Genomic DNA, 461373 nt, shown 5'->3' with positions numbered 1-461373 from the left:
GATGCTGGAGGGTGTCTTCAACGCCAACGCCCGCGAGAAGGGCAACGACGTGGGCTACGGTTCCATCATCGCCTCGGGCAAGCATGCCCCCATCCTGCACTGGATGCGCAACGACGGAACAGTCCAGAAGGGCGACCTGCTCCTGATTGACGCCGGCGTGGAGGTCAACAGCCTATACACGGCCGACATCACCCGCACCTTCCCCGTAGGCGGAACCTTCAGCCCCCTGCAGAAGCGAATCTACCAGACCGTGCTCAAGGCCCAGCAGGCCGGCTTCGAGGCCGCCAAGCCCGGGGCCACCTACTCGGACATCCATCATGCCGTCATGCGTGTGCTGGCCGAAACCCTGCACGAGTGGGGCATCCTCAAGGTCAGCGTGGAGGAGTCCCTCTCCCCCCAGGGCCAACAACACCGCCGCTGGCACGCCTGCGGATGCGCCCACCACCTGGGTCTGGACGTGCACGACTGCGCGGAGGCCAGGTACGAGTCCTACCAGGGCGCACCCATCACCCCTGGGATGATTTTCACCATCGAGCCCGGACTCTACTTCAAGGAGAACGACCTGCTGGTTCCCCCGGAATTCCGCGGCATCGGCGTGCGCGTGGAGGACGACGTGCTCATGACCGAGCAAGGACCCCAGTGGCTGTCTGCAGGCATCCCCAAGACCGTGGAAGGGGTGGAGGCCTGGATGGCCCAGCGGGCTGCTCTGGCCGACCCGGACCGGGACTGATGTATGCCCACCCCTGACTTCGTGCTCCGACTGCGTCGGTCCATAGGCCATGACCTGCTCTGGCTGAACGGCGTGACAGCTTTCGTCATTGACGGCCAGGGCCGGGTCCTGCTGGGCCAGCGCTCCGACACCGGCCAGTGGGCCCTGGTCTACGGGATCAACGAACCGGGCGAGGACCCGGCAGACACCGTGGCCCGTGAGGTCAAGGAGGAGACCGGGGTGGATGTGATCGTCACCGACCTGGCAGCGGTCACATCCTCCCGGGAGGTGGTCACCTACGCCAACGGTGACCGGACCATGTACATGGACCATCTGTTCATCTGCCGGCCCGACCCCAGCGGCAATGCCGACCCCTTTGTGGGTGACGATGAGAGCCTGTCAGTCGGCTGGTTCGACCCCGATCAACTCCCGGCCCCGCTGGCTCAGACCACTGTGGAACGCATGGCCCGGGCTCGAACCTATCTGAAGCGCCTGCAGGGCGGGGACGCCCACGCCCTCTTCAAGGCTGGCGGCAGAGAGCTGCCTGCAAATTCCGACCAGTCCGACTCCGACCAGTCTCAGACAGGTCATTGAACCCTGGACAGCTCAGTCCTCGAAACTCAGTCCTGGAAGAAGTCCAGCGGATCGTCAATGAAACGGCGCAGGCCCACCAGTGCTGCCCCCTTGAGGGCCGGATAGTCGGCCTCAGAGGGGATGAGCACACGGATGTCCACAGCATCCCGGCCCAGGGTCAGCTGATTGAGACGATCCTGCAGACGCTGGGCCAGATTTCCCCCGAAGTGCGACCAGAATCCCCCCAGGATGACCGTATCCACGTCGACAATGTTGATGGCGGAGGCAATGACCGAGGTCATGGCATCGAGTCCGCGGTCAATGGCATCGACCGCCTTGGCGTCTCCCTGCTGCCAACGCTGGTAGAGTTCCTCCATAGCTTGAGGCGTGACTGCCTCGGCTCCGGTGGCGATGCCAGCCGCTTCGACCAGTGCTCTACGCCCGGCGTAGGTCTCCAGGCATCCGCGGCGGCCGCAACGACAGGTGGGCCCGTTCAGATCCACCGAGGCATGTCCCAATTCGCCAGCGAACCCATGATCCCCGACCTCGACGGCCCCTCGACGCACCACAGCCCCGCCGATGCCGATGTCAGTCGAGATGTAAATAAAGGAGTCGGTGGGTGAAAGCGGCCCATCATCTCCGCCAGACGGACGTTGGACGGCATAGCCGGGAATCTGTGCGAGGGCTGCCAGACGCGCCTCGTTGCCCACTCGGGGAGCCAGACGGCGAACCAGGGGGAAGTCCTGCAGATCCAGACGTTCCCATCCCAGGTTGCGGGCCATGAGCAGGGTGGTGTCGCCGCCGACCAGACCGGGCAGGGCCAGGCCCGAACCCACTGTGCGGTAGTGGTGATGTGACAGCTTGCGCTCGATGGGCTTGGCCAGCTTCTCCAGATTGGCGAAGACCTGATCAGGTTCCGCCTCGTGCATATCGTCCTTGACCCAGGCCGAATCGATCAGGGTCCCATCCAGATCCATGGCCAGACAGCCGTAGCCGTCGGTGTTGATCTGCAGGCCCAGACCGGCCCAGCGTCCGTGTGCGATGGACAAGGGAGTGCTGGGTCGGCCGTGGCTGCTCTGCGAGGTCTCAGGCTCCTCCTCGCGCACCACCTTATTCCTGAGTAGGAGTCCCGCCAGGAGCGACATGGTGGCCTTGGTCAGCCCTGTGGCCTTGGCCAAATCCGCCCTGCTGAGCGAGGTAGACGACCGCAGAATGGTGTCAATGATGACCGAGAGGTTGTGGTTCCTCAGATCATCCTGATTGATGGAGCGCAGGGCAGTCACGGTTCAACAACCTTTCATGAAAGGACACAGGCCTACAGAATCCTGGGCCCTTCAACATCTTACGTTCCAGCCTGACGGCAGGTGAGACATTGAAACGCATTCGGACTTGGGCCATTTAGTTTATCGATTTAATAATTAGGATACTATGATTGGGTACTCCAAGGACAGGAGCCCAGAAAGCAAGGAGGCTGACATGAATGAGATCCTGGTGGCGGGAGTGGACACATCGACCCAGTCCTGCAAGGTGAGGGTCACCGAAGCTCGGACCGGTCGGCTGGTCCGCTTCGGCAAGGCCCCTCACCCGGCAGGCACCAGCGTCAATCCCATGGCCTGGTGGAAGGCCTTTCAGGAGGCTTCTGCCCAGGCGGGAGGTCTGAACGATGTCTCGGCCATCAGCGTGGGTGGCCAACAGCACGGCATGGTATTGCTGGACAGCCAGGGACAGGTGATCAGGGATGCCCTGCTCTGGAACGATACGCGTTCAGCTCCCGATGCCGACGATCTCATCAATCGGCTAGCCGGGCCCAAGACCGGCGAGGCTGAAAACGCCCGGGCGGAAAGTGATGAGCCAAACAAGGGACCGGAATCGAATCCGAACTCGAACCTGGACCTGGCCATGCGCGGCAAACAAGCCTGGGTGCGAGCTGTGGGCTCCTCCCCCGTAGCTTCGCTGACCATCACCAAGGTAGCCTGGGTCAGCCGGGTGGAGCCGGATAATGCCAGAGCCATCGCGGCCATATGCCTCCCCCACGACTGGCTGAGTTGGGTCATCGCCGGTCACGGCCCCGAAGCCGACCCGGGGACCGAACCCGGGCTGGAAAATCTCTTTACTGATCGTTCGGATGCCTCCGGCACCGGCTACTACGACCCAGCCACTGACCGCTACCGCCGTGACCTACTGGCCATGGCCCTGCCCGATGGCATGGCTGAGCGGGTAATCCTGCCTAAGGTTCTTGCCCCCCACCAGGTCGGAGCCAAGGCCGACCCCCGCATCGCCGGTCGGGATGTGCCCGGCGGCTGCATCATCGCACCGGGCGGCGGCGACAACGCCATGACGGCGCTGGGCCTGGCCATGCAGGTGGGTGATGTCTCCATCTCCCTGGGAACCTCCGGTGTCGCTGCGGCGGTCAGCCCGGTTCCCGCCTATGACATGAGCGCCTCGGTGACCGGGTTCGCGGATGCCACCGGCCACTGGCTGCCACTGGCCTGCACCATCAACGCATCACGCATCCTGGACGCAGGCCTGGCCGCCCTGGGGACGCATTATGACGGTCTGGCCGAGCTGGCGGAGAAGTCCTCGCCGGGTGCCGAGGGCATCACCCTAATCCCCTACTTCGACGGCGAGCGCACCCCGAATCGCCCTGATGCCCACGCCAGGCTGGAGGGGCTGACCCTGGACAACACCACACGCACCAACCTGGCCAGGGCATTCGTGGAAGGACTGCTCTGCTCCCAGCGTGACTGCCTGGAACTGCTGAAACGGCTGGGCACCACGGTCTCCAGGATCCTTCTGGTCGGCGGCGGCGCCAAGTCCCCAGCGGTCAGAGCCTATGCCCCGGGAATCCTGGGCATGGATGTGCAGCTGCCCCGGCCAGACGAGTATGTGGCCATTGGCGCTGCCCGCCAGGCGGCCTGGGCCTTGACTGGAGAAGGGGAGCCTCCCATCTGGCCGGTGGACATCGAGACCACGCTGACGGGAGCCCCCTGCGAAAAGGTCTACCAGCAGTACCTGCGCTGGCGGGGATGAAAGGCCCCGCCAGTCCGGGTCACTTGGACCGCACCCGCAGATGCAGTCCGAAGACCAGATCGGTTTCATCCAGGCGATAGGCGGGATCCAGCTCAGGTCCGCAGCTGTTGGAGCCTATGCCGCTTGTGGCATAGTCCAGGCAGAGCACAGTTGAGCCGCACTCCTCCAGCTCGTGGTCGTGCCCCTTGACGGTCAGCTCCTCCTGTGTATAGGGGGAGCAGTTGAAGCTGATGGGCCCATCCCCGGCCGCCTGCAGCAGGGAGCGGTCATCCTCCACCAGGACGTAGTCGCAACCATAGTGGGAGCCGTTCTCCTGAGGACGCAGGTAGTGCTCGACCATGCCTGACGCAGTGTCATGGAAAACGCCATAGTGGCTGGCATGATGCATGTCCCGGTAGCTCTCGTAGGGCCCATATCCGCAGTAGGTGACCCGCTGCAGGCTCTGGGGCAGGAAGAGCCGCAGGCCGAACCTGGGCAGATAGGGGAACTCGGGATCCCGATGCAGCTCCATCTTCAGATCCAGCCCACCCTGGTCGCTCAGGGTCCAGGTGGCGAGAATGCTGCCCATGGGCTGAATGAAAGGTGCCACCAGGGACAGTTCAGCCTTGATGATGGTCAATCCTTTGTCCTGGTTGGTCTCCAGCTGGCAGGATAGGGCCCTGGTACTAGTCCGGTCGTATTCGGCCTTGCGCCATTCCTGCTTGATGGTGGCATCGTTGTCGGTGGGCGCCCGCCAGAGGTTGACCTCCATAGGGGCGGTCAGTAGGGAACGGTTGTCGATGCTCATGGAGTCGACCATGCCGGTACGGCGGTTGAAGACATAGCGCCAGTCAGCCCCCTCCACATCGAAGCGAGCATCGGTCTGCCTGACCACCGGCCGGTGGGCGCCCCGGGCTCCGCTGCCAGGATCGGCACCGATGACCCTGGCCACCCCATTGGGACGCTCAGACATTCCCATGTCCGCAGCTTCAAGCTGATCGAAGCCCAGTGGATACCCTTGCGGAAGCACCGGATCGACCTTGGCCAGGGCGTACTCCACCAGCAGGGTCAGACGGCCCTTCTCAGGGGGATCCATAGACGGCAGACCCACGGTGCCTTCAGCGTGGGGGGCGATGTGCAGGCCGGTCCCCCGATCAAGCTCCGGCGTCCCGGAGGCAACCGGCTCCCCATCACACAGAAGGGTCCACTTCAGGCTCAGGTATTCGTCCAGGAAGGTGAAGTCCAGATAGTTGTGCAGGGTGAGCAGACGGGTCTGGGGATCGTAGCCGACCAGACGTGCCGGGCGGAAGACGTTCTTGAACTCCCTGAGGCCGGTGTGGGGCCGCCGGTCCGGGTAGACCAGGCCGTCCATGCAGAAGTTGGCATCGTTGGGGTACTCGCCGTGGTCGCCACCGTAGGCATAGATCCGACGGCCCTTGGAGTCCCTGCCCTGGTCGATGGCATGGTCGGCCCACTCCCAGATGCAGCCGCCCAGAAGCCCTGGATAGGCCTGAATGACTCGGAAGTAGTCCTCCAAATCCCCGGGGCCCAGTCCCATGGCGTGACAGTATTCACAGAGGAAGTATGGCCGACGGCCCCCGTCTCCGTCATCCCCGTGGCTGCTGATGCCGTGAGGACCCTCCGGCGTGAAGTAATCCTCGATTTGCTTGATGCTGGGATACATCCTCGAGGTGATGTCCAGATTGCTATAGTCCAGATCCTCCCGGGGCGAGCCGTGGATGGCCGACTCGTAGTGGGTCAGACGGGAGGGGTCCCGGGACTTGGTCCAGGCCAGAGCAGCCTCAATGCCGCAGCCGTAGCCGCTTTCGTTGCCCATGGACCATATCAGAATCGAAGGATGGTTCTTGTCCCGCTCCACGCTGCGCTGGACACGGTCGACGATGGCCTTGGTGAAGCGCGGCTCGTCGGCGATGCGACCATTCCAGTAATCGGGCTCCTTCCACTCAGGACCATGGTAGAGGGCCTCGATGCCATGGGTTTCCAGATCGGCCTCGGCGACCAGATAGAAGCCCAGCTGGTCGTAGAGAGCGTAATACTGGGGGCTGTTGGGGTAATGGGAGGTGCGGATGGCGTTGACGTTGTGTTCTTTCATCAGGGTCAGGTCGCGCATGATCTGCTTCTGATCGATGGCGAAGCCGGTGCGCGGATCCCCGTCATGGCGGTTGACCCCGTGGATCTTGATGGGGCTACCGTTGACCTTGACCACCTGACCGTCCACGCTGATGGTGCGCAGGCCGATGTACTCGGTGATGACCTCATCCGAATCGCCGGCAGCAGATGCGCTGGTCCTGGTCGACAGCGTCAGTCGGTAGAGTTGGGGGTCCTCGGCATTCCAGAGGCGAGGGTGTCCGACTTTCAGGACAAACTGCGCAGGCCCCTTGCAACCTGTCAGCTCGGCCCGAGCCACCACCACCCCATCGGGATCGGTCAGCAGGGCCTGGACGTCAAGAGCGGCATCGTCATGGTCCGATACGCCGGTCGGATCCAAGTCCAGGGTCACCTTGGCATGACTCATGTTCTCGTCCAGGTCGGTATGGACGAACCAGTCGCGCAGACGCGCCTTGGGCCGACGCAGGATGTAGACATCGCGGAAGATGCCGCTCATGCGGAACTTGTCCTGGTCCTCCAGATAGCTGCCATCGCACCACTTGAGCACCAGAACGGCCAGCTGGTTGCGACCCGGACGCAGGTGGTCGGTCACATCGAACTCGCTGGTGGCGTGGGAGACCTGGCTGTAGCCGATCAGATTACCGTTGACCCAGAGATAGAAGCAGGAGTCCACACCCTCGAAATTGAGCAGGGCACGAGGCGCTGAGGGATTGGGCTCGTAGTCGAAGGCGCGCAGATAGATGCCGCAAGGATTGTCGGCAGGCACCCTGGGCGGATCGAATGGGAAGGGGTAGCGCACGTTGGTGTACTGGGGGTTGTCATAGCCCTGGGTCTGCCAGACTCCTGGCACATGGATGGGCTTGTACACCCCTCGACCCGCATCCCTGGAAGGGCTGTAGTCGGCTTCGAAGAAGACCGGATCCTCGGCCTCGCTGGCGGACTGGACCTCGGCGTCCAGCTGGTCGAGGCTGGCGTAATAGCGAAAATCCCAATCTCCGTCCAGGTCCAGGTACCGGTCAGAGCGCCTACGCAGGTCGCCACGTGTGTCCATGGGGGTGCCGGCAGGCACGCAGTAGGCACGGTTGGGCTCGGTCCCCACATGCAGCGTGGCCGGATCCTCGTAATAACGTGGTATGAACATGACGATTCCATCCTCCTCGGTGGCCTTGGCAGCAGACGCAACACAGGCGTAACTGTTTGCGCTCACATGCGACCATGATACCGGGGCTATGGCACAGAATTCCCGGCGGTTGTCATGGGTTTCATCACACTGGACGCGCCGTGCTCTCACGGATGACCAGCTTAGGGGTCAGGATGCGGCGGTTGCCCCCCACCTGCTCCCCTCGGAAGATCTTCAGAAGCAGGTTGGCCACCTTGGTGCCGTAGAGCCCGGCATCACGATGGACCGACGTGATGGAGGGATAGGTACTCTGGCAGATGAAGCTGTCCTCGAAGCTGACCATGGCCGGCAGGCCCATATAGGCCGGACCAGAGGCTGCGTTATTATGGTCTGACCCCGGTGATGTAGCGGATGCCATCCTGTGTTCCAGCATTGCTCGCAGACTTGCCGCAGCCATGATCTCATTCTCGTAGATAAAAGCAGTATACGGATTCTTGCCGGATGACAGACGAAGAGTGAGGGCGGCGGCCTTGTCCGGCTTAAAGTCCGTGAACTCCACCTTCGGTTTTCCCAGGTTCTTTCGACGTACGAACTCCTTGAAAGAGGAGACACGGGCGCGGCTGTAGTCGAGGTTTTCATCCCCCGACAAGTAGGCAATCCGGGCATGTCCACGCGAGCTCAGATGGTTCATGATCGTCGTCATGGTTCTGGAATCGTCAATCGACAGCGAGGGCAGGTAGTTGTTCGAGTCGGGCCCTCCGGCCAAGACTGCGGGCAGGCCCAGATCGTGCAGGAGTCGGGGTCTGGGATCATCGGAAAGAAGGTCCACCAGCACCACCCCATCGACCCGCTTGCGCCTGGCCCAGTCCCGATAGGTGTCCAGCTCCTCGTCCAGCGTGGCACAGGGTCGGAAAAGCAGGCCGTAGCCCGACCGACTCAGGGAGGCATGGATGCCGGCCATGAAATGCAACATGAATCCTTCGGTCTGGAAGGCATCCATGGACCTGGCCGGAGCAAAACCCACTGTCATGGTCTTGGAACTACCCAAGGCCTGGGCTGCATATACTGGCTTCCATCCCATCCTGGCAGCCGCTTCACGAACCCTGCGCTTGGTCTGGATGGAGACTCCAGGCTTGTCGTTTATGGCAAAGGAGACTGCGGTCTGGGATATCCCCAGTTCGTTGGCTATGTCCCTGAGGTTGACCCGGGCATCGTCCATCTCCTTGTGAACGGACGAACCCGTTCTGGCTTTTGTTTCTCCGCCATCGGACTCGCCGTCCATGCGCCACCTCATATCAACCATCCTCGTCGACACCCGTGATCCGGCTCGGCCGACTCAGCAAACCAGACTGCCTGCCACACGATTCAGGCGTACACGAATATCGGCCTCTAACCCTAACTTAGACCCTCATCAGCACAAAACCTTGGTCGACAACCTCGTCTGAGGCCGAAGAGCTTGTTATCGCTCACATTCTAGCCTCAGACGAGAGTAGGAGGTTAATCCGGAAACGGGGTATGCCGCAGTCAGGACGTTTTCCGCAGAAGGGAGGGGTCAGATACGGCACTGTAGGAGCTTCCGCCAACAGGTTTGACGGCGATGCACTCACTGATGCCCCTGTCCTGCAGCCAGCTGCTATCCGCCGCATGCTGGGAGGTAACCAGGGCCGGCCTTGCACCTTGACGGCTGAGTTCCATCCACTTGTTGAAGATGGATCCGCCGGGCGCACAGGCAGATCTGAGCAAGGGATCATCGTTCTCGTCCACATCCACAACAAGAGCCGTGGACCTGGACCGAGCGCCCGCCTTGCCGGAGTAATCCTTCACAGCCTGGGCGAAGGCCTTGCCTATGGGCTTGAGGTGCCTCTCTTGATCGAACAGTCCCAGCTGATGTTCAAAGGGAGGAAAATCACCGAATTTCTGGTCGACGTCATGCGAGCACCACCAGGTGATACCGAACATGTCGCTGCAATCGAGAGCATACTCCACGGAAGACCTGCAAAAGTCAGCAGCCTGCTCTGGGCCCATCACATTGAGCGGGGCACCGATCTCCTGCAGCCAAACCCGCCGATGGGGCTGACTGGCAAAGGCCTTCGACAGCTCCACAAGGTACTCGGCATGCCGCGTGCTCTCCTCGGCCAAGGGGCCGCACTCCTGGGCGGCGCCGTTGAAAACCCAGGAATGAATGCAGGTCATGTCTCCGATGTTGGACGCATACCGCGGAAGAAAGGCGTGGCCGTCCTGATACCAGATCGCGTCATTTTCGGAATGCAGAAGCACGCGGCCTTCTTGGGCTGCCCTTTCTTTCAATGGGGTCAGCAGCTGCAACAGCCAGTCTTCGGCCTCCTTGAAGGTAGAGGGCATTCGACGCGGATGGACACGGTCTGTGAACTGGTTGCATTCGTTTCCAATAGTCAGACCCCGGAAATGCGGCAGGTCAGCCAGGGCCTCGTAGACCGAAGCAACCAGCCGGACCTGCGCCTGAACTGCGTCCCGATCAGTGAACATATTGGTTTCATGCCAGGAGACCAGCCAGGAGGGCACGAAATCAAAACTGGACATGTGCCCTTGGATCACATCCGAATAGACGTCCAACCCCCGTTCATCCGCTAGGGCTGCCATATGCCTCAGATCGTCCAGGGCGGCATCGTTGATCCAAGTCCTGTTGGGCTGGAGAATTGTCCACAGCGGGAAGATGCGGATATGATCCAGCCCAATGGAAGCAATGTCGTCGAGGTCTTTGGCGACCGCATCCCAATCCGGATGCAACCAAAAATAGAACCAGTTGTGGGAGGGGGTGTAATTGACTCCAAATTTCATGATGATGCTATTCCTTGATGCCACCCTGTTCCAGACCACGGAAGAAGTAGCGTTGGAAGCAGGCGAAGAAGACCAGGATTGGTATCAGGGAGACCAGGGCCCCCGCTGCTATCAATCTGGGATCCGAAACGAACATGCCCTTGAGTCGGTTCATGCCCAGTGTGAGCGTGTAGTTGGACTCGTCGGAGATGACAATCAGAGGCCAAAGGAAATCATTCCAGGCACCTACGAAAGCGAAGATACCGACGACGGTCATGGTGCCTTTGACCTGAGGCACGCAGATCCGGTAGAACCGTTGCCAAAGATTGGCACCATCCACCTCGGCCGCCTCCTCAAGCTCATCCGGGATGCCTTTGAAGGCATTGGTCATGAGCAGAATGTTGACAGCGCCCACCATGCCTGGCAGGGCGACAGCCAACAAGGTGTTCTGCAGACCGACGCTTCTGACGATCAGGAACTGGGAGATGACCACACCCTCGACGGGGATGACCATGGTGCCCATGAAAATCGTGAAGAGCAAATTACGCCCGCGCCACTTGAGCCGACCCAGCGCATATCCGGCCATGGTTGAGAAGATGACGTTGCCACCGATGGAAAGAATGGCGACGATCACCGTGTTCAGCATGTATCGGAAGACCGGCACCTGCCTGAATACGGATATGTAATTGTTCCAGGTGGGCGTCTTCGGGATGATGTAGGGCGGAACCGCATAGACATTGTCGCCCTTGCCCTTAAAGGAGAGCGACAACTCCCAGACGAAGGGCCCCACCAACAGGATGAAGACCAGTATGAGCACAAGGTACTGAATGACCTTGCCAATAGTGACTTTGGAGTGACCGCTTTTCATGAGTCCTCCCCCCGCTTCTGGATGATCTGCTGCAGAATCAGCATGGCTCCGACCACAACCAGGACAATCAGCGACAAAGCGCTGGCATAGCCCGTTCTGGCCTGGATACCCGTGCCCTCCTTCTGGATGAGCATGGACATGGTGATGTCCTCGCCGCCGGGACCAGCCGTGCCGTTGGTGAGCACGTAGATCTCGTTGAACACACGGAAGGCCGCAATGGTGGACAGCATCATGATCAGCACGATGGTGGATCTCACTCCTGGGATGGTGACATACAGGAATTGCCTTACCGGGCCTGCCCCATCCAGCGAGGCTGCCTCGTAAAGGGAGGCGTCGATGTTGGCCAGGGCGGTCAGGTAGATTACCATGTAGTATCCCAGGCCAAGCCAGATGGTAACGAACATGGATGTGAACAGTATCAGCCAGCGATCACTGAGGAATGGAATCGGGCTGTGGATGATGTGCAAGGACTCCAGAACCGAATTGACCAGCCCCTTGGGATCCAACAGGTTGGTCCAGATCATTCCCACCACCACGGCTGACATGACCACAGGAGTGTAGAAGGAGGTTCTGAAGAACCCCATGATTTTGGAGTTCCCCTTGACCAGGTTGGCCAGTGTCAGGGGAAGAATCACCATAAAGGGAACCACGCAGACCACGTACAGGGTGGAGTTAAGCAACGCGGTCCAGAAATAGTCGTCATGCACGATCTTTACGAAGTTCTCGATGCCTACGAACTTGCCCGGTCGCAGCAGCGTGGAATCAGTAAAGGCCAGCCGGCAGGTATTCAGCGCAGCGACAATGACGAAGATGAAGACGATGGCAAAGGCCGGGAAGACAAACAGGTAGGGGGCCAGAGTCGTGGTCCAACGGGTCCCCTTGCCGTCTTTGACCCCGGCCTGGGGCCCGCCGTGCCGGCCGAAGTCAGAGGCCTTCGGCCGGATGGCGGAAGAGTCGGTGCGGCTCATAATTACTGCAGCTTCTCGTTGGCGTACTTGACGGCCTTGTCCAAGGACTCCTTGGCGGTCTGCTTGCCCTGCAGGGCCAGAGCGGCCTGCTGCTGCAGGTAGTCATGGCCGTTGGCATCGGTGAACTCGGCAGGACGGCTTGAGTACCCGTTCTTTACGGAGTTCAGAGTAATCTTCAGGGCTTTCCCCTGGACATCACTGGTGTCGATGTTGGCGTAGTAAGGATCATCAAGACCTCCCTTGCTGGAGGGGAAGGTGTTGGACTTCTTGGCGAATGCCAGCTGGTTCTTGGCATTGGTCACGTACTGGACGAAGTCCAGGGCGAGCGTCTTGTTCTTGGTCTGGGCGTTGACAGCCAGCATCTCATAGGCCAGGCTGGCGGACTTGCCCTGATCGCTGATCTTGGTGCCCACAGCCAGATGCTTGTACAGGTCAGGAGAGTTCTGCTTGAAGTCCGCCGCCGAGTAGGCGCTGCCGCCCATGGCCACGATGGACCCCTTCTGGAAGAACTCACCCTGCTGAGACCACTGTGCGCTTAGAGCCTCAGGCGGGATTCCCTTCTTGTTGTAGAGGTCAACAAAGCGCTGCAGGTGCTTGACGGCCTTGGGGGAATTGAAGATGTACTTGGTGTGGTCCTTGTTCATGATGGGGATGCCGGCCGATGCATAGTCATCGACTGAACCGCCCAGCATGGTGGACATGTAGGCCCCACAACCGCTATTGACCATGGTGTCCGCCTGGGAGAAGTAATCATCCCAGGTCACAGGCAACTTGTTGGGGTCCAGTCCGCACTTCTGCATGAGTTCGGTGTTGTAATAGGTCGGGCCATCGTTGACGTACCAGGGGAAGCCGTAGGCACCCTCCTCGATGTCCTTGCCCCTGAAGGTCACTGCATCCCAGGCGTTCTTGTAATAGTTGTTTTGAGCTTTGGGAGCTTCCTTGCTGATGTTCATCAGGGCTCCGGCCTTGGCCAGACCGTACATCAGTGAGGGACCTGCATCGATGATGTCAGGCAGGGAATTGGCTGCTGCGTCGGCGGACAGCTTCTGCTCATAGTTATCCGAGGGCTGGTCGACCCACTTGATGGTGGTGCCGGGATGCGACTTCTCATAGGCCGCAATCAGGTTTTTGAAGTACGGAGTGTACTTGTCGTTCTTCAGGTTCCAGGTCTGGAAGGAGATCTCGCCTGACGGCTTGCCGTCTTTCGACCCGCCTGAGCTGCTGTTGTTTCCTCCGCACGCTGCCAACGAACCCGCCATGGCAGTCGCGCAAATCAGTACTGCTACCTTCTTCAGTGCTCTCATCGGAGCTTCCTTTCTTTTTTTACTGCTCACTTCTTTGTGGAGCTTCCGGCCGGCCCAAATCAAGGAACGAACCGGCCGGACAGATCCCTTGGTCAGGCGATTCAGCGCCTGGAGAGTCTCAAAGTGGTGAACTGGAAGGGAACAAGATCCAGCAAGGCCCCATCAGCTTGTGCACCCTGTTCGGAGCACAGACCTGACCGCACACCTTCGGGCACAGGTCCGTCCTCCAGGGAGTTGGTCTCCTTCACTGTCGCGCCCTGTAGGACGGATCCTATGCGCAGCCGGGCCTTGGAGGGCGAAGAATCCGGGTTGTAGACCCTGACGATCACATCGCCGCTGCCGTCATCAGCCGTCTTGATCCAGTCGATGACGGTAGTACCCTGAACATCCTCGACGCCAGCCAGAGGCTCAACGGCAGGCAGTCCATGATGGAAGACCGGGGCGTTGAGGGCATAGGCTGCCTGCAGGATGTCGGCCTGGGTGTCCCCAGGGACGATGGACCAGGCAAAGCTGTGCCTGCCCCTGTCGGTATGCGGATCCGGAAAGACCGGAGCGGACAGGAGGGTCAGTCTGACCAGGGTACCCGCCTCTTTACCGGCCTTCTCGTCGTAGTAAATCGGCGTGGTGTCTCCGCCGTAAGTAGAGGCGTTGACCACGCCGACGGCAAGGTCGTCATCGCTGATTCTGACGAATCGGTGCGTGCAGCTCTCGAACTGGGCCTCTTCAGCAGCGTTGTTCTTCTGGACGGGCCTGTCGATGAAGCCGTACTGGCACTCGAATTGCGCGTACCTGGCCTGAACGGCGACGGGGATGTCCACCTTGAGCAGCTGCTCATCCTGATGCCAGTCCACATCAGCGGTGAAGTCCAACTGCCTGCCGCCAGGGGTCAGCCCAACCGTAGTGACGATTGTGGTTTCGCCATGCCGACGTGATACACGAACACCGGCATCCAAGGCCTCAATGGTGACTGGGTCATCGACCGGAGAAGCGGTCAGCAGGGCATCTCGTTCCAGATCCCAGGCATCCCACATGTAGGGCTCATCCTTGAAGAGCTCGTATCCGCCCACCGAGGAGCCCTGCGGGACCAGGTCCCTGCCGGAGGTCCTGTCAAGAATGGAATGGACCTCACCATCCGAAGCGACGACCGCACGGATAAGACCATTGTCCAGGATGAATCCGTCGCCCTCTCGACTGACCTGGACAGGTCGGATGCCCTCAGGCCCCTCCTGGGCATGGACTGGTCCGCCGGCCTTCCAAGCCTTTTGACCCTTGCCGTCCATGGGCACCAGCCTGGCATCGGACACCATGGGAGCTTGTGGCTGAGCAGAAGCTATGACGTGTGCAGCATCATCGCCGATCTGCTCCAGGCGGGCGATGTCCCTGCGGTAGTCTTCCCTGGCCAGCCTGTGCACCCAAGAGATGGCCGACCCTGGAAGAATGTCATGGAACTGGTTGAGCAGCAGTGTGCGCCAGATTTCATCCAGCTCCTGACGGGGGTAGGCATATGAGTCGTCAACCAAGCCTGCGTAGGCACACAGGTATTCGACCGTGCGTAGCATGGCCTCTTCTTGTCGGCAACCCCGCTTCATATCCTGTTGGGAGGTCAGGGTCTTGCGGTGCAGCTCCAGATAGAGCTCGCCCTTCCAGACGGGCATCTCGGAACCGGCCTCCTTACGGATTTCCTCCTCTGACTGCCGGAAGAAGTCTGCAGGAGCCTGATACCGCACCTTGGCCGACCCCTCAACGTCATGCAGACGGTCATAACGCCCCAGCATTTCCCTGGTAGTGCCACCGCCGCCATCACCATAGCCGAACAGAACCAAAGCTCTGGTCGAGATGTCCTTGTCCTGGTAGTTTTCTTCGGAGTGGTTAAGCTCCCGGGCCGTCATGCTGGAGGCATAGGTATCCATGGGAGGGAAATGCGTGAAGATGGCCGTGCCGTCGATGCCCTGCCAGTCAAAGGTGTGGTGCGGGAATTTTGTCGTATCGTTCCAAGAGATCTTCTGCGAAAGGAAGGAAGTCATTCCCGCACGGCGCGCAATCTGCGGGAACTGGCCCGTATAGCCGAAGCTGTCCGGCTCCCAGACCACGGTCGTGTCTACCCCAAGATGATCCCGGTAGTACCTCTTGCCATAGGTGAACTGACGGGTCAGCGATTCTCCTGAGGGCAGCATGCCGTCAGACTCCACCCACATCCCTCCGACAGGGATGAACCTGCCTTCTTGGATGCGTTGCTTGACGCGGGCGAAGAGATCAGGGTGATCCTCCTCCAGCCATGCATACTGCTGCGGCGAGCTCATGGCATAGATGAATTGAGGATCGCGCTCCATCAGCGCAAGCATGTTCGATACAGTCCGCGCCACCTTGCGCCTGGTTTCCCGCTTGGGCCAGAGCCAGGCGGAGTCAATATGGGAATGCCCCACTGCGGCATGATCCAGTGCGCTGGGAGTCGCAGGCACTGCAAGTACACCGGCCAGGGCCTGTCGAGCCGGCACGAGTGTGGCCAGGTCACGTTCATCGTAGATATTCAGCGAGCGCTGCAGGGCCTTGCCCAGACGCCAGTACCGAGGCTGGCTCGCGTTGCATTCGCGGATCAGCTGGGCCGTGACCTCAAGATCCATGTAGTAGTTCCATGCCTCATGGTCAAAATGGCAGACATCTATCTGCTTGAGGACATTGGGCTCATCGGCACGACCTGTGGTTCCCTCGCCCAGCTGCGTCTCCACGAATGCGGGTGTGCCAAGCAGGAGCGGATTGCAGGCCGCTTCCAGATAGATGGTAAAGGTTCCGTCAGGGTTGATGACCGAAGCCTCGTCACGGGTCGGATTCCCGTCCAGGTCGGTCCCGTCGAGCGGAATCCAGCGGTTGCGGGGATTGACAGCCTTGATGATCGATCCGTCGCTCCTATAGGCCAGAGCTTCAAAATGGCCACCGGGCGCATCAGGATGCCAGCCCAGATCGACCACCAGCTCGATAGGGGCCCTGGTCGTCCAGTCGGCATCGATACGGCCAGTCACCTCCATCCAGGTGGTCCCCCAAGTCGTGCCCCAGGTATCCCCTAAGGAGAGAGGCCGAAAGTCCACGCTCTTGCTCTGTACCTTCTCGAAGAACTCTGATGACGGTATCGGTTCCCCGGAAATGATGAAAGAGCGGACATGGACCTGGCCCACCGGCCGCTCAATCTTCGGTAGCACGCGTTGACGCATGACACGATCGCACTTGTCAAGCACGCGTTCTATCTTCAGCTGCATCCTCACAACCTCCTCGTAGGTCCGCTTTGCATCTCTACTAAAGCGGTTTAGTACAATTATACCCTATCTATATCTAAAAGATATGGTGTCGACGAAAATGGCATGCTTCTATTCTCCAGTTCAAAAACGAGGCAAGCCTGCATTCCACTTGGATGAGTTTCTAACGAAGGGCAGCATCACAACATTTTGTGACCTGCACACGCTTCGCGAAAGCCCATCGGCTCATGAAGACTTATGACCTCCGAAAAACACTTGCAGCCTTATACTGCGGCTTCTCAAAATGGCTCTTGTTCACTGTTCGCGAATTGGTAACTCCCCGCGACAAACATCCAAGATCGTATCTTTGTCCCCTCTATGTCGAAATGGCACTTTGTACTCACCGATTCCCCCTCCTAAAACCTGGAATGCAGCCCAAACAATCAAGGCAACTTATCAACAATGAAAGAGGGTCCGACTGCCAGGAGGCAGAAGGACCCTCAATTTTTCAAATGGCCGTTACTTCTTATTCATAGCCGCCGAAAGGGCCTTGGTCCATTCGAAGGTTGTAGGCTGAAGCTTGTCATCGCCACGACGTACTCCATCCCTGTCGACGGCATACTCAAAAATGCCGCCTTTTTGTGCGCCATCGGCCCCGTTATCAGGCTCCCAAAGAGCGTACTGCATGGCCCTGCTGGTCGACATCGGCTCTTCGGTGTCATACCACCATCCGCCACGCTCTTCATAGAACGAGAAACCTGGGATATACTGCCTGCTCTTGATCGTACCCTTGTAGGTCTCCCAGTCCCGCTGGAGGGCTCCGACCGAACGCCCATAGGCGTCGGCGAATACGTAAGAGACCACGTCGGACACTCCCCTATAAAGGCTGTTGGTCCCAGGCTTGTTGGTGTTATAAGCAAAGATGGAACTCGGCTCAGGTGACTTGGGCCCGTAGTAGCGGGACATGGCCCTGAGAACCCCAGTGGCTCGTTGAACGTCGGTAGAGGTCATACTCGCCTCGGCGTTGACAACAAAGCCATCAAGTCCAGGGAAGTAAAGATAGGACTTTTTGAGCTCGCTGGCACGTTTGGCGTACCCCTCTGCATTGCTTTCCATGGGCGAAAGAGACTGATGATCATGGGGGTCGTTGAAATCATCCTTGTAGAAGAGGCTGATATCCAGACTCCTGATCACTTTTGTCCCCTGCTTGTGCAGAGACTCAATCTGCCCAGGAAGAGTGTCCCAGAAGGTCTGAGTGGTCTCTGGGTTGGGAAAGGCGATAGCAATGTCCACCTGCTTGGGCAGATCCGACATCGAGTTGAAATTGACAGTCGGATCCGAATGCGTATCCCTCCAGGCCCTGAAATAGGCGACAGTCATCTCATGGGTCTTCCCCTGAACAGCAGGTTCGGCCCAGGCAGTGGCAGCCCCTATTGCGGACGTTCCGGCTAAGGCCAGAACGGCCATTGATGCTGTTAACAATCTCCGGATTTTCATGGTTGATCTCTTTTCGTGCTTGCCTTCGCTTTTACTGAAGCAGATAAAATGTCGATTCCCTCCTCTCCGTAGCATCGACGCTTCGTCTTTACTCCTTGACCGCACCCGCAAGCAGGGTTTGGTTGCCGATATATCTATTCGTTACTTCATAAATGATCAGAATAGGTATCGAATACAGCAGCGAGAAAGCTGCCAGCTGGCCGTAGGCAACCGTGCCATGCTGCCCGAAGAAGGTATATATGCTGACGGCTGCTGGTTCCTTATCCGGAGACATCAGAAGCATGAAGGGAACGAAGAAGTTCCCCCAGTTCCCAGCGAATTCCGAAATAAAGATGACCAGAAGCGAAGGAACCATCAGGGGCACGACCACATGGAACAAGGCCTGCATCCTCGTAGCTCCATCCACCCAAGCGGCTTCCTCCAAAGTAACCGGTACTGAATCCATGAAATTCTTCATCATGAAGATGCCCTGCGGCAATCCGCAGGCAGTCATGAAAAGAACAGTCCCGGTCAGTGAATCAATCAGATGAAGCTGGACGAATATCCCGTAAACAGGGACCATCATGGCTGTAATCGGCAGACAGCTGGCGAAGAGGATGGCGTTAACAGTCCGGTTAGTGGTCTTGGAACGGAATCTGGAGAGAGGATAGGCTGCCAGGACCGAGAAAGTCACCACCAGGACCGATGTGCCAATACTGATGATAAGCGAGTTGACGATAGGCAACCCGAAGGTCTGCATGTTGAATACCTTCACAAAGTTCTGGAAGGAAAAACCCAAGTTGAACGAAGACAGGGTTGCATGCGTGTTGAAGGAGGCCACTAGCAGCCAGAGCATGGGCGCAGCGAATAGAAACCCTATCAGGGCTGTCAGTACCGCAGCTACCAGCTTCATCCAGTCATACCTGTGTGGCGCGTTCATCCGTGGATCAAGAGTGGCTTCAGTCTTCATCATTCGTCCTTAGCAGCTTGATATAGAGCACCGAGAAGAGGGCACCCACGACGACCAATATCACCGAGATGGCGGTTCCATATCCCAACTTTGAGAAGTTGAAAGCCTCCAAGTAGGCGAGAACGGGAAGGGTGCTCGAATTCGTGCCGGGCCCCCCGCCAGTCAGCACAATGATGATGCTGAAGACGGAGAGCGTCTGCAGGGTGATCAACATCAGATTGGTAAGAATCGAGTGCCGCATGATAGGCAGTTTGATTCTGAAGAAAGACTGCCAGGCGTTCGCGCCGTCTATCTCGGCAGCTTCGATAACATCCTTGGAGATATCATTCAGAGCAGCTTGATAGATGAGCATTGAAAAGGCAGTGCCGCGCCAGACGTTCACAATGATGACGATGGTCATTGGATGGTAGTAGAGAAGAGCCGACCAATCGGCTCCCACCACCTTGCCCAAAGCGTCAAGTGTGCCTCCGCCAGCAAAGAGTGCATAGGCGCAGTAGCACCCGACAATGTCCGGAATGACCCAAGCCAGAACCACTATTGAGTCCACGACCTTCGTCAGTCTTCTGGGCGCTTTCTGACTGAGCAGAGCCAATACCATGCCCAGTATGTTCTGCCCAATAAGTGCCGACGCCAGAATCAGAAGAATGGTCAGCCAGAGGGACTTGGGAAAAACAGGATCCGTAAAGAGCGCCACATAGTTCTTAAGGCCAACAAAGTGTGGGTTGACAGCCGTTGAACCAACCATTGAATAGTCGGTCAGCGAGGCATACAAGGACCATATGATTGGGCCAAGCAGGAAAAGCACCATCATCGCCGCTGCCGGCAGAATCGGGGTGTAGTGCTCAGCGTTTATCAATTTCTTTCTTGTGCTGCTATTCATTTTCTTCTCTCAGTCACGAAAGAAAACCAGCGAATGGAATTCTGTTACTTCGCGGCTTCTGTATGATCGGCACCTACGGTTTTGGTTATCGCAGAATCGTATTCAGCTGCTGCATCCTTAACTGACTTCTGGCCGGTCAATACGCTTTCAGTAGCTATGGCGACCTGGTCGGAAACCTCCTTGTACTGGGAGTTCGCCGGCCTGTACTGACTGTACTTGGCCAAATCCGTGAAGAACTTGATGGTGGGATTAGACCCCAGGTACTTCTTATCCTGCTCTACGTCCTTGCGCACTGCGATTGATCCGGAGATTGTGTCATAAGCTGCAGCGTGCTTCTCATTTTGGAAAACTTTGAGTGCTTTGAAGGCAAGATCAGGATTTTGCGTATGGCTGGAAAGCGCCAGGCCCCAACCGCCAGACATGGAAATCAGACCAGGCTTCTGCCCGTTCTGAGTTGGGAATCCACACCAGCCAATATGCTTCTGCCAATCGGTCCATTCACTGTCGCCGCCGGGCATCCACGATGAAGCAAGCCAGTTGCCCTCGATTGACATACCAAGTTTCGATTGAGGCATCCACTGTTGCCCCACCTTGTCACCAAGCTGAGGATCCAGAGCCTGCTGGGGCGTGGGTGCCAGACCCTTGCTGTAAATGTCCTTGATGAACTGGAGGGAGTCTTTGAATTGCTTGGAACCAGTGACCCACTTCTGAGTCTTGGTGTTGTAGAGGGTACCGCCCTTGGTGCCGTAAAGAAGCATGTCGAAGCCCTGCATGACGGAGACCTCGCCGAGAGGACGGCCGGCATAGAGGTTCATCGGTATTACATCGGGCTGAGTCTTCTTGATCTTTGTCGCTGCATCAATTACCTCATCCCAGGATTTAGGCTGCCAGTCGTCGCTCAAGCCGGCCTTCTTGAGAATGTCCTTGTTATACCAGATACCCCTGGTGTCAGTGCCCAGAGGCACTGCATAGATTTTTCCATCATCGGCTTTGCCGGCGTTCTTCGAACTGTCAAAATACTGTGACCAGTCCTTCCAGCCTTTTAGTTGGTCATCTATAGGCTTCAGATAACCAGCTGCGACATAGGGTCGGATCATTTCCGTGTCAAGGATCATGAGGTCTGGAGCAGTTTTTTCGGATTTGCTCATCAAGGCCAACTTGCTACCGTAGTCATCACCGTTCGATTTGATAGGCTCCAACTTCAAAGTAGCGCCTTTGTTTTCAGCTTCAAACTGGGTCTTGACGTCTTTCATCCACTTGCTGATGGCACTGGTGTCTCCGGTGGCCTGGTAGGCAAACTTGACTGTTTTCTTATCCGATTCGGAAGAACCACATGACGATAAAATCCCGACGCTGGTAGTCGCGGCCAGCAGCATAACTGATATCTTCCCTAGTTTATTCATGAGAAACTCCTTTGTTCTCCAATTCTTCTTTTAAATAGTGCATGGTTTTAAAATCGGTTCGTCGCAACCGATCGTCACCTTGGGCAACCCCATCGCGATCTATTGCATAGGCGAACAGTCCCCCCGTGCGGTTCGAATCAAACGGATGCCAGGATAGGAGATCTTTGACCCTGCTTCCTTCAATCGGATACGTGACATCACCCCATCGAGGGCCTCCTTCTTCATAGAATGAAAAACCAGTGACGAATTTTGAAGCAGGGACGAAGTCGCGAACCTGCTCGAAAAGTCCCTGAATACGGCGAACATCCATGCCATAGGTATCTGCAAAGTAGTAGGAGCAATCATGAAAGACCTGAGCAATCAGGCTGGTCTGGGGCAGAAGAATATCCTGATCGAAAATCATGAGGCGTGAGGACGCTGAACCCGGTCCCCACTTCTTTGCCAAAGCGTGAAACACCTCGGCTACGGCAGCCATTTGCTCGGACTCAGGTTCATGATCGACATCGATCACCAGGCCGTCGTAGTCAAAGGGCTCCAGATAGTTGGCAATTATCTCGTCTGCACGGCGATCCGGTCCGCCGTTTCTTTCGCCAAGCCTGGTGAAAGTGTGGACTTTGCCGCAATCCTCGTAGGTATCCCGATAGAAGCAGTCCAAAAACAGGGTTCTGACCCCTGTGTGCCTTGCGCATGAAGTTTTTCAATGTAGGACGGCAAAGCAAGCCAAAAATCATTATCGACTTCACCATTGGTGATGATTGACACAAGATCCAGGTCTGCGGGCACATCGCCAAGTGAAATCAAATCCTCTCTCGGCTTTCCGCAGTTATCTCGCCAGGCGCGATAGTAACCTGCCAAAATAGGCTTTGGTTCGTCACTTTCGTGATTGCTGCCTGGCCTGTCCTCTGCCTCATTCGACATCGACAACCTCCATGTTGTTCGCAGTAGTTCTTCGATGATCTACTAAAGCGATTTAGTTCCAGTATAGCCCTCTGGCACACAAGAGCCACAAAAAATGCTCGAAAACACAGAAAACCCGCTTAAAAGTAGGCATGCAAATGCTTCAGAAACGGCTATTTCTCAAGCCTCAGGCGTTACTCAGATCAGAAAATCCCCTCTTCATTTTTCCCCAAACATATCCGAGTGTCTCCTCACCATGCCATGCAGAATCCCGGATAGCCGGAACCGAATAAGAAAACCCCGTACGACGGAACGAATTCCGTCGTACGGGGTTGAGCCATGCTTGGGTACAGCTCAGGCCTGGGCCAGAGCCTCGACGATGTAGTTGTTGATGGTGGCCTTGACCACTTCAAGATGGTCGGACTTGTCGGCGGCGATCAGCTCGGCCTGCGGCTTGTCAAGGCTGTACTCCTCCAGGGAGGCCAGCGTGGCCGTGCCGTCCGCAACCGTGGCACCGATACCGGACTCGAAGGAGGAGTAGCGCTCCTGCTGCAGCTGCTCGATGTAGCCATCCTCATGCATCTTGGCCGCGACCAGCAGACCAGCGGCATAGGTGTCCATGCCCACGATGTGGGTCCTGAAGAGGTCCTCAGGCAGGAAGGAGGAGCGACGAGGCTTGGCATCGAAGTTCAGGCCTCCGCGCGGCCCGATGCTCCCGTTGGCCAGCACCTCCCACATGACGGCGGTGGCATCGTAGAGATCCGAGGGGAACTCGTCCATGTCCCAGCCGATCAGCTTGTCGCCTTGGTTGGCATCAAGGGATCCCAGGAATCCGGCCTCGCGGGCCACGCGGACCTCATGCTGATAGGTATGCATGGCCAGGTTGGCGTGGTTGCCCTCAATGTTGAGTTTGAAGTTGTCCTGCAGATCGTAGGTGCGCAGGAAGTTGATGGTGGTGGCCGCGTCGTAGTCGTACTGGTGGAGGGTGGGTTCCTTGGGCTTGGGCTCGATCAGGAACTGAGCGTCGAAGCCGATCTCCTTGGCGTAGTCCACGCACATGTGGAAGAGGGCTGCCATATGATCCTGCTCCTCCTTCATGCGGGTGTTCCAGAGGGATTCGTAGCCCTCGCGGCCGCCCCAAAAGACATAGTTCTCGGCACCCAGCCGCTTGCCGATCTCCAGGCTGTGCTTGAGCTGGCCAGCCGAGTAGGCATAGATGTCAGCGAAGGGCGAGGTGCCCGCGCCGGCCTCGAAGCGGGGATTGGTGAAGAGCGAGGAGGTGTTCCAGAGCAGCTTGACGCCCGTGTCCTTCATGGCGGCCTCAATGCGGTCGATCACCTTGTCAAGATTGGCATCAGTCTCGCGCAGGGTGTCGCCCTCAGGAGCCAGGTCGCGGTCGTGGAAGCAGAAGAACTCGACCCCCAGCTTGGTGAAGAGCTCGAAGGCGTAGTCCACCTTGGCCAGCGCCTGATCCATGGGATCGGTGTAGCGGTAATAAGGCCTCTGCGCGGTGGGATCGCCGAAGGGATCCACCAGGCCCTGGTTGAAGGTGTGCCACCAGGCCACGGCGAAGCGCAGCCAGTCCTTCATAGGTTTGCCGGCCACCACCTTGTTCTTGTCGTAGTAACGGAAGCCCAGGCCTTCCTTCACACCCTTGCGACCCACGTATTCGATTTTGTCGACGTCCCACAGACCCATCCGAAATGCTCCTTTGCCTATTGCATCTGCCTTTACGGCGTTCACAGGGGAGGAAACCGGTTCCTACCTCCTGAACGTTAAGAATAGAGGGATGGATTGATTTTGTCAATTCGTTAAATTATATAGATGCAGTATTGCCAACCTTGGTTCCACTCAGTTGATTTCAAGAAGCTCATTCGCCACATAAGGCCCTGTGCTCAACAAGCACCCCAACAGCGAAAGCCGAACTCCTCTGGCATGACAATCCGCCCTGTCGGTTTTTAGCTTTGACATAAGAAACCAGCCAAGGCTTGAAACCGACAGGCAGGGCTTGGGTAATTTGCCTGGTTCGAGATTTATGCGATCCTAAGACTCAGTCAGCGCAAGGAACGCTCAAAATGCCGCAGAGCGATGTTCTGCTTATCAATGGTCATCCTTGCGCTCTCCCGACCTTTCGACATGACCCCGCAATCGATCCGATCAGGAGTTCGTCCCCTTCCGAAGAATGTCAGCGAAGCCCCAAATTACAGAGGCGATCCGTCCCAACTCCGATTCGCGACTGACCTGACGCCAAACCGTGGCGTAAGACTCGAACCAGATCTCCAAAGCATCGGCCAGGCCCCGGTCGGCGCTGGCATCCTGGGCTCCAGGCAGAACGCCATGGCAAACAGCCAAACTACGACCCAATGCGTTGAAGAGGCGTTGGCCATGGACAGCCACCAACTGCGCCTGCAAAGTTCTGCGCGCATCAGCCCGGCCTTCGGTGGCCGCCCTGCCCATGCGTGCAGCCGCGTCTACCAGCAGAGCGTCACGCTGATCCACCTGCTCCAGACGAATGCGCAAAGCCATAAGCAGGCTCCGGCGAGCTTCATCGACATCTGCAGACGGATTCAGCTCAGGCACGCCTGCGCCTGGCAATGTAGATGCCACATCCTGGTTGAGGCCCCCATGGCCGTCATCAAGCTCCCAGTAGCGCACCATGTCGTCCCAGCCGAAGACCGCACTGGAGCCTGCCTGAATCAGCGCCGGCAGATAGTCCCCTGTCGCATCCCCATAGATCAGCAGGCCCATATCCCTATCCACCCGGTCTCGATCATCGTCATTGGGATTCCAGAAGCGCTGGGCGGCGTAGGCCATACCGGGCAAACTCATGCGCGGATCGTTGATGTGCCCGTAATCGCCCCAGTCGGTGACCATGGCCCCAACGGCACCGTACTGAATCCCGTATCGACTCAGACGGCTGATGTTATTCCATGCATTGTCGATTCCAGGCAGAAGATGATTCCAGTCGTGAACGGCCGAGCAGACTATCTGCCGGGCCCCTGTCGAGGCTACAAGAGCAACCTTGTCCGGCCCTACTTGTGGGTCGTAGAGCCAGTTGAGCAGCGTGCAGTCTTTGGGCAGCCTGTCCAGGACCTTGGGCATGGACACAGCGACGTCGCCCCAGAACATGGGATGGCGGCCTTGTGCATGCAGGTGATCACACAGGCTGATCAGATAGTCGGCATACATATCAGCAGGATCCTTGCTGGAACCGTCCTGCCGCGAGCGCCCCTTGCCCAGATCAAAAGTCTCGTCTCCTCCGATATTGAAATTCCGCGTACGCATAAGCGGCGCATAGGCGTCAATCAGCCCTGTAGAGAATGCGAGAGCCTTTGGGTGGTTGACATTGATGGTGTGATGCTCCTGACGCTCTATAAAAGAGTAAGTCCGGTCCGCCTGCTCAGGGAACTCGCCCAAATCCCTGAATCCGCGAGTACGAAGGCTGGTGTAATGGTGGCCGAAGGTGGAAATCGAAGGCACCAACTCGATGCCCAGGCGGGCGCAATAGTCATCAAAGTCGGTGATCTGCCCAGGCTCCAGGGGGCTTGTGCCCCTCCAAGCCTCGCTCATGCCCGGGAAAGCCATGGTGTGCTCGATGTAGAGCTGCAACTGATTGAACTTATACAGGGCCAATATGTCCGCCCAGTGCCGCAGCCAGTCCATGGTGGGCACCCGACCGCGGGTCACATCCAGACTGTAGATACGCGTTGGATAGGCGGGGCGGTCCTGGATGTGCAGGGCCGGGAGCACCGGACCGCATTGCATGATGATCTGGCGAAGGGTCTGCACCCCCCACCGCAGTCCCTGACCATCGCCTCCGCGGATATCCACAATCGTGCGATGGTCCCCCTGATCAGCGATATGCAGAAGATACTCTTGGGGACCAAGTTCCTGGTCCAGATCCAGACTGATCGCGCCCTTCCACGCCTGCCCTCGTGAATGATCCCAGACCATCCCCGTAGCCTGCTTAATTGTATCTGTCAACTGGTCGCTCAGGACGGAACCCAGCTTTTGGTCAACCGCCGCACCGCAGACAATTCTGCCCGCAACCGGCAACAGTAGCTGACCCCGATCCCTTTGCAAGTGAAGCGGCCGGGGAATTAGGGCCAATGATCGTTCCTTAGGCGGATCGGCGACGGCGTCGATGCCATTATCAAGACTCATGTTCAAGACCTTTCTCGAAACAGGCTGATACAGCTGACGACTCCATCACCGGCATGCTCCAGCCATGGCCACCGATGGCCACCCAACAATCTACCCATACGCCGGGGACGAGAAGCAATTCCGGCCTCCAGGACGCGCGGGCATCGGCGGAGCCAAATATCCAGCGCATAAGCGGCATTCACACAGGACCGAGATCACACAAGAACCTGCGATCCATCGCATTGGTGAAGGAGTAGAGGCTGGAGAACTTCCTGGCTGGCAATGACACACTCGTCGAAGGAATTGCCTCTGTCGAGAAGCCTTGAACAGGTTGAAACAGGTTGGTACATGTTGCGTAAGGTTAATAAACGATGTTAATATATAAACGTTGTTCATAAAGTACGCGAGGTTCGCGTGACTGCACCACTCAAGGAGGAGGTCGACATGCACGGCAGTCCATACGCCAGCACCCCGAAGGCCCTCTCCGAGCTCAACCAGTCACGCATCGTCCAGTATCTGCACCAGCACGGCACCAGTTCGCGGGCACAGATGGCCAGGGACCTTAACCTGACGCCGGCTGCGGTGGGCAAGCTGGTAGGTCGTCTGATTGGCCTGGGTCTGATCAGCGAGACCGGCAACCTGGGCTCAGAGGGCGGCCGCCGATCCATCGGTCTGGCCCTGAACGCCGACCGCTACCAGGTAATAGGAGTCAAGTTCGCCCGCAGCCTGGTCAGCATCGGACTGTTCGACATCAGCGGCCGTCTGCTGGACTCGGAGGATCTTCCCCCTGTCAACCCCGATGATATCCCCGGCGTAGTAGCTGAGGTCAAAACGCGAGTGGAAAGACGACTGGAGGCGAATTCCGCCATCGTGGCCGTGGGCATGGCCGTGCCGGGCCCCTACCTGCGCGAGACCGGCCGGATCGCCCTGGTTACCAGCATGCCCGGCTGGCGTGGTGTGGACTTTATCCACGAATTCGGCCAGGCCTTCCGTGTCCCCACCTTCATCGAGCAGGACGCCCGAGCCGGCGCGCTCGCCCAGAGTCTGTTCGACCCCCGCGTGAGCGCATCCAGCATGGCCTACTTCCTGGTAGGTGAAGGCGTTGGACTGGGAGTCATCGACAGGGGCTCCCTGGTGGACGGCAACCAGGGAGCAGCCACCGAGATCGGCCACGTCAGCATCGATCTGAACGGCCTGTCATGTGAGTGTGGCAACCGCGGCTGCCTGGAATGCTATTGTTCGGCGGTAGCCATCCACCGCCACATGTGCCAGCCGGATATACGGAATCACTTCCCTGGAATCGAGGCCATGACCCACGCCAAGGCCTGCACTAGCCTGTTCAAACAGGCCCGCTCGGGTCAGCAAGTCGCCCAGACCCTGGTGAATCAGATAGCCGACTACGTGGGCTATGGTTGTGTGACCATCGTCAACGCCTACAACCCTGCACAAATCGTCATCGGAGACATGGTGGCCGCCGCCGGTACCCAACTGCTGGAACGAGTTCGGGCCATAGTATCCCAGCGTGCCCTCCCTGGCCTGCGCGAGCACACGCAGATCCTGCTCTCCAACCTACCTGCCGATGCCACGTTGACCGGGGCCGCCGCGGTGGCTGCCAGCCAATTTTTGGAACATCCGGCCAGCATGGGACGCACAGCTGTGAAATCAACAAGCACCAGGCGGACGCATCGTCCGTCATCAGGAAAGGAACACCATGACCAGTAAACCCGTGGTCCTCAGCATCGGCGAGATTCTCTGGGATGTCCTGCCCACAGGCAAGCGGGCCGGTGGCGCGCCGGTCAACTTCAGCTATCACGCCGCAAAGAACGGGGCGGAAGGCTACGCCATCAGCGCAGTGGGCCGGGACGACCTGGGCCGCGAGCTTGAGGATGCGGTTCACAAGGCCGGCGTCGATGCGGTTCTGCAGCACAACGACCACCCCACCAGCACTGTCGAGGTCCAGCTGACCGAGGGCATCCCCCAGTACGTCTTCAAGCCCGATGTGGCCTGGGATCATCTGGAATACACGGATGACCTGGCCGGGCTGGCCAGCAAGGCCGATGCGGTCTGCTATGGCACGCTGAGCATGCGCAGCAGCCAGTCACGCGAGACATGTCTGCAGGTCCTGCGTCACACCAAGAGCCATGCCATGCGCTTCTTCGACATCAACCTGCGCGGCACCTTCTACAGCAAGGATCTGATCCAGGAGCTGCTGGACATGGCTACGGTCTTCAAGCTCAACGACGAGGAGCTGGTCACTCTGCGTGACATGTTCCACGTTCCCGGAGCCACGGACGACGAGCTCTGCCACTGGTTCATGGACCAGTGGCACCTGGACACCATCGTGCTGACCGCCGGCAGCGACTACAGCACGATCTACCTGGCGGACGGCCAGTCCTCCCACCTGCCAACGCCTGAAATCACTGTGGCCGACACGGTCGGGGCCGGTGATGCCTTCTCCGGCACCTTTGCCATCAACCGCCTGCTGGGAGCCTCCCTGACCCAGGCCCACCGAGCCGCCGTCAACACCGCCGCATTCGTCTGCACCCAGCAGGGCGCCTGGCCCGAATATCCCGAGCATATCCCCGACTATCTGGGCCAGCAGGGTCAGTGATCCCTCGCTTTTAAACATGATTTGGTCCCGCCCGATCGAGCTGTCAATAGCCGACTGGACGGGACCAAACATATATCTACGGAATCCGGAATTTACCAGATGCCGATGAGCCGCCACCAGCCCAGACCCACGGTCAGGAAGATGGCCACGGTCACCAGCCCGCAGATCAAGCCAATCCGCAGGAACTCAGAGGTCTTGACGTATCCGGCACCGTAAATCAAAGCCGCCGGTCCGGAGGCGTAATGGGTCATGGCGCCAATCAGACCGCTGGCGCATCCCAGCATCAGCGCTGCAGGCATGGCAGGGACCCCGGCGGCCACGGCCACGCTGACGAAGAGCGTGTAGATAGCCGCCACCTGGGCCAGCTCGGAAGCGAACATGTAGTGGATGAGGAAGTAGAAGACCGTCAGAATGACCAGGACCAGCACCCAGGGCAGGCCCTTGACCAGTCCGGCGATGATCTCCCCCGCCCAGGTGGTGACACCCAGGGTGTTCAGCGGTTCCGCCATGCCTACCAGGACACCGAAGAAGATCAACGTTGACCAGGCGGACTTGTTAGCAACCATATCCTGCCAGGTGATGATCTTGGTGCACAACAGCACGGCCACGCCCAGGAAGGCCACGGTGGTGGAGTTGATATGGATCACCGAACCGGTCGCCCACAGGACCAGCATGACCAGGAAGGTCACGGTCATAATCCACTCGTGCATGCTCAGCGGACCCATTCCCTTGAGCTCGTCCTTGGCATCCTCCTGAGCCTGAGGAACGTTCTTCAGAGTTGGCGGGAAGATGCGGTAGATCAGGGCGGGGATGATGATCAGGCAGATCAGGCCGGGCACGATCCCGGCCAGGGCCCAGGTGCCCCACCCGATGTCCACATGGAACTTCTGGGCCAGCTGTCCGACGACCGGGCCGGCCGCCATGGCCGTCAGGAACATAGCCGAAGTGATGGCGTTGACGTTGTTGGCCGTGATCGCCAGGTAGGCACCGATGCGCCGCCGGGATTCGTCAGTGTCAGGCTTTGAACCCTGCACGTCGCTGATGGAGGTGATGATCGGAAATAGAATGCCACCCAGACGAGCCGTGTTTGACGGGGTGGCAGGAGCCAGGACCAGGTCGGCAGCCGAGAGCCCATATGCTGTGCCCAGGCTGGACTTGCCCAATCGAGACAGAAAGACCAGGGCAATCCTGCGGCCCAGTCCGGTGGAGACAAAGCCCTGGGCGATGAAGAAGGCCGCCACGATTAGCCAGATGGAGGCGCTACCCAGTCCGTTGAAAGCCGCCTTCTTGGGATCCAAGGCCCCGGTCAGCATCCCCACGGTCATGCCGATGATAGCCACCGCTGAGGTGGGCAGGGGCTGCAGGATCAGCCCAAGGATGGTGCCCACGAAGACTCCCAGCATGTGCATGCCCTGAGCGGTCAGCCCCTTGGGAGGCGGAATCAGGAAGATGACCAGCCCTACCGCTACGCAGATTAGAGCCTTGACCAGTTGGCCCGTATTGAAAGGCTGGCTGGCCCGTGCCTGAGGGTCTCCCCCGCCCCCGCCTGTTCGTACTGTTTCACCCATCTTTGCTCCTTCGCTCATGGTCCGGCGTATGACCGCCTGAAAACCGCCGACCTCTTCGTCGGCTTGCTCATGTGGACTTATGCTATGCGGCAGGCGACAAGGGCGACAAATAAGCGCTGCCTATATGTAGGACGTAATAACCGGCAGCCATTGATGACCTCAAAGACCCATCAAAGACTGAAATGAGCCTATTGACGGCATATAGACGATGCTTATTTGCCGGTCCGTCAGGAGCTTTTCTAGTCTGATTGCAGAGGTCCGGCAACGCGGCCGGCCCCAATCGTGAAGGACAAGTGAGACCATGACAGGATTCGATACCATCAACGATTCCTATGCCAACCGGGGACTGGGATTCGACTACAAGCAACGACGCCAATTGAAGCTGGACGGGCTGCTGCCTGCCGCTGTGCAGGATGACGAACAACGCGAGCGCATCGTTTACCGCCGCTTCCTGGCCCAGCCCACCGATCTGGACAAGCGGCTCTACCTGATGAGCATCTGCCGCACCGACCGTCGGCTCTTCTACAGGAGTATGGACAAGCACCTGACTGAGTACATGCCCATCGTCTATGCCCCCACCGTGGCACAATCCATCCAACGCTACGACGAATTCTATTCAGGCAGCGACGTGGCCTACATCTCCATCGATCATCCCGAGGGGATCGGCGATGCCCTGGACCAGTACGCCGGTGATCGGGCCATTGACCTGGTGGTCTGCACCGACGCAGAAGGCATTCTCGGCATCGGCGACTGGGGCGCCCAAGGTGCTGAGATTCTGACGGGCAAGCTGGCGGTGTACACCGCCGCTGCCAACATCGATCCTTCGCGCGTCCTGCCGGTGATGGTGGATGTCGGCACCAACCGTCAGGCCCTTCTGGACAATCCAGACTACGTGGGCAACCACTTCGCCAGGGTCAGAGGGCAACGCTACGACGACTTCATCGATGACTTCGTCCAGCAGGTCCTGCAGCGATACCCCGAAGCTCTGATCCACTGGGAGGACTTCGGCAGGCCCGAGGCGGCGCCTGTCCTCAAGCGTTACCAGGACCGCATCCTGACCCTGAACGACGACATCCAGGGCACCGGCGTGACCGTCCTAGCCGCACTGATCGCCGCCAGGAAAATCGCCGGAGCCGACCCCAAGGACACCAGGATCATGGTCTTCGGCGCAGGGACAGCTGGTGTGGGTATCGCCGACCAGATCGTGGACGACCTGATCATCCGCCAGGGCATGGATCCCGAGACCGCACGCAGTAGGATCCTGCTCTTCGACCGTGAGGGGCTGATCGAGCAGGGTCAGGATGATCTGACCGAGGGTCAGACCCGTTACGCCCGCAAGCCGGATGAGTTCGCCTCAGTCACCGACAAGACCTCGCTGGCACAGGTTGTCGACGCCTTCCAACCCACAGTGCTTATCGGCACCTCGACCAAGGCCGGAGCCTTCAACCAGGATGTTGTCGAGGCCATGGCCAAGCATGTGGAGCGGCCGCTGATCTGCCCCATTTCCAACCCCACGGAACTGGCCGAGGCCAAGGCTGCCGACGTGATTGCCTGGACCCACGGCCGCGGCTTCGTCATCACCGGCACCCCCTCAAAGCCTGTTGACTACCAGGGAGTCACCTATTCCATCGGGCAGGGCAACAATGCACTCATGTATCCCGGCATCTGCTTCGGGGCCATCGTCGCCAAGGCACGGCTGGTCACCAAGGGGATGCTGTTGGCCGCAGCCTACGCCATCTCCGACATGATTGACGTGGACAAGCCCGGAACCGCCGTGCTGCCGCCGGTGGCCGATCTCAAAGAGATCTCGCGTCGGGTGGCCACTGCTGTGGCTGCACAGGCAGTCCAAGAGGGTCTGAACCGGGAACCGATTGAGGATGTGGACGCCGCTGTAGCCAAGGCCCAGTGGCACTACGACGCCTGAGCAGAACCGGCACTTTCGCTGCTTGCGACATTGACATTGGGGCCGGCCGTCACGATTGATCACCGATAATCGTGACGGCCGGCCCCAATCATGAGTCAGGCCCTGTCAATATTCTCAAGGGTCAATCTTCTCAAGTTCAGCTATCGATGATAGTCTGATGGTAAGTAGTCTTTCGCCAAAGTTGACAGATAAGCAATAATAATCTGAGCACCAATCAAGGGAAGCGGCTCATGACCTATATGGATAATGTCCGCGACCTCGAGCTGCTTACCATGCTGGCCCGGTACGGCAGTTTCACCGATGTCGCGTTGGAGGCAAGCATCTCCCAGCCTGCGGTCTCGCAGGCCATCAGAAGACTGGAAAAGCGTCTGGGAACCAGGCTGGTCCAGAGGCAGCGCTTCGGCGCAGGTGAAGGCACACAGCTCACCCAGGCTGGAAGAACAGTCGTGGACCATGTCGGCCAGGCTCTGGACCTGATCAACTCCCTGCCCGAGGCCTTGGCTGCGAGGACCGGGATTCGACAGCGTACCATCGGCCTGCCGCCCATCATCTCATCGCTGCTAAGCTCCGGAAAAGAGCAACAAGAGCAGTGTGACCCAGACAAGAACACAACAGTAGAAACCATAGGATCCCAAAAGCTGCTGAGCCAGATAGAGGCCCACCGCGTGGACTATGGGGCCGTGGCCAGTGTCAACGAGTCTTTGAGTGTGGATGGCGTTGAAACGACCAAGCTGGCATCCTTCCCCTTCGGCATGGTCTGCACCCAGTCCATGGTCGAACGATTGGGCACGGCGGGAATGACCAGTCTGCGCCCCGAGGATCTGTCCATGCTTCCCGGGGACGTCCCCTTCGTCACCCTCAACCGCGATTTCGTCCATGCCCAGGCCACCCAACGGCTGATCCACCTGTCTGAACCGGTCAGCCACCTGATTGAAGTCTCCGACGTGGAAACCTTGAAATTACTGACCACATCAGGCCTGGTCTGCAGCCTGATCACCTCGGCCGGCGTACACCCCGGCGATGGTCTGCGCTTCATCCCCTTTGCCGGCGATGACATGCCGCGTTTCAACATCTTCCTCTTCAACGACACCAAGCGGGAGGCCTTCCACGATGATGTGGAGGAGGTGCATGCCTTCAGTGACAATGCCACCAGCCGACTGGGTTCTGTGGCTTGACCAAATGCAAGTCATTGCCCAGGGAGAAGCGGGAATATCCGCAGGGTCCATCTGTTGTATACTGACGAGGCTGGTCCGAAATGGCACCAGCGGAGCTTGATAATTCAAGATTGGGGCTGATCGGTTTCGACGGTGACCTGTTCGTCGCAGGGAAGCGTGCCGAGAACGCGGGGGTCCGCTCGTAAATGTCCTCCCGCAAACAACAAGTGCTAAATCTAACCGCACTGAGTTCGCTCTCGCTGCCTGAGCTTCGCGCCAGGATTAACCAGTGAGCAGCTGCTCCGTTCACTCCCCTTCGCCTTCGGGGGGATGCTGAGCGTCATTAAGAAGACTTGCCTGGACTGCCGCGCCACAGGGCGGTTCGGGGACTTTTACTGCGGCTATGCCCGCCACCGGTTGTCTGCGACACAGGTGGGGGCAGACAGATAGCCACAAAGGCCAGCAGACTACGCACGTAGAAGACTGAGGGTGCGGTCACCGGACCGGGGTTCAATTCCCCGCAGCTCCACAAATCTTAAAGCGTCATTCCTGTTTTAGGGTGGCGCTTTTTTCTTCCACACTTCTCAGACTTTCTAAAGTTCGGGATCAAAATATTCGTTTTTTTAATTAAGGCTGTAGCAATGTACGGATTTGCAATCGGGTATCCGATTAAAAAAAAAACATCTAACAGGGAAAACGCCTCAATAAATCCTCGATCATCGTCGAATGTAGTAAACCCACCCCTTAAGTAATCAGGGCTTTTGCACAACTTCGGAGAGATCGTTCTAACACCGATCTAGGCCACCTATCGCCCGTTAAAAATCCAATTCATCCTGAAAACGACGCGGGGGCATGTCTCATGCGTGACTGATGACGTACAGGAGTTACCGAGTAGAATTTCTCGTAACCCGTCAATAACTGAGCAAATTCATCCCAAATGACACTGGGTAAAGACAATTTATCATAGTTTCGACATCGTTTATTTGAAAACGACGCAGCGATAAAACATGTGCCTAACATATAATAGTAGAAAGATTGAAGGGTCTGCGTTTATACAGCTTAGCTCCGTGCCCTTCAAACTGTGAATCAAACAACTGAAAAACAAGGAGAATATTATGGTCTGGGATTGGAATGCCATATCAGCAGTCTCAACATTTCTTGCAGCCGTGGTGGCTCTTTTCCTTGGGTTGATGAGTCAACGGCAGTCACGAAGTCAGCTGCTTCACGACGAATCCGAACAAGCACTCGAGTGCGCAAGAATGGAATTGTATCTTGCACGTCGATTCATGGATACCGATAATGAGGATAAAAGAATGGAACTGATAAATCTTCTTAATTCTTATGAAATGAAATTGACTACTCTTGGTTACGAATTACATATAGAAGTAGATACACTGGTGAATAAAGACTTAGATACCTTGCATGAACAAGTATCTAAATGCAAGGAAGAAATTAAAAAGAATTTTAAAAAACAAAGATAACTACTTTCGTTATGCCCACCAAATGGCTATTCGAATAGACTATGAGTCTAAAACGATTGAGTTGGCTATCTTATGATTATTTTGCATTTACTGTACCCATAGCACCAAGTCGTTGTGGTTATCTATTATGACTGATCAATGTCTTCAAAATGCCACTGAAATGATTGTCTGACTATACAAGGTTCTGCACTACCCCATTTAAGACCAAGCCTCGATTTTGAGCAAGACAATATCAGTGAGCATGAAGCCGTAAAGCTACGTAAAAATACCCAGCAATATACTAAAAAAGGAAATTGATTGAACCTTCTGGAAGGTTAACTATTTTAAGAAGGATTTTGTTACATTGTGCCTTAACAATAATATCTAGTCAATCTGATTTGGAGCATCAAAACAATTTTTTAGACCCATAATCTGAAGCTTTGATGCTTTAAGTCTCTTTTCCCTTTATCACCCATCTTTTCAATACGCTCTTTGTAGACCTTGCCTGCTTTAGATAAAACAAAGCATAAATGCAGAACATCTATTTTCAATAGTTTTAGTCTTATTGCTTTCTCGCAACTTTGTTATACAGCCGGGTCTTCTATTGAATGCTTGTGAATCACTAAAGAAAAGTGAAGATTTGGCGCACAGACATCCGCTTCTCCAGAATGGAGGAAGCTACAACGTAGCCGATAACACAAGTAACCATTTAACGTCGGAAACTTGGGCCCGAAGGCCTCAACTGGATGCCTCAAACCTTTGTAATCTTACACAAATGAGTCAAACAATTTTATGTATCGCTTCCCATTACTGCCGTGACCAAGCGCATAGAGTCATATTCGATGACACATAAATGTCTAGCACGGTTAGCGACAAAGCAAGATCTGCCAAATAACATCTTTTGCGAATTGCTTCTTCGACTGACAAACAGATATCACTCGTGTAGACATTTGTAATCATTGATTCCATCAATCAATATAAGGATAGAAGAAAATTCAAAGAGATTGGAACGCTTGAATAGTAACGGTTCTACACTTTTAGGTTTAAAAGTGTAGAACAGACTACGAGCCCGCTTATGTCGAATATCAAAACACACTTTTCCCAGGTAACTTAAATTAAAATGCAATGAAATCCTCATCAAATTCATGAGGATATAAGTACTTTTAAGCTTTTTGACCCGCTTTTACGAGGAACCGTCATGTGCCAAACGATACTGCAAACTAATTGATTCGTTGCTTCAGTTCAAGTAAATGCCTCAAACAGTATTCACCGTGCAACCGAATAGATCACCAAGCCAACGCAGGTTGGAATTGAAGAGTGTGAGAGTATCAAAAAATTAGCTTCAGCATTTGCGCATTGCATGACATTCTATAGGCATTCCACACCAGACACATCTCTTCTTCGCCGCATACAGGATATTTTTATCCCGATGATTCGAGTTTCATATTGGTAATACATAAAACACAAAACACTAAATATAGTGTTTTTTCTCTTTAAAGACCCTATATTTAGTATATTGATGGTGTAAGATAAAGAGTGAATCAGGGAGATGGCACACAAGCCGTCGACCTGCAGATCAAATTCTGGAAGGAGGCGAAATGACTAAGCAAACACATATACGAATCCAGCCCCAAGATGCTGGGACTGGAAGGTATGTAACCATACCCTATGCCGAAAGGCACCCGAAAACTACCGTTTGGATTACACCCAAACGCACCAGGCACTAATCCGTCGATCTACTGATCATAGGCTCGTACTCCTTGCCCGAGTACGAGCCTATTTCATTAGATAGATTCTATCATACATCATTTTCTTTGCCTTAAAACTGAGCCTATACGTCGTCTCCATGTCAAAGCAATATACGTGTCTGGACACACTACCCAATCATCGATGTTGCACATATCAAATATCCACTCCCCATTTGGATTAGTTATAACTCAAGCAGGGCCGCAGCGGTTTGGCGGTCGACCACCAGATGTGTTACAAATCCGGATCTGAGAGCGACATGCAGAGCTTGAGCTTTACTGGGGCTGGCTACAAGAAACAACCGCGTTGCCACACTCATCAGCTCGACGCGGTTCAATCCGGTCGATCTGCTGTTCAGGTCGATGTCACTGGTACTGCCATCGGCCCGGTAAAAAGTGGATGCAAGATTACCGATCACCTTTTGTTCATGCAGGACCTTGATGTCTTTACTGCTCAACAGTCCTGGCGTAAACAACGGGCTCGGGTCAGATCCGTTCGGTGTGCCGACAGAGGTAACCATCATATTCATGTGTTTCCGTAATTCAAGAATCTTACGTATGCTCGATTCCTGATACATGAGATTCCGGGTATTTTCAGAGTCGAAAATAGCAGGAAGCGGAAGAAGTCGCACTGACGCATCAAAGTTCTTGTGAAACCGCGAAAGAATCTGGGTTGCATAGTTCTCTCCGAAGGTCTGCGAGTTGCCGAACCCATGCAGCTGAAGTATTCGCATGCCGGGCAAATGACGCTGCTGCAATTGCAAGGACATAGCCTCTATGGTGCGGCCCCAGGCAACCCCGATTGTGGTGTTGGAATGAACAAGGATATTGAGCCAGATAGCTGCGCATTTTCCTACAGCCATTCTTTTCAATGTGTTGTCTGCATTGTCACTGGTATCGGCAACGACTACTCGGACATGGTATTTCTGGATGAGTCGGTTCTCCAACTCAAGTGCTGAATTCTTTGTTCTATGAACAACGAATTCAATGACATGCTCCCTTCTGGCCCTTGCAACGAGTCTGGAAACCGTTGAGCGTGAAATACCCAACTCCCGTGCCACCCGTTCTATCTTTAGCCCTTGAATCCAATACAGTTCCGCCACATCGGCAAGTCGGTCATGAGACTTATCAATATCAGCTTTATTCGTCATTTGTATCATCTTCGCTACAGCATTTTGACTTCTTTTCTCAAAAATACAGTATTAGGTTTCAAATCACAAGAACAGTTGATATAAATTTTCATGTTTTAACCGAACTCATATTGCAAGGAAGCATATATGGCATCTACACAGAAAGCGGCACAACCGCACCGTAGCGGTTATCGCTGGGTTGTCCTTTCGACAATCTTCGTAGGCTACGTTATTTGCATGGCAGATCGCTCCAATATCGGTGCCGTCCTGCCAATGATGAGAAGCGAATTCCAGATTTCAAACTTTGAGGCAGGAGCAGTATCCAGCCTCTTCTTCCTGGGATATGCTGTTTCGCAAATTCCCGCCGGCTTGGTCATGGGTAAGTTTGGCACTAGAAAAATCGTTTCCGTGGCGATTCTAGGTTTTTCGATCGTTACATTCCTCATGGGCCATGTGGGTGGAGCGTTGGCGCTTCTGGTCCTGCGCCTGTTCCTCGGACTGATTGAAGGACCCACGCCCGTTGGTATGACATCAACAATCAATTCATGGTTCCCTCTGAAAGAAAAGGGCATCGCGACAGGTGTCTACATCGGCTCTACCATGGTGGCCCCGATTCTTGTCCCAATAGTTTCCGTGTTCCTGGCACAGGCATTTGGCTGGAGATCCGTTTTTATTTGGTTCTCTGTCCCCGGATTCATCATGGCCTTGGTATTTTATCTGGTTGTCCGTTCTCACCCAAGAGAGAGCAGGCACGTCAATAAAGCTGAGCTTGAGTATATCGAAGGCGACAGGAACGGAGGCAAGGCCACAGCGGTCGATTTCGGCAATATGGGCTGGATCGACAAGGTTATCCGACTGCGCCAGGGCCGTCGTCTCCATCGTAATGGCGAAGTGCTCAAGTCCTGGAACATCTGGGGTGTTACGCTTGCCTACTTCTGCATGAACAATGTGCTCTATGGGATGATTACCTGGATTCCTGACTATTTGAAGAGCGCGCGAGGCTATGGAACCATTTCCATGGGCTGGATGTCGTCCACTCCGTACATCGGAGGTCTGATCGGCGCTATTCTTGGCGGCTTTGTCTCAGATCGTATTTTCCGCGGACGCAGGAAGCCTGCAATGCTGATTACGGCACTGATGACAGCAGTGATGATGGCAATTCTGCTGATCACGCCCAACAGCACCGCACTATTAGCAATCGTACTGATTCTTGCTGGTTTCTTCCTCAACATCGGTTGGTCCGGCTTTACGTCCTTTGCAATGAATATGACAACCGATTCCACCTATCCATTTGCCATTTCAATCATCAACAGCGGCGGCAATCTCGGTGGGTTCTTCGCTCCGCTGATCGTCGGTGCACTGCTCGATGCCACGCACAATTACACCGTGGCCTTCAGCTATTTCGTACTGATATTGGTCCTTGCTTTCTTCATTCTGCTCACATTAACCGAGTTCAAACCTGCTGTTGAGCCAAAAAAGGACGAGGCCGTCAAAGTGGAAGCAGCTGCCGAATGAGTTTTTTCGTCCCATCAGTACAGCTTTGAAAGCAGTAAAGGAGTAATGATGACCGAACTTGGCATTGTGGCCGACGACGTCACTGGTGGTACTACCGTGGGAGCACTGCTGGCACGAGAAGGAATAGAGCCGACATTGTGCTACGACGCGCGAACCATGGCGGATATCGTAAGCCCCGATGAAGACGTGATTATCACCAGCACTGATTCTCGTGCCATGAAGCCAGAGGAAGCATACAAAGCGGTTCGTGAAGCCACACAGAGTTTACTTTCACTCGGCGCCACACAGTTTTCCAAACGCATCGACACCACCATGCGTGGCAACATAGGTGCTGAAGTAGAAGGAATGCTGTCGGCCCTGAATGACGACTATGTCGCTCTGGTTGTGCCAGCGATGCCCCAATCGAAAAAAGTCATGATCGGCGGGTATTTGCTGATTGACTCTATTCCCCTGGCAATGACCGACGTCGCACATGATGTGCGCACACCTGTGGTGCTTTCTGACGTGCGCAATCTTGTGCAGTCTCAAATGAAGCAAAGGGTGGCTTATGTCCCTGTCGACGATATAGTGCTCGGCGCCCATACCATAGCAGCTCAACTGCTGCTGCAACGGGCGAGAGGCTGTAGGGTCTTTGTGATTGATGCCGCTACATTGCAGGAGATTCAGTGGATCGCCGATGCCGTCGTCGATTTGGGCTGGAAAGTGGTTGCGGTCGATCCGGGACCGTTTACCCTGGCATTGGCCATGAGGCACAGCTCCATTCGTCCGAGTCCTCGCCCTGATCGATCAGTACGTACCGAGGCCAGCGAATTCGACAAGGGCATCGTGCTTACCTGTGCCGGCAGCGCCACGAAGACCACTCGTATGCAGATGATGCGTTTGGCTGCGGAACCCGGCACAGCGGTTCTTTCAGTCGATCCCATGAAGCTGATTTCGAATAAGCCTTCAGTATGCAGCGAGGAGATGCAACGGGTCAAAGAACGAGCCATACAAATACTGTCGTCAAGCTCCCATCAGCCGAGGGTGGTACTTCTGTCTGTTGACAACGCCTTGGAAGATAAGCTCCCTGCCAAACCTGACGAATTGACCAAAATTAGCGGCTTTCCTGCCGAAGAAGCCTCGAATCTGATAACGGAAAAATTCAGTGAAGTCGCCCGTACGGTGGCCAATATAGTTACTCCCGAACGTTGCGCCGGCTTTTATTTGACGGGCGGCGACACCACAGTGGGTTTCTGCAAGGCCATCGAGGCGCAGGGACTGCACATGGTCGATTACCTCATCCCTCAAGTAGATCAATCAGTTATTGTCGGCGGACCCTTCTCGGGCACGCCAGTCATATGCAAAGGAGGATTGACCGGCGTAGAAGAGACCTCCCTTCAGGTCGTCAACCGCCTTTTCGATGAACAGCATGTCCAAATAAACCAATCAGAGAAAGCAACTATTTGATATGAGCGAAGAATTGCAAAAGCCAGTCATGGCCATAACCCTTGGCGATCCAGCCGGAATCGGTCCTGAAACTGTAGTGCAGACCATGAAGTCCGCGATGATTTACGACATATGCAAACCATTCGTCATCGGGCATCGCGACAGCTTTGAGCAGGCTATGAAAGTATGCAATGTAGATGCTCTGAAGATCCACATGATTAGTGACCCCAGCGAAGCATATTACCGCTATGGCACAGTCGATCTGCTGCAGACCGATGTGGCGAATGACGCAAAGATTGAATATGGCTACCCTCAGCGTGATGCGGCTCTTCGCGCTTACTCATACATCACCAAGTCCATCGATCTAGGAATGGCCGGCAAGATCGATGCAGTCTCCACTGCAGCAATCAATAAGGCCGCGCTGAAAATGGCGGACGTTCCTTATATTGGGCATACCGAGATCTATCAGGAGCTCACGCATTCGCCTTATGCCTTAACCATGTTCAACGTCCATAAGCTGCGTGTCTTTTTCGTCAGCCGTCATGTTTCCTTACGCAAAGCTTGCGATCTGGCCAACCATGATCGCATCCTCGAGTTTCTCAAGAATATCGACACAGAATTCAAGAAACTCGGATTCAAGCACCCGACCATCGGCGTCGCTGCCTTGAATCCCCACGTGGGCGAAGGCGGTATGTTCGGCACCGAAGAAATCACCGATATCCGCCCGGCTGTCGAAGATGCACAAAAGCTCGGAATCTGCGCAGAAGGCCCCCTTTCGGCTGATGCCATTTTCGCGCTGAATCTAGACGGTCACAATGACTGCATTCTCTCGATGTACCACGATCAGGGCCATATCGCCTGCAAAACTTTGGACTTCGAGCATGCAGTGACAATAACGCTGGGGCTGCCCTTCATGCGTAGTTCCGTAGATCATGGCACTGCCTTCGACATTGCCGGGAAAGGGACCGCTCAGGGGCGCAGCATGATTGAGGCAACTCGGGTCGCTGCAGTGTACGCCAAGATGCGCATGGATTACAAACGCTCACAGGAACAGAATTCAGGGAAAGAGGAGTAGATATGAAGCTGGCTTTCGGTTGTGATCCCAATGCCACTGAGCTCAAGCAGGCCTTGATAAAAGAGGCTGAGCGGCTCGGTCATGAAGTGGTCGATTTCCCTTCCGAAGATCCTATTTATGCCAACACCGCCATAGCGGTAGCGAAATCAGTAGCAGCCGGTGAAGAGGACCGCGGCATTCTGCTGTGCGGAACCGGCATAGGTGTGTCCATCGCTGCGAACAAGGTCCCCGGCGCTTATTGTGCATGCGTAACGGATATCTATCAGGCTCAACGAGCTGTGCTCAGCAATAATGCGAATCTCATTTCAATGGGAGCACAAGTAGTAGGAGTGGAGTCGGCCAAGATGTTTATGGACGAGTACCTGAGTCATACGTTTGACCCCAAATCGCGCAGCGCTCCTAAGGTCGACCGAATTAACGAATATGAACGAGGGACTCTTGGAACCTGCTAAGACGGCCGGTACAAGTGGATAGATACGTTCAGGCGCGCGGTAGGCAGCTCAAAAATGTCTCTGCGCGTCTTGCGATAAGACGTTGCAGGAATAGTGACGCTGCTTCTGCCCAGAAGCTATGCCTGCAAACAAATTGGCAGTAGATACTCATAATTCGATCATGCGAAAGTAGAAGTCATGGCAATTGTTGCCTTAAGCACCAAGATGTATTTCCCCCAAAAGAGGACGCTTGACTATTGTCGGCGTCTGAGTCAACTACTGAAGCCCATCCATGACGCCGATTCTGTCGTTATGGCCGTTCTTCCTGATTTTCTCACGATTGCTTCAGCGGCATCGTTGCTAAAACAGGCAGGGGTACGAATCGGAGCCCAAGATGTCTGCCCCGACGACAGAGGAGCTTACACAGGAGAAGTATCCGGCTCAGATTTGGCTGCTCTTGGCGCTTCGATTGTAGAAATCGGTCACATAGAACGTCGCAGATATTATCACGAGGACGATGCCCTTATCTCAGGTAAGGTGGCCGCTGCTTGGCGCAACGGTCTGACGCCATTGTTGTGTGTGGGCGAGTCAGAACGCATGAATGCAGAAAAAGCATCACAAGTATGTATCGAAGAAATCAATAACGCTGTAGATGGTCATCAACCAGGCCCGCTATGGGTCGCATATGAACCGATATGGGCCATAGGAGCCCAGCATCCCGCATCAACAGAGTATGTGCGCGAAGTATGTACTGCTATTTCTGAACATTTCCGACAGTACGACGATAACATATCCATCATTTATGGAGGTTCGGCAGGACCCGGGCTTCTGACTGAATTATGGCCAGCTGTCGACGGGTTGTTCTTGGGCCGGTTTGCGCACGAACCCGAAGCTTTTATTTCAGTAGTGCAAGAGGCCCGCATGCTGGAGGCTTCCTGATTCTGTTATCGAAGCATGAATGATCATTCGGGCCCACTTACTACATTCAAACCCTCAGAACTTTCTATTTTTCCGCAACGAAGGGGAACAGAACAGCTTGACAGGCAAAGAGTTCTGAAACTTCCCTATTGCATTTGCGACAATCAACGGTCCATAACCAAACCTCTAGAGCGATCTTTATAGACCTACTCCATATGCTTGGTGTGAATCATTCGCCTACGGCGCCTTGCAAAATGGCTACGGGCGAACGCCTCAATGCAGGCCGCGCCGTCAGCATGGTCGCCAGCGAGCCGACGACGATAATCGGCAACCCGCAGATAAGGAAGAACTGCCACGGAAAGACCATGAACAGACTGTGGACAAGAGGCCAATAGACCATAGCAGTGCTCAGTCCGACTAGTCCAGTGCCGCCTGCTGCGATGATAATGCCTGTAGTCATCACGATGGTGCCGTCCAATATGGATATAGCAGTCAGCTGCTGCGGGTTCGCGCCGGCAATTGACAGGAGCGCGAGATCGAGGTCACGATCGCGAGCGGCGATGGTGAACCCCGCGATCACGCCTACTAGGGCGACAAGCAGCGCTGCCCAGAAACCATAGAGCAACTCCAAAGTTCCGCCCGATGTGACGTTCTTTATTCCCGGTACCTTGTTCATGGCGATGGTACTGGTGCCTCCGGCAGCCAACAGACCGCCGACCAGAAACATACAGGCAGTCAGAGCTATAACTGTTGAGCCGAATGTAGTGTCTCGACTCCTGACCACAGCCTGTGAACGTGCTATCCGCCAGACAGCAGATGACGATGGCACTAGAGAGGTCCAGAGTTGAGTGACTCTGCTTATGACCAGCCCTCCAGCGCGAGCCAAGGCAATCAGCAACAGAAGAATAGCGAACAGCGGTCCACTTCCAACGGTACTTATGACCGCCTGAACCTGCTTAGGCTCTAAGGACCCAGAGCCGCTGTGCGAAAGATAGGCAAAGACAGGCAACGGCAATAGCAGCAATACCAGCCCAAGGAAAAGGGACACGAGACCACGTCCATGTCGGGGCCGGTCAATCGGTCCGCTCTCCTCAGCACGGCGCGCCACCCGGACGGGTGTCATCTTCCCCAAATCCCGCAATGTTCGGCTGGTCGCCAAGACGGCCGTGGCCAATCCCACTGCAAGACCAGTCAGGGCAGACCCGGGAAAACCGCGCCAGGTAAAAGCGAAATGTACCGGCATTCGCATCCCGGTAGAATACCAATCCAGGATCCTTCCAGCCAGCGCAGGTGAAAGAGCCACGGCAACAAGGGAGGCCAGCAGAACCAGAATGATCACCTGCAAAAGGGTAAGCAGCAGGATCTGCTTAGGCGTGGCTCCCAACAGCGAGAGAAGGGCCAGGCCCTGCCGACGTTGGCGAATTGATGCTTGCAGGGTCTGTTTGATCACCAAGCAGCCGAGCACAATGACCGTGAGGAAGACCAGACTCAGGGCCGAAGCCAGACTCTTGGCAGGATCTCTGGTCTTGACCGACAGACCCTGGTAATAGCTGTTGACGCCCATGCTCACGCTCATGGCGCAGAGCAGGGTTTGGGTGACCACAAGAACGATAAAGACGCCAGCCCAGATGCCACTATTGGCTTTCAGGTCACGCAAGGCCCAAGTCATGTTTCATTCACCTGCCACATCCTCGTACGTACATTCTGCTATCCACCTCTATGTATATGAATAGCCGATCTGCGCGGAGGATAACATCCGGCAAACCCCTGATTCGCCCCTGAATCAACCCCGATTCCTTCTCGCAATGGATCGTCGACCACACCCCTGCTTAGTCCGCTTTCAGAGTCGCCCCCGTGCTATTCTGATGCTCAGAATCTGATTCAGGTTCCCGGACGATGGTCAAGTACCCGGACAGCGACAAGACTTGCCGAAAGGGAACCATGTCCTCGTGGATCATACTCATACTCGCCGGCATCTGTGAATCGGTCTGGGCCACCGCACTTGGCAAGTCTCAAGGTTTTACCAAAATTATCCCCGACATCGCTTTTGTTGTGGGGCTGGTTCTCAGCATGGTGGGTCTGGCTTTTGCCATGCGCAACATCCCTACCAGCACGGCCTACGCGGTCTGGGTCGGCATCGGAGCTGCATTGACTGTCCTATACGCTATGGCTACGGGCTCGGAGCCTATTTCACTCGCCCGCATTCTGCTCATCATCGGTCTGGTCGCCTGCGTGGTCGGACTCAAGATCGTCAATTAAGAATGATTGCCTACCATCACAGATATATCCCAGCAATCCAATCAAGATCAAGAGAGCAGGAATTACCATCATGACCGCAGCAATACGGCAATGCACCTCGGATGATGCTGGGCTGATACGTGCCTTGGGCATTACCACCTTCCGCGACACCTTCGCCGCCGACAACAGCCGGGAGAACATGGAAGACTACCTCCGTCACTCCTTCTCCCCCGAACTTGTCAAGTCGCAACTGTCCGAACCTGAATCCGTTTTTCTGCTGGCCAGCGTGGATGGCACTCCCGCAGCCTACATGCAGCTCAACACCGGGAAGGCCCAGACGGAGCAGTTCGGTGATACTTCCATGGAGATCGAGCGGCTCTACGTTCTATCGGACTTCAAACGCCAGGGACTGGGCACCAGGCTGGTCAATCAGGCCTTCAAACGAGCCAGGAACCAGAGCCTGAGCAAAATCTGGCTGGGCGTATGGGAGCACAATGATCCCGCCCAACGTTTCTACCAAACCATGGGCTTCAAACGGACCGGCGAGCATACCTTCATTTTGGGCACAGACATTCAGACCGACTGGATTATGACCACAGTGGTCATTTAATAGTTGCATCAGTACAAACAAGCGGCACCGGAAGCCGCAAAATTGCTGATGACCTCCGGTGCCGCTATTGACAACCAGCACAGGGCCGTTACGGAACTGCTTACCTCTTCACTATTACTCGGCCCCTGTCAAGATCTTCGCTCGACAAAGACCAGTCCACTCATCAATCATCGAGAATCATGGATTCAAAACGCTTGCTGAACATCATTACCACAACAGCAACAACAACTTCCAAAGTGCCAATGATGAGGAATAGAGGAAGTTGCTGATCCAGCGACTTCAACCTTCCGTAGACGACCAGCATGATGGCGGTACCGATGGCTGCAGACAAGGTTAGTGAGGTCTGCATCTGCGTCTCGTAAGATTTCGGAGCAATGGCAGCAACAGTTGAGTTAGCTGCAACACCGTAAGGGAATCCACCGAAATTGCTGACCAAGTAATAAACCAGCAGCCATACCACCGAGTATTTTCCGGCGTGAGGATTGAGCACGACAGTCGGCACAATCAGGAGGAAATTGGCGATGCCGGAGAAAAAGAAACCGAAGCAGAGACGACTGGTCGACTTCCAACGCTTGCCAAGATCAGTGACCCAGAACCAGCTGAAGAAGAGCCCCGAGAGCAAAGAAATAATACCCACAATAGTTGTGAAAGATCCTGGCGCGATTTCGATGCCCCAGAACTTGCGGTTGATCCGCTGATCCAAGAACATCAGCAAGGTGGTTCCTTGGATGGCGTAATCCACACCAATCACGATTTGCATGATAAACAGTGGAGTCACTGCACGCAACCGATGCCGTTCAGTGCTGCTGATGCGCTTGGAACGCCAGATAATGGCAAAGAAGAGAATCGCCACAACAAATGTGCACGAACTGACAGTATTGGCCAGGCTGTTCACACTGACCTTCTTGGACAAGAGCAACACGGCTATAAAAGCAGCAATGACAACCAAGGCCACCAGAGCGATTAGACTATAGCGCTTCTTCTCTTGGACGCTCAAGGGTCTGGACGGCTTTGAACCCAAGGATCCAAAGAACCGTTTACCGGGCAATCCGATAATAGCGGCATAGAGCAGAGCCGCGACAGCCCCGATAGCAAAACCGTAATGATAGTTGACCAGCCCCAATTGAGCAGAAATCACAGGAGTGATAAAGCCTGCTATGTTATTGGCGATGGCGTGAATAGCGAAGGCCCCGTCACGGCGACTGTCATCGCGATGGAAGAGCATGCCGGTCAACGAGGCGTTGGAGGCACCGACGATAGGAATGTTCATGAGGACCATGCCCACTATGGCAAAAGCCCGACCCTGACCGATTGAGAATGCAGGGATAGCAAGAAGGCCACAGGACAGCCCCTTGGTGATATTGCCGATGACCAAAGCCTTGCGAGCGCCAAAAACTCGATCAGCCAACCAGCTACCCAGTATTTCGAACATGGAATTGATGGCCGCCACGATGGCGATAAGCTGGGCCGCCTCACCCTGGGTGAATCCCAATCCTTTGGTCCACGGCTTGTAGAGATAGTAAATCATCACAGCCCCGTAAGAGGCCCAGCAGATGGAGTTGAAAAGGTTGCCCGTGGCCAGTATGCCAATGCCCTTGGGGTAACCGAAGAAGGAACGATCTGATCTTAGATGTTCCAATTCCTCCTCTTGACGATGATCGACCTTGAGACCGGATTCATCGACCACCAGGTTTGAACCCTGCTGGTCCTTGTCCGACTGCTCGTCGACATGTTCCGATGATGTTGCCATACGCTTCTCCTCGCTTCTCACTGGTGCCTACCCTCGTTGTGCGGGCACCCTTTTGCTCTGCGTGGAACCACAGGCTGTTCCACTGTGAACGGTAAATCTTCTGTCCCTCGGCCATAGGTGCAATGAGAACGGAAAAAGGTGGATATTTCTCGGTAATACCGTCTGGCGGCTGCCTGACAAACTCCCCTGGCAGGTCTTTCCTTGCTCAGAAAGCCCGTCATTGCAAGGATTAGGAAGATATAGAAGCTAGCCAGAACAACTCCAAGCCAAAGACGCAAGATTGTCCACCCATTCGACGATTTCTCCCACCTTCATGATCGGGCTTACGTCCATAGACTGATGAGGTAAGGCGCACCAAGGCGTCGGGGCAGAGCGGCGCCGACGGATCGGAGACGACCCGCCGGAAACCATGACCGGCCAGAATCCGCCTGTCAACGGAGGAAGTAGGTAATTCATCATGACATCATCCATGCACACTGATCAGGACTGCGTCGACGAGGCGGCCCGTCAGATCTACATCGGCAACACGGGCACCGTGGATTTCGACCTGAAACTGCCGACCGAGGGGGTGGAGGAAACTGCCATCGAGTGGACCAGCAGCGACGATCGATGGGTGAACCCTCAAGGCAAGGTCAATCAGCCCGAATACGGCCTAGGCGACCGGAACGTGACCCTGACCGCGACCGTCACCAAGGGCGGTGCCAAGGCGCAGCGCTGCTTCGACGTGACCGTGTTGCAGATGCCCAACAAGATTGAAGTGCGCAAGGTCTACCCCATCGAGATCAAGGCGCGCAAGGGCGCCACCTACTATCTGCCCATGTTCACGGCCGTGCTGACCAAGGACGGACAGAAGGTCTCTCAGCGGGTCAACTGGGACGAAGGCGTTGAGCAGCGGGACGAACAGACCGGCGAGCATGACTTCCAAGGATCCATCGACGGCAGCGACATCCGCCTGCAATGCAAGGTTCAGGTGATTGACGAAGACCCCGAACAGCCAGTGGATTCCAGCCCCAAAGTCCGCCGCGTGCCCATCTTCCGAGTGCGGCTCAACGGTGATGGAATGCTGGCAGGCAACCAGCGCCGACGGATAGCCTTCCTGAAGACCCTGGACGACGATCAGCTCCTGGTGGAGTTCCGCCGGGCCGCCCACCTGGACACCAAGGGCGCCAAGCCCATGATCGGCTGGGACGCTCCGGACTCCAACCTGCGTGGCCACACCACCGGGCACGTCCTGTCCGCATACGCCCTGGGTTATGCCGCCACTGGCGACGAGGATATCCGGGCCAAGCTGACTTATCTGGTCGACGGGCTGGCCGAGGTCCAGGCCGCCTTCGCCAAGAGCGGGACCACCAAGCCGGGCTTCCTGTCGGCCTACGATGAGAGCCAGTTCGACAAGCTGGAGAAGTACACACCCTACCCCACCATCTGGGCACCCTACTACACTCTGCACAAGATTCTGGCCGGGCTGATCGACGCCTACCACTTTGCCGGCAATGAAACGGCTCTGCGCGTGGCCTCGGACCTGGGCGACTGGGTCTACAACCGCGTCCACCGGCTCCCCCACGAGCAGCTGCAGAACATGTGGAGCATGTACATCGCCGGCGAGTTCGGCGGCATGAATGAGTCCCTGGCCCATCTGTACGCCATCACCGGCCGTAAGGAGCACCTGGAGGCCGCTCGGCTCTTCGATAACGACCGTCTTATGGTCCCCATGCGTCAGAAGGTGGATGCCCTGGGCGGGCTGCATGGCAACCAGCACATCCCCCAGGTCATCGGTTCGGTGGAGCTCTTCCGCCAGACCGGGCTGCCCTACTACCTGCAGCAGGCCGAGTTCTTCCTCAAGTCGGTCATGGGTCATCACATCTACGCCATGGGCGGCACCGGGCAAGGCGAGATGTTCCAGCAGCCCGACGTGATCGGTGCCCTGCTCAAGGACAACACTGCTGAGTCCTGCGCCTCCTACAACCTGCTCAAGCTGTCGGCGCTCCTGTTCTCCTTCGACCCCGATCAGGAGTATGCAGACTACACCGAGCTGACCACACTCAACCACATCGCCGCCAGCACCGACCATGTGGCCCAGGGCGGCAGCCTCTACTTCTTCCCCACTCAGCCGGGCGGCCGCAAGGAGTTCGATGAGGAGAACAGCTGCTGCCATGGCACCGGACTTGAATCACACTTCTACTACGCCGATGGAGCCTTCTACACAGACGAGACGACCCTGTGGATCGAGCAGTATCTGCCCTGCAGCCTGAACGACATGGACCAGAAAATGGCCCTGAGCGTGGACGTGGACGACCGCCACCCCGAGAAGGTGACCATCACCATAGAGTCCCTGGACAGGCCGCGCCTAGCCCTACGCATCCCCGCCTGGACCCGCGGCAGGGTCCATGTCGACATCGACGGAACCCCGGTGTCCCAGGCTCTTATGGGCATCAACCCAGCTGTAGCGGTCCTGGATGCGAGCGCCTGCGGTCTGGATTCCTGGTCAGGAACCACCATCACGCTGACGTTCGATCCGACCATCCGGCTGATCGGCACCCCAGACAGGCCTTCCCTGGCCGCCGTGGCCTGGGGACCCTACGTGCTGGCCGCCTTGAGCCCCAGCACCGATATGCAGAGCCTTAACATCGACCGGAAGAATCCCGGGTCCGCCTTCGAACGCCAGGGCGAGAAACTGGTCTTCCGTCACCGGGACAGCGGCCTGGATTTCGTCCCCCTCTGGACCATTGACCATGACCAGCCCTACCATGCCTACGTCGAAGTGGCCAGTCACTGACCGCAACCGAAGGCCGAGGTTTCAGCGACAGGGAGGACGGTCAGCACGGATCAGGCAATCATCACCAGTTTCCCCAACGATGCGGCGGTCTTCAAATCCGCAGGGCGCTTCATCGGCACCCCCGGATGGATCCACGAGCGCCGCACCGTTGACAGCTTTGAGCTGATTCTGGTTGAAGAGGGCGTCCTCCCGCTTGCCGTAGCCGGACGGCAACATGATCTGAAGGCAGGCGGTCTGCTGTTGATCCCGCCCGGCACCCCTCATGAGGGCAGTCGACGGCTGGGACAAGAGCCGCTGACCTTCTACTGGGCCCACTTCACACTGCCTGACTGGCAAAGGGTTCAGAATCTGCCTGACGAACAGAGGGATGGAAAGAACCAGGGTGCGGCACGTGTGGTGCTGCCCCTGAATTTTCATCTGGCAGACAACAACCGGGTGACCGTCATGTTCAACCAGCTGCTGGACATCTATCAGCGCACCTACCCGAATCCCAGCCTCTACTGTAGCTATTTCATGACCTGCCTGCTCATGGAGATCTCCATGGGAAGGCCCGAGCCCAAGAACCCTCAAGAAGCGGACGATGAGGACAGCACCCTCCAGCAGGTTCAGGATTGGATTCGTATCAATGCCTGCGACCGGATCAGCGTGGCCAGCGTAGCTGAAAATTTCAACTATTCGCCTTCCTACCTGTCGACCATCTACAAGCGACGATTCGGCATAGGCATCACCGGGCAGATTCGGCGGATCCGCATCGAACGGGCGCAGGAGCTGCTCCTGTCGACCTCCATGGGCGTCAGACAGATAGCCGAGGCCTGCGGGTACGACGACCCCAAGTACTTCATGCGGGTCTTCAAACAGTTCTCCGGCCTGACCCCAACCAGGTACCGGTCCAGCTTTTCCATGCGACACTACAACAACGCCTGAGGTCTTTAGACTGAAGGCATGAGAATCGTCATACAACGGGTCAGCCGTGCCCGGGTCGATGTGGTCGACGAACAGGGGCAGCCGGATCCAGATTTCAAACCCCAGAGCATCGGCACGGGGCTCCTGCTCCTGGTGGCCGTCCAGGACAGCGACGGGGCTGACCAGGTGGACTATGCCGTCCGCAAGCTGACCCGGATGCGTATCTTCTCTGACGAGGAGGGCCGGATGAACCGGTCTGTCCTGGACTGCGGCGGCTCCATCCTCTCCATCTCCCAGTTCACCCTTTATGCGGATCTGCGTCGCGGCAACCGTCCCAGCTTCATGGCGGCCGGAGAGCCCCAACACGCCCAAAGCGTCTGGCAGGACCTGAACCGGGCGCTGGCCGCGACCGGTGTCCCTGTTGCCGAAGGGCGCTTCGGTGCCCATATGCGAGTGGATCTGGTCAACGACGGCCCTGTGACCATCCTGCTGGACACCGACAGGCTGATGAAGAAATCGACCCCTCCAGCAGCTATTTGACGATGGGCCGCAGAGGCGCCGAAACATCCAGCTGATGCTTGTCACCGATCTTGGAGGGATCATTGATGATCTTGTCTACCACGGCCTGCTTGAGCTTCAGGTCTGAGCCGTCACCCCAGATGATGACATGTTTGCCCTGGTCCAGCTCGGTAGTGATGGAGTCCTGGGTTTCCGCAGTCACCTTGGTCACCGAATGGCGCATGGCCTCAGGCATTGTCGACAGAATCCGCAGGGTCTGCCTGACCGCCTGATCCTGTTGGGCCCGCTTGACGGTGGCCACCTGGATGACCGGCACCCCATCCACCGGATTGGCCACGGTGTTGAGCACCCTCCCCTGCCTGTCGACGGCCGTCAGCTTACCCTGCGCATCCTTGAAGACCGCTGTGGGCTCCTGTGCATCGAAGGTCACCTCCAGACCGTGCGGGAAACTCTTGCGGACCCTGGCATCGGTCACCCCGGCCATGCCGCTGATCTCCTGCTCGACGCCATTGGTGGAAACCAGCAGCAGCGAGCGATCCCCCTGATGGGCCACGATCGAGGCCACCCGATCGTCGGACACCCAGGCATTGCCGCCGCTGACATTGATCTGGTCGGCCTGCAGACGGAAGACCGGCGAGAGGAAGAGCAGCCATGCCAGTCCCGCGATCAGAGCCATGACCAGAATGACGATACCCGTCCGGATCAGGACCAGCCTGCGGCTGACCTTCCTCTTCTCGCGCACCCGGGCCTGAAAGTCCAGCACCTTGGGACGAACGAAAATCCCCAGTCCCTGCTCCTCCTGATCCGTGCCGATCCTGCCAGAAACGGGCCGGTCCGGCGGTATGGTCCGCGCATCGACGAATCCTCCGGCCGAACTTGTCGAGCGTGAGGTCGCGGACTTTGAGGCCGAGGCCTTGTTCCCTTTCACCAGGGAGCGGGAGGACGAGGAGGACGACCTGGCACTGCGAGTCCGGGATCCGCCTGGATTCTTGGTACGATTCGGACGACCCTTAAGACGCTTCGACCCTTTGAGATGCTCAGACCGCTTGAGACGCCTGCCCTCGCTGCCGGTCTTTTCAGTCTTGGACCGGCGACCTGACAGTGCTGCGTCATCGGAAACAGTCGACCTGGCCGATCTGGAGGTTCTGCTGGTCCGCGGTTTCTCTCCCGAAGACTTGGTGCGCCCAGACCGGGCCGTCCGTGCGGCCTTGGCAGCCCGGACGGCCCTGGTCCTGGACGAAGCCCCGCTGGAGGCGCGGCGACCCTTGCCGGTCTTCACTGCTCGTCCCGTTCAGCCAACCTGTCAAGAATGACCGGCCCCATATCGGTTACATCGCCGGCGCCCACAGTCAGGATCACATCACCCGGCTCCGCCCGCTCAGCCAGATCCAGAGCCGCCTGACGCATGTCCGGACAGGCCTGGAAGATAGCTCCAGCAGACCTATTCCCGGAATCCTGAGACTCCTGGTCCGATGCCTTGCTGGCGGCGGCGGGGATGGTTCCGGCATCCACGCCCGGGAAATCGCTGGCCAGCTCACGCGCGGGGAAGATGTCGGTGACGGTCACATCGTCCGCTAAGGACAAAGCAGCCGCGAAACGGTCGGCGAAGATGGCGGTGCGCGAATACAGGTGGGGCTGGAAGAGCACCCTGATGGTCCGGCCAGGATAGCGTCGCCTGGCGGCGGTCAGCAGGGCGGCGATTTCCGTAGGATGATGGGCGTAATCATCCACTACGGTGACCCCATGCTGGATTCCGCGGACCTCAAAGCGTCGAGAGGCTCCACGAAAGTCGGCGGCAGAAGCGGCGGCGGTATCAGGATCCATCCCCAGCAGAATGGCGGCGATGATGGCTGCGGCGGCATTGCGGGCGTTGTGGATGCCGGGGATCGCCAGATCCACCTGCAGATTCAGCGGCTTGCCGACCTCCAGCCCTGCCGCCTGGAGCACCTGCGCGGGGAGAGCCAGACGGCAATGCTCACGACCGCTGCCGCTGCTCTCGGACTCAGACCCGATGCGCACCAGGCCCAGAATCCCAGGCAGAGAGTCAATATTCAGTTGGGAATCCGAAGTATAGACGATAATTCTGGCCTGGCAGTCCCCGTGCAGCCGTCGCAACACCTCCAGGGCGCCCTGGTCGTCCCCGCAGACCACCAGGAAGCGGCGGGCATGCCGGGCATGTTCCACAAAAGCCTGGTGGAAGGCATCAGCCGTGCCGTAGTGGTCCAGATGGTCGGGCTCCACGTTGGTGATGATGGCGATGTCGGGAGTGTACTTGCCAAAGCTGCCGTCGGACTCGTCCGCCTCGGCCACCAGGACCCGTCCGGCTCCCACATGCCCACCGTCCATGGGCCCCCGGTCGCTCTGGAGGCTACCTCCGATGGCGTAGCTGGGATCGGCCAGACTCCCTTGGCCACCCTTGGTCAGCAGGTGTGCCAAGAGAGCGCTGGTGGTGGTCTTGCCATGTGCTCCGGCCACGGTGACTGAAATCCTGGAGGCCATGAGCAGGGCCAGAATGTCGCTGCGATGGACCAGCCGAGCGCCTGCGTCCCGTGCTGCCAGAATCTCGGGATTGTCGGGCTTGATGGCGCTGGACCAGACTACTGTGCGCGCCCCGACCACATTGCGGGCATCCTGACCGATGGCGACCCGGATCCCCAGCTGACGCAGACGACGGGTTTTCTCCCCCTCGGCGCGGTCGGATCCGGAGACCTGCACCCCCTCCTGGTGGAGCATCTCGGCCAGCACGCTCATCCCGGCTCCGCCGATGCCGATGAAGTGTGTGGGACCCAGATCCTTGGGGTCGTGCACTCCGGCCTGGGCCAGGGCAGGCAGGCAGGGGTCCAGGACCGGCAAGGACCGGTCACTGCCATCCTGCCGACCGGGCACCGTATTCAATTCATGCTTGGGCACAGTAGTTGCATCTCCTCCAACAGTTCTGGACCATTCAGGACGGTCACCCGTCGCCTGCCTCCATTATGCCCGATTAGGCCCTCCCGGAGTCCTTGCGGGCGAGGTATTGGCGGCCATGGTCAGGATCTGCTCGGCCATCACCTGAGCGGCATCGCGAATCCCGTATCCCCAGGCCCGGCGGCGCATGTCAACCAGCCTATCCCTGTCAGCCATAAGGGCAGGGATGTGGTCGGCTATCCATTGAGCGTCCAGGGCCGCGTCATCCACCATGAGTCCTCCCCCAGCCTGTACGACCGGCTGGGCATTGAACCGCTGTTCACCGTTACCGATGGGCAGAGGCACGTAGACGGCGGGCACACCCAGTGCGGCCAGCTCGCTGACTGAGCCTGCACCGGCCCTGCAGACCACCAGATCAGCGCAGGCGAAGGCCAGATCAATCCGCTCCAGGTATTCGACCATGTGATAGTCCCCCTGGCCCTGGTGGTCCGGGTCCAGATCGTTGATGGCTCCATCGCCCAAGTCAGCCGCCACCCGCTTCCTGACCTGGTCGGCCTTGCCACGGCCCGTCAGATGGATGACCTGGGTTCGGTCCAGCAGCTGCCGGGCCGCGCCAGCCACCGCCTTGTTCAGGCTGAGTGCGCCCAGAGACCCCCCGGTGACCAGCAGGATGGGCCTATCGGGATCCAACCCCAGAGACTGCGCAGACTCCCGCCGGGCTCCTGCAGGGTCAGCCTCCATCTGCTTGGTCAGTCGGGCGATGGCCGGCCGCAGGGGCAGGCCCACGCGGCGCACGGGCACTCCCGACCGGGCCCGGATGCCGGTATCCTCATAGGCCGTACCCACGAAATCAGCCCAGCGGGCACCCAGCTTGTTGGCCATGCCCGCTCGTGCGTTCTGTTCATGGACGACGATGGGCAGACCCAGGTTCCGTGCGGCCCTGTAGGCCGGCGCCGAGGCATAACCGCCAAAGCCGACCACCAGGTCGGCCGACCGAGCCTGCAAATAGCCCCGGACCCGCTGCACCTCACGCCGCCAACGCCGGGGGAAGTCCAGGGCGGCCTTGCCGGGACGACGAGGGAAGGGCACCTTCTCAATCAGATCCAGGGGAAGCCCGGCTGCCGGTACCAGGTCGTGCTCCAGCCCGACAGCAGTGCCGATCACGCTGACAGAAGCCTGGGGACAGCGTTCCCGAATGGCCGCAGCCACACTGAGCAGGGGGTTGACATGCCCTGCCGTCCCCCCGCCGGCCAACACCAGATGGGGACCAGCGCCTTTTCCGGCATGCTCCTGGGCAACCCCAGGCATCCCTTTCTCGGTCCTCGTCGCTGTCGTCATCCGCGAATCCGCTTCCTTTCCGCCATGTCCATTCCGCATCTCAGGACCCGTCCGTGGCTGCCATCACGTCCGGCTGGGTCCGAATCATCTTCAGAGCCACCCCGGCCGAGGCCAGACAGGAGATCAGCGCGGTCCCTCCGGCCGACACAAAGGGCAGGGGCAGCCCGATGACCGGCAGCAGGCCCAGAACCACGCAAATGTTGACCAGGGCTTGGCCCACCAGCCACACATCCAGGCAAATCAGCACCATGCCCGCATACCGGTCCTTGGTGGTCAGGGCGATTCTCAGCATGCACCAACCCATGACCACAAAGACCAGAATAAGCATGGCCGCCCCTACAAAGCCCAGCTCCTCGCCGATGACAGCGAAGATGAAGTCATTGTGCGCCTCGGGCAGATAGTTCCACTTCTCCCTGGAGTTGCCCAGCCCGACCCCGGTCAACCCTCCCGAGGCCATGGCGTACAGCCCATGGATGGACTGGTAGCAAACCCCCTGAATGTCATCCGCCGAGCACTTGCCGTAGGCGGCCATGATCCGCTGGGTCCTGTTGCTGTTGCCATAAACCGAAATGCCGATGACCGCCGCCATCCCCAGGACTGCCAGGCTGAGCAGCCAGCGCAGGGGGAAGCCCGAAACCAAAAAGGCCACGAAGCCGATGATGACGATGATCATGGCCGTTCCCAGGTCCTTGCCCAGCATGATCAGCAGGAAACTGACAATAAAACCGGCAGCCGGCTTGGCATAGGCCTTGGCCAGACTCTTCAAGTCGGAATTCTTGCCGACCCGCCTCTGTGCTTCTATCAGGGCCTGGGGCAGCCACAGACACAGGGCCAGCTTGAGCAGCTCGGCCGGCTGCATGGAAACGCCCCCGACCGAGATCCACCCCTCATTGCCGTTGGCAGAACGCCCCAGCGGAGTGCGGGTCAGCAGTTGGACACCCTGGCTGGCAATCAGGAACCAGGTGCTCCAACTCCGGTAGTGGTCGATGCTGATCCTCACAGCCAGAAGGGCCAGTAAGAGTCCAAACACTGCGTATACGCTCTGGCGAATGACCTGGCTCCAGGGTGAGCTGCCCTGGGCCACCAGATCCACAGCCGAGGAGGAGAAGACCATCATCAGGCCGAAGACCGTGGTGGCGACGACTGTAGCCAGAAAGCCGTAGTAGCACCAGAGCGGATTGAGTATAGCCCGCCAGCCCCGGTAGTCCCCCTTGCCGCCGGACTCCCTGAAGGGAGCCGTGTGCGGATCAGCGTCGCGCTTCATGCTCGTGGACCCATTGTGTTGCCTGCTGGGCAAACTGGTCGCCCCGGTCGGCATAGGAGGCGAACTGATCCATGGAGGCACAGGCAGGTGCCAGTAGAACAACCTGGCCGGGCCGTGCATAGGATCCTGCCGCACGAACAGCTCGAGCCATGACCTGGTCGCCTGTACCAGGATCGATCAAGGTAACCGGAAGATCGGGCGCCTGGTCCTTGATGGCCTGGACCATGGGCTGCTGATCCTGACCGATGATCACGGCTGCAGCCAGCTTGGATCTGCGGGACCGGACCAAATCGTCGAAGCGGGCGCCCTTGGCCAGTCCGCCGGCCAGCCAGACCACCTGGCCGTCATGGTAGCTGGCCAGGGAGGCCTCAGCCGCGTGGGCATTGGTGGCCTTGGAGTCATCCACAAAGCGGATGGCCTGCGCACCCTGGCCCAGGGTGGCCACGGTACTGATCCTGTGATCGCCGGGCGTGAAAGCGCGCATGGCCTCGATGGCCGCGTCGACCCGGGCCCCAGCGTCCAGTGCCAGAGCCAGAGCGCAGAGGGCATCAGCAAGCAGATGGGGGTAGACCGTGCCATCGGGCTCGCACAGGTCCGTCAGATCGGCCACCCGGACCAGCCTGACCCCCTCCTCAGGATCCTGACCGGTCAATCCGCTGCGGTCCACGACCCAACCGTCTTCCACGCCCAGCTGCCCGGACTCGGGCCGACCCAGGGTGAAGCCCACCCGTCGGCAGCCGGGGGCTGGCTGAGCCTGTCTGGCCAGGTCGGAGACTCGGGAATCATCGGCGTTGTAGACCAGTGCCTTGCGCACGCCCCGGTAGATGCGCGCCTTGTCGGCCGCATAGGCCTCGAAGCCCCCGTGCCAGTCCAAGTGGTCGTCGGCCAGATTGGTGATGGCCGCGCACTCCAGGGCCGGCGAGAAGGTGAAGTGCAGCTGGAAGGAGCTCAGTTCCACGCAGAGTATGTCATTGTCAGGATCCAGGACGGCTGTGGAGACGGCCTTGCCGATGTTGCCCACCGCTGGGGCCGTAAACCCGCTGGCCTGCATCATGGCGGAGACCATCCTGGTGGTCGAGGTCTTGCCGTTGGTACCGGTGATCCCGATCCAGGGTGCTGGACGGCCAGTCCGTGTTGAAGGCACCCGCAGCAGCCAAGCCATCTCTACCTCGCTGACCACGGGGATGCCCCGACGTTGCGCCTCAAGGATAAATGGTGTACGCGGATTGAAGACGGGCGAAGCCATGACCAGATCCACCTGGCTCCAGTCCACCTGGTCGAAGTCATGAAGATCAGCCTGTGGGGCACGCTGGTCCACAGTGATCACACCAGCTGCCCGTCCTCGCAGGGCTGCGGCCACGCTCCGTCCGGAAATGCCCAGCCCGGCGACCAGTACACGCTTCTGGCTCAAGTCCATATCCATGAACACCTCATTCCGCTAGCTCCGGCATCTGCTTGGCATGATACCGGCTGCCGAAGTCCGGTACCGTGAATGGACGCACTCAGATGGGCAGCCCGGAGCGGACCACCCAGTCTGCATAGAAACAAACCAGGGCCAGCAGGACGAAGATCAGGTCCACCATCCAGAATCGGACAACCACCTTGGACTCCTGCCAGCCCATCAGCTCGAAGTGGTGGTGGATGGGCGCCATCTTGAAGACCCGCTTGTGGGTGAGCTTGAAGTAGCCCACCTGGATGACATCAGAAGCTGCCTCTCCCACGAAGAGACCGCCCAGGATGACCGCCAGCAGCTCGGTATGGGTGGCGATGGACAGGGCTGCGAAGAGCCCGCCCAGAGCCAGGGATCCGGTATCGCCCATGAAAATGGAGGCCGGATTGGTGTTGTACCAAAGGAAGCCGAAGCAGGCCACGGCCGCGCAGCAGGCGATGATGGCCAGGTCCAGGGGGTCTGAGACCGCGTAGGCATGGCCGGGATGGCCGCCGCCCTTCAAGTGGTAGCTCTCCCAGAAGGCGATGACCGTATAGCCCACGAAGGCGATCATGGAGGAGCCCGAAGCCAACCCGTCCAGGCCATCGGTCAGGTTGACCGCATTGCTCCATGCCGTCATCAGCAGATTGACCCAGATGATGAAGAGCACCACAGACAGGACGCTGCCCGCCATTCTGAAGTCGATGATGGGTTGCTCCACGAAGGATATGCCCGCCTGGGCGCTGGGGTAGCCGTTCTTGGTGGGCAACTTCAGGGCCAGCACCGCGTATATGGTGGCCAGAATGAACTGGCCGATGAACTTGGCCCTGACCGACAGGCCCAGATTCTGCTTTTTGCGCACCTTGGCGAAGTCGTCGATGAAGCCCAGGAAGCCCATGGAGAGCATGGCGAACAAGACCAGCATGGCCGACAGGGACACGGACTCCCCGCGCGACAGGTAGCGGTAGAGCGCCGAGGCCGCCCATCCCAGCAGAATGGCCAGGTTGATGACCAGCCCGCCCATGGTCGGGGTGCCGCGCTTGACCAGGTGGGACTTGGGCCCGTCCTGGCGGATGTACTGGCCGTAGTGCAGGCGGTGGACCAGCCGTATCAGCAGGGGGGTCCCCGCCAGCGTCACCACCAGGGCGACCAGGATTCCGATGATGAGGGCAATCACAGTGTGTACTCCAACTCTTGGATGCTGTCCTTGAATATTAGACCCCGCTGCGGGGATGCCAGTGGACTCATGGCTCAGCCCTGCCACCGGTCGGCCAGATCGGACAGGCCGGACATGTGCGAGCCCTTGAGCAGAACCAAATTCTGCCGGTCCGAATGCCTGGCGCACAGGTGGCGGACCATCTGGTCGGCCTGGTCAGCGTCCTGGGCAAAGAGTACCCGCATGGCTCCAGGCTGATCCTCGCTCGGATCGGATGGGCCGCCGGCACCACGGACCAGGGCCTGGACCAGAGCATCCATCTGTTGGTCCCGGCAACCCACCGCGACCAATGCATCAATGCCCTGACGACGGCAATAGGCGCCAATCTCCTGGTGCAGCTGCTCCCCTCGATCGCCCAGCTCAAGCATGACCCCCAGGACCGCTATCCGATAGACCGGGCCATCGGATCCCTTCCAGGCAGCCAGGGCATCCAGCCCGGCCCGCACGGAGTCGGGGTTGGCATTGAAGGAATCATCGATCAGGGTGAAGGAGGCATCCGGCAACCGGACCGACGATAGGGCCATCCGATGCGGACTTATTCGCCGCTGTCGACCCAGCTCATCGGCAATTCGCTCTGCGTCCAGACCCAGGGCGTAGGCCACCGTGGCGGCAGCCAAGGCGTTCATGACATTGTGCCGTCCCGGGATACCCAGACGCAGCCGAACCGGCTGCTGGCCACGCAGGTACAGTTCGAAGGCCGGCCTGTCCAGGCTGTCACTGTCCAGGTAACGAGCCGAGCCGTCCAGGTCGCTGCCCCGCCCGCTGTCTTGAGCGGCCATGCCAAAGCGCAGAACAGGCCCGGAGGCCAGATCGGCCATGGCGGCCACCCGGGAATCGTCTGCATTCAGCACTGCGGTCCCACCCGGCACCAGGCCTTGCACAATCTCGCTCTTGGCCTGGGCGATGCGCTCCACGGAGCCGAATTCGCCCAGGTGGGCTACTCCCACCTTGAGGACCAGGGCCATGTCCGGGGGAACCATCCGGGTCAGACTTGCTATCTCGCCCACGTGGCTGGCACCCATCTCCGCCACCAGGTAGCGGGTGTCCGGCCCGACCTCCAAGGCGGTCAGAGGAAGGCCGATCTCATTGTTGAAGGACCCGACCGGGGCCACCACAGGGCCCAGCAGGGCCAGCAGGGAAGCCAGCAGGTCCTTGGTCGTGGTCTTGCCGACGGAGCCGGTGATGCCGATGACCGTGAAGGGACCTTGAGCCTCGCGCCGACGGTCTATGTTGGCACGAGCCAGCAGTCCCAGGGCCACAACCGTATCATCCACAAGAACCTGAGGCAGGTCAGCCCCCGGAACCAGGTGGTCGACCAGGGCCGCGCGGCAGCCCTTGGCCCCCAAGCCGGGAACATAGTCATGACCGTCCACGTGTTCGCCCTTGATGGCTACGAAGAGTCCATCGGTCCCCGCCTGTCGGGAGTCGGTCACCACCCGCATGCGCACGGACCGCCGATCGGGTTCGCGACCAGGACCGGCCTCGACCAGCCGACCGTGCACATATTCGACGACCTCTTCCAGGGTCAAGGGCATGGACCCGGCCCCTACAGACTGACTCATCCTCACCTCTCAGGACATTTCGCGGGAGACGCGCAGGGCGCTCCTGATGTTGTTGCGTTTGACGCCGGCGGCCATGGTCATGGCGATGCACAGGGACAGGTCGTCGCTTTCTGCATCGGCGGGCAGGGACTGGCGGGCCAGGTCGTCCGATTCCTCGTTACGTCGGGCCACAATGGTGTGCCCGCCCAGGCTGAATCCGTATCGGCGGGCCCTGGAGATCAGGCGTACATGCCGCATATCGCGGGTTGAGCCCTCCTGGGCGCCTAAGGCCACCACATCCAGATTCACCGCCTGCAGGGCATCCCTGGCCAGGGTCTGTTCATCCACGGAGATGACCACGGCGGCCGCTCCGTCCTCCAGGGCAATGGACAGACTGCGCTGCACATCGAACATGCTCAGGGGGTATTCCAGGTCCAGTCGCCGGTCCAGCGAGTATGAGCCCTTGGCACTGAGAATACCGACGGGATTGCCCAACACGTGCAGGAAGTCGGCCAGGAGATCCACTTGGTCCTGCACCTGGGAACCGACCAGGGCAAAGACAGCCAGGGCTCCCGAAGGGTCTCCAGCGGCATTGGCCAGCAGCTGGCCCATCTGCCAGGGGTGCATGGTGCCGAAGAGCAGGGGTATGTTGGCTCGTCCCACCTCTTGGCGGGCCGAAGTCGGCAGCAGGGCTGCGTAGGCCCCTCGACGCTCGGCCTCCTCGATCATGCCCTGGTCCACTTGCTGGTCTGCAGGCACATAAAGGCTGCCGGGCCGCACTGAGGGCAGGTCGTCCACCAGTGAGGTCACCGTGACTGGTTCAGCGAAGTCGGGGACCAGGGTAAGCCCGTAGCGCCCCTTGAGCTGACCCAGGGTCAACCGTCGGGAGATTGATTCACTCAGCGCACTCATGCTGCAATCTCTCCTTCGTCCGGGAACGCCATGATGCCTGCCGGTATCACCATGTTACCGGGATAGCATCGGTTCTGGGCTGGGACGTGGGGACCTGGTATTTCTGCATAAGGAATTCACCGATCTGGGCGAAGATGGGACCTGCGGTGACGCCGCCGAAAATCCCGGCACTGCTGTGGGGGTTCTTCAGCACCACGGTGATCACAAAGCGGGGATCGTCAGCGGGCAGTATGCCCACCCAGTCGCTGACGATGCCGCCCAGCCTGCCGGAGCTGTCGGCTACCTCGGCGGTGCCGGTCTTGGCGGCTATCCTGTAGCCTTCCACCTTGACCGTCTTATCGTATTTCTCTGACACCGATTCCATTGCGTTCATGACCTCGGCGGCCACCTTCTCGTCCACGACCCTGACCTGATGAGCTTTGGGGGCGCCCTGACCGCGGATGATGGTCTGGTCGGAATGGACCCCCTTATTGGCAAGGGTGGCGATGGCATTGGTCAGCTGAACGGCGTTGGTGGCATAGCCTTGGCCGAACAGCACCGTGTTCCGGGTGCGCCGGTCCCAGGTCTGAGGCGTGGTCAGCAGTCCCTTGGACTCCCCCGGCAGGCCCAGGGCCGAGACCTGGCCGATGCCGAAGCGGGTCAGATAGTCGTAACGCTTCTGGTCCGGGTAGTTCTGGCCGGCCATGACCATGCCCACGTTGGAGGAATTCTGCAAAATTCCGGCCAGCGTCCAATGCTCGTCCCCATGGTTGAAGGAATCCTTGTACTGCTGGTTGTCGAGGGTGATGTGGTCGGGCACTGTAAAGCGGTCGGTCATGGAGTGCGCCTGCTCCTGGAGCATGCCAGCGGCCGAGATGGTCTTTCCGACCGATCCGGGCTCGAAAGTCTCCGCCACCGCCCTGGAGGAGTTGACCTTGGCCTGGTCGCTGCCCGCCTGGTAATCGTCGGAGTCGGCCAGGGCCAGAATCTCGTTGGTGCGGGTGTCCTGAACCACCGCCAGTGCCCAGTCCGCATGATAGTTCTGGCAGCCTGACTTGAGGGCCTGGCGGACATACCAGAGCACGTCCTGATCAATGGTCAATCTCACATCCTTGCCGTTGACCGGATTGCGCTGACGGGTCATGGTTCCGGGAATCTCCTGGCCCAGCATCCCCTGCTGATAGACCGTATAGCCGTCAGTGCCGGTCAGCCGCCGATTCTCCATCTGCTCGATCCCGGCCACTCCCTTGCCGCTGTCGTCGATGCCCCCGATCAGGGCTCCCATCAGATCCGCGTGAGGATAGGTGCGTTCGCTGCTCAGCTCGGCCGTGATGATCCCCTGCAGCCCCAGCTTGTCGATGGAGCGCTTGACCTCGGGAGTCACCCGTTTGGCCAGGACCACGTACCGTCCGGGAACGCTGAGCTTGCCGCCAAGCTCCATGGCGTTCATCCCCAGGGCCGGTGCCAGAAGACGTGCCACGCCGGCAGCACCGTCGGCGCCCACCGGATGGCCCTTGATACTGTGGCAGTCACTTCCGGTGCGCTTGGTGCAGTTGATTGGTATGAAAGAGGCGGCCGCCTCGGGGTCGCCGATGATGTTGTATCGCTCCAGGCTCTGGGCCAGCACCCTGCCATTGACATCCAGGATGCGGCCACGCTGGGCCTTGATGGTGTGCGGCACGGTGCGACTTGCCGCAGCAGCCTGGGCCATGGACCTTCCGTCAAAGAGTTGGATGTAGGCCAGCTTGCCCAGGGCCAGAGCGGCCACCAGGATCAGAATCAGGCCGACAGACAGCGAACGCTTGCAGAAGGAAAGATGCCAGGAGCGCTTGGTTCCCTTGCCGCTCATGGATGCCCCGCCTTGCCATGGGCATCCTGAGGAGGCTTGTAGCCCTGCAGATCGATGGAGTTCAGACCCTGCTGTGGCTGCATGCCCAGCTGCTGGGCCTTGTCCGGCAGGGAGGCCTGGAGCTGGTCGAGCTTGTTCTGGTCATCCTGGACGTCCTGGTTGAGATTGCTGATCTCATGCTGGATCCGGGTGGCCTCGAAGGAATCCTGGACCATCTGGGTGCGCAGCATCAGGGAGCCGAACATGCAGGCCGCCAGAAAAACCACCGAGGTCATAATCCGCAGCAGAGGATTGCCCCGGGTCCGCGTCCAGCCGATCAGACGCCGGACCCCCTCAGCCACTGGACCTCGTTCCGGCTGGCGCGCCTTGCCTGCCTTGCCTGTGCCCTTGATCAGACTGAGCTCAGGCCTGGTGGGCATCTCCTGGATGCGGGGATGCCCCTTGTCCGGGGAGGCCTTGGAACGGACCGAACGTGCTGGCATGGTCATGACCGGTGCCTCGATTCCGAACCGTGGCCGGCATGGCGATGATGACCATCTGAGAACTCACCACGGGCTTCGGACTCAAGCCGATGACGACGCTCCTCAGGGATTGTCCCAATCATCTCCACGGCCCGCAGGCGCACCGAGGCGGACCGAGGGTTGCTTTCCCGCTCGGCCACATCGGCCTTGATGGCCCCATGGGTCAGATCCGACAAGTAGGGACGGGCCTGATCGGGCACCACCGGCATGCCAGCCGGCAGGTCAACGTGCAGCCCTGGCGCCATGAAGCGCTTGACCATACGGTCTTCCAGGGAGTGGTAGGACTCCACAATCAGACGACCACCCTGGGTCAAGCGAAGAATGGCCTGAGGCAGGGTTCGCCGCAGGCGGTCCAGCTCTCCGTTGACCTCGATGCGCAGGGCTTGGAAGACCCTCTTGGCCGGATTGCCCGGAGGACGGTGGCCACGCGGCACAACCCTGTCAACCAGACGATCCAGCTGGGCCGAGGTGGTAAGCGGCTGCTCCTGCCTGGCCTCCACGATGGCCCGGGCGATGCGTCCTGCATAGCGCTCCTCCCCATACCGGGAGAAGATGCCGGCCAACTGGTCCTTGTCGTACTCGGCCAGAACCTGTGCAGCCGTCAGCTCCTGGCTGGTGTCCATACGCATGTCCAACGGAGCGTCCTGCCGGTAGGTGAACCCCCTGTCACGCTGGTCGATCTGCAGGGAGGACAGCCCCAGATCCATGAAGACCAGGTCCACCTGGCCCAGGCCCAGGGCATCCAGCTGCTGATCCAGCTGGTCAAAGGGGGCATGCACCGGGGTGAAGCGGTCGGCCAGGCCCTCGTCACGCATCCGGCCTGTGGCCAGGTCCAGAGCCTCAAGATCCCTGTCAATGCCAATAAGACGGGCCTGGGGACAGGACTTGAGGAAGGCGGTGGCGTGACCGGCCAGGCCCAGCGTGCAATCCACAGCCACGGCCCCCCGGTGCTCCAAGGCGGGCCGGGCCAGCGCAAGACAGCGCTCCAGCAGGACGGGACGATGGACCATGCCGCTGTCCACAGCCTCCTGGTCGGGCGGATTGCGATTTTCCATGAGGGCCTCCATCAGCAATCCACCGCCGGAAGAACATCGTCGGCAATATCGGCGTAGCCCTGCTCCTTGCTCTCCAGGTAGGAGGACCAGGAATCCTGATCCCAAATCTCGGCACGGGTGCCCACACCGATGACCACGACGGGGCCGGTCAGCCGTGCGTAGGAGCGGAGCATGGGCGGAACCAGGATGCGCCCCTGCTTGTCGGGGATCTGGTCGACGGCACCGGACAAAAATACGCGCAGGTAGTCCCTGGCTGACTTGTCGCCCATGGAGGTGTGTTGGATACGCACGGCCATCCGTCGAAATTCCTCGGTGGGCAGCAGGCTGACGCAACGCTCCTGGCCGCGGGCCATGACCAGGCCCTGACCCAGCTGAGCGCGGAACTTGGCCGGCAGAGCCAGGCGTCCCTTGGAATCCATCTTGGGCGTGTAGGTACCCAGAAGCATGGGCGGCAGGGAAGGCGAGGAGGCATCTGCCTCGTATGTATCGGCCATGCCCCACCTCCAATGCCAGTTTGGTAACCATGGGACGACCCCATCGGGTAGCGTCCCCTACGCAATGCTCCCCACTTTACCCCACTTATCCCCATTGCTCACCACCATGACACCACTTCAGGCCCAAACCCAACCATTCGACTCACCAAAGGGACCGGCCCGGCGTTTCGCCACCCGTCAAAGAGAGCGCGGCCGAGGGTCTTCAGAGCCGAAAAAGTAGAGGTCGAGCGGTATATTGGATCATCCGATTTTTGAACATTGGACAGAACGGACGCACATGTCGAGCTATTCCTCACAGCTGCATGAAGAGCAGACGGCGGTGGACAGGGCCTACGGCCGTCTGGACGAACTGCGGACACAGGCCAGGACCAGACTGGATGCAGTCAGGGCCGCCGGCTCACACGGATCCCCCACCCAGCGCACCGAGCGGGATTCCTTCGCCAACATGTATGAGGACCGGCTGACCCAGCTGCGGGCCGTGGAGGACCGTCTGGTCTTCGGCCGACTGGATACGGCCCAGGGCGGCCGGCGATATATCGGACGGCTGGGTCTGCTGGACAGCAACCACGAGCCCATTCTGACCGACTGGCGTGCCGAGGCCGCGCGCCCCTTCTACGAGGCCACCCCGGCGGACCACGGCGACATCGTCATGCGTCGGCACATCACCCTCAACTTCCGCCAGGTCACCGGCATCGAGGATGAGGTCCTGGACTTATCCGCCCCCGAGGTAGATAAGGCGGCCCAGGGCGGCACGCTTGCCGGCGAGGGCGCGCTCATGGCCTCCCTGTCCAGCCGCCGTACCGGGCAGATGACCGACATCGTAGCCACCATCCAGGCCGAACAGGACCGGATCATCCGCTCTCCCATGACCCGTCCGCTGGTGGTCCAGGGCGGGCCGGGCACCGGCAAGACGGCCGTGGCCCTACATCGGGCGGCCTATCTGCTCTACACCCACCGGCGCAGACTGGAGACTTCGGGCGTGCTCATCGTCGGGCCCAGCAACGCCTTCCTGCACTACATCGACCAGGTCCTGCCCTCCCTGGGTGAGACCGGAGTGCTCAGCCGCACCATAGGCGACCTCATCCCCGGCATCAGCACCGAACGCCAGGAGGACCCGCACGTGGCCCGACTCAAGGGGGACATCCGCATGGCCGAGGCCGTAGCCAACGCCGTCGCATCTCGGGAGCGGGTGCCTGGCTCCCTGCCCACGGTCAAGGTGGACGGGGTTGCCGTACCCATGCTGGCGGTCGACCTGGAACAGGCCCTGGTCGATGCACGCCGCAGCCATCAACCGCACAACAAGGCCAGAAACACCTTCGTGCGCTCGGCCCTGAACGCCATGACCACCCGCTATGCCGAGGGAGTGGACTATCAGCCCGGAGCCGAGGAACTTGCCCGGGTCACCTCCCTGCTGCGTCTGAACGACCAGGTGCGACGGACCCTCAATCTGGCCTGGCTCCCCATGAATCCCCGCTGGCTGGTCAACGACCTCTGGTCCAGGCCGGACCGTCTGCGCCGGTTCGCCCCCTGGCTGACTCCTGAACAGATTGACCTGTTGACCCGCCAGGACGGCGCCGAACTGACCGTATCCGACATCCCCATCCTGGACGAGGCCATGGAGCTGCTGGGCCCCGACCCCCGCCAGGCGGATCGAGACCAGGCTGAAAAGGCCCGCCGCGATGAGGAACGCCGGTTTGCCAGCGATACCTTGGCTCAGAACGGCATCGGCACAGGCATCGTGACCTCGCAGATGCTGCTGGATTCCATAAACGGTCAGGATGATAATCAGGCAGCCACCCAGGCGGCCGGCGACCGAGAATGGGTCTACGGGCACATCGTGGTCGACGAGGCCCAGGAGCTGACGGCCATGGACTGGAGGATGCTGGTCCGGCGCTGCCCATCCCGGTCCTTTACCATCGTCGGGGATGTGGCCCAGACAGCGGCCCTTGGTGGCACACGGTCCTGGGCCTCCACCATGGACAAGCTTTTCGGCCCGGACGGGTGGGACCTGCGGCAGCTGACCATCGACTATCGCAACCCTCGCCAGGTATCCAACCTGGCCTCCTCATTCGCAGCCTCCGAGGGTCTTGAGGTTTCCACACTCAAGGCCGTGCGCGAGGTGGAAGGATCAGTCAGTCATCTGCGAGCAGGGGATCAGGCCAGCCTGCTGGACCAGCTGCCTGACCTGGTGGGCGAATTGGCGGAACGCCATCTAGGCAAAGACGGTACCGGACGCCTGGCCATCATCGTTCCCAGTGCTTTGGAAGCCGAGGTCAGCTCCCGGCTCCATATTGATAAGTCACAGGAGCACCAGATCATGGTCACGACCACCGGCCACACCAAGGGACTGGAATTCGACGCCGTGGTTCTGGTTGAACCTGGAGCCATTCAGGATGAAGCCCCCTCCAGGCTGAGCGCGGCGGCCGACCTTTATGTGGCCATGACGCGACCGACCCAGGAGTTGGTCATCGCCCAGACATCCAAGGATCAGAGGCTGCTGGACCTGGGATGATGTGCCTAGGTGCCTGAGTAGCTAATTTCAGGACTGTGCAGTTGCAGACTGCTCTTCAGCTGACTGGTCCTCGGCGCGCAGGGTATCGATGGCCTGTTGGAAGTCCTCCAGGTTGCTGAAGTTGCGGTATACCGAAGCGAAGCGCAGATAGGCCACCTCATCCAGCTCCCTGAGGGGCTTCAGGATGGCCCTGCCGACCTCTTCCGAATCAACCTGGGCCAGGCCGCGCGAACGTAGATCCTCTTCGACCTGCTGGCCCAGGAGCTTTAGGTCATTCTCATCGATGGGCCTACCCTGGCAGGCCTTCCTCACACCAGAGATAACCTTGTCGCGGTTGAAAGGCTCGGCATTGCCTGAGCGTTTCATGACCAAGAGAATCGAAGTCTCCACCGTGGTGAACCGACGCGAGCAGTTCGGACACTCACGGCGGCGTCTGATGGCATGGCCGTCGTCGCTGATTCGCGTATCCACAACCTTGGTATCGGGATTCTGGCAGAAAGGACAGTGCATAGGCAATATCATAGCGCCAAAGGACCGCGAGACCCACGTATACCGGGCCTATCAGCGTACAACCCTGGACAAACTCCTCGAATTCAGCTATTGCCTCCGTTCAGACGACAAGTCATTGAAACCCCTTCATTGATTCCCTGGATTGAAAGTCACTGTCTCAATCGTCGCTGGGGATCAGAATTCGGTCGCCAACACGCAGATTGGGTGAAGACATATTGTTGATCTGCATGATGCGGTCCACGTTTTTAGTGACATCCTCACCTTGTGGTGTGATCGAAGCCGCGTAGGACCAGACATTATCGCCCGGACGAACAGTTCTGGTGATGACCTCCTGCGGTCCTGGAGCGGAGCTGGCCGGTCGAGCCATCAATCCGATTCCAGCCAGGGTCAGAACACCGACAGGCAGGAAAACCGCGAATCTATGCACAACGACACTCAGAAAACCTTGCTCGGACACACAGGCTTTGGCAGCTCTACGAAGATGAGCCATGACGGACGAGAACACAGAACCTACATACGCCCGGCAGGCCGAAAACAGGTTCGACGGCGCAGACATGCGGGAACTGGCACAGGTACGAACAACCATGGCACACCTCTTTCGAACATTTGTTCTATCGAACAGATGTTCTCATTGTGGCACCGTGAGAGCCATTTGGCAAGGCTGATTCGAACATTTGTTTGATTTTTCACTCCAGGCAGGTTAGACTGAGTTCAGTTTGCAAGGAAAGGAGCCCATCGTGAGTACCATCCCCTTTACCGGGTCCACGGCTACGAGCTCCCTCAACCAGACCACTGTCACCAACAGCGCCGACTCTCAGGAAGCCGCTGAAACTTCCGTCAACGCCGAGAGCCTGAATAAGGGATCCCGACCTAAGCTGACCGATCGCCAGGCCAGGGTTTTGGAAGCTATCAAGCGGCACCTGGCAGAGCGTGGATTCCTGCCCTCCTACAGGGAGATCGGCAAAGACGCAGGACTACGCAGCACTTCTTCCGTCAAGCACCAGCTTCAGGTCTTGCAAGATTTGGGCTACATTCGTCTGACTGCCAACAAGGGACGTGCCATAGAGTTGGTTCAGGACCAGCCTGAGCCGGCTGCAGGAACCGCCAAGATCGTACCCTTCCCCGACACGCAGGCCGACGAGGCGATCATGCAGTCGCGCGACGTGCCCCTGGTCGGCAGAATCGCCGCCGGTCAGCCTATTCTGGCCGAGCAGCATGTGGACGATGTCATGCGTCTGCCCGAACGTCTGACGGGATCCGGTGAGCTATTCATGCTCGAGGTCCATGGGGATTCCATGGTCGATGCCGCCATCTGCGACGGAGACTTTGTTGTCGTCCGCCGTCAGCAGGAAGCCGAGAACGGAGACATCGTCGCGGCTCTGCTGGACGATGGGGCCACGGTAAAGACCTTCCGACGCGAGAAAGGCCACGTTTGGTTGATTCCCCACAACCCGGCATACTCCCCTATCGACGGCACCCACGCCGTCATCATGGGTAAGGTGGTCACCGTTCTGCGCAAGGTCTGAAGGCTACATGTCCAAATGCTCGCCGCTGCTGTCTCTGTGCCCCTGCGGCTCTATCTGAAAGGTCGTATGTTCGACCGAGACCGGAAAATGATCGCGCAGGCAGCGTTGCATGCTGGTCAGAATACGTTCGTTTTCAACGGCCGTCGTACCCTTGGGAACGATCACGTGTGCTGTCAGCTGGGGCAGGCCGGTGGAGACGCTGTTGGCATGTAGGTCATGAACCTCAAGTACGCCAGGCACTTCCTCCAGGTGCTGCCTGACCTTGGCCATGTCGAGGTCCGCTGGGGTCTCCTCAAGAAGCACGGAAACACTGCTGGCCAGCAGTTTGATCGCACGCGGAATCATCAGCAGAGCGATCAGACCTCCCGCCACGGCATCAAAGCCGGCCCAGCCGGTGAGCATCATGACCACGGCTGATATCAGAACCGCCACGGAGCCCAATGCATCGTTGACCACCTCGAGAAAAGCGGCACGCATGTTCAGGTTGTCCTTATGCCCGGAGGCCAGGACCAGGATGGACCCCACATTGGCAGCCAGACCCAGAATGCCGAAGAAAAGCAGCAACCCCTGCTGATGGACTTGGTCCCGCCCAGGTGACCAGAGCCGCAAGACAGCCTCAACAATGGCGTAAACACCCACGGCCAGCAGAACCAGAGCCCCGCCAGCCGCCGTGATGACCTCCAGGCGGGACCAACCCCAGGTCCGCCGATTTGTGGGGCGGCGCTCCATCAACACTGCAGTGACGGTGGAGGCGATCAGCACGGCCATGTCGGTCATCATGTGTCCGGCGTCGACCAGCAGGGCCAGGCTGCGGGTGACCAAGGCACCGACGACTTCGGCCACGAAGACCGTCCCCGTCAGTGCCAAGGTCGTCAGCAGCTGTCGACGATGGGCGGACCCGCCACCCTGGACAACACCTTCATGAGAGCTCATGCATACCCCGATTCATCAGTCACCAAGGTATGCCACCAGGGGGCACAAGGCAAGGGTGTTCTGGGAAATACTCAGAAGCCGAACTTGCTTGCCGTCTCCTTGAGGGTCTCGGCGGAACGCTTCAGAGCAGCCAGCTCCCCGTCGCTCAGAGGGGTGTTGATATGGGTGTTGACCCCGTCACGGTTGAGCACACTGGGAACCGACATGCACACGTCGGAGATCCCGTGGAAATCCTCCAGCAGGGAGCTGACCGGCAGGATCCGGTCGGTGCCGTTCAGGATGGACTCGATGATGTCCACGCCGGACATGGCGATGGCGAAGTTGGTCGCACCCTTGCCCTCGATGATCTGGTAGGCGGCGTTCTTCACCTCCTGGTGGATCTCCTCACGCTTGGCCGCGTCCAGAGGCTCATGGCCGGGCAGCTCCATCCAGTCGCACATGGGCACGCCGCCGATGGTGGCCGAGCTCCAGAGCGGGACCTCGGAGTCGCCGTGCTCGCCGGCGATGTAGGCATGGACGTTCTTGACATTGACCCCGGTCTGTTGGCCGATCAGGTAGCGCAGGCGAGCGGAGTCCAGATTGGTGCCCGAGCCGAACATCTGATTGACCGGCAGTCCGGACAGCTCCAGGGAAACCCTGGTGACGATGTCGACGGGGTTGGTGATCAGCAGGAAGATGGCATTGGGGGCCACCTCGACCATCTGAGGGATGATGGACTTCATCATGTTGATGGTGGCTCCGGCCAGGTCAAGCCGAGTCTGCCCAGGCTTCTGCCTGGCTCCGGCCGTGATGACCACCATGTCGGCGTCGGCGCAGATCTGAGGATCGTCCGAGCCGTCGATGGTGACCGTGGGGTAGAAGCTGGATCCGTGCTGCATGTCGCGGACCTCGGCCTCAACACGCTGGGCGTTGATATCCTCAAGGACGATCTCCCGAGCCACACCGCGCTGGGCCGCCGAGAAGGCCAGGGTCGACCCCACGGCTCCGGCTCCTACGATCGCTAGCTTGGTTGGCTTGATTGATGATTCCGCCATAGTTTTATGGACCTCTCTTATCGGAACCCGGGAAACGGGTTTGCCGCTGACACAACATACGTAGTCTACCCAGCATAGGTGACCTGGCGTGCATCCGCCCCTTAGGAGTTCAGTCCTCCCGATGGCGTGTCACCCGCCGGAGCCTGCAAGGGCTTTTGATCAATGGCCTGGTCAAGCACGGCAGCCGCCAGCCGGTCGTCGACATCAGCGCTCAGCGCAACCCCATCGGCCCGGTATTCCAATGAATCCACCCGTCCCAACTGCCGCACCTGCTCCAGCAGGGAACCGCTGGTGTAGGGCAGGATGGCCTGGACATGCACGGCGGGTGCGGGCAGCAGCTCCTCCACCCGCCTGCGCAGGGACTCAAGACCCTGACCTTGCCTGGCCGAGACCAAAAAGGCCTCGGGCTCGAGGTTGACAAGCCGCTGCCGGGCATCCTGGTCGATCAGATCCACCTTGTTGAAGACCAGCAGGCGTGGAATGGACTCGGCGCCGGGGATGTCTGCCAGCACGGCATCCACTGCCCTGATCTGCCCGAAGGGATCGGGGTGGGAGCCATCCACGACGTGCAGAATCAGGTCGGACTGACCCACCTCCTCCAGGGTGGATTTGAAGGCCTCGACCAGCTGGGTGGGCAGGCGGCGGACGAACCCGACCGTGTCCACATAGACGTAGAGCCGGCCATCTTCCGCCTTGGTGCGCCTGACGGCCGTATCCAAGGTGGCGAAGAGAGCGTTCTCAACCAGTTCCTCGGACCCGGTCAGCCGATTAGTCAGCGAGGACTTGCCGGCATTGGTGTAACCCACCACGGCCACAGCCGGCAACTGATAGCGCCGCCGGGACCCACGCTTGACCTGACGCGAGGGGGCCATCTGGGCAATCTGTCGCTTCAGCCGGGAAATCCGCCGCCTGATGACCCGCCGATCGGTCTCGATCTTGGTTTCTCCGGGTCCGCGGGAGCCTATGCCGCCGGCCTGCCCGGCAGCCTGTCCTCCGGCTTGGCGGGAGAGGGATCCGCCCCAGCCGCGCAGCCTGGGCAGCATGTACTCCAGCTGTGCCAACTCCACCTGGGCCTTGCCCTCTCTGCTGGTGGCGTGCTGGGCGAAGATGTCCAGAATCAGGGCCGTCCTGTCGACCACCTTGACCTTGGTGACATCCTCAAGGGCACGTCGCTGGGAGGGATGAAGGTCGTCGTCGGTGATGATGGTGTCGGCGCCCAGCCGGGCCACGATACCCGCCAGCTCCCGTGCCTTGCCGGAACCCAGGTAGGTGGCCGGATCGGGCTTGACACGCTGCTGGAGCAGTCCATCCAGCACCTCGGCCCCGGCAGTCCGCGCCAGGGCAGCCAGCTCGCGTAGGGACTCCTCGGCCTGGCCGACCGTGGTCCGCGAACCCGACCAGACGCCGACCAGGACCACCCGCTCCAGACGGACCTTGCGGTACTCCACCTCGGTCACGTCCTGGAGCTCGCCAAGCCCCTCGACATGGCGGAAGGCATTGCGTCGACTGCGCTCCTCCCACTCCTGATCCTGGTCCTGCCCGACCTGCCCTTCGCCGCGGGTCAGCACCTCGGACTTGTGTAAGAGCGGGTCCTGGCGGACATCGACAACTGCTGAACCATGCTCTTGGGTCGGTTTTTCTTGGGTCAAAGGCACCTCTGCATTGATCTATGGACTAGGGAACGAATCCGGTGTAGGCGGAATCATGACACAGTCTTTATTATCATCTTCTTAGCAGACATCAGCGAGCGCCCGAGGGACGGGCAGTCTTCAAAGACGGACAGGATGGACATGACGCACAGGGACCATGGCAGAAGCCGGGGGCAATCCTCCAGGACCGGGACGGACGGAGGCGAACAATACTTCGTAGCCCGTCCGGCCTCCCCCGACCAGCGGCGGACCATCCAGGTTGAACTCGCCGGCCGCACCTGCCAGGTGGAGGTCTCCAACGGGGTCTTTTCGTCGGGCAGGCTAGACCTGGGCACCTCGGTCCTGCTCAAACGTGTCCCCCAGCCCCCGGCCGAGGGTGATTTTCTGGACCTGGGCTGCGGCTGGGGTCCCATCGCCCTGAGCATGGCCATGCAGTCACCCAAAGCCAAGGTCTATGCTGTGGACACCAACCTCCGAGCCCTGGATCTGACTGCCCGCAATGCAAAAACCCAGAGTCTTGACAGGGTTCGCACCTTGACTCCGGAACAGGTGCCGGACGATCTGCGCTTCGACCTGATATGGTCCAATCCGCCCATCCGAGTGGGCAAGGCGGCCCTGCACGACCTGCTGATGACCTACCTGCCCAGACTGAAGCCCCAAGGCCGGGCCTACCTGGTGGTCCAGCGCAACCTGGGCGCCGATTCCTTGATTCCCTGGCTGGCTGAGGCCCTGGGCTCCGGCTGGACGGCAGAGAAGTATGCCTCGGCCAAGGGCTACCGGATCATCGAGGTGGGCCGGGCATGAGGTTCGAGTATCCTGCCGAGCTGCCCATCAGCGCGGCCAAGGAGGACATCGTCCATGCCGTGCAGTCCTCCCAGGTGGTCATCGTCTCAGGCCAGACCGGCTCGGGCAAGACCACACAGATCCCCAAGATCCTCCTTCAGATGGGCCGCGGCGACCACGGTCGTCAGATTGTGCACACCCAGCCCAGGAGGATCGCCGCCAGAACCGTGGCCGAGCGCATCGCTTCGGAGACTGGCACCAGGCTAGGCGACCAGATCGGCTACCAGGTCCGCTTCACCGACAAGTCCAGCCGGAGCACCCGCCTGCGAGTGGTCACCGACGGCATTCTCCTGGCGCAGATCCAGGGCGATCCCCAGCTGCGGGCCTACGACACCATCATCATCGACGAGGCCCACGAACGCAGCCTGAACATCGACTTTCTGCTGGGGTACCTGACCGCCCTGCTGCCCAAACGGCCCGATCTGAAGCTGATCATCACCTCAGCCACCATCGATTCGGTCAAGTTCCGGGACCACTTCGCCAAGGCCCTGCACACCCAGGTGCCCGTGCTGGAGGTCTCCGGACGCACCTATCCGGTCCAGACCCTCTACGAGCCAGCAGGATCGGCCCCTGCCCTGATGCGGCATGTCCCCGGGTTCGACTCCGAAGAGGAGGGCCAGGACAGGGAGGAGCCGGACCTCCCTAAGGCGGTGGCCCGGGCCTGCGCCGAGCTGGTCATCCACTCCACCCATGTCGACGGCCCCAGAGACATCCTGGTCTTCGCCGCCGGCGAGCGCGACATCCGCGAGTACGAGACCGCCCTGCGACGGCACTTCGGCCCGCGGACCTCCGACATGCGCCGCCCGGACGCCTTGGAGATCATCCCCCTCTTCGCCCGCCTGTCGACCAAGGAGCAGCACCGGGTCTTCGAACACCACGGCCATCAGCGCATCGTCATCGCCACCAACGTGGCCGAGACCTCCTTGACGGTGCCGGGCATCCGATACGTGGTGGACCCGGGACTGGCCAGGATCAGCCGCTATTCCAAGTCGGCCAAGGTCCAGCGCCTGCCCATCGAGCCCATCTCCCAGGCCTCCGCCGATCAGCGTGCGGGCCGCTGCGGACGTGTGGCCGACGGCATCGCCATCCGCCTGTATGCCAAGGACGATTATGACACCCGTCCCAAGTTCACCGACCCGGAGATCCTGCGTACCTCCCTGGGTTCGGTCATCCTGCACATGCTCTCGGTGGGCGTAGCCCATACCGCCGAGGACGTCACCGACTTCGGCTTCATCGATCCGCCTGACACCCGTGCGGTCAGCGACGGTCTGCGGGAACTGACTGAGCTGCAGGCCATCTCCCGCCAGCAGGGCCTCATCCGGCTGACCAGCCTGGGACGGCGGCTGGCCAGGATCCCCATCGACATCCGTCTGGGCAGAATGATCCTGCAGGCCGGTCAGGATGCCACCCCGGACACCCTGGCCGCCGTTCTGGTCGTCGTGGCGTTCCTTTCCCTGCAGGACCCCCGCGAGCGCCCTGAGGAGAAGCGCGAGGAGGCCGACCGGATCCACGCCCGCTATGAGGATCCCTCCAGCGACTTCCTGACGGCCCTGAATATCTGGAACCGCTTCTTCCCGCAGGACAAGGAGCCCTCCAACGGGGCCCTGCGCAAGGCCTGCAAGCAGGAGTACATGGCTTTCCTGCGCATGCGGCAGTGGCATGACCTCTACCGGCAGCTGGCCCAGATGTGCCGGGGCCTGCACATGAAGGTGGGCTCCCCCGTCCCCGTCAAGGGACCGGATCAGGCCCTGCTGGACCTGCCTATTGGACAGCAGGCGGCACATGCCCTGGTCTGCTCCTGGGACGACCAAGGGATCCACCGGTCCATGCTGGCCGGCCTGCTCTCCAGCATGGGCATGCAAGTGGTCCACGAACCCAAGGCCTCCGATTTCGCCGGCCTGCATGGCGCGGCCCGAGCCAAGGCCATGAAGCGGGCGCGCCGGCAGGCCAAGAACGACTACCAGGGGGCGCGCGGCACGCATTTCGCCATCTTCCCCGGTTCCGCCCTGGCCAAAGCCAATCCGCCCTGGATCATGGCCGCCGAACTGGTGGAGACCTCCCGGCTCTGGGCGCGCTGCTGCGCAGCCATCGACCCTGCCTGGGCCGAGCCTCTGGCCAAGTCCCTGACCAGAACCACCTACGCCGAGCCCCACTGGTCGGCCTCCCGTGGTGCCGCGGTGGCGACCTCCAAGGTCCTGCTCTACGGTCTGCCCATCGTGCGCGATAGGACCGTGCAGTGGGCGCGGATCAACCCCGGTCAGGCCCGGGACATGCTGATACGCCAGGGCCTGGTCCAGGGCGATGTGCGCGAGCGCTTCCCGCATGACGGCTTCATCCAGGCCAATCGGCAGGTGCTCAGCGAGGCCGGCGAGCGTACCAGCCGGACCCGCCAGGTGACCGGCACCGTCACCGAGGAGGACCTCTACGACTTCTACCAGGAACGCATTCCCCAGGAGGCCACCTCCCTGGCCGCACTGGGCTCTTGGTGGCGGAAGCACCACGATGCGGACCCGCACCTGCTGGACTTCGACCCCGACAAGGTGGAGCGCCTGAACGACCAGTCCGCCTCCTACCGGCCCGGTGACTATCCGGACCACTGGCACACCCAGGGCATCGACGGCCGGCCCATGAATCTGCCCCTGACCTACCGCTATCAGCCGGGAGAGTCGGACGACGGCATCACGGTCCACATCCCCCTGCACTGCCTGAACCAGCTGACCCCAGGCCAATTCAGCTGGACCGTGCCCGGCCTTCTGGACGATTTGATCACAGCCACCATCAAGTCCCTGCCCAAGGCCCTGCGGGTCCAGTTCGTCCCCGCCCCTGATGCCGCCCGGACCATCCGCGCCTGGATAGACGGCCACTATCCCCTGCTGCCCGGCGCCGATCCGGCATCGGTAGAGCAGGCCACCTACGGATCAGCAGACCAGCATGCAGACGGAGACGAACACGGTGCAGGAGCCATCCCCGCTGGTGGCTGGCCGGACTTCGAGCAGGCCTTCACCGCCGCAGCAATCGATACGGTGGGAGCCCAGCTGCACCCTGAGGTCTTCACTCCAGCCAGGCTGGAACGGCTGCCTGACTACCTGCGGCCCACCTTCCAGGTGGAGGAGGATCGACGTCAGGGCCGCAAGGGTCACGGCCACCCCAAGGTCCTGGGCCGATCCAAGTCCTTGACCGACCTGCAGCGCGACCTGGCGGGACAGGCCCGACAGTCGGCCCGGTCCCGCGTGGACTCCCAGGCCAGCAAGGCCGCCCGACAGGGCCAGGTGGTCAAGAGTGCCGACCTGCTCCACCAGTCCGGCGCCACCACCAAACCCCGCGAAGTGCTGATCTGGCAGGCCGCCCTGGACAAGCTCCACCTGCCTGCCCAGCGAATCTCCTCACGCTGGCTGAGCCGGGAGGCCCTGATGCTGGCCTCGGCCCCCTATCCGGACACCTCCGCCCTGGCTGAGGACCTGCAGATGGCCGCTGTCAAGCGCCTGATTCCCCACACCGATGCCATCACCGACGATCGGACCCTACAGGAGGCTGTGGCCAGCGTCAGCCAGGTCTACGAGGATACTGTGTATCAGGTGGCCAAGGATGTAGTCGGCATTCTGGAGACTTCGGCACAGGTGGACAAGGCCGTGTCCGGACCGGCTGATCTGCCCCTGCTCTCGGTCCTGCAGTGGATACGCCAGCATTCGGCAAATCTCCTGGCCAAGGGCTTCATCGGGGCCGATCCACCCTATGCCCTGCCCCGTCTGCGCACATACCTGAAGGCCGACCTGATGCGCTTGGACAAGGCCCGCAGGGACAAGGATCGTGACGTACGATGGGCATGGCAGGCGCAGACCGCCCAGGATCTGGTGGACCAGGCGGCCAAGGCGGCCCAGGCTCTGCCCGCCGGTCCCGGACGAGACCAGGCCATGGACCGTGCGCAAAGGGGACGTTGGATGATGGAGGAGTACTTTGTCTCCATCTGGGCCCAGGAGCTGGGGACGGCCATCCCCGTCAGCCTGCAACGAATCAGGAAGGCGCTGGAAGGAAAACCATGAGCACAAGGCCATCGGGACCAAAACGCAGGGTCGGCACCAAACGCGGGCGGATTACCCTCCGCCGCGCGCAGACCCTGGGGGCAGCCCTGATGGCCATAGTCCTGATGGTCGCCCTGTGCATACTGGCCGTCCGCTTCGTCTCCTACCGGCTGATGGTCGGACGCGTCATCCGCCACCAGGAGCAGCTCTCCCAGGAGTATGTCTTCAATCCAGGCAGGATTATCACCGATCACCGCTTCCACGACACCGTGGACATGAACGCCGACGATGTTCAGGCCTTCCTGGACCAGAAGGGGGCATCCTGCAACGGATCCACCTGCCTACGAAGCCTGCAGATGGATGTTCCCGACCGCCCCAACGACGGCCTATGCGATGCCTACAAGGGTGGCAAGGGACAGAGCGCGGCTCAGATCATCGACGGATCCGCCCGCTCCTGTGGGATAAGTCAGAAAGTCCTCCTGACCATGCTGCAAAAGGAGCAGCATCTGGTGGCCACCGACCAGCCCCCCGCCCAGGTCCAGCTTCAGTCGGCCATGGGCCTCTCCTGCCCTGATGATGCAGACTGCGACACCCGCTATGCCGGATTCTTCAACCAGGTCTACGGGGCCGCCCACCGATTCCGCTACTATCAGGCCCACCGGGACCAGTACGCTTATCAGACCAAGGCCCTGAACGATGTACGCTTCAGCCCCGATGCCTCCTGTGGCAGCGGCAAGGTCTACATCGAGAACGATGCCACTGCACTGCTCTACATCTATACGCCCTACCAGCCCAACGAGGCAGCACTGCGGGCAGGCGACGGCGAAGGCAACCGCTGCTCAAGCTACGGCAATCGTAACTTCGTCATCATCTACAACAGCTGGTTCGGCCGATCGGACCAGTAAGCCCCGGATTCAAAGCTTGGGCAGGTAGTAGGCCAGCTCGTAGGGGGTGACCTGCCGGCTGTACCCGGCCCACTCCCGGTGCTTGTTGCGCAGGAAGTACTCGAAGGTCTGCTCACCCAGCACCTCGGCCACGAAGTCCGACTTCTCCATGACCTTGAGCGCTGCATCCAGGCTGTCAGGCAGGGGCTCAATGCCCATGGCCTGCCGCTCAGCGTCGGTCAGCTCCCAGACGTCGTCGCTGGTGGGCTCGCCCAGGGTCATCTTCTGCTCGATCCCGTCCAGGCCGGCAGCCAGCAGCACCGAGTATGCCAGATATGGATTGGCCCCCGGATCCAGCCCGCGGAACTCCATCCTGGCCGAGTTGCCCTTGCCGGGCTTGTACTGGGGTATGCGCAGGAGGGCGGACCGGTTGTTGTGCCCCCAGCAGACGTAGCTGGGCGCCTCAGCCCCGCCCCATAGACGCTTGTAGGAGTTGACGTACTGGTCGGTCACCGCGCAGATTTCGGCCGCATGGGCCAGGATGCCGGCGGCGAACTGCCGGGCCGTCTGGGACATGTTGAACTCCTGGCCCACCTCGTAGAAGGCGTTGGTGTCCCCCTCAAACAGGCTCAGATGGGTATGCATGCCCGACCCCGGCTGGTCGGTGAAGGGCTTGGGCATGAAGCTGGCGTAGATTCCCCGCTCCAAGGAGATCTCCTTGACCACGGTCCGGAAGGTCATGATGTTGTCGGAGGTGGTCAGGGCGTCGGCATAGCGCAGGTCGATCTCATTCTGTCCTGGTCCGGCCTCGTGGTGTGAGTACTCCACCGAGATGCCCATCTGCTCAAGCATGTTGACGCAGGCCCGCCGGAAGTCCATCCCCGGGCTGCGGGGCACATGGTCGAAGTAGCCGCCCTCGTCGATGGGGGTCGGGACCTGGGACCAGTCATCCTGGTTCTCAAACAGGTAGAACTCGATCTCCGGGTGGGTGTAGAAGATGAAGCCCTTCTCCTTGGCCTTGGCCAGGGCCCGCTTGAGCACGTGCCGGGGATCCCCGCTGCTGGGCTCGCCGTCCGGGGTGAGCACGTCGCAGAAGATTCGCGCTGTGCCCTGCGGCCCGCCCCTCCAGGGAAGAATCTGGAAGGTGGACGGGTCGGGCTTGACGATCATGTCGTCCTCGGAGACCCTGGTCATGCCCTCGATGGCCGAGCCGTCGAAGCCCAGCCCCTCCTCGAAGGCCACCTCCAGCTCGGTGGGCGCTATGGCCACCGACTTCAGGGTTCCCAAGACATCGGTGAACCAGAGACGAATGAACCGGACATCGCGCTCCTCGACAGTGCGCAGCGCGAACTCCTCTTGCTTATCCATAGAGCTTATGCTCCCATTCCTATATTTCGCGGATTTGCTTATAGCGTTAACAATGCCCAGAGACCAGGTCCAGTGCCTGCTCCAGGGTGAAGGCCCCCTCATAGAGGGACTTGCCCAGGATGGCGCTGTCCACACCCCGATCGGCCAGGTCCAGGATGTGGCTCAAGTCATCCAGGCTGGATATGCCTCCCGAGGCGGTCACCTTGGCCGGGGTCCGGGCAGCCACCTGCCCGAGCAGATCCAGATTGGGGCCGGTCATCATCCCGTCGCGGGTCACGTCGGTGACCACGTACCGGCTGCACCCGTTCCGGTCCAGTCGCTCCATGGCCTCAAAAAGGTCGCCGCCCTGTCTGGTCCAGCCCCGGGCGGCCAGGGTGTGTCCGCGCACGTCCAGCCCCACACAGACCTTCTCTCCGTAGCGACCCAGAACCTGGCTGGTCCATTCCGGATTCTCCAGAGCCGCCGTGCCGATGTTGACCCGGGTGGCGCCTGCATCCAGGGCTGCCTCCAGGCTGGCGTCGTCGCGGATGCCCCCGCTGAGCTCCACCTTGACGCGATCCCCCAGCTCGTTGACCAGGGCGGACAGCTTGTCGCGATTGTCGCCCGTGCCGAAGGCCGCATCCAGGTCGACCAGGTGGAGCCACTCGGCACCCTGGTCTACCCAGGCCTTGGCTGCATCGGCAGGCTCCCCGTAGACCTTCTCGGAACCGGAGACCCCTTGCTTCAGGCGAACCGCCTTTCCGTCACGGACATCGACAGCGGGTAGGAGCGTCAGCATCTCATTCACCTTTCTCGGAAGGGCGTCCGGAAGCCCTGGGAAGGGTCCGCACCCAATTGGTCAGCAGCCGCGCGCCGGCCTGTCCGGACTTTTCAGGATGGAACTGGGTGGCACTCAAGGGGCCGCATTCATAAGCGGCCACGAATCTGCTGCGTCCGTAGGTGGCCCAGGTGACCAGCGGTTCACCGAAAGAGGCGTCCTGTATGGTCTTGTCCGACTCTGGCTGGACTGACCCTGTCTGGCTGTCGCTATGTTTATTCAATGCTGATACTCGCACAGACAGATCGGGCTGCGCCGCCATAGCGGCATAGGAGTGGACGAAGTAGAAGCGCTGATCCTGGACACCTGCCAGTAGTCGTGTTCCCTGAGGCGCCTGGACATGGTCCCAGCCCATATGGGGCACTACATCGGCATCCAGCTTGGTCACCCGACCGGGGATCAGGCCCAGCCCGGGCTCGCTGTGGCCGTCTTCGTCCCCAAACTGGAACATGACCTGAAGACCTATGCAGACCCCAAGAACAGGCAAGCCCTGGGCCAGACGATCCAGGATGATGCGGTCGCCGCCTACGGCCCGCAACCCCGCCATACAGGCCCCGTAGGCCCCCACGCCGGGTATGACCAGGCCGTCGGCCTTCATGGCCAGGTCCGGGTCGGCGCTGATCTGCGCATCGACCCCAAGCTGGGAGAGGGCATGCACCATGGATCTGACATTGCCGAACCCATAGTCAAGCACCTGTATCCTGGTCATGTTCCTCCTAGCCAAGTCTCCTGTCTGAAGTTCCATTCGACTTGATTATTCGACGCGGCCCTTGCGAGTCGATCCTCCGGCCCCGAACCTGGTGTGCGAGGCGATGATGCCCATGGCCTTCTCGCGGTTGTACTCCCCCGAGTCAAAGATGGCGGCCCCATCCTGGCGCAGCCTGTCTACTGTGGTGGTCCCGATCATCAGGTCCTCCACAAAGTCGGCGGTGGCGGCAAAGAGAATGGGCGGTGCAAGCGTCTGACCTGATTGTCCGCTGATCCAGAGGGTCACCTCGAGCTTGTCGGCCCGGTTGACTGCCAGAATGGCGCTGAGCCCGGATACGACCGTGGTCAGATCGCGGATGGCTGCCTCAGGGCCGTCCCCGTCCAGATTTCTCAGGACGGCCACGGCACCCTCACGGGCCTGGATGCACCATGCAGAAATATCGGATATCTGGCAGAAGGCCGCCAGAAGCTCTGCAGATGCCAGACGGGTCACCATGACGGCGGCCTTGGCCCTGTTGCCGATCAGGCCTTCAAGCTCCTGATCGAAGTCAGCCGCAGCGCCATCAGCCTCGTCCGGTTCCACCGACCCTTGGTCAGCGGGCTTGGAATCCATGCCGGTCTCGGCATTCAAGCCTGATCCAGAGCGTTCAGCTGACTGATCAGCTTGATCCTGACCCTCATTGAACTCGGCCTCAAAGCTGGCCAAGGCCCGCTCGACTTCTTCCTCACTCAGATGATGGCCGGAATCCGGCAGGTCCTGATTCTTGCTGTCCTTGTTGTCGTGTTCATCGGCGCTCATAGCGACCCCTTGGTGCTGGGGATGCCCTTCACCCTGGGATCAGGCTCCACAGCGAAACGAAGAGCCCTGGCCAGAGCCTTGAATTCTGCCTCGGCGATGTGGTGCGGGTCCCTGCCCGACAGGAGGGTCAGGTGCAGGCAGATGCCGGCGTGCAGGGCAATGGACTCCATGACGTGCCTGACCAGGGAGCCAGTGAAGTGCCCGCCGATCATGGCGTACTGGAACCCCTCAGGCTCACCGGTGCATACCGCATAGGGCCTGCCGGAAATGTCGACCACGGCTCGGGCCAGGGCCTCGTCCAGGGGGACGGTGGCGTCGGCGAAGCGCTTGATGCCCCGCTTGTCTCCCAGGGCCTGGGCCAGGGCCTCGCCAAAGACGATGGCCACATCCTCAACGGTGTGATGGACGTCGATCTGGGTGTCCCCGCTGGCCTTGATTGTCAGGTCGATCAGGGAATGCCTACCCAGGGCCGTCATCATATGGTCATAGAAAGGAACCGAGGTGTCGATGTCGGTCACCCCGGTGCCATCCAGGTCCAGACTCAGGCTCACCTTGGATTCACTGGTCTGGCGGGTGATGGTGGCTGTTCTGCCTGCCATTGCTGTTCCTCCGCTTTCTGCCGCACACTCCAGTCCGCACTAGGTCTTCTGCGCGGCGTCTAGACCACCAGCATAGCCGTTCCGCTGGTCTGCATCCTCCTAGAACCGCTTGAGGACCTGGACCAGGGTTTGGCGGAATCGCTCCATCTCCGCGTCCGTGCCCATGCAGACCCTCAGGTAGCCCTGGGGACCTACGGCACGGATCAGTACGCCTTCATCCTTCATGGCCTCGAAGACGGCATCGCGGTCGGGGAAGGTGCCGAAGAGGATGAAGTTGGAGGCAGAGGGGACCACGGTCAGGGGCCGGCCATGGAACTCCTGTCCGGCCAGCCACTTGGCGGTTTTCTGACGGGTCTGGCGAAGCTTATCCACCCGAGCCAGCTGGAGGTCGGTGTGCTCCAGGGCAGCCAGGGCCGCAGCCTGGGTCAGGGCGCTCAAGTGGTAGGGCATCCGGACGATGCGGACCGCGTCGACTATTCCCTGGGATGCTGCCAGGTAGCCCACCCTGGCCCCGGCGAAGGCGAAGGCCTTGGACATGGTCCGGCTGACCGCCAGGTGGTCGTACTGCCCGATCAGACTGACCGCCGAGGGGGTGCCCGGGTCTCGGAACTCGATGTAGGCCTCGTCCACGACCACGATGGGTCGGGCGGAGGAATCCGCGCCCGTTACAGGGACCTTGGAGCAGACCTCCAGGAGTCTGATCAGCTGATCCATGGGCAGGGGCGTCCCCGTGGGATTGTTGGGGCTGGTCACCAGGACCATGGAGGGGCCCAGCTCCTTGATGCGCTCGATGGTCGTATCCATATCCAGACTGAAATCGGGCAGCCGGTGGGCCAGCTTCCAGTCGGTGAAGGTATCCCTGGCATATTCGGGATACATGGAGTAGGTCGGATCGCAGCCCAAGGCGGTCCTGCCCGGCCCACCGAAAGCCTGGAAGAGCTGGAGCATGATCTCATTGGACCCGTTGGCAGCCCAGATCTGGTCGGGTTGGAGCGAGACCCCAGACTCCTTCTTCAGATAGGTGGCCAAAGCCCGCCGCAGTTCCTCATGTTCCCTGTCCGGATAGCGGTTGAGACCGGGGGCCACCTGGCGCACGCGCCGGCAGATGGCATCGACCACCTCCTGGTCCAGGGGGTAGGGGTTTTCATTGACGTTCAGGCATACCGGCACGTTCAGCTGGGGGGCGCCGTAGGGTTCCTCCCCTACCAGGTCCGTGCGGAGAGGCAGATCGACGGGTATGGCACTCACCTTAGGCCGGCCTTCTCTTCGTTGGCTTCCAGGTCGGCCTTGTCGTAGGGATCGTCCAGGAACCGGCTCAGGACGCATTCCCCATGGGCGGGCAGATCCTCGGATACCGCGAAATCATTGATCTTGGCAGCGATGGGCTTGAGCCCTTCCTGGTCATATTCGATGACTTCGACAGGCTTCATGAAGGTGTGGACGCCCAGGGCCACGTCGAACCGGGCGGTTCCGCCTGTGGGCAGGACGTGGTTGGATCCTGACATGTAGTCACCCAGGGGCACAGGAGAGTAAGGACCGCGGAAGATGGCGCCGGCATTCCGAATCCGGTCGATGACGGTGTCGGGATCGGCCGTCTGAACCTCCAGGTGCTCGGCGGCATAGGCATTGGCGACGTCGACGGACTGGTCGATTCCGTCGGTCAGAATGATTCCTGACTGGTTACCGCCCAGGGAGGTACGCACCCGGTCGGCATGCTCGGTCCTAGGCACCCTGTGCCCCAGAGCCTCCTGAACACCCTGGGCCAGTTCCAGGCTGTCGGTGATCAGCACCGAGCCGGCCAGCTCGTCATGTTCGGCCTGCCCGATCAGGTCTGCCGCCACCCAGTCGGGGTTGGCCTGCCCGTCGGCAAGAATAGCGATTTCCGTGGGCCCGGCCACGGCATCGATGCCCACCATGCCGGAGACCATCTGCTTGGCCGTCGCCACAAAGATGTTGCCCGGGCCGGTGATCTTGTCGACCGGGTCGCAGAGAATCTCCCCGTCCTGGGGCTCGGATCCCCTGGCCCCGTATGCGAACATGGCTATAGCCTGGGCACCGCCCACGGCATAGACCTCGTCCACTCCCAGAATGGCACAGGTAGCCAGGATGATGGACGCTGGCAGACCGCGAGGGTCGTCGGATGCGGGCGGAGTGGCCACGGCCAGGGAATCGACACCGGCAATCTGGGCGGGGACTGCGTTCATGATGACCGAGGAAGGATACAGGGCCTTGCCTCCCGGCACGTAGAGGCCCACGCGTTCAATCGGGATCCACCGCTCGCTGACCCTGGCACCGGGTGCCAGGTCGGTGGCCATGGGCTTGGGCACCTGGGTGGTGCAGACCTTGCGGATGCGGCTAACGGACTCCTCGATTGCCGCCCTGACCTTGGGATCCAGCTGCTCCAAGGCCTCCTGCATGGCCGATGCCGGGACCCTCAGATCATGAGGACGCACATGATCGAACTTCTCCTCCAGGTCGCGCAGGGCCGCGGCCCCGTGCTCGCGCACCTGGTCCAGTATGGGCTGCACCTGGGCACTGGCCTCCCGGGTACCCATATCGGCCCGGGGCATGGCGGCGAGGAGTTGGGCGCGGGACATGGCCTTCCCACGCAGATCCATGGTTCTCATCATGAGCTTTGACATACTTTGATGGTAGTGAACTTTTGTGTCACCAAAGCCAGCGACTCACCACCGTCCCAAATGGTGAGACGCTTCCGGGCGCGTCCTAGGCCGACGGCAGACAGGAGGGCCCGAAGACGGACTTGATCTCGGCCATCATAGAGGTGTCGTGCCGGGTGCGGAATCCATCGCCAAAGGTCAACAGACGCACGTTGCCACGGTCGTCGGTGACAGCCAGACGGACCTGGCAGTATCCGGGGTGGGACTTGAGTATCCGGGCCAGCCGCTCCATGTGCCCACGATCCAGGGCCTGCCTGGGCAGCGTGATGGTCAGAGGCCGCTCGTCCGCCGACTCCAGGACGGGCACCTCCATATCGTTGACGCGGATGTTGGTGGCCTCGTCCCGCAGCTCGACCACTCCCCTCACCCGAATGACCGAGTCCAGTACCAGGTCGTCCGAGTGGGCGTCATAGACCTTGCCGAAGAACATGCATTGGATGGAGCTCTCCAGGTCCTCGATGGTGACGATGGCCCAGGGATTGCCCTTCTTGGAGACCCGGCGGTCCACCGCAGTGACCAGTCCGGCCAAGGTCACCGCCTTGCCATCCATGCTCTTGGACCGGTTGAGCAGCTGGGCGATGGACATATCGCGCATGCCGGCCAGAACCGAGGTCATACCGCTCAGCGGGTGGTCGGACACATATAGGCCCAACATCTGTCGCTCGAAGTTGAGCTTGGTGGACTTGTCCCACTCGTCGATGTCAGGCACGGTCACCTGGGCGTCGCCCAGTGCATCCTGCTGGGGTTCGTCGTCATCCGCGTCGGCGAAGAGGTCGAACTGGCCCTCGGCCTGCTTGCGCTTGATGGGCATGACCTGGTCGACGGCCTCATCGTGGATCTGGAAGAGAGCCCTTCTGTTGGGGTCGATGCTGTCAAAGGCACCGCCCTTGATCAGGGATTCCACGGTTCGCTTGTTGAGGACCTCCATGGGCACCCGCTTGACGAAGTCCATGAAGTTGACGTACTTGCCCCGGGGCCCCTGGCGCTCCTTGATGATGTCCGCCACCACCTTGTCGCCCACATTGCGGATGGCGCCCAGGCCAAAACGGACCACGTCGCCGACAGCGGAGTACTCGGACACGGACTCGTTGATATCGGGCGCCAGGATGCGGATGCCCATCCTTCTGGCCTCGCCCAGGTAGAGGGCGGTCTTGTCCTTGTTGGTCCGCTCGTTCTGCAGCAGGGCGGCCATGAACTCCACCGGATAGTGGGTCTTCAGATAAGCGGTCCAGTATGCAATCAGGGCGTAGGCCGCGGAGTGTGCCTTGTTGAAGGCGTAGCCGGAGAAGGGCACCAGAACATCCCAGACCGCCTGGGCGGCCTCCTGGGAATAACCGTGCTCTTTCATGCCCTCGAAGAAGGGGACCTGCTCCTTGGCCAGGACGTCGGGCTTCTTCTTGCCCATGGCCCTTCGCAGCACATCGGCTCGACCCAGGGAGTAGCCGGCCAGAATTCGGGCTGCGGACTGGACCTGCTCCTGGTAGACAATCAGGCCGTAGGTCTCGTCCAGCACGCCCGCCAGGGGCTTGGCCACCTCGGGGTGGATGGGCTCTATCTTCTGCAGTCCGTTCTTGCGCTTGGCGTAGTTGATGTGCGAGTTCATATCCATGGGCCCTGGCCGGTAGAGGGCGATAAGGGCGGAAATGTCGTTGAAGTTGTCAGGCTTGAGCATGCGCAGCAGGGAGCGCATGCCGTCGCCATCGAGCTGGAAGACGCCCAGGGTGTCGCCCCGGGACAACAGCTGATAGGTCTCCTTGTCGTCCAAGGGGACCTTCTCGATGCTGATGGGCTCCTTGCCATTGCGCTCGATGTTGTTGACCGTGTCCCTGATGACCGTGAGGTTGGACAGCCCCAGGAAGTCCATCTTGACCAGCCCCAGGGTTTCGCAGGTGTGGTACTCGAAGGTTGTGGTCACCGTGCCGTCGGTGCGTTCCATCAGTGGCGAGGTGTTGGTGATGGGATTGGATGCCATGATGGTGGCGCAGGCGTGCACGCCTGTCTGGCGTATGATGCCCTCGATGCCCTTGGCCTCCTCGGTGATCCGCTTGACGTCCGGATTGGACTCGTACAGGTCGCGGAATTCCTTGGCCTCCGGGTAGCGCTTGGACTGGGGATCGAAGATCTCCTTGAGGCTCATATCCTTGCCGTTGACCGTGGGCGGCAGGGCCTTGGTGACCTGGTCGCCCACAGAGTACTCGTAGTCCATGATCCTGGCGGAGTCCTTCAGGGCCTGCTTGGTCTTGATGGTGCCATAGGTCACGCACTGGGCCACCTTGTCGGAGCCGTACTTGCGGCCCACGTAGTCCAGGACCTTCATGCGTCCCTCGGGGTCGAAGTCCACGTCGATATCGGGCAGGGAGACGCGCTCGGGGTTGAGGAAGCGCTCGAAGATCAGCCCGTGCTTGAGCGGGTCCAGCTCGGTGATGCCCATGGCGTAGGCCACCATGGATCCTGCCGCCGATCCACGGCCCGGGCCCACCATGATTCCGTGGTTCTTGGCCCAGTTGATGTAATCGGCCACCACAAGGAAGTATCCGGTGAACTGCATCTGGCAGATGACCCCGCACTCGTAGTCGGCCTGGTGGGAGACCTCCTCGGGCACCCCGTCCGGGTAGCGGTTCTTCAACCCCTCGTCCACCTTCTTCAGGAAGAGCGAGGTCTCGTCCCAGCCCTCCGGGCAGTCGAAGCGGGGCATGAAGGCCCCGTCCTCGTGGTCGTCGAACATGACGTTGCAGCGTTCCGCAATCTCCAGGGTGTTGTCGCAGGCTTCGGGGAACTCCTTGAAGATCTCGCGCATCTCCTGGGCCGAGCGGATATAGTAGCCGCTGCCATCGAACTTGAAGCGGCCGGGGTCGGTCAGCCGGGATCCCGAGTTGATGCAGAGCAGGGCATCCTGGGCCGAGGCATCCTCCTTGCGCACATAGTGCGAATCGTTGGTGGCCACCAGGGGGGCATCCAGACGACGGGCGATCTCCAGCAGATCCTTGGTCACCCGGTGCTCAATCTCCAGCCCGTGGTCCATCAGCTCCACGTAGTAGTTCTCCTTGCCGAAGATGTCCTGGAATTCCCCGGCGGCCCGTAGGGCCTCGTCGAACTGGCCCAACCTCAGCCTGGTCTGGACGATGCCCGAGGGGCAGCCGGTGGTGGCGATGACCCCCTTGTGGTAGGTGGACAGCAGATCCTTGTCCATTCGGGGCCACTTGCCTACCAGGCCCTCCAGATTGGCAACCGAGGAGGCCTTGATAAGGTTGACCAGGCCCGTGTCATCGCTGGCCCAGAGCGTCATGTGGGTGATGAAGCCGCCGCCGGAGACATCGTCGGAACGCTGCTCGTCGGTTCCCCAGTGGACCCGGCTCTTGTCCTGGCGGGCCGTCTCGGGGGTCACGTAGGCCTCGATGCCGATGATGGGTTTGATGTCGGCATCCACGGCCGTTCGCCAAAGTTCATAGGCCCCGTGCATGTTGCCATGGTCGGTGATGGCCACAGCAGGCTGTCCCAGCCGTCCCACTTCGGCAACCAGATCGGGAATCCTGCTGGCCCCGTCCAGGGTGGAATAGTGGGTGTGGGTGTGAAGGTGAACGAAGTCTGACCGGGTTGAGGACATATCTCCAACTTACCCAGGACCCTGGCCGAATCGCCGGAGTGCGCTAGCTGCGTATACCAGTGGCGCTCTGACGTTCGATCTGCAGGGACCGGCGCAGATCAGCCGGGTAGGAGGAGACCACCTTGGTCCAGATTTTGGTGCGGGGATGGCGGAATTCCAGGCGCATGGCGTGCAGCCACTGCCGCTTCAGGCCCAGCCTGTCCGCCAAATCGGGATTGGCCCCATACATGTGGTCACCCACCAGGGGATGGCCTATTGATGAGAAGTGCACGCGTATCTGATGGGTGCGCCCGGTCTCCAGATTGACACTGACCAGGGTGGCCGAGCCGAAGCGCTCCAGCACATCCCAGTGGGTGATGGCCTCCTTGCCGGCAGGGGTGACCGTGAAGCGGAAGTCCGAGACCCGAGCCCGTCCGATGGGGGCCTCGATGGTGGCCTTGTCCTCGGAAAGATTGCCTTGGACCAGGGCGTGGTAGATCTTGACCACCTCATGCCGGGCGAACTGCCGACGCATCTCCTTGTAGGCCAGGTCGGACTTGCAGACCAGCATGAGGCCGCTGGTGCCCGCGTCCAGGCGGGAGACGATGCCCTGGCGGCCCTGGGCCCCCATGGAGGTGATGTGGGTGCCCCGCTGCAGGAGGCTGCCCAGAACCGTTGGTCCGGTCCAGCCTATTGAGGGATGCGCCGCCACACCCACCGGTTTGTCGACGACGACCACATCCTCGTCCTCGTAGACCACCGGCATGTCCTCGGCCACCGGCTCCACCTGTTTGACTGGCTCGGGCTCGTCCAGCTCTATCAGATCACCGCTCATCAGGGTGGTGGCCTTGTTCACCCGACGGCCCATAATCCGCACATGGCCCTGGGCCACCAGTTCGCTGGCCTTGGCCCTGGACAGGCCCAGCATCTTGGACAGGGCCATGTCCAGGCGCCGACCCACCAAGGCATCCGGTGCGGGAAGAAGCCGGGTCACTTGGCCGCTCCCCCATCTTTTTCGGGCTTGTCCCTGTCGCTGAATCGCACATTGCAGATAATGAGCACCACCACGGCCACGCCTGCCAGGGTCAGATAGACGTCGGCCACATTGCCCACCGACCAGCCGTAGTCCAGAAAGTCGACCACGGCACCGTCAAGAAAACCGGAGGCATAGGCCACCCTGTCGATCAGATTGCCTGCTGCCCCGGAGAAGGCCAGGGAAAGCACCAAAGTCCAGAGCATGGAGGTGGTGCGCAAAGCCAGAACAATGATGAGCAGGCAGGCTGCCAGGGCAATCAGGGATATGATCCAGGTACTCCCCGACCCCAATCCAAGAGAGGCCCCGGGGTTGCGCACCAGACGCAGTCCACGCAATGGTCCAGGCAAGGCCACCCTGACACCGTTGCCCAGCCGAGCCAGAGCCAGGGCCTTGGTCACCTGGTCCAGGGCTATGGCCACTGCCGCCAGAGTGACGAAGACGGCCACGCGCCCGCGCAGCCGTCCCTTGTGTGTGTTCTTCGTCATTACCGGATGGAATCAGTGGGCCTGTTCGGACTTCTTTTCCATGGACTGGTAATTGCTGGTGTCCGAAATCTGGTTGATCAGCTGGTTGAGGAACTCGGTCAGCTTGCTGCGGTAGCCCGCCTCGAACTGCTTGAGCCCCTGGATGTTCTCCTCCAGAACCTTGGACTGATCCACGAGCTTATTCTTGACATCGGCGGCATAGCGGTCAGCGCTGTCGCGAGTGTTCTTGTCGTACTCCTGGGCGCGCGTCTGCACCTGGGTCTCGTACTCGTCGGCCTGGGTGTGCTGGCGCTTGGAATAGGCGTCGGCATCGGAACGGGTCTTGACCGAGTACTCGTCGGCCTGGGAGCGTATACGCTGCGAGTAGCCATCAGCCTCGGAGTGGACTCGCTTGGAGTACTCGTCCACCTCGGCACGGGTTCTCTTGGAGTAGTCCTCCGCCTTCTTGACGATGTCGTCGTGCTGGGCGTGACCTTCGGCAACCAGCTGGGAGGCATTGGCTTTGCCCTTGTCCACATACTGATCGTGCAGCTGCATGGCCAGGGTGAGCATGGCGGTGGCCCTCTCGGGTTCGCTGCTGGCTTCGGCGCCAGCACCAGCAATCCGCTGTAGGCTGCCCGTTTCGGTGGAGGGCTCGGACTTGGAGACCTGCTGACGCAGCTGCTCCTCGCGCTTGCGGGACTCCTCCAGCTGCTTGTTGAGCTGCTCGGTACGCTGCTGCTGCTCCTGAGAGGCCTTCTGTGCCTGGGTGACCTGCTGGCGGGCCGTGGCCATGCTCTGCTGGGAGGCATTGAGCTGGTTGGTCAGAGCCTGGACCTGCTGGCGGGCCTGGTCGCGCTCCTTTTGCATGGCCGTCAGTTGGTTGGTCAGCGCCTGGGTGTTGGTGCCCGCGGCGGCCTGGGCGGTCAGCTGGTCGATCTGCGAGTTGAGCTGCTCGACCTGACGCTTGAGCTGATCGTTCTGGGAGGCCAGGGTCTTGACCTGACTCTGGGACTCGGCCAGGAGACGCTTGGTCTGGGCATCCACGGCAGGCTGCTGGGCGGCATTACCCTGGGCCTGCTTCAAATCCCGGTTTTCTGTCTGCAGGGATTCCACCTGAGCCGTCAAGTCGGAAATCTTCGAATTCAGCGAGGCCACATCGGTGCCGAGGGACTGGGTGGAAGCAGCGTTGCCTTGCATGGCCTGCTTGCCCAGGGCTTCAACCGTATCGGTGACCTGATCCAGGAAGTCGTCGACCTCGTCGACGTCGTAGCCTTCCTTAAACCGCACTGTCTGGAAGGTATGCTCCCTTATGTCATTAGGCGTCAATAGAGCCATATGTTTCTCCACCTCGCTTCAGGCCAACCAGCCCGATTGTGTTCTCTTACTGCATGCTAGCACGGAGTCTGCCGTATCCGCGGTCTTGCTTTCTACCCCAGCAGCACCTGAATGATGATCAGGGCGGCGTAGAGCACCATGAAGGAGACATCGAGCTGAATCCTACCCATGGGCAGAGGCGGGATGTACCGGCGCAGCCAGCGCAGGGGCGGCTCGGTCAAGGCATAGATGACCCGAATGAGCGAAGCCACGAAGCCACGGGGATACCAGCGGGGCGACAGAACCAGGACCCAGTCCAGAATCATCCGCACGAAGAGGATGAGCAGGTAGGTCTCAATGCAGATGTCTACCAGATATCGAAGAAAAGGAACAAGCATGCGTCTTTAGACTCCTGCGGACACGGCTGCCAGGGGATCGGTCACTGGGCGAAAAGCCCCTTGGCCGAAGAGCCTGACTCGGGCTCCTCCACCTTGATATTGACCTGTGCAGGACTGAGTAGGAAGACCCTGGGGGTGACCCGCTCAATGGACCCGCGTACCCCGAAGACCACTCCGGCCGAGAAATCGACGATCCTGTAGGCCACCGACTCGGACACGCCAGTCAGGTTGAGGACCACCGGCACCCCATCCCGCAGGGCCCTGCCAACCATTTGGGCGTCTTCATAGGACTTGGGATGGATGGTGGTGATGCGGTTGATCCGGCTCTGGAAGGGTGTGGACTCGGCCTCCTGGCTGCTGGACGTGGATTGCGGAGCCATGGGAGTCACAGAGTGATCGGTGTCGAAGCCATCGCGGGCCTCGTCATCGTCGGCCAGGTCGTCGTCATCGTCATCCACGACATCCGACATGCCGAAAAAGGACATTGCGTTCTTCATCAATCCTGCCATACCTGCTCCTTCGCCTGATTACCGCAGAAAGTCAGGGATATCCAGATATCCCGGGTCGGAGGTGCCATCGTCGCCGGAGGCTGGGGGCACCACATCGTGTTCGGAGGTCTCATCGGACTCCGCCTGTACGGACGGAGTCGTCAGCGGCTGCTGAGGCTCCTGGGCCGGCGTGGCCGCTGCCGGTGCGGTGGTCGTGTCCACTGCAGGGGCCGGGGTCTCGTCCTTCTTAGGGGTGGGATCGAATCCGGCGGCGATGACCGTGACCCGCACCTCGTCCCCGTAGGCATCGTCCAAGGCCAGGCCCCAGATGATCTGCGCCTCGGGATGGATGGCATCCTGAACCAGCTGAGCGGCCGCAGAGGCCTCCTGCATGCTCAGGTCGGTGGGACCAGCCACGTTGATCAGGGCCCCATGGGCGCCCTCGATGCTCTCCTCCAGGAGCGGAGAGGAGATGGCAATCTCGGCGGCCTGGGTGGCTCGATCCTCGCCCCTGGCTGCGCCGATGCCGAAGAGGGCGGTGCCGGCATCCTTCAAGATGGCGGTGACATCGGAGAAGTCCACGTGAATGTAGGAGTTCATGGTAATCAGATCGGTGATGCCCTGAACACCTGCCAGCAGGGCGGTGTCGGCGGTCTTGAAGGCATCCATGACCGAGACCGTGCGATCCGAGAGATCCAGAAGCCGGTCATTGGGGATAACGATAAGGGCATCGACCTCCTTGCGCAGGTTCTCGATGCCCGATTCGGCGGAAGCGGAGCGCCTGGGCCCCTCAAAGGTGAAGGGACGGGTGACCACGGCGATGGTGAGCGCGCCTTGCTGACGGGCTGCACGCGCTACCAGAGGGCTGGCACCGGTGCCAGTGCCGCCACCCTCGCCTGCAGTGACGAAGACCATATCGGCGCCCTTGAGGACCTCTTCGATGTCGGACTGATGGTCCTGGGCGGCCTTGGCGCCCTTCTCGGGATCGGCTCCAGCTCCCAGGCCGCGGCTGTTGGCATCAGATAGGGAGATCTTCACATCGGCTTCTGAGCGCAGGAGATCCTTGGCATCGGTATTGATGGCCACAAATTCGACATTCTGCAGACCTTCGGCGATCATACGATTGACAGCATTGCCACCGGCTCCACCAACACCAACGACCTTGATGTTGGTCTTGTCATTGAAATTGTCATTCTGGGCAATCTCGCTCACAGTATGCTCCCGTCACTCACGTTACGCTCAACTCTAGCGCAGGTCATATACGCCAACACGCATTTGCCCACAGGCGTTCCGACCCTCCCTGACGGCCGTGGGCCTAGGGTCCGGGAGGTCAGAGCCAACCGCCCTGGCCTTCCGAAAGAACCTCCACGCCGTTCTGTCCGTATTCTAAACCATGATTCTAGACCCGGGTGCGCATGGTTGGTGACGGAAATATTTCCGGCTTCAGTAGGAGGCGTCCATGGGGTCGTTGCCGAAGAGCGTCTCGCGCTCCTGATGGGTGGTGGTCCGCGAATCCAGCCAGCCATAGGGCAGGCGGACCTTCTTGGCATAGCGGACCCGACCCCGGGGCTTGCCAGCCACGGCCCGCGGATAGGGCATGTCCTGGTCCAGATTGGCGATGCAGCGGTCCATATCCTCCAGGCTCTCGCAGGACATGAAGCCGCGGCGTACCTGGCCGCCTACGGCGAAGCCCTTGAGATACCAGGCCACGTGCTTGCGCATATCGTGGACGGCCATGCGCTCGTCACCGTCATAGAACTCGACCAGAAGCCTGGCGTGGCGGGCCATGATGGCTCCCACCTGACCCAGGGTTGGCTCCTGCCGTTCCGTAGAGCCGGCCAGGGCCGTCGCGATGTCGGCAAAGAGCCAGGGACGGCCCTGACAGCCCCGGCCTATGGCCACGCCTGCGCAGCCGGTCTGGGCGAACATGTCCAGGGCATCCTCGGCGGTCCAGATGTCACCGTTGCCGAAGACGGGGATGTCTACGGCCTGGACCAACTGAGCGATCCGGTCCCAGTCGGAATGGCCGCCATAGTATTCAGCCGTGGTCCTGGCGTGCAGGGTGACGGCGGCGCACCCCTCCTCCTGGGCGATATGGGCCGCCTCCATAAAGGTCTCATGCTGGTGGTCGATGCCCACCCGGATCTTTGCGGTGACGGGGATTCCGGCAGGGGAACAGACAGCGACCACCCGATGGACCAGTTCGGCAAAGAGGTCGGTCTTCCAGGGCAGGGCGGACCCGCCGCCATGCCTGGTGACCTTGGGGACCGGGCAGCCGAAGTTCATATCGATATGATCGGCCCAGCCGGCATCGACCACCATCCGGGTGGCTTGCTCCATAATCTGCGGGTCCACTCCGTACAGCTGCAGGGAGCGCACCTTCTCCTGAGGGGCGAAGCGGCAGAGCCGGAAGGCCTTGGGGTTGCGCGCCACCAGAGCCCGGGCCGTCACCATCTCCCCCACATACAGTCCGTCGGGTCCATACTCGCGACAGAGCAAGCGGAAGGGCCAGTTGGTCACGCCCGCCATAGGCGAAAGCATGACCGGAACAGGTACGGTTATCGGGCCCAGCTTCACCGGGGCAACCTTTGGGGTCTGGCGATCAGTCTCAGTACCGGCCACCGGCCTCGGCCACCTTGATGGGTTCGCTTTCGTCCGTGCCCGGCTCGCTGGCCAGGTCCGTGTAGCCGTCAGCGGCGCGCGTACCGGTCAGGTCGGACGGGCCCATGGGGTAACGGACACGCTGCTCGCCTACAACCTTGCGCACATAGTCCTCCACCTGCTCCAGGGCCACGCGGTCCTGCTGCATGGAGTCGCGGTTGCGGATGGTGACGGCCTTGTCGTCCAGGGTGTCGAAGTCCACGGTGATGCACAGGGGTGTGCCGATCTCATCCTGACGACGGTAGCGGCGGCCGATTGCACCGGACTCGTCGTAGTCCACCATCCACTCGTTCTGGCGCAGGTCGGCGGCCAGGTCGTGGGCGATCCGCTGCAGATCAGGCTTCTTGGACAGGGGCAGGACCGCGGCCTTGACCGGGGCCAGCCTCGGATCCAGACGCAGCACGGTGCGACGGTCGACCCCGCCCTTGGTGTTGGGGGCCTCGTCCACGTCATAGGCATCCACCAGGAAGGCCATCAGCGAGCGCGTCAGACCGGCCGCGGGCTCGATCACGTAGGGAATGTAGCGTTCCCCGCTGGCCTGGTCGAAGTAGCTCAGGTCCTCGCCCGAGTGCTCGGCATGGGCCTTGAGGTCGTAGTCGGTGCGGTTGGCCACGCCCTCCAGCTCGCCCCACTCGGAGCCCTGGAAGCCGAACCGGTACTCGATGTCAACGGTCCTCTTGGAATAGTGGGCCAGCTTCTCCTTGGGGTGCTCGTAATGGCGCAGGTTTTCGGGCTTGACGCCCAGGTCTACGTACCAACGGGTCCTGGCGTCGATCCAGTACTGATGCCATTGTTCGTCGGTGCCGGGGTGGACGAAGAACTCCATCTCCATCTGCTCGAACTCGCGGGTACGGAAGATGAAATTGCCGGGCGTTATCTCGTTGCGGAAGCTCTTGCCCATGTTGGCGATGCCGAAGGGGGGCTTGGAGCGGGAGGAGGCCATGACGGACTTGAAGTCCACGAAGATGCCCTGGGCGGTCTCGGGGCGCAGGTAGTGTAGGCTCTTTTCGTCCTGGACGGGACCCAGGTGGGTCTGCAGCATCATGTTGAAGTCGCGCGGCTCGGTCCACTGGCCCTTGGTGCCGCAGTCCGGGCAGGGGATGTCCTTGAGGCCGTTTTCCGGATCGTGGCCGTGCTTCTCGACGTAGGCCTCCTCCAGGGTGTCGGCCCGGTGACGCTTGTGGCAGTTCAGGCACTCGATCAGAGGGTCGTTGAATACGGACACATGGCCCGAGGCCTCCCAGACCGCTGTGGGCAGGATGACCGAGGTGTCCACGCCGACCACGTCGTCGCGGGTGACCACCATTGTCCGCCACCACTCACGCTTGATGTTGTCCTTGAGGGCCACACCCAGGGGGCCATAGTCCCAGGCCGAGCGCGTCCCGCCGTAGATCTCCCCTGCGGGAAAGACGAATCCTCGGCGCTTGGCCAAGGAGATGACCTCATCCAGTTTCGATACTGCCACTGATCACACCTTCTGCTCGGGAACCCCTCCTGGGGTATACGACCTGATGACCGGCCTCCAGCATACCTTTGGCGGGTGACCTGCTGTCAGTGTAGAGGCCTACCATCGAGGCAGGTGCGGGAGGCCGCGCTGGTGACCGCAGGGGACACCGGGCATCCTGCCTACGAACACCAATCGATGTGGAAAGGTTCCCGATATGCCCGATGTAAACGACCCATCCTATCTGAACACCGTGGCCGAGGTCACGATTGCACCCTCCGGTCAGGGTGAGGAACTGTCCACCTATGTGGCCCAGGTCATCAAGGTCATCAGGGATTCGGGGCTGCCCAACCAGACCAATGCCATGAGCACGGTCGTCGAAGGGGATCTGCACCGGGTCATGGAGGTCGTGGAAGAGGCCACACGGGTCCTGGCCGAGCAGGGGTATCGGACCGGCGTCAATCTCAGGCTGGACATCCGTCCCGGCAAGCGGGACCAGATTCACGAGAAGGTGGAGCGGGTCGACCGGATCCTGGGCGGGGAAAACCGCTGAAAGCTCCCTGTCACTGAAGATCAACCGGGCTGAAATCGCCTGAGCAGGTTAAGGTGTGCCCATGATCACGATGAAGCAGATTGCCGCACGCACAGGCGTATCCGTCTCCACGGTCTCTCTGGTGCTCAACGGCCGCGATAAGGGCAGGGTCAAGTCGGAGACCGCCCTAAAGGTGCGCAACACAGCCAAAACCCTGGGCTATCGGCCCAACCCCATGGCCCGGTCCCTGCGCACCAGCAAGACCGGCATGCTGGGCTTCATCAGCGAAGAGGTGGCCACCACGCCATACGCCGGCGCCATCATTCAGGGCGCACAGGATGCGGCAGCCGAGCGCGGCTATGTGCTTCTCACCGTCTCCACCGATGGGGGCATCCGTGAATCAGAACAGATTCAGGCCCTGAAGCGCTATGGGGTGGACGGTTTCCTCTTCGCCAAGATGTATGACCAGAATGTCGACCTGCCCCAGACGCTGCGTTCCTGCCCTGCCGTGGTGGTCAACGCAGTGGAGCGGGCCAACCGCTGCCCCAGCATCGCGCCTGACGAGTTTCTGATCGGCTACGATGCCACCCGTCATTTGATCGAATCAGGTAGTCGTCGAGTGGCCTACCTGGGCACCACACAGGATCTGCCGGCGCAGGAAGACAGAATGCGCGGATATCAGACCGCTCTTAAGGAAGCGGGATTACCTGCAAGTCAGGCCTTAATCCGACTGGTGGGCTTCAATCAGGAGGCCATGGATCAGACAAACGATCTGATGGACGACCAGCACCCCGATGGCGTCTTCTGCTTCAATGATTCGCGTTCCTTTTACCTCTACCAGGCCGCCGCCGCACGCCATCTGGTCATCGGCAGGGACCTGAATCTGGTGGGCGTGGACAACCACCAGGTCGTAGCCGAGACCTCGGCCCCTCCCCTGACCACGGTCGAACTGCCTCACTACGAGATGGGCTTCTGGGCGGTGCGACGACTGCTGGCGCAAATCAATCCCCGCCGCGATGCTCTTCCACTGCCCGATACCCGTGCTGTCCTTCCGCCGCTCGATCAAGCTGGCGGGGTACGCATCCATTGCGCCCTGATTCGCAAGGGCTCTACCCGCCTCGATGCCACCTCAGACCTGGTCCCGGCCAGCCGCTAAGCCACACTCACCCTTCCCCTTCACTGTCGCAAGATGCCGAACCCAGGTCCAATTCTGGCTAGCTTGATACCAGTCGCCAATAGCCGATCAGCCAAGATCCCCTGCTAACCACTCACCGTGTGAGTAAGAACTGACATCAACAGTCAATCGTTTGACGTAAATCGATTGACGGCTTACTATACCTACAAGGATTCGCTCTGCACATAGGAAGTGCATCGAACCGGAAGACACTGCGGAGAAGCGGTGCACGACAAGGAAAGAGGGGCAGCATGGCCGCCAAATTATCGGCGTGGAGGAATCCATCATATTTGGAATCCTCCACCGGAATATTCTTCTTCTTCTGCGCCTGGGGCATCTGGTGGTCCTTCTACTCGCCATGGCTGATCAACGGCCTTGGCATGACCAACACCCAGGTCGGCAACATCTACTCCATCAACTCCATTGGCACGCTGATAATAATGTTTGTCTACGGGGTAATACAGGACGAGCTGGGGGTCAAGCGTAGGCTCGCCATATTCATCGCGGCCATTGCAGCGCTGGTCGGACCTTTCGTGCAATTTATCTACGCCCCCCTTATGCATTCCAACCTGATCCTGGGCGCCGTACTCGGCTCAATCGTTCTATCCGCAGGTTTCATGTCAGGCTGCTCCCTGATCGAGGCCATCACCGAGCGGTACAGCCGAAAATTCGGATTCGAATACGGCCAGTCCCGCGCCTGGGGCTCCTTTGGCTACGCCATTGTAGCTCTGATTGCAGGGTTCACTTTCAACATCAACCCGATGATCAACTTCTGGCTGGGATCCGCCTTTGGCGCGTGCATGCTCCTGGTCTATGCTTTCTGGATCCCCGATGAGCAGCGCGAGGAAATCAAGCGGGAGTCCACCCCCGAGGGCGAAAAGTCCCAGCCCTCCCTGCGTGACATGATCCACGTACTGGGCATGCCTGCCCTCTGGCTCCTGATTGTCTTTGTAATCTTCACCAACACCTTCTACACGGTCTTCGACCAGCAGATGTTCCCCAACTACTATGCCAACCTCTTCCCCACCCCAGAACAGGGCCACGAGGTCTATGGCATCCTCAACTCCATCCAAGTGTTCCTGGAATCTGCCATGATGGGCGTGGTTCCCATCATCATGCGCAAGATCGGTGTGCGCAACTCCCTTCTGTTAGGGGCTACAGTTATGTTCGCCAGGATCGGCCTGTGCGGTTTCTTCCACGACCCGGTCATGGTCTCCGTTGTCAAGCTCTTCCACTCCATTGAGGTCCCGCTCTTCAGCCTCCCTGCCTTCCGTTACTTCACCCTGCACTTCAACCCCAAGCTGTCCGCCACCCTTTACATGGTGGGCTTCCAGATCGCCTCTCAGGTTGGCCAGGTGGCCATGTCCACCCCGCTGGGCATCCTCCACGACCGCGCCGGCGACCAGGTCACCTTCTACACCATCTCACTGGTAGTGCTGGTCGCCTTGATCTACGGCATCTTCGTGCTCAAACGCGACGACCAACAGGTGGACGGTGATCCCTTCATCAGGGATTCGCAGAAGTCCGCCGTGACCCAGGGCTGATCCCAGATCAATCATCATCAGCACCCATCCAACCCGAAAGGATTCAAGGATGAACCAGTCAGCAACCAAGGAAAACGCCGATATGAGCGCTCAGCTGAACAAGGCCCAGAAGAGCATTGATCAGCTCTTCGCCACCCGCAATGACCGTTGGTATCCCCAGTGTCACATAGCATCCAAGGCCGGATGGATCAATGACCCCAACGGCCTGAGCTACTACAAGGGGCGCTATCATGCCTACTTCCAGCTCAACCCCTACGGAAGTGAGTGGGGCAACATGCACTGGGGACATGTGTCCAGCGCCGACCTGGTCACCTGGCGTCGCGAGCCCCTGGCCATGGCGCCCACCCTGGAGGTCGAGAAGGACGGAGTCTTCTCCGGATCGGCCGTGGTGGGCGACGACGGCCGTCTGACCATCTATTACACCGGTCACCGCTGGCGCAATGGGGTCAATGAAGATGACGGCAACCTCCAGGAGCAGTGCATGGCTGTCTCCACGGACGGCATCCACTTCGAAAAGAAGGGGGTCGTAGTCCCCTGCCCCGACGACAAGATCCTGCACTTCCGCGATCCCAAGGTGTGGAAGATGGGTGGGCTCTGGTACATGGTCTTCGGAGTCAGCACACCCGCCCACCGGGGCGAGATCTGGATGTACACCTCCAATGACATGGAGCACTGGACCTTCGACCGGGTCATCTACCGGCACCCCGACCCCGAGGTCTTCATGCTGGAATGCCCCGACATGTTTCCCCTGGAGGACAAGTGGGCTATCTGCTACTCGGCCATGGGCCTGAAGCCCCACGGGTTCGAAGCCCGCAACCACAACAACGCCGGCTACGTGATCGGCAGCTGGCAGCCCGGCGGTGACTTCCATCAGGAGACTGAGTTCCACCTCTGGGATGACGGTCACAACTTCTATGCCCCGCAGACCTTCCAGGCCCCTGACGGTCGCCGGCTGGTCTTCGGCTGGATGAGCCCCTTCACCGAACCCATTCCCATGCAGGAGGATGGCTGGTGCGGCCAGTTCACGGTGCCCCGCGAGGTCACCCTGGCCGGTGATCATCTGCGCTGCCTGCCCATACGCGAGTTCTCCAACCTGGACCAGGACCAGCAGGACTTCGGCCCCATCGAGCTGGAGGTCAACGGCAGCCAGGATCTGGTTGACGACGCGCAGACCGCTGACATCAATATGGAGATCGACCTGAACAAGTCCCAGGCCGAGCGCATCGGTCTGGAGATTCATCGGACCCAATCAGGTGACCACACGCTGGTCTGCTATGACGACCAGCTGGGCCGCGTGGTACTCGACCGCCACTGCAACACCTACGGGGACCGGGGCTACCGCACTGCTCCCATCGACAAGTCCTCGGGCAAGCTCAAGTTGCGCATCATCGTGGACCGGGGCTCGATCGAGGTCGTCGTAAACGACGGCCTGGAGATCATGTCCTCCTACTCCTTCCCCGCCGAAGGACCGCGCGGCATCCGCCTGATTGCCGAATCCGGCGAGGGCAAGGCCCTGATTAACTCCCTCTCCATTGCCAAACTGGGGACCATCTGGGAAGAGCCGGATCGCTGATTCCACTCCCTTGGTCGGCATAGAAAAGGCCCGCTCCCTGAAATTGCTCAGGGAGCGGGCCTTTTTCTTGTAAAAACATCCTCATTCAAACAACTATGGTCAGAACCAAAGAATCGGAGATCCTATAAGAGATACCGGTCCTTTCACAGTGACTCCTTGCCATAGATAGCCAGCCATGACTCGGTCTCAGACCTTTGAGCTTCAGGACCGGAAGCTTTTACGAGGCTGCCTCAGCGCCGGCTTTACTTGCCGACTTTGACCAGCAGAGCCATGAGGCCGGAGGCGATGGCCGCCGCACCCATGAAGAGGAAGGCACCAACGAAGGAGCCACCGGCGGCCTTGACCAGGTAGCCGATGATCATGGGAGCCAGGAATCCGCCCAGCGTGCCGCCGGTATTGATGATGCCGATGGCGGAGCCGATGATGTGCGGGTCCATGATCTTGTGGGGCCAGGTGAAGATGCCGGTGAAGGCCACCACGGAGACGCAGGATACCAGGATCAGCAGCAGGAGGGAGAGCCAGATGTTGCGCGAGAAGACGAAGCAGACGACCAGGACGGCGCTGATCAGCCCGGCACCCAGGATGGCCACCTTCTCCCTTCCTAGGAAGAGCTTCGAGAGCAGCTGACCGGCATAGATGGTGGCGACTGTCGTGAAGACCGCGTTGACCGCCAGCAGGATGCCTGCCTGACCGATCGAGAGCCCGAAGGTGTTTTTGATGAAGGTGGGCATCCAGGAGATATTGCCGTACAGGAGGATGTTGAGCAGAAGCATGGCCACGAAGAGGACCAGCACGTTCCGATTCTTCAGGACCTCGAGGAACCCTGCCCCCTTGGCTCCGGGCTTCTGGTCAACCTCGGGCTGCCGGGGTTTGGAGGGCACGAAGATCAGGATGCAGACAAAGGCCAGCAGGTAGAGGGTGCCCAGCACGGCGTAGGCCAGGTGCCAGTTGATGGCGACCAGGTTGGCGCCCAGGACAAAGGCCAGAATGCCGCCGATGCCCGAGGTCGACAGAATCAGTGACTGTACGAAGGTCCGCCTTTCCTGGGGGAAGTTCTCCGCAATCGACTTTGAGCAGGATGGCGGGTAGCCGCCGTGGCCCATGCCGGCGAAGAACCGGACGATGATGAAGAATACCAAACCATTGGCCAGGCCGAACAGGTAGCTGAACAGACCAATGATGATCATGGAGGCCATCAACACACGCTTGGCCCCGAGCCGGTCGGCCAGCCAGCCGCTGGGTATCTGCATGAGCGAGTAGCCCAGGAAGAAGGCCGACATGATGATGCCTGTCTGCCCCGAGTCAAGGTGGAACTGCTCGGAGATGGGGATGATGGCGGTCGAAATCATGTTCTTGTCCATGTACACGATCGAGTAACCGGCCATCAGGGAGAAGATCAGTGTTCCACTCGCCGTTTTTGAGGATTGCTTGATTGCCATTGGTCTGTCGTCCTTCAGTCGAAGCCGGCTGCCGCCAGGCGGCAGCCGAACAGTAGGTCAGTGGGGCATCACATCGTCAGGGATGACGACCTTGTACTCCTGGCCGGCGAAGGTCTTGTCGAAGTCCTCCTTGGCGGCCTTGACCAGATCCGGGTCGGTAAAAGCATCGTAGGCGGTCAGGGCCAGGGTCTTGCCCGCAGCCAGCAGACCCTTGTGGGCCACCGAGGACTTGCCGTTGGCCGCCCACTGCCAAGAGTGAGCAGAGGTGCCCTGGGGCTCGAAGCCGCCGCTGAACTGGGCGGTGGGCGTCTGCCAGCTGACATCGCCGACGTCGGTGGACCCCGAAGCCGTATCGGTGAAGACCAGTGGATACTTTCTTAGGGCCATGGTCAACTCGGCCATCTTCCTGACTTCCTCATCAGGAAGATCGGGGAAGGCCTCCTTGGTGCGGCTGAGCACCCGCTGCTTGCCGGCCTCGGGGACCGTGTCGGTATAGCGGCGCTCGTAGTCCAGCTCCTGCTGGTCCAGGGGCAGGGGGCCGACGAGGTCCAGGTTCCTGTCTATGGCCTCGGTCAGCGGATGGTTGGGGATGAAGTTGTAGCAGGCCGCATCGAACTCCTCCTTGACCTGGGTTTCGGTCATGAGGGCCGCACCCTGGGCGATCTTCTCCACACGTTTGAACAGATCCTGCGCCTGATCCATCCTGGGGGCGCGCACGAAGTAGTAAAGCCGGGCATGGGACTGCACCACGTTGGCCGACTCGCCTCCTGCGTCGATGAAGGCGTAGTGCACGCGGGCCGCATCGATCATGTGCTCGCGCAGGAACTGCACGCCCACATTCATCAGTTCAGCGGCATCCAGAGCGCTCCGGCCCAGCTCAGGAGCTGCAGCCGCGTGCGCCGGCACGCCCGTGAAGTCGAAGTAGGCCTGCAGGACCGCCAGGCTGGAGGAGCCCCAGGCCTGGGTCACATCCGAGGGATGCCAGGACAGGGCCAGGTCCAGCCCGTCGAAGACCCCGTCCCTGGCCATGAAGGCCTTGCCATAGCCCGACTCCTCAGCCGGGCAACCGAAGACCTTGATGGTCCCCTTGAGTCCCTTTTCCTCCATGAAGGTCTTGATTCCGACTCCGGCCGCGACAGCTGCCATGCCCAGAATGTTGTGGCCGCAGCCTTGCCCGTTGCCGCCTTCGACCAAGGGCTTGTGCTCGCCCAGATCAGCCACCTGGCTGAGACCACCCAGGGCGTCATATTCGCCGGTGATGCCGATCACCGGACGGCCCGAGCCCCAGGTCGCCACGTAGGCATAGTCCATATGGCCCACGCCCTTTTCGATGTCAAAGCCCTCCTGCTCCAGCACCTTGTAGTGCTGCTGGACCGACTCCTTCACGGCGAATCTGGTCTCGGGGGTACCCCAAATATGGTCGGCTGCATCGATGAACTCCTGTGACTTGTCCTCGATGATTTGCATGATACGTTGCTTATCGTCCACGCCTGTCACTCCTTCGCTTCGTTTGCTGCCCTGATTTCCACAGCAGACATGGCTTGCTCCGCTGCGATATGACACAGACTACCTTTCAAGGGCATTACGAGAGTGTTCAGACCTGTAAATATGGACGACTATGGCTAACTTCACAAATTGAGAGGTCTTGTTTTCCTTAGGCTTGGTCCACGCCGCCGAAGCGCCTATCCCGATGTATGTAATCGTCGATGGCCCGCCAGAGCACCTCGCGCCCACAGTCGGGGAAGAGCTCGGGCACAAATGCCAGCTCCGCATAAGCCGCCTGCCAGGGCAGGAAGTTGGAGGTGCGCTGCTCCCCCGAGGTACGCAGGACCAGATCGCAGTCCGGTACGTCGGGGTTGTAGAGGTGCTGGGCGATCATCTTTTCGGTAACCTTGGAGCCCTTGATCTGCCCGGCCGCCACCTCCCGGGCGATGTCGGTGGCTGCATCGGCCAGCTCAGCCCTGCCTCCGTAATTGATGCAGAAGATCACATCGATTCTGGTGTTGTGCCGGGTGCGCTCCATAGCCGCCTCCAGCTCGTCAATGACCGACTTCCAAAGCCGAGGACGACGGCCCGCCCAGCGCACGCGCACTCCCCAGTCGTCCATCTGGGCCACACGACGGTGGATGATGTCCCGGGAGAAACCCATCAGGAAGTGGACTTCAGCCGGCGAGCGCTTCCAATTCTCCGTAGAGAAGGTATACAGGCTCAGGTATCGGACCCCGGCCTCAATGGCCCCGGCTATGGTGTCGAAAACCACCGGCTCGGCGGCCCGGTGACCCTGAGTGCGCTCCATGCCCCTCTGCTTTGCCCAACGGCCATTGCCGTCCATGATCACTCCCAGGTGCCGCGGGACTGAGCCCTCGGGAAAGTGCGGGATACGAGCGGGATCGGAGAAGGGGGCTGCAGGCACATCCAGGGAGGTGTAGTCGACGGGGTCAAAGCTCATGCTTCAAGAATCTAATAGCCTCAGGGACCTGATGGGCCGCTCCAGGTAATATTCGCCCCATTTCTCAACAAGACCATCGCAGAGGGGGGTGGAGCCTTTGCCGTCCAGCTTGGACCAGTCCCCGCTGCTCAGCGCCCGGAAGCGTGCCAGGGTGGCGGGATCCACCGCCACGGCATCGGTAGGCCTGTCGCGACTGCAGACCACCCCGCCGCCAGGCACCGAAAAGTGGGTCAGCTGGTCGGTCCGTCCGCAGACGATGCAGGAATCCAACCGGGGCCTCCAGCCCGCCAGTGTCAGGGACCGCAGCAGGTAGGAGGCGCCGATGTCACGAGGGCCGTGCCGGTGGCCTGCCAGGCTGGCCAGAGCGGAGACCAGCAAACGGTATTGCTCCGGGGCCGGCTCATGTTCACCGACCACCAGCTTGTCGGCGGTCTCAAGCATGACGCCTCCGTTGGCGTAGAGGTCATAGTCGGCGCATATGGCATCCGCATAAGGGGCTATGCAGACGGCCTGGGAGACGATGTCCAGGTTGCGGCCGCGGGAGATGAGCAGATCGTCTCGCATGAATGGCTCCAGCCGCGCGCCAAAGCGGGACTTGGTCCGCCGTACCCCTTTGGCCACGGCCCTGATCTTGCCGTGCCCCCTGGTCAGAATGGTGACGATCCGGTCGGCCTCACCCAGTTTGACCGTTCTGAGGACCAGGCCCTCGTCACGATAGATGGCCACGACGGTCCCGTCCTTTCATTGGTAGATGAACAGGCCCCAGAAGGCGAAGATCAGCAGGACTCCGAACATGGCCAGGGTGGTGACGATGAAGAGGGCAATGCCAAAGCGGGTGGAGGCCAGAACAGGTCTGGGATCCAGGTTGCGCATCTGCTGACGCAAAGTGGGGCCGCCGGCCTTGCTTGTGCGAACCTGATCGGGAAACCGGTCCAACCCCCTCAGGGAGGCTACCTCGACCATGCGGGCGAAGGTGCGCGACCAGGCCCAGATGACCAGGGCGCAGACCACCTGGATAACCGGCCAGCTCCAGTAACTGACCCCAGCCTGGTCGGGCACGCCGCCCCAACCCAAGCGCACCACGGCCATGATGACCTGACCCAGACCGGCTCCGAAAAGGACCAGGGTGGCCAGGGTGGTGCCGGTGATGGTCACCAGTGTGCCGCCGAAACCATGGCTGAAGCCCAACACCGGATCCTTGCGCCGACGCAGACGGAACAATTTCGTCAGACCGGCCACCAGAGCCATGACCAAGGCCGCCAGCAAAAGAACCAGGGTCAGCAGGTGCAGGACCACCATGTAGAGGGTCAGCGAACGCCGCCCCCGCAGATCGGTAGGCACGGCGATGGACTGATGGATGGTGGCCCCGCCCACGCTGGGGCTGGTCTGATGCAGGCCATGGACCTGACCCACCGCCCAGTCAATCATGTCCTGCTGGTAGTGGTCGGCCAAGGGGGTGCCGGTCCGGGCCTCGTCCCCCAGGCGCAGCACATGGTTGGAGACCGGGTAGGACCGCACAGTGACGTTTTCGTTGCCCGAGGCGTGCGCTTGGGACAGCACGCGCTGGACCCCTTCCACCTGTGCGGTCATAACGTCCTTGGCCCCATAAGCCAGCAGCGTGGGGATGGAGTAGGTGTAGCGGTCGGTGGGGTCGATATCCAGATTGTTCAGGCCGAAAAGGGCGGCGTCGGTGCTGAAGAGACGACGGACCACCGACTGGTATCCCTGGTTGGCCCCGGCGATGGCGAAGTCCTGGGCCACGAAGAAGCCCATGGCATGTCGAGGGGAATAGACCATGGGGCTCAGCAGGATCTGGAAGGCGATCCGGTGATCCATGGTCAGCAGCATGGCGGCAATCCAGGTGCTCTCACTGGTGGCATAGATGCCCACCTTGGACGCATCCACATCATCCCGGTCGCGCAGCAGATTGGTAACCCGCTCGTAGGCCTTGGCCGAAGCGGGATAGTCCCGGTCGGCATCAGTAGTGGACCAGACCGGCTTGTCCAGTACGGCGGTGACGAAACCGGCAGAGGCAAGGGTCCGGGCCACGTCCCCGAAGGAGTTGTCGCAGGTGCCGTAACCGGCGCCGTGCATGAAGACCACAGCCGGCCGAGGACCTGAAGCCCCCTTGGGAGTGCGAATCAGTATTCGGATGCGTTGGTGTTCACCAGTGGCAGGCCGTTCCACGCTCAATTCCTGGTGACGGGATTCGACCTGGTACTGCCCCACGGTATCCCTGTCAACCCCGGCAGGCCAGTCGAAGGTGACCGCAGTGTCCGGAGTCAGGGTAGGAAAATTCTGATCCACTGGTTCGTATTTCCAGGGGACGGCGGTCAGGTGTGAGACGGAGGCCAGCAGTCCCATGAGGATGATGAAGACGGGCAGGCTGGTCATTAGCCGCCTGACCCTGCTCCACCCGCTTGCAGGGAGGGAACGCTCAACCTCTTGGGACACGTCGGCCATTGTAGCCGGTGGCGGGGATGGAGCTTACGCCCTCAGCTGGCACGGCCGGTGACCGGGACCACCATGGGTCCAGCATTCGGCAGGGTTTCTCCCTGAGCCGCCGCCTTGGCATCCATCTGGGCGGCGATTTCCTTGGCCCGCTCCAGCAGGGTGGGAACAATCTGGTCCTCAGGGACGGTCTGCACCACCTTGCCCTTGATGATGATCTGGCCCTTGCCGTTGCCCGAAGCCACTCCCAGGTCGGCCTCCCTGGCCTCCCCTGGTCCGTTGACGATGCAGCCCATGACGGCCACCCGGATGGGGGCGGTGATGTCCTTAAGCCCCTCGGTGACCTCCTTGGCCAGCTCGATCACGTCCACCTGGGCCCTGCCACAGGAGGGGCAGGAGATGATGTCGAAGTGGCGCTGGCGCAGACCCAGATATTCCAGAATCTTGCAGCCCACCTTGACCTCTTCCACAGGCGGTGCGGACAGGGAGACCCGGATGGTGTCGCCGATGCCCTCGGCAAGGAGCGCGCCGAAGGCCAGGCAGGACTTGATGGTCCCCTGCCAGGAGGGCCCGGCCTCGGTCACGCCCAGATGGAGGGGCCAGTCGCCCTTGGAGGCCAGGAGCCGGTAGGTCTGGACCGTGGTTACGGGATCGTGGTGCTTGACGGAGATCTTGAAGTCGTGAAAGCCCACGTCCTCGAACATATGGGCCTCTTTCAAGGCCGATGCGACCAGGGCCTCAGGGGTGGGGCCGCCGTAGCGGGCGTAGATGTCCTTATCCAGGCTGCCGGCGTTGACCCCGATGCGCAGTGAGATGCCCGCGTCGGTGGCCGCCTTGCAAATCTCGGGTCCTACCTGGTCGAATTTGCGGATGTTGCCCGGGTTGACCCTGACGGCTGCACAGCCGGCATCGATGGCCTGGAAAACGTACTTGCTCTGGAAGTGGATGTCAGCGATGACCGGGATGGGCGACTTCTTCGCAATGATGGGAAGCGCATCGGCATCATCCTGGCTGGGCACAGCCACCCGCACGATATCGCAACCGGCGGCGGCCAGCTCGGCGATCTGCTGCAAGGTGGCATTGATGTCAGCGGTGACCGTGTTGGTCATGGACTGCACCGAAATAGGGGCTCCCCCGCCGACCGGCACAGGCCCCACCATGATCCGACGGGAGCGGCGACGAGGATGCAGCGGAGTCTGGCTGATGGCCTGATCGCCTGTCTTGCGGAACCCTTGGGAGGATGATGACTGTTCGGTCTTGGGAATGCTACTCACGCAGTCATGTCTATCAAAGCATCGGCCCTTTGGCGTGCCTCATGCTCGACTTGCTCCATTACCTCCACGGATGTGAATGTTCCCGGAAGATGCGTTTCCATGGCATCCATGACCGACCGGATGGTTTCGACGATGTCCAGATAGGGCAGCCGGTGATCAAGGAAGGCCCGGACCGCCTGCTCGTTGGCGGCATTGAAGACCGCGGTCATGGGCTCACAACTTCCCAGAGCCCGCCTGGCCAGGTTGACCGCTGGAAAAGCCTCGTTATCCAAGGGCTCGAAAGTCCAGGTGCTTGCCTTGGACCAGTCGCAGGCCGCAGCCACATGGTCAAGACGGGCGGGCGCCGAAAGGCCCAGGGCGATGGGCAGACGCATGTCAGGAGGCGAGGCCTGGCTTATGGTGGCCCCGTCCTGGAACTGGACCATGGAGTGGACCACGGACTGGGGGTGGACCACCACGGTTATCCGCTCGGGCTCGATCCGGAAGAGTCGGCTGGCCTCGATGACCTCCAGACCCTTGTTGACCATGGTGGAGGAGTTGATGGTGACCACCGGACCCATGGACCAGGTCGGATGGTTCAGGGCCTGCTCAGGGGTGACCCCGCGCATGGCTTGACGGCTCCAGCCTCGGAAGGGACCTCCTGAGGCGGTGACCACCAGACGGGCCACCTCTCTATGCTGCCCAGAACGCAGGGACTGCCAGATGGCCGAATGCTCGGAGTCGACCGGGTTGATCTGGCCCGGCCTTACCTCGGCATCAAAGAGCAGATGGCCGCCGGCCACTACGGACTCCTTGTTGGCCAGAGCCAGCTGGGATCCGGCCTGAAGGGCCGCAATGGATGGACGCAGACCGACTGATCCAGTGATGCCGTTGAGGACCAGATCACTACCGGAGCCGGCCAGGGCCTGGACCGCCTCCATGCCTGCCTGTACCTGAATGCCGGTCAATCCCAGGGCTTCGAGAGCCTGCTGCAGAGCCGGAACCTGGGCCTTGTCGGCCAGAGCCAGACGGGTCACGCCAAAATCGCGGGCCTGACGGGCTAGGAGCTCGACATGGGCACCACCAGCGGCCAACCCGGTAACCTGGAACCGATCCCTATGACGACTGATCAGATCCAGGGCCTGAGTGCCGATGGACCCAGTGGATCCCAGGATGACCAAACTACGAAGCTGGTCGGTATCATCCCTGGGTGACCAGTCCGCCAAGGTGCGTTCACGCCCGACTGACAAACCGCACTGCCTACCTTCACTGTCCGTATTCGTTACTGTCAGATGACTCATCTACCGCCTTTATCCTGCTCCCCCTCGTCGCCGAAGGCCGGGAAAGAAATATCGGGGATGTCCAGATCCATCTTGGGCAGATCCTGGTTGAGCAGGGATGCCAGGTAGGAATCCGGGTCCTGGTCCTGCTTACTCCTCTGCGTGTTTTGTGAATACCGCGGCTTGGCCCAGTCGGGCGTATCCGTGCTGCTTCCGGCTGTTTCAGCCCAAGGACGCTCCTGGGTCTCAGGCGCTGCTGTCGCTGGTTCCTCATAGTTGCCCAGGGGTCCGCCTGCACCCAGAGGACCATCGACGAAGGGCGAGGAGATGATTGAGGTGGATCCTGGTGTAGACGAGCCGTCAGTATCAGCCCCTGTCGTCGGGGGGACGGAAGCATCACCTGCCGAAGTAGGCGGGGTGGAGGCTACGGGAGCCGAAGGGGTCGGTTGAAATGCCGTCGGCTCAGGAGTCTGTGGTGCAGGTGAAGGCGAAGAAGTCGTCACCGGGTTGAAAGGCACGGATTGTGCAACCGACGCGGGTGCCGCTGACGCTGCAGTAGGAGCCTCAGGGGTGCGGCTGGCCGGCGCAGAGGCCGGCTGCGCAGCCACAGGCGGCACGGAGGCGGGCATGACCGATTCCTGCTGACCGGAGACAAAGGGATTGGTGGGGGCTCCACCGCCGACGCCTGCTGAAGATGCCGACCTGACTGAAGAAGAGGCAGGCGCAGCCGCTGCCGATGCTGCTGGGGCTGCCCCACCGCCTTCCTGGGCCAGCCGCTGGTTGACCGCCGAAGCCAGAGCGCTCAACGAACTGTTGGGCTGCGCCGTCGGCGCTGTGGGCGTTGTCTGCGTGCTGGCGACCGGCGCCTCGAAGATGGCCCGCTCTGCCTGGTGCAATTGAGCGAAATCGTCCTGACTTCCCTGGTCGTTCGCGGCAACGGAAGCATTGGGGATGCTCCAGGCGGGTGCCTGGCTCTGTCCGATCAGCGGCTGAACGCCCGAAGCTGAAGAGTCCTGCACCGGCAACTGCGATTGCGCAGGAACAGCAGCAGGGGCCGTTGCATTAGCGCTGGCCCTCTTGGCCCTCTCGCTGACCCTGGCAAAGGACTCCAGCTGCTCCAGAAGCTCGACCGCCTTGGCCAGGAAGAAGTCCACCTGACGCTCGTCATAGCCCTTGGGCCCCCGCCGCTGGGTGAAGATGACGTTGGAGACGCGGTCAGCCGTGATGTCGGTGTTCTTCGACTTGCCCGAATCCGTCTTCCGCCCCTCTTGGAGGTTGAGCTGGTCAGAAGTCTTGTTGAGGACCTGCTCAATCAGCCGCTCCACCTGCTTGCAGTCGTATGAGGGCATGCCGGGATCCCCGCGCTTGAAGACACTGCCTGAGGGTCTGCCGGCATGAGTGGTCAGCTCTGATTGCAGACTGACCATTCTGGTCGTCCAACCGTCCACGCCCACCCGGGCTATCTCCAAGCTGGTCTGCCTGTCGGAAATCACCCTCTCCAGCCGCGAAAGGGCAGCATCCACCTGGGTGATGATATAGCCGTTCTTGCACAGGTCAAAGGATGCGTTGGCTATCTCCTCCTGGGTCAGATCAGGGTCCTGGCTCTCATAGAGTGAGTGAGCCCGCTCCAGGAAGGCGTCCACCTGCTTGGTGTCATATCCCCACTTGCGCTTGCCCGAGCGCGCGATGGTCGCCTCGGTTCCACGGGCATCAGGCTTAGCTGACATCAGGCATCGACCTCCTGACCTTTCTTGCCAACGATCGTCGTGCATCGATTCTACGTGAGCGCTAAGACGCGACTTCAGGCATGCCCCCTAAAAACCCCTGTGGTCCCGCCCGGACTCGAACCGGGGACATCCACCGTGTAAAGGTGGCGCTCTAACCAACTGAGCCACGGGACCAGCACACTACCTTAGCAGAATACACGGTGACAAGACCGCACGGTGCGGCTATAATCCACTAGGAATTCGCGGGCCTGGTCCGCAAAAGAAGAGAAACACACCATTTACACCATATAAGAGGGGGTTCGGGTTGTCACAGACAGTCGATACAGGCAGTGGCAGGAAGACCAACCGCACCCTGGTGACGGTGGCGGTCTTCATCGCCACCTTCATGACGGCCATCGAGGGGACCATCGTCTCCACCGCCATGCCCACCATCATCGGGGACCTGCATGGGCTGTCCATCATGAACTGGGTCTACTCCATCTACTTGCTCATGACGGCGGTCACCACGCCTATCTACGGCAAGCTTTCGGACCGCTTCGGTCGCAAGCCGCTGCTGACCATCGGTCTGCTGGTCTTCGTGATCGGGTCCACCCTGTGCGCCCTGTCCCAGTCCATGCCCCAGCTGATCGGCGCCCGTTTTCTGCAGGGCCTGGGGGCAGGCGCCATCCAGCCGCTGACCTACACGGTCCTGGCCGATATCTATCCATTGGACAAGCGGGCGGGCATGATCGGCCTGAACGGCTCGGCCTGGGGCATCGCCTCCATCATCGCCCCCCTGCTGGGAGGCTTCATCGTCCAGCAGATAAGCTGGCACTGGGTCTTCGCCATCAACGTGCCCATCGGCCTGCTGGTCATCATCATGATCCAGATCTTCCTGAGCGAACATATCCAGGCGCGTGAAACACGCGTCGACTACATGGGCATCGGACTGCTCAGCGTCTGCCTGATCTGCCTGATGCTCTGCCTGCAGAGCCTGGGATCGGCGGGCGATGCGCGGATCACCCTGATTCTGGCTGCGGCCACCGTGGTCACCTTTGCCCTGCTTCTTCATGTGGAGGGCCGCCAGGAGGATCCCATCCTGCCCCTGCGGCTCTTCCGCATCAGGACCTTCGTCATCCAGAACATCTGCATGCTCCTGGTGGCCGGATTCCTCATGGGCTTCGACACCTACATGCCCATCTGGATGCAATCTGTTCTGGGAATGAATCCCTCCCTGGGCGGCTTTGTGGTCACCCCATCTTCCATTCTTTGGCTCCTGGGCGCCTACCTGGCCGGACCTCTGACCATGCATCACCCGCCGCACCGGGCCACCAACATCGGACTGGCCTTCATCCTGACGGCCTGTGTCTGCTACATAGCCGTCCCTCAGGCCACTGCCTACTGGGTCTTCCTGGTCATCTCTGCCGTGGTCGGCTTCGGCTTCGGCCTGACCATCACCACCTCGACCATCACCGCCCAGAGCGTGGTACCGGCGGGTGACGTGGGCGCCTCGACCAGCTTCAACACCCTGGCCCGGTCCCTGGGGCAGACCCTGATGGTCTCCATCTTCGGCATCGTCATGAACACGGTCATCGCCCGCGAGGTGCCTCAGTACAAGGGACTGACCGAGGATATGATGAACAGCATGATCAACCCCGCCACGGCAGGGAGCATCCCCTCACGCCTGCTGGGACCGGCCCGCACCATCGTCTTCGACGGCCTGCATTGGATCTTCCTGGTGGGTCTGGTCATCCTGATCATGGCCCTGGTGGCCAACCTCTGCGACATCCGCTCGCGCACCCTGCTGGCCGAATATCAGAACAAGGCCACGACGGTGGCTCCTGCCATTGCTGAGAAGGGCGAGCAGTAAAGGCCGCTGGCCAACGGATTCTTCCGGGAATTCCTCATGAATGACAAACGAGGTGGTGGGCACCGGTTGACCCCGATGCCCACCACCTCGTTCATTGGCGCTTATGCAGCCAGAAGTCTTACTTGCCCTTGCCGAAAGCCCGCAGCTGGGTGGCGTTCCAATCCTTGCTGACGGTGGTGGGCATCAGGGCGTTCATGCCCGCAGTCTTGGCCGCATTGGAGACGACCCCTGGCGCCGAAGCCCCAGGCCTGCCAGGCTTGGGAGTCAGCACCCAGAAAGGCGCTCCCTTGTTGACCATGGCCGAGGCATCCATGATGGTATCCGCCAGATCGTCCTCCGCATCGCCGTCCCGCCACCAGATGATGACCCCATCCACGGCTGCGTCATAGTCCTCGTCCACCAGCTCCTCGCCGGTCAGATCCTCAATCCTGGTCCGGATCCCGTCGTCGACATCGTCGTCCCACATCCATTCCTGAACGATATCTCCGGGATGAAAACCGAACTCTTCCGCTGTATAGGTTGTAGTCTCAGCCACGGCTTCAGCATAACAAGACTGCCGGAATTCACCAATTGGACCGGCCTTGTCTTACTTGCCCTTGGCGGCTGTGCAGCGAGGCAGCCCCTCCCCCTGGCCATGGCCGATGGCCACCAGGGCCTTGTAGGCATCGTCCAAGGTGGACACCCGGACATCGCGTAGCCCTTTGGGCACATGACCTGCCACCTGTGAGCAGTTGGCCGCCGGGGCCAGGAACCAGGTGGCGCCGTCCCGCCTGGCACCCAGCATCTTCAGCTGGATACCGCCGATGGCCCCGACCCGTCCCTTCTGATCCATGGTGCCGGTTCCAGCGATGGTCAGACCGCCGGTCTCCTGCTCCGGAGTGATTTTGTCGATGGCCCCCAGGGTGTACATGAGTCCGGCCGAGGGACCGCCGATGTCGGCCACCCTCATGCTGAATTGCAGGCCTGACACGTCATATCCTCGGGCCTTGAGGAAGGCCAGAGCCTGGGCTGATGCGGCCTTCTGGGAGCCGTGCATGTCGCCCTGCTCCTGGCGCTTGTACTCCTCAACGCTCTGTCCGGGGGGGACCACGGCCTCCTGGGGAAGCACCGTGGCGTGGGGGTCGGCCCAGCCCACCAGGGCATCAAGGTTGGAAGCCGGGTAGCCGGGGATTCCGCGGGCATTGACCGTGGTCATCAGTAGGCGACCCTTGTCATGGTGAACCTGGCCGCCCTTCACCTTGATGACAGGTGAGCCCTTTGAACTTCCCAGCACATCCTGGGTGGGGCCGGGCGTCTCGATGGTATAGGGCGATGGGAGGAAGAGCACCAAGATGGCCAGAATGACCAGAAGACCGCCGACCAGCATTTTGCGGGTGGGTCCGCCAAGCGTCCCGGCTTGCCTTTCGGGTGCGCCTGTGGCGCAGTGATCCGATTTCCCGTGCGGAAGTGTCATAGCTCCAATATTATGGTTGATGAAGACGATAATCCCGGCAGACGTCAACCTTGAGGGCGGACGGCCTGCCTTGGCGAGGACTGGAATCAAAGCTATGGACGAGAATGCAATCCACCAATGGCTCATCGAGTGCTTCGGCCCGGTGCAGGGCGAGCTGGCCTGGAGTCAGTTCTCACAGCTGCCTGAGTCCATCCGCTCCCAGATGGCGGCCCAGGGAGCCGATCAACTGCCCAAACCCGCCGAGGTTCAGGCCCTGATCCAGGCCTTCACTGCTGGAGGGCTCAACACACCTGCCGATATGCAGGCCCAGGCTGACCAGGGTCCCATCAACGTTGCACTGGCCAAGAACATCGCCTTGGGACGCACCAGGGCCGACCAGTCCGATACCACAGTCACAGCCGAAGACAGCGACAGGGTGGCCCGAGTCATGAGCGAAGCCAACCTCTGGCTGGACACCGTCTGCGCCTTCGACCCCGCCCCGGGCCAAACGCAAGCCCTGACCCGTGCCGGATGGATCGAGGGCAGCATAGACGCCTGGGTAAAGTTCGCCTCCCCGGTGGCCCAGGCGGTCAGCGATGCCTTGACCTCCGTCATAAGCCAGCGCTTCCAAGGTTTCGATCAGGGCGAGATTTCCGGGATGTTCGCCGGACCTGTGCCCATTCCACTGCCGGACAACCTCAAGGATCCCACCACGCTGATGAAGCTGCTGGGAAACACCTCTTTCGCCATGCAGCTGGGGCAGGCCGCCGGCGAGCTGGCCAAGGAGGTCCGCGGAGGATTCGACCAGGGCATCCCGCTGCTGAAGAACCCCGCCGGCGCCCTCATTCCGCAGAACATCAAGACCTACGCCAAATCCCTTGAACTGGATCTGGACGAGGTTACCCGCTACATGGCCCTCAAAGAGGCCGCCCACGCCCGGCTCTACGCCGCCGTCCCCTGGTTGATGCCGCGCTTCGAGGCCCTGATCGGCAAATACGCCCGGGGAGTCTCCATCGACCTGGACGCTGTGGAGGACCAGCTGCGCGATGCTGAGCAAATCAACCCCGAATCCATTGCCGGCGCCATCAACCTCAGCAATGTCGGCATCGAAGACACCCCTGAGCAGAAGGAGGCCCTGCACAGCCTGGGCGACCTGCTGGCCCTGGTCGACGGCTGGGTGGATTGCGTGGTATGGAACGCTGGCATGGCCCACCTGCCCCACCTGGAGCAGCTGCGGGAGATGACCCGACGCGAGCGCGCCGTGGGAGGGCCGGCGGAGCAGACCTTCGAGTCCCTGCTGGGACTGCATCTTCATCCCAAGCGTTTGCGAGAGGCCGCCGACCTCTGGGAGCGCATCACCGCTGACGAGGGCGTGCAGGGCCGCGACGATCACTGGTCCCATCCTGATCTGCTGCCCTCCCTGTCTGTCAAGGAGGATGCCGACCAAGTCGGAACATCAACCTCTGCAGACGGGCAATCCGAGCAGAAGGCCGACACTCCCGCCACCTCAGTGGATTGGGATGCCGAGCTGGACAAACTGCTGAATGCCGAAGAGAAGGATTCCTCTGCCAACCCGATCACCCCGGCAGACTCCGACGCTTCCAATGACCAGGGGCATCCAGACCATGAGACTCCTGGCAGCCAGAAGAGCGCCGGCAAAGATTCCAAGAATTTCGATGATGGCCACCCGGACCAGGACGACTCGGACAGAGACGACTCGGACAACGACCACGCCTGAACAGCGGCTCCCCCATGTTCCGAGGGCCCAGGCGATAGCGCTCAGCGGTGAATGAACCGGCTGGGAGCGCGTCGGACGAAGGCGCTGCCGTCCTTATGCTCCGCGTAGGAAAGGTGCAGGGTGTCCTCGGCACGGGTCACCCCTACGTACATGAGACGGCGTTCCTCTTCCAGGGCATCCCCCTCCGGCGGTGAACCAAAGGGAATCAACCCCTCGGCACAGCCCACGATGAAGACATGGGGGAACTCCAATCCCTTGGCGGCGTGAATGGTAGAGACCGTGACCCTCCCCTGGCCTATGCCTCCCTCCAGCTGTTCCAACACCTCCTGCTTGCTCAGATTGACCGACTGGTTCTGCCAGCCTGACTCGGTGCGCACCCGGTAGCCGATTCCATGTTCGTGTAGCGCACGGCAGATCAGGGTCTGCTGGGCGTTGATCCGAGTCAGTATTGCAAACTGGCCGGGCCGGGCCCCCTTCCGGATCATGGAGGATATACGGGAGGCCACGGCCCCAGCCTCATCAGCATCGTCCTCATAACGGGTCATCGCGACCCTGCTACCCTCCTGACGGGCGGAGGTCAGCTTCAGATAGTCGTCACGCACCGGCGAGCGCGCCAGAATACCGTTGGCGTATCGAACCACCCTTTCTGTGGACCGGTAGTCGGTGGATAGGTCCAGATCGGCCTTGATGCCAGGGAATTCCTGGGGGAAGTTCAGCAAGTAATAGGAGGTGGCCCCCGCGAAGGAGTAGATGGTCTGGGCCGGGTCCCCCACCACGCAGATGTTCTGCCTGCCGTTGAGCCAAAGTTTGAGCAGCCGGTGCTGCAGGGGCGAGACATCCTGGTACTCGTCCACCGTCAGCCAGCCGATTCGGTCTCGAATATCTGCAGCAGCCTGTCCGTCTTCTTCCAATATGTGACAGACCAGCAGGAGAATATCGTTGAAGTCCATCTGATTATGGGCGGCCTTGGAACTCTCGAAGACCGTGTACAGATCGGCCATCCGATCAGCCTCCAGACCGGCCGGCGGCAGACGGTGACTGGCTGCGCAGACCCGAACGTAGTCCTGGGGGGCAATCAGCCCCACCTTGGCCCAGTTGATCTCCGCAGTCAGGTCCCTGACCTGGCCCGGGTCGGCCTCCTGCCCGCAGACCCGCTGGTAGGCAGAAGACACCAAGGGGCCCACATCCTCAATCAAATCGGGAGGATAGGTCTCGCTGACCTGGGGCCAGACCCGCCTGAGCTGGTGCAGGGCCGCCGAATGGAAGGTCGCCGCCTGCAGGGAGGCCGACACGCCAAGCTTGGTCAGTCGATCACGCATCTCAGCCGCGGCACGGACCGAAAAGGTCACTGCCAAGGTTCTGGAGGGCTCCCAGCTGCCGCACGCACAGGCATAGGCCATCCGCCGCGTGATGGTCCTGGTCTTCCCGGCTCCGGCCCCTGCGACGATCCGCACAGGCCCGTCAAGCACGGTAGCCGCCTGCCGCTGGGCGGGATCCAGCCCCTCCAGCAATCGTTCCTCATCCTCATGCACACCCCCATTGTGTCAAAGGCCGGTACCGGAACCGGCGGCGGCGTGCCCATGTGGTCAAGTGGACAACCGTATCCACAACAGTCCTTGTATTATCCTTGAGAATGTGACTGAACGAACGAAGCTGACCCTGGCCGCCCTGGCGTCGGCCGCCATGCCCGAGGTGCCCGTGACCGGCGCGCGGGATTGCGACCAGCTCAGCAGCCTGGACCGTGCACAGGGCGTGGACTGTGCGGTGGTCCAGGACGCGACCGGCAACGTCTACGACGTCTGGGCCACCAGCTCGGAGGCCGGCAAACGTCGGTTGGCCGCTCGAGTCAAGGCGGCCCACGCCCTGGCCGATGCCAAGGAGATGGCGGCCATGGGCTTCCAGGTCGAGCGCATCCTGGCCTACCAGCCAGGCGAGAAGGCCGACAGCCCGACCGGCACCACAGCTGTTGCCGTCATGACCCACTGCCCAGGCCGAATCCGTCCCCTTCATCTGCTGACCCTGAACGAATGCACGGCTGCAGGCACAGCCATCGGCGCCATCCACAGGGTGCGCCCTGATTTTCTGAAAACCCACGGATATCCGGCCTTCTCCACCGCCCAAATCGCGGCACAACTGCGCGGATGGATCAAGCGGCTGCGCATGGACGGCCATGTGCCCAAGGAAATCACCGATTCCTGGGCCTCCATCGTGGCAACCGACGGACTCTGGTCCTTCGACACCTGCACTGTGCATGGGGGCTTCTCAGACGGTGATCTGCTCTATGCAGGTTCAGGACTGAGCGGGGTCTACGGTTGGCAGGACATGCAGATTAACGATCCTGCCCGTGACCTGGCCTGGATCTTCGCCAAGCTTGACGGATCACGCCGCAACGCAGTCATTGCAGCCTACGGCAGGATGATGGGGGCCCGACTGGACGACCTGATCATGCTCCGGGCCAATCTCTGGCTGCAGATGGAGCAGGTGGGAGACTTCATCACCGCCTTGGATCATGCAGACAATGAACGGATCATCCAATTCAAGGCCCAGGTTGAGCGCCTGGCCCAGCAGCTGGGCGACCATGAGCAGGACCAGCGCGCCCGTCGGCAGCAGAAGATGCCAAGTCCGTCACCCGCTGGCGCACCCTCCACCATCACCGTGGGCACCCTGTTGGGCGACGACAATGCTGAAGACCCCTCTGCCGCCAAGATACAGGAGAATCCAACACCAAAGCCGGACCTCGACTCAGCAGAAGCGTCGGATGAAAGTTCGGCCACCATCGCCATCAACAGGGCGGAAATAGCTGACCTGGCTCTGGCCCAGACCGCCATGGACCACTCCGATGCCAGGAATAAATCCAAGCCACCAGCTGTTGCTCCTATTCCCAAGGAGGAGGAATCAGGCCTGAGCGATCACTTCCGCGGCATCGGTAACCCAACCACCGGTGACGAAGATGCGGATGGCGAAGCGGACCCGAAGGCTGCAGTAAGCCGCTCGTCCGCAGACCCATCCGGAGACGGCCAGCCCTCGGCTGCTTCCCAGCCGCACGATGCCTCGCCAGCTCAGGCTCTTGCAAGCGATCAGGCAGAGACCATCGTCCTTCCCAGAAAACCCCTGCCCGAGCAGACCCCCACACTCACCACAGACGGACAGACATCGGCATCGCCGCCGGAAACCGGCTCTTCCCCGGAGGAGCCCCACGGGGACGCTTAGAGCGTAATCATCCGGGTCAGCGAATAATGAGACCGGAAGATCCGTGGACCGGCAGGTCTGGGCGACGGAGAACAACCTTGGAGGTAGCAATGGATATCGAATTCGGCATCAAGAACGTGGCCCGCACGGTCAACTTCAGCACCAATGCCAAGGCGGACGAGGTGGCTGCCCACATCGCCCAGGCCCTGAACGAGGGCGGACCCATCGATTTGGTGGACGACAAGGGTCGGCACATCATCGTTCCCAAGGAGTCCTTGGGCTACGCAGTGGTCGGTTCCGACACCACCCATCCTGTGGGCTTCGGCGTTCTGGGAGGTTCCTCTGACTGAGGTTGTGATTGCCTGATGGGGGCGGCCGGGTCCTTGGTGGTCCGACCGCCCCCGATTCGTATCCGCTAACCCCTCCAGGCCACCGGACGGCTCCCCCGGGCCCTATCCACTATTCGCGCTACCACCTCATCAGTGGTGCTGTTCTCCCCCATCTGATTGGGCTTGCCTCGGCCGTGCCAGTCCGATCCTCCAGTCACCAGCAGCCCCCAGCGTTGGGCAAGGGCCAGGAGCCGTCGGCGTTGCTCAGGCGGATTGTCCCTGTGCCAGACCTCCAGACCGCCCAGCCCCTCCCTGGCCAGCGCGGCGATCTGCTGATCGGAGAGTAGAACGGGATTACGGTTGACCGCACCGGGGTGGGCGATGACCAGGACTCCGCCCGCATGGTTGACCGCTGCCAGCACCTGATGGGTGGTCGGCGATGGCGTAGGCAGGTAGTAAGCGCTTCCGGAGGAACAGACCCCGGCAAAGGCCTGGCTCCGGTCGGCATAGACACCGGCCTTGACCAGGGCATCGGCGATATGCGGACGACCCACCGTGGTCTTCGACCCCTCCTTGACCTGGTCCAGCACATCCTGCCAGGTAATCGGATAATCCCGGGATATCCGCTCGACCATGGTCCTGGTTCTGGTCAGCCTGGCCTCCCTGGTCTTGGCGAAGAGTCCGGTGATGACCGAATCCTCGGGATCGTAGAGATAGGCCAGCATGTGAACCGAGACACGGCCATCCTGCGCAGTGATCTCAGTACCCGGCAGCAGAGGCATTCCCAGGTCCTGGGCCGCCTGACGGGCCTCATCCCAGCCCGCATTGGTGTCATGGTCGGTGATGGCCAGACCTTCCAGACCCAGCTGTTGCGCCTGCTCGACCATCCCCCGCGGCGTCACGGTGCCGTCGGAGAACACGGTGTGGCAGTGCAGATCCCAGCCGGAGGCCGTGACAGTATCCTCATGCGTCATGCCTCCATCCTAAACTCGTGAACGCGTTCCCGTCTCAGAGAACCCTCCCGACCACCGAGGTGATGGACCCCATGAGTGAACCGACCTCTTCAGCCACTTCAAGCTATCTGATTGCCGCCCTGGCCTCACTTGCAACCCTCTATGCCAGCCTGGTCCTGTCAGCGGAAACACTTCAGCTGGCACGTCATCCCCAGGGCCAGCTCAGCTGTGACATCAACTCGGTGGTCTCCTGCTCAGCCGTGGCCCAGTCGCCCCAGGCCGAGCTGATTCGCCTGGGCACCCTGCCGGTCCCCAATGCCTTTCTGGGGTTGATAGCAGAATCTGTATTCCTGACGCTGGCCGTAGTGGGCCTGTGCCGTATCAAGATGCCCACACTGCTGGCGGCAGGGACCTGGCTGGCCTCCCTTGCCGCCCTGGCCTATGCGCTCTGGCTGTTCACCCAGTCGCTCTTCGTCATCCACGCCCTCTGCCCCTGGTGCCTGGTCATGACCTTCGCGACCAGCCTGCAATTCATGGCCTTCAGCCATGCCACGGTCATCCAGCAGGGGCTGCCTCGCAAGCGGCCAGAATGGCTACAGACCTATTACCAGCGGCACTTCGACCTGATGGTCGACCTGATCTGGCTGGTCGCCCTGGCAACCATCGTTCTGGCTGTGGAAGGATCCGCCCTCTTCGGCTGATCAGCAGCCGGGAACATTCTCCAGGGTCAGACGGGCCACCATTCTGGCCGGTCCTGTCAGCCATACATCCTGCGGGTCCACGTCCACCTGCAGACGGCCTCCACCCACCTGAATGGTCCAGTGATCGATTCCAGTCAGGGCCCGCAGCAGCACACCGCTGGCGCACAGACCGGTCCCGCAGGACAGAGTCTCGCCGACGCCACGCTCATATACCCTCATGGTGGCCCGACCGCTGCCATTCTCAGCATCCAGGGCATCCAGACGCAGGAATTCCACATTCTGCCCTTCATCCAGCCCAGGCCTGACCCGCGGCGGGACCGACAGGTCCAGATCACCCAGGCCAGGCAGATCAGTCCTGGCCAGCAGGTCAGTCATAGTCTCGGGCAACCCATCGGCCTCTGGTTCGGCAGCGACTGAGTTCATAACGACTGCATGGGGATTTCCCATATCCACCAAGGTGCCGGGAGCCGAGCCTGACAGGGCTCCGCCGTCGACCAGCTGTTGCCCCACTGGGCCCATCCGCCAGGATCCGACCTTGACCTTGAACACATGCTCGCCCTCGCATTGCATAGGACTGCGCGAGACGATCCGCTTGACCCCGGCCCGGGTCCCCAGCAGGAAGGATGAGCCCTCCATGGTCGGCGTCAGCCCCTGCTTCTGGGCAAAGAGGGTGACGGCCCGCGTCCCGTTGCCGCACATCTGAGCCAAGGAACCGTCCGCATTGCGATAATCCATGAACCACTGGCAGCCGAAATGGTCGCAGGTATCCACCTGCTCCTGGCTCAGATCGCTGACATCAGCCGGGTGGGTCAGCCGGATGACCCCGTCGGCTCCGACCCCGAAATGCCGGTCACACAGCCATCTCACCTGGTCGGCCGTGGGCTCCAGATCCCCCCGTGGATCGGCGTAGACCACGAAATCGTTGCCGGTGGCTTGCATTTTGTAAACAGTCCGGGGAATACTCATGCTTGTAGCGTACGGCCCTTCGGCGACAGGCTAGGCTGGTTTTTCGGCTGCGGAAGGAGCGGATCACATGGCATCAGATGCACCGATCGGGATCTTTGACTCCGGGCTGGGCGGTCTGAGCGTCACCGCGGCCATCCAGAGCCTCCTGCCCCAAGAAAATCTGCTCTACTTCGGTGATTCTGCCTACGCCCCTTACGGCACCAAGGAGCCGGCCCAGATCACCCGGCGCTGCCAGGTCATCGGCGACCGGTTCATGGACCAGGGCGTCAAGGCCTTGGTCATCGCCTGCAACACCGCCACCAGCGTCTGCGTGGATCAGATGCGCCGACGTTACCCGGTCCCTGTCATCGGCATGGAGCCGGCGCTGAAACTGGCCTGCACACGAGGCGGAGGCCGGCCTCAGCGAGTTCTGGTCACGGCCACCCCGCTGACCCTGAAGGAGGCCAAGTTCTCGCGCCTGATGGCACGATTCTCCGACAAGCACACCATCCTGACCCAGCCCTGCCCAGACCTGGTGACCATTGTGGAGTCTGACAAGTTAAAGGATCAAACCCTGGTCGATGCCACCCTGCACCGTTATTTGGACCCCTATGATCTGCAGAGTTTGGATGCCTTGGTTCTGGGCTGCACCCACTTCGTCTTCTTCCGCCAGTCCATCGCCCACATCTGCCCGCCGAACCTGGCGCTGATCGACGGCAACCCGGGAACAGCCCGCCACCTCAAGGATCTGCTGGCCCAAGCCGATGCCCTCAACCCGGGCCCTGGCCCCGGCAGAGTAGAGATCGCCAACTCTGATTCCTCACCAGCCATGCTGGATCTGTCCAAGCGGCTTCTAGCCTCTTGCCGCCCCTGAACAGCTTGTCCAACGTTCACGCATAAGCTGTCATCAAGCGCGAAATTTGTCAGGAATCGAGGTGCCCATGGCACGCAAAAGAACAGCCGTCATCGACGTAGGCGGCGGCTACCGGTCCATCTTCGGCGCCGGCGTCTTCGACCGCTGCATGGAGCAGGGCATCACCTTCGATCACTGTTACGGGGTCTCAGCCGGAAGCGCCAATCTGGCCTCATTCCTGTCGGGCCAGCTCAGACGCTGCTACCGCTTCTACACCGTCTACTCATCCCGCAAGGAGTACGCGAGTGTGAGCAACTTCCTGACCAAGCACACCTTCGTCGACCTGGACTATGTCTATGGCAAACTGTCGGCTCATGATGGGGAATGCCCACTGGACTATCCTGCTTTAAAGGCCAATCCTGCCCTGTTCACCATTGTGGCCTGCAAGGCTAGTGACGGATCGACCGCTTACTTCGACAAGTCGGACCTGGCCCAGGACAACTATGACGTCCTCAAGGCCTCGTCCACTGTGCCAGTAGCCAATAAGCCCTACATGATCGATGGCGTGCCCTATCTGGACGGTGGCATCGCCGATCCAGTCCCGGTCCGCAAGGCCATGGACGAGGGCTATGAACGCATCGTCCTGGTCCTGACACGCCAGAGGGATATTCTGCGCGAGCAGAAGAAGGATGTCCTGCCGGCCCGAATCCTGGCCAGGACCTATCCGGCGGCCGCCGAGCGCCTGATGGAGCGCTATCGCACCTACAACGACGAGGTGGCCATAGCCAAACAAGCCGAGAAGAAGGGCCAGGTACTCATCCTGGCCCCGGATAGTCTATGCGGGCTGACCACGCTGAGCAAGTCACTCAAGGGACTCAACGCCATGTACGACAAGGGCTATCGGGCTGCCGAGGCCATAGCCGACTTCCTGAAGAGCTGAAATCCGCCTCCGCCGGGCCTGCCACGTAAAGGGCAGATTTTCTTCGGCTCCTCCATGAGACCTTAGAGAGACGGTGCCTCGGTCCCGCCCTCTGTCCGTACCTCCCCACGGCCGTCTCGGGGATCCACACTCTCTTGACTCTCCTGGCTGCTCTGGGCGGTCATCAATGCAGCGGTCATCTGGTTGAAGAGGTCGTTGTACCCGCCGGGGGTCGACGCAGGCAGAACCAGGGTCTTGGCATTGCCGGACTCGGCCAGCGAACGCATCACATCAAGATACTGGTTGAAAAGCACCACATTGTTGACAGCGTCGATATCCATGCCCACGGCCCGCAGACTGTTGATCTGGTCCACAATACCGTTGGCGATCTCCCGCCGGTAGTTGGCCTGGCCCTCGCCCTGCATCCTGGTCTTCTCCGCATCAGCCCTGGCCTGGGTCTCGATCTCGATCCGACGCGCCTCGGCACGCTCCCTAGTGGCCTCCTTCTCACGCTGGGCCGCATTGATGGAGTCCATTGCCTGCTTGACCTCGTTGGAGGGATCGATAGCAGTGACCAGGGTCTTGATGACCGAGAAACCGAAACGCTGCATCTCCTGGCCTACAGTCTGCTGCACGTCGGAGGCGATATCGTCCTTGCGAGCGAAGGCATCATCCAGGCTCAGGGCCGGAATGGCCGACCTGAGGGCGTCCTCCATGTAGGAGCGCAGCTGGCCCTCCGGATCGCCCAGCTCGTAGTAGGCCGTAGCCACGTTGGCTGCCTCCACACGGAACTGTGCAGAGACCTCAACCGTGACGAAGACGTTGTCCTTGGTCTTGGTCTCCAGCTTGACGTTCAGCTGGTTGACCCGCAGGTTGGTTTTGGTCGCCACCCGGTCCACTAGGGGAATCTTGACATGAATGCCCGCCAGGGCCACCCGCTGGTACTTGCCGAAGCGCTCGATGACATATGCCTTTTGCTGAGGCACCACGAAGATTCCCAGGAGGAAGATGACCAGCACAACGACCAGAATGACAATGCCCAAACTCATAAGCGTTCTCCTTCGAGCTTAAAACCTTTGGATGCCGGACCTACAAACCGCACCATTCCAGCCTTTCCCATCCTTTATACATGATGAACCCGACTGGATTAATCCCCTCTGACGATAAAGCGGTAATAGACTCGGCGTAACAAGACTTCAGACTGAAAGGATGAACATGGCAAAGCTACGCGACATTGACGCCGATATCTTCCCCCTGGTCCTGGGAGGCAACACCTTCGGATGGACGAGCGACGAATCCGAGTCTGACCGGGTCCTGGACGCCTACACGGAAGCCGGAGGCAACCTGATCGATACAGCTGACGTCTACTCGGCATGGGCCCCCGGCCACTCCGGCGGCGAGTCTGAGATCGTCCTGGGCCGCTGGCTGGCCAAGAACGGCAACCGCAACAAGGTTCTGGTGGCCACCAAGGTCAGCCAGCACCCCCAGTACTCCGGTCTTTCGGCCAAGAACATAGAGGCCGCCGCCGACGCATCCCTGCTCAGGCTGGGCCTGGACGTGATTGACCTCTACTACGCCCACTTCGACGACAGCTCCACCCCCTTGGAGGAGACTGCGGCAGCCTTCGACAAGCTGGTCAAGGAGGGCAAGGTCCGGGCCATCGGAGTGTCCAACTACACCCCGGACCGGATCCGTGAATGGTTCAGCATTGCACGCAAGGAGGGTCTGACCCTGCCGGTGGCCCTGGAGCCCCAGTACAACCTGGTCTACCGCAAGGACTATGAGGGTGGCCTCATGCAGGTCGCCAAGGACGAGGATCTGGCGGTCTTCCCCTACTTCTCGCTGGCTTCGGGCTTCCTGACGGGCAAGTACCGGACCATGGACGACCTCAAGGGGAAGAAGCGCGAGGGCATGGTCAAGGACTTCTTTACCCAGGAGGGACTGGACGTGGTCGCCGCCATGGACGGCATCGCCAAGGCCCACGGGGTCGAACTGGCCACCGTCGCCCTGGCCTGGCTCAACCACAGGCCTGGGATTGCGGCCCCAATCGCCTCTGCACGCACCCCTGAGCAGCTGCCGGCCCTGCTTGCTGCTGCCCATCTGGAACTGAGCGACCAGGATATGCAGACCCTGGATCAGGTCAGCGACAAGGTCAAGGGCTGATCTGCAAGCTTCGTTGCCAGCAGCAGGGCCGATTTTGACGCAATCGGCCTTCCCAGCAGACAGATCGAATGAAAAGGGCTTCCGTCCAATACAGGATGGGAGCCCTTTTATGCGACTACGGGTCAGGCCTTGACCAGGTCGACCTGCGACTGATCCACATCGCCGACATTGACGGTCATGCTGGTGGCCAATGTCTCGTGGGCGATCAGGTCGTTGAACTGCTGGGCCTTGGGGGCATCCTCAGCAGGCAGGGTCAGGGTCAACCGAATCCGGTCGGCGATGTCCAGACCGGCGGTCTTTCGGGCATCCTGAACCTGGCGGATCAGATCCCTGGCATAGCCCTCGGCCAGGAGGTCGTCGTCCAGCTGGGTGTCGAGGATGACGAAGCCGCCGGTGGGCAGGGCTGCGGAGGCCGACCGGTCGGCCTGGGAGCCATCCTCCTGCTCGATCCGGTTGTCCAGCTCGTATTCGCCTGGTTCCAGGGCCACCGGTCCGTCGGGTGTAGTGACGACCACATGGCCATCCTGCTCTGACCAGTCGCCCTGCTTGGAGGCCCGGATGACGAACTGGACCTGCTTGCCCAGTCGGGGTCCGGCCGCTCGAGCATTGACCTTGAGATCGTGGATGATTCGCAGGCCGTGCTGGCCGGCCTGGTCCAGGGTGCAGAACTCCACATCCTTGATGTTGAGCTCGGACTTGAGCACATCCACGTAGGGCCGGGCCGCATCGGGGTCACGGACCACCACGGTCAACCGGGACAGGGGCTGGCGGACACGGATCTGCTCGGCCTTGCGCAGGGCCAGGGTGGCCGAAACCACCTCGCGGACCTTCTCCATGGCGGCTACCAGGGCAGGATCGTCGCGCAGGACCTGTCCCAATTCAGTCTCCCGCCCGGTGGCCTCATCGGCCAGGAAGGGCCAATCGGCCAGGTGGACCGATTCGCCGCCGGTCAGACCACGCCAGATCTGCTCGGCCTCCATGGGTGCCAGGGGGGCCAAAACGCGGGCGAAGGCCTCCAGGACCGTGTAGAGGGTGTCGAAGGCCTGGTGGTCCTCGCCCCAGAAGCGGTCGCGGTTGTTGCGGATGTACCAGTTGGTCAACACGTCGATGAAGTCGGTCACCGCATCGCAGGCATCCGAGATGGCGAAGTCGTCCAGGGCCTTCTGCACCGACTGAATCAGCCGACGCGCCCGTGCCAACAGGAAGCGGTCCATCTCCGGCAGGTCGGCCACACGGTCCGGTGTCAGTGCCTGGGCCTGGTAGCCGGCGCCCTTGTTGGCCGCGTTGGCATAGAGCGTGTAGAAGTAGTAGGAGCTCCAGACCGGCAGCATGACCTGACGGACCGTGTCGCGGATGCCATCAGCGGTGACAACCAGGTTGCCGCCGCGCAGGATGGAAGAGCTCATCAGGAACCAGCGCATGGCATCGGATCCGTACTTGTCGAAGACCTCGTTCACATCCGGATAGTTGCGCAAGTGCTTGCTCATCTTCTGGCCGTCGGAGCCCAGGACGATGCCGTGGCAGATCACGTTCTTGAAGGCCGGCCTGTCGAAGAGGGCCGTGGACATGATGTGCATGGTGTAGAACCAGCCGCGGGTCTGGCCGATGTACTCCACCACAAAATCACAGGGATCCCTGTCCTCGAAGTACTGCTTGTTCTCGAAGGGATAGTGGAACTGGGCGAAGGGCATGGATCCCGACTCGAACCAGCAGTCCAGCACATCGGTGATCCTGTGCATGGTGGACTTGCCGGTCGGGTCGTCCGGGTTGGGCCTGGTCAGTTGGTCGATCCAGGGCCGATGCATGTTGATCTGTCCCTTGTCATCGGTTGGGTAACGGCCGAAGTCCTTCTTGAGCTCATCCAGGGACCCGTAGACATCCACCCGGGGGTACTTGGGATCGTCCGAGACCCAGACCGGGATGGGTGAGCCCCAGAACCTGTTGCGGGAGATGGACCAGTCACGGGCGTTGGCCAGCCACTTGCCGAACTGGCCGTCCTTGACGTTTCCGGGGATCCAGTTGATCTGCTGGTTGAGTTCCAGCAGACGGTCCTTGATCTTGGTCACGGAGACAAACCAGCTGGAGACCGGCTTGTAGATCAGCGGGGTGCCACAACGCCAGCAGTGGGGGTAGGAGTGGACGTAGCTCTTCTCCTGGAAAAGGAGAGCCCGATGCTCGGCTGGGATCTGTGCCAGGGGGCCATCGCCTGCGCGCAGGTTGCGCACGATGGGCATGTTGGCGTCGAAGGCCTGCAGGCCCTGGTAGTCAGGGCACTGCTCGGTGAAGACGGCCCCGGCATCGAGCACGTCCACGCTGCGGATCCCCTTGGCGTTCAGGGTGTTCATATCATCCTCGCCATAGGGAGCCTGGTGGACCAGGCCGGTGCCCTCCACAGTGTCGACGTAGTCGGCCGTGTAGATGGTATAGGCGTTGGGGCCAGGGGTGCCACCCTCGGATTCGGCCTGCTCGCCGGCGAAGTAGGGGAAGACCGGCCAGTACCGCCAGCCCTCCATCTGGGACCCCTGGAGGGTGCGGACCACCTGGTAGTCCTCCCCCAGCTGCTTGGCGTAGTCTCCCAGGCGGGCCGTGGCGATATAGAAGCGCTTGCCGGCGAAGGGCCCGGACACCGGGCTGACCTCCGAGTACTCGATGTCGGCGCCGACCACGATGGCCAGGTTGGTGGGGACGGTCCAGGGGGTGGTGGTCCAGAAGACCGCATAGGCGTCCTCATCCCTGAGCTTGACGGCCACGGAGACGGTGGTGTCCTGCCGGTCCTGGTAGACATCGGCATCCATGCGCAGCTCGTGGTTGGACAGCGGTGTCTGGTCCTTCCAGCAGTAGGGCAGCACCCGGTAGCCCTCGTAGGCCAGACCCTTCTCGTAGAGGGTCTTGAAGGCCCACATGACCGACTCCATGTAGGAGACATTCAGGGTCTTGTAGCCGTGGTCGAAGTCCACCCAGCGGGCCTGGCGGTGGACGTAGTCCTTCCACTCACTGGTGTACTTGAGCACCGAGGCGCGGCAGGCGTCATTGAACTTCTCGATGCCCATCTGCTCGATCTGATCCACGCTGTCGATGCCCAGCTCGCGCTGAGCCTCCAGCTCGGCAGGCAGACCGTGGGTGTCCCAGCCGAAGACCCGGTTGACCTTGTGTCCCTTCATGGTCTGGTAGCGGGGAATGACATCCTTGACGTAGCCGGTCAGCAGGTGCCCGTAGTGGGGCAGGCCGTTGGCGAAGGGCGGACCGTCGAAGAAGACGAACTCGTTGTCGGCGTGATCGCCGGACGGGCGGCGATCCACCGACTTGTTGAAGGTGTCGTCCTGATCCCAATAGTCCAGAACGCGCTCCTCCATGTGGGGGAAGGAGGGATTGGGTGTCACCTTGGCCAGAGCCGGGTCCACCACCGCCTTGGGATAGACTTCGCCGTCCCGATTCTTCGCACCTGAGGTATCAGTGGTCTGATTCACCGTTCACACTCCTCGCTGGTCGTTCATATCGCCATGTCGAGGACGAGGGACCCATGGGGCCCACCGCGGTACCACCTCGCTTGCCCGGCCAATGACCCACGCCGGACCGCTTGATCTGGGCTATGCGGGCCCACCCGTCGGTTCTACTGAGGACTGCCGCGAGCAATCCTGTTCTTCCGAGGGCTCCCCGCTGATGACGGATCAAGGCCCATTGGTGACCAGATTATACCATCCTCAGGAAACCGTTCTCGCCCGTTCGCATAACGAACAGTCGTCAGGATTGAAAGCGATCGGGATGACGAGGATCACCCGGCAGCTCATCCAGAGTGTCCTCTGCACCTAGCGCCTGCCGCCAGAAGTCCAGGGAGCGACCATAGGGGCTGGCCTGGCCGCCACGGACCTGCAGGTCGGCCTTGGCTGCAAGCACATCCTCCTCGCTCACCCCGTCCAAAAGTCCGACCAGTTTGGCGAATCGATCCGAGTCATAGAAGATGCCACCGACGACCTCAAGAAGTCGGCTGGCACGTTCCATGGGCAGGGAATCCCAGTGCCTGAGCTCGATGTAATTCTTCAGACGGACATCATTGAAGTGCGTGGTCAGGATGTGCGCTATCTCAGCATCGTTGAGACGGCGGTCAGGATAGATCTCCCCGGCGTTCTCATGCCAGGCGATGAAGACCTGCTGCCCCTGCGGCCCCTCCACCTCCGGAGTATGGGAGACGTCGGCCACCATGAGCGGGGTGGATAGCATATCCACGGCATAGTCCTCCCAGCCGAAGCCGTCCTCGAACAGCCCAGGAATCAGACCTGTGCGCTGGGTGTCGAGCCAGTCCCAGATGCGCTGGCGCCGCAGGGGCATGCGGTTGGGCTTGCCCTCGAAAATTGGAGTGTTGCGGAAGAAGTAGGCCAAAATGGGCCCGATGACCGTGCCCAGACGGATCTTGGCGATGGCATCGTCCTCGTCCTGGTAGTCGATGCTGATTTGGGTGGAGGCGGTGCTGCGCATCATCATGGGTCCGCACTGGCCGATGCGACCCAGGTAAGTGTTCATGACCGCATAGCGTTCCTTGGGATTGACCCCCACATCCGCGTAGGACCCAGCCGGACGGTACCCGTACTCAACCAGCCGGAACCCCAGACGCTCAGCAATGGGATCGACCTCGGCACGGAAGCGACGGTAGAGATCCTCGAATTCTCGGCTGTCCCGGACCACGCCTAAGGAGCACTCCACCTGGCTCCCGGGCTCCAGAGAGACCACGCAGCCCGGTCTACTCAGCCCGACCAGGTGACCGTCCTCCCGGTATTCCTTATCGCCGTCGTAGCAGGGCTCCAATGCAGACAGCAGGGCCTCGATACCCCGCTCCCCCTCATAGGGAACCGGGGCATCGGACCCATCGTTGCGGACCGGCAGATGCTCAATCTCGATGCCGAACCGCCACTGGGACCGCGGCTTTGACCCGCGAGAGAAGTAGTCGACCAGGCTGGCCACATGCCGCGGATTGGGGACCGTCAACAGGTGCGCATACCCAGCGCCTACGCTTTTGCTCATGCTGTCATGTTAGGAGCGGGCGAAGGCCCTGGGCAACCAACACGCGAGGAGTTCCGCTACCGGACAGTGGTCAACCCACGGTCACCATCACAGCCTGCAGGTCTTCCCTGCGCGAGGAGGAACCCACCAGCACCTGGAACTTACCAGGCTCGACCCTGCGGTTGCAGTCGGCATCGACCAGGGTCCACTCGGACACCGGCAGATCGAAGGCCACCTTCCGGGTCTGCCCTGGATCCAGCTGAATCCTTTGGAAGGCCTTGAGCTCGCGGTCAGCCCAGCTGACGGAGGTCACCAGGTCGCTGATATAGACCTGAACCACCTCGGTGCCTGGCCACTGGCCGGTGTTGGTCAGATCCACGGTCACTCTGACCGTATCCTCGGGTCCAACCGTATCCGGTCCATCGACCTGTGGCTTTCCGTATGCAAAGGTGGTGTAGCCCATACCCTGACCGAAAGCGAAGGCCGGATCCTGGGTCAGATCGGCATAGCGGTTTCCATGCTGGCCCCGAATCTGGTTGTAGTAGACCGGGAGCTGCCCGGCATGCCTGGGGAAGGTGATGGGCAGTCTGCCTGTGGGTTCAACCTTGCCGGTGAGAATCCTGGCCAGGGCACGACCGCCCTGCATGCCCGGGTCGGGCTGCCAAATCAGAGCCCTGGCCGACTGTGCGGACGGGGGCAGGATCAACGGCTTGGAGGACATGAGCACGATGACCATGGGCTTGCCCGTCTGCGCCAAGGCATCCAGCAGATCGCGCTGAGGACCATAGAGTTCCAGGGTGGCAGTCGAACGGCCCTCGCCCACCAGCTGGACCACGTCGCCTACCACGGCCACCACCAGGTCGCTTTGCCTGGCCAGGTCTAGGGCCCTGTCGAAGCGGCCCTGATCGATCCTGGCCGGGGCCGCCACCTTGGGCCTGGGCTGGCCGTCGGGGAAGAGTTTGCCCGCCGGGTCGTCGACCAGACGAAGCACGTCGACGCCCTGCTCGCAGTTGAGCTGCCAGTTTTCAGGCAGCTCCTGGCGCAGACCGTCGGCCACGGTCGAGATCATCTCCCGAGGCTGGTCCTTGATCCAGTCGCACTGACCCGAACCGCCGGCCCAGTCCCCCAGCTGGTTCTGGGCATCGTCCATCAGCGGACCCACCAGGGCGATGCTGTGCACTGAATCATCACCGGGGCGGCCATCGGCATCAACCCCGCCGAACAGGGGCAGGATTCCGTCGTTCTTCAAAAGAACTACCGACTCCTGGGCCACCTGGAGGTTGAGCTCCTGGTGCTCCGGTGAGTTAATGATCGCTTTCTGGGCCTCGGGGTCGGGCAGACGCGGATCCTCGAAGAGCCCCATGCGGAATTTCAGGGCCAGGATGTGCTTGACCGCCCGGTCAAGGTCCTCCTCGTGCAGCAACCCGGCATCCAGCGCATCCAAGGCCCCCTGGTAGAAGCCGGGCGTGGTCATGATCAGGTCGTTGCCGGCCTTGACGGCAGCCGCGGCGGCCCTGGTGTAGTCGGGCTGCACCTTCTGCTCCCAGACCATCCTGCCCACGTTGTCCCAGTCGGTGATCAGGGTGCCCTGGTAACCCCACTGTCCACGAAGCACATCGTTGAGCAGCCAGTTGTTGATGGTGACCGGTACCCCGTCGATGGACTCGTAGCCCAGCATGAAGGTGGCCACACCCTCCTTGGCCAGCCGCTCGAAAGGCGGCAGGAACCAGGAGAGCAGCTTGCGGTGCGAAAGGTCGGCCTCGGAGGCGTCGCGCCCGCCCTGGGTCTCGGAGTAGCCGGCGAAGTGCTTGGCCGTGGCCAGCACAGCGTCCTTGGGCAGGGTTCCGGTCATGGCTGATCCGCCCTGATAGCCGCGCACCATGGCCGAGGCCATCTCGCCGATCAGGAAGGGGTCCTCGCCGAAGGTCTCATCCACCCGGCCCCAGCGGGTGTCCCTGGCTATGCAAAGCACCGGAGAGAAGGTCCAGTGGACGCCTGTTGTGGCGACCTCCTGGGCTGTGGCCCGCCCCATCCGCTGGACCAATTCAGGGTCGAAGGAGGCTGCCATGCCCAGCTGCTCGGGAAAGATGGTGGCCCCGCGGAAGAAGGAATGGCCATGGATGCAGTCGTCACCAATCAGCAGGGGAATGCCCAGACGGGTGCGATGAACGGCCTTGTCAGCCTTGATCATGTTCTGCGGAGAGACATGCAGCAGGGACCCGGCGTGCTGATCCACCACCTCCTTGTCCACTCCCGAGCGGGCATCAAGCTGCATCATCTGGCCCACCTTCTCCTCAGGGGTCATCCGGCCCACCAGGTCGGCCACTCGCTCATCCACGCTTAGGTCGGGATTGCGGTAGGGCAGGTCCTCCGTCAACTTTCTTGATGCCATCTGGGCACCTTCCTTTCTTTCGGAGCACTAATCCACTCATATATTTAGTCCGGTCAGCCCGAAGCCGGTCTATCGAACAATGATTGCCAGGTCCCAGGGTCCTATGGTCATGGACTGGCCCTGGTCCACATGCGCCTGAGGATCGGCCTGTCCGTCAGCAACCAGCAAATGCCCCTCATAGGGTGCGTCGAGCCTGACCTCCTTGGAGGAATAATTGAGCAGGTAGGCAACCTGCTCTGCCAGGGAATTGATGCCCTCCCGCACGGTGACCAGACCAGCCAAGTCCCGGGCGGGACCGTTCAAGCCAGCCGCATCCGCCGCATCCGAAAGCAACATCTGCATGCCCTGATCCGACGGCAGGGTGCCGATCCACTCCGCGCTGCCTTGGCCGTAATCATGACGGGTCACGGCTGCGTACCGCTTCCAGACCGGGTGGTCATAAGAGGCCAGGACCTGAGTGCCTGGTCTCGGATTCAGCAGCTCAATCAGTCCCTGGCAGGCCAGTCCGGCCTGGTCGGACCCGTGCAGATCCAGGGTCAGACCCTTGCCGGGACGAGTGAACTGGTTGTAGTCGATGCCGAACACGTCGGTCAGCAGGTGGGGAGCCTTGTCATGCCAGACCTTGAGGTTCTCGTCCGCCACGAAGGAGCGCAGCGTGGCCACCAGGTGACCTCCCTGACGGACATAATCAGCCAGGGCCTTCAGCGTATCCTCATTGCTGCTGTAAAGGGCAGGAACCAGGACCATGGCATAGCGGCCCAGCTGGGACCGGTCAGCCTTGTCGCTGATGAAGTCGCACTCGATGTTGAGTTCGAAGAGGGCATCGTAGACCCGTCTGACCACATCATTGTAGGAGATCTGCCCCTGCTGACGGGGGAAGCCGGTCTCCAGGGAGAACCAGTCCAGGGCGGTCAGGGAGTCGTTGCCCACCATGATGGCGACCTTGTTGCGCTTTTGAAGGTTGACCAGGTGCTCCCCCACACCCTTCTGCGCTATCTGCCTGCCGAACTGGCCGGCCTCCTCATAGGTGGGGTTGGGTTCCATATCCTGTGAAAGCAGCCCCTTCCAGTAGGTCTCGAAGGAGTTGTGGATGGAATGCCAGTGCCAATACATGACTCCGTCAGCACCCGATGCCAGATGGCTGTATGCCTGCAGCCGCAGCTGGCCCGGGTAGGGCAACCAGCCATTCTGCCCCTGGGCCTCGGTTTCCAGGACCAGGTAGTTGGCGCCACCTTTCAGACTGCGGGTCATGTCCCCGCCGAAGGCGATCTCCTTGCCGGTCAGGTCATCCTCAGTGGGGTGGTAGATGTCCACACCGGCCACGTCCAGGCATTCGGCCGCCTCGAAGTGATCGACGGCTGGTTGGACGCCATATGACCAGCCCGGGCCCCAGTCGAAATCGAAGTTGTGGGTGACGAACTGGTCGTCGCGGGCATATTCGCGCACGATGCCAGCCTGCCAAGCCAGGTAGCGGCTGACCTGGCTTCGGCGGAAGCGATCGAAGGCCGACCCCAGGGATGCATTGATGGTCCCGGTCAGATCGGGAAAGTCCTCCCAGGAGTCGATCCTGTTGGACCAGTAGTCCAGGCCAAAGGCAGCATTGAGACGGTCCAGATCATTGTCAAAGCGCCGTCGCAGATCCTTGACGAAGAGGCGCTGCATGTCGGGCGATACGCAGTCGTAGTACTTGGTCTCGTTGTCGACCTGGTAGCCGATCACCTGGGGGTTGTCCGCCACATGGCTTATCAGCCTGCGGATGACGCGCTCGCCATAGTACCGGTAGGAAGGATTGACAATGTCCATGATCTGACGAGCGCCATACCGGTTGTGGCCCTTGGGGGTGTCCGCCAGAACATCCGGATGCATGGCGACCAGCCAGGCGGGGACGGCATAGGTGGGCGTGCCCACGATGACCTGAATGCCGAAGCGTCCAGCCGCTTCCAGCACCCGGTCCACATGGCTGAAGTCGAATACGCCGGGCTGGGGCTCCAGGGTGCTCCAGGTGGATTCGGCGATACGAATGGTGGTGATGCCGGCGGACTTCATCATGGACATGTCCTTGTCCACCCGCTCATAGGGCATGTATTCGTCGTAGTAGGCGCATCCGAAGATGAGCTTGTCCGGAAGGCGCGTGCGGACTGCGTTGTCTGTCATGATGAACTCCAATCTTACTTTAAGAATCTCAATTTATAGGACGAAGGTGTTGAAGGATCGTGGCTCAAGGGTCGCCTTAAAACCTTGACTCCCTTCGCCGTCTTCTTCCGGCCCGGAGAAGGAGAAGGGCATGGCACGATCCAAGGCGTTCTGTGCCACGACAACGATCGATCCATCCGGGTTTTCGAAGGCTGTGGCCATGGAGCTGAAATGACCGCGGGTATCCAGCAGGCGAGCGCCCGGGCGCACATAGTGTGAGTAGTGGCGCATGACGTAGTACTCGGGATTCCGTCTGACCTGGCCAGTGGCAGTATCGACGGAGAAGAGGGAGTTCTGCCGCCAACCCCAGGTGGATATGCCCTGACCCAGGACCATGTTCCAGTAGGTGTAGCAGGTTGCTCCAGCCCGAAGATACCGGTTGACCAGCGAGAAGACGTATTCGGCGTATTCCCAGGTGTTGCCGCCCATACCGCATTCGGATTCGGTCTGCTCCAGCTCAATCTCCGGCCAGGACTGGTGGGTGCGCTCGATGACATGCTGGCCGGCCCACTGGTAACCGATGCCGGCGATGTACCTGCGGCAGTTCTCGTCGAAGAGAATGTTGTCCACGTACCGGTTGTAGTTTTCCAGGATCATGCCTTCGGGAGCGAATTTCATATCCTCGGGACCATTGAGCGTTCCCAGGAAGATGGCCGTATCCGGAGCCTCCTTGGCAAAGAGAGGACCCAGGTAGTCGCGGATGAAGATGCGCATGTCCTCGCTGGACCAGAGGCAGGATGGGAACTTCTGGTCCGCGAAGACCTCATTCTGCACATGCAGCTGGTCGATGTGGATGCCGCGGCGGTCATACTCGCGTACATACCGCAGAAGATAACGGGCATAAGCAGATAGGTTGCGTTCGCTCATGTCGATTCGCCCGAAATTGTAGACCTTGGGCCGTTTCATCCAGGTGGGCGGACTCCAAGGGCTGGCGAACAGTCCCATGTCCGGTTGGTACTTCTGGGCCTGGCGGATGTATGGAATCAGGGTCTGCTCGTCATGTTCGACGCTGAAATGCTCCAGGTCATAGTCGCCGTCGGTCTCGTCGTAGCTGTACCAACCCGCGGCGAAGTCATTGGCGCCCACCGGGGTCCTGTTGAAGGTCAGATTCAGCTCGTCAGGACTGAAGAGCTCACGGATGACCCCATCACGTTTCTCCTTCCCCAGCTCCTGCAAGGGCAGCCACCCCAACTCATTGAAGCAGCCGCCAAACCCTCGCAGAGTCTGCAACTTACCGCCGGTGTATTCCAGATCGGGCGATGACTCCAGCGCAGAGACAGCCAAGTGCTGTTCCTGCATGGCCTGCTGCCGAGTGGTTGCAACCCAAATCGGTTCTGCCTTCCTATTCATGAATCTTCTGCTCCTTTGCATGGTTTTCCTGTATGTCCACAGACGTCGGTGTCACTTGACGTTTCTGATCATCAGAATAAAGACGCATCCCAACAGGGCGAAGGCGATGGCCGTGGGGAAGGCCGCCGCATATCCCCAGTTCAGCGTGATGAAGGACATGACCAGAGGGCCGGCCATCTGCCCCAGCGTGGTGGCCAGGTTGAGGATGCCGAGATCCTTGCCGGCTTCCTCCTTGCTGGGCAGGACATCGACGTTAAGCGCCTGGTCGACGGAAGAATAGACTCCATAACCGAACCCGGCGATGCCGGCGTATAGATACATGCCCATGACCGTGGGGCTGATCCAGGGCATGGCAATGCCGAGAGCGAAGAGGACGGAGGCGACGACCACCGGCACCTTGCGCCGTCCGATCAAATCCGAAATCGGGCCGGAGACCAAAGAACCCAAAAGAGATACCACCATGGTGATGACTGACATGACCGAAATGGTTGCGGCAGCCTGGGTTACGGTTTGACCTACATACTTTTCGATGATGTAGAGCTGATAGGCGGAGATCATCTGGTAGCTCAGCAACATGCAGAGTCTTCCGACAAAGGCTTTATAGAAGTCATGGGCCCCATGGAAGCGCGGAGGCTGGAAAGACTTGAGCACATCCATGAGGGTGCCTTCGTCCTTGGGCAGGTAAGCAGCCGAGCCTTCCCTGGGCATGATCAGAATGGCCACGACACCACCCAGGAACATGAGTACACCGGCGAGAACGAAACCCGTGAACATATGGGTCACCAGGGCCGCGCCGATAAGAGAGCCGATGGGCGAACCGATGGTAGAGCCTGCTCCATAGAAGGCGGACAGGGTCCCGCGCACACCGGATGGCACGCGGTCGGACAGGATGGCCACCATAGGGGCGATCATGCAGTTCAGGCCGAACATGCAGAGGCAATAGACGATGGTCAGTAGGACCGGGTTGGTGGTCATGCCCGTCAGGAACAGGGTCACACCGCCCAGGACTGCACCGCCCAGGACCCACGGCGTTCGACGCCCGTACCGGGAGCGGCTACGATCAGAGAAGTTTCCAAAGACCAGGTTGGAGACCAGCGAAGCCACAGCGGTACAGGCATTGACTATGCCCATCAACGCCTCGGGAGCAATGCCTGGGACCTGCTTGAGATGCTCTGGAAGCAGCACGATGCTGACAATTCCCAGGCCCGACATCCACAGAATGCCGAAGGCCAGGAAGCTCGCGCCAAACCGAAACAGGGTCTTCTTGGGAACCGGTTTGCCGGTCTCGGGCGATAACAGTGGATCCCGCTGAGCTGCAGCAAGTGCGGCCTTATGCGCCTGCAAAAGTTCAGAATCGTCCGATGCCGGGGTTGTTGAGTCGCTCATGGTGTCGACCTCTTTCAACTAGTCTTCTCTGACACGTCCAATGTGTGGCAGACAACCATATCTACCAACCATTAGATAATCATATATCTAACAGTTATTCGATAACTTTGTCAAATCATCGATCCGGCGCAGATCCTAAATCACCAGAACTTCTTTGCTCTTTACTCTACCGAGTCGAAACCCTATTGAATCTGCGGGCGTCACTGTTATGAATCCGGCCCCCAGGTACCATGAGTATCAGACGACCGGCAGTACCCAGGCGCTCAAGGATAGTGAAAAGGAGCCGAAAGAGCAGACAATGGCGAGCCGAACCAGAAAATCACCAGAGGTGAGACGGGCCGAAATCACACAGGCTGCCGCCCATCTCATCAGCCAACATGGATACAACGGCATATCACTCAAAGATGTCGCTGACATGGTGGGGATGTCCCAACCAGGCGTCCTCCATTATGTAGGCAGCAAAGAAGGACTGCTCTCCCTCTTGGTCACGGATATCTATGACGCCAATGGCACTCCAGAGGAATTCGTGCAGACAGGCCTGCCCGGGTCCGACCCCGATCACCCGCATCTTCCGGCCTATTTTGACTATCTGGTAGCCCACAACGCGGGTCAGCCTGAACTCACCCAGCTATATACGGTCCTGGAAACCGAAGCCATCTCCACCAACCATCCCTTGCATGATTATTTTCTCCGCAGACCAGAAGAAGTGTGGGAGCATTATTCCAAGTTCCCCTGGGCGCTCCCCGACGGCATGGATTGGTCCAGAGATATGCAAGACAGCGTCAGGATGAGCGTGGAAGTCATGGACGGCATACAAATACGACTGCTGCGGGAGCCGAAAATCGACTATGTCCAGGAATGGAACCTGTTCAAGGACTTGCTTTTCCCCTTGCCGCTCTGGGATGGGTGCCGCTGATCAGCACAGGCTGCATAGTGGTAGGAACCACCTTCTGCCGATGCGCAGACCAGTCATCAGAAACTACCTAGCCTCAAGTGATGATGGTATCCGGGGAATCAACCCACTTGATCCATCCTGAAAGGCCTTGCATCATAAGGCGCCTGATACCGGCGATCCTTCCAGAAGTATTCATAATCGTGCTCGTCGATGGGACGGACGACCTTGCAGGGATGACCGTAGGCGACCACGTCAGAGGGGATGTCCTTGGTGACCAGGGAACCAGCGCCGATGACCGTGTTATCTCCGATGGTCACACCCGGCATGATGATGACGCCTGCTCCGATCCATACATTCTTGCCGATGCTGACCGGGACGGTGAACTGGGGCGTTCCATATATGCGTATATCGGGCCGAATTGTATGCCCGGTGGTGACGATGGTGACGTTGGGTCCGAACATGGTATGGTCACCTATGTCAATTCGTCCGTCGTCAACCAGAACCAGGCTGAAGTTGGCGTAGCATTTGCTCCCCCAGTAGGTGTTGCAGGCCCAGTTGGCCCGCACTGGTCCCTCAATCCAGCTGCCTTGACCGAAGGAGCCGAACATCTTTTTGCAGAGGTCCTGCTTTTTCTCCACCTGACTGGGACGGCATGCGTTGAACTCGAAGACCAGATCCTGCTGGGCGTCCTGGACCTGCTTCATTTCAGGCGTATCGGCGATGTATATCTGGTCGGTGTCCAGCAGAGCCTTGATCTCCTCGCGGCTGGTCATGGGAACCCCCTCTTTCCTTGATCTTCGAGGTTCAGCAATTCCGAGGCCGGCGCGTTGGCTCCGAACACCGGCCTCGACCGACTACAGACTCTCCAGAACCTTCTCCTCGTCCTGAACGGTCGATTCCGCAGGATGGGATTCGACGGCAGCCTTACGGTCCTGGCTGAGCTTTTGCTGGTCGCCCGGCTTCTTGGCAGCGGCGATCATCAGCTTGATCCTGTTGAGCTGATTGGCCTCTGAGGCGCCGGGATCATAGTCGATTGAGACAATGTTGGCCTCAGGGTAGGTCCTGCGGATCTTGCCGAACATGCCACGTCCGGTCACATGGTTGGGCAGGCAAGCGAAGGGCTGCGCACAGACGATGTTGGGGGCGCCGGACTGGATCAGCTCGATGATCTCGCCGGTCAGGAGCCAACCCTCTCCGGCCTGAACGCCCAGGGAGGTGACCGAGGCGGCCTTCTCCCTCAGGTCGGTGATGTGAGCGGGAATGTCGAACTTTCCATGGGAGGCCTTGAAGCCGGCGATCATGGGCGCTCGATAAGCGTCAGCCGCCTTGAGGACGATCTTCTTGACACCCACCTGGCCACCGGTGCCCAGCATCTCCTCGTTCCATTCAGCGTTGGAGATGCCGTTGACCATGAAGTCGCAGACACCGGGAAGCACGGCCTCGCAGCCCTGGCTCTCGATCAGGTCGACCACGTGGTTGTTGGCATCGGGATGGTACTTCACCAGGATCTCGCCTACTACGCCCACCCGGGGCTTGCGGGGGATATTGCGCAGCGGGAGTTGGTCGAAGGCCCGAATCATCCGCTTCATCAGCGTGCGATAAGGCAGATAGCCGTGACCGTAGACCTGCTTGGCGGTCTTAGAGTACCCGTGGTGCTCGATGGTCTCCTTGCAGATCGTGTCCCAGAGCTTGTAGAGCCTGTTGGCAGAGCCGGGCTCCTGCTCGTAGGGGCGGACCCTGAGCAGGCACTCGATCATGGCATCGCCCAGGTAGAAGGCCTTGACGGCCCGGTGCAGCAGGGCTGGGGTTACCTGAAGACCGGGATTGGCCCGGAATCCCTGAACGCTCAGCGTGATGATCGGGACGTAGCCATAGCCCGCATCAGCCATGGCCTTGCGTAGGAGGCCATAGTAGTTGGTTGCCCTGCACATGCCGCCGGTCTGAGTGACGATGACCGCGCACTTGTGCGGGTCGAACCTGCCGGACAGGAAGGCGTTGACCAGCTGCCCCACCACGATGATGGCAGGGAAGCAGGCATCGTTGTTGACGTACTTGACCCCGGTATTGATGTCTTCGGCTGTGGCATGCTTCAGGAGCTCGAAGTGATAGTCGGCGCTGGAGAAGACCGCCTCCAGGAGGGAAAAATGCACGGGGGACATCTGCGGTGCCACCACTGTGAATTTGTGCCCCATCTCCTTGGTGAAGCGATGCTCGGTGGCGTACTTGGACAGGGTCGGCTTGGCAGCGGCCCCGCTAGCCTGAACATCCTTGCCCTGGCTGTCAGCTTCCTGCTCCTTCTGCCGCGAAGCCATGGTCTCCCGAATGGGCCTGATGCCCATGGGGTGAAGGCCTATCAGACCCTGGTCGCTCTTATCGTGCAGAGCCACGAACCGTGCCAAAGCCACAATATCGGCCTTGCGCTGGGACAGGTTGATCTTCTGCGCATTGGTGGACCGGAACCCATCGGATGTCAGCTTGTCAGACGCATCTTCGTCTACTGCTTCCATATCGCTGGCAAAGTCTTGCGAATCTTGAGAATCGGATGAATCCTCCGCTTGGACCCGGTCAGGCGATGGGTCGTCAGCAACCTTAGCCGGGACCTTCGCGGGCGCCTGCTCCATAACGGCGGTTTCCTCCTGGTCTTCGCTGCCTTCCTGGGCCAGATCCCGCTGGTGGCGTTCATCCATGGCGGCCTTCAGCGAGCGCAGACGAATCTTGGCTGCACCCAGGTTGGAGACCTCGTCGATCTTCAACTGTGTGTAGACATCGCCCTTGTCGGCCAGAATCTCCTGGACCTGGTCGGTGGTGATGGCATCCACGCCGCATCCGAAACTGACCAGCTGGACCAGCTGCAGGTCAGGATACTCGGAGACGAACCTGGCGGCGGAATAGAGCCTGGAGTGGTAGGCCCACTGGTCAGTCACCCTCAGAGGCATCTTCTGATGGTCGTCACCAAAGCCCGGCACGGTCTTGCGGAACTTGGCGGCTGTGGGGTTGTTGGAGGCCAGTGCCCGCTCCCCCGCCGCCGGGATGATGTAGTCGCTCAGCTTGGGCAGTTTATGCACGTCCAGCTCGCAGATGGAATCCTCTGAGAGCACGGCCATGCCCAGGGAGCAGATGGTCTCGGGAATGCCGTGGTTGACCTCGGGGTCCACATGGTAGGGGCGTCCCGACAGAACCACGCCCTTGACTCCGTACTCCTGCATGTAGGCCAGGGCACGAAGCCCCTCCTGGCGGACATCCTCCTTGAACCGGGCATCCTCACGGTAGGCCTCCTGGACGGCGGTCCGGGCCTCCTCCTCGCTCACCTTGGCCCAGTCGAAGACCTTGACGATCCGTTCGACCATCTTCTCCTTGTTGGACAGGTTGAAGTAGGGCCGCATGAAGCGGACACCGTTCTCCTTGAGCTCGCCCATGTTGGCCTCGATCACCACCGGGTAGTTGGCCACAATGGGGCAGTTGTAGTGGTTGTCCGTATCGGGAACCAGCTCCTGCTCGTAGGTGACGCAGGGGTAGAAGATGGTCTTGATGCCCTTTTCCACCAGGGAGTGAATGTGCCCATGGACCAGCTTGGCCGGGTAACAGATGTTCTCGGAGGCGATGGACTCCATCCCACTCTCGAAGAGCTCGTGGTTGGACCGCCCGGAGATCATGACCCGGAAGCCCAGCGAGGTAAGCAGGGTGAACCAGAAGGGGTAGTCCTCATACATGTTGAGCACGCGGGGAATGCCGATATCGCCTCTGGTGGCCTTGTCGGGGGTCAAACGACGATAGGCGAAGGCCCGCTTGTATTTGAAGTCATAAAGGTTGGGCCTGTCGGAGCGCTTACGGTTCTTGTCTCCGCCACGCTCGCAACGGTTCCCGGTCACATAGCGGCCGCCGTCCTCGAATTCGGTGATGGTCAGCTTGCAGTGGTTCTGGCAGAGCTTGCAGACATCGTGGGTGGTGGTCATGGACAGGTTGTCCAGATCATCCCCTGCCAGGATGGAGCTGACCACATGGCCGTCCTGCACCTTCAGATCGGACAGGGTCGTCTTGAACCCCTGGTCGTTCTTGGAGGCAATCTTGTTAGCGACGGCAGGCGACAACGTCGACTTGGTGGAAATCGGAGCCCTGTTAGGGGTGGTGGGCGTACTGCCCACGGACTTCATCCCGTCGACCACATGAGTGCTTGCCGCAACTAGGTCCTCGACCTCTTCATTCTGCGGGCAGTGCATACGGGCCGTCAGTGCGGCACCATATGCTCCCATGAGCCCGGCGATGTTGGGCCTGGTCACCTTGCGACCGGTCAGGAGTTCGAAGGCCCGCAGAACAGCATCGTTGAGGAAAGTGCCTCCCTGGACCACAACCACCGGCCCCAGGGCGTTGGCGTCACGCAGCTTGATGACCTTGTAAAGGGCGTTCCTGACCACCGAGTAGCAGAGTCCTGCGGCGATATCCTCCGGGGAGGCGCCCTCCTTCTGAGCCTGCTTGACCGAGGAATTCATAAAGACCGTGCAGCGGGAACCCAGATCGGTCGGAGCCTCGGAGGCCAGCGCCTGCTTGGTGAACTCCTGGATGCTGATGCCCATGGACTGGGCGAAGGTCTGCAGGAAGGACCCGCAGCCGGCCGAGCAGGCCTCGTTGACGCAAATCGAATCGATGACCCCGTCGTTGACGGCGATGTACTTCATGTCCTGCCCGCCGATGTCGATGACCGAGGTAACGCCGGGACTGATCTCCTCGGCGGCCCGGTAGTGGGCCATGGTCTCGACCACGCCCTCGTCAACATGCAAGCCGGCCTTGACCAGGCCCTCACCATATCCGGTGGCACAGGCACGGGCGATGTAGGCACCCTCGGGCAGGGACTTCCTGACCTCCTTGACGATGTTGGCAGCGGCAATCAGGGGGCTGTCCTTATGCACCCCGTAGGTGGACCAGACGATGGTCTTGTCGTCGTTGATCAGGACTGCCTTGATGGTGGTGCTGCCCGCATCAATGCCCAGAAAGTGCGGCCCCTTGGCTCCGGACAGGTCCCCGGTAGGGATGACCTGGGCACCATGCCGGTCATTGAACTCCTTGCGCTCCTCCTCATTCAGGAAGAGCGGGCGGATCGTTCTGGCTGTGGAAGGCATGTTCTCCAGGCCCTTCAGGGCGGAGAGGACGCCATCCAAGGAAGTCAGATCAAAGTGCATGTCTTGATTTTTGCTGGCATCCTTGGTGGCCTCGGTCGCCTGAACCTTATTCTCACCGTCCACCAAGGTGGTGGTGCGGCCATCCTGCATGGCATCCTGCAGAGCCATCTTGTCCAGGTTCGAAGCCTTCTCGGACTGCGCCTTGTCGACCTCCGCCTGGTCCAGTCCCCAAGCAGGACCGAAGGGGTCGTTCACATCGGTTTCTGGCGAGTAGTCGGTCTTGACCTGCGCAGCATTGTCCTGGTCGTCCTGGTCGTGGCGGCCAGCCATGATGGCAGCGCCATAGGCCACGTAGAGGTGCGCGTTCTCAGGGATGATGTAGCGACTGACCCTGTCCTGGAGGATTCGCTTGAAGGCTTCCCGCAGCTCGCTCATAAAGAAGAGAGGTCCGCCCAAAAAGATCACGTTGCCACGGATGGGACGCCCGCAGGCCAGACCTGAAATGGTCTGAGTGGCAACAGCGTTGAAGATGGATGCAGCCAGATCCTCCTTGGCGGCTCCGTCGTTGATCAAAGGCTGGAGATCGGACTTGGCGAAGACCCCACAACGCGATGCAATGGGATAAATGGTCTTGTACTTGGAAGCCATATCGTTCAGGCCGGAAGCATCGGTATTGAGCAGGGTGGCCATCTGGTCGATGAAGGCTCCGGTCCCACCTGCGCAGGATCCGTTCATCCGCTGCTCCGGGGTGGGCTTCAGATAGGTGATCTTGGCATCCTCGCCGCCCAGCTCGATGATCACGTCCCCTTCGGGATAGGTGGCGTTGATGGCCTCAGTCTCGGCGATGACTTCCTGGGCGAACTCAGCCTGGAGCTGACTGGCCAGTTCCAACCCGCCCGAGCCGGTGATCACCAGGCTGATGGGGTTGCCGGCCAGGCCAACCCGTGACAGGGAAAGCTTGATGTCGGTGACCAGTTCCGCCACGCACTGCCGCACATTGGCATGGTGGCGGCGATAGTCACTGAAAAGCGCCTGATCCAGCCTGTCCCCTGTGCCGAGAACCACTGCCTTAACTGTGGTGGAACCGATGTCCAAACCCACACGCAGGAGATCCCGCGGTCCTGTGCCCTTATATCGACCCGCTATGTCGACGCCATCAGACATGAAACAACCTCAATCCGTGAGACCGCCGCATGATGGGTTCGAAAAGCAGACACCACATCATATCCGGCTTGCTTTATTTATGCTACCGCCAGAGCGTGAATAACTTCTGCGGTATGGAGGAATCAAGACTGTCTGCTTTGACACAGCCAACAGCAAAACCGCCTCTGCTACAGGCAAGCCCCAGACGAAGGAAGGTGCATCAAGGCGTTGTTCCAACCCTTCTCCTCCACACTTTCACCTCAATCCCAACCTGTCCGCAATCGGAAGAAATGGAACTGTGCCCTCGGCGAAATCGGCTCTGGAGCAGCCCGCAGAGGACCTGTGGGGGACCTGCAGAGGACATGGAATTGTCCCCATATTGAGAGACCCTGAAAGGACGTTTCCTTCGCCGACCAACCCGCATACCATCCTGTACAGGCTATGCCGGATGGATTGGTCAGGCTGGCGGAACCGATGGTCAGGAGGCATCAGGTGCGAGCATACATGGGTTCGAACATGCGCGGGTCGATGGGTGCGCCGTCTGGCTCAGCCCCGTCTGGACTGGCCCCCAAGCCCTTGGATCAGCTGCCCCGCCTGGCGCGGGATACCACCGAGGAGGACCCCTGGCCGGTCAGTGTGCTCAGCCAGAAGTACCACGACGCAGTGGCCCGCTGGCCCGGAGCCTGGGTGGAGGGTCAGATCGTGGAGATCAACACCCGTCGGACCGGTTCGGCATATCTGACCCTGCGCGACAACTTCGAGGACATCTCCATCAACGTCATGGGCTTCCGTGCCTTCGCCACCCAGGCCAGGGAGTTCCGCCAGGGCGACCGGGTGGTGGTGCACGGGCGGCCCGACCTGTGGATCAAACAGACCCGTCTGAGCTTCATGGCCGACCGAATCAAGCGTGTAGGCACCGGTGACCTGAAGGAGCAGATCGACCAACTCAGGCGCAAGCTCAAGGGCGAGGGCCTTTTCGACGCAGAGAACAAGGTTCCCCTGCCCGAATTCCCCCGACGCATCGGCCTGATCTGTGCACCAAAGGCCAGAGCCGAGGGGGACGTGATCACCAACGCCCGTCTGCGCTGGCCCACCATCGAATTTTCGGTAGTGCACGCCCACGTCCAGGGCCCTCAGTGCCCGCCCGAGGTGGTCGAGGCCATCCAGAAGCTGGATGCGGATCCTGCTGTGGATGTGATCATCGTGGCCAGGGGCGGCGGCAGCTTTGAGGATCTGCTGGGCTTCTCGGACGAGTCCGTGGTCCGGGCCACGGCGGCCTGCGTCACCCCCATTGTTTCGGCCATCGGCCACGAAGACGACTGGACCCTGATCGACTTGGCGGCGGATTTGCGCGCCTCCACTCCTACCGACGCAGCCAAGCGGGTGGTACCCGACCTGGTCGAGCAGGAGGGAATCATCCAGGAGGCCCGGATGCGCATAAACGCGCGTATCGAGAATATGGTCGAAGGCGAGACACGACTGATTGAGGGATACGCCAACCGCCCCAGCCTGACCAAGCCGCAGACCATGCTGGACAAGCCCCAGCGGCTGGTCGATGAGTCCCTGGTTCGTCTGGACATCGCCCTTCGGCGAATCGTGGACGACGCCTCCCTGACCGTGGAGAAGCTCCAGTCCTCGCTGACCGCCCTTTCTCCCCAGTCCACGCTGGACCGCGGATACGCGGTCGTGCAGACCCTGGACGGGAAGGTGGTCGTCAGCCCCCAGCAGGTTCAGACCGATCAGGATCTGACCCTGACTGTCAAAGAAGGCCGGATAGAGACCAGGGTCATCAGCGGGCAGTGACCGGTCCGACGGGATTTGCCACGTATGATAATCCGCGATGCTCATCCACATCACCAGAAATTTGATAACGCACCAGATAGAAATCAGATAGGAAGAGGAGCAGGCATGAGCGACACCGACGAGGAGCAGACCAAGGAGCAGGGCAAGGAACAGCCGGTACTTGCTTCGGCACTGAGTCAGAAGGAACGCGAGACCATCGCCAAACTGCCATATGAGCAGGCCCGGGATCAGCTGATCCAGGCGGTTCAGGCCCTTGAAGCCGGCGGCCTGGATCTGGATGCCTCCATGCGTCAGTGGGAGATCGGCGAAGCCTTGGCCAAGCGCGCCCAGGAGCTGCTGGGCCAGGTGCGGGCCAAGCTCGACGCCGCCCAGCAGGAGCAGGCCAGCGCCGGAGCCCAGGCTGGCACCCAGTCCAACCTGGATGCCTGAAAGCCCCTACTCCACCATCACCGTGGCCAGCAGGGCCGCATGATCCGAACCCGCGATAGGTACGGCCTGCAGCCGGTTGGCCCTGATGTCACGGTCCACCACAACATGATCGATGGCCGCCAACCTGGGCAATGGGGCTCGATTGGCCGGCCAGGTCATGCTCATACCATGCCCGGCCTGACGCGCCCCATCACTGAACCGCTCCCCCAGCATGTCTCGGAAGACCGCATGATCATAGGTGGCGTTGAAGTCTCCCATCAGCACGTATCGAGTGTGCTCGTGCTTCCGAAGCTTCCCCAGGTCGGACACGCTGCGTCGCCAGGCATTCCAGCTGCCCGGTTGCGGCGAGGTGGTGTGGACGGAGACGAATCTGACGCTGGTCTTCCCCCTGCCGAAGTCAATGCTGGCCGCTGGCATCATGGAAGAGCGAGAACCCACATCGTCCTTTGAGGGCGACTGCATCGGCGCGGCCGTCCAAAGACCGTTGGCATATTCTTTCGAAGATGTGGAAAGCTGCTCATGTGGCAGGTAGCGGTCGATGCCGGCCTTGTGCAGACGGTCCACAAAATCCTTGCTGACCTCCTGCAGAGCCAACACCTCGACACGGTTGTCGCTGACAGTCTTGACGATCTGATCGGCATCGGCCTGACCCTTGTAGACGTTCAGGGTCATGACTCGAGCCACGTCGTCATAGCGGTCGGGATGCTCAAGGGCCATGAGCTGATCAGCCTGGCCATTGAGCTCGGATCCTTCCTGGTAGAAGGGGTACTGCCAGTAGACATTCAAAGCCACGGCGGCGATAAGGACCAAAGCCGTAAACCATCGTGAAGCCATAAGAGCCAGGACCAGGGCCAGCAGGCCCAAGAGGATGAACCAGGGCGTCAGAGCAACCAGATCCGGCAGGTATGGGATCGAAGACAGCCATGCAGGGCAGGCACGCGCCGCTAGCGCCACCAAACTGGCCAACGCCAGCAGCCTGGCCACCCACCCAAAGATACGCTTCACCAGGAAGGACTGTCTGAATCTCGCCATGGTCTCCTCCAGTAAATCATCGCCAACCCGGTCCCCCTCTTAGGGATGTATAGTCAGTTCGGCCGTTGAGCAATTGTAAACCATGGACATATGGCGGGCTGGAATAGGGAGCCAACTTCTCCAGGAAGAGCACGGCTACAGGGTCTCCCCCCTGGGCCTGCACACCAGCGACCTGCCCAAGTCCCACTTCGTGGTACAGTAGTTTCCGTTGCCCCGGTAGCTCAGGGGATAGAGCACTTCTCTCCTAAAGAAGGTGTCGTGCGTTCGAATCGCATCCGGGGCACCCTGACGACTCAGGCATAAGGAAATACTTGGCTTTGTTCTCTGCAACCATTTCCTAGCCCTATGACTTTTGTATTCTGACGCATCGCCAACGACGCCCCCCCCCCCCGCTGCTTGCATCCGCACATGTACATTGGCACAATTGCCCATCCTGGACAAGATGCCGGTACTGTCAGTCGGACTAATACACAGTCCGGCTGACGCAGGCGTCGGACAGGCCATCGAAGTCAGAACAGTCGATCTGGCACCGGCCGACTCACACCATGTGCCGATCGCTGTGCTCGTTTGACCGTCACCAGCCGAAAGAAGAAGACGCTACAGGTCAGGACCGTCAGCCTGGGTCACGAGAGTCTGTTCGGGGACGAAGGACGGCTTGTCGTCCCTGTTATCCTTATCCTCTACCTGAAGTGCATGCTGCCTGTTCCACTTGGCCAAGTGGCGAATAATCGTCTGATCATTGTTGAGATAATAAGCAGCCAGCTCCTGGTTGAACCAGGTTCTGTCCTTATCACTTGTGGGCACGGTGAGCGGATACCGTCCGCCATGCGCGATCAGCAGCCCATTACCAGCGAGCAACGCAGTCCTCTTATTCCCGTCGCCGAATGGCTGCATCTTGGCTAAGCCAGCGAAAAGACGCACCGCCTCTTCCAGGTTGTTTTTTCCAGTTGCTCTCCTAACGGTGCTTTTTATCAGTGATGCGACTGCCGCGGAATCAGGTACTGGTGGCTCGTACCTTCCCAAAGGGGTGTTGACCATGACAGGAATGCGTTCGTCGCGCAGCTTGCCTGGTTCCATGGCAGCAGTCCTTGTCAACTGCGCATTGATGGACTTCACGTATGCAAGGTCAATCGGCTTGTGCGCATAGTCGTAGTGCAGGGTGTACTCCGCGGCCTGCCGCAGGTCAAGAAGAAGGTTGTAGTCAGCCTTGGAATTGACGACATGGGGGTTTCCCGTGCGCAGGAACTCCTCAGTGGCTAAGAAGGTCGACTGCAGACCATCAAAGGTGCGGCCCATGGAGTACAGGAGCCCGGCAAGCTGTTTGGTACTCAGCAATACGCGCTCACTCATATGCGTATCCTTCCATTCATATTCTGCTCAAAATTCTCTCATGCCGAGCTGTTTTGCATCAGCCGTTCTCGCCGGATTCCAACCGAAGAGCGACGAGGACAATAATTCTGGCGAGTAAGTCCTCGTTACGGCTGGTGACACCCACCATGTCGGCGACCCAGTCGTCTATAAATGTTTGTCAAATTATCGCTCAGAGCATTTAAGTGTTCTCCTTTCTAATTGTGTTGTGCCGCTTATTGGGAATCTCATTCTCAGGCGCCAACACGCAAGGTAAGGGAACAAGATGGGGCAGCGTCTAGGGCATTTATTTTCCCGCACCTGTGTTTGGATTTGCAACAATTTACATCGAATACACTGAGCGTTTCACAAGATTCCAAAGAATGAGAGAAGAAACATCTTTCCTAGTGTCGTAACTGACATGATGGTGGCTCGCGTAGCTCACGACCAAGCGGTGGAGAACTATATTAGCACCTTGGTGAAAGTAGATAATGGTCAACGCATTCAAGAAGAGAAGAGAAATGTAGCGAGGCAGCTGGTAGCCGAACAAAACCTGTCGTATGGAACTTAATAGGATACCGCAGTCGCTACTTGGCGCCAAAATAGCTTCAGACATGCCAACTTGAAAGACAACCTGACCGGCCAGATTACTTATAGCTTTGAATTCATACGAGGCCAGAACGCAAAACCATGTAAGGTGAGACCTTCTGAATCTCCCACAATCGGCACTATTGGTTGTCAAGCAACGGCAGTCAAGCTAAGATGGGGCGTAAGTCGACTTGGACAGAGACGCTTTAGCTTTTCTCAGCATTTTGACGTCACTCATCATTCGGACTTATTGGGGCTTGCTTGATGGTCAACCTGCCATCCAAGGGTAGTTTATGCCGCAGGTTCTTGCTATAGTCCTTTTCGTTCTGGATTTGCCCGTAGAAGGTATTCTGGAGGTTCACTTTCTGGAACGTTTCCTCCTGTGCGTTATCCTTCACCGTTTTCCTCTTTTCCCCATTAGGGCGATTTTGGTTGTAATAGAAAATCAGGCGTGTATTACTTTCGTACAGATTCACTTCGTCGAAGAACGTGTGAAAGTACTAGTAGTCTGCATCGCTTAGAGAATAACCGAAGGACTTGATCATGTCTGTCGTGCCTACCTCAGGACGGGAAAGATATGGGAGCCAGGACATTTGTTGGTTAAGCATTTAAAGCTTTGCTCTGTTAACGTTGGTTCGAGGACAGAGCTTTGTAACACCTCTTGCAGAAGTAGAGCTTCATGAAGCAGGGTACGCATATGCACGAGTAGACTTGCTGTGAGAGACTAGTTGCCGCACGATACTTGATCCAGTTGGATACTGCTTGTTACCTGCTGATGGCCGTTGTTTGCACTATTTACTGTCACGTAGTGCGATTTGTTGGATTGCTTGTTCAGACATTTTGAGCATGCAAGCAGCTAAGTGTGAATTGTCAAAGCAACGTATGGACCGGAACCGCCATAAGTACAGAGTCCGACACTCAACTTTTTAAGCAGTCCGCAATCAGAGTGTGCAGAGTGATAGAAATCCGCCTGGCCGACATGGCTAGACCGTTGGCAGGTTGAGATCATCTGAGCTGCGATTCATTCGGGGCACAAGCAGAATTCACACTGATTAAAGCATCTGCTGTTCTAAGGAGTGTTCTAATATAATTTAATGTTGTGAAAGATATAAAAAATAAAGCAGTGAGGGGAAAGCATGTTTGAGTATCCACAAGGAACTATTGGATTTGATTATGCGCTGGTTAATGCCCCTTTTGGTCAGGCAAATGTAGATGAAGAAAGTCAAATAGCAGAAGACACGATGCTGGTTTGTCCCTTACTCTGTATAGGAGTGGGAGACCCAACTGGAGCAAGTGAGGAAAAACGCCGATTCGCTTCCCACTTATTGGAATGTATCGCAAAACAGCTAGGAGCAGAAAGGCCCACCATTATACCGAAGCACAATCTGCTGAATTTAAGCTGGGATACCAGCACCAAAGCTACGTTCGATATACTTCCTGAAGGCGTGGGTATATACTCCTCTAACCAGCCTAAAAACGATAAAAACTTGTTACGCTTACTTTTAAACACATACACTATCGGAGATCGATGCAGAGAGTTTTTAGAGCGAACGCATACACTGGGAGTTAGAATAGTTTCGCCTTTCCATGACATTTGGATTACATCACTGACATCAGACAGTTCAAAGCACCCTACAGTCGGTTTATACCCTTTCACTCTGACAAAGCAAAGTAGGGAAAAGGCGCAGCAGCAACTAAAGGCAGTCATTGAACACGCTCCATTACCGTCTGTGGATTCATCACATAATGGAATAGGCAACAAAAAATCTTGGAACTTCGCCATTTCTCTTGGCGCAATTTACGCTATAGGTGATTCAACACCGCCACACTATGTAATAGTTACAGCGGATCAGAAGCATAACTCACACTCTGTGATTTCATGGAGAGGGGGTTGCGTATTATGCGGTAATCAAGTAGATACATCCAAAGAGCACTTAATTCCAAATTGGATACTCTCGATACACGGCACTCAAGCAATAGTTAAACCTGTATTATGCAGAGACTGTAACAATAAGTTAGGCGAACTTATTGAAATCCCTATGAAAAATAACTTCACCAAAGGTACATGGAATACCCAACAGAACTACTTAGACACAGCATTTTGGTGCGTGAAAACAGCCATTCTGTTAACAATAGGCTCGGGTGGATATGTATGCGATGATGAAGAAATGAAAGGACTACTACATAAAAGAATCCCTGAAGGCATGGAAGTATATATAGGCAACTATGAAACGACTCCCAATGACACCATTTCTTATGGGTGGTCAGTATTTAAAAGGGCTCAGAACAAGAAAGGGTACCATCTCACCAGCTTCTGCATGAATCATTTGCAATTTGTCGTCGTGAGAAGCCCTGATAGAGAAGTGCGGTGTGACTACTATACGAAAATATACCCCTCAGAAGAATCCCCAACAAAGAGCTCAGTAGCTCCAACCGACTTCTCACAGATACATAAAGATTTGATGGAGCAAATGCTTGGTGAAAAGATAGTCTACATGGAATCTTCGATGGAATCTCATTGTAAGCTTAAACCAAGGCACAGCTAAGCTGTCCTCGACAGTATATAAATTAGGATGGTGCTGTTGCTGGAGGTTTACTGGGCAACTGCCCAGTAAACCTCCAGCAACTCCTAGTAGTAAGAGTCTTAATAATCCTTATTTAGGGAAACATAGATAACAGCATTTATCCATAACAATTCATGACTATCTATAAACTATTGCCGATACGCGGACATCCCGTGAGCAAAGGTAACGAGATACTTAGGCAGGTGGTATCTGGCATTCCCTGCTCTAATTCACTTGCTTCTGTCGGCGCAACATAGTAATTAATTGTTTACTGATTGGAGAATAAACAACAGGAAAAGTCAAATGGGATTTTTCCCATAATCAATTTAGTGTCGTTCTTGCCGGGCATTACTCTCATTTGAAGAGAAATTTGAGTGCTTTGCAAGAACTGTACAAACCTGTGATCTATTCTTGATGTGAGCATTCATGCCAAGTTCTCACTTCTTCTGCTGTAGCATTTTTCAGCTGTTTGCTTTTAAACAAGTCAGACAATGGGACATATCTGCTCTGAGATTCCATATAGAAAATGATGCCAACATGCTGTTGTCGTTTCAAGTAGCGTCTAACGAATTTTACTAAGTAGTACCCAATAATATTGCTTTGACCCGTCCATATTCTGCATTAACTGCGGTATTTCACATTTCTAAATCTCTTTACTGTATAGACTTATTACAAAACACGCTTTTCAATCCAACTTCCGGCGTCGGTTCGTTATTCCGGCTTATAGCATTTTGTGATCTTCTTACAATTTATTGTGCTTCGTATCTAGCTACTCAAGTAATCACGTACCCATGTGCACCTTTTGCAGATGCTGTTCACCGAGTACTTCTCATTGCTATTCTGTTACACCATTTCCATTTTTTAACGAATTTTTCTAATCCCTTGTTACGCACAATCAGCCATCGCATGGTTCACTATAGACTAGATATAAAACCGAACTTCAAATCGTCATCGATTTTGTATACCAAAAGTGTACTCAACACTTCAAATTTCTATGTTTATGAGAGCTACTAAGCCAATCGTACATTCTTAGAGTAGAAATATCATACTATACTTGGAAGCAACAGCTAGAGCTGAAGCCGTAGAGGTGTCTCGTGCGTTCGAATCGCATCCGGGGCACCCTATATTTGCCAACGAAGTTGATATTCAGGATAATAAAAAGTTGCATATTCGTGCATAACTGACGAGTCTGCACAAATCTGCACTTGAAAAACCTGTTTTGGACACTGTCCAACTCGATCACTGTTGATAAGCCTCATCGGAAAGGAGCACCTTGTCTCAAGGTTTGCACCAGAACAAGGATGTAGAGGATAATCTTCTCAACTGGAATGACAGGGCAGTTGTGCACGCCAACGGCGGTTATGGAGACCTTGACGCTTTTGCGGATGACCCATCCGCCCTGTCACCCGTGACCTTGCGCGATCTGGAGGTTTTGAAGCCCCATCTGCCCGAACACAGCATCAAAGGGCTGCGCCTTTTGCATCTGCAATGCCATATAGGTTCTGATACCCTGTCATGGTGGCGCTTGGGAGCACGAGATGTATATGGACTGGATTTCTCCCCGACCTCGCTGGACTATGCAAGGAAACTATCTGAACGGGCCGGAGCATCCATAACCTATGTTCAAAGCGATGCTCGTCGCGCTGCCGATGCCATGCCCGAGCAGAAAGGCTCGTTCGATGTCATCGTCACCAGCTGCGGAACCATCACCTGGCTTCCCGATCTGGAGGACTGGGCTCATTCAATCGCCTCCCTGCTAGCAGACGGCGGAATATTCATGATCCGCGACAACCATCCCCTGCTCTTCGCCTTGAACAATGAGGGCTTGTCTATAGTTCAAGATTATTTTGGCGGGACAGAAACGACTTATGAGACGGATCAAAGCTACACCTCAGCATCCGACTCGCTCGAAGATGGGACAAAACCCCGAATTACGCACACCACCAATCACAATTGGGCTCATGACTTCCAGGAAATAAGCAGCGCTCTTCTGGATGCCGGACTGACCATAGAGGCCATAGGCGAACATAATGTGGACGACTGGCAGTCACTGCCAATGCTTGAGTACAGTTCCTACCTCCAGGGATGGGTCATGCCCCACGATCAGCCTCAGATTCCCCTGACCTTCTCGATGGTAGCCAGGAAAAAAGCCTAGCTGAGCAGGTACGAACGTGGTCTGGCTTAGACATGGTCTGACTTAGCCCGGCGACCTTCCAGGCAGATTTGCTGCTGCTCCTATTCCTTCCATTGCAGCATACATTGCGTAAAGGAATAGGAGCAGCATTCCAAACCGGATTACGGTAACGAATTATCGTTCACCTTCGATTCAGCCTATGTCGAGGAACAGATGCATGAAAGGCCGGACTTTGTGATTGCGTAAAACGCGTATTTTAGAGTTGCGTTTTTACAGATACACCGCAGGAGCCGACAACCAAACCTATACGTGTCAGTTACTCGCCCTGCTTGAGCCTGCGATACTTCATAGGCGTCATACCTGTGCTCTTCTTGAAGGAGGCACACAGTGAGGATTCGGATGTGAAACCGCACTGCTGGCAAATCTGTCGTATGGACATCCCGGTGTTTACCAGTAAATACTGCACCGCATGGATCCGGGAATCCACCAGGTAGGCATGCGGCGTGATGCCGGTCTCCTGCTTGAACAATCGGATGAAGTGGTACTCGCTCAGAAAAACCCGCTTGGCCAGCTCGGAGACGGTAAGCGGCTCATACAAGTGGGAGGACACATAGGCGATCGTGTCCTCAACCACCTCCTCCTGCTTTCGTTTGAAGGATCGCGGCTGCTCATCGGCAAACTCGGTAAGCAGGTCGGTGATGTATTTGGACATCCTCGCTTCCGAATAGCCGTTTTCCGCCGTCATCAAGGAGGTAATGGTCCGCATCCGCTCCAAGGCGTAGGTCTCGGAGGAGAGCATGAAAACGTTGCTCAGCTTCCTGATGATGTAGTCGTAGTAGGGCCGAGCCATGACGCCGTCGAAGTGGAGCCATTGGGCGGTGGTTGGGACATCGGTGCCGTAGGCATGGTGCGCGTAGCAGTTGACCAGCGCAAACCGGCCCTCCTCAGCCACAAAAGAACCTTCGGGCAGATTCAGCGTCAGTCTACCGCTATCGATATGGATGATCAGATAACTGTCAAAGGATCGCCGCTCCAGCCTATAGCCGGGTTCATAGGAGAATTTGCCCACCCGCAGCGGATAGAAGAAAGTCGTCCGCGCAATAGCCGAAGGGGTGTGGATCAAAAAGTCAGAGGCATTGACATCGATGCCGTGTTCAGCAGGCTTCGCCACGATGTACCCTCCTTTCCCCACAAACCAATCTCCCCACGAATCACGACAGCCGCCCCTGACGGTCTTTAAACGAAGCCAGGAATACTCAAGCAACCGGCAGCTTCGGCCTTACGGGTGAAGCCACGAAACAATGCATACTTCAGTCATAGGGCATCATACTTGTCCATACAGCGAAGCCGTTGCCTCATACTCAAACAATACAAGGCAACGGCAGCGTTTCCATTTACTTTATGAAGTTCAGTGCACGTTGAAGCCCTGCTGCTTACCGTATTCCTTCAGGTGCTTCTGCCAGGCATCCACACCCTGCTTCAGAGTGATCTTCTTGTCGGTATAGGCAGAACCGACGTCGTCAGCGAATACCGTCCGCGCATAGACCTCGAAGGGCAGCGTGGCGTGACCGGGGATCACATCGCTTGCTGCCTTGGCCAGGACCTCGTTGTACTTCTGACCGCCGAAGTATTCGATGTCCTCGCCCTTGGTGTTCTTGACGGTGGTGGCCTCCTTGAACTTCTTCGATTCAGTGGTCTTCACGTCGTCAGGGAATGAACCGCCTGCCACACGAGCGTCAATGCTGGCCTGGTTCCGCGAGATGAAATCAATGTACTTATAGGCTGCATCGGTCTTCTTGCTTGAAGCCATAATCGCCAGCGACGAACCGCCATGGTTGGAGTTGACGGCAGACCCATCCTGGGTGGGCATGGTTGTGACCCTCCACTTGCCTGCTTGGTCGGGTGCCACGTTGACCAGCGTAGTTGGGATCCAGCAGCCGATCAGCGCAGAGGCGAGCTTGCCATTGTTCAGGCTCTTGTTCCAGTCTTCGGTCCAGATGACGGTCTTGGTGTCGACCAAATCCTCGTCGATCATCTTCTGCCACCACTTGATGAAGCTCTGAGTCCCCTTGTCGGTATCAAGGTTGATGGACAGATCCTTGCCATCTGCGGACAGCTTGTAAGGATGCCCGTTGGCCTGCCAGATCATGGCATCGAAGAAGCCCGCGTCACCGGAATCGGCAGCGATGTAGGAACCCACCGCCCGAATCTTCTTAGCAGCCTCGTAATACTGATCCCAGGTCTTGATCTGGGTCGCATCAACGCCTGCCTTGTCGAACACATCCTTGTTGTAGAAGAAGGCCATGGCTCCCGAGCCAAAGGGCAGCCCGTAGGGCTTTTTGTTGACCAGAACCGAATTCCAAGTACCCGGATTGTAGAACTTCGAGTAGCCCTTGGTCCTGTCACTGAGATCAGTCAGCCGATCATTGATCGCATACTGGCTCAGGGCATAGAGTTCGATTTGCGCCACATCAGGTGCTCCCTTGCCTGCCTGGAAGGCGTTGTCAAGCGCAGTGTACTGCTCCTTGGCCGTCCCGGCATTCTGCAACTTGATCTTGATGTTCGGGTACTTCTTCTCGAACTCCTTTGTTGCGGCTTTCAAGGTGGGCTCCCATGCCCAGACGCTCAGCTCCACATTTTCGTCACCACTACTCTGCTTGCTACCTCCGCAGGCGGTGACACCGAGAAACATGGCCAGCACGCCGGCACAAGCCACTAGGCGCTTCAGCCCTTTTGCATGTTTCATTACATCACTCTTTTCTCTTAGTGCTTTTCATCAGCTTTTATTGGGATGAATCCTTGCCATATGACAGACGCAAGACTCCCTTCCCGGCCACTCACCTCGCGATGGCTTAAGTGACCGCAATTTTCAAAAATTCATTTATTCCTTGACCGCTCCTGCAGCCAGTCCGGACTGCCAGTACCGCTGGAGAATCAGGAAAGCGATCATCAGAGGAATGACCGTGATCAGCGATCCGGTGATGACGAGATTCTGTATGGCGTGACCGCCGGCAGTGTTGGCCTGGTTCTTCCATTGGTTCAGTCCGATGGTCAGGGGGTACCAATTGGCATCCTTCAACATGATCAAGGGCAGGAAGTAGTTATTCCAGGTGGCCACTATGGCGAACAAGGCCGTGGTGACGATTCCGGGAGCCAGCAGGGGCAGGCTGATGGTCAGGAAGGTTCTGAACTCCCCTGCACCGTCAACCCTGGCCGCCTCCAGGAGCTCCGTGGGAACAGCCTGCTCGGAGAATATCCACATAAGGTACAAGCCGAAGGGGCTGATGAGGCTGGGCAGAATCATGGCCCAGGGCGTATTGGTCAAACCCATCTTGGCAAACAGCAGAAACTGCGGAACAGCCAGGGCAATGCCAGGCACACTGATGGAACCCAGCACGACCGCGAAGACTGCCTTGCGGCCGGGAAAAGTGAACTTGGCCAAAGCGTACCCACCCATGATGGCCAGCACGGTTGCGCCACCCGCCCCCACTACCACGTAGAGCAGCGTGTTCAAAAGCCAGCGCCCGAATATGCCATCCTCATAGGTGAAGACCGTGGTTATGTTGTCCCAAAGCGCGAAGGTGTGACCAAACCAAAGGCCGAAGGTCGAGGTGAAGTCAGGCTGCGTCTTAGTGGCGTTGATGATCAGGTAGGCGAAGGGAAACAGGCAGTATAGGGCAAAGATGCCGGTAACCAGCGTCAGGGTCATCGAACGGCGGGGGTTCGCTGGATTGGAGAATCCGTTTTTTGCGGCGCGCTTTCGTTCCGCCCTTTCATCCCTGGCTACTCGCTTGGCACGTCTGCGTTCACGCGCTCGAATCGCTGAAGGCGACTCATCCAAAATGTCAGAGGTCATTTCATCTGCTCCTTCAGACTGTTCAGCTGGACCGCGTACGCGATCGCCATGGTGATCACCGCCATGACAATGGCCAGGGCCGCAGCGTAATTCGACTGATTGCCCGCGAAGCTCAGACTGTAGGCGTACATATTCGGCGTGTAATAGCTGGTGATGGTGTTCCCAGGCACCATGTTCTGCATGATCGAGGGTTCGTTGAAAAGCTGGAAGGAGCCGATGATGCTGAAAATCACGGTGATTGCCAGACTTCCACGCAACTCCGGCATCTTGATCCGTCTGACGATCTGCCATTCGCTGGCCCCGTCGATTGCCGCCGCCTCATAGAGCGAATGCGGAATCGTGGACAGGGAGGAATAGAAGATCAGCATGTTGTAGCCGGTGTATTCCCAGGTCACGATGTTGCCGATAGAGACCAGAAGAATATTGGAAGCCAGCAGGTCCAGATGCAAGCCGGTCCATGAGTTGAAAGAGCCGACCAGTCCATACTTGGCCCCGTACATGAATCCCCAAATCAGCGTGGACACGACGGCAGGAACGGCATAAGGCAGGAAGGTGGAAATTCGGAAGAACTTGGTTCCATGCAATCTCATGGAGTCAATCGCCAGAGCCAATAAGGCGGCCAGGAAGAGGCAGAGCGGCGCCTGAATCAGCGTAAAAGCACTGACACGGCCGACCGAACTCCAGAAATGACCATCTGCGAACAAACGTTTGTAATTGCTGAGCCCGGCGAAAACCGTGCCGCCAACCATCCGTTTTTCAAAAAAAGAAATATAAATTGCGTAGATGATCGGGATGATGAACACCAGCAGGAAAGCCACAGCGAAAGGCCCCATGAACTTCCAACCGCGCCAATCCCGTCTGTGCTTGTTGACGGTGCTCGACTGCTGATTGTTCGCGACATCAGCTGGACCTGCCGCCGATTTGGAAAATGTCATTATTCTCCTTTGAGATGTCTGATTGCGTGACCCCAACCCCACCGTCAACAACGACGAAGAAGAACTGGGTCAACAAACCGGAATTGAGGGAACGGACCCCCTGCAACTGGCCGTTGAGCATCGAGATGTCAGAAACTATCAGCCATTCAGACAACTCTGTTGAATGTAGATGTTTTGCTGTAAACGGTCACGACTGTTTTTCACATGCACACATCCTTGTGCCTCTTTTCATTACGTTGATAGTGCAATCATTAACGTACTTTCAGTCTATTAACAATTACAAGGCTCCGTACATGAAAACTGCTATCTAATATCGAAATATTGCTTTCACTGTAAGGGGTTTGTCGTCTGACTACCTGAAAGCGGTTCCGGTTCGCCAATTGCAACTTTGGTGAACCAGAACCGCACAGGGTGTTGGAAGACAAGACACCCGCGGTACCCTTATCGTCTGCTTGACAGGTATCGTCTGCCGAGCAATGCCGCGAACGACGTCAGTGCCAGAGCTCCGACAAGTAGGGCCACCGAGATTATCGAGGCTCCTGAATGCGCCAGAACCGCATGTGAAGGTCCGCCAAGCGGAGAATCATTTCCGTTCAAACCCACAACGCCTGTGCCGGACGCATTCCGCCCGGTGGCCTTTACCCAAATACCGAAGCTGGCGTTCACCCCGCGGTAGGCCACGACAATGGTCTTTTTGCCGGCCACAGTAGAGTCAAAGCCCGTCACCGACAGCTCGGGATCGTCCAAGGCCAAAGGCCTGACTTCGGTGCGGTCCCTGTCCTTGGAGATGTACACAGCGCTGACCGCCAATCCGCTTGGGTCAAACCGCTCGCCGATGGCATAGCTGGTCTTCGTGGGAGGGACGACCTGCAACCCCTGCAAATCGAAGGATCGGTAGTGGACCGAGTAGACTCTGGAACGAGACCCGTCAGCAGAGGTGACGGTAATCAGGCTCTTGCCGCCGATCGTCATTCCTTCATCAGTCTGAACCACCTTAGCCGCGTTGTCCCTGCTAAAGGCCTGCAAGACCGGGTTGCTTTCGGAACCAACCGGCAAATCGACTACATAATCATTGCGATCGGGCGAGAAATCTGTAATGGTTTGTCCGTCCAAGCGCAGATCAGCCAGGTTGGAATCATTGCCTGGCTCAGGCTCGAAGGCCGAAAGACTCTCCGTGCCGTTTACCTCCATCTCGGCCACGTTGATATAGGTTTTCGTGTCCTGAAGACTGTTGATAAGCCGCACCGCCTTTGCCTGGACAGGGCTGGCCAGGGTGAAGGTCACCGTAGGCGCATCGGCTTCTGTGGAGGCATCAGTACCACCGGCCTGGGGAAGATACCATCCCGTCTTGGTTTCCAGCCGGTGCCAGTTGTCGGATTGATCGCAATATTCCAAGGTCTGCGACTTTGGCCAGGATGCTCGCCCATCCCAGTGGAAGACGGTCTTGACTTGACTGATAGTCCGGATTTTGTCGAAGTTGAAGGTGGCTGTCGAATCGACATCCGAAGATGCCGACTGGGTGGACCACCCCGAGGCGACATGTCCGTCAATGGCTTTTCCAGCCGTATCACCATCCTGGACGTTGACTGAGAAGTGGGTGCCGGCGCCCCAAGCCAGATTTCTGACCGGGCCTACCCATGGACGGGCCCAGGCTTCGATTTCCGCCGCATCCATCCAGGCGTTGTCTACCGTGTTGACGATGCGGACCTTGCTGGCTCCTACCATCCCTGCTGCCTGGAAGGTCACGGTCTGACCAGGCTGCGGGTTGTTGACGACCTTCCCCAGCGGCTTCCAGTTGGCACCATCGTTGGTGTATTCAGCCTTGGCCGACACCGGCGGATGATCCTTGTAGGTGATGGCCACCCGATCCAGCTGACGCACTTGCCCGAAGTCAAGATTGGCAGTTGGGCTATGGCGGTAGTTGCCGGCCGAATTCCATGTCGCCCAGGCTTCCTCCCGCATATTGCCATCAGTGAGTTTCCTCCACTGATCCTCCTTGCCATACTCAACGTCTTGGTCGGTAACAGTCAGGTTGTAGCTGACATCAGCCACATTCTGTGGTTTGGCCGCCTCCAGGTAAAGGCTGAAAGACAGGGGCAGGGAACGCTCTCCGCCTATGGCCAGGGTACCTTTCACAGGCACCACATCACCCTCGTGCGCCCGGTCCAGCTTTCCTTGAAGATCAGCCCAATCCCAGCTGACAGCATGAGGGTCGACCTTGATGGCCGGCGAAGCCTTGACATGGGCGTAGACAGTGGTGGATTCCATCGCCTTGCGGGCCTCCTGGGCATCTGAACCGAAGAGAATAGTGGCGGAGACAGGATCGGTCACGGTGAATTCGCCCACGAAAACTGATGCCTGGCAAGGGAATGTATTGCCAAAGAAATCAGTGGCAACACCTTGAACCTGATAAGTTCCCTCCCTGCCCACATCAACGGCCTCGGTCTTCCAGACCACGGGCACTGGCTCTCCCTGACCCCAGGAATAATAGGGAATCACTGTTTGAGGCATGGTCACGGATCCGCCAAGCGGCACCTGGACCGTAGTCTTCTCGGCGCCAGTCGGCTCCGTAGACCGGAAATACCAACCTTGGTTGTCGGCTCCCGTCGATTCTGCCACAGAGATGGCTGCACCGGCATCGGTCTGCTGGCCAGTCACATCCAGGGCAACCTTATCTGCCTGGTTGACCAGGCTGAAGGTCTTGCCGTTTTCCGTATTGAGCATCCAGATGAACCGTGCATCGGTACCGATGGATGCCCTGGTACCCGCCCGCATCCGGCCGTCCGCGCAAAGGAACCTGCTCCCGTCTGCAGAAGAGATCAGGTACCGAGGCAGCTTGGGACTGCCGGCAGAGGACTCGACGCTGTGGACGGTGAAAGCCTGGGCTCGTCCCTGATCCGGATTCTTGGCCATGCCTTCAAGCGTGAGAATACCATCGGACGATGCGGTGAGCATCTTTCCTGACTGCTGCCCTTGCAGCTGAACCGTGCTGCCATCCTTGACCTGGGCCTGCGGGGAGACCCCGGATACGCCGGTGAGCTGTATGGAGGCGATGGAACGGGCCGGCAGTTTGACTGTGGCCGTCTTGGCTGCCGCATCAATGGTGACTCCATGCGGCTGCTCCTTATTGGAGTACTTATTCATATAGCTCATATCAGCCGTGTATATATCCTGCTGATGATCAGGTTCGGTAGTCAGGAAGAGCTTTCCGCTCGCGTCGGAATCGATGCCCCCGTAGTTTGACAGATCGATGACCAGCGTCTGCGGCTGATCGCTGCCGTTACGGTGTATCACCGTCTGGGTCTTGCCATCTGCCGAGCTGGCGGTCATATTGTCCTTGGTGGCGTTATTGGCGGTGATGAAATCCCCTGGATGAATGAATTTGGTGTAGGCGCGAACAGCATTGTACTTCGCGTTGACCACGATCCGGCAGGGGCGAATTCCCGAGGTCTGGCCTCCATTGTTGTCCACTTCCCTGCGAGAGTAGAGCTTGCCGTCAACGCCGGCGACCGAGCAATCGTAATCAAGAAAGACAGTGCCCCAATTGGTGTCCTCCCCCTTGGGATTGGCACTGTTGCCATTCATATCCTTGTCGCCAGTGGCCACATTGTAAAGGTCCTCACCGATTTGCCAGAAGGTGTAATCCCTGGACTGCAAGGCGTAGACATCTGCGTTGATCTTACCGGCCATGCCCAAGGCATTGTCGAAACCATAAGGATTGAAGCCTCCGGATTGCCAGGAGCCATCCACCTCGCTCATGGACAAGGCTTTGCCATCCCCCTGGGCAATGTCCCGGGCAGCCCGCTGGCGGTTGGTGCCATACCCGTGGGTGTTGTACTGGCCGATGGCATCCCTGACATCCTGCGGATAGCGATGGTAGGAATCGACAAACTAGCCTGAATCCGTCGCATCGGTAGCTGAGACCAAAGTCTGCTGCAGGCCTTCGGCATCCAGGGCAGATCTGAGAGCGCGTATGACATTGCCGGCTGTCCCGGTATCGACATGCATACCCTCCTGGGGCTTTTTGACCTCGGTGGTATATGGCGTAACAGCCTTGTTCTTACCCTGGTAATACCGATTCCAGTATCGGTCGATCAGAGCCCTGTCCTCGGCTGGCCAAGCATCCGAAGCCCGTCCTCGCGGCGAACTCCAGTATCCGGTCTCCGACTCGTTGAGCGGCTCAACTGTATTGACCCCAACCCGGTTCCCATTGTCGGCCTGGAGCTGCGACAGATGCCGGGTTACCACAGCCAGATACTTTGCGAATTTGTCCGCATCCGCAAGGTTGTTGGCATTCCCGCTATCGCCTCCGCTCACATACCCGCTTTCCGTCATGAACCAGGGAGCCGCGTTGGCTGCGGCTTCGACGTGGTCGATGTCATGGTTCTGAGCTCCCCTTTTCAGCCACCACTCCTGAGCCTTGACGTCGCGGGCCTGTGGGGAATCAGAGGTCGCAGATCCCCACACATAGGAGGTGTCGTTGTGAGGATCGAAAGCCCGATCAATGCCGGCCTTGTTGGCCATCGTCGTCGCCAGACCGCCGTAAAGGCCCAAGGAGCCGTCCGGGTCCTGGGCCCAGTAGCCGGGCATGGCGGCGCCTTGCCGCATGAACGGATAGCCATATGCCACGTCCGAGGCATTGCCACCGCCTATGTTGTAGCGAGCCTTGTTGAGACCAAGACCCTCCTTACCGAAGATGCTCGTATAGAAATCCTCACGAAGTTGCCGCCCATAGGCCAAAGCCTTGGCATCGGTCTGAGGGTCTCCGCTGGATTGACTGATTGAACCGGGTTCTCCATAGTTGCCTGTGGCTTTGGCAAACCATGCCAGGGAAGTTCCCCAACCCTGGAAGGGGCCATCGGCATACCAGGGATTCGGCGTCACATTGATTGTTTGCTCATCTTCCGATGCCATGGCTGGAGTCGCCATCGATGCACCAGTCAGAAGAACGGCCCCTGCCATCAATCCTGCAAGGACCTTTTGGGATATGCTCATGTCCTGTACCTTCATTCTTTTCTGAATAGTCAGACTGTCCACTCGTCAGCTCATCCCAGGGTCCTGGCATTTAAGGCGCCATTGCTACGGATAAGGACTCTGTCACGGGACATGATTACGTGCACTGCTCTGTCGCAGACCATGCCATGCGGAAGTGGCTAACTTCCAACCACCTACATATGAGCCGGACGGGAAGACTTCCGTTTGCCTATACGGTAAGCCCGGGAATCGGGCATATTCCTTGCATAGCAAGAAGATGATATTTGTTGCCGAAATCCGGCAATGCGAGGCAGCCGCAACTTCAGGTCGGTTGTTGCACAAGCGATCCGGCAGAGCGGCAATTATCCAATGCTGAACAGCTTGTCCATACCCGGGAGATTATTCATTAGTTAGCTAACAATCTAACCGAGGAGAGCCTTTGAGCGAAGACTACGGCAAGCGGATCAAACGGGCGGCCAACCTTATGTCACGGTCCATGGATGCCTATGCGACCAAGTACGGGCTGACCGGCACCCAGATGTCCATCATCGACTTCCTGGGAGAGTCCCAGGACCACACCCAGCGGGACATCGAGATGGAGTTCGACATCCGCCCGTCCACAACAACAAAAATCCTGCAGCGTATGGAGGCCAGCGGACTGGTCACCGCCAAACGCGACCCCAGGGACGGCCGTCAACGCATCATTGGGCCCACCACCAAGGCCCGTGGCCTGCAGAAAGCCGTGCGGGCATATATCGACAACCAGCAAAAGGCCATGGAGCGCCGGTTCGATCAGCGGGATCTGGCCGCCTTCGACCGCGTGCTGGCCTATTTCATCACCTTGAATTCCGACGATCCCTCCCAGGCTGGAAAGGAGTCTCGCTCATGAGCGCAACCCAAGCAACTCAGGCACAAAGCACAGCAATCCCCCGCAGGGTAATAGGCGCGGTGGTGGCCACCGGCATCATGTCCTTCTGCGGCGTGATTGTGGAAACGGCCATGAACATCACCTTCCCTGCCCTCATGAGCCATTTCGGCATCGGGACCTCCAGCGTGCAATGGATGACCACCCTCTACCTGCTGGTCGTCGCCTCCATCACCCCGCTCTCGGCGGCCCTCAAGCGTCGGTTTCGCAGCCGAACCCTCTTTCTGTGCGCCAACCTGCTCTTCCTGACTGGACTGGTCATCGACGCGCTGGCTCCGGTTTTCCCCCTCCTGCTGCTTGGAAGGGCCATACAGGGGCTGGGAACCAGCATCGCCCTGCCCCTGATGTTCAACATCATCCTCCAGGAGGTTCCGACAAAGCGCATCGGCACCATGATGGGTGTAGGCACCCTGATTACGGCCATCGGACCAGCCGTCGGCCCCACCTTCGGCGGTCTGGTAGCGACCACCATCGGATGGCGTTTCGTCTTCATCATTCTGATTCCCGTACTGCTGATCTCACTGGTGACGGGCCTGGCCTGCATACCTTCGGTTCCGGTGGCGGCAGATGGCAACCAGGCCGGACTGGAGCCGCTTGACATATTCCTTATGGTCCTGGGCTTCGCAGGTTTGATCTTCGGCATCAGCAATGCGTCGGCAGGATGGCTCTCCTGGAGATTCGGCGGAGCGCTGGCCCTGGGACTTATCGCCCTGGCAGCGTTCACCCTTCGCGCCCGGCATCAGGCCCAACCAATCATCGACGTGCGTCTGTTCAAAGACAGCCGCTTCTCCCTGCATGTCGGTGCCTACATCCTCTTCGAGATCAGCGCCTTGGCCCTCTCATTTATCCTGCCCAACCACCTGCAACTGGTTGATGGCTGCACCTCGCTACAGGCCGGACTAGTGGTGCTGCCGGGTGCGGCGATCGGAGCCGTTCTGGCCCCGCTCTCCGGCAGGCTCTACGATCAGCTGGGCCCGCGCATCCCCATCATCAGCGGCAGTTGTGTGGCCCTGATCGGCCTCTTGGGATTCGCTCTCGCGGCCCGCCATCTGACAGCCCTGGCCATCCTGATACTCTATATTTTCTTCATGCTGGGCATCGGGCTGAGCTTCGGCAACATCATGACCAACGGCCTGCACCGACTGAGCCAGGAGCAGCAGGCCGACGGCAACGCCATCTTCAACACCGTCCAGCAGTTCGCCGCAGCCATCGGCAGCAGCCTGGCGGCCACCATCGTCGCGGCAGGCCAGGCCGCAGTCACAGACAGACGACTGGGCACCATCAACGGCTCCCAGCATGCACTGATTCTGTTATTGATCATCGGCGCCCTAGAGGTTCTGCTAGTCTTGGCCGCCCTGCGCCGCTCTCAGAAACCACAGGAGGCTTAAGGGACGGCAGAATGGTCTTCAGTCCACATCCAGGAAAACCCTCATCTCGTTTTCACCACGGTTGGACCAGACAAAATCAGGTTATGTGGGCGTTATCGAAGACCCGATCACATCCATCTCTGCCGCCAACATCGAACGCATCGCTGAGGGCGTGCACCAGACCCGCTACCCCAACGAATGCATACTGGCCCATGATTCGGCCACGCGATCCATCTGCTGGCGGACATCTATCCGCAGACCATACTGCCCTACCCCTGGAACACCAACCCGGTCAACCACGACTACAGCGGGCACATGGACCAGCTGCCCTGAGAGCGCAAATCAGCATGAAAGGAGGCAAGAATCACATGCTTGCATCGACTATCGCCAACATGTTGATCACCTATCCTCATGCACACCTGTATTTGACAAATATGAAAATCAACAAGCTGGTGTATTTCGCACAGGTTGAGTGCCTTCGGATACACAGGCATAGGCTTTTCGACGAACCTATACAAGCCTGGGAATGCGGCCCCGTGGAACCGAGCGTTTATGCAGCATTCAAAGAGTATGGCCCAAATCGGATAACTGCCCCAGCTACAATAGATGAGCACGAACAAACCAATTCTTCAGTCGGACTCCAAGCAGTGAGAAATGTAGTTCAAAGAGTTGCCGCTTTATACGGGCCATTGGCAGCCTTCGAACTTGTGGACTATTTACATCGCGACGGTTCAGCCTGGAAAGCTGTATATGAATCCGGCAAGAACAAAGAAATTACTGAAGAAGCCATGCTCCGCTCTCACGATGGCATTGATCATCCTGATTTGCGGAGAACCCTAGCCGGAGGTGTTCGTGCAGTCGATGAGCGATTCCCAAATGCGCTGAAACCGCTGGAAGACTCATAAGGTAACACTGCAAGGAACAAGCCGGCAAAGAGCCGCCTTGCAAGATTCGTCTTCTTGGGTTTTCAAAATAGGTATCGAATTGGATATTGATGATTCAGACGAGCCTAAGCGCAATGGCATGTATCGCTGGATACAAGAAATGGTGGATGGTCGATAAGTCCCTATTGGCAGCAGCACTTGATTACTTGAAGTACAATAGTTGTATGGTACAGATGAAAAACCCTGATCAGATTGCTGCTGTTGAAGAGAAAATTATAGGAACCCATAAAAGCGGTAACATAGACGACCCCACATTCTCAAACATGAGGTCTCACTTAACTCAAATTGCTGATGATCTAGCTGCTAATGATTATTTCTCTAGTTTAGATGGAGAAGAACCCTTTACTATACTTTCTGATAGCAGTTGGGACGTTTGGCTGATTGAAAACGAAGCAAAGTACTCTAAGAACCAAGCAAAGCATCCTAACAACCAAGCATCTTTCCTTGCGCGCTTTATCAATTGTGTTAGACAGGTTTGGGCTCGTTTGTTTGGCTGAGAAGTACAACGACTTGCTCCCGATCGGGAGAACAGCTGCCCAAGACTGTCGTTATACAAGCAATAGAGAAGCGCTCTCTACACGAAGCTAAGTGATTCAATGGCTGTTTTTTGACTGGTCACGTACGTTAAGCTGCACGCTCTGTAGAAAGTTCACCAGATTGGGCATACTTAACATTTCAAGGATCTCAGTAAGAATTCTCGAACGTCTGAGCTTCGTTGTAACTAGTTTCGAACCGCTATCGTTAAATAAAGAGCTAAACTTGCTTTATCTATTAACCGCTCTTCTAGGTTATGAAACTTGAATCCAATTAACAGCGTCGTGGACCCTCCTCTACCTGCCTAAGGAGAACTGATGAAGAAGACAAAGGCTTATGAGCAGACGGACTCTAACCCGGCAGAGGCGCACCGGCGCGACTCCCAAGAAAGCTTGGGGCGGCTCACGGCATTGCCAGCCCGGTTCCATAGCGAAGCAAGGACGGCTGGCGCCATCTGGAAAAAACAAATAATCACCCTGGTAGCAGTTTTGATAAGTGTGGCCCTATTCTCGGGCTGCCAGCGATCGAATCGTTCAGAGCCATCCGTGGGGCAGATCTCCAATTACCTTTCATCTTTGACAAAGTACGACGTTTCTGGTGACGGCAACGTCACAACCATCTCCGCGAACAAGTCGGGAACCCTGTATGTACTCGCACAGCGGGCCGATCTTAAGCAGACAGAAGCCGGGCAATGCAAGGTGAACGGACAAGCCATGCAGCGCTCTTCTTCAAACTTGAATTATCCGGCAGGCGACGGGCAGAATTTCTTCCCCTTTGCAAAGATCGACATTAAACAGGGGGATCCGCACAAACTCTCATGCGACCAGCCGAATGGTGTCAAATTGCTTGCATTGCTCGATCCACATGTTCGGAGTTTGCCGAAGCAGACCGCATAATTCCGGGTACAGCCTCCTGCACTGATTCGGCACGTCGTCCTATTGATGCGATGGAGAAAGTGCGACGCAAAGCCCTGCGGGTATTCATCACATTCGCAACGGCCGTATCAGCACTTGCTCCAGCAGTAGCGGCCCGCATTCAGCGCGGATCATCCCCGGTGACAAGCTACTACCTAAACCCTATCAGGGAAGCAGTGTCGCTCTAAAGCGATTCATGCAACTTAAGAATAATTTCTCACGTTTGTGTATAGTTTAGGGGCGTATTCAAAATGCCATTGGCATCCTTATTTACACCTACACGTTCAGACCCAAGCCGGACCATATCAAATTCTTCAGCAGGTGCAGCAGAATACTGTAAAAGAGACAGCCTCTTAGTCTGCCAGGAGAAATGCCAACAGAACAAAAACTCTCCGGACAATAAGAACCTATAGCAATTACTTAATGCACAATCAATCAACCAATGCCACAGGAGCCATCCGAATTACAACCATTACCACCTGTAGTATTTCCTTTCGACCATCCCTGAAATGTTTGCTCTGACTAATTGTCCTGCTCTGATGCTGGTGCGGATCCGCCTTCGCCCCCGCAGTTGCCGGATGGCTGGTAGAAAGGTCGGCGTGAATGCGTCCAACCACCGGTCAACATGGCGGCGGAGGAGGCGGATCCGCCCCATCTACTCAACACAGCGGTGGATTCAATCTTCAGGATTACCCCAATCTGTGGAACCAATTGCAGCAAGGCCATGAAGGGCCGGCCATCGACAACCAGGGGAACTGTATCGCCGATTGTTATGGATGGACAGGTTCTAATTAGGCTTTACGGAGCCAGGTGGCTTGCTGGAGTGGCTAATGCTAAAGACCACCTTCCCGCTCGGCCTGCGCTACAAGACCATCCCATCCATCTGTTGGTGCTCCATCTCGTTGACGCCCAACGCCAGCCTCGCCCTTTTGCTGCACTCGGCCAAATATCAGCGATCGCCCGCGGCAGCTACGAAAGTAGAAGGCAAGTGAGTCGACGTGTTCAGTGCCACCTCGCTGCCCCTTTACCTGACTCTATGTCATCTTGCCGCAGACCTTCAGACTTAAGACGAACTACCGCCGTTGGAGTCTTGTCTCAAGAAGATCTCGGTGCAGTCCTATCTGGACGTATCAGGATAGCGCAGACCGAAAGTCTGCTCTTGGGGTCTCACACCCAAATCAGCACCCTGAACGTCGCTCGGGCGCTACCGCATACTGTTGGGCTGCCTGGCGTATAACGGCAGAAAGAGTCGGCATTTGACCAGTAAGCTTTGGCACGGAAGCATACCCAGTCGTTGCACTTTGTATCGGTATTTGCCAATACCTCGATAAATTGCTGGCGCGGAAACCAGGTTTGATCAAGTAATCAACTATGGCCATCTAGCGTAAAATCAACTGCAATCAGAACGTGTGCGCTAGCACACGAATAGAAAACCTGGGTGATACATCAACCATATCCTGTATTACTACCAACACTGTCAACACCGCATACTTAACACATCGACGAACCCATATCATCTCCGCCACGAATCTCTCGGTGGCCGTCCTACATAGTGCTACATGGTTCCATAGCTATCGGTTTTCCCTGCTGAACTCCTGACATGCATAACACCGTTTTGTGTTTGCTCTCTTCGTCGTTGCATTGATAACCATATCTATTTTCCTGTATTCCTTCTGTTTCGCATACCAGATCGGTAATGGACCCCTAGGGAGCGAAAGGTCGGCTACGAATGAAAAGCCGACGAGCGCCATTAAATCGTCAGAAAGTAAACAGAAATTTCTCAATTTTATTTGTTCTAGACCATCAGCGCTTATGCTACTGTGTCATTAGCGGCCAAAGTTGTCTTCGGCACGTGATTCGCCGGATGTTGGGGATTCTTGACAATATGGTTGCGATTCCTGGGGAAGGGGATCATACTATGCCTCGTCAGCACTCTAATATAACTGTATCCGCTCGACCGGCCTTGTTGATCAGCCTCCTGCTGGCCATTATTCTGCCCACAAGTCTCCTGGTCTGCACCTATGCCACGGCAGACAGCGCCACAACCCAATCCAGTGCGGCCCGCGCAGTAGCGCCGACCCCATATGGGAACAGCGGGGAGGAGGGGGATCGTGAAGCTAAGCAACAGTCCAGCAATGCTCCTGACATCACCACCCAGCCAACCGGAACGGCAACAACTCCTACTTCTCCATCTCCTCTGGTCACATCCTCCCCTCTGAATCCCACACAACCGACCCCCTCCATCTCCCCCACGCCGGACAAGACCGGGACTCCCGACGACAAATACAACGCTGGACTGCAATCACGCGCCTTCACATCGCACACCGTCACCTTCAGCAACCCCCAAGGCACCGACACAACGCAAACCATAGCTGACGGCGAGCGCGCGAAACGGCCAGCGAATCCGACCAAAGACGGCTACCTGTTCGACGGCTGGTTCATCGGCTCAACACCCGTCGCCTACGATTTCAACCAGCCCGTCACCAACGATCTAAACCTCACCGCCCACTGGACCAAGGCGGATGCCTGGAGCATGAGCCCTGTGCAGGGGCCGGTCGCCGGCGGCACGAAAGTCACCCTGACCCCGCCCGGACCCCGAGGAATACGCTTCAGCCAGGTCAGTGCCGGAAGGGGGCACGTTCTCGCAGTCGCCTCGGACGGCAACCTCTACGCCTGGGGAAGCAATGATCATGGCCAACTCGGCGACGGGACCACCACTGAACGTCATGAGCCGGTCCCGGTGAAGAAACCCCAGGGCGTATCCCAGGATTTTACCTGGGTCCAGGCCTCAGCCGGATACTTGTTCTCCGTGGGTCTGGGATCCGATGGCAAGCTCTACAGCTGGGGCGACAACACCTATGGTCAGTTGGGGAACAATACTACAACCGCGCATTACACTCCCGAACCTGTTAACTTGCCACAAAATGCCCCATCCGGGTTCACATGGAAGCAGGAAGCGGTAGGTAGCCTGCATGCTCTTGGCCTAGGATCCGACGGCAAGCTCTACAGCTGGGGCGACAACGATCATAACCAACTGGGGGACGGCACTACCACTGAACGGCATGCCCCCATCCAGGTGAAGATGCCAAACGGAGTACCCTCCGGATTCACATGGAAGCAGATGAGCGGATGGGGATGGCATTCTCTGGCCTTGGGATCGGATAACTGGATCTACGGCTGGGGCGCAAATACCCGTGGTGAAGTGGGTACAGGATCAATCACCGATAATAAGATCACGCCCGTCCGAATTGCCACACCGCAAGGTGTTCCCTCCAATTTCACCTGGGGACAGTTCCAAATGGGGGACTACTACTCGCAAGCTATCGGATCCGACGGCAACATATATACATGGGGTTACGGCGGAAACGGCAACGTTGGCAATGGGTCCACCGTTGACGTGTACGGGCCAACTCAAGCACATAAACCCAATGGAGTGCTACCTAATTTCTCTTGGAAACAAGTAAGCGTCCTATCTGTTGCATCACTGGCCATTGGCTCAGACGGAAACCTCTACTCCTGGGGTGCCAATAACAATGGCCAGCTGGGCGACAACACCACTACCCAGCGAAACACCCCTATCCGGGTTGCTGCGCCGCAGAACGCGCCAACCGGACTGACCTGGGTTCAGGCAAGCGCCGGTTGGGACAACAACTCCTTCGGCTTGGCCTCGGACGGCAACCTGTACTCCTGGGGCAAAAACGCCAACGGCCAGCTGGGCGACAACACCACCAACGATCGTCATATCCCCGGCCGAGTGAACCTGCCCGGCACAACCACAGTCACCGCAGTCAGCTTCGGTGGAACGGCAGGCACGAACATAAGCAAGAACGCTGACGGCACATGGAGCGTCACCACGCCCGCGCATGCGCGAGGAAAAGTGGACACAACCGTCTCATGGACTCTCAACGGCCAGCAGCCGGACGCCCACCTAGCCTACAGATATTTGGACTCCTACACCGTTACTTTCACCAGCACAGACAGCTCCTACCCGACACCCTCCGGCATGCCCCAAAACCAGACCGTCACCGAAGGCAAACAGGCCAAACGCCCCTTCCCCAATCCGAAAGCGGATGGCTGCCTGTTCGACGGCTGGTTCATCAAGGACACCAGCAACGACTCCTGGATCGCCTACGACTTCAGCCAGCAGGTCACCGGCAATCTCACCCTGGCAGCCCACTGGACCATAATGGACACCCACTGGGCCCTGAACCCCGACAAGGGCAACGTGCTCGGCGGCCAGCAGGTGACCATCACCCCGCCCACCATCAACCGGGGCATCCGCTTCAACCAGGCCAGCGCCGGAGGCTCCTTCTCCATAGGCGTCGCCAGCGACGGAAACGCCTACGCATGGGGCAACAACAAATACGGACAACTCGCTCAGAAACCGGCTGATGCCGCCACGCAGAAAACTCCCGTCAGAATCCCCCTGCCCGACGGCGCGGATTCCAGCTTTACCTATACCCAGGTTGCAGCCGGCGACTCGCACGTCCTGGCCATCGGATCCAACGGCATCCTCTACAGCTGGGGACGCAACGATCACGGGCAATTGGGCGACGGCACCACCACAGACCGGTACAAGCCCCAGCCCGTCAAGAACACCAGCGGCCAGCCATTCAAAGCCGTACAGGTCAGCGCCGGCGTCGCCGACTCGGCCGCCATCGACTCCGAAAGCCGCGTCTACACCTGGGGCAGCGAGAGCACCGGCAAGGGACAGACGCCCGCATACAGCGCAGCCAGGAAGAACCCGACTCCAGCCGCCGACCCGGGCAATCCTGAACAGACCTTGCGTGCGGTCCAGGTCAGCCTCAACTGGAGCTTCGTCATGGCCCTGGATGCTGATGGTAACGTGTACACCTGGGGATACAACACCAACGGCCAGCTCGGCAACGGCAGCACCGACAGCACCAATTACGCAGCCAATCCGGCCCGACTGCCCAACCAGTCCTTCCAGGCCACCCAAATCAGCGCAGGGAGTTGGAACGCCCTGGCCATCGATTCGAACGGGAACACCTGGACCTGGGGATACAACGGGTACGGCCAGCTGGGCGACGGCAGCACCAGCGACAAATACAAGCCACAAACCGTGCAGAACCCTGCTAATCCCAGCCAAAGCCTCAAAGCTGACCAGATCAGCGCGGGCGTGAACCACTCCCTTGCCGTCGGCCGGGACGGCAGCCTCTGGGCATGGGGATGGAACAGCAACGGCCAGCTGGGCATCGGCAGCACCGTCAATCAGAACAAGCCTGCGACCCTCAAGGACCCCGCAAACAAGGCCCAAACCTTCAAAGCCGTTCGAAGCAGCGCCGGACAGCTCCATTCGCTGGCCATCAGGCAGGACGGCAACCTCTGGGCCTGGGGAGACAACCAATACGGGCAGTTGGGCAGCAACCGAACGACAGCCAAAAGCACAACCCCCCTGGCGGTTGCCTTCGATCCGACGCCTTTGGTTCTTACTGGTGTCAAGTTCGGCGGCATCGCCGGGACCAGCCTGTACCGGAACACGGACGGCACCTGGAGAATCACCAACCCGCCCCACGACGCAGGACCCGTCGACGTGGCCGTCGACTGGACCATAGACAACGTCGCGCAGGCGACCGCCCACCTGGGCTACACCTACGAGGGCATCCTGCCCAAGGCCGGCAGCACCGGACTCCTGGTCCTGCTCGCCGCAGGACTGCTCGCCGCCGCAGGCGCCACGGCAGCAGCCTCCCACCAACGAGAAAGCAGCAGTCGTCGCCACTAAACTCTTTGCACGAGTAAGCGTGGTGGCCCCGCAAACCCCAAGATTGCGGGGCCACCCATTTCCTCAGCCTGATGCTTTGCTCTTTAGCTGAAGCTGATAATAGCTAAGAGGCAGAGTGGCCTGTACAAAATCGTGCCTGGTGGGCGAAAAGGGGTGTCCACTCACGCTTGGCAATCCCCCGGGTCTTCTTCGTTGAAGAGCAATTATCGGATTCCCAACACTGCTAAGGAAAATCATAGTACTTCCGAGACAATGCAAGGCGTATATCCCTGCCACGCCACATCAGAATATCCGGAAGCTGACGCAGACCACTATGCGGCCCATGAAAACCTCGGCGGAACCAGGTTGTTAACAATGTTATTATAGTTTACATTGTTAATCATCAACGATCGTCAGGAGGTATACCTTGCAACCTGCAAAAAACGACTCAGGGGAATATGCCCTGTCCTGTCGCCAGGTGCGCAAATCATACGGGAGCAGGCAGGTGCTCAAGGGTGTGGATCTTCAGGTCAGACGTGGAAGCATCCTTGGTCTGCTGGGCAGGAACGGGGCAGGCAAGTCAACACTGATCTCGGCATTGACCGGGCTGGGCGAGCCGGACTCGGGCCACATCACTGTCGAAGGGCACAACCCCTATCGAACCCCCTCGCGCATCTTCGGCCGGGTCATCGGACTTGCTCCACAGGACCTAGGGATCTATCCCCACCTCAGCGTCCGGGACAATCTGCGCGGCATGGCCGGTCTGCAGGGACTGAACACCAAGCAGGGCGGCAAAAGGGCCGACGAGCTGATAGAGCTCATGGGACTGGCATCCCAGTCAGGAACAGCGGCCGAGAATCTATCGGGAGGGCAGAAACGACGCCTTCACACCGCCATGGCCATGGTCCACAATCCTCCGGTGCTCTTCCTGGACGAGCCGACGGTCGGAGCGGATGTGGAGGCCCGCGCCAGAATACTGGACATGGTCAGGGCCATGAGCCGGCAGGGCACCACCATCATCTACACCACCCACTATCTGAAGGAGTTGGAGGAGATGGGCGCGAACCTGGCCTTCCTGATCGACGGGCGGATCAAGGTCCAGGGCTCCCTGCAGGAGGTGCTCCACAAATACGCCCGGGCATCCCTGCGTATCAGCTTTGTCGGTCATGCACCAAGCCAGATTCCCGGATGGCGGATGGCAGACGGCTTCCTGGAGCCCGATCACCCGGTGTCCAGCCCGGAACAGGAGTTGGCCCGCCTCTTGCAGGAGCCGGTCATGAAGAGTGCCCGTCTGGCATCGATCACCATCGTCCAACCCGACATCGAGTCGGCCTACATGACTGTCATGGGTGCTTCCTCTAGTGCTCCTGCCGGGTCACGGGCATGGGAGGACAGGTGAGTGTCATGCATTTCAATGGATATTTAGCCGCATTCCGCCTGAATTTCAAAATCGAGTTGCGGAGCGTCTGGCTGCAGGCGGTCATCGTGGCCATTCCCCTGATCATCATCCCTTTCATGTTGCCTTCCTACCGGGACTCACTGAGGGCCCAGGGGCATCTGAGCGCGAACGGATCCGAGCAGGCGCTTCCGGGGTTCGCCATCCTTTTCGCCATGTTCTCCCTACAACTGGTCCTCCAACTCTTTTTCCAGGAGCACGAATGGCACACCTGGGACAGGATGAGGGTGTCGGCGGTCTCCCTCCTCGATCTGGTCATGGCCAAACTGAGCGTGTCCTTCATGGTGCAGGTGATCCAGGTCGCTCTGGTCATGCTGATTGGGACGGCGCTCTACCACTATCGGCCCAATGGGTCAGTCCTGGCCCTGGCCGCGGCCTGCCTGGCCATTTCAATTGTGTTGACCCTCTTCGGCCTGCTGCTCTACATCTTCTCGTCCTCGCAGAACATGGCCATGTCCTTCAACAACATTCTTGGCATGCTCCTGGCTGGCATGGGCGGTGCGCTCAGCCCTGTCTCCGGATTCCCGAACTGGGCACAGAAACTGGCCAAGGGCAGCCCCGTCTACTGGGCCATGGATGCCGTAGGAAAAATCAATTTCGAACATGCCGGAATGGCGGATGTCTGGCCAGATCTGCGCATCCTGCTGGCCTTCCTGCTCGCCCTGGCTCTCCTGGCAACGGTACTATTCAAGAGAGGAGTACAGCGGAAGGAGTGAGGAAGGCATGACTGACCCACCCAGGGCACCCGTCAAGACGACGCTCAACCGAGACTACATTCTGCGTTCCGCCCTCTATTTCGTCGACGAGCACGGACTCGAGGCCCTGAACATCCGCGCCCTAGGTAAGCAGATGGGGGTGTCAGGGCCGGCCATCTATCGCCATGTGCCCAGCAAGGCCGCCCTGCTCGATGGGATCGTCGAACTCATCTGGCAGTCAGCCACCGACCTCGAGTCAATACCCCAGGGCATGGGATGGCGGCAAGCGCTTGAAGAGGTCATGCTCCAGGTTCACCGGACGCTGCTTTCGCACCCTCGGGCGCTTCCGCTCATGGCCACGCACCCCATCAACACGGACCAGTCCTTCCACATGGTCAGCACCTGGTTGAAGCAGCTGACCGCCCACGGGCTCAAGGTCGATTCAGACACCATCCACCTGCTCAACAGTCTGGCCGGACTGACCCTGGGCAGCGCCATCGCCCAGGCCTCTCCCCCGGTCGGCGGCGCGGGTGGCCAGACCAATACGGATCTGGCCAAAAGACTGGCTGAGGACGCCCAGGGGTTCGATGATCTGAAGACGATCTTCGATTCTACAGGTGATGGAATCGGCGCACTTATGGAGACCAGCTACCGTAAGGGCCTGCACGCCCTCATCGCCGGTTGGCCTGCCTGATCAAGGACTGCCGACCAGTTCAGCAGTGCTTCCACACCCGGAGTCATGCCTGGGAATGCCCCCCCTGACATTCCACCTGAGAGAACCGTATCAGCATGTAGTATAGTTGAAAGATGCAGGGCTTCCTGCGTGTGCCCTCGCACAGAGGGATGGGGATATACGCCACGTCAGGGAAGCCTCCAAGGGTATATCAACCGGTAGGGGCCGGCGGGTCAGCCTTTGGGAAAGGGGATTTTACTTAATATGCGTCAGCATCAGCACATGTCAATCAGACCAGCTGCAGCGGTCAGTTTTCTGCTATCTGTCATCCTGCCTCTGGGCCTCCTTGCCGGCACCAGCGCTGATGCCAGCACTACGGCCAGCGAGCCTGCTATGGACGGCGCGAGCGCGCCTGCCATAGCAGGAGGCGACCGGGGGGGGGGGGTCGTCAGACCCCTCGCGTAGCTAAGCAAAATTCCGGCATTTCCCCCAGCAAGGCAACGCCAACAGCCGCATCAGAAGCACCCCAATCACCGCTTGCCACGCCATCGCCTTTAAACACATCATCCCCCATAGAGCCGATTCAACCTACAGTATCCGCCGCGCCAAGCACGAGTACCGGGAATCCCCAGACCCGCTCAGCCGCTCAGTACACCATCAAGTTCACTGATACAGAGGGCGGAACCACCACGCCTGATCAGACCGTCGATGAAGGCGCCCAAGCGCAGAGACCTGTCGACCCCGCCCGACCCGACTATTCGTTTGATGGCTGGTTCATCAGCGGCACATTGACCGCCTACGACTTCAGCCAGCCTGTCACCAGCAACATGACTCTGGAAGCCCGTTGGACCAAAAACGGTGATGTCTGGGACCTCTCACCCACTCAAGGCCCCACAGCCGGCAACACTCTAATCACCCTGACTGCACCTCCGGCTCGAACCATCCGCTTCAGCCAGTTCAGTGCAGGATACCAGTACTCCGTGGCGGTGGGATCAGACGGCAGCATCTACCACTGGGGAGAAATGTATGGCTCCGACTACAGCTGGCAACCCAGCAGGGAAGACACACCAGCCGGACTTCGCTTCATCCAGGTCAGTGCAGGTTACGATCACTCCTTGGCCCTTGATTCAGAAGGGAACCTATACAGCTGGGGCAGTAGCAGTTATGGTCAGCTTGGGCGTGGCACCAACACCACACCAGCCGATACTCCAGGAAAAGTGGATGCCCCTACAGGAGTCCGTTTCACCCAGGTCAGCGCAGGAAAGTACCACTCAGAGGCATTAGCCTCGGACGGCAGCATCTACAGCTGGGGATACAACAGCGACGGCGAACTGGGACGCGGGACCACCACCACGCCGACCACCAAGCCAGGAAAGGTGGATGCCCCGACAGGAATCCGTTTCACTCAGATCACCTCCGGCTATGACTACTGCATGGCCTTCGACACTGACGGGAACTTATACAGCTGGGGAGGTAATCGCTATGGCCAGTTGGGGCGCGACGCCAGCACCACACCGATCACCAAGCCAGGAAAGGTGGATCCGCCTGCTACCGGAGTCCGCTACACGCAAGTAATTGCCAAGGGCATGCACTGTCTGGCCTTGGATTCCACTGGGGCGCTCTACAGCTGGGGCTACAACAATTACAACCAGTTAGGACGCTACACTGGCAGCTCTGGGTTCAACGCACGAGGCAAGGTCAACGTACCTACAAAGACGCGCTTGACCCAAATCAGCGCGGGAGACTGGAATGGCTTCGCCCTGGACGACCAAGGGATCCTATATACGTGGGGAAACAATAGCCACGCACAACTGGCACGTCCATATTGGGGATCGACAGATCCCCAACCAACCAAAATCGACCCGCCAGCAAAGAACGTCAACTACATCCAAGTTATCGGAGGCGGCGATCATGCTGTTGCAATCGGCTCGGACGGCAACCTCTACAGCTGGGGACGCAACTCCAATGGCCAACTGGGACGAGATACCAATAAAAGGGATTCTTATCAGCCAGGCACGATTCCCCTGACCAACCATGCCGCGATCACCAGCATCAAATTCGGCGGGACACCAGGCACAGGGCTGGCCGCCAACGCGGACGGCACCTGGAGCGTCACCACTCCGCCTCACAGCAAGGGCTGGGTGAATGTCACCATCACCTGGAGCATGAACGGGCCGCAACCGGACGCATACCTGTCCTACACATACACCGGCCCCAAATACAAGGTAGGATTCACATCCGAGGACGCTGCCTGTCCGACACCTTCGGACATGCCAGCAGACCAGTCAGTCATAGAGGGCGGGCAGATCAAACGACCTTATCCAGATCCAAAAGCAGACGGCTGTCTGTTTGATGGCTGGTTCCTCAAGGATGCCGAAGGTGCTTCCAATGTGGCTTATGACTTCAGCCAGCCGGTCACCGGTGACATCACGTTGGTCGCGCACTGGAGCCCAGCCAACACCGGCGGGTGGTCGATCAACCCGGCCAAGGGCAGCTCCCTGGGCGGCCAGCAGGCGACCATCACGCCGCCCAAGATAAGCCGGGGCATCCGCTTCAACCAGGTCAGCGCCGGCGGCTATCAGGCCGGGGACTTCCGCGGATTCTCCGTGGGTGTGGCCAGCGACGGGAACGCCTACGCTTGGGGCAGCAACCAGCACGGCCAGCTCGGCCAGGGCACCGCTAATAGCACCACGCAGAAAACGCCGATCAAGGTCCCCCTGCCCGACGGCGTTGCTGCAGGATTTACCTACACGCAGGTCGCAGCAGGCGGATACCACGTGCTGGCCGTCGGCAGCGACGGCATCGTCTACGGCTGGGGGGCCAACGACCACGGGCAGCTGGGCGACGGCACCACCGCCGACCATTCCAAGCCACAGCCCGTCAAAGGCGAATACGGCCAGCCCTTCAAAGCCGTCCAGGTGAGTGCCGGCGCCTACGACTCGGCCGCCATAGACCAGCAGGGGCGCGTCTACTCCTGGGGCAGCGAAAACAACAACTACACCGCATACAGCACTTCCAAACTGACGCCGACACTGGCCAAGGACCCCAACGGGTCAAGCCAGGGGCTGCACGCGGCCCAGGTCAGTCTCGGTTGGAGCTTCATCATGGCCATGGACACGGACGGCAGCCTATACGCCTGGGGATACGACAACTATGGGCAGCTCGGCAACGGCACAGCCACGGGAGAATACAGCACCACATACGCCGCCGATCCGGCACCCGTGCCCGACCCCGCGAACAGCAGCAGGACCTTCAAAGCCGCGCAGATCAGCGCAGGGGCCAACCACGCCCTGGCCGTCGGCCAGAACGGCGCAGCCTGGGCCTGGGGATACAACGACCACGGACAGCTGGGCGACGGAACAAAAACCAGCAGACCCTCCCCCAGACAGGTACCAAACCCCACAGCCTCCGGCCAAGGGTTGCAGGCCGCATGGATCAGCGCCGGCGTGCACCACTCCCTGGCCATCGACCAGAACGGCGTAGCCTGGGCCTGGGGGTGGAATACCGACGGCCAGCTCGGCGACGGGAACACCAGCGACCAGTCCACGCCCACGCGCGTATCACCGCCCGCCGGCCAAGGCAAGGCCGGCAGCGGATTCGCAGCAGCACGCGACAGCGCAGGACGCAACCACTCCCTTGCCATCGGTCAAGACGGCAACGCCTACGCCTGGGGAGACAACACATACAGCCAACTCGGCAACGGGGGCACAACACAGAGCAGCACCCCGGCCCTGGTCGCCTTCAAACCGGTCCTGCTGATCACCGGTGTCAGTTTCGACCAGACAACCGTGGACACCCTGCAACAGAACCCCGACGGGTCCGTCACCCTGACCACTCCCGTCCATAATCCAGGACAGGCTGATGTCATCGTGGACTGGACCTTGGGCGGGATCGTCCAGCCCCAGACGCACCTGGCCTACACCTACGAAGGCATGCTGCCACGCGCCGGGAGCAGCGGGACCATGATCCTGCTGGCCGCCGGGCTGCTCGCCGCAGCCGGCGCCGCCGCAGCCGGACGCCACCAGCGTGAGGCCCGCAGCCTGCAAGCCCAATGACTTCACACGAGTAAGCAGCCGGACCATACCCCAAGGTGGCCCGGCCGAACAGGGTGGCCCCGCAATCCCCCAACACAGCGGAGCCACCCTTTTTTATGCTCATTCGGGAGTTTCCCCCTATGGCAATCCGGCCGTCCATGATAGCCTGACCCTTAGCTGTCGGGATTGTGCCCGACGCGAGGCTCGTAAAGTAACTTGGGGATTTTCATCACCGGGCCACTTGCATTGGGGAAAGAGGTTTGCAGTTATCATGCGCCATTGGGATATTTCTGCCCGGCCATCCATTGCCGCATGCCTCCTGCTTGCCATCATCCTGCCCGCCAGCCTAATCATGGGCAGCCTCGCCACAGCCGACACCGACACCGACACAAGCGCCAACACAAGCCAGCCAACCCTGCAGGCCACGCCGACGACACCCCAGTCCCCACTAGCCACGCCATCACCCTTGGACACAACCCCACCCCTCGCGCCTACACAGCCCAGCCGGCCCCAGGCACGCTCAACAACACACACTGTCACTTTCGACAGCGTCGACGGCAGCAACATCGATCCCCAAAACGTCGATGACGGCGCACTGGCCAGCCGTCCTGCCAAGGACCCAACCAGGGACGGCTACCTGTTCGACGGCTGGTTCACCAAAGACGCCAACGGCGACTCCAAGGTGGCCTACGACTTCACCCAGCCCGTCACCACAGACCTGACCCTGACCGCCCACTGGACCAAGGGAACCAGCGCCTGGAGCCTCTCCCCCACCTCAGGGAAAGCCGCCGGAGACGACGAGATCACCCTGACCCCGCCCGCCAAACGCGGCATACGATTCAGCCACATCAGCAATGGCGAATGGCATACGTTGGCCACAGGCTCGGACGGCAACCTCTACAGCTGGGGAGACAGCGACAGTGTGGGACGCGACACAAGCAACACGCCTGACAGCACACCAGGCCTGGTCACCCCGCCGCCAGGCGTCCGCTTCATACAGACCAGTGGAGGGCTGAGCCTTTCCCTGGCCTTGGGCTCGGATGGCAACATCTACAGCTGGGGATGGAACAGGTTCGGCCAGCTAGGACGCGACACCACCAGCACGCCAGCCAAAATGCCAGGCCTGGTTCCCCCGCCGAATGGCATCCACTTCACCTATGTCAGCGCCGGCAGTACGCATTCCCTGGCCATCGGCTCGGACGGCAACATCTACAGCTGGGGAGCAAACGACCACGGCGAGTTGGGACGCGACACAGGATCGGCCACATACGATGCCACGCCAGGCAAAGTGCCCCTGCCGGCCGGCGTCACAGGTTTCACCCAGGTCAGCGGTGGAATCTTCTATTCCATGGCTATGAGCTCGGACGGCAACCTCTACAGCTGGGGAGAAAACAACGAAGGCGCGCTAGGACGGTACCTCACCAGTGCAGAGCCACAAGACCGGCCGGGGAAGGTGTTTTTGCCGGCAGGCGTGACGAAATTCACCGCATTCGCCGCAAATGGATGGCGTTCTCTGGCCATGGGCTCGGACGGCAACCTCTACAGCTGGGGAAACAACAACTATGGCCAGCTGGGACGCGAAACCAGCAATTCCGCAAAAAACGTCATGCCAGACAAAGTAACGCTGCCGCCAGGCGTCACAAGATTCACCCGGTTCACCGCAGGAAACGAACACGCTCTGGCCATGGGCTCGGACGGCAATCTCTACAGCTGGGGAAACAACAGCGATGGCCAACTGGGACGCGACACTGGCACTACGACGAGCGTCATGCCAGGCAAAGTACCCCTGCCGGCAGGCATCAGCTGTACCCAAACCAGCGTTGGAGACAACTTTTCCCTGGCCATGGGCTCGGACGGCAACGTCTACAGCTGGGGAAGCAACACCTACAATCAGCTGGGACGCGAAACCAGCGGCGGCTCCGACAGCAATCCCGGCATGGTCAAGTTCCCCGAGGATCCCAGGCCACTGAGCGTAAGCTTCGGCGGCACGCCCAGCACAGATCCGACCGCCAAGGCGGACGGTACCTGGAGCGTCACTACGCCCCAGCATGCAGCAGGCAAGACCGATGTCACCGTCACCTGGAACATGAACGGTCCCAGGCCCGATACCCATCTGACCTACCAGTACATGAACGCTTACAATGTCACTTTCTCCTCCGACAGTGACTCCCCTCCGGCGCCCTCGGGCATGCCCGGACCCCAGTCCGTCACCGAAGGCAAGCAGGCCACACGTCCGACCGCAGATCCGACCAGAGACGGCAGCCTGTTCGACGGCTGGTTCCTCAAGGACGCCAACGGCCATTCCAATGTGGCTTATGACTTCAGCCAGCCCGTCACCAGCAGCATCACCTTGGTCGCCCATTGGAGCCCGGCAGACATCGGCAGCTGGGCAATCAGCCCGAATAATGGCGACGCGCAGGGCGGCCAGCAGGTGACCATCACCCCGCCCAAAATAGGCCGGGGCATCCGCTTCAACCAGATAAGCGCCAGCGGCAATTTCGTCGGCTTTTCTGTAGGGATTGCCAGCGATGGGAATGCCTACGCTTGGGGCGACAACCGGTACGGGCAGCTCGGCCAGGATCCGAGTACGACGGACTCACAGATTGCGCCGACCAAGGTTCCCCTGCCTGACGGTGCAGCCACCGGGTTCACATACACGCAGGTCGCCGCAGGCGGCACCCACGCGCTGGCCATCGGCTCCGATCAGACCGTCTACAGCTGGGGCCAAAATCAATATGGCCAGCTTGGCGACGGCAGCATGCAGAGCCGCTCCAATCCACAGCCCGTCAAGGGTCCGGATGGCCAACCCTTCAAGGCCACCCAGATAAGCGCCGGCGCCACCGACTCGGCAGCCATCGATCTGAACGGGCGCGTCTACGTCTGGGGCAGCGAAACCAACGACAAGTCCACCTACAGCACGCTCAAACTGACGCCGGCCCTGGCCAAGGATCCCGGCGGCTCCGACAAGGGGCTGAAGGCGGTCCAGGTCAGGGCCAGATACAGCTTCCTCATGGCCATGGACGCCGATGGCAACGTATACACTTGGGGATACAACACCCGCGGACAGCTCGGCAACGGCCAAAGCACAGGACAATTCAGCACTGTATATGCTGCCAACCCGGCCCCTGTGCCCGATCCCAAGGACCCCAGCAGGACCTTCAAGGCCAGGATGATCAGCATGGGTAACCTCCATGCACTGGCCATCGGCCAGGACGGCACGGTCTGGGCATGGGGATGGAACTCGGCTGGCGAAATCGGCGATGGCACGCAAACCGACCGGTCCACACCCACACAGGTGAAAAACCCTGCCGACGCCAGCCAGGGATTCCAAGCCACCCGAGTTATCGCTGGAGCTACATATTCGCTGGCCATCGACCAGAGCGGCACGGCCTGGGGATGGGGAAACAACGGCTTTGATCAGTTGGGCAGCAACGAGGGCACCTCCGAACTGCTCGTCCCCTCACAAGTGTCACCTCCCACAGGCCAGAACAGCGTAGGCAAGGGGTTCGCGGTCGCGCGAATCAGTGCAGGATCGGCTCATTCCCTGGCCATCGGTCAGGATGGCAAGAGCTACAGCTGGGGACTCAACATCAGTGGGCAACTCGGCATCGGCAGCAGCAACATTGGGCATCGGACAATTACGCCGACACTAGTGCCGTTATATCCGCCTCCGCTGATTACCGGCGTCAAATTCGATCAAATAGCCGCAAACAGTCTGCAGCAGAAGGCGGACGGGTCGGTCACCCTGACCACGCCAGCCCACAATCCGGGACTGTCTGACGTGATCGTGGACTGGTCCCTGGGTCCCGCCAACCAATCCCCGACCCACCTCAGCTATACCTTCAAAGGCATCCTGCCCCTCACAGGCAACACGGGGGTACTCCTCCTGCTCGCCTCCGGTCTGCTTGCCGCCGCCGGTGCTCTGGCGGCCGGATGCCACAGGCACGAATTCACTTCGCTCGAGTAAGCGGCTGGACCGCACCCCAAGAACGGTCCGGCCATGATGGGTGGCTCCACACTCCCCCCTGAAATCAGGGAGCCACCCATTTTCTTATTTATCTCTGCGCCTAGAGGAAAATATCTGCATCCCAACTTGACATAATATTTTTTACTCGTTTTATCCGGGTGTTGCTCCCCTTCAGACCCGACCCTCCATGCTAGCGTTCTTTCTAGCTACCGGGAACGCGCCCGGCATGCAGCCGATGAAAAAACTTGGGGTTTTCATCATCGGACCGCCTTACCTTGGGAAAGGGGTTTGTAGCGATCATGTGCCATCCGGACGTGTCTTCCCGGTCAGCCATTGTTGTAGACCTTTTGAAGGTCATCGTTATTCTTCCAGCCAGTATGATCATCGGCGGCCTCACTGCGGCCGACGCCATCGCCAAACCTATCAGCCCGCCCCGGCAAACAGACGCATCCGTCAGCACAGCAGCCGGTCGTGCTCAGACAGGTTCAACCTCGTACCAGGTCGTCTTCGACAGCGACAACGGCAGCAGCATCGACCAACAGACCATTGCCGAAGGCACCCCGGCCAGTCGACCCGCACAAGACCCGACCAAGGACGGCTACCTCTTCGACGGCTGGTTCACCAAAGACGCCAAGGGCGACTCCAAGGTGGCCTACGACTTCACCCAGCCCGTCACCACAGACCTCACCTTGACCGCCCACTGGACCAAGGGAACCAGCGCCTGGAGCCTCTCCCCCACCTCAGGGAAAGCCACCGGAGGAGACAAGATCACGCTGACCCAGCCCACCACACCAGACATACGCTTCAGCCACATCATCCCGGCAGAGGAAGATGGGTCCCAGGCCATAGCCTCAGACGGCAACCTCTACCGATGGGGGAACAACAACTACAAAGCGGGAACCCCTGAAGAAGAAAAACGCACACCGAGCCTGGTCAACCCACCGGCCGGCGTCCGCTTCACCCAGGTCAGCGGAGGACTCTCTCATTCCTTGGCTCTGGGATCGGACGGCAACCTCTACAGCTGGGGAGACAACCAACATGGCCAGCTGGGACGTGACTCTAACGGCAATCCCCTGTTAGACAACCAGCCGGCGCTGGTCACTCCTCCGGCCGGTGTCCGCTTCACCCAGGCTTGCGTGGGAGCCTGGCATTCCCTGGCATTAGGATCCGACGGAAACCTCTACAGCTGGGGCTCAAACAGCTACGGCGAGCTGGGACGCGACACGGGTTCAGCCACACACGACGCCAAGCCAGGCAGAGTGGACCTGCCGGCAGGTGTCGCGAAAATCACCCAGATCAGCGCAGGGACTTTCTACTCCATGGCCCTGGACTCGGACGGTGACCTCTACAGCTGGGGAAACAATGCTTACTACGAACTTGGACGCGACACCGCTTTGGCAGGACAAGACCAATCACCGCGCAAGGTCTCCACACCGATAGGCGTCAAGAAATACACGTGGATCATGACTGGAGATTGGACGTCCCTGGCCATCGGCGCCGACGGCAACCTCTATAGCTGGGGATACAACGAATACGGTCAGCTGGGACGCAACACCGGATCAGCAGTACAAGACCGCAGACCACGCAAGGTGACCATGCCGGCAGGCGTCAAGAAATTCACCCAGATCAGTACAGAACGCAGGCATACCCTGGCCTTGGGCTCGGATGGCAACCTCTACAGCTGGGGAAACAACGATTGGGGCCAGCTGGGTCGCGACACCGGATCAGCCAAATATGACACCAAACCCGGTAAGGTGACCATGCCGACGGGCATCGCACAATTCACCCAGATCAGCGCCGGCTATTCCCACTCCCTGGCCCTTGGCTCCGACGGCAACCTCTACAGCTGGGGATACAACCAGTACGGCGAATTGGGACGACCCACCAGCGGCAAGTACGACAGCCGCCCCGGCATGGTCGTATTCCCCGAGGATCCCAAGCCCGATAACGTGAGTTTCGGCGGGACGCCCGGCACCAACCTCGACGCCAACTCGGACGGCACCTGGAGCGTCATCACACCCAAACATGATCGCGGCAAGGTGGATGCAGTCATCACCTGGAAGAGGAACGGCGAACGTCCGGACGCACACCTGCCCTACAGGTACCTGGAAACCTATCATCCCACCTTCGACACCGCCCACGGCATTGGGTTCTACTGGCAGTCCGTGACTGAGGGCAACCCAATGAAACGCCCCGATAGGGATCCGATCAGGAGGGGCTATTTATTCGATGGCTGGTTCATCGGCGACACAGCCTATGACTTCAGCAGGCCGGTCACCGGCAAGGTGACCCTGACCGCCCACTGGAGCAATGCTGACACCAAATGGAAGCTCGACAAGGACAACGGGCCTGAGAGCGGCGGCCAGACCGTTACCCTGACCCCACCGCCGGCACGCGGCATCCGCATCAGCCAGATCGATGCAGGAGACATTCATTCCGGGGCTGTGGGCTCCGACGGCAGCCTCTACACCTGGGGGGACAACGACAGCCATGGGCAGCTGGGCCGCGACACCACCGATAAGCAGGACAGCCATCCAGGCAAGGCGGAGGCTCCTGCAGGCGTCAACTTCGTCCATATCAGCGCAGGCTATGGATTTTCCGTGGCCCTGGCCTCGAATGGCAGCCTTTACAGCTGGGGAGACAACAGTCTAGGCCAGCTGGGACGCACTGTCACCAGCAGCACTCCAGCCAACAGGCCCAACAAGGTTGAGACCCCGGCAGGCATCACCTTCGTCCAGGCGAGCGCAGGCGGATCGCATGCCGTGGCCTTGGGCTCGGACGGCAACATCTACACCTGGGGCGACAACAGCGCCGGTCGTCTGGGCCGTACCGTCACCAGCAGCACTCCCGCTGACAAGCCCGGCAAAGCCGACACCCCGGCAGACCTTACTTTCACCAGTGTCAGCGCAGGCCAGGGCCACACACTGGCCGTAGACACGCAAGGCCAGATATACACCTGGGGAGACAACACCCACGGCCAGCTCGGACGCAGCACCACCGGCACTCCTGCAGACGAGCCCGGCAAAGCCGACACCCCAGTAGGCGTCACCTTCACCCAGGCCAGCGCCGGCGGAAGCCACTCCATGGCCGTAAGCGACGACGGCAACCTCTACACCTGGGGCAATGCCGCCAAGGGACGCCTAGGCCGCGACACCAACAGCACCTCCGCTGACAAGCCCGGCAAGGTCGACACCCCGGCTGGTCTCACCTTCACCCAGGCCAGCGCAGGAGACAAGCATTCCATTACCTTGGGTTCCGATGGCAACCTCTACACCTGGGGAGACAGCGGCAAAATCTCGTCAGACAGGCCCAACAAGGTGGATACCCCAGCAGGAATCACCTTCACCCAGGCCAGCGCAGGAGAATCGTACTGCCTGGCTCTGGGGTCGGACGGCAACCTCTACAGCTGGGGAGACAACGCCAACGGCCAGCTGGGCCGCGACACCGGCAGCGCTCAGACCTCCAGCCCAGCCAAGGACGACTTCCCTGAGCTAGGCATACCCACGCATGTCCTGTTCGACAATGCGGAAGCCTCCAACCTGACCCGGAATTCCGACGGCACCTGGACGGCGACCACCCCGGCGCACATGCCCGGCACGTCAACCGTCACCATCGACTGGAGGCTGAACGGAGCAGACCAAACCCCCGACACCAGCAACACGTATCGGTACAACTCCATCAGCCTGCTGCCTAGGGCCGGTGGAGGCGGCCTGGTCCCCCTGCTGATAGCCGGGCTGCTCGCCTTCGCATGCGCCGCAGCAGCCAGACGCCACCGGCTGGAAACCCTCAGCCGACAACAATAAAGACTTCCCTCGTGTAAGTAGGTCCGGGTTATCACTATCCCCAAACACCCCCGGACCGCACGGGTGGCCCTAACTCCCCCAACGCAATGGGGCCACCCATATTCTTCCGCCAAACGACTTTGGCATCGCATGGCAGCTTTGCCGGAATGGACAATATATGTAGCGCTACAATTATCAGCAGCACTGCCAACGACTCAGCCAACGCAGGCCAGTCCAAACGGCACTGCAAGGAGGAGCCATGACCGACGCACGCCATCAATCCCAGTCCGTGCAAGACCATCCTGGGCTGGATGTCCGCTTCAACCCATCCCAGGTCCGTCTGACCCCCGGCAGCATCTACGCCGATGCGCAGCAGGCCGGCGCAGACTACCTGCTGAGCCTGGATCCCAATCGTCTTCTGGCCCCCTACCGGCGCGAGGCAGGTCTGCCCGCCAAGGCGGATCCATACCCCAACTGGGAGTCCATGGGCCTGGACGGCCACATCGGCGGCCACTACCTGTCCGGACTGGCGGCCTACTGGCAGAGTCTGCAAACCTGGCCCTTCCTGGAGCGCGCCACCCGTATGCTGACCGGCCTGCTCGAGTGCCAGGAGGCCTCGGGCGACGGCTTCCTGGGCGGCATGCCTCACAGCGCCCAGCTTTTCCGAAACCTGCGGCAGAGTCATGTGCAGGCACAGTCCTTCGACCTGCTGGGCTCCTGGGTGCCCCTCTACAACCTGCACAAGCTCTTCGCCGGCCTGCTGGACTGCTGGCAGTCCTTCCAAACCAAGAGCGCCTCCGACATGGCCCGCGTCATGGTCCTGCGCCTGGCCGACTGGTGGTGCGACCTGGCAGACAATATCGATGAACAGGATTTTCAGACCATGCTGACCTGCGAGTACGGAGGTCTGAACGAGGCCTTCGCCCGCCTCTATCAGCTGACCGGGAAGGACCGCTATCTTCGCCAGGCCCGTCGCCTGACCGACCTTCCCTTCTTCGAGCCGCTGGCCGCCGGCAAGGACCAGCTGACCGGCCTGCACGCCAATACCCAGATACCCAAGGTCCTGGGCTACGAGCGTCTGGCCGAGATCACCGGAGACGAGGCCTTCCACACAGCCGTGGACACCTTCTGGCATGGGGTGGTGGACAAACGAACGGTCTCTATCGGGGCCCACTCCATCTCCGAACATTTCAATCCGCCGGACGACTTCTCGGCCATGGTCACCTCCCGCGAGGGCCTGGAGACCTGCAACAGCTACAACATGGCCAAGCTGGCCCTGCGCCTCTACGACCGCACCGGGCAGGCCCGCTACCTGGACTTCTATGAACGGGTCCTGGTCAACCATCTGGTCTCCACGGTGGGCATCCACGAGCACGGCTTCGTCTACTTCACCCCCATGCGACCCCGGCACTACAGGGTCTATTCCAGCGCACAGCGTTCCTTCTGGTGCTGTGTGGGCACCGGACTGGAAAACCATGCCCGCTATGGTGCCATGATCTTCGAGCGCCGACCCGGGAAGGATTCCGGCCAGCAATCCGAGTCCCTGGCGGTCAACCTCTTCATCCCCGCCAGCCTGGATTGGACCCAGCGCGGACTGCGAGTCAGCCTGACCTACACTCCAGGCCCCGGGACCACCAACCTGGGCCGTCTGGACCTGGAGGCCGACGACGAAAGTCGGCAGACCCTGGACCTCTACCTGCGCCATCCCTGGTGGCTGGAGGGTGCCGAGTACCGGATCGCACAAGGCCAGGCGGACATGACCGTCGAGCCAGCGAAGGCCGATTCGGATGGTCGCCCACGCTTCGACCACCTGCATCTGACCTGGACCGGCCGGGTGAGCCTGGAGCTGTGCCACCAGGTTCGGGTGACTGCCGAGCCCCTGCCGGACGGTTCGGACTGGGTCAGCTTGCTGCGCGGCGTCAAGGTCATGGCCGCCCGCAGCGACGATGCCGACCTGATAGGCCTGAAGGCCGACGACTCCCGTGCCGGACACATCGCCTCCGGCCCCCTGCGTCCGCTGGGTGACCTTCCCGTGCTCCAAGGGGAACCCCAGGACTTCCTGCTGCCCCACCCCCAGGACGACGGCGCCATAGAGGTGGCCGTCTCCAGACCCAAGGACGGAAAACCAGGGTGGACCGATTCACGCCTGCTGCTGGTCCCTTTCACATCCATCGAGGCCTCCCGCTACTCGGTCTACCTGCCTTGGGCACAGGATAGCGATAGGGACCGTGTTCACCGAGCCCTGGAAGAGATCGATGCCCAGGAGCAGGCCCACGAGATGCAGGTCTGCGACCGTGTGGACTGCGGGTCCCAGCAGTCCGAAATCGACCACGAGTATCAGGGCAGGAATGACCGGCAGGAGCTGATTGAAGGAATCAACACCCGTCACGCCCTGGCTGGGGGCTGCTTCTCATACCGGCTGCGGGACGCCACAGGCGGAGCGAAAATGCTGGAGGTGTCCATGCGGGACCAGGGCAGCACTGCGCCCTACTCCCTGCAGGCGGAGGGCCTGGAATTGGGCCAGCCCGTAAGAAGCCGCGAAAACGGCAGAATACTGGACCGCTACCCCCTGACAGGTCGTGGATTGGACGCCCTGCCCGACCGGGCCGTCAGGGTGCAGATCCAGGCCGGAGCCGAGGGTCCCACCCCTGACTTGCTGGCTCTAGCGCTGATTCGCGGTTGAGGGGCTCAGGACCGGGCTGTGCTGCCAGACTCCACCAGCGTGAAGGGCAGGACCACCTGCTCGGGCTGATGCCTGCCGGGCGGATCCTTCATCCGAGCCATGAGCAGTCGCAGGCACTCGGCCGCCACCAGGTTCGTATCCACGCGGATGGTCGATAGGGCGGGCGTGAGGAAGCGGGACACTTCCAGCCCGTCGAAACCGACCAGGGCCACCTGTTCGGGCACCCGCACCCCATGTTCCCCCAGCGCGTGCAGGGCCCCGATGGCCACCACATCCGTCAGGGCGAAGACCCCGTCAAATTCCCTGTGGCGAGTCAGCAGTGCAGCAATTGCTTGGTCGGCGCTGCCCTGATTCCAGTCGCAGTCGACCACATCTTCAGGCCCTAGGCGGATTCCATGGCCTTGTGCTGCCTTCATGGCCCCCAAGAGCCTCTGGTCTTGCCCTAGGCTGGACTGAACCAGTTGGTCTGAGGCTTTGTAGGAAGCACCAAGAACCAGAATCCGCCGGCAACCATGGTCTATCAGATGCTCCACTGCCGCCTGGGCACCCTGGCGGTTAGGACTGCGCACGGTGTCTACGGACCGGTCCAGTTGAGGGCCGTCGAAAACCACCAAGGGATAGCATCGATTGAGGGCGGTAATGGAGTCCGCGGACAGGACCGGCGCGGACAGGATGGTCCCCTCACAGAATTGGGTGGCGATGTCTGCCACCATGGATGACTCGTAGCTGGCCATCTGTCGGGTCTGCTGAATCAGGGTCTGGTACCCCATGCTGAAAGCCTGATCCGATACTGCCGCCGCCAGAGCCGCCGAGAAGGGCGAACGGTCCAGCTCCACCGTGGAGAAGCCGATGATCCCGGATCTGCCCGAGCTGAGCCGCCGGGCCGCCAGATTAGGCCGATACCCCAGGCGTTGCGCCGCTTCCAGCACACGACGTGCCGTGGAGGGTTTGACCGAGGATTTGCCGCGTAGGGCATTGGATGCCGTCATCCTCGACACCCCGGCCTCACCGGCCACATCGTCCAAAGTCGTCACTAAAGCCGTCGCTTCCCTCGCGCCTGATTCGTCAGCCCATTCTATCGCCGGACAGACAGATGGCTTCAGGGGGGGGGGAATACCGGTTGCAGACCAATGCTTGTGCGCTGTTTTTACCAGTAACGCAATCACCAGAAATGGTGAGCTGGTACAAAGTCCGAAGCTGGTTTACCTATATGAACCCATTATCACAAATGGCTTCCTATGCTCCCTTTTTCGGGTAGCATGATAAATGCAGTGATGTTGGGGAGTTGGCTGGGTTTTGATATGGCTTGAGCAGTGTAGAGTTGGACGGCTTCCTGACGGATAGGACGTTGTAAACAGAGGCCATCGGCACGTTTTTGGAGATGTTCGAAGTCGCTGTGTCCGATGTTGGCGAAAGGTTTTCGGCTTATGCATCTGGGTACCCGTATCCGTCGTGCCTCGGCGACAGTGATCCTTCTGCTGGGCCTGCTGGCAGGCCTGGCAGCGGTGTCCGCCAACGCGGACGCCCCTGCATTTATCGAAAGGGAGGGGAATCACCAGACCCCTCACGTAGCCGAGCAAAACCCCGGCATTCCCCCCGGAAGCACAACCAGCATCCCACTGCCTTCGCCATCACCCATAGAGACCACCCCGCTCCTGAACCCCACGACATCAAGCCCAAACCCGTCAACGCCGACGGACACCACCCGAAGCCCAGACACCGCACCGGTCAAGCCAATCGATGCCGAAGATCAAGCTTCACATACAGTGCGCTTCGACCCAGCCGACGGCAGCACACCCACCCAGGCAACCGTGAAAAGCGGCACCCTTGTATACCCTCCGCAACAGAACCCACAACGTGAGGGCTTCCGATTCGAGGGGTGGACACTCGACGGCCAGCCTTTCGACTTCCAGACCCCCATCCTTAGAGACACGGCACTAAAAGCACAATGGTCGAAGACCACGGACTGGACGCTGAGCCCGGACCACGGTCCCGCCACCGGAGCCCAGCTGACTATCAACCCGCCCGAAACCGAGGACCCTCAATTTGTCAACGTCCAAGCCGCGGGAGAGCAGACTGTCGGTCTGACCGGCGACGGCCGCCTCTACGCCTGGGCACAAGACAGCACGCCCAAGCAGATTCCCTCCCCTGCCCAGGCTCCCGACGGGTTCCACTACCTGCAGACCACAGCCAGCACCGAACAGCTTGCTGCGCTCGGATCCGACCAGCACATCTACACCTGGAACAGCCAACAAACCACACCCACCATCGTCGACACCGACCGGAACGCCGGGTTCACCAGCATTAGCATCAACGATGACCTGTTGCTCGCAGTAGACCAGCAGGGACAGGTCCACGCCTTCCAAACCACCCTGACGGGCAGCCAGAACCTGAACCCGAAGCCTATCGAACAGACCACGCTCAGCCTGCCCGGACAGGCGAAGGCCGTCACCACCGCCGCATCCGGCAGCCGCATCCTCATTGTGGACGCGGACGGGCAGACCTGGACCTGGGATACGAGCAGCATAGGCAACATCAAGCCCGCACGCATCAAACAAGACCAAGGAATGCGCATCATCCAGGCCCAGGTCCTCAACCAGGGGTTCCTCCTACTGAATGCGGACGGGCAGGCCCATCACCTGGCCGACAACACAACCAGCCTTATAGCCGTAAGTCTGCCCGGCGGCGCGCAGATCGGCAGAATGAACAGCAGTGATGATCAGGCCATCATCACCAGCAAGGATGGCCATGTCTGAGCTTGGAAGCCTGGCAGCAAGCCCGCGCGCGCGGACGATGGAAACCAGCAGTACATGCAGGTCGCCAGCATCGGCAGCAGGATCACCGCCATCAGCAGGCAAGGCGACATGTACAGGTGGAGTCTGGATGAACAGGGTCAGCCCGGCAGGCCAGCCAGGCTGGATACCACCCAGGTGCCCAGCCTGGAAACAGCCAGTCTGGACAGCCAGCCACTCAAACTCACCAAGAACAATGACTCATGGCAGGCGGACATACCCGCCCACAAGCCCGGGCCAGCCGCCATCCTCATCGCCGGCAGACAGGACAGCCAGCCCTTCACCAGAAACCTCACCTACACGGTCGACCAGCCGCTGACACGAGATGTCGAACCACGATCCACGCTCACAGTCCGCTTCGACACGAGAGGCGGGAACCCCGAACCAGCAGACCAGAGTTTCTCCACTCCGAACGGCAGGGTGAAGCGGCCCTCCCCAGACCCGGCGCGCCAAGGCTACCTGTTCGACGGATGGTTCATCGGGCAGATCGCCTATGATTTCAGTAAGCCCGTCGACAAGAACCTGACCCTGACCGCCAGGTGGACCGAAAGTCAGAACAACAAGTGGAGCATCAGCCCCGACAAGGGCAGCCAGCTGGGCAGGGAATCCACCACCATTACCCCGCCAGACGCCAGCCGGGGCATCAGATTCAGCCAGATCAGCGGATCAGAAAACGACGGTAGCATTTCCTATGGTTTTTCCTTGGCCGTGGGCAGCGACGGGAACGCCTACGCCTGGGGAAACAACAGCGCTGGCCAGCTCGGCGACGGGACAACCACTCAAAGGACTACACCGGTCATAGTCAAGCAGCCTGATCGCAAGACGTATCCGGACCTGCCTACGGACTTCACCTACGTACAGGTCAGCGCCGGAGGCCGGCATTCGCTGGCCCTGGGCAGCGACGGCAACGCCTATGCCTGGGGATCGAACGCGCAAGGCCAACTCGGCGACGGGACAACCACCACTGGGTATGCGCCGGTCAGGGTGAAGACACCTGACCGCAAGACGTATCCGGATTTGACTGCTGACTTCACCTACGTACAGGTCAGCGCCGGAGAGTTTCATTCGCTGGCAATAGGCAGCGACGGATACGCCTACGCCTGGGGATGGAACAACTATGGCCAACTCGGCAACAACAGCAGCAGTAATTCGTCTGCTCCTGTGCGCGTGCGCGATCCCGCCAGCCCTAGGGACACAAGCAAAGGACTACAAGCCACACAGGTAAGCGGCGGATACTATCATTCGCTGGCAGTGGGCAGCGACGGATACGCCTACGCCTGGGGATACAACCAATGGGGTCAGCTCGGCAACAATACCACCAGCAACTACAGTGCGAATCCTCTTCCTGCACATGTGCGCGACCCCGCCAGCCCCAACGACGCGAGCAAAGGACTGAAAGCCACACAGGTCAGCGCCGGAGGCGATCATTCGCTGGCCGCGGGCAGCGACGGATACGCCTACACCTGGGGAGACGGTGGCTATGGCCAGCTCGGCAACAACAGCACCATCAACACGTCTGTTCCTGTGCACGTGCGCGACCCCGCCAGCCCCAACGACGCGAGCAAAGGACTGAAAGCCGTACAGGTTAGCGGCGGGCAAAAGCACTCGCTGGCGATCGGCGCGGACGGAAACACAGAAGCATGGGGATTAAACGACTCTGGCAGGCTCGGCGACGGCACCACCAACAACAAGTCAGCTCCTGTGCCGGTGTCGTTCAATTTGCAGCTGGTGATCACCGGCGTCAAATTCGAGACCAGCCCCGGCACGAACCTGACCCGCGGTGATGGCAATAGCGTGACCGTACTCACACCCGCGCACCAGCCGGGCACGGTCACGGTCAGCGTGGACTACACGCTGGGCGGCGCACCCCAAACGCCGGACACCTCCCTCCGATACACGTACCTGCCCGCAGGCGTGCTCCCCAAGGCAGGCGGGGAAGGCATCCTGCTCGCCCTGGCCACCGGCATGACCGGCATGGGCGGGATACTGGCCTCACGCCGCCACCGGAAGGAAACACGCCAACTGCTACACGCTTCACTCGAGTAAGAAAAGGCCGGTGGCACGTATCAATCCCCCGCCCCGGCCCATATAGGGGAGCAGGGAGGAAACGTGTCAATTAAGGCCCAAACCCCAAGAGAGCCGACACTCCCTCCCGCGCCCCCACCACACATATCAGTCGACCGCCCGAACGGAACAGAGGAAGCGACTCCTCTTATCCAGCTCGGACGGTCGACTACAACTGTTCTACTGCTGGTCGGCAGTCGTGGCGTAGATGGTCTTCTTGCAGACCAAATACACAACCAGGCCCAGCAGGGACACGGCAGCCCCGATCAGCAGCAGGTTGCTGTAGTTGGCGGCCGGCCCGGTGGCGCCCATGATGCTGAAGCCCTCCAGGCTGGGCTTGCCCATCAGGCCTCCGATGATGGCGATGCCGATGGAGCCGGTGACGTTCATGACCAGATCGTTCATGCCCACGCCGCGGCCCGACTGATCCTGGGGCAGGGTGTCAAGCACGGTGGAGACGATGGGCGAATACATCAGTCCGACCCCGGCATAGTAGACGCAGGCAGTCAGCGTCAGGGCCAGGAGGCCGGAATTGACCACCAGAGCCGTCCCGGCGAAGCCCAGAATCATCAGGCAGGCGGCGATGATGATGGCGGTCTTGCGGCCGATCTTGTCCACGATGGCGCCCGAGGTCGTGCCCAGCACGGCGGCCACCAGGAATGCCCAGACCACATGCAGGGAGACCGTGGTGGTCGACACCTTGTAGACGTCACGTCCGATGGCGTTGAAGATGGGCGACATGCAGTAGTTCATGAAGTAGAAGATCAGAATCAGCCCGATGCCCATCAGCCAGCGCTTGTTGCGGAAGAAGTCCGGGGTGATGAAGGGGCTCTTGGCCCGGCTGATGTACACGGCGAAGATCAGGTAGCAGACAGCGGAGGCCACCAGCAGCCACCAGGCCGTGTAAGAGAAGAAGAGGGTCAGCAGAGCCGTGGCCAGTCCGAAGATGACGAAGCCCAGCCAGTCCACCTTCTCGCCGTTGCCGCCGCCGGTGGGCAGGCTCTTGAGCAGGATGGGCAGGAAGATGATGGTGACCGCGGGAATCAGGAAGAGGTACTGCCAGGCTATGGAGCTGAGCAGACCGGCGGCGAAGATGCCGATGGCGGCAGACACCTGGTAGCCTGCCGTGAAGATGCCGAAGAAGATCACCTTCAGGGAGGGCTTGAGGTACTTGGTGGCCACGACCAGGTAGGCCGAGCCAGCCACCTGCTCGCCGGCGGTCTGCAGCAGCCGGGCCGCAATCACATTCCAGATGTTGGGGGCCATGATCGTGTTGGCCACGTATCCGTAGATGGACCCGACGAACAGTATGCACAGGCCAAAGGTGACCAGCTTGCGTAGGGATACGAAGTCACCCAGGGACCCGTAGATGAAGCAGACGATGCCCAGGACGATGCTGGGCAGGGCCGTGATCAACGAGGCCTGGTCGGGAGCGCCGGCATCCTTGCCGACCTGCTGGAAGACCAGATTGAAGCCCTGCAGGCACAGGGTACCCAGGACGAAGGTGATCAGCAGCAGGATCAGCGATCGTACTGCTGTCGAATCCTCGGTGGATTGCTTTTCGGACATGATGTCTTCAGTTCTCTTTCTCTTGCGTGAACTTGCCGGGGATGACGGACCTCAGTCAGCCTGGGAGGCCAGCTTCGTGATGCGGGTCATGAACTCGTCCAGGAAGCGGGGCACGTCCACTCCGACGGCCACGCGCATGGTCTTGTTCGGGTCGTTGAGCCGTTGCTCGTCCCCGATGGTGCGCCCACGGGTGGCGCCTTCGGTCTCCACCTTCATGTTCATGGGCAGGGTGGTGACTAGGGTCGGATCCACGGCCACGCCCACGGCCAGCGGATCGTGCAGGCCGCAACCACCCAGGTGGGGCGAGGTGGTCTCGTAGGCCTTGATGTAGAAGTCGGTCATGTCAGCCAGGAAGTTGCCTGCCGCAGTGCCCAGCTGCCGCCAGCGGGCGGTCTCCTTATAGGTCAGCAGGGTCTGCAGGGTCACGTCCAGGCCGACCATGGTCACAGGCGCGCCGGAGCGGAAGAGTACGTCGGCCGCGTCCGGATCCTGTGAGATGTTGGCCTCCTGCCAGGCATCCACATTGCCCGGCACGGTCAGAGCCCCGCCCATGAGCACGATGGAGCCGATGCGCTGGGCAATCTCAGGCTCCTTGGCCAGGGCGGCGGCGATGTTGGTCATGGGGCCCGTGGGCACGTAGACCAGATCCTTGCCGTAGGTGTTGACCGCATCGATGATGAAGTCCACGGCCGACTGCGTCTCAGCCTTGCGGTCCGAGTCGGGGATGGCCACGTCGCCGATGCCGTTCTCTCCGTGGATGAAGGCGGAGACGGGCAGCACCTCGAAGGAGTCCGCCTTGGAGGCGTGGGACAGGCCCGGGTAGACCTTGACCTCAGGGTGGCCCAGCAGATCAGTGATGGCCAGATCGTTGCGGATACCCTGCTCCAGGAGCACGTTGCCATAGGTGCCGGTTATGCCGATCAGCTCAATTTCGGGGCTGCCCAGGGCATAGGAGATAGCCAGAGTGTCGTCGACACCAGTGTCCAGATCGAGAATCAGCTTACGCATACAATGTTTCCTTTCATTGCCATGGCTGTATGGAACCATGGCCGTATGCACCCACGATGTCCTTGTGGTGGATGCTTGTTTATCATATGCGAAATTGAGCAGTTTCGCTCCCCTATGACATGCGCAAGTCGTGGACAATGTCCTCAAATGTCCATGTAGTCGGCAAACAGGGCACAGATAACGAGTCCAGAAGCTGGTTCTCCGGGCGTTTTCCTGGTTCAACATGGCGAGCCGAACCGACGGGCCACTCCCCCGGATGCCTATGATTACTCTGATTCTGCCCGGATGATCTGGCGAAAGGGGAACCCATGGCTGCAATGCAAGGACGGCGGCGCAATCTGCAACTGATGACCGCCCTGGGCGTGCTGGCCGGCGGCCTCTACGGCTACACCCTGACCGTCATTTCAGGCGCGCTGGTCGGCATGAACCTGGGCTCCGGCCCGGGCGGACACTTGACGGCCGGCGAACAGGGCATGGTCACCTCAGCCCTGCTGATAGGCGCCGCCTTGGGATCCTACCTGGCTGGCAAGTTCAACGACCGCTTCGGCCCCAAGCACATCATCCTGGCCGGTGCCCTGCTGGCCATCCCCGGAGCCCTGCTCAGCGCCCTGGCCCCCAGCCTGGCCCTGCTGGGACTGGGAAGATTGATCATTGGGGCTGGCATCGGCATGACCTCGACCATCGTGCCCATCTACCTGGCCGATATGGTCGGCACTGCGGAACGCGGTCGGGTGGTTTCGGTCAACTCGGTCATGATTGTAGTCTGGCAACTGCTGGCGGTCAGCGTCAACGCCATCCTGGACCGGATGGGTGCCGACTGGCGGACCATGCTCTGGGCCCTAGTGCCACCGGCCATCCTGCTGGCCCTGCTGGCCTGCTTCCTACATGACAGCCCGGACCACCTGATTCGCCTGGACCAACCGGGTCAGGCTGCGGCCTTCCTTCAGTCCACCCGCGACCAGGCGGAGGCCCGGGCGACCATGCAGGAGCTGTCGCAGCCTGCGAGCGCAAAGACCGCCAGTTTCAAGGCCCCCTGGCTCCGGCGGGTGCTGATTGTGGGCATCGGCGTGGCAATGATCAACCAGCTGACGGGGCTGAACATCGTCAACTACTACGCGCCGACCATCTTCACCGACACCCTGGGCTTCGACCCCTCCCTGTCCATGGTCGCCACCGTGCCCGTCATCCTGGTCTCCGCCATAGCGGCCACCATCGGAGGGCTGGGACTGATCGACCGCTTCGACCGCCGCGTCATTCTGGCTGTGGGACTTGCAGGCACCATCGTCTTCCTTGCCGCCATCGGGGTCTGCTACCGGTTCGTCGGTGCCCCCGGCAGCGGGTCACGGACTGCCGCCTGGATCATGATCGGGATGATGATGATCTACGTCGTCTTCGTCCAGGGGCTGGTGGCCCCGGTCACCTGGCTGCTCCTGTCCGAGATCTTCCCCCAGCAGGTCAAGAGCCGTGGCATGGGCTACGCCAACGTGGCCATGAACCTGACCAACTTCGGACTTTCCCTGGTCTTCCCCACCCTGCTGGCCCGGCTGGGCGGCACCGGCACCTACCTGCTCTTCGCCCTGATCAATGTGTGCGCCCTGGTGTTCGCCTGGGTCATGGTGCCCGAGACACGTGGCAAGAGCCTGGCCCAGATTGAGCAGGAGGCCCGGTCCCGGGCATGAAACCGGAAACCGGACATAAAAAGAGGGCGGAACCGGATGCCGACCCGCCCTTATGGAATCTGATATTGCAGATTCTGATACCTCAGATATTGAAGACCTTCTTGGCCAGCTTGGCGATGGTGTCGCCGCCCAGCTGTGCGACATCATTCTTGCACTGGTTGATCCTGCCGAAGAGCTGGTCCGCGTCGTTGTATGACAGGGGCTGGCCGATCTCCTTGGACAGGTCCACCAGCTGGTCGATGGTCTCCAGGTTGCTCAGCTTCTCTACCAAGGTCTTCTCGTCCATGAATCACTCCTCTGTAAGCGGCGGTGCAGACACCGGGGGCCTTACGCCATCGATGCCCACCTTTCTCTTCCCATCATAGCCAGCGAACGGATGAATCGGGCGCGCACGGGGGCTCAAATCAGGTCGTATGAGAAATCGTGGATGTGGTCCAGGGCCTGCTGGCTCTCCTCCAGCCAGGTCATGGCCACCGGATAGACGTGCCCCAGGGTCTGCAGGCGGTTCGGCCTCAGGTCATGCAGCTCGAAGTCTCGACCCTTCCTGCACAGAATCCCGGCCAGCTCCAGAGCGTCGCCCTGCAGAAAGTCGTCGGCGCTGGTGTTCAGGAATACCGGCGGCAGGTGGACCATATCAACCATGGTCGTCAGGTCGGCCACTTGGTCACCCCCAGCCTGTACGAAGCTCCCGAAGAAGGATGGAGCAACCATAGTCAAGGCATCGGTGGGCGAGCCACTGGGTTGGAAACCATCCAGATTTACCGATAGATAAGGAGTCAGGTCGAAAAGCCCTGAGACCAAAGCAGCGCCACGGGGCCGCAGCCCAGCAGGTTTCAGACCCAGCCTCTGCGCGAATTGGTCATCGGACTCCACAGCCAGAGCATAAAGGGCCAGGGTGCCTCCGGCCGAGTCTCCCGTTAGAAAGATACGATCAGGCGAAATTGGATACTCGTCCATGTGGTTCTTGATCCAGGTCAGGGCCGTCAGCACGTCATCCAGCTGGCCCATGAAGTCCGTGCTGGGGACCAGCCGGTAGTTGACCGAGAAGACCGCAAAGCCGCGCTGGGCCAGGTGGGTGCAGAAGTTCCGGTTGAGCTCCTTGTAGCCGTACATGAACCCGCCGCCGTGGATGTCAATGTAGACCGGTGTCACCCTGCCGTTGCGCAGCAGGGCGTCATGAGGCAGATAAAGATCCAGCTTGTGGGCCCGCAAACCGTCGTCCACATAGGCGATGTCGTTCAGGCAGTCCACCCCCTCGGGCACCTGCCAGTGACGGGAGCGGGGAGCGTCCATACGTCCGAAGGTCAGCCTGGAGCCCAGAACGGCCCGAACAATATCCGGACTGCAACCATCCAGATCCCCGTCGACCTCGGTCCAGCCCTCCAGGAGCTCGCGTTCCTCGTCGGTTACGGTCATCTTTGCATCATTGCTCATCATTCAGCCCTCATAACTCCAACCCGCACTGCTCTTTGCATCCGGTCTTGTGGGTTTACAGCTAATATACAATGCCGGCAAACGGACACTCCTGCCCCTGGTCGCGCTGCTGCCGGTAGAATGACGGAAACAGCGACAGAAAGGCCAAGGATGACAATCGCAAGCTACCAAGGCGTATCCGCGCTCTCCCTGGGTCTGCCGCCCACCACCGCCATCCCAGCAGCCAAGGGCGAACTGCCCATAAGGGCCTTCACCACGCGACCGCCCGTCTCGTCACGACTGCGTCAGCACTTTTCCACCAGCGTCGACAAGATCGTCATGCTGGCCCTGCTGCGGCCCGGTACCATCCCTGTAACGGATGGCACGCACTGCCATGAGGTGCTGGTCATGGCCGTCGGGCTGAAGACCCCCGATGTGCCGGAGGACGTGTTGGAACACATCGCCGCCATGCGCTCCTCAGGCATGGTTTTTATCACCATTCACCAGGGCGAAGAGGGCCTCGTCTGCACACCGGCCGTCCGCCGGGCCCTGCCCACCAAAGCCGGTCATGAGACCAGACATACGCTCCACCTGGGCAGGCCTCGCCCTGCCGATAAGACCGGCCTGACCCTGGTCGGCAACGATATGGACCAGCTCTGGGACAGCCTGTGTGCCCAGGTGACCCTGGAACAGACTGACGGCACGGATCTGGACAACCGACTCGCCGTCCGCGAGCGCATCGACCTGCTCAAGGCCCAGGAGGTCAAGCTGACCGGGGACCACGGCCGGGCACGAAACACCCAGGACCGCAACACAGCCTTCGCCAAGCTCCAGAAGGTCCGTGCCGAGCTGAAGCAGCTTTCCGCCGATCATCAGACGGCAGAGAATTAGGGCACAGAGTCTGGCCAGGTCCAGTTCGTCCCTTTAGGCTGGTCAGCGGTCTCAGCATGGTCACACAACTAGGCGCTCTCGTCGGGAACATCCTTGTGGGCCAGGTATCTGCGGAGTTTGAAGGCTGTGGCCAGGATGGGATAATCGCTCAGGCAGCGGGGGTTGTAGCCTGTCTCTCTGGCCAGGGCATCCAGCCGGTTCTGCATGGTGTTCTTGTGGATGAAGAGCTCCTGGGCAGCGTGGGTGATGCTGCCGTTGTGGCTTGTGTAAGCACTGAAAACCCTCTCGAACCGATCGACGCGATCCGGCTCCAGGCCCGCAAAGACCTGATCCACAAAAGCCCGGCACTGCTCGGTGGGCAGTGAGGTAATCAGCAGCCCCTCGCCCATCTGCTCGTACCGATACCGCTGGTCATCGGCAGTGAACCCGGCCCAGCGCGCAGCGACGCAGGCCTGCCGGTAGCTGTGCCAGTACTGGCCCGGATCCGCCTGAATCATCCCCGCGCCCAGCACCACCTTGGATCCGACTACCTTACCCAGGGCCTGACGCAGAGCAGTCACAAACTCATCGAGCTCGGCATCCTCCATCCGAGGCGCATAGATGCGAAAGTCCCTGGGGCTCACGGCGAAAAGGGGAACCCCGAAGGACAGGCATGTCTGGCAGAGCCTCTCGTAGAGCCGATCCTGGTTGAGCCTTTCCAGCCGGATACCTGGCGCCCGGCCGACCAGAGCCCGCCGCGGGCCAGACAGATCCAGGTCCAAGGCCAGGGCCAGGGCGTTCATCAATTCGTCGTCCTTGTGCTCCAGGGTCAGCAGGTTGACCAGATTGCTGGTCATGATCCGCCGGTTGAATCGGGCAATCTGCTCCATGTTGGCGCAGAGCATGAGCTCGGTCATGCGCTCGATGATCCCGCCCAGAGCGCCCACCTTGTTCACTGGTCCCGTGATTCCGATGACCGCCACCACCGCATCGTTGAGCACCACCGGCACGTTGACCCCGTCACGGGCTCCCTGATAAGGATGCCGACGATCCACGGCAACGGTCTGGCAGTCAACGGCCGCCTGACGGGCCGCCTCATGGAAGCTGCCTATGCGGGAAGGATCAGTGCTGGCCACCATGGTTCCCTCGGTGTCGAAAAAGTTGATATTGTACTCGATTACATCCTTGAGATTGTCGACGATTGTCTGCGCCGTCGCAGGGTCTATTGTCATGGCTCGCCTCCCTACGAACATGGTACATGAACCATTTTTGCCAACGTCATCCATCGCTTTTTGAGTATGGGTGACCTGGCAAAAAGTGCATAACAGCGCCACACTGAAAGTGAGAAACATTATGGGATCGTTACTGGTCCGGCAGCTACGACGATGCCGACCCTGGTCCCTGGCACAAGTTACGGATCAAAGGAACTGACATGGACATTACCCTGTCATGGTGGACCGCCCTGCTGGGCCTGGCCCTGGCCATCATCCTCATTCTCTGGAAGCTCAACACCACCTATGCACTCATGCTTGGAGCCATCGTAGGCTGCCTGATCGGGGGCGCCTCCCTGGGCCAGACAGTCAACATCGTGGTGGCCGGCTCCCAGAGCGTCATGGGCACGGTAATCCGGGTCCTGGCTGCCGGCGTGCTGGCGGGGGTCATGATGGAGTCCGGCGCCGCCAACCGGATAGCCCGAGCCATAGTGGACGGCCTGGGCGAACGCATGGCCATCCTCTCCCTGGCCCTGGCCACCATGATCATCTGCGCCGTCGGGGTCTTCATCCCCGTGGCCGTCCTGATCGTGGCACCCATTGCCATCGAGGTCGGCAGCAGGCTCAAGATTTCCAAGCTGGCCCTGCTGATCGCCCTGTCCGGGGGTGGCAAGGCCGGTAACATCATCTCCCCCAACCCAAACACCATCGCCGTGGCCTCGGGGTTCCACGTACAGCCCTCGGCAGTCATGATCGGTAGCTTCATCCCGGCCCTATGCGGACTGGCCATGGCCGTCCTGCTGGCCACCATCATGCAGCATCGCGGGCGGATCGTCACCATGGACGACCTGGGCGAGGATGCGGCTAAAGCCTCCAAGGACAAGGATCTGCCCTCTCTGGGACGCTCCCTGGTGGCCCCGATCACCGCCGTGGTCCTGCTCCTGCTCAATCCCGTGGGTTCCATTCTGCACATCGGTCTGCTGGAGCGGTTCCAGGTGGATGCCATGTACATCCTGCCCCTGGCATCCATCCTGGGTCTGCTGGCCATGGGACAGGGCGGCAAAATCCTCACATACACCAGCGCCGGCCTGCAACGCATGGTTGATGTGGTTCTCATCCTGATCGGAGCCGGAGCCCTGGGCGGGCTGATCACCAGCTCCGACCTGCCCAAGCAGATCGTCAACCTCATCCACGCCATGGGCGTGCCTGGGTCCATGCTGGCCCCCATCGCCGGCATCCTCATGGCTGCCGCCACCGCTTCCACCTCCACGGGCGTCATCCTGGGCAGCAGCTCCTTCGGCAAGTCCATCCTGGCCTTTGGCACCTCGGGGGTGGCCGCCGCCGTCACCATGCAGGCGGGCGCCACGGTCATCGACCAGCTGCCCCACGGCAACTACTTCCACGTCACCGCCAAGTCCATCAACATGACCCTGGGCGAGCGGATGAAGGTGGTCCCCTTTGAGTTCCTGGTGGGTCTGACCATGACCCTGGTGGCCATGCTGGTCTATCTGGTCTTCTGAATCGACGAGTCAGGAAAGGCAACAAACCATGAAAATCATCATCGCACCCGATTCCTTCAAGGGCAGCCTGACCGCCAAGGAGGCTGCAAAAGCCATCGAACGCGGATTGCGACGCAGCCCCCTGAAGGCCGAAATGGTCCTGGTGCCCATGGCTGACGGTGGCGAGGGCACGGTCCAGTCCCTGGTCGATGCCACCTCAGGCCACATGATCCAGACCCAGATCACCGGGCCCTTGGGTCAGACCGTGAACGCCAGCTACGGCATTCTGGGCGACGGACGGACTGCCGCCATCGAGATGGCTGCGGCCAGCGGCATCCAGTTCGTCAACGAACAGACCCGTGACCCCCTGATCACCACCACCTACGGCACGGGCGAACTGATCAGCAAAGCCCTGGACCAGGGCGCGCAGGAGATCATCGTCGGCCTTGGCGGTTCGGCTACCAACGACGGCGGCGCCGGCATGGCCCAGGCCCTGGGTGCCCAGCTCCTGGACGCCGACGGACATGAGCTGACCCAGGGTGGAGCGGCGCTGGCAAGGCTGGACCGGATCGACATCTCCGGGCTGGATCCCCGTCTGGCCCACACCCGCATTCGCCTGGCCTCGGACGTGACCAACCCCCTGACCGGCCCCGAAGGAGCCTCGGCCGTCTTCGGACCGCAAAAGGGGGCGGACCCATCCATGGTGGCCACCCTGGATGCGGCCCTGGCCCACTATGCTGCTGTCATTCGCAAGGACCTGCATCGGGAGGTGGAGACCAAGCCGGGTGCTGGGGCCGCCGGTGGTCTGGGCGCAGGATTCCTGGCCTTCACTCCGGCCGTCATGGCCTCAGGCGTCAACATTGTCGTGGAGACCACCCGTCTCAAGGAACTGGCCCACGGCGCCGACCTCTGCTTCACCGGCGAGGGTGGCATCGACTTCCAGACCGGTTTCGGCAAGACCCCCATGGGCACAGCCCAGGCCGTCAAGGAGTCCTCACCGGGCTGCAAGGTCATCGCCCTGGCGGGCAACGTGGGAGCCGGGACCGAAGAACTCTACAAGGTGGGCATCGACGCCATCTTCAGCATCAGCCCCGGTGCCGTCAGCCTTGAGGATGCCATGGCCAAGGCCGCCGACAACCTATCCGCAGTGGCAGAGAACATCGGCAGGCTCCTGGCCTGATTCGGCTCTCGAATCAGCAAAACAACAAGGGGGCTCCGGATGCCTTGCACACCCGGAGCCTCCTGTAATCAGAAACCCTGTCATAACCCCTGTTTGGCATAACCTTCAGCAACCATGCCGAACAGTGGGAAGTGAGAAGTGATCAGTCGAATTCAGTGATGACCGAACGGATGACCTCGCCGTTGACCAGCTGCTTGTAAGCCTCGTCGATCTGGCTCAGCTTGATGTGCTGGCTGACGATGTCATGCATGTTCAGCCGCCCGTCCACAGCGAAGTCGGCATACATGGGGATATCGTGCTTGATGTTTGTGGAGCCCATCCACACGCCCTTGAAGCCGCGCTGGTGGACCAGCAGGTCGGCCGGGTTGATCTCCAGGGAGACCGTGGCATCAGGCTTGGTCAGGCCGATCGGGTAAGCGGTGCCGCCCACACCCAGCATGTCCCAGGCCTGCTTCATGGTGACAGGCAGACCGATGGCCTCGAAGGCCTGGTCCACGCCGCCGTCAGTCAGTTCGCGCACCTTGGCGACAGGGTCCTCGTTCTTGGAGTTGATGACGTCGGTGGCGCCGAACTTGCGGGCGAACTCCAGCTTGTTGTCCAGCAGGTCGATGGCGATGATCCGCTTGGCACCGCAGATCCGGGCTCCCGAGATGATGTTCAGGCCGATGCCGCCGGTGCCGATGACGGCCACGGTGTCGCCGGGACGCACATGGGCGGTGTTGATGGCCGCTCCGGCTCCGGTGATGGTGGCGCAGCCGATGCAGGCAGCCTCATCCCACTTGACCTGGTTGTTGACCACAGCCAGCTGGTTCTCGTGAATCAGGGCCTTCTCGGCGAAACCGCCGGTGCCGAAGGCCTGGGTGATGGGCCGACCGTCGGGGAAGGACAGACGGGGCTTCTCGCCCGCGCCGCGCACGCACTCCTGCTGCTGGGTGCAGGACTGGGGCTGACCCTTGAGGCAGTTGGCGCAGTGTCCACAGACCTGCTCCAGGGAGGCCACCACGTGGTCGCCGACCTTGATCCCGGACACCTCGGGGCCCACAGCCTCGACGATGCCCGAGATCTCATGGCCGATCACAGCCGGGAAGGGGAAGAACTTGTCGTCATCCTCGACCAGATGCAGATCCGAATGGCACAGACCCGAGGCCTGCACGTCCACCAGGACCTCCGCGCCAATGGGGTCGTCAATGATGATCTCCTCGGGCTGGGCAAAGCCCTTGCCGATGCCGTAGGCAATCGACGCCTTGATCTTCTGAGGCATAAACCATCTCCTAATCACAGTGCCGCCACCGGCCTCATGCCAGGCAGGGCAAAAACAACGTTGAATATTCCGCTGTGGCCACGGCCATCCTCAATGTATGCACCGCTGCCGCAGACCACTTTCATGCTAGCAGGAAAGAGGGGTCAATCAGCATTTAGACTGGCCCGGGAAAAGGCCTCCGGCGTTTCCTCGACGCTGGCTCCAAGCCTCCATAGAATGGGCTTCATGTGTGGACGATTCGCGGCCGACCTGGACTACTCCAGCCTGGCCCAACACTACGGTGCCCGGCAGGCTCCGGGACTGCCCAAGCCCTCCTGGAACATCAGCCCCGGGTCGGTCATCACCCTGGTGGCCCAGGACCGACATGGGCAGCGGCATCTGCATCCGGCCCGTTGGAACCTGGTCCCATCCTGGTCCGAAAGCGATCAGATGGCCTACCCCACCCATAACGCCCGAGTGGAGAGCGCCCTGACCAAGCGGACCTACGCGGACTCGGCCAGGAGTCAGAGGGCCATCATCCCGGCCAGCGGCTACTACGAGTGGACGCCTGACCATCAGCCCTACTACTTCCAGGCTCCCGACGGCCACACCCTGAACATCGCCGGACTCTACTCCTGGTGGCGTGCCAGGCCTGGTCAACCCTGGCTGCTGACCGCCACCATCCTGACGACGCAAGCCACGCCGGAGGCTGCCCGGGTGCACGACCGGATGCCCCTGCTGATCACCGATGAAAACCTGGACTCCTGGCTGGACCCAGGCATAGAGGGCAGTACGATCCTGCCCAAGGCTGTGGAACCCGGCCGTCAAGCCTCAGAAGAATTGACCATGCACCCAGTGGCGCCCCTGAAGGGGGACGGACCGGAACTAACAGAGGCTATGGCCCTGGATCAGAGAGTCAAGAAAATTTAGAGGGTTCGCAGGATTCAGATGGTGAAGCCGAGCTCCTGCGCCGCCTCGGTGGGAACCGGGTCATAGGCCCAGTATTCGCTCAGGTTGTCATCGGAGGACAGGCTGCGAATCTCGGCCTTGTCGATGTAGACCTCGCCCGACAGATGGTCGGTCTCATGCTGGAAAATACGGGCCGGCCAGCCATGCATGTGCTGGCGGTGCTTGCGCCCGGAACGGTCCTCCCAGCTGGCCATGATGTCCAGCCAGCGCCGCCGAACCGCCTGGAATCCTTCCAGGGACAGGCATCCCTCGTAGAAGGCCGCGGTCTCCTGCCCGATAGGCTCATAGGAGGGATTGATGATGACCCTGAAGGGCAGCTCGTCGATCTCGCGCGGATCGTCCTCATCGTCGCGGACATGGTCCTCGATGACGGCGATGGCCAGGCCCAGACCCACCTGAGGTGCAGCCAGCCCCACGCCGGGGGCCTCAAGCATGGTGGTACGCATGGCCTTGAGCAGCCTGTTCAGAGTCTTGGCTGCCAGCTGACCCTTGTAGGGCTGGGCCCGCTGGCGCAGGACGGGTTCGCCCATCTGCACGATGGGCAGGAGCTCTTCTTTGCCGGCCTCGGCCAGCATGGATTCCACCCGGTGGTTGAGATCGGCGTCGAAGGCCGCCTTTCTGCCGAACATGGATGATTCCGCCTTTCCTGGGTCGTCGATTCAGATGGCCAGCTCGTCGGCCACGACCGAAGCCAGCCGCTGGCAGACCTGGTCGGCCTGCTCCTGGGTGGCCGCCTCGACCATGACCCTGACCAAAGGCTCGGTGCCCGAGGGCCGCAGCAGAACCCGGCCGGTGTTGCCCAGCATCCGCTCCTCCGCCTCGACCGCATCCTGAACCTTGGCGTTGGTACGGGCCGCGTTCTTGTCCACGCCGGAGACGTTGATCAACTGCTGGGGCAGCTGTGGGAAGTCGGCGGCCAGCTCCTTGAGACTCTTGCCCGAACGCACGACCTCCTTGGCCAGGGTCAGGGCCGTCAGGGTACCGTCTCCTGTGGTAGCGAACTCCCGGTTGATGACGTGCCCGGACTGCTCACCGCCCAGGGTGTAGCCGCCACGCAGCATCTCCTCAAGAACGTAACGGTCGCCCACAGCCGTCTGGACGGTGACGATGCCCATCTGCTTCAGGGCCAGCTTCAATCCCAGGTTGCTCATGACGGTGACCACCAGGGTATCGTTGGCAAGCTTGCCCTCGCGCTGCTTGGCGCGGGCCAGGATGCCCATGATCTGATCGCCGTTGACCATGTTTCCCTCTTCATCCACGGCCAGACAGCGGTCGGCATCCCCGTCGAAGGCCACACCCATGACCGCATCCGAGGCCTTGACCATGGCCTGCAACTGCTCGGGATGGGTAGAGCCGGCGTGCTTGTTGATGTTGTAGCCATCGGGCGAGGCGTTGATGACCACTACATCCGCTCCGGCCCGGCGCAGGGCCTCGGGGGCTACCACCGAGGTGGCTCCGTTGGCGCAGTCGGCCACAATCCGCAGGCCGTCAAGGGGCTTGGGCTGGGTCTTGTCGGGTGCAACGGGGGCCACGGCCTCCACCAGATGGTCGATGTACATGTTGGTGGCGGTCACCGTGTCATGGGAGACGCGGCCCACGCCCTCGCCCACCGGACGTTCCCAGTCCTGACCCAGGACCGCTTCGATGTCGTCCTCCTTGGAATCCTGGAGCTTGAACCCGCCCCGAGCGAAGAACTTGATGCCGTTGTCGGGCATGGGGTTGTGGGAGGCGGAGATGACCGCCCCCATCTCCACGTTCAGCACGCTGGTCAGGTAGGCGATGCCCGGGGTGGGAATGATGCCCACGTCAATCACGTCGAAGCCACCCGAAGACATGCCGGCGGCCAGGGCCGAGGCCAGGAAGTCCCCGGAGACCCTCGTGTCGCGGCCGATCAGGGCCCGTCGGCGGCCCGCGGACCGATCCGCGCCACGGCCCAGGACACGGACTGCCGCATCGCCCAGATCCAGGGCCAGTTGTGCAGTCAGGTCTCTATTGGCTAAACCGCGTACACCATCGGTACCGAATAATCTGGGCATTTGCTCTCCTCCGAACGTACCAGCCTGCATTCAGGCAACAGATTCATTATGGCCCCGCCCCTGACCCGTCGCCACCCGGGCCGGGGCGGGCGGAATACTCAGCGCAGACGCTCGTTGTATTCGCGGACTTTGAGGATGCGCCTGGAGGACTCCACGTTCTGGATGATCATCCCACGCAGGGCCTTGGGGGCCTCGGCGTGGTCGGCCAGCCAGGCGTCACCCGCCTTGACCAGGGCGGCCGGATCAGCCTTGGTCGGGTAGAGCCCGCCTGCCGACAGCGGGTTGAGCAGGGTCTCCGCGATGTGGAAGGTCTTATGGGCCCAGACCTGGTCCACAGCCGCAAAGAAACGGTCCACGTAGGGCGCGAAGAGCTCCTGGTCCCCTGAGCCGGAGAAGCCGTCAGCCAGGGCCTCGATCTGTGAGTTGGTCAGATCCTCGTTGTGCAAGGCCTGATCCCAGGCCCAGGCCTTGGCCTCGGCCGTCGGACGGGCGGCCCGGGCGCCCATGGCGAACTCGCGGTTCTCCGTGGTGTCTTTCGCAGCCAGCTCCCGGTCGATCTCCCCATCAGCCAGCAGGTCGTGGGCGGACAGGGCGTGGATGATCAGCCAGCGGGTGTTGTTGTCGATGGTCAGACCTTCCAGCTTCAGGTCGCCGCTCAGCAGACCACGGGCGTGATCCTCGAAGTCGGCGTCGTCCCCGTAACCCAGGTAGGCGCGGACCAGCTGGAACTGCTCGTCGGACCCGGGCTGGGCCTTCATGGCCAGATCCCAGAGCGTGCTGGCCACCAGCTGCAGCATGGGCTGGCGGCGACGGGAGGCGGTGAAGTGGTGGGCGGCCGTGGAGATCTGAGACAGGGCGTAACGGAAGGTGGTGGACTGGTGCTCGGTGGCCAGGGCCTTCAGGCTCAGGCCGATGAAGCGCTCAGCAGGGAACTGTGCATCCCGGGTCATATCCCAGAGGCTGAGCCAGACCACGGCCCGGGCCAGACGGTCCTCGATTCGGTAGAGGTTCTGCGTGGCATACTCCAGGGAATCCTGGTCCAAACGCAATTTGGCGTAGGTCAGGTCGTCGTCGTTGATCAGGATCAGGGCCGGACGCTTCTTGCCAACAACCTGGGGCACTTCGGCTCCCTGGCCGTCCAGATCCAGCTCGAACCGGTCTGTACGCACCACCTTGCCGGACTGGTCCTCGTTATAGAAGCCCACAGCCAGGCGGTGGGGACGCAGGACCGGATGCTCCTCGGGGGCGGTCTGGTCGATCCGCATGGCGGTGATGATCCCCCGCTCGTCGGTCTGCACCTGGCTGGTCAGCGTGGTGATGCCGGCCTCCTCGAGCCAGAGCCGGGACCAGTTGCCCAGGTCGCGGCCGCTGGTCTTCTCCAGCTCGGTCAGCAGATCCTTCAGGGTGGCATTGCCGTGGGCATGTGCCGTCAGATAGTTGTGGATACCCTGGAAGAAGCGCTCACGGCCCACGTAGGCGACCAGCTGCTTCAGGACAGAACCGCCCTTGGCATAGGTGATGCCGTCGAAGTTGACCTCGGTATCGTGCAGGTCGCGGATGGGGGCCACCACAGGATGGGTGGTGGGCAGCTGATCCTCGGTCAGGGCCCAGCTCTTCTCACCGGAGCAGAAGGTGGCCCAGTCGTCGGTCCACTCAGTGGCCTCGGCGGTGGCCAGGGTCGACATGAACTCGGCGAAGGACTCGTTCAGCCACAGATCGTTCCACCACTTCATGGTAACCAGGTCGCCGAACCACATGTGGGCCAGCTCGTGCAGGACGGTCTCCACACGGCGGTTGATCTGGGCCCCGGTGGCCTTGGACTCGAAGACGTAGGAGTCGCGGAAGGTGACCAGGCCGATGTTCTCCATGGCGCCCGCGTTGTATTCGGGCACGAAGATCTGGTCGTACTTGGCCCAGGGGAAGGGTAGGTCCCAGGTCTTGGCATAGAAGGCGAAGCCCTTCTTGGTCACGTCGAAGAGGTATTCAGCATCCCCGTCCAGGGAGCCCTTGAGCGCCTGGCGGCAGTACAGGCCCATGGGGATGGTCCGTCCATCCTCGTTCTGGTATTCGCTGGTCCATTGGGCATAGGGTCCGGCGGCGAAGGCGGTCAGGTAGGAGCTCATGACCGGGGTGGTCTGGAAGACCCAACGGGTCACGCCCTCGGTGCGGCCGCCCTCCAGGGTTCCCTCGGCGGTGCGGCTGTCCAGGTCCTGATGGGAGGCTGGAGGCATGTTGGACAGGACCGTCCAGGATGCCGGGGCATCCACGGTGAAGTCGAAGATGGCCTTGATGTCCGGCTGGTCGAAGACGGCATAGACCCTGCGGGCGTCGGGCACCTCGAATTGGGAGTAGAGGTAGACGTTGCCATCCGAAGGGTCCACGCTGCGATGCAGACCCTCGCCTGTCCGCGAATAACGGCAGAGGGCCTCCACCCGCAGCTGGTTGTGCTCGCGCAGGTCGTTCAGCTCAATCCGGTCATCCCGGAAGGCCAGGGCCGGATCCAGGCGTTGGCCGTTGAGCTCGATCAGGCTGACCTGGTCGGCGATCAGATCCACAAAGGTGGACTCCCCCGGCCGGGCATCAAAGTCGATCAGGGCCGTGGAGGGGAAGGTGGCAGGCCCCTTGGTCAGGTCCAGATTGACCTTGTAGCTGACATTGGATACGACGACGGCTCGTTCTTCGGCTTCCACACGAGTCAGATTGGCTCCGGGCATGAATTTCCTTTCGCGCATGGATGCCGGTGCCCCCACCGGCATCGGCATAGGTCCTATATGGATATGGCATGTCAAGTCTAATGCGGGCACCAGCCGACGGGCCAGCGCGACGATTCCCCTCTTTTCTGACGGCGCAGTCCGGACGGGAATAGTCGGGCCTTAAGGCGGTTGTTCATGGTCCATACCTCACGAGTCTGGCAGAAAGGAAGCGTCATGCAGGTCCGGACCGGGTTTACCACTCAGCAGCTCAACATGCTCTGCCAGTACTCCTATGGGATCGGTCGAGGGGATGTCAAGACCCGGCCGGGCCTGCACTGGTTCGAGGATCCGGCCCTGGGCAGCTACTGGGTGCTGCGCTCCCGCTACTGCCCCGAAAACGGCTTCGAGGGGATGATTGTCGCTCAGAATCTGGAAGATGGCCCGGACTATGCCCATTTAGTCGTGGTCTATGCAGGCACCAATCTGCGTGACGACCCCCGCCATGACATCCATGCCGCGCTGACCTGCTTCCTGCCACCGCTGAACGGAGAGCCGGGACAGACACAGCAGGCAGACATCCTGGCCAAGCAGGCGCTTGACCTGGCCCGACGCAGAACTGGAACCGACCGTGGGGTGTTCTTTACCGGACATAGCCTGGGCGGAGGCCTGGCCCTGATCCAGGCAGCTGAGCAGGACCTGCCCGCCCGGGTCTTCTGCGCCGCCGACCCCTGGCGGGTGCTGGACCAGGAGCAGCGTCAGCGGGTGGCCCGTCACCACGGGGACGGCAAGTTCCTGGACTACCGTCTAGGCAACGACAGGGTGACAGGAACCGCCAACCGTCTACTGAGCGGACAGGCCGACCGCAGCGCCTGTGTGGTCTGGTGCGGCAAGGGGCCCAGCAGGTTAGGACACTGGCTGGGCGACTTCGGTTTCGACCAGGGTGGCGAGGTCCTGACCGAAACTCCTATTACCGTGGCCACATATCCGCGGTAATATGAGAATTGGGCGGTCTCCAATGAGGGAGCGTCACCTGCCCGCAGGGATGTCATGTTGGGTATTCAACTTCGTCCGTGCAGGGCTACACGCATATCAGAGAGGATATACGATATGAAAGCATTGATGTACTACGGCAAGCAAGATGTACGCCTGGAGGACATTCCCGAGCCCGAGCTCAAGCCGGGGACCATAAAGATTCACCCTGCCTTCACAGGCATCTGCGGTTCCGACCTTCACCTTTATTATGACGGCGAGCAAAACGGCGGCAACTCCAAAGACACCCCGCACCCTCTTTCCGGGGAGACCCTGCCGGTGGTCTTCGGCCATGAGATCTCGGGCACCATCGAGGCCATTGCCGATGATGTGCACACCGACATGAAGGTGGGCGATTCCGTGGTAGTCGAGGCCGAGATGGCCTGTGGAGAATGCCCAGCCTGCAAGGCCGGCAACTACAACGACTGCTCCAAGCTGGGCTTCATCGGCATCAACGGCTGGGGCGGCGGCATGAGCGAGCACATGGTGGTGGCCGCCGAGCGCGTCTTCCCCGTGGGCGACCTGCCCCTGGATCAGGCAGCCCTGATCGAACCCTTCTCAGTGGCCTACCACGCCGTGCGTCTGATCCACACCGAGCCCGGGCAGACCGCCCTGGTCGGCGGAGCAGGACCTGTCGGCCTGCTGCTGGGAACCGTGCTCAAGGCCAAGGGACTCAAGGTCATCATGTCCGAGCTCTCCCAGGCCCGCAAGGACAAGGCCCTGCAGTCCGGTGCCGCTGACCTGGTCGTCGACCCCAGCAAGGAGGATCTGCTGGAGCGGGTCAAGACCGAGACCGATGGCCGTGGCGCCGATGTGGCCTTCGACGCGGCTGGCGCCGGACCGGTGGTCCACCAGCTTCTGTCGGCACTCAAGGCCCAGGGCAGCCTGGTCGTCGTGGCCATCCACGTCAAGCCCATCAGCCTGGACCTGACCATGGAGATGGGCTTCGGCGAAAAGCTGATGTCGGGGTCCATGGGATACGCCAACGATCATGCCGATGCCATCAAGCTCATCCATGACCGGAACATCGACCTGTCCACCTTCATCACCGACCGGATCAAGATCGAGGACATCGTGGACAAGGGCTTCCGTCCGCTGCGTGAGGACGCGGAAAACCACGTCAAGATCATCGTGAGCATGTAAGCACTCCCTTTTTTACTGATAACACTGAAGGCTCCGGCCGTCCATCTGGGCGACCGGAGCCTTCAGTATCAGTATGCAGGCAGCGGCGATCAGTCCTGCGACTGCACGTCGGTGGCGATGTCGGCCACCACGGGCACAATCATGGGCCGACGGTGCAGCTTGCGGGATATCCAGCCGCCCAGGGTGCGGCGCATCATCTGCTGGAGCTGGTAGGTACCGGTGGTCCCCTTGGACATGGCATCCTCAAGCTGATCGACAATCTGGGAATTGATGGACTTGAACTCGCTCTCATCCTCGGCCACGGCGTTCAGGTAGAGCTTGGGGCCGGAGACGACCTTGCTGGTCTCGGTGTCGACCACGGCGAAGGCGGAGACGAAGCCCTCGGTGCCCAGAATCCTGCGCTGCTCCAGCTCATCATCGGTCAGCTGGCCCACGGAGTCGCCGTCCACATAGACGTATCCGCAGGGCACGGACCCGACCACGGCGGCCTGGCCATGGTAGAGGTCCACCACGTCGCCGTCCTCGGCCAGGACCACGTTCTGCGGATCCACGCCGGTCTTGACGGCAATCAGGCCGTTGGCCACCAGATGCCGGTTCTCGCCGTGGATAGGCATGGCGCACTTGGGCTGCACGATGTTGTAGAAGTGCAGCAGCTCGCCCTCATCGGAGTGGCCGGAGACGTGGATGGCCGCGTTGTCGCGGTTGACCACCTTGGCGCCAAGGCGCACCAGCTTGTTGATGACCTTGTAGACCTCATGCTCGTTTCCGGGAATCAGCGAGCTGGCCAGGATGACCGTGTCGAACTCATTGATGGTGATGTCGCGGTGGGTCCCGTCGGCAATGCGGCCCAAGGCCGCCATGGGCTCGCCCTGGGAGCCGGTGCACATGTAGACGATCTTCTCGTCGGGGATGCTGTGGGCGTCCTTGAGATCGACCACAGTGTCCTCGGGCAGATGCAGGTAACCCAGGTCGGAGGCGATCGACATGTTGCGGACCATGGACCGGCCGGCGAAGACCACCTTGCGGCCGAACTTGTGAGCGGCGTCGACCACCTGCTGCACCCGGTGGACGTGGCTGGAGAAGGAGGCCACGATGATCTTGCGCTGGGCCTCGGCGAAGGCCTTGTCCAGGGCGGGGGCGATGGAAATCTCAGGCTTGACGAAGCCGGGGACCTCGGCGTTAGTGGAATCGACCATGAGCAGGTCCACGCCGGACTCGCCCAACTTGGCGAACTCGCGCAGATCGGTCAGGCGGTGATCCAAAGGCAGCGGGTCGATCTTCATGTCGCCGGTGTCGATGATGTGACCCGCAGGAGTGCGCACAGAGACGGCCAGTGCGTCAGGGATGGAGTGGGTGACCGCCACGAACTCCAGATTGAAGGGGCCCACCTTGAGCTTGTCACGGCCCTTGACCTCAACCTCGGTGGGCTTGAGATGGTGCTCCTCGCACTTGGCATCCACGAATCCCAGGGTCAGCTTGGAGCCAATCAGGGGGATATCCGGACGCAGCTTGAGCAGGTAGGGCACGCCACCGATATGGTCCTCATGCCCATGGGTCAGCACCAGGGCATCCACCTGGTCCAGCTTGTCCTTGATATAGCTGAAGTCAGGCAGAATCAGGTCCACGCCCGGCTGCTCCTCCTCCGGGAAGAGCACACCGCAGTCGATCAGCAGGATGTGACCGTTGTACTCGATCACGTTCATATTGCGGCCGATCTCCCCCAGACCCCCAAGCGGAACGATACGCATGGAGCCCTTGCGGTACTTGGGAGGAGCAACCAGATGCTGCTCGGTCTGGGTGCCCTTGCCGCGGGCGATGGCGCCGTTGCGGCGGCTACGGGATTCACCCCGGGACCTGCTTGACCCCTGCTTACCGTTCTTGGAGGAGGACCGACGATTTCTGCTCTTGCCGGTCGTGTTTGATTCTTCTTGTTTTCTTGCCATTGTCACTTGTGTTTCCATTATCTGTACCCCCGTCTGATACAGGGGCGACGCTTGGTTGCTTGTCAGGAACGCATCAGTCCTGCGGCCTTCATGCCTTTCTCGGCTTGGATCAGCTGGTCCTTGCCAGGCCCAAGATTAGGGAGCCTCATCGTCGTGCTGTCCAAGACCCCGGCCACTTTCAGAGCGGCCTTGGCCATGACCGCCTGCTGACCCTGGCCGTTCAGAGCCCGGACCAGCGGGTCCAGACGCACGGCCAGACCCCTGGCACCATCCAGGTCCCCGGCATCGAAGTCGTCGGCCAGGCGCTTCATCGGTCCGGAGGCCACGTGGGCGATCACCGAAATGACACCGACCGCACCCAGGGCAAGGAAGGGCAGAAAAAGCCCGTCATCGCCTGAATACCAGGTCAGGCCGGTCTCCTGGCGTTTGCGGGGCATGGAAGCCAGGTCGCCCGTGGCATCCTTGACGGCCTCCACATGCGGCAATTCGGCAAGACGACGGTAGGTATCCACAGTCACGTGCAACCCAGTGCGGCCAGGTACATCGTAGAGCACGATAGGACGATCCACAGACCGGCAGACGGACCTGAAATGCGCTACAACCCCATCCTGGGAGGGCCGCGAATAGTAGGGCATGACCACCAACAGGGCATCCGCCCCGGCCTCCTGGGTCATCTCGGCCATACGTACCGTGTGCGCCGTGTCATTGGAGCCCGCTCCAGAGATGACGGGCACATCGACGGCATCCTTGACGGCTCGTACCAAATCGACTTTCTCTTCCATGTGGGTGGCCGGGGATTCACCGGTGGTGCCGTTGACCAGCAACCCATCCGCCCCATCAGCCACAAGCCTGCGGGCCAACTTGCCGGCGGCCTCAAAATCCACGGACCCATCATGGTTCATGGGGGTGACCATGGCCGGCACGACCCGCCCAAACGGGGCCTTGTCCAACAGATGGGTTTGAAGCTCAGACATACCTCAACGCTACTTGCAGACGGGGACTCATCACCCTCGCGACACCCTCCCCCTCCCACTGTCAGTCTTGGACAGGCAACGTGCGCCGAACTTCCACCATCCCTGCCCAAATCAATAAAAGGGGAAAGAAACAGTTCCCAGTAGCATAAGCCAGAAGGCAGGGCCAGCCAGGCCACCATGCCGCCTCCCACGCTGCGCGTTCGATCCGCGTCTATCCATCACCTGGCACTACTCAGCCAGGCAAAGAGCAGCATCCCCCCGGGGCAAGCTCATTTTCCTTGTGCGGCGGTGCCGCCGCGTGCCAGAGCGGCCACCAGGGTCATCAGGTCGAAGATGAGCGCCCAGGCAGCCAGCCACTCGAAGGAGGCGTCACGGTCGTCGCCCGCGCAATAGTCGATCGCCCACAGGTCCTGCAGAAACCACAAGGCGCCCGTTGCGCCCACCGCCACGCACCAAGGCAGACACGACAGGGGGGAACCCCCGAACAGCAGGCACAGCATCCACGACGGCACCACACACGACACGGCCGAAGCCGCCCACGCCGCCACACGGCCACGCACCAGATCCGACACGAACCGCAGCCAGGTCACCCCGGCCACCACCAGCACGGCCACCGACACCAACACCCAACGCATCACCCCCGGACTCTCGCCGGTCATCGCACCGAACACCACCCCCCAGCAGGGCATCATCGGCATCGTCAGCGCCAGACACCAGAACCCCGGACGCCCCCCACGGCTCTCGAACCGGCCCAAAAACCATATCATCGCAAAACCCGAGAACAGGCCCACCAGAAGAAACTGTATAAAACGGTCGCGCATCCACTGCTCATCCCCATACAGGAACGCCCAGCCAGGCACAAACCCCGCCAGGAAGGCCGCCCCATACACCGCCAGCTTGCGCACCACGCCGGCACGCGAAAAGGCACGCTCCCCCGCAGGCGCATGACGCGCACACCCCGCCACCCGCGACATGATTGAAGACGCGCTCTGCAGCCAGGACCTCCCCGCAGGAAGCCGCAAGGAACCGGAAACACCAACAGCCATCACACACCACCTCTCAGGCCAGAGGAAGGTGAATTGCTCCACGACCCCGTCGCCCCTTCGCGTTCAAGCTCCTCTATCATGAAGTCGGAATCAGCAAGAGAGAAGACACCCGAGGGCCCGACAGGCGCAGTTTCACCAGGGGCGAGCAGACGGCCAGACACCCTGGTTCCGTTGGAGGAATGCCGGTCTGTTATTTCGAACCCGCCACCAGGAAGCCGGCGGATTTGGGCATGTATCCTGCTGACGTTCATGTTGCCGCCCATATGGATGTCAGCCTGGGCGGATCTTCCTATTGTGGCCGTATCCTGGCTGCAATTCACCCGGTATCCATCTCGGATTCTGGTGACACGGAAGCGGGGCCTCCTACTCATGTTGAGGCTGGCCGGCCCCTCATCGCCGGAAACGCCGGGGGCTTCATCCGCCCCGCGTATATCCCGGTCTGGATGAGGGGACATACCCAGAACGGTGTCCCCATCATTGCCCTCATCCGAAAGTCGAATTCCCGGATTGCCATCCGATTCCAGAGCCCGATCCCCAGAGGGAGCCTCCGTGGCAGCTCCCTCCTCCGGCAGCTTGAGAATCGTTTCCGAGTAGTACTCATCCTCATCGCCATGGGATTCACCCGCATGGTCCCCGGTTGGATCCGTGCCGGATGGGCCCGTCCCGGCACCAACCTGGCTCCGAGCTTCAGAGCCCGAGGACTCGGCGCTGGCGCCATCACCCCCCGGCAGGGTCCGGAATCTGCCCGCCGGGAGGATCGATGCCAGCATGGCATGGTAGGCATCCGCATCGAACTCCTTGCTTGTTTGCACGAACGCCTCAACCGACCGAGACCACTCCGGATGCCCAAAAGTGCCAGTATCGACCTTGCTGAGTCTGAAAAGCAGGGAAAGGGGACTGGCATCGAAGCGGGGCCCATCGATGATGGGAACCTGTATCATTCGCGGAACCGTGTCATCACCGGCAAAGTACAGATAATCCTGATGCCAGAGCACCGTCTGCAGAACTGCGCGCTCCTCTGCGCACACCCGCGCCACATCCCCTATGGCCTGCAAAACCCCGGCATACCGGTCAGCGGTCATGCCATGCCGCAGAACACGGTCCAGGGATGTGGCTCCGGTCAAATCATAGTAGAACCTGGCTTCTCGCAAATCCCCCTCATAAGTGAAGGGAATCAGGTAATCCGCATACCTTCCTGAAAGCAGAACCTGAGCCAGCGCCAGGTCAGGCATTTCACCCCGGGTGGGTTTTACCGCCAGCGTGCATGCCCCGGCAGCACGGTCACGCCTAACCCTGCACTTCACCCTAGCTCATCCTTAACTTCGACAGCTGCCCCTGGGCAAAGCCAAGGAAACCGTCCGACCCCGCCATGGCATACTTCATCAGGCGATCGAACTGATCATCATCCATGCCGCCCTGGCAGTTCACCACGAATACCGTGCGGAAGACCAAGCCTTCCTCGGAACTCTGCAAATAAGCAGCTGGCCCCTCATAGTCCCGGTTCCAGGCATTACAGACATCCTCAAGCAACTCACGGTGTCCATTCGGATGACTGCCCTGCTCAGCCCCACGAACCACCAGATACTCATCGTGCTCGCCACGTACACTGAAATCGAGCATGATATTCCCCCACAAACCGACCCAGGACTGCTCATGATGCTCGACACGGTATCCTTGAGCCTCCAACCATTGCTGTATTCTTTTTCCGTCAACCACGGATTTCATCGGCTGTTCCATTCGTTCATGCCCCTCTTCCGTATGGTGCATTCGGTATGCGTATAGGATCCGGGCATTGCTCATTCATCCAAGCATAAAGATTCTGTATGATATAGATGGAATCATCGAGACGCTGTCCCAGTACCTCATCCCGCTCGTCGTACATGATCTGCCCGACTCCCGCTATCCTGACGGCCTGGTTCTGTTCCAGGGAAGGTTCAGTGGCATAGGCCTTGAGATATCCGACCGATCGGTTCCATTCGGCACAGGCATTCACCGCATCGCGGTACCTGGCGGAGCTGAATCCCCGGCTCCACAGACTTGTGAAACCAATGAAATCCAGACTTCTGCTCATTACAAAAATAATGCCGCAATCGACCAGTGGCACCAGTACAGGACCGCCGCCGGCGTTGACGTACGAGGGTATCCCCCGCTGAGCCAGCAGTCGTATTATGCGGGCAATGGGAGCTGGAAGGCCTTTCAATAATTGCTCATCCACACTCATCCCAGCGGTTCCCTGTCCTTCCATATCCGCAGCAGTATCGGTCATTCCAGTCTCCTTATATAAATCCACCCATACAGGCTAGTCAGTCCAAGGTCGGGCCGTACCCGACTGGTTCACTCCCGCCCCTATTGCCCCGTTGCTAATTGCCCCGTTGTCAAAGGACGGACGGCGATAACGGGAAGGCGTGCACATGATGACCAGCTGAATCAACATCGACACGAGCAGCGGAATGACAGCCAAAAGCAAAGGACCGCCACCTATGGTCAACATTCGAGATTTCACCAGCCCAATCGTGGCTATAACCATAAGACCGTACGGAATCAAAGTCAGCCATCCCGGCAGCAATAAATCATGCAGACGCCGCACCTCCAGAGCATACTGCGGTACCACCATGATCAGGTCGAAGACCAGGGGAATGAGAGCCCAGGCTCCCCCGCCGCATACCTTACTCAGGCCCGACTCTACAATTGAGAGAACGATGAAGAACACCCATATCTCCTTGCGGCACGATCTCCCCCGCCCCCGGGCAAACAGGTAGAACGGCCGCTGCAGGCATTCGCGCAATGTAGCGTCATACATGGGTTCGAAACCCTTCATCTCTGCCAGGCGAGGCGGTCTGTTTTCAAACAAGGCAATAGCCATGGTCCCTTTCCTTCCATACAACTCGAGCGGCCAGCCAGAACAGATTCCTCCGCAACCAACTTCATTGTCGACAACCAGCGTAGATTGCATTACGGCTGTAGACATCCTTCATGTAAGGCCTGAAGCCCAGTAAAAGCCTGGACGATTCCTCACCAGCAACGCCCTCATTGGTCCTGTGCGGCGGTGCTGCCGCGTGCCAGGGCGGCCACCAGGGTCATCAGGTCGATGATCAGCGCCCAGGCCGCCAGCCACTCGAAGGAGGCGTCACGATCATCGCCCGCACAATAATCGATAGCCCACAGGTCCTGCAGAAACCACAAGGCGCCCACCGCGCCCACCGCCACGCACCAGGGCAGGCACGACAGGGGGGAACCCCCGAACAGCAGGCACAGCATCCACGACGGCACCACGCACGACACGGCCGAAGCCGCCCACGCCGCCACACGGCCATGCACCAGATCCGACACGAACCGCAGCCAGGTCACCCCGGCCACCACCAGCACGGCCACCGACACCAACACCCAACGCATCACCCCCGGATTCGCGCCGGTCATCGCGCCGAACATCACCCCCCAGCAGGGCATCATCGGCATCGTCAGCGCCAGGCACCAGAACCCCGGACGCCCCCCACGGCTCTCGAACCGGTCCAAAAACCACGCCATCGCAAAACCCGAGAACAGGCCCGCCAGGCCGAACTGGATGCAACGGTCGCGCACCCACTGCTCCTCCTGGTCGTACAGGAACGCCCAGCCCGGCACAAACCCCGCCAGGAAGGCAGCCCCGTACACCGCCAGCTTGCGCACCACGCCGGCACGGGAAAAGGCACGCTCCCCCGCGGGCGCATGACGTGCACACCCCGCCACCCGCGACATGATCGAAGACGCGCTCTGCAGCCAGGACCCCCCCACCAGGAAGCCGCAAGGAACCAGAAACACCAACAGCCATCACACACCACCCTCCCGCTCAAAGCCTCGAATCCGCCACTTCGCCCGCCAAGCCAAGGACCGGCACAGCCGGGGCAAGCAGGCCGGCCCACTCCGTCATGCCGGCCCCGTATCCAGTCTTGCCCTCAGCCTTATGGTCTTCGATACGCCTTGCTGCATCAACCAAATCCTTGGCCACATTCAGCTTGGCATCTTTGCGCAAAGTCTTGCGGGCTTCACGCAAAGCCCTGCGGCTTGTTGTATCCATCCCATACCGCCTTATCGTCGCAACATCCGCCTGGTTGAAGACCCCGTACAGATCGCTTTTCCCCAGTATCCATTTCCAATCATGCGGCGATAAGCTCCTTAACTGAAAATCATTGAATATACGGGTCACCTCCTTGTTGTTTCCAGAGATAATGTTCCGACAGATCCCGTCAAACGCCTTCCGATCCTTCCAGATGCCGGTATCATGAATCAATTGAAAATTGTCCTTCCTGAATACGGACATAAAATCCGTGACCATGCCGGAATTACGGCCAGACGAATTCAGCCCGCCGATCACCCGCTGGTACATCGGCAATCCCTTCGACTCAGCAAAAAACCGCACCCCGGCAGCACTCTGTTTCATGAAACCACCTAGAGAAGCCAAAAACAGTGAGAGAAAACCAAGCCCTACTTGCCACAGGTTTTCATCTCCGTGGCTATAAGCCAGAACATCGTTTGCAAAGCCTACGGCGGCCAGTGCAAAAGCAAGCAAGCCGAGTATGCCTCCAGGCCCCAATAGCAGCATCGCTACGCCTACAACATTGGCGGCGACCTCCGCGACTTTGACGATCGTCCGCCAGGTATCGCTGTAATAGACACGATCAAACACCGAGACGGGAGGCAAATCGTCCAGGGCCCCGTTCAGCCCACGAACAGCGGCATCGGCGCCGTTAATGTACTCGTCGCCAACCTTGAAAACATCACTACGGGCTGCATCATACAATCCCTGCGCATTGTCCAACTGTCTGCGGAAGGAAGCCACCTGCCCCTGGGCGGCATCGGCACGACGCTGCGCCCGTCGCATATCCGCATCATCGACATCCGCACCCAGCGTACGCTTCACCTGCAGCAGATCCCTGTCGGCATTGGCCGCATCGCCGCAAGCGCCAACCAGCTGTGACTGCGCATTGGAGACGCTGTTCTTGGCCGCCACCGCCCGGTGATAGGCATTGCCGGCCCTGCGCTGGCAATCCTCCATGCAGGCGGACCACGAATCCAGGGTCTTATAAATCGCGTTCAACCCATTCGACAAGCTGGAAAGATTGCTGGGAAAATCGTCCAGCTTGGAGATAAACTTGTCAGCCGCTTTGCCAACGAACACCGATCCACTGTTGTAACTAGACCTGATTCGGCTCACACGATCTTTGAGGGACTCCACTGTTGAAGACTTTGACCTTGCCTCGGCAGCACACTGCCTGACGCCGGCCGGATCCCCGGGTACAGGATCAAAGCGAACATCAATCGCCCACCAGTCAAGACCCAAACTCATCTGTCAACGCCCCTCTCAAGCCATACCGACAATGTACCGGTGATCAAATCGAACAATTCAAATAGCTGATCCTCCACATCAGAGGAAAACGTGAATCCCATCACCATGACTACACGGCCTCCACAAGGAACAAAAGTCTGCAGGACCGAATACTTGAGAGGCCGGGAACCCTCGCCCGGATGCAAGGTGCGATGCCCGTAAACCCGCACCGCCCTTCCCGCCTGTGGCAGATTGATCATCGAAACATCCGACTCGTCATCACCATCCGAATCCTCATCATTCTCATGCACGGTGGCAGATATCGCCTCGAAAACAGATTCGTCGTCATGGTGAGGAGGTTCAGGAAGAATCGAGACGGTTATCGAAGCGTCCAGAATCCCATCGGCAGTAGGCTGCGCCATTGTGGCCCCATACCGCACACCTTTCGCCCAAGAGGATGTGAGCTCATGGTAGAGGCTGTTCTCTATCACTTTCCTTTTGCCCGCCAAAGCCGGTATCTGTTCCACTGCCCTTTGGGCCTGGGCGCGCGCGTAATCCCGCCTCCCCTTTCCGGTAAGGTCCAATCGCTCCCAGCCATCAGGAATCGCCATGCTGAAGTGGATGTCTTGGTCAGCCACGATGCACCGCCTGAGCATTCGAGCTGGAACTGAGCATCTGACCAGCCTGGTCCCCTATCCTGTTGTCCGCATCGCGGAACTCCTTGACCACACTGTCAAGCATCGATCCAAGGTCACCCGCCTTCCTGGAGTATTTACGGCTCAGCGTATGCAAACGGGTTATGCACTTATCATACGCCTTACTCACTAAAGGACCGCCCATGCAAGACGAATCAGCTTCGGCTCCCGTAAAATCACCAATCGTCTGTTCGATATTCTTCAGGACCCTAGAAGCACTACTGAGTTCATCATACGAAATTTTGAGCTCGTCAGCCATAATCAATTACTCCTTTCAACTTTTGCGCTGAGACTACCGAACCTGATTACATCGTTTTCAGACAACCCGGTTCGTTTCTTTGCCTGTAATTGCATATACGTCTCGCCGGAACGGACGAAAGTGCCATTCGCCGACCCCAGATCCATGACCCATACCTGGCCAATGGGTGTTGTTCCAAATTCAAAGTGCCTTCGGGAAGTCTGATGCGAAGGATCTTCGACAACTACATAAGCGGCATAGTGTTCACCCGGCTGTTCAGGCATTCGCCCCACGACACTTCGTCCTTGACAGGGCACCCGCTGCCCATCGGAAAAAACCAACTGATACGATTCCGCGCGACGGCCGGTACCATCCCCAATCGACCGTGGTTTCAAGGCCTTATCGTGTAAATCCCACCCGTTGACGACGGACGGCTGCAGAATCGGCGGGAGCACAGGAATCTCCGCAGAGACCCTAGCCGGCTGCAGGGATTGCGCCAGCCCTTGTTTCTTCCTATGCTCGTTCATCTCTTCAAACCCCCAGCGTTGCTGAAACTATAGGGGACACTCAATTGTCCGCCCAACTTCGGGAACTGGATAAAGACAGTCTGCATACCGAGCTTCGCGATTCCACGTCCTTGAGGCATCTCGGATTTGAAAAGAGACCGTTTTACCCTTGCCCCTATCAAATCCGCATATGTCATATCCTCGGGCCTGATCAGCACACCCTGCTTGATCTTCTTCATGGAAGACCCCCAATTCCCGAAGCCCTGGGGGAAGTCGATGATGTCCCCAGCAAAGATGCATGAGGCGTCACCCTTTGATAATGATCCGACCAGGTTCTGCATCCACTCACTAGCGGGAATCTCCTTGAGCAGCTGACAGTCATCGAACACCAGAAGATTGCCTTTGAACCCCGTTTCGGTGCTGCTTTCCAGAGCCTTCTCATCGCCATTGCGCGCGTATGGTTCAAGATTCTCCTGTGTCAGATCCGCAGGGGTCGTGAACAAGCGCACGACTCCGGGCACCCCATCGAAACGCCTCAGGGCATTGTCCCTAGGGGCCGCGATGACCAGATGATACCCAGCGGACAACGCCATATTGGCCAGCCAGATCAGCAATGTCGTCTTGCCGCTCTGCATGCCGCCGAAAACCGGAAGAATCGGCATCGCCACCGGGTCATAGGAAATAAGATCGTTGTCTTCGCCGCCGATACCCAAAGGCAACAAACCTTTGTCCAGGGACCCGGATTCCTCGACCAAGGCGTATACCTGATCGAAGGACACCTCATCGGGCAGCTGTTCGACGTTGAAGGGCAGACGGGACCGCGAGAGGCCGGCATCCCTACCGCTAGCCAGCGCGACACCGGCGGCGCGGATGGCCTCGGATTCCTGTTGGCCCACCTCCCCCCGGCGAATCTGCGCAATCTGAATCTCAGCATCGTCAACGGATTGGTAACCTCGCCCATCCGCCATCTTGTCGGGTACCTCCTTGGCGGGGATTCCGATTTCCGAATAGTCGGTCTTGTCGACCAGCCGCAGCATGATCTTGCTGTCTGCCAGCAGGGTCATCCGTCCGGACAGGAGTGAGCGATCGCCGGACAGGATGAAATGCACACCGACCGACGGCCCCTCTCGCATCAGGTTCTGCATGCGGGTGATCAGGGAACCGTTGTCATAGGATTCGAAAGTGGAGTTGTACCCGTCCCATGAATCCAACATGACCAGCATATGCGGCAGGGCCTCTTCCTCATGATCCTGGTCAAGCCCACGATTGAACTCGTCAATATTGCTGTATCCGCCCTTGGAGAGGGTGACTGACCTGGCCTTGAGCACCCTTTCGATCTTGTTCAGGAGCCGTTCGATCTTCTGCGTTTCGCTGCGCAGGGCCACAACGCCCACATTGGGCAAGGCCGTGAGAGGAGCGAGGCCGCCATTGCCGCCATCAATGCAGTAGACCTGGACCTTCGTGGGTGCATATTTTTTGCAGGCGGAGAAAGCTATGGTCCGAAGGGCCGTGGTCTTGCCGCTGCGCGACGTGCCGATGATGAAGAGGTTACCGAAGGTCGCCATATCAAGGAAAACCGTGCTTTGCTTCTGCAGTTTGGGGTAATCCCCGATGGCAAAGGGAACTTGAAGGCCCGCCTGTGCATCACCATCTTCGCTGTCGGGCAGATCACCCAGACCAATCTCATCGGTCAAGGCAGGCAGCCACGGCTGCCGCTGCTGGGGAATGCCCTCATCCTTGGCCACCTGGCAGATACTCTCGACCAACTTCATAAGGTCGGTTACACTTACATCCCCCTTGTTCTCTTTCGACTTGGGACGCGCAGGAGCCGGCTGGCCGATCTGGGGGAAGGAGAGCACGCGGACAAAGGGCTTCTCTGTTTTTGTCTCAGCCTTGTCATTCGGGTCGATATACCTGCCTCCAACCCTGGCGGATTGGAAGGGTACCAAGGAATTCGATCCGAGCCTCACCACGGCCCTGCCCGGCGTGGACTTGCTGATCAGCGAGGCATCCTTGGCATCGATCACATCCTGGCTTTCGCTGTCGTCCGTCATGCGCAGGGCTATACGAAGGTTGGTGTTCGCCCTGATTTCCGGAGAGACCACGCCTCCTGGTCGCTGAGTCGCCAGGAGAAGATGGATGCCCAATGACCTGCCCCTTTGCGCAATGTTCACCAGGCCGGTGACAAAGTCGGGAAGCTCCCTGGCCAGGGAGGCGAACTCGTCGATAATGATCAGCAGACGGGGAATCTCCGCCAGATCAGGGCGGAGCTCCCGGAAGTCCATGTAATCGTCAAGGTCCTTGGCACCGGCAAGAGCCAGAAGATGTTCGCGGTAGTTCAGTTCCGCGCCAAGCGAGACCAGAGCCCTGGTCACCAAATGGTTGTCCAGATCCGTGACCATTCCGACCGTATGGGGGAGCTTGACGCAGTCCTTGAACGCCGCACCTCCCTTGTAATCGACAAGCACGAAGTTCAGCGATTCCGGCCTATTCGCCACGGCCAACGAAGCCACCAGGGACTGGAGCAGCTCGGACTTGCCCGAGCCGGTTGTACCGGCTATCAACCCATGGGGCCCGTCCTTGGCGATGTCAAGGCCGAAGGGGCCGTCGACCGATTCACCGATTGTGCAGAAGGTCGAACGGGGTTGCAGGGCCCATCGGGCTTCGATCTCTTCAGGAGTCGGCGTCAGCTTCAACAGGTCCAGGAGTCTGCTCTGCGAGGGAATGGCGGACTGGCTCTCATCAGGGCTGCCGTCCTCCAAAGGCGCGAGGGACAGCGAAAGGGCATCAAGCCATTGCTGTGTGACCAGGTCGGGCATGATGTCATTGACATCATCAGAGACATTGCTGCGGACCTTCAGCTCGCCAGCCTCCCCCGTCACCACGGTCTGGCATTCCTCAGGCAGGAGCCTCTCATCGATCTCCACGCACAGCATGTACATGCCGACAAGGGGCCCTTCCTTGAGGAGTCTGATAGTGCCAGGCATGGATCTGAGCACATGTGCATGCTCCATCACCACAACTACCGAAGGCCCAGCCCACTTCTGCATGGACTGGGAATGCATCAGCTCCTTACGATCGTCCAGCATGGCGATGAGTTCCGAAATCCTCATCGCTATGTCTTCGATGCCGGTAGCCAATGTGCGTACTGCATTCTGCCCTTGCTGCGGAACCAGCTGCGGGAGCCATTGAGCGAAGGACCAATCAATCTGCGCTGGTATGGGAGCAGGCCGACCCCCTTCTTGTTGCTTTCTGGACCTGGGCGAAAGCAGATATATCGACAAGTCCCGGTCTGAGTGCAGAGCTGCCATTTGAGCGACGATCCACTGCACTGTCGGGAAGATGACTGCTTGCTCACCTGTGCACCCCAGGCATCCGGCAGCCGGCAAATTCACAACGACAGGGAAATGATGGAGCTGCCATGTCTTGACACGCTCAAAATCAAGGTTATCGGGCATTTCCATGGATACATGCGACTTGACATCTCCCGTGCCTATGCGCAATCCAAGCCATGAGTCGTCCGTGGCCCTTCTGTTCCATAGCTGTGCACTATGACTGGCGCAAAGATCAAGCAAGGCTGTAGGATCAGGGTATTCGGCCCGAACATCACTGACTTCCTCTTCAAGCGCATGCTTGGCCTGTTCCTTGATGCGGTCCCGGCTCTGCTCGTAACGTTTGACCTGCGCCTTGTATTTCTTCCTCATGCCGTTATTGCCGGAGAAATACGAAGCTATCATCATCACCGGTGACATGATGCCAAAAGCCAGATAAGAATAATTCTTCAGAATGACCGCCATGCCCACGGACATGGCAAATGGCAACAGGGTCGACAGGATCGGTATAGGGGCCTTGTCAGGACGGGTCGGGGAGCCGGGGAGCGTATATCGTCTGTTTCGTACTTCATTCCTGATCTTCGGCGGCCGGGTATACAGCCAGTGCCCCGGGCTGTCTTCCTTGTCGACTGGCACGGAATCCGGATGCCCCTTGGTCACGCTGATGATGCATTCGGGAAGCACAAGCTCCTGTCCATAGTGCAGCTCGGTCGGCTCTATCAGCTCATGCCCGTCCAGCCAGACATCGGAGTGCAATTGCCGCTTGGGCCTTCGCAGGAAGCCGGCTTTCACCACGGCGCCCTCGCGTATGTTTGGCACCACCATCAGACGGCCATCCGGATGAACGTCAAGAAGAAAATCAGCGCTGATCGACACTTTTTCAGGATCCATCAGTGAACTTATCCTCAAGATACCTGGAAGTACGTCATATATGGCACCTGCATTGAATCCACTGAGAAAGCGCAGCTGAACTGCTGCTGGGTCATCAGCCGGACGAACCCGCGGGTCGACAATCGTCGCTCCCTCGCACAGCAAGGAAATCCATGATCCTTCATGCAGACCTACCTGGTCAACGCTCAGACGCGGGTCCACCCGGCGCCCGTCGATACCGACATCTACCTTCCTGCCTGTTGCTCCCTCTGTGAATCCAGCCAGTGAGGGAAGCAGGTCAGCCAACGACGAGTCTCCCGGCACATCAAAGTAAGCCGTAAACCGAGCCTGCGAGCGGGCATCATGAATATTGACAAGGCCTTTCATGACTCACCGCTCCTGCCTGCCAAATGGATTGCGCCTATAGGCCATTGCTGCATGGTGCCTGACGATCAGAGCCGCAAGGATGATGACCGCCAGCGTCATGAGAATTCCGAGGCAGATGACCAGCACAAAAAGCAATCCGTTCTCACGTATGTATTGCCACCAGTCTGAAGCGACGACCACATCCTGATAGGTAATCAAGGATATGTTGCCCGCCGCATCTTCGGTCCTGACTGTCACCGTGTGCCTATGAGCATCCGCCGGCAGATCAATGGACTGCGCACCTCTGAGGAGCTCATCACCAGACCACCGTCCCTGTGTTTTGCCATCCACATCAATCCGGGCGGAGCGGACTTTCATGTTATCCTTGGCATCTATGCCCACACCATGCCGTTGCCCGTAGTACACTCTGTTGGAGGCAATGCCCAGAGCTGAGACTGTTGGAGCTTGCGAATCCACTGCGAAGTTCACCGAGGCATCCCCCTTGCGCTTCGCATCCTTGTGCTGCATGGTATTCTCTGACAGATTCCCTGCTCGATCAGTGGATGTGAACATCAGGCGGTAATAGCCGTCGCCCTTAAATAACCTGGCAGGAATTTCATAGGTTCGTTTGCTCCATCCACTTTCGCTATCGTCGACAATCCGATAATCGGATCCGGGAACAGCATGGATGCTTCCGTCCTTGGCCAACCTGATGGCTGACTTACCCAAATCAATGCCGCTGACATTCAGCTCGGTGACTTCGATAGGCACCGCCTTCTTTAAATACGCACCCCTGACCGAGGACGTTCCCGCTGAAAACAGGTAGGTCGAACCGAACCTGTTAACCGAGAAGGTCTTGCTCACAGATGTGGAATTACCGGCCATGTCTTCGCTTGTTGCAGTCAGCGTGTATACATCGTCGTTTGCTACCTTGCGCTTGAAATCAGGAATATCGACCGTTCGGGTGTTATCGTCCTCATGCTCGTTCGGATCCAGGTCAGCGGATTTGACCTTGCCCCGCCTGTCCCCGACAAGCGCATAGGTCGTTCGGCTCTGGTCCATATTCGTGTCAGCGACCTGTATTCGTGGCGCCACCGTGCCCGCATAGGCTGTCTTGTCCTCCACTTTTTCGATATGAAGATCGGGCTTGGTCATATCGATGACGAATTCCGGCTCCTTCACCGCCTCCGCAGTGTTTCCGGCCAGATCAGTGGCATTGGCCTCGAGCGTGTAATGGTACTCACCCTTGAACGATACCTGCTGGACCAGGGTGTACTCCTTGGGATCTCCTACATACGACCAGCCATCACCCGAAGAGGCCGGAACCTCATGGCCGGCATCATCCTTGGCCGATGTCGTTACCGTCGATTCCCCCCTGCTGAAATTACGCTCCACCAACTCGATGGTGGCCACCCGGGGAGCCTTATAGTACATGCCATTTTTAGAGTCATTGTTGTCGAATTTCAGTGAGAGCACCGGCCTGGTTGTGTCGATGACGAATTCATCATGGAATGCAACCGCTTGGTGTTCGCCTGGGTCGGTCAACGAGGCATCGACGGTCCAATCTCCATCACTCTCACAGGCCAGCTTTGCCAGATAAGTGTGCTTATCGCCGCTTGGGTTTGAAAAATCCTTGGCGGCAAGTCGGGCCCTGCGACCATCAACATTTGATTCAACGATGATGCGCCCGCCGTCCTTCGCACTTATGAAATCAAAGTTCGACTCGTCTACAACAATGGTGGCCACCCTATTGGCCTTGTAATACTTGCCGTTTCTGACATCATTGTTGTCATAGGTCACAGTGATCTTCGGACCGGCAAGATCGAGGGCAGCCCCCGTATATCCCTGGGCATCGTTGACTATGTCGCTTTGATCGCCGCCATATGAATTCAGCGCATGAGTCGATGAGGGGTTGCCGGCTAAATCCTTGACGGCTATCGATGTGGTATCAAACCTGAGACGCTGGCTGTCGGCGTTCATGTCGAAAGCAATGACTTCATCAGATTCGAATCGCAAGGTGGATTCAGGGGCCTGCGCATCCTTAGGGGCCAGCCAGGGGTCATACCCAAGCATAGGAGTCGCCTCATCCCCCTGGTAATCCGTAAACGACGCGCTCTTCTCATCCACACCGGAAACCTGGTCTTTAACACCGTCCAGGGACACATGCAGAGGCGATGTAGGGAATATCCATTGCCAATGATGGGGGGTGGTCGCCGATAAGTGAAGACTGCCCAGCTGGGGACCCGTATAGTCAATGACGAACTTACGCTGGGCTGCAGCGAACCGGCTGCTGTCGCACTGGAGGCCAGCATAGGATAGCGTCAACTCATACACCCCCTCATGGGGACGGTTCTGGTTGGCGGAAGAACGGGGAACCCGATATCCTCGGAACACCCAGGTGTCCGGACTCGCGGAGTCAGGAACCCAGGCGTCAGGTTCGAACGACACTGCGGGGAATGGTGTCGGAGCGGCCGGACTGACGGAGCCATGGAAGAAATTCTTATTGCTCTCGTCACCGACAGCCTGATACAGCGGGAACCACCTGTCTTTCACTTTGAAGTCGACAAGCGCTTCGCCTCTGAAGTAGTATGCAGGATTCGTGGAAGCGGGATTGGACTCGGCCTGTCTAAGTATTATCTCAGCCGTCCTCTGATTCTGAGGGTTGTCGATCACCAGGGCATCGTAGGCTTCATTGAAGCCTCCGGCATCAGGGTACTTGTTGACCAACTCGTCGAGGCTGATTTTCAGCACATTCCGCGCCCGGTCACTATCACCGCCATTGACCGGATGCTCTGCCCAATCAGCAACAGTCAGCACGATTTTCGACAGATCGTATAAACCTTCGTCTTTCAGATCGATCTTGAACCAGCCGGATTCATCCACCGGTAAAGTCATGTTCCTTGCAGCAGAATCGCCAATGGCATTGCCCTGCAAATCGGTTGGAGCAGGCATGGAAATCTGGACCGTGCCATGGCAGGTGCCCGCAGCGCAATTCCCGGCAATACCTGATGCTCCCTCCTGCGAGGCTCCCGGGACTTCATCAGCACCCACCTGCTCCTTTGGCAGAAGATCCTGAACCCTGAACCGGATATGATTTTGTCCGGGACTGGTCACAATGGTCTTATGGGAACCCTTGATAGGGAATCTACGGATTATCTTCAATCCGTCACCACGCGGACCCTCAAATCCGTCTGCCACAGGAGCGCTGGTATCTATACCAAACTGAGTCCTTGAGGAAGTGAACCAAGCAGGCATAATATCCGCATTGAGCACAAAGGTGTATTTACCGTTGGTCGGATAGGACCCGCTGGCTCCATTGATCTGCTCGACACTGTCGTCACAGGCCAGACTCCACGTCCAGTTTTCGTCGCGATTCTCGGTTATGTTGGATTCCCCCACCTTGCAGGCCGTCTTGGCCTCGTTGGACCCATTTGGCAGATCATCGCGCCAATATTTCAATACGCCGACATTTCTGCGGGGATCATCGGCCAGCGTATGGAGGTAGTAGGCCAAATACTGGTCTTTGGTCTGCACGGCCAAGCGGACATCTGAATTGAAATAATACCTGTCCAGTCCACTGCCGGAGGGGGCAGGAGGCACAGCACCTGGCTTCCTGGGAGCGTCGGAGGAACGACTCGCAACCGCAATCCTGGGCTCCCCGATTGTTTCATAGCTGACATCAATCAGAAGTTTGCCAATCATTGCATTCGTGTCAGGAGACTTGGAGCGATCCGTCTGTCCACTCTTGAGGGGGAAGAGGTCATCTTCATTGCCGGCTTTATCAACGACTTTGGCCTTTATGGCGCTGAAATCGTAATATCCGGAGGATCGGAAATCCACGTCATAGTATTCGCCCTGTTCATCAGAACCTGCGGAGACAGAGTAATCACAGTCGTCATCGTTCCGAACGCCGGTGTCAGCAGAGCACTGTTTCAACGGAACCGGAGTCCGGGGATTGCCTTGACTGTCGACACCGTCATAACGACTCCCTTCCAATATGAGCCTTGCCAAGCCGGAGGCGAAGGGATCGCTGGGACCGTCATTCCTGATTCGTTGCGGGTAGTGTTGGCCGCCATTCGGATCGACGATTGGTCTGGATGGAAGAATATCCTTGGCCCTCAGCCTGATGACGCGATCCCTGAAGGCCATGACTCCGTCGGAAACGGGGAAATCAACATCTTCAGGGTGTGATTCAAGACCGTGGGACAAATAGCTGGCTGAAGTCAGCATAGGCTTTTCAGTGTCATAAACGAATGAAAGGTAGTTGTGATCCTGCCCGGCATCCGCTGGATGCAGATAGCGGGCGATCTCCTCTTGGGGGCGGGCCTCATAACGGGCATTGGAATTGTATGGCGGCCTGTTCACCTCGGCTTTACATGATTGATTGAGCACCTTCCAGACCCCTGAGTGATCTCCATGGCCCTTGTCGATTTTGGCATCTCTTTGCGAATATGAGGTGTTGGGCCCGCAAGAGAAGCTGGCGGGAGGCAGATGATTGGGGTCATCGGCCTGGCTATGCTGAGGAATCCGACTTATGGTCATGAGAGCAAAATCGGCATTGGAATTCGCCCTTTTATAGTTGTTGAAGGCAATGTTGACTATACGGTCCAGCCACGGGTCGCGTGACGAAAGAGATACTGTGTCAACCTTGCTGAAATAGCCAGAAAGCGGGTCGGCCTTCGGAGCTCCGGATACCCATAGTCTGAGGCTTCTGTCAGTTGTTGAATCCACAATTATGGAATCGGGGTGTTGAGCAAAATCGATATCCTTACCTTCGCTATCGACCGCAGCCATATCTATAGAACTGAGCGTTTCTGAAAAGTCTCCGCTGAGGCTCTCGGCCTTCCCGCTTTCATTGTTCGAGGTTAATGTATAGCTGAATTTCAGCTGACACTTGTCCAACAAATATTCCTGGCCATCATGGGAGTTGCCTCCGCCATCGGTGTAGCTAAGCGTATAGGTCCGGGAAGGCTGTTGTCCGGGATCGTCGCTTTGCTGCAGGACCGGACATGGTCCCTTGCCGGAGATACTGATGCCTTCTATTGCCAGCGAGCCATCCTTTGAAGATTGCCAATCGACACCATCCGCCGAACGCGGAGTGATAGTCAACGTAACAGAACGCGGCCCTGCGGCAATCCATGTTTTTCCGTCTGTAAGGTCATCTTCGGACTTCATCTGCCGATAAGTCATCGATACGGATATGCGGTCCTTGGCGCTCTTCTTCTCCGCCGCCAAGGCACGGGTGGGGAGCAATAGCTGCCATACGAGCAAGGTGAGACAGAACAGAACTGAAAAACTCATGATGCAGCAGAAGACCTTTATCGCCTTAGCGCTTTTTACGGACTCCACCATGGTGTCAAAACCTTTCTGCAAGCGTGGTTTGGGCCTCATCATCGCGAGCGCTTGTTTCGGCATGCTCATGGCCGATCAGAGAGGTCTGCTGCTCGTCATCATCAACCCCTGATGATTGAGCGCTCACTTGCCCGGATTGTGAAGAAGTATCGGCCGAATGTACCACGAATTCGACCGGATGCTCGCGGGAGGATGCGAAATCCTGACTGTTCCCAATTCCTGGGTTGAAACTCAGATCGCCAGTCTGCAGTTGTGAGCCGGCCATTGCCCATGTACCTGCCCTGGCTGTGCGCATCTGTTCAATTTCAGTAGCCGCGCTGCGGCCAGTAAGGGCATCCCGCACCTGGCGTATATGCAGGACCCTATAGAGCACAATCGCGGCAACCACCAGAACCAGGGCAACCGCCAGAAATACCAGAGCCAGCATTCTCCAGGTCCAGGTGCTCATCGCTTATCCCCCTTGATATCCACAAAGGCGTTGTCTATAGAGGCGTGCACCCGTTTTGAGGATTCATTGGCCTCGTTTTTTCTCTCGTCAAGCAACGCAGTCGTAGGGGTTACCGAGGCGGCTAAGGAGATAGACCGATCCGCCAAGGCATTCATCTGATCCTTGCCAATGCCATCCGCTCTGAACTTCCTTGGAAAGATCTGCAAGGCGTCCAGCGTCAGATTGGCGGCCTCCAATCGAATAACGTCATTGCTTTCATGACGGGACGCATCCAGCAATTGTTGCAAGCGTCTTGCATACGGTTTGTATTTGCCGGCATCCGATCCCTCATTGATGAGTGGAACGATTTGCGTATTGAAATCTGCCATGCCTGCGTAGATATCCGCGAGTTCAGCCTTCTTGTAATCCTTGTTCTTGGCTGCCTCATGCATCCAAGGAGAGGCCGCCCTGATGCGTTCCATCCTCATTGATTCCTGATCCGTCATAGCGGAGCCTGAGGCTGTTTTGGCTTCTTTAGGCACCTTGAAGTAGTACCAATACAGCTTTCCTGTTTCATAACACAATCTCGACCAGTCCCCGGAATGTTTACGCAGAGAATTGCTGTGCTCTGTGATTACAGCATTGAATGTGCGCTCCTCTTGTGAATCGAATGCACCGTCTGCCGTATACAAACTGATCAACCCCATATACGGGTCGACAGAGTCCGGTTTGATGGAGGCAGCATGGACAAAATCGTTTTCGGCTCTAGCGCTGACCGTAGTCTGAGCGGCTTGGTCCATCCAATAACTGAAGTCGCCATTGCGCGTTTTATACACCATGCCCAGCGAACATGCCGAAAGCCCAAAACAGACCGCTGAAGCAATTATGACAGCGATGAACGCACGCCATTTCCTGGTGAGCGCTTGGCGATGAACCTCATCAACCTCCTTGTAATGTCTCAATGCATAAGCCATCTGAGCACAGTTCTGGAATCTTGCCTCAGGGTTTGTCTGAGTCGCAACAGATATGATCTCTTCAAGGCCAGCAGACAAAGAGGGAACGATTTCCCGGATTGGTTTGAACGATCCAGAACGCGGGTGTACGCCTGTCAGCAGGTTGTATAGTGTCGCGCCCAAAGCATAAATGTCGGTGCGCTGATCCACATGACCTGTCTCGCTGAATTGCTCGGGAGCACCATAACCTTGCGTGCCCAACTGTCTGTCGTCCCCGATCAGTGAGGACCGGTCATCATCAGCTCCCATTTCAATGGCAATACCAAAATCTATCAGTTTGATGGCTCCGTTTGGGGTTACCATCACGTTCGATGGCTTCATATCACGGTATATGACCGGGGGCTTCCGGCTGTGCAGGTAGTTAAGTGCATCGCATAGCTGGATACCCCAATCAGCTACACGGTCTTCAGGCTGCGGTCCCTCGTTTTTAAGGATATCCGCGAGCGTCCGGCCCTCCACATAGTCCATGACGACATACAGCGTGCCATGGTCATCGATCAGATCAACAATCCGAGGAATAGCCGGATGGTCCAAGCGCTTGATCATATTGGCTTCAACGGTGATGCTCTTGATAATCATGTCCCGCTTCACGGGATCAGTTACCTGTCTGATCTCCTTGACAGCCCATTGCTTGTTCAATGATGTATCCAATGCAAGATAGACAGTGGACATTCCGCCCCTGCCTATCTGCGTCAAGATACGATACCTCCCGCCGATTACCGTATTCTCAGCAGCCACATCTCTCTCCAGCTATTACACGTATTTTGAGTCATTGACCAACTTCGTAACAGAAACCGCATTGTTCAAGAATCAGCCATCGTCCCGATTCCGACATCAATGTGGAATCAAGCCGACCCCTCAATCCTCAACAAGGCTTCTGATTCCTGCGGAGGACGCATGCACGCGAACATCACAGTTTGGCAATCCAAGATTGTTTATTCCGCTGGCAAGTACACAACCGACAGACTGATTCTCGTAACACAACAGCGAGCCATTGGAGAGAGGCAATCGCGGTTCCTTCTGATCATGGCTAATGAGAAGGAACCGCGATAGGCCTAGACAGCTCCATCGCCCGCGATGTCTTGTCTTAGAGACAAGAATGCCAAAATGCACCTATACACGTCTTAAGCAACTATGCCCCACCTGCTAACACACCCGCAGGCGCAAAGGCGCATATTTCCCTCGCAGACAGAGGTTCTATTGCAAAGAACTGGCCAGCTGGCTATCCAGATCAGACAGCGACTGCTTGGTCTTGTTCAGGAAGTCCTCCATGCCGTTCAAACCATCGACGGTCTGGGTGGCTCCTTTTGTGAATTCCTCATAAGACTGCTGGAAAGCGCCGGAGGCACGGTCCGTCACGAATCCGCTTGCGACAAGGGCATCAATCTTGCTCTTCAAGGCATTCAATTCGGAGACGAGTGTATCGTGCCCATTCTTCAAATCGTTGACAGCGCCGTCCAAATCACCATAAGTAACCGATACATTTGCCATAGCATTCCCTCCTATGCACGAATCAGCTGAAACATACCGCTAAAAAACAATCAGCTTCCTCAACCGACAAGAAAAGTTTATCACGGACCGGGCATTTCGCCTAATCAAGATGGCACTCGAATCCGCAAAATTGCAAAAATATTGGTTTTTATGACCCGACTACCTTCCGGAATCCCGCCGACATTGGTACCACATCCGCCGGGCTATCGCTATGTCCGCATTTTGGACAGATGGACCACTTCGTCCATGTGCTATATGAGCGGGAGGCTTCTTCACCCCCGGTAGCCGTCAAGGCAAGCGCCTGCAGCCATGATGCCCATGAACTCTTCTTGAGAGAGAAGTAGGCCCTCGATCTGGGAGTGAGGATGGACAGCGCCCTTTACAGCGCCCGCACCATTGGCATCATCCACTGCATGCCAGCCGGAGAGCCAATGAGACAAATCGGGGCAGGTCCCCGTCTGGTTAACCTCCAATCAATCCGCAACGACAGCCAAGCCGGAAACATCTGGAATCCGCGGAAATCCAAGAGGATGATCAAAATCCAGTGACGGACCATGGATATCGGGAAGACCAGGGCCACAAACCAGCGAGAGGATTCAGCCAACAACAAGCAACGGTTTGCTCCCATCTGCTGCGCCCGGCGACGTGGCTGGAGAGAAGGGGCGATGGCATCGTCGCTTTCAGAACTGATTCAGATCAGCCCGGCAGCCTTCATGCCCTTTCGAGCAAGAGCCACCTGATCCTCATCGGGACCCAGATTGGGCAGCCTCATGGCGGTCTGATCCAGCCTGCCGGCCGCCTTCAGGGCAGCCTTGGCCATGACCGCCTGCTGCCCCTGGCCGTTCAGAGCCTGGACCAGCGGGTCCAGACGCACGGCCAGATCCCGTGCGCCATCTAGGTCCCCGGCATCGAAGTCGTCGGCCAGACGCTTCATCGGTCCGGAGGCCACGTGGGCAATCACCGAAATGACGCCGACCGCACCCAAAGCCAGGAAAGGCAGAAAAAGCCCGTCATCACCTGAATACCAGGTCAGGCCGGTCTCCCGACGTTTGCGGGGCATGGAAGCCAGGTCGCCCGTAGCATCCTTGACGGCCTCCACATGCGGCAATCCGGCAAGACGACGATAGGTATCCACAGTCACGTGCAACCCGGTCCGTCCAGGCACATCATAGAGGATAACCGGCCGATCAGCCGACCGGCAGACCGAACGGAAATGCGCCACCACACCATCCTGGGAAGGCCGCGAATAGTAGGGCATGACCACCAACAGGGCATCCGCCCCGGCCTCCTGGACCATCTCCACCATGCGCACCGTGTGCGCCGTGTCATTGGAGCCCGCACCCGAAATGACCGGCACATCGACGGCATCCTTGACGGCCTTGACCAGGTTGACCTTCTCCTCCATGTGGGTGACGGGAGACTCGCCTGTGGTGCCGTTGACCAGGATGCCGTCGGCCCCATCGGCCACCAGGGTGCGGGCCAGATTGGCGGCAGCCTCGTAATTCACGGATCCGTCTTTGTTCATAGGCGTGACCATGGCGGGGATCACCCGGCCAAATGGGGCAGAAGGAAGCAGATGGGCAACGGTCTCAGTCATATCTTCACGCTCCTTGCAGACGGGGATGCTCTTGCGGATATCAGAACAGATAGTGGTCCAGGCCTACAGTCAGTCCGGGAATACTCCCAGCACGGCGCACGGCCAGGAGGACTCCGGGCATGAAGGAGACGCGCTCAAAGCTGTCTGCGCGGATGGTCAGTTGCTCGCCGGGGTTGCCCATGAGGATCTCCTCGTGCGCGTTCAGGCCCCGCAGCCGGACGGCATGCACATGAACACCGTCAACCACCCGGCCCCTGGAAGCATCAGCCTGCTGGGTCGCGTCGGGCATGGGACCCATGCCAGCCTGACGGCGGGCTTCGGCAATGGCGGAAGCAGTACCCAGAGCCGTGCCAGAGGGGGCGTCGACCTTGTCGGGATGGTGCATCTCGACCACCTCGGCCGACTCGAAGTAACGGGCTGCCATGGCTGCGAATCGGTCAGCCAGCACCGCAGAAATGGCGAAGTTGGGAGCGATGAAAACGCTGAGCCCGGGATGTCCGTCCAGGGCCTGCCTGACCTGGTCCAGGCGCTCCTTGGTCCAACCGGTGGTGCCGATTACGGAGTGGACCCCCTGCCCTATCAGGGTCAGGGTGTTGCTAAGGACGGCATCGGGGCTGGTGAAGTCGACCGCCACATCCGTGTTGCTCGGATTGATGGCCGCCGGATCATCGCCCGGGCCCAGCAGCAGGGCCGTCTGCATATCCTGCGCGTCATTCAGAGCACGCACCACCTCGGTTCCCATGCGTCCGTCTGCGCCCAGCACCGATACGCGAATCATCGGCTGCCTCCTTCTCGACTGTTCATTTCATTTCACTGTGCATTTTCGGTCTTTTTCACGACCATACCCCTCCTGCGGCTCCTGGCCCAGCCCAACAGGGCCAGAGGGACAGCGCAGCAGGTGACCACCGCCGGAATGGTCATGCCGCCGTGGGGTCCGAACTGATCCAGGGCGACTCCAGCCAGGGTGGATCCCAGGGAGGTGCCGATGGATCCGCCGGTGGACAGCCAGGAGAGCCCCTCGGTCAGGGCCCTGGCATCCACGTTCTCGCGCACGATCAGGTTGCCGGTGGCGAAGATGGGCGAGACGCACAGGCCGGTCAGCACCTCGGCCAGACCCAGCAGGATCAGATTGTCCATGACCAGGCGAAAGACCACATAGCCCAGGGTCAGCAGCACCAGGAAGGTCGTCAGATAGCGCCAGCGGGATCCTTTGAGCCTGACCGAGCCGAAAATGAGCGCCCCGCACAGGGAACCCAGGGCGAACAGGGCCAGCTGCAGACCCACCGCACCCTCGCGGCCCATGGACTTGGTCAGGGCGGTCACCGAGACGTCCACCGCCGAGAAGCTCATGTTGAAGACGACGAAGATCACCACCAGCAGAAGGATGCCCGGGTAGACCAGAGCCGAGCGGGAGCCCTGGTGGCTGTCAGTGTCACTGGGCAGGACGTCCCCATGGGTGTCCACCGGCGAATGATCCGCCGCAGACTGGTTAACGGTCTCCATACGAACGACGGCCGGAGGCTCGGTGGAACGCATGGCGAAGAAGGTCAGTCCGCCGGCCAGCAGGGCCAGGGCAGGCAGGTAGAGCTGGGAGACCGGGCTGACCGAGGTTGCCAGGTAGGCGGAGAGGATGGGGCCCAGGATGAAGACGCACTCGTCCAGGCCAGACTCCAAGGCGTAGGCGGTGTTGAGCAGATTGGTCTTGTCATCGCGCAGCACCCAAGCCCAGCGGGTGCGCACCAGGGCTCCGAAGGCGAACTGGGTCAGGCCCATCAGGGCCGCCAGCACAAAGAGCACTCCCAGGGGAACCCGGCGCATGGCACCCACGGCAAATCCCAGGATGGCCAGAGCCTGCACGATCAGGGCGGTCACGCCGACCCGACGCTGGCCGAACCGGTCGAACAGGCGGGCGTAGAAGGGGGTGACCAGGGCCGCGCAGAGCGTGTAGACGGCACTCATCAGACCGGCCGAGGTCCAGTTGTCATAGATGTGGTTCAAGGCCAGTACGATGCCCAGACCCATCATGCCCAGGGGCAGGCGGGCCAGAACGGCCGACAGGCAGAAGCCGGCGGCGCCCGGATAGGTGAACAGGCGCAGGAAGGGGGATTTAGCGGCCGCCACGGTCACCGTCCTTGCCCAGCTGGTCGCTCACACGGCCGCCGTAGATGAAGATGTCGTCGATTCCCTCGAAGAACTGCGGGTCGTCGGAAGGGTCGCGCCCGGCGAAGGCTGCATGGTCCCGCCCCTTGAGCTCGGCCAGCCGCTCCATGCCCTGGTGATCGTAGAAGCCCACATCGCAAGAAGAGTCCGTATGCAGGTAGAAGCGCTCGATGCCCGCCTGGTCCAGATGCTCCAAGGTGTCACGCCACAGTGCACCGCCCACGCCGCGGCCCCGGGCACGGCTGGAGACCAGGAAGAGCCTCAGTTCGGCCTGGGGCGGGACTGCCAAACCGCACTTCTCTTCCAGCTTGACCTCGGTCAGCTGCCACTGGCGGGCTCGGTCCAGGGTCTGAGCGCCCAGCGTCGTGGCGGACAGCTGCTGGTCCACTCGGTCCAGCTCCTCTTGGGCCTGGGGGAAGCACAGTTCGCCACGCCCCTCGGCCAGCAGGGTCACCCCCAGAAAGTTCTGCCCATCAACGGCTATCCGGGCCCTGGTGGCACCCACCAGGTAATGCAGGATGAAGTGGGCGGCACTCAGCCGCGAAACAGTCCCTTCAGGATCCTCCTGCACCTTCCAGGTGGCGTCGAAGGTCCCCACCAGGTCGGGCATATCCGCCCAGACCATAGGTCTTATTTCCACGCTCCCCCTCCGCTGGGAGGCCTGGTCGTGACTACTGGACGTTGTCATCTGTCTCATTGCTCCATTCGGGCGTGCCCGGCCCCTCGACGGCCCTTGGCCGTCTGCCGATCGCCTGCTGTTCATGATTGCTGATGCGCGGCACCCATCGCCCTTGTCCGGCGGGGTCTGCTGCAGACTCAGTCCTCGTCCGACTGCTCGGGTATGCCCTCGGCCAGGGATGTGAGAATTTCTTCTTCGGTCCTGGCACGGGCCCTGATGAGTCGATCCTGGGGCCGGTCTTCGCTTACATAATAAAGGCAGGCGTCGATGGTCGACAGGCCGATACCCTCCAAGCGTGACAGGAGCAGCCGGTAGAAGTCCAGCTGAACCAGACGGCGGTTGGTCGACTCCTCCCCACGGGGTCGGGCTCCGGTCTTCCAGTCCACAATCGTGTAGCGCAAATCCGGGCGATCCGGGTCCAGTCCGCCTGCGAAGACCGCATCCAGCTTGCCCTTGACGATCTGGCCTGCCAGCACCGCGACGATGGGCCGTTCCACCCAGACGGGGGTGCGCTGGGCCCAATCGGACTCAGCCAGTCGCTGCTCCCAGGTCAGCAGACGGGCCTTAACGGGATCGGTCTTGGAATCCAAGGACTCCCGCTCCTGGTCAAGCCCGGCCAGCATGCGGGCCCTCTCAGCCATGGCACCAGGACCCAGCGGACCATCAAGCAGATTCGGTGCTTCCGCCTGATCCGGCAGGTCCACCAGTCCTTGGGGGGCGGAAATGTCGGGAAGGATGAAGCGCCTGGCCCAGTCGTGGAAGCGGGTGCCCGCCTCGGCCTGCGGGGAGGCCACCTTGGGTATGGGTCTGACCAGCCCCTGCCAGTAATCCCTCTCCATCTTGGGATCGCCCCCTGCCGAACCGGCCTGGATGGCGGTGACACTGCTAGCCCCATGCCCCAGGATCCGACGGCCGGTGCGCCGCAGCAGATCCAGGTCCGTGAGCAGCTGGTCGTCAGATACCCCCAGACGACCCGTGCTGACCTGGAGGACACGGACTGCATTGGCATAGAGCCCGTCATCGCCCTCCTCAGGGATCTCCTGGTCGCCTGGTTCCCCGGCGCGCGCCCAGGCGGCCGAGCGATTCAGGGCTTCGCGTGTGCGTGCATTCAGAACCGGAGGCCAGAGCGCCTGATCACGCTCGCCGTCTCGGGCGGCGACCTGGTCCACCTCTTCCAGGGCACGGTCAACGATGGCCTGACGGTAGGACTGGGCGTTCTCACCGACAAAGAGCCCCAGGGGTGGCGTTGGCTGACCCTCCTGGGCATCCTCTGCCTGCTCCAGCTTGATCGCATCGGGCTCTTCTTGGAAGAGCTCCACCAGTTCGGTCCAGAAATTGGAGGCCTTATCCGGGTCCGGAGCCGGCGTGTTCAAAGCAGCAGACTCCGCCTGGGAATCCTGGCTGAAGGTCAGCAGAAGATCATGCCGGGCCCTGGTCGCCGCCACATAGATCAGCCGTCGCTCGTCGTCCAGCAGCCGACGGCCGTACTGTTCGCGCTGAGAGGGGGCGATGGCATCAGCCCGGACAGGGCGGGCCTGGTCATCAAGCCCGCTCTCCCGAGACAGGCCCATGGCCTCCTCCTCCAAGCCCGCAAGGTCCAGCCGACCCAGCAGGTCTTCGGGGTCAGCTCCCAGGGGGGCATCATGAGGAAAGCGGGGCAGGATCATGGCATCAGCCCGGACCGGCACCGGCACGGACTGGGGATCGACCAGCCAGGTACGAGCCGTGCAGTTGTACTGGTAGACCGGGCCATCCGGGGATTGGACAACCGGCTGGTCCGAGGCTGGCTTGACCGTGAGCCGGTCGCCCTGGCTGCTGGGGAATGCTCCACGCTTGAGCCCGACCACCGCTACGGCATCCCACTCCAGACCCTTGGCCTGGTGGACGGTCATCAGGGCCACGTCGGCCTGTCGGTCGTCCCCGTCAGTGGGCATTTCAGGGCTCTGGTCCAGGGAGGACAGCCAGGAGACGAACCCACGTAGGCTGGGCCCCAGGCCCTGGGGCAGCTCGGACAGATAGACATCCACCTGGTCCAGCAGGGCCTGAATGCCTGCCTTGGCCTGGCTGGGCTCCAGAGGACGTTCAGGATTGGCCAGGGAACGGGCCAGCACCAGGTCAACGTCCAGGTCCAGGGCACGGATGGCGGCGATGACCACCTGGCGCAGGGGGGCCGAGGACTCGGCCTGGACCTGGCAGATGACCCGGGCGGCTTCGGCGGCCAGGACCCGTCCCCTGGCAGAGAGCCCGGAGTTCTTCAAGAGGTCTGGCAGGTCATCACGCAGAAGCAGGTCCACCAGGAAGACGTCGTTGGGAACCTGGTCACGGTAACGGTGTAGATCCTCGCGACGGCGGCGCGGATCGGGGTCGGACTCGACCAGGCCGGCCCGGACCAGGGCCCGGTACTGGCTGTCCTCGTTGACCTTGGCGGCCAGGGAGGCCAGAGCACTCAGATCGGCCGCGTCCATGCCGAACCGGGCCGAGGCCAGCAGGCGCATCAGGGAATCGCTGTCGGTGTGGTCGCATATCAGGGAGAGCAGGGCCCGCAAATCCATGACCTCGGGCCGGTCGAAGAGAGAGGAGTACCCGACGACCTGGCAACTCAGTCCCGCAGCCTCCATGGCCTGACGGTACCTGGGCAGGGCGGCCTTGGAGCGGAAGAGGACAGCCACGTGCGGCGCGTCACCTTGGTTGCCATAGAGCTCGCGGGCTCTGAGGGCGAACCTGACCACGCCATCGATCTCCTGGCCACCGGTGCTGTAGCCCAAGAGACCCACGGTACCCGGGTCAGCGTCCTCACGAGGACGGAGCCTGGCCACGTCCACCTCGCGCAGTTCCGCTTCCGACCGGCTCTCCTGGCCCCGATGGCGCAAGGGGACGGTCAGCTGGTTGGCGGCCTTGAGCACCCAGCTGGAGTTGCGGAAGGTGCGCGACAGGGTCAGCGGGTCCTGGTCCTGCGAGCGCCCAAAGGCTGTCACGCCAGATAGAGGACCACTGCCGGAGTCGGGTCGGTCGGCCAACATGCCGAACTGGGCCTGGAAGGTGCGGAAGGCCCCGGGACTGGCCCCACGCCAGGCATAAATGGACTGGAAGGGGTCGCCCACGGCGGTCACGGCCGACCTGCCGGGAGCCTGGTCCGCACTCCCCTGATTCTCCTGCCGATTCTGCGGGTGGAAGATAGCCGCCAGAAGCAGGGCCTGGGTGGTGGAGGTGTCCTGGTATTCATCTAGAAAGACGTGGCTGTAGCGGCGTCGCAGCTGGGCGCTGATGGAGGGGAAACGCTCGACCAGCTGGAAGGCGGCCAAGGTGAAGTCGCCGAACTCGGCCATGTTGGCCTGGCGCTTGGCACGCTGGTAGTCCTGGACAAGGGTCAGCAGCTTCTCGCGTGTCAGGACGGCCCGTCGCATGGCATCCACCCGGTAGAGGCGAATACTCTGCCGCTTGTCTCGGAAGTCCTTGATTTTACCCTGATAGTGCTCGTCGGTCTCCTTCTTGCTTCGCTTGGGCGGTGACGTGCTGACTGTGGGCTCGGTGTCCGGCACAGGCTGGTCGCCGATGAGCTGGTCCGCACGATCCACAAAGGCACGGTCCCAGGCGCGGATTCGCTCCACAGCCTGGTCGAAATCCGGGCAGTCGCTGCTGATCATGGAGGTGGTCACCGCCCCGGTCAGCCCCAGAACCCGGTTGACCGTGGTCGAGAAGGTGGCGGAGCCCAGGTCGTCGGAGTCGCCATCCTGCGCCGAGGAACCGGCGGGAAAGATCAGATCCAGATGGTCGGCGACCACCTGGGAAGCCAACTGGTAGGCTCCTGCCGAACTCAGGGGACGGGTGTCCTGATCCATACCCACCAGTAGGCCGTACTGGCGCACGATGGACTGGAAGAAGGCGTCATAGGTGGACACGGTCGGCTTGAGGAAGTTGCGTTCGGGATCCATGCCCGAGGCGCCTCCGCCCTGGTCGCGTCGGATGACCGCCGCACCCACCCTGGACTGGAGTTCGGAGGCAGCTTTGCGGGTAAAGGTCAGTCCAAGAATCTGCTCGGAGGGCACTCCGCGACGTATCAGGGCGATGATCCGGCTGGTCATGGTCATGGTCTTGCCCGAGCCGGCGCCAGCCACCACCAGAAGATCCTCATTGACATCCGCATCGACGATGGCGGACTGTTCGGCAGTCTGCTTCATTCCTGATCCTCCAGTAGATTGGGCGCCACCAATTGCCATGCCTGACATTCCTGGCCATTGCTGGCCCGATGGCAACGGGCAGGGTCAAAGACCGCATCATCCCGGCCAGCCGTCAGCTTGACCCCGGCAGCGAAGAAGACCCTGGCTATCATGGTCAGCCCCCATACAGCCTGGGAGGAGACTCTGGAGGCTCGGACCATGGCCCACAGGTCCGCATCCACCCCGGGCGGAACTTGATCCGGCAGGTCCGCAGGCTCGGCCTTGGACTTGAGCGGGGAGGGCATGCCGGTTCTGGGCTGAGCGACAGTGACCAGCCTGTCACGCTCGAACAGTGGCGGCTGGTAGGCCATCTCCTCCCGGCGCAGCCCCGTCTGCACATCCTTGGGCGGGGCCTGCAGCTGCAAAAGCAGGGACTGACTCAGCTTCATCCCCTCGGTCCTGTCCAGATCGGGAGCCTGGGGCAGGCTCCAGGCAGCCCCCACCTCCGGGCTGCTGCCGGGTGTGGGCGGGAAGGCCAGGCCCAGCTGATAACAGACCAGCTGCAGATCGTTGAAGAGCTTTCCCTGGGTATAGGGGACCCTGCCGGTCTTGTAGTCCACCAGCCGCAGACGGATGCCCTCGGGCAGGGACCTGACCTCCAGACGGTCTATGCGGCCGGTCAGCCTGACCGTGGTCCTGGCATCCAGGGCTGAAGGGAAGCCGTCGACCAGGCCGGACATCAGGGCGAAGAGCCCGTCGGCATCCAAGGGCTTGTCAGGGAAAGTGGCCTTCCAAAGAGGGACCAGGTCCTCCATGGACAGGCTGACATCGAAGGATCGCTCGCTCTGCACACCCAGCAGATCACCGACCGGTACCGGGCTCTTGCCATCCAGGCCGTATTCGGAATCCGAGGAGCGGACGAAATAAGAGGCCAGGTTGTCCAGGATGGACTCCACCCGGCTGCTGCGGCCGCGCTGGTCATAGAGCTCGTCTGGGTCCCGCAGGCGTTGTTCCTGGGGAGCCAGATCCTGGTAGATGCCCAGAAGCGCATCCCGCACCTGCTGCTGGCGGGCATCAGGATCGCCTTGGCCGGGACGGTCCAAACCCTGGGCTGTACCCTCGCTAGCCACCTTGTGTATCAGTGAGCCGAACTCCGTGGGCACCCTGGATGGGGATGGGCCGGAGAACTGATCGCCCAGGGCCCACTCCAGGGGGCAGTTCCAGATGGCATCGACCGCCGAGGGCGAGAGCAAAACCACCTGGCGGTCGGATCGGTGTTCATGGCGGTGCTCATGACCCCGGTCACCGTTTTGTATTCGATCTGCCTGCCCGGCTTGATTGACGGAAGCAGGCGCAGGCCGGGAAACATGGTCTCTTTCAGTAACCGATGCGACGCCCGCGGCAGCGGTCACAGCCCTTGACACGGCAGCCTGTTCAACCGAAACCTCTTTATCCGGGACTTGGCCAACTGCGGACTGTTTATCTGGGGCATGCCGATCCAAGGCCGGCCCAACCGTGGACTGCCCGTCTGGGACATGCTGATCCAATGTCGGCTCGGCAACACCATCCTCATCATTCTTGTCATCATTGTTGTAGAGGAAAGGCCAATGCCGTGGATCGGCCGAGTCCTGGCCCTGGTCGGCCAGCAAACGCAAGGTTTGCACGGCATCGTCCACTCGGTCACGGTCGACCTGGTCCTGCGGAAGCAACGCCTGAACAGCCAGGATGGATCGGGCGGCCGCAGTCAGGCCCCTAGGAGACACCTCCAGTCCCCCATAGCGCTCACTGCCGCCTGAGCCAGCGCCGACCATGCTGAACTCGGCCTGACTCATATCGGCGGTGCGTGGATAGCGTTCGGGCAGGTAGCCGTAGAGAAAGTCTGAAGGAACCAGGTCATCGTTCCAGACCGCACTGATGCGCACCTGGGTTCGGGCCCGGGTCAGCGCCTCCAGAAAACCCTTCTTCTCGGCGTAAAGGATGGAGCGCAGGGCAGGATCGTGGCTGAGCGTGTCCGCCAGGGGGTCACCAATGCGGTCGTGCAGGACCAGGTCGGCCAGCTCCTCGGCTCCGAACATGGTGTCGCGGGGAATCAGATTGGGCCAGACACCGTCCTGGACAGCGGGCAGCCAGACCAGGGGCCAGTCGGTGGCCAGAGCAGCAGCGCCGGCGGGTGTGGTCAGAGTGACGGCGTGCTCGATGGGCCCGATCCGCGCCAGGGAGTCGGCCTCGATCTGCATGGTGCGCACCTGGTCCATGAAAGCCTCGACCGTGGGGAAACGACGGGAGCCGGCCGCGTACTGGAAGAGCCGCATGAGCGCGTCCAGACGGTCGTTGGCCTCCTCCCCCTCCTGGGTGGCCATCAAGGCCCTTCGCTGCCAGTCGTCGGCAAGATCCAGGCTCCGCCAGGCCTCCCAGAGCACATATTGGGGCTGACGGTCCTCAAGGACGCTGATGCGGCTGGCTGTCAGATGCAGAACCTGCAGGGCCTTGTCCAGGACCTGAACGTCAGGATCCTCCCGGCGGCCTCCGGCGATGGCGGTCATGGTCTCCAGGATGATTCCCGAGGATCGGTCATCCGGGTCCAGAACCAGCAGGGTCTCCAGGGCTTGGACAGAAAGAATGGCTGGCCGCTGAGCATCCCGGTCTCCCAGATCCACCGGTTGATCGGGGGCCGAGGCAGTGGAGAAGGGACCAGGCCCGCCCCCTGGCTCGGGGGAATCGTGCCCGGTCAACAGGGAGTCGTCAACGCTGATGCCGGATGAATGAACCCGCTGAGCCCGCCGCTCGGCCAGGTCCTTAACCCAGGTCTGCCAGGCCTGTCCCAGGAGCGGCAAATCATTCAAAGTGCCTGATGTGTCCGGATCGCTCCCCTGCTGACCGGACAGGGGGGCCAAGGCGGCCATGGTCTCCATGATGGACTCCAGGCGTTCCATCCTGACGGGACGCTCTGCACGAGCGGCAGTTGCGGGAACCCGGAAGAGGGGGCCGGCCATCAGGGTGCGCAGGCGCGAACGAATCCAGGCGGCCACCTGGACCGGATCGTCCGGGTCGCTTCCGGCGGTAGTGGGATCCAGTACCGACTGGGCTAGCTCGACCAGGGCGAAGAGACCCTGGATGGCAGGCTCCTGGCTGAGCGGACGGGTCACCGAGGAGAAGCGCACCGGCACACCCTGAACGCGCAGCTTACGGCCCAAGGTGCGCAGGGTCATGTTGTCGTGGGCGATGACGGCCATGTCGTTCCAGTCACGCTTCTCGGCCAGAAACTCATGCTTGATTTGCCAGACCAGGTCGTCGTCCTCCTGGTCGGGGGTGTGGAAGAGCCTGGTCTGCACGCTGCCGTCGCGGATGAGACTGTCGCCGTCGGTCAGGGGCGCCACCGGTCCGGCGCCGGGCCAGGCGGGCAGCTTGCCGGGTCTGGTCGGCAGGGGGGTATCGTTCTCCTCGACCCCGGCTATGCCCAGGCTGACCCTGGCAGCCACCAGATCGGCGTAGGAACCCGGAGCCGCCGGGTCGGACCCCTGGCCGCTTTCGGTATGCTCTGCGGCTGCCTTCGGAGCCACCATCCTCCGGGGTTTCAGGGTCACGTTGGCGGCGCCCAGACAGGCGAAGTCCCGGGCCAGAAGAGGGGCGGAGGCACCTCGCATGGGTTTGGACAAGACCGTCAGGCGAGTGGCCAAGAATTCCGGGTAGGAGCCGCGGAAGGACTGGACCGACTGGTCGGGATTGCCCACCAGAAGAAGTCGGCAACCGGCCTGGTTCAAACCCTGCAGCAGGTCCATACCAGCCAGGGTGATGTCCTGCCAGTCGTCCACGACCAGCAGGTCAGGCAGGTCGTCATCAGCCAACCCGTCCAGGCTACGGGAGGCTTCGACCATAAGCATGGAGGGGTCCAGACGGAATTCATTCGGGTAACTCTCGGTGATGCTCTGGCGGTATTCGTCCTCCAGGGCGAAGGCCAACCGCCACTGCAGACCCAGGCGGTCGCGGCGGTCGGGGTCCATGGGCTGGACTGCCAGGGCATCAAGAAGCTGGTCCCGGTCCCCCCTGTCCAGTCCCAATTCCGTCATGCGTGCAAACATGTCCCGCAGCTGGGCGATGAACCTGTCGGCGACCCCGACGACCCGTCCCTGCCCGTCGCCGATCAGGACGGAGGACCAACCCGCCCCGTTGCGGAAGTAGCGTTCCAGGAGTCGGCAGACCGCGCAGTCGTCCCCGGCCTGGACATGCTGCAGGTGAGCAGTCATGACCTGCCTGAGCAGGGCATCCTCCTCGGCACCGTTGAGCAGTCTGGGCAGGAGCGGATCGCGGCCACCCTGGACCAGCCGGGACCGTGTCAGCAGGCGAAAAGCCAGGGCTTGCAGGGTGCCCACAGGTCGGGTGCGGTCGGACCTGCCCCACTTGAGAATGACCTGACGGCTGACCTGGTCGGCCGCAATCCTACCTGATACGGCCATACTGGCACCGTCGCCGAACTGCTCCATACCGGCCAGCAGGGCCTGAGTAGCCAGCTTGGTTTTGCCGCTGCGGGGAGGACCAGCCACCACCAGGGCCCGGGTGGGCCGGCCCTCCTCGTTCTGGAGCCGATCGCCGATAAGGGCACGGACCGGTTCCATGGCCTCTTGCGGATCCACCGGTGGCTGCTTGCTCATAGCTACAAGAATAGGGTCCGGCATGGTCCATCTACAGGGTCCGGAACCCGCTGGTCCGGGACTGTCCGCGAGAGGTTGAAAGGATGCCTGATCGGGAGCGTCGTGCTGTTATCGTGGATAGCAGTTCTCAGGCAGTCCTTAGGAGGTGATGTCCCTTGCAGCAGAATGGTTCCCAGGCCCGACACCCAGGTGCGGTTCCATCCATGGACGATGCGCCAGTGCTGCCCGGGCTGCGGCTTATGCGCCCCTTGGACCTGGGAGGCACCGCCGCCGTCTACCTGTACGAACAGGAGGGGCTCAACCGACCAGTGGCGGTCAAAGTGGCCCTCCAAGGCAGCATGGATCAGCAGACCCATCAGCTCTTTCTGCGCGAGGCCAAGACCATGGCCAAGCTCTCCACCCACCCCTGCATCCTGAGCATCCACCAGGCCCTGGTCAGCGATGACGGGCGGGATTGCCTGGTACTCGAATACGCCCCGGGCGGCAGCTGCAAGACCATCATGCTCAATGGGGGCATGGGCCAGCAAGGCGTGCTGGACCTGGGAGTACGCATGGCCTCGGCCCTCTACTGCGCCCATGAACGGGGGATCCTGCACCGGGACGTCAAACCCAGCAACTTCCTGATCACCGACCAGGGTCTGCCCGTCCTGGCCGACTTCGGCATCTCCTCGGGCATCTATGGAGGCGAACGGGCCGGCGGGCTTTCCATACCCTGGGCGGCCCCAGAGGTCCTGGAGAACCGCTCAGGAGGATCCGAGGCAAGCGACATCTACTCCCTGGGAGCCTCGCTCTTCGGCATGCTGGCCGGCCGCTCCCCCTACGAGTACGCCTACCGGGCCCGGGATGAGGATCACCTGGCCCAGCTGATCCTGACAGCGGAGACCCCGGTTCTGCACATGGGCGAGGCCTCCCCTGTGCTGGCCGCCGTCCTGGAGAAGGCCATGGCCCATGACCGGGACGACCGCTACTACTCGGCGCTGGAGTTCGGCCGCGCCCTCCAGGAGGTCCAGCAGGAGCTCTACGGGCATGCAACGCCCTTCATCGGCGAGGGAATCGATCCCTACCCCACGGCGGATGCACGCTCACAAGCCCAGACCGGGGCCATCGCAGGCCGAGGAGAAAATCGACCAGAGAATAAGGAGTCCGGCCACCCCTGGACCGAGGCAGGGGCCATCTCCCAACCACTTCTGCGCCCAGACAGGGAGGCGGTCCCTGATCATGGAGACAGCCAGGCCAAGTGGTTTCCCGGCGGCCGCCGCCGTCTGATCCTGCTGGCACTGATTCTCGCTGCCGTCCTGACCATAGTCCTGGTCTGCGCCCTGATTGTCGGCCTGCCGAACCATTTCGAACGCGGTTCACAGCCGACTACAGGCTCCTCCCAGGTCCAATCCCAACAGGTGCAGTCCCCGGACCCGACGGATTCGAGTGACCCCCAGGATCTGCAGGAGGGACCGGTTCCCTCGCCGACCCAGGGTCAGGGCCACTACCAGGGCACCACGGCTGTTTTCACCTGGGCCAATCCCGATCCCAAACCGGGAGACACCTATGTTTGGCATCCCCTTGACCAGGGCGGCGCCGGAGACCATGGCCGCAGCGTGCAGACCCGAGAGCCGACCGCCCGCATCGACAGTCCGCTGGGGGGCCAGACCTGCATCAGCGTCACCCTGGTGCGGGCCGACAGGAGCATGTCCCAGGAACCCACCATCATCTGCGCCGTCCAATGAACCCTCGGTGGATGAATTTTCACATTCGACCACCCCGACTTTCACAGACCGCCAGGACCTGGCAAACCAGCTAAAATCAGTCGTCAGAGAGAGCATCGACGGCGGTCCGGGATTAATTAAAAGGCAAAGACATAGGTCAGGCATCCTGGCCCGTGCAGCAGAGCAGGAAAGGAACCCAGGGAATTATGGACTTGCAGGGACGCTTCCTACGGATGCGCCGGACCGGGCTGCGCCTGCGGCGTACCCTGGCCGTCCGTTTCAAGAGCCCTGCCGCCATCCTGGCCGTAACGCTGACGGCGCTGGTCCTGCTCGTCCTGGGCGCCTTGTTCATGAATGGGGTGGACCGCCGAGCCGTCCAGGTGGACGACGGCAGCATCTGGATCGCCTCCGAGAACGAGCGCAAGGTCGCCCGGTTCAAACCCGACATCGGCGAGGCGGACGTGGCCCTGTCGACGGGCACGGACCACTTCGACCTCGCCCAGAGCGGATACGCGGTCATCCTGGGCCGTGAAGGAGGCATGGCTCCCATAGCGGCCTCCACCGCCACCCTGGGGGACACCACCCGGTCGGATGCCAGGGTGCAGCGAATGGTCAACGGGCCCACTCTGGTGCTCTTCCAGGCACGGACCGGCAAGGTCTGGGTGGGTCATGCCGCTTCTCCAGGAGATATGGACCCACAGCGCCGCGACCCCGTGCTGACCCTGGGATCCGGGGCTGCGGTCACCGCGGATGCGTCTGGAACCGTCTACGCCTACCGGCCCTCGGACGGGGTCGTGTTAAGAATCGACGGACCAGACTCCCGGGCCCACCGCGAGCTGGACTCACTGACTGACCACGCCCCCGTCCGGGCCACCGCATTCAGCGTCATCGACGGAAGACCTGTACTCCTGGCAGGTGATCGGCTCTACTGGCCCCAGGGATCCGTCCGGATACCGCATCGGGGAGACCTGCAGCTCCAGTCCACTCCAGTGGATATGGACCGCCAAGGACCTTGGGTGGGCCTGACTGATCAGGAAAGCGTCCACTTGATTAATCTTGACCATCCCCGGAATCAGGTCGAGACCGCACGCACCGGCGGCAGCGGCCAACCCGCCCAGCCGGTCTCCTCGGGCGGATGCGTTTGGACGGCCTGGGCCTCCTCCGGGCGGAATTTCCTACGACTGTGTGCAGCGGGGACAGCCGTGCCCAAAGTCCAGTCAAACCAGCCAAGTCCCACCACTCTGGAGGCCATCAGCCCCACCTCGGACCTGGTCTTCCGGGCCAACCACCGACGGGTCATCCTCAACGATGTGCTGACCGGCGATGTTTGGAACCCACAATCCTCCACCAAGGTGATCCGGCCGCAGTGGCAGACCATGGAAATCAAGCACACAGACAAAACCGATCAGCGCCAGGACTCTGCCGACAATCGCCAGCGGTTCGCGGCCACCTGTCGATCAGGTTCCCAACCCATCCAGGCCGAGGACGACAGTCTGGGCATTCGGACCGGTTCCAGAGCCCTGCTGGATCCCCTGCGCAACGACCACCAGACCGACTGCTCGGTTCTGCGAATCGAGGATGCGCGCAGCTCGCAGGGGAATCTGCATCTGACCCCGGTCATGAACGGCCGCTACCTGCAGGTGGATGCCAGCGATACACCCGTCGGCCGAGCCCGAATCAACTACTCCATCACCGACGGACGCGGCCAGGTCTCCTCGGCTGGCATCGACCTCAACATAGCCCCGGCCAGGATGGACCGAGGCGATCAGGCACCGGTCCAGAACGATACCCCGCCCGAATATGAGGTGGAGCAGGGCGCTACGACCACCGTCAACGCCTTGGCCGGGTTCGAAGATCCCGATGGGGATCCGCTGACCCTGGTCGGTGCCGAACCGATCAACTCCGATCGCATATCCCTGTCCACCAGGGCTGATGGGCAGCTGACCATGAGCGCCGGGTCGGCCACCTCCGGTCGGCTGGCCGTCAAAGTCACCGTTTCGGACGGGCTCATGAGCGGCCAGGGACTCATCTACTTCACCGTCAGACCCGTCAACACCCTGGCTCCGCTGGTCGATCCGGTCATCCGCCAGGCCACTCCCGGCCGAGAGGTCACCGTCGACCTGAGCAGGAGCGTACATGCCAATGCCGCTCAGCCCCTCCGCCTGATCCGGGTCGACAAGACTGATGGAATCCAGGTGGAGGTCAACGCCGAGAACCTTTCCTTCACCGCCACTGCCGCCAACCCGGGCACCTATTATGTGCCCTATCGGGTGGCCCAGGGTGACCAGGAGACCCAGGGACTGGTCAGGCTGGAGGTGGAACATGACCAGGGCGGATCCGCGCCGCCGGTTCCTGTCAACGATGTGGCACTGCTGGGGGCCGACCAGACCGCCATCGTCGATCCGCTCGACAACGATCTTGATCCCATGGGCGGAGTGCTGGCCCTGACCGATGTGCGCGTGGATCCGGACTCCGGCATCAAGGTAGGCATTGTGGACCACCGCCGGGTCTACCTGTCGGCAAGAAAAATCCCTACACGCCCGCTGAGCATCACCTACACGGTCGCCAACGCCGAAGGCAGCGCTCAGGGGACCATCGTCCTGCAGCCCCCTTCCTTGAGCAGGGCAGCCTCGGCTCCCAAGGCCCCGAATCTGACGGTTGGGGTCCGTTCATCGGGCCTGGTCACTGTTCCGGTCATGGATAAGGTCACCCACGCTGACGGAACCAGCATCACCCTGGACCAGCAGCTGACCACGGATCAGCAGAACTTTGCGGGACTGGCCTTCGTATCCGGGGATACGGTCAGGTATCAGGCCAGCGAGCGCACCGGGGACTTTCCCGCCACCTATACGGTCAGGGACGATCTGGGCAACGCAGCCTCTGGCATCATCACCTTCCAGGTGCACGCTTCCGACCCCGCCAGCAAGCCCGCACCCACCCCCAAGGACCTACGGGCCCAGGTGGCTGCCGGGACCAAGGTGCGCATCCCCGTCCCCCTGACCGGCATTGATCCGGACGGAGATTGCGACACCCTGTCAGGCCTGGGCAACCAGGCGCCCAGACTGGGCAGAATCGTCAAAGCCGGTGCCGACTACCTGATTTATGAGGCCTACCCCGACTCGCATGGCACTGACGAGTTCACCTACGCCGTGGAGGACTGGGTGGGGCAGCGTGCCCAGGCGCGCGTCCGTATTGGTGTCTTCCCAGACTCATCGGTGAGCGGAGTCTTCGCCCGGGACGACAAGGTCAGGCTGCGGCCCGGAACCGTCGCCGATGTGCCGGTCCTGCTCAACGACATCTCCGGGGACGACGAGCCCCTGAGCCTGGACCCCCATCTGGAGCGCCAGGGCCTGGACCAGGCCAGCGTAGAGGACGACATGATACGGCTGACCGCCCCCTCACAGCCAGGCACATCCTATCTGGTCTACGGGGCCCGCAACCGGGCAGGGCTGAGCGACCAGGCAACCCTGACCGTGGTCTCGGATCCCCAGGCCCCCATCCAGCCGCCCATAGCCCAGGATTACCAGGTGGCTCCCGAGGACACGGTGGACAAGCGCAGCGTGGAAGTCAATCTGACCGACTCCATCAGCAACCCATCCGGCACCCTCGACGACCTGCGCCTTGGGATTCATCCTAGTGCCCGTGCCCATGCCAGGATCGTAGGCGAAGCCGGCTCCACCAAGCTGGTCATCGACCTGACCGACCAGGCCAGGGCCGTGCCCTACACCGTCACCAACACCCGGTACAAGATCACTTCAATGGCCTTTGTGAAAGTCCCAGCCTACGGAGTATTCCCTCCGGTCCTAAGACCACGCGCTCCGGCCCTGAAAGTGAGGGCTGGGCAGAGCATCACCATCGACATCGCCGATCAGGTCAGGGTAGGTGCAGGCAAGACCGCACGGATCGTCTCCCGTCAGTCCGTCTCGGCCACCAAGTCCGACGGATCCGACCCCTACGTGGACGAGCACACCCTGAAGTTCACCGCCGCCAGGGATTATGCCGGCCCAGCCTCACTGACCTTTGCCGTTCGAGACGGGGATCCAGGCGGCCAGACCATCGTCAACGAGTCGGTGCTGACCCTGCCCATCACCGTGGTAGGCGGTAGGGCATCCCCACCGGTACTTTCGGCACCGGTCATCGATCTGGTGGCCGGGGAACCGGCACAGACCATCTCCCTGTCCGCCATGACCCGTTGGCCCCAGGGAAGCGATCCGGCCGACAGCACCTTCTCCTCCGGGGGCCCTCAGGGGCCGATCCATGCCAAGCTCAGTCCTCGGGGCCAACTGAACGTGGCCGCCGACAAGACCGCGACACCCGGCACCAAGGCCACCCTGCCGGTGACCATCACCAGTCCATCCGGCGATGTACATACGGTCCTGGCCTTCCGCATCGTGGCTACCACCCGACCTCTGGCTTCGGTCCCCTCACGTCAGGTAGGGCTCAAGGCCGGGCAGAGTCTGGAGCTGGACCTGTTCGACGGCGCCCTCAACCCCTTCCCCGACACTCCGTTGCGTTTGGTCGGCCTGGTCAGCGACGACACCTCACGTCTGACAGCCACCAACCTTGGCGACGGAAGGATTGCCATCAAAGCCGATCGCGACATCGGCGCCTCCACAAACACCATTCTGGCCACGGTCGAGGATGGCAGTCTGGATCCGGGACGCCGGGTCAGCGCCACCATCACGGTGGGCATCATCGACCGGCCGCAGGCCCCCAGAATGCTGGCGGGCGCCGCCCAGGCAGGCGACGGAACGGTTATCCTGGCCTGGGAGCCGGGTGCAGTCAACGGCAGTCCGGTGGACGAGTACCGGGTCTCCTACACCTCATCGGCAGGCTCGGGACAACGCTCCTGCGGCAATGCCGTCACCTGCCGGATTGACGGGCTGGCCAACGGCCATGACTATTCCTTCACCGTCCAAGCCCACAACCAGGTGGGCTGGTCCCCCGCCTCCTCTCCGGCAGCAGCCAGACCGGACGTGCTTCCCGGAGGCGTGCAGGGACTGACCGTGGACGGCGGCAGCAAGGAGACCCTGACCGTCACCTGGCGTCCGCCAGAGAATCATGGCTCACCCATCCAGGGCTATACAGTCCACGGAGAGGGTTCCGGCTGCGGTTCGCCACGATGGCGGTCGGCCACATCCACCAAGGCGGTCTTTGACGTAGGTCATGATGAGGCAGGAGGCACCTGTACAGTGAGCGTGACCCCAGCCAATATGGCCGGATCTGGTCCTGTGGCCTCAGCCTCCGGAGCCACCTGGTCTCATCCGGATCCGCCTGCATTCCAGACTCTGGAGTACCAGGGCAAGAACCAAGTCAAACTGACTCTGAACCCGGGCGCCGAACACGGCCGACCCTGCGCAGACATCCAGGTGAGTATCGATGGCCTCGACCCTGACAAGGCCTCCTGGACCCTGCCCTGCAACCAGCCGGAGGTCAGTGAAGTCATCACTCTGCCCGCTGGGTCTGCCAAGCCGGGCGCCACGCTGAACTTCCGTGCGGTCGCCCGCATCCGTGGAGTGGGGTCCGAAGGCCATTCACCCGCCGCCACCAAGGAGCTGACCCTCCCCAAGGATGCCGACAAGCCAAGCGACAAAACCCTTAACCCATCGGGGGTCCCATCAGCAGACAAGGATGAATGACCATGGATGAACGAAACGCACAGGAACCCATCCAGCAGGACGGCACCATCCCGGATGACGCGACCAGGAGGAGTACCCCCATGGCCGCCCGCGAGGCGGGCAACGAAAGCCGGCGGATCCCTGCCGACCGACTGGATGTACTGAAGCGGCAGCGCCAGGCTCTCATGGCAGGTTTGGGTCAGCAGGAATCCTCCCCGGAAGTGAACGACGACCGGACCCGACCCGGCCGCATCCCTGTGGCTGCCAGACAGGAATCCAGCACATCGGACCGCACCATGGTGGAAGACGGGACCATCCCCGTCCGCCAGCCGGTCCGTGACCTGTTCGCCCGGTCCTCGTCAGCTTCTGCAAGACCTGATCTGGTTGATGCGACCGATCAGTCCCGCAACCCCCAGCTGGAGCGGACCTCGGCCCCCAGATACGAAGTCAGGACCGACGAACCCAGGGGAGCAGAAAAGACCGGGCAGAACCAACAGCCTTTCACCGAGGCAGGAAACCAGGCAGCAGAAACCAGTCAGCAAAGACGAGCAGGCCAGGCCGGCAGCAACAGCCATACAGGAGGCAGCAGCCAGGCCGCCGTGGATGTGCCGACCTTCGCCAGCCTCTTCCGCTCCATCGTCGACAACGTCGGCCAGGCTGTGCTGGGCAAGGAGGAAACCATCGCCTTATGCGTCACCGCCCTGATCGCAGGAGGCCATGTGCTCCTGGAGGACAATCCGGGCACCGGTAAGACCCAGCTGTCACGCGCCCTGGCCGCCTCAATCGCGGTGGATTGCAAGCGAATCCAGTTCACCCCCGACCTGCTGCCTTCCGATCTGCTGGGGGTGACCTTCTACGACCAGTCTCAAGGACGATTCTCCTTCCGACCCGGTCCGGTCTTCGCCTCCCTGGTTCTGGCCGACGAGATCAACCGAGCCTCCCCCAAGACCCAGTCGGCCCTGCTGGAGGTCATGGAGGAGGGCCAGGTAACCGTGGATGGACGCACCTACCGCCTCCCCCGGCCATTCATGGTTATGGCCACCCAGAATCCCATCGAGCAGCTGGGTACCTATGCCCTGCCCGAAGCTCAGATGGACCGCTTTCTGATCCGCACCTCACTTGGGGCACCGGGGCACGATGCCAGCATGCGAATCCTTCAAGAGGCCGACATCCGCGACCGGGCCGGCCTGGTCGAACCGGTGGTCGACGCCGAACAGGTGGAGGCCATGGCCGCCTGCGCCTCCAAGGTCTTCTGCGATTCCTCCATCATGGAATACGTCATCCACATCATCGAAGCCACACGGCACAGCCCCGCCATCCTGGTCGGCTCCTCCATCAGAGGCGGACTTGCTCTGGTCCGTTGCGCCAGGATCCAGGCCTGTGCCCAGGGCCGCGACTACGTGATCCCCGATGATGTCAAGGACCTGGTCGACCCCATATTGGCCCACCGGCTGATTCTGACCGCTCAGAGCAGGCTGGCGGACATGGATGAACACCAGGCGCTGGCTGAAGCCCTGGCCAAGGTCCCCGTCCCCACAGGAGAGCAGTGAGCCATGACCGCTTTCGCCCGTCGATCTGTCCCGGAGTCACGATCGGCATCCTCGACAGGGTCCAGACAGGGCCTGCGATCCCGTGCCGCTGACCTGTGGCAGTCGGTCACTGCTCTTGGCTGGGGCATGGCGCTGGCTGCGCTCCTGTGCGCTCTGGCCTTCGTCCCTACAGGTTGGCGTGAGCTAATGGCGGGCGCTCTGCTAGGTGCAGGCATGCTGCTGCTGGGGTTGCTGATGAGCCTGGGCAACCTGTCCTGTAGCGCTGAAACGAGTCTGGACCAAGGCCATCTGGAGGTGGGTGGCCAGGCTGAGCTGGTCCTGGTTCTGAGCAATCCGGGCAGCCACTCCACCCGCCGTGGCCGAATTGGTCTGGCTCTAGGCCAAGGAACCATCATGGCCTCGCTGCCAGCCTTGGCTCCCGGCCAGACTCACCAGATCCGTTTGAAACTGGAAGCCAGGTCCCGTGGGGTGATTGATCTGGGACCTGTGACCATGGAGGCCGGGGACCCGATGGGACTCATCCGCCGCCGCCGGATTCTGACTGGCGCCCGAAAACTCTATATCCATCCCCGCACTGTGGCTCTTCCGCCCCTTGAAGCCGGACTGGAACGCGACCTGGAGGGGGACCCTGGTCCCGGCATTGTCGACGACGACCTGGAATTCCATGCCCTTCGCCCCTATGCGCCCGGCGACGACATGAAACGGGTCCACTGGCTGTCCACTGCCCGGGTCGGCACCATGATGGTCCGCCAGTACGAGCCCACCCTGCGCACCAGAACCAGCCTGATTCTGGACGGCCAAGCCACCTCATACCGGAATGCGGATGAGTTCGAGCTGGCAGTTGAAATCTACGCCTCTCTGGGCTGCCGATGCCTGCTTGATGGCCGTCAGCTGCAAGCGCTGGCCCCGGAACCCGACGATTCCGATGCCCATGGAACCACCCTGCCCACGGAGGATCCCCGAAGCTTTCTGGATGCCTGCAGTGCCATCCGCCCCAGCCAGGACAGCTACGACAAGCCAGACCTGTCCGACGCTCCCGAGCGAACCAGCCTGACCATTCTGGTAACCGGATCGATGGGCGACCGTCAACCCTCTACGTTGATGGGCGAATCGGCCCAGAGCGTCTCCCCGGTCATGCTGCTGGCTGCTGACCTGGATGCCAATCCAAGTCTGCAGACGCAGCCGGGCCTTGTCAACGCCGTTTTGGGCAATATGGGCAATATAAGGGACCTTCCCATTCTCATGGAGAACCAACCATGAGCACATCCGCATCATGGCCTGACCAAGCGCAGAGAGAGCCCATCCGCCTGATCGACCGGGCAGGTCTGCAATCCACTGTCGACCCCACCCGGCACCGCTCTCCCATCATTCTGATCGCCACACTGGCGCCCCTCAATCTGTTGGCCGGACTGCAGCTGCTGCCCGTCTACGGCAGCCTGCCCCTCTGGCTTACAGTGGGAGCCGCAGCCTGCCTGACCGGACTGCTGATCGCCTTGCTCCCCCGGCGTGGTATTGCCACAACCCTCCTGCAGCCTCTGCTACTGATTGCAGCCCAGTTCCTGCTGGGCCCCATCCTCGCTCTAAACGGGACAACCCTGGCACACGTTCTGCCCACCTGGGCAACCCTGGCACAAGGGTGGTCCGCCACCTTCGGCGCTTTCAAGACCCTGGTGGCCATCGACCCGCCACTCGGCCAGGAAGCCGGCGTACTGATGGCTCTGTGGACGCTGATGCTATGGACCTGTTATCTGGCCGTGCTGCTGGCCCGTCATGGCCTGGGCCGCAACCTGGGACGGCCGATGCACCCCGTGGCCGTCCTGGCAGCCACCCTGCCCATCCTGGCCACCATGGCTGTGTCAGCCGCCCTGGGCACCAGCAGAGGCCTCCACCCGGCGTTGACGGGCGGCATCCTGTGGCTGCTCCTGTTGATCTGGTGCGCCAGCGAACTGGGTCTGCTGCGTCTACAAGGACTCGCATCCACGCTTCTGACTCTGGCATTGACAACCGGATTGATTTTCTCCGCTGGAATCCTGCCCGCCCCGACCAGGCTGGTCATCCGAGACCACTATCAGCCCCCCATGGACCCCTACCAGTTCACCAGCCCCCTGAGCGATTATCGCGCCTATATCAAGCGTCACCGCGACGATACCCTGGTCACAGTCCGCAACCTGCCCGCCGGTACGCCGGTCCGAATGGCCGTCATGGACCGTTATGACGGCAAGGTCTGGAACCTGTCCGACTCCTCAGGCGCAGGAGCCGCCGATTACCGGCGCATCGGCGCCCAGATCCGCACAGAAACCCGGCAGGGAATAGCCAAAGACAGCGAACAGACCGGACGGCCTTTTACCGCGACCTTCCTGATTCGGGAGGGATTCGATCACGCTTGGCTGCCCTCCGCCGGACAGGTCGACAGCATCGATACGGACCAAGGCCTGCAACGGAAGGACCTCTACTTCAACAAGGCCACGGACACCGCACTGACCGATCAGGCCCTGCAGGCCGGGGCCAGCTATACGGTGCGCGGCGTGACCGAAGACCGACCCGCCACTCGTCGCATAGCCGACAGCAATCCGGGAGATGCACAGGTGCCTCCCCTGGCGGATACCCCTGAGAGCCTGCCCAAGGCGGCTGCCTCCATGACCTCCATGCAGGCGCGCGGCGGCGCCAGGGCGCTGGCCATCGAGGAACGGCTGCACAAGGAGGGATGGTTCTCCCATGGTCTGGCCGGTGACTATCCCTCACCCTCCGGCCATGGCGACTATCGAATCAATCAGCTCCTGCAGGGCCAGGCCATGGTGGGCGACAGCGAGCAATACGCCTCGGCCATGGCCCTCCTGGCCCGGCAGATGGGTCTGCCATCCCGGGTGGTCTTGGGATTCCTCCCCAAGAATCGCGACGGCTCCATCAGCCGGGCACGGACCAGGACTGAAGCGGACGGGAGTACCCGAATTGACTTCACAGGACGCGATGCCCAGGCCTGGGTGGAAATCAATCTCAAGGGACTCGGGTGGGTCCCCTTCTACCCCACGCCACCGGAGACCAAGACCCCGGACAGGTCTCTGGACTCCACACCGCCCGATCCGCGCACCCTGGTCCGCCAGCCACCGCCCCCGCTGGTCGATCCTCCTCGTGACGACAGAACCACCCATGGCAGAACCACCGTTGGCGGCCAGGAGGCATCACGGCAGTCTTCACCCTCCTTCTGGAAGCGGTACGGACCCCTGCTAGCCAAAGTGACACTCTGGACCATGCCACTCTGGCTGCCGGCTCTCCTGGTTCTGCTCCTGCTGACCTTCAAGGCCTTGCTGCGCCGACGGGCCCGGTCGACCGGCGACCCGAAGACACGTATCCGCGCCGGCTGGCGACAGATCGGCAACCTGGGCATACAGACTGGCTTGTCCCTGGATGGCACCCGCAGCGAACAGGCGGTTCTGATTGCCCGGACCCTGCTGACCGACCCCCCAGGGTCCTCGTCGTCCGGACTGCGCGAGGATCTGGATCGACTGCGCAGCATGGCCGATCAGGCTTCTTTCGACCGGCACCCTTCAGATGAGCAGGAGGCCGAAGACTGCTGGCAGCTGGTGGACAAGCTTCGGTCCGCCATCCTGGCATCCCTGCCACGAACCCGACGCTGGCGCACCCTGCTTTCCCCTAGGCATCTGCACTGACCTGTCCGCCGACAACCTGAACAGCAGGAAAACACAATGAGGGCCCATGCGATCGCCAAAATCACACGAGCCCTCATTGTTTATCACATATCCTGCAGCCGACTCTGCTTGGGCCGGGTTATCCGGCCCAAGCAGATCTGCGGCTACTTGCCGTATATGCACTCACTGGTTGGAGTGCTGGTCCTCCGAGGAGGAGAAGGTGGCCGAACCAGGCTGCTGGGACGGCTTCTGATCGGAGTCACTGCCATTGGCGGCATCCGAGGATCCCGTGCCCGTGGCAGCCGTCTGATCGCCGGCCCCAGCTGACGAATCCTGCACGTTAGGGGTGTCCAGATGGCTCTGACCGCCCTGGTCGTTGAGGAAGTCGTCCGGGTTGAAGTCGTCGCCCAGCTTCAGGTCTCCGAAGTCGATGTTGGAGAAGTCCACATCGTTCAGGTCGGCGTCGCTCAGATCCACGTCGCCGCCACCCAGACCGAAGTTGGGGTAGATGGTGTCGCGGATGGCCTTGTCGGGCTCCACGGTGGCGTTGCGGTACCTGGCCAGACCGGTGCCTGCGGGAATCAGCTTGCCGATGATCACGTTCTCCTTGAGGCCCTTCAGGTCGTCGACCTTCTGGTTCAGGGCGGCCTCGGTGAGCACGCGGGTCGTCTCCTGGAAGGAGGCGGCCGACAGCCAGGAGTCGGTGGCCAGGGAGGCCTTGGTGATGCCCATGAGCTCGGGACGTCCCGCGGCCGGCTTGCCTCCGGCCTTGACGGCCTTCATGTTGGCGGCCTTGAACTTGGCCTGGTCAACCAGCTCGCCGGGCAGCAGGTCGGTGTCGCCCGAGTCGATGACCGTCACGCGACGGAGCATCTGGTGGACGATGACCTCGATGTGCTTGTCGTGGATGTCCACGCCCTGGGAGCGATAGACCGTGTGCACCTCGTTGACGATGTTCACCTGGGCGGCGCGCGGGCCGAGGATGCGCAGGATCTTCTTGGGATCCACGGAGCCCTCGATCAGCTGGGTGCCGGCTTCGACGTGCTGTCCGTCCTTGACCATCATGGGTGCACGGCGGGTGACCGGGTAGGTCAGCGCCTCCACGGAGGTGTCGTCCGGGGTCAGGGTCACCTGACGGCCGCGGTCGGTGTCCTCCACCTTGACGGTGCCGGGGAACTCCGCGATGGGAGCCTCGCCCTTGGGGGTACGGGCCTCGAAGAGCTCGGTGACACGGGGAAGACCCTGGGTGATGTCGGAGGCCGAAGCCACACCGCCGGAGTGGAAGGAACGCAGCGTCAGCTGGGTGCCGGGCTCGCCGATGGACTGGGCGGCCACAATGCCCACGGCCTCGCCGACGTCCACCAGCTTGTTGGTGGCCAGGGACCAGCCGTAGCACTTGGCGCACACACCGCGGGTGGACTCGCAGGTCAGGACCGAACGGGCCTTGACCTCCTCCACGCCGTGGGCGACCATGTCGCGAAGCACGTCCATGGACAGGGCGTCGCCGCGCTTGTAGAGCACGGTCTTGCCGTCCTTGGGATCGATGACGTCGGCGGCCAGGAGCCTTGAGTAAGGTCCGCCGTCGGCGGCCTTGACCAGGACCAGGTTGCCCTGCTCGTCGCGCTCGGCCACCTTCATGGTCAGACCGCGCATGGTGCCGCAGTCCTCCTCACGCACGATCACGTCCTGGGAGACGTCGACCAGACGACGGGTCAGGTAGCCCGACTCGGCGGTACGCAGTGCGGTGTCGGCCAGACCCTTGCGGGCGCCGTGCTGAGAGATGAAGTACTCCAGCACCGACAGGCCGTCGTGGTAGTTGGACTTGACCGGTCGAGGGATGATCTCGCCCTTGGGGTTGGCCACCAGGCCTCGCATACCGGCAATCTGGCGGATCTGCATCCAGTTGCCTCGTGCCCCGGACTGGACCATGATGTTCACGTTGTTGTCCGGAGTGAAGTGCTCCTGCATGGCCTCGGCCACCTTGTCGGTGCACTCGGTCCACAGGTTGATCAGCTCCTGACGGCGCTCCTCGTCGGTCAGCAGACCCATGTCGTACTGGGAGTTGACCTTGGCAGCCTGCCCCTGGTACTCGTTGACGATCTTTTCACGCTCGGGCGGCACCACGATGTCGGAGAAGGCCATGGTCACGCCGGACCACTGGGCCCGGGTGAAGCCCAGATCCTTCAGGGCATCCAGGGTGGCCGCGACCTGTGCGGTCGAGTACCGGGTGGCGATGTCGTCCACGATGCCGGACAGCTTGCCCTTGGGCACCTGCTCGTTGATGAAGGGGTAGTCCACAGGCAGCGTCCGGTTGAACAGGACCCGCCCGTAGTTGGTGGCGAAGAGCCTGGAACCGTCCTTGAAGACCTCTTCCTTGACCACGTCAGGGCTGCCGGGCTCGGGGTCGACGACCTTGAGGTCACCGGGCTCCCAGCCCTTGGGCATGACGAAGTCGGCGGGGACCCGCAGCAGGATCTTGGCCTGCATGTCGATCTCGCCCAGGTCCAAGGCCATCCGGGCCTCGGCCAGGCTGGAGAAGATCCGGCCCTGGCCCTTGGCTCCGTCAACCACGGTGGTCAGGTAGTACAGACCCAGAATCATGTCCTGGGAGGGCATGGTGACCGTGTGGCCGTCGGCGGGCTTGAGGATGTTGTCGGAGGCCAGCATGAGCGAACGGGCCTCAGCCTGGGCCTCGGCCGACAGGGGCAGATGGACTGCCATCTGGTCGCCGTCGAAGTCGGCGTTGAAGGCCGCGCAAGCCAGTGGGGGCAGGTGGATGGCCTTGCCCTCGACCAGGATGGGCTCGAAGGCCTGGATACCCAGACGGTGCAGCGTAGGCGCACGGTTGAGCAGGACGGGGTGCTCGGAGATGACCTCCTCCAGCACGCCCCAGACCTCGGGATCGCCGCGGTCGACCAGACGCTTGGCGCTCTTCATGTTCTGCGCGTAGTTGAGGTCCACCAGCCGCTTGATGACGAAGGGCTTGAAGAGCTCCAGGGCCATGGGCTTGGGCAGGCCGCACTGATGCATGCGCAGGGAGGGCCCGACCACAATCACGGAACGGCCGGAGTAGTCCACACGCTTGCCCAGCAGGTTCTGACGGAAGCGGCCCTGCTTGCCCTTGAGCATGTCGGCCAGGGACTTCAGGGGACGGTTGGAGGCTCCGGTGACGGGGCGGCCACGGCGGCCGTTGTCGAAGAGGGAATCCACAGCCTCCTGGAGCATGCGCTTCTCGTTGTTGAGCATGATCTCGGGGGCGCCCAGCTCGATCAGGCGCTTGAGCCTGTTGTTGCGGTTGATGACGCGCCGGTAGAGGTCGTTCAGGTCGGAGGTGGCGAAGCGGCCACCGTCCAGCTGCACCATGGGGCGCAGGTCGGGCGGAATGACCGGGACGACGTCCAGGACCATGGCCTCGGGCTTGTTGCCGGTGTTCAGGAAGGCGGAGACCACCTTGAGCCGCTTCAGGGCACGGGCCTTACGCTGGCCGGAGCCGGTGTCGATCTCGTGACGGAGCTCCTTGGCGGCACCCTCCAGGTCGAAGTCCTGCAGGCGCTTCTTGATGGCCTCGGCGCCCATGCAACCCTCGAAGTAGTCACCGTAGCGGTCCTGCATCTCCCGCCACAGATCCACGTCGCCCTCCATATCGCCGGGCTTCAGGGTCTTGAAGCGGTCGAAGACGGCGGTGATCCGCTGGATCTGGTCGTCGTAGCGCTTGCGGATGGCGGTCATGTCCCGCTCGGCACCGTTGCGCAGACGTGCCTTCATGGAACCCTTGACCTCATCGGTCTTCTCCAGCTCGGCCAGGTCCTCTTCCAGCTTCTTGGCGCGCTTGTCGATCTCCAGGTCGCGCTTCTTCTCCAGCTGGTTGATCTCGTTGTCGAACTCGTCCTGCAGGTCGGGCAGATCCTTGTGGCGCTGCTCCTCATCCACCTTGGTGACCATGTAGGCCGCGAAGTAGATGACCTTTTCCAGGTCCTTGGGCGCGATGTCCAGCAGGTATCCCAGCCGGGAGGGCACACCCTTGAAGAACCAGATGTGGGTGACGGGGGCAGCCAGCTCGATGTGGCCCATACGCTCGCGGCGGACGCGGGAGCGGGTGACCTCCACGCCGCAGCGCTCGCAGACAATCCCCTTGAAGCGCACGCGCTTGTACTTGCCGCAGGCGCACTCCCAGTCGCGGGTGGGTCCGAAGATCTGCTCTCCGAACAGGCCGTCCTTCTCGGGCTTCAAGGTACGGTAGTTGATGGTCTCAGGCTTCTTGACCTCGCCATAGCTCCAGCCGCGGATGTCGTCGGCCGTGGCCAGTCCGATTCTCAGTTTGTCAAATGCATTGACGTCCAGCACTCTGTGTCCTGTCTCTGATCTTGTAACTGCTCTGAAGTTTGCCTCTTGGCGGGATGCCCGTCAGGCGGGCATCCCTGTGACTGGTGGTTCAGCGGTACTCCGGCTCGGGAGCGGACTGGTCGGCCTTGGCGGCGGCGTCCGGGCGGGCGCCGATGTTGAAGCCCAGGTCGTCGGAGGCGGCGCTCGGGTCGTCGTCCTCGTCCTTCATCTCGATCACGTTGCCTTCCGCGTTGAGCACCTCCACGTTCAAGGAGAGCGACTGCATCTCCTTGAGCAGCACCTTGAAGGATTCGGGGATGCCGGCCGCCGGCAGGTTCTCCCCGCGCACAATGGCTCCGTAGGCCCGGACGCGGCCGTCCACGTCATCGGACTTGGTGGTCATCATCTCGTGCAGGGTGTAGGCGGCGCCGTAGGCCTCCAGGGCCCAGACCTCCATCTCGCCGAAGCGCTGGCCGCCGAACTGGGCCTTGCCGCCCAGGGGCTGCTGGGTGATCATGGAGTAGGGGCCGGTGGACCGGGCGTGAATCTTGTCGTCGACCAGGTGGTGGAGCTTGAGCATGTACATGTAGCCCACGGAGATGGGCTTGGTGAAGGGCTCGCCGGTGCGGCCGTCGTAGAGCACGGCCTTCCCGTCGTCGCCCACCAGGCGCTCGCCGTCACGGTTGGGCAGGGTGGTCTTGAGCAGGCCGTTCAGGGCATCCTGACGCACGCCGTCGAAGACCGGGGTGGCCACGGCGGTACCGGGTTCAGCCTTCTCAGCGCCTGCCGGAATGTGCTTCTTCCATTCGGCCTCCAGGTCGGGATCCAGGCTGATGTCCCAGCCGGAGTGGGCGATCCACCCCAAGTGGAGCTCCAGGACCTGGCCCAGGTTCATACGGGAGGGCACGCCCAACGGGTTGAGCATGATGTCGATGGGGGTGCCATCGGCCATGAAGGGCATATCCTCCTCGGGCAGGATCCTCGAGATGACACCCTTGTTGCCGTGGCGTCCCGAGAGCTTGTCGCCCTGGGTGATCTTGCGGTGCTGGGCGATGTAGACCCGAATCATCCGGTTGACGCCGTTGGGCAGCTCGTCGCCGTCCTCCTCGGCATCCTCGCGGGTGACCTCCTTGACCTCGATGACCGTGCCGGTCTCGCCGTGGGGCACCCGCAGGCTGGTGTCGCGCACCTCGCGGCTCTTCTCGCCGAAGATGGCCCGCAGAAGTCGTTCCTCGGGGGTCAGCTCGGTCTCGCCCTTGGGGGTGACCTTGCCGACCAGGATGTCGCCGGCCTCGACCTCGGCACCGATGCGGATGATGCCGCGCTCGTCCAGGTTGGCCACAGCGTCCTCGCCCACGTTGGGCAGGTCCCGGGTGATTTCCTCGGCACCCAGCTTGGTCTCGCGGGCGTCGGTCTCGTACTCCTCGATGTGGATGGAGCTCAGGGTGTCGTCCTGGACCAGCCGCTGGGAGATGATGACGGCGTCCTCGTAGTTGTAGCCGTTCCAGGGCATGAAGGCCACCAGGACATTCTTGCCCAGGGCCATCTCGCCCTTCTCGGTGGCGGGTCCGTCAGCCAGGACCGTGCCGGCCTCGACCCGCTCCCCGTCCTTGATCAGGGGGACCTGGTTGTAGCAGGTGGTCTGGTTGGACCGCTGGAACTTGGCCAGCTTGTAGGAGGACTGGGTGCCGTCGTCATTCATGACGCGGATGATGTCGGCGGAGACGTAGGTGACCACGCCCGGCTTCTCGGCCAGGATGACATCGCCCGAGTCGATGGCGGAACGCCACTCGGAACCGGTGCCCACCAGGGGACGCTCGGACTTGACCAGGGGGACGGCCTGACGCTGCATGTTGGTGCCCATCAGTGCTCGGTGGCCCTCGTCGTGCTCCAGGAATGGAATCAGGGAGGCGCCCACCGAAACCATCTGCCGCGGGGAGACATCCATCAGGTCCACCTGGGAGACAGGCACATCCTTGGCCTCGGCCTCGGCGTCACGCACCAGGGCCTCGTCCTCGACGAAATGTCCGGTCTCGTCGATCTCCTGGTTGGCCTGGGCGATGGTGTGCTCGGACTCCTGGTCGGCGGTCATGTAGACCACGTCGTCGGTCACCTGGCCATCAATGACCTTGCGGTAGGGGGTCTCGATGAAGCCGAAGGGGTTGACGCGGGCGAAGGTGGCCAGGGAGCCGATCAGACCGATGTTGGGGCCTTCAGGGGACTCGATGGGGCACATACGTCCGTAGTGGGAGGGGTGCACATCGCGTACCTCCATGGAGGCGCGGTCGCGGGACAGGCCGCCGGGACCCAGGGCCGAAAGACGACGCTTGTTGGTCACGCCGGCCAGCGGGTTGTTCTGGTCCATGAACTGGCTCAGCTGGGAGGTTCCGAAGAACTCCTTGATGGTCGCGTTGACGGGGCGGATGTTGATCAGGGACTGCGGGGTGATGGCCTCCGCGTCCTGGGTGGTCATCCTCTCACGGACCACGCGCTCCATACGGCTCAGACCGGTGCGCAGCTGGTTCTGGATCAGCTCGCCCACCTGACGGATGCGGCGGTTGCCGAAGTGGTCGATGTCGTCCACGTCCACCCGCAGCTCGATGTCCTGACCGTCGCGGCGACCGGGGAAGGTCTGCCCGCCGGCATGCAGGGTCACCAGGTACTTCAGGGTGGCGATGATGTCCTCGGGATGCAGGCTGCGGTCGTTGAAGTCGGCCTCAAGCCCAAGCTTGCGGTTGATCTTGTAGCGGCCGACCCGGGCCAGGTCGTAGCGCTTGGTGTTGAAGTAGAAGGAGTCCAGCAGGTTGCGGCCTGCCTCAGGCGAGGCGGTGTCAGCAGGCCGAATCTTGCGGTAGAGGTCGGTCAGGGCCTCGTCCTGGGTCTCGATCGTCTCCTTCTCCAAGGCATCCAGCACCAGCGGGTAGCCCTTGAAGGCCTTGCGGATCTGCGGCTTGGTCATGCCGATGGCCATGAGGAAGACGATGGCGGACTGCTTGCGCTTGCGGTCCACGCGCACGCCAAGCACATCGCGCTTGTCGATCTCGAACTCCAGCCAGGCGCCCCGGCTGGGGATGATCTTGGCCCCGAAAATCTCCTTGTCGGAGTTGCGGTCCTGGGTGCGGTCGAAGTAGACGCCGGGAGAGCGGACCAGCTGGGAGACGATGACACGCTCCGAGCCGCCGATGATGAAGGTGCCATGGGGGGTCTGCAGCGGAAAGTCGCCCATGAAGACGGTCTGCGACTTGATCTCGCCGGTATCCCCGTTCTCGAACTCGGCGTTCACGTACAGGGGGGCGGAGTAGGTGTAGTCCTTCTCCTTGCACTCCTGGACCGTGTGCCGGGGCTCCTCGAAGTAGGGATCCGAGAAGGTCAGGCTCATGGTCTGGGCGAAGTTCTCAATGGGAGAGATCTCCTGGAAGACCTCATCCAGGCCGGAGACGGGGGCCACGGTATGGGTTCCGTTGACCTGATCCTCCTCGACCCGCTTCTTCCAGCGGTCGTTGCCGACCAGCCAGTCAAAGCTATCGGTCTGCACGCCCAGGAGGTAGGGTACCTCGATGGGTTCGCGGATGGATCCGAAATTGACACGATCGGTGGCCTTGTGCAGTTTGATATCGTGTTCGTCAGCGCGTGCCTGCGTGGCGGTGGTACTACTTATAGCTTTATTGGCAGCCAAAATGGACGTTCCTTATCGCTCGCCGTACTCGATCATTCCTGTTACCCCAGGGAGATGCCGAATGGCCGCCATATGCCTATTCGCGGGCATCTCCTTGATGATGCATGCCCGCTATATGACACACCTCATGCAAAGACAAAACTATAGCAGACAAGAACTCTGGACGCAATCGGCGTGTCGATTTGGAAAAGCTGCTATTGGACCATGACCGGCACTGGCTGGGAGACCACCTTGGAATCGGCCTTGAGCACCAGCTTGGCCTGGTAGGAACCAGCCTTGACCCGGGGCAGCTTCTGATCAGGCTGACAGCTCTCCTGGCTCCTGTCGGCATGCCAGGTGATGGTCTGCACATCCTTGTCGCCGGTGGCCATGAGCAGGGTGCGAGCCCCCACCGGGCAGGCATCGGAGCGCCAGACGGTATCCTCGCCGCTGGTGATGACCAGCACCCGGCCGCCATCGGAACCGTCCACCAAGCATGAGCCTGTCCCCTTGTGCCGGATGGTCACCGTGAAGTCGATGGATCCGCCGACCCCAGTACTGGGATTAGGCGCAGCCAGCTCCAGGGCCAAATCCCCCTTGTCGCAGTCAGGAGCTCCGGAGGAACGCTTCTTGCCGGCGTCCTTCTTCTGCTCCTTGCCCTGCTTGTCCTTGTTGTCCTTGTCCTTGGAATTGTTCTTTGCGTCCTGCCGGGTGCTGGTCGAGGCTCCCTGGCCTCCATCGCCTGAGCGCAGGGCTCTGATGCCGGCCCCCACGCCCCAAACCAGGCCAGCGCAGACCAACAGGAAGAGCACCGCCAGCAGGGCGGCCGCAATCCTCCGGCGGCGGTACATCCGCCGCTTCTTCTCGCTCATGCGTCGCTTGGCCATACTTCTCCAGTCTAATCGCCAGGGCAGCCTTCACTGCGGCAGACTCAGGCTGCCGTCCTGGCCGATCTCCAGAAGACCGTCCTCGTCCAGTGAAGCGATGCACCGATCAAGTCGGATTGTGTCCTCGCACAGGGGTTTCAGGTCCTTCCTTGAGACGGGCACGCCCGAAGCCTGCCGCAGGGCCTGAAGGATGGCACCGCGGACCTGTCGGTCGGTACCCGCGAAGTGCTGTCGGGGCCTGGTCCTGCCTTCGCCCAGACCGGGCAGTCCAGCCTTCAGAAAGCGGCAGTGGCCGGCCAGAGGGCAGATGTCGCAGGCCGGCTTGCGGGCGATGCAGACCGTGGCTCCCAGCTCCATGACGGCCTGGTTCCATCGGGCCGAGGGCGGCTCCCGCCAGGCCGCCGACCTGACCTTCGGATCAGCCAGTCCCAGACGACCATTATCGTCCTGGTCACCGCTGTCCTTAACACCGGCATCCTGTGGCCCTCCGTCATCGGCACTAGCACGCTCCTGTCCTTCGTCCTCGGGCAGGACCTCCCATGCCAGCTGGCGCTCCTCTCGGCTGGCAGCGCCACCGGTGGATTCGCGCCCCAGGAAGACCCTGGAGAGCACCCTGCGGATGTTGGTGTCGATGACGGCGATCCTCTCGCCGTAGGCAAAGCTCATGACAGCGCTGGCCGTGTAGTCGCCGATGCCGGGCAGGGCCACCAGCTGGTCGTAATCCCGGGGCAGGCGGTCTGCATACTGGCCGGCCACCTGCTGCGCGCATTCCTGCAGGCGCAGGGCTCGGCGCGGGTAGCCCAGCCGACCCCAGGCCGTGATGACCTCGGCCTTGGGCGCAGCGGCCAAGGAGGCCGCATCCGGCCATACCTTCATCCAGGCCGTCCAGTAGGGCACCACCCGGCTCATCTGGGTCTGCTGGCTCATGACCTCGGAGACCAGAACCCCCCAGGGCGTGGTCCGTCCAAAACGCCAGGGCAGGTCGCGGGCGTATCGGCTCCACCAGTCGAACAGCCGCAGGCGGATGGGCTCAATCTCCGCCGAGGACGTCTCCGCCTTCTCCATGGTCACACCGCCCTTCGCCATCCGATTCTGCCCCATTCAACCGCCGTATTCTGCCCGACGGTGCCGACCAGCCCTGTCTGGCCTGTCGTTTGGCGACGGTAGGTTGGCCTCATGAACAGGCAGGAGCAGGAGCGGTCCGGCGACCCATCGAAGGCCGTCGAAAGCATGTACGAGTACGGATACCGCAAATCGAATTATGGTCCCGACGAGCTGGTCACTGACGCCCATGGCAACCCCATCTCCGTGGTGGATGCCATGATGAAGGCCGATCAGGCCAGCCGAGTGAAGACCTCCACGCCCCACCTATGCTATTACTCGCCGCGAATCCCCGGCAATACGGGCTCGGCCATCCGTCTGTGCGCCGTGACCGGCACCATCCTGCACCTGATAGAGCCCCTGGGCTTCAACCTCAAGGACACCAAGCTGCGCCGGGCCGGCCTGGACTACCATGACATGGCCCACGTGGTTCTGCACCCGGACTTCGACGACCTGGTCCGCTCCATGCCTGACAGCCGGATCATCGCCTTCACCGCCCACGCTGACAAGCTCTACACCGAAGTCAACTACCGGCCGGACGACATCCTCCTGTTCGGCCCCGAGCCGGGCGACATCCCCGACCCCATGGACATCATGGCTGGCCCTCATGTGGCCGAACAGGTCAGGCTGCCCATGCGGCCCAGTCTGCGCAGCCTGAACCTGACCAACTGCGCCTCAATAGCCATCTACGAGGCCTGGCGGCAGCTGGGATTCCAAGGCGGCCGCTGAACCCCGCGAGCGCGCTCAGTTCTTGAAACTGTGAATGGGCGCTGGGATGTGTCCGCCCCGGTTGACGAAGTCGGCACATGAGCGGGTATTGACAGGCACGACCGGCCCACCACCCATGAGCCCGCCGAACTCGGCCCACTCGCCCACCTGCTTGCCGATGACAGGAATGACCCTGACTGCGGTGGTCTTCTGATTGATCATGCCGATGGCCGCCTCGTCGGCGATAAGGCCGGAGATGGATTCCGCAGAAGTGTCCCCGGGGATGGGAATCATATCCAGCCCCACCGAGCAGACGCAGGTCATGGCCTCAAGCTTCTCCAGGGTCAGGCTCCCCTCTTGCGCAGCCTGGATCATGGCGGCGTCTTCGGATACGGGGATGAAGGCCCCGGACAGCCCGCCCACCGAGCTGGAGGCCATGATGCCGCCCTTCTTGACCTGATCGTTGAGGATGGCCAGGGCCGCAGTCGTCCCGGGTGCGCCCACCTGCTCCAGGCCCATGGTCTGCAGGACTTCGCCCACTGAATCTCCGACAGCAGGGGTGGGAGCCAAGGACAGGTCGATGATCCCGAATGGCACGTCCAGACGACGGCTGGCCTCCTGGGCCACGAGCTGCCCCACCCGGGTGATCTTGAAGGCCGTCCTCTTGATGGTCTCGCAGAGCTGCCCGAAGTCCGCTCCCTTGGCTGACTCCAAGGCGGTCTTGACCACGCCGGGTCCGGAGACCCCCACGTTGATGACGGCCGACCCCTGGCTGACTCCATGGAAACCACCGGCCATGAAGGGGTTATCGTCCGGAGCGTTGCAGAAGACCACCAGCTTGGTGCAGCCGGAGCTGTCCGAGTCGGCGGTGCTCTCGGCCGTGGCCTTGACGACCCGGCCCATCAGGGCTACGGCATCCATATCGATGCCCGTTCTGGTGGAGCCCACGTTGACGCTGGCGCAGACCCGTTCCGTCTGGCTCAGTGCCCTGGGCAGGGACTTGATCAGCAGCCGCTCGGCCGGGGTCATGCCCTTGCCGACCAGGGCCGAATAGCCGCCGATCAGGTTGACTCCGACCTCCTGGGCCGAGCGGTCCAAGGCCTTGGCCACGGCCACATAGTCCTCCACGGTATGGCAGGCTCCGGCAGCCACCAGGGATATGGGAGTGACGGTGATGCGTTTGTTGACGATGGGAATGCCGTATTCGCGGGCGATGGAGTCTCCAGTGGACACCAGGTCGCCGGCCAGAGAGACGATCTTGCGATGGATGTTTCTACAGAGCATGTCCACATCCCCGCTTACACAATCCAGCAGACTGATACCCATGGTGATGGTGCGCACGTCCAGGCGCTCCCGGTCGATCATATCGTTGGTCTCAAGGACCTCATCGCGTGTGATCATGGCTGCCTCCTCAGACCCGGTGCATCCTGGTGAAGATCTCCTCGCGCTGGCAACGGATGGAGACTCCGATATCCTCTCCCAAAGATTCCATCCTCTGGCTCAGCGCATCGAAATCATCCCTGCAGGCGGTGCAGTCCACAATCATCATCATGGTGAAGAAGCCATCCAGAATGGTCTGCGAAATATCCAGCACATTGATCCCCTGCTGGGAGAGGTCTGTGCAGACCTTGCCGATGATGCCGATGGCATCCTTGCCCACCACCGTGATGATCGCCTTGTCCATGACCGTCCTCCTCATCCACCTCGCCCTTGACCGGACCCCCTGAAAACCGGGACCCCGCTCCCCCAGCTTAGAGGAGCGCCGGGAGAAGCGGGGTCGTTGAGGTCTGCACTCTGATTCAGGATTCGCGCGTGGCCGCCGAGGAGGGCAGGGCGATCAGGGCTCTGGGGGCCTTGAATCCCTTGGAGGCGAATCGTTCGGCGATGTCACGGGCAAGATCGGAGCCCTTGCCGGCGTCAGCCAGGGCGATGATGGATCCGCCGAACCCGCCGCCGGTCATACGAGCCCCATAGGCCCCACCCTGACGTGCCGCGTCCACAGCCTCATCCAGCTCCGGGCAGGTGACCTCGTAGTCGTCCCTCAAGGAGTCATGGGAGGCGTTGAACAGGCGGCCGGCCAGGACGTAATCGCCCCTGCCGAAGGCCTCGATGAAGCGGTCCACCCGTCCTATCTCGCTGATGACGTGGCGGACCCGCCGACGCATGGTATCATCGGGCAGCTGCTCCAGCAGGGCAGCCAGGGCGGATGGAGGATCAGCGGCCCCATTGACCTGGTCAGCCACCTGGCGCAGGTTGGCCACCCCCAGCAGGTGTGCAGCCTGCTCACAGGTGGCCCGTCGCTGATCGTATTGGCCGTCGTTGAGCTGGTGCTGGGCCCTGGTGTCGACCACCAGCAACTCCAGGCCCGCAGCCTGCAGGTCGAAGGGAACCTGGCGCACGTTGCTCATGGCATCCAGTTCCGGCCGACAGTCCAGTCGCAGGGCGCAGCCGGATCGACACCGCATGGCGGCACTCTGATCCATGCCGCCGGTGGAGGCGCCGGCCATATCATTCTCAGCCGTGATGGCGGCCTGGATCAGCCTGACCCGACCAGCCTCGTCACCGCCCAGGCCCAGGCCGAACAGGTCATCCAGGGCCAGGGCCACTGCACAGGTCATGGCCGCCGAAGAGCTCAACCCGGACCCCACCGGCACGCAGGAGGCCAGAGCCAGATCGAACCCTTGAACCTGAGGGAAGCCGTCCCGCTGCAGGGCCCAGGCCACGCCTACCGGATAGGCCGCCCAGCCACTCACTCCCCGGGCCTGGAGCCCATCCAGGTCAGCCTGGACCGGATGCTCCGGATCCATGGTGGAAACCAAGCGGACCCGGCTGTCCATCCTGGGACTGGCGGCCACATAGGTGCGATTGGGCAGGGCGATGGGCAGGCAGAGCCCGGCGTTGTAATCCGTATGCTCGCCAATCAGATTGACCCGGCCGGGGGCACTCCAGACGCCCTGGGGGTCCCCGCCATAGACTTTTTGGAAGAGTTCGCGAGCCCTGGTCGCCCCTTGGCCGTCGGCGCCCTGGGTCCAGGCCTGTATGAATTCCACTGTCGTCGTCATTGATTCTCTCCATTCCCAAGGTCCTGGGGTCCCAGTTGGCGGAATCGGTCGGCGATTCGCTCGGGGGTGGTGTCCGACACCCAGGCAGCCATGCCCGACTCGGACCCGGCAAGATACTTGATTTTGTCCACGGCACGACGGAAGGAGAAGAACTGCAGGTTGAGCCGGTAGTCCTCCCGCCGCGGATCGTGCAGCGGAGCCTGGTGCCAGGCGGCGATGTAGGGCAGATCCATCCCCTTGCCGTCACCCTTGTCAAAGAAGGCGTTGCCCCGCTTGAGCAGGGTGGAATACATGACGGCCAGATCCCAGCGCTCCTGGTCGTTGAGCTGGTCCAGACTCAGAATTCCGTCGCGGACAGGGGCCACGTGGACCTCCAAGGGCCAGCGGGCGGCGGCGGGCACATAGGCCACCCAGGTTGCGTTGCGGAAGACGACACGTCGACCGGAGTCCAGCTCGGCCTTGAGGATGTCCGCCAAAAGGTTGCCGCCGGTGCGTTCCTTGTAGGCGGCGCACTGCCTCAACTCCTGCTCCAGCCGGGGGGCGATGAAGGGGTAGCAGTAGATCTGTCCGTGGGGGTGGGCCAGGGAGACGCCGATCTCCTGGCCGTGGTTTTCGAAGGGGAAGATCTGTTCGATGCCCTCCATGGTCGAGATCTCAGCAGTGCGGAAAGCCCAGGCCTCCACCACCGTCCGCAGACGGGAGACCGGCAGATCGGCAGGGAGGGCGTGCTCGTCAGGGTCGAAGCAGACCACCTCACAGCGTCCGTTGGCCTCGCGTACCGGCCATAGAGGGTTGCCATCCACCAGGGAGGACTGGTTGGCCGCCTGCGTATTGGGCACCTGCATCATGGAGGGGAAGCGGTTCTCGAAGACAGCCACGTTGTAGTCCACATCGGGGATTTCCCCATCCTGGTAGGGGTCTCCGGGCTTTCTGGCGGCCAGGGGGTTGCCCTTGGCGGTGGCCTGTGGACCGGCGGTAATGGGCCGGTTCATCCGGGCTGTGGCCATGGGGATCCAGTCTCCGGTCAGAGGGTCCCGGCGCATCTGCGGCGGCTGGAAGGGCACCGTCCTGCCCTCCTGATCCTGATGGGGGGCGAACCGGTCGGTCAGCGGACGAGGATCGTCCAGACGCCTGGTCCTGCGGCCAGAGACGTACTCAGGATCATCGTCCAGGTAGAAGAACCGACGCCCGTCGGCCAGCCTGGTGGGGGTGATGCGGATGTGCTCCCTGGCGTAGTCGCCGGGAACATACCGTTGGGGGACATACTGCTCTGACTTCATGCTGCTCCTTCATCGTCCGTGATGATTGACAATCCATGGCAACCCGCTATGACAACCTGCGCACCCTTGAGCAACTGGTCGATCATTGAACCTGGGCCTCGGTCCCGTCGGAGGACCCCTCTTGAGCCTGGCCTTCCTCAGGGTTGACCGGCACCAGAACCAGTCGCTTGACCAGGGACCTTGTGGCCTCGGCCGACTCCTGGTCCAGCTGGTCGTCGGTGATGACTGTGTCCACCTGGTCGAAGGAGGCGAACAGGGACAGGGAGGTGCAGCTCCACTTGGTGTGGTCGGTCAGGATGATGGTCCGGTCGGCGATGTCCATCAGGGCCATATCCGTGGCCGCCTCCAGGGAGTTGGGCATCAGGAAGCCGCGGGGTATGGAGACCGAGTGGGTCCCCAGGAAAACCGTGTTGACCCGCAGGGAGGCGATGACCTTGTCTGCAATGGGACCTACCAGGGAGTTGGACCGGGTGATGACACCGCCGGTGACGATGACCTCCACATCCTTGCTCTCCATGGCCTGGACCAGTTCGGCCACGGGTATGGAATTGGTCAACAGGGTCACGCCCGCGCACTGGCGACTCTCCAGCAGGTGCTGGGCAAAGACATAAGCCGTGGTCCCTCCCCCGATGGCGATGACGTCGCCCGGGGAGACGTAGTCGATGGCATGACGGGCGATGGTGTCCTTGAGGCCCATGTCCATCTGCGACTTGACCGAGAAGAGCGGCTCAGCCAGAAGCGAGCTGGTGGTGACGGCCCCTCCGTGGACCCTCTTGAGCAGGCCCTTGTCCGCCAGGTCGGCAATGTCACGGCGGATGGTCATGGCGGAGACCCCCAGCTCCTTGGAGAGGGCAGTTATACGGACTGCGCCACGAGTACGCAACCGGTTCAATATCAGGTGTTGGCGTTGTGACGATATCATTCGAACATTATCGCACACATTCGCCCAAATTGGCAAGCTGGCTATCGGACTGCAGTCGCCGTCACGAAGCAGGGGCGAAAAATCGACATTTTTCAGGTGCTGGAACCATTCTTCCATACATCTGAGGCCTGCCGGAGCTCTTGCAGGAATCCATCCATCAAGACGCAGTTTATCCTTCAAGGCTCAAATAACGCTGCTGGGTCGCTTATGAAAGCGAACACGAATGTGAGCCCATGTCAGTTTCGACGGGTCAACCGTTCAAGTCCCCACAGGGTCACCTGGGCCATGGCCTCCAGCACGATCCCGGCATCCATCTTCGAACTGCCGCGAACCCGCTCCACAAAGACTATAGGCACTTCGACTACGCTGACACTTATGGCCTGGACTCGACGCAGCATATCCACCTGGAAGACGTATCCGCTGGATCGAACCCTTCCCAGATCGATCCGCCTCAACACGTCCGCTCGATAGACCCGCAGGCCGGCGGTCATGTCCCTTACCGAGGACCCCAGGGCGGTGCGGGCATACCAGGATCCCGCACGGGAGATCAGATCCCGATACCAGGGCCAATGTTGAGTGCGGCCTCCGCGCACCCGGCGCGAGCCGATGACCAGGCCCGGATGTGCATGGCCTCGGGCCACTGCCAGCATCCTGGCCAGATCCTGGGGCCGATGGGATCCATCCATGTCCATCTCGCAGATCAGGTCATAGCCTTGATCCAGCGACCAACGGAACCCCTGCACGTAGGCTGGACCCAACCCGCGGCGGGCATGCCGATGGATGACGTGCACGCGAGGATTGCGACTGGCCATATCCTCGGCCAGGGCACCGGTGCCGTCCGGCGAGTTGTCGTCGACGACCAGGACATCGACCTCGGGGCAGCAATCCAAGAGCTGAGGGAGGGTCACCCCGATGTTGTCGGCCTCCTGGTAGGTGGGCATGACCACAACGGTCCCCGCTCCGCCGCGAACAACGTCCATGGCCGCTCTCAGCGTGCGATGCCGTAGGCCCCGCGCCGGTAAGGCTCAGGGTAGGGGGCCTGCTGAGCGGACAGCCCCAGTTTATAGGCGGCCCTGAGCGGCCAGTAGGGGTCGCGCAGGCTGGCTCGACCGATCTCGACCGCATCGGCCAGGCCCTTGCGCACGATCCTGTCGGCCTGCCTGGGCTTGGTGATCAGCCCCACCGCCGTGGTGGGAATCAGCACCTGGCTGCGAACCTGGTAGGAGAAAGGAACCTGGTAGTTGGGAGCGGCTGGAATCTTCACACCTGGGACCAGACCCCCGGTGGAAACATCAATCAGGTCCACCCCGTGCAGCTTGAGCACCTTGGCAGTGCGGATGGTCTCGTCCAGGCCCCATCCGCCAGTGGCCCAGTCGGTGGCGGACATGCGCACCAGCAGGGGCATCCCCGAAGGAATGACCTCGCGCACAGCATCGGTCACCTGGATCAGCAGGCGCATCCTGCCGGACAGGTCGCCCCCGTACTCGTCGTTTCGTCGGTTGATCAGGGGATCGAGGAATTGGGAGAGCAGGTAGCCGTGGGCGGCGTGTAGCTCCACTCCCAGGAAGCCAGCCTGAACGGCTCGCACGGCAGCAGAGCGGAAGTCGGCCACAATGGAGGCTATCTGAGCCCGTGAGAGCTGGACCGGGACCGCCATCCTGCCAAAGGCAATGGGGCTGGGGCCCACAGGCTGCCAGCCGCCCTCGGCCACAGGCACAGTGGCGTTGATGTAGCCCATGGAGGAGCACCCGGAGGAACCCTTGCGCCCCGAGTGGTTGAGCTGAACGATGGGCACCGCCCCAGCGGCCTTGACATCACGGACGATGCCCTGCCAGGCCCTGGTCTGCTCGTCGTTCCACAGTCCCACATCGCAGGGCGAGATCCGCCCCTGGGGATTGACGGCAGTGGCCTCCCCGATGACGACTCCGAAGCCGCCCAGGGCCCGGGACACATAGTGCTGGTAGTGGAAGTTGGTAGGAACCCCGTCGTGCCGCAGGGCCGAATAGGTGTCCATGGGCGGCATCCAGATCCTGTTGCGGATATGCTGGTCGCGCAGTTCCATGGGCTGGAAGAGCGCAGGCAGAGCCATCTCATGCCTTCTGCCTGATTTTGATTTCCCAGCCTTTTTGACCCTCTTGTCTTTCTTGCCCTTCTTGGCCGATTTGACCCCCTTGACAGCCTTGCCAGCCTTTTTCTTTCCGTCAGCGGCACCCGGCTCGAAGGGCCAGATCGGTTTGGACACATCCAGCCTGCCAGAGCCGCTCACCGGCCCCGGCATCGCCTGATCCTCCTTGACCCGGCCGTCGGCCTGAGGGGCCTTGTCATCCAGCTCTGAATATTCCTGGACCATCAGTTCCTGCCTCTCCCGGCGGGCGGCCGCACCCCTCGTGGTCCGCCCGTTGACGAATCCCTCATGGTCTCCATTGTAGGCACAGGCCCTAGTCCTCCGGCGAATCCACCGTCTGCGACTGGTCCTGACTGGTCCCCTGGTTGCCCTGTTGTTCCCCTTGGCTGTGACGGTAGGTCTGCCGCTGTCTGCCCGAGGACCGTTGCTGGGACGGCTGAGACAGCTGAGGCTGCTGGACCCCGCCGGTGAACCGGGGATCGGGATTGCCATAGGAGTTGTCCGGCTGGATATTGGCTGCGGCCAGGTAGGTGTTCATGAAGTCCTTCCAGGCCGGGGTGGCGATATACATGCCGTACCAGGTGTGCATGGACCGTCCGTTGATGGTCCTGTTGGTGAAGGAGACCTGACCCTCCGCATTGCCCACGGTGACGAAGGCGGCAACCTGGGGCACGAATCCGCCGGTCAGCATGTACTTGTCCTCGTGGGTGCCGGTCTTGGCAAAGGTCTTGCGTCCCCCGTCCAGCTGGGTCGTGGACGCCTCGCCTCCGGGCTGGACGACGCCTTGGTTGAGTGCGTAGGCGGCGGTCTCGGCGATGCCCGGATCGATGGCCTGATGGCAGTTGGCCTTGGGGACCTTGACGGACTTGCCGTTCTTGTCGATCACCTTGGTCATGGCTATGGGGCTGCAGGCCACGCCCTTGGCGGCGATGGTGGCATAGACGTTGGCCATGGTCAGCGGGGAGGCCTGGACCGCACCGATGACCATGGGCGGCTGGAAGGTGTTGACCGAGTGGATGTCCATCTGGTCCTTGGGCGAATTGTGGTAGCCCATCTCCTTGGCAGTATCGGCTATGGTGCACAGACCGATCTGCTGGGCCATGGAGGCCTGGGTGGTGTTGTGCGAGCGCACCAGACCCTGTAGGGGGGTCTCCGGCGAAGTGGTGCCGCCGCCGGAGTTCTCCACATGCCAACTGCCGGTGCCGAACCCGTAGGGGGTACCGTCCGCCATCTTGCAGGCGAAGGAGGTCTGCGGGTAGCTGGTGGAGGTGCGCAGGGACTGGTTGATGGATTTGCCGGCCTTCATCCAGGACACCAGGTTGATGGGCTTCCAGGTGGACCCCACAGGGAAGCCCCAGCCGCCGCCGTCGACCTGATCCACTGCATAGTTGATGGCCGTGCGGGTGCCGCCGCCCGAGTTCTGGGTGGCATCGTAGATGCGGTTGATGCCGAAGCCCAGGACCTCGCCGGTGCCCGGACGGATGGAGGCTATCGTGACCTCGAAGCCGCTTCGATCATCCACGGGGATGGTGTCCCGGGCCGCCTTCATGGCTGCTGCGTTGGCGTTGACATCCATGGTGGTGTAAATATCCAGGCCGCCCTCCTTGAGAAGCTTGTTGCGCTCCTCCTGGCTCTTGCCGAACTCCTTGGAGTTGAGGATCTGCTTGGTCACGTAATCGCAGAAGAAGGCGGCGTCTCCAGCCGCCTGGCATCCGGCATCGACCGACTGCACGTGCAGCATCTGGTCCAGAGGCTTGGCCTTGTTCTCGTCATACTGGCGCTGGGTAATGTAGTTCTCCTGGCGCATCAGGTCCAGAACGATGTCCCGCTGCTCCTGGGAGGCCTTGACATTGACCGTTGGATCGAAGCGGGCGGGATTCTTGGTCACGGCGGCGATGGTGGCTGCTTCGCCCGGATCCAGGTCCTTGGCCGACTTGCTGAAGTAGCGCCTGGCTGCCGACTCAACCCCGTAGACGTTGGTGCCGAACTGGGCTATATTCAAATATCCTTGAAGAATCTCGGCCTTGGAGTACTTCTTCTCCATCTGCACCGCGATCAGCATCTCCCGCATCTTGCGGGCTATGGTCTCCTCCTGGGCGTGGTACTCGGCGATGGGGTCGTTGTTCTCCTCAGCCTGGCTCATGAGCACGTTTTTGACATACTGCTGGGTCAGGGAGGAGCCGCCCTGGGTGTCACCCTGCTTGATGTAGGTCTGAATGAAAGCCCTGAGCACGCCCTGGGTGTCCACGCCGGCATGCTCGAAGAAACGACGGTCCTCGCGGGCCACCACGGCCTTCTGCATGTAGTCGGAGACGTCCTTGATGGGCACCACGATCCTGTTCTGCGCATAGAAGGTGGCGATGACCGTATGCCCGTCGGAGGCGTAGAGGCGGGACTGCTGGGGCAGATCGTTGACGTTGAAGTCGATATTGTCCGTCTTCAGGGCAGGCATCAGATTCCTGGAGGCGGCGTTGATGCCGAAGACAGCGGGGAACAGGAAACCAGAGACCACCACGCCACCTGCGACGCAGAAGATAAGGTAAGCCAGCAGCAGCGTGAAGAAGCGCCTGACCGACATGGATTTCTTTTGTTCGGGCATGGTCTCCATCCTAGGCCGTCGGCTCTACCGAACAGTGGCGTTCACATACGCGAGCGTCGAATCAGCGGACCGGGCTGGAAAATGATGATGGTGCGGCCCTTGCGAGAGATCCATCCCCGGTTGGAGAAGTCCATCAGGGCCTTGTTGACGGTCTCGCGTGAGGCACCGACCAGCTGGGCCAGCTCCTCCTGAGTCAGATCATAAGGGACCATCAGCCCCTGCTCAAAGGGTTCGCCGAAGCGTGTGGCCAGATCCAGCAGGGTCTTGGCCAGGCGGGCCGGCACGTCCAGGAAGACCAGGTCGGAGATCCGCTCGTTGTCGGTCCGCAGGCGGTGGGCCAGTACCTGAAGCATGTCCACAGCCACCTTGGGATGCTGGTTGAGCCAGTCGAAGAGCGTATCGTGATCCAAGGCAGCCACCTTGGTCTTGTTGACCATGACCACGGCCGAGGCGGTACGAGGCCCGCCGGAGGGATCGAAGACGGGAATCTCGCCCAGGATCTCCCCGCGCCCGTGGATGCTGAGCAACTGGATGCGGCGGTCAGGCGACTGGCGGACCAGCTTGACCCGGCCCTCCTCCAGCAGATACATGCGGTGATCGGTATCCCCCTGTCGAAAGACCGTGGACCCCTTGGCGTAAGTGGACTCATGCATGCTGTCCAAAAGCTGGTCGGCATCCTGCCGGGGCACTTGTTTGAAGAGGGCGGTCTGCCTGAGGGCGTTCCCGTCATCGGGAATCTCGTTGGGCTTGTGAACCGCCATACTCCGCACTCCTTTTCGCCATGTCTGGCGGGTCTGCACCGACTCACGCATGGTTGATGACCTCACGCCGGGTTCGACGCGACTGAGCACGATTATACCCACACACATCAACCCCCCTTCCCGGTCAGGCGATCTGGGCGGTCCACTCCTCACGGCCGTAGCGCTGCCCGACCAGAGTGCGGGCCCGTTGCTCGACCCCGGGCGCTGGTCTGGATATGCGCAGATCCGCCACCAGGGAGGGCAGGGTGTCCAGGAGGGCATCGATCAGGGATTGGCGGGACAGACTGGTCTGCCTGTCGATGGGGTCCACCCGGCTTCTGACCGAGGTCACGGCCTTGTCATGGAATTTTTCCGGGTCCACGTTGAGCACCTGGGCCATCAGATCAGCATCCACCGAATAAGAAAGCGTGGTGTGGTGGAGCAGCCCGCCCGGCCCGCGGGAGCCTGCTGGCAACCTGCGCTGGGCGGCGCCACCCATCTTGCCCCTTGGGGAGGCGATGTCATTCATGCCCTGCCAGCCGGCCTGAACCCCCTGTATGCGTAGACCACGAACCAGCCAATAGTCGCAAATACGGTAGGAGTCGATCAGGTCGGCCCCTTTCACGAAATCCAAAGGCAGATAAAGGGAATACGTAATGGCTCGTTCAGGCTGAATGACCATGGTGCCTCCCCCCGTGCAGCGGCGGACCAGGGTAAAGCCCAGACTGCGTGCCCGCTCGACGTGGACCTCTTGGCTCAGGGACTGGAAACGCCCCAGGATCACCGCCGGCGCCGCCCAGTTCCAGATGCGCAGGGTGGGTGGCAACTGGCCCTGGGCCACGGCATCATTGAGAGCCTGGTCCATGGCCATCTGCATGACCGGCTGACGTGGACGGTCCCTGATCAGGTCCAGCTTCAGGCCAGACCAACGACGGCGGCACTCGGCCTCATCCGGCTGAGACTGCCTGGAATGTGTCCTGTCCGGTGCCGACGGCAGTTGGTCGGACTCCCCTTGTCCGTCAATGACCAGTCCATCCGGCAGGGCACGCTCCAGCGCGGTCACCAGGGTCCAAGGGGACACACCGACTACCCGTTGGCCATCCCCTTCTGCCATGACCCTGTCCAGCCTCTCCAGAGCCAGACCGGGGTCCAGGGGCAACGGGAGGCCACAGATTGCGGACTCCAGCCGGGATACCGGCCCATGATTCCCTTCGGATTCCTGAGAGGCTGCCGGGGCTGGCTCCGTGAAGAAATCGCCGTCAATCCTGCATGAGGCGATAAACGGACAGGTGTCGGATCCCTGGCCCAGAGTCAGGGTTACGGCCGCCAGTTTGCCGCCCATCTGCTTGCCGACGCCGCGCAGATGGGCCGGATTCAATCCGTCAGCTCCCATCCGCGAGCATCACGATGCCAGAAGGAACCAGTAGAGGATGTCAGAGTCAGGATGCCTTCGATCAGCCCCCAAATCACGGATATGGTCGGCCCAATGAAGAAGAAGGGAAAGCCGATCAGGGTTAGCATGAGCTGAGCCACGCCACGGCCGGTCCTGCCCAGGTAGAAGTTGCCCACGCCGAAGCAGCCCAGGAAGATGCTGAGCAGACCGGCTGCCAACTTGTTGTGCGGGGTGGGTGAAATGGGATAGGGACCCCTGCCGTTGGGCATGCCAGGATAGGGCCAGGGCATGGAGGACTGCGGTGGATACTGCCCGCCAGGATACTGAGTGCCGGGATACTGAGTGCCGGGATACGGGCCCGCCGGGTATTGATTGCCCGGATACCCACCCTGGGGGTATTGGCCAGCCGGATACTGGCTGGGATAGCCTGGTCCGGGCTGATATGGCCTTTGAGGATTCTGACTGCCAGGATACTGCCCACCCGGATACCGTCCATCGGAATACGGACCAGCAGGATATTGCTGACCAGCTGGATAACCGGCAGTCGGGTACTGACTGGGCCGGTAGGGTCCTGTCTGATAGACCCCTGGATATTGACCGCCGTACTGAGGGGCGAACGGATATCCGGCATTGGACCTCTGCCCCGTCGGGTACCCATTTTGGGGATACTGGCTACTGGGATATTGACCGGTCTGATAAGGATTCTGATTCCCGACGCCGGCATCATGGCCAGTCGGGTAGCCCGGGGCCTGCCACTGTCCATCGGCTGCTCCAGCAGGAGCATCCCCACCGGCAGGCCCCCGATGCTCGGGCGGTACCTGTGGGGACGGAGAGGGGCCGAAACCAGGATTCCCTGTCGGCGTATCGCTGGACTGCCGGTCGTCCGGCTGGGGGGCATCATCCATAGTCATGCCCTCCAGTCTAGCCGCTGTCAAGCCCAATCACAGCCGGGCCAGAATATCCCTGCCGATCTGCTCGGTGCTCCTCTGGGCGGAGCCGGAGCGCTCGATGTCGTCCTCCACAGCCCGCTCAATGCTGGCCGCTTCGTCCTCAAAGCCCAGATGATCCAGGAGCATTCCGGCCGAGAGGATGGCCGCCGTGGGGTTGGCGATTCCCTTGCCGGCTATGTCAGGAGCGGATCCGTGGATGGGTTCGAACATGGACGGGTAGGTGCCCGAGGCGTTGATGCAGCCGGAGGCCGAGTAACCCACGCCTCCTACCACAGCTCCCGCCTCGTCCGTGAGGATGTCACCGAAGAGGTTGTCGGTCACGATCACATCGAAGCGGCTGGGCTCGGTCACCATGAATATGGTGGAGGCGTCGATGTGCAGGTACTCGCGCTCCACATCGGGATACTCCTGGCCCACCTGGTCGACCAACCGCTGCCACATGTCTCCCGCATTGGTCAGCACGTTCTTCTTATGGACCAGGGTCAGACGGCGGCGACGTTTCATGGCCAGCTGGAAGGCATAGCGGATGACCCTTTCCGCCCCGTAGGCCGTGTTGATGGAAACCTCGGTGGCCACCTCCTGGGGGGTGCCCCGGCGAATTGAGCCACCGGCCCCAGCGTAGAGCCCTTCGGTGCCCTCACGCACGACCACGAAGTCGATGTCGCCCGGATTGGCCAGGGGCGACACCACACCCTTGTAAAGCTTGGAAGGCCTCAGATTGACATACTGGTCCAACTCGAAACGCATTTTGAGCAGCAGTCCCCGCTCCAGGATGCCAGCCTTGATGCGGGGGTCGCCGATGGCCCCCAAAAGAATGGCGTCCTGCTGCTTGAGCCGGTCCAGATCCTCATCGGGCAGAACGGCTCCATCACGCAGGTAGCGCTCAGCGCCCAGGTCGAAGTCCTCGTAGCGAATGTCTGCCTTGCCCCGGGTCACCTTTTCCAGGACGGCCTGAGCCTGGGGAACGATCTCCTTGCCGATGCCGTCACCGGCAATGACCGCAATGTGATATGTTTTCTGCTTGCTATTTGTCATACCCCGAGCATAACGAGCCAACCAAGCCCCTTTCACGACCCCGACCGAATCCCGGACAGACCGGAATCAGCGGCTTGCGGGGACCATGATGGACAGGCACCAGGCGTTCTCGAAGGCCAGTTCCTCCCACTGCCGGTAGCGTCCGCTTATGCCCCCGTGCCCTGCCTGGACCTCGATCCTGATGAGCGCGTCGACCCCCACCTGCGGCTCCTGCAGCCTGGCCACCCACTTGAGCGGTTCCACGTAGAGCACGCGGGTGTCGTTCATGGAGGTGGTCACCAGGATGGCGGGGAAGTGGTCGCTGCCGAAGAGCCGGCGCCTACGATCAGCGTCAGGAACATTCTCGTAGGGCGAGTAGGAGCGCATATACCGGTAGACCTTCTGGTCATGCAGAGGGTCTCCCCACTCATCCCATTCAGTCACGGTCAGCGGCAGATTCGGATCCAGGATGCTGGTCAGCGCGTCCACGAAGGGCACGTCCGCCTCGATGCCGGCATAGAGCTGTGGAGCCATATTGGCCACGGCCCCCATCAACAGGCCACCTGCCGACCCGCCATTGGCCACGGTATGACGTGGATCCGCCCAGCCCTGATCCTGCAGTGCGGCGGTCACATCAATGAAGTCCAGGAAGGTATTGACCTTGCGCAGCCGACGACCCTGCTCGTACCAGGCACGGCCCATCTCCCCGCCGCCGCGCACATGGGGGACGGCATAGAGCACACCTCGGTCAAGCAGGCTGAGCCGACCTGTGGAGAAACCGGGGTCCTGGCTGATCTCGTAGGCTCCATACCCGGTGATGAACATGGGAGCAGGCTTGTCCGGATCCTGGTCCGGCCAGGGACGGCGCTCGGGATGGCCGGGGGCCTGGATGACCGTGTCATCGGGCCCGGTCTTTCCGCATGCGTCCAGCGCCGGATGCATGCCCCGCCGCCAGACCAGAGAGACCGGCACCAGGGCCCCATCCCTGACGCGGACCAGAATTCGACGCTCGGCATAGCGCTCAGGTCTAAAGTCGCCCAGAACGCGGGCCCGCTTGAGCAATCGGTCCACGCCCCTGACCGGATCCAGCTCCCGCAGCTCAGCCGGGGTTCCATAGCTGCCCCGGATGTAGCGCAGCCCAGGGGCCTGGTAGGAGGGGTTGTCTGTGGGACCGATGCTGTAGAGACGGTCAATGCCGTCCCTGGCCTGATCGGGCAGGACCTCACGGAAGCGCCAGGGTCGGCCCGCCCGCAGATCCTCCAATGCCTGGTCCTTGGCGATGACAGCCATATGGGGCAGGCTGTCAGCCCGGTAGGTCAGGACCACGAAGCTGCGGTGGATGCCCAGCCCCTCGATGCCCAGCCCGCGAGCGCCTTGGAGTATGGCCGGATTGCCCGGATCCCGATAGGGCTTCTCGGGCGGCAGGGAGGCCAGGTCTCCGGAGCGCTCGCAGCCGTAGGGACTGCCTTGGACCAACCGCACCCCTTCTCCAAGACGGAAGGGCGGACGGTGGCTGCGCAGGTCAATCAGATCCACCTCGAAGTTGGGGTTGTTCACATTGTGGTAGACCACGGCCACCGGCAGGTCCTCCCCCGCCGGACCGGCATTTTCGAACCGGGCCAGGCTGATGTCGTACTCAATCCCCTCCTTGCGGGGGATCAAGGGCACAAACTCGCCCTGCGGATCCTTCAGGTCCAGCATGAGCACCTCACTGGTGGTCTTGGACCCGGTGGCAATCAGCATGGCGGATTCGTCGTAGCTGAGTCCCAGCCCCACCCAGAAGCGCTCATCGTCCTCCTTGTAGACCATGACATCCTGGTCGGCCGAAGTGCCCACCTTATGCCGCCAGACCGTGTCCGGACGCCAGGCCTTATCCAGGCCGGTGTAGAAGACCCAGCGTCCGTCGGGGGTCAGCACCGCCCCTGAGGAGACCTGGTCGATCCGATCAGGCAGGTCTCGACCGTCTTTCAGATCCCGGATGCGCAGGTCGTAGCGCTCATTGCCCCTGGTGTCCAGTCCATAGAGCATCCACCGGCCGTCGGCGCTCAGGTCCAGGCATCCCAGAGAGAAAAAGTCATGCCCCTTGGCCTCGGCGTTGGCGTCGAAGATGACCTCCTCGCCCGGCATGGAACCAGGCGCCGCATCGGCTTTAACAGCAGGAGGGTCCCAGTCATCCTGGTCGCGCACCGGCAGGCGGCACTGCACCCCATACTCCTGGCCCTTGAGCGTCCGGGAGAAATACCAGTATCCATGCATCCGGGTGGGCACCGACATGTCGGTCTGCTGTACCCGGTCGGTGAACTCCTTGAGCAGGGTGGCCCGCAAACCCTCCTGACCGGCAAGCCGTTCCTGGCAGTAACGGTTCTGGTCACGCACGTAGGACTTGGTGGCAGGATCCACCCGGTTGCGCATCCACTCGTAGGGATCTTCGAAGTGATCCCCATGGAAGCATCGATCAGTGGGACGGCGTTGTGCACGAGGAGGCGCGGAATTGACGGCCGAAAAACTCATGGGGCGATTATATTCGGGCGCGACGACGCAGATAGGGCAGCAGGGTTCGCATCAGATTGGCACCCGTGGTCCCGTAGAAGACCGGCACCTGCGTCACCGGTACCGGTTGTGTGGCAGTCCGCTTGACCAAGGTTCCCAGCCCGGTCTCCTGGGGGCTCAACTGACGGATGCCGATGGCCAGGACCCGTCCCGGATACTGCCGCACCACCTGGGCGAATGTGGAGGGATCGCTCTGCCCATCGTCGCCCATGAGCACGAAGCGCATCTTGGGAAAGTCGGCCATGAGCTGGCGGATAAACTCCATCTTGTGCTGCACGATGGAGGGCACGAAGGTCTTGGGTCTAGGATCCAGGTCCCGCAGCAACAGGGGGCCGGCCGGAAAGCCGTGGTCGCGAATGAAGCCGCGTATGGATCCCTCCACATTCCAGGGCGAGGCCGACAGATAGAAGAAGGGTATCCGGGGGTCCAGGTCACGGATACGGTTGTAGAGCACGGCCATGCCCGGCACCGAGGCCCGGCGATGTGGATCTGACAGGAGCAGGTTCCAGGCAGCCTTCCAATGATTGGGCACCTGGCTGATCATGATGGTGTCGTCCACGTCGGATATGACGCCGACAGGGGTCTGACCGGGCACGATGTATAAAGGAGCGTCCACCGGCCGGCGGCCCCGCACCTGGTAGGAGACCCGGTGCACGCCTGGGGTCAGTCGATGCTCGGCCACCAGATCCAGGTAGCCCGACCGGTCGGAAAAGACCGCATCCGCACTCAGGCTGCGACTGGGATCGACGGCATCGTAGACCGCGGAGTCTCCCACCTGGACCCTCCCGATGGCCGTGCTGTCGATGGCCAGCCTGACCCTGGTCCTGGGTGCGGGTACGGTCAGCAGACCGCGGATGCCACGTATGGCCGGATCCTCACGTCTGCGCCCGTCGGTCAGAATGGTACGGCAGACCAGCCGGGAGTAGGACTCGGTACCGTAGCCCACGTATGGTTGAACGTCGGCCGACCAGCCCAGACGCCCGGTCATATTGATGGACAGCCCTACCCAAAGGTCGAAAGCGCCAGTAATCAGCCGCCTCAGCAGGCGGACCGGGGCCGGCCTGCTCTCGATGCCCTCCCCGGGCGCAGCTGAATCGAAGGTGGTGCTGACCGAATGGACCCGTAAGAGGTCTTCATTGCGGCCGGATCGCCTTGTCATAACCGGACCGTCAGTTCAGGGTCTTCAGCAGCTGACCGTACTCCTCGGCGCTCATCAGATCGGGCTCATCGTCCTCCAGGTCGATCTTGGCTATCCAACCTTCCCCATAGGGATCGGAGTTGATGACCTCAGGATCGTCCGAGGCTGCCCTGTTGACGTAGGCGATGGTGCCTGCCACCGGGCAGACCACCGGCTCAACTGCCTTGGAGGACTCCAGCTCGATGACCTCATCGCCGGCATCGACGTGGGTGCCAGTCTCGGGCAGGTCCAGAAAAACCAGGTCTCCCAGCTGGTCAGCCGCATATTCGGTCACGCCCATGGGCGCCGGGGATTGGCTGGGGTCGATCCAGACATGATCCTGGGAATACCGCAGGTGTTCGGGCACATCCAGGCGGGAGGTTCCATCACTGTGTTCATCGCTCATGGTTCCAGCCTACTCGACCGTCTGTCAGAGCAAGTGCTCCTAGCGGGCCGGACCCGACGGAACCTGCCCTTCCACCTTGACCATGGTTCCGATGGGGGCGTTGTCGAAGATCCACTTGGCGTCCTGCTCATACATGTTGATGCAGCCGTGGGATCCGTATTGGGCAGGGTCTCCCTTGGCGATGCCGGCAGAGTTCCAGCTGGCCGTATGGAAGCCCTCGCTGCCGTTGTAGTAGGACACCCATTTGACATTGGGAGTGACGTAACCCTGCCCACGCATGGTCTGGACCGCGTAGCGCACATTGATGAAGAAGGTGCCGGTGTCGGACCATTTCCCGTTATCAGGCTTGCCTGAGCATATGGGGAAGGTCTTGACCTGGGTGGTGCCGTGGTAGGCGGTGGCGGTCTGGTCACTGAGGTTGACCTGAATCCAGATGTCGCCGTCGGGCACATCGTAGCGGGCCACCCTGGTCTGCTCCTTGTGGGGCGTGATCTCGGCGCTCGCTTGGACCGGATTCGTGTCGCCCTCTTCCAGGGCCTTGACGACCAGGTCCGCCGTGGCGGACACATCCGTGACCCGGACACCGTCCACTCCCTTGGTGGTCTCGGCCACCACATCACCCTTGGTGTTCTTGACGTTGACGGCGGTGACCATATCCCGGTCCAGCTGCCGGGCCAGCTCCTGGTCCAGATACTGCTTGATGGCCTGCCGATCAAAGCCCAGCTCCATGGTCCCCTTGTCAAGATCGGTGACCGGTTTGACCCAGGTGGCCACTGTTGCCGCCGGGACGGTCATGAGATCATCATCAGCACCCTTGATGACCAGGTCCTTGGCCAGTCGTTGGTTGGCTTGAGAGGCCACCTGATTGGCGGTGTCCAGGCTGATGGGCATGGTCACGTCCTTGTAGACCACCCCTACGGCCAGACGCCTTCCAGGTTTGTCTATCAAGGATGAGACGGCATCCTGCACGCGGCCCAGCTCAGGCGCCTTGCCTCCACGACCCTCCTGGGGCCGGAAGGCGTGTGCACCCTGATCAAAAACGATGGTGGAAGGAACGGAACGATCCTGGCGGGGAATGAACCGTTCAGTCAGATATTTGTCCATGGCCAGCTGATCCCGCTCGGCCACCAGCGGCACCGCCTCACCATGGAAGGGGTTCAGCCGGGAGAGGCCTGCAGAGCCCTTGGCGTTCATGATCTTGGTGACCGTGGCATCCGAATCCACGCTTACGCCCAGGTCCTTCAGTCCTGCCCGGGCAGAGGTGCCTTCACCCTTGAGTTCCACCTGGGAGTCACGAACCTGCCGATCGACGATCTGCCTGACCTGGTCCTTGGTCCGACCCATCATGACCTGCCCGCCCAGGGTGACGCCGGGGGCCACCCGATCACGGAAGAAGGCGCGGACGCCAAACCAGCAACCCACCAGAATCAGCACAGCCAGAAGCAGCAGGGCCAGGATGGTGCGTCCTCGATGGCCGGTCGAAGGAGCCTTGTGGGCGGCACCTGCCCCGAAAGCCCGCTCTGCCTCTTCGTCGGCGAACAGGTCCACAGGGTCAGGCCCCTCCCCGATCGTCGGCGGCATGGTCACTGTTTCGGCCTGGTCGACATCCGAGATACGAGGCTCTTCTTGCCCCTCCATGGCCATAACACACCTTTCGCTGCTGACAGTTCCTTGAAATATCTTACGACGAGACCAGGTCCTGGGGCGCAACACCACTCGGATGAATCAGAGCTCGCTGCCGTACCACTGCTCAATCATATGCCTGGCCACACTGGCCGCCTGGGGTATGCGCAACCGGCCCGAGGCCAGAGCGGCGCTGAATTCCTCCCGTGTGAACCAGTCGGCCTCATCGGTCTCCTGACCGTCCACCCGGATGTCCGTATCCAGGGATCTGGCTCTGAAGGCCACCATCAGGGAGGCTGGGAAGGGCCAGGGCTGGGAGCCCAGGTACCGCATCTCCCCCAGGTTCAGGCCCACCTCTTCCAGTGTCTCCCGCCGGACTGCATGCTCCAGGTTCTCCCCAGCCTCGACGAATCCGGCAGTGACCGAACGAAAGCCGGAAGGCCACTTCTGGTTGTGCTGGAGCAGGAGCCGATCGCGGCCATCCACCACGGCCATGATCACTGCGGGTTCGATGCGGGGAAAGAGCGTGTGTTGGTCCCCTGATTCATCCCCCTGGCAGATTTGGGCCCATCCGGCCTGGCAGGGATGGACCGGCGCGCCGCAGTGGGGGCAGAAAGCCTGACGTCCATGCCATACGGACAGGGCGACTGCGCAGGTTGCCAGGCCCACCTGACGCGGACGGCCATGAGGGGCATACTCCCGCAGGCCAAGCCAGTCGAAGCGCTGATCCGCAGCCTGAGCCAGATCACGAAGAGGGTCCTGAACAGCCCGACCGGTGCAGGCAAGATCCAGATCCAGGGCCAGCCAGGCCTGCTGGTCGGCCTTCCCAAGGTAGTAGCAGGGCGGCTCGAACTGGTCTGCCGAGCCTGTCAGAGGACCCCGCAAGTATGCAGCAGGCAGGGTGGCCAGACGGATGCTGGCTCCAGTGCGACCAGCCAGCGCCCCCTTGCCCTTGGGCACAGCCACCTTCTCGCCCCGCACCAGGATGACCCCAGTGCCGTCCTGGTCCAGCAATTGGTCAAGCAGGCCGGGCTGCTGCCGCCCTACCGTGTCGTAGTCCACATCCCCCTGAGCCAGGGGCAGAAAGGGCAGGGGCTCGGTAAGGGCCAGCGGGGAGAAGACCGTCTCCGAATCGCTCATGAGAGCCTCCCTACACGATGAACCAGATCCAGCAGGGCCTTGGCCACCTGATTCGGATGCTCGACGGCGCTGAAGTGGCCGCAGTCGTCAATGGCAGTAAAGGTAACGTCAGCGCCGGCCTGACGCATGGCCTGAGCCAGAGGCTCCATGGCGCGTGGGGGACTGGAGGGATCGCAGCGGCCGCTGACCAGGGCCACGGGAACTCTGATGCGGCCGACCAGATCGCTCTGATCCGGGCGACCCGCAGCCATCCGCTCCCGCCAGGCGATGCCCCGGGGATCCTGGGACTGTATCCATTCGGTCATGGTCTGCACGAAGGCGGGCGAACGCTTGACCGTGGAATCACCCTCCTGGGGCCTGGCGAAGTGCATGACCGGATCAAGCGTCCCCTCCTCCTCGCAGGTTCGGGCGATCTGCAGCCGCCTGGCCCGGGAGGCCGGACGGTCAGCCATCATGGTGGTGTCGCACAGGGCCAGACCGGCCACCATCAGCGGGTAAAGCCTGGCTACGGCCTCGACCAGGTAGCCTCCCATGGAAAGTCCGACCCAGATGGCCTTCTGCGCCCCCGTGGCGGCAATCATTTCCACAAAGGCTCGAGCCATAGCATCCAGCGCACTCGGCAGGGCACCGTCAGAGTCTGCCGGGCCGCAGGATGCCGGCCCGGGCAAGAGGCAATCGCCTGCACCGGGCATATCCGGGGCATAGACCGGGAAGGGGGTCATACCCACACGATCCGACTGGGCGATCAGTGAGGCCGCGCACCGATCCCACATGCGGTGGTCCACAGGGAAGGCATGGACCAGTACCAGGGGCAGCCCCTCTCCCTGGCGATATACGGTATTGACAATGCTCATGCCCGCCTCCAAGGATTCCCGGCTCATAGTGCACCGGCCCAGGTCAGGGCGCTCATCAGCACCTTGCCATGCCCGCCGGGCATCTGGCTCATGAAGGACTCCAGCATATCCCCCTTGGGATCGATCCATTCCACATCCAGGGTCTCATCCTGGGGCTTGCAGTCCCCGGCCACCGGCACCAGATAGCACAGAGCGATGGCATGCTGACGCGGGTCGTAGTACTCCGAGACCCCCGGCGTGGGGAAGAACTCAGCCACAGTGAAGGGCTGGGGGCTGGCAGGCAGCATGGGCAGGGCCAGCTGGCCCAGATCCTTGGCGATGTTTCTGGCCAGAGCCTCCCTGATGGTTTCGTGGTAGAGGATTCGTCCGGTGATCAGAGTGCGCTCGATGTTGCCCTGATCATCCACTCGCAGAAGAGTGCCCACCTGGGTGACGGCGCTCATCTCATCCACGCGAACCGGCACTACCTCCACATAGGGCATGGGCAGGCAACGCCGCGCACGGTCGATGGCGTCACGGTCCAGCCATCCGGGAGGATTCGAGCCCGAAAAACCGCGGTTGAAGTCCTCTGGGGTGATGTGTGAGAAGGCGCCACGGTCGCGATCGGCATCGAAGTCGTCATCATCGGGAATCTCGTCGTTCAGCACTGGCATGATTCCATTATCCGTACCAGGCTTGACCGCTCACGGGACCCCGGCGGACATCTCCACCCAGAGCATATTCGGGCGCTTTCTCCAGCCTTGATGGAATGCTGATGATTGAAAGCGGTTGCTAAGCACGGGAGCTTCCCGCGCGACAGTCAAACTACTTCAAGGAGCGTTATCATGGCCACCACGACTATTACTTCGGAAAACTTCGAGCAGACCATCAAGGACAACGACCTGGTGCTGATTGACTTCTGGGCCACCTGGTGCGGACCCTGCAAGGCCTTCGGCCCTATCTTCGAGAAGGCTTCGCAGGCCAACACCGACATCGTCTTCGGCAAGGTGGACATCGATCAGAATCAGGATCTGGCCGCGGCCGCCGACATCCAGGCGGTGCCCACGTTGATGATCACCAAGCAGGGGCAGATCATCTTCAAGCAGGCCGGTGCTCTCAGGTCTTCGGACCTGGACGACCTGATCGACCAGGCACGCAAGGCCGATTTGTCAACCCCGGCACAGGCCTGAGTCAGTCGAGTTGGTTCCAAGGCCAATTTGGACTAAAGTAGTGCTGTGTTTGTCCAGTGACCCTTTCGGCGCTACCGGAAGCATGCGGTCGATAGGAAGCGTTACGTCGACTGATCACTGAGGATCTGTCGGTCCAACAGAGGAGAGTAATGGCGAACCACCGTAGAGGACGGATGAGTGCGGTCAAGGCCCTGACCAAGCGTCAGTGGCTGCGATTGGCTGCCGGTGTCACTGTTCTCGGCATGGTCGTTGGCGCGGGTTTCGTCTCGCGCGACTTCTACACATCCACTGAGAGCTCGGCCAAGTCAGGCGTAACGTCCTATTCTGCCACCCAAGATGTGGACACGGTGTCCCGCGGCAGCACCAGGCAGGCCATCCGCAACGGTGCGGGCGGCGCTAACGCGAACACGTCTTATGTAAATGTGCAGATCAATGGGAAGAACAAGGTGGTCCTGGGTACAGGCTTCACCGATGTCAAATCCGTGCTGGAGGCCGGGGATATCGTTCTGCAGCCTGGGGACCAGATCACCCCATCTCTGACCACTCGTGTCACTGAGAAGACCGTCATCCGCATCGACCGGGCCGATGCCCAGGTCAAGACGGAAGAGTCGCCTATTCCCTTCAACACCATCGAAGAGAAGACCAACTCCCTCCCGGCAGGCACCACCAAGGTCAAGACAGAGGGACAGAACGGCGTCATGGAGACCACGAGCCTGGTCACGGCAGCCGGTAATAAGCACCTGACCAGCAATATCTTCGCCTCCTTCGTCAAGACAGTCCCCGTCGACAAGGTGGTTCTGGTGGGCACCGGCGGCGGCACTCCTGCGAAATCCGGTTCGACCACCACAACAGTCCCCGTGGGTACAGCACAAAGCATCGCCCACGATTTGGTCACCTCCCGTGGCTGGGGTGAAGACCAGTTCACCTGCCTGGTACAGTTGTGGAACAAGGAGTCCGGCTGGCGGACCAACGCCTCCAACCCATCGGGTGCCTATGGCATTCCTCAGGCACTGCCCGGCAGCAAGATGGCCTCGGCCGGCCCCAACTGGCAGACCGATGCCCACACCCAGATTGTTTGGGGACTGGGCTACATCCAGGGTCGCTACGGAAACCCCTGCGGTGCGTGGGCCCAATCCCAGTCAACCAACTGGTACTGATCCTTTTTCATACAACTCAATCAGGAACTTCCGGCAGGCTGGTTCGGCTTGCCGGAAGTTCTTTTTTGCCTGAGCCACGGCCATTTCCGATTACTAGCCTTAATCCGACCGTCAAGGCGAAAGAGAGGAATCGATGATAACTTGGCATTGCAAAGCCATGATAGACTGATTTTGGTTGAACGTCATGCACGCTGGCCGTGGGGGTTGAGCTGGGGCTGCAGGTGCCACGTTGCATGCGCCGTTGCTTTTGAAGGGGACCGTATGCAATCGTCATCTAGGAGTCGTGCATGCTGCATAGCTTCTCTTGCAGCCATTATCGCCTCTGGGCTCATATTAGGAAATCTCTCGGCAATTGACCCGGCACAGGCGAATGCCGCCGCATCCCCGACAGCATTGCAAAGCAAGGAGAATCAAACCGAAGGGGTGACCCCTGGCATACCTAACTCAACCCAAACTCCTTCCATTGCCCCCTCACCAACAGAAACTCAAAAGCTGCATTCCCCTATCCAAACAACACCCTCTCCCACCTTCCCATCCCCCACTTCACTAGGCTCAGCAAATCCTGCACCTTCTACCCGGTCGGCAAGCTCCTGCCCAAATAATCAATGTTCAGTCACCTTTGATACCGCCCAAGCCGACACAGCAACCCCTGCCTCTCAGACCGTCCTTTCGGGAGGTCTGGCGAAACGACCTACCAATCCCACCAGGCATGGATACCTCTTCGATGGCTGGTTCATCGGCCAGGTAGCCTACGACTTCAACCAGCCCGTCTCCAGCAACTTGAAGCTGACCGCAAAATGGACAGCCGGCGACGGTCATTGGTCTGTTGCACCTGCACACGGAACTGCATTGGGAGGCACTACAGCGACTCTGACTCCCCCAGCGACCCGTGGTATCAAATTCTCTCAAATTACTTCAGGAGCAACCCATTCCTTGGCTCTTGGATCAGATGGAAATCTTTATGCCTGGGGTGATAATAGCTCAGGGCAGTTAGGCGATAACAGCAAAACTTTACGACAGACTCCAGTGAAAATAAACAAACCGGCCAATACATCAGACCAATTCACTTTCACTACCATTGCCGCTGGCGACCATTCATCTCTTGCTATCGGTTCTGACGGGAATCTCTACGCCTGGGGAAACAATAGCCATGGACAACTTGGTGATGGAACTACCGAAAACAAGTTGACTCCTGTCAAAGTTCCGAAGCCTGCCGGTGTCTCAAATGAATTCACTTGGACCCAAGTAAGCACCCGATGGGACCATACCTTGGCATTGGGCTCAGATCAAAATCTCTACGCCTGGGGATGGAACGGCTATGGTCAGCTCGGTAACACCAGCGTTCCTACGGGCAGCAATAACCTAGCTGCGTACAGTAGCAAACCTGTACTTGTCAGCACGCCAGTCGGAGTCACTTTCACTCGGTTAAGTGCTGGACGGTATCATTCTCTGGCCCTAGGCTCAGATAAGCAATTGTACGCCTGGGGTTTAAACACCAGCGGCCGCTTGGGTGACGGGACCGACATTCAGCGATTTACTCCTGTTCCGGTCCGCCAACCCGCCGGCGTTACCTTTTCCCAGTTCAGCGCAGGAGATACATCTTGTTTCGCAATCAGCACGAATGGGAATCTTTACGCTTGGGGATGGAACGGATACGGACGGCTAGGAGATGGCAGCAATGCAGAAGATAGAAAAATACCCACTCTAATATCTCCGCCCAACGGAACACTGGCAGGGTTTACCTGGACACGCGTCATGGTAAGAGACACTCACGTCCTAGCTATCGGATCGGACGGCAATCTCTATTCCTGGGGACGCAACGATCACGGCCAGCTAGGTATCAAAGACATAAGCACCGACGGTTCGTACATCAATAGACCACACATGGTCAATCAACAAACACCCTCAACTGCACAGAAATTCACTTGGGTCCAGATCAATGCAGGATGGGAAGAATCATCTGCATTAGGATCAGACGGAAACTTGTACACCTGGGGATGGAACAACGGTGCACAGCTAGGTGATCCAGACGTTCCTATCGGCACGGACAACAGCAAAGCAACGAGGCTGACACCTGGTTTGGCGGCCTTCCCGCTTACACCGGATCTTACTGCGGTCAAATTCGATCAAACACTGGGCAGCAATCTGAAAAAAGCAGGTACGAACTGGCAGGTGGTGACGCCAGCTCATAGGAAGGGTCGAGTGGATACGACCATCACCTGGAATCTCTATGGTTCGCAGCCCGATGACATCCTGGATTACACCTATGACCCGCCCTCCTATGTCGTCACTTTCGATAAGGCTGACGGGAGCCAGCCCACCAGTCAGTCGGTCGTCGAAGACCAGATGGCTTCCAGACCGGATCAAGACCCGACCCGTCCTGGCTTCCTCTTCGACGGCTGGTTCACCGGCGATGCGGCCTATGACTTTACTTCCCCCGTCAAGGGTCCCCTGAAACTGACAGCCCACTGGACGGCAGGCACCGGGCGATGGACCACCTCTCCCAAGCAGGGGCCCGACAGCGGTCAGACCAAGGTGACCCTGGTACCTCCTGCAGCGCGGAGCATTAGGTTCAGCCAGGTCAGCGCCGGCGATGATCATTCATTGGCCCTCGGGTCGGATGGAAACATCTATGCTTGGGGTGCCAATAAATACGGACAGCTGGGCGATGGGACCACGACGGACCGCTTAACCCCGGTGCAGATTCCCAAACCAACAGGCGTGAACCGATTCATACAGGTCAGTGCAGGAAAAGCCTTCTCAGTGGCCTTGGATGGCCAGGGCCATGTCTGGGCATGGGGGCTTAACAGCTCTGGACAGCTGGGCAGCAATGCCGTTGCCACCAATGGTTCAGCCGCATACAGCCCCAACCCGATTCGCGTGCAGGCCCCTAGCGGTATGACGGCAACAAACTTCACTCTCACTGGTGTCAGCGCAGGCATCACTCATGTCCTGGCTGTAGACGGGCAGGGCAGAGCCTGGGGCTGGGGATCCAATGAGTTCGGCAAACTGGGCGTTCCTTCAAACACTGTGGCAACGACAGGGATCACCACCAGACCCGTCCAGGTCGCAACCCCGCAAGGCGAGACGACGGGATTCCGCTATGCACAGGTCAGTGCGGGTGGCTCACATTCCCTGGCGACTGACGCACAGGGCCGTGCCTGGGGCTGGGGATCGAACCAGAACGGCGACCTGGGCAACACGAGCGATGTAGCACTCAACGGCTATACCTCCACACCCGTCCAGGTCAAACCCGACACCAACCCGACAGGCGGATTCAAGCCGGTTCAAATTATCGCAGGCAGCGGCCACTCCTCCGCCCTCGACGATCTGGGACGTCTTTGGTCCTGGGGCGGGAACAGCAATGGAGAGCTCGGTCTGGGCGACACCACCACGAGGACTGCTCCGTCCCTGGTAGCCATGCCTGCAAACGTCAGCACCTTCACGCAGTTGACAGGCAGCAGGGTTAGCGGCAGTTCACTGGCGCTGGACCAGAACGGAAACATCTGGGGCTGGGGCCAAAACTTATCAGGCATGTTGGGTACCGGAGGCACAGGCAGCCTGAACAAGCCAACCAGGATTGGCAATCCATCAGGCATCGACCACTTCGTCAAGATCAGCGCCGGGACTGGCCACACCCTAGCCATAGCCTCCACCGGTGGCACCTTGGGGTGGGGAGACAATGGCCAAGGAAGGCTGGGAAACAACACGACGCAGACGGTCTACTCCCCTGTCAATGTGCTCTTCCCCTTCAGGCTGGGCACCCCGTCCACAGTGCAATTCGGAGGCGTCAGTGGAACCAGCCTGAACCCCACAGGGCAGCAGGACGGCGCCTGGACCGTGCTGACACCGAACCATAATGCCGGCGATACGACTGTCAGCATCGCTTGGACACTCAATGGGGCTCCACAGCCCAACGATGAGACAAATGCCTTCCGTTTCATCCACTATGGTGTCCTCCCCTTGACAGGAGAGGCAGGCATCCTCGTCATCATTATGGTCGGCTCACTGGCTGCAGTCAGTGGTCTGGCTGCCAAACGGCAGCGCCTTGAGGCACAAAGCGGACCAGGTGGAAAGACCGCCGCTCGGCACAAGCACTGACGGGCACGAACGAGCAGGGCCCCGCCACTAGGTAATAGGTGGCGGGGCCCTGCTGCGGTCTCTGTGCCTGATTTGCTCTATTCACACCCTCAAACAGTCAGATCAACCCGACAACAGCATGACGACTATCTGCACAGCTGAGCAATGGTTCTGACGAATGGCTGCTTGTGGATGCCTTGTGTTTGCGAAACCGTGCTCAGAGCACGGCCTGGAGCACGAAGTCCAGGATGAAGAGGGCCGAGACCGCCCAGATGATGGGGTGGACCTCCTTGCCCTTGCGCTTGCAGACCATGGTCAAGCAGTAGGTGATGAAACCTGCGGCCACACCGTAGGAGATGGAGTAGGCAAAGCCCATGAAGATGGCCGTGAAGAAGGCCGGAATGGCCTCAGACAGCTCGCCCCACTCAATCTCTGCGAAGGAGCTCATCATCATGCAACCCACAATGACCAGGACGGGCGCAGTGGCCGCCGAAGGCACAGCCGAAATCAGCGGAGCGAAGACGGCGCTGAGCGCGAAGCAGGCGGCGATGACCACCGAGGTCAGCCCTGTCCGGCCACCGGCTGCGATACCCGCCGCGGACTCCACGTAGGTGGTGGTGTTGGAGGTGCCAAAGAGGGCGCCGATGGAGGTCGCCGTGGCGTCGGCGAACAGGGCCCTATCCATCTTGGAGCTGAAGCCGCGACCGGTTTCCAGAGCCTGCTCATCCTCGGCTGAGAAGATGCCTGAGCGCCGGCCGGTGCCCACAAAGGTACCGATGGTGTCGAAGGTATCCGACAGGGAGAAGGCGAAGATGGTCACCAGAACCACTGGCAACTTGGCCGGGTCGGAGAAGAGGGCAGGGAATCCATCCTGACTGAAAATGGCCAGGAAGGTCTGCGGCAGCTGTGACCAGGCCTGGCCCAGATCGACCGACTTGGCCATGCTGGTGACCCCCATGGGGATGCCCAGGAGCGTGACCGCGATGATGGCGATGACGAAGGCACCCTTGTTGATGAAGGCCAGATGACCCTTGAACTTGAAGATCAGAAGAAAGACGGTCAGCAACAAGCCGATGACGAAGAGGATGACACCGGGAGTGTTGAAGGTGGTCAGCCCTGGGTTGGCGCCGGCTGCCGAGGTCTTGTCAGGGGTGAACTTGATAATGCCCACATTGAGCAGACCCACATAGGCGATGAAGACGCCGATGCCGCCGCCGATGGCGTGCTGAAGCAGGGGCGGAATGGCCTGGATGATCATCTTGCGCAGCTTGGTGGCCGTGACCAGGATGTTGATCAGGCCACACAGGAAGACCATGCACATGGTCTGCTGCCAGGTGAAGCCCAGCCCCTTGACCACGGTGAAGGTGAAGAAGGCATCCAACCCGACTCCTGGCGCCACGCCGTAGGGCACGTTGGCCACCAGACCCATGATCAGGGTGCCGATGATGGCGGCGATCAGGGTGGCGAGAAAGACGGCACCCCAAGGCATGCCTGCCGTGGAAAGCACCGAGGGATTCACCACGATGATGTAGGCCATGGCGAAGAAGGTGGTGATGCCTGCTACCACTTCCGTAGAGACTGTGGTATTATTATCCGAAAGCCGAAATAGCTTATGCATATTCGATTCCTTATTGTCTTATTTGGCGATGAGACAAGGAAAGAATATCACGAGCACTCGGCTTTTTCTGTTACAGGTCCCCCTCTTGAGCTCCAATACCGCTGCAGAACTTTCCGCTCACCTATAATCGGCATACCGGCACGGCCCTGAAGCCGTCCCACATGGGGATGAGTTGAAGAGCACGGCGCTTTCGAGGAGGGGTATATGGCCAGGAACAATCATTGGGATCCGGATGATCAGAAGCAGTATCAGCATGTGCACGACAGCGAAGTCGATCGCGGTCAGGATGAACGCGCTGCCGAGCGGATTGCAGCCGCCACGGTCAACAAGCAGCGCACCCGCGAGGGTCGCACCCTGCGTCAGGAGCAGGAGCGCCGCGACCAGGGCAAAGACGACAAGAGAGACAACAAGAAGAACTGAATTTTCAGAGGGCGCCCATCAGCAGATGCGCCAAAACCATGAGCACGGCTCCAATCACCGCAGTCAGAGCCAGAGTGAACCCCGCCAGACGGGCATTACCAAGAACCTTGTCGGTGAACATGGTGGCGAAAACCGCCGTCGGAGCCAGGCAGCACAGGGCCACCGCCTGACGGATCAGGGGTTCGAAGGGCAGCAGATACCATGCGGCCACAGCGAACAAGATGCCGAATGGCAGTCGCCAGGCCAGAATCTGCAATACGGACTTGACATCATCCCGTCCGCCGGGCAAGTCCATGAGCATGCCCACCATAAGCATGGAGCAGAAGGCGTTGGCCGCCGAGAATGGCCGGGTGATTTGGGCCGACCAGCCCGGCAGCGAGATTCCGGCCAGCGTGAAGCCCACCATGACCATATAGGTGTCGAAGGATGGTGAGCTCAGGAAGCCCTTGGCTATGGAGATGGCTGCGGCCTTGCGATGAAGCTTGCGGGCATCAGGGTCATCCAGCTTGACCGGCTCCCCTGCGTCGGGATCCAGTGACTGGCCCGGTCGAATATGCAGGAGCCCCTGGGTCATGACGTTGGTTCCCGCAGAGACCATGACCGAGTTGCCGATGTCGAACATGGAAGCGGGGACCAGGGCAGCCGTCCCCAGCAGCGACTGGAGCATGGGGAAGCAAAAGCATCCGATGTTGAAACCCGATCCGTTGAGCATAAGAAAAGCCCGCTGAGCCGTGGGCCGATGCCTGCTGGTCAGGAAGATGGCCAGAGGCGGAATCAGCGAAGCTATAAAGGCGAAGGCCGAGACCAGAAGCAGGCTGGGATCGTGGGGGTTGGTGGCGAAGGAGTAGATGATGGCCCCGGGCAGGACCAGGTCGAACACAACGGTCTGCAGCACCCGGTAGTCCAAGGGACGAAAGAGTCCAAAACGCTTGAACAGGTAGCCCACCAGGATAATGCCCAAGAGGGTGGCCGGTTCCAGCAATACTCCCATGCCCTCGCTCCTTCCGTGGATGCCGGAACCATGATACCTGACGGGCGGGTGCGCGGACCGGTTCTGTCTCAGCCGAAGCGACCGGAGATGTAACGCTCGGTATCCGGCTCGTGCGGGTTGGAGAAGATGGTGGTGGTGTCGTCCATCTCGACCAGGTGTCCGGGCTGACCCACGGCTTTGAGGTTGAAGAAGGCCGTATAGTCCGAGACCCTGGCGGCCTGCTGCATGTTATGGGTGACGATGACGATGGTGTAGTCCCGCTTGAGCTCGTTGATCAGATCCTCCACAGCCAGGGTGGAGATGGGGTCCAGGGCCGAGCAGGGTTCGTCCATGAGCAGGACCTGGGGGTGTACGGCCACAGCGCGGGCGATGCAGAGCCGCTGCTGCTGACCGCCAGAGAGTCCGATGCCCGGCTTGTCCAGACGGTCCTTGACCTCGTTCCAAAGGTTGGCTCCGCGCAGGGCCCACTCCACCAGATCGTCGGCGTCCGACTTGGCGATGTGCTTCTTGTTGAGCCGTATGCCGGCCAGGACGTTCTCGCGGATGGACATGGTCGGGAAGGGGTTGGCCCTCTGGAAGACCATGCCCACGTCCCGCCGCACCTCGACCGGATCCACATCCGGACCATAGAGGTCACGACCCTCCAGTAGCACCTGCCCGCTCACATGCGCCCCCGGAGTGATCTCGTGCATGCGGTCCAAGGTGCGCAGGACCGTGGACTTGCCACAGCCGGAGGGACCGATGAAAGCGGTGACCTTGTTGGCCTGGATGCGCATGTTCACGTCCTGGACGGCCAGGAAGTCACCGTAGTAGACGTTGAGGTGGTTGATGTCTATGCGTTGGCCCATGTTCCGGCCTCCGTTTCTCTCATGGCGGTGCTCAACGCGTCCGCCCAACAGCAAAGATGCGCGAGACCAGCCGCCCCAGCAGGTTGAGCAGCAGGACGATAAGAATCAGCACCAGGGCCGCAGCCCAGGCCCGCTGCATGTGGATATCGGTCAGGCATCCCGGGTCGGCGCCTGGTCCGCAGACGGCCAGCCCCTGTGAATACTCGTTGTAGACGAAGACCGGCAGGGTGGTCATCCTCCCGGAGAAGAGGTTGGGGTTGGTGGTGGCGATGAAGCCCGAGGCAATAAGCAGGGGTGCTGTCTCACCAATGACGCGTGCCACAGCCAGGATGGTGCCCGAGACGATGCCGGGTAGGGCCGTGCGCAGAACAATGCTGGTGATGGTCCGCTGCTTGGTCACTCCCAGAGCATAGGCGGCCTCCCGCAGGTCGTTGGGTACCACGGCCAGCATATCCTCGGAGGTTTTGACCACCGTGGGCAGCATAAGCAGGGAGAGTGCCACCGAACCGGCCAGGCCGTTGACGGTGCCCGGTCCGACCACCAGGGCGAACATGGAGAAGGCGAAGAGGCCGGCCACGATGGAGGGGATCCCGCTCATCACGTCCACCATGAGGCCGATGGCCTTGGCCAGGCGGCCTCCATGGGCGTACTCGACCAGGTAGACCGCACACATGACACCCACCGGAATGGATATAACCATGGATCCAAAGGTGATCTCAAGGGTGCCGATTACCGCGTGCAGGATGCCGCCGTAGCCTCCGGTCGGCGTGGGGTTGCCCCCTACCACCCCGCTCATGTTGTGAGTGAGGAAGTCCGGTGTCAGCCTTCGCACCCCTTTGGACAGGCTGACCCAGAGCACCGAAACCAGCGGAATCAGGGCCACCAGGAAGGAGAGCCCGATCAGGACGGTCATCAGCCGGTCCTTGCGCTTGCGCGCCCGGATGGAGGACCTGGTTGGCCTGAAGCGGTCAAAATCGATGACCGGTCCGCGATCAGTTCGGCTTGCCATCACGCACCCGCCTTTGCTGTGATCCTGCGCGCCAGATAGTTGACGATAAAGGTGATGATGAAGAGGACCAGACCTGTGGCCACCAGGAGGGCCACACCCTGGGAGTCCGCCTCGGGGAACTGGGCTGCGATGTTGGCGGCGATGGTCTGACTCTTTGAAGCCTGCAGCAGCCGCAGGGAGTAGCTGAAACCGGGCGAGAGGATCATCAGCACCGCCATGGTCTCGCCCAGAGCCCGCCCCAGCCCCAGCATGGAGGCCGAGATAATGCCCGAGCGGCCGAAAGGCAGGACCGCAAGCCGGATCATCTCCCACTTGGTGGCTCCCAGAGCCAGGGCGGCCTCCTGCTGCAGTCGAGGGGCCTGGATCAGGATGTCACGGGTGACCGAGGTGATGATGGGCAGGATCATGACCGCCAGCACCAGGGCCACGGTGGCCACGGATCGGGTCGGTGCCGCAGCGGGTCCGGTAAACAATGGAATCCAGCCAAGATGAACCGATACCCAGCGCCAGAAGCCGGTGATATTGGGAACCAGGACCAGAGCCCCCCAGAGCCCATAGATCACCGAGGGCACGGCGGCCAGCAGGTCAATCACCGTGCTGAGCAGCGTGGACAGGCGGGTGGGGGCGTAGTAGCCGATGAAGAGGGCGATGCCCAGGGAGACAGGGAAGGCCAAGAGCAGGGCCAGACCGGCAATCAGAATGGTGCCGAAAACCAGCGGACCCACATAGCCCAGGAAACTACTGGCCCGGCCACCGCTCAGGGAGAGGATGGCCTGGGTGCGGGAATCCGGGTCTCCGGTGAAGGCCGGAAAAGCCCGCAGAATCAGAAAGAGGGTTACCGCAGCCAGGGCCAGCAGGATCAGGATGCCCGCCCCGGTGGCGCAGGCCTTGAAGATCCGGTCCACCCGTTTGGCCTTGTTCAGGGTTGCAGTCTCGTTCGGTTTCTCGCTCACGACTTCCCCCCGATGGTCTCAACCGAAGCCATGGCCTGGCTGCGCAGCCCCTGCCCCAGCTCGGCGCTGCCCGCATTGGCCGCAGCCATGCGCTGGCCCTGCTCGCTCAGCAGATAGGTCAGCCAGGCCTTGGCAAACTGGGCCTTGGATCCGTCCCGATCGTCTCGATAGGCGGTGCATACCACGTCGTAGGAGACCAGGACGATGGGATAGGTATGCTCCCTACTGGTGTGATGATCCACGGTCAGGACCACCCGGCCAGGCTGGCTGGCCTGAGGATCCCGCTGGGCAGCATCCAGCAGGTTGGCCACGGTCTTGGCTGTAGGCGGCTGCCAGGTCTTCCCCACCTGGACGGCCACGGTGCCCAGCCCTGTGGTCTGGGCCGCGTCCGCATAGCCAAAGGTGCCCTTCGCCTGGTTCATGGTCATGACCACCCCGGCAGTGCCCTTGGCGCCCTGCCCCAGGTCGTTGGGCCAATTCTCACCCGCTGGATACGGCCAGGCGGACCCGGCCGAGTCGTGCAGGTAGGAGAGGAAACTTTTCGTGGTGCCTGACTTGTCCGAACGATGAATCACTGTGATATCCAGGTCGGGCAGATTGGCCTCCGGGTTGAGGGCTGCAATGCGCGGGTCCCGCCAGTTGGTGACCTTTCCGGAGAAGATCATGGCGATCAGAGCCGGGTCCATCCGCAGATGGCCGCCTGAACCCTTGGGCCACAAATCAGGCAGATTGTAGGCCACGGCGATTGGGGTGGCGTAAACAGGCAGGTCAAAGGCTGTACCGGAACCGCAGACCTTACGCGAGCGCTCAAGCTGGTCGCTGGTCAGCGGCGCATCGGTGCCGGCCCAGATGGTCGACCCGGACAGGAAGGCGTTGACCCCAGCTCCGGAACCTGCCGGGTCATAGGAGATACGCGCACCCGGATGCTGCTTGCGGAAGCCGGCTATCCAGGCCTCGTCGGCACTCTGCTGGGAGGATGCGCCAGATCCGGCGTACTCGCCCTGGAAAAGGGCTTGATCTGCAGTATTGCCCGTTCCGCCGCCATCGATGGGAACATTATCACCGCAGGCCGCCAGGGAAATCATCATTGCCAGGGACATGAGGAGGGCCGTGAATCTACCACGACCATGACCATGTGCGTGCATGCTACCTACCTTGACCGCCGTTTCATTTCAAACGTCCGTCCTTATCAGCCCGTGTTGGACCTTCCCGTATTCACATTAGCGAAGCCCGCCTCACACAGCATACTGGAAACGCTGACCGCCGGACAAGCTCGCCGCATCCACGTCAGCCATGTGGAAAAACCCAATCACAATCCACAGCCGGGTATATTATAAGGTCATTGTCAGACGCTTAGCTCTCTTGTTCTTTTCTTAGTGTCACCGGTATCGGTATGCCCTGATTTTCTTTCTAGGACGGCACCGCAGGGAGTGGTATGCGCAGCGAAAACTGAACCCAAAGGAAGTGGTGGTGCATGAGGAAGCAGGAGCTCGCCAAGCAAGGGCGGACCCTCAGCAAGGATGGAGCCTTCGTCAACGGAAAGCTCACCCATGAAGCCTTCCTGTCGCTGGCCATCCTGACCGTCATCACCTTCCTGGGCAACTTCACCCAGCTACAGCTGGCTTCGGCCCTGCCCACCATTGTGGACGAGTTCCACATCACCCTGACCACCGGCCAGTGGCTGACCTCGGTATTTCAGCTGGTCATGGGCGTCATGGTGCCGTTGACCGGCTTTCTGACCAAGCGCTTCTCCACCAGGCAGATCGTCATCACCTCCATGGCCGTCTTCACCCTGGGGTCTCTATTGAGCTGGCAGTCGCAGACCTTCGCCCTGGTCCTGCTGGGCCGCATCCTTGAGGCCATAGGCACGGGAACCATGTGGCCCGTCCTGCAGATCACCGTCTTCTCCATCTACCCACTGGCCAAGCGCGGCATGGCCATGGGCACCGTAGGCCTGGCCATGAGTGTGGCCCCGGCCATCGGCCCCACCCTGGGCGGCTGGCAGACCGACGCCAACGGCTGGCGCTCCATCTTCCTGACCCTGAGCATCTGCGGGGCGGTGGCATTGCTCCTGTCCATCTTCGGCCTGCGCAACTTCGGCCAGCGCGACACCAGTGTCAAGGCGGACTTCTTCTCGGTGGCCCTGTCCATCTTCGGATTCGGTGGCCTCATGTTCGGCTTCACCAACATCGAGAACTTCCCCATCACCTCCTTCATGACCTGGCCCTTCATGCTGGTCGGTCTGATCGGAATCATCTGGTTCGTTCTTCGCCAGCTTCACCATGACAAGCCCCTGCTGGACCTGCATGTGCTGCGGATCAAGAACTTCACCGTGGGCACCATCATCGCCTCCATGTCCTTCTTCGCCTTCAGCTCGGTCACCGTTATCCTGCCCATGTATATCCAGACGGATCGCGGCTTCTCAGCCACCATGAGCGGTCTGGTCATGCTGCCTGGAGCCATCGGCACCGCCATCGCCCAGTTCTTCGGCGGCCGCCTGCTGGACCGCTGGGGGGCCCGTCCTGTAGCCATGACCGGCTGCTCGGTCCTGCTGCTGGGCACCATCGCCATGAGTATGATCGGTGCCAACACATGGATCGGCCTGGTCTCCATCTGCCAGTTCATCCGCCAGATCGGCATGGGCTTCACCCTGATGCCCTTGACCACCTGGTCCCTGAACAACCTGGCTCCCAAGGATGTTTCTGCCGGTTCGGCCGTCACCAACACGGCCCGGCAGATTGCAGGCGCTGTCGGCGCACCCATCCTGGTCATCCTCATGGAAACCATCACCACCCTCCGTCACAACGCCATGGGCGGCGGCCACTCCACCCAGATCGCAGCCAACATCTTCGGCGTGCAGTGGGCCCTGCGCATCTCGGCACTGATCTGCCTGGGCATGGTCCTGCTGGTCTACTTCGGCGTTCGCGGAAACGGCGCTGGCTCCGGCCGTCAGATGACCCGCATGCTTCTGCGCCACATGCACATCATCCACACCGATGCTCCCGCCGTCACTGCCTCCACAGCCGACTCCAAAACCCAGGACTGATTGCCGGAAAGTCTTTCTCCGGCACCTGCTGGATTCGACCGGATTCATCGCAAGGTGCAGGATAGGCAGACTGGTAAATACCAGACATCAATTGAAAGATGTCAGTTGTCAGCTAGTTCTTTCGGTGGAAGCATCGATTTCCCATAGGCTCAGGATCATTAATCCTGCGGAAGGGGCTGGCCCGGGCAGGTATGCAGAACGGCCAGCATGGCCTGCTTTTCCGAGCTGGTGACGCTCAGGGAGTACTTGTCCTTGACCGCTATCTGACGAGCCACATAGGAGCACTGATAGTCCTTGTTCTCGGGCAGCCAGTAGTCGGCCGAGGCACTCCCCTTGGCCTGGTTGGCGGGGCCGTCCACGGCGAGAAGATTGAATGGGTCGTTGCCAAAGCGGTAGCGGCGGGCTGTATCCCACTTGCTGGCTCCTGACCGCCAGGCGTTCTCCAGGGCGACCACATGGTCAATCTGCACGGCCGAACTGGTCTTCGGGCCTCTGACGAATTCGATGGTCCGCCCGGTATAAGGATCCTGCAGACGACCGCTGGCCACCTTGCACCCGCCGGGAGTAGTGGTACGCAGGTCAGTCAGATCGCGGGTCAGCACATCCTCGCGCACATTGCAGCCGTTGCCGTCCTCATCGGTCTCCTTGAAGCCGAAGGCCTCACGCCCGTACTGGCGGCCGGGTCGTGCATGATCATCCACTGTCAGACTCTGCAGGGTCTGAGCCGCGTCGCCAGTTGCCGTATATCGTCCGGTCAGCCGTCCGACTCCACCATTGACCCTTGGCAATATCAGACCGATGGTGATGCCCAGAACCACAGCCACTACCAGAAGAATCAGCACCCGTTCCGTGAGTGATTCGCGACGGAAGCGGGCCGGGGCGGGATTCCTCCAAACCGAACCGTACCGACTGCGGCCTCGATACCGATATCTTCTGCGTCTCGGACCGGTCATCTACCGCCGATACCTCCTATGTCGACTGCTTGCATGAATCATCCATCATAGCGGTCAGGCGTAGGCATAGGTCATCGGGTCGTGTCCTGCGCGCACCGGGGAATCCATGGCATCGATGGCGGCATGCTCCTCAGGGGTCAGGCTGAAGCCGAACAGGTCCAGGTTCTCTGCCTGCCTTTCGCGGTGGACAGACTTGGGGATGATGATGGTCCCGTTTTCGATGTGCCAGCGCAGTACCACCTGGGCCGGCGTGACCCCGTGAGCTTGGGCGATTTTCTCCAGTCTTCCGCCACCGGCTGTCAGGTCTGCGCCTCGCGCCAATGGCGAGTATGCCTGGACGGCTATGCCATGCTCCTTGCAGAAGGCGGTCACCGTGCGCTGCTGCCAGCTGGGGTGCAACTCGATCTGATCCACGACAGGGTACTCCCCCGTCTCCCGGTGCAGCCGTTCCAGATGTTCCGGCAGGAAGTTGCAGACTCCTAAGGTCCGCACCCGCCCCTCATCACGCAACCGATGGAATGCGCGCCAAACCTGGTCGGCCCGCCAATCGAACGGTGTTGGCCAGTGAATCATATACATGTCGACATAGTCAGTGCCCAGCAGTGCCAGCTGGCGGTCGAAGGCCCGCAGTGCGCTGTCATACCCCTGTTCGGAGTCACGCAGCTTGGTAGTCAGCCAGAGCTTGGTACGCCCAGGACCGCTCTGGCAACCGAAGGCCTTGAGGCCACGACCCACGCCGCCTTCGTTGCGATAACCCGCTGCCGTATCGATGTGGCGATAACCCAGCTCCAGGGCGGATTGCACTACTCCAGCGGTTTGATCGTCGTCGATCCTGAGCACGCCCAGACCCACCTGCGGAATACGATTGCCGTCAGACAATAAGATGTCAGGAACTGCTCTCATGGTCCACACCTTCCCAGGATGCAGCCCAGCAGTCTGCCGGGCCATGCTCGCTCCATTCTAGAACCAGGCAAAAGCCCGATTACGGCAGAACAGGCGCATGTGGTCAAACGTGCGCTCATGCACAGGCTTAGAACTTGCTAATGCCGAAGAAGTACAGCACGTGGGTGTCGAACCAGTGGTAGCCAAGGTCGAATACGGGCAGCAGACTGATTCTCATCATCATGCCGACCGTACCCCAGGCGAAGAAGAGGCCGAGCACAGCCAACACCCACATGAGCGCGCTGCAGATCCGTCTGGTTTTGATCAACCGACGGCGGCGGGTGGCTTCTGAACGGGTCTCCTGCTCATGGCTGACCATGATTGTGGCCAGCGGCTCCCCCATGGCCCCCGGTCCTGTCGCGCGGGATTCCAGATGTTCCATCTGCTCCAGTTCGTGGCGACAGTTGCGCCGACGACGTGAGAGCAGGTACCAGCCCACCAGGCAAGCCAAAAACAGGGCCAGAAGCACCCAGACCATGTAAATGGGCGCCCCTTCAGGTTGGGTGGGAGGTACGTCATCACCGATATAGTGCCCACGCACAATCAGACGGTGGGAATTGACACCATAGGGGTAGCAGGTCAGCAGGGTCACATAGTTGGAATTCTGGACTGGCTGCAGTGCACTCACATCAGTAGGCAGGATGATCTTGATCTGATCCACCTTGTAGCTCATATGCCGTTTGAGCACTCGAATCTGGAAGACGTCCCCCTTGCGCAACTGCGTCAGGTTGTCGAAAAGCATGTAGCCGACTTCGCCGGTGTGTCCGGTAATGACGGAGTGGATTGTTCGGTTGTCTGTAGGCACGTGGGTTGTGGCGATGTGCCCTGTGCCGTCCTTGAGCACCTCATCGCTGGTGCCGTGCCGCACCGGCAGCTTGACGTTGATCTTGGGAATCTCCACATAGGCCATCATGCCCTTGCCGTCCACATTGAGGATTTTGTAGTAGCGGCCCAGTGGTTCTTTGACTTCCTTGTACTTGAAGGGGTCCCTCAGCGTAGGCTTGCCCAATTCATCGTCGTACTTCTTGGCATCATGCCACATGGCCCTGCGCTGTGCAGGAGAGAGTGCATCCACAATCTGATCATAGTTGTCTACTGCCGTGGAATCCTTGGAATAGTTCACATAGGCTGCCAGCAGCGGGTAGAGGAAGATTGCCAGACCAATCAGAAATGCCAAGGTTTCCAGGAGGCCGAACCCCCGCCCTGACTTGCCAGCCCTGCCACCGTTCTTGGCCTGTTTGGATGCGGTCGCTGCTGCCTGACCTGCTTTACCTTGTTGAACTGTGTCCTGGGAATGATTTCCCGAAACGACAATTATCGGAGCAGACGTTGTAGCTTGGCCTGGAACTGTCACTGGAGCTGCTATTGCATCTGAATCATCCGATTCTGAAGCTCCGCGATCCTCAGGTGTTGCCGAAGGTGGATAGGAGGGCGGCACCTCGGAACTAGGAGCATAGGAAGGTGGCATGTCCCCTTGCTCAACAGGCATGTCTGACGATGCTGACTCAGCCGGCATGGACGCATAGGAAACTTCCCCGTTTCCGGTCGTCTGGGATGGGCTCATAGTAGCCGAGTCAGTGTACTGGTCCATCTATAGCCTTCCTCGTGCTCGCTTCAAATAGTCCGATTGTTTGTTCTTGACATACAAAGACCGGCGGCACCTGTATGATACCGCCGGTCCTTACACATCCTCACAGATGCCTACGATGCCGTTTGATGGCATCACACCGACATTGCCATGAGAATACCTAGCGCTCATCCCTGTTCCAGGATCGTGCAACTACCGCCAAGTAGAGTCCCATCATGGCCAGGATCATAAGCAGAATGCCAGGCGCTACCATAGAGACGCCGGTAGCTGCCAGCTTGCCATGACCTCCAGATCGTACGACTGGGACGACCTGAGGTATGTCCACAAGCTTGGGGCTTATAGTCACATCATAAAGTGGATGAACTTCACCCTGCTCGCGGTAGAGCGGCAACTGTACGACCACAGGATCGGTTTTTACCTTTGCATTCTTAGGTGTGGCTACCAGGGTGACCAACCAGTATGAAGCATGGAAGTAGTCGCCATCAAAAACTGCGGGACTGCCTCCGGTCAGGCTGGATGCGTCTAAATCAAGATTGGCTCCTGTAAGCCAGACACCTTGTGATTTGGCTTCTGATGCGTTGGTTATAGTGCCATCTTGATCAGACACACCGTAGTATTCAGCGGGTTGCGTCTTGTCCTTGAAAGCATCCGGATTGGCTGCCACCTCGTTGCTGATGGCCGCTTGTGCCTTATCAGCGCCAGGATTATGGTCAAGCGCCTCCACCCGGCTCTTCAGAGTACCTGCATCCAGTCTCAGGGCGCGAAAGATATACCCTGCTCCAGCCGACACAGGGGCACTCGGCAGGATGTCATTCTGACCTCCTTGACCTGAATGTCCTCTCTTGAGTTGCACCGTCAGGGTCGGGTTGACCGTCGCTGCCTCTGCCGCCGGCGTCATATCGAAAGCAGTCAAACCTAAACAGGCCAAGGCCGCAATCAGACAGGGCAGGACCCGGTGGGTGAGGCATTTCGGCAAGGCAATTCCCTTCATAAACCTTCCCTTCCAAGGCCGCCTTTCGACGACGTGGTTGCGTCAGATCCGCTGGCTGAATAAGACCAGACCAGCGTCCCGACATGTGCGGACCGTAGAAGTTCAATGGTCCGTATGAAAATGGCGGACGATTCACGGAGGAACCGTCCGCCATCGGGTCACCTCACATGATTCTTGATGTGACCGTGATCATCAGGCCCGGGCGGCGTTATTGCGCCGATTACGGGCGTACAAGGCACCACCCATGATCAGGGCACCGACAACCAGCAGCAGCAGGATGCCACGACCACCAGTCAGAGGCAGGGCTAATGGTGAATCACCATCAGTAGTTGCATAATGCATCAGATAAGTTTCCACTGGCACATTATTGAACTTTATCTCCTGGCCACCGGCCGCCGTGATATCCGTGGGTGTCTTTCCGAACTTGCCGAATAGCAGCTTAGAATAATCGGGCTGAACCGTGGCATGAGGTCCATACAGCTGTGCTATGTCCTGCTCAGTCTTACCTGCATCCTTAAATGTCACCTTCTGGAAGGGGAAGCCAGGGCTACGCCAGCCATTGGGAGTCTTGGTCTCGAGCAACCACCAATCACCAGCTTGCACCGTCTTACCAGGATCTCCAGCAGCCTTTGCTGGTGTACTCGCTGCAGCGCCAAAGATAGGCAATGCAGCAAATGCTACCACACCCTTGTCGTTAGCGGTAGCCTTATAGAGCTCGACACCAGATGGCAGCTCCTCAGCAGTGGTATAGAAGTTGCCATCGGAGGCAAGATACTTGTCTGACTCGGATTGCGACTTAACCAGACGGAACTCAGACCCAGGCAGAGCTTCAAACTTCGATGCTTGATTCTTCACATTACCGAAGGCAACGACACCGTTGATCAAATTCGTATGTTCAGGAATAGGATCTTGGTGTGTACCGCTGCTATCAAGGTTTTCGGTGAAATCAGAAGCTGCATCGTTGGCAACACCATCAGTGCCGGTAGAATCACCATTTGCGGTGACCTTGGCATCATAATAGATGTTGAGCCGGAAGGATGGGGCATTGAAACCCTGTACCTTGCCAAGAGCCTTGAAGAAGTTGAACTGATAATAAGAGACGTCTTTACTTGGCACATCATTTGCAAACATCTTCTTACCAGTAACCAGGCTATCAGGATTTTCAGCAGGTGTTGCCTCGGTATAATCCGTATCCTTAGTGAGATCTACAGGGTCAGGAGTAGTGCCATCGGATTCGAGCTTAACAGTGAAATTACCAACCAACTTTAGGGAGCTCGACATCCGATCTACAATAATCAGATCCTTGCTATCGCCCTGTAATTCACTAACATCAAGCTTGCCATCATTCTGAGTCTTCTTGCCAGCGTTGTAGAGCCTCTGCGACAGCTTGTAAGAAACCGTATCACCGGCAACAGCTGTCCGCTGAGGCTTCGGGTTACCTTGCAAATCTTTGACGGACTGCACGGTCTTGGAGAACTGTGTGGTGTTCATGTTCTTCGGATACAGGTGCAGATTATAGATATATCCTTGAACCTTATTTGCAGTATTAGTGTCGGTAGTGAGCGAAGTGGCTGCATAGGGCAGGCCGAAGAACGAGGGTGCCGCGTCTGCATACTTCGAAGAATCAATCTTGTTTGGATTATCCTTGTTAAAAGCCCACGACTTGTCACGATTTTCCTGCAGGATGTACCAATGGTTGGCTCCTGCCGGGAAGGTGGCTTCTGCCGTACCCTTAGCCGGCATAGCTCCTCCATCACCGGCCGGGTACCACTTAGTGATTACACCTTGGCCATCAGTCACACCAGCATACGTTTTCTGGACACTATATGTAGTAGGAGTCAAAGGATCAATGTCAGCCAAATTACCTGACGTAGACTCGACATCCAAGACATTGAAAGTGACATCCTTAGCGGGAACCAGGTCCGCCTTCGAACTCAAAACGTCAGCATCTTTAGAGGAACCCGTGGGGCTGTACCCCTGAACCAACGACAGGTACTTGGTGACTGTCAGCTTAGGATTCACTGTTGATTGCAGTGGACCCGGCCTGAAGTCATCTTCGGCATTATATCCATAGGTCTCATCGGCTGAAGCGTGGGTGGCAGGCAAAACGACCATGCCCGCCAGGAGCGTCGCTCCGGCAACCGCCAAGCCTAAAAGCTTAGGGAGCCTTATCCCTTCATTATCTCGTTGCATGTGCATGCACGCATTCCCTTCTTTGTTAATAGGCACAGGATGGCCAGGCACATCTTCGCCTCCCCAACCGATCACTTCCCCGACTCAGGGGGGTGGGCAATATGTCAACTTTGGGACATGCCACTGTTCCCATTGCCTAATCATCACTGTACCGACAAAATTGGGACAACGCAAACCGACAAGCCGAATATAAAAAGCCCCGCCACATGTGCAGTGGCAGGGCCTTGCAATCTGTCCTAAGACAGGCGATCAGTGCCGGTTGTCCAGCCGGTGGTAGAGCTCGGCTGCACGCAGATCGGCCTCAAAACGGCGCGGTTCTGTGCTCTCGTCGATGACGGCGAGCTCCACGCCGGCCATCCGGGCGAAGTCCTCCCAAGCCTCGCGACCAACGGTGGTGGTCATGCAGGTATGGTGGGCCGCGCCGGCGCGCAGCCAGCACTCAGCCGAGACCTTGAGCGAGGGCCGGGGCTTCCAGAGGGCACGTGCCACAGGCAGCTTGGCCAGGGACCCGCCGGGCTCGACCACATCCACCACGTTCATGACAAGGCGGAAGCGTTCGCGTACATCCGCCAGGGAGACGACCACAGCATCAGTGCAGGGGGTGGCCGTGAAGACCAGACGCACCGGGTCCTCCCTGTCGCCGATGGACAGGGGATGGATCTCCAGACGGGGCCGCCCCTCAGTCAGCAGCGTGGGCGAGACCTCCAGCATGTGGGCGCCCATGATCTCCTCATGGCCGGGCACGAAGTTGTAGGAGTAGTCCTCCATGAGCGAGCAGCCGCCCTTGAGTCCGTAGCCCATGACGTTGCCGATCCGGATCAGGACCGAGGTCTTCCAGTCACCCTCTGCCGAGAATCCGTACCCGTCAGCCATCAGCCGCTGGGCCCCCACGCCGGGCAGCTGACGCAGGCCTCCCAGATCCTGGAAGTTGTCCACGGCGGCAGTGGCGCCCACCTCTTCCATCATGGCCCGCATGCCGAGCTCTTCTCGCGCGGCCACCACCAGGGAGTCGTACCGGGAGTCCAGAAGTTCGGGAGCCACCTCATAGCTGCTCTTGTAGTCCTCAATCAGATCCTTGACCTGGTCGTCAGTGACGGCGTTCACATGGTCCACCAGCTCGTTGACCGGCCAGGTGTTGACGGAAACGCCGAAGACCCTCTCAGCCTCGGTCTTGTCGCCCTCGGTGACAGCGACGTCGCGCATGTTGTCGCCCCAGCGGCAGACCTTCATATTGTTGGCGGCATCCCAGCCGGCGCAGGCGCGCGCCCAGACGCCGATCTTGTCGGCAACCTCGGGGTCAGTGTAGTGACCGACCACAATCTTGCGCGGGATTCCCAGCCTGGTCAGGATGTAGCCGAACTCACGGTCGCCATGGGCCGACTGGTTCAGGTTCATGAAGTCCATGTCAATGGTGTCCCAGGGGATCTCCACATGATGTTGGGTGTTCAGCTGCAGAAGGGGCTTGCGCAGCTTCTCCAGACCTCTGATCCACATCTTGGCCGGGCTGAAGGTATGCATCCAGGCCACCACGCCGATGCAGGCCGGGTTCGAGGAGGCATCGACCATGAAGTTCAGGATGGAGTCCGAATCCTTCAGGGTGGGCTTCAAGACCAGCTTGACCGGGATCCGACCCGAGTCGTTGAGGGACTTGGCGATGTCCGCCGCTTGGACGCCCACCTGGCGCAGGGTTTCCTCTCCATAGAGGTCCTGCGAACCAACGGCGAACCAAAGCTCCTTGCCCTCGAAGGGATTTTTCATGCTCATACTTCTTGCTCCTTTGCTTTTGTTTTCCAGCTCAGTGCTGGCCGTAGACGTGCTGGTACCGGTCGTTGAGCTTGGCTATGTCAGCCGGATCGATGGGCTTGGGTGTGCCGATCTGTTCAGCTGCCCAGACCGTGTGGGCCACCTCCTCGGTCATGGCCGCCGCCTTGACCGCTGCCTCGGCATCGGCTCCCACGGTGAAGGGCCCATGGTTGCGCATGAGCACGGCCGGGCAGCCGGGGTGATCCTTGAGGGTGTCAACCACGCCCTTGCCGATGGCCTCGGAGCCAATCAGCTCAAAGGGACCCACCGGTACGGGGCCGCCGAACTCGTCGCCCATCATGGTCAGAACGCAGGGAATGTCCCTGCCGGTGGCCGCCCAGGCGGTGGCATAGGTGGAATGGGTGTGAACCACGCCGTAGACATCGGGCATGTGCCTGTAGATATAGGCATGGGATAGCGTGTCCGAAGAGGGGGCCTCGGCACCGTCAACGACATTGCCATCCAGATCGGTGACCACCATGGATCCTGGGGTCAGGTGCTCATAGCGCACCCCCGAGGGCTTGATAACCATCAGATCGGCAGAGCGCAACCGCTGCGAAACGTTGCCCGCCGTCCAGACCACCAGATTCCACCTGGTCAGCTGCGCATGCAGGGTGGCCACCTGCTCACGCACCAGTTTCACCTCGTCGCGCACCTCGGGCGAGTAATCAGCCAAGGACACCATCAGCAACTCCTTTTCCCGGCCCGATCCCGCTGATCCGGCCGCTTGACGTTTTCAGCTCCCGGCCTCATCCCTGCAGGGGGATGGTCTTCACGGCCGCCTGCTCGATGGGCAGGCCCTTGGTGAAGCGGTCGAAGAAGGTTCTGAAGCCCTTCACATCAGCCGGATCCGGCTGCTCCGTTGTGGACTGGACGCCTGCAAAGACATTGTCATCCAGGTAGTCGGCCAGGGTCTGGTCGGCATGACCCAGATAGTCGGCCAGGACGGCCATGCCCCAGGCGCCCCCCTCCACAGCGGTGGACATGACCTTGATGGGGGCATTGAAGGCGGCGGCCAGGATCCGCTGGGCCACCTTGGGGGTGGCGAAGATGCCGCCGTGACCGACCATGGTATCCACCTGGACATGCTCCTGCCGGGTCATCACATCCATGCCGATGGTGACCGGCGAGAAGGCCGAGAAGAGCTGGGCGCGCATGAAGTTGGCCAGGGTCATCCTTCCTTCGGGGCCGCGGGCAAAGACGGGTCGGCCCTCCTCCAGGCCTGCCAGGAACTCCCCGGAATAGAAGCAGTAGTTGATCAGCCCGCCGGCATCCTTGTCCCCCAGAAGAGCCTGGTTGAACAGGGTGGCGTAGAGCGCATTCCCCTTGAGGTCCAGACCGGCAGCCTTGGCGAAGTCCCCGAACAGCCCCACCCAGGCGTTCAGGTCCGAGGTGAAGTTGTTGGCATGGCTCATGCCGGCCGGATCCCCAGCCGGTGTGGTGACCGGATCCACCTCGGGATGGAAGTCACGCAGGGGATGCTCCAGGACCACCATGGCAAAGATGGATGTGCCCGCAGACACGTTGCCGGTACGGGGGCGAACCGCATTGGTCGCCACCATGCCGGTTCCCGCGTCGCCCTCGGGCGGGGCCATGGGCACGCCGGGCTGCAGCTGACCACTGGGATCCAGCAGGGCGGCCCCTTCTGCGGTCAGTGCCCCCGCATCGCTGCCGGCGGTCAACGGCTCAGGTAGCAGGTCGTGGATGTCCCAGGGCTGGTCCTGAACCTGGGGCAGTCGGGAGAAAATCTCCAGCAGGCCCCGGTCGAACTCCTTGCGGGAGGAGTCGATGGGGAACATGCCCGAGGCATCGCCGATGCCGATGACCTTGCGGCCGGAGAGCCTCCAGTGCATGTAGCCAGCCAGGGTGGTGATGTAGGCCACCTTGGACACATGCTCTTCGCCGTTCAGAATGGCCTGGTAGAGGTGGGCGATGGACCAACGCTCGGGAATATTGATCTTGAAAGCCCGCGAAAGCTCCTCATGCGCCTGACGGGTGTTGGTGTTGCGCCAGGTGCGGAAGGGCACCAGCAGCTGGCCATCCTTGTCGAAGGCCAGGTAGCCATGCATCATGGCCGAAATCCCCATGGCACCGATCTTGGTCAGCGTCACCCCGTACTGGCGACGGACGTCCTCGGCCAGGGCCGCATAAGCCGCCTGCAGACCCTGATGGATCTGGTCCATGGAGTAGGTCCATAGACCGTCCTCCAGCCGGTTCTCCCACTCGACGTCCCCGGTGGCCAGCGTCCGGTAGTCGTGGTCGATCAGTACGGCCTTGATGCGGGTGGAGCCGAATTCGATGCCCAGACTGGTCGCACCCTCCTTTAATTCGCTCACGATGACGCCTTGTTCGCCAACAGCCATGTCCGCTCCTTTGCCTGATATGTTAACGCTCACATAGTCTGGTTACGATTGTATCTGAGACCAGAGAATCAGGCAAGCCAGCGGGTGCTGGCCGACAGTGGTCAGATGCGCTTGACTGCGTAGCCCAGGGACCGGCGCTGGATCACATCCGCCTGGATCAGTCCCACACCGTGATGGGTGACCGGGAAGTCCACCGGCTGCCCCTGGTGAAGCAGGGCCAGGACCTGCCGCATGGTGGCCACCCCCAGATCCTCAAAGCGGGGACGGACCGTGGCCAGCGGTGGATACATGTTGTCTACAGTGGGTACATCGTCGAAGCCCACCAGACTGATGTCACTGGGAATGCGGATGCCGTGCTCCTGCAGGGACCGGGCCACGCCCACAGCCTGATTGTCGTTGGCGGTAACCACGGCTGACGGCAGGGAGGTGCCGCTCATACCCCGCTGATCGATCAGGTGGTTCATCAGTGTGTAGGACTCCCCCGCCTCCCAGCTGCGGGCGTGGACCACTGCCGTTCGTATGCGGCAACGGGCGCAGGCCACCTTCCAGGAGGCCAGTCGGGTGGCGGCATCCCGCCACTGCGCAGGGCCGGCCATATAGAGCACCCGCCTATGGCCCCGGGAGACCAACAGCCGGGCCAGCCGCTGCACGGCGCCCCACTGGTCGATTCCGGTCAGGGCAATCCTGCCGTCGCCCCGCCGGCGGCTCAGGGCCTCTTCGACGCTGGTGATGCCATGCGTGGAGGTGACGATGACCCGGGGCTGGCTCACCTCCACTTGGCAGGCGGCCTGGAACATGGTGTCGGTGGGCGTCAGAAAGATGAAAGCGTCCACGTTCTGCTCCAGGAAGGTGCCGCAGAGCTCCTGAAATCCGGCAAGCGTGCAGGTGGATTCGTCCACCATCATGACCGACATAAACAGTCCATGGGAACGGGCCACGGTCTCGATGGCCGTGATCGATGAGACAGGTCCGAAGAGACTGACACCGCCAGCGACCAGTCCTATGGTCCGGCTGCGGCTGGATGCCAGGGCCCGCGCAGAGTTACTGGGCCGGTAACCCAGCTTCCTGATGGCCTGCTGGACCTTGACCCGGGTGGCCGGAGAAACATCCTTGGAATTGTTGATGACCCTGGACACAGTCTGGTGGGAGACCCCGGCCAGCCGGGCAACCTCGAACATTGAGGGGCGCTTGGACCGTGACCTGCCCCCGCTGCCTGCGGGCATGTGACCTTCTTCCGATAGCCGTGTCGACCGTTCCGATATTAGCCCCTGCCGGGACCGGACGAGGGCAAATGCCAGCTGACCCGGTGCAGACGGCTGGGGCCCAGACGACGTATGGCCTCCAGGTGTGCAGGCGACCCATAACCCTTGTTGTGCTCCCACTGGTATGGGGCCAGGGCGGGATCGGAGGCAGCCAGCCGGACCATAAGCTGGTCACGGGTGACCTTGGCGATGACCGCTGCACAGGCCACACTGACGCAGTGGGCATCGCCCTTGACCTGGGTGGACACCTTGGGCAGAACCGGAAGGTCGGGGGCGTCAAAGCTGTCGGCTGCCGGGGTGATGTAGTCATTGGGGCCGTCAAGGATGGCAGCCAGACGGCGGTCAGACCCCAGGTCCATCCCATGCTCCAAATCGGTCAGCGCACGCAGGGCGGCGATGCCCAGTGCGTGGACGATACCCCACTGGTCGATCTCACGATTGGAGCAGGCACCCACTGCCCAACCGGCAGCCCAGTCCTCCAGGTCACGATACATGGCCAGCCGACGTGCAGGGGTCAGCATCTTGGAATCCGCCACCCCGTCAGGGACCTTCAAATGGGGCAGGTCAGCGGACCGGACCGCCACCACGCCAACCATGGCCGGACCTGCCAGGGCTCCGCGACCGACCTCATCCAGGCCCAGCACGTACTCAGCTCCCTGGCCAGCCAAGGCGGCCTCGGTGGCCAGGGTCGGCAGAATCCGCCTCACAGCCGATTCAGTCCTTCGTCGGCTCGGGCACGGAATCGAAGACCTTGTGCTGGTTGTTGAGCAGCTTCCAGCTGCCCACCGGGTAATAGGTCAGCAACGCGGTGCCCTTGATGTTGTCCATGGGGACCAGGCCATTGTGGCCGTCGTCCTTGTGCAGGCGGGAATCGGCGGAGTTTGAACGGTTGTCACCCATGACGAAGACGTAACCAGGGTCCACCTTGACATTGAAGGCAAAGGTGCTGGGCTCCACTCCTGGGCGCAGGTAGGAGCTCTCGTCCAGGGCGACACCGTTGACGGTAACCGGGGCGCCATGACCCTTGCAGGCCACAGTGTCGCCCGGCATGCCGATCAGACGCTTGACCAGGTGACTGCCACGGAAGCTGGGTGTGGACTCTTCACCTAGCCAGTTGGCAGGGTCGGTGAAGACCACCACATCCCCTCGGCGGGGGGTCACTATGGATCTGGTCAGCCTGTGGGTGGTCAGGATTCTGTCCCCGATGCCAAGGGTATTCTCCATGGAGCCGGAGGGAATGACGTAGATGCTGAACAAAAATATGCGCAGGACGGCGACGACGGCCAAGAGGGCAACCAGTTCGAACAGAAATTCGGGCAGGAAACCGCGTTCACCCAGCCGCGGGTGGCTGCCCTTGGTGGAACCGCGTCCACCGGGACGGTCCAAGGCATGACGGGGCGGCACCGGGGCTGAGGTGGCCTGTCTGCCGTCCGGGTACCAGAGTCCCGACGAGGTCGCTGCCTCATCCCGAAAGGCCATATCCACTCCTTGTCATCCGCCGGAACCCACACACAAACAGGTTCCGCTTGCCTCATAGCGTACACACCCAAGCATGGAAAAACCCGGGAGAATTGCATCCCGGGTGTTAGCGGCCAGGCCTGGGCTGGGTCGCTCTGGTCGAAACCTACTTGTTGGACTCGGCCTTGTTGTCACGACGCTCGACAATGCGGGCGGCCTTGCCGTGCAGACCACGCAGGTAGTAGAGCTTGGCGCGGCGTACACGGCCGTGGCGCAGCACCTTGATGGAGTCAATCTGCGGGGAGTGCAGAGGGAAGCGACGCTCGACACCCACACCGAAGCTGACCTTGCGCACCAGAATGGTCTCGCGCACACCGGAACCCTGACGGGCGATCACCACGCCAGTGAAAGCCTGGATACGGGAGTTGTTGCCCTCAGTGATGTTCACGTTGACCTCGACGGTATCGCCGGGGCGGAAGTCGGGGATCTGCTCCGCAGGCTTCATGTGGCTAGCGTCAAATTCCTGAATCGCGTTCATGCTGTTCCTCCATGGCCGCCGCACATCGACCCATGACATGGACCGCAACCACCAAAGGAGGCGATCCTGGACGGAACCCGACGGTCTGCCGTCGGGGGTGCCGATCCGCCGGAGCATCCGGCTGGACCTGAAAGGAAGGGAGCCCATGCGGCAGCTACCCTTCCGGCAAACAACTGTCAAATAATATACCACGAGCCGGACCTGCAAGGGCCCGGCCGGACATCAGCGGCGGTGGGCCCTGTAGAAGGCGATCAAGGACTTTGTGGACTGATCCTGCTCAGCCAGAGCCTGGTCGTCCCGGGAGATGGCCGGGGTGATCTCGCGGGCCAGCTTCTTGCCCAGCTCAACGCCCCACTGGTCGAAGGAATCAATACCCCAGACAGTGCCCTCGGTCAGCGTGATGTGCTCGTAGAGGGCGATCAGCTCGCCCAGGGCGGCCGGGGTCAGCGCATCGCCGAAGATGGAGGTGGTGGGCCGGTTGCCGGTGAAGACCCGGGCCGGGACAATGGCCTCCGGAGTGCCTTCGGCCCGGACCTCGTCGGCTGTCTTGCCGAAGGCCAATGCCTTGGTCTGGGCCAGGAAGTTGGCCAGGAAGAGCTCATGCACGTCCTGGTCGCCATCCTTGGCCGGGTTGGGGGTGTTGGCGAAGGCGATGAAGTCGGCGGGGATCAGACGGGTGCCCTGGTGGATCAGCTGGTAGAAGGCGTGCTGGCCATTGGTGCCGGGCTCACCCCAGAAGATTTCGCCGGTCAGGCTGGTCACCGGGGTGCCGTCCCAGCGCACGGACTTGCCGTTGGATTCCATGGTCAGCTGCTGCAGGTAGGCCGGGAAGCGGTGCAGATACTGGTCATAGGGCAGCACAGCGTGCGAGTGGGCGCCGAAGAAGTTGACATACCAGACGTTGAGCAAGCCCATCAGAGCCACCACGTTCCGGTCCAGAGGGGTGGCGCGGAAGTAGCGGTCGACGGTGTTGAAGCCCTTGAGGAACTCCTCGAAGCGGTCCGGGCCGATGGTGATGGCCAGGGAGGTGCCTACGGCGGAATCCACGGAGTACCGGCCGCCGACCCAGTTCCAGAAGCCGAAGACGTTGTCCGGATCGATGCCGAAGTCTCGCACCTTGTCCAGTGCGGTCGAGACGGCGATGAAGTGCCGACGGATGGCCTCGGCCGAGAGGTCCTCGCCGTCCTTGGACAGCAGACCGCGCTCCCCCAGGCTCTTCAGGAGCCAGGCACGGGCCTGGCGGGCGTTGGTCAGGGTCTCCAGGGTGGTGAAGGTCTTGGAGACGATGATGAAGAGCGTGGTCTCCGGATCCAGATCGCGCGTCTTCTCGGCCAGGTCGTTGGGGTCGATGTTTGAAATGTAGCGGGCGCTGATGCCGGCATCAGCGTAAGGCTTCAGGGCCTCGTAAGCCATGACGGGGCCGAGGTCGGAGCCACCGATGCCGATGTTGACCACGGTGGTGATACGCTTGCCGGTCAGACCGGTCCAGCTGCCCGAGCGGACCTGGTCGGCAAAGGCGTAGATGCGCTTGAGTGTGTCGCGGACGTCGCCCACCACATCCTGGCCATCCACCATCAGTCGGCCACGGTCCTCCTCGGGGCGGCGCAGGGCTGTGTGTAGAACGGCCCTGTCCTCGGTGTTGTTGATGTGCTCGCCGTTGAACATGGCCTCGATCCGCTCCTCGAGGCCGACCTCGCGGCCCAGCTGGGCCAGCAGTGACAGGGTCTCGGGTTGGATCAGGTTCTTGGACAGGTCAATATAGAGATCGCCCAGCTCGAAGCTGAGCTTTTCGGTGCGCTGCGGATCCTTGGCGAACCATGCGCGCAGATCGATCCCCTGGCGCTGCATGTCGTCGAAGTGCTGGTGCAAGGCCGCCCAGGCCTTGGTGCTGGTAGCGTCCACTGGAGGATTGATGGCCATGGTTGTTCGGGTCCTTTCATGAGGTGATGCCCGGTCTGACGAGCACCCGGTTCTGTAACCCAAACTACTCACAAAAGCAGACAGAAGGCAACAAAATCAGTCAATTTTCTTAGCCAAGCCAGATTGCTCTCAGAGTATGTCGTCACAGCCGTACTGGGCCAGCTTGGCCACCATGTCCTTGACTTCCTGACTGCGGGCCCGGGGGGCCACCAGAAGCGCGTCGGGAGTGTCGACGACGATCATGTCATCCACACCCAGAAGGGCGACCGTGCGTTCTGAACCGGGCACGACCATGTCTCCAGCGGAATCCAGATACATGACCCGGTCGGCATCACCCAGAATCTTGATATTGCGCCTGTTGGAGGACGGCAACAGGCCCGCCACCGAATTGAAGTCGCCGATGTCATCCCAATCGAAGCCCCCTGGAACAACCGCTACGCCGCCGGCCGCCGATAGGGGCTCGGCTACGGCATAGTCAAAGGCGATCTTCTCGATGCCGGGCCAGTGCTCCTCCATGGCCTGGCTGCGGGCCTGCCCGCCCTGATCCCAGACCTGGGCGATGGCCATGACCGCGGTGTGGAGTTCAGGCTTGTAACGACGCAGGCAGTCCAGGAGCACCTGCGCTTGCATGACGAACATGCCGGCGTTCCATCGGTACTCCCCTGTGGATAGGTAGGCCTGAGCCGTAGAGGCATCCGGCTTCTCGACGAATTCGCTGACCAGGCGGGCATCCGGAGCCCCGGGAATGCGATCGGCCAGGGAGGGGCCCTGATGGATGTAGCCGAAAGCGGTAGACGGACGGGAGGCGGCGATGCCTATTGTGGTCACATAACCGGCCCGGGCCGCTGCCACCGCCTGCCCCACCGAGGCTGCGAACGCTTTGTCGTCTCTGATGACGTGGTCGGCGGCGAAGGAGCCCACGATGATTTCCCCTCCGTGTCGGTGGGCCAGCACAGCAGTCGCCAGGGCTATGGCCGCCGTGGAGTCGCGAGGAACAGGCTCGGCGAAGAGCGCGTCCTCAGCCAGATCCGGAAGCTGCTGACGCACCTGGTCCACATGCCGCTGGCCAGTGGAGACGACCACATGGTCAGCCCCGCAGATGCCGGCCAGCCGGTCAAAGGTGCCCTGGATCATTGTTCTGCCTGACCCCAACAGATCGTAGAGGAACTTGGGCCGGTCCTGGCGGCTCAATGGCCAGAGCCGGGTACCCACGCCACCGGCCGGAATGACGGCATAGAAATCATTGAGATCCATGCCTCCATTGTGTCAAGAAGCTTGTACACCCCTTGCCCGAAGCCCAAGGCGTTTTTATCGTGCGCATCCAGTATGATGTAGCATGTTGCCTTCTTCCGGCGGGTCCGGACTGGAGGCGAAGGCCACTTTAGCTCAGTTGGCAGAGCGTCTCACTCGTAATGAGAAGGTCGACAGTTCGATTCTGTCAAGTGGCTCTTCCACCAACTGCCCTTTCAAGGGCAGGGTATGTCGTACGCGCGAGTGGCGTAATGGTAGCCGCGCAGGATTTAGGTTCCTGTGTCTTCGGACGTGTGGGTTCGAGTCCCATCTCGCGCACCGGGATTAAGAACAGGGCCTGCAAGAACAGGCCCTGCCTTATACTTCCGCTGTCAGTGGCGGCTTTCCTGCTTGTTCCTCAGGCAGGCCACGAAGCCGACCAGGCCGAGGGCCATCAGCAGCAGAATCCTGAGCACCGAAAGCGGCCATCCGCCGGTCAGGGGCAAAGCAGAGTTGGACGGACGGAACTCCAACTCATGCGACACCGAAGCCGACTGGTTCCCGCCCTGGAACCGGCCCTGCGCGTCAGCGCCTTCAGCATCATCGGAATGCACCTGAGCGGTAAACTCGCCCTGGTTGATTCCCTCGGGAGGAACCGCCTGCCATGAACCATTGTCCCCAACAACGACATCGGTGCTGTTATTGCCATTGCCGGGCCAGGTTATGTGGACCACGGTCCCCTTGGTCTCGGGAATCTTCGTATCCCCGTCCACATACTTGTAGGCTTTGCCCGCCACCTGGAAAACGTCATACCGCTCCAGGGCCAGCGTAGTCGGCGTCATGTCGACCTTCCGCTCAATGGAGGCCGGGCCCGAGCGGATATTCATCGGGTTGATCATCTCAACCTGGAAGTCGTACGTCTGCGTCTCGTCACCGCCTGTGTAGCCGGTGAACTTATCAGCAGGGATATTCAGCGACCAGGACCAAGTGGAAGCCGTCGTCTTGGTCAAGTCCAGCGTGAGACCTGTCGCAGGATCTTCGGCGGAAGAAGCAGTGCCGACAGCCGCATCCCTTTGGAAGGTGTTGGCCGGGGTGGTCAGCAGGGGCGTCCAATCCGACGCGGTCTTCTGCTTCATCGAAACGACCATCCTCGAGTCAGCCATCCCCAGACCCCCCGAAGACCAGGCTGTATATATAGGAGACACTTCGCCCTTGAACACAACGACCGAATCCGTCGGCAGGCTCCCGTTGACCGTATGGGGCACCGTGACCGAGAACTTAGTTGCATCCGGCACGTTCTCGCCGGAGACGAAATAAGCCGTGCCGATATTCGAGAAGAAGGAGGTCAGGCCGAACCCGGAAATAGACTCAGTCACCCAGGCATGATAACGCCTATAGCCGCTGTACTTGTTGCCCGGGTCCGGGGACGGATACAGCTTGTTCGTGTCATGTATCCGCCAGGAGCCTCCCTGCTTGCTGCCAGTGTCGACCTCGCATACGGTTTCGCCCAGCCTGAATCCCCAGGTGTCCGAGCTTTTCACCAGGTCATCGCCATTTGCGCCCTGCCCCTCCACAATAGGATTGTTGGGATCCTCGCCGTAGAGAGTGACCTTGTTGGGACGTGCAGCATCCTTGGAGGGCGTGCACTCACCGCTGATTACCGGATCAAGCTTGGTCGTATACACGCTACCCGAAGCATCCAAGCCGGCATCAGTATCATTCTCGATCTTCGTGATGGTCGGATCATCGGGACGGGGCACATCATACTTATAAAAGGCACTATTAATCGTCCAGCCCGCAGCGATATTCGTATCCTTCTCAACGGTGGACATACCATCGTTTATCCCTACAAGACCAGCGCTCTCGGGGTTGTACACTTCAGGACTGACGGTACAAGCGCTGCCGTCCCGATTGGTGGTAACAGGCCAGGTGACCATCTTGAAGTAACCGTCAAGATCCTGCTTCTCCTTGGCCAGCTTGAAATCAATCCCGCCATCATCCTTCTGAGCAGGCATAGGATTGCCATCCTTGTCGGTTGCAAAAAGCACGTTGGGGTTGTCGAGATACCTCGGATCCTTTGGGCTCACGTTGAAAGCGGAATACTTACTGACTTGGGCTGCCTTGCTGGTCGTGGTAGTCGCCGTATTAGGAGACGGCTGCTGGCCTGTCACCAGGACCGGCTCAGGGGTCAGCTCATTGACAGGAACCCATTCACTATCCTTGAGAGCCACCCACTGGTAATAGTACGAATTGGTCTCAGAACATATGCCATCAGGATTATCATTTGTACTGCCACGCGGATTCAACCAGTACACGAAGAATGACCGTGCCGGGGCTGTGCCCGGAGCAGTACCATTGATTTGCCCAGTAGCATTGCCCTTATAGTCAGGAAAACCGTAATCTGTCACCATGCCCCAGTTAGCCTGATTGTTTTGGTAGAGATTTGGGTTGGCGTCCCAACCGACCCAAGAATACGGGCCACTGCACTTCATATCTGCTTTGCTGTCCAAGCAGTAACCCATATACACCTTCATCTGTTTGTCCTGGGACATGCTTGCCGTGATATTTGAATATCTATCCTGAGCCTGTAAATCACTCATGGAAGCAGGATCAAAATTGCTGCAGTTATTGGTAGTCCAGGACCAGGAAGAACTACCGCAAGACAGGGCCTTATTCTGGTCACCAACGATGGCGAAGACATTCAAGGGCTCGGGGTGACCGCCAACCGCAAATTTCGCAGGATCTTTGGACGAATCTGCGATATTCATGTCACCCTCAATGGATATGGTCAGGTAGTCATACAAACCAGAATTGATTATCTTGTGAACGGTGAAGAACTCATCCTGATTCCTAGCCCAGGCTAAGGCCCCATCATAAGCATTGGCATTTTTATTGCTGTCTACGTAATCATCTGGAGTAATGGTGTTCATATACCGCACGCGTCTGTAATAGCCAGGGTTGTCAGAACCAACAAACTGATAGATGAAAGATAGATTGCATTGTGACGGATTTTTGGTGTCAGTCCCACCAACACCGACGCAATCCGGTTTAAATTCATTGTGCTTTACGCGCAGGATGAAGTCCATGCGCAGCTCATCCTGGTAGGCATCGATCCTGTCGTTGAAGGCCATCATCCTATAGAGCTTCGGTGTTCTACTGGCCGTTTCGTCCTGTCCATCAACGGCATTGGCCCGATTGGCCGAAAGGGCGCTCAGCCCAAGCGGAATAACCATGGCCAGCGTCGCCAGAAGGGTTACCAGAACGGCGATGATCTGACGGCTGACATGCTGCGGACCCTTGGCGCTCCGTTCTTGCAATCGCTTCAATACAATACCCCCAAATCAAGATACAATTATCCCTTAGAGCGGCTCTACTTTGCTTTTAATTTGTCCCCAACTGTCTCGACTCTATCATAGAGATAAAAAAATAGCATCTTCGCTTTTTCTTACGCACTTTACGAAGACTGAAATTGCAAGCATTATCTGGAGTTTATATAGCCTGTTCCACGACAGGTATTTCGCGACCGGTATTTCGTGAACGTTTACAGTCTTCATCCGGCTGGTCTGCGTTGGGGGTGGAGGCCACTTTAGTTCAGTTGGCAGAGCGTCTCTCTCATTAACAGTTCGATCCTGCCAAACGGCTCTTCCATCAACTACCCTTCAGACGTCCGAGCTTAAATCCCGTCTCGCGTATAGGAAACACAAGCAGGGCCTGCCCTCATCTCCCAAATTTCTAGGAAGTGAGCACAGGCCCTGCCTTGTGTCACCGGAGAATCAGTATCGGATCTCCTGCCTGTTCCTTAGACAGGCCACGAAGCCCACCAGACCCAGTGTCAGCATCACCAGAATCTTGAGCACGGAAAGCGGCCATCCTCCAGCAAAGGGCAGGGCAGAATTGGACGGCCGGAACTCCAACGAGTGAGACACTGCAGCTGACTCGTTTCCTCCGTGGAAGTTGCCACTTTGGGGATCAGTGCTCTCAGCATCGTCGGAGGCAACCCGAGCGGTGAATTTTCCCTGATTGATGCCCTCAGGAGGAACCGCCTGCCACGAACCCTGGTCTCCCACAGTGACATCCGTACTGCTATTACCGGGCCAGGTTATATGGACCAAGGTGCCCTTGGTCTCAGGAACCCTGGTGTTCCCATTGACATACTTATAGGCCTTGCCCGCCACCTGGAAGACGTCATACCGCTCCAAAGCCAGCGTAGTCGGCGTCATATCGACCTTCCGCTCTATGGAAGCCGGATCCGAAGGGACATTCAGAGGGTTGACAATCTTGACCTGGAAGGTATAGGTCTGCGTTTCGTCGCTGCCGTTGTAGCCGGTGAACCTGCCGGCAGGAATATTCAGCGACCAGGACCAGGTGGAAGCCGCCGTCTTGGTCAGGCTCAGCGCGAGACCCGTCGTGGAATCCGTGACGGAAGACGTGGTGCCGACCGCCGCATCCCTCTGGAAGGTGTTGGCCGGAGTAGTCAGCAAGGGCGTCCAATCCGAGGCAGCATTCTGCTTCATGGAAACAGCCATCCTGGAATCAGTCATCCCCAGCCCTCCCGAGGACCAGGCCATATTTATAGGTGAAACAGTGCCCTTGAAGGTGACGACCGAGCTCGCCGGCAGGCTCCCGTTGATGGTATGAGGCACCGTGACAGAAAGCTTGCCGTCCGGAGCCTTCTCGTTGGAGACGAAATAGGCTGTTCCTATGTTCGAGAAGAAGGAGGTCAAGCCGAACCCGGAGGCGGACTCAGTCACCCAGGCATGATAACGCCTGTAGCCGTTGTACTTGTTGCCCGGATCCGGCGACGGATACTGCTTATTGGTGTCCTGTATCTGCCAGGACCCTCCCTGTTTGCTCTTGGGATCCGCATTGCATACGGCCTCTCCCAGCTTGAACCCCCAAGAGTCCGAGCTTTTCACCAGGTCGTCACTGTTCTTGCTCTGCCCCTCCTTGAAAGGATTGCCGGTATCTTCTCCGAATAGAGTAACCGTGTTGGGATGCGTGTCATCTTTGGAGGGAGTGCACTCACCGCTGACCACAGGATCAAGGTTGCCGGTATAGACGCTTCCCGAGGCATTCAAGGAGCCGTCCGCATTATTCTGGATGTTGGTGATGGCCGGATCATCGGGACGAGGCACATCATACTTGTAGAAGGCAGTGTCGATGGTCCATCCTGCAGTCAAGTTCTCATCTTTTTTCGCTTCAGACATGGCATCATCGATGCCTGCGAGACCCTTGCGCATGGGGTTATATACTTCGGGATTGACATTGCAGTTGTTGGCGGTGCCAGTGTCGTTCAAGTTCTTGGTCACGGGCCAAGTAACCAGCTTGAAATAGCCGTCCAGACCCTGGTCTTCCTTGGCCTTCTTGAAGTCAATGGAACCGTCAGCATTCTGGGCGGGCATAGGCTGGCCGTTCTTATCCGTTGCAAACATCTCATTGGAATTATTCGGCTGTTTAGGCAAATTGAAGGCCGCATTAGCATCGACTATTCCTTGGGTCCAAGTAGTAGTGGTCAATGTGTTCGGACTCGGCTTCTGACCCTCCACCAGGATCGGCTCAGGGGTCAGATCATCGACAGGCACCCATTGAGTATTGTTTTTAAGACCTACCCATTGATAGTAGTATGACGTGGTCTCAGAGCATATGCCCTTACCGACATTGCCTCCCCTAGGGTTTTCCCAATACACGAAGAAAGAGCGTGCCGGTGCCACCCCTGGTTGAGTACCGTTGACATTTCCAACAATGTTTCCATCATCAACGTCAGAATAGGCGGGAAAGCCATAATCGGTCACCATGCCCCAGTTAGCTTGATTCCCATCGTAGAGCTTCGGCTGGTCATCCCATCCGATCCAGGAGTACGGTCCGCTGCATTGAAGATTAGCATCCGAGCCTAGGCAGTCCCCCATATACAGCTTGAAGTTCTTGCCGCTCGCCGTTAAAGATTCGGTAATATTGGATGTTCTATCCGGCGCATTAATCATGGTTTTAGAATCGAAACTGCCACACTCATCAACTCCGGAATTCCAATTCCAGGGAGAACCTGGACTACCACACGACAGTGCTCCCTGCTGTCGGCCAACGACCGCGAAGATATTTAAGGGCTCGCTTGTACCACCAGCTTTATAGTATGAAGGATCGGAGGAACTATCCCTGAGGTTCAAATCACCTTCAAGGGAAATAGCCAAGTAGTCATATAAACCAGAGTTAATTATCTTATGTACTGTGAAGTACTCATCCCTATTCTTCGCCCACTTGGCGGCTCCAGACCAAGGCTTATCTGTGGATGATGCTGAAGCTATGGTGTTCAAATACTTTATCCTGCGATACCAGGTTTGATTTTGCGAACCCCAGAACGGATACACAAAGGATAAATTACAAGTACCCTGGGTATCGGCACCGTTGGTAGCATTGGCGCAATTAGGATCGAAATCGTTATGCCTCACGCGCAGGATGAAATCCATGCGCAACTCATCCTGGTAGGAATCGATCTTGTCGTTGTAACCAAGCATCTTATAGAGCAGCGGCTTCCTGCTAGCCGTCTCGCCTTGCCCATCGATGGCATTGGCTTGGTTGGCCGACAGAGCGCTCAGTCCCAGAGGAACAACCATGGCCAGGGTCGCCAGAAGGGTTATCAAAAGAGCGACAATGGGGCGATCCACATGCCGTGGACCCTTATTGCCCCTTTCATGCAATCGGTTCAACACGCTACCCCCCACACCACGATGCAACCATCTCCGGGATCAGATGGACTGCACGCTTGATTGGTCCCCGGTGCAGGCCACGAAACCCTAGAGCACAAGTGCTGCATCTTCATTTATGGCATCTTCTTTTCCCTTTACATGCTTTAAGAGTACCGAGACTGAAAGCGTGATCTGGGATTCAGATAGGGTGTTTCGCGGCTGTCCATGATCTTGACTAATCACAGTCTGCATTAGGGATGGTGGTCGGTTGGACAACGTCAGAACCCCTTCCCCACCCATCCTTTCAACTACATGAGGCGGGGACGGGTCCTATCTTATGCTGCCGTAATCAGTGGCGGCTTTCCTGCCTGTTCCTCAGGCAGGCCACGAAACCGGCCAGGCCCAATGCCATCAGCAGCATGATCTTGAGCACCGAAAGCGGCCAACCGCCGGTAAGAGGCAAAGCCGAGTTGGAAGGACGGAACTCCAGCGCGTGAGACACCGAAGCCGACTGGTTCCCGCCCTGGAATCTGCCCTGGGCATCAGGGCTCTCGGCATCATCGGAATGCACCTGGGCAGAGAACTCACCCTGATTGATCCCCTCAGGAGGAACCGCCTGCCATGAACCCTGGTCCCCCACAACCGCATCCGTGCCGCTGCCGCCGGGCCAGGTCACACGCACCACGGTGCCCTTGGTCTCGGGAACCTTCCTATCCCCGTCCACATACTTGTAGGCCTTCCCAGCCACCTGGAAGACGTCATACCGCTCCAAGACCAGCGTAGTCGGCGTCATGTCGACCTTCCGCTCAATGGACGCCGGCTCTGAACGGCTGCTCGTCGGATTGACCATCTCAACGCGGAAATCATACATTTGCTTCTCGTCGCTGCCGTCGTAGCCGCTGAACCTGTCAGCGGGTATGTTCAGCGTCCAAGACCAGGTGGATGCTGTTGTCTTGTTCAGGCCCAGCGTGAGGCCTGTTGCAGAATCTTCCACGGAAGACGTAGTGCCAGCCGCCGCATCCCTCTGGAAGGTGTTGGCCGGAGTGGTCAGCAGGGGTGTCCAGTCCAAGGCGGTCTTCTGTTTCATCGAAACGACCATCCTGGAATCCGTCATCCCCAGCCCTCCCGAGGACCAGGCCGTATACACAGGAGACGCCTCACCATTGAACACAACAACTGAATCCGCCGGCAGGCTCCCGTTGACGGTATGAGGCACAGTGACCGCGAGTTTGGTCGCATCCGGTGCGTTCTCCTCGGAGACGAAATAGGCCGTCCCGACGTTCGAGAAGAAGGAAGTCAAACCGAACCCGGAGATAGACTCGATCACCCAGGCATGGTACCGCCTGTAGCTGCTGTACTTGTTGCCTGGGTCCGGTGAAGGATACTGCTTGTTGGTGTCCTGTATCTGCCAGGACCCTCCCTGCTTGCTCTTGGGATCAACCTTGCAGACAGTCTCGCCCAGCCTGAACCCCCACGTGTCCGCGGCTTTCACCAGGTCCTCACCATTCGAACGCTGCCCACCCGCAATTGGATTGGCAGGATCCTCGCCATAGAGAACAACCTTGTTGGGACGCGCGGCATCCTTGGAGGGTGTGCACTCACCACTGACCACCGGATCAAGCGTCGACGTATACACGCTCCCCGAAGCATCGAGAGCGCTGTCGGCATCGTTCTCAATCTTCGTGATCGTCGGATCATCAGGACGAGGCACATCATACTGATAGAAGGCACTATTGATCGTCCAGCCCGCAGCAATATTTCGTTCTATATCCGAGCTGTCCATGCCGTCACGTATCCCGACGAGACCTTTCCGTTCAGGGTTGTATACCTCAGGACTGACGGTACAAGCGCTACCGTCCCGATTGGTGGTGACTGGCCAGGTGACCATCTTGAAATAGCCATCAAGATCCTGCTTGGCCTTGGCCTCCTTGAAATCAATCCCGCCGTCAGCCTTCTGAGCAGGCATAGGCTGGCCGTTCTTGTCAGTGGCAAACATCTCATTAGGATTATCCGCTTGTTGAGGCAAGTTGAAAGCTGAATACTTACTGACTTGGGCTGCCTTGCTAACCGTGGTGGTGACCGAATTGGGAGACGGCTGCTGGCCCGTCACCAGGACCGGCTCAGGGGTCAACTCATCAACAGGCACCCATTCACTATCCTTCAGAGCCACCCACTGGTAATAATAGGAATTGGTCTCGGAACAGATGCCATCAGGATTATCGCTAGTGCTACCGCGCACATTCAGCCAGTACACGAAGAAGGATCGTGCCGGGGCTGTGCCCGGAGCAGTGCCGGCGATTGCCCCAGTAGTAGTGCTCTTATAGTCAGGAAAACCATAGTCGGTTACCATGCCCCAGTTGGCCTGGCTGCCTCCATAAAGATCTGGGTTGCCATCCCAGCCTACCCAAGAATACGGGCCGCTGCACTGAAGATCAGCGCCCTTGCCCAGGCATGTCTGCATATACAGGGTGAAATCCTTGCCATCTGCCGTTAAGGCTGAGGTAATGTTGGATACCCTGTCCGGCGCATTAATCATGGTGTCAGGGTTAAAATTGCGACAATTATCGATTCCAGAGCTCCAACTCCATGAATTGCCTGGACGAAGACAAGATAGTGCGTCGTCCTGTTTGCCAACAACTGCGTAGATGTTCACCGGCTCGCTGGCCCCACCAGGCTGATAATATGACGCATCAGCAGTGTTCTTAAGCGCCAGGTCACCCTCGATGGAAACGGTCAGATAATCATATAGACCGGAATTGATTATCGTATGCACGGTGAAATACTCATCTTGATTTTGTGCCCACTTGTAGGCTCCGGACCAGGGCTGATCCGAGGATGATGCCGAAGCTATGGTGTTCAGATACTTTATTCTGCGATAAAAGGAAGTATCATCTGACCCCTTGTACTGATAGACAAAGGCCAGATTACAACTGCCCTTGGTGTCGGCACCCTTGGTAGCATCGGCACAAGAGGGGTCGAACTCGTTGTGTTTCACGCGCAGGATGAAGTCCATGCGCAGCTCATCCTGATAGGAATCAAGCTTGTTGTTGTAGCCCAACATCCGATAAAGCAGAGGTTTCCTGCTGGCCGTCTCGTCCTGCCCATCGATCGCATTGGCCTGACTGGCCGAAAGCGCGCTCAGCCCAAGTGGAACAACCATGGCCAACATCGCCAGAAGGGTTACCAGAACGGCGATTATCGGACGGCTCACACCTTGTGAACCCTTAGCGCCCCGTTCTTGCAAACGCTTCAATACAAAACCCCCCAAATTACAATGAAATCATGCTCTAGAACAGATCAACTCTGCTTTTGACTTACCCCCAATTAAGGCAACTGCGCATAGAGCACAACAATGCATCTATATTTTTCTTTGCCTTTTCAAGGCTACAGAAATTAAGCGCAATATCTGGGATTCAAGTCGGGTGTTTTGCAGCCGTTCAAGTTCTTGACCCTGGCAGGTCCAGCAACCAGCTGATGAGAAGTAGATCTTGCCTTCTTCCGACCACTCTGGATTGGGGCGAATACTGCTTCGGCAACGACAGCACAGGAATTTTAAAAAATAGGGCCCGTGCTCATCTCCATGGAATTGGAAGGATGAGGACGGGCTCTGTCTTATGCCGCGAGAATCAGTGCCGACTTTCCTGCCTGTTCCTCAGGCAGGCCACGAAGCCAACCAGGCCCAATGCCATCAGCAGCAGAATTTTGAGCACCGAAAGCGGCCATCCGCCAGTCAAAGGCAAAGCCGAGTTGGAAGGACGGAACTCCAACTCATGCGGCACCGAAGCCGACTGGTTCCCGCCCTGGAACCTGCCCTGCGCGTCAGCGCCTTCGGCGTCATCGGAATTCACCTGAGCTGTGAACTCACCCTGGTTGACGCCCTCAGGCGGAGTCGCCTGCCACAAGCCCTGGTCCCCAACAGTGACATCCGTGCGACTATTGTCAGGCCAAGTCACATGCACCACGGTCCCCTTGGTCTCAGGAACCTTCGCATTCCCATTTACATACTTGTACGCCCTGCCTGCCACCTGGAAGACGTCGTACCGCTCCAAGGTCAGTGTAGTTGGTGTCATATCGACCTTCCGCTCGATGGATGCAGGGCCCGAGGGAGTGTTCATGGGGTTGACCAGCTCGACCTGGAAATCATACATTTGTGTGTCATCTCCACCGTTGTACCCGCTGAACCTGCCGGCAGGGATGTTCAAGGTCCAGGACCAGGCGGATGCCGTTGTCTTGTTCAGACCCAGTGTAAGGCCCGTCGCGGAATCCGTGACGGAAGAAACAGTGCCGACAGCCGCATCCCTCTGGAAGGTGTTGGCCGGAGTGGTCAGCAGGGGCGTCCAGTCCGAGGCGGTCTTCTGCTTCATCGAAACGACCATCCTGGAATCCGTCATCCCCAGCCCTCCCGAGGACCAGGCCGTATACACAGGCGACACTTGACCCTTGAATACGACGACCGAACCCGAGGGCAGGCTCCCGTTGACCGTATGAGGCACAGTGACCGAGAACTTGCTTACATCCGGGACGTTCTCGCCCGAAACGAAATAAGCCGTCCCGACATTCGAAAAGAAGGAGGTCAGGCCGAACCCGGAGATAGACTCAATCACCCAGGCATGATACCGTCGGTACCCGTCGTACTTGTTGCCAGGATCCGGCGACGGGTATTGTTTATTGGTGTCCTGTATTTGCCAGGACCCTCCCTGCTTGCTCTTGGGATCGACCTTGCACTCAACTTCACCAAGCCTGAACCCCCACGTGTCCGCGGTCTTCACCAAGTCTCCGCCGTTCTGGCTCTGCGCGTCACTGATGGGATTGGCGGGATCCTCCCCGTAGAGAACAACCTTGTTTGGATGCGCAGCATCCTTGGAGGGCGTGCACTCACCGCTGATTACTGGATCAAGCTTCGACGTATACACACTGCCCGAAGCATTCAAACTTCCATCTGCATCATTCTGGATGTTGGTGATCGTCGGATCATCAGGACGAGGCACATCATACTGATAGAAGGCACTATTGATCGTCCAGCCCGCAGCAATATTCCGTTCTACATCCGAACTGTTCATGTTGTCACGTATCCCGACGAGACCTTTTTGATCAGGGTTGTACACTTCAGGGCTGACGGTACAAGCGCTGCCATCCCGATTGGTGGTGACTGGCCAGGTGACCATCTTGAAATAGCCATCAAGATCCTGCTTGGCCTTAGCCTCCTTGAAATTGATAGAGCCATCAGCATTCTGAGCAGGCATAGGATTGCCGTTCTTGTCAGTGGCAAACATCTCATTGGGATTTGTCGGTTGTTTGGGCAAGTTGAAAGCCGAATACTTACTGACTTGGACTTCCGCGCCTACCGTGGTAGTCAACGAATTGGGAGACGGCTGCTGGCCCGTCACCAGGACCGGCTCAGGTGTCAACTCATCAACAGGCACCCACTCGCTGTCCTTCAAAGCCACCCACTGGTAATAATACGAATTGGTCTCAGAACATATGCCATCAGGATTATAGATAGTGCTGCCACGCACATTCAGCCAGTACGCAAAGAAAGAGCGGGGCGGAGCTACGCCCGCATCAGAGCCCGGCATTTTCCCAAGAGTAAGGCTATTGTAATCAGGAAAACCATAGTCGGTTACCATGCCCCAGTTGGACTGACTACCTCCATAGAGTAACGGATTGCCATCCCAGCCTACCCAAGAATACGGGCCGCTGCACTGAAGATCAGCGCCTTTCCCTTGGCATGTCTGCATATACAGGGTGAAGTTCTTGCCATTTGCCGTTAAGGTTGAAGTAATATTGGATACCCTGTCCGGCGCATTAATCATGGTATCAGGGTTAAAAATGCCACAGTCATCGATTCCGGCGACCCAATTCCATGGAGTACCAGGAGCAAGGCAGGATAGTGCCCCTTTCTGCTGTCCGACAACTGCGTAGATATTCACCGGCTCGTTGGCTCCACCAGGTTGATAATATGACGCATCAGCAGTATTCTTAAGTGCCAGATCACCCTCTATGGAAACGGTCAGATAATCATATAGACCGGAATTGATTATCGTATGTACGGTGAAGTACTCATCCCTGTTCTGCGCCCACTTGGAGGCTCCGGACCAGGGCTTATCCGAGGATGACGCCGAAGCTATGGTGTTCAGATACTTTATTCTGCGATAATATGTTGGGTTTTCTGAACCCCTGTACTGATAGACGAAAGCCAGATTACAACTGCCCTTGGTGTCGGCACCCTTGGTACCATCGGCGCAGGAAGGGTCGAACTCGTTGTGTTTCACGCGCAGGATGAAGTCCATGCGCAGCTCATCCTGATAGGCATCAATCTTATTGTTGTAGCCCAACATCCGATAAAGCAGAGGCTTCCTGCTGGCCGTCTCATCCTGTCCATCAACAGCATTGGCCTGACTGGCCGAAAGCGCGCTCAGCCCAAGCGGAACAACCATGGCCAACGTCGCCAGAAGGGTTACCAGAACGATGATGATCGAACGGCTTACATGCAGTGATCTCCTATTGCCCCATTCCCGCAAACGCCTCAATACAATACCCCCCAAACCACAATGAAATCATGCTCCAGGACAGATAGAACAGATCAACTCCGCTTTTGACTTATCCCCAATTAAGACAACTGCACATAGAGCACAACAATGCGTCTTCATTTTTTCATTACGGCTTTAAAGCGTACAGAGATAGAAGGCACAATCTGGGATTCAGAGAGGGTGTTTTGCGGCTGTCCAAAGTCTTGACTCCGGCAGGACCGCAACCAGCTGACGGGAAACCAGCTGAAGAGAAGCAATTTGTTGTCTTCTTCGGAGGGCACCCAACAGGCGTGAGTGACGCAACGGCAGCAATCCGGGTATTAAAAAAGTCAGGGCCCGCGCTCAACTCCATAGTTGGAATGATGAGGGCGGACCCTGACTTATGCCGCGAGAATCAGTGCCGGCTTTCCTGCCTGTTCCTCAGGCAGGCCACGAAGCCGACCAGACCCAACGCAATCAGCGACAGGATCCTGAGCACGGAAAGCGGCCATCCGCCGGTCAGCGGCAAAGCCGAGTTGGAAGGACGGAACTCCAGCTCATGCGACACCGGGGCCGACTGGTTCCCGCCCTGGAACCTCCCCTGCGCGTCAGCGCCTTCAGCGTCGTCTGAGAGCACCTGAGCAGAGAACTCACCCTGGTTGATGCCCTCAGGCGGAACCGACTGCCATGAACCATTGTCCTCAACAACGACATCGGTGCTGTTATTGCCATTGCCGGGCCAGGTTATGTGGACCACGGTCCCCTTGGTCTCGGGAACCTTCGTATCCCCATCCACATACTTGTAGGCCTTGCCCGCTATCTGGAAGACGTCGTACCGCTCCAAAGTAAGCGCCGTGGGCGTCATGTCGACCTTCCGATCTATGGACGCCGGGTCTGAATGAATGTTCACCGGGTTAATCATCTCAACCCTGAAAGTGTATGTCTGCGTTTCGTCGTCGCCGTTGTAGCCGGTGAATTTATTGGCAGGGATGTTCAAGGTCCAGGACCAGGCGGATGCCGTTGTCTTGGTCAGGCTCAGCGTGAGGCCCGTCGTGGAATCTGCGACGGAAGAAGCAGTGCCGGCAGCCGCATCCCTCTGGAAGGTGTTGGCCGGAGTGGTCAGCAAACCGGTCCAGTCCGAGGCGGTCTTCTGCTTCATCGAAACGACCATCCTGGAATCCGTCATCCCCAGCCCTCCCGACGACCAGGCCGTGTACACAGGAGACACTTGACCCTTGAACGTGACCACCGAACCCGTCGGCAGGCTCCCGTTGACCGTATGGGGCACCGTGACCGAGAACTTGCTTGCATCCGGCACGTTCTCGCCCGAGACGAAATAAGCCGTGCCAACATTCGAGAAGTAGGAGGTCAGACCGAACCCTGACGTGGACTCAACCACCCAGGCGTGATAACGCCTGTAGCCGTTGTACTTGTTGCCGGGGTCCGGCGACGGATACTGCTTATTGGTGTCCTGTATCCACCAGGACCCTCCCTGCTTGCTGCCAGTGTCGGTCTCGCAAACAGCTTCGCCCAGCCTGAAGCCCCACGTGTCCGAGCTTTTCACCAGATCATCGCCATTTGCGCCCTGCCCATCCGCAATCGGATTGGTGGGATCCTCTCCATACAGAACAACCGTATTAGGATGCTTCTCATCCTTGGAAGGCGTGCACTCACCACTGATTATCGGGTCAAGCTTCGACGTATACACGCTCCCAGAAGCATCCAAGCCGGCATCCGCATCATTCTGGATCTTGGTGATTGTCGGATCATCAGGACGAGGCACATCATACTTATAAAAAGCAGTATCAATCGTCCAACCCGCAGAGAGATTCGTATCCTTTTGCACGGCGGACATGTTATCGTCAATCCCCACAAGACCAGCGCTCTTGGGGCTGTACACCTCAGGGCTGACAGCCGTACATACCGTGCCATCAGAATTCCTGGTGTCAGGCCAGGTCACCAGCTTGAAATAGCCATCAAGACCCTGCTTCTCCTTGGCTTCCTTGAAATCAATCCCGCCATCAGTTTTCTGAGCAGGCATAGGATTGCCATCCTTATCAGTAGCAAAAAGCACGTTGGTGGTATTTGCATACTTTGGGTCGGTCGGATTGACGTTATAAGCGGCATTGGTATTGACCATACCCTGCAGTCCGTAGGTGGTAGTCAAAGTGTTGGGACTCGGCTGCTGGCCTGTCACCAGGACCGGCTCAGGAGTCAGCTCCTTAACAGGCACCCACTGGCTGTCCTTAAGAGCCACCCACTGATAGTAATAGGAACTGGTCTCAGAACATATGCCATTGGTTTTGTTGCCTGGACCACGCAAGTTCATCCAGTACACGAAGAAAGACCGTGCCGGAGCCGTGCCCGGGGCTGTGGCATTTATATTTCCAACCGTACCATCGCTATAAGCCGGAAAACCATAATCGGTCACCATGCCCCAGTTGGCCTGGTACATGTTATAAAGTTGTGGCCAATAGTCCCATCCAACCCAAGAATATGGACCACTGCATTTCAGGTCGTCTCCTCCGCTACCCAAGCAGTCACCCATATACACTTTCATCTGTTTATCCTTCGATAAACTCGCTGTGATATTTGAATATCTATCCTGCAAGTTGCTCATGGAGGCTGGATCGAAAGTTGAGCAGGTGGGGGTACCCCATGCCCACGAAGAGCTACCACAGGACAGGGCATCATTCTGTTCACCAACGATGGCAAAGACATTCAAGGGCTCAGGGTGACCGCCAGCCACGAATTTTGCGGGATCTGTAGACTTATCCGCAATGTTCATGTCGCCTTCGATGGATACGGCCAAGTAGTCATATAAACCTGAATTGATTATCTTATGAACCGTAAAGCGCTCCACATGATTCCCAGCCCATGCTACAGCTCCATCATATGTATGCCCGTTTTTGTTATTTTCAAGGTAATTATCTGGAGTTATACTATTTATATACCTTATACGATAGTAATTTGCTGGGTTATCAGAACCAACATACTGATATATAAAAGATAAATTACATTTCGCCTTGCCACCGGTGTCTGACTTGCCGAGGTCGACGCAATCCGGCTTGAACTCGTTGTGTTTCACGCGCAGGATGAAGTCCATGCGCAACTCATCCTGCCAGGAATCAATCTTGTCGTTGAAGGCCAACATCCTATAGAGCAGAGGCTTCCTGCTCGCCGTCTCGTCCTGTCCATCAACGGCATTGGCCTGACTGGCCGACAGAGCGCTCAACCCTAGCGGAACAACCATGGCCAGAGTCGCCAGAAGGGTTATCAGAACGGCGATGATCGAACGGTTCACGTGCAGTGATCCCTTATTGTTCCGTTCTTGCAATCGCTTCAATACGAAACCCCCAAATCCCGATGGAATCATCTGCTAGAACAGATCGACTTTGCTTTTAACTTGTCCCCAATACCGCCGACTGTATCATAGAGATAAAAAAATCGCACCTTCGCGTTTCTTTGCATGCTTCAAGTGCGACCGGCACTCAGAGCATGATCGTCGATGTTCCGCGACCCTTCACCGCACGGAATCTATAAGGATTTATTAGTCTCCAATGTGGCCGTCGCCCAGCACCCAGCTGATGAGGATCGGCATGATGGCTGCCAAGGCCTTGCCCCTGTGCGAAATGGCATTCTTTTCATCCGAGGTCATTTCCGCCGAGGTCAGCGGATGCCGGTCGCTGGCACGCCGAGGCTGATCACGAGGCACGAAGATCGGGTCGTAACCAAACCCGTTATCCCCGCGTGCCTGGCGGATGATGCTTCCGGGCATCTCGCCGACCCTGGTCACTTGAGATCCCCGGACGGCGTACCCCGGCACATCCGGAACGACCAGGGTGGCAGCGCAGACAAACCGACCTCCCCTATGGTCGTCGGGTATGTCGTTCAGCTGGTTCAGCAAGAGCTCCAAGTTGGCCTGGTCGTCGCCATGGCGGCCGCTCCACCGTGCCGAGAGGATCCCCGGGGCGGCGCCCATCACATCAACGACCAGCCCCGAGTCGTCCGCCAGCGCGGGCAGACCTGATTCACGAGCAGCCTGCCCAGCCTTGATAAGGGCGTTCTCCTGAAAGGTGGTGCCGGTCTCTACCGGATCGGACAGCCCCAGTTGCCCCGCCGAAATCAGCTCGATCCTCTGCCCCTCATCGGCCAGGAAACCGTCGAGTATGCGACGAAGCTCACCTAGTTTGCCCTCGTTGTGCGTGGCCACAACCACTTTTCTGGCATACCCCATACCGGTCCTCCTCGCTGAAATGCCTGTTCCGGACGTCAGTCAGATGCCAGAGCCTTGCGCTGAGCGGCCTGAAGCTCCTTGTTCCCCTTGGTTGCCAGGTCCAGCAAGATGCCAAGCTCCTGACGATTGAAGGGACGATGCTCCGCCGTTCCCTGTATCTCTATGAAATCGCCGGAGCCGGTCATGGACACGTTCATATCGGTCATGGCCCTACTGTCCTCCAGATAGGGAAGGTCAAGCATGGGCTTGCCATCGATGATGCCCACCGAGACGGCCGAGACGCAATCCTTGGTCACCTTGTCGGCGCTACGGATGTGATGGTGGTCCTGGGCCCATCTGAGGGCATCGACCATGGCCACGTAGGCGCCGGTTACCGAGGCAGTACGGGTGCCGCCATCGGCCTGAAGTACATCGCAGTCAAGCTGGATCTGATTCTCACCCAAGGCCTTCATATCCACCACACCACGCAGGCAACGGCCTATCAGCCGGCTGATCTCCTGAGTGCGGCCACCGACCTTTCCTCGAACCGACTCGCGTGCAGTCCTATCGCTGGTGGCCCTAGGAAGCATGGCATACTCAGCCGTGACCCAGCCCAGCCCGGAGTCCTTGCGCCAACGAGGCAGCGTCGGCGTGAAGGAGGCCGTGCACATGACCCTGGTCTTGCCGCACTCAATCAGCACCGATCCCTCGGGAGCCTCCGTCCAATGCCTGGTGATGACGACCGGCCGCAACTCATCAGCCGCCCTGCCGTCAGGCCGCAGCACGGCACCCTCCTGGAGCATGTCCTTGATAGCAACCATCAGTGATGATCCTTTCCCGTTCCGCCCAGGCTCCCCTGGTCTGGTCCCCATTATTCCGTCAGCCGTCTACCGATCAATGGTCAGCGGTGTCTTGGCCGGCAGGATGCGATCGATCAGGAAGATGACCAGTGACAGGGCGAAGAAGACGACCAGGTACTCAGCCAGGTTGACTATCAGCTGGGCCCACCCTAGGTGTCCGAGGTCCAAGAAGGCATAGGGGTAGGGATTACCGCCCGGCTCCGGTCCCGAATGAGGCCAGATGGCGGCCCTGATCAGCACGAAAGCCACGTAGAAGGGGAAATAGATCAGCCAGGTCAGCACGTTGTGCCAGCGGAAACGACGATGAGGGTCGAACAAGAGGAAGTCCACCGATGCCAGGATAGGGCTGATGACGTGAATCATCCAAGTGGTCCGTATACCCAGGACCAGCTTGTAGTCCGTGCTATTCAGCCCCAGGACCAGGATGGCCACCAGCCCTGTGATGACGATGTAGAGCGTCAGACAGCCCTTGAGCCAGGCGGGAGGCTGGATGCCCTTTAGCAAGGTGGCCGCGCCGGCCCAGAGCATGACCAGCCCCAGGGCGATATTGGTCTGGAAGGTAAAATAGACCCACTTGTTGCCGATCCCCAGCAGCCAGGCCTCGTAGGTGCCGCCCAGGCAGAAAAAGGCGATCAGCAATCGGTAGATGCCCACGACGAATCTCATGCGGACCAGCTTAGCCCGACCTTGGGAGGGCAGGGCGAGCCAAGCGGTCAGAGGATTAGACTGGGTGCCAACCAAGGGCTTTTCCACCCACAAAGGGGAAGATATGAACGCTGAAAACAATAGTAAGGACACCGGAACCTCCACGGCTCTGATGACCGATATGTACGAATACACCATGCTGGATGCCGCCCTGCAGGACGGTACGGCCGGACGCCAATCCGTCTTCGAGGTCTACACCCGACATCTGCCGACAGGGCGCCGCTACGGAGTTGTAGCAGGCACCGGACGGATTCTGGACGCGCTGGCGGATTTCCACCCCAGCGAGGACGAGCTGCGCTTCCTGTCCGACCGTCACATCGTCAGCCAGACCACCATCGACTGGCTGGAGCACTTCCGCTTCACCGGAACCATCCGCGGCTATCGGGAGGGCGAGATATTCTTCCCCGACTCCCCCATTCTGCAGGTCGAGGGCAGCTTCGGCGAGTGCACACTGCTGGAGACCCTGATCCTGTCCATACTCAACTACGACTCGGCCGTGGCCTCGGCCGCCTCCCGCATGGTCACCGCGGCCAAGGGCCGGCCCTGCATGGATATGGGTGCACGCCGTGCCAACGAGTATGCAGCCGTGGCAGCGGCCAGAGCGGCTATAGTCGGCGGATTCCAGGGGACATCAAACCTGCTGGCGGCCAAACGATACGGTTTCAAGGCCATCGGAACCGCTGCCCACTCATTCACCCTCCTTCACGACAATGAACGTGAGGCCTTCCAAGGACAGATTCAGGCCCTAGGCAAGGGGACCACCCTGCTGACCGACACCTACTCCATCGAGGAGGCAGTCAGAACAGCCGTCGAGGTTGCCGGACCGGAGCTGGGCGGGGTTCGCATCGACTCCGGAGACCTGGGCTCACTGGCACAGCAGGTCCGCGCCCAGCTGGACTCCCTGGGAGCCACCAAGGCCACCATCACCGTCACCAACGATCTGGACGAGTACGCCATCGCCTCCCTGCAGGATGCCCCGGTGGACTCCTACGGGGTGGGCACCATGCTGGTCACCGGTTCGGGGGCGCCTACCTGCGCCATGGTCTACAAGTTGACCGAACGCGAGAACTCCAATGGGGACATGGAGGCTGTAGCCAAGAAGTCGGTGGGCAAGGCCTCGGTACCGGGACGCAAGCTGGCCTACCGCTCCTACCACAACGGGGTGGCCGATGCCGAGCACGTCATCTCGGGCGCCGAACAGGCGCTGGCGGCCTATACGCCTGAGCAGGACTGGCGGGATCTGCTGGTCACCTATGTGGACCATGGCCAGGGCAGGCCGGAGTACCAGGGCGGGCAGGCCGTCCTGGATGCCCGGGAGCACCGGGCCAAGGCACTTGAGGAGATGCCCATCAACGCCCTGAGCCTGATGAAGGGCGAGCCGGTCCTACCTACTTTGGTCAGGAGCATCTGATGAGCGCGCAAGGCGAAACCTACCAGCCAGACCCGAGCCGATATGATTCCACAACCTACCGGCGCTGCGGCGACAGCGGCCTGAAATTGCCGCCCATCTGCCTGGGCTGCTGGCACAACTTCGGCGACACAATGCCACTGGACCGTATGCAGGAGCTATGCACGACGGCCTTCGACCACGGCATCACCCACTTCGATCTGGCCGACAACTACGGACCCGGACCAGGCGCCGCCGAGCGCAACATGGGGATCATCCTCCGCCAGTGCTTCAGCCACCATCGCCAGGAGCTGGTCATCTCCACCAAAGCCGGTTATGAAATGTGGCCTGGCCCTTACGGGGACCACGGCTCACGCAAGCATCTGCTGTCCGGTCTGGACCAGAGCCTGAAACGGCTAGGGCTTGACTATGTGGACATCTTCTACCACCACCGCCCTGATCCGGACACGCCTCTGGAAGAGACCATGGGCGCCCTGGCCCAGGCGGTCACCAGCGGCAAAGCCCTCTACCTGGGACTGTCCAACTACGACGGTCCGACCATGGCACGGGCCTCGGCCATTCTGACGGAGATGCACGTCCCCTTCGTCATCAACCAGAACCGCTACTCCATCTTCGACAGAACCATAGAGGACAACGGGCTCAAAGAGGCCGTGATGAAAGAGAAGAAGGGACTGATCACCTTCAGCCCGCTGGCCCAGGGACTGCTGACCGACCGCTACCTGCACGGGATTCCCGAAGACAGCCGGATTCGGGCCGACGGCCGCTTCCTCAAGGAGTCCGCCCTGACCCCACAGCGGCTGAAGCAGATTCAGGACCTGAACGAGCTGGCCCGCCAACGGGGCCAGAGTCTGGCAGAAATGGCCTTGGCCTGGTTGCTCAGGGACCCTGCTGTCACCTCGGTGCTCATCGGCGCCTCCAAGCCCGAGCAGATCCTGGACAATCTCAAGGCCGTCCAGTCGGCCGACTTCAGCCAGGAGGAGCTGGAGACGATCGACCGGATCGCCTTGGGCAAGCAGTCCTGAAACAATCTGGACCGCTCAGCAACGCTCAGTGGCTGCCGCCGGTCATCTGTTCGTAGATGCGCTTGCAGTCCGGGCAGACCGGGTACTGGGAGGGGTCATGCTTAGGCACCCAGACCTTGCCACAGAGAGCCACGACAGGCCGACCGGTCAGCTTGGACTCGGCGATGCGCTCACGGGAGACGTAGTGGGCGAACCTGTCGGCATCGCCCTGATCGTTCAGCCGGGTCTTCTCGGCGGTCTCGGTGTCCGGACGGTCCAGCACGGCCGTGCCAGTACCCTGGTCGGGGTTCTGCTCTCGCTCCGGATCTTCCATGCGAATGCTCTTGCTTGCAGTCATGACACCATGGTACGGCGGCGAGCTACACGTTCGCTCCCTATGACGCGCTACGCTGAGAATCATGACTATCGCTGTATGCCCTGGCTCATACGATCCGGTCACCTCCGGCCACATGGACGTGATCGAACGCTGCGCCTGCTTCTTTGAGACGGTCCACGTGGTTGTGGCCGTCAACGCCGCCAAGACCCCCATGTTCAGCGAACAGGAGCGGGTGGCCATGATCCGCCGGGCCCTGGACGAGGACGGGTACCCGAATATCACCGTAGCCTCCACCGATGGCCTGATCACCGACTACTGCCGTAAGGTGGGCGCCTCGGTCATCGTCAAGGGACTGAGGCAGAACGGGGACTATGAGGCCGAGCTGGGCATGGCCCTGGTCAATCGCAAGCTGTCCGGGGTGGAAACGCTCTTCCTGCCAGCCGATCCGGTGAGGGAACATATCTCCAGCACCATCGTCAAGGACGTGGCAAGGCATGGAGGGGACATCACCGGCATGGTCCCCGACAGCGTCGTGGACGCGCTGATAGGCACATTGCATAGGGACACACCGCACACGGAAAAGAGCCAATGATGAACGAGCAGACCCAGGAAAGGGACGATGGCGAGCCTATCGACGACTCGACCAGAGCGAGCGCTCCCAAGCCCGCAGTCGACATGAAGGACCTGCCCGACCTGCAGGAGGATCGAAGCGAGAGCGGGAACCCCAGATCGGAATTCACCACCGTCTATGACATCATCGACCGGATTCAGGCCATGCTGGACGAGGCCAAGGCCCCAATTTTTAGTCCGGGACTGGTCAAGGTGGACCGAGACGAGCTGGCCGATGACCTGAACGAGCTCAAGAAAATGCTGCCAGTGCAACTGGAGCGGGCCTCGGCGCTCATGAGGGAGGCGGAGCGTCGGCTGAACACGGCTCAGACCCAGGCCAACGCCACCATATCCGATGCCCAGAGTCGGGCTGCGGACATCGTCAAGGAGGCCGGCGAGCAGGCTCGCTTCCTGGCTGGTCAAGAGAATGTAGTGGCCATAGCCCGGCAGAAGGCCCAGACCATCATCGACACGGCCCAGTCCCAGGCAGACCGTCTGGTCCAGGGAGCTGATGGGTATGCCGCCCAGGTCATGGGCGAGCTTGATACCCAGCTGGGCAAGATGAGCCAGGATGTGCGTGCCGGCCTGGAGGTTCTCCACCAGCGTGAGCAGGAGGCGGCGCGTAGCATGAACGCGTCAGTCTCGGACCAAGGAGAGGAGGCACAGGGATGAGCAGACCGGAGGATTCCCCCTGGGCGGTTTCAGTGGCCCAGGTGTCGACGCGGGCAGGGCAGAGCACCCGGGTGGACCGTGATTTTCCAGCTCCGGAGGGCATCGGCGACCAGGTAGTGGGCATCCCGGCAGGAACGCCCGTGCATGTGGAGGGCGACATCGACTCCCTGGTGGACGGACTCCTGTTGCAGGCCCATATCAGCGTGCCCCTGAAGACTGAATGCACCCGCTGCCTGAGGCCCGTCAATACCAGCATCAAGGACGACCCGGTGGTCTTCTTCCCCTACAAGGAGCCCGAACCGGAGCCGACCCATGGCAAGGAGGAAATCCTAGCCGAGCAGGAGGAAGAAGCTGGCGGCCAGACCTATCCTCTGGTCAGCGGAGGCGCCTTCATGGATCTGGAGGCCCTGCTGCGCGACACCCTGGTGGAGGCCCTCCCCCTGCAGCCCCTGTGCCGGCCCGACTGCCGGGGCCTGTGCCCCCAGTGCGGCATGGATTTGAATGACCATCCCGATCACCGCCACGAGATAATCGATGACCGCTGGGCGGCCCTTGAGGGACTCAAACAGCGTCTGGAGCAGGAGGAGAATCCCGGCAGCGCCGGCCAGGCTGGCGAATGACCGGAGGTTGCGGTAGACTGCTCTACGCTTAAGCTCGAAGTATTCGATCGAAACAGAGGACAATATGGCACTGCCAAAGTACAAGACCTCGCGCGCCAACACCCATTCCCGGCGCGCCAACTGGAAGACCCAGGCCGCCGCTACGGTGACCTGCCCCAACTGCGGAGCTCCTACGCTGCCGCACATGGCATGCCCCAGCTGCGGCATGTACCGCGGGCGCGTCTACCGCGACGCCATCCGTTCGCAGTTCAGCAAGTGAGCCGACTGGCGATCAGAACGCAATGAGAGAACCCCGGCCATCGACGGGTGGCAGGGGTTTTTCCATATCATCAGGCGAAAGGGCCGAGAAAGCGAGAATGGCCATGCAGGAAGGGCACTCCAGGAAGGATCAGGAAGACCATATGCAGCAGGAGGAACAGGAGCAGGTGGATCCCGGCAACCAGGCGGCTGAGGAACTCTTCCAGGCCCTGGGCGGCAGGATCAGCCCGGAGCTGCTGGTACACGCCCTGACCCATCGCTCCTTCGCCCATGAGCACCCAGGCATGCCCAACAACGAGCGGCTGGAGTTCCTGGGCGATGCGGTTCTGGAACTGGTGGCCACCGAGACCTTATACAAGGTTCATCCGGACATGACCGAGGGCCAGCTGGCCAAGATGCGGGCCAAGGCGGTCTCCGAGGAGGCCCTGTCGGCCATCGCCCGGGAGAAGCTGCATCTGGGGCAGTATATTCTTCTGGGCCGGGGCGAGAGTGAGAACGGCGGGTCCGATAAGGACTCCATACTCTGTGACACCGTCGAATCACTGATCGGGTCGGTCTTTGTGGAGCACGGCATCGAGGGGGCCAGGACCACGGTCCATACCCTTCTTGACGACACACTGGCCGAGGTGGCCACCGAGGGGCCGGCACTGGATTGGAAGACCTCGATTACCGTCAAGGCCCACAAACTGGGCTTGGGCGAACCCCGGTACGCCATGGCGGTCTCCGGGCCGGAATACGCCCAGATCTTTACCGCCGAGCTGCGTCTTGAGGACGGCGGGACCGTGATCGGCAAGGGCCAGGCCAGCAGCAAGCGGAAGGCCCAGCTGGCTGCTGCCGCCCAGGGGTGGAAGCGGCTGGACGACCAGGATCTGCTTGCAACCCTACGCGCCGAGCAATCAGCCTGAAGTTCCTGTCGGAATTCCGGCATGCGGTACTGCGCCAACGCGCCGACCAGACCCCTGTTTAGACTGTGGGCATAACCCGGAGGCACGCCGTCACGAACGGCACAGGTGCCTCCTCCTGATCGGGATTCGTCCGCCCACCCCGCCGACGCTCCGACAGGTTCGTATTTCGACATGCACGGCCGCAGGTCGGCGCGCAGTCTGGAGGTCGAGAGGAAACATGAGTCTGCCGACACCTCTGCAAGCATTCAGCTCAGTACCCAAGAACTGGGACCATGACGACAAGGATGTCCCCGCCCAAGGCGAACCCATGACGGGAGCCCAGGCGCTGATTCGGTCCCTGGAGGATCTGGGGGTCACCCAGGTCTTCGGCGTTCCAGGAGGCGCTATTCTGCCCGCCTACGACGCCATTGACGATCAGGTACGCTTCAACTTCACACTGACCCGCCACGAGCAGGCAGCCGGCCACGCAGCCGAGGGCTATGCCGTCTCCACGGGCAAGGTGGGGGTCTGCCTGGTGACCTCCGGACCCGGAGCCACCAACATGGTCACCCCCATAGCCGATGCCATGATGGATTCGGTTCCCCTGGTAGTGGTGACCGGCCAGGTGGGTGTGGACTCCATCGGCACCGACGCCTTCCAGGAGGCCGACATTGTGGGCATCACCTACCCGGTGGCCAAGCACTCCTATCTGGTGACCAAGGCCCAGGACATTCCCCGGGTCATGACCGAGGCCTACCACATCGCACGCTCGGGAAGGCCCGGCCCGGTAGTGGTGGACCTGAGCAAGACGGCCCAGAACGGTAAAATGCTTTACTCCTGGCCCCAGGAGATGATCCTGCCCGGATACAACCCGGTGACGCGAGCCCACGGGCACGTCCTGGACGATGCCGCCCGGCTCCTGGTCCAGTCGCACAGGCCCGTCCTCTATGTGGGCGGCGGCGCAGTCCGGTCAAACGCCCGTCGGCAGGTCCAGGAACTCGTTCGAGCCACCGGTGCCCCCATGGTCACCACCCTGCCTGCGCGTGGCATCGTGCCCGACTCCGATCCAGCAGTTCTGGGGATGCCTGGCATGCACGGCACAGTGGCTGCAAACGGGGCAATCCAGCATTCAGACCTGCTGGTGGCCGTGGGCACACGCTTCGATGACCGGGTGACCGGCAGCCTGGAAGACTTCGCACCGGTGGCCCGGGTCATCCACATCGACATCGACCCGGCCGAAATCGGCAAGAACCGGCAGGCGGATGTACCCATCGTTGGAGACGTGGGCCAGGTACTGGATGACCTGATCCCGGCGCTCAAGGCCGCCCAGCGTACCTGGGGCAAGCCCGACCTCAAGCCCTGGTGGCGGCTGATCGACGGGTGGCGGCACGACTACCCCACCACCTTTGAACCCAGCCCGGATGGCACCCTGGCCCCTCAGTGGGTGGTCCAGACCCTGAGCAACAAGGCCGACCCAAATACCATCTGGGTATCCGGCGTGGGTCAGCATCAGATGTGGGCCAGCCAGTTCATCGACTTTGAACGCACCCGCTCCTGGGTCTCCTCCTGCGGGCTTGGGACCATGGGCTATGGCTTGCCCGCCTCAATCGGCGCCGCAATCGGCACCCGAGAAGAGGATGATCCGAGGCCCGTCTGGCTGATCGATGGGGACGGCTCCTTCCAGATGACCTCCGAGGAACTGGCCACGGCCGGGCAGGCGGGACTGCCCATCCGCATCGCCATACTCAACAACTCGGTCTACGGCATGGTCCGTCAGTGGCAGACCCTCTTCTACGGCAGCCACTACTCCCAGACCAACCTGGAGGACGGCGGCGCCAAGCCCACAAACGGCAACGGCATCCCCGACTTCGTCAAGCTGGCCGAGGCCTATGGCTGCCTGGGACTGCGTGCCTTTACCCAGGAACAGGCCCTGGAGGCCATTGATAAGGCCAACGCGGTGACCGACCGGCCGGTCCTCATTGACTTCCGCGTCTGGAAGGATGCCATGGTCTGGCCCATGGTCCCGGCAGGCGCCTCCAATGACACCATCATCTACAAGCCGGGCGTGCAGCCCCTGGCCGGCATCCGTCCGGAGCAGGAGCAGGCCGAACCGCGCGAGCAGACCGGAGCCGACCGGGCAGCCATGGCCAGCGACGCCGCCGGTCGCATGAACAAGTAGGAGAGGGGCTCCACATGGCCAATTATCCAGCATCCAAGCCCGGTTCCGAACGGCATACCCTTTCCGTCCTGGTCGAGAACCGTCCCGGCGTCCTGGCCAGGGTGGCCGGCCTGTTCGCCCGGCGCGCCTTCAACATCAACTCCCTGTCGGTCTCATCCACGGAGCGGGACGATATTTCCCGGATTACGGTCACGGCAGACGTGGAGGCCGTCCCCCTGGAGCAGATCATCAAGCAGCTCAACAAGCTCCTTCACGTGCTCAAGATCGTCGAGCTCAAGGGCGACGAGGCCGTGGAGCGCGAGCTGGTCATGATCAAGGTCAAGGCCAACGAGCGCAACCGCTCCGACGTGCTGGAGATTGTCAAACTCTTCCGTGTGCGCGTGGTCGACGTCCACCCCGAGTCCCTGACCATCGAAGCCACCGGAGCCGAAGGCAAACTGGAGGCCCTGCTGCGGCTGTTGCGGCCCTTCGGCATCATCGAGCTGGTTCGTTCGGGCGCTGTAGCCGTTACCCGAGGTCCCCGGGCCCTAAGCGAGAAGGTACTGGGTTCCCAGATCACCGACCGCTGACTGGTCCTGTAATCCTGGAAGGTGGTGCGCATGACTGACGATGTGACTGCAGGAATGAGTCGGACGGGCCGAATCGAGTGGGAGCGGATGGTATCCGGTCAGGTCTATCAGGACACCCATCCCGACATCGATCGCCAAAGGGAACGGGCCGAGACCCTCTTCCAGGAATACAACAGGACCGGCCCCAGGCAGAAGCAGGAACGACGAAGGATTCTGGAAGACCTGCTCGGACAGGTGGGGCAGGATGTCGTCATCAATCCGGACTTCAGATGCGAGGTGGGCTGCAACATACGGATCGCCAGTCAGACGCTGATCAATTACGGGGCCGTCATGCTGGACAACGCTCCGATCACCATAGGCAGGAACGTGTGGATAGGCCCCGGCGCAGGGCTCTTCTGCACCAACCATGCCTTGGACTATGAGGAACGGAAGGCTGGCGCCTGCCAGGCCCGACCCATCGAAATCTGCCAGGGTGCCTGGCTGGGCGGTCACGTGGTTGTCCTGGGCGGCGTACGGATTGGCCGTGGAGCCGTCATCGGGGCGGGGTCCGTCGTCACCCATGACATACCGGATCGGGTAGTTGCGGTCGGCAATCCCTGCACTGTTCTGCGGCCCATCACCGATGCGGACAAAACCGGTTACCTGGACAGAATTCGTCAGCGTGACCAGGAGAACGACCAAGACCAATAATCCCTTTTCCCACCGAAAAGCCCACAGCTCATTCCATCCAAGGCTGGCGGTAGATTGGGGAATCATGCCCATCTATGATCTCGGTCTGGAACACGTCGCTCTATCCTTCGCCACCAAAACCATCTTTACGGATGTGACGCAGGGCATCTTCGAGGGTGACCGGATCGGCATCGTTGGCCGAAACGGCGACGGCAAGTCCACCCTGCTGCACCTGCTGAAGGGCACCCAGGAACCCGATCAGGGCCGGGTGACCATGCGCAATGGACTCACCTTCGGCATGCTGGACCAGCGCGATCCCCTGAAGGACGAGGACACGGTCCGCAAGGCGGCCCTGGAGAATCGCCAAGACTACGAGTGGGCTGCCGACCCCAGATCCCGCGAAATCGTGGAGTCCCTCCTGGGCGGCATGGAGCTGGAAGACAAGGTGGGCACCCTGTCCGGTGGTCAGCGCCGCAGGGTGGACCTGGCCCGGTTGCTGCTGCGGGATTGGGACATCCTGGCCCTGGATGAGCCGACCAATCATCTGGATCTGCTCACCATCCACTGGCTGGCCGAGCACCTGAAGAACCGCTGGGCCAAGAATTCCGGAGCCCTCCTGCTGGTCACCCACGACCGCTGGTTCCTGGACGAGGTCTGCACCTCCATGTGGGAGGTACATGACGGAACCATCGACCCCTTCGAGGGCGGCTACAGCGCCTACATGCTCCAAAGGGTTGAGCGCGAGCGCCAGGCGGATCTGGCCGAGACCAAGCGTCGCAACCTGGCCCGCAAGGAACTGGCCTGGCTGACCCGAGGCGCCCGGGCCCGCTCAACCAAGCAGAAGTTCCATGTCAAGGCCGCCCAGGAACTAATCGCGGACGTGCCTCCCATGCGCAACAGCCTGGAACTCAAGCGGATGGCCACCTCCCGCCTTGGCAAGCAGGTGGTGGACCTGGTCGACGTGACCAAGATCTATCCAGGGGCCGACTCCGATGCCGATGGAAACAAGGACGACCGGGTCCCCTCCCCTCATGCCGAACGCCCTCTGATGGGCTCTGTGACCGTGGCCGCAGATCCCGGCAAGGACCGACCGGGCACTGCAGCGGCAGACACCCTCACCATCAGCGGACGCAAGGTCCTGGACGACGTGACCTGGCTGATCGGCCCTGGCGACCGGTTCGGCATCGTAGGCGCCAACGGAGCGGGCAAGTCCACCCTGCTGGGTCTGATTGACGGCAGCGTGGCTCCCACGGCAGGCCACGTCAAGGTCGGCAAGACGGTCCGCTTTGCGGTGCTGACCCAGCGTCTGGACGAGCTGGAGAAGCTGGGCCGCTATCGGATCAAGGAGGTCCTCAGCCGTTACAAGCCCACCTATCTGGTGGAAGGCAAGGAGGTGTCCCCGAGCCAATTGATGGAGCGCCTGGGCTTTGAAAGCTCCCAGCTGATGACCAGGATCAGCGACCTGTCTGGCGGGCAGAAGCGCCGCATGCAGCTCCTGCTCATCCTGCTGGACGAACCCAACGTGCTGATCATGGACGAGCCAGGCAACGACCTGGATACCGACATGCTGGCCGTCATGGAGGACATGCTGGACTCATGGCCGGGCACCCTAATCGTGGTCTCCCATGATCGCTACCTGCTGGAGCGGGTGACTGACCAGCAGTTCGCGCTGATCAACGGCAAGGTGGTTCATCTGCCCGGCGGTGTTCAGGACTACCTGGATATGGTCGATTCGGCCGACCGGGAGGCAGCGGATGCACCGGGCCGGGCATCAGCCAAGCAGACCGGAGACCCCAATCAAGCCAAGGCCGAACGAGTTGCCAAACGGAATCTGAGTAAGCAGGCCTCTGCCATCGAACGCAAGCTGGCCAAGCTTGCCGATCAGCGCAAGGATCTTGAACGGCAGATGGCCGAGCATGACCCCGGCGACTACCAGGGCCTTAACGAACTCAACAGCAAGCTCAAGGATCTGACCGGACAGTCAGACCAGCTGGAGGAGGAGTGGCTGACCATCGGGGAGGAGCTGGAATAGCCTCAGGCAACAGCCAGCTGAGCGGCCTGGGTCGAGCACCGGGCCGCAAAGGCAGAGAAGATTGCGTCGGCCAGAGGCTGCATCTGCGGCATCCCTTTGATAAATTCGTCGCGCATTTTAGCAATCTTGGACTTCTTCATCGTTCCGATCATGCTCGGCACCTGCATCCACTCCTCGAAGAGGGGCGCCGTCACCTCCAGGTGGAACTGCAGGCCCAGGGCCGACCCCAGCCGAAAAGCCTGAACCTTGGTTGCCTGGGAGCGGGCCAGGAGCTTGGCCCCAGGCGGCAGGGTGACCTGGTCGGCATGCCAGTGCAACACGTCCGTGTTCTTGCTCCACATGGCCACGTCGTCGTCCTGCCCCACCCAGCGGATGGGCCCCATGCCGTATTCGGGCTCCTGGTCCTTCATCAGGGTGCCTCCCAGGGCCCGCGCCACAATCTGATGCCCCAGGCAGATTCCGAGAATGGGCTTGTTGGCAGCCATTGCTGCCTTGGCCAGCTTGGTCTCCGCCTTGAGTCCGGGGTGTTGCGCGTAGTCGTCAGCCGACATGGGCCCGCCCATGATGACCAGCCCCGCCAACTCACGCGAGCGCGGCAGCTTGGGCTTTTTCTCATCCACGATATTGGTGATCTCGGTGTCCAGACCGCACTCCTGGAGGTTATCGAGAATGCGACCTGGCTTTTCCCAATCCACATGCTGGAGCACCAGCACCCTAGGTTTCGCCATGATTCCATTCTTGCACATATGCCCTCGGACCGGGTCCGTAGGCTCGGCATTTCCGCTTGGACAGTCAGCAAGCCTTGATAGGCTCAAGGGTATGGACACGAGTTCGCAACCGCATGATTCCAAGGCTTCAGTCAGTCTGGCCGCAGCTGGTCTGCGTCTGTATGACACGGCTGATCACAAGGTGACCCCTTTCCAGCCCATCGAACCGGGCAAGGTTGGCATCTACGTGTGTGGGGCCACGGTGCAGAGCTCACCCCACATTGGCCATATCAGGACCACGCTGGCCTTCGACGTCATCCGCCGCTGGCTGCTCAGGCTGGGATACCAGGTGACCCTGATCAGGAACGTGACTGACATCGACGACAAGATCCTGACCAAGGCGGCGGCCAACGGCCAGCGCTGGTGGGAACGGGCCTACATCTACGAGCGCGAATTCACCCATGCCTACGAGACCATGGGGGTCCTACCGCCCACCTACGAGCCCAGAGCCACCGGACACATCCCCGAGATGATCGATCTGATACAGCGCATCATCGACCGCGGCCATGCCTATGTGGTGCCCGACGAACAGGGTCGCCCATCAGGCAACGTCTACTTCGACGTGGCCTCCTGGCCCGAATATGGTGCCCTGACCCACCAGCAGACCGGCACCCAGCCCGCCGACGAACAGGCCGCCGCCAACGACCGGCTGGGACCCAGCATCGACACCGATGGGCAGAATACCGACGCCGATGAGGAGCCCGGCAAGCGTGATCCCCGCGACTTCGCACTGTGGAAGGCACCCAAGCCCACCGATCCGCCCACGGCTCGCTGGCAAACACCCTTCGGCACAGGTCGGCCGGGCTGGCATCTGGAATGCTCAGCCATGAGCCACCGCTATCTGGGTGCGGATTTCGACATCCACGGAGGCGGCCTGGACCTGCGATTCCCCCACCACGAGAACGAGATGGCCCAGTCGCACGCGGCAGGCTGGGGATTCGCCCATCGATGGATGCACACGGCTTGGGTGACCCAGAAGGGCGAAAAAAATGAGCAAGTCTCTGGGCAACGGACTGTCCGTGGACCAGGTGCTCTCGCAGCATCCGGCCTGGGTGGTGCGCTACGCTCTGGTCTCGGTGCAGTACCGGTCCATGCTGGAATGGTCCGACCAGTCCCTTCAGGAGGCTCAGGGCGCCTACGATCGCATCAGCAACTTCGTGGACCGGGCCGGTCGGATCCTGGGAGCACAGCCCGAGCGTGACCGCGTGGCGGGACTGGGCGCGGACAATCTGCCAGAGGACTTCGTACAGGCCATGAATGACGACATCAACGTGTCAGGCGGCCTGGCTGCCCTCTATGCACTGATCCGTCAAGCCAACGCGGCAATGGATGCGGACCCGGCAGCTCTGGACCGGAAGTGGCTGTCCAACGCCCTGCTTCAGGTCAGGGCCATGCTGGATGTCTTCGGACTTGATCCCCTCGATCCCCACTGGGCAGGAACCGCATCCGACCAGGACGATCGGGCTATGAGGACCTTGGATACCCTGGTAGGCCAGCAGTTGCTGGAACGCGAACAAGCACGGAAAGATCATGACTTCGCCCGTGCCGATGCCATCCGGGACCAGCTGTCGGCGGCTGGCGTAGCCGTGGCGGACACGCCCGCTGGCAGCACCTGGGATCTGAGCCGCTGAACCCATGTCCGACATACGCGACGTCGCCAGGAGAGCCGGGGTCTCGGTCAGCACAGTCTCCTATGCCTTCTCCGGCAAGCGTCCCGTCTCTCCGGAAACCTACCACCGAATCATGCAGGCCGCCGACGAATTGGACTACGCCCCGGATGCCGGCGCCCGGATGCTGCGAGCCAAGCGCAATCAGATCGTCGCCCTGAGCGCCCCTCTGCGCCCCGGGCAGAACCGGGCCTCCTACGCGGACTACTTCATCGAGATGGCCAGCTGCGAGCACGCTCGTGGCTATGACTCCCTACTGCTGACCGCTGAGAACGGCGTCGAAGATATTCGGCGGGTCACCCGTAGCAATCTGGCCGACGGCGTGGTCCTGATGGATCTGGTGGACGATGACATCCGTGCCGCCCAGGCCTCCTCATACGGACGTCCCTGCGTTGCCTTGGGAGTGCCTCGAGAACACGCAGCCTGCGCCTGCGTGGATCTGGACTTCGACCTGATGGGACGCATGGCGGTGGAAGCCATGGCCCGAGCCGGACGCAAACGCCTGCTCTTTTTGGAGGATCTGGAGGGCGAATACCGGCGCGGGTCCGGCTTCCGTCTTATCCTGCTGCGCAGTCTCAAGACCTGGGCCCGCCGCCTGGGCATGGACCTGCAGCTTCAGCCTGGGCCTACCGGCAGCGATCTGGCCTACACCCAGCAGGTGCTGGACATCATCCATCATGGTCGCATCGATGGCCTGATCGGCCAGATTCGCCCCTCTCTGCTTGACACCGTGGTGGTCCGCATGCGCTCGGACGGTGTGAGCATTCCCGACGATGTGGCTGTTCTGTCCTGCGCCGCAGGCAAGGTCAGCACCACTCTTGAGCTTCAAGGCATCTCTGAGATGCCCCTTACACCCCGCTCACTGTGTGCCAAGGCCGCGGATCTGCTGACCCAGGCTGTGGAGGAGGGGGTTTCCCTGGCCGGTCGAGTCCAACTGGAGCGCCCCAGGCTGATTGACCGCTCCTCCATCAGCCGATAGAGGCTGGAGACCCCCAGAGCCGCTCAACGGGGCCGGCGATCCCGCTCCCCTGTCACCAGCACATTGTGCGGGAAGGGCTGGTGGGGCTCCTGCTGGTACCAGTAGGCCACGCTGGCCAGGTCGTCCTGACGCTCGAAGTAGCCCTGTTCGTCCACGCCTATCTGTTGCAAGGTCACCTTGATGTCGCTGCTGAAAATAATGGGGTCGGGGATGTGCCAACGGTAGAACCCTCTGGTCACCGGGGTGTCAGCATCCCAGTACTGGGATTCGCGGTTGTCCAACTGCCTGGAGTGGAAGGGAAATCCCATGTAGGCCCCGCTATAGGTGACCTCGTGCATCCGGCCATCCGGGTCCTGCCCGGCAAAGCTCCAGGCACCGCCGAAGTAGTCCTCACTGCCCGTGGAGCACCAGGTGGGATAGTCCTTGTCCCCGTCCAGGTAGACCTTGACCTCACCCTCGCCCCACCAGCGGCTCTCCAGGGCGGTCAGAGCCAGATAGGTGCCTACGTAGGAGCCCCGACCATGCACTCCGTCCAGGATCACGTAGTCCTGACCCAGTTCAGTGACCCGCTGACGGCGCCACTGGGCATGGAAGGTCATGACCTCCTCGGGCAATCTGTCCTTCTCCACGTAGTCGATCTGATAGAAGAAGGCCTCAAGGGGTTCGTTGTGCCGGTTGCGCAGGACGATCCGGGCCCCGTCATGGAAGGGCATGGGCCAGTAGCAGTTGAAGCCCCGGCGCGGATAGACGGCCACGGGCACGGACTCCACCCGGCAGGCCTGGGCATGGCCGCAGCAGAAGAAATCGCCCAGAGGCACGCAGACGGAGGGTGTCTGTTCGCCGTCCCAGTAACATTCCAGGATCAGATTGCGCAGGACGTTGGGCCCGGTGGGCGAGGTGGCATCGGTCACGGTCATCCAGATATGACGGATCTCGCCCGCTCCGGACAGGTCGGCCAGAACCATATCCTGCCCAGGAGGAATGTTCCTCAGGCAGGGGGTCCCCTTTCTGGATGGACCGAGATTGCTGGCCGTCATAGCTGCGCTGCCCTTGCCTCCCCGAGGGTTCTCGGCGTTGATGCAGCGGGTGCGGTCTGTGGATGGGCGGGTCAGCGCCTCAAGACCGTTGGTGATGTTCGGCATGGTCATAGCCATGGTTGTGATTGCCTTTCATATTCGGGCCGCCCGCTCCCCTCCCTTGCCTTCTTGCAGCGGGCGGCCATTGTTCAGTGTACTTGTGCAGCGACGATTACTTGACAGCGCCAGCCACTATCCCCTGCGAGAGCTTCCTCTGGAAGAAGATGAAGAAGATGATGGTGGGAATGATGCTGAGCAGGGAGGCGGAGGCCAGATCGGTGGCAGCCATGGTGTGCTGCCCCTGCATGGTCGCCAGTGCCAGCGGGATGGTCTGCGTCTTCTCGCTCATCAGGAAGGCCATGGGGATCATGTACTCGTTCCAGGTCCAGATGAAGAAGAAGACGAAGAGGACGCTGATGGTCGACCAGGACACCGGCAGCACGATCTTGCGCAGAATCTGCCAGCGCGAGGCCCCGTCGACGGTGGCCGCCTCCAGGATGGCCTGGGGGAAGGTCCCGTAGACCGAGGAGAGCAGGTAGGTGCCGTAGGCGCTCTGGATGATGGTGAAGATGATGATGATGGACCACTGGGAGTTATAGAAGCCCATCCACTTGAACATGACGTAGAGCGGGTAGAGCAAGGCCTCCTGGGGAACCATGTTGGCCAGCATGATGAACAGGAGGATGACCGTGTTGCCCTTGACCCTGCCAATGCCCAGGGCGAAGGAGTTGAGGACCGAAAGCAGGACCCCGACCACGGCAACCACCAAAGAGATAAGCAGTGAATTGCCCAGCTTGAGCGGGAAATTGCTCTTGTTCCAGAAGGAGATGATGCCGTCCATGCTGAAGTGGGCGGGCACGGACAAGGGACCTGTGGCGTTGTAGTCAGCAGTGGTCTTGAAGGCGTTCAGGACCAGGATCAGCAGAGGGAAGAGCATGATTACGGCTCCGGCGATCAACAGAATCAGACCGGCCCAGTCCCCCCAGGTACGGATTCTACGGGCGTGCCGGGAGGACACCCGGGCGTCGGCTTGCAGTGTGGCTTGATTATTCATGATGTGCTTCCTAGCCTTCCTCAGGCGATGCTCTTTTGCACGCGCTTCTGCACGATGGTGAAGACGATGGAGAAGATGACGATGACCACGGTCAGGGATGTCGAGATGGCGGCGCCGTAGCCCACCTGCTGTACCTGGAAGAACTGGTTGTAGGAGTAGTAGGAGGGAACCATGGTGGAGGTGCCGGGCCCGCCCTTGGTCAGCAGATAGACCGGAGCGAAGGTCTTCAGGGCGCCGATGGTGGAGGTGAGGATGACCACCAGCAGCTCGGGAATGATGGAGGGCAGGGTGATGACGCGGAACTTCTGCCACCAATTGGCCCCGTCCAGGCTGGCCGCCTCGTAGAGCTCGGGGTCCACCCGCTGCAGTCCGGACATGAAGATGACAATGGGATAACCCAACTGGATCCAGATCAGGATGACCATGAGGATGGGCAGGGCCGTGGTGGTCGAACCCAGCCAGTTGTGGGCCAATCCACCCAGGCCGATCTTGGTCAGCAGGTCGTTGACCGCGCCATCTTCAGGGCGGAAGATCCAGCCCATGATGATGGTGGCCACGGCCACAGGCAGAACCTGGGGCAGGTAGTAAAGGGCCCGTAGGGTCGAGGAGGTGTGGGGGCCGAACTTCTTCTGGATCACGTCGGTCAGGGCCGAGGAAATCAGCAGGCCCAGGACCGTGGGAATGATGACGATGGCCACGATGATCCAGAGGGTGTGCCCGAAGGAGACCCAGAAGGTCGAGTCGCCCATGAGCCGTCGCCAGTTGCGCAGACCCACCCACTTGGTCGGCCCCACCCCCCTCCAACGGGTGAAGCTCAGGTAGATGTTCCAGAAGATGGGCACTATGACGATGGCCACGATGCCTATCAGACCGGGAATCAGATAAGGGACGAACCGCGAGGGCGCACTGCCCGGGATGCGGGACTGCGCCTTCTTCCTGCTATGTGTGTCAGACATGCTTGTACTCTCCTTGGCGGATTGACGCAGCTCAGTCGTCATCCAGATCGAGCTGGGCGACGCCGTCGTCGTAGTTCTTATGCAGGGTGTCCAGAACCTGGTCGGGGCTCTTGGTGCCGTTGACCAGCTCTTGGAAGGCGGCCGGCATGGCGTCGGTCAGGTTGGGCGCAGGGTAGTCGGGGTAGTAGCTCATCCGGCTGGCGTCCGAGGCTTTGGTGTATTCATTGACCAGATCACGGCTCTTGGGGTTGGTGATGGCCGCCGTATCGGCCGCCACTGGCACACCGCCCTTGTTGCCGATGTAGTTCTGAACCTCCTTGGACAGGACCACGTTGATATAGCGGGCCGCGGCATCCTTGCGCCGGGATTTCTGCGGGATGACCAGCAGATTGCCCGCGCAGCCCTCGACCATCTTGGCCCCTGGGAAGATGGATGCCGTCCAGTCGAAGGCCTTCACCTGTTCCATGAAGCGAGTCTGGTTCCAGGTGCCGGTCTGGTAGATGGGATAGGTCCCCTTGATGAAGGCCGTGGTCGTGTCCTCTGCCTTCATACCGGTGGCGTTTTTGGAGATGTATCCCTTGTCGATCCAGTCGCGGATGGTGTTGGTGGCGAAGGTCAGCGGCTTGCTGCGCCAGTTGACCGGATGCTTGTAGAGCTGCCAGTCGTCGACGAATTGGGCATCGGCCTTGGTCATGGCCAGCTGCCACCAGAGCCAAAGCACCCCGTATTCCTGGGCATCGGCCGCTATGGGCGTGACCCCGTGGCTCTTGAAGGCCTTGAGGGCAGCCACAAACTGGTCAAAGGTTTGCGGGATGGGGATCTTGTACTTGGCAAAGAGGTCCTTGTTGTAGTAGACCCGCTGCATCTCCGCGTAGGAGGAAACCCCGTACCAGGTATCCCCGTCCATGACGCCGCGCTTGTCGTACTTGCCCACCGCCGCCGCCTGGCCGCGCACCTTCTTGTCCCAGCCGTACTTCTGCACATAGGGCTTCAGGTCAGTCAGCAGCTGCAGGGTGGACAGGACCCCGGCCGAGCCGTTGCCGCGATTGGACTCCATGACGTCCGGGGCGTCGTCCGAGTTGAGGAACTGGCTGCCATTCTGGGCGATCTGCGTGAAAGACTTGACCTCGAAATCCACCTTGATGCCGGTCTGTCGGGTAAAGATATCGGCAGCCCTCAGCCAGCCCCGGGCCTGGCCGCTGCTTGGCTCCTCGTAGTACCAGATCTTGATGCTGGACGGATGGGCTTCCTGGGGAGCATCGCCCCCCGATCCGCAGGCCGCCAGTGGCAGGATCGACATGGCCAAGGCCAAGGCCGCCCCGATCCCTCTTCTGATCTTCATGATGGCTCCTAACTTCCTTGCATCCTTGCATCCAGTTATCGCAATTCGACTTGTCGAAAGGTTTCGACTTCGGGCGGACTGCAGGGCGCTAATCATCTCCGTCGATGCACCCGAGGTATCGAATCGTTTCGACTCAGTATAGAGGCTCAAATGGAATCATGTCAACTGGGCACACTGAAGAGGACTGGTGAAAATACGGAAAACCCTTCCCCTTGCCCGATGGCTTCGGACAATGGGAAGGGAATTGGAAGCGCAGCGATCAGGGGCGCCGCATGCCCCCGGGACTGGTCACCTTCGACTCGACGGGATCCGGCGGATGGTCTTGTTCCTGGCAACATAGGTGACGAAGGCCAGGCCGTAGGCGATCAGCGAAAGCCAATCTGCCGTGGCCAAGGAAAAGACCATGCAGAAGATCATCCAATACTGCACCCCTCGAACGATTGTTGAGGGCCGCATGGCCCGCAAAGCCACAATGAAGGAGACCGCCCCAAGAATGAGCAGCAGAAAACCGTAGGATTGGGCCACGGTGGCCGCGCCGTTGACTGTGGCCATATCGTCGGCCAGACGTCCGGCCCGTCCGAGGATGGCATAGCCCTCATCCTTGAACCAGGGCGAGTAGATGAACATAGTGACCGAGGCCATGATCACGTTGATGGCTGCCGCCACCAGAAGGATGATCTTCTCGGTCCTCCTGCTCGCTACGTCCTTGCCCGCCAGATGATCGTTACGGTTTTCCTTTGCCATTGTTGTAGCCTTTCCTGATTCAGCCCTTGAGGCCCGAGGTGATGTTCAGCGACTGCAGGAAGTAGCGCTGGGCGAACACGAAGAGCAGCAGGGTGGGGATGATGGCCAGGCAGGTGGCCGCGCAAAGCGTGCCCATCTGGTTGTACTGCATCATCTGGTTGCCCAGCAGCTGCAGACCGGCCGTAACAGGGGTCTTCTTGATATCGTTGAAGACCAGTGTGGGCCAGAGGAAGTCGTTCCAGGCGCCGGTGAAGGCGAACAGGAAGATCACGATCAGGATTGGGCGGATGGAGGGCAGCATGATGCTGCGGAAGATGCGGAAGTCGCCGGCGCCGTCAATCTCGGCGGCCTCGTCGATCTCCTTGGGGATCCCCTTCATGAAGTTGCGCACCAGGAAGATGTTGGCCACGTTCCCCAAGCCGGGAATGATGCAGGACCAGTAGGAGTTGATCCAGCCGAAGGTGGCCACGATGCGGTAGGAGGGAATCATGTTGACCACACCCGGGAACATCGAGATGAGCAGGAGGACGAAGAAGAGCGTATCCCTGCCCTTGAAATTGATGCGGGAGTAGCCGTACCCTGCCAGGGCCACCACGCAGACCGCCAGGATGCCATGGGACAGCGAGATGATCAGCGAGTTGCCCAGCCAGTTGAAGACCGGGTAGGAGGCCGAGGCCTGCAGCAGGGTCAGGTAGTTGACGGTGACCCAGTGCGCAGGCAGGAAATTGTAGGCGTTCTTCAGGAACTCCTGGGGTGACTTGAACGATGTCGTGATGGTGTAGACCACAGGAATGATCCAGACCACAGCCAGGACGATCAGCACCACATAGATGGCCACCAGCGATGGCTTGAGCACCTTGTGGTGGTTTTCAGGCACGTTCTCGCCGCCGGGAACCGTTGCGCTGGGGCCTGGAGCCTTGAGCCCCTTGCCCAGGGATGACATATCAAGGGTTGCCGAACTCATGTCAGTCCTCCTTGTTCATGAAGAATATCTGTACCAGGGAGATCAGCATGAGGATGATCCCCAGCAACAAGGCCATTGCCGAGGCCATGCCAGCGGCCGAAGGCCCCTGCGGGAAGGCCAGGTTCCTGATGTCCATCAGCAGCACCTGCGAGGTGTATGCAGGACCGCCGCCGGTCAGCATCTGCGGCTGACCCCAGACGTTGAAGGCACCGCCCGTGGTCATGATGGTCGTATAGAAGAGTGGCAGCTTGATTGCTGGCAGGGTGATGCTGAAGAACTGCCGGATGGGTCCGGCGCCGTCCACCGAGGCCGCCTCGTACAGATCCTGGCTTACCCCGGACAGGGCCGACCGGTAGATGATCAGGTTGCCACCGATACCTCCCCAGAGGCTGAGGACGAAGATGGCGATCCAGGCCCAAGGCTGCTTGCCCAGCCAGTTGATGTCCCACCGGAAAGTGGTGTTGAGCAGGCCGAACTGGGAATTGAAGACCAGCCGCCAGACCAGGGCTCCTGCGGCCACGGAGATCAGACCGGGCACGTAGAAGATGGCCTGGAAAAGCCCCACGCCTTTCAGGTGCTTGGTCTGCAGGGCCCATGCCAGCAGCAGGGGGACGATGATGGTCAGTGGCACGCTGATCAGCACGAAGATGATCGTATGCCACATGTCCCTCCAGAAGATGGAGTAGAAGTAGGTGGACTTGTCGAAGATCAGCTTGAAGTTGTCCAGGCCGACCCAAGTGGGGGAACCGACCAGGTTCCACCTGGTGAAAGCCAGGTAGATGCCGAAGAAGATCGGGATGACTCCGAAGATGGCGAAGACCACCATGTGCGGTGCGATGTAGGGGAAGGCGTGCCAGAAGGACTTCTGTCCCAGCGGACGACGCTTGCCCCGTCCATCCATAACTGCGGTTGTGCCGTGTGCGCTCATGATTGCTCCTGAATCTGGATCTGGCCCTGGGTCATCAGATCAAGCGTCTTCAGACCTTCCTCCAGGGAGATGTTCCGATAGACGATGTCCATGAAGGACCCCCACCCGGCTGTCGCATAGCCGCCATAGATGTAGTTGGATGTCTTGATCCATTGCCGTTCACGCTTGTCGTTGGTGAAGGATGCCTGGATGAGCTTCTGATATTTCGGATTGTTCAGGTCACGATAGGCCGGCGATATGGATCCCACGTCCGACCACATCATCCAATGCTTGTAGACGAAGTCCACGAAGTCTGCGGCCGCTTTGACCTTGGCCTCGGGCCGGTTCTTGTCCTTGAGCTGGAGCCAGTTCTGCTGGTATAGGAAGTTGGAGGGGTGCTCGGTACCGTACTGGAGGGTGTTGATCTCGCCAACCTTGTCCTTGCCCAGGGTGGAGGACATGTTGCCCTGCGCCCAGGTGCCCAGCATGCCGAAGACCGCATGCCCAGAGGCGAAGACCTGCTCGCCGTCGCTGTCGATGGGCGAGAGCATGCCCTGGTCGTTGAGGTCGCGCAGTGCCTTGAGCGGCTTGCGCCAGCCTGGACCGGTCATGTCCTTGACGCCATCCTCGATGTTGCCACCGGTGCTGTAGAGCAGGGACATCATAGCCCAGGGCAGGTTGCCCAGGCAGAGCCCATAGACATCCTTGGGCAGCTTGCCCTTCATGGAGGCGATCTCATCAGTGGTGACCAGCCGGTCGTCCAGGATGTAGTCCAGGCCGTACTTGTGAATCAGATCCTTGTTGTAATAGATGGCCATCTGGAACATGTACAGGGGAATGCCGTAGGACTTGCCCTTGACCACAGTGTTCTGCCAGGCCTGCGGCAGGAAGTTCGACTTCTTGAGCTCCGGATGGTACTTGGTCCACACCGACGATGGGTTGAGCAACCCTTGGCTCTGCAGAACCGAAGTGGAGAACGAGTCGTTGATGACCAGATCGGGGATGTTCTTCCCGGTCTGCATGACGCTGTAGATCTTGGTGGTCAGATCTCCGCCGTTCATGGGCTGGAAGACCACCTTGTACTCGGGGCTCTGTGCATTGAAGGCCTTGATGATTTTCTGCATGGCCGGGCCGTCATCGCCGGTCAAACCATTCCAGAAGTAGATCTCCTTGGCGGATTGATCCGCGCCGCCACAGCCTGCGGTCGAGACCACCATGCCACATATGGCCGCCAGACTCAGCAATAGCCTGAGCCACCGTCGTGCGAATAGGGGCATGTGGGTTCCACCTCCCCCGTGTCTTTCTTCCTTGAAGACACTCACAATCCCTCTTGCTCCTCTCGATGGGACCGGCACACCCGTATGCCGGCAACCCTGCATCGTTTCTTCTGAACCCGTCGGCCCCCGGGCATCAAACATCGACGCCCAGCGAGCCGGACCGACCGGTTCATACTAATTTGCAACGTTGCAAATTTAGGGTAACACGCCCCTTGTTATCGAACAAAATCGTCGTTTCATATCAGGAACAATTGGGCAAGAAACCGGTATAGTCATTCAATTAACACGAGCAGGATATGCGCTTTGCAACGTTGCGAAGACAATTTCCGACGAACAAGGCATCGACCTGCATTATCGTTCTGTTGCCTTTCAATGAGGGTAAACGCCGCTGACGCTATCAGTCAATGTCAGGCAAACCCTGGGCACAGGCATTGCTGAAACCAGAGCCAATCTCCCGGCTGACAGGTAGACTTGGGGCATTATGGCAGCATTTTCATCTTTGACCGATCGGCTCTCCCAGGCCTTCACCCATCTGCGCTCCAAAGGGAAGCTGACCGAGGCCGACATCGACGGCACAATCCGCGAGATCCGCCGCGCCCTCCTGGATGCTGATGTCTCCCTGGACGTGGTGCGCTCCTTTACCGGACGCATCCGGGAACGCGCCCTGGGCGAAGAGGTCTCCAAGGCTTTGAACCCGGCCCAGCAGGTGGTCTCCATCGTCTACGACGAGCTGACCAGCATCCTGGGCGCGGGAGTGGATCGACCGCTCAATTTCGCCAAGAACCCGCCCACAGTCATCATGCTGGCCGGCCTGCAGGGTGCAGGCAAGACCACGCTGGCCGGGAAGCTGGGTTACTGGCTCAAGGATGCCGGGCACACCCCCCTGTTGGTGGCGGCCGACCTGCAGCGGCCCAACGCGGTCACCCAGCTCCAGGTGGTGGGCGAGCGCGCCGAAGTGCCGGTATACGCACCCGAGCCAGGCGTGCAGACCAGCGGATCCGAACTGGCAGCCCCCGGTCAGGTCACGGGCGATCCCGTCAAGGTGGCGGCTGACTCAATCAGGGTGGCCAAGGACAAGCTCTACGACGTGGTCATCATTGATACGGCCGGTCGATTGGGCGTGGATCAGGAGCTGATGGAGCAGGCCCGCAATATCCGCGACGCCGTCCACCCCGACGAGATCCTCTTCGTCATCGATGCCATGATCGGCCAGGACGCGGTCGCCACAGCCAAGGCCTTCGACCAGGGCGTGGACTTCACCGGCGTGGTCCTGTCCAAACTGGACGGCGATGCCCGCGGTGGCGCGGCCCTGTCGGTGGCTTCGGTGACAGGCAAGCCCATCCTCTTCGATTCCAACGGCGAGGGCCTCAAGGACTTCGAGGTCTTCCACCCCGACCGGATGGCCTCCCGCATTCTGGACATGGGCGACATTCTGACCCTGATCGAGCAGGCCCAGCGCCAGTTCGACGAGGAGGAGGCCCGCAAGGCCGCCGGGAAGATGTCCGAGGGCAGCTTCGGCCTGGACGACTTTCTGGAGCAACTCCAGCAGGTCCGCAAGCTGGGTTCCTTCAAGAGCATCCTGGGGATGATTCCAGGCATGGCCCAGCACCGCAAGGAGCTTGAACAGTTCGATGAAAAGGAGGTAGACCGGACCCAGGCCATCATCCAGTCGATGACTCCCCAGGAACGACGCGACCCCAGCATCATCGACGGCTCACGGCGGGCCCGGATCGCCTATGGCGCCGGCACTACGGTCTCGGCTGTCAACGGCCTGCTGCAGCGGTTCGAGCAGGCGGCCAAGATGATGAAGCGGATGACCAACGGCAGCCGTTCGATCCCCGGCATGGGCGGCATGGGTGCTGGCGGCGGCAAGAAGGGCAAAAAGGGCAAGAAAGGCCGCAAGGGTTCCCGTTCAGGCAATCCCATGAAGCGGGAGGCCGAAGAGAAGGCTCTACGTGAGCGCCTGTCCGGCAAGGGCAAATCCTCCGGCGGTTCGGCCTTCGCCAAACGCCCCGAAACTCCGCAGATGCCCGAGGGCCTGCCGGACCTGCCCCCCAACCTGGGCGGCGGACTGGGCGGTCTCTTCGGCGGACGCTGACCCCCTTCCTCCTGCAGGAGACAATGGCACGTGAACACCCTTCTCTGGATTCTCCTGGGGCTCATCGCCTTATGGATGACCCTGCGCTTCCTGCCTGCCGGAGCTGACTGGCACCGTCCTCTGGTGGAGCTGATCGCCCTGATCGACCTACTGACCGCTCCCCTGTTGGCCATACTGATATGGACGGTCTTGGCACGCGCCTGGCCCCAATGCCTGCTGGCTCTGATCGAACTCACTCTGGTCAGCTGGCAGCGCCTAAGCTACCGGCTGCCTCCTCCAGCAGACCGGACCTGTCAATCATCTTCCGAGCATGGACTGAACGTCATGACTCTAAACTGTCGCTTTGGCAGGGCTGATCCTGAAAAAGTCGTGCGTTGCGTGCAGGCCTATGGAATTGAAGTGCTGGCCTTGCAGGAGGTAAAAGGGAAGCTGCTGGAGTCGCTTCAGGCTGCGGGCCTGAATCAGCTCCTGCCCTACCTGACACAGGGAACTGCGAGCCCTGACGACAACGGCGGCTATAACGCTATCTTCTCGGCCCACCAACCCGTCAAAGCCTCCCCGTCAGTCCTGGACCTTCCGGCGGCTGCGGTACCCCTGATTGAGCTCGAGACTAGCTCTGGACCGATTCGAGTGGCCAGCGTCCATCCCAAATCACCCCAACGAGGAGCCAGACAGTGGGGCATGGGCATCGCTGCCCTGGCCAGGCTTACCCATCCGCCCGTACCCACCATCGTTATGGGCGATTGCAACGCCACCCTGCAGCATCCGACTTTCCGGGCCATGCTGGCTGAATCCGGGCTGCATGACGCTTCTTTGCACCTGAAAGCCGGCAGCCATCCGACTTTCCCCTCCGCAAGCGCATTGCCCCCATTGATTGAAATCGACCATATTCTGACGGACGGCGACCTGGTCCCGCAATCCATGCATGCCCTGCGGATTCCAGGCAGCGACCACCGCGCTCTGGTAGCCCGTCTCACTCACCGTACAGGCCCACCACCCGCCATATCCCACGGTTGAGGTATACTTTTGCTGTTATTCATGTCCGGAGGAGCCCTCTCATTCCGACGGTCGTGAGGAACACGCCAGGAGTGCCACCATGCCCCACATGGAGACGCCGCCGGGCACACCAAGTACCAAGGAGAGCCGTTTTGGCAACCAGAATTCGTCTGAAGAGAATGGGCAAGAAGTTCTACCCCTTCTACCGCGTGGTCGTGGTCGATTCCCGCAAGAAGCGCGATGGCAAGGTCATTGAGGAGATCGGCACCTACGATCCCAACACCCAGCCCTCTTCAATCAAGATCGACTCAGAGCGCGCCCAGTACTGGCTGGGTGTGGGCGCTCAGCCCAGCGACCCTGTCTTCAACCTTCTGAAGATTACCGGCGACTGGCAGAAGTTCAAGGATCTGCCCGGCAAGGAAGGCACCCTTAAGGTGCCGCAGGCCGAGGTCGATGCCCAGGCCCGCATCGAGCAGGCACAGAACGAAGCCCAGAAGCTCAAGGCCGCCAAGTCCGAGGCTGACGCCAAGGCCAAGGCTGAGGCGGAGAAGGAAGCCCCCAAGGCCGATGAGTCGGCGGATGCCGCCCAGGCCGAGCAGGCAGCTGAGTAAGGCACATTCACTTAAGGATTGGAAGGACCGGCTATCATGCTTGCACAGGCTGTTGAGCACCTGATCAGGAACATCGTGGACTTCCCCGATGACGTGTCGGTCAAGTCCCACGAGAACTCTCGCGGAGAGTTGTTGCGGGTGCGGGTCAACCCCGAGGACATCGGTCGCGTGATCGGCAGGGGCGGCAGGACCGCCAACGCCATCCGCACCGTGATCCAGGCGCTGGCCGACCACAAGGTGCGCGTCGATATCATGGACGTGCGCCGGTGAGCCCCAGCCGGTCCACCAATCACGACCCGCAGGGTCCGGACCCTCAGCAGCGAAGGTTGCTGAGGGTCTGCCGTATCGGCCGCGCTCAGGGACTCAAGGGCGAGGTCAACGTATATGTCTACACCGACGAGCCTGATCGGCGCTTCTCCCCCGGCTCCCGGTTGCAGACCAAGGACGGACAGTTTTTCACGGTGGTCTCCTCCCGCCGCTTCAAACAGCGTTGGATCGTCCTCTTCAAAGGAGTGGAAAACCGGAACGCCTCCGAAGCACTGAATGGCATCGAACTGTATGTCCAGGCTGATTCAGCCGAGGAGCTGGCACAGGAGGACGCCTGGTATCCCGAGGATTTGATCGGACTCGAGGTTCGCATGGCCCCGGGCAACTCACTAGGTGAACCGTCCGGACGAGTGGTCGGCCAGGTCAGCGAGGTACTGGACGGCGTAGCCCAGCAGCAGCTGCAGATCCGCATGACCACCACAGAAAACGACGAAGAGGCGGAAGGGCTGATACCCTTCGTCGAAGCCCTGGTGCCTCAGGTTGACATTGAAAACGGGTACGTGGCCATTGATCCACCTGGAGGACTTCTGCCCGGGCTGGGCTGAACCTGTCTTTCAGCAGAAACGTAAGTGGGGAGTCGGCGTCTTTCTTCGAGCTGCTGACTCCCCACTTACGGGAAATGCGCCTGCCTGAGCAGGAAATCTAATTGAGCTACATGTCTTCAACAACCAAATATGTCATATCCAGGGGACCATGCACACCCACCACGATCACCATCTCGATGTCGCCCGTGTTGGAGGGACCGGTGATGAAGTTGATGTTGGAGGTCTTGAGCTCGCCCGAAACCAGTGCCGGATCATAGTAGTCCATGGCCTGCCGGGTTCGGGGCAGGATCTTCGACTTGCGGATGATGCTTAGATAGTGCACCGGCAGGAAGTGGAAGGCACGACCCTGACCCGGGGTGGTGGCCACGGTGATGGTGCCTGACTCCGCCAGCAGGAAGTCCGCAAAGGCGATGGCCGTTCCGGACTCGTCGGCGGTCTTGATATTCTCCTCGCGGCTGGCTCCCGGCTTCCAGAAAGTAGCCGGAGGGTTCAGACCGTCCCTCCACTCCTCCAGACCGAAGTCTGCGAACAGGTCGGAGGTGGGCAGCATCACATGGTCGCTGTCGTCCTTACGCGAATCGATGAACTCGTCCAATGCAGTAGGCAGCCCGGCCTTGGTGCAGGTGCGGAAGTCCACGTGGACAGCCTCGCTGCTCTTCCGGGCGATCTCCAGCAACTCATCCTGGGTGTGACCGGACAGAGTGGACTCCGGCAGATCGTTGACCGGCACCAGAGGATGATCCTCGAGCTGGTGACGGGGCCGACCGCTCTTTTTGGCCAAATAGTCCAGGAATACCTCACGATCGGTCATGCCTGCTGCTCCTTCTTGTGATGAGCGAACCAACTGCGGAAGTTCTGCCCGTGCTTGGGCGGATCCGGCAGATCGCGCACCTTGGTCCATCCGCCGAAGACGAAGGGCATCCATTCCACATGCCGATCGCTGGCGAAGAGGTTCTTGGCCGTCTCCGGCTGCTTCTTGGATATGGGCGTCAGCATGGTGTGATCCACCCCCAGGGCAGTGCGGAAGAGCGAGGAGTGGCCGGTTCCCAGGCCCATGACCCTCATGACCGTGTCGTCGATCAGATTGGCCTGGGACTGGTCATCCATCATGATCCGCCTGTGCTCGATCATGAGCTGATGCAGAGGAATCTTGACCGGACAGGTGGCCGTGCATGCCGCGCACAGGCTGCAGGCATAGGGCAGGTCTCCGAAGTCGTCGTAGCCTCCGTCCAGCACCGGCGAGAGCACCGAGCCCACGGGACCGGGATAGATGGATCCATAGCCGTGACCGCCGATGTGCCGGTAAATGGGGCAGACGTTCAGGCAGGAGGCGCAACGAATGCACTGGAGGATGGGCTCGAAGACCGTTCCCAGAGCGTTGGAGCGGCCGTTGTCCAGAATGACCACATAGAAATCGTCCGGTCCGTCAGACTCCTGACCGGTGCGTGGCGCAGTGTAGGTCAGGTAGGAGGTCAGCTTCTGGCCGACAGCGGACCGGGCCAGCATGTTGTCCATGGTCTCGGCCTCCTTCATGGTCGGCACCAGGCGCTCCATGCCCATGACCACCACCTGGGTCTTGGGGATGCACATGGCCAGGTCGGCGTTGCCCTCGTTGGTCACCAGGTTGATCATGCCCGTGTCAGCCACGGCGAAGTTGCAGCCGGTGATGCCCATGTCGGCCTCGAGGAAGTGCTTGCGCAGAACCTTGCGCGAGAACCGAGCCATGTGCTGAGGGTCGTTGTCGCCCTTGTAACCCAGCTTCTTCTCGAAAACCTGACGAACCTGCTCCCGGTTCTTGTGCAGGGCGGGGAAGACCAGATGCGTGGGCTGGTCCCAGTCGTCCTCCTCCAGGATGAACTCGGCCAGATCGGTTTCCAACACCTCCAGGCCGGGCACAGTCATCAACGTGGGGTCCAGGTTGATCTCACTGGTCACCATGGACTTGCTCTTGACGACGTGCTTGGCCTTCTTCTCAATGGCGATCTGCTTGATGTACTGGGCAGCCTCGTCGTCGGTCTGGGCGAAGAAGACATGGCCACCGCGCTTCTCCACGTTGTCGGAGAACTCCTCCAGGTAGTCAGGCAGGTAGCGGATGACGTGCTGGCGAATCTGCTCGCCCAGGTCCCGCCACTGTTCCCAGTTGCCCAGTTCCTGGCGGGCGGCCTCACGCTTGACCCACTGGGCATCCTGGGCCTTGGCCACGGCCTGTTGGGCGAATTTGTCCTGCTCGGACTCTTTGACCCTGGTCAGGAAGGGAGCCTTGCTGGTCCGCAGATACTGCGCGGCCTTCTTGCCATTGACCATGCTGCTCATACCAGAGCCCCCTCTTCCTTGGCAGCCCTGACGGAACTCACGGCCCCATCGCCAGCAGAGCGGCCTTCCACATACTTGACGCGGCTCATGTCCACGTTGTGATTGAGCACCTCGGCCAGGTGCATGATGGTGATCTTCTCACCACGCCGGTTGAAGCGGCCACCGATGTTCATCAGGCAGCCTGGATCGCAGGAGATGAGGACGCTGGCCTTGGTGCTGAGCACGTCATTGACTTTCTCGTCCACCATCTGCTTGGAGATCTCAGGCTCCTTCATGGAGAACATGCCGCCGAACCCGCAGCAGTTCTCGATGTGGGGCAAGGGGACCATGGTCAGGCCCTTGACGTGACCCAACAGAACGAATGGGCTGGTCCTCTCCCCCAGCAGCCGGGTCATGTGGCAGGAGCGGTGGTAGGTGGCCACAGCGTCGAGTTCGGCACCGGCATCAAGCACACCCAGCACCCGATAGAGGAACTGTGAGAACTCATAAGTCTTGTCAGCCATGGTCTGTGCCTTGGCCGCATAAACAGGGTCAGCCCGCAAATGGAAGGGCAGCTCCTTGAGCATATTCACGCAGGAGCCTGCCGGACCCACGATGTAGTCGGCATCCACGCTCAGCAGGGCGTCGACCTCATTGCGCATGACCTGCATGCTCTCTTTGACATACCCGCTGTTGAAAGTGGGCTGGGCGCAGCAGATCTGTTCCTTGGGTAGATAGGTGTCGCAGCCGAACCGCTCCAGCACCTCCACCATGGCCTTCCCCACGTTCGGAAACATGAGGTCCACCACACAGGTGGAGAATATTACTACTTTCATTACCGCACCTCTCTACAACCTTGCACGCCAGGTCCGAACAATTTCCGGATTGCGGAGAAACCCAACATCACTTGAACCCCTAATCCTTCCAACGCATCGCTGCCTTGCGACCGACCACGTCCATGCGGACACCGATGCGCAATCCTTGAAAGGACCCATCATTATCATGGTCTCTACCGGGAATTCGCACCGTCGGGAATCGCCCACCCTCAGCTTTTGAACGTGTGAGATTTACCACATCTATGCTACCACGGCGGTCTGGGAATCTTGGGCATGTCAAGGGTCGGAGGTGACTGGCCGATTCGCTACAGTGGAGTCAGACCCTGCGCGGCCATTCTCGTGAAAGGGGCAATCGGCGCATGTCCAACCACCTGCAACTCCTCCTGCTCTATGCACCCGCCATCATCTTCGGCCTGCTCTTCCTCTGGGACCTGCACAAGGAGCCACGGCAGTTCCGCAATGCCATCTGGCTCCTGCTCCTGCTGCTGACCCTGGGGGGAGCACTGCTTCTGCAGTTCGGGATGCGCTGGCTGATCCTGCCCCTGGTCATCCTGCTCATCCTCGCCCCACTGCTGGTGATTTGCTTCCTGCTGGCCAACACCGTTATCGTCATCCGGCACGAGGGTGTCTCCCTGACCACTCTGCTGCCCGGACTGCTGGCGCTGGCCGTCGTGGCCTACATGATTCTTTCGCCCCTCCTGGCAGGGTTTGGCGCCCCCTCATGGCTGCAAAAGCTGGCCGGGCTGATCGACCTGGAAGCCACCTGGTTCTTCTTCTCCTTCCTGGCCCTGCTGCTCTATTCCAACTTTTACAGGATGCTGCCCCGCAAGCGTCGCTACGACTACATCATCATCCATGGAGCCGGTTTGCGCGGCGAAGAGCCCACGCCTCTGCTCCGGGGACGGCTGGACAAGGCCGTAGACCTCTGGAAGCGACAGGGACGAAACGGGCGCTTTGTGGTCTCAGGCGGGCAGGGCCCAGACGAGGCTATCAGCGAGGCAAGGGCCATGGCTCAGTATTTACGCAACTCCTGTGGGGTGCCAGCCGAGGCCATCATCATGGAGGACCGGTCGACTACAACTCTGGAGAACCTGCGCTACTCCAAGCAAATCCTGGATGACCGCTACGAGATGGGCACCGGGCCCGAACATTACCGGGTGGCCCTGGTCACCAGCGACTACCACGTCTTCCGGGCCAGCGAATACGCCAGCAAGGTAGGGCTGAATGCCGACGGGATCGGCTCACACACCAAGGGCTACTACTGGCCGACTGCCTTCATCCGGGAGTTCGTGGCCATCACCCGCATGCACTGGTGGCCCTACCTGGTCCTTGCACTAGGTTGGGCCGTCTGGGTCGGCATCTCATTGCTGAATTAAAACCACTAGCCTTTCAGAGGGGATCAGAGGTCATACCACCTGAATCTCGCCCTTATCCTGGCTGGCCAGGCTGCGCTCCAGGAACCAGGCCACCAGGAGGATGACCAGGACGATGAGAAAGACGAAGATGAAAGCCCAAACGGCTCCGAACTGGAAGGCCTGAGCCCCGGCATGAACCCCTCGGGCCTTGGGCATGCCCATGATTATGGCGGCCAGAACGCCGGTCGAGGCGGCACCTGAATACTGCTGAAGGGTGTTGAAGAGCGCATTACCGTCAGGCACCAGTTTGGCTGGGATATGCTGCAGCCCAACCGTGAGCAGGTTGTTGAAGACGCAGGCCTGACCAACCATGTAGCAGGCGTAGAGAAGAATCATCAGCGGAACGGACAAGTGCCGGCTGAGGACCAGGAAGCCTAAGGCCGAGAGGAAGAAGGCAGTGCTTCCCACCGCCAGCAGTCCACGCAGACCATGGCCATCCAGGTAGCCGCCTGTTATGGGCTGACAGAGGGCCGAGAGCAGGCTCCCCGGCAACAGAAGCAGGCCAGCCACGGTGGAGGTCTCCCCCAGGACGGACTGGGCCATGTTGGGCAGGATAAATGTCAGGCCGATCTGGACGAACTGGACCAGGAAGTAGAGAATCAGGGCCAGAGTGAAGGTACGGCTCCGGAAGACTGCGATGTTGATCAGCCTGGTGCGCTGATGCGCAAGGGTCCAGACTCCTGCAGCAAGGGCCAGAACACCGATGAACAGGGACAGCCAGGTAATAGGCCCATGAACATCCAAGGTGCTCAGCCCCAGGGTCAGCCCGGTCAGAAAGACACCCAGAAGAAGGGACTGAAGCCAGGCGAAGGGGCCGACATGGGCGCTCTCCTTGTCAGCTGCGATGAGTGCGATGATTCCGAAGACCAACTCGATGGGCAACACGATCAGGAAGATGTCTCGCCAGGAAAGGGCCTGGATGACAGCTCCACCAAAGGTCGGACCCAGGGAGGGTGCCAGGGCCACCGCCATGCCGGCGCTGCCCACGTAACGACCCTGGATGTGGAGAGGAACCTTTTTCATGATCAACGAAAACACCAGGGGAAGAGCGATACCAGTGCTGACGCCCTGCAGGAGGCGCCCCGTCATAAGAACGGGAAAGCAGGGAGCGAGGATGCACATCAGATCGCTGCCCAGGAATATTCCCACGCTGGTCAGAATCAATGCGCGGGTAGTGAATGAATGTTCCAGCCAGGCGGCAGCCAGAACCGTCAAGGCCACCACGAGCAGATAGCCGGTAGTCAGCCATTGAACCGTGCCCAGCCCGGTTTTGAAGTACCGGGTCATCTCCGGAAAAGTGACGTTGAGCGAGGTCTCCAAAAGTACCCCGCAGAAGGCGAGCCCGGCAGTGCCGGTAATCAGCAGTTTTGTTCTCTTATCAACATGGTCGACCATGGACCGTCCGCTCCTCACGCATCAGACTGTTCACATAGCCATCTCCACGGATCCGTACGGCATGGCATCATCCGATGCCGCTCTCATTGCTGTTTGCGCAACGGTTATAGCTCTCTGGCTGCGTTGATGACATCTTCCAAGCCGGATTCATACGCGACTTGTAGACCCAGACAGTGTAGCACCAGCAGGCATACCTATCCTGGTGCGCACGCCTTACCCGAACAGGCTTGGGAAAGTTGATAACATTGAGATTTGCTCTTTGCACTGACGCGGTTTCGAACAACTTACATTCATCATCGACCAGACTAAGCTACCCGTCCGTTGATTTTCCAAACTTCGCCACGCCTGCAATAATTCTGGACGAATCTAGCCCTCGCGGTTCCAATCATACTTTTTCTGTTCCGTCGACAAAGGACCCTTTGAGATTCTTTTTGACTTGACATTACCCGTATGAAAGTTCTTCCCGAATATTTCGCCGACAAATTTGGTCTTCATGGAGATGTTCCTAGTAGCTGCTTTAGCCTATCTCATGATCGTCCAGCTCGCCGCCTTTTCCGTCAGCCTGTCGTCACACCAATGATTCGCCAGTTCAAAAGGAATGCCAAGGAATCCCTCAATCCCATCCCTGGGCACCGTAGAACGACCGGTATCGTCCAGACCGCCAAACGCACGGCCAATCATTTGAGCAAGACGCACCGGATGCTCCGTCTTGACCTCTACGGGCTCATGCTTTATCCAGTGACGCTGCGCCATGCGAACGTATAGGGATTTGTATTTGTCCCCATCGATCAGGCCCAAATCGAAAGCTCTGCGCACAGCTGCACCAACGGAAATTCCCCACCCGGACTTTACGTACAGGTAGTCCTCGAGCATCATGCTCGGGCTGATGACCGCTCGTGCGTCAGACTCAGGAAGAAGGAATTCACCAGCGAACTCGTTAGCCTCCCTCTCCATTAAGGACACATCCTTGGGACGGCGGTACCGGTGCAGCACCAGATGACCCAGCTCATGAGCAATAGTAAATCTGAGCCGGTCGCCAGACTTGTTTTCTGGAAAATAGCCTATAAGAGCCGTGCCTGGGTAAGTAACTCCATCACTGACTGAATCAGCCACCTTCGTCGTCAGCGGCGCAATGATCACTCCTTTACGTTCCACGATTCGAATCATGTTGCGCACCGCTCCCGTGGAAGGCAGACCCAGTATCGCACGCGTGTTGGCCGCGATGTCGCGGACTCCCTGTGCCTGCGGGTCCAAGGTAGGCGCAATCTCATCAAGCCAGGAAGCCGTATCATCCGGCACATTTGACATCGAACTCACCCTGGAGACCATGTCCGTCAACATTTCGAACTCCGCGCAGATGCGGTTACTGAGATTCAGTGTGATCCTTTTCTTGCGGCGAAAGGCTAGACGATTCCAGTCAAGACCTGGCTCGCGCAGCATAAAGAAAGACAATGGAAGGCTTGTCGCATAGGCTATCTTTTCAATGCTTGATTCCGTAAGATTCGCAGTCGGATTGCCAACCAGAATGCCAATGTAGGTCGGGGTCATGCCAGAATGCTCGGCAAGCTCTTTTTTGGTCCAACCCCGATACTTCCGAGCAAGCTCAATGCGCGTGGGGTTGAACTCATTCATCCGTTCGTCTCTTCCTTTTCTTCTTGGACAATTGTATTTGAGCGTGGGACCAACAGCTCGTTTTCTTCGTCATCACCGTTAAATGCCATACCGTTGAAACCTTCACCCATCTGAAGAACCATGAGAGCGATGCAGGGAGCGCCCTTAGGAAACCGGCCGGTTCCAGTAGGTTGGTAGGCGGAACAATGAAAAATGCCGTTTGCTTCAGTCCAAACCAAGACAATTTCTGAGTTGCTCAGCGGCTTCTTGCCGGAAAGCTCCTGGTCGAACATGGCTGGTTGCACCCATGCCTCCCTACGCCGTAAGTTCGTTCCGGCTGGAGGAACACTTCCCTCGAATTTGAACTTCTTGAGGAATCGAAGCTTGAGGCCTGAACTGATATTGCGCAGATGAAGACAAGAGGTGGACTTCGTAAGTTTCCAGCCGTCGATTGGCTCATCTGCGATTTCTGCGCGGAGCGTTGCATTGAAGTTGTCTGCATAGAGCTTCGGATACTCGATTCGAGGAGTGCCAAGCGTGTTCATGGCCGACAGTGAGCGAAGCCTGGCCTGCGGTAACAATGTTGGAAGGGCATCATTGATTGGAATGAGGTTCTGACGAATGAGCTCAAGTTTTTCCAAGGAGTCTCCTTAAAACGCGCGTTTGTGTTTGATATTTGGAGCATTATTTTATTTTACTATCTGAGTTTGAGTTTACTGCCATAAAATTAATCTATCAAGTCAGAATAAATGCAGATTTGCTTTGTCTTTTCACCGTCACGCTGTCACGAATCCTCATGACGACAAATACAAGGCGACGATATAGCCCCACTGAGCAGACCATATTCGAACGGTTGCTGCACAGCAGCCATCAATCTGACAGACTCGTTGGAAATGAAGCTCGCCACGTAATCAACCTTTAGGCGAACTTAAAGATGCGCCAATCCGTGCCCAATCCCGACCCGAACAAGCTTGGGTAGAGTTGGTGACATGCAAATCGATATCGTCTCCGTCTTCCCCGAGTATTTTGACGTAACTGGACTCAGTCTGCTGGGCAAAGCCCAGGAGAAAGGCCTGGTAACCATCCGTGCCCACAATCTGCGCGATTGGACCCATGACGTGCATCACTCGGTGGATGACACTCCGGTGGGCGGAGGAGCCGGCATGGTCATGAAACCCGAAGTCTGGGGCCAATGCCTGGACGATCTGCTGGGCTTGCCAGACGGATCGAGTCTGCAGCAACCCACCCCAGACCAGACAGCCGACACTACCGATACTGAAGAAGAAAAAGAGGCAACGAAGAGTTCCGGCGCCAAAAGCTACGACATAGCATCCGAGGAAGGTTCATCTGCAGACAGCCACGAGGCCGGCGCGGCCGGACCAGTCCTGATCTTCCCCAACCCATCAGCCCCCCTGTTCACCCAGGCCGATGCAACAGAGCTGTCAGAGGCGAAGAGACTGATATTCGGCTGTGGCCGCTACGAAGGCTATGACGCACGCATCCCCGACTACTACCGGAATCAAGGGTTCGATGTCCGGGAGTACTCCATCGGCGACTACGTGCTCAATGGGGGCGAGGTAGCAGTCTCGGTCATGCTGGAGGCCATCACCCGGCTCCTGCCCGGCTTCATGGGTAATCCTGAATCCATCGTACAAGAGTCCTACACAGGGGATGAGCCGCTGCTGGAGTATCGCCAGTACACACGCCCCACCACCTGGCGGGGTATGGCCGTGCCCGAAATACTGACCAGCGGTGACCACGGAAAGGTGGACAGGTTCCGGCGCGATGAGGCCATCAGGCGAACCAGTCGGATCCGTCCCGACCTTATCGCCCGATTGGACTGCTCAACCCTGGATAAGCATGACCACCGTCTCTTGGAAGACCTGGGCTGGGACACTCGGAAAACGCATCCGAGACCTCTGGACCAGCCTTCAAATTGATCAGCCGTCAAATTTGCGGGAGATTCAGCGGGCTGTCAGATAGTAAACCGCTGTTTCTCCGTAAGTGCGAACCTGATCAATGGCCCATCCTTCAGGAGCCGAGGGCGACGGGGTGCGTGTCGATCGCTCCAGAATGATCATGCCCCTATCGTCCACCATACCGCGGCCAGTCAGGCCGGTCATAATGCTTTGGCAATCCGCAGTCGACAGATCATAGGGCGGGTCCATAAAGACCAGGTCGAAGCAGGCCTCCGACAGGCCAGCATCCTCATGACCGGAGGAGAGGGGACGAACAAATCGCTCGGCACGGTTTCTGCTGACCCGAATATCCATGGTTTGATCCCAGGCTGGATGATGACGCAACCCTGCAGCCGAACGAGACAGCAGTCCAGCGACGCGGCCGGAAGACTCCACAGCCACCAGGCTCTGGGCCCCGCGAGATAGGGCTTCGAATCCCAAAGCCCCGGTACCGGCGAATAAATCAAGAACTCGTGCACCGGGCAGCAGGCCTTCGGACTCCAGGTGGGAGAAGATGGCTTCCTTGGTCCGATCGGTGGTGGGCCGGGTGCCCTTGAGGGCTGCAGGAATGGGGAATCCCTTGAAGCGGCCGGCGATGATGTGCATATGGTCCGTTGTCCTTTCAGCTGGAGACCAGAAAACCTTCGTTGCCCCTCATGAAGTCCAGAACGGCGCCAGCCAACTCGGGCTGCCCGGCCAGGGTAGGGTCGGATTCCAGGAGTTGGCCTGCCTGGGTTCGGGCACGGGCAATCATGGGCGCGTCGGTAACCACCCGCAAAAGCTTCAGGGAGGAATGTCCGCCGGACTGGGCATCACCCAGCACGTCGCCAGCTCCCCTGATTCGAATGTCCTCCTCGGCGATTTTGGCCCCGTCAGTGGTGTCACGAATGACATCAAGCCGTTCGGCAGCCGGGGAATCCGCAGGGGCACGCGAGATCAGGAAAGCCCAGGAGTCTGTGCCGCCGCGTCCCACCCTGCCGCGTAGCTGATGAAGCTGGGAGAGCCCGAACCGATCGGCATCGAAGATGACAATGCAGGATGCTTGGGGCACATCCACTCCCACCTCCACCACAGTGGTGGCCACCAGCAGGGGCGTGCGGCCCGAGGCGAAGTCCGCCATGACAGCATTCTTGGTGGCATCGTCATCCCGGCCAGTCAGCGTGGCCATGGCAATGCCCTGGAACTGCGGCAGGGCCGCCAGGCGCTGGCTCATTTCAGCTACCGAGTGCAGAGGCGGACGCTGGCTACTCCCCTGGTCCTCATCGACCAACAGCTGAGGCTGGGAATCGGCTTCGCCAGATTGGTCAGGGTGGTCGAACGCAGGCGAGGGATCGTCCTCATCGTCGATGCGGGCGCAGATGACATAAGCCCGCTCCCCAGCCTCGATCCGTCGACGCAGGTGCAAGAACATGGCACCCATGGTCGCTCCGTCAGATTCGGCAATGACGTGCGTGCGGACCGGTTTTCGGTTGCTGGGCAGCTCGGTCAGAGCTGAGATGTCAAGGTCTCCGAACCAGGTCATAGCGGCTGTGCGCGGGATGGGCGTAGCGGTCATGATCAGCAGGTGGGGAACCCGCTCGGATTTGCGACGCAGCTCCTCACGCTGTTCAACCCCGAAACGATGCTGCTCGTCTATGACGGTAAGAGCCAGATTGGGAGCCTGGAAGGTCTTGGAGAAGGCCGCATGGGTGGCGATGACAATGCAGGGACGGCCCGAGGCCGAGACAGCCAGGGCAGAGCGGCGCTGGGTCAGTCTCATACCTCCGGTCAGCAGCACCAGAGGCAGGACCAGCTGATCCGTCATACGGATCATGGTGACGTTGTCCACAGGCTTATGGCGGCCTTCTACGGCAGTGGCGGTTACATCGGTGCCCATGGCCTTAAGCATGCCGCCGATGGAGGCATAGTGCTGCTCGGCCAACACCTGGGTCGGAGCCACCAAGACAGCCTGATGACCAGCCTGGACCGCTTGGAGCATGGCTGTCAGGGCCACCACGGTTTTGCCAGAACCAACCTCGCCCTGCAAAAGCCGCTGCATGGGCTGATCCTTGGCCATGTCGACGCCTATATCGTTGATGACCTGACGCTGGCCATCGGTCAGTTGGAATGGCAGGGAGTCGATGAAACGGGCGGGCAGAGTGCCTGGACGATCAGCGCCCGAATCCGAACATGGATAAGTGGGCTGCTGCTGGGTCTGGCTGCGGGTCTGCAGAAGAGCTGTCTGCGAGACGAAGGCCTCCTCGTAGCGCAGGGTCTTACGCGCCGCAGCGAAGTCGTCAGGACTGTCGGGGGCATGCATGCCCAAGAGGGCACGGGCACGATGCATCAGCCCTTGGTCAACACGGACCTGCTCGGGCAGCACATCAGGTATGGCCCGGCCCAGCGCTTCCGGATTGATGCGAACCTCAGCACTGGCCTGCTCCTCTTCGGCGGCGCCGACTGGGGGCATGGGTTCAGATGCATCATCGACCTGTGCCAGCAGACGCAGAAAACCCAGAATGACATCGTGAATATGGTCCGAGGAGATTCGTGAGCTGGCGTGATAGACCGGCCGCGGCCGACGAACGCGCTCCAGAGCCTCGTCAAGGCTGGCCGCATCGGGCCGAGAAGCGTTCGCGGAAACCTCCTGATTGGCATCGGCAACAATGAGCGTCTCGGGATGAGTGAACTGGAGCTGGTCCATGTAGACACCGGGCTCACCGGCCACGACCAGATCCGCTCCTACCTGCAGCCGACGGACCATCCAGTCCATATAGGGCTTTTTATGAGAGAAGAAAACCAGCCTGACCGCCAGTGGAGTGCCGCCGTGGCTGCTGACGAAGGCTGCATCGTCCACCATCACATCCAACCGAAAGCCCCGGTGACCGCTCAATGGCACCAGACGTACCTGGTCAACCCGGGCGGCGAAGGCGCAGGGCTCGCCCAGCCGGATGCCGGCAATAGTGGTGACCTGCATGGGTTCGGTGATGCGGAAAGGATAGTAGGTCAGCGCATCCCCGACCGTGACCACGCCCAGAGCCTTGAGAGCGCTCACCCGACGTCTATTGGCCACCAGCGAGGCCACGGTGCTGTGCAGACCAACACGAGCCACTGCCGACATACCCGATCACCTCCCGCAAGCGCCGACCATCATCCCTCGGAATGACAAGAACCCCCGGAGCTTTGCCCCCGGGGGTCCCAATACGACCGACGAACCGCACTCAGGCGGCGACGCGCTGCACCTTACCTGCCTTGAGGCACTTGACGCAGACGCGCAGACGCACGTTCTGACCGTCAACAGTGGTGTGCACCGACTGCAGGTTGGGGCGGAAGATGCGCTTGTTCCGGATATGCGAATGAGAAACACTGTAACCGGTCTGCGGGCCCTTGCCGCACACCGCGCAACGAGCTGCCATGATGACTTCCTTTACGTTGTTTTCCAAGTCGTCCCAGGTGTTCTTGCCCGCAACGCAAGGCTACGGATGAACACACAACTTTGTTAGATTACTACATTCCGCTAAGTAAGGCAAATTAACGGTCTCAGGCACGGGGAGGCTTGCGGAAGATGCCGATCAGAGACTGAAGTACTCCGCAGAATACCCCGCCGATGATCCAGATGGCCCAGAATGGAATGCGCCAACCAAAGAGATTGTCATAATTGCCGGAGAAGAGCATGGTCAGGGCCACCAGCGTGCAAAGGCCCATGATGGTTCCGCTGATGGCATTGCTTATCCGGTGCTCGTAACGATAGGTATCCCAGCGACCATCATCGGGGGAATCAACCTGCCTGTTGTAGGCACGGAGGTTCATCATCCTATGGCTGGTTCCCGCGTGGACCAGCAGAAAGACCCCGAGAGCCAGAAGAAGGAAGAAGACAAACCCTCTGACTTGATCGGACCAGTCCCAGATCAGGTATCCGGCAGAGTTGATCCCCACGTCCAAGAGCACGACAGCCAGACCGCAGACCAGCTCCCAGGTAGTCTGCCGATAGACTCGCGAGCGCTCCTCATCGGTATAGAAATCCGCCACATAGGGATGCCTGCGGCGAAAGTCCTTCCTGGCGGAAACCGCCGGTATGAGACAGGCCAGGCCCAGGACGATGCCAACCATCAGAGCAAGAAAGGCCAGACCATTCTGCGTGTCAGTCGGTTGGTTGACTCCGGCGAAGAGACCACCGAAAGCCAGTCCCAGCATGATAAGGGCGATGCCGAAAGCCATACGCAGACTGTAGACATTGCTGAAGGATGCGTAGCCGGTCACGTCTTCCATAGCAGATTGGACGGGGGGCATAGTCGCATGTGTTGTCGAAGTCGCCTGGGTGGTTTCCTGATGGTCCGACCTGGAAGCACGCTGCCCGGAACCCGGATGCCGAACATCGCCCAGTACCAGATCATCAAGGGTGCAGCCGAAAAGGTCGCAGATGGCCAGGAGCTTATCCATCTCAGGATATGCCTTGTCCGACTCCCACTTGGACACCGCCTGACGGGACACCCCCACCAGCATGGCCAGCTGCTCCTGAGTCATGTTCCGCTGCGAACGCAGATACTGCACGTTGGTTCTGAAACTCATAATGTTCTTTCTCCCGATCGACAGAATGCCGATTCAACCAGCAACGAGACCATGATGAAGCGTGCAGGGCTCCGACCGCCACCAGCTTTGGGTTGCGCCCGGCAAAGACACCGATATTTTCCGTCAACCGACGGTTGCATCCTTGCAATTCCAAGGAAATAAGCAATCACTGAATCCCTGTCATCCTGATGACGAGCCGCCCATCAATCCCCCTTCCGGCAAGAGATACGACCCCTCTACATTCACGATACATACCCTTCAGGAGCAAATGCGAATCCTATGGATACCACCCTGAACTGTCCCCGATTCAACCCTGAAAACACCCTGAGCGGAGCTCTCACCATGGTCTTATAGAGATAGAGGCCAGGCGGGAAACGATCGAAAGGAAGGCAACGATGCAGCATCGGATGGCTAAGGATCCATACGCACAGACCCCACTCATTCTGGACAAGATCTCCTACGACTACGGAACGCGGCAGAAGCAGGGCGTCCGAGTGCTGGACGAAATCAGCCTGGAATGTCAGGCTGGGACCTGGACGGCCATCATGGGTCCTTCAGGCGCCGGCAAATCGACCCTTCTCTATTGCGCCGCTGGACTGCTCCAAGTCAGGCAGGGCAGTGTGGCCATCGCCGGTGAGGACCTGACGCGAATGAAAGAGAGGGAGCTGACCAGACTCCGGCGCGACCATATCGGCTTCGTCTTCCAGGACTACAACCTGGTCAACGCCTTCACCTGCCTGCAGAACACCATGCTGTCCAGCCTCTTCGGCGGCAGGAAAATCTCCGCCCAAGCGGCCCTGTCCGCCCTGTCCAACGTCGGCTTGGAGGGGTATGCCAATGCCTATCCGGCCGACATGAGTGGTGGCCAGCAGCAGCGCGTGGCCATCGCCAGGTCTCTGGCTGCCAGCCCGGAGATCATCATGGCCGACGAGCCCACCGGCGCCCTGGACACCCATAGCTCTCGGGAGGTCATGGACCTCTTCGACCTGGCCGTCCGAAGCGGCCAGACCATCCTCATGGTGACCCACGACCCCAATGTCGCCGCCCGGGCCCACCGCGTCATCTTCCTTCAGGACGGGCGCATTCAGGCAGCTTGCCCGGGCGGAGACCCGCAGACCATAGCCCAGCAGCTGGCCAGCATGGATGCTGTGCCAGATCAGAAGGCTTTCAGCCCTCCCTTGGCAGTTCCATCCGATCAGCCTCGGTGATGGTCCGAATTGCCCGGCAAGGCACGCCCACGGCCAGGGAGTCAGGCGCGATGTCATGGGTGACCACGGATCCAGCCCCGATGACCGCCCCATCGCCGATGGTCACTCCCCCGGCCACAGTCACATTCGATGCCAGCCAGCAGTTGGAGCCGATGGTGATCGGAGCACCAAACTCGTAGTCATAGAGGGAGCCATCCTCATGGCGCCTCAGATTCCGCTCCTGCCACCGCAGTGGATGCAGTGGGGTGGCCAGGGTGACGTTGGGGCCGATCATCACATCGTCGCCAATCCGTACAGGGCAGGTATCCAGAACAGTGAAGTTGAAATTGGCGAAGATGCGCGAGCCGAGCTTGGTGAAGCATCCATAGTCGAAGTAGATAGGACCCATAAAATCGACGTCCTGACCGTGTCCGGGCACCAACTCGTCCAAGAGCCGACTGCGCAGGTCATGCTCCTGCTCGGAAGATGCGTTGAACAGACGACAAAGTTCGTGGGCCTTGACCCGTAGCTGGCCCAATTCAGGATTCGAGGCATCATAGAGCTCACCAGCAAGCATCCTCTCCATCTGCGAGCGCTGATTCCCTTTGCCAGCTCCGCCAGCCATATCCGTCAGTTTCGAGTCCTTATCCATGGCCATCCCATCGTTCCCGCGTCATTTCAGTGTCGCTGCTGCAAGCTCGCACTGCTTGCAGAGTCCCCATCCATGTAATCGTCTGGGTCAGACAGCTTACAGCTACACGTACCGTTCGTCATCCGGTTGCGGACATCCATTCACGCCGAGGGTCAGGCTTGGTAGATTGGAGGCAGCGAAGGACCGTGGCGAGGAGGAAGCATGCGGTATGAGGTGAGCGAGGCCATTCCTGAGGATGCCAAGGCTATTCGCAAGGCGGTATTCGTGGAGGAGCAGGGCTTTCACAACGAGTTCGATCGAACCGACGATGTCAGCCTCCACATCGTGGCCTATGACGGGGATAAGCCCGTCGGGGTATGCCGAATCTTCCCCGACCGCGACAAGACATGGACCCTTGGCCGGTTGGCGGTTCTGAAGCCTTACCGCGGTCAGCATCTGGGCGCCAATTTGGTAGGCAAGGCTGAGGAAACCGCTCGGAACCACGGAGCCGACCGGCTCACCCTCCATGCCCAGGAACGGGTGGAGGGCTTCTATGAGTCCTTAGGATATAGGGACATGGGCATTCACGACCAAGACGAGGGATGCCCGCACATGTGGATGGACAAGCCGCTAACGGAGGGCATCGGAAACGAGCCGGAGGACAAGGCCTCATGAATCCGACCGTCAAGTTTGCCAGCACAAGCATCGCTGCGAATAAGGATCCCATGGGAAGGTCCGAACAGGCCATCTCCAGCTTCAGCGATGCCGTCATCTTCTGGTTCCGTCAGAATTTCGGAAAAATCATTCTTCTGATTGTCGTGGCTGTCTGCGCTGCCTTGATCTCCAAAATCGTAGCGGCGGCTATGCGGCGTGCCCTGGAACGGACCAACCTGCCCAGTGCCTCCATCTTCGTCAACATCGTCCGCGCCCTGATTTGGATCTTCGCCGCTGCCACAGTCCTGCAACCCGTCTTCGGAATCAACCCATCCACTGTGGTCGCCGCCCTGGGCGTCAGCGGCCTGGCCCTCTCCTTCGGATTGAAGGATACAATCGCCAACATCGTCGGCGGCTTCGGACTCATGGTCAGCAAGGTGGTCCAGCCCGGTGACATCATCACTATCCAGGGCACCACCGGAACCGTCCGCGATGTGACCTGGCGCCATACCATTGTCATCGACAGGACCGGCAACCAGCTGCTGATCCCCAACTCCATCCTCAACACCACGGCACTCGAGAAGATCACCGAGGCGGGCGAGGCCGCCACCACGGTTCCCTTCACTCTGCGAGGGGATGCCGATATAGCCAGGTCCTCCCATTCCATTGCACAGGTGGTGGCTCAGGCAACCAAAGGCATGGCCATGCCATCCAACCCGCCCATTGTCCAGCTCCAGGGCTTCACCCCTTATGGCATCAAGGGCCAGGTGGTCATGTTCGCCAAGCAGGGTGTCATCGCCGCCGATATGCAGGATGCCGCCACCCGCGCACTGGCCGGCCAGGACTACCTGGTTCAGGAGGCCGAGCTCCCGACAAAAGACATTGAAGATTAGAAGAAACGCAAGAGTGGCATTCCCTCTTCTCGCGAGAAGCCTCAAACTCCGCAGGCAACTCCAGCGTCAGGCCGATACACCCTCAATCAGATCGGTGATCAGATCGGTGTAGGTGATCCCTGTGGCTTCCCAAGCCTTGGCATACATGGAGATAGGCGTAAAGCCAGGCATGGTGTTGATCTCGTTGACAATGACCCTGCCCTCGGGCGTCACAAAGCAGTCGACACGGCTCAGACCGGCACCATCCACGGTTCTGAAAGCCTTGGCAGCCAGGTCGCGAACCTTCTGAAGAGTCTCCTCTGGCAGGTGCGCAGGAACCTCCACGTGGGAGGCGGAGGAATCCACATATTTGCTGTCGAAGTCGTAGAAGGCCTCGTCCTGATCAGCCTTGTCCAGCACCACCTCGCCAGGCCAGGCTGTACGGGGCTCTCTGTCCTTGCTTGAGGCGAGCACGGCGCATTCAATCTCCCGCCCTTCAATGCCCTCCTCTATCAGGACCCGCCAGTCATGCTTTGCCGCCTCGGCGACCGCAGCAGCCAGGGCTTCGGCTTGAGGCTCTTCCACCTTGACCACACCAAAGCTGGATCCTGCGCGAGAGGGCTTGACAAAGAGCGGGTAATGCAGCTCTGCCTTCTCCACAATGGTCAGCAGGTCGGCCCCGGCCCGTTGTTCACGGGAATCTATGGTGATGCCAGGAGCCACAGGTATGCCGGCTTGGCTCAATAGGATCTTCGTGTAGTGCTTGTCCATGCATGCGGCAGAGGCGAAGACCCCACATCCGACGTAGGGCAGGCCCATCATTTCAAGCAGGCCCTGCAGGGTGCCGTCCTCACCGTAAGGGCCATGGAGCACCGGGAAAACCGCATCCACATGTCCCAAGGGCTCCAGGGAATCGAAGGCCTTGGAAGGCTTGGCTTCAGAGACCAGGTCGGCATGGTCTCCGATCAGAAACCCATCCCTGCCACGGGCCATGTCGAGAATAATCGGACGGCTGCCTTCAGTTATCTGCACGGTTGGCAGACTGGCATCGTCCAGACCCCACTGCCTGGGATCCTGGCCGCCGATGGTCCATCGGCCGTCCTTGGTGATGCCAATGGGGATGGGATCGTATCGTTCGGTATCAATGGCATTGAGCACGCCGGCCGCCGACACACAGGATATGGAATGTTCGTCGGCACGACCGCCATAGAGCACCACAACACGTTTCCTGACCATCATTCCTCGGCTTTCCTCATCCTGGACATGAATTCCAACCTCAGCTCAGGCACCTGCCCGGGCAGATACATCATTCAAGACAGCAGAATATCCCCTTGGCGGGCAGCAAGACCTGGTCGGGGCCGCTCATCCACAAGCTTGGCACGAACAGGCATGATGGTGCTGAGGTAGGAACCAGATGAGTCAGACGCGCAATTGATTCGAAAAATGTTTATCGCCGATCAAAGGATTGTTAGCACCGGCTTCACAGCTCTCGCACCCCTATAGCCTTCGGAAGTTTCTGATGGCCGCCAGACTCACTCTGCAGTGATCTGCCCGCCGAACAGCTCGTCGATCATGCCTCGGCAGCTCAGGCCCTGATCCAGCACATGGCTCATGGCTGTAGCCAGCGGGGTCGCCACCTGGTAGCGCTTGCCCAGGGCCACGACAGCATCGGTGGTAGGCACACCCTCGGCGACACCCTTGCTGACGCGAGTGGCTTCCTCGATGCTTTTGCCCTGACCCAGATTAAAGCCAAAAGTGTAGTTCCTGCTTAGGGACGACCCACAGGTGGCCACCAGGTCGCCTACCCCGGCAAGACCGGCGAAGGTCTTGGACTTGGCACCGCAGGCCTCCCCCAGGGCGGTGAGTTCAGCCAGCCCCCTGGCCTGGATCATGGCGGCCGTGTTCTCCCCGAACCCAGCCCCCCGTGACATCCCCACGGCCAGTGCAGTGACGTTCTTCAGCGACCCGCACATTTCCAGGCCGATCACATCGTCCGAAACGAAGGCCTTGAAATAGTCGGTCGTGCATGCACGAGCCACTCTCATGGCGGTACCGGCATCCGCGCTGGCGACCACAGTGGCGCTCGGCTCGCGGGCGGCCACCTCCTTGCTCAGATTGGGGCCGGAGACGGCCGCAAACCTGGCTGGGTCCAGATCCAGCGTCTGGCAGACCACCTGGTCCATCCGCCTGTCGGTGCCCCGTTCAATCCCCTTCATCAGGGAAACCGCAATGGCATCATGACCCAGCAGACCCTTGAATTCCGTCAAGGCCTCACAGGCGTGCTGGGCGGATATGGCAACAACCACGATCTCTGCCCCCGAGACTGCCTCGGCCCGGTCACCCTCAGCGCTGATGGCATCGGGCAGCCTCTTCACATTCGGCAGACGGCGAGTATTCGAATGTTGACTGTTGATTTCGCCCACGACATCCGGGTCGATGTCCCACATGACCACCTGGTTGCCTGCGTCAGCCAGTACCTGGGCAAAAGCGGTTCCCCATGCGCCTGCTCCCAATACCGCAATCTTCGTCATCATTCTCCTTTGCATAATGCCGTGCGCACGGGAACGCCGACCAGCAGCCTCATTCTTGTCTCTACCATCCTATGACACCACTGCCAGGCAGGAGGAGTCGGAGGTGGGTTCCGGCCTTATTGCTCGCTTCTGGGCCGACGAGTCATGGTCACATAATCGAAATATCCAGCCGCCGGAGGCTTCTCGCCACGAATCTCGGCCATGACCTCTTCCATCCGGTTGCGCAGGCGAACACAGAGGGCGTGCACGGACTGCTTGGGAGGTTCCGCACCCCACTGATCCATGTCTTCCAGAAGGTCGGAATAATCAAGGAGCCGGTCATAGCACATGACCACGTTCTTGCGAGGCCAGGGCCACTTGTGATTGATCGAAGCCGCCCCCCAGGTGATGCTGGGATAAAGAGGAACCATGTGACCCAGCTGCCGCGAGGCTTCCAAGGCGATGAATCCCACCCCGGGCTTGAGCGACATGGGCCACTTCAGAGGGTCACGGGTCACGGTCCCCTCGGGCCAGATGGTCAGCGGTCTGCCTGAGGTGATGATACTGATTGACTCTTCCTCAATCGACCTGGCCTTGCCGGACTTGCGTTCGACCGGCTGCATGCCCACCATGCGGAACCAGCTGCCGATAAGGGGCCAATGGGCCATCTCGGCCTTGGCCATATAGCGGGGGCGACGACCCAGGTGGAAGAGGGCCATCATAGGAATGAAAACATCAAACTGGGTCACATGGGTGGCTGCGGTGATAAAGGGCCCGGCCTGCGGCACTCGTTCCAGCCCCCAGGCATAGACCCGGCAGGAGTCGCGCACCACCTGGGAGACCCCGCGCAATAGACGGGTGGTCCCCACAGGGTGCTGACCATCTATCTCGTCCAGGGCCGGTGTGCGGTGTCCAGTGGGATAGTAGCGGGTCGGATCCACCAGCTTGTGCCGTTGGGCCAGCAGGTCCACCTGCTGGTCGGACAGGGCGGACACCGCAGACCGGGGGGAGGGTTTGCCTTTGGAAGCCATCTATGTCTGCCGGATCAGTCGATTTGCGCGTCCAGGGCCAGCAGCTTGTCGCGGAAGTCCTCGTAGCCGCGGTCGATCAGGGAGATGCCGTGGACGGTGGAGGGGCCGGAGGCTGTCAGTGCGGCGATCAGGTGGCTGAAGCCGCCACGCAGGTCGGGCACATCGATGTCTTGGCCGGTCAGCGGGGTGGGCCCGAAGATGACGGCAGAGTGGTTGAAGTTGCGCTGTTGGAAGCGGCAAGGCAGGGACCCCAGGCACTCCTTGTAGAGCTGGATGGTGGCACCCATCTGAATCAGCGGCTTGGTGAAGCCGAAGCGATTCTCATAGACGGTCTCGTGAACGATGGAAAGACCTTTGGCCTGGGTCAGAGCGACCACCAGGGGCTGCTGCCAGTCGGTCATGAACCCGGGGTGCACGTCGGTCTCGATGGCTACGGGGCGCAGGTCACCGCCCGGATGCCAGAAGCGGATACCGTCGTCGCGCACATCGAACTGGCCGCCGATCTTGCGGAAGACGTTCAGGTAGGTCATCATGTCGGGCTGGTGAGCGCCCTTGACCATGATGTCGCCATGGGTGGCCAGGGCGGCGGAAGCCCAGGAGGCTGCTTCAATCCGGTCGGGCAGGGAGGTGTGGGTGAAGCCCTTCAGGGAGGGCACCCCCTCGATGCGGATTGTCCGGTCCACGTCCACGGAAATCTGTGCGCCCATCTTCTGCAGAACCGCCACCAGGTCCATGATCTCGGGCTCGGTAGCCGCTCCTGACAGCTCGGTACGCCCCTCGGCCAGGACTGCCGCCAACAGGGTCTGTTCCGTCGCGCCCACCGAGGGGTAGGGCAGGTGAATCTTAGCCCCATGCAGGCCGTCTGGCGCTGTGATATGGATGCCGGCCTCATGCTCCTTGTCTACATTGGCCCCCAGCTTGCGCAGGGTCTCCAGATGGAAGTCAATGGGCCTGCTGCCGATGCGGCAGCCGCCCAGAACGGGGATGAACGCCTCTCCCATCCTGTGCAGGAGCGGTCCGGAGAAGAGGATGGGTATGCGGGAAGAGCCCGACAGGGTGTCCACATCGGCCACATCGGCCAGCTCCACATGGCTGGCGTCGATGGTGACCACGCCCTCCTGGGGACGGACGTCCACCTTGACACCGTGAAGCCTCAGCAGGTCTGAGACCACCTGGACATCGCGGATTACGGGCACATTCTTGAGTACTGAGACGCCCGGAGCCAAAAGGGCAGCCACCATGGCCTTGCTGACGAAGTTCTTGGCCCCGCGGACCTGTATGGTGCCATGCAGGGGCCTGCCGCCCACCACATGCAGCACATCATCCTGTGTATTCACCTTGGGCATTTATCGGCTTCTTTCTCGTATCCGCTCAGAGCCGGGCTTTGGCACATCGTCGGCCCTTATTGCAAGTCTGCCACAGGGGGTGTGGGGACACCGTGAATTGTCGCCTCAGGCATAGAGCGTCCACCCCGTCAGATACTGGTCAGGCGCCGGTTGAAACGAAGGGGGTCAGCATCGTGGAACCCATGATCAGCAGCAACATGATGAAGAATGGGCAGGCCCAGGCGCCGTAGACATTCGTATAGGTGCGATTTTCCCGCAGAAAAGCGACAATCCGATGACGGCCCAGGTAGAGCACCAGGACGGCCGCCAGCATGCCTGCCAGCATCATGAGCACGTTGATGTAGGAGGACATGTTGTCGCTCATAAACCCCATGAGGAGTTCCAACCCGTCGCTGACGACCAGATTGTTGAACACATGCAGGGCTATGGACCAGAAGATGGAGTATTCGCAGGCCAGATAGCCCAGAAGCAGACCCATGAGGAAAGCGAAGAACCCCTGTCCAAGATCGCCATGGAAGAAGCCGAACATGACGGCGGAGGTGACGATGGCGAAGACGTGGCCATAGGGCTTCAGCGCGTGCAGGATGGCCCCTCTGAAGACCAGCTCCTCGATGACGGGGGCCAGTAAACCGACGTAAATAAACATGGGAATGGTACCCGAAGCCTGCTGGATCTGCTCGGTCGTGGTCCAGGACTGCTGCACTCCCAACCGCGCCACTGTCCAGTCCATACCTGACTGATACCAGTCGGCCAGGGTCTGCCCGGTCAACGTCAACGCAAAGCATCCCAGCAGAACCTGCCATGTCATGGGATGCAGATCAGTGTGGAAGATTCCACTAGGACCGGAATCGCAGATCTGCCGACGCCGCGTGAAAGCCAGGAAGCAGAGGCCTGTGCAAGCGGCGATCAGATTGATGATGCCCCCATACTCCTTGTCGGCATGGCTCATCACATATATAAATCCGGAGTGGGCAGGCACCGGATCAAACACGGCATTCCACTCCATCTGAGCCAGAACACCGAGCAGAAGGCCGACGCTGTTGATGATAAGCAGATAGACCAGCAGCAGGGCGGCCTGACGGTTGAGCATTTCCCTGGCCGCGCTCATCCATGCGCGATTCGCCGTGCCGCGTCTGGGCTTCTGAGTATGCCCAGTCCCTGACGCCTCGGCTGCCGTCGCTGTCTGCCCCATGTCACCATGCCCTTTCATGATCCTCTGCAGGTTTGGCCGTTCAGCACCGACCTCCAGCTGGTCCAAGTCTACGCCACCACCGGCGGCACCCATGCGTCATGCTCTAGAGCAGGCCGGGCACGAACTTGAAGATTGTCAGCAGCAGGCAGAGCAGCAAATAGAGCAGGAACCAGGGCTGCCTCCAGGACACATAGGTTCCCTTGGGTGCTCGATAGCGCCGCCGGTAATCCAAGAGGCTGGCGCGGTGCAGGAAGAACATGAGCAACCCAGCCAGAACCAGGACCAGAGCCACTGCCAAAACCGACAGGCGGGCAGTTCGCGGGGCGCTCATCAGATAACGGTTGGGCAGGCCGCTGAAGAGCAGATCGCCAACCACGCGGGCTCCGATGGCCCAGAACAGACCATACTCCAGGGAGCAGTACCCCAATGCCAGCCCCAGCAGGAAAATCCAAAGCCCCGAGACCGGATCACACTGCAGCAGGGCGCAGAGCAGGGACGCAGTCACAATGGCAAAGACTCGGCCAAACCGACGCAGCCCGTTGAGGATGATGCCACGGAACACCAGCTCCTCAGCCAGGGGAACCGCCAGGAGGGCGTACAGGGCCATCATCGGCGAGGAGGCGCCTGTGACCAGCAGGCTGCGCGAGGCCAAGGAGGGGATGTGCAGAAGCAGGCAGAAGTGGTTGAGGAACTTGTTCAGTTCATGGACCATCCCCTGGCCGAGCAGGAGCACCGTTACAAGGGCCAGCAGAGACGCCAGCGTCATCCTTCTATCTGTGCGCCAATGGACGGCATCCTGTCCTCGCTGATCCTCACCTCGAATAACGCTCCACTCTGAAATGCAGGCATAGGTCAGCGCCAATAGGACCGACAGGAGTGTGATCCCGTCGGATAGGAAGGCTATGGATCTGGGGTCCTTGACCTGCTCCATGATGACAGGCAGAATCATCCCTGAACCGACCATGAGTACCAGAACGGATATAGCCAGGTAGACGAAAGCGAAGGCGGCCTGCCCGTTGACGGCATGGAGAACCCCCGAACTGGCTGTGTAGGCGGTGGACTTTTTAGCAGCTGGTTTAGCCGTCTGCGGTTCCGCCTGAACCTGGGGCTGGGCCGCAACTGCAGCAGCTGGCGTAGCAGCGTCGAGTTCACTTGGAACAACAATCGGCTGCGAACTGACCGGCACCGGTCGGCTTGCTCCTGCGACTGGTTCTGCCGAAGCATTGGAAACGACTCTGGGAGCTGCCGACTCGGCTGAAGGACGGGTGCGGTTACGAGCAGACCGCCGCTTGGACGACCGACGGGTTCCCCCACTCCTTTCATGACCTCTGGCGGAAAGACCGAGATGAAGACCATGCGGAGAGCCGGACGGCTTGGTTGCGTCCGTCGTTGCGGCCTTGGCACTCACAGCAGCTGCAGCAGCCTCGGCAGCCTTGGCGGCGAGAGCCACGGAGGCGCCTGGAGAAGATACGGACGTGGGCGAAGACGTGAACTGAACGACCGACTGCGTTCCTGAAACTGCATTCACAGCCTCGGAAGATTCAGAGGAGGCAGGCTGAACGGCAATGCGCTCTCGGCCGACCTGCACGGGCTGATCGGCATGAGCCTTCTGTCCGTCAATAGCCTTTGACGAAACGACCCGACCACCGGTGCCGTCACTGGCGACTACAGCAGGCTGGGCAACCACCCGTGGAGTCGAACAGACCCGACGCCCCTGATGGTCGGCTCCGCTGACCTCGGCTTGTGCACCAGCGCCGTTCTGTCCTAAAGCCGATGAACCAGTGACCAGGGAATCCCAGTCGGCATCCGAACGACGGACAACGACTGGCCGGTCGGCGAATACCACGGGTGTCGCAGGCGCATGAACTGAGGTTGCGGGTGCAGAGACCTCCGAACTCGGTTTCGCAGGCATCGAATCCTGAGAACCGGGGGTCGAGGGCGTCCCGACCGTAGTCTCTGACTTGGGTTCAGTTGGTTCAACTGCGGGCGGAGCGGAAACGGTAGCTTTTGAAGACTCCTGCGCGACCTTGGAAGGTGCCAGAGCAGCGGAACCGACAGCATTGGCAGACGATGCGGAAGTTGCAGACTTGCCTGCACGGGTGCTGGTGGACGGCTTACGACGCTTGGGCATGTTCCAGGAGAAGAGCGGGCCTTTGCTCGTCTCAGGCTTGGTCCAGGACCAGACGACCTTGGCCACAGGCCGCTCCGGCTGTGCTGACGTCTCTGTGGCCGTCCCAGTGGCCTTCGAAGCCTCCAGCTCTCGGCGAACCACCACGCGCCGCGGGGATGGCTCCTGGCCAGAATCCTTTCCGCTCTGCCCGTCAAGCGGCTGGTCTGTCGGAGGAAATGCGGGAACTTCCGGTTGACTGGCCATGGTTACCGAGTTCAAAAAATTGTATGATCCGGGAAGCACCGAGGGTCGTTCACCAACTGGCATGGCACCCTTGTGCCCCTTGCCACCAGCTCCGTCATCACCCAGAACCGCTGTCTTCCTATGGGCTATCCGCCCCGGGTAGGCCAAGCCATCATCCACGGCCTCCCCCGGCAGACTCAAGGGCGGCAGGTCGATGGACCCTTCCTCATAATCCCAATGGCGTGCGTAGTCCTTACTGGCACTGTGGCTTGCAGTCATGAGGGCAATAGAGGAGCGCGACACCTTCCAGCGCCCCTGATCGCTTTGGGCATCGGCAGACTCGCTGCCGCTGTCGCGATCCTCATCATCCCTCATCCGCCGATGATCCTTCCCCTTCATGCACTACCGTACGACCGTCAAGGGCGTCCAGCGACACGAACCTTTCCCCACGTTCATATCAACACTACATACCCGAGTCTAGCCCGACCCCGCCCTTCCCTCGACATAATCCCGACAACGGGCCAGCGCTATCGAATGTCCGCTCAGGCCAGCCCCGGCACGAATTCGCTCAGGGCCATCAGCAGGCATGCCAGGCAGAAGAGCAGGAACCAGGGCGCCCTCCAGGAAGCATAGATCCCCTTGGGAGCGCGATAGCTGCGGCAGTAATCACGGAGAGTCCTAATCTTGAACAGCAGTCCAACGACTCCGGTCAGCAGCACCAGGATCATGAGCAGACCTAGTCCGATACGAACCACCTCGGGCGCCAAGGGCATGTACTTGGCCAGCAGACCTGAAGAGAAGGCATTGTTGAGCATGTGCACCAGCAGGGACCAGACCAGCCCGTACTCCATGGCCAGATAGCCCAGAACCAGGCCGGAAATAAAACCGAACAGGCCCTGAACCAAGGAACCATGCATGAAGCCGAAAAGCAGAGAAGAGGTAATAATAGCGAAGACTCGACCAAAGCGGCGCAAGCCGTTCATGATGATCCCGCGAAAGACCAGCTCCTCGGCGAAGGGTCCCAAAAGAATGGCATAGAAGAGCATGATCGGCGTTTCCATGCCGCTCTCGTCAGGTGAAGCCGGCGGATGCAGACCGGTTCCGGACAGAATGGCGCTCAGCCCGGAGTTGGCTGCACCGGCCACCAGCTGACTGAGGAAGAAGCAGGCCAAGGCGATGATCAACGCCAGCAGACTGAACCGGCGCGCAGTGACCCAACGCACCTGGTCCTGGCCATGCCGTTCATGGCCTACGATGACCGGCCACTGACTGATCAAGGCAAACAGCAGGGCAAGCACAACGGAGATAACCACTGTCCAGTCCGACAAAGGACCGTTGTATTGCTCTTTGGATGCGTGTGGGAAGAGAGCAGGCAGAACCACCTTGCCCCCCAAAAGACCCGCCAGGGTCTCGATGGCCACATAGATAAAAGCAAAAGCACTCAGGGCATTCACTGCCTGTCTAACGCCCCAGCTGTGCACATCGCCGCTGCTGTGCCTCATGATAATCGCCCCTCTTTGCTTGCCAACCGGTCACAGTCGACCAATGACTGTCACATTCCATGGTAGGCGAAGAGGGGGCGAATGACTTTCATATCAGGGCGCACGGCCCGTCGGTCAGATGATGCCGCGGTCAGCCAGGGGTCCAGGCCAGTTAATTTGGCCCTCCCTCGCTGAAGTAACCGGCTCTTCGGGCATGTGCTGGGCCGGCAGGGTACGCGGCTTGAAGGGGAATCGCTCGGCCCGCATGCGCTCATAGGCACGGATGTCATCCTCGTGCTGCAGGGTCAGATCGATGTCGTCATAGCCATTCATAAGCCGCCATCGCACATAGTCGTCCACCTGGAAGGGCAGGGTCACATCCGCGCAGGTGACCGTGCGAGCGCCCAGGTCCACGGTCATCTCGGTGCCGGGGTCCTCCTCCAGGAGCTTCCAGAGCAACTCCACTGATTCCTGGGACATAATGGCGGCCAGGACCCCGTTCTTGGCGGTGTTTCCATAGAAGATATCAGCGAAGCGGGGGGCGATGACCACGCGGAAGCCATAGTCCCGCAGAGCCCAGACCGCATGCTCGCGCGAGGAGCCGATGCCGAAGTCTGGCCCGGCCACCAGGACGCGGGCACCTGAGTATTCGGGCCGGTTGAGCACGAAATTCGGATCCCTTCGCCAGGCGTAGAAGAGCGCGTCCTCGAAGCCGGTCTTCTTCACCCGCTTCAGGAATACGGCGGGGATGATCTGATCGGTGTCGACATTGGAACGACGCAAGGGCACCCCGACCCCGGTTACAACGGAAAGTGGCTCCATGATGACCTCCTGCCTGCTGGATGGCGATGACGATAACGAATGATTGGTGGGCCTACAAATCGGCCGGGGAGCAGATGGTTCCCCTGATGGCCGTCGCAGCGGCCACCTCGGGCGAAGCCAGATGCGTCCTGCCGCCCTTGCCCTGACGACCCTGGAAGTTGCGGTTGGATGTGGAGATGGAGCGCTCCCCCGGCACCAGCTGGTCGGGATTCATTCCCAGGCACATGGAGCAGCCGGCGTTGCGCCATTCGGCTCCGAAGTCCTCGAAGATGCGGTCCAGCCCCTCCTTCTCGGCTTGAATGCGAACTCGCGAAGAGGCCGGAACCACCAGGACGCGATGCAGGTTCTTGGCCTTGTGATGCCCCTTCATGATGGCCGCCGCTGCGCGCAGATCCTCGATGCGCCCGTTGGTGCAGGAGCCGATAAACACGGTGTCCACGGCAATGTCCCGGATGGGCATCCCCGGTTTCAGGCCCATGTAGTCGATGGCCTCCTGGGCCGCCTGGCGCTTGGCCGGGTCGGCGATCTTCTCTGGCACAGGCACATCAGCGGCAATGGGTAGACCCTGCCCGGGGTTGGTACCCCAGGTCACGTATGGGGTCAGCTTGTCGGCATCCAGAATGACCTCCTTGTCGAAGACTGCATCCGGGTCAGTGGGCAAGGTACGCCAGTAATCCAGGGCCTGATCCCACATGGCCCCCTTGGGGGCGTGCGGCCGACCCTCCAGATAGGCGAAGGTAGTCTCGTCCGGAGCAATCATCCCGGCCCTGGCCCCTGCCTCGATGGACATGTTGCAGATGGTCATGCGCGCGTCCATGGACATGCGCCGAATGGCATCGCCCCGGTACTCCAGAACGTGCCCTTGGCCGCCACCCGTGCCGATCTTGGCGATGACGGCCAGGATGACGTCCTTGGCGCCCACGCCGGGCTTGAGCTGGCCTTGGACAGTGATGGCCATGGTCTTGAAAGGCTTCAGGCTCAGGGTCTGGGTGGCCAGAACGTGCTCCACCTCGGAGGTTCCGATGCCGAAAGCCAGGGCCCCGAAAGCCCCGTGGGTCGAGGTATGCGAATCACCGCAGACGATGGTCATGCCGGGCTGGGTCAGCCCCAGGACGGGCGCAAAAGCATGGACGATTCCCTGGTCGGCATCCCCCAACGGGTGCAGGCGGACACCGAACTCGCGGCAGTTGCGCTCCAGGGTGGAGATCTGCAGGGCCGAGACCTTGTCGGCAATGGGCCGATCGATGTCGATGGTGGGGGTGTTGTGATCCTCGGTGGCGATGACCTGGTCCAGGTGACGGATCTTCCGGCCTGCCAGGCGCAGTCCCTCGAAAGCCTGTGGACTGGTCACCTCGTGCATAAGCTGCAGATCGATGTAGATCAGATCGGGCTCGCCTCCCTGGCCTTTTCTGACCAAATGATCGGCCCAGACCTTTTCCGCCATTGTGCGTCCCATATCGCCTCCTGAAAGTCTACGACCGGCTGGGTTACCAACCTCATCAGCACCCCGCCGGCCTCTTACCACCGAGTATGGAACTGCCCAACCGTTATGAGCTTTTGCATTTCATATACTGAGATGGCATAATTCAACCATGGACACACCTTCTATGAACGACGACGACAGATACCCCTCCGTAAACGACACAAACATGCATCAGGAGGAGATTCATTCGGGCGTCGGCGTTCTGGACAAGACGGTGCGAATTCTGGACACCTTGGAGACCGGACCCATGACCCTGGGTCAGCTGGTCAACGCCACCGGGCTGGCTCGACCCACAGCCCACCGACTGGCCATCGCCTTGGAGCGCCATCGCTTCGTGCTGCGGGACGCGCATGGCCGCTTTGTCCTGGGCTCCCGCTTCGCCGAACTGGCCGCTGCCGCCGGCGAGGATCGACTGCTGACCGCCTCGGGGCCCATTCTGCATACACTGCTCAACCGTTCGGGCGAGTCAGCCCAGATTTTCCGCCGCCAAGGCGAGGTTCGGGTCTGCATCGCTGCAGTGGAACGCGCCTCGGGCCTGCGCGACTCCATCCCCGTAGGTGCCCTGCTGTCCATGGAGGCCGGGTCGGCGGCACAGATTCTGCTGGCCTGGGAGGAACCTGAGCGCCTCCATCAGGGACTGCGACACGCCAAGTTCAACGCAGCGACCCTGGCCACGGTTCGCAAGCGCGGTTGGGCCGAGTCCATCAACGAGCGGGAAGAGGGCGTCTGCTCCATCTCGGCCCCCATCCGCAACGGATCCGGGCAGGTCATGGCCGCCATATCCATCTCAGGGCCGGTCAACCGCATGTCCACCACGCCGGGGAGGCGCTACGCCCCCTTGGTCATGGCCGCCGGCAAATATCTGACCGAAGCCCTGCTACGAGCCTCATCTCCCGCCCGTCGTAGGGTCTGAGCGGAATTCCTAACCCCTTGGCCCTGATCGCCGCCGGGTTGAGCCCCATGAGGCAATCAACCCGGCCAGGGCCGTCAGGCCGCCTGCCAAGACCCCGGGCCGACGCAGGAGGTTGACTGCGTCCCCGGTAGAGGTTGGCACGTGGCTCATGGCGAAGGTGTATACCTTGTGGGATCCTGGCCGCCCAACCAATTGCCCGAACTCCAGGAGCTGGGTACGAGGATGATGGGGATGGCGGATGTCGAACTCGAAGAGCCGTGCCGCCCGTTTGCCGGGCACCGGACCGTAGGAGCCGAATCCGCATGTGGGCGTGGCCCCCAGCGTCAGATCCCCGCCGCTGCGTCCGACGAAGCCATTGCGATGGTCATGCCCGGCGAAGAGGGCGAAGTAGCCCCGGTTCCGGGTCAGCAGGTCATACTCGCCGCTGTCCTCGTCCGGGCAGGAGACACCTTCGCCCAGGTAGGAGCCCGGGCAGGTGCGCGACTCGTCCAGGACGTAGCAACGGGAGTCGAAGCTTCGATAGCCCTGGACCGCATAGGCTGTGGTGGCCGGCACCGGCTTGAGCAGATCATAGAATTGGGGAATGGGCATGTGTTGGAAGACGATGGATCGGTTGCCTAGTAGCTCAGGAGCGGCCGCCAGAAAGTCCAGGGCCTGGGCCGAAGGTGAGCCATAGCCGCCTGTACGGGCATAGTCGCCAGAGTCCAGCAGGACCAGTCCCATGACCACCCCGTGACCGTCGCAATCCGCAACAGGCAGGGCGAAAGTGCCCGGGGCGCAGACAAAGGCCGTCTGAGAGGGCAGGGCCGATCCGATCAGCGCATGAACCCGATCAGGATGGGCGACCGTAGCCTCCGGGTTCAAGCAACCAGGCACCTCCCGATAGATGGCATCCATCTGATCGGTGTCCAGGCCGCACTGAAAGTCGTGGTTGCCATAGGTGACGACGAATGGAATCCCACGTTCAACCAGTGGGCCGGTGATCAGGCCAACGGTTCTGCGGACCAGGTCCTCGGTGTGCTTGATGTTCTGCCGACGTACACGCTCGGCATCCCTGCGACTCAGCTCCCTGTGGTCCGCATCAGCTTGACCATCCTGGGATTTGGCGGAGCGCTTCAGGGAGGCTCCTCCAAATCCCAGGGCACCGCCCATGCTCAGACCAGCCGAATAGATGCCATCCAGGGGGGTGCTCCAACGTCTCTTACGGAAGGTGCGCTCGTAGGCCGTGTCGTAACCGGCCACCTGGTTGCCCGAGAAGACCACCAGATCGGGCTTTGCTGCATCACAAGCCGCGGCTATCAGCCTGATTGTGTCCGGAGAGACCTTGGGTCCCTCCTGGACGTCGGCCAGCTGCAGAAGTCTGAACTTGCCCGAGTAGTGGAACTGAAGTCGCCCCAGCCGGGCCGAAACGGACAGCGGTCGATCGCGCTCTCCCTCGCCGCCTTGTGGGGAAGCCTGATCCGCGTGGTAATGCTGACTCATACATCTAGCCTACTTCACTCGGCTTCACCTCCAGGCCGATCTATGCAGCCCCCTTACGAAAGGAATCCAGGCCGACACCCTGATGTTAGCTTGACCACAATGGTTATGGCGACAGCCAGGACCGGGCCGGCAATCTTCAGGGCTGGCCCCGGTCTTGGTATATTGGATACGTTGCGGTTCTTAACGAGATAGAGGGAGCGTACCTCCATGACAGAAGGACAAGAGCTCCTGTTGCGCAAGGATCTTGAGCGGGTCGTTGATCGTCTACACCAGGAGCGTACCCATGTGGCTCCCTACCAGGATGATTACCGTCGACTGCTGGATAACCATGGCAAGATGATTCGCGCTGCCATGGTGGTCCTCTTTGCCCGGGCCGGATCACGGACCGGAGGGCGCCTGGACGACACCGTCATTACCGGTGCCGCCGCCATCGAGATGCTTCATCTGGCCACCTTGGTCCACGACGACGTCCTGGACAACGCCCCCATCCGCCGCAACAAGCCGACGGTCCACACCATCCGGGGCAACAAGGCCGCCATCTATCTGGGAGATCTGATCCTTTCGCGCTACATGGAGATCATGGCCTCCATCGCTCCTGACACAGCCTTTATCCGCGAGCAGGCCGGTACGGTCTGTGAGATCGTAGGCGGCGAGCTCTACCAGGAGTCGGACCGCCACCACACCCATATAACCATTGACGATTACGACCGGGCCATCTCGGGCAAGACCGCAGCCCTCTTCCGCCTGGCCTGCCTGACCGGAATCCGCCTTGATGGCCAGCCAACTGACCCGGCCTTGGAGCAGACCGCCAGAGACTTTGGCGGCAATCTGGGCATGGCCTTCCAGATCATCGACGACATCAACGATTTTGATCTGGATCGCGACACCGGCAAACCCAAGCTGGAGGATATTCGCGACGGAATCTACACCCTGCCGGTTCTGCTGGGGTTCCAGGAGGATGAGAACTTCAGAACCTTGGTCCAGCAGGACGATCCCGACCGGGTGGTCGACTACCTCAGAGCACACCCCCAGTTGATTGAGGGCAGTCGGCGAATTGCCAAGGACTACCTGCAACGGGCTGCGAGCGGTCTCGACGATTCCCCCATGCCTGAGGGCGTATGCAACTTGCTGCAGCGAATCGTGACCAAGCTGACCGCCCAGGTCTGACCGAATCGGCGCGAAGGAACCCACGCAGCATAACCAGAGCGAGTGTGAGCCCAGCCTGGTATCAGCCACGAACCGAACATCCGTCACATCTGTCACTTCATGCTCGTCATTGCTCCCTTCTCTTAAATCTCATCACCACTGGCTGCAACTGAATGGTGCTAATAGCAAACCCCGATGACAGCAAATCCCCCGTTCCGAACCATGCGGTCCGAAGCGGGGGATTTACCGAAGGGGAAGGAAGGGTTTGAGGTCAGTCGACCATCAGGCCAAGGCAACCCGAGCCGGTGCGCCATGAACCTTGGCAGGCTGCGGCCCATTGCCGTCATCCGGCTTGTAGAAGGGTCCCTGGTGCAGGGTCCTCCTGGTGTAGAAGATCATGACTCCGCCCAGAACCAGGAAGAGCAGGAAGTAGACAATGCAGGTGAAGAGCAGGTTCGGCACCGTGCTGGTGGGCGAAACTCCATCGGCAATAGTCTGGTAACCGTAAACCAGCCATGGATAGCGTCCAAGCTCAGTCACCAGCCAGCCACTGGTCGTCGCAGCAAAGGGGGCGAAGGTGAAAATACCCATAATCCAGAGCTTCCAGCGCGAGGTGAACAAGGTGTTCTTCTTCTTACGTGTGAACCAGAGCACCAATGCCGATATCAGGGCAAAGGCAAACCCGATCCCGACCATCAGACGGAAGACCCAGAATAGGGTGGTTACCGGCACGTAGTAGTTCATATCCTTGCCAAACTTGGCGTCGTACTTCTCGTGCAGCTCCTTGTTGACGGTGTTCATGCCCTTGACGGCGCCTGTCTTCTTGCCGTAAGCCAGCTGCGACATGGCTCCGGGAATCTCGACGGACCCCTCGATCTTATGGTCCTTTTCATTGATCAGAGCCACAGCATTCCAAGGGGCGGGATCACCGGTGTCCTCATAGATGCCCTCGGTGGCAGCCAGCTTCATAGGCTGATCAGTCACGATGTACTTGCCTTGCAAATCACCGTAGGTAATCACGCAGATGGAACCGATAAGCCCGAGCAGCGCAGCCAGACGGATGGACTTGGTAAACAAGGTGACCTTGGCCTGCTTCTCGGAGTCGGCCTCGACAGCGGCCACGGCCTGGCCCTTGTTTCCCATATGCATCCTCAGCAGGCTGAAGGCACTGCAACCCATGACCACGAAGGCTCCTGTGCAGACGGCGGCGAAGAAGACGTGGGGGAACTCAATCCACAGCTGGGGATTGGATACGACGTCACCAAAACTGCGCAGCCTCACATGACCGGTGGCCTGGTTAATCTCGAAACCAACCGGATGCTGCATGAAGCTGTTGGCAGCCAGAATCCAAATGGCCGACATGGAGGAACCAAGGAAGGTCAGCCAGATGAAGACCGCATGCACGGCCGGCTTGAACCTATTCCAAGTGAACATCCACACGCCGATGAAAGTTGATTCCAGGAAGAATGCCAGCAGAGCTTCGATGGCCAGGGGGGCTCCGAAGATGTCACCCATGAACCTGGAGTAGTTGGACCAGTTCATGCCGAACTGGAACTCCTGGATGATGCCGGTGACCACGCCGACTGCGAAGGAGAGCAGGAAGATCTTGGACCAGAACATGGTCATCTTCTTGTAGACATCCTTCTTGGTCACCACATAAATAGTCTCCATGATGGCGACCGCCAGGACCAGACCGATGGTCATAGGGACATAGAAGAAGTGGAATATCGTCGTCATGGCGAACTGGAATCTAGACAATCCCAATACAGTGAACATCGTTCCTCCCAATCTCTGCAGGGTTCGTCGGGCGCGGGTACACGGGTCGAATCCGGACGGATTCAGATATGACCAGGCTTGTGCCCACAAGAACCTTTCAGCTCTCCCCGACTTCGCGACCCGGTCGCTTCCACGGGCTCCGGTTTCCAAACCGTCCAGTCCATGAACCGACGGCGCACGGTTACTGGCCGGGAAGCCATCCGCCAGGATTGGCGACCCGGCAACCGTGCAAAATTCATTGCTCGGGAAACAGCCTGATGGTCATTCAACAGGGTTCCGTCCATCTGAATCTGACTGCTTCTTTAAGTATATCCCTTGACCGGTACCATTGTCCACGTCCGAGACGTCCATGCGATAAAGTTCACGGAAACGGGCGTTTTCGCGGTACAGATCGACCGGACGCCCCTGCATGGCGATATGCCCGTCCTGCATAAAGACGACCTGGTCGGCCTCCTCCAGCCCCTGCAGGTGGTGGGTCACCCAAAGAAGAGTGCGATTCTGGCTGACCTTGAAGATCATGGCCATGAGCCGCCGCTCAGTTATGGGATCCAGACCGATGGTGGGCTCGTCCAGAAGGATGATCGGGGTGCGCTTGAGCACAATCCTGGCCAGGGCCAGACGCTGGCGCTGTCCGCCTGAAAGTCGGCCACCGGCCTCATCCACCGGCGTGTCGATTCCCTGGGGCATGTCATCCACGACCTGATCCAGCTGTACAGCCTTCAAGGCCTGGCGAACCTGATCATCATCGGCCTGAGGGGCGCCCAGACGCACATTGGAGGCGATGGTGGTGTTGAAGAGGAAGGCCTGCTGATTCAGGTAGCCAAAGAGTTCAGGACGCTGATCCTGCAAGGCATCGACCGGTATTCCATTGATCAGGATGCGGCCACTGGTGGGGCGCAGATCGCCAAGGAGCAGCTGAAGAACCGTCGTTTTGCCCTCCCCGCTGGGACCGAGCAGAGCCACCCGCTGCCCACCATCTATCCGCAGGCAAAAGTCGTCCAGCAACAGGGGGTCATCAGGGCCGTAGGAGAAGCTGACATGATCGAAGACAATTGACTTGATCGGACCCTCCAGCTTGGTCTGGGGACTTGGCGCAATCTGCCGGGATTCGACCCGCTCGGTCAAATCATTCAGATGGTCCAGCGAATCAGTATAGAGGGGGACCTCAGCCACGGCCTGGGAGACCACGATGAAGCAGTCGACCAGCGGGAACACCGCCAGCACTACGGCGGCTGCAAAGTCCGCAATGGAGGTGGAGCTGGTCATACGCAGATCCGCTCCAACGATCAGAGCCACCACCATGAGGGCGAAAATCATCTGGATGCCACAGTTGCGCCAGCGTTCAAACCGCTTCTGCTCTCTACGACCGGTGGCGATGTCGTTGAAGTCGCCAGACGCCGTATCCACGAAGCGCCGCCGACGGCGGGTAATCACCCAATCCCCCAGGCCCATGTAGCTCTCGGTCACTGCAGTGTACTGGTCCTGCCGCCGTGCCTTCTCCCTGTCGTAACGCCCGTCTGAATAAGCCAGTGAGACCAGCGGGACCAGAATCAGAATCAAAGCGAAAAGCAGGAAGAGCAGGAGCGAGGTCAGCCAGGAGAAGACGCCTACGGCGATGGTGACCACCACCCACATCATGTAGGCCACGACCGTGGGGAAGATGGTGCGCAGGTAGAAGTTCTCCAAGTGGTCCAGATCGTCCGAGAGCATGCCCAGGACCGTGCCCGTACGCTCATGTTCATTCAGGAAAGCTGCGTCCTTGGAAAGGGTACGGTAAAGCTGAACCCGTAGCTTGGAAACCACCCGGAGCACCCAGTCATGGCTCTTGATGCGCTCCAGGTACTTGAATGTGGGCCGTCCAATGCCGAAGGCTCTGGTCAGGACCACCGGCACGTACACGGCGAAGATGTTAAAGGGGTGGCGGGCTGACCTGCTGATCAGGAAGCCTGATGTAAACATCAGTCCGGCCGCGCACACGAAGGTGATGGTTCCCAGGAAGAAGATCAGGGCAAGCAACCCCTTGTTCTGACGTAGGTAGGGCCAGAACCAATGATCCCGGTGCCAGATATGCACATAGCCCGACAGCCCGCGGCCGCGGCGGGAGGTCTTCGACGATCCCGTGCCTTCTCTTCCGGCGGTTTCAGTCCTGCTGATAGTCGGCAATCTGGTTCCCTCCCATCTCATCAATCAGCGCATCCAAGGGTCCACCTTGACCAATCAGCTCGTGCGGATCACCCTGGGCCACAATTCGTCCATGCTCCAGCATGATCACCCAATCCATGTTGGCCAGCCAGTGCAGCCTGTGGGTGGCCAGGACGACCAGGTGCCCGTCCATGATGGGCAGCAGGGTCTGCTTCAGGTCGTATTCGGTCTCGATGTCCAAGTGGGCTGTGGGCTCGTCAAAGAACAGAATCTCGCGCGAGGGGTCCAGGATGCCCCTGGCCAGGGCGATTCGTTGAGCCTGACCCCCACTGATGCCGCGGTTGCCCTCTCCGATTTGGGTGGCCAGACCGTCGGGCAACGTTTTCAGCCAGTCGGTCAGTCCAGCTCGGTCAGCTGCGCGGGCCACTTGGGCATCGTCTGCCTCCTGATTGTAAAAGCGGATGTTGTCGGACACAGTGCCATGGAAGATGAAGGGGTTCTGCGGAATGTAGCTGATGTGCCGCTGCCAGGCAGCCACGTTGCAGTGCTCCAGCTGATGACCATCCAGGTCGATGGTGCCTGCCTTGGGCTGGTCAAAACCGGCCAGCAGATCCATCAGCGTGGACTTGCCGGCTCCGGAACGACCGACAATGGCCACCTTGGAAAAACCGTGCAGGTTGAAATCCAGACCGTTCAGGGCCAAAGGCTGTTCCTCCGAAGTACCGTCGGACCCCCTGATCTGTGAATCCGCAGCAGTTTCGACTGTAGTTCCATGCGGTGTCTTGGAGCCGGACTCTACCGAGGCCGATCCCCCGTCACGGTCATGTGCCTTGACTGCCTTGCGCTTGCGGCTCTTCTTGCTGGTCTTTTGGCTTTCGGACTTGGCCATGGCATCCATTTGCGCCCCGGCTGAAGCATTGCTCTCTACCGGCTTGGGACCAGGATAGGCGAAGTCGATTCCTTCCAGGCGCAGGTGGCTGTCCTCCTTCCATCCGGACCAATCCAGTTCCTCCAAGCGCTTGGGCTCTGGCTGGGCCAGCATATCCGCAATGTCGTCCAAGGCGTTCTTGCCGTTCAGCGTGGCGTGGAAATCATCGCCAAACTGGCGGATGGGCATGAAGTACTCAGGAGCCAAAATGAGGGCCAAAAGGGCTGGAAAGAGCTCCACCTTGGCATTGATCAGGTTGTTGCCCAAAAAGACGGCCATGATGGCGATGGCCAGGGTGGCGAAGAAGTCCAGAGCAAAGGTGGAGGTCATTGCCACCCGGATAACGCTCATGGTCCTCTTACGGAAGCGGTCCGAGACCGAGTAGATCTCGTCCTCGTACTCCTTGTCAATCCCCAGCATCTTCAGGGTTGGCAGACCCAGGACCGTATCCATGAACCTGGTGTTGAGCTTGCGGAATTGTGCATACTGCCGACTGGAGCGATCCCTGGCTGCCAGGCCCAGGATGACCATGAAGAAAATGAGCAGGGGCAGCATGAGCAGGAGGATGAGCCCGGAACCTGCATCCTGGGTCCAGACCACCACCAGGACGATCAGGGGAATGAAGATGAGATCCATCATCTTTGGTAGGACCGTCAGCACGTAGGTACGTACCTGATCGAGTCCATCCACCAGCATGGTGACGGCCGAGCCCGTGCCTCGCCGCGCCAGAGCCGACGGCCCCAGTGAGAAGACCTTGTCCTGAATACGAGGCCGCAACTCGGCTACGATGGCATCGGCACGGTCGGTGGCAACACGATCCTTGGCCACGTCGCAGAGCTGTCGACAGGTGTAGGCAGCCAGGAAAATCAGCACCGGCACCACCAACACCTTGAGGTCCTTAAGGCGCCAGATACGCACCAGGGCAAGGGTCAACCCATAGGCCTGAACCACCACACCTATTCCCTGGATCAGGGACAGGGCAGCCAGCAGGCCCAAGGTGGACCGGACTCCGTCGAAACGGAAGAGATTTTTGTCAATCAATGCATTATCCTCCGGATGCGCTCCGGTCCTGCCAGCACTGCCCCCCTGCCTCCTTTAACTTTCAGACGGTCTCAGCCACTGTAGCCGAGGGGGTCACAGGCGAGGTCAGATGGCCACCATCAGTGTCCAGCCGCTTGCGCTGGATGAAGTAGCTCCAGATGAAGTAGGCCAGCATGATGGGCAGGAAGATGCAAAGCACCACGGTCATGATCTTCATAGTCAACGGTGAGGCCGAGGCATCCTGAATCAGCAGGTTATGAGCCGGATCATCGGCAATCATCACGCGCGGGAAGAGCCCGTTGAAGATAAAGGCGATGATGGCCATCAAGGTGATGCCCGAGCAAGTGAAGGCATAGCCACCGTGCTTCTTGAAGACGGCAACGTGGCCTCCGATAACCGATGCCAGGATGATTACGGTGATCAGCCAAGTGGACAGCGGACGTGCCCTGTAAAAGTCGGTGTTGAAGATGGCCAGGAGCACGAAGACGACCAGGGCCGGATATGCAATCCAGTAGGCTTTCTCGCTGACGTTGAGCATGCGGCGGGAATCCATGACGCCCAGCTTCAAGCTCAGGAAGTGCAAGCCATGAACGAAGCTGAAGAAGACAACAGCAATGCCACCGACCACGGACAGCCAGTTGAACACGTCGAAGAACCCAGGCCAGGCATCGCCGTTCTTATCCATGGGGATGCCCTGGATCAGACTGGTCAGCATCATGCCCAGGAAGAAGGGCGCAAAGAGCGAACCGATGAAGTTGGCCCACTGCCAGACACCGCGCTCACGGCTGGTCAGCGCATGGGAGGCGAACTCGAATGAGACACCACGCAGAATCAGAGCGACCAGCACCAGGAAGAGCAGGAGGTAATACCCCGAGAAGAGGGAGGCGTACCAGAGCGGGAAAGCCGCGAACATAGCACCGCCAGCAGTGATCAGCCAGACCTCGTTGCCATCCCAGTGGGGGCCGATGGCCCTCATGAAGGTGGCACGCTCATCACCGTCACGGGCCACGAACCTGGTGGCCATGCCGACGCCGAAGTCGAACCCTTCAAGCAGAAGGAATCCCGCAAAAAGCAGGCCGATGACAAAGAACCACAAACCTTGTAGAAAACTCATGCTAATGCCACTCTCCTCTCGCTCCTGCCGATCCGCGCACGGGCACGGGGGCCTCCACCATCCCGACGGAGGCCACAGTCGGCCGTGGTTTCCGCCGGAATGAGGAGGAGCAGGAGGTAGTCAATGATGTCGATGAACGCAGGACCAATGGCCATCGTCGTCCGGAACGATCCAATCCGAGGATGGAAATGGACGAACATGCCCCACATCCTCATGACCTGAATCATGTTCGTCCTCCTCTCCCTCATCGCCTAGCCCCTTGCGTCCTTGAGACGCTGGTTCAGTTACTCTCCAACATGGTACGCACGTCGGCCAACTCCAGGACCGACCGCTCATTCACGATCCACTTCAGGACCGAGACCACCTTGCCCTTGAGCTTCAGCGTGCCCATACGGTCGATTTCGGCGACCCCAGCATGGGGACCGAGAGAGCACACGGTCCCTAGGCTTCGGAAGGTGAACCGCTGAGGCTCCTGCCCCCGCATTCTGGCGAGGACGTTTGCAGCCGCGGTATCAGCCTGGGCCATCGAAATCTGTGCAGTGGTTGGGTAGAGCCGACCCGATTCGGGGTCGGGAACGGCACTGACATCACCCACCAGGAACTCCTCTGGATGCTGCTCGACCGACAGGTCATCCCTGACCACTACACGGTTACGCTTTTGATTATACCCGGAATCGGCAATAACGTGGCTACCACGCACACCCGTAGTCCAAATGATCGTATGAGCCTTGAACTCTTGGTCATTGGATACCACGGCATCCTGCTTGACCTCGGTGATTGGGGTCGAGGTGTGGAAGTTGACTCCCCGCTTGCGCAGGTAATCCACAGCCCAGTCGACCAGGTCCTTGCTGAACATGGGCAGGATCTTGGGCGAGGCCTCTATGCAGTCCACCTTGACCTGATCCATGGGGAAGCCCAGGCGTTTCGAGAGCTGGGGCAGACGGTAGACCAGCTCGCCCAGGTACTCGATGCTGGTAAAACCTGCTCCACAGACCACAATGCTCAGATCCAGCGGATCGTGGCTGGTCTGGTAGCGGGCCAGCGTCTGTTCCAACTTCTTGCGGGCCGCCAGGGCGGTGTCCACGTCAACGAGCGGCCATCCGTACTCATCGGCACCCTTGATGCCGAAGGTCTCGGACTCGAAGCCCAGGGCGTTGATCAGGTAATCATAGGACAGAGGATCGTGATGCTCCAGGCTGACCCGGCGGTTGTCCTGATCGATGCCGACCACCTTGTCGACAATCAGCTCCACCGAATCGGGCAGGGACTTGCGCAGGTCGAAGACCACGTCCGCCGGCTCCTTGGTTCCCGCCGCCACCTGGTGCAGCTGGGTGGACTCGTAGTGGTACTCGTTCTTATTGACCAGGACTATATGGGCATCAGTCTTTGCGTGAGCCAGCTTCTTGACCACGCGAAGACCCGCATAACCAGCTCCCAACACCATGATTGTCGTCATAATCACACACCTTTACCGAAAAAATCGTACAATGATTCATATACCGGGTGATGTTGCCCGATCAGCCGATGATTGGGTTCATCACTCAAGCTTCTATGCTCAACGTATCAGATTCCATCACCGGAAACTCTGACATAACAGTCTGCCGGGCCTCCTCTTTTTGTTTGCTTGCTCACACCGTGAACAACTCTGGTGGACGCCTCCGTCCGCCGCTTTGCAGACTAGAAGCATTCCTAGAATCCATGGTAATGCGTAAACAAGAAGAGCGAAACACCGTGTCGGCGTTCCGCTCCTTGGGACTCCATGTCTCTATCGCTGGGGTACCTGGACTCGAACCAAGAATGGATGAACCAGAATCACCTGTGTTGCCAATTACACCATACCCCAATTGGCTGTGCGACAACCGCTTGGACGATTGCCACATGTCGTACCCCCGACCGGATTTGGACCGGTGTTGGCGCCGTGAGAGGGCGTAGTCCTAGACCGCTAGACGACGGGGGCTTCACTTTTCGCCGCGTACGAACCCGGTTCAACAGGTCAGTAGCACAACAAAAAAGAAATATACCCGCTCAGAGGTTTTGGCGCAAGTTGGCCATCCTTCGGAGTGTTGTTCTCTTGCCCAGGATCTCCAAAGACTCGAACAGGGGCGGCGAGACGCGCCTTCCCGAGACCGCCACCCTGACTGGCCCGAAGGCAAGACGGGGCTTATAGCCACCCTCATCCACCAGTGCCTGAGTGAGCAGGCCGTGCAGGTGATCGGTCTTCCAGTCCTGCTCGGGCACATCCTGCAGGGCGGCAATAGCCAGGTCCAGAACCTGCCCAGCCGAGTCCTTGAGCTGTTTGCGGGCATCCGGCTCGGGTTCCAGGTACTCCTCCTGGCTGAGCAGACTGCCCACCATGCCGGAGACTTCGCCCAGCAGACGTACGCGAGGCTGGACCAGGGGGGCGGCGGCACTCAGAATTCGCTGCTCCTGATCGCTCAGATCCTGCCAACGCTCGGCACTCACCAGCCCGTCACGCTTGAGGTAGGGCAGGGAGCGATTCAGGAAGTCCTGCGGCTCCAGCATACGGATGTGCTCGGCGTTGATGGCCACGGCCTTGTCGATGTCGAAGTGGGCCGGATTGGCCTTGACATCGCGGATGTCGAAGTGCTCAACCATCTCATCCATGGAGAAGACATCCCGGTCTGGGCCGATGGACCAACCCAGCAGAGCCAGATAGTTGAGCAGACCTTCGGGAATGAAGCCGTGCTCCCGGTGCAGGAAGAGGTTGGACTCAGGGTCACGCTTGGACAGCTTCTTCTTGCCCTGGCCCATGACGTAGGGCAGGTGCCCGAACAGGGGCATGGCCCGGGCTATGCCCAGCTTTATAAGGTACCGATAGAGGACAATCTGCCGGGGGGTGGAACTGAGCAGATCCTCGCCGCGCAGGACCACATTGATGCGCATCAAGGCATCATCGACCGGATTAGTCAGAGTGTAAAGGGGGTCGCCATTGGGTCGCACAATCACGTAGTCGGGCACAGACCCGGCCTTGAACTCGATATGCCCGCGAATCAGGTCGTCAAAGGCGATGTCCTCGTCTGGCATGCGGATGCGCAGGGCAGGACGGCGACCCTGATCACGAAAGGCCTGACGCTGCTCCTCGCTCAGGTCGCGGTCGTAGCCGTCATAGCCGAAAGCGGCAGGACGGCCGGCGGCCAGGTTGCGCGCTTTGATCTCATCGGCGGTGGAGTAGGACTCGTAGGCGTAGCCGGCATCCAGCAGCTGCCGGGCTACATCGCGGTAGATGTCTCCGCGTTCGGACTGCCGGTAGGGGCCATCCGGGCCGCCGACCTCCACGCCCTCGTCCCAGTCCAGCCCTAGCCACCTGAGCGCCTCCAGGATCTGCCGGTAGCTCTCCTCGCTGTCGCGCTGAGCATCGGTATCCTCAATGCGGAAGACGAAGGTGCCATGCGAGTGGCGGGCCTGTGCCCAGTTGAAGAGTGCGGTTCGGACCATGCCCACATGCGGGGTGCCGGTCGGCGAAGGGCAGAAGCGGACCCTCAGATCCTTGGGCAGGTCGGGTTTAGCGTCGTGATCATGCTCATCAGTCATGACATCCATTGTGCCCCGGCAAGGCGACGTAGACCAATCCAGCGCAGGAGCCGGTATCAGCCCCGCTGCTGCTCCTGCTGACGGTCCTTGCTGTAGGTCTCCGGAATAAACCTGGTCTGGTCGTGCAGCTTGGACCAGATGACCACCTGGCCCTGCTCCAAGGAACTCGGCACATCGATGATCCGCTGGTTGTCCGAGCCTCGGAACTGGAGCAGGCTGTTCTTCCGATTCTCCAAGTAGCGTCCGTCCACCAGCACGTCAAGGTAAGAGATCAGTTGGGCCTTGTCAGGAGTCTCCCCCGGCCGGTTCAGCTCCTCCCAGGTGTAGCCGGTCCAGCACCAGATGTCCTTCTCATGGCCGAACTCACGCCGGATCCGCTCCGAAAGGCCGAGCAGCATGGGGGTGTTGAGCAAAGGCTCCCCGCCCAAGTAGGTGATGCCCTGCACATAGGACAGCGACAGGTCCTTGATGATGCGGTCCTCAAGCTGCTGGGTATAGGGGTGTCCGGCGCCGAAGTCCCAGATGGAGGCGTTGTAGCACCCCTGGCAGCGGAAGGGGCAGCCGCTGACGTAGAGGGAGCAGCGAATCCCCTCGCCGTCGGTCATGACCAGACGCTTGTAATCCGCCACGATTCCCCGACTGAGCCGGCGGCCGTCCCACTGGCCGGCCTTGGGATTGTTGGTCAGCGCAGAAGGAACCCCCGGACCGCGCCCCCGCTCATCAGCAGCGAAGTCACGGTGGCCACCTGTCTTTCTCATGGCTCCCTGTTTGTCCGTCATCTGGTCCTCCTCATGACAATGGCGGGCCGCAAACTACCCGACCCGCCACTAACTGCGTCTATTCAGAGCCTATTCGGCCTTGTCGTCGAACCACTCCTTGGTGGATCCGTCCTTGAGGACCACGTGGCCGGTCTCACCCTCCATGTGCTTGACGCGGTGGGCAATCTCCTCGTGTCTGCCGTGAACCATAGGCCGTTGGACCGGATTGCCCAGGTAACCGCAGGTACGCTTGGTCACGTTGCACTTGTCAGGGTCGTCATTGCCGCATTCGGGGCACTTGAAGCCCTCCTCGGTGGGCTCGAAGTCACCCTCGTAGCCACAGACGAAGCAGTGGTCGATGGGCGTGTTGGTGCCCAAGTAGCCGATGCCGATGTCGTAGGCATAGTCCCAGACAGCCTCCAGAGCCTTGGGGTTCTGTTGCATGGATGGGAACTCGCAGTAGTTGATGAATCCGCCCGAGGCCAGGTAGGGGAAGTCCCGCTCGTAGCTGAGCTTCTCCATGGGCGTGGGCCGCAGCCAGACCGGATAGTGGAAGCTGTTGGTGTAGAAGTCGTGGTCTGTGACGCCGTCGACTACGCCGAACTTCTCCTTGTCCATCCGGGCGAAGCGGTCAGTCAGCGACTCGGCCGGGGTGGAGTAGACCGAGTAGTGGTATCCCTCGGCCTTCTCCCACTGCTTGCAGAGCTGATTCATCCGGCGCACGATGCTCAGGGCGAATTCCTTGCCCTCCGGATCCCAGGAGTGGTCCTTCATCCAGTCCTTGCCGTAAAAGACGCTGGTGGCCTCGTAGAGACCGATATAGCCCAGCGAAACGGTGGCGCGGCTGTTGCGGAAGAGGGTGTCTACACTGTCGGTCGGCTTCAGCCTGCCAAAGGCGCCGTACTGGTAGAGGGTGGGGGCGTTGATGGGCGTGGCTTGCTTGCAGCGCATGATGCGGAACTGCAGGGCGTGGTGGGCCACCTCCATGCGCTGGTCGAATATCTTCCAGAAGCGATCCTTGTCGCCACGGGACTCAAGAGCAATACGGGGGATGTTGACGGTGACGACGCCCAGGTTCATGCGGCCGTCCTCCTCGTCCTCGCCCGTCTCGGGGTTGGTCCAGGCCTGCAGGAAGGAACGGCAACCCATGGGAGCCTTGAAGGAGCCGGTGATCTTGATCAGGTTCTCGTAGAAGACCACGTCAGGGTACATGCGCTTGGTCGAGCACTCCAGTGCCAGCTGCTTCATGTCGTAGTTGGGATCGCCCTCGTCCGCATTCAGACCGTGCTTGATGGTGAAGACCAGCTTGGGGAAGATGGCGGTGTGACGGTCCTTGCCCAGTCCACGGATACGGATCAGGAAGATGGCACGCTGAATCTCCCGGGCGAACCAGGAGGTGCCCAGGCCGAAGCCCACGGTGACAAAGGGGGTCTGACCATTGGAGACACGGTTGGAGTTGATCTGGTACTCCATGGTCTGCATGGCATCGTAGATGTTCTTGCGGGTCAGGATCTTGGCATAGACCTGACGCAACCGAACAATCTGCGGAGCGTCCAGATCGAAGGGGGCATCCTCACCAATGGGGGCACGATCATCCAGGTGGAGCCAGTCAGCCTCCCGAGCCTTGAGGCCGCGGACGACATCCTTGGCCACGTCGATGGGCTCCTCGTCCGGCAGGACGGCCTCAGCCATGGAATAGTTCTTCTTGTAGTCCAGTCGCGCATACTTGTCCAGCATCTCATCGCAGCGGTTGACCGTCTGGCCGCCGTACTGAGAGCCGGCGATGTCCTTGATGATCTGGGTGATCTGCGTAGCGGCCGTGCCGATGGACTTGGGCGAGTCCATCATGGCGTTGCCCAGCTCGAAGCCGTGGGCCAGCATGTCGCCGAAGTCAGGCAGGGAGCAGTTGGTCTCGGCCGTAAAGGGCGAGTAGTCCGCGTCGTGGAAGTGGATGTCACCCTTCATATGGGCATTGGAAACATCCTTGGGCAGCATGGCGAAGGCCGAAGCCTTGGAGACCGCGCCGGCCAGCAGATCACGCTGAGTGGCGTAGACGTTGGCATCCTTGTTGGCGTTCTCACGCACCAGGGTTTCGTCCTTGCTGGTCAGACGGTGAACAGCCTCGTTGACATCAGTGGCCTTGGCTCGCTGAATGTCACGGTCAAGGCGGTAGGAAGTATAGGAGCGAGCGATCTCGTAGAGATGGGCATTGACCAGCGCGTGCTCGACCAGGGTCTGGATGTCCTCGATCTTGACTGGATTGGTGTAGCGATCGGTGATCTCGGATTGGACGGTCAGGGCCATACCACGGATCTGCTGGCGATCCTCGGGGCTGACCTCATGCTTGACATCCTTGAAGGCAGCTTCGATGGCGTTCATGATGTTGACGGGATCAAAATCGACGATCCGGCCGTCGCGCTTCTCGACCAGAATGCCATCGACAGCATCGCGATCCGAAATGCCACGCTCCTTCACGCTATCGGTCATGACCTCAGTATCCATCGTCACTCCTCATACGGTTCATAAGGTTGTTCATGTGCAGTTGCTTTGGCGTTCCCAAATTCCATGCTGGGAACGGCGAATCACATGGATGTCATTATTGATGACAAGACTCACTCTATCACGTCGTGACCACCATATGTAGTGCCCGAGGATGATTCGTTTCCTACATCTAGTTATTCCCGTGTTTTGTGAACTGAGTCACAAATAGCGGGGTCTGGACAAGGGCGGCAAATGGCCGAAAGGCTATTGAAGGTCATTGACAGGCACGACACAGCCGCCCGACACTCCGCACAGTATGCACTTCTTTTGTCGAGACCACGCTACAAGGCATAGGTCATCTCCACTCCAGCTTGCATCTGCACAGATGCAGAAAGGCGGCCCTGACCAAAATGGTCAGAGTCGCCAGCGAAACCCAACGCTTAGACTGCTTGGGGCTGGATGTTCGTCACCATTCCATCGTAAGAGCTGACAAACCCCTCTCTGACGGCGGCCTCCTGCATCTGCTCATAACTGGCATTGCCGTGATGAGAGAAATGGTTGCACACGAACATAGTGTGCGAATCGGCCAGTCCCATCTTCACCATGCGATCCCTGACTCGCAGATTGTCAGAAAAGTTCATGTGGACGTCGGAGCTGAAATCAGTCAGCCCATGGGTGCAATCCAGGGAAACGTAGTCGTATTTAAGCCCAGCTTTGGCCAAGTCCTTCCAGGTCGATTCATAGAAGTAGGCCGTATCATGCGCATACAGCAGACCAACTTGACCGTCTGTCAGTCCGTAGAAGAGACAATCGCCGAAATGATGGCCATGCTTGGCTTCAAAAGCGTATACCGTGTAGGTCCTGCCATTCCCAGCCGTCACAGTGACACTGTCACCAGGATGAAGTGCATGATACGTTAACTTGTCGTAATCGTAATGCTCCTCCAGGAAGAAAGCCCGCTCGTAAAAGCCTTTGACTGTTTCAGAGCCATAGACATCCATGTGGGTGGGATTGTCATCAGCATACGAATCCATGCGATAAGCCAGATCCTCACCGTAAAAATGATCAGAGTGCCAGTGAGTGATGAAGAGCTGGGTAATTGCCGGCAGATCAAAGTTGTCATTATTAATAAAATGACAATAAGCATCACCAGGGAAATCAAGCAGGAGTGCATCGTCAACCAGAGCCTGGGACTGGGTACGAATTTCCTTGCCTCCGATGCGTCTGGCCTGCTTACATAGATCACACATGCAGAAAATGCCAGGGATTCTCTCGGCTGCAGCTGTTCCTAGGTGTTCAAATTTCATAATTGTTCATACTCCTTTGTGATGGATGGAAATCTTCATGCCTGGGCAGACACGTCATGCGACTCGGCATAGCGTTTGCGAAGTATGACCCTGTTGCCAACCAGGCAGACCAGAATCCCCAAAACACTGAAGATCGCCAGCATGCCAAAGATCAGGTTATATGCCTTTTGGGTGTCGAAATTGTCGATGATGGCTCCAAAGAGCATGTAAGCAAAGAACGAGGGGCAATACCCGATGAAGGAGGCAATGGACATGGCGGTGGCCGAAATCTCTGAATCTACCCCGTACTCACCTATGGGTGCATAGTAGACAGCGCGCAAAGCCACACAGATGAAAGTCACGAGGCAGCAGAGGACAACCACAGGGATCATCCATCCCGAGCTTCGGGGCGTGAAGATGACCGATATGCTGATGACACAAACGATGACATAGAGCAGCGCCATCCACTGGGGGGTTGTCTTAAACCTCTTTGTGGCTAGCACACCCGACAAAGCCGCCGCGATCAGACCCATAAGCCCGGAATTGACTATGCCGAAAAGACCCGCAGCCGCATCAGACAGTTTGAATGATGCCTGGACGAAAGGAAGAAAGTAAGTGTTGGCAGCCACATAGATCAAATAAGTGGCAGCCGCACCGAAGCCTGTAGTCCACACTATCGGTAGTTTCATAGCCCGCAGGACCATCGCAGCCCCGTTGTTTTTGGGGGCCTTGCCCTTGACTGCGCCAGCCTGTTCATGCAGGAAGTCCTTGGGAATAAACCGAAGCACGACGAAAGAGTAGAGCATCATGCACACCGGGTAGGTGCACATAGCGATGCGAGCGCCGAAGATCTGCGAGCCCCCGAGCGTGAACAATCCTAAGGTGCAGGCATTAAGCACCAGTCCGATGGCGGATCGTATACATTCCTGAGTGCTGAAAGCGGCAGCCTGCGTCCGCTCCGTGGCCAAACTCTTAGTCGACTTCTGAATTGTTGGCCAATAGATGGCGTCGCCGAAAAAGCCAAAGGCCGCGAAAGCCAGTATCAGGAACCAGTATGGCAGATGAGGCACTAGGCCCAGAATGAGGGCGAATATTCCATAACCCCACAGATCCACGGCGATGAGCTTGCGGATAGGCAACAAATCCTGCAACCAGCCCAACAGGGCGTAACCGAATATCTGCACGAAGCCTATGAGACCCAGCAAAAATCCAAGCTGGGCATTAGATACCCCTAGAGCTTGGCGAAAGGGTTCGTAAATTACACTTTTGATGCTGGAAAACCAATAGATACAGGTGGATAAGGTAATGACTATGAAAATACCAAACTGTTTTCGAGACATACCCAAGTAGTCCAAGAGCCACTTCATTACCAATCTCCTTATAGGGTTGATGGTGCTTCAACGCACCCGGGCGAAACCGCCCACCCACGTAAGAGCGACTCTGCTTCGAATCACTCAATTCCGTGGAGTCGTGAACCCTTTTAGTTCACAGGGCAAAAAGCTACCCCCCCCCCGACCACGGCACGGTCCGGCGATAACTGAACAGTAGGGTTTTATAAACGACCAGAAGAAAACGTATGAACGCAATAGATTACTAGGCCAGCAAACCCCTCGGCACGAATAGAGTTTGGGTGCGCAGACGGCGATCCACGCTCATGCCTTCCGGAGCCTGCCGCCCCGACTCGATCATGGACAGGAGCATGTCAACGCCCTGGCGACCCATGCGATCCACCTGCTGGGAGATGACCGAAACCTGGGGACTGATCAGTTGAAAGACCTCCAGGTCGTCGAAGGAGACCAGGGGCACACGCGAACGCAAATCGCCCTCCCACTCCATGGCGACAGCCTTGATGGCATCGGCCGAGTATCCGAAGATGACCGCGTCCACCCCTCGGCCGAGCAGGCGGCGCATGGTCGCGGCTGCCCGTGGACGGTCCTCAAACCCTTGGCGGACCACCAACCCCGTCAACCCCTGACGGGCATCCACGCCGTCCAGGAAAGCCTGCTCGCGCTCGCGGAAGGTGTAGGAGCGACTCTCTGGGCCCGGAACGAAGGCCACTCGTCTGCTTCCCCTGGCTGCAAGAGCGTCCAGGGCTGCCTCCAAGCCGGGCACAGGGTCGGAATCCACCAGAGGGACACCGGGCAGGGTCCGATCCGGACGATCCACGAAAACAACGGGGAATTCTCGCGCCAGCATGGTGCGCAGCATGGGCGACGTAGGCCCGTCAGGCACGACCAGCACACCGTCCATATGCCGAGACAGAAGGATGCGGTAATAGTCCTCCTGCCTGCTGGCCTGGCAAGAGGACACGCCGATCAGGGGCGCGTAACCTGCCGAGTAGAGCTGGTCCTGGACGGCGTAGACCAACTCGGAGAAATAAGGGTTGCGGATGTCGGGGACCAGCAGACCTACGGCATGCGAGCGCGAGGATCGCATGGAACGGGCTCGGCTGTCGGGGATGTATCCCAGCTCCATGGCAGCCCTGCGAACCCTGTCCTTGGTAGGCGGAGAGATACGCCCCTTGTCATTGAGCGCCTGGGAGACCGTGGATACGGACATACCCGCCTGCTTGGCCACATCACTGATGGTCACCGACATGGGAACCCTCCGTCGAACCCTACCGAAATCGGTTGTCTTGCTCCGGACGAGACCGACAGCGGTCGGCCCGCACGGACCTCTCGTGAGTCTCCAGTATAAGGGCAAATGATGCAACCTTTCATCACGGCGAGGCAGGCCCGGCTGGGTTGGGCTAGAGTGGTCTTGTTCGCGCGGCTGGTGGCAGCAGCCGTAGCACACATCGCAGAATTCCATCGGTCAAGACCGTATCGGATCGTCGCGCGGGCTCCTCACCTTCCCGTAGCGGCCCCGATGCGGATGGGCACCAGAGGTGCCGGAGAGGCAAGGTGACAGTGATGAGCATGTCGGAGAAGAGTGGCTTCAGGAGACTTCCCGGCCACAAACTGATCGTACGGGCCCTCGCTCTGACAGCGGCGCTCTGTATGGCAGCTACGAGCGCAGCCTGCGGGGCCAGAGGGGCAGACAACAAGGCCGATGACGGCTCCAAGCTCTCCTTCATGCTGGACTGGACACCCAACACCAATCATGTGGGAATCTACGTGGCCCGGCACCTGGGGTACTTCGACAAGGCCGGCCTGAAGCTGACCATCCTGCCGACCGCCCAGGCAGGAGCCGAGACCTCCGTTCAGAACGGAGTCGCCGACGTAGGCTTCTCCAAGCTGAGCAACCTGGCCACCTTCAACTCCCAGGGAGCCGACCTGCGGCAGGTCTTCAACATAGGCCAGCATTCCGTGGCGCGCTGGTGCTCGTTGGCTTCGCGCACCGACATCCAGACCCCCAAGGACTTCGACGGCAAGACCTTCGTCAGCTTCGGCTCGGCCGAGCAGACGGCTGTAGTCAAGCAGATGATCCGCTATGCAGGTGGCAAGGGCGACTTCAAGCGGGTGACCAGCGGCACCAACACCTTCGCCACCCTGACCAGCGGCAAGGGAGACTTTGCCGGGTTCTACGCCAACTGGGAGGGCGTGGAGAGCGAGCTCAAGGGCCCGGCACTGCACTGCTTCACCCAGGCCGACTGGGGGGTGCCCGGCAACCCCGACCAGCTGGGCTTCGTGGTCAAGAACTCCTGGCTACAGCAGGCCGGCCACCGTCGCGCCCTGACGGCTTTCGTCAAGGCCTGCCTGAAGGGATACAACTACGCCCTGAGCCATCCCGACCAGGCGGCGGACATCCTGGTCAAGGAGACCAAGGGATCGGCCATCGACCCAACCCTGGCCAAGCGCTCCATGGAAAGCATCGTCAAGGAGGGGTACTGGGTTGACAGCCCGGATCAAAGAAGCATCACCGGACTGATCAACGTCAAGGATGCCCAGGACTATCTGGACTTTCAGTTCAAGGCGGGCACCTACCGGGACGCCAAGAAGGGCGACCCCAACAAGGCCCCTCAGGCCACGGACTTGTGGACTGATCGCTACGTTCGGGAAGCAGCCTCTCAATGAGGGCGCGGAAGCAGAGCAGAACCCGGGCGCTGCCTCCGACACTCACTCTGCTGGCGCTCCTGATCATCTGGGAGATGGCTGCCCGCCTGGGCGGAGTCAGCGAACAGGCTCTACCGGCACCCAGCCGAATCCTGGCTGCCACAGTGCAGTCCCGGGAGGACCTGTTGCCCGCCACCGCCATCACCGCCCTTGAGGGCCTTCTGGGTTTCCTCCTGGCCTCGGTCCTGGGAATAGTGATCGGCCTGGCCCTCTACAGCTGGCGCACCTTGCACGACGCCCTCTATCCCCTGATCGCTGGCGCCCAGATGATTCCTCTGATCACCATCGCCCCCCTTTTCGTGATCTGGTTCGGATTCGAGCCGGTAGGCAAGGTGGTCATCGTGGCCGTCTTTGCCCTTTTTCCTATAGTGGTGCAGACCTACCGGGGACTCAAATCCGTGCCCCGCTTCTACCAGGATGTAGCGCTGAACTGCGGGGCAACACGAATTTGGACCCTCTGGCACGTCAAGCTGCGAGTTGCAGCCGGACAGATCTTCGGCGGTCTGCGCATCAGCGCCGCCTATGTCTTCGCGACCGCAGCCACCTCGGAGTATCTGGGTGCCAGGAACGGCCTGGGCATATGGCTGCAATCAGCCTTCAACTCCTTTAGAACCCCGCTGATCTTCTCGGCCACCCTGGTCATCATCCTGCTGACCGCCGTCCTACTGGGCCTAATCACCCTGACTGAACGGCTACTGCTGGGCGATGCCGGCGATGATCACATGGTCAATCCAGACGACGAGTGAAGGGTCCTGCAGCAGCAACCACACACCGAACCTGACAGACCGTCCAAAGTAAATATGACGAGTCTCCTACCCCCTGATATCCCCTGAGTTATCCATGACTAGCAAACAGAAGAACTGGCCTGCCATAATAGGGATGTACGAAGAAGTCTGATCCGGAATAATCAATAGAAGATGAGAGGGACGATATCCATGAGCCATCCAGATGATACCAACAACGGGAACCAAGCCCCAAATGACCAGGGTACGGCTAACGGAACCGGCTCAGGACCCGCAGCCTACCTGAATCAGCCTCAACCAGGACAATCCGGTTATGCGCCGACAGCTTCGGATCAGAACGATATCTACCATCCAATCAGCGAAGCCCAAAAACCTGCCGACAGTTACCGCGGGGAACAACCAAACCAAGGACAGCCATACGGTCAACAGCCACAGGGTCAACAACCAGGCTACAACCAGCAACAGCCCTATGGTCAACAGCAGCAGGCGCCCTACGGTCAAGGTCAGGATCCTGGTCAAGCAAATGGCCAGCCCAATGGCACAACCCCGCCGGCTGGCTATACATCTAACAACCCTTATCAGTCGCCTGAAGGTTGGTCGCAGGCAGGCTATCAATCGGGGTATCAGGCAGGGTACCAGCCCGGACCTCAGGTCCCGCAGTATCCGGCCTATCCCTATGCGGATGCCGGGTACAATGGCGAGCCGCCACTGAATGCACCCTGGTACGGCATTGACTTCGTAAACGCCTGCAAGCGTTTCTTCGTCAAATATACCGTCTTCTCCGGGAGGGCCTCCCGTGGGGAATTCTGGTGGGCTTTTCTAATGATCTTCCTCATCAACCTTGCAATCTCGATCATCAGCTCAGGATCCACCTTTGTGGGACGGATTCTGTCCCTCCTGGTCACCATAGGACTTTTCATACCCAATCTGGCCGTGAGTATACGGCGCCTTCATGACACCAATATGTCCGGCTTCTGGATACTCCTGCCCTTCGTAAGCGAGCTGGTGGGCAGCATCCCTCTGATCTTCGCCATCGTGGCTATTGCAGATGGACATCCGGAATCCTCGCTCTCCCTGCTTGGCTTGGGCGTATTGATAGTGATCGCCGGAACCGTCGCTGGAATCATTCTGCTGGCCAGGCCCAGCGATCCACGAGGGGCCCGTTTCGACCGCTGAATCCAATCTGCCCCTCGCCTTGACTTGTGGCCAGGCGAGGGGCAGATGTTCTCAGAGTTCCACGGGGGGCTTGTTGGGGTCCTCGGGCACATGGGCGAATTTGGCCTGCAGGGCCTCACGGCTCTTGCGCTCGTCGTCCTCCTTGGCCTTGCGCTTGGCTTCCTCGGGGTCCCAGAGCACCTCCTGACGATGGTGGTCCCACTCTGCGCCCACTAGAGGGGCCAGCAGATCGGCGAAAGCCTCAGGATCATCCAGTACCTTCAGGGCGCGGACGACATCCTCGCCAGACAGGAAGGCCCGGGGAATGCCCAGTCGCTCGTTGAGCTCATTGACATAAACCAGGACCGGTGCGGCGGCGGCAGCATGATCTGGGTCAGCGCCTGCCCGTTGAAGCAAGTCCCGGCAGATCTCCAGACTCGTAGACAGGACCTGGGCCACCCCCTCCTTGTTCCGAGGGGTTTCGGGAGATTTGTTCTGATCATCCAGGGACTGCTCAGCCTTGGCCACACCAGCAGCCACATCCTGCTGCCGAGCCTGGTCCCAACCGTTGCCCAAGGTTTCAGCCAAATCCGCAAGCGTCTGGGACTGGTCGTCCTGCGCCTGTGCAGCCGCCTCGATGGCATCGTTGGCCGCCATGAGTGCATCCACCAAATCCTGGGGACGACCGGGGATGTCCTCAGCGCCCTCATAGACGTATTCAGCGTCGGGGATGGTCACATCCTCGCCCGTCATCAGCTGCGCCAACACCATGCTGATGCGCACCTGCAGGTCTTCCGCATATTTGGCGTCGTTGGCCAGGTGCTCGGCATTCGTCAAGGGCCAAAGGTCTACCAGCCTGGCCCCCTGCTCAGCCGCCTGGGCCAGGGCGGGCCGTCCGGCTATCGCCGCCGCGCTTGCCTGTACATCCACCATGATCATCACGCTCCTTCATCGGGTTCTCGGACAGTCATCCACGACAGTATCCCCAGCTATCCTAGGCCGCTCAAGCGGTCTTTACACGCCTGCCGCCGGGTCCGCATAGGCGATTCCCAGTACTTTGCCGGTTTCACAGTCCAGGGTGATGGAGGTCACCGAAGCCAGGGCCGTGGCTCGAAGGAGCATATTGTGCTCGGGGTGACCGGTCTCCAAGAGATGACGATACGACCAGATAGGCGACTCATGCGAGACGGCAAGGACCTGCGCATCAGGATGGCTGCGAACAACCTGCCGGACGAAATTCCCCACTCGTCGGGCGATATGCCGATAGGACTCCCCCCAGCTGGGACGGCGCAGATCCAGAATCAGCCGCAGGTTGGAGGGTCGCCAGAGGGCCCCCTGCCCGTGACCGATGCGCTTGCCGCGGAATTCGTTGCCAGCCTCGATCAGACGACGATCGTAGATAGGCTCCAGCGGTTTCAAGCCGTGCTGAACACGAGCGGGGTTGATCTGCTCAAGCAGGATGGCCGTGGTCTCCCGGGTTCTGTCCAGCGGAGAGGAGTAAACGGCCGCCAGATCGCGCATGCCGGGAGCCTCGGCCATAAAGCGGGCAGTAGCCTCGACCATGGCCCTGCCCCTGTCGGACAAATGGAATCCCGGCAATCGCTCATAGAGAATGTGATCGGGATTATCAACCTGGCCATGACGGACGAAATGAATGGTCGTCGCAGGCACGACCCACCTCCCAAACTCCCCGGCAGGCCCCATAAGTGACCATGGCGGAGGGTAGAATTATCTGTATCCGAATGGCACCCATCAGGTGCCGATATGGTTACCACTGTAGCAGTCCCCCCAGCAGCCCCACATCCCTTCATGCATCTGGAAGGTCCTGCGGAAAAACATGCTTCGAGACCGCGAAAACACCCAAGGAAAGTGAGACGAACAGCCCATGCCACGGCAATTGAAGGCGGCTCTGGTCGAAGCCGGTCACAGGGTCTTCGGAGGATACTCAGCGCTCCTGCGGCTGCCACACACGGCACGGTTCGCAGTAGGGTCGGTCATTGCCTCCATGCCCTTCCCCATGGTGGGCATGACCATCACCATCTCGGTGCAGTACTACTACGGCAGCTATTCCCTGGCCGGCGCTCTGACCGCCATCCAGGCCGTGGCCCTGGCCCTGGTCAGCCCCATGCTGGGCAAGTTGGTCGACAAGTTCGGCCAGCGACAGGTCTCCATCCCCACGGTTCTGGTCTGGATCGTGGCCGCCACGGTCCTGATCACGGCCATCACCGCCCACGCACCTACCTGGGTGCTCTACCTAGTCACCCCCTTCATGGCGGCCATTCCGCCCTGGGGAGCCATGAGCCGTAGCCGGTGGACGCACCTGCTGCGCGGTGACCACCGAGCCACCAATCAAGCCCTTTCCCTGTCAGGCGTCTTCGACGAGGCCATGTGGGTGATCGGCAACCCACTGGCTTCCATCCTGGCAGTCATTTCAGGCGTGTTGGCTTTCTCCTTCACCGGGATCTGCGTGCTGGTGGGAGCCTTTATGTTCCTCTCCTGCCGAGAAACCGAGCCGCCCTCGCAGACGGACATGGCCCGCGCCCAAGGCATCACCCGCAAGGAATACAGAGAACGGCAGGCTCAGCAGGTGGCTCGTCTACGGGCCCAGGAGGGCGGGAACGGCCACAGCGGTGCCTTCTGGAGCGCTGGCATGATCGCCGTCTGCGCCACCTGGTTCGGCCTGGGAGCCTTCCAGAGCGCGGCGTCCATTTCCATCATCGCCTTCGCCACTGAGCAAGGAATGAAGCAGATGACCGGGTTCGTCTTCGCCTGCTTCTCCTTCAGCTCCCTGGTCGGCGCCCTGCTCTACGGGGCCAAGAACTGGACCATTCCACTCTGGAAACGTTTCTACTTCTGCTTGCTGGTGGTCAACCTGGGTATCGGAACCTTCATGTTCGCCAGGAATCTGTGGACCATCATGGTCATCTACCTGATCATCGGCGTCTGCCAGGCACCCACCTGGATCAACGGCAACCAGCTCATGCTCCACCTGGTGCCGCCCATCCGCTTCACCGAAGGTATGGCCTGGCTGAGCGCCATGAATTCGATCGGATCCTCGGCCGGTTCTGCTGTAGCAGGGCAGTTCATCGACCGTTACGGATCCCAGGGCGGGTTCGGGGTAGTCACTACTCTGGCTCTGGCCTCGCTGGCCATCGCCTTTGTAGGCTTCCGTCAGATCCGCAACAGCACTGAGGAGCCCATTCTGACAGAGCTGCCCGCCTGAGGCCGTAACGTAAGGCTTTTGCGCACAAGCGGCTCCTGGTACCCCACCAGCATAGGCTGAATGATTGAATGGGCTACCGTGCGTAGATTAATCGGACAGCTGCTCAAGTTCGGCATCGTAGGCATCATCGCCTTCCTGATCGACATCGGCATCATGAACCTGCTGATCATGGGGCCGCATCTCAACAATGTCCTGGCAGGGGCCATCTCCTTCCTGATCTCACTGGTCTTCAACTATCTGGCCAGCATGCGTTACGTCTTTAAGCATCGGGAGGACATGGCCCGGTGGATGGAGATGACAGTCTTCCTGGTCTCCTCAGTCATCGGTCTGGGGATCAACGAGGTGATCCTATGGATGGGAACTGCCATGCTGCCCCCGGACGCCATCACTACCATGCACGCCCGATACCTGCTCTACGCCAACATCGCCAAGATCACGGCCACCGTGGTGGTGGCCATCTGGAACTTCCTGATCCGCAAGTGGCTGCTGGACGCGCCAGCGCCGGGCAAGCCGGTCAACCCGCGTTCGGTGGCCCACCGTCTGGGTGCCTGGTCCCTGCGTCACCGGCCCTTCGGCTGGCGCTGAACCAGCCCGTCCGAGGCTACTATGGGACGGGAATAGTAGCCATCCGCCGGGCGTACCGAATCATCCTGATTGGTCATACCCGACGGACCGGAAAGGAAGTACCATGCCCGTTATCCACACTCACGTAAGCACACCGATCACCGCGGAACAGCGCGAGCGGATCAAGACCGCCTACGGCAAGGCCATCACCGCTATCCCTGGCAAGTCCGAAGGCTGGCTCATGTGCCCCTTCGAGTCGGACATGCCCATCTACTTTGGTGGTGATGACAGCAAGCCCGCAGCCTATGTTGAGGTGAACGTCTTCGGCAGCGACGTTCCCAAGTCCGCCTGGGAAAGCCTGACCAAGACCATCATGGACACGCTGGAATCAGAGCTGTCCATCCCCAAGGACCGCACCTACATCCGCTACACGGCCACTACCGACTGGGGTTGGAACGGCGGCAACTTCTAAACGAGCAATCCCCGAAACACAAAGGAGGCCTTCCCGCGCATATATCCGCTGCGGGAAGGCCTCCTGCTTAAGCCCAGATCCTTATTTCAAAGAATCTTCATGGGATAGGTCGTATTTGCTACTCAGCGACGACCTTGACTGTGAAAGCGGCCGAGATCTCGGGGTGTAGAGCTACGGTTGCCGGGAACTCGCCAGTGGTCTTGATGGTCTCCACGGAGATGGCGCGGGGATCCACGTCGGCCAGGGGGCGAAGAGCCTGGGCGATGGCATCGCTGGAGATGCCGCCGAAGAGCTTGCCCGAATCGGACACCTTGGCTGCAATCTCTACGGTCTGCCCATCGATGGCGGTTTTTGCGGCCACAGCATCCTCACGGGTGGCCATGGACTTGGCGCGACGGGCCCGCTGCAGGGACTCGATCTGCGCAGCTGCACCCTTGGACCAGGCGAAAGCCAGCCCCTGGGGAATCAGGAAGTTACGCGCATAACCGGGCTTGACTGCGACAACGTCGCCCTTGTGACCCAGATCGGTCACGGTATCGGTCAGAATAACCTTGGTTTCCTTAGCCATAATCCTGACCTCCCTCAGCGACCGTTGGTGGCGTAGGGCAACAGGGCCATCTCGCGGGCGTTCTTGATCGCCTTGGAAATCTCGCGCTGCTCCTGGACGGTGACACCGGTGATACGACGGGAACGGATCTTGCCGCGGTCAGAGATGAACTTGCGCAGCAGAGCCACGTCCTTGTAATCGATGGTATGAATCTTGGCGGCCCTCAGAGGATTCGGCTTCTTCTTGAAGGGCTTGACCGGCGGTTGCGGCCTTTTACGTGACATTGGTACTCCTTAAATGAATGATGACGCTATGAAACTTCAGAACTCGGGTTCGTCCCCGGAACCACCGAACTCGCCGGTGGACCCGAAGGATCCGAAGGAATCGCCGGACCCGGTCGATGACCAGGGATCCTGAGCAGGGGCCTGCTGGCTCTGCGCTGGCTGCTGACGGCCCATAGGGGCCGATGCCGCGCCGGCGCCGCCCTGGTAGGAAGCCCCACCCTGGTAGCCGCCGTTGTTGGATCCAGCGAAGCCACCACGGGATCCTCCGCCACCAGTATTGGCATTCCTGGTGACCTGTGCGGTATTCCGTGTCAGTGCGGGCCCAATCTCGTCCAAACGCAGCTCCACAACCGTGCGGTTGTTGCCCTCACGATCCTGATAGGAGCGCTGCACCAGACGACCCTGAGCGATCACCCTCATGCCCTTGGTCAGGCTGGCCTGAATGTTGGAGGCCATGGGACTATAAGTGGAATCCCAGGCCGAGCAACGCATGAAGAGCGAATCGCCGTCCTCCCACTGCCCCGAGTTCCTGTTGAACTGCCTGGGCGTGGACGCGATGGTCAGGTTGGCCACCGTGCCTCCGTTGGAGGTCGTACGCACCTCCGGATCCGCAGTGAGATTACCCACCACGGTGATGTATGTATCTCCTGCCATGTCACGACCTTTCCTCGGAATGAGGACTTGGGAATGGGCCTGCTGGGCCAAATGTCAGCCGACGCTCCGACGTCCCTTTGCTGTTTGCTTACTTGTCATCCTTGCGAAGAATCTTGGTGCGGATGACGGACTCGTTCAGATTGAGCACACGATCGAGCTCAGCGCTGGCGGAAGGCTCGCAGGTGTACTCGACCACCACGTAGTTGCCTTCCTTGTGCTTATCGATCTCGTAGGCCAGCTTGCGACGACCCCAGACATCGATGTTGTCGACGGAGCCGCCTTCCTTGGTGACCACCTCGAGATACTGGTCGGTCAACTTCTTCAGCGAGCGCTCATCCATGGCCGGATCGGCAATGAACATCAATTCATACTTATGCGCAGACATCACCCACCTCCTTTGGACTTACAGGTCACGGACCTTCCGTGACAGGAGGGTGTATTGCACGCCATTCGTGGCAGAACGGTCCTCTGGCCACGATGGGAACCTGACTAGTTTACATCCAAGGGTGGTACAGCCACAAATATCAGTGTCCCTGCGCCCGATAACGAGCCTCGACCGCCTGCTTGTCACCTGCCCACCACTTGCGGTGACGACGATACCAGTCAATCGTCTCTGCCAGACCCTGCTCGAAGTCTCGGTGCAAAGGCTGCCAACCCAGATCTCGCCGTATCTTTCCGGCATCGATGGCATATCTTCGATCCCCGCCAGGGCGATCTGCCACCAAATCGAATTCGTCGGGCCCGCGCCCCATGAGGCGCAGGATCATACTGAGCACCTCCATATTGCTCAACTCGCCATCAGCGCCGATAAGGTAGGTCGATCCCGGCACTCCATGGACCAGGATGCTCCAGATGGCCCGGCAATCATCCTCCACGTGGATCCAATCTCGAATTGCTCGACCCTGGCCATAGATTCGCGGACGGATTCCGGACAGAATATTGGTGATCTGCCGAGGAATGAATTTCTCGATGTGTTGATAGGGACCGTAATTGTTGGAGCAGTTGGAGATGGTCACGCGGGTCCCGTAGGTGCGCCACCAGGCACGCGCCAGATGGTCCGCCCCTGCCTTGGTGGCCGAATATGGACTCGATGGCCGGTAGGGGCTGGCCTCGGTGAAGCGGCGCGGATCATCGAAGTCAAGATCACCGAAAACCTCGTCAGTGGATACCTGATGGAAGCGGAGGTCGTGGCGACGGGCCGCCTCCAGCAGAACGTAGGTGCCATAGAGATTGGTCCTGATGAAGGGGGCTGGGTCCTGGATGGAGTTATCGTTGTGCGACTCAGCCGCAAAATGAACGATGGCATCAACATGATATTGGCGGATGGCCCGTTCCACGGATTCGGAGTCGCAGATATCGGCATGGACCATGTCGATTCGATCGGGAATAAGGCCATGGAGGTTATCCATCTTGGCTGCATAGGTGAGCAGATCGTAAACCACGATGTGCGTGCCAGGATGGTGGGCCAGCACATAACGCACAAAGTTCGTACCGATGAAACCGGCACCCCCCGTCACCATCAGGCATGAGAGCCCGGACGACTGAAGGTCCTCAACACTGCCCGAACGAAGCCCGGACGCCTCACTTTCGTTCTTCATCGCCAAGGGCCCGTTCCCCGTTAGTCGACAGCATCCGACGCATGGCTCGTACCGATTCGGGCGAGGCAATGTACTCATCAGCGACATGCTCATGGGAATGCATGTCGCGCGGCAGAGCCATGTAATCGCCATAGGCCTTACTCAGGTACTCACGATAATTCCTGGGCACTGGAACGGAGATTCCACGGAAGGACAGCGTTGTCGAACCGGTCCAATCGCCAGTGAAGTAGGGACCGGATGGACGCACCTCATCGATGTTTTCGATACCCCTGATCAATCCTGTAGCGCCATCGGCTGTGGGCAGGATGGATACGCGAGTCGCCAGATCTTCAAGGTGTGCGTGCAGGTCGGATTCCAAGGCGGGTATCAGAGGATCCGCGCCGGAAATATAAATATCGCGGCTCCAGGAGGAACTCTGGTATTGTTTGCGGATTTCCTGGACAAACTGTAAACGTTCCTGCGTGCAGACCCGCCATGCATCCTCCGGATCGCCAGATACCCAATCCAGGGGGAAAAGATCAACAAAACAGGGGTTGGCCTCATCTATAGACCGGAATCTGATCTGCTTGCAAGGCACATACCAGTCCCAGACGACCGTGACACGGAAACGCCCATCCTCACGCACGGCTTTTTCCAACCGACTCAACTGTTCACGAGTGATGTAGACGTCAATATCGTCATCCCAGGGGATAAAATCCTGCTGGCGGAAGGCGCCCAGCACTGTACCCCCGGTACCCCAGTATGAGATCTCATGATCCCGGCAAAACTGATCAAAAAGTTCGAACAGCCTGGCCTCCGCATCCTGGAAGAGCGAATGAATACCTTCGGCCTTGGGCAGTCCTCTAAAGAATCTGAGTTGTGCCTGCTCAGTCGTCTCATGATCTCCCCGGAACAGCTGCCAGTACATGACGCTATTCGAATCATGGACGTATTCCAAGGTTTCATTCAGCGCACGGCATTGCTTCTCCAGGCGATCGAGACTCTCCTGAGCTTTATCCAGGGCCTTCCGTTGATCATCAATCACCTGAAGGAGTTGGGCATATCTGGCATCATCCTGCGCCCGGAAGCCTCGCAAAGACCGTGAGGAGATGGGCAGGCGCCCCTTGATGCCGGCGATCAGACGGCTATTCATTGTCCATGCCTTTCCTCGCTACATTCCCGGTCTGCAATGTTGACGGCCGCATGCCAAAATACCGACCGGTGCGCTCCAGTCCTTGCGCCAATCCGACCTCTGCCTCAAATCCTAGAGCCCGTATTTTGGAAGTATCAAGAATATTGTCCTCCGGAGGGGAGAAGCGCGCAAGCTCATCCTGATCAGGCTGTTCATACCGCACCAGCCCGCCCGGGCGTCCAAAAAGCCGGGTCAATTGCTGGGCCACCCCGGCAATGGTGACTTCTTCCCCGCCATTGGCGATGTTGTATGTCGAATCCTGGCCACGCAAAAGAAGCAACATGATGCCATAAACCGCATCTTTGATATAGCAGTAGCTGCGTCGCTGCAGACCAGGACTGTGCATTTCGATGTCCCTGCCCTTTTGAAGCATCTGCAGAAAAAGCGTGATGATCTTGGGATCGTCGAGACGGTCACCTGGCCCATACAGATAGGCCATACGCGCCACAGTCACAGGAAGACCAAGCTGCAGGCGTGCCCCTGCACAAAGGTTTTCGGCAGCTAACTTGCTGATCGGATAGCAGTTGCGGACCACTGCCGGGTCAAAGCTTCCCCTGTCCTTCTCCTCGAGGATCCCCTCCTGGCTATGACCCCCATAGGCTTCAACGCTGGACAGATAAACCATCCGGAAGGGCTTAGCGTCCAGGCCTGCCAGATATTGCAGAATCTGATCAGTCCCAACCACATTGGTCATCATGGTTCCCAAGGGATCGGATTGATAGGCCACGGGGTCGGCATTGCTAGCTGCGTGGATGCAATACTCTATTGGTCCTTCGCTTTTCAGAGAGAAGGGAGCCCGAAGATCCTGCTCCAAGACCTTCAGCCATGAGCCCTCCCAATCGTCACCTAAAACTTCTCGCAGATGTTTCCGATTTCGGACCAGTGCAAGAACATCGATATGCAAGCCATGGCGACGACACAAAGCAGCCATCAGATGCAGAATGAAGGAACCTACGAACCCTGTCCCGCCGGTAATCAGTATTCTGCAGCCGTCCAGCTCCCGCCACAGGTCCAGGTGAGCATCGGCCAGATCATTCACATCCTGCTTCAGAATGTCTGCATCGACTCGTCTTTCCCCGTCCATCAGGCCATTCCCTTGGCATCGAGATAGGCCTCGAAGAGCGCCACATCCTCAGGACTGGTGAGCTTGAAGTTGGAATTGTCACCTGCTACCGCATGAACCACGTGACCAGTCTCAATCAACAGCGTGCATGTAGCTACTGAATCATGAATGCCCATCTCATCAGCCTGGCGATGAATAAGTGAAAGATCGCGCAGACGCAGGCTCTGTGGGGTCTGGGTTCGCATGATGTGAGAGCGTTCAACCACTCTGCTGCTGGACTGGCCGTCATCGGTATGAAGCAAAGCCTCAGTAGCCGGCACTACAGTGACGGCATTGCCGTATTTCTCCACGCCGGCGATGTTGGCGTTGATCACTTCTTCAGTCAGCAAGGGGCGAACACCGTCATGGATCAGAACGATGTCCTCAGGCGAATACTGTTTCTCGAGATAATGCAAGCCACAACGAATGGATTCGAAACCGCTGGCACCTCCAGGTATGACAGACCGGACCTTGGTCAGGCCGCAATCTCTGACATATTGCTCAACAATCCCTGTCCACTCGGGCAGGGATACGACAATGATGTCCTCGACAGCCACTGCTCGTTGAAAAGCTTCCAGGGTATAGACCAATACCGGCTTGTTCCGAACTACCAGAAACTGCTTGGGCACCGGCCCGCGCATACGGGCGCCAACCCCACCGGCCAGCACCAAGGCTACGACCCTGACGGTGGGCTCATCTGGGGAATCCATGCTCCTCTTTCCCCAACTCTCGTGACTCATGTTCCGATTCTATCGAAAGTGCTACAGGAACAGAAAGGTTTAGAGTGATTCCTCGCCCAAGAGACTGATCTGCAGCCCACGGTCGCTCAACAAGGCGTATTCCCTGTTTCGCTTGTCTCTGATGGCAAAGACACAGGAGTTCTCGTCATTGGTGAAGGCAATCATTTTTGTGGGGGCATTTTTGTCCGTCTGCGCTGCATCTCTCACGCGCAGGGACACGACGAGACGGAATTCGCCATTGTTGAAAATATTCAAGGGCACCGAACAATGCACCACCTGATGCCCACAGGCTTTTAGACGGATGGCATCGGAACCCGTGTCATAGGCTATGCCCCCACGCCGGGTGTCATGCATGGCGATGGCCATATAGAGATTGTCGTACTGGGCGCAGTCGTATTCCACGTCAAAACGGAAGGTATCCGAGCTCTTGCAGACCGAGGATGATACCGGATAGGCTCGCAGGAGAGGTACCTGAGCGCTCAGACCGGTTGGGTATTCATCTCCTTGCTTCTTGCCGTCTGATTGCTTGTCAGTGGCCTTGAGATTCTCCAAGGTGTACCGGTTGGCGACATCATCCTTGTCGCCATTGATCACCACATGGCCGTCCTTGATCAGGATCGCCCGGTCGCAGTACTTCTTCACAGCGCCCATGTCATGGGTGACCAGGATGACCGTCTTGTTGGGATCCTTCTTGACCTCGGTGAAGTAATCATCGCATTTACGTTGGAAAGCCTCATCACCGACGGCCAGAACCTCGTCCAGGATCAGTATGTCACCTTGGGCCTTGATGGCCACGGAAAAAGCCAGGCGCACCTGCATGCCGCTGGAGTAGTTCTTCAGTTTCTGATCCATGAACTCGCCCAGTTCAGCGAAGTCCACGATGTCATCGTACATGGCATCGACCTCGCTGCGGGTGAATCCCAGCAGGGCTCCGTTCAGATAGACGTTCTCGCGGCCCGTCAGCTCCGGGTTGAAACCTACCCCCAATTCGATAAAGGGCACCAGCTTGCCTGTATAGGAGATATGACCGCGCTCAGGATAGTAGATGCCCGAAATCAGCTTGAGCAGAGTTGACTTGCCACTGCCGTTGCGCCCGACGATGCCGAAAAAATCGCCCCGGTGTACTTGGAAGGACACATCCTGCAGCACCTGCTGCTCCTTGTATCCCTTGATTCCTCGGGTCCAGTTGATAAAGGCCTGCTTGAGTCCTGTGGCCTGTTCGGTAGGCAGCCGAAAGACCTTGTCCACATGCTCCACGGACAGGACCACGGGCCGATCGTCTTTTTTCTGACGGATTGGTTCCCCAGCCTTGCTCATCACATCACCTCGGCGAATTTGCGATTGTACTTGCGGAATACGCATACACCCAGCACCACCATGATCACAGTGAGCAGGATGGGGATCATGGTCACGAAGGGATTGCTGATCTGGTTCCATACAGTAGGAGTCGTTTCCGGGGCGATGAATGAATGCCGGATATCCTGGATGGATTGCGCGATGGGGTTGAGCAGGAGCAGCTTGGCTACGACAGGACCCCACCAATGGTGAATTCCCGAGACCGCCGTCAAAGGATAGATGACAGGGATGGAATAGAAGATCACCTGTTGCAACACGTCCCAGATATGCGACACGTCACGGAAGTAGACATACATGGTAGCCATGATCAGCGTAAAGCCCAATGCAAGGATATACAACTGGAATACGCTGATGGGCAGCAACAGGACCCTCCAAGTGAAATGCACTCGGCAGAAGATTGCAAAGATGAGAACCACAATCAGGTTGATGCCGTAGCTGATCAGCGCCCCCATGGTGGCTGACACGACCACAATATAATTTGGGAAATGCACCTTACGCAGGAGGTCGCCACGATCCACAATAGAACGCAGGCCTATGGAAGTTGACTCGTTGAAGAATTGCCAGGAGCTTATGCCCAGAAGCAGGACAACGGGATAGGTCGGCGTACCGTCGGTCATCCTGAGGAATTTGGCGAATACCAGATACATAACCACGAAGAGCATCAGCGGCTGCAGAACGGACCAGGCAACCCCAAGGAAGGAGCCCTGATACCTGAGCTTGAAATCGGTCTTGACAAGCTCACGCAGGATAACCAATGAATAGTGGTATCGCTGGCGTAATCTATCTACGATGCTTCTCACAAGCGTACAGACTACCAAACAGCCGTGAAAGTTATCCTTCTTACCCGGCATCCTCACAAATAACAACGGCTTGTTGATACTTTACAGCTGCTGCTTCAGGTAGGCACCAGGCATTATCCTGTGACGTATTCATGTCATCTCGATGGGAGATCAAAGTGATGTCTCAACCGGATAAGGTAACAGGCCGATCAGGTCGCAGCCTCAATATCGAACTCCTACGCATATTGGCAATGCTGCTTGTCGTTTATTGTCATATGATTATCCACGTTGATTTCACTAACGGGGTCTCGCGCATCGTATTGCCTATGTACCCAGGCTGGAAATCTGCAATCAGTTTCACTATTGTTCAATACGGACAAGTAGGGGTTTCAATCTTCTTCATGATATCAGGATATTTCTTGGTCAAGAAACAATTTTCGTGGAGGCGAATTTTCTCAACCTGGTTCCAGATGTTTCTCTATGCAGTTCTATGCTTAGTAATTGCGATCGTTGCCAAGCAATTCCGACCCCTGCCGTTCGGCACGAATGAGCTGCTATCTGGTTCACAGACCCTGGATACAGTCCTGTGGAGTTTGTGCCCATTTTTGTACAATAGCTACTGGTTTATAGATGCGTACATTCTCATGTTGCTTCTTAGCCCATTCATCAATACTGTATATGCTCACATGTCCCAGAAGCAGGTTCTTGGGCTGATCGCTCTTCTTATGTTCATCGGTACCTGGCCCCTGTTTTTCAGTCGAGCTAATCACTGGAACAATGTAGTCTATGCCGTTCTGGGATATATCATCGGCGCTTATATCCAGACCTACCGAGATTCGTTGCGCGCCATATCCAATGGCGTACTGGCCGTCTGCACAGTATTATGTACAGCACTCATGCTGGAGTTCAATCATTTTGTTTTGTCAGAATCCTACTGGGCACAGAGACTGACATGGACGGCACAAATCCATCAGGGTCTGCAAATACTGCCTATCTGCATCGCCTTTTGCTTTTTTGTGGCAGCTTGTCGGCTACCTCAGATCCGCCTTCCGCACATGTGGAGCACTTTCCTACTACATGTATCAGCCGGGACCTTCGGTGTCTACCTCCTGCACGAGAACACATTCGGATTCCGATTCATCTGGGGCGTTGTCGCTTCTTGGCTACCAAACATATCCAGCAAGACTGGTTTCGTTTTAACTTTTATAGTTACGGGATTGCTCATCTTTGCTGTTCTTGACGTTATTGCTATGCTGATCGACAGATTGCTCACCCATCCCCTTCGCAGATTTATCATTAGTAAAACAGCAGTGAACAGATGACCATAAGAAAGTGTTGATTGGATATTTTTTAAGTCGATCTCAACTGCTTATATCGCGCTCATTGGTGAGTATCTGGACAAATGGCACTGCAAGCGTAAGTGCGAAAACAAAAAGAAAGCTAAGTGTATACCGTGCCTGATGCGCTGGCAACAATAACAAACTGCACCAAGATACTGCAATAGGAATCAGGTAACAAAGGTTCCTATAACGCCTGATTGATATAGTTAGTCCTAATGCCACCAGAGGGATCCATACAGTGTATAGAGCTTCACTGCCAATAAAAGAAAACGGCGGGATTTTATTCAATGCGTTCGTTAACGGAATAGCGATCTTGCCTTGTGTATAACTTAGCCCACATTCAGGATACTCAGTAAGGATCTGCGACCCACCTGCTTCCCACCAGCCACAGCGAACGGGTCCGCTATAGTAATAGGTATCTCCATATACAAATGGATTTATTAGATAAGGCACTGCAGCAATGTAATCCTTTGGGTAGCGGAAAAATAGACGTATCCAAGTTAAAATAAAGTTTTTCCTGTCAGACGAACTAGCATTCAGCCTATACCCATAGTGCTTGGCATAATCAGCTGAATCAGGTTGCCAATAGGGTTTTAAATGATCGATGTCGAGAACTTTGTCAATCGCTTGTCGATCGGATTTTGATAACTCATCTTGATGAAGTATCGCTACTTTCGACAGCTGTTGAATAGGGACAGAAATGGTCTCCTGGGGACCTCCTGGTGCTATATTCAGCGCGGGAAGCACCACTATGGGCACAAAACCAATCACTAGAGCAGCAGGCACAAGCATAGAAATCAAGAAAGCGACGAGCTGCTTTCTAACAACAATTATCGCTAATAGAAGCGACACCGTAGTAACATAGATTCCCAGTTTTTTTGTTAGACCTGAGAACAGACCGAGCACAACAAGGCACAGCACTAATTTCCAGCCAACTGCCTGGCTATTGTTACACCGATATATCACTTCGAAGAAAGCCACCATCCATAAGAGAAAGATGGAAACCCAGGTTGAATCCTTGAGCACAATACTCATATACATAGGAAAGGCTGGCAATATTGCTGCCAGGCACCAACAGACGCAAATACAGGAATCTGGAAGATTTGTTCTTTTCTTAATCCATACTAGCGATACAACTATCGCAAAGGCCGCCACTATGCTCTGCAATGCTATAAGAATGCGAAAACCCAGAATTTCCTGACCAAGCCATAACCCAAGTTCATCAAATAGTCCATATATATAAGTATCAAAAAAAGGGTGGTGATCCTGTCCCGCATATCCCGGTAATTCAGCCATCGTCATGGGATCCCAAACATGTCCTGTACGAAACTGAACTAACTGCACCATAGAATCCACGCCTATAATAGCTGGACCCTGAATTATGAGCATAGGTACCCAACATAGAACCATGGCCAAGGTAGCCACGGTCATGTGTTTAGGTTTGCCATCAAAGAAGCGAACTCCTCTTTCCCAGATATTGAGGTTTGTAGGTGGGATAGAATTTGACGCATCGTCTGTGTTCCTGTACTCAACAAAGTTAGCTGCTTTATGCATTAGCCAACAGATAATAACAGCAAGAGTAAAACCAATTGTCAGCAATTGGACACTAGCAACCATCCAAAAGATCGGTTTGTGCCACTGTGGCACACCACCCACATAATTCGGATAACTGTCGAAAGACACATTAGGCAGTTTCATTAGACGCGGTACAACAATTGAAAGAGCCAAGAAGAAAGAAAGAATTGCAGAAATCAGCTGATCTCTCTTTCCTGCATGATTAAAATTCGGATAAAACCGATAAAATAAAACTCCAAGACACACAGCAAGAGCGATAGAACCAGCTGGGCCAAACTGTGCAATTGAATCCAAACCCTTAGCTGTTAAATTGGCGAAGTTATCGAACGCTGTAGAATCCACGTTCCTAAACGCCAAAGACTGAGCACAAAGGATTCCTACGGCCACAGATAAAAAGCAGCGCAACTTTTGCACGCATGGTCTATTCGTTTTGCTGGTCATTAGTCTCTCCGGATTGCTTACAACTGCGGATAATCGATTGATGGGTTGAACCTTATGGCTTCAATCATCTTGCAGTACATCTGCCGACGCAACTTCTTGTCGACTCCCCCAGACCGCATGGCATACCAAACCTGAGCACAAAAGAGCAAGTAATGAACCGGGCTCTTGTGATGCAATCTGTAGGATCCCTGATTGCGGATGCCATAGGCGAACTTCCAGGCATTCTTCTCGTTGATCATCGAGAAATTGACCCCCTTATTCTCACCCATATCGTGCACCACTACGCTATCGAGAACCTGGACTCCGGGACAGTCTCCGGAGATACGAAGAGTGTACTCAGCATCGTCAAACCAGATGAAGTACTCCTTGTAGGGTAGACCGTAGGCTTCCATAACCCAGCGTGGGATGAGTACGGATACGAAAGATGCCTGATCGATCAGCACCAGATCCCTGAGTCCCATGGCCCGCAACCGACCCCAGTCCCAGGTAGGCACAGGATTGTTCATTTCTGAAATGGTCCCATCGATATATTTGATCAAGGAGCAGGCAAAAGGGATATCCGGGCTCAAAGCCTTGGTCGCTTGTTCGTAGCCTGCGAGCAGCTTTTCCAAAGCATCTGGCTCAGGATACCCATCATCATCGAAGATCCATACGTAGTCGACGCCCATCCGATAGCCCTCGCGCATGCCAGCGGAGAAGCCGCCAGCCCCGCCCACGTTTTTTGGTAGGGTGACAATGCGAAGCTCTACCTTCCCTCCCAAGGGGAATGCGTCCTGATATTCATGCAGGTAATCTGCAGTCCCATCAGTCGAAGCATTGTCGACGATGATCAGAGCCTTGGGCAGGAAGGTCTGGGATTCCAGAGAAGCCAGAACCTTCTTCAGCTTTTCCAGACGGTTGAAGGTGACGACGACAGCAGCCACATTCAGTCGGTTATCTACAGCATTCATCACTGTGCCCATTCTCCCAACATCCGGGTGAAGAAGGAGTCGGCCGATTCCTTCCTTGAAAACTCCTGAAGCCTTTCCAGCTCCGCCGCCCACAACCGACTGCGATCCTGCTCATGATCGTTCATCCTCAGCAGGGAACGGGCCGATTGGCGGACAAGGCCTAGCGATTCTCGAGGCAGAAGCCCCTGGACAGGAACCAGCGTCGATTGAGAACCGACATCTGCGCTCAACACCGGCATGCCTCGGCTGATAGCCTCGATGGTCGTAAGAGTAATGCCCTCATTGATCGAGGTGATCAGCAGAGCGTCCGCCCAATCATATGTTGTAGAAACCGGCTGAGAGACATCACGACGTTCCACTACATGATCCAAGCCATATTTCTCAAGGAGCTTGTGTACCTCCAAGTCCATATCGCCGCTGCCATGCATGATAAAGCGAAAACGACCCGGGAAACGACGTTCCATTTCCTTAGCGACATTAATAAATGCCTCCGGGCGCTTTTGCCTGGTCATCCTCCCTACAAAGGCAACATGGAAGACACCCTGTTGCGCCCGGTCTTTGTACATTGGATGCATTTGATCGGCAGTCAGACCAACCAAGGGCGCCATAACCACCTTTTTCGCCGCTATACCATGATGATTTACCAACCAATCCTGCAGTTGGGGTGAAATGACATGGTGTAGATCGATGTATGGGTCACGGCTCACGCTCTGGTTGGGATAGCCACCGCGGTCATGGTATTCAAGAATGTGCAGTGAGTCGACAATGAACGTATGCGGGTAGTACCGCTTGATCCACCAGAGCCGGTCGTACATCCACTGATTGTGATGAATCATGACGCCACGAATGTTGTACTGCTCAAACAGAGCCCTGAGCAGGGGTACGTCGCCGATGCCCTCCTGTGCAGGAAAGGTCAGATTGATGACGAGGGCATCATCCAAGTCCTTGCTGACGATCCATGGCTGATGACTGTCATTGTTGGTGATGACGATAGGCAATAGCCCAGCTTTACGAGCCAAAGCAACTGTTTCCATGGCCCAACGCTCGGCTCCCCCTGGCTGCAGCCAATGCATAGCGATAATGACAGCCTTGGGAGCCGAAGAGTCCGGTTGCCCAGGTTCGATGGGACTGGCTGGATGATGCACGGAACCACGAGCAAACAGGTCGCTGGTTGAATCGGGACGATAAGTCTCAATAGCCCGGTATCCCGCTTTCTCGCGCTTACACCTGAGCAATTCGCGAACTTGATCAAACAGAAGCGGGAAATGCAGCTCACAGTAGTTATAAATTTGGTTGCGCATGGGCAAGCGGGCGGATAGATTCCGGGCCTTGACTGTCATATCAGTGGCATCGTCCGGAGTAAGTAACACATACCGTTCATTCCAGTCAACCAGTTGATGATGCGAATCAAAATAGTGAGGAGTGAAGGCAGTCTTAGGCTTGGATGTTGACCTGGCTTTGAATTCGACTATAGGTTTAAGTCCGGCTCCCTTGGTTAGAGAACCATTCAAAGTCGAAGTATCTGTCAAGCGAGGATACTGCCAGTCTTCACCCATATAGATCTTGTAGAGCAGTTCTCGACCAGGCTGCATCAACGAATGATAATTGACTGCTGAAATAACCAATCGACGTTGCCGTTTGCTCAAGCCATCAAGTTGCTTCCAGACATCAGGTCCAGTTTCAAATAGCTGCTGCATGTGGTCTATGCTAACCTGAGCGCGGTACGCGCAATGGGTATACCTCTGCTATTGCCCACAAATTTCATAATCCCATATCGACCTCAATCTGAGAATCCCTATATGTATAGTGTTAACCATGAAGCCTGCCTTGGAAGAAACCACCATTGCCGTTCTCTTGCCCTGCTATAACGAAGAGCAGACGATAGGAAAAGTCGTTGACGATTTCCATAAAGCACTTCCAACGGCGACCATTTACGTCTACGACAACAACTCCACAGACAAAACAGCTTCCATAGCACAATCCAAGGGCGCAGTAGTCCGACCGGAACCGCGCCAAGGCAAGGGCAATGTCATACGAGCCATGTTTGAAGATATCGATGCAGACGTGTATGTCATGGCAGACGGCGATGACACTTATCCAGCGGAAAGCGCTCCCGCCATGGTCGACAAGATCCTCGAAGGCTATGACATGGTGATAGGCGACCGACTGAGCTCCACCTACTTCCAAGAGAACAAAAGACCCTTCCATAACGTCGGCAACAGATTGGTTCGCTCGGCAATCAACGGCATTTTCCATGCGCAAGTCAAGGATATTATGACGGGATACCGGGCTTTTTCGTTTACCTATGTTAAATGCTACCCAATCCTGTCCCATGGATTCGAAGTGGAAACGGAAATGACCATACACAGCCTGGACAGGAATCTACGGCTGTACGAAATGCCCGTTCAGTACCGCGATCGTCCTAAGGGCTCCCACAGCAAACTCAACACTGTGGGCGATGGGATCCGCGTACTTTCCACCATTTTCAGAATGATCAGGGAATACAAACCTCTTCCCTTCTTTGGAGGATGCGGACTGCTGATAGACCTGATCGGTTTCGGTTTTCTCTTGTCGGTAATGCTTGAGTTCTGGCAGACAGGATCGGTCCCGCGTATTCCTACCCTTATCGGATCGGTACTGTTGATCCTTGTAGGTCTGTTATCCATCATCGCGGGTATTGTTCTCGATGTTCTAGCGAAAAACGACAGAAGAGCCTACATTCATACTTCAAACCTATTCGCGTATCTTCACCGTCATCAACGAGAGCACGAGGTCAACCACAGCGAACAGTGATGCGATTCAATACAACGAATCACCAAGTGGTTCTTTATTCAGATAAAACTGACCTGAATCAGTGCCGCCTGTTCTTTAGACAGCACAAGAATGTCGCCCGAATCCGAGCCGGATCTGGATTGCATTTCCGTCGGGCTTACGGCTAATTCATCATCAGCCTGCTTACTTTTCACCTGCACCAGACTGCCAGGTCCTATGTGGTAACTGCTGAGTACACGAAGTATTTGTGAATCCTCGTCGCTGACTCGTTGCACCCTTACCGTCGTCCCTGCAGATACTTCCGAAAGAGGCCTTATGGTTGTAGGTATTGGCGGAAGGTCCCCCTCGGGTGAGGGTATAGCATCTCCATGCGGATCCATGGTGGGGTGCCCTAGATACTCGTCGATGCGGTCGACCATCTTGTCGGAGACGGCATGTTCGAGGCTGTCGGCCTCCTCATGCACCTCATCCCAGCCATAACCGAGGACCTGCACCAGGAAGGTCTCCAGCAGCCGGTGGCGCCGGACCATGGTGACCGCATAGCGACGACCGGTTTCAGTCAGCTCCACCTTGCCGTAAGGCCTGTGGGTGACCAGACCGGCATCGACCAGACGGGCCAGCGCTCCTGATACCGTCGACTGTTTCATGCCCGTCCTATCGGCCACCGCAGTCGGCTGGACAGGGCCCTGATCCCATTCCTGAAGGTCCCAGATGACCTTGAGGTAATCCTGGGCGCTGGAAGACAGTTCGGCAATTCCCATGCTCCACAGTCTATAGCACAGCTCCATGGCACGACCCGCAGGTAACCCCGCAGGCATATTTCGACATTGTCACAGATCACCTCTGGTATTCTTCATCAAGCGCCATTAGACTTCGAAGGGTCGAAGTCTATAGCCAGCCACACGACCGCCATGGTCCAGAATCAAGGAAGGTGACATGCCGAACACTCAGACCCGACCCGCCTCAGGGTCCGCCAGTCCAGCGGGATCCGAAGTCATGAATCCGCCGTCCAGCCGGCAGCACCAATCCCATCCCATCATCGAGACGGCCAATGGGCGCTCCCTGGAGGAGATCAACGCCACGGTCTCCGTGCCCAACTCAACCTCCTCCTTCTGGAAGAATCTGGCAGCCTTCTCCGGCCCGGGCGCTCTGGTGGCAGTCGGCTACATGGACCCAGGCAACTGGATCACGTCCATCGGCGGCGGCGCCCAGTACGGCTACCTGCTCATGAGCGTCATTCTCATCTCCAGCCTGATCGCCATGATGCTGCAGTACATGTCGGCCAAGCTGGGAATCGTGACTGGTCTGGACCTTGCCCAGGCCACACGCCAGCACACTAGCCGCCGACTCAGCTTCGCCCTCTGGATCTGCACGGAGCTGGCTGTGATGGCCACCGACATCGCCGAGGTGATCGGCGGAGCCATCGCTCTGAAGCTGCTCTTTGGCATTCCGCTGATCGTAGGCGTAACACTAACCGTCCTGGATGTGCTCATCCTCCTGCTGCTGACCAAGATCGGCTTCCGACGCATCGAGGCCATCGTGGCCACTCTGATCCTGGTCATCATGGCAGTCTTCCTCTACGAGGTCTTTCTGGCCAGGCCGGACCTGCCGGCGGTCTTCCGCGGATTCATCCCTGACAAGGCCATCCTGGGCAACGGACAGCTGACCATGGCTCTGGGCATCGTGGGCGCCACGGTCATGCCGCACAACCTCTATCTGCACTCATCCATCGTTCAGACTCGCGACTTCGATCGAAGCGACGACCGTCAGGTTGCCAACGCGGTCCGCTTCGCCACCTGGGATTCCAACATCCAGCTGTCCGCCGCCTTTGTGGTCAACTGCCTGCTGCTGGTACTGGGTGCGGCCATGTTCTTCGGACACGGCGAAGGACTGGACACCTTCACAGCCCTCTATAACGCCCTCGGTGACAAGACCATCGCCGGGCCGGTCGCCTCCGGACTGCTCTCCACCCTCTTCGCTGTAGCCCTGCTGGCCTCAGGTCAGAACTCAACTATCACTGGCACTCTGACCGGACAGATCGTCATGGAGGGCTTCATCCGCATGAGGATTCCTCTCTGGCTGCGCAGGCTGGTCACCCGAGTGATCTCCATCATCCCCGTGCTGATCTGCACCATAGCCTTCGGTGGCAAGGAGTCCGCCCTCGATAGCCTGCTGGTCTACTCCCAGGTCTTCCTGTGCGTGGCCCTGCCCATATCCATGATCCCCCTGGTCTGGTTCACCTCCTCCAAGAAGATCATGGGCAAGTACGCCAACCCTCGATGGATGGCTTTCCTGGCCTGGATTGTGGTGGCTGTCCTGACCGGGCTCAACCTCCAGCTGGTCGTTCAGGATGTGGGCGAACTGATACAGATGCTCTGACCACCAGTGCGCTGATGAGAGCCGCCGCCATTTGCCGATTGAATGAGGCAGTGCCGGCGGCTTTTTCACAATGCTGTCTGCACCCACCACTTTGGATGCCATAAACGCCTTATCCGATTAGACGCCTCACTTGATTAGTGAGATATCTGACTCTCGCTCAGCGCGCATATCCACCAACTCCATTGCCTGTCAGATACGGTGGAGAATAGCAGGATTTTATCAAGAGTCCTGCCATCAGCGATTGAGCGGTTAACCAAGAGCAGGGTCACAGACCTGGCCCGCATGGGACTGTCGATCGCAAAAATCAAAGATGTGAGAGGAATCGAGCAGACATGAACGACAAACTCACCACCAACGAAGGGCAGCCTTGGGCAGACAACAACCATAGCCAGACGGCGGGAACCCGCGGACCCATCCTCATGCAGGACTACCAGCTCCTCGAAAAGCTGGCCCACTTCAACCGCGAGCGCATCCCAGAGCGCGTAGTCCACGCCAAGGGGGCCGGAGCCAAGGGTACCTTCACCTTGACCAAGGATATGAGCGCCTACACCAAGGCCGACGTATTCAACGGAGCCGGCAAGACCACGCCCATCCTGCTGCGCTTCTCCCAGGTGGCCGGCGAATCCGGCTATCCCGACACCCTGCGCGACGTGCGCGGCTTCGCCCTGCGCTTCTACACCCAGGAGGGCAACTATGACGTGGTGGGCAACAATACCCCCATATTCTTCGTCAACGACCCCCTGAAGTTCCCTGACTTCATCCACTCGCAGAAGCGCGACCCGGCCACCCATCTGCGCAGCCAGGAGATGCAGTGGGACTTCTGGTCGCACTCTCCCGAGTCTGTTCACCAGGTGACTTATCTGATGGGCGACAGGGGCAACCCTGCCAGCTACCGGAACATGAACGGCTACGGAAGTCACACCTTCAAGTGGGTCAACGCCAAGGGCGAGCAGTTCTGGGTCAAGTACCACTTCCTGAGCGAACAGGGCGTGAAGAACATGACCGACGAGACCGCCGCCAAGGTCGCCTCCGAGGACACGGACTTCCTCCTGCATGATCTCTACGATGCCATCGACCGGGGCGACTACCCCAAGTGGAAGGTCTGCGTGCAGATCCTGCCCTACCAGGAGGGCCTGGATTATAAGGACGATATCTTCGACGTGACCAAGGTGGTTTCCAAGAAGGACTATCCGCGCATTGAGATAGGCGAGTTCGTGTTGGACACCAACCCGACCAACTATTTCGATGATGTAGAGGAAGCAGCCTTCTCACCCGCCAACTTCGTCCCCGGCATCGAACCCTCGCCCGACAAGCTGCTGCAGGGCCGCCTGTTCGGATACAAGGACGCCGAGCGTTACCGTCTGGGTGCCAACTACGAACAGCTGCCCATCAACCGCCCGGTCAATGAGGTCCACAACTACGAGCGGGATGGGTTCATGTCCCAGGGCCAGGACGGATCAGTCAACTACGAGCCCAACAGCAAGGGTGGTCCCGTGGAGGACAACGATGCCCGTATGCACGGCGATACCGTCCAAGGGCAGACCGAGTACTCCCGTCCCTATGACAAGGACTACTACTCCGCAGCCGGCCGTCTCTACAGGCTGATGAGCCCGGAGGAGAAGGACCGTTTGATCCAGACCATCAAGAACAACCTGGGATCCGTTGACGACCAGGAAATCCAGGTTCTTGAGACCAAGCAGTTCTACCAGGCCGACCCCGACTACGGCCAGCGTGTAGCCGAGGCCCTTGGCCTTTCCATGGATCAGATCAAGTAACACAGAAACTGGGCGGGAACTGCCGGCGACACGTCTGGACTGGCCTGCAATCCCCGCCCTGTGTTACTATTTCCTAGTTGCCTTGATAAGGGTCACGTAGGCTAAGGCCCCGTTCATTGCAGCCTTGGAGGATTCGCCTAGTGGTCTATGGCGCACGCTTGGAAAGCGTGTTGGGTTCACGCCCTCACGAGTTCGAATCTCGTATCCTCCGCCAGCAAGGGTTTTGAACAACCGTTCAAAACCCTTTTTTCATGCCGATACCGGCGGTATTCCGCCGTTTCCGTGCCTTTTTCCCTGTTTCCAACTGCACCGTTTGATTCCTTTGGGAGCCGTTGAATGCGCTAAGTTAGGTGGTGAGATAGGTGGTGCGGTTTCGATGATGGCAAACTCACCACCTAAGTGCCTGGCAGGACATGCCAGACAGGGATGTTCGGAGGCGGTGGTCCATGGCGAAGAGGGCGAGGCGCAGGAGGTTCGGCTCCATGCCAGTGAAGACCGATGCCAAATCCGGGCGCAAATATCTCGAGGCCCGCTACCAGCCGCCCGTCAGTGCCTACTCCAAGTGGCCGGGCCTGCCCAAGCGGATCACCAGACGCTTCCCGGTGGGATTCGAGACCGAGGCGGAGCGATGGCTCAACGAGGCCGAGACGGCCATACGCATGGACACCTGGCAGCCGCCAAGGATCGAGGAGGACTCCCGCAAGGCCGAGGCCGTCACTTTCGCCCAATACTCGGCCGCATACCTCCAGGAGCATCGCAAGGCCAACGGGGAGCCGATAGCACCCACCACCCGCCAGAAGTACGAGCAGTACCTCAGGGACGACCTGCTGCCCATCCTGGGGGACATGACCATGGCCGCGATAGGCCCGAAGGACATACAGCGTTGGGCCGACTCCATGAAGGTCGGCAAGGCCGGCGAGGGTGCCAGCATCAAACGGCATGTGTGGGAGCTGCTCAGCGCCATCTTCAAGGAGGCCTGCTCCAAGCCGCTGGACGAGGACGGTACCACCCTTCTCCAGAACAATCCGGTGCTCCTGAAAGTGGACCGGCCCGACTCGAACCGTGCCTACGGTGACGTGTCCATGGACGAATTGAACACCCTGGCCGAGGCCATGCCAGGACGGTTCTCACTGGTCCTCTACTTGGTGGGAGTCCTCAGCCTCAGACCCGGGGAGGCGTACGCGCTGCAACGCAGGGACATCGAACTGGCGGAGGACGGCTCCGGCGGCGTGGTGCATGTCACCAAGAGCGCCAAGGGCATCATGAAGAACGGCCACAAGGTCATGGAGGTGGGCAGCACCAAGACCAAGGGCAGCGTGCGCGACCTAGAACTGCCACCATTCCTCATCCCCCATATCCGTCACCACCTGGACACGTATGTGGAGGATCGGCCCAACGCCTGGCTGTTCACCGGCGAGCGCACCAGGGGCCTGGTGTTTGACCAGTCGGTGCGCAACGCCTGGTATCGTGCCCGCAAGGCCGTGCCCCGCCTGGAGCAGAGGAGGCTGAGGCTCTATGACCTGCGACACCGGGCCCTGACCGAGGTCGCCAAGCACACCAACAGCATCAAGGCCGTCATGGCCCAGGGTGGTCACACCCAGGTCAGCACGGCCATGCACTACCAGCACGTCACCGAAAGCGAGCGCGGGAAGATCCTCGCAGGCATAGAGGCCGAAGGCGAGGCGGCGGAGCACAAGGAAAGCCCTCAACATGACACTGAATCCGGCCGCCAGGATGTGCAGGAGCTGGAGGCGCTCGCGAGCGCCTTGGAGTCCATGGATTTGGAGGTTCGGGCCCAGGTGTTGAAAGGGTTGCCCTCGGTACGACGGAACGAGGTCCTGGCCTGCTTCTCCAAACAGGTGCAGGCGGAGACC

Annotated in this window: 334 protein-coding genes, 7 tRNA genes, 1 other RNA gene, 3 pseudogenes and 1 riboswitch (2 of these 346 only partly in view); of the genes and pseudogenes, 115 read left to right on the top strand and 230 right to left on the bottom strand. The window is 59.9% G+C overall.

Annotated features, from left to right (window positions below):
- On the top strand, positions 1-730 hold the 3' portion of the coding sequence (locus P272_RS0102375; RefSeq protein ID WP_029677972.1) for an aminopeptidase P family protein. The gene continues 872 nt to the left of window position 1, outside the view; only the last 730 of its 1602 coding nucleotides appear in the window; its start codon lies off the left edge, out of view; it ends in the stop codon at positions 728-730.
- A 3-nt stretch (positions 731-733) separates the two neighbouring features.
- Positions 734-1303, top strand: coding sequence for an NUDIX hydrolase (locus P272_RS0102370; protein ID WP_029677971.1), 570 nt, complete (start codon positions 734-736; stop codon positions 1301-1303).
- Positions 1304-1329: 26 nt separating this feature from the next.
- Here P272_RS0102370 and P272_RS0102365 read toward each other — a convergent pair whose 3' ends face one another.
- Positions 1330-2565: an ROK family protein gene (locus P272_RS0102365; protein WP_029677970.1), complete on the bottom strand. Its 1236-nt coding sequence runs from the start codon at positions 2563-2565 to the stop codon at positions 1330-1332.
- A 193-nt stretch (positions 2566-2758) separates the two neighbouring features.
- Between P272_RS0102365 and P272_RS0102360 the strand changes: the two genes are divergently transcribed.
- Entirely contained in the window at positions 2759-4312 is a 1554-nt protein-coding gene (locus P272_RS0102360) for a xylulokinase (protein WP_029677969.1), read from the top strand.
- A 19-nt stretch (positions 4313-4331) separates the two neighbouring features.
- Here P272_RS0102360 and P272_RS0102355 read toward each other — a convergent pair whose 3' ends face one another.
- The 15 genes from P272_RS0102355 to P272_RS0102290 all read right to left on the bottom strand — a co-directional run bounded on the left by P272_RS0102355 (position 4332) and on the right by P272_RS0102290 (position 26494).
- Positions 4332-7562 carry a glycoside hydrolase family 2 TIM barrel-domain containing protein gene (locus P272_RS0102355; RefSeq protein WP_029677968.1) on the bottom strand — a complete coding sequence of 1077 codons (3231 nt, stop codon included), beginning with the start codon at positions 7560-7562 and terminating at the stop codon, positions 4332-4334.
- Between the two features lie 124 nt (positions 7563-7686).
- A complete protein-coding gene (locus tag P272_RS0102350; protein ID WP_029677967.1) occupies positions 7687-8760 on the bottom strand; it encodes a LacI family DNA-binding transcriptional regulator in 1074 nt (357 codons plus the stop codon).
- 305 nt (positions 8761-9065) lie between these two features.
- Positions 9066-10358 carry a glycoside hydrolase 5 family protein gene (locus P272_RS0102345; protein ID WP_029677966.1) on the bottom strand — a complete coding sequence of 431 codons (1293 nt, stop codon included), beginning with the start codon at positions 10356-10358 and terminating at the stop codon, positions 9066-9068.
- A 7-nt stretch (positions 10359-10365) separates the two neighbouring features.
- The gene (locus P272_RS0102340; protein ID WP_029677965.1) at positions 10366-11205 is read right to left on the bottom strand and encodes a carbohydrate ABC transporter permease; all 840 of its coding nucleotides are present in this window, start codon (positions 11203-11205) and stop codon (positions 10366-10368) included.
- Positions 11202-12173 (bottom strand): carbohydrate ABC transporter permease, encoded by a 972-nt coding sequence (locus P272_RS0102335; RefSeq protein ID WP_029677964.1) that lies wholly within the window; start codon positions 12171-12173, stop codon positions 11202-11204. The genes P272_RS0102340 and P272_RS0102335 overlap by 4 nt, the downstream gene beginning before the upstream one ends.
- Positions 12174-12175: 2 nt before the next feature.
- Positions 12176-13477: an ABC transporter substrate-binding protein gene (locus tag P272_RS0102330; RefSeq protein ID WP_029677963.1), complete on the bottom strand. Its 1302-nt coding sequence runs from the start codon at positions 13475-13477 to the stop codon at positions 12176-12178.
- Between the two features lie 101 nt (positions 13478-13578).
- On the bottom strand, positions 13579-16728 hold the full coding sequence (locus tag P272_RS0102325) for an alpha-mannosidase (RefSeq protein ID WP_029677962.1): 3150 nt from the start codon (positions 16726-16728) through the stop codon (positions 13579-13581).
- 495 nt (positions 16729-17223) lie between these two features.
- Positions 17224-18084 (bottom strand): EndoS/ChiA family endoglycosidase, encoded by an 861-nt coding sequence (locus P272_RS0102320; RefSeq protein ID WP_029677961.1) that lies wholly within the window; start codon positions 18082-18084, stop codon positions 17224-17226.
- Positions 18085-18289: 205 nt separating this feature from the next.
- Positions 18290-19150, bottom strand: a complete 861-nt coding sequence (locus P272_RS0102315; protein WP_029677960.1) for a carbohydrate ABC transporter permease — start codon at positions 19148-19150, stop codon at positions 18290-18292.
- Positions 19140-20030: a carbohydrate ABC transporter permease gene (locus P272_RS0102310; RefSeq protein WP_029677959.1), complete on the bottom strand. Its 891-nt coding sequence runs from the start codon at positions 20028-20030 to the stop codon at positions 19140-19142. The genes P272_RS0102315 and P272_RS0102310 overlap by 11 nt, the downstream gene beginning before the upstream one ends.
- A 44-nt stretch (positions 20031-20074) precedes the next feature.
- A complete protein-coding gene (locus tag P272_RS0102305; protein ID WP_029677958.1) occupies positions 20075-21433 on the bottom strand; it encodes an extracellular solute-binding protein in 1359 nt (452 codons plus the stop codon).
- Positions 21426-22088, bottom strand: coding sequence for an EndoS/ChiA family endoglycosidase (locus P272_RS0102300; protein WP_029677957.1), 663 nt, complete (start codon positions 22086-22088; stop codon positions 21426-21428). Before P272_RS0102300 ends, P272_RS0102305 begins: the two co-directional genes overlap by 8 nt.
- Entirely contained in the window at positions 21983-22351 is a 369-nt protein-coding gene (locus tag P272_RS09215) for an EndoS/ChiA family endoglycosidase (RefSeq protein ID WP_155804923.1), read from the bottom strand. The genes P272_RS0102300 and P272_RS09215 overlap by 106 nt, the downstream gene beginning before the upstream one ends.
- 333 nt (positions 22352-22684) lie before the next feature.
- Positions 22685-24028 (bottom strand): xylose isomerase, encoded by a 1344-nt coding sequence (xylA, locus tag P272_RS0102295; protein WP_029677956.1) that lies wholly within the window; start codon positions 24026-24028, stop codon positions 22685-22687.
- Between the two features lie 459 nt (positions 24029-24487).
- Positions 24488-26494, bottom strand: coding sequence for a glycoside hydrolase family 20 zincin-like fold domain-containing protein (locus P272_RS0102290; protein WP_044097651.1), 2007 nt, complete (start codon positions 26492-26494; stop codon positions 24488-24490).
- Positions 26495-26917: 423 nt separating this feature from the next.
- On the opposite strand from P272_RS0102290, the gene P272_RS0102285 reads away from it, so the two are divergent.
- Both P272_RS0102285 and P272_RS0102280 read left to right on the top strand, forming a co-directional pair.
- Positions 26918-28195, top strand: coding sequence for an ROK family transcriptional regulator (locus P272_RS0102285; protein ID WP_029677954.1), 1278 nt, complete (start codon positions 26918-26920; stop codon positions 28193-28195).
- Complete coding sequence (locus tag P272_RS0102280) at positions 28185-29084, top strand: carbohydrate kinase family protein (protein WP_029677953.1); 900 nt, start codon at positions 28185-28187, stop codon at positions 29082-29084. The genes P272_RS0102285 and P272_RS0102280 overlap by 11 nt, the downstream gene beginning before the upstream one ends.
- Before the next feature lie 92 nt (positions 29085-29176).
- On the opposite strand, the gene P272_RS0102275 is transcribed toward P272_RS0102280, so the two are convergent.
- Positions 29177-30652, bottom strand: a complete 1476-nt coding sequence (locus P272_RS0102275) for a DASS family sodium-coupled anion symporter (RefSeq protein WP_029677952.1) — start codon at positions 30650-30652, stop codon at positions 29177-29179.
- Positions 30653-30953: 301 nt separating this feature from the next.
- Here P272_RS0102275 and P272_RS0102270 point away from each other — a divergent pair, with 301 nt between their 5' ends.
- The 4 genes from P272_RS0102270 to P272_RS0102260 all read left to right on the top strand — a co-directional run bounded on the left by P272_RS0102270 (position 30954) and on the right by P272_RS0102260 (position 35211).
- Complete coding sequence (locus P272_RS0102270; RefSeq protein WP_029677951.1) at positions 30954-32576, top strand: NAD-dependent malic enzyme; 1623 nt, start codon at positions 30954-30956, stop codon at positions 32574-32576.
- 230 nt (positions 32577-32806) lie between these two features.
- Positions 32807-33751 carry a LysR family transcriptional regulator gene (locus P272_RS0102265; protein WP_029677950.1) on the top strand — a complete coding sequence of 315 codons (945 nt, stop codon included), beginning with the start codon at positions 32807-32809 and terminating at the stop codon, positions 33749-33751.
- A gap of 112 nt (positions 33752-33863) precedes the next feature.
- Positions 33864-34262, top strand: a transfer-messenger RNA (tmRNA) gene (gene ssrA, locus P272_RS09050).
- 583 nt (positions 34263-34845) lie between these two features.
- On the top strand, positions 34846-35211 hold the full coding sequence (locus P272_RS0102260; protein ID WP_029677949.1) for a hypothetical protein: 366 nt from the start codon (positions 34846-34848) through the stop codon (positions 35209-35211).
- 1909 nt (positions 35212-37120) lie between these two features.
- Here the strand turns inward: P272_RS0102260 and P272_RS0102255 are convergent.
- Positions 37121-38086: a sugar-binding transcriptional regulator gene (locus tag P272_RS0102255; RefSeq protein ID WP_172636690.1), complete on the bottom strand. Its 966-nt coding sequence runs from the start codon at positions 38084-38086 to the stop codon at positions 37121-37123.
- Positions 38087-38212: 126 nt separating this feature from the next.
- Here P272_RS0102255 and P272_RS0102250 point away from each other — a divergent pair, with 126 nt between their 5' ends.
- The 5 genes from P272_RS0102250 (at position 38213) to P272_RS09045 (ending at position 43450) form a co-directional block, all read left to right on the top strand.
- Complete coding sequence (locus P272_RS0102250; protein ID WP_044097650.1) at positions 38213-39580, top strand: MFS transporter; 1368 nt, start codon at positions 38213-38215, stop codon at positions 39578-39580.
- A 45-nt stretch (positions 39581-39625) separates the two neighbouring features.
- Positions 39626-41026 (top strand): four-carbon acid sugar kinase family protein, encoded by a 1401-nt coding sequence (locus tag P272_RS0102245; protein WP_081709004.1) that lies wholly within the window; start codon positions 39626-39628, stop codon positions 41024-41026.
- Position 41027: 1 nt separating this feature from the next.
- A complete protein-coding gene (gene pdxA, locus P272_RS0102240; protein WP_029677945.1) occupies positions 41028-42080 on the top strand; it encodes a 4-hydroxythreonine-4-phosphate dehydrogenase PdxA in 1053 nt (350 codons plus the stop codon).
- Between the two features lie 2 nt (positions 42081-42082).
- Positions 42083-42532, top strand: a complete 450-nt coding sequence (locus tag P272_RS0102235) for an RpiB/LacA/LacB family sugar-phosphate isomerase (RefSeq protein ID WP_029677944.1) — start codon at positions 42083-42085, stop codon at positions 42530-42532.
- A gap of 177 nt (positions 42533-42709) precedes the next feature.
- Positions 42710-43450 (top strand): triose-phosphate isomerase family protein, encoded by a 741-nt coding sequence (locus P272_RS09045; RefSeq protein ID WP_081709003.1) that lies wholly within the window; start codon positions 42710-42712, stop codon positions 43448-43450.
- 208 nt (positions 43451-43658) lie between these two features.
- On the opposite strand, the gene P272_RS0102230 is transcribed toward P272_RS09045, so the two are convergent.
- Complete coding sequence (locus P272_RS0102230; RefSeq protein ID WP_029677942.1) at positions 43659-45098, bottom strand: FtsX-like permease family protein; 1440 nt, start codon at positions 45096-45098, stop codon at positions 43659-43661.
- A gap of 200 nt (positions 45099-45298) precedes the next feature.
- Positions 45299-45362, top strand: a riboswitch (guanidine-III (ykkC-III) riboswitch).
- Positions 45363-45370: 8 nt separating this feature from the next.
- Between P272_RS0102230 and P272_RS0102225 the strand changes: the two genes are divergently transcribed.
- Both P272_RS0102225 and P272_RS0102220 read left to right on the top strand, forming a co-directional pair.
- On the top strand, positions 45371-45688 hold the full coding sequence (locus tag P272_RS0102225) for a DMT family transporter (RefSeq protein WP_029677941.1): 318 nt from the start codon (positions 45371-45373) through the stop codon (positions 45686-45688).
- 70 nt (positions 45689-45758) lie between these two features.
- Complete coding sequence (locus P272_RS0102220) at positions 45759-46277, top strand: GNAT family N-acetyltransferase (protein WP_029677940.1); 519 nt, start codon at positions 45759-45761, stop codon at positions 46275-46277.
- A 163-nt stretch (positions 46278-46440) separates the two neighbouring features.
- Here P272_RS0102220 and P272_RS0102215 read toward each other — a convergent pair whose 3' ends face one another.
- Positions 46441-48027: an oligopeptide:H+ symporter gene (locus tag P272_RS0102215; RefSeq protein WP_052323129.1), complete on the bottom strand. Its 1587-nt coding sequence runs from the start codon at positions 48025-48027 to the stop codon at positions 46441-46443.
- A 469-nt stretch (positions 48028-48496) separates the two neighbouring features.
- On the opposite strand from P272_RS0102215, the gene P272_RS0102210 reads away from it, so the two are divergent.
- Entirely contained in the window at positions 48497-50803 is a 2307-nt protein-coding gene (locus P272_RS0102210; RefSeq protein ID WP_029677938.1) for a beta-L-arabinofuranosidase domain-containing protein, read from the top strand.
- A 21-nt stretch (positions 50804-50824) separates the two neighbouring features.
- Here P272_RS0102210 and P272_RS09405 read toward each other — a convergent pair whose 3' ends face one another.
- Positions 50825-51019: a hypothetical protein gene (locus tag P272_RS09405; RefSeq protein WP_172636689.1), complete on the bottom strand. Its 195-nt coding sequence runs from the start codon at positions 51017-51019 to the stop codon at positions 50825-50827.
- Between P272_RS09405 and P272_RS0102200 the strand changes: the two genes are divergently transcribed.
- Together P272_RS0102200 and dtd are read left to right on the top strand one after the other, a co-directional pair.
- Positions 50933-51727, top strand: a complete 795-nt coding sequence (locus P272_RS0102200) for a helix-turn-helix transcriptional regulator (RefSeq protein WP_367379054.1) — start codon at positions 50933-50935, stop codon at positions 51725-51727. The two genes, P272_RS09405 and P272_RS0102200, sit on opposite strands and share 87 nt — an antisense overlap.
- An 18-nt stretch (positions 51728-51745) precedes the next feature.
- On the top strand, positions 51746-52246 hold the full coding sequence (gene dtd / locus P272_RS0102195) for a D-aminoacyl-tRNA deacylase (protein WP_029677935.1): 501 nt from the start codon (positions 51746-51748) through the stop codon (positions 52244-52246).
- On the opposite strand, the gene P272_RS0102190 is transcribed toward dtd, so the two are convergent.
- From P272_RS0102190 to mraZ, 12 genes are all read right to left on the bottom strand, one after another.
- Positions 52239-53504, bottom strand: a complete 1266-nt coding sequence (locus P272_RS0102190) for a cell division protein FtsQ/DivIB (RefSeq protein ID WP_253269644.1) — start codon at positions 53502-53504, stop codon at positions 52239-52241. The genes dtd and P272_RS0102190 overlap by 8 nt on opposite strands.
- Positions 53501-55111 (bottom strand): UDP-N-acetylmuramate--L-alanine ligase, encoded by a 1611-nt coding sequence (gene murC / locus P272_RS0102185; protein ID WP_081709017.1) that lies wholly within the window; start codon positions 55109-55111, stop codon positions 53501-53503. Before murC ends, P272_RS0102190 begins: the two co-directional genes overlap by 4 nt.
- 87 nt (positions 55112-55198) lie before the next feature.
- Entirely contained in the window at positions 55199-56440 is a 1242-nt protein-coding gene (locus P272_RS0102180; RefSeq protein ID WP_044097648.1) for a UDP-N-acetylglucosamine--N-acetylmuramyl-(pentapeptide) pyrophosphoryl-undecaprenol N-acetylglucosamine transferase, read from the bottom strand.
- A gap of 70 nt (positions 56441-56510) precedes the next feature.
- A complete protein-coding gene (locus P272_RS0102175) occupies positions 56511-57734 on the bottom strand; it encodes a peptidoglycan glycosyltransferase FtsW (protein WP_029677931.1) in 1224 nt (407 codons plus the stop codon).
- Entirely contained in the window at positions 57718-59157 is a 1440-nt protein-coding gene (gene murD, locus P272_RS0102170; protein WP_155804919.1) for a UDP-N-acetylmuramoyl-L-alanine--D-glutamate ligase, read from the bottom strand. The genes P272_RS0102175 and murD overlap by 17 nt, the downstream gene beginning before the upstream one ends.
- 79 nt (positions 59158-59236) lie before the next feature.
- Entirely contained in the window at positions 59237-60340 is a 1104-nt protein-coding gene (gene mraY, locus P272_RS0102165; protein ID WP_029677929.1) for a phospho-N-acetylmuramoyl-pentapeptide-transferase, read from the bottom strand.
- Positions 60341-60414: 74 nt separating this feature from the next.
- A complete protein-coding gene (locus tag P272_RS0102160) occupies positions 60415-61941 on the bottom strand; it encodes a UDP-N-acetylmuramoyl-tripeptide--D-alanyl-D-alanine ligase (RefSeq protein WP_081709016.1) in 1527 nt (508 codons plus the stop codon).
- A gap of 9 nt (positions 61942-61950) precedes the next feature.
- Positions 61951-62832 (bottom strand): hypothetical protein, encoded by an 882-nt coding sequence (locus P272_RS0102155; protein WP_029677927.1) that lies wholly within the window; start codon positions 62830-62832, stop codon positions 61951-61953.
- 46 nt (positions 62833-62878) lie between these two features.
- On the bottom strand, positions 62879-64660 hold the full coding sequence (locus P272_RS0102150; RefSeq protein ID WP_029677926.1) for a peptidoglycan D,D-transpeptidase FtsI family protein: 1782 nt from the start codon (positions 64658-64660) through the stop codon (positions 62879-62881).
- Entirely contained in the window at positions 64657-65148 is a 492-nt protein-coding gene (locus tag P272_RS0102145; protein ID WP_044097647.1) for a hypothetical protein, read from the bottom strand. The genes P272_RS0102150 and P272_RS0102145 overlap by 4 nt, the downstream gene beginning before the upstream one ends.
- A complete protein-coding gene (rsmH, locus tag P272_RS0102140; protein WP_044097708.1) occupies positions 65145-66236 on the bottom strand; it encodes a 16S rRNA (cytosine(1402)-N(4))-methyltransferase RsmH in 1092 nt (363 codons plus the stop codon). The genes P272_RS0102145 and rsmH overlap by 4 nt, the downstream gene beginning before the upstream one ends.
- A gap of 11 nt (positions 66237-66247) precedes the next feature.
- Complete coding sequence (gene mraZ / locus P272_RS0102135) at positions 66248-66730, bottom strand: division/cell wall cluster transcriptional repressor MraZ (RefSeq protein ID WP_029677923.1); 483 nt, start codon at positions 66728-66730, stop codon at positions 66248-66250.
- Positions 66731-67007: 277 nt separating this feature from the next.
- Between mraZ and P272_RS0102130 the strand changes: the two genes are divergently transcribed.
- Positions 67008-69242 (top strand): HelD family protein, encoded by a 2235-nt coding sequence (locus P272_RS0102130; RefSeq protein ID WP_029677922.1) that lies wholly within the window; start codon positions 67008-67010, stop codon positions 69240-69242.
- 27 nt (positions 69243-69269) lie between these two features.
- Here P272_RS0102130 and nrdR read toward each other — a convergent pair whose 3' ends face one another.
- Together nrdR and P272_RS09400 are read right to left on the bottom strand one after the other, a co-directional pair.
- Positions 69270-69752 carry a transcriptional regulator NrdR gene (nrdR, locus tag P272_RS0102125; RefSeq protein ID WP_044097646.1) on the bottom strand — a complete coding sequence of 161 codons (483 nt, stop codon included), beginning with the start codon at positions 69750-69752 and terminating at the stop codon, positions 69270-69272.
- Positions 69753-69909: 157 nt separating this feature from the next.
- Positions 69910-70179 (bottom strand): LysM peptidoglycan-binding domain-containing protein, encoded by a 270-nt coding sequence (locus P272_RS09400; protein ID WP_052323123.1) that lies wholly within the window; start codon positions 70177-70179, stop codon positions 69910-69912.
- Between the two features lie 424 nt (positions 70180-70603).
- Between P272_RS09400 and lexA the strand changes: the two genes are divergently transcribed.
- On the top strand, positions 70604-71278 hold the full coding sequence (lexA, locus tag P272_RS0102115; protein ID WP_029677919.1) for a transcriptional repressor LexA: 675 nt from the start codon (positions 70604-70606) through the stop codon (positions 71276-71278).
- A gap of 3 nt (positions 71279-71281) precedes the next feature.
- Here lexA and P272_RS0102110 read toward each other — a convergent pair whose 3' ends face one another.
- The 3 genes from P272_RS0102110 to hflX all read right to left on the bottom strand — a co-directional run bounded on the left by P272_RS0102110 (position 71282) and on the right by hflX (position 74813).
- The gene (locus tag P272_RS0102110) at positions 71282-72211 is read right to left on the bottom strand and encodes a cation diffusion facilitator family transporter (protein WP_029677918.1); all 930 of its coding nucleotides are present in this window, start codon (positions 72209-72211) and stop codon (positions 71282-71284) included.
- A gap of 71 nt (positions 72212-72282) precedes the next feature.
- The gene (locus P272_RS0102105) at positions 72283-73245 is read right to left on the bottom strand and encodes an L-lactate dehydrogenase (protein WP_024627229.1); all 963 of its coding nucleotides are present in this window, start codon (positions 73243-73245) and stop codon (positions 72283-72285) included.
- Positions 73246-73346: 101 nt separating this feature from the next.
- On the bottom strand, positions 73347-74813 hold the full coding sequence (gene hflX, locus P272_RS0102100; protein WP_155804943.1) for a GTPase HflX: 1467 nt from the start codon (positions 74811-74813) through the stop codon (positions 73347-73349).
- Positions 74814-75029: 216 nt separating this feature from the next.
- On the opposite strand from hflX, the gene P272_RS0102095 reads away from it, so the two are divergent.
- The 3 genes from P272_RS0102095 to P272_RS0102085 are packed head-to-tail and all read left to right on the top strand — an operon-like array spanning position 75030 to position 80661.
- Positions 75030-75698, top strand: coding sequence for a class I SAM-dependent methyltransferase (locus tag P272_RS0102095; protein WP_441293852.1), 669 nt, complete (start codon positions 75030-75032; stop codon positions 75696-75698).
- Positions 75695-79777 (top strand): ATP-dependent RNA helicase HrpA, encoded by a 4083-nt coding sequence (gene hrpA, locus P272_RS0102090; RefSeq protein ID WP_029677915.1) that lies wholly within the window; start codon positions 75695-75697, stop codon positions 79775-79777. The genes P272_RS0102095 and hrpA overlap by 4 nt, the downstream gene beginning before the upstream one ends.
- Positions 79774-80661 carry a hemagglutinin gene (locus P272_RS0102085; protein WP_081709001.1) on the top strand — a complete coding sequence of 296 codons (888 nt, stop codon included), beginning with the start codon at positions 79774-79776 and terminating at the stop codon, positions 80659-80661. Before hrpA ends, P272_RS0102085 begins: the two co-directional genes overlap by 4 nt.
- 9 nt (positions 80662-80670) lie before the next feature.
- Here the strand turns inward: P272_RS0102085 and glnA are convergent, their stop codons facing one another.
- From glnA to P272_RS0102005, 16 genes are all read right to left on the bottom strand, one after another.
- A complete protein-coding gene (glnA, locus tag P272_RS0102080; RefSeq protein WP_029677913.1) occupies positions 80671-82008 on the bottom strand; it encodes a type I glutamate--ammonia ligase in 1338 nt (445 codons plus the stop codon).
- A 46-nt stretch (positions 82009-82054) separates the two neighbouring features.
- A complete protein-coding gene (gene priA, locus P272_RS0102075) occupies positions 82055-82786 on the bottom strand; it encodes a bifunctional 1-(5-phosphoribosyl)-5-((5-phosphoribosylamino)methylideneamino)imidazole-4-carboxamide isomerase/phosphoribosylanthranilate isomerase PriA (protein WP_029677912.1) in 732 nt (243 codons plus the stop codon).
- 1 nt (position 82787) lies between these two features.
- Positions 82788-83534 carry an imidazole glycerol phosphate synthase subunit HisH gene (gene hisH / locus P272_RS0102070; RefSeq protein WP_044097644.1) on the bottom strand — a complete coding sequence of 249 codons (747 nt, stop codon included), beginning with the start codon at positions 83532-83534 and terminating at the stop codon, positions 82788-82790.
- A 45-nt stretch (positions 83535-83579) separates the two neighbouring features.
- Positions 83580-84332, bottom strand: a complete 753-nt coding sequence (locus tag P272_RS0102065; RefSeq protein ID WP_029677910.1) for a hypothetical protein — start codon at positions 84330-84332, stop codon at positions 83580-83582.
- The gene (gene hisB, locus P272_RS0102060; protein ID WP_029677909.1) at positions 84329-84931 is read right to left on the bottom strand and encodes an imidazoleglycerol-phosphate dehydratase HisB; all 603 of its coding nucleotides are present in this window, start codon (positions 84929-84931) and stop codon (positions 84329-84331) included. Before hisB ends, P272_RS0102065 begins: the two co-directional genes overlap by 4 nt.
- 99 nt (positions 84932-85030) lie before the next feature.
- Positions 85031-86179 carry a histidinol-phosphate transaminase gene (locus P272_RS0102055; protein WP_029677908.1) on the bottom strand — a complete coding sequence of 383 codons (1149 nt, stop codon included), beginning with the start codon at positions 86177-86179 and terminating at the stop codon, positions 85031-85033.
- Positions 86176-87573: a histidinol dehydrogenase gene (gene hisD / locus P272_RS0102050; protein ID WP_029677907.1), complete on the bottom strand. Its 1398-nt coding sequence runs from the start codon at positions 87571-87573 to the stop codon at positions 86176-86178. The genes P272_RS0102055 and hisD overlap by 4 nt, the downstream gene beginning before the upstream one ends.
- 82 nt (positions 87574-87655) lie before the next feature.
- Positions 87656-91213: a DNA polymerase III subunit alpha gene (gene dnaE / locus P272_RS0102045; RefSeq protein ID WP_029677906.1), complete on the bottom strand. Its 3558-nt coding sequence runs from the start codon at positions 91211-91213 to the stop codon at positions 87656-87658.
- Positions 91214-91256: 43 nt separating this feature from the next.
- A complete protein-coding gene (locus P272_RS0102040) occupies positions 91257-92186 on the bottom strand; it encodes an RluA family pseudouridine synthase (protein ID WP_029677905.1) in 930 nt (309 codons plus the stop codon).
- The gene (locus P272_RS0102035; RefSeq protein WP_029677904.1) at positions 92183-92713 is read right to left on the bottom strand and encodes a signal peptidase II; all 531 of its coding nucleotides are present in this window, start codon (positions 92711-92713) and stop codon (positions 92183-92185) included. Before P272_RS0102035 ends, P272_RS0102040 begins: the two co-directional genes overlap by 4 nt.
- A gap of 12 nt (positions 92714-92725) precedes the next feature.
- Positions 92726-94030, bottom strand: coding sequence for a DivIVA domain-containing protein (locus P272_RS0102030; protein ID WP_029677903.1), 1305 nt, complete (start codon positions 94028-94030; stop codon positions 92726-92728).
- 92 nt (positions 94031-94122) lie between these two features.
- Positions 94123-94407 carry a YggT family protein gene (locus P272_RS0102025; RefSeq protein WP_015021536.1) on the bottom strand — a complete coding sequence of 95 codons (285 nt, stop codon included), beginning with the start codon at positions 94405-94407 and terminating at the stop codon, positions 94123-94125.
- A gap of 41 nt (positions 94408-94448) precedes the next feature.
- Positions 94449-94916, bottom strand: a complete 468-nt coding sequence (locus P272_RS0102020; protein ID WP_029677902.1) for a cell division protein SepF — start codon at positions 94914-94916, stop codon at positions 94449-94451.
- 18 nt (positions 94917-94934) lie between these two features.
- Entirely contained in the window at positions 94935-96107 is a 1173-nt protein-coding gene (gene ftsZ / locus P272_RS0102015; RefSeq protein ID WP_029677901.1) for a cell division protein FtsZ, read from the bottom strand.
- A gap of 231 nt (positions 96108-96338) precedes the next feature.
- The gene (gene dusB, locus P272_RS0102010; protein ID WP_081709000.1) at positions 96339-97517 is read right to left on the bottom strand and encodes a tRNA dihydrouridine synthase DusB; all 1179 of its coding nucleotides are present in this window, start codon (positions 97515-97517) and stop codon (positions 96339-96341) included.
- A complete protein-coding gene (locus P272_RS0102005) occupies positions 97504-99021 on the bottom strand; it encodes a glycine--tRNA ligase (RefSeq protein ID WP_029677899.1) in 1518 nt (505 codons plus the stop codon). The genes dusB and P272_RS0102005 overlap by 14 nt, the downstream gene beginning before the upstream one ends.
- Before the next feature lie 196 nt (positions 99022-99217).
- Between P272_RS0102005 and P272_RS0102000 the strand changes: the two genes are divergently transcribed.
- The 4 genes from P272_RS0102000 (at position 99218) to P272_RS0101985 (ending at position 103823) form a co-directional block, all read left to right on the top strand.
- Complete coding sequence (locus tag P272_RS0102000) at positions 99218-99553, top strand: MTH1187 family thiamine-binding protein (protein ID WP_029677898.1); 336 nt, start codon at positions 99218-99220, stop codon at positions 99551-99553.
- Positions 99554-99614: 61 nt separating this feature from the next.
- Positions 99615-100688, top strand: a complete 1074-nt coding sequence (locus P272_RS0101995; RefSeq protein WP_044097643.1) for a LacI family DNA-binding transcriptional regulator — start codon at positions 99615-99617, stop codon at positions 100686-100688.
- Between the two features lie 269 nt (positions 100689-100957).
- Positions 100958-102250, top strand: a complete 1293-nt coding sequence (locus P272_RS0101990) for an MFS transporter (protein WP_029677896.1) — start codon at positions 100958-100960, stop codon at positions 102248-102250.
- A 49-nt stretch (positions 102251-102299) separates the two neighbouring features.
- On the top strand, positions 102300-103823 hold the full coding sequence (locus P272_RS0101985) for a glycoside hydrolase family 32 protein (protein WP_029677895.1): 1524 nt from the start codon (positions 102300-102302) through the stop codon (positions 103821-103823).
- Positions 103824-104065: 242 nt separating this feature from the next.
- On the opposite strand, the gene P272_RS0101980 is transcribed toward P272_RS0101985, so the two are convergent.
- From P272_RS0101980 to P272_RS0101940, 9 genes are all read right to left on the bottom strand, one after another.
- Positions 104066-105262, bottom strand: coding sequence for an MFS transporter (locus P272_RS0101980; protein ID WP_029677894.1), 1197 nt, complete (start codon positions 105260-105262; stop codon positions 104066-104068).
- Between the two features lie 57 nt (positions 105263-105319).
- The gene (locus P272_RS0101975; RefSeq protein WP_029677893.1) at positions 105320-106750 is read right to left on the bottom strand and encodes an amidohydrolase; all 1431 of its coding nucleotides are present in this window, start codon (positions 106748-106750) and stop codon (positions 105320-105322) included.
- 166 nt (positions 106751-106916) lie between these two features.
- Positions 106917-107711 (bottom strand): isoprenyl transferase, encoded by a 795-nt coding sequence (locus P272_RS0101970; RefSeq protein ID WP_029677892.1) that lies wholly within the window; start codon positions 107709-107711, stop codon positions 106917-106919.
- Positions 107712-107714: 3 nt separating this feature from the next.
- A complete protein-coding gene (gene recO, locus P272_RS0101965; protein ID WP_029677891.1) occupies positions 107715-108437 on the bottom strand; it encodes a DNA repair protein RecO in 723 nt (240 codons plus the stop codon).
- Between the two features lie 15 nt (positions 108438-108452).
- Entirely contained in the window at positions 108453-110105 is a 1653-nt protein-coding gene (locus P272_RS0101960; protein ID WP_029677890.1) for an alpha/beta hydrolase family protein, read from the bottom strand.
- Positions 110106-110206: 101 nt separating this feature from the next.
- Complete coding sequence (gene ispG, locus P272_RS0101955; RefSeq protein WP_155804915.1) at positions 110207-111436, bottom strand: flavodoxin-dependent (E)-4-hydroxy-3-methylbut-2-enyl-diphosphate synthase; 1230 nt, start codon at positions 111434-111436, stop codon at positions 110207-110209.
- Positions 111433-112716 carry a 1-deoxy-D-xylulose-5-phosphate reductoisomerase gene (dxr, locus tag P272_RS0101950; protein ID WP_253269643.1) on the bottom strand — a complete coding sequence of 428 codons (1284 nt, stop codon included), beginning with the start codon at positions 112714-112716 and terminating at the stop codon, positions 111433-111435. The genes ispG and dxr overlap by 4 nt, the downstream gene beginning before the upstream one ends.
- Positions 112713-114422: a DivIVA domain-containing protein gene (locus P272_RS0101945; RefSeq protein WP_052323121.1), complete on the bottom strand. Its 1710-nt coding sequence runs from the start codon at positions 114420-114422 to the stop codon at positions 112713-112715. The genes dxr and P272_RS0101945 overlap by 4 nt, the downstream gene beginning before the upstream one ends.
- A 100-nt stretch (positions 114423-114522) precedes the next feature.
- Positions 114523-114596, bottom strand: a tRNA-Val gene (locus tag P272_RS0101940).
- A gap of 130 nt (positions 114597-114726) precedes the next feature.
- Between P272_RS0101940 and P272_RS0101935 the strand changes: the two genes are divergently transcribed.
- Complete coding sequence (locus tag P272_RS0101935) at positions 114727-116271, top strand: MDR family MFS transporter (protein WP_029677886.1); 1545 nt, start codon at positions 114727-114729, stop codon at positions 116269-116271.
- A gap of 118 nt (positions 116272-116389) precedes the next feature.
- Here P272_RS0101935 and P272_RS0101930 read toward each other — a convergent pair whose 3' ends face one another.
- The gene (locus P272_RS0101930; protein ID WP_024627263.1) at positions 116390-116806 is read right to left on the bottom strand and encodes a DUF3052 domain-containing protein; all 417 of its coding nucleotides are present in this window, start codon (positions 116804-116806) and stop codon (positions 116390-116392) included.
- Positions 116807-116857: 51 nt separating this feature from the next.
- Entirely contained in the window at positions 116858-117724 is an 867-nt protein-coding gene (locus P272_RS0101925) for a YlbL family protein (protein WP_029677885.1), read from the bottom strand.
- A gap of 94 nt (positions 117725-117818) precedes the next feature.
- On the opposite strand from P272_RS0101925, the gene P272_RS0101920 reads away from it, so the two are divergent.
- Positions 117819-119441 (top strand): zinc-dependent metalloprotease, encoded by a 1623-nt coding sequence (locus P272_RS0101920; RefSeq protein ID WP_029677884.1) that lies wholly within the window; start codon positions 117819-117821, stop codon positions 119439-119441.
- 41 nt (positions 119442-119482) lie between these two features.
- On the opposite strand, the gene P272_RS0101915 is transcribed toward P272_RS0101920, so the two are convergent.
- Positions 119483-120973, bottom strand: a complete 1491-nt coding sequence (locus tag P272_RS0101915) for an ATP-dependent helicase (RefSeq protein WP_029677883.1) — start codon at positions 120971-120973, stop codon at positions 119483-119485.
- A gap of 103 nt (positions 120974-121076) precedes the next feature.
- Here P272_RS0101915 and P272_RS0101910 point away from each other — a divergent pair, with 103 nt between their 5' ends.
- A complete protein-coding gene (locus P272_RS0101910) occupies positions 121077-122651 on the top strand; it encodes a phosphotransferase family protein (RefSeq protein WP_029677882.1) in 1575 nt (524 codons plus the stop codon).
- 89 nt (positions 122652-122740) lie between these two features.
- Complete coding sequence (locus P272_RS0101905) at positions 122741-122980, top strand: DUF3107 domain-containing protein (RefSeq protein ID WP_024627268.1); 240 nt, start codon at positions 122741-122743, stop codon at positions 122978-122980.
- A 65-nt stretch (positions 122981-123045) separates the two neighbouring features.
- Here the strand turns inward: P272_RS0101905 and P272_RS0101900 are convergent, their stop codons facing one another.
- Complete coding sequence (locus P272_RS0101900; RefSeq protein ID WP_029677881.1) at positions 123046-123933, bottom strand: PHP domain-containing protein; 888 nt, start codon at positions 123931-123933, stop codon at positions 123046-123048.
- Between the two features lie 71 nt (positions 123934-124004).
- On the opposite strand from P272_RS0101900, the gene P272_RS0101895 reads away from it, so the two are divergent.
- Positions 124005-124613 carry a vitamin K epoxide reductase family protein gene (locus P272_RS0101895; protein WP_029677880.1) on the top strand — a complete coding sequence of 203 codons (609 nt, stop codon included), beginning with the start codon at positions 124005-124007 and terminating at the stop codon, positions 124611-124613.
- Here the strand turns inward: P272_RS0101895 and dapF are convergent, their stop codons facing one another.
- Positions 124614-125579 carry a diaminopimelate epimerase gene (gene dapF, locus P272_RS0101890; protein ID WP_029677879.1) on the bottom strand — a complete coding sequence of 322 codons (966 nt, stop codon included), beginning with the start codon at positions 125577-125579 and terminating at the stop codon, positions 124614-124616.
- Between the two features lie 67 nt (positions 125580-125646).
- Here dapF and murI point away from each other — a divergent pair, with 67 nt between their 5' ends.
- Together murI and P272_RS0101880 are read left to right on the top strand one after the other, a co-directional pair.
- Complete coding sequence (murI, locus tag P272_RS0101885; RefSeq protein WP_029677878.1) at positions 125647-126432, top strand: glutamate racemase; 786 nt, start codon at positions 125647-125649, stop codon at positions 126430-126432.
- A 67-nt stretch (positions 126433-126499) separates the two neighbouring features.
- On the top strand, positions 126500-127351 hold the full coding sequence (locus P272_RS0101880) for a patatin-like phospholipase family protein (protein WP_029677877.1): 852 nt from the start codon (positions 126500-126502) through the stop codon (positions 127349-127351).
- Positions 127352-127413: 62 nt separating this feature from the next.
- On the opposite strand, the gene P272_RS0101875 is transcribed toward P272_RS0101880, so the two are convergent.
- Complete coding sequence (locus P272_RS0101875; protein WP_044097641.1) at positions 127414-128379, bottom strand: SPFH domain-containing protein; 966 nt, start codon at positions 128377-128379, stop codon at positions 127414-127416.
- A 166-nt stretch (positions 128380-128545) separates the two neighbouring features.
- On the opposite strand from P272_RS0101875, the gene P272_RS0101870 reads away from it, so the two are divergent.
- A complete protein-coding gene (locus P272_RS0101870; RefSeq protein ID WP_029677875.1) occupies positions 128546-129493 on the top strand; it encodes an aldo/keto reductase in 948 nt (315 codons plus the stop codon).
- 122 nt (positions 129494-129615) lie between these two features.
- Here the strand turns inward: P272_RS0101870 and ileS are convergent, their stop codons facing one another.
- The 6 genes from ileS to P272_RS0101840 all read right to left on the bottom strand — a co-directional run bounded on the left by ileS (position 129616) and on the right by P272_RS0101840 (position 141809).
- Positions 129616-132960: a mupirocin-resistant isoleucine--tRNA ligase gene (gene ileS / locus P272_RS0101865; protein WP_044097640.1), complete on the bottom strand. Its 3345-nt coding sequence runs from the start codon at positions 132958-132960 to the stop codon at positions 129616-129618.
- Between the two features lie 274 nt (positions 132961-133234).
- A complete protein-coding gene (locus P272_RS0101860; RefSeq protein ID WP_029677873.1) occupies positions 133235-134509 on the bottom strand; it encodes a glutamate-cysteine ligase family protein in 1275 nt (424 codons plus the stop codon).
- A 70-nt stretch (positions 134510-134579) separates the two neighbouring features.
- A complete protein-coding gene (locus P272_RS0101855; protein WP_029677872.1) occupies positions 134580-136880 on the bottom strand; it encodes a glycoside hydrolase family 3 N-terminal domain-containing protein in 2301 nt (766 codons plus the stop codon).
- A gap of 69 nt (positions 136881-136949) precedes the next feature.
- On the bottom strand, positions 136950-138962 hold the full coding sequence (locus P272_RS0101850) for a beta-galactosidase (protein WP_441293851.1): 2013 nt from the start codon (positions 138960-138962) through the stop codon (positions 136950-136952).
- Positions 138963-139067: 105 nt separating this feature from the next.
- Positions 139068-140423, bottom strand: coding sequence for a glycoside hydrolase family 30 beta sandwich domain-containing protein (locus tag P272_RS0101845; protein WP_029677870.1), 1356 nt, complete (start codon positions 140421-140423; stop codon positions 139068-139070).
- Positions 140424-140474: 51 nt separating this feature from the next.
- Complete coding sequence (locus tag P272_RS0101840; protein WP_029677868.1) at positions 140475-141809, bottom strand: MFS transporter; 1335 nt, start codon at positions 141807-141809, stop codon at positions 140475-140477.
- 298 nt (positions 141810-142107) lie between these two features.
- On the opposite strand from P272_RS0101840, the gene P272_RS0101835 reads away from it, so the two are divergent.
- Complete coding sequence (locus P272_RS0101835; RefSeq protein ID WP_029677867.1) at positions 142108-142725, top strand: TetR/AcrR family transcriptional regulator; 618 nt, start codon at positions 142108-142110, stop codon at positions 142723-142725.
- Positions 142726-142823: 98 nt separating this feature from the next.
- On the opposite strand, the gene P272_RS0101830 is transcribed toward P272_RS0101835, so the two are convergent.
- Positions 142824-143477 (bottom strand): sugar O-acetyltransferase, encoded by a 654-nt coding sequence (locus tag P272_RS0101830; RefSeq protein ID WP_029677865.1) that lies wholly within the window; start codon positions 143475-143477, stop codon positions 142824-142826.
- An 81-nt stretch (positions 143478-143558) separates the two neighbouring features.
- Positions 143559-148982, bottom strand: a complete 5424-nt coding sequence (locus tag P272_RS0101825; RefSeq protein ID WP_052323119.1) for an acyl-CoA dehydratase activase-related protein — start codon at positions 148980-148982, stop codon at positions 143559-143561.
- Between the two features lie 507 nt (positions 148983-149489).
- Here P272_RS0101825 and xseA point away from each other — a divergent pair.
- A complete protein-coding gene (gene xseA, locus P272_RS0101820) occupies positions 149490-150764 on the top strand; it encodes an exodeoxyribonuclease VII large subunit (RefSeq protein WP_029677863.1) in 1275 nt (424 codons plus the stop codon).
- A 105-nt stretch (positions 150765-150869) separates the two neighbouring features.
- On the top strand, positions 150870-151193 hold the full coding sequence (locus P272_RS08575) for an exodeoxyribonuclease VII small subunit (RefSeq protein ID WP_044097639.1): 324 nt from the start codon (positions 150870-150872) through the stop codon (positions 151191-151193).
- 6 nt (positions 151194-151199) lie between these two features.
- Here the strand turns inward: P272_RS08575 and P272_RS0101810 are convergent, their stop codons facing one another.
- Positions 151200-152225 carry an endonuclease/exonuclease/phosphatase family protein gene (locus P272_RS0101810; RefSeq protein ID WP_044097638.1) on the bottom strand — a complete coding sequence of 342 codons (1026 nt, stop codon included), beginning with the start codon at positions 152223-152225 and terminating at the stop codon, positions 151200-151202.
- A gap of 210 nt (positions 152226-152435) precedes the next feature.
- On the opposite strand from P272_RS0101810, the gene P272_RS0101800 reads away from it, so the two are divergent.
- Positions 152436-152508 (top strand) — tRNA-Arg (locus tag P272_RS0101800).
- A gap of 314 nt (positions 152509-152822) precedes the next feature.
- Here the strand turns inward: P272_RS0101800 and P272_RS09035 are convergent.
- The gene (locus tag P272_RS09035) at positions 152823-153575 is read right to left on the bottom strand and encodes a Fic family protein (RefSeq protein ID WP_253269642.1); all 753 of its coding nucleotides are present in this window, start codon (positions 153573-153575) and stop codon (positions 152823-152825) included.
- Positions 153576-155296: 1721 nt separating this feature from the next.
- Here P272_RS09035 and P272_RS09210 point away from each other — a divergent pair.
- Together P272_RS09210 and P272_RS0101780 are read left to right on the top strand one after the other, a co-directional pair.
- A complete protein-coding gene (locus P272_RS09210) occupies positions 155297-156706 on the top strand; it encodes a hypothetical protein (protein ID WP_155804913.1) in 1410 nt (469 codons plus the stop codon).
- A gap of 1291 nt (positions 156707-157997) precedes the next feature.
- Positions 157998-158879, top strand: coding sequence for a class I SAM-dependent methyltransferase (locus tag P272_RS0101780; RefSeq protein WP_029677859.1), 882 nt, complete (start codon positions 157998-158000; stop codon positions 158877-158879).
- A 295-nt stretch (positions 158880-159174) separates the two neighbouring features.
- On the opposite strand, the gene P272_RS0101775 is transcribed toward P272_RS0101780, so the two are convergent.
- The 6 genes from P272_RS0101775 to P272_RS09535 all read right to left on the bottom strand — a co-directional run bounded on the left by P272_RS0101775 (position 159175) and on the right by P272_RS09535 (position 168644).
- A complete protein-coding gene (locus tag P272_RS0101775; RefSeq protein ID WP_029677858.1) occupies positions 159175-160029 on the bottom strand; it encodes a helix-turn-helix domain-containing protein in 855 nt (284 codons plus the stop codon).
- Between the two features lie 237 nt (positions 160030-160266).
- The gene (locus P272_RS0101770) at positions 160267-161604 is read right to left on the bottom strand and encodes an ABC transporter substrate-binding protein (protein ID WP_029677857.1); all 1338 of its coding nucleotides are present in this window, start codon (positions 161602-161604) and stop codon (positions 160267-160269) included.
- A gap of 135 nt (positions 161605-161739) precedes the next feature.
- Complete coding sequence (locus tag P272_RS0101765; protein ID WP_029677856.1) at positions 161740-162714, bottom strand: carbohydrate ABC transporter permease; 975 nt, start codon at positions 162712-162714, stop codon at positions 161740-161742.
- Positions 162711-163649 carry a carbohydrate ABC transporter permease gene (locus tag P272_RS0101760; RefSeq protein WP_029677855.1) on the bottom strand — a complete coding sequence of 313 codons (939 nt, stop codon included), beginning with the start codon at positions 163647-163649 and terminating at the stop codon, positions 162711-162713. Before P272_RS0101760 ends, P272_RS0101765 begins: the two co-directional genes overlap by 4 nt.
- Positions 163650-164090: 441 nt before the next feature.
- Positions 164091-167408, bottom strand: a complete 3318-nt coding sequence (locus P272_RS08570; protein WP_253269641.1) for a discoidin domain-containing protein — start codon at positions 167406-167408, stop codon at positions 164091-164093.
- A gap of 132 nt (positions 167409-167540) precedes the next feature.
- Positions 167541-168644: a hypothetical protein gene (locus P272_RS09535; protein ID WP_253269640.1), complete on the bottom strand. Its 1104-nt coding sequence runs from the start codon at positions 168642-168644 to the stop codon at positions 167541-167543.
- A 418-nt stretch (positions 168645-169062) separates the two neighbouring features.
- On the opposite strand from P272_RS09535, the gene P272_RS0101750 reads away from it, so the two are divergent.
- The 13 genes from P272_RS0101750 (at position 169063) to P272_RS0101680 (ending at position 196319) form a co-directional block, all read left to right on the top strand.
- A complete protein-coding gene (locus tag P272_RS0101750; RefSeq protein ID WP_029677854.1) occupies positions 169063-169512 on the top strand; it encodes a MarR family winged helix-turn-helix transcriptional regulator in 450 nt (149 codons plus the stop codon).
- Positions 169509-170936 (top strand): MFS transporter, encoded by a 1428-nt coding sequence (locus tag P272_RS0101745; RefSeq protein ID WP_044097637.1) that lies wholly within the window; start codon positions 169509-169511, stop codon positions 170934-170936. Before P272_RS0101750 ends, P272_RS0101745 begins: the two co-directional genes overlap by 4 nt.
- Before the next feature lie 347 nt (positions 170937-171283).
- The gene (locus P272_RS0101740) at positions 171284-171820 is read left to right on the top strand and encodes a Panacea domain-containing protein (protein ID WP_029677852.1); all 537 of its coding nucleotides are present in this window, start codon (positions 171284-171286) and stop codon (positions 171818-171820) included.
- Positions 171821-171933: 113 nt separating this feature from the next.
- On the top strand, positions 171934-172356 hold the full coding sequence (locus P272_RS0101735; RefSeq protein WP_172636688.1) for a hypothetical protein: 423 nt from the start codon (positions 171934-171936) through the stop codon (positions 172354-172356).
- A 354-nt stretch (positions 172357-172710) separates the two neighbouring features.
- Entirely contained in the window at positions 172711-173289 is a 579-nt protein-coding gene (locus tag P272_RS0101730) for a hypothetical protein (RefSeq protein WP_029677850.1), read from the top strand.
- 1936 nt (positions 173290-175225) lie between these two features.
- Positions 175226-179050, top strand: coding sequence for an RCC1 domain-containing protein (locus tag P272_RS08830; RefSeq protein ID WP_052323117.1), 3825 nt, complete (start codon positions 175226-175228; stop codon positions 179048-179050).
- Positions 179051-179456: 406 nt separating this feature from the next.
- A complete protein-coding gene (locus P272_RS0101715; protein ID WP_044097636.1) occupies positions 179457-180428 on the top strand; it encodes an ABC transporter ATP-binding protein in 972 nt (323 codons plus the stop codon).
- 5 nt (positions 180429-180433) lie between these two features.
- Positions 180434-181201, top strand: coding sequence for an ABC transporter permease (locus tag P272_RS0101710; protein ID WP_029677847.1), 768 nt, complete (start codon positions 180434-180436; stop codon positions 181199-181201).
- Positions 181202-181208: 7 nt separating this feature from the next.
- Complete coding sequence (locus P272_RS0101705) at positions 181209-181874, top strand: TetR/AcrR family transcriptional regulator (RefSeq protein WP_052323113.1); 666 nt, start codon at positions 181209-181211, stop codon at positions 181872-181874.
- 461 nt (positions 181875-182335) lie between these two features.
- Positions 182336-185908, top strand: coding sequence for an RCC1 domain-containing protein (locus P272_RS0101695; protein ID WP_367379053.1), 3573 nt, complete (start codon positions 182336-182338; stop codon positions 185906-185908).
- Positions 185909-186158: 250 nt separating this feature from the next.
- Positions 186159-189854, top strand: a complete 3696-nt coding sequence (locus tag P272_RS0101690) for an RCC1 domain-containing protein (RefSeq protein WP_029677843.1) — start codon at positions 186159-186161, stop codon at positions 189852-189854.
- Positions 189855-190231: 377 nt separating this feature from the next.
- Positions 190232-193657 carry an RCC1 domain-containing protein gene (locus P272_RS08825; protein ID WP_172636686.1) on the top strand — a complete coding sequence of 1142 codons (3426 nt, stop codon included), beginning with the start codon at positions 190232-190234 and terminating at the stop codon, positions 193655-193657.
- A 238-nt stretch (positions 193658-193895) separates the two neighbouring features.
- Entirely contained in the window at positions 193896-196319 is a 2424-nt protein-coding gene (locus P272_RS0101680) for a beta-L-arabinofuranosidase domain-containing protein (RefSeq protein WP_052323108.1), read from the top strand.
- Positions 196320-196324: 5 nt separating this feature from the next.
- On the opposite strand, the gene P272_RS0101675 is transcribed toward P272_RS0101680, so the two are convergent.
- The gene (locus P272_RS0101675) at positions 196325-197353 is read right to left on the bottom strand and encodes a LacI family DNA-binding transcriptional regulator (protein WP_029677840.1); all 1029 of its coding nucleotides are present in this window, start codon (positions 197351-197353) and stop codon (positions 196325-196327) included.
- A 393-nt stretch (positions 197354-197746) separates the two neighbouring features.
- On the opposite strand from P272_RS0101675, the gene P272_RS09615 reads away from it, so the two are divergent.
- On the top strand, positions 197747-199075 hold the full coding sequence (locus P272_RS09615; protein ID WP_029677839.1) for an InlB B-repeat-containing protein: 1329 nt from the start codon (positions 197747-197749) through the stop codon (positions 199073-199075).
- Between the two features lie 54 nt (positions 199076-199129).
- Complete coding sequence (locus tag P272_RS09610; protein WP_052323106.1) at positions 199130-201157, top strand: RCC1 domain-containing protein; 2028 nt, start codon at positions 199130-199132, stop codon at positions 201155-201157.
- 198 nt (positions 201158-201355) lie between these two features.
- On the opposite strand, the gene P272_RS0101660 is transcribed toward P272_RS09610, so the two are convergent.
- Both P272_RS0101660 and P272_RS0101655 read right to left on the bottom strand, forming a co-directional pair.
- A complete protein-coding gene (locus P272_RS0101660; protein ID WP_029677837.1) occupies positions 201356-202744 on the bottom strand; it encodes an MFS transporter in 1389 nt (462 codons plus the stop codon).
- Between the two features lie 51 nt (positions 202745-202795).
- Positions 202796-203752, bottom strand: coding sequence for a nucleoside hydrolase (locus P272_RS0101655; protein ID WP_029677835.1), 957 nt, complete (start codon positions 203750-203752; stop codon positions 202796-202798).
- Positions 203753-204060: 308 nt separating this feature from the next.
- Between P272_RS0101655 and P272_RS0101650 the strand changes: the two genes are divergently transcribed.
- Entirely contained in the window at positions 204061-205431 is a 1371-nt protein-coding gene (locus P272_RS0101650) for a sugar porter family MFS transporter (RefSeq protein ID WP_029677834.1), read from the top strand.
- An 82-nt stretch (positions 205432-205513) separates the two neighbouring features.
- On the opposite strand, the gene P272_RS0101645 is transcribed toward P272_RS0101650, so the two are convergent.
- Positions 205514-205717, bottom strand: a complete 204-nt coding sequence (locus P272_RS0101645; RefSeq protein WP_029677833.1) for a hypothetical protein — start codon at positions 205715-205717, stop codon at positions 205514-205516.
- 113 nt (positions 205718-205830) lie between these two features.
- Complete coding sequence (locus P272_RS0101640; protein WP_253269639.1) at positions 205831-206847, bottom strand: alpha/beta hydrolase; 1017 nt, start codon at positions 206845-206847, stop codon at positions 205831-205833.
- Positions 206848-207015: 168 nt separating this feature from the next.
- On the opposite strand from P272_RS0101640, the gene P272_RS0101635 reads away from it, so the two are divergent.
- Positions 207016-207735, top strand: a complete 720-nt coding sequence (locus tag P272_RS0101635) for a DUF4391 domain-containing protein (RefSeq protein ID WP_029677831.1) — start codon at positions 207016-207018, stop codon at positions 207733-207735.
- A 68-nt stretch (positions 207736-207803) separates the two neighbouring features.
- Here P272_RS0101635 and P272_RS0101630 read toward each other — a convergent pair whose 3' ends face one another.
- Positions 207804-208946: a CdaR family transcriptional regulator gene (locus P272_RS0101630; RefSeq protein ID WP_029677830.1), complete on the bottom strand. Its 1143-nt coding sequence runs from the start codon at positions 208944-208946 to the stop codon at positions 207804-207806.
- Between the two features lie 200 nt (positions 208947-209146).
- Here P272_RS0101630 and P272_RS0101625 point away from each other — a divergent pair, with 200 nt between their 5' ends.
- Entirely contained in the window at positions 209147-210445 is a 1299-nt protein-coding gene (locus P272_RS0101625; RefSeq protein WP_029677829.1) for a GntP family permease, read from the top strand.
- Between the two features lie 28 nt (positions 210446-210473).
- The gene (locus P272_RS0101620) at positions 210474-211604 is read left to right on the top strand and encodes a glycerate kinase (protein ID WP_029677828.1); all 1131 of its coding nucleotides are present in this window, start codon (positions 210474-210476) and stop codon (positions 211602-211604) included.
- A gap of 142 nt (positions 211605-211746) precedes the next feature.
- Here P272_RS0101620 and P272_RS0101615 read toward each other — a convergent pair whose 3' ends face one another.
- On the bottom strand, positions 211747-212865 hold the full coding sequence (locus P272_RS0101615) for a zinc-binding dehydrogenase (protein ID WP_052323105.1): 1119 nt from the start codon (positions 212863-212865) through the stop codon (positions 211747-211749).
- Between the two features lie 225 nt (positions 212866-213090).
- On the opposite strand from P272_RS0101615, the gene P272_RS0101610 reads away from it, so the two are divergent.
- On the top strand, positions 213091-213774 hold the full coding sequence (locus P272_RS0101610) for an SOS response-associated peptidase (protein WP_029677827.1): 684 nt from the start codon (positions 213091-213093) through the stop codon (positions 213772-213774).
- A 14-nt stretch (positions 213775-213788) separates the two neighbouring features.
- Here the strand turns inward: P272_RS0101610 and P272_RS0101605 are convergent, their stop codons facing one another.
- From P272_RS0101605 to pepN, 3 genes are all read right to left on the bottom strand, one after another.
- Entirely contained in the window at positions 213789-214442 is a 654-nt protein-coding gene (locus tag P272_RS0101605) for a peptide deformylase (protein ID WP_029677826.1), read from the bottom strand.
- Positions 214443-214472: 30 nt separating this feature from the next.
- Positions 214473-215849 (bottom strand): phosphoglucosamine mutase, encoded by a 1377-nt coding sequence (gene glmM / locus P272_RS0101600; protein WP_029677825.1) that lies wholly within the window; start codon positions 215847-215849, stop codon positions 214473-214475.
- Between the two features lie 98 nt (positions 215850-215947).
- On the bottom strand, positions 215948-218563 hold the full coding sequence (gene pepN, locus P272_RS0101595) for an aminopeptidase N (RefSeq protein WP_029677824.1): 2616 nt from the start codon (positions 218561-218563) through the stop codon (positions 215948-215950).
- Between the two features lie 213 nt (positions 218564-218776).
- Here pepN and P272_RS0101590 point away from each other — a divergent pair, with 213 nt between their 5' ends.
- Positions 218777-219535: a hypothetical protein gene (locus P272_RS0101590; RefSeq protein ID WP_029677823.1), complete on the top strand. Its 759-nt coding sequence runs from the start codon at positions 218777-218779 to the stop codon at positions 219533-219535.
- Between the two features lie 114 nt (positions 219536-219649).
- The gene (locus P272_RS0101585; protein WP_029677822.1) at positions 219650-220714 is read left to right on the top strand and encodes a 2,3-butanediol dehydrogenase; all 1065 of its coding nucleotides are present in this window, start codon (positions 219650-219652) and stop codon (positions 220712-220714) included.
- A gap of 89 nt (positions 220715-220803) precedes the next feature.
- Here the strand turns inward: P272_RS0101585 and P272_RS0101580 are convergent, their stop codons facing one another.
- The 23 genes from P272_RS0101580 to P272_RS08550 form a co-directional block, all read right to left on the bottom strand.
- The gene (locus P272_RS0101580; protein ID WP_029677821.1) at positions 220804-222657 is read right to left on the bottom strand and encodes a ribonuclease J; all 1854 of its coding nucleotides are present in this window, start codon (positions 222655-222657) and stop codon (positions 220804-220806) included.
- A gap of 62 nt (positions 222658-222719) precedes the next feature.
- A complete protein-coding gene (gene dapA, locus P272_RS0101575) occupies positions 222720-223631 on the bottom strand; it encodes a 4-hydroxy-tetrahydrodipicolinate synthase (protein ID WP_029677820.1) in 912 nt (303 codons plus the stop codon).
- A gap of 269 nt (positions 223632-223900) precedes the next feature.
- Positions 223901-224539, bottom strand: a complete 639-nt coding sequence (locus tag P272_RS0101570) for a hypothetical protein (protein ID WP_172636685.1) — start codon at positions 224537-224539, stop codon at positions 223901-223903.
- 137 nt (positions 224540-224676) lie between these two features.
- Positions 224677-225981 carry an FHA domain-containing protein gene (locus tag P272_RS0101565; protein ID WP_044097635.1) on the bottom strand — a complete coding sequence of 435 codons (1305 nt, stop codon included), beginning with the start codon at positions 225979-225981 and terminating at the stop codon, positions 224677-224679.
- Position 225982: 1 nt separating this feature from the next.
- Complete coding sequence (locus P272_RS0101560; protein ID WP_172636684.1) at positions 225983-226414, bottom strand: YbjN domain-containing protein; 432 nt, start codon at positions 226412-226414, stop codon at positions 225983-225985.
- Positions 226415-226418: 4 nt separating this feature from the next.
- Entirely contained in the window at positions 226419-226943 is a 525-nt protein-coding gene (locus P272_RS0101555; RefSeq protein ID WP_029677816.1) for a hypothetical protein, read from the bottom strand.
- 33 nt (positions 226944-226976) lie between these two features.
- Entirely contained in the window at positions 226977-227540 is a 564-nt protein-coding gene (locus tag P272_RS08815; RefSeq protein WP_052323104.1) for a DUF805 domain-containing protein, read from the bottom strand.
- A 164-nt stretch (positions 227541-227704) separates the two neighbouring features.
- A complete protein-coding gene (locus P272_RS0101545) occupies positions 227705-228346 on the bottom strand; it encodes a hypothetical protein (protein ID WP_172636683.1) in 642 nt (213 codons plus the stop codon).
- 157 nt (positions 228347-228503) lie between these two features.
- The gene (locus P272_RS0101540; protein ID WP_029677813.1) at positions 228504-230000 is read right to left on the bottom strand and encodes a WXG100 family type VII secretion target; all 1497 of its coding nucleotides are present in this window, start codon (positions 229998-230000) and stop codon (positions 228504-228506) included.
- On the bottom strand, positions 229997-230617 hold the full coding sequence (locus tag P272_RS0101535) for a hypothetical protein (RefSeq protein WP_029677812.1): 621 nt from the start codon (positions 230615-230617) through the stop codon (positions 229997-229999). The genes P272_RS0101540 and P272_RS0101535 overlap by 4 nt, the downstream gene beginning before the upstream one ends.
- Positions 230610-230933 carry a hypothetical protein gene (locus P272_RS0101530; protein WP_029677811.1) on the bottom strand — a complete coding sequence of 108 codons (324 nt, stop codon included), beginning with the start codon at positions 230931-230933 and terminating at the stop codon, positions 230610-230612. The genes P272_RS0101535 and P272_RS0101530 overlap by 8 nt, the downstream gene beginning before the upstream one ends.
- Positions 230934-230935: 2 nt before the next feature.
- Complete coding sequence (locus tag P272_RS09605; RefSeq protein ID WP_367379052.1) at positions 230936-231196, bottom strand: FHA domain-containing protein; 261 nt, start codon at positions 231194-231196, stop codon at positions 230936-230938.
- A gap of 239 nt (positions 231197-231435) precedes the next feature.
- Positions 231436-235641: an FtsK/SpoIIIE domain-containing protein gene (locus tag P272_RS0101520; RefSeq protein WP_052323103.1), complete on the bottom strand. Its 4206-nt coding sequence runs from the start codon at positions 235639-235641 to the stop codon at positions 231436-231438.
- A 369-nt stretch (positions 235642-236010) separates the two neighbouring features.
- The gene (locus tag P272_RS08805; RefSeq protein ID WP_172636682.1) at positions 236011-241401 is read right to left on the bottom strand and encodes an Ig-like domain-containing protein; all 5391 of its coding nucleotides are present in this window, start codon (positions 241399-241401) and stop codon (positions 236011-236013) included.
- Positions 241343-241786, bottom strand: coding sequence for a hypothetical protein (locus P272_RS0101510; protein WP_029677807.1), 444 nt, complete (start codon positions 241784-241786; stop codon positions 241343-241345). Before P272_RS0101510 ends, P272_RS08805 begins: the two co-directional genes overlap by 59 nt.
- Positions 241783-243516 (bottom strand): serine/threonine protein kinase, encoded by a 1734-nt coding sequence (locus P272_RS0101505; RefSeq protein WP_029677806.1) that lies wholly within the window; start codon positions 243514-243516, stop codon positions 241783-241785. The genes P272_RS0101510 and P272_RS0101505 overlap by 4 nt, the downstream gene beginning before the upstream one ends.
- A gap of 459 nt (positions 243517-243975) precedes the next feature.
- Entirely contained in the window at positions 243976-244269 is a 294-nt protein-coding gene (locus P272_RS0101495; protein WP_029677804.1) for a WXG100 family type VII secretion target, read from the bottom strand.
- A gap of 691 nt (positions 244270-244960) precedes the next feature.
- Complete coding sequence (gene dapA / locus P272_RS0101485) at positions 244961-245866, bottom strand: 4-hydroxy-tetrahydrodipicolinate synthase (protein ID WP_029677801.1); 906 nt, start codon at positions 245864-245866, stop codon at positions 244961-244963.
- 40 nt (positions 245867-245906) lie between these two features.
- Positions 245907-246644 carry a 4-hydroxy-tetrahydrodipicolinate reductase gene (gene dapB, locus P272_RS0101480; RefSeq protein ID WP_029677800.1) on the bottom strand — a complete coding sequence of 246 codons (738 nt, stop codon included), beginning with the start codon at positions 246642-246644 and terminating at the stop codon, positions 245907-245909.
- A 32-nt stretch (positions 246645-246676) separates the two neighbouring features.
- Positions 246677-247987 (bottom strand): MFS transporter, encoded by a 1311-nt coding sequence (locus P272_RS0101475; protein ID WP_044097634.1) that lies wholly within the window; start codon positions 247985-247987, stop codon positions 246677-246679.
- On the bottom strand, positions 247974-248714 hold the full coding sequence (locus P272_RS0101470; RefSeq protein ID WP_044097633.1) for a GNAT family N-acetyltransferase: 741 nt from the start codon (positions 248712-248714) through the stop codon (positions 247974-247976). The genes P272_RS0101475 and P272_RS0101470 overlap by 14 nt, the downstream gene beginning before the upstream one ends.
- 128 nt (positions 248715-248842) lie before the next feature.
- Entirely contained in the window at positions 248843-252883 is a 4041-nt protein-coding gene (locus P272_RS0101465) for a UvrD-helicase domain-containing protein (protein WP_029677797.1), read from the bottom strand.
- Positions 252880-257511 (bottom strand): PD-(D/E)XK nuclease family protein, encoded by a 4632-nt coding sequence (locus P272_RS08550; RefSeq protein WP_044097632.1) that lies wholly within the window; start codon positions 257509-257511, stop codon positions 252880-252882. The genes P272_RS0101465 and P272_RS08550 overlap by 4 nt, the downstream gene beginning before the upstream one ends.
- A 155-nt stretch (positions 257512-257666) precedes the next feature.
- Between P272_RS08550 and P272_RS0101455 the strand changes: the two genes are divergently transcribed.
- The 5 genes from P272_RS0101455 (at position 257667) to P272_RS0101435 (ending at position 270050) form a co-directional block, all read left to right on the top strand.
- Positions 257667-259235, top strand: coding sequence for a serine/threonine-protein kinase (locus P272_RS0101455; RefSeq protein WP_172636681.1), 1569 nt, complete (start codon positions 257667-257669; stop codon positions 259233-259235).
- Between the two features lie 185 nt (positions 259236-259420).
- On the top strand, positions 259421-264853 hold the full coding sequence (locus tag P272_RS0101450; RefSeq protein WP_029677794.1) for an Ig-like domain-containing protein: 5433 nt from the start codon (positions 259421-259423) through the stop codon (positions 264851-264853).
- A gap of 2 nt (positions 264854-264855) precedes the next feature.
- Positions 264856-266382 (top strand): AAA family ATPase, encoded by a 1527-nt coding sequence (locus P272_RS08800; RefSeq protein WP_425332915.1) that lies wholly within the window; start codon positions 264856-264858, stop codon positions 266380-266382.
- Positions 266383-266385: 3 nt separating this feature from the next.
- Complete coding sequence (locus P272_RS0101440; protein WP_052323095.1) at positions 266386-267642, top strand: DUF58 domain-containing protein; 1257 nt, start codon at positions 266386-266388, stop codon at positions 267640-267642.
- Positions 267639-270050 (top strand): transglutaminase-like domain-containing protein, encoded by a 2412-nt coding sequence (locus P272_RS0101435; protein ID WP_052323092.1) that lies wholly within the window; start codon positions 267639-267641, stop codon positions 270048-270050. The genes P272_RS0101440 and P272_RS0101435 overlap by 4 nt, the downstream gene beginning before the upstream one ends.
- Before the next feature lie 162 nt (positions 270051-270212).
- On the opposite strand, the gene P272_RS0101430 is transcribed toward P272_RS0101435, so the two are convergent.
- The 4 genes from P272_RS0101430 to P272_RS0101415 form a co-directional block, all read right to left on the bottom strand.
- Complete coding sequence (locus P272_RS0101430) at positions 270213-274373, bottom strand: DNA-directed RNA polymerase subunit beta' (RefSeq protein ID WP_029677790.1); 4161 nt, start codon at positions 274371-274373, stop codon at positions 270213-270215.
- Between the two features lie 88 nt (positions 274374-274461).
- Complete coding sequence (gene rpoB, locus P272_RS0101425) at positions 274462-278028, bottom strand: DNA-directed RNA polymerase subunit beta (protein ID WP_029677789.1); 3567 nt, start codon at positions 278026-278028, stop codon at positions 274462-274464.
- A 194-nt stretch (positions 278029-278222) separates the two neighbouring features.
- Positions 278223-278894: a hypothetical protein gene (locus tag P272_RS0101420; protein WP_052323089.1), complete on the bottom strand. Its 672-nt coding sequence runs from the start codon at positions 278892-278894 to the stop codon at positions 278223-278225.
- 30 nt (positions 278895-278924) lie between these two features.
- Positions 278925-279980, bottom strand: coding sequence for an A/G-specific adenine glycosylase (locus P272_RS0101415; RefSeq protein ID WP_081708984.1), 1056 nt, complete (start codon positions 279978-279980; stop codon positions 278925-278927).
- Positions 279981-280070: 90 nt separating this feature from the next.
- Here P272_RS0101415 and P272_RS0101410 point away from each other — a divergent pair, with 90 nt between their 5' ends.
- Positions 280071-280724 carry a tRNA (cytidine(34)-2'-O)-methyltransferase gene (locus P272_RS0101410; protein ID WP_081708983.1) on the top strand — a complete coding sequence of 218 codons (654 nt, stop codon included), beginning with the start codon at positions 280071-280073 and terminating at the stop codon, positions 280722-280724.
- A gap of 15 nt (positions 280725-280739) precedes the next feature.
- On the opposite strand, the gene P272_RS0101405 is transcribed toward P272_RS0101410, so the two are convergent.
- The 19 genes from P272_RS0101405 to P272_RS0101315 all read right to left on the bottom strand — a co-directional run bounded on the left by P272_RS0101405 (position 280740) and on the right by P272_RS0101315 (position 303191).
- Positions 280740-282104, bottom strand: coding sequence for a PFL family protein (locus P272_RS0101405; protein ID WP_029677785.1), 1365 nt, complete (start codon positions 282102-282104; stop codon positions 280740-280742).
- 10 nt (positions 282105-282114) lie between these two features.
- Positions 282115-282387, bottom strand: a complete 273-nt coding sequence (locus P272_RS0101400; RefSeq protein ID WP_029677784.1) for an ACT domain-containing protein — start codon at positions 282385-282387, stop codon at positions 282115-282117.
- Between the two features lie 115 nt (positions 282388-282502).
- The gene (galK, locus tag P272_RS0101395; protein ID WP_029677783.1) at positions 282503-283765 is read right to left on the bottom strand and encodes a galactokinase; all 1263 of its coding nucleotides are present in this window, start codon (positions 283763-283765) and stop codon (positions 282503-282505) included.
- A complete protein-coding gene (galT, locus tag P272_RS0101390) occupies positions 283762-285045 on the bottom strand; it encodes a galactose-1-phosphate uridylyltransferase (RefSeq protein ID WP_029677782.1) in 1284 nt (427 codons plus the stop codon). Before galT ends, galK begins: the two co-directional genes overlap by 4 nt.
- 82 nt (positions 285046-285127) lie before the next feature.
- Positions 285128-285985: a DeoR/GlpR family DNA-binding transcription regulator gene (locus P272_RS0101385; RefSeq protein ID WP_044097693.1), complete on the bottom strand. Its 858-nt coding sequence runs from the start codon at positions 285983-285985 to the stop codon at positions 285128-285130.
- A 218-nt stretch (positions 285986-286203) separates the two neighbouring features.
- Entirely contained in the window at positions 286204-286947 is a 744-nt protein-coding gene (locus P272_RS0101380) for a polyprenol monophosphomannose synthase (RefSeq protein WP_029677780.1), read from the bottom strand.
- A gap of 8 nt (positions 286948-286955) precedes the next feature.
- Entirely contained in the window at positions 286956-288317 is a 1362-nt protein-coding gene (locus P272_RS0101375) for an NADH:flavin oxidoreductase/NADH oxidase (RefSeq protein ID WP_029677779.1), read from the bottom strand.
- 88 nt (positions 288318-288405) lie between these two features.
- Positions 288406-290691 (bottom strand): transglycosylase domain-containing protein, encoded by a 2286-nt coding sequence (locus P272_RS0101370; protein WP_029677778.1) that lies wholly within the window; start codon positions 290689-290691, stop codon positions 288406-288408.
- Between the two features lie 41 nt (positions 290692-290732).
- Positions 290733-291452: a Crp/Fnr family transcriptional regulator gene (locus P272_RS0101365; RefSeq protein WP_029677777.1), complete on the bottom strand. Its 720-nt coding sequence runs from the start codon at positions 291450-291452 to the stop codon at positions 290733-290735.
- 124 nt (positions 291453-291576) lie between these two features.
- Positions 291577-292824 carry a lipoate--protein ligase family protein gene (locus tag P272_RS0101360; RefSeq protein WP_155804907.1) on the bottom strand — a complete coding sequence of 416 codons (1248 nt, stop codon included), beginning with the start codon at positions 292822-292824 and terminating at the stop codon, positions 291577-291579.
- Positions 292806-293735, bottom strand: coding sequence for a TM2 domain-containing protein (locus P272_RS09530; protein WP_253269638.1), 930 nt, complete (start codon positions 293733-293735; stop codon positions 292806-292808). Before P272_RS09530 ends, P272_RS0101360 begins: the two co-directional genes overlap by 19 nt.
- A 30-nt stretch (positions 293736-293765) precedes the next feature.
- Positions 293766-294809: a 3-isopropylmalate dehydrogenase gene (locus P272_RS0101350; RefSeq protein ID WP_029677774.1), complete on the bottom strand. Its 1044-nt coding sequence runs from the start codon at positions 294807-294809 to the stop codon at positions 293766-293768.
- 66 nt (positions 294810-294875) lie between these two features.
- Positions 294876-297299 carry a S9 family peptidase gene (locus P272_RS0101345; RefSeq protein ID WP_029677773.1) on the bottom strand — a complete coding sequence of 808 codons (2424 nt, stop codon included), beginning with the start codon at positions 297297-297299 and terminating at the stop codon, positions 294876-294878.
- A 7-nt stretch (positions 297300-297306) separates the two neighbouring features.
- Positions 297307-298497, bottom strand: a complete 1191-nt coding sequence (locus P272_RS0101340; protein ID WP_029677772.1) for an App1 family protein — start codon at positions 298495-298497, stop codon at positions 297307-297309.
- Positions 298498-298507: 10 nt separating this feature from the next.
- Positions 298508-298921: a glycine cleavage system protein GcvH gene (gcvH, locus tag P272_RS0101335; RefSeq protein ID WP_029677771.1), complete on the bottom strand. Its 414-nt coding sequence runs from the start codon at positions 298919-298921 to the stop codon at positions 298508-298510.
- A gap of 39 nt (positions 298922-298960) precedes the next feature.
- Positions 298961-300565, bottom strand: coding sequence for a L,D-transpeptidase family protein (locus tag P272_RS0101330; RefSeq protein WP_052323083.1), 1605 nt, complete (start codon positions 300563-300565; stop codon positions 298961-298963).
- Positions 300566-300646: 81 nt separating this feature from the next.
- Entirely contained in the window at positions 300647-301684 is a 1038-nt protein-coding gene (nudC, locus tag P272_RS0101325) for an NAD(+) diphosphatase (protein WP_029677769.1), read from the bottom strand.
- Positions 301681-302538, bottom strand: a complete 858-nt coding sequence (locus tag P272_RS0101320) for an alpha/beta fold hydrolase (RefSeq protein WP_044097690.1) — start codon at positions 302536-302538, stop codon at positions 301681-301683. Before P272_RS0101320 ends, nudC begins: the two co-directional genes overlap by 4 nt.
- Before the next feature lie 23 nt (positions 302539-302561).
- The gene (locus P272_RS0101315) at positions 302562-303191 is read right to left on the bottom strand and encodes an NUDIX hydrolase family protein (protein ID WP_029677767.1); all 630 of its coding nucleotides are present in this window, start codon (positions 303189-303191) and stop codon (positions 302562-302564) included.
- A 171-nt stretch (positions 303192-303362) separates the two neighbouring features.
- Between P272_RS0101315 and trxA the strand changes: the two genes are divergently transcribed.
- The 4 genes and pseudogenes from trxA (at position 303363) to P272_RS09525 (ending at position 308965) form a co-directional block, all read left to right on the top strand.
- Entirely contained in the window at positions 303363-303707 is a 345-nt protein-coding gene (gene trxA / locus P272_RS0101310) for a thioredoxin (RefSeq protein ID WP_015021417.1), read from the top strand.
- Between the two features lie 149 nt (positions 303708-303856).
- On the top strand, positions 303857-304864 hold the full coding sequence (locus P272_RS0101305) for a G5 domain-containing protein (protein ID WP_029677766.1): 1008 nt from the start codon (positions 303857-303859) through the stop codon (positions 304862-304864).
- A 261-nt stretch (positions 304865-305125) separates the two neighbouring features.
- Positions 305126-306817, top strand: a pseudogene (locus tag P272_RS09600) (RCC1 domain-containing protein); the annotation flags it as partial.
- Between the two features lie 249 nt (positions 306818-307066).
- Positions 307067-308965 carry an RCC1 domain-containing protein gene (locus P272_RS09525; RefSeq protein WP_052323082.1) on the top strand — a complete coding sequence of 633 codons (1899 nt, stop codon included), beginning with the start codon at positions 307067-307069 and terminating at the stop codon, positions 308963-308965.
- 196 nt (positions 308966-309161) lie between these two features.
- Here P272_RS09525 and P272_RS0101295 read toward each other — a convergent pair whose 3' ends face one another.
- Positions 309162-310562 (bottom strand): NCS2 family permease, encoded by a 1401-nt coding sequence (locus tag P272_RS0101295; RefSeq protein ID WP_029677764.1) that lies wholly within the window; start codon positions 310560-310562, stop codon positions 309162-309164.
- 204 nt (positions 310563-310766) lie between these two features.
- On the opposite strand from P272_RS0101295, the gene P272_RS08545 reads away from it, so the two are divergent.
- Positions 310767-310982, top strand: coding sequence for a hypothetical protein (locus tag P272_RS08545; protein ID WP_044097630.1), 216 nt, complete (start codon positions 310767-310769; stop codon positions 310980-310982).
- Between the two features lie 4 nt (positions 310983-310986).
- Here P272_RS08545 and P272_RS0101285 read toward each other — a convergent pair whose 3' ends face one another.
- From P272_RS0101285 to P272_RS0101265, 5 genes are all read right to left on the bottom strand, one after another.
- Positions 310987-311973, bottom strand: coding sequence for an AEC family transporter (locus P272_RS0101285; protein WP_029677763.1), 987 nt, complete (start codon positions 311971-311973; stop codon positions 310987-310989).
- A 68-nt stretch (positions 311974-312041) separates the two neighbouring features.
- Positions 312042-312821: a phosphate ABC transporter ATP-binding protein PstB gene (gene pstB, locus P272_RS0101280; protein WP_024627440.1), complete on the bottom strand. Its 780-nt coding sequence runs from the start codon at positions 312819-312821 to the stop codon at positions 312042-312044.
- A 31-nt stretch (positions 312822-312852) separates the two neighbouring features.
- The gene (gene pstA / locus P272_RS0101275; protein WP_029677762.1) at positions 312853-313830 is read right to left on the bottom strand and encodes a phosphate ABC transporter permease PstA; all 978 of its coding nucleotides are present in this window, start codon (positions 313828-313830) and stop codon (positions 312853-312855) included.
- Complete coding sequence (gene pstC, locus P272_RS0101270) at positions 313830-314753, bottom strand: phosphate ABC transporter permease subunit PstC (protein ID WP_029677761.1); 924 nt, start codon at positions 314751-314753, stop codon at positions 313830-313832. Before pstC ends, pstA begins: the two co-directional genes overlap by 1 nt.
- Positions 314754-314779: 26 nt before the next feature.
- A complete protein-coding gene (locus P272_RS0101265) occupies positions 314780-315928 on the bottom strand; it encodes a phosphate ABC transporter substrate-binding protein PstS (RefSeq protein ID WP_029677760.1) in 1149 nt (382 codons plus the stop codon).
- A gap of 329 nt (positions 315929-316257) precedes the next feature.
- On the opposite strand from P272_RS0101265, the gene P272_RS0101260 reads away from it, so the two are divergent.
- Positions 316258-317829: an MDR family MFS transporter gene (locus P272_RS0101260; RefSeq protein ID WP_029677759.1), complete on the top strand. Its 1572-nt coding sequence runs from the start codon at positions 316258-316260 to the stop codon at positions 317827-317829.
- Positions 317830-317987: 158 nt separating this feature from the next.
- On the opposite strand, the gene P272_RS0101255 is transcribed toward P272_RS0101260, so the two are convergent.
- From P272_RS0101255 to P272_RS0101190, 14 genes are all read right to left on the bottom strand, one after another.
- Positions 317988-318782: an HNH endonuclease family protein gene (locus P272_RS0101255; protein ID WP_029677758.1), complete on the bottom strand. Its 795-nt coding sequence runs from the start codon at positions 318780-318782 to the stop codon at positions 317988-317990.
- Positions 318783-318836: 54 nt separating this feature from the next.
- A complete protein-coding gene (locus P272_RS0101250; protein ID WP_029677756.1) occupies positions 318837-319685 on the bottom strand; it encodes an aldo/keto reductase in 849 nt (282 codons plus the stop codon).
- A gap of 127 nt (positions 319686-319812) precedes the next feature.
- Positions 319813-320901, bottom strand: coding sequence for a class C sortase (locus P272_RS08790; protein ID WP_052323079.1), 1089 nt, complete (start codon positions 320899-320901; stop codon positions 319813-319815).
- A 571-nt stretch (positions 320902-321472) separates the two neighbouring features.
- Positions 321473-322303 carry a hypothetical protein gene (locus tag P272_RS0101240; protein ID WP_029677753.1) on the bottom strand — a complete coding sequence of 277 codons (831 nt, stop codon included), beginning with the start codon at positions 322301-322303 and terminating at the stop codon, positions 321473-321475.
- A gap of 192 nt (positions 322304-322495) precedes the next feature.
- On the bottom strand, positions 322496-324502 hold the full coding sequence (locus P272_RS0101235; RefSeq protein WP_029677752.1) for an LPXTG cell wall anchor domain-containing protein: 2007 nt from the start codon (positions 324500-324502) through the stop codon (positions 322496-322498).
- 243 nt (positions 324503-324745) lie between these two features.
- Positions 324746-326260 (bottom strand): L-arabinose isomerase, encoded by a 1515-nt coding sequence (gene araA / locus P272_RS0101230; protein ID WP_029677751.1) that lies wholly within the window; start codon positions 326258-326260, stop codon positions 324746-324748.
- 31 nt (positions 326261-326291) lie between these two features.
- Positions 326292-326984: an L-ribulose-5-phosphate 4-epimerase gene (locus P272_RS0101225; RefSeq protein WP_029677749.1), complete on the bottom strand. Its 693-nt coding sequence runs from the start codon at positions 326982-326984 to the stop codon at positions 326292-326294.
- A gap of 64 nt (positions 326985-327048) precedes the next feature.
- Entirely contained in the window at positions 327049-328662 is a 1614-nt protein-coding gene (locus tag P272_RS0101220) for a xylulokinase (RefSeq protein WP_029677748.1), read from the bottom strand.
- 101 nt (positions 328663-328763) lie between these two features.
- Complete coding sequence (locus tag P272_RS0101215) at positions 328764-329885, bottom strand: LacI family DNA-binding transcriptional regulator (protein ID WP_029677747.1); 1122 nt, start codon at positions 329883-329885, stop codon at positions 328764-328766.
- 38 nt (positions 329886-329923) lie between these two features.
- Positions 329924-330631, bottom strand: coding sequence for a ribonuclease HII (locus tag P272_RS0101210; protein WP_029677746.1), 708 nt, complete (start codon positions 330629-330631; stop codon positions 329924-329926).
- A 7-nt stretch (positions 330632-330638) separates the two neighbouring features.
- A complete protein-coding gene (gene lepB, locus P272_RS0101205) occupies positions 330639-331403 on the bottom strand; it encodes a signal peptidase I (protein WP_029677745.1) in 765 nt (254 codons plus the stop codon).
- Positions 331404-331548: 145 nt separating this feature from the next.
- Positions 331549-331920, bottom strand: coding sequence for a 50S ribosomal protein L19 (gene rplS, locus P272_RS0101200; protein ID WP_024627419.1), 372 nt, complete (start codon positions 331918-331920; stop codon positions 331549-331551).
- Positions 331921-332142: 222 nt separating this feature from the next.
- Positions 332143-333840 (bottom strand): glucose-6-phosphate isomerase, encoded by a 1698-nt coding sequence (gene pgi, locus P272_RS0101195; protein WP_029677744.1) that lies wholly within the window; start codon positions 333838-333840, stop codon positions 332143-332145.
- Between the two features lie 129 nt (positions 333841-333969).
- A complete protein-coding gene (locus tag P272_RS0101190; RefSeq protein ID WP_029677743.1) occupies positions 333970-335094 on the bottom strand; it encodes a mannose-1-phosphate guanylyltransferase in 1125 nt (374 codons plus the stop codon).
- 121 nt (positions 335095-335215) lie between these two features.
- On the opposite strand from P272_RS0101190, the gene P272_RS0101185 reads away from it, so the two are divergent.
- Positions 335216-335288: transfer RNA gene (locus tag P272_RS0101185), tRNA-Thr, on the top strand.
- 40 nt (positions 335289-335328) lie between these two features.
- A tRNA-Leu gene (locus P272_RS0101180) sits at positions 335329-335409 on the top strand.
- Between the two features lie 53 nt (positions 335410-335462).
- Here the strand turns inward: P272_RS0101180 and P272_RS0101175 are convergent.
- From P272_RS0101175 to P272_RS0101130, 8 genes are all read right to left on the bottom strand, one after another.
- Positions 335463-338156, bottom strand: a complete 2694-nt coding sequence (locus tag P272_RS0101175; protein ID WP_253269637.1) for a hypothetical protein — start codon at positions 338154-338156, stop codon at positions 335463-335465.
- 687 nt (positions 338157-338843) lie between these two features.
- The gene (locus tag P272_RS09520; RefSeq protein ID WP_253269636.1) at positions 338844-340502 is read right to left on the bottom strand and encodes a hypothetical protein; all 1659 of its coding nucleotides are present in this window, start codon (positions 340500-340502) and stop codon (positions 338844-338846) included.
- 1597 nt (positions 340503-342099) lie between these two features.
- A complete protein-coding gene (locus P272_RS0101160; protein ID WP_029677739.1) occupies positions 342100-344961 on the bottom strand; it encodes a hypothetical protein in 2862 nt (953 codons plus the stop codon).
- A gap of 415 nt (positions 344962-345376) precedes the next feature.
- Positions 345377-348187 (bottom strand): hypothetical protein, encoded by a 2811-nt coding sequence (locus P272_RS09010; RefSeq protein ID WP_253269635.1) that lies wholly within the window; start codon positions 348185-348187, stop codon positions 345377-345379.
- Positions 348188-348674: 487 nt separating this feature from the next.
- The gene (locus P272_RS09655) at positions 348675-351635 is read right to left on the bottom strand and encodes a hypothetical protein (RefSeq protein WP_081708978.1); all 2961 of its coding nucleotides are present in this window, start codon (positions 351633-351635) and stop codon (positions 348675-348677) included.
- 174 nt (positions 351636-351809) lie between these two features.
- Positions 351810-352496 carry an RdgB/HAM1 family non-canonical purine NTP pyrophosphatase gene (rdgB, locus tag P272_RS0101140; RefSeq protein WP_029677735.1) on the bottom strand — a complete coding sequence of 229 codons (687 nt, stop codon included), beginning with the start codon at positions 352494-352496 and terminating at the stop codon, positions 351810-351812.
- A gap of 35 nt (positions 352497-352531) precedes the next feature.
- Entirely contained in the window at positions 352532-353296 is a 765-nt protein-coding gene (gene rph / locus P272_RS0101135) for a ribonuclease PH (protein WP_015021386.1), read from the bottom strand.
- Positions 353297-353362: 66 nt separating this feature from the next.
- Positions 353363-354001, bottom strand: a complete 639-nt coding sequence (locus tag P272_RS0101130; protein ID WP_029677734.1) for a Pr6Pr family membrane protein — start codon at positions 353999-354001, stop codon at positions 353363-353365.
- A 103-nt stretch (positions 354002-354104) separates the two neighbouring features.
- On the opposite strand from P272_RS0101130, the gene P272_RS0101125 reads away from it, so the two are divergent.
- Both P272_RS0101125 and P272_RS0101120 read left to right on the top strand, forming a co-directional pair.
- Positions 354105-355451 (top strand): nicotinate phosphoribosyltransferase, encoded by a 1347-nt coding sequence (locus P272_RS0101125; RefSeq protein WP_044097627.1) that lies wholly within the window; start codon positions 354105-354107, stop codon positions 355449-355451.
- Positions 355451-356470, top strand: a complete 1020-nt coding sequence (locus P272_RS0101120; protein ID WP_029677732.1) for an aldo/keto reductase — start codon at positions 355451-355453, stop codon at positions 356468-356470. Before P272_RS0101125 ends, P272_RS0101120 begins: the two co-directional genes overlap by 1 nt.
- A gap of 25 nt (positions 356471-356495) precedes the next feature.
- Here P272_RS0101120 and P272_RS0101115 read toward each other — a convergent pair whose 3' ends face one another.
- Positions 356496-356807, bottom strand: coding sequence for a DUF3039 domain-containing protein (locus P272_RS0101115; protein ID WP_024627652.1), 312 nt, complete (start codon positions 356805-356807; stop codon positions 356496-356498).
- A gap of 61 nt (positions 356808-356868) precedes the next feature.
- On the opposite strand from P272_RS0101115, the gene coaD reads away from it, so the two are divergent.
- From coaD to P272_RS0101070, 9 genes are all read left to right on the top strand, one after another.
- Positions 356869-357378 (top strand): pantetheine-phosphate adenylyltransferase, encoded by a 510-nt coding sequence (gene coaD / locus P272_RS0101110; protein WP_029677731.1) that lies wholly within the window; start codon positions 356869-356871, stop codon positions 357376-357378.
- A complete protein-coding gene (locus tag P272_RS0101105) occupies positions 357375-358067 on the top strand; it encodes a cell division protein (RefSeq protein WP_029677730.1) in 693 nt (230 codons plus the stop codon). The genes coaD and P272_RS0101105 overlap by 4 nt, the downstream gene beginning before the upstream one ends.
- Positions 358064-358687 (top strand): YceD family protein, encoded by a 624-nt coding sequence (locus tag P272_RS0101100; protein WP_029677728.1) that lies wholly within the window; start codon positions 358064-358066, stop codon positions 358685-358687. The genes P272_RS0101105 and P272_RS0101100 overlap by 4 nt, the downstream gene beginning before the upstream one ends.
- Positions 358688-358751: 64 nt before the next feature.
- A complete protein-coding gene (gene rpmF, locus P272_RS0101095) occupies positions 358752-358946 on the top strand; it encodes a 50S ribosomal protein L32 (RefSeq protein ID WP_029677727.1) in 195 nt (64 codons plus the stop codon).
- A 142-nt stretch (positions 358947-359088) separates the two neighbouring features.
- Positions 359089-359850, top strand: a complete 762-nt coding sequence (gene rnc / locus P272_RS0101090; protein ID WP_029677726.1) for a ribonuclease III — start codon at positions 359089-359091, stop codon at positions 359848-359850.
- Between the two features lie 217 nt (positions 359851-360067).
- Entirely contained in the window at positions 360068-362008 is a 1941-nt protein-coding gene (locus tag P272_RS0101085) for an acetolactate synthase large subunit (protein ID WP_029677725.1), read from the top strand.
- 14 nt (positions 362009-362022) lie between these two features.
- Positions 362023-362577, top strand: coding sequence for an acetolactate synthase small subunit (ilvN, locus tag P272_RS0101080; RefSeq protein ID WP_029677724.1), 555 nt, complete (start codon positions 362023-362025; stop codon positions 362575-362577).
- Between the two features lie 30 nt (positions 362578-362607).
- On the top strand, positions 362608-363267 hold the full coding sequence (locus P272_RS0101075) for a sugar O-acetyltransferase (RefSeq protein ID WP_052323078.1): 660 nt from the start codon (positions 362608-362610) through the stop codon (positions 363265-363267).
- A gap of 64 nt (positions 363268-363331) precedes the next feature.
- Positions 363332-365278 carry an ABC-F family ATP-binding cassette domain-containing protein gene (locus P272_RS0101070; RefSeq protein ID WP_029677722.1) on the top strand — a complete coding sequence of 649 codons (1947 nt, stop codon included), beginning with the start codon at positions 363332-363334 and terminating at the stop codon, positions 365276-365278.
- A gap of 2 nt (positions 365279-365280) precedes the next feature.
- On the opposite strand, the gene P272_RS0101065 is transcribed toward P272_RS0101070, so the two are convergent.
- The gene (locus tag P272_RS0101065; protein ID WP_029677721.1) at positions 365281-366006 is read right to left on the bottom strand and encodes a type 1 glutamine amidotransferase; all 726 of its coding nucleotides are present in this window, start codon (positions 366004-366006) and stop codon (positions 365281-365283) included.
- A 91-nt stretch (positions 366007-366097) separates the two neighbouring features.
- On the opposite strand from P272_RS0101065, the pseudogene cysS reads away from it, so the two are divergent.
- Together cysS and P272_RS0101055 are read left to right on the top strand one after the other, a co-directional pair.
- A pseudogene (cysS, locus tag P272_RS08540) lies at positions 366098-367676 on the top strand (cysteine--tRNA ligase).
- 4 nt (positions 367677-367680) lie between these two features.
- Entirely contained in the window at positions 367681-368691 is a 1011-nt protein-coding gene (locus tag P272_RS0101055; protein ID WP_029677720.1) for a LacI family DNA-binding transcriptional regulator, read from the top strand.
- A 23-nt stretch (positions 368692-368714) separates the two neighbouring features.
- Here P272_RS0101055 and P272_RS0101050 read toward each other — a convergent pair whose 3' ends face one another.
- From P272_RS0101050 to P272_RS0101015, 8 genes are all read right to left on the bottom strand, one after another.
- The gene (locus tag P272_RS0101050; RefSeq protein ID WP_029677719.1) at positions 368715-369845 is read right to left on the bottom strand and encodes a glycoside hydrolase family 172 protein; all 1131 of its coding nucleotides are present in this window, start codon (positions 369843-369845) and stop codon (positions 368715-368717) included.
- Between the two features lie 94 nt (positions 369846-369939).
- Entirely contained in the window at positions 369940-370821 is an 882-nt protein-coding gene (locus tag P272_RS0101045; protein ID WP_029677718.1) for a carbohydrate ABC transporter permease, read from the bottom strand.
- A 20-nt stretch (positions 370822-370841) separates the two neighbouring features.
- Positions 370842-371777, bottom strand: a complete 936-nt coding sequence (locus tag P272_RS0101040; protein ID WP_024627639.1) for a carbohydrate ABC transporter permease — start codon at positions 371775-371777, stop codon at positions 370842-370844.
- Between the two features lie 31 nt (positions 371778-371808).
- Positions 371809-373119: an ABC transporter substrate-binding protein gene (locus P272_RS0101035; protein ID WP_029677717.1), complete on the bottom strand. Its 1311-nt coding sequence runs from the start codon at positions 373117-373119 to the stop codon at positions 371809-371811.
- A gap of 288 nt (positions 373120-373407) precedes the next feature.
- Entirely contained in the window at positions 373408-373863 is a 456-nt protein-coding gene (locus tag P272_RS0101030) for a hypothetical protein (protein ID WP_029677716.1), read from the bottom strand.
- A gap of 19 nt (positions 373864-373882) precedes the next feature.
- Positions 373883-374827, bottom strand: a complete 945-nt coding sequence (locus P272_RS0101025; RefSeq protein ID WP_229281629.1) for a carbohydrate ABC transporter permease — start codon at positions 374825-374827, stop codon at positions 373883-373885.
- A 1-nt stretch (position 374828) separates the two neighbouring features.
- Positions 374829-375755, bottom strand: a complete 927-nt coding sequence (locus tag P272_RS0101020) for a carbohydrate ABC transporter permease (RefSeq protein WP_229281630.1) — start codon at positions 375753-375755, stop codon at positions 374829-374831.
- The gene (locus P272_RS0101015) at positions 375752-377011 is read right to left on the bottom strand and encodes an ABC transporter substrate-binding protein (protein ID WP_081708977.1); all 1260 of its coding nucleotides are present in this window, start codon (positions 377009-377011) and stop codon (positions 375752-375754) included. Before P272_RS0101015 ends, P272_RS0101020 begins: the two co-directional genes overlap by 4 nt.
- Positions 377012-377492: 481 nt before the next feature.
- On the opposite strand from P272_RS0101015, the gene ffh reads away from it, so the two are divergent.
- The 5 genes from ffh to rimM all read left to right on the top strand — a co-directional run bounded on the left by ffh (position 377493) and on the right by rimM (position 381588).
- Positions 377493-379109, top strand: a complete 1617-nt coding sequence (gene ffh / locus P272_RS0101010; protein ID WP_029677712.1) for a signal recognition particle protein — start codon at positions 377493-377495, stop codon at positions 379107-379109.
- A 30-nt stretch (positions 379110-379139) separates the two neighbouring features.
- Positions 379140-380126: an endonuclease/exonuclease/phosphatase family protein gene (locus P272_RS0101005; RefSeq protein ID WP_029677711.1), complete on the top strand. Its 987-nt coding sequence runs from the start codon at positions 379140-379142 to the stop codon at positions 380124-380126.
- Positions 380127-380257: 131 nt separating this feature from the next.
- Positions 380258-380716, top strand: a complete 459-nt coding sequence (gene rpsP, locus P272_RS0101000; protein WP_029677710.1) for a 30S ribosomal protein S16 — start codon at positions 380258-380260, stop codon at positions 380714-380716.
- Between the two features lie 36 nt (positions 380717-380752).
- Positions 380753-380986 carry an RNA-binding protein gene (locus P272_RS0100995; RefSeq protein WP_015021362.1) on the top strand — a complete coding sequence of 78 codons (234 nt, stop codon included), beginning with the start codon at positions 380753-380755 and terminating at the stop codon, positions 380984-380986.
- On the top strand, positions 380983-381588 hold the full coding sequence (rimM, locus tag P272_RS0100990; protein ID WP_044097625.1) for a ribosome maturation factor RimM: 606 nt from the start codon (positions 380983-380985) through the stop codon (positions 381586-381588). Before P272_RS0100995 ends, rimM begins: the two co-directional genes overlap by 4 nt.
- A gap of 106 nt (positions 381589-381694) precedes the next feature.
- Here the strand turns inward: rimM and P272_RS0100985 are convergent, their stop codons facing one another.
- Genes P272_RS0100985 through P272_RS0100975 form a run of 3 tightly spaced genes read right to left on the bottom strand, consistent with a single transcriptional unit; the run spans position 381695 to position 384716 of the window.
- Positions 381695-382399: a LutC/YkgG family protein gene (locus P272_RS0100985; RefSeq protein ID WP_029677708.1), complete on the bottom strand. Its 705-nt coding sequence runs from the start codon at positions 382397-382399 to the stop codon at positions 381695-381697.
- A complete protein-coding gene (locus P272_RS0100980) occupies positions 382396-383901 on the bottom strand; it encodes a LutB/LldF family L-lactate oxidation iron-sulfur protein (protein WP_081708976.1) in 1506 nt (501 codons plus the stop codon). The genes P272_RS0100985 and P272_RS0100980 overlap by 4 nt, the downstream gene beginning before the upstream one ends.
- Positions 383898-384716, bottom strand: a complete 819-nt coding sequence (locus tag P272_RS0100975; protein WP_029677706.1) for a (Fe-S)-binding protein — start codon at positions 384714-384716, stop codon at positions 383898-383900. Before P272_RS0100975 ends, P272_RS0100980 begins: the two co-directional genes overlap by 4 nt.
- Before the next feature lie 359 nt (positions 384717-385075).
- On the opposite strand from P272_RS0100975, the gene P272_RS0100970 reads away from it, so the two are divergent.
- Positions 385076-386092, top strand: a complete 1017-nt coding sequence (locus tag P272_RS0100970) for a YdcF family protein (protein WP_029677705.1) — start codon at positions 385076-385078, stop codon at positions 386090-386092.
- Between the two features lie 30 nt (positions 386093-386122).
- Here P272_RS0100970 and P272_RS0100965 read toward each other — a convergent pair whose 3' ends face one another.
- From P272_RS0100965 to P272_RS0100950, 3 genes are all read right to left on the bottom strand, one after another.
- Positions 386123-387526, bottom strand: a complete 1404-nt coding sequence (locus P272_RS0100965; protein ID WP_044097624.1) for an MFS transporter — start codon at positions 387524-387526, stop codon at positions 386123-386125.
- Between the two features lie 522 nt (positions 387527-388048).
- A complete protein-coding gene (locus P272_RS08785; RefSeq protein ID WP_052323075.1) occupies positions 388049-389158 on the bottom strand; it encodes a helix-turn-helix domain-containing protein in 1110 nt (369 codons plus the stop codon).
- Positions 389155-389778: a hypothetical protein gene (locus P272_RS0100950; RefSeq protein WP_029677702.1), complete on the bottom strand. Its 624-nt coding sequence runs from the start codon at positions 389776-389778 to the stop codon at positions 389155-389157. The genes P272_RS08785 and P272_RS0100950 overlap by 4 nt, the downstream gene beginning before the upstream one ends.
- 348 nt (positions 389779-390126) lie before the next feature.
- Between P272_RS0100950 and trmD the strand changes: the two genes are divergently transcribed.
- Complete coding sequence (gene trmD, locus P272_RS0100945) at positions 390127-391077, top strand: tRNA (guanosine(37)-N1)-methyltransferase TrmD (RefSeq protein ID WP_029677701.1); 951 nt, start codon at positions 390127-390129, stop codon at positions 391075-391077.
- A gap of 24 nt (positions 391078-391101) precedes the next feature.
- Here trmD and P272_RS0100940 read toward each other — a convergent pair.
- The 4 genes and pseudogenes from P272_RS0100940 to P272_RS09510 all read right to left on the bottom strand — a co-directional run.
- Positions 391102-391707, bottom strand: a pseudogene (locus P272_RS0100940) (RsmD family RNA methyltransferase); the annotation flags it as partial.
- 10 nt (positions 391708-391717) lie between these two features.
- Entirely contained in the window at positions 391718-394195 is a 2478-nt protein-coding gene (locus P272_RS0100935; RefSeq protein ID WP_029677699.1) for an ATP-dependent DNA helicase RecG, read from the bottom strand.
- A gap of 100 nt (positions 394196-394295) precedes the next feature.
- Positions 394296-394490: a 50S ribosomal protein L28 gene (gene rpmB / locus P272_RS0100930; RefSeq protein ID WP_029677698.1), complete on the bottom strand. Its 195-nt coding sequence runs from the start codon at positions 394488-394490 to the stop codon at positions 394296-394298.
- Positions 394491-394614: 124 nt separating this feature from the next.
- Entirely contained in the window at positions 394615-395643 is a 1029-nt protein-coding gene (locus tag P272_RS09510; RefSeq protein WP_029677697.1) for a helix-turn-helix transcriptional regulator, read from the bottom strand.
- A gap of 407 nt (positions 395644-396050) precedes the next feature.
- Here P272_RS09510 and P272_RS0100920 point away from each other — a divergent pair, with 407 nt between their 5' ends.
- On the top strand, positions 396051-396851 hold the full coding sequence (locus tag P272_RS0100920) for an ABC transporter ATP-binding protein (RefSeq protein ID WP_044097684.1): 801 nt from the start codon (positions 396051-396053) through the stop codon (positions 396849-396851).
- On the opposite strand, the gene P272_RS0100915 is transcribed toward P272_RS0100920, so the two are convergent.
- Positions 396811-397455, bottom strand: a complete 645-nt coding sequence (locus P272_RS0100915; protein ID WP_044097683.1) for a sugar O-acetyltransferase — start codon at positions 397453-397455, stop codon at positions 396811-396813. The genes P272_RS0100920 and P272_RS0100915 overlap by 41 nt on opposite strands.
- A gap of 228 nt (positions 397456-397683) precedes the next feature.
- On the opposite strand from P272_RS0100915, the gene P272_RS0100910 reads away from it, so the two are divergent.
- Together P272_RS0100910 and P272_RS0100905 are read left to right on the top strand one after the other, a co-directional pair.
- Positions 397684-398136 carry a GNAT family N-acetyltransferase gene (locus P272_RS0100910; protein ID WP_029677694.1) on the top strand — a complete coding sequence of 151 codons (453 nt, stop codon included), beginning with the start codon at positions 397684-397686 and terminating at the stop codon, positions 398134-398136.
- 50 nt (positions 398137-398186) lie between these two features.
- On the top strand, positions 398187-399008 hold the full coding sequence (locus P272_RS0100905; protein WP_044097682.1) for a mechanosensitive ion channel domain-containing protein: 822 nt from the start codon (positions 398187-398189) through the stop codon (positions 399006-399008).
- Between the two features lie 66 nt (positions 399009-399074).
- Here P272_RS0100905 and P272_RS0100900 read toward each other — a convergent pair whose 3' ends face one another.
- The 9 genes from P272_RS0100900 to leuC form a co-directional block, all read right to left on the bottom strand.
- Entirely contained in the window at positions 399075-400223 is a 1149-nt protein-coding gene (locus P272_RS0100900; RefSeq protein ID WP_029677692.1) for a D-alanine--D-alanine ligase family protein, read from the bottom strand.
- A 296-nt stretch (positions 400224-400519) separates the two neighbouring features.
- Positions 400520-401521 carry an NAD(P)H-dependent glycerol-3-phosphate dehydrogenase gene (locus tag P272_RS0100895; protein ID WP_172636680.1) on the bottom strand — a complete coding sequence of 334 codons (1002 nt, stop codon included), beginning with the start codon at positions 401519-401521 and terminating at the stop codon, positions 400520-400522.
- A 113-nt stretch (positions 401522-401634) separates the two neighbouring features.
- Complete coding sequence (locus P272_RS0100890; protein ID WP_029677690.1) at positions 401635-402528, bottom strand: lysophospholipid acyltransferase family protein; 894 nt, start codon at positions 402526-402528, stop codon at positions 401635-401637.
- Between the two features lie 14 nt (positions 402529-402542).
- A complete protein-coding gene (gene murA, locus P272_RS0100885) occupies positions 402543-403874 on the bottom strand; it encodes a UDP-N-acetylglucosamine 1-carboxyvinyltransferase (RefSeq protein ID WP_029677689.1) in 1332 nt (443 codons plus the stop codon).
- 139 nt (positions 403875-404013) lie between these two features.
- Positions 404014-405159 carry a CPBP family intramembrane glutamic endopeptidase gene (locus tag P272_RS08780; protein ID WP_081708973.1) on the bottom strand — a complete coding sequence of 382 codons (1146 nt, stop codon included), beginning with the start codon at positions 405157-405159 and terminating at the stop codon, positions 404014-404016.
- A 10-nt stretch (positions 405160-405169) separates the two neighbouring features.
- Positions 405170-407794, bottom strand: a complete 2625-nt coding sequence (locus P272_RS0100875) for a CPBP family glutamic-type intramembrane protease (protein WP_029677687.1) — start codon at positions 407792-407794, stop codon at positions 405170-405172.
- Positions 407795-407961: 167 nt separating this feature from the next.
- Positions 407962-408921 carry a CPBP family intramembrane glutamic endopeptidase gene (locus P272_RS08775; RefSeq protein ID WP_052323072.1) on the bottom strand — a complete coding sequence of 320 codons (960 nt, stop codon included), beginning with the start codon at positions 408919-408921 and terminating at the stop codon, positions 407962-407964.
- Between the two features lie 114 nt (positions 408922-409035).
- Positions 409036-409722 carry a 3-isopropylmalate dehydratase small subunit gene (leuD, locus tag P272_RS0100865; protein ID WP_029677685.1) on the bottom strand — a complete coding sequence of 229 codons (687 nt, stop codon included), beginning with the start codon at positions 409720-409722 and terminating at the stop codon, positions 409036-409038.
- A 52-nt stretch (positions 409723-409774) separates the two neighbouring features.
- Positions 409775-411178, bottom strand: coding sequence for a 3-isopropylmalate dehydratase large subunit (gene leuC, locus P272_RS0100860; protein WP_029677684.1), 1404 nt, complete (start codon positions 411176-411178; stop codon positions 409775-409777).
- A gap of 151 nt (positions 411179-411329) precedes the next feature.
- On the opposite strand from leuC, the gene P272_RS0100855 reads away from it, so the two are divergent.
- The gene (locus tag P272_RS0100855) at positions 411330-412118 is read left to right on the top strand and encodes an IclR family transcriptional regulator (RefSeq protein WP_044097623.1); all 789 of its coding nucleotides are present in this window, start codon (positions 411330-411332) and stop codon (positions 412116-412118) included.
- A gap of 9 nt (positions 412119-412127) precedes the next feature.
- Here the strand turns inward: P272_RS0100855 and P272_RS0100850 are convergent, their stop codons facing one another.
- On the bottom strand, positions 412128-413600 hold the full coding sequence (locus P272_RS0100850; RefSeq protein ID WP_029677682.1) for a serine/threonine protein phosphatase: 1473 nt from the start codon (positions 413598-413600) through the stop codon (positions 412128-412130).
- A 207-nt stretch (positions 413601-413807) separates the two neighbouring features.
- Between P272_RS0100850 and P272_RS0100845 the strand changes: the two genes are divergently transcribed.
- Positions 413808-414767 carry a polyprenyl synthetase family protein gene (locus P272_RS0100845; RefSeq protein WP_029677681.1) on the top strand — a complete coding sequence of 320 codons (960 nt, stop codon included), beginning with the start codon at positions 413808-413810 and terminating at the stop codon, positions 414765-414767.
- A 261-nt stretch (positions 414768-415028) separates the two neighbouring features.
- On the opposite strand, the gene P272_RS0100840 is transcribed toward P272_RS0100845, so the two are convergent.
- The 14 genes from P272_RS0100840 to P272_RS0100775 form a co-directional block, all read right to left on the bottom strand.
- The gene (locus P272_RS0100840) at positions 415029-416522 is read right to left on the bottom strand and encodes a cytochrome ubiquinol oxidase subunit I (protein WP_029677680.1); all 1494 of its coding nucleotides are present in this window, start codon (positions 416520-416522) and stop codon (positions 415029-415031) included.
- 261 nt (positions 416523-416783) lie between these two features.
- Entirely contained in the window at positions 416784-418685 is a 1902-nt protein-coding gene (cydC, locus tag P272_RS0100835) for a thiol reductant ABC exporter subunit CydC (protein WP_253269631.1), read from the bottom strand.
- Positions 418663-420633, bottom strand: a complete 1971-nt coding sequence (locus P272_RS0100830) for an ABC transporter ATP-binding protein/permease (RefSeq protein ID WP_029677678.1) — start codon at positions 420631-420633, stop codon at positions 418663-418665. The genes cydC and P272_RS0100830 overlap by 23 nt, the downstream gene beginning before the upstream one ends.
- Positions 420634-420694: 61 nt before the next feature.
- Positions 420695-421747, bottom strand: coding sequence for a cytochrome d ubiquinol oxidase subunit II (cydB, locus tag P272_RS0100825; protein ID WP_029677677.1), 1053 nt, complete (start codon positions 421745-421747; stop codon positions 420695-420697).
- Positions 421744-421974 (bottom strand): hypothetical protein, encoded by a 231-nt coding sequence (locus P272_RS0100820; RefSeq protein ID WP_155804897.1) that lies wholly within the window; start codon positions 421972-421974, stop codon positions 421744-421746. The genes cydB and P272_RS0100820 overlap by 4 nt, the downstream gene beginning before the upstream one ends.
- 53 nt (positions 421975-422027) lie before the next feature.
- Positions 422028-423203 carry an NAD(P)/FAD-dependent oxidoreductase gene (locus P272_RS0100815; RefSeq protein ID WP_029677674.1) on the bottom strand — a complete coding sequence of 392 codons (1176 nt, stop codon included), beginning with the start codon at positions 423201-423203 and terminating at the stop codon, positions 422028-422030.
- A 315-nt stretch (positions 423204-423518) separates the two neighbouring features.
- A tRNA-Gln gene (locus P272_RS0100810) sits at positions 423519-423590 on the bottom strand.
- A 41-nt stretch (positions 423591-423631) separates the two neighbouring features.
- Positions 423632-423704 (bottom strand) — tRNA-Glu (locus tag P272_RS0100805).
- A 68-nt stretch (positions 423705-423772) separates the two neighbouring features.
- Positions 423773-425308: a glutamate--tRNA ligase gene (gltX, locus tag P272_RS0100800; protein ID WP_441293850.1), complete on the bottom strand. Its 1536-nt coding sequence runs from the start codon at positions 425306-425308 to the stop codon at positions 423773-423775.
- 47 nt (positions 425309-425355) lie between these two features.
- The gene (nrdG, locus tag P272_RS0100795; RefSeq protein ID WP_081708971.1) at positions 425356-426078 is read right to left on the bottom strand and encodes an anaerobic ribonucleoside-triphosphate reductase activating protein; all 723 of its coding nucleotides are present in this window, start codon (positions 426076-426078) and stop codon (positions 425356-425358) included.
- 69 nt (positions 426079-426147) lie between these two features.
- Positions 426148-428544: an anaerobic ribonucleoside-triphosphate reductase gene (gene nrdD / locus P272_RS0100790; protein WP_044097678.1), complete on the bottom strand. Its 2397-nt coding sequence runs from the start codon at positions 428542-428544 to the stop codon at positions 426148-426150.
- Positions 428545-428978: 434 nt separating this feature from the next.
- Positions 428979-429845, bottom strand: a complete 867-nt coding sequence (locus P272_RS0100785; RefSeq protein WP_029677670.1) for an MBL fold metallo-hydrolase — start codon at positions 429843-429845, stop codon at positions 428979-428981.
- A 35-nt stretch (positions 429846-429880) separates the two neighbouring features.
- A complete protein-coding gene (locus P272_RS0100780) occupies positions 429881-431191 on the bottom strand; it encodes an MFS transporter (RefSeq protein ID WP_029677669.1) in 1311 nt (436 codons plus the stop codon).
- 226 nt (positions 431192-431417) lie between these two features.
- On the bottom strand, positions 431418-432422 hold the full coding sequence (locus P272_RS0100775; RefSeq protein ID WP_029677668.1) for a LacI family DNA-binding transcriptional regulator: 1005 nt from the start codon (positions 432420-432422) through the stop codon (positions 431418-431420).
- 401 nt (positions 432423-432823) lie between these two features.
- Here P272_RS0100775 and P272_RS0100770 point away from each other — a divergent pair, with 401 nt between their 5' ends.
- The 3 genes from P272_RS0100770 (at position 432824) to P272_RS08770 (ending at position 435798) form a co-directional block, all read left to right on the top strand.
- A complete protein-coding gene (locus tag P272_RS0100770; protein ID WP_253269630.1) occupies positions 432824-433840 on the top strand; it encodes an ABC transporter substrate-binding protein in 1017 nt (338 codons plus the stop codon).
- Positions 433837-434625 carry an ABC transporter permease gene (locus tag P272_RS0100765; protein WP_029677666.1) on the top strand — a complete coding sequence of 263 codons (789 nt, stop codon included), beginning with the start codon at positions 433837-433839 and terminating at the stop codon, positions 434623-434625. The genes P272_RS0100770 and P272_RS0100765 overlap by 4 nt, the downstream gene beginning before the upstream one ends.
- Before the next feature lie 189 nt (positions 434626-434814).
- Complete coding sequence (locus P272_RS08770) at positions 434815-435798, top strand: DUF805 domain-containing protein (protein ID WP_052323069.1); 984 nt, start codon at positions 434815-434817, stop codon at positions 435796-435798.
- A gap of 51 nt (positions 435799-435849) precedes the next feature.
- Here P272_RS08770 and P272_RS0100755 read toward each other — a convergent pair whose 3' ends face one another.
- Both P272_RS0100755 and P272_RS0100750 read right to left on the bottom strand, forming a co-directional pair.
- The gene (locus P272_RS0100755) at positions 435850-436710 is read right to left on the bottom strand and encodes a hypothetical protein (protein ID WP_155804893.1); all 861 of its coding nucleotides are present in this window, start codon (positions 436708-436710) and stop codon (positions 435850-435852) included.
- A gap of 81 nt (positions 436711-436791) precedes the next feature.
- Positions 436792-437448 (bottom strand): histidine phosphatase family protein, encoded by a 657-nt coding sequence (locus P272_RS0100750; RefSeq protein ID WP_029677663.1) that lies wholly within the window; start codon positions 437446-437448, stop codon positions 436792-436794.
- A 214-nt stretch (positions 437449-437662) separates the two neighbouring features.
- On the opposite strand from P272_RS0100750, the gene P272_RS0100745 reads away from it, so the two are divergent.
- From P272_RS0100745 to P272_RS0100735, 3 genes are all read left to right on the top strand, one after another.
- Positions 437663-439000 (top strand): MFS transporter, encoded by a 1338-nt coding sequence (locus P272_RS0100745; protein ID WP_029677662.1) that lies wholly within the window; start codon positions 437663-437665, stop codon positions 438998-439000.
- Between the two features lie 78 nt (positions 439001-439078).
- Positions 439079-439585, top strand: coding sequence for a GtrA family protein (locus P272_RS0100740; protein WP_044097621.1), 507 nt, complete (start codon positions 439079-439081; stop codon positions 439583-439585).
- A 103-nt stretch (positions 439586-439688) separates the two neighbouring features.
- The gene (locus P272_RS0100735; protein ID WP_029677660.1) at positions 439689-440036 is read left to right on the top strand and encodes a phenylpyruvate tautomerase MIF-related protein; all 348 of its coding nucleotides are present in this window, start codon (positions 439689-439691) and stop codon (positions 440034-440036) included.
- 118 nt (positions 440037-440154) lie between these two features.
- Here P272_RS0100735 and rplI read toward each other — a convergent pair whose 3' ends face one another.
- From rplI to P272_RS0100685, 10 genes are all read right to left on the bottom strand, one after another.
- Positions 440155-440604, bottom strand: a complete 450-nt coding sequence (gene rplI, locus P272_RS0100730) for a 50S ribosomal protein L9 (RefSeq protein ID WP_029677659.1) — start codon at positions 440602-440604, stop codon at positions 440155-440157.
- A 14-nt stretch (positions 440605-440618) separates the two neighbouring features.
- Positions 440619-440867, bottom strand: coding sequence for a 30S ribosomal protein S18 (gene rpsR / locus P272_RS0100725; protein ID WP_015021310.1), 249 nt, complete (start codon positions 440865-440867; stop codon positions 440619-440621).
- 36 nt (positions 440868-440903) lie between these two features.
- Entirely contained in the window at positions 440904-441521 is a 618-nt protein-coding gene (locus P272_RS0100720; protein ID WP_029677658.1) for a single-stranded DNA-binding protein, read from the bottom strand.
- Between the two features lie 88 nt (positions 441522-441609).
- Complete coding sequence (gene rpsF / locus P272_RS0100715) at positions 441610-441906, bottom strand: 30S ribosomal protein S6 (protein WP_015021308.1); 297 nt, start codon at positions 441904-441906, stop codon at positions 441610-441612.
- A gap of 139 nt (positions 441907-442045) precedes the next feature.
- Positions 442046-443041 carry a dTDP-glucose 4,6-dehydratase gene (gene rfbB, locus P272_RS0100710; RefSeq protein ID WP_044097620.1) on the bottom strand — a complete coding sequence of 332 codons (996 nt, stop codon included), beginning with the start codon at positions 443039-443041 and terminating at the stop codon, positions 442046-442048.
- Between the two features lie 61 nt (positions 443042-443102).
- Positions 443103-444251 carry a LicD family protein gene (locus P272_RS0100705; protein ID WP_052323067.1) on the bottom strand — a complete coding sequence of 383 codons (1149 nt, stop codon included), beginning with the start codon at positions 444249-444251 and terminating at the stop codon, positions 443103-443105.
- Positions 444244-445374, bottom strand: a complete 1131-nt coding sequence (locus P272_RS0100700) for an NAD-dependent epimerase/dehydratase family protein (RefSeq protein WP_029677655.1) — start codon at positions 445372-445374, stop codon at positions 444244-444246. Before P272_RS0100700 ends, P272_RS0100705 begins: the two co-directional genes overlap by 8 nt.
- Positions 445374-446060 carry an IspD/TarI family cytidylyltransferase gene (locus P272_RS0100695; RefSeq protein ID WP_253269648.1) on the bottom strand — a complete coding sequence of 229 codons (687 nt, stop codon included), beginning with the start codon at positions 446058-446060 and terminating at the stop codon, positions 445374-445376. The genes P272_RS0100700 and P272_RS0100695 overlap by 1 nt, the downstream gene beginning before the upstream one ends.
- A gap of 111 nt (positions 446061-446171) precedes the next feature.
- A complete protein-coding gene (locus tag P272_RS0100690) occupies positions 446172-447449 on the bottom strand; it encodes an ABC transporter ATP-binding protein (protein WP_029677653.1) in 1278 nt (425 codons plus the stop codon).
- Positions 447449-448288, bottom strand: coding sequence for an ABC transporter permease (locus P272_RS0100685; protein WP_029677652.1), 840 nt, complete (start codon positions 448286-448288; stop codon positions 447449-447451). Before P272_RS0100685 ends, P272_RS0100690 begins: the two co-directional genes overlap by 1 nt.
- Positions 448289-448446: 158 nt before the next feature.
- Between P272_RS0100685 and P272_RS0100680 the strand changes: the two genes are divergently transcribed.
- The gene (locus P272_RS0100680) at positions 448447-449589 is read left to right on the top strand and encodes an acyltransferase family protein (RefSeq protein ID WP_052323065.1); all 1143 of its coding nucleotides are present in this window, start codon (positions 448447-448449) and stop codon (positions 449587-449589) included.
- A gap of 39 nt (positions 449590-449628) precedes the next feature.
- Here the strand turns inward: P272_RS0100680 and P272_RS0100675 are convergent, their stop codons facing one another.
- Genes P272_RS0100675 through P272_RS0100665 form a run of 3 tightly spaced genes read right to left on the bottom strand, consistent with a single transcriptional unit; the run spans position 449629 to position 454270 of the window.
- Positions 449629-451623, bottom strand: a complete 1995-nt coding sequence (locus P272_RS0100675) for a DUF6020 family protein (protein ID WP_155804889.1) — start codon at positions 451621-451623, stop codon at positions 449629-449631.
- Positions 451624-451640: 17 nt separating this feature from the next.
- Entirely contained in the window at positions 451641-452573 is a 933-nt protein-coding gene (locus P272_RS0100670) for a glycosyltransferase family 2 protein (protein WP_029677649.1), read from the bottom strand.
- On the bottom strand, positions 452573-454270 hold the full coding sequence (locus P272_RS0100665) for a glycosyltransferase (RefSeq protein ID WP_029677648.1): 1698 nt from the start codon (positions 454268-454270) through the stop codon (positions 452573-452575). The genes P272_RS0100670 and P272_RS0100665 overlap by 1 nt, the downstream gene beginning before the upstream one ends.
- Before the next feature lie 118 nt (positions 454271-454388).
- Here P272_RS0100665 and P272_RS0100660 point away from each other — a divergent pair, with 118 nt between their 5' ends.
- Positions 454389-455366, top strand: coding sequence for a glycosyltransferase family 2 protein (locus tag P272_RS0100660; RefSeq protein WP_029677647.1), 978 nt, complete (start codon positions 454389-454391; stop codon positions 455364-455366).
- Between the two features lie 38 nt (positions 455367-455404).
- Here P272_RS0100660 and P272_RS0100655 read toward each other — a convergent pair whose 3' ends face one another.
- On the bottom strand, positions 455405-456106 hold the full coding sequence (locus P272_RS0100655; protein WP_029677646.1) for a metal-dependent transcriptional regulator: 702 nt from the start codon (positions 456104-456106) through the stop codon (positions 455405-455407).
- A 175-nt stretch (positions 456107-456281) separates the two neighbouring features.
- Here P272_RS0100655 and P272_RS0100650 point away from each other — a divergent pair, with 175 nt between their 5' ends.
- The 4 genes from P272_RS0100650 to P272_RS0100635 all read left to right on the top strand — a co-directional run.
- A complete protein-coding gene (locus P272_RS0100650) occupies positions 456282-457724 on the top strand; it encodes an Nramp family divalent metal transporter (RefSeq protein WP_216476231.1) in 1443 nt (480 codons plus the stop codon).
- A gap of 332 nt (positions 457725-458056) precedes the next feature.
- The gene (locus P272_RS0100645; RefSeq protein WP_029677644.1) at positions 458057-459499 is read left to right on the top strand and encodes a catalase; all 1443 of its coding nucleotides are present in this window, start codon (positions 458057-458059) and stop codon (positions 459497-459499) included.
- A 126-nt stretch (positions 459500-459625) separates the two neighbouring features.
- Positions 459626-459713: transfer RNA gene (locus P272_RS0100640), tRNA-Ser, on the top strand.
- Positions 459714-459945: 232 nt separating this feature from the next.
- Positions 459946-461373: the 5' portion of a tyrosine-type recombinase/integrase gene (locus tag P272_RS0100635; protein ID WP_172636678.1), read on the top strand. The gene runs 27 nt beyond the window's last position; 1428 of the gene's 1455 nt are visible here — the first part of the coding sequence; the start codon lies at positions 459946-459948; the stop codon falls past the right edge of the window.

It is taken from the genome of Bifidobacterium sp. 7101, from assembly GCF_000499285.1.
GTDB classification, from domain to species: domain Bacteria; phylum Actinomycetota; class Actinomycetes; order Actinomycetales; family Bifidobacteriaceae; genus Bombiscardovia; species Bombiscardovia apis_A.
Note: the sequence above shows the minus strand (reverse complement) of the source record. Positions and strands in the feature narration are given on the sequence as shown.

Excerpts from the sequence above, each read along its gene's own strand:
- P272_RS0102370 (WP_029677971.1), top strand. The coding sequence starts at position 734 with ATGCCCACCCCTGACTTCGTGCTCCGACTGCGTCGGTCCATAGGCCAT.
- P272_RS0102360 (WP_029677969.1), top strand. The coding sequence starts at position 2,759 with ATGAATGAGATCCTGGTGGCGGGAGTGGACACATCGACCCAGTCCTGC.
- P272_RS0102355 (WP_029677968.1), bottom strand. The coding sequence starts at position 7,562 with ATGTTCATACCACGTTATTACGAGGATCCGGCCACGCTGCATGTGGGG.
- P272_RS0102350 (WP_029677967.1), bottom strand. The coding sequence starts at position 8,760 with ATGGACGATGCCCGGGTCAACCTCAGGGACATAGCCAACGAACTGGGG.
- P272_RS0102345 (WP_029677966.1), bottom strand. The coding sequence starts at position 10,358 with ATGAAATTTGGAGTCAATTACACCCCCTCCCACAACTGGTTCTATTTT.
- P272_RS0102340 (WP_029677965.1), bottom strand. The coding sequence starts at position 11,205 with ATGAAAAGCGGTCACTCCAAAGTCACTATTGGCAAGGTCATTCAGTAC.
- P272_RS0102335 (WP_029677964.1), bottom strand. The coding sequence starts at position 12,173 with ATGAGCCGCACCGACTCTTCCGCCATCCGGCCGAAGGCCTCTGACTTC.
- P272_RS0102330 (WP_029677963.1), bottom strand. The coding sequence starts at position 13,477 with ATGAGAGCACTGAAGAAGGTAGCAGTACTGATTTGCGCGACTGCCATG.
- P272_RS0102325 (WP_029677962.1), bottom strand. The coding sequence starts at position 16,728 with ATGCAGCTGAAGATAGAACGCGTGCTTGACAAGTGCGATCGTGTCATG.
- P272_RS0102320 (WP_029677961.1), bottom strand. The coding sequence starts at position 18,084 with ATGACTGTCGCCTATTTCAGGGCCTGGAGGGATACGCATTCGGATCCG.
- P272_RS0102315 (WP_029677960.1), bottom strand. The coding sequence starts at position 19,150 with ATGAAGACTGAAGCCACTCTTGATCCACGGATGAACGCGCCACACAGG.
- P272_RS0102310 (WP_029677959.1), bottom strand. The coding sequence starts at position 20,030 with ATGAATAGCAGCACAAGAAAGAAATTGATAAACGCTGAGCACTACACC.
- P272_RS0102305 (WP_029677958.1), bottom strand. The coding sequence starts at position 21,433 with ATGAATAAACTAGGGAAGATATCAGTTATGCTGCTGGCCGCGACTACC.
- P272_RS09215 (WP_155804923.1), bottom strand. The coding sequence starts at position 22,351 with ATGTCGAATGAGGCAGAGGACAGGCCAGGCAGCAATCACGAAAGTGAC.
- xylA (WP_029677956.1), bottom strand. The coding sequence starts at position 24,028 with ATGGGTCTGTGGGACGTCGACAAAATCGAATACGTGGGTCGCAAGGGT.
- P272_RS0102290 (WP_044097651.1), bottom strand. The coding sequence starts at position 26,494 with ATGAGTCTTGATAATGGCATCGACGCCGTCGCCGATCCGCCTAAGGAA.
- P272_RS0102285 (WP_029677954.1), top strand. The coding sequence starts at position 26,918 with ATGCACGGCAGTCCATACGCCAGCACCCCGAAGGCCCTCTCCGAGCTC.
- P272_RS0102280 (WP_029677953.1), top strand. The coding sequence starts at position 28,185 with ATGACCAGTAAACCCGTGGTCCTCAGCATCGGCGAGATTCTCTGGGAT.
- P272_RS0102275 (WP_029677952.1), bottom strand. The coding sequence starts at position 30,652 with ATGGGTGAAACAGTACGAACAGGCGGGGGCGGGGGAGACCCTCAGGCA.
- P272_RS0102270 (WP_029677951.1), top strand. The coding sequence starts at position 30,954 with ATGACAGGATTCGATACCATCAACGATTCCTATGCCAACCGGGGACTG.
- P272_RS0102265 (WP_029677950.1), top strand. The coding sequence starts at position 32,807 with ATGACCTATATGGATAATGTCCGCGACCTCGAGCTGCTTACCATGCTG.
- P272_RS0102260 (WP_029677949.1), top strand. The coding sequence starts at position 34,846 with ATGGTCTGGGATTGGAATGCCATATCAGCAGTCTCAACATTTCTTGCA.
- P272_RS0102255 (WP_172636690.1), bottom strand. The coding sequence starts at position 38,086 with ATGACGAATAAAGCTGATATTGATAAGTCTCATGACCGACTTGCCGAT.
- P272_RS0102250 (WP_044097650.1), top strand. The coding sequence starts at position 38,213 with ATGGCATCTACACAGAAAGCGGCACAACCGCACCGTAGCGGTTATCGC.
- P272_RS0102245 (WP_081709004.1), top strand. The coding sequence starts at position 39,626 with ATGATGACCGAACTTGGCATTGTGGCCGACGACGTCACTGGTGGTACT.
- pdxA (WP_029677945.1), top strand. The coding sequence starts at position 41,028 with ATGAGCGAAGAATTGCAAAAGCCAGTCATGGCCATAACCCTTGGCGAT.
- P272_RS0102235 (WP_029677944.1), top strand. The coding sequence starts at position 42,083 with ATGAAGCTGGCTTTCGGTTGTGATCCCAATGCCACTGAGCTCAAGCAG.
- P272_RS09045 (WP_081709003.1), top strand. The coding sequence starts at position 42,710 with ATGGCAATTGTTGCCTTAAGCACCAAGATGTATTTCCCCCAAAAGAGG.
- P272_RS0102230 (WP_029677942.1), bottom strand. The coding sequence starts at position 45,098 with ATGACTTGGGCCTTGCGTGACCTGAAAGCCAATAGTGGCATCTGGGCT.
- P272_RS0102225 (WP_029677941.1), top strand. The coding sequence starts at position 45,371 with ATGTCCTCGTGGATCATACTCATACTCGCCGGCATCTGTGAATCGGTC.
- P272_RS0102220 (WP_029677940.1), top strand. The coding sequence starts at position 45,759 with ATGACCGCAGCAATACGGCAATGCACCTCGGATGATGCTGGGCTGATA.
- P272_RS0102215 (WP_052323129.1), bottom strand. The coding sequence starts at position 48,027 with ATGGCAACATCATCGGAACATGTCGACGAGCAGTCGGACAAGGACCAG.
- P272_RS0102210 (WP_029677938.1), top strand. The coding sequence starts at position 48,497 with ATGCACACTGATCAGGACTGCGTCGACGAGGCGGCCCGTCAGATCTAC.
- P272_RS09405 (WP_172636689.1), bottom strand. The coding sequence starts at position 51,019 with ATGTTGCCGTCCGGCTACGGCAAGCGGGAGGACGCCCTCTTCAACCAG.
- dtd (WP_029677935.1), top strand. The coding sequence starts at position 51,746 with ATGAGAATCGTCATACAACGGGTCAGCCGTGCCCGGGTCGATGTGGTC.
- P272_RS0102180 (WP_044097648.1), bottom strand. The coding sequence starts at position 56,440 with ATGCCTGGGGTTGCCCAGGAGCATGCCGGAAAAGGCGCTGGTCCCCAT.
- P272_RS0102175 (WP_029677931.1), bottom strand. The coding sequence starts at position 57,734 with ATGAAGCGCGACGCTGATCCGCACACGGCTCCCTTCAGGGAGTCCGGC.
- murD (WP_155804919.1), bottom strand. The coding sequence starts at position 59,157 with ATGGATATGGACTTGAGCCAGAAGCGTGTACTGGTCGCCGGGCTGGGC.
- P272_RS0102160 (WP_081709016.1), bottom strand. The coding sequence starts at position 61,941 with ATGAGTCAGTCTGTAGGGGCCGGGTCCATGCCCTTGACCCTGGAAGAG.
- P272_RS0102155 (WP_029677927.1), bottom strand. The coding sequence starts at position 62,832 with ATGAGTGCGCTGAGTGAATCAATCTCCCGACGGTTGACCCTGGGTCAG.
- P272_RS0102150 (WP_029677926.1), bottom strand. The coding sequence starts at position 64,660 with ATGAGCGGCAAGGGAACCAAGCGCTCCTGGCATCTTTCCTTCTGCAAG.
- P272_RS0102145 (WP_044097647.1), bottom strand. The coding sequence starts at position 65,148 with ATGACCATGCCAGCACGTTCGGTCCGTTCCAAGGCCTCCCCGGACAAG.
- rsmH (WP_044097708.1), bottom strand. The coding sequence starts at position 66,236 with ATGGAAAATCGCAATCCGCCCGACCAGGAGGCTGTGGACAGCGGCATG.
- mraZ (WP_029677923.1), bottom strand. The coding sequence starts at position 66,730 with ATGGCCGATACATACGAGGCAGATGCCTCCTCGCCTTCCCTGCCGCCC.
- P272_RS0102130 (WP_029677922.1), top strand. The coding sequence starts at position 67,008 with ATGTCGAGCTATTCCTCACAGCTGCATGAAGAGCAGACGGCGGTGGAC.
- nrdR (WP_044097646.1), bottom strand. The coding sequence starts at position 69,752 with ATGCACTGTCCTTTCTGCCAGAATCCCGATACCAAGGTTGTGGATACG.
- P272_RS0102110 (WP_029677918.1), bottom strand. The coding sequence starts at position 72,211 with ATGAGCTCTCATGAAGGTGTTGTCCAGGGTGGCGGGTCCGCCCATCGT.
- P272_RS0102105 (WP_024627229.1), bottom strand. The coding sequence starts at position 73,245 with ATGGCGGAATCATCAATCAAGCCAACCAAGCTAGCGATCGTAGGAGCC.
- P272_RS0102095 (WP_441293852.1), top strand. The coding sequence starts at position 75,030 with ATGGACATGACGCACAGGGACCATGGCAGAAGCCGGGGGCAATCCTCC.
- hrpA (WP_029677915.1), top strand. The coding sequence starts at position 75,695 with ATGAGGTTCGAGTATCCTGCCGAGCTGCCCATCAGCGCGGCCAAGGAG.
- P272_RS0102085 (WP_081709001.1), top strand. The coding sequence starts at position 79,774 with ATGAGCACAAGGCCATCGGGACCAAAACGCAGGGTCGGCACCAAACGC.
- glnA (WP_029677913.1), bottom strand. The coding sequence starts at position 82,008 with ATGGATAAGCAAGAGGAGTTCGCGCTGCGCACTGTCGAGGAGCGCGAT.
- priA (WP_029677912.1), bottom strand. The coding sequence starts at position 82,786 with ATGCTGACGCTCCTACCCGCTGTCGATGTCCGTGACGGAAAGGCGGTT.
- hisH (WP_044097644.1), bottom strand. The coding sequence starts at position 83,534 with ATGACCAGGATACAGGTGCTTGACTATGGGTTCGGCAATGTCAGATCC.
- P272_RS0102065 (WP_029677910.1), bottom strand. The coding sequence starts at position 84,332 with ATGAGCGCCGATGAACACGACAACAAGGACAGCAAGAATCAGGACCTG.
- hisB (WP_029677909.1), bottom strand. The coding sequence starts at position 84,931 with ATGGCAGGCAGAACAGCCACCATCACCCGCCAGACCAGTGAATCCAAG.
- hisD (WP_029677907.1), bottom strand. The coding sequence starts at position 87,573 with ATGTCAAAGCTCATGATGAGAACCATGGATCTGCGTGGGAAGGCCATG.
- dnaE (WP_029677906.1), bottom strand. The coding sequence starts at position 91,213 with ATGTCCTCAACCCGGTCAGACTTCGTTCACCTTCACACCCACACCCAC.
- P272_RS0102035 (WP_029677904.1), bottom strand. The coding sequence starts at position 92,713 with ATGACGAAGAACACACACAAGGGACGGCTGCGCGGGCGCGTGGCCGTC.
- P272_RS0102030 (WP_029677903.1), bottom strand. The coding sequence starts at position 94,030 with ATGGCTCTATTGACGCCTAATGACATAAGGGAGCATACCTTCCAGACA.
- P272_RS0102025 (WP_015021536.1), bottom strand. The coding sequence starts at position 94,407 with ATGCTTGTTCCTTTTCTTCGATATCTGGTAGACATCTGCATTGAGACC.
- P272_RS0102020 (WP_029677902.1), bottom strand. The coding sequence starts at position 94,916 with ATGGCAGGATTGATGAAGAACGCAATGTCCTTTTTCGGCATGTCGGAT.
- P272_RS0102000 (WP_029677898.1), top strand. The coding sequence starts at position 99,218 with ATGCCCGATGTAAACGACCCATCCTATCTGAACACCGTGGCCGAGGTC.
- P272_RS0101995 (WP_044097643.1), top strand. The coding sequence starts at position 99,615 with ATGATCACGATGAAGCAGATTGCCGCACGCACAGGCGTATCCGTCTCC.
- P272_RS0101990 (WP_029677896.1), top strand. The coding sequence starts at position 100,958 with ATGGCCGCCAAATTATCGGCGTGGAGGAATCCATCATATTTGGAATCC.
- P272_RS0101985 (WP_029677895.1), top strand. The coding sequence starts at position 102,300 with ATGAACCAGTCAGCAACCAAGGAAAACGCCGATATGAGCGCTCAGCTG.
- P272_RS0101980 (WP_029677894.1), bottom strand. The coding sequence starts at position 105,262 with ATGGCAATCAAGCAATCCTCAAAAACGGCGAGTGGAACACTGATCTTC.
- P272_RS0101970 (WP_029677892.1), bottom strand. The coding sequence starts at position 107,711 with ATGAGCTTTGACCCCGTCGACTACACCTCCCTGGATGTGCCTGCAGCC.
- P272_RS0101960 (WP_029677890.1), bottom strand. The coding sequence starts at position 110,105 with ATGACCAGCCTGCCCGTCTTCATCATCCTCATGGGACTGCTGGCCTCC.
- dxr (WP_253269643.1), bottom strand. The coding sequence starts at position 112,716 with ATGAGTCATCTGACAGTAACGAATACGGACAGTGAAGGTAGGCAGTGC.
- P272_RS0101945 (WP_052323121.1), bottom strand. The coding sequence starts at position 114,422 with ATGTCAGCTAAGCCTGATGCCCGTGGAACCGAGGCGACCATCGCGCGC.
- P272_RS0101925 (WP_029677885.1), bottom strand. The coding sequence starts at position 117,724 with ATGACACTTCCGCACGGGAAATCGGATCACTGCGCCACAGGCGCACCC.
- P272_RS0101920 (WP_029677884.1), top strand. The coding sequence starts at position 117,819 with ATGGACGAGAATGCAATCCACCAATGGCTCATCGAGTGCTTCGGCCCG.
- P272_RS0101905 (WP_024627268.1), top strand. The coding sequence starts at position 122,741 with ATGGATATCGAATTCGGCATCAAGAACGTGGCCCGCACGGTCAACTTC.
- P272_RS0101900 (WP_029677881.1), bottom strand. The coding sequence starts at position 123,933 with ATGACGCATGAGGATACTGTCACGGCCTCCGGCTGGGATCTGCACTGC.
- P272_RS0101895 (WP_029677880.1), top strand. The coding sequence starts at position 124,005 with ATGAGTGAACCGACCTCTTCAGCCACTTCAAGCTATCTGATTGCCGCC.
- dapF (WP_029677879.1), bottom strand. The coding sequence starts at position 125,579 with ATGAGTATTCCCCGGACTGTTTACAAAATGCAAGCCACCGGCAACGAT.
- murI (WP_029677878.1), top strand. The coding sequence starts at position 125,647 with ATGGCATCAGATGCACCGATCGGGATCTTTGACTCCGGGCTGGGCGGT.
- P272_RS0101880 (WP_029677877.1), top strand. The coding sequence starts at position 126,500 with ATGGCACGCAAAAGAACAGCCGTCATCGACGTAGGCGGCGGCTACCGG.
- P272_RS0101875 (WP_044097641.1), bottom strand. The coding sequence starts at position 128,379 with ATGAGTTTGGGCATTGTCATTCTGGTCGTTGTGCTGGTCATCTTCCTC.
- P272_RS0101870 (WP_029677875.1), top strand. The coding sequence starts at position 128,546 with ATGGCAAAGCTACGCGACATTGACGCCGATATCTTCCCCCTGGTCCTG.
- P272_RS0101860 (WP_029677873.1), bottom strand. The coding sequence starts at position 134,509 with ATGAGCAAAAGCGTAGGCGCTGGGTATGCGCACCTGTTGACGGTCCCC.
- P272_RS0101855 (WP_029677872.1), bottom strand. The coding sequence starts at position 136,880 with ATGGCATCAAGAAAGTTGACGGAGGACCTGCCCTACCGCAATCCCGAC.
- P272_RS0101850 (WP_441293851.1), bottom strand. The coding sequence starts at position 138,962 with ATGCCCTATGAGCGGGTGGACAAGGACATGTCCATGATGAAGTCCGCC.
- P272_RS0101845 (WP_029677870.1), bottom strand. The coding sequence starts at position 140,423 with ATGAATAGGAAGGCAGAACCGATTTGGGTTGCAACCACTCGGCAGCAG.
- P272_RS0101840 (WP_029677868.1), bottom strand. The coding sequence starts at position 141,809 with ATGAGCGACTCAACAACCCCGGCATCGGACGATTCTGAACTTTTGCAG.
- P272_RS0101835 (WP_029677867.1), top strand. The coding sequence starts at position 142,108 with ATGGCGAGCCGAACCAGAAAATCACCAGAGGTGAGACGGGCCGAAATC.
- P272_RS0101830 (WP_029677865.1), bottom strand. The coding sequence starts at position 143,477 with ATGACCAGCCGCGAGGAGATCAAGGCTCTGCTGGACACCGACCAGATA.
- P272_RS0101825 (WP_052323119.1), bottom strand. The coding sequence starts at position 148,982 with ATGTCTGATGGCGTCGACATAGCGGGTCGATATAAGGGCACAGGACCG.
- xseA (WP_029677863.1), top strand. The coding sequence starts at position 149,490 with ATGGGTGCGCCGTCTGGCTCAGCCCCGTCTGGACTGGCCCCCAAGCCC.
- P272_RS08575 (WP_044097639.1), top strand. The coding sequence starts at position 150,870 with ATGAGCGACACCGACGAGGAGCAGACCAAGGAGCAGGGCAAGGAACAG.
- P272_RS0101810 (WP_044097638.1), bottom strand. The coding sequence starts at position 152,225 with ATGGCGAGATTCAGACAGTCCTTCCTGGTGAAGCGTATCTTTGGGTGG.
- P272_RS09035 (WP_253269642.1), bottom strand. The coding sequence starts at position 153,575 with ATGAGTGAGCGCGTATTGCTGAGTACCAAACAGCTTGCCGGGCTCCTG.
- P272_RS09210 (WP_155804913.1), top strand. The coding sequence starts at position 155,297 with ATGTTTGAGTATCCACAAGGAACTATTGGATTTGATTATGCGCTGGTT.
- P272_RS0101770 (WP_029677857.1), bottom strand. The coding sequence starts at position 161,604 with ATGAAACATGCAAAAGGGCTGAAGCGCCTAGTGGCTTGTGCCGGCGTG.
- P272_RS0101765 (WP_029677856.1), bottom strand. The coding sequence starts at position 162,714 with ATGACCTCTGACATTTTGGATGAGTCGCCTTCAGCGATTCGAGCGCGT.
- P272_RS0101760 (WP_029677855.1), bottom strand. The coding sequence starts at position 163,649 with ATGACATTTTCCAAATCGGCGGCAGGTCCAGCTGATGTCGCGAACAAT.
- P272_RS08570 (WP_253269641.1), bottom strand. The coding sequence starts at position 167,408 with ATGAGCGAGGTGGATGGCTCCTGGCAATCCGGAGGCTTCAATCCTTAT.
- P272_RS09535 (WP_253269640.1), bottom strand. The coding sequence starts at position 168,644 with ATGAGCATATCCCAAAAGGTCCTTGCAGGATTGATGGCAGGGGCCGTT.
- P272_RS0101745 (WP_044097637.1), top strand. The coding sequence starts at position 169,509 with ATGAGCGCAACCCAAGCAACTCAGGCACAAAGCACAGCAATCCCCCGC.
- P272_RS0101740 (WP_029677852.1), top strand. The coding sequence starts at position 171,284 with ATGCTTGCATCGACTATCGCCAACATGTTGATCACCTATCCTCATGCA.
- P272_RS0101735 (WP_172636688.1), top strand. The coding sequence starts at position 171,934 with ATGGCATGTATCGCTGGATACAAGAAATGGTGGATGGTCGATAAGTCC.
- P272_RS0101730 (WP_029677850.1), top strand. The coding sequence starts at position 172,711 with ATGAAGAAGACAAAGGCTTATGAGCAGACGGACTCTAACCCGGCAGAG.
- P272_RS08830 (WP_052323117.1), top strand. The coding sequence starts at position 175,226 with ATGCCTCGTCAGCACTCTAATATAACTGTATCCGCTCGACCGGCCTTG.
- P272_RS0101710 (WP_029677847.1), top strand. The coding sequence starts at position 180,434 with ATGCATTTCAATGGATATTTAGCCGCATTCCGCCTGAATTTCAAAATC.
- P272_RS0101705 (WP_052323113.1), top strand. The coding sequence starts at position 181,209 with ATGACTGACCCACCCAGGGCACCCGTCAAGACGACGCTCAACCGAGAC.
- P272_RS0101690 (WP_029677843.1), top strand. The coding sequence starts at position 186,159 with ATGCGCCATTGGGATATTTCTGCCCGGCCATCCATTGCCGCATGCCTC.
- P272_RS08825 (WP_172636686.1), top strand. The coding sequence starts at position 190,232 with ATGATCATCGGCGGCCTCACTGCGGCCGACGCCATCGCCAAACCTATC.
- P272_RS0101680 (WP_052323108.1), top strand. The coding sequence starts at position 193,896 with ATGACCGACGCACGCCATCAATCCCAGTCCGTGCAAGACCATCCTGGG.
- P272_RS09615 (WP_029677839.1), top strand. The coding sequence starts at position 197,747 with ATGCATCTGGGTACCCGTATCCGTCGTGCCTCGGCGACAGTGATCCTT.
- P272_RS09610 (WP_052323106.1), top strand. The coding sequence starts at position 199,130 with ATGCAGGTCGCCAGCATCGGCAGCAGGATCACCGCCATCAGCAGGCAA.
- P272_RS0101660 (WP_029677837.1), bottom strand. The coding sequence starts at position 202,744 with ATGTCCGAAAAGCAATCCACCGAGGATTCGACAGCAGTACGATCGCTG.
- P272_RS0101655 (WP_029677835.1), bottom strand. The coding sequence starts at position 203,752 with ATGCGTAAGCTGATTCTCGATCTGGACACTGGTGTCGACGACACTCTG.
- P272_RS0101650 (WP_029677834.1), top strand. The coding sequence starts at position 204,061 with ATGGCTGCAATGCAAGGACGGCGGCGCAATCTGCAACTGATGACCGCC.
- P272_RS0101645 (WP_029677833.1), bottom strand. The coding sequence starts at position 205,717 with ATGGACGAGAAGACCTTGGTAGAGAAGCTGAGCAACCTGGAGACCATC.
- P272_RS0101640 (WP_253269639.1), bottom strand. The coding sequence starts at position 206,847 with ATGACCGTAACCGACGAGGAACGCGAGCTCCTGGAGGGCTGGACCGAG.
- P272_RS0101635 (WP_029677831.1), top strand. The coding sequence starts at position 207,016 with ATGACAATCGCAAGCTACCAAGGCGTATCCGCGCTCTCCCTGGGTCTG.
- P272_RS0101630 (WP_029677830.1), bottom strand. The coding sequence starts at position 208,946 with ATGACAATAGACCCTGCGACGGCGCAGACAATCGTCGACAATCTCAAG.
- P272_RS0101625 (WP_029677829.1), top strand. The coding sequence starts at position 209,147 with ATGGACATTACCCTGTCATGGTGGACCGCCCTGCTGGGCCTGGCCCTG.
- P272_RS0101620 (WP_029677828.1), top strand. The coding sequence starts at position 210,474 with ATGAAAATCATCATCGCACCCGATTCCTTCAAGGGCAGCCTGACCGCC.
- P272_RS0101615 (WP_052323105.1), bottom strand. The coding sequence starts at position 212,865 with ATGCCTCAGAAGATCAAGGCGTCGATTGCCTACGGCATCGGCAAGGGC.
- P272_RS0101610 (WP_029677827.1), top strand. The coding sequence starts at position 213,091 with ATGTGTGGACGATTCGCGGCCGACCTGGACTACTCCAGCCTGGCCCAA.
- P272_RS0101605 (WP_029677826.1), bottom strand. The coding sequence starts at position 214,442 with ATGTTCGGCAGAAAGGCGGCCTTCGACGCCGATCTCAACCACCGGGTG.
- glmM (WP_029677825.1), bottom strand. The coding sequence starts at position 215,849 with ATGCCCAGATTATTCGGTACCGATGGTGTACGCGGTTTAGCCAATAGA.
- pepN (WP_029677824.1), bottom strand. The coding sequence starts at position 218,563 with ATGCCCGGAGCCAATCTGACTCGTGTGGAAGCCGAAGAACGAGCCGTC.
- P272_RS0101590 (WP_029677823.1), top strand. The coding sequence starts at position 218,777 with ATGCAGGTCCGGACCGGGTTTACCACTCAGCAGCTCAACATGCTCTGC.
- P272_RS0101585 (WP_029677822.1), top strand. The coding sequence starts at position 219,650 with ATGAAAGCATTGATGTACTACGGCAAGCAAGATGTACGCCTGGAGGAC.
- P272_RS0101580 (WP_029677821.1), bottom strand. The coding sequence starts at position 222,657 with ATGGCAAGAAAACAAGAAGAATCAAACACGACCGGCAAGAGCAGAAAT.
- dapA (WP_029677820.1), bottom strand. The coding sequence starts at position 223,631 with ATGTCTGAGCTTCAAACCCATCTGTTGGACAAGGCCCCGTTTGGGCGG.
- P272_RS0101560 (WP_172636684.1), bottom strand. The coding sequence starts at position 226,414 with ATGGAACAGCCGATGAAATCCGTGGTTGACGGAAAAAGAATACAGCAA.
- P272_RS0101555 (WP_029677816.1), bottom strand. The coding sequence starts at position 226,943 with ATGACCGATACTGCTGCGGATATGGAAGGACAGGGAACCGCTGGGATG.
- P272_RS08815 (WP_052323104.1), bottom strand. The coding sequence starts at position 227,540 with ATGGCTATTGCCTTGTTTGAAAACAGACCGCCTCGCCTGGCAGAGATG.
- P272_RS0101540 (WP_029677813.1), bottom strand. The coding sequence starts at position 230,000 with ATGAGTTTGGGTCTTGACTGGTGGGCGATTGATGTTCGCTTTGATCCT.
- P272_RS0101530 (WP_029677811.1), bottom strand. The coding sequence starts at position 230,933 with ATGGCTGACGAGCTCAAAATTTCGTATGATGAACTCAGTAGTGCTTCT.
- P272_RS09605 (WP_367379052.1), bottom strand. The coding sequence starts at position 231,196 with ATGCCTGAACAGCCGGGTGAACACTATGCCGCTTATGTAGTTGTCGAA.
- P272_RS0101520 (WP_052323103.1), bottom strand. The coding sequence starts at position 235,641 with ATGGATCCTGAAAAAGTGTCGATCAGCGCTGATTTTCTTCTTGACGTT.
- P272_RS08805 (WP_172636682.1), bottom strand. The coding sequence starts at position 241,401 with ATGCCGAAACAAGCGCTCGCGATGATGAGGCCCAAACCACGCTTGCAG.
- P272_RS0101510 (WP_029677807.1), bottom strand. The coding sequence starts at position 241,786 with ATGAGCACCTGGACCTGGAGAATGCTGGCTCTGGTATTTCTGGCGGTT.
- P272_RS0101495 (WP_029677804.1), bottom strand. The coding sequence starts at position 244,269 with ATGGCAAATGTATCGGTTACTTATGGTGATTTGGACGGCGCTGTCAAC.
- dapA (WP_029677801.1), bottom strand. The coding sequence starts at position 245,866 with ATGACTGAGACCGTTGCCCATCTGCTTCCTTCTGCCCCATTTGGCCGG.
- dapB (WP_029677800.1), bottom strand. The coding sequence starts at position 246,644 with ATGATTCGCGTATCGGTGCTGGGCGCAGACGGACGCATGGGAACCGAG.
- P272_RS0101470 (WP_044097633.1), bottom strand. The coding sequence starts at position 248,714 with ATGACAACGTCCAGTAGTCACGACCAGGCCTCCCAGCGGAGGGGGAGC.
- P272_RS0101465 (WP_029677797.1), bottom strand. The coding sequence starts at position 252,883 with ATGAAGCAGACTGCCGAACAGTCCGCCATCGTCGATGCGGATGTCAAT.
- P272_RS08550 (WP_044097632.1), bottom strand. The coding sequence starts at position 257,511 with ATGAGCAAGCAGCCACCGGTGGATCCGCAAGAGGCCATGGAACCGGTC.
- P272_RS0101450 (WP_029677794.1), top strand. The coding sequence starts at position 259,421 with ATGGACTTGCAGGGACGCTTCCTACGGATGCGCCGGACCGGGCTGCGC.
- P272_RS08800 (WP_425332915.1), top strand. The coding sequence starts at position 264,856 with ATGGATGAACGAAACGCACAGGAACCCATCCAGCAGGACGGCACCATC.
- P272_RS0101440 (WP_052323095.1), top strand. The coding sequence starts at position 266,386 with ATGACCGCTTTCGCCCGTCGATCTGTCCCGGAGTCACGATCGGCATCC.
- P272_RS0101435 (WP_052323092.1), top strand. The coding sequence starts at position 267,639 with ATGAGCACATCCGCATCATGGCCTGACCAAGCGCAGAGAGAGCCCATC.
- P272_RS0101420 (WP_052323089.1), bottom strand. The coding sequence starts at position 278,894 with ATGGCCAAGCGACGCATGAGCGAGAAGAAGCGGCGGATGTACCGCCGC.
- P272_RS0101415 (WP_081708984.1), bottom strand. The coding sequence starts at position 279,980 with ATGGCGAAGGGCGGTGTGACCATGGAGAAGGCGGAGACGTCCTCGGCG.
- P272_RS0101410 (WP_081708983.1), top strand. The coding sequence starts at position 280,071 with ATGAACAGGCAGGAGCAGGAGCGGTCCGGCGACCCATCGAAGGCCGTC.
- P272_RS0101405 (WP_029677785.1), bottom strand. The coding sequence starts at position 282,104 with ATGATCACACGCGATGAGGTCCTTGAGACCAACGATATGATCGACCGG.
- P272_RS0101400 (WP_029677784.1), bottom strand. The coding sequence starts at position 282,387 with ATGGACAAGGCGATCATCACGGTGGTGGGCAAGGATGCCATCGGCATC.
- galK (WP_029677783.1), bottom strand. The coding sequence starts at position 283,765 with ATGACGACGACAGTGGAATTCATACAGGCCTGGACCCAGGGCGCCGAC.
- galT (WP_029677782.1), bottom strand. The coding sequence starts at position 285,045 with ATGAAGTCAGAGCAGTATGTCCCCCAACGGTATGTTCCCGGCGACTAC.
- P272_RS0101380 (WP_029677780.1), bottom strand. The coding sequence starts at position 286,947 with ATGGACGTTGTTCGCGGCGGAGCGGGGACCGTTGTGGTCATGCCCACC.
- P272_RS0101375 (WP_029677779.1), bottom strand. The coding sequence starts at position 288,317 with ATGGTCCAGGAATATTCAGAGCTGGATGACAAGGCCCCTCAGGCCGAC.
- P272_RS0101370 (WP_029677778.1), bottom strand. The coding sequence starts at position 290,691 with ATGCCCGAACAAAAGAAATCCATGTCGGTCAGGCGCTTCTTCACGCTG.
- P272_RS0101365 (WP_029677777.1), bottom strand. The coding sequence starts at position 291,452 with ATGGCGGTTCACAAGCCCAACGAGATTCCCGATGACGGGAACGCCCTC.
- P272_RS0101360 (WP_155804907.1), bottom strand. The coding sequence starts at position 292,824 with ATGGGAGCTGACGGATTGAATCCGGCCCATCTGCGCGGCGTCGGCAAG.
- P272_RS09530 (WP_253269638.1), bottom strand. The coding sequence starts at position 293,735 with ATGACTATGGATGATGCCCCCCAGCCGGACGACCGGCAGTCCAGCGAT.
- P272_RS0101350 (WP_029677774.1), bottom strand. The coding sequence starts at position 294,809 with ATGACAAATAGCAAGCAGAAAACATATCACATTGCGGTCATTGCCGGT.
- P272_RS0101345 (WP_029677773.1), bottom strand. The coding sequence starts at position 297,299 with ATGAGTTTTTCGGCCGTCAATTCCGCGCCTCCTCGTGCACAACGCCGT.
- P272_RS0101340 (WP_029677772.1), bottom strand. The coding sequence starts at position 298,497 with ATGACAAGGCGATCCGGCCGCAATGAAGACCTCTTACGGGTCCATTCG.
- gcvH (WP_029677771.1), bottom strand. The coding sequence starts at position 298,921 with ATGAGCGATGAACACAGTGATGGAACCTCCCGCCTGGATGTGCCCGAA.
- P272_RS0101330 (WP_052323083.1), bottom strand. The coding sequence starts at position 300,565 with ATGGCCATGGAGGGGCAAGAAGAGCCTCGTATCTCGGATGTCGACCAG.
- nudC (WP_029677769.1), bottom strand. The coding sequence starts at position 301,684 with ATGAGCGATTCGGAGACGGTCTTCTCCCCGCTGGCCCTTACCGAGCCC.
- P272_RS0101320 (WP_044097690.1), bottom strand. The coding sequence starts at position 302,538 with ATGAGCATTGTCAATACCGTATATCGCCAGGGAGAGGGGCTGCCCCTG.
- P272_RS0101315 (WP_029677767.1), bottom strand. The coding sequence starts at position 303,191 with ATGCCAGTGCTGAACGACGAGATTCCCGATGATGACGACTTCGATGCC.
- trxA (WP_015021417.1), top strand. The coding sequence starts at position 303,363 with ATGGCCACCACGACTATTACTTCGGAAAACTTCGAGCAGACCATCAAG.
- P272_RS0101305 (WP_029677766.1), top strand. The coding sequence starts at position 303,857 with ATGGCGAACCACCGTAGAGGACGGATGAGTGCGGTCAAGGCCCTGACC.
- P272_RS0101295 (WP_029677764.1), bottom strand. The coding sequence starts at position 310,562 with ATGCATAAGCTATTTCGGCTTTCGGATAATAATACCACAGTCTCTACG.
- P272_RS08545 (WP_044097630.1), top strand. The coding sequence starts at position 310,767 with ATGGCCAGGAACAATCATTGGGATCCGGATGATCAGAAGCAGTATCAG.
- P272_RS0101285 (WP_029677763.1), bottom strand. The coding sequence starts at position 311,973 with ATGGGAGTATTGCTGGAACCGGCCACCCTCTTGGGCATTATCCTGGTG.
- pstB (WP_024627440.1), bottom strand. The coding sequence starts at position 312,821 with ATGGGCCAACGCATAGACATCAACCACCTCAACGTCTACTACGGTGAC.
- pstA (WP_029677762.1), bottom strand. The coding sequence starts at position 313,830 with ATGGCAAGCCGAACTGATCGCGGACCGGTCATCGATTTTGACCGCTTC.
- P272_RS0101265 (WP_029677760.1), bottom strand. The coding sequence starts at position 315,928 with ATGCACGCACATGGTCATGGTCGTGGTAGATTCACGGCCCTCCTCATG.
- P272_RS0101260 (WP_029677759.1), top strand. The coding sequence starts at position 316,258 with ATGAGGAAGCAGGAGCTCGCCAAGCAAGGGCGGACCCTCAGCAAGGAT.
- P272_RS0101255 (WP_029677758.1), bottom strand. The coding sequence starts at position 318,782 with ATGACCGGTCCGAGACGCAGAAGATATCGGTATCGAGGCCGCAGTCGG.
- P272_RS0101250 (WP_029677756.1), bottom strand. The coding sequence starts at position 319,685 with ATGAGAGCAGTTCCTGACATCTTATTGTCTGACGGCAATCGTATTCCG.
- P272_RS0101240 (WP_029677753.1), bottom strand. The coding sequence starts at position 322,303 with ATGAAGGGAATTGCCTTGCCGAAATGCCTCACCCACCGGGTCCTGCCC.
- P272_RS0101235 (WP_029677752.1), bottom strand. The coding sequence starts at position 324,502 with ATGCACATGCAACGAGATAATGAAGGGATAAGGCTCCCTAAGCTTTTA.
- araA (WP_029677751.1), bottom strand. The coding sequence starts at position 326,260 with ATGAGCATGAAAAATCCCTTCGAGGGCAAGGAGCTTTGGTTCGCCGTT.
- P272_RS0101225 (WP_029677749.1), bottom strand. The coding sequence starts at position 326,984 with ATGGTGTCCTTGGCTGATTACTCGCCCGAGGTGCGCGACGAGGTGAAA.
- P272_RS0101220 (WP_029677748.1), bottom strand. The coding sequence starts at position 328,662 with ATGGCTGTTGGCGAACAAGGCGTCATCGTGAGCGAATTAAAGGAGGGT.
- P272_RS0101215 (WP_029677747.1), bottom strand. The coding sequence starts at position 329,885 with ATGCCCGCAGGCAGCGGGGGCAGGTCACGGTCCAAGCGCCCCTCAATG.
- lepB (WP_029677745.1), bottom strand. The coding sequence starts at position 331,403 with ATGGCCTTTCGGGATGAGGCAGCGACCTCGTCGGGACTCTGGTACCCG.
- rplS (WP_024627419.1), bottom strand. The coding sequence starts at position 331,920 with ATGAACGCGATTCAGGAATTTGACGCTAGCCACATGAAGCCTGCGGAG.
- pgi (WP_029677744.1), bottom strand. The coding sequence starts at position 333,840 with ATGGCCATCAATCCTCCAGTGGACGCTACCAGCACCAAGGCCTGGGCG.
- P272_RS0101190 (WP_029677743.1), bottom strand. The coding sequence starts at position 335,094 with ATGGATCTCAATGATTTCTATGCCGTCATTCCGGCCGGTGGCGTGGGT.
- P272_RS0101175 (WP_253269637.1), bottom strand. The coding sequence starts at position 338,156 with ATGGACTTCATCCTGCGCGTAAAGCACAATGAATTTAAACCGGATTGC.
- P272_RS09520 (WP_253269636.1), bottom strand. The coding sequence starts at position 340,502 with ATGTTTGCAACGGATAAGAACGGCCAGCCTATGCCCGCCCAGAATGCT.
- P272_RS09010 (WP_253269635.1), bottom strand. The coding sequence starts at position 348,187 with ATGGTTGTTCCGCTTGGGCTGAGCGCGCTTTCGGCCAGTCAGGCCAAT.
- P272_RS09655 (WP_081708978.1), bottom strand. The coding sequence starts at position 351,635 with ATGATTCCATCGGGATTTGGGGGTTTCGTATTGAAGCGATTGCAAGAA.
- rdgB (WP_029677735.1), bottom strand. The coding sequence starts at position 352,496 with ATGGGGTATGCCAGAAAAGTGGTTGTGGCCACGCACAACGAGGGCAAA.
- rph (WP_015021386.1), bottom strand. The coding sequence starts at position 353,296 with ATGGTTGCTATCAAGGACATGCTCCAGGAGGGTGCCGTGCTGCGGCCT.
- P272_RS0101130 (WP_029677734.1), bottom strand. The coding sequence starts at position 354,001 with ATGAGATTCGTCGTGGGCATCTACCGATTGCTGATCGCCTTTTTCTGC.
- P272_RS0101125 (WP_044097627.1), top strand. The coding sequence starts at position 354,105 with ATGAACGCTGAAAACAATAGTAAGGACACCGGAACCTCCACGGCTCTG.
- P272_RS0101120 (WP_029677732.1), top strand. The coding sequence starts at position 355,451 with ATGAGCGCGCAAGGCGAAACCTACCAGCCAGACCCGAGCCGATATGAT.
- P272_RS0101115 (WP_024627652.1), bottom strand. The coding sequence starts at position 356,807 with ATGACTGCAAGCAAGAGCATTCGCATGGAAGATCCGGAGCGAGAGCAG.
- coaD (WP_029677731.1), top strand. The coding sequence starts at position 356,869 with ATGACTATCGCTGTATGCCCTGGCTCATACGATCCGGTCACCTCCGGC.
- P272_RS0101105 (WP_029677730.1), top strand. The coding sequence starts at position 357,375 with ATGATGAACGAGCAGACCCAGGAAAGGGACGATGGCGAGCCTATCGAC.
- P272_RS0101100 (WP_029677728.1), top strand. The coding sequence starts at position 358,064 with ATGAGCAGACCGGAGGATTCCCCCTGGGCGGTTTCAGTGGCCCAGGTG.
- rpmF (WP_029677727.1), top strand. The coding sequence starts at position 358,752 with ATGGCACTGCCAAAGTACAAGACCTCGCGCGCCAACACCCATTCCCGG.
- rnc (WP_029677726.1), top strand. The coding sequence starts at position 359,089 with ATGCAGCAGGAGGAACAGGAGCAGGTGGATCCCGGCAACCAGGCGGCT.
- P272_RS0101085 (WP_029677725.1), top strand. The coding sequence starts at position 360,068 with ATGAGTCTGCCGACACCTCTGCAAGCATTCAGCTCAGTACCCAAGAAC.
- ilvN (WP_029677724.1), top strand. The coding sequence starts at position 362,023 with ATGGCCAATTATCCAGCATCCAAGCCCGGTTCCGAACGGCATACCCTT.
- P272_RS0101075 (WP_052323078.1), top strand. The coding sequence starts at position 362,608 with ATGACTGACGATGTGACTGCAGGAATGAGTCGGACGGGCCGAATCGAG.
- P272_RS0101070 (WP_029677722.1), top strand. The coding sequence starts at position 363,332 with ATGCCCATCTATGATCTCGGTCTGGAACACGTCGCTCTATCCTTCGCC.
- P272_RS0101065 (WP_029677721.1), bottom strand. The coding sequence starts at position 366,006 with ATGGCGAAACCTAGGGTGCTGGTGCTCCAGCATGTGGATTGGGAAAAG.
- P272_RS0101055 (WP_029677720.1), top strand. The coding sequence starts at position 367,681 with ATGTCCGACATACGCGACGTCGCCAGGAGAGCCGGGGTCTCGGTCAGC.
- P272_RS0101050 (WP_029677719.1), bottom strand. The coding sequence starts at position 369,845 with ATGGCTATGACCATGCCGAACATCACCAACGGTCTTGAGGCGCTGACC.
- P272_RS0101045 (WP_029677718.1), bottom strand. The coding sequence starts at position 370,821 with ATGAATAATCAAGCCACACTGCAAGCCGACGCCCGGGTGTCCTCCCGG.
- P272_RS0101040 (WP_024627639.1), bottom strand. The coding sequence starts at position 371,777 with ATGTCTGACACACATAGCAGGAAGAAGGCGCAGTCCCGCATCCCGGGC.
- P272_RS0101035 (WP_029677717.1), bottom strand. The coding sequence starts at position 373,119 with ATGAAGATCAGAAGAGGGATCGGGGCGGCCTTGGCCTTGGCCATGTCG.
- P272_RS0101030 (WP_029677716.1), bottom strand. The coding sequence starts at position 373,863 with ATGGCAAAGGAAAACCGTAACGATCATCTGGCGGGCAAGGACGTAGCG.
- P272_RS0101025 (WP_229281629.1), bottom strand. The coding sequence starts at position 374,827 with ATGAGTTCGGCAACCCTTGATATGTCATCCCTGGGCAAGGGGCTCAAG.
- P272_RS0101020 (WP_229281630.1), bottom strand. The coding sequence starts at position 375,755 with ATGAGCGCACACGGCACAACCGCAGTTATGGATGGACGGGGCAAGCGT.
- P272_RS0101015 (WP_081708977.1), bottom strand. The coding sequence starts at position 377,011 with ATGCCCCTATTCGCACGACGGTGGCTCAGGCTATTGCTGAGTCTGGCG.
- ffh (WP_029677712.1), top strand. The coding sequence starts at position 377,493 with ATGGCAGCATTTTCATCTTTGACCGATCGGCTCTCCCAGGCCTTCACC.
- P272_RS0100995 (WP_015021362.1), top strand. The coding sequence starts at position 380,753 with ATGCTTGCACAGGCTGTTGAGCACCTGATCAGGAACATCGTGGACTTC.
- P272_RS0100985 (WP_029677708.1), bottom strand. The coding sequence starts at position 382,399 with ATGACCGATCGTGAGGTATTCCTGGACTATTTGGCCAAAAAGAGCGGT.
- P272_RS0100980 (WP_081708976.1), bottom strand. The coding sequence starts at position 383,901 with ATGAGCAGCATGGTCAATGGCAAGAAGGCCGCGCAGTATCTGCGGACC.
- P272_RS0100975 (WP_029677706.1), bottom strand. The coding sequence starts at position 384,716 with ATGAAAGTAGTAATATTCTCCACCTGTGTGGTGGACCTCATGTTTCCG.
- P272_RS0100970 (WP_029677705.1), top strand. The coding sequence starts at position 385,076 with ATGTCCAACCACCTGCAACTCCTCCTGCTCTATGCACCCGCCATCATC.
- P272_RS0100965 (WP_044097624.1), bottom strand. The coding sequence starts at position 387,526 with ATGGTCGACCATGTTGATAAGAGAACAAAACTGCTGATTACCGGCACT.
- P272_RS08785 (WP_052323075.1), bottom strand. The coding sequence starts at position 389,158 with ATGAATGAGTTCAACCCCACGCGCATTGAGCTTGCTCGGAAGTATCGG.
- trmD (WP_029677701.1), top strand. The coding sequence starts at position 390,127 with ATGCAAATCGATATCGTCTCCGTCTTCCCCGAGTATTTTGACGTAACT.
- P272_RS0100935 (WP_029677699.1), bottom strand. The coding sequence starts at position 394,195 with ATGTCGGCAGTGGCTCGTGTTGGTCTGCACAGCACCGTGGCCTCGCTG.
- rpmB (WP_029677698.1), bottom strand. The coding sequence starts at position 394,490 with ATGGCAGCTCGTTGCGCGGTGTGCGGCAAGGGCCCGCAGACCGGTTAC.
- P272_RS09510 (WP_029677697.1), bottom strand. The coding sequence starts at position 395,643 with ATGAGTTTCAGAACCAACGTGCAGTATCTGCGTTCGCAGCGGAACATG.
- P272_RS0100920 (WP_044097684.1), top strand. The coding sequence starts at position 396,051 with ATGGCTAAGGATCCATACGCACAGACCCCACTCATTCTGGACAAGATC.
- P272_RS0100915 (WP_044097683.1), bottom strand. The coding sequence starts at position 397,455 with ATGGCTGGCGGAGCTGGCAAAGGGAATCAGCGCTCGCAGATGGAGAGG.
- P272_RS0100910 (WP_029677694.1), top strand. The coding sequence starts at position 397,684 with ATGCGGTATGAGGTGAGCGAGGCCATTCCTGAGGATGCCAAGGCTATT.
- P272_RS0100905 (WP_044097682.1), top strand. The coding sequence starts at position 398,187 with ATGGGAAGGTCCGAACAGGCCATCTCCAGCTTCAGCGATGCCGTCATC.
- P272_RS0100900 (WP_029677692.1), bottom strand. The coding sequence starts at position 400,223 with ATGGTCAGGAAACGTGTTGTGGTGCTCTATGGCGGTCGTGCCGACGAA.
- P272_RS0100895 (WP_172636680.1), bottom strand. The coding sequence starts at position 401,521 with ATGATGACGAAGATTGCGGTATTGGGAGCAGGCGCATGGGGAACCGCT.
- P272_RS0100890 (WP_029677690.1), bottom strand. The coding sequence starts at position 402,528 with ATGGCTTCCAAAGGCAAACCCTCCCCCCGGTCTGCGGTGTCCGCCCTG.
- murA (WP_029677689.1), bottom strand. The coding sequence starts at position 403,874 with ATGCCCAAGGTGAATACACAGGATGATGTGCTGCATGTGGTGGGCGGC.
- P272_RS08780 (WP_081708973.1), bottom strand. The coding sequence starts at position 405,159 with ATGGGTGCCGCCGGTGGTGGCGTAGACTTGGACCAGCTGGAGGTCGGT.
- P272_RS0100875 (WP_029677687.1), bottom strand. The coding sequence starts at position 407,794 with ATGAGGGATGATGAGGATCGCGACAGCGGCAGCGAGTCTGCCGATGCC.
- P272_RS08775 (WP_052323072.1), bottom strand. The coding sequence starts at position 408,921 with ATGAGGCACAGCAGCGGCGATGTGCACAGCTGGGGCGTTAGACAGGCA.
- leuD (WP_029677685.1), bottom strand. The coding sequence starts at position 409,722 with ATGGAGCCACTTTCCGTTGTAACCGGGGTCGGGGTGCCCTTGCGTCGT.
- leuC (WP_029677684.1), bottom strand. The coding sequence starts at position 411,178 with ATGGGACGCACAATGGCGGAAAAGGTCTGGGCCGATCATTTGGTCAGA.
- P272_RS0100855 (WP_044097623.1), top strand. The coding sequence starts at position 411,330 with ATGAACGACGACGACAGATACCCCTCCGTAAACGACACAAACATGCAT.
- P272_RS0100850 (WP_029677682.1), bottom strand. The coding sequence starts at position 413,600 with ATGAGTCAGCATTACCACGCGGATCAGGCTTCCCCACAAGGCGGCGAG.
- P272_RS0100845 (WP_029677681.1), top strand. The coding sequence starts at position 413,808 with ATGACAGAAGGACAAGAGCTCCTGTTGCGCAAGGATCTTGAGCGGGTC.
- P272_RS0100840 (WP_029677680.1), bottom strand. The coding sequence starts at position 416,522 with ATGTTCACTGTATTGGGATTGTCTAGATTCCAGTTCGCCATGACGACG.
- cydB (WP_029677677.1), bottom strand. The coding sequence starts at position 421,747 with ATGAGTTTTCTACAAGGTTTGTGGTTCTTTGTCATCGGCCTGCTTTTT.
- P272_RS0100820 (WP_155804897.1), bottom strand. The coding sequence starts at position 421,974 with ATGATTCAGGTCATGAGGATGTGGGGCATGTTCGTCCATTTCCATCCT.
- P272_RS0100815 (WP_029677674.1), bottom strand. The coding sequence starts at position 423,203 with ATGACGACAATCATGGTGTTGGGAGCTGGTTATGCGGGTCTTCGCGTG.
- gltX (WP_441293850.1), bottom strand. The coding sequence starts at position 425,308 with ATGGATGTCATGACTGATGAGCATGATCACGACGCTAAACCCGACCTG.
- nrdG (WP_081708971.1), bottom strand. The coding sequence starts at position 426,078 with ATGACGGACAAACAGGGAGCCATGAGAAAGACAGGTGGCCACCGTGAC.
- nrdD (WP_044097678.1), bottom strand. The coding sequence starts at position 428,544 with ATGACCGATAGCGTGAAGGAGCGTGGCATTTCGGATCGCGATGCTGTC.
- P272_RS0100785 (WP_029677670.1), bottom strand. The coding sequence starts at position 429,845 with ATGAAATTTGAACACCTAGGAACAGCTGCAGCCGAGAGAATCCCTGGC.
- P272_RS0100780 (WP_029677669.1), bottom strand. The coding sequence starts at position 431,191 with ATGAAGTGGCTCTTGGACTACTTGGGTATGTCTCGAAAACAGTTTGGT.
- P272_RS0100775 (WP_029677668.1), bottom strand. The coding sequence starts at position 432,422 with ATGTCGGTGACCATCAGTGATGTGGCCAAGCAGGCGGGTATGTCCGTA.
- P272_RS0100770 (WP_253269630.1), top strand. The coding sequence starts at position 432,824 with ATGGCAGCTACGAGCGCAGCCTGCGGGGCCAGAGGGGCAGACAACAAG.
- P272_RS0100765 (WP_029677666.1), top strand. The coding sequence starts at position 433,837 with ATGAGGGCGCGGAAGCAGAGCAGAACCCGGGCGCTGCCTCCGACACTC.
- P272_RS08770 (WP_052323069.1), top strand. The coding sequence starts at position 434,815 with ATGAGCCATCCAGATGATACCAACAACGGGAACCAAGCCCCAAATGAC.
- P272_RS0100755 (WP_155804893.1), bottom strand. The coding sequence starts at position 436,710 with ATGGTGGATGTACAGGCAAGCGCGGCGGCGATAGCCGGACGGCCCGCC.
- P272_RS0100745 (WP_029677662.1), top strand. The coding sequence starts at position 437,663 with ATGCCACGGCAATTGAAGGCGGCTCTGGTCGAAGCCGGTCACAGGGTC.
- P272_RS0100735 (WP_029677660.1), top strand. The coding sequence starts at position 439,689 with ATGCCCGTTATCCACACTCACGTAAGCACACCGATCACCGCGGAACAG.
- rplI (WP_029677659.1), bottom strand. The coding sequence starts at position 440,604 with ATGGCTAAGGAAACCAAGGTTATTCTGACCGATACCGTGACCGATCTG.
- rpsR (WP_015021310.1), bottom strand. The coding sequence starts at position 440,867 with ATGTCACGTAAAAGGCCGCAACCGCCGGTCAAGCCCTTCAAGAAGAAG.
- P272_RS0100720 (WP_029677658.1), bottom strand. The coding sequence starts at position 441,521 with ATGGCAGGAGATACATACATCACCGTGGTGGGTAATCTCACTGCGGAT.
- rpsF (WP_015021308.1), bottom strand. The coding sequence starts at position 441,906 with ATGTCTGCGCATAAGTATGAATTGATGTTCATTGCCGATCCGGCCATG.
- rfbB (WP_044097620.1), bottom strand. The coding sequence starts at position 443,041 with ATGGTGACGGGGGGTGCCGGTTTCATCGGTACGAACTTTGTGCGTTAT.
- P272_RS0100705 (WP_052323067.1), bottom strand. The coding sequence starts at position 444,251 with ATGAATAGCCGTCTGATCGCCGGCATCAAGGGGCGCCTGCCCATCTCC.
- P272_RS0100700 (WP_029677655.1), bottom strand. The coding sequence starts at position 445,374 with ATGGACGGGGAAAGACGAGTCGATGCAGACATTCTGAAGCAGGATGTG.
- P272_RS0100690 (WP_029677653.1), bottom strand. The coding sequence starts at position 447,449 with ATGAGCAAGGCTGGGGAACCAATCCGTCAGAAAAAAGACGATCGGCCC.
- P272_RS0100680 (WP_052323065.1), top strand. The coding sequence starts at position 448,447 with ATGTCTCAACCGGATAAGGTAACAGGCCGATCAGGTCGCAGCCTCAAT.
- P272_RS0100675 (WP_155804889.1), bottom strand. The coding sequence starts at position 451,623 with ATGACCAGCAAAACGAATAGACCATGCGTGCAAAAGTTGCGCTGCTTT.
- P272_RS0100670 (WP_029677649.1), bottom strand. The coding sequence starts at position 452,573 with ATGAATGCTGTAGATAACCGACTGAATGTGGCTGCTGTCGTCGTCACC.
- P272_RS0100665 (WP_029677648.1), bottom strand. The coding sequence starts at position 454,270 with ATGCAGCAGCTATTTGAAACTGGACCTGATGTCTGGAAGCAACTTGAT.
- P272_RS0100660 (WP_029677647.1), top strand. The coding sequence starts at position 454,389 with ATGAAGCCTGCCTTGGAAGAAACCACCATTGCCGTTCTCTTGCCCTGC.
- P272_RS0100655 (WP_029677646.1), bottom strand. The coding sequence starts at position 456,106 with ATGGGAATTGCCGAACTGTCTTCCAGCGCCCAGGATTACCTCAAGGTC.
- P272_RS0100650 (WP_216476231.1), top strand. The coding sequence starts at position 456,282 with ATGCCGAACACTCAGACCCGACCCGCCTCAGGGTCCGCCAGTCCAGCG.
- P272_RS0100645 (WP_029677644.1), top strand. The coding sequence starts at position 458,057 with ATGAACGACAAACTCACCACCAACGAAGGGCAGCCTTGGGCAGACAAC.